Origin of the sequence: Pelagibius sp. CAU 1746 (assembly GCF_039839785.1) — a bacterium.
In the GTDB taxonomy this organism is placed as follows: Bacteria; Pseudomonadota; Alphaproteobacteria; order Kiloniellales; family Kiloniellaceae; genus Pelagibius.
Genome location: NZ_JBDOQT010000001.1, coordinates 2,413,082 through 2,861,880, shown reverse-complemented (window position 1 = coordinate 2,861,880; position 448,799 = coordinate 2,413,082). Strand labels below are relative to the sequence as shown.

The 448,799-nt window shown below is 65.0% G+C and carries 431 protein-coding genes, 4 tRNA genes and 2 riboswitches (2 of these 437 running past the window's edge); of the genes, 164 read left to right on the top strand and 271 right to left on the bottom strand.

Features of this window, described 5'->3' with window-relative positions:
- The 13 genes from AAFN88_RS13620 to AAFN88_RS13560 form a co-directional block, all read left to right on the top strand.
- Positions 1-1,230: the 3' portion of an amidase gene (locus tag AAFN88_RS13620; protein ID WP_347520860.1), read on the top strand. 99 nt of this gene lie to the left of the window's left edge; the window shows 1,230 of its 1,329 coding nt (coding positions 100-1,329); its start codon lies off the left edge, out of view; it ends in the stop codon at positions 1,228-1,230.
- Between the two features lie 238 nt (positions 1,231-1,468).
- Positions 1,469-2,092 (top strand): carbon monoxide dehydrogenase subunit G, encoded by a 624-nt coding sequence (locus tag AAFN88_RS13615; protein ID WP_347520859.1) that lies wholly within the window; start codon positions 1,469-1,471, stop codon positions 2,090-2,092.
- A gap of 194 nt (positions 2,093-2,286) precedes the next feature.
- The gene (locus tag AAFN88_RS13610) at positions 2,287-2,754 is read left to right on the top strand and encodes a (2Fe-2S)-binding protein (RefSeq protein ID WP_347520858.1); all 468 of its coding nucleotides are present in this window, start codon (positions 2,287-2,289) and stop codon (positions 2,752-2,754) included.
- Positions 2,755-2,758: 4 nt separating this feature from the next.
- Positions 2,759-5,125 carry a xanthine dehydrogenase family protein molybdopterin-binding subunit gene (locus tag AAFN88_RS13605; RefSeq protein WP_347520857.1) on the top strand — a complete coding sequence of 789 codons (2,367 nt, stop codon included), beginning with the start codon at positions 2,759-2,761 and terminating at the stop codon, positions 5,123-5,125.
- Positions 5,126-5,140: 15 nt separating this feature from the next.
- Positions 5,141-5,935, top strand: coding sequence for a xanthine dehydrogenase family protein subunit M (locus AAFN88_RS13600; RefSeq protein WP_347520856.1), 795 nt, complete (start codon positions 5,141-5,143; stop codon positions 5,933-5,935).
- A gap of 114 nt (positions 5,936-6,049) precedes the next feature.
- Positions 6,050-9,184, top strand: coding sequence for a YdbH domain-containing protein (locus AAFN88_RS13595; RefSeq protein WP_347520855.1), 3,135 nt, complete (start codon positions 6,050-6,052; stop codon positions 9,182-9,184).
- Between the two features lie 145 nt (positions 9,185-9,329).
- A complete protein-coding gene (locus AAFN88_RS13590; protein ID WP_347520854.1) occupies positions 9,330-9,533 on the top strand; it encodes a YnbE family lipoprotein in 204 nt (67 codons plus the stop codon).
- 51 nt (positions 9,534-9,584) lie between these two features.
- Positions 9,585-9,923, top strand: coding sequence for a YdbL family protein (locus AAFN88_RS13585; protein ID WP_347520853.1), 339 nt, complete (start codon positions 9,585-9,587; stop codon positions 9,921-9,923).
- 47 nt (positions 9,924-9,970) lie between these two features.
- Positions 9,971-10,900: a MoxR family ATPase gene (locus AAFN88_RS13580; protein ID WP_347520852.1), complete on the top strand. Its 930-nt coding sequence runs from the start codon at positions 9,971-9,973 to the stop codon at positions 10,898-10,900.
- A gap of 65 nt (positions 10,901-10,965) precedes the next feature.
- Positions 10,966-12,219 carry a VWA domain-containing protein gene (locus AAFN88_RS13575; protein ID WP_347520851.1) on the top strand — a complete coding sequence of 418 codons (1,254 nt, stop codon included), beginning with the start codon at positions 10,966-10,968 and terminating at the stop codon, positions 12,217-12,219.
- Positions 12,201-12,542 carry an XdhC family protein gene (locus AAFN88_RS13570; protein WP_347520850.1) on the top strand — a complete coding sequence of 114 codons (342 nt, stop codon included), beginning with the start codon at positions 12,201-12,203 and terminating at the stop codon, positions 12,540-12,542. The genes AAFN88_RS13575 and AAFN88_RS13570 overlap by 19 nt, the downstream gene beginning before the upstream one ends.
- The gene (locus AAFN88_RS13565) at positions 12,539-13,282 is read left to right on the top strand and encodes an XdhC family protein (protein WP_347520849.1); all 744 of its coding nucleotides are present in this window, start codon (positions 12,539-12,541) and stop codon (positions 13,280-13,282) included. The genes AAFN88_RS13570 and AAFN88_RS13565 overlap by 4 nt, the downstream gene beginning before the upstream one ends.
- Positions 13,279-14,919 carry a molybdopterin-binding/glycosyltransferase family 2 protein gene (locus tag AAFN88_RS13560; RefSeq protein ID WP_347520848.1) on the top strand — a complete coding sequence of 547 codons (1,641 nt, stop codon included), beginning with the start codon at positions 13,279-13,281 and terminating at the stop codon, positions 14,917-14,919. The genes AAFN88_RS13565 and AAFN88_RS13560 overlap by 4 nt, the downstream gene beginning before the upstream one ends.
- Here the strand turns inward: AAFN88_RS13560 and AAFN88_RS13555 are convergent.
- From AAFN88_RS13555 to AAFN88_RS13545, 3 genes are all read right to left on the bottom strand, one after another.
- The gene (locus tag AAFN88_RS13555; protein WP_347520847.1) at positions 14,906-15,715 is read right to left on the bottom strand and encodes an alpha/beta hydrolase; all 810 of its coding nucleotides are present in this window, start codon (positions 15,713-15,715) and stop codon (positions 14,906-14,908) included. The two genes, AAFN88_RS13560 and AAFN88_RS13555, sit on opposite strands and share 14 nt — an antisense overlap.
- A gap of 126 nt (positions 15,716-15,841) precedes the next feature.
- Positions 15,842-16,225, bottom strand: a complete 384-nt coding sequence (locus AAFN88_RS13550; protein ID WP_347520846.1) for a VOC family protein — start codon at positions 16,223-16,225, stop codon at positions 15,842-15,844.
- Between the two features lie 15 nt (positions 16,226-16,240).
- Positions 16,241-16,969 carry an aldolase gene (locus tag AAFN88_RS13545; RefSeq protein ID WP_347520845.1) on the bottom strand — a complete coding sequence of 243 codons (729 nt, stop codon included), beginning with the start codon at positions 16,967-16,969 and terminating at the stop codon, positions 16,241-16,243.
- A gap of 169 nt (positions 16,970-17,138) precedes the next feature.
- On the opposite strand from AAFN88_RS13545, the gene AAFN88_RS13540 reads away from it, so the two are divergent.
- The 3 genes from AAFN88_RS13540 to AAFN88_RS13530 all read left to right on the top strand — a co-directional run bounded on the left by AAFN88_RS13540 (position 17,139) and on the right by AAFN88_RS13530 (position 20,186).
- Positions 17,139-18,248, top strand: a complete 1,110-nt coding sequence (locus AAFN88_RS13540; RefSeq protein ID WP_347520844.1) for an S-(hydroxymethyl)glutathione dehydrogenase/class III alcohol dehydrogenase — start codon at positions 17,139-17,141, stop codon at positions 18,246-18,248.
- A gap of 132 nt (positions 18,249-18,380) precedes the next feature.
- Positions 18,381-19,226: an S-formylglutathione hydrolase gene (gene fghA, locus AAFN88_RS13535; protein ID WP_347520843.1), complete on the top strand. Its 846-nt coding sequence runs from the start codon at positions 18,381-18,383 to the stop codon at positions 19,224-19,226.
- Positions 19,227-19,241: 15 nt separating this feature from the next.
- Complete coding sequence (locus tag AAFN88_RS13530) at positions 19,242-20,186, top strand: fatty acid desaturase (protein WP_347520842.1); 945 nt, start codon at positions 19,242-19,244, stop codon at positions 20,184-20,186.
- Positions 20,187-20,199: 13 nt separating this feature from the next.
- Here AAFN88_RS13530 and AAFN88_RS13525 read toward each other — a convergent pair whose 3' ends face one another.
- From AAFN88_RS13525 to AAFN88_RS13515, 3 genes are all read right to left on the bottom strand, one after another.
- On the bottom strand, positions 20,200-20,703 hold the full coding sequence (locus AAFN88_RS13525; RefSeq protein ID WP_347520841.1) for a polymer-forming cytoskeletal protein: 504 nt from the start codon (positions 20,701-20,703) through the stop codon (positions 20,200-20,202).
- A gap of 144 nt (positions 20,704-20,847) precedes the next feature.
- The gene (locus AAFN88_RS13520) at positions 20,848-21,375 is read right to left on the bottom strand and encodes a PAS domain-containing protein (protein WP_347520840.1); all 528 of its coding nucleotides are present in this window, start codon (positions 21,373-21,375) and stop codon (positions 20,848-20,850) included.
- A 119-nt stretch (positions 21,376-21,494) separates the two neighbouring features.
- Positions 21,495-23,705 carry a PAS-domain containing protein gene (locus AAFN88_RS13515; RefSeq protein ID WP_347520839.1) on the bottom strand — a complete coding sequence of 737 codons (2,211 nt, stop codon included), beginning with the start codon at positions 23,703-23,705 and terminating at the stop codon, positions 21,495-21,497.
- 359 nt (positions 23,706-24,064) lie between these two features.
- Here AAFN88_RS13515 and ppa point away from each other — a divergent pair, with 359 nt between their 5' ends.
- Genes ppa through cbiB form a run of 3 tightly spaced genes read left to right on the top strand, consistent with a single transcriptional unit; the run spans position 24,065 to position 26,642 of the window.
- Positions 24,065-24,616 carry an inorganic diphosphatase gene (gene ppa / locus AAFN88_RS13510; RefSeq protein WP_347520838.1) on the top strand — a complete coding sequence of 184 codons (552 nt, stop codon included), beginning with the start codon at positions 24,065-24,067 and terminating at the stop codon, positions 24,614-24,616.
- Positions 24,617-24,626: 10 nt separating this feature from the next.
- A complete protein-coding gene (locus AAFN88_RS13505; RefSeq protein WP_347520837.1) occupies positions 24,627-25,640 on the top strand; it encodes a D-cysteine desulfhydrase in 1,014 nt (337 codons plus the stop codon).
- 3 nt (positions 25,641-25,643) lie between these two features.
- Complete coding sequence (gene cbiB / locus AAFN88_RS13500; protein ID WP_347520836.1) at positions 25,644-26,642, top strand: adenosylcobinamide-phosphate synthase CbiB; 999 nt, start codon at positions 25,644-25,646, stop codon at positions 26,640-26,642.
- 4 nt (positions 26,643-26,646) lie between these two features.
- On the opposite strand, the gene cobU is transcribed toward cbiB, so the two are convergent.
- Positions 26,647-27,180 carry a bifunctional adenosylcobinamide kinase/adenosylcobinamide-phosphate guanylyltransferase gene (cobU, locus tag AAFN88_RS13495; RefSeq protein WP_347520835.1) on the bottom strand — a complete coding sequence of 178 codons (534 nt, stop codon included), beginning with the start codon at positions 27,178-27,180 and terminating at the stop codon, positions 26,647-26,649.
- Between the two features lie 210 nt (positions 27,181-27,390).
- Between cobU and AAFN88_RS13490 the strand changes: the two genes are divergently transcribed.
- Entirely contained in the window at positions 27,391-28,932 is a 1,542-nt protein-coding gene (locus AAFN88_RS13490) for a hypothetical protein (protein WP_347520834.1), read from the top strand.
- Between the two features lie 102 nt (positions 28,933-29,034).
- On the opposite strand, the gene AAFN88_RS13485 is transcribed toward AAFN88_RS13490, so the two are convergent.
- Positions 29,035-30,303: a tetratricopeptide repeat protein gene (locus AAFN88_RS13485; protein WP_347520833.1), complete on the bottom strand. Its 1,269-nt coding sequence runs from the start codon at positions 30,301-30,303 to the stop codon at positions 29,035-29,037.
- A 666-nt stretch (positions 30,304-30,969) separates the two neighbouring features.
- Here AAFN88_RS13485 and AAFN88_RS13480 point away from each other — a divergent pair.
- Entirely contained in the window at positions 30,970-31,215 is a 246-nt protein-coding gene (locus tag AAFN88_RS13480; RefSeq protein ID WP_347520832.1) for a hypothetical protein, read from the top strand.
- A 110-nt stretch (positions 31,216-31,325) separates the two neighbouring features.
- On the opposite strand, the gene AAFN88_RS13475 is transcribed toward AAFN88_RS13480, so the two are convergent.
- Complete coding sequence (locus tag AAFN88_RS13475) at positions 31,326-31,697, bottom strand: hypothetical protein (RefSeq protein WP_347520831.1); 372 nt, start codon at positions 31,695-31,697, stop codon at positions 31,326-31,328.
- 106 nt (positions 31,698-31,803) lie between these two features.
- Complete coding sequence (locus AAFN88_RS13470) at positions 31,804-32,265, bottom strand: hypothetical protein (RefSeq protein ID WP_347520830.1); 462 nt, start codon at positions 32,263-32,265, stop codon at positions 31,804-31,806.
- A 276-nt stretch (positions 32,266-32,541) separates the two neighbouring features.
- On the opposite strand from AAFN88_RS13470, the gene AAFN88_RS13465 reads away from it, so the two are divergent.
- Positions 32,542-32,781: a hypothetical protein gene (locus AAFN88_RS13465; protein WP_347520829.1), complete on the top strand. Its 240-nt coding sequence runs from the start codon at positions 32,542-32,544 to the stop codon at positions 32,779-32,781.
- 24 nt (positions 32,782-32,805) lie between these two features.
- On the top strand, positions 32,806-33,384 hold the full coding sequence (locus AAFN88_RS13460) for a GNAT family N-acetyltransferase (RefSeq protein ID WP_347520828.1): 579 nt from the start codon (positions 32,806-32,808) through the stop codon (positions 33,382-33,384).
- Between the two features lie 34 nt (positions 33,385-33,418).
- On the opposite strand, the gene AAFN88_RS13455 is transcribed toward AAFN88_RS13460, so the two are convergent.
- The 7 genes from AAFN88_RS13455 to AAFN88_RS13425 all read right to left on the bottom strand — a co-directional run bounded on the left by AAFN88_RS13455 (position 33,419) and on the right by AAFN88_RS13425 (position 40,796).
- Positions 33,419-33,494: transfer RNA gene (locus AAFN88_RS13455), tRNA-Glu, on the bottom strand.
- A gap of 101 nt (positions 33,495-33,595) precedes the next feature.
- Entirely contained in the window at positions 33,596-34,441 is an 846-nt protein-coding gene (locus AAFN88_RS13450) for a DUF1194 domain-containing protein (RefSeq protein WP_347520827.1), read from the bottom strand.
- A gap of 84 nt (positions 34,442-34,525) precedes the next feature.
- Positions 34,526-36,316: a single-stranded-DNA-specific exonuclease RecJ gene (gene recJ, locus AAFN88_RS13445; RefSeq protein ID WP_347520826.1), complete on the bottom strand. Its 1,791-nt coding sequence runs from the start codon at positions 36,314-36,316 to the stop codon at positions 34,526-34,528.
- Between the two features lie 4 nt (positions 36,317-36,320).
- Positions 36,321-37,289 (bottom strand): class II fructose-bisphosphatase, encoded by a 969-nt coding sequence (gene glpX / locus AAFN88_RS13440; protein ID WP_347521673.1) that lies wholly within the window; start codon positions 37,287-37,289, stop codon positions 36,321-36,323.
- 51 nt (positions 37,290-37,340) lie between these two features.
- On the bottom strand, positions 37,341-38,666 hold the full coding sequence (locus AAFN88_RS13435) for a homoserine dehydrogenase (protein ID WP_347520825.1): 1,326 nt from the start codon (positions 38,664-38,666) through the stop codon (positions 37,341-37,343).
- Positions 38,663-39,883: an LL-diaminopimelate aminotransferase gene (locus AAFN88_RS13430; protein WP_347520824.1), complete on the bottom strand. Its 1,221-nt coding sequence runs from the start codon at positions 39,881-39,883 to the stop codon at positions 38,663-38,665. Before AAFN88_RS13430 ends, AAFN88_RS13435 begins: the two co-directional genes overlap by 4 nt.
- 148 nt (positions 39,884-40,031) lie before the next feature.
- A complete protein-coding gene (locus tag AAFN88_RS13425) occupies positions 40,032-40,796 on the bottom strand; it encodes an OmpA family protein (protein ID WP_347520823.1) in 765 nt (254 codons plus the stop codon).
- A gap of 224 nt (positions 40,797-41,020) precedes the next feature.
- Here AAFN88_RS13425 and AAFN88_RS13420 point away from each other — a divergent pair, with 224 nt between their 5' ends.
- Positions 41,021-42,823, top strand: coding sequence for a class I poly(R)-hydroxyalkanoic acid synthase (locus AAFN88_RS13420; protein ID WP_347520822.1), 1,803 nt, complete (start codon positions 41,021-41,023; stop codon positions 42,821-42,823).
- Positions 42,824-42,828: 5 nt separating this feature from the next.
- Positions 42,829-43,749 (top strand): class I SAM-dependent methyltransferase, encoded by a 921-nt coding sequence (locus AAFN88_RS13415; protein WP_347520821.1) that lies wholly within the window; start codon positions 42,829-42,831, stop codon positions 43,747-43,749.
- Positions 43,750-43,893: 144 nt separating this feature from the next.
- Here AAFN88_RS13415 and AAFN88_RS13410 read toward each other — a convergent pair whose 3' ends face one another.
- The 5 genes from AAFN88_RS13410 to AAFN88_RS13390 form a co-directional block, all read right to left on the bottom strand.
- Positions 43,894-45,210, bottom strand: coding sequence for an AMP-binding protein (locus tag AAFN88_RS13410; RefSeq protein WP_347520820.1), 1,317 nt, complete (start codon positions 45,208-45,210; stop codon positions 43,894-43,896).
- Positions 45,211-45,293: 83 nt separating this feature from the next.
- Positions 45,294-45,749, bottom strand: a complete 456-nt coding sequence (locus AAFN88_RS13405; RefSeq protein WP_347520819.1) for a hypothetical protein — start codon at positions 45,747-45,749, stop codon at positions 45,294-45,296.
- On the bottom strand, positions 45,736-47,244 hold the full coding sequence (locus tag AAFN88_RS13400) for a tripartite tricarboxylate transporter permease (protein WP_347520818.1): 1,509 nt from the start codon (positions 47,242-47,244) through the stop codon (positions 45,736-45,738). The genes AAFN88_RS13405 and AAFN88_RS13400 overlap by 14 nt, the downstream gene beginning before the upstream one ends.
- Positions 47,245-47,331: 87 nt before the next feature.
- Positions 47,332-48,360, bottom strand: coding sequence for a tripartite tricarboxylate transporter substrate binding protein (locus AAFN88_RS13395; RefSeq protein ID WP_347520817.1), 1,029 nt, complete (start codon positions 48,358-48,360; stop codon positions 47,332-47,334).
- 136 nt (positions 48,361-48,496) lie between these two features.
- Positions 48,497-49,060, bottom strand: a complete 564-nt coding sequence (locus tag AAFN88_RS13390; RefSeq protein WP_347520816.1) for a gamma carbonic anhydrase family protein — start codon at positions 49,058-49,060, stop codon at positions 48,497-48,499.
- Positions 49,061-49,377: 317 nt separating this feature from the next.
- Here AAFN88_RS13390 and AAFN88_RS13385 point away from each other — a divergent pair, with 317 nt between their 5' ends.
- Positions 49,378-49,755, top strand: coding sequence for a hypothetical protein (locus AAFN88_RS13385; protein WP_347520815.1), 378 nt, complete (start codon positions 49,378-49,380; stop codon positions 49,753-49,755).
- A 138-nt stretch (positions 49,756-49,893) separates the two neighbouring features.
- Here the strand turns inward: AAFN88_RS13385 and rpsI are convergent, their stop codons facing one another.
- From rpsI to AAFN88_RS13370, 3 genes are all read right to left on the bottom strand, one after another.
- The gene (rpsI, locus tag AAFN88_RS13380) at positions 49,894-50,385 is read right to left on the bottom strand and encodes a 30S ribosomal protein S9 (RefSeq protein WP_347520814.1); all 492 of its coding nucleotides are present in this window, start codon (positions 50,383-50,385) and stop codon (positions 49,894-49,896) included.
- A 2-nt stretch (positions 50,386-50,387) separates the two neighbouring features.
- Positions 50,388-50,852: a 50S ribosomal protein L13 gene (rplM, locus tag AAFN88_RS13375; RefSeq protein ID WP_347520813.1), complete on the bottom strand. Its 465-nt coding sequence runs from the start codon at positions 50,850-50,852 to the stop codon at positions 50,388-50,390.
- Positions 50,853-51,102: 250 nt separating this feature from the next.
- Positions 51,103-51,543 (bottom strand): PaaI family thioesterase, encoded by a 441-nt coding sequence (locus AAFN88_RS13370; RefSeq protein WP_347520812.1) that lies wholly within the window; start codon positions 51,541-51,543, stop codon positions 51,103-51,105.
- 147 nt (positions 51,544-51,690) lie between these two features.
- On the opposite strand from AAFN88_RS13370, the gene AAFN88_RS13365 reads away from it, so the two are divergent.
- From AAFN88_RS13365 to AAFN88_RS13350, 4 genes are read left to right on the top strand one after another with little or no spacing between them, the layout of a single operon-like run.
- Positions 51,691-52,497: an enoyl-CoA hydratase gene (locus AAFN88_RS13365; RefSeq protein WP_347520811.1), complete on the top strand. Its 807-nt coding sequence runs from the start codon at positions 51,691-51,693 to the stop codon at positions 52,495-52,497.
- A 47-nt stretch (positions 52,498-52,544) separates the two neighbouring features.
- Positions 52,545-53,720, top strand: coding sequence for a mechanosensitive ion channel family protein (locus AAFN88_RS13360; protein ID WP_347520810.1), 1,176 nt, complete (start codon positions 52,545-52,547; stop codon positions 53,718-53,720).
- Positions 53,721-53,735: 15 nt separating this feature from the next.
- Positions 53,736-54,239, top strand: coding sequence for a CoA-binding protein (locus tag AAFN88_RS13355; RefSeq protein WP_347520808.1), 504 nt, complete (start codon positions 53,736-53,738; stop codon positions 54,237-54,239).
- The gene (locus AAFN88_RS13350; protein WP_347520807.1) at positions 54,236-55,555 is read left to right on the top strand and encodes an O-acetylhomoserine aminocarboxypropyltransferase; all 1,320 of its coding nucleotides are present in this window, start codon (positions 54,236-54,238) and stop codon (positions 55,553-55,555) included. Before AAFN88_RS13355 ends, AAFN88_RS13350 begins: the two co-directional genes overlap by 4 nt.
- A 7-nt stretch (positions 55,556-55,562) precedes the next feature.
- On the opposite strand, the gene AAFN88_RS13345 is transcribed toward AAFN88_RS13350, so the two are convergent.
- A complete protein-coding gene (locus tag AAFN88_RS13345) occupies positions 55,563-55,958 on the bottom strand; it encodes a VOC family protein (protein ID WP_347520806.1) in 396 nt (131 codons plus the stop codon).
- A gap of 30 nt (positions 55,959-55,988) precedes the next feature.
- Positions 55,989-57,197, bottom strand: a complete 1,209-nt coding sequence (locus AAFN88_RS13340) for an MFS transporter (RefSeq protein ID WP_347520805.1) — start codon at positions 57,195-57,197, stop codon at positions 55,989-55,991.
- A gap of 273 nt (positions 57,198-57,470) precedes the next feature.
- Here AAFN88_RS13340 and AAFN88_RS13335 point away from each other — a divergent pair, with 273 nt between their 5' ends.
- Positions 57,471-57,644: a hypothetical protein gene (locus AAFN88_RS13335; protein WP_347520804.1), complete on the top strand. Its 174-nt coding sequence runs from the start codon at positions 57,471-57,473 to the stop codon at positions 57,642-57,644.
- A 7-nt stretch (positions 57,645-57,651) separates the two neighbouring features.
- Here AAFN88_RS13335 and cutA read toward each other — a convergent pair whose 3' ends face one another.
- A complete protein-coding gene (cutA, locus tag AAFN88_RS13330; RefSeq protein WP_347520803.1) occupies positions 57,652-57,993 on the bottom strand; it encodes a divalent-cation tolerance protein CutA in 342 nt (113 codons plus the stop codon).
- A 74-nt stretch (positions 57,994-58,067) separates the two neighbouring features.
- On the opposite strand from cutA, the gene AAFN88_RS13325 reads away from it, so the two are divergent.
- On the top strand, positions 58,068-58,448 hold the full coding sequence (locus AAFN88_RS13325) for a hypothetical protein (protein WP_347520802.1): 381 nt from the start codon (positions 58,068-58,070) through the stop codon (positions 58,446-58,448).
- A gap of 43 nt (positions 58,449-58,491) precedes the next feature.
- Here AAFN88_RS13325 and AAFN88_RS13320 read toward each other — a convergent pair whose 3' ends face one another.
- A complete protein-coding gene (locus AAFN88_RS13320; protein WP_347520801.1) occupies positions 58,492-60,135 on the bottom strand; it encodes a DUF87 domain-containing protein in 1,644 nt (547 codons plus the stop codon).
- Positions 60,136-60,336: 201 nt separating this feature from the next.
- Between AAFN88_RS13320 and AAFN88_RS13315 the strand changes: the two genes are divergently transcribed.
- On the top strand, positions 60,337-61,248 hold the full coding sequence (locus tag AAFN88_RS13315) for an SPOR domain-containing protein (protein WP_347520800.1): 912 nt from the start codon (positions 60,337-60,339) through the stop codon (positions 61,246-61,248).
- Between the two features lie 33 nt (positions 61,249-61,281).
- Here the strand turns inward: AAFN88_RS13315 and AAFN88_RS13310 are convergent, their stop codons facing one another.
- The 9 genes from AAFN88_RS13310 to AAFN88_RS13270 all read right to left on the bottom strand — a co-directional run bounded on the left by AAFN88_RS13310 (position 61,282) and on the right by AAFN88_RS13270 (position 66,876).
- Positions 61,282-62,094, bottom strand: a complete 813-nt coding sequence (locus AAFN88_RS13310) for a YdcF family protein (protein ID WP_347520799.1) — start codon at positions 62,092-62,094, stop codon at positions 61,282-61,284.
- A gap of 79 nt (positions 62,095-62,173) precedes the next feature.
- Positions 62,174-62,250: transfer RNA gene (locus tag AAFN88_RS13305), tRNA-Pro, on the bottom strand.
- Positions 62,251-62,359: 109 nt separating this feature from the next.
- Positions 62,360-62,755: a MerR family transcriptional regulator gene (locus tag AAFN88_RS13300; RefSeq protein WP_347520798.1), complete on the bottom strand. Its 396-nt coding sequence runs from the start codon at positions 62,753-62,755 to the stop codon at positions 62,360-62,362.
- Positions 62,756-62,789: 34 nt separating this feature from the next.
- Positions 62,790-63,122: an integration host factor subunit alpha gene (locus tag AAFN88_RS13295; protein WP_347520797.1), complete on the bottom strand. Its 333-nt coding sequence runs from the start codon at positions 63,120-63,122 to the stop codon at positions 62,790-62,792.
- 146 nt (positions 63,123-63,268) lie between these two features.
- Positions 63,269-64,240: a beta-ketoacyl-ACP synthase III gene (locus AAFN88_RS13290; protein WP_347520796.1), complete on the bottom strand. Its 972-nt coding sequence runs from the start codon at positions 64,238-64,240 to the stop codon at positions 63,269-63,271.
- Positions 64,241-64,242: 2 nt separating this feature from the next.
- Complete coding sequence (plsX, locus tag AAFN88_RS13285; RefSeq protein ID WP_347520795.1) at positions 64,243-65,289, bottom strand: phosphate acyltransferase PlsX; 1,047 nt, start codon at positions 65,287-65,289, stop codon at positions 64,243-64,245.
- Between the two features lie 62 nt (positions 65,290-65,351).
- A complete protein-coding gene (rpmF, locus tag AAFN88_RS13280) occupies positions 65,352-65,534 on the bottom strand; it encodes a 50S ribosomal protein L32 (protein WP_347520794.1) in 183 nt (60 codons plus the stop codon).
- A gap of 110 nt (positions 65,535-65,644) precedes the next feature.
- Positions 65,645-66,193 (bottom strand): YceD family protein, encoded by a 549-nt coding sequence (locus AAFN88_RS13275; protein WP_347520793.1) that lies wholly within the window; start codon positions 66,191-66,193, stop codon positions 65,645-65,647.
- A gap of 119 nt (positions 66,194-66,312) precedes the next feature.
- Entirely contained in the window at positions 66,313-66,876 is a 564-nt protein-coding gene (locus AAFN88_RS13270; RefSeq protein WP_347520792.1) for a ubiquinol-cytochrome C chaperone family protein, read from the bottom strand.
- A 136-nt stretch (positions 66,877-67,012) separates the two neighbouring features.
- On the opposite strand from AAFN88_RS13270, the gene AAFN88_RS13265 reads away from it, so the two are divergent.
- The gene (locus AAFN88_RS13265; protein WP_347520791.1) at positions 67,013-67,486 is read left to right on the top strand and encodes an outer membrane protein assembly factor BamE; all 474 of its coding nucleotides are present in this window, start codon (positions 67,013-67,015) and stop codon (positions 67,484-67,486) included.
- Between the two features lie 127 nt (positions 67,487-67,613).
- Here AAFN88_RS13265 and AAFN88_RS13260 read toward each other — a convergent pair whose 3' ends face one another.
- The 13 genes from AAFN88_RS13260 to AAFN88_RS13200 all read right to left on the bottom strand — a co-directional run bounded on the left by AAFN88_RS13260 (position 67,614) and on the right by AAFN88_RS13200 (position 79,366).
- A complete protein-coding gene (locus AAFN88_RS13260; RefSeq protein WP_347520790.1) occupies positions 67,614-69,713 on the bottom strand; it encodes a sodium-translocating pyrophosphatase in 2,100 nt (699 codons plus the stop codon).
- 163 nt (positions 69,714-69,876) lie between these two features.
- Positions 69,877-71,034 (bottom strand): MFS transporter, encoded by a 1,158-nt coding sequence (locus AAFN88_RS13255; RefSeq protein ID WP_347520789.1) that lies wholly within the window; start codon positions 71,032-71,034, stop codon positions 69,877-69,879.
- A 129-nt stretch (positions 71,035-71,163) separates the two neighbouring features.
- On the bottom strand, positions 71,164-71,622 hold the full coding sequence (locus AAFN88_RS13250; protein ID WP_347520788.1) for a hypothetical protein: 459 nt from the start codon (positions 71,620-71,622) through the stop codon (positions 71,164-71,166).
- A 107-nt stretch (positions 71,623-71,729) separates the two neighbouring features.
- Positions 71,730-72,728, bottom strand: a complete 999-nt coding sequence (gene thiL, locus AAFN88_RS13245; RefSeq protein WP_347520787.1) for a thiamine-phosphate kinase — start codon at positions 72,726-72,728, stop codon at positions 71,730-71,732.
- A 10-nt stretch (positions 72,729-72,738) separates the two neighbouring features.
- On the bottom strand, positions 72,739-73,263 hold the full coding sequence (nusB, locus tag AAFN88_RS13240) for a transcription antitermination factor NusB (RefSeq protein ID WP_347520786.1): 525 nt from the start codon (positions 73,261-73,263) through the stop codon (positions 72,739-72,741).
- A gap of 32 nt (positions 73,264-73,295) precedes the next feature.
- Positions 73,296-73,772, bottom strand: a complete 477-nt coding sequence (gene ribH, locus AAFN88_RS13235) for a 6,7-dimethyl-8-ribityllumazine synthase (protein WP_347520785.1) — start codon at positions 73,770-73,772, stop codon at positions 73,296-73,298.
- A 10-nt stretch (positions 73,773-73,782) separates the two neighbouring features.
- A complete protein-coding gene (gene ribB / locus AAFN88_RS13230) occupies positions 73,783-74,931 on the bottom strand; it encodes a 3,4-dihydroxy-2-butanone-4-phosphate synthase (RefSeq protein WP_347520784.1) in 1,149 nt (382 codons plus the stop codon).
- A gap of 27 nt (positions 74,932-74,958) precedes the next feature.
- Positions 74,959-75,570, bottom strand: coding sequence for a riboflavin synthase (locus AAFN88_RS13225; protein ID WP_347520783.1), 612 nt, complete (start codon positions 75,568-75,570; stop codon positions 74,959-74,961).
- Positions 75,571-75,580: 10 nt separating this feature from the next.
- Positions 75,581-76,660 (bottom strand): bifunctional diaminohydroxyphosphoribosylaminopyrimidine deaminase/5-amino-6-(5-phosphoribosylamino)uracil reductase RibD, encoded by a 1,080-nt coding sequence (gene ribD / locus AAFN88_RS13220; RefSeq protein ID WP_347521671.1) that lies wholly within the window; start codon positions 76,658-76,660, stop codon positions 75,581-75,583.
- Between the two features lie 10 nt (positions 76,661-76,670).
- Complete coding sequence (nrdR, locus tag AAFN88_RS13215) at positions 76,671-77,129, bottom strand: transcriptional regulator NrdR (protein ID WP_193371227.1); 459 nt, start codon at positions 77,127-77,129, stop codon at positions 76,671-76,673.
- Between the two features lie 81 nt (positions 77,130-77,210).
- Positions 77,211-78,527, bottom strand: coding sequence for a serine hydroxymethyltransferase (gene glyA / locus AAFN88_RS13210; RefSeq protein ID WP_347520782.1), 1,317 nt, complete (start codon positions 78,525-78,527; stop codon positions 77,211-77,213).
- 38 nt (positions 78,528-78,565) lie between these two features.
- Positions 78,566-79,003 carry a ribose 5-phosphate isomerase B gene (gene rpiB / locus AAFN88_RS13205; protein ID WP_347520781.1) on the bottom strand — a complete coding sequence of 146 codons (438 nt, stop codon included), beginning with the start codon at positions 79,001-79,003 and terminating at the stop codon, positions 78,566-78,568.
- Positions 79,004-79,156: 153 nt separating this feature from the next.
- A complete protein-coding gene (locus AAFN88_RS13200; protein ID WP_347520780.1) occupies positions 79,157-79,366 on the bottom strand; it encodes a hypothetical protein in 210 nt (69 codons plus the stop codon).
- Positions 79,367-79,566: 200 nt separating this feature from the next.
- On the opposite strand from AAFN88_RS13200, the gene AAFN88_RS13195 reads away from it, so the two are divergent.
- Both AAFN88_RS13195 and AAFN88_RS13190 read left to right on the top strand, forming a co-directional pair.
- Positions 79,567-80,790 carry an acyl-CoA dehydrogenase gene (locus AAFN88_RS13195; protein WP_347520779.1) on the top strand — a complete coding sequence of 408 codons (1,224 nt, stop codon included), beginning with the start codon at positions 79,567-79,569 and terminating at the stop codon, positions 80,788-80,790.
- 33 nt (positions 80,791-80,823) lie between these two features.
- Positions 80,824-81,120 carry a hypothetical protein gene (locus AAFN88_RS13190; protein ID WP_347520778.1) on the top strand — a complete coding sequence of 99 codons (297 nt, stop codon included), beginning with the start codon at positions 80,824-80,826 and terminating at the stop codon, positions 81,118-81,120.
- A gap of 143 nt (positions 81,121-81,263) precedes the next feature.
- Here AAFN88_RS13190 and AAFN88_RS13185 read toward each other — a convergent pair whose 3' ends face one another.
- From AAFN88_RS13185 to AAFN88_RS13165, 5 genes are all read right to left on the bottom strand, one after another.
- Positions 81,264-81,734, bottom strand: coding sequence for a MarR family transcriptional regulator (locus tag AAFN88_RS13185; protein WP_347520777.1), 471 nt, complete (start codon positions 81,732-81,734; stop codon positions 81,264-81,266).
- Between the two features lie 223 nt (positions 81,735-81,957).
- Positions 81,958-82,851 (bottom strand): 3-hydroxyisobutyrate dehydrogenase, encoded by an 894-nt coding sequence (gene mmsB / locus AAFN88_RS13180; RefSeq protein ID WP_347520776.1) that lies wholly within the window; start codon positions 82,849-82,851, stop codon positions 81,958-81,960.
- A 103-nt stretch (positions 82,852-82,954) separates the two neighbouring features.
- The gene (locus AAFN88_RS13175) at positions 82,955-84,019 is read right to left on the bottom strand and encodes an enoyl-CoA hydratase/isomerase family protein (protein WP_347520775.1); all 1,065 of its coding nucleotides are present in this window, start codon (positions 84,017-84,019) and stop codon (positions 82,955-82,957) included.
- Positions 84,020-84,066: 47 nt separating this feature from the next.
- The gene (locus tag AAFN88_RS13170; RefSeq protein WP_347520774.1) at positions 84,067-85,206 is read right to left on the bottom strand and encodes an isobutyryl-CoA dehydrogenase; all 1,140 of its coding nucleotides are present in this window, start codon (positions 85,204-85,206) and stop codon (positions 84,067-84,069) included.
- 104 nt (positions 85,207-85,310) lie between these two features.
- Complete coding sequence (locus AAFN88_RS13165; RefSeq protein ID WP_347520772.1) at positions 85,311-85,844, bottom strand: PAS domain-containing protein; 534 nt, start codon at positions 85,842-85,844, stop codon at positions 85,311-85,313.
- Between the two features lie 443 nt (positions 85,845-86,287).
- Here AAFN88_RS13165 and AAFN88_RS13160 point away from each other — a divergent pair, with 443 nt between their 5' ends.
- The 4 genes from AAFN88_RS13160 to AAFN88_RS13145 all read left to right on the top strand — a co-directional run bounded on the left by AAFN88_RS13160 (position 86,288) and on the right by AAFN88_RS13145 (position 90,152).
- The gene (locus AAFN88_RS13160) at positions 86,288-87,610 is read left to right on the top strand and encodes a PLP-dependent transferase (RefSeq protein WP_347520771.1); all 1,323 of its coding nucleotides are present in this window, start codon (positions 86,288-86,290) and stop codon (positions 87,608-87,610) included.
- Between the two features lie 66 nt (positions 87,611-87,676).
- Positions 87,677-88,273: a cysteine hydrolase family protein gene (locus AAFN88_RS13155; protein ID WP_347520770.1), complete on the top strand. Its 597-nt coding sequence runs from the start codon at positions 87,677-87,679 to the stop codon at positions 88,271-88,273.
- 55 nt (positions 88,274-88,328) lie between these two features.
- The gene (gene hemB / locus AAFN88_RS13150) at positions 88,329-89,402 is read left to right on the top strand and encodes a porphobilinogen synthase (RefSeq protein WP_347520769.1); all 1,074 of its coding nucleotides are present in this window, start codon (positions 88,329-88,331) and stop codon (positions 89,400-89,402) included.
- 117 nt (positions 89,403-89,519) lie between these two features.
- Positions 89,520-90,152 (top strand): peroxiredoxin, encoded by a 633-nt coding sequence (locus AAFN88_RS13145; protein ID WP_347520768.1) that lies wholly within the window; start codon positions 89,520-89,522, stop codon positions 90,150-90,152.
- A 74-nt stretch (positions 90,153-90,226) separates the two neighbouring features.
- Here AAFN88_RS13145 and AAFN88_RS13140 read toward each other — a convergent pair whose 3' ends face one another.
- The 7 genes from AAFN88_RS13140 to dctP form a co-directional block, all read right to left on the bottom strand.
- Entirely contained in the window at positions 90,227-91,234 is a 1,008-nt protein-coding gene (locus AAFN88_RS13140; protein WP_347520767.1) for an alpha/beta fold hydrolase, read from the bottom strand.
- Positions 91,231-92,082, bottom strand: a complete 852-nt coding sequence (locus AAFN88_RS13135; RefSeq protein ID WP_347520766.1) for an alpha/beta hydrolase — start codon at positions 92,080-92,082, stop codon at positions 91,231-91,233. The genes AAFN88_RS13140 and AAFN88_RS13135 overlap by 4 nt, the downstream gene beginning before the upstream one ends.
- A gap of 6 nt (positions 92,083-92,088) precedes the next feature.
- Positions 92,089-93,249 carry a type III PLP-dependent enzyme gene (locus tag AAFN88_RS13130; protein ID WP_347520765.1) on the bottom strand — a complete coding sequence of 387 codons (1,161 nt, stop codon included), beginning with the start codon at positions 93,247-93,249 and terminating at the stop codon, positions 92,089-92,091.
- A gap of 155 nt (positions 93,250-93,404) precedes the next feature.
- Positions 93,405-94,823, bottom strand: coding sequence for a malonyl-CoA decarboxylase family protein (locus AAFN88_RS13125; protein ID WP_347520764.1), 1,419 nt, complete (start codon positions 94,821-94,823; stop codon positions 93,405-93,407).
- Positions 94,824-94,835: 12 nt separating this feature from the next.
- Positions 94,836-96,164 (bottom strand): TRAP transporter large permease, encoded by a 1,329-nt coding sequence (locus AAFN88_RS13120; RefSeq protein ID WP_347520763.1) that lies wholly within the window; start codon positions 96,162-96,164, stop codon positions 94,836-94,838.
- Positions 96,161-96,679 carry a TRAP transporter small permease gene (locus AAFN88_RS13115; protein WP_347520762.1) on the bottom strand — a complete coding sequence of 173 codons (519 nt, stop codon included), beginning with the start codon at positions 96,677-96,679 and terminating at the stop codon, positions 96,161-96,163. The genes AAFN88_RS13120 and AAFN88_RS13115 overlap by 4 nt, the downstream gene beginning before the upstream one ends.
- A gap of 101 nt (positions 96,680-96,780) precedes the next feature.
- Positions 96,781-97,788, bottom strand: coding sequence for a TRAP transporter substrate-binding protein DctP (dctP, locus tag AAFN88_RS13110; protein WP_347520761.1), 1,008 nt, complete (start codon positions 97,786-97,788; stop codon positions 96,781-96,783).
- A gap of 175 nt (positions 97,789-97,963) precedes the next feature.
- Between dctP and AAFN88_RS13105 the strand changes: the two genes are divergently transcribed.
- On the top strand, positions 97,964-98,644 hold the full coding sequence (locus AAFN88_RS13105) for a GntR family transcriptional regulator (RefSeq protein WP_347520760.1): 681 nt from the start codon (positions 97,964-97,966) through the stop codon (positions 98,642-98,644).
- A gap of 26 nt (positions 98,645-98,670) precedes the next feature.
- The gene (locus AAFN88_RS13100; RefSeq protein WP_347520759.1) at positions 98,671-100,194 is read left to right on the top strand and encodes a malonyl-CoA synthase; all 1,524 of its coding nucleotides are present in this window, start codon (positions 98,671-98,673) and stop codon (positions 100,192-100,194) included.
- An 11-nt stretch (positions 100,195-100,205) separates the two neighbouring features.
- Here the strand turns inward: AAFN88_RS13100 and ftsH are convergent, their stop codons facing one another.
- Both ftsH and AAFN88_RS13090 read right to left on the bottom strand, forming a co-directional pair.
- Entirely contained in the window at positions 100,206-102,062 is a 1,857-nt protein-coding gene (gene ftsH / locus AAFN88_RS13095) for an ATP-dependent zinc metalloprotease FtsH (protein ID WP_347520758.1), read from the bottom strand.
- Between the two features lie 127 nt (positions 102,063-102,189).
- Complete coding sequence (locus AAFN88_RS13090) at positions 102,190-103,131, bottom strand: cation diffusion facilitator family transporter (RefSeq protein ID WP_347520757.1); 942 nt, start codon at positions 103,129-103,131, stop codon at positions 102,190-102,192.
- A gap of 191 nt (positions 103,132-103,322) precedes the next feature.
- Between AAFN88_RS13090 and AAFN88_RS13085 the strand changes: the two genes are divergently transcribed.
- The 4 genes from AAFN88_RS13085 (at position 103,323) to AAFN88_RS13070 (ending at position 109,638) form a co-directional block, all read left to right on the top strand.
- Positions 103,323-105,701: a penicillin acylase family protein gene (locus AAFN88_RS13085; protein ID WP_347520756.1), complete on the top strand. Its 2,379-nt coding sequence runs from the start codon at positions 103,323-103,325 to the stop codon at positions 105,699-105,701.
- Positions 105,702-105,757: 56 nt separating this feature from the next.
- Positions 105,758-106,984 carry a threonine ammonia-lyase gene (locus AAFN88_RS13080; protein ID WP_347520755.1) on the top strand — a complete coding sequence of 409 codons (1,227 nt, stop codon included), beginning with the start codon at positions 105,758-105,760 and terminating at the stop codon, positions 106,982-106,984.
- Positions 106,985-107,079: 95 nt separating this feature from the next.
- On the top strand, positions 107,080-108,462 hold the full coding sequence (locus tag AAFN88_RS13075; RefSeq protein WP_347520754.1) for a pyridoxal-phosphate dependent enzyme: 1,383 nt from the start codon (positions 107,080-107,082) through the stop codon (positions 108,460-108,462).
- 3 nt (positions 108,463-108,465) lie between these two features.
- Complete coding sequence (locus tag AAFN88_RS13070; RefSeq protein WP_347520753.1) at positions 108,466-109,638, top strand: PLP-dependent aspartate aminotransferase family protein; 1,173 nt, start codon at positions 108,466-108,468, stop codon at positions 109,636-109,638.
- A gap of 15 nt (positions 109,639-109,653) precedes the next feature.
- On the opposite strand, the gene AAFN88_RS13065 is transcribed toward AAFN88_RS13070, so the two are convergent.
- A complete protein-coding gene (locus AAFN88_RS13065; RefSeq protein WP_347520752.1) occupies positions 109,654-110,139 on the bottom strand; it encodes a flavin reductase family protein in 486 nt (161 codons plus the stop codon).
- 200 nt (positions 110,140-110,339) lie between these two features.
- Between AAFN88_RS13065 and motA the strand changes: the two genes are divergently transcribed.
- From motA to AAFN88_RS13030, 7 genes are all read left to right on the top strand, one after another.
- Positions 110,340-111,203: a flagellar motor stator protein MotA gene (motA, locus tag AAFN88_RS13060; protein ID WP_347520751.1), complete on the top strand. Its 864-nt coding sequence runs from the start codon at positions 110,340-110,342 to the stop codon at positions 111,201-111,203.
- Positions 111,204-111,218: 15 nt separating this feature from the next.
- Positions 111,219-112,214 carry a flagellar motor protein MotB gene (locus AAFN88_RS13055; RefSeq protein ID WP_347520750.1) on the top strand — a complete coding sequence of 332 codons (996 nt, stop codon included), beginning with the start codon at positions 111,219-111,221 and terminating at the stop codon, positions 112,212-112,214.
- Positions 112,215-112,330: 116 nt separating this feature from the next.
- Positions 112,331-112,762, top strand: a complete 432-nt coding sequence (locus AAFN88_RS13050) for an RDD family protein (protein ID WP_347520749.1) — start codon at positions 112,331-112,333, stop codon at positions 112,760-112,762.
- A gap of 237 nt (positions 112,763-112,999) precedes the next feature.
- Positions 113,000-114,388 carry a circularly permuted type 2 ATP-grasp protein gene (locus AAFN88_RS13045; protein WP_347521670.1) on the top strand — a complete coding sequence of 463 codons (1,389 nt, stop codon included), beginning with the start codon at positions 113,000-113,002 and terminating at the stop codon, positions 114,386-114,388.
- An 8-nt stretch (positions 114,389-114,396) separates the two neighbouring features.
- On the top strand, positions 114,397-115,377 hold the full coding sequence (locus AAFN88_RS13040) for an alpha-E domain-containing protein (RefSeq protein ID WP_347520748.1): 981 nt from the start codon (positions 114,397-114,399) through the stop codon (positions 115,375-115,377).
- Positions 115,378-115,500: 123 nt separating this feature from the next.
- Entirely contained in the window at positions 115,501-116,223 is a 723-nt protein-coding gene (locus tag AAFN88_RS13035) for an arginyltransferase (protein ID WP_347520747.1), read from the top strand.
- Between the two features lie 303 nt (positions 116,224-116,526).
- Complete coding sequence (locus AAFN88_RS13030; RefSeq protein ID WP_347520746.1) at positions 116,527-117,519, top strand: TRAP transporter substrate-binding protein; 993 nt, start codon at positions 116,527-116,529, stop codon at positions 117,517-117,519.
- Positions 117,520-117,665: 146 nt separating this feature from the next.
- On the opposite strand, the gene AAFN88_RS13025 is transcribed toward AAFN88_RS13030, so the two are convergent.
- The 14 genes from AAFN88_RS13025 to folK all read right to left on the bottom strand — a co-directional run bounded on the left by AAFN88_RS13025 (position 117,666) and on the right by folK (position 132,065).
- Positions 117,666-119,210 carry a TRAP transporter large permease subunit gene (locus tag AAFN88_RS13025; RefSeq protein WP_347520745.1) on the bottom strand — a complete coding sequence of 515 codons (1,545 nt, stop codon included), beginning with the start codon at positions 119,208-119,210 and terminating at the stop codon, positions 117,666-117,668.
- A 42-nt stretch (positions 119,211-119,252) separates the two neighbouring features.
- Complete coding sequence (locus tag AAFN88_RS13020) at positions 119,253-119,798, bottom strand: TRAP transporter small permease subunit (protein ID WP_347520744.1); 546 nt, start codon at positions 119,796-119,798, stop codon at positions 119,253-119,255.
- Positions 119,799-120,049: 251 nt separating this feature from the next.
- Positions 120,050-122,272 (bottom strand): DNA topoisomerase IV subunit A, encoded by a 2,223-nt coding sequence (parC, locus tag AAFN88_RS13015; RefSeq protein ID WP_347520743.1) that lies wholly within the window; start codon positions 122,270-122,272, stop codon positions 120,050-120,052.
- A 90-nt stretch (positions 122,273-122,362) separates the two neighbouring features.
- Entirely contained in the window at positions 122,363-123,613 is a 1,251-nt protein-coding gene (locus tag AAFN88_RS13010; RefSeq protein WP_347520742.1) for an FAD-dependent oxidoreductase, read from the bottom strand.
- Positions 123,614-123,655: 42 nt separating this feature from the next.
- On the bottom strand, positions 123,656-124,399 hold the full coding sequence (gene recO, locus AAFN88_RS13005) for a DNA repair protein RecO (protein WP_347520741.1): 744 nt from the start codon (positions 124,397-124,399) through the stop codon (positions 123,656-123,658).
- A 27-nt stretch (positions 124,400-124,426) separates the two neighbouring features.
- Positions 124,427-125,338 (bottom strand): GTPase Era, encoded by a 912-nt coding sequence (gene era / locus AAFN88_RS13000; RefSeq protein WP_347520740.1) that lies wholly within the window; start codon positions 125,336-125,338, stop codon positions 124,427-124,429.
- Positions 125,335-126,072, bottom strand: a complete 738-nt coding sequence (gene rnc / locus AAFN88_RS12995; protein ID WP_347520739.1) for a ribonuclease III — start codon at positions 126,070-126,072, stop codon at positions 125,335-125,337. The genes era and rnc overlap by 4 nt, the downstream gene beginning before the upstream one ends.
- Entirely contained in the window at positions 126,059-126,769 is a 711-nt protein-coding gene (gene lepB, locus AAFN88_RS12990) for a signal peptidase I (protein ID WP_347521669.1), read from the bottom strand. Before lepB ends, rnc begins: the two co-directional genes overlap by 14 nt.
- A 162-nt stretch (positions 126,770-126,931) precedes the next feature.
- Positions 126,932-127,339 carry a holo-ACP synthase gene (gene acpS / locus AAFN88_RS12985; protein WP_347520738.1) on the bottom strand — a complete coding sequence of 136 codons (408 nt, stop codon included), beginning with the start codon at positions 127,337-127,339 and terminating at the stop codon, positions 126,932-126,934.
- 29 nt (positions 127,340-127,368) lie between these two features.
- Positions 127,369-128,139 (bottom strand): pyridoxine 5'-phosphate synthase, encoded by a 771-nt coding sequence (locus AAFN88_RS12980; protein ID WP_347520737.1) that lies wholly within the window; start codon positions 128,137-128,139, stop codon positions 127,369-127,371.
- Positions 128,136-128,747, bottom strand: coding sequence for a DUF2062 domain-containing protein (locus tag AAFN88_RS12975; RefSeq protein WP_347520736.1), 612 nt, complete (start codon positions 128,745-128,747; stop codon positions 128,136-128,138). Before AAFN88_RS12975 ends, AAFN88_RS12980 begins: the two co-directional genes overlap by 4 nt.
- Before the next feature lie 34 nt (positions 128,748-128,781).
- Positions 128,782-130,926: a bifunctional (p)ppGpp synthetase/guanosine-3',5'-bis(diphosphate) 3'-pyrophosphohydrolase gene (locus AAFN88_RS12970; RefSeq protein ID WP_347520735.1), complete on the bottom strand. Its 2,145-nt coding sequence runs from the start codon at positions 130,924-130,926 to the stop codon at positions 128,782-128,784.
- Between the two features lie 154 nt (positions 130,927-131,080).
- Positions 131,081-131,446, bottom strand: coding sequence for a DNA-directed RNA polymerase subunit omega (gene rpoZ / locus AAFN88_RS12965; protein WP_347520734.1), 366 nt, complete (start codon positions 131,444-131,446; stop codon positions 131,081-131,083).
- A 115-nt stretch (positions 131,447-131,561) separates the two neighbouring features.
- Positions 131,562-132,065, bottom strand: a complete 504-nt coding sequence (gene folK, locus AAFN88_RS12960) for a 2-amino-4-hydroxy-6-hydroxymethyldihydropteridine diphosphokinase (RefSeq protein WP_347520733.1) — start codon at positions 132,063-132,065, stop codon at positions 131,562-131,564.
- 207 nt (positions 132,066-132,272) lie between these two features.
- Here folK and AAFN88_RS12955 point away from each other — a divergent pair, with 207 nt between their 5' ends.
- Both AAFN88_RS12955 and AAFN88_RS12950 read left to right on the top strand, forming a co-directional pair.
- On the top strand, positions 132,273-132,902 hold the full coding sequence (locus tag AAFN88_RS12955) for an NYN domain-containing protein (protein ID WP_347520732.1): 630 nt from the start codon (positions 132,273-132,275) through the stop codon (positions 132,900-132,902).
- Between the two features lie 15 nt (positions 132,903-132,917).
- Positions 132,918-133,565 (top strand): uracil-DNA glycosylase, encoded by a 648-nt coding sequence (locus AAFN88_RS12950; RefSeq protein WP_347520731.1) that lies wholly within the window; start codon positions 132,918-132,920, stop codon positions 133,563-133,565.
- On the opposite strand, the gene smpB is transcribed toward AAFN88_RS12950, so the two are convergent.
- A complete protein-coding gene (gene smpB / locus AAFN88_RS12945) occupies positions 133,539-134,003 on the bottom strand; it encodes an SsrA-binding protein SmpB (RefSeq protein WP_347520730.1) in 465 nt (154 codons plus the stop codon). The genes AAFN88_RS12950 and smpB overlap by 27 nt on opposite strands.
- 18 nt (positions 134,004-134,021) lie before the next feature.
- The gene (gene dapA / locus AAFN88_RS12940; protein ID WP_347520729.1) at positions 134,022-134,909 is read right to left on the bottom strand and encodes a 4-hydroxy-tetrahydrodipicolinate synthase; all 888 of its coding nucleotides are present in this window, start codon (positions 134,907-134,909) and stop codon (positions 134,022-134,024) included.
- A 175-nt stretch (positions 134,910-135,084) separates the two neighbouring features.
- On the opposite strand from dapA, the gene AAFN88_RS12935 reads away from it, so the two are divergent.
- From AAFN88_RS12935 to AAFN88_RS12925, 3 genes are all read left to right on the top strand, one after another.
- Complete coding sequence (locus AAFN88_RS12935) at positions 135,085-137,070, top strand: lytic transglycosylase domain-containing protein (RefSeq protein WP_347520728.1); 1,986 nt, start codon at positions 135,085-135,087, stop codon at positions 137,068-137,070.
- Positions 137,071-137,136: 66 nt separating this feature from the next.
- Entirely contained in the window at positions 137,137-137,835 is a 699-nt protein-coding gene (locus AAFN88_RS12930) for a haloacid dehalogenase type II (protein WP_347520727.1), read from the top strand.
- A gap of 24 nt (positions 137,836-137,859) precedes the next feature.
- The gene (locus AAFN88_RS12925) at positions 137,860-138,879 is read left to right on the top strand and encodes a threonine/serine dehydratase (protein ID WP_347520726.1); all 1,020 of its coding nucleotides are present in this window, start codon (positions 137,860-137,862) and stop codon (positions 138,877-138,879) included.
- A 9-nt stretch (positions 138,880-138,888) separates the two neighbouring features.
- Here the strand turns inward: AAFN88_RS12925 and AAFN88_RS12920 are convergent, their stop codons facing one another.
- The 4 genes from AAFN88_RS12920 to AAFN88_RS12905 all read right to left on the bottom strand — a co-directional run bounded on the left by AAFN88_RS12920 (position 138,889) and on the right by AAFN88_RS12905 (position 142,485).
- Positions 138,889-139,395 carry a polymer-forming cytoskeletal protein gene (locus tag AAFN88_RS12920; protein ID WP_347520725.1) on the bottom strand — a complete coding sequence of 169 codons (507 nt, stop codon included), beginning with the start codon at positions 139,393-139,395 and terminating at the stop codon, positions 138,889-138,891.
- On the bottom strand, positions 139,379-140,983 hold the full coding sequence (locus AAFN88_RS12915) for a peptidoglycan DD-metalloendopeptidase family protein (RefSeq protein ID WP_347520724.1): 1,605 nt from the start codon (positions 140,981-140,983) through the stop codon (positions 139,379-139,381). The genes AAFN88_RS12920 and AAFN88_RS12915 overlap by 17 nt, the downstream gene beginning before the upstream one ends.
- A 429-nt stretch (positions 140,984-141,412) precedes the next feature.
- Positions 141,413-141,505 (bottom strand) — tRNA-Ser (locus AAFN88_RS12910).
- Positions 141,506-141,606: 101 nt separating this feature from the next.
- Positions 141,607-142,485 carry a LysR family transcriptional regulator gene (locus AAFN88_RS12905; protein WP_347520723.1) on the bottom strand — a complete coding sequence of 293 codons (879 nt, stop codon included), beginning with the start codon at positions 142,483-142,485 and terminating at the stop codon, positions 141,607-141,609.
- A 485-nt stretch (positions 142,486-142,970) separates the two neighbouring features.
- On the opposite strand from AAFN88_RS12905, the gene AAFN88_RS12900 reads away from it, so the two are divergent.
- Both AAFN88_RS12900 and AAFN88_RS12895 read left to right on the top strand, forming a co-directional pair.
- A complete protein-coding gene (locus AAFN88_RS12900; protein ID WP_347520721.1) occupies positions 142,971-143,480 on the top strand; it encodes a hypothetical protein in 510 nt (169 codons plus the stop codon).
- A gap of 235 nt (positions 143,481-143,715) precedes the next feature.
- The gene (locus tag AAFN88_RS12895; protein WP_347520720.1) at positions 143,716-144,687 is read left to right on the top strand and encodes a nitronate monooxygenase; all 972 of its coding nucleotides are present in this window, start codon (positions 143,716-143,718) and stop codon (positions 144,685-144,687) included.
- 79 nt (positions 144,688-144,766) lie between these two features.
- Here AAFN88_RS12895 and AAFN88_RS12890 read toward each other — a convergent pair whose 3' ends face one another.
- The 7 genes from AAFN88_RS12890 to AAFN88_RS12860 all read right to left on the bottom strand — a co-directional run bounded on the left by AAFN88_RS12890 (position 144,767) and on the right by AAFN88_RS12860 (position 150,131).
- A complete protein-coding gene (locus tag AAFN88_RS12890) occupies positions 144,767-145,237 on the bottom strand; it encodes a hypothetical protein (RefSeq protein WP_347520719.1) in 471 nt (156 codons plus the stop codon).
- Between the two features lie 5 nt (positions 145,238-145,242).
- Positions 145,243-145,407, bottom strand: a complete 165-nt coding sequence (locus AAFN88_RS12885) for a hypothetical protein (RefSeq protein ID WP_347520718.1) — start codon at positions 145,405-145,407, stop codon at positions 145,243-145,245.
- Between the two features lie 115 nt (positions 145,408-145,522).
- Positions 145,523-145,786, bottom strand: a complete 264-nt coding sequence (locus AAFN88_RS12880; RefSeq protein WP_347520717.1) for a hypothetical protein — start codon at positions 145,784-145,786, stop codon at positions 145,523-145,525.
- A complete protein-coding gene (locus AAFN88_RS12875) occupies positions 145,770-146,087 on the bottom strand; it encodes a hypothetical protein (protein WP_347520716.1) in 318 nt (105 codons plus the stop codon). Before AAFN88_RS12875 ends, AAFN88_RS12880 begins: the two co-directional genes overlap by 17 nt.
- Positions 146,088-146,703: 616 nt before the next feature.
- Positions 146,704-147,462: a class I SAM-dependent methyltransferase gene (locus AAFN88_RS12870; protein ID WP_347520715.1), complete on the bottom strand. Its 759-nt coding sequence runs from the start codon at positions 147,460-147,462 to the stop codon at positions 146,704-146,706.
- 80 nt (positions 147,463-147,542) lie between these two features.
- Positions 147,543-148,274 (bottom strand): hypothetical protein, encoded by a 732-nt coding sequence (locus AAFN88_RS12865; protein WP_347520714.1) that lies wholly within the window; start codon positions 148,272-148,274, stop codon positions 147,543-147,545.
- A 9-nt stretch (positions 148,275-148,283) separates the two neighbouring features.
- The gene (locus AAFN88_RS12860; RefSeq protein ID WP_347520713.1) at positions 148,284-150,131 is read right to left on the bottom strand and encodes a hypothetical protein; all 1,848 of its coding nucleotides are present in this window, start codon (positions 150,129-150,131) and stop codon (positions 148,284-148,286) included.
- 507 nt (positions 150,132-150,638) lie between these two features.
- Here AAFN88_RS12860 and AAFN88_RS12855 point away from each other — a divergent pair.
- A complete protein-coding gene (locus AAFN88_RS12855; RefSeq protein ID WP_347520712.1) occupies positions 150,639-151,094 on the top strand; it encodes a hypothetical protein in 456 nt (151 codons plus the stop codon).
- Positions 151,095-151,115: 21 nt separating this feature from the next.
- Here the strand turns inward: AAFN88_RS12855 and AAFN88_RS12850 are convergent, their stop codons facing one another.
- Entirely contained in the window at positions 151,116-152,462 is a 1,347-nt protein-coding gene (locus AAFN88_RS12850; RefSeq protein ID WP_347520711.1) for a hypothetical protein, read from the bottom strand.
- Between the two features lie 69 nt (positions 152,463-152,531).
- Here AAFN88_RS12850 and AAFN88_RS12845 point away from each other — a divergent pair, with 69 nt between their 5' ends.
- Positions 152,532-153,401, top strand: a complete 870-nt coding sequence (locus tag AAFN88_RS12845; protein ID WP_347520710.1) for a hypothetical protein — start codon at positions 152,532-152,534, stop codon at positions 153,399-153,401.
- 98 nt (positions 153,402-153,499) lie between these two features.
- Here AAFN88_RS12845 and AAFN88_RS12840 read toward each other — a convergent pair whose 3' ends face one another.
- Positions 153,500-154,591 carry a hypothetical protein gene (locus tag AAFN88_RS12840; RefSeq protein WP_347520709.1) on the bottom strand — a complete coding sequence of 364 codons (1,092 nt, stop codon included), beginning with the start codon at positions 154,589-154,591 and terminating at the stop codon, positions 153,500-153,502.
- Positions 154,592-154,665: 74 nt separating this feature from the next.
- Here AAFN88_RS12840 and AAFN88_RS12835 point away from each other — a divergent pair, with 74 nt between their 5' ends.
- The gene (locus tag AAFN88_RS12835) at positions 154,666-155,655 is read left to right on the top strand and encodes a hypothetical protein (protein ID WP_347520708.1); all 990 of its coding nucleotides are present in this window, start codon (positions 154,666-154,668) and stop codon (positions 155,653-155,655) included.
- A gap of 68 nt (positions 155,656-155,723) precedes the next feature.
- Here the strand turns inward: AAFN88_RS12835 and AAFN88_RS12830 are convergent, their stop codons facing one another.
- From AAFN88_RS12830 to AAFN88_RS12770, 13 genes are all read right to left on the bottom strand, one after another.
- The gene (locus tag AAFN88_RS12830) at positions 155,724-158,726 is read right to left on the bottom strand and encodes a hypothetical protein (RefSeq protein ID WP_347520707.1); all 3,003 of its coding nucleotides are present in this window, start codon (positions 158,724-158,726) and stop codon (positions 155,724-155,726) included.
- Positions 158,727-158,763: 37 nt separating this feature from the next.
- On the bottom strand, positions 158,764-159,219 hold the full coding sequence (locus AAFN88_RS12825) for a hypothetical protein (RefSeq protein ID WP_347520706.1): 456 nt from the start codon (positions 159,217-159,219) through the stop codon (positions 158,764-158,766).
- A complete protein-coding gene (locus AAFN88_RS12820) occupies positions 159,207-159,638 on the bottom strand; it encodes a hypothetical protein (RefSeq protein WP_347520705.1) in 432 nt (143 codons plus the stop codon). Before AAFN88_RS12820 ends, AAFN88_RS12825 begins: the two co-directional genes overlap by 13 nt.
- Positions 159,638-162,604: a hypothetical protein gene (locus AAFN88_RS12815; RefSeq protein WP_347520704.1), complete on the bottom strand. Its 2,967-nt coding sequence runs from the start codon at positions 162,602-162,604 to the stop codon at positions 159,638-159,640. Before AAFN88_RS12815 ends, AAFN88_RS12820 begins: the two co-directional genes overlap by 1 nt.
- Positions 162,605-162,607: 3 nt before the next feature.
- Positions 162,608-163,177, bottom strand: a complete 570-nt coding sequence (locus AAFN88_RS12810; RefSeq protein WP_347520703.1) for a hypothetical protein — start codon at positions 163,175-163,177, stop codon at positions 162,608-162,610.
- A gap of 11 nt (positions 163,178-163,188) precedes the next feature.
- The gene (locus AAFN88_RS12805; RefSeq protein ID WP_347520702.1) at positions 163,189-163,560 is read right to left on the bottom strand and encodes a hypothetical protein; all 372 of its coding nucleotides are present in this window, start codon (positions 163,558-163,560) and stop codon (positions 163,189-163,191) included.
- Positions 163,561-163,657: 97 nt separating this feature from the next.
- Positions 163,658-163,945: a hypothetical protein gene (locus AAFN88_RS12800; RefSeq protein ID WP_347520701.1), complete on the bottom strand. Its 288-nt coding sequence runs from the start codon at positions 163,943-163,945 to the stop codon at positions 163,658-163,660.
- Positions 163,946-163,958: 13 nt separating this feature from the next.
- Positions 163,959-164,795, bottom strand: a complete 837-nt coding sequence (locus AAFN88_RS12795) for a phage capsid protein (protein ID WP_347520700.1) — start codon at positions 164,793-164,795, stop codon at positions 163,959-163,961.
- A gap of 489 nt (positions 164,796-165,284) precedes the next feature.
- On the bottom strand, positions 165,285-166,124 hold the full coding sequence (locus AAFN88_RS12790) for a hypothetical protein (protein ID WP_347520699.1): 840 nt from the start codon (positions 166,122-166,124) through the stop codon (positions 165,285-165,287).
- 22 nt (positions 166,125-166,146) lie between these two features.
- The gene (locus tag AAFN88_RS12785) at positions 166,147-167,634 is read right to left on the bottom strand and encodes a hypothetical protein (RefSeq protein ID WP_347520698.1); all 1,488 of its coding nucleotides are present in this window, start codon (positions 167,632-167,634) and stop codon (positions 166,147-166,149) included.
- A 46-nt stretch (positions 167,635-167,680) separates the two neighbouring features.
- Positions 167,681-168,136 (bottom strand): hypothetical protein, encoded by a 456-nt coding sequence (locus AAFN88_RS12780; protein ID WP_347520697.1) that lies wholly within the window; start codon positions 168,134-168,136, stop codon positions 167,681-167,683.
- Positions 168,137-168,274: 138 nt separating this feature from the next.
- Entirely contained in the window at positions 168,275-169,792 is a 1,518-nt protein-coding gene (locus AAFN88_RS12775) for a hypothetical protein (protein ID WP_347520696.1), read from the bottom strand.
- Positions 169,793-169,851: 59 nt separating this feature from the next.
- Positions 169,852-170,721, bottom strand: coding sequence for a hypothetical protein (locus AAFN88_RS12770; protein ID WP_347520695.1), 870 nt, complete (start codon positions 170,719-170,721; stop codon positions 169,852-169,854).
- 181 nt (positions 170,722-170,902) lie between these two features.
- On the opposite strand from AAFN88_RS12770, the gene AAFN88_RS12765 reads away from it, so the two are divergent.
- Complete coding sequence (locus tag AAFN88_RS12765; RefSeq protein WP_347520694.1) at positions 170,903-171,412, top strand: hypothetical protein; 510 nt, start codon at positions 170,903-170,905, stop codon at positions 171,410-171,412.
- 31 nt (positions 171,413-171,443) lie between these two features.
- On the opposite strand, the gene AAFN88_RS12760 is transcribed toward AAFN88_RS12765, so the two are convergent.
- The 8 genes from AAFN88_RS12760 to AAFN88_RS12725 all read right to left on the bottom strand — a co-directional run bounded on the left by AAFN88_RS12760 (position 171,444) and on the right by AAFN88_RS12725 (position 178,405).
- Complete coding sequence (locus tag AAFN88_RS12760) at positions 171,444-171,770, bottom strand: hypothetical protein (protein WP_347520693.1); 327 nt, start codon at positions 171,768-171,770, stop codon at positions 171,444-171,446.
- Positions 171,767-173,407, bottom strand: a complete 1,641-nt coding sequence (locus AAFN88_RS12755; protein ID WP_347520692.1) for a portal protein — start codon at positions 173,405-173,407, stop codon at positions 171,767-171,769. The genes AAFN88_RS12760 and AAFN88_RS12755 overlap by 4 nt, the downstream gene beginning before the upstream one ends.
- Positions 173,408-173,440: 33 nt before the next feature.
- Positions 173,441-173,650 (bottom strand): hypothetical protein, encoded by a 210-nt coding sequence (locus AAFN88_RS12750; protein WP_347520691.1) that lies wholly within the window; start codon positions 173,648-173,650, stop codon positions 173,441-173,443.
- Positions 173,651-173,939: 289 nt separating this feature from the next.
- Positions 173,940-174,407 carry a hypothetical protein gene (locus tag AAFN88_RS12745; protein ID WP_347520690.1) on the bottom strand — a complete coding sequence of 156 codons (468 nt, stop codon included), beginning with the start codon at positions 174,405-174,407 and terminating at the stop codon, positions 173,940-173,942.
- Between the two features lie 400 nt (positions 174,408-174,807).
- Positions 174,808-174,969, bottom strand: coding sequence for a hypothetical protein (locus tag AAFN88_RS12740; protein WP_347520689.1), 162 nt, complete (start codon positions 174,967-174,969; stop codon positions 174,808-174,810).
- Between the two features lie 259 nt (positions 174,970-175,228).
- Positions 175,229-175,669, bottom strand: a complete 441-nt coding sequence (locus AAFN88_RS12735) for a hypothetical protein (protein ID WP_347520688.1) — start codon at positions 175,667-175,669, stop codon at positions 175,229-175,231.
- A 328-nt stretch (positions 175,670-175,997) separates the two neighbouring features.
- Positions 175,998-176,438, bottom strand: coding sequence for a hypothetical protein (locus tag AAFN88_RS12730; RefSeq protein WP_347520687.1), 441 nt, complete (start codon positions 176,436-176,438; stop codon positions 175,998-176,000).
- 32 nt (positions 176,439-176,470) lie between these two features.
- Positions 176,471-178,405, bottom strand: a complete 1,935-nt coding sequence (locus AAFN88_RS12725) for a hypothetical protein (protein ID WP_347520686.1) — start codon at positions 178,403-178,405, stop codon at positions 176,471-176,473.
- Positions 178,406-178,524: 119 nt separating this feature from the next.
- On the opposite strand from AAFN88_RS12725, the gene AAFN88_RS12720 reads away from it, so the two are divergent.
- Positions 178,525-178,977, top strand: coding sequence for a hypothetical protein (locus AAFN88_RS12720; RefSeq protein WP_347520685.1), 453 nt, complete (start codon positions 178,525-178,527; stop codon positions 178,975-178,977).
- Here AAFN88_RS12720 and AAFN88_RS12715 read toward each other — a convergent pair.
- The 11 genes from AAFN88_RS12715 to AAFN88_RS12665 all read right to left on the bottom strand — a co-directional run bounded on the left by AAFN88_RS12715 (position 178,965) and on the right by AAFN88_RS12665 (position 190,148).
- On the bottom strand, positions 178,965-179,870 hold the full coding sequence (locus AAFN88_RS12715; protein WP_347520684.1) for a glycosyl hydrolase 108 family protein: 906 nt from the start codon (positions 179,868-179,870) through the stop codon (positions 178,965-178,967). The two genes, AAFN88_RS12720 and AAFN88_RS12715, sit on opposite strands and share 13 nt — an antisense overlap.
- 27 nt (positions 179,871-179,897) lie before the next feature.
- The gene (locus AAFN88_RS12710; RefSeq protein WP_347520683.1) at positions 179,898-180,389 is read right to left on the bottom strand and encodes a hypothetical protein; all 492 of its coding nucleotides are present in this window, start codon (positions 180,387-180,389) and stop codon (positions 179,898-179,900) included.
- 32 nt (positions 180,390-180,421) lie between these two features.
- A complete protein-coding gene (locus AAFN88_RS12705) occupies positions 180,422-180,667 on the bottom strand; it encodes a hypothetical protein (protein WP_347520682.1) in 246 nt (81 codons plus the stop codon).
- A gap of 127 nt (positions 180,668-180,794) precedes the next feature.
- Complete coding sequence (locus tag AAFN88_RS12700; RefSeq protein ID WP_347520681.1) at positions 180,795-182,699, bottom strand: hypothetical protein; 1,905 nt, start codon at positions 182,697-182,699, stop codon at positions 180,795-180,797.
- 326 nt (positions 182,700-183,025) lie between these two features.
- Positions 183,026-183,508 carry a hypothetical protein gene (locus AAFN88_RS12695; protein ID WP_347520680.1) on the bottom strand — a complete coding sequence of 161 codons (483 nt, stop codon included), beginning with the start codon at positions 183,506-183,508 and terminating at the stop codon, positions 183,026-183,028.
- A gap of 9 nt (positions 183,509-183,517) precedes the next feature.
- Positions 183,518-185,338, bottom strand: coding sequence for a hypothetical protein (locus AAFN88_RS12690; RefSeq protein WP_347520679.1), 1,821 nt, complete (start codon positions 185,336-185,338; stop codon positions 183,518-183,520).
- A 148-nt stretch (positions 185,339-185,486) separates the two neighbouring features.
- A complete protein-coding gene (locus AAFN88_RS12685) occupies positions 185,487-187,049 on the bottom strand; it encodes a hypothetical protein (RefSeq protein WP_347520678.1) in 1,563 nt (520 codons plus the stop codon).
- A complete protein-coding gene (locus AAFN88_RS12680; protein WP_347520677.1) occupies positions 187,046-187,309 on the bottom strand; it encodes a hypothetical protein in 264 nt (87 codons plus the stop codon). The genes AAFN88_RS12685 and AAFN88_RS12680 overlap by 4 nt, the downstream gene beginning before the upstream one ends.
- Positions 187,310-187,522: 213 nt before the next feature.
- Positions 187,523-188,965: a pilus assembly protein TadG-related protein gene (locus AAFN88_RS12675; RefSeq protein ID WP_347520676.1), complete on the bottom strand. Its 1,443-nt coding sequence runs from the start codon at positions 188,963-188,965 to the stop codon at positions 187,523-187,525.
- A gap of 34 nt (positions 188,966-188,999) precedes the next feature.
- The gene (locus tag AAFN88_RS12670) at positions 189,000-189,527 is read right to left on the bottom strand and encodes a TadE/TadG family type IV pilus assembly protein (protein ID WP_347520675.1); all 528 of its coding nucleotides are present in this window, start codon (positions 189,525-189,527) and stop codon (positions 189,000-189,002) included.
- A gap of 3 nt (positions 189,528-189,530) precedes the next feature.
- Positions 189,531-190,148: a TadE/TadG family type IV pilus assembly protein gene (locus tag AAFN88_RS12665; RefSeq protein ID WP_347520674.1), complete on the bottom strand. Its 618-nt coding sequence runs from the start codon at positions 190,146-190,148 to the stop codon at positions 189,531-189,533.
- A gap of 394 nt (positions 190,149-190,542) precedes the next feature.
- Between AAFN88_RS12665 and hspQ the strand changes: the two genes are divergently transcribed.
- The gene (hspQ, locus tag AAFN88_RS12660; protein WP_347520673.1) at positions 190,543-190,866 is read left to right on the top strand and encodes a heat shock protein HspQ; all 324 of its coding nucleotides are present in this window, start codon (positions 190,543-190,545) and stop codon (positions 190,864-190,866) included.
- Positions 190,867-190,872: 6 nt separating this feature from the next.
- Here the strand turns inward: hspQ and AAFN88_RS12655 are convergent, their stop codons facing one another.
- Positions 190,873-191,418 carry a DUF6362 family protein gene (locus tag AAFN88_RS12655; RefSeq protein WP_347520672.1) on the bottom strand — a complete coding sequence of 182 codons (546 nt, stop codon included), beginning with the start codon at positions 191,416-191,418 and terminating at the stop codon, positions 190,873-190,875.
- Positions 191,419-192,071: 653 nt separating this feature from the next.
- Between AAFN88_RS12655 and AAFN88_RS12650 the strand changes: the two genes are divergently transcribed.
- Positions 192,072-192,689, top strand: a complete 618-nt coding sequence (locus AAFN88_RS12650) for a helix-turn-helix domain-containing protein (RefSeq protein ID WP_347520671.1) — start codon at positions 192,072-192,074, stop codon at positions 192,687-192,689.
- Positions 192,690-193,509: 820 nt separating this feature from the next.
- Positions 193,510-193,728 carry a hypothetical protein gene (locus AAFN88_RS12645; RefSeq protein ID WP_347520670.1) on the top strand — a complete coding sequence of 73 codons (219 nt, stop codon included), beginning with the start codon at positions 193,510-193,512 and terminating at the stop codon, positions 193,726-193,728.
- 36 nt (positions 193,729-193,764) lie between these two features.
- Here AAFN88_RS12645 and AAFN88_RS12640 read toward each other — a convergent pair whose 3' ends face one another.
- Positions 193,765-194,388, bottom strand: a complete 624-nt coding sequence (locus AAFN88_RS12640; protein ID WP_347520669.1) for a glutathione S-transferase N-terminal domain-containing protein — start codon at positions 194,386-194,388, stop codon at positions 193,765-193,767.
- 195 nt (positions 194,389-194,583) lie between these two features.
- Positions 194,584-195,279 carry a glutathione binding-like protein gene (locus AAFN88_RS12635; protein WP_347520668.1) on the bottom strand — a complete coding sequence of 232 codons (696 nt, stop codon included), beginning with the start codon at positions 195,277-195,279 and terminating at the stop codon, positions 194,584-194,586.
- 178 nt (positions 195,280-195,457) lie between these two features.
- On the opposite strand from AAFN88_RS12635, the gene AAFN88_RS12630 reads away from it, so the two are divergent.
- A complete protein-coding gene (locus AAFN88_RS12630) occupies positions 195,458-196,138 on the top strand; it encodes a cupin domain-containing protein (protein ID WP_347520667.1) in 681 nt (226 codons plus the stop codon).
- A 225-nt stretch (positions 196,139-196,363) separates the two neighbouring features.
- The gene (locus AAFN88_RS12625) at positions 196,364-197,455 is read left to right on the top strand and encodes a DUF2336 domain-containing protein (protein ID WP_347520666.1); all 1,092 of its coding nucleotides are present in this window, start codon (positions 196,364-196,366) and stop codon (positions 197,453-197,455) included.
- A 21-nt stretch (positions 197,456-197,476) separates the two neighbouring features.
- Here AAFN88_RS12625 and gatB read toward each other — a convergent pair whose 3' ends face one another.
- The 4 genes from gatB to gatC are packed head-to-tail and all read right to left on the bottom strand — an operon-like array spanning position 197,477 to position 201,193.
- Positions 197,477-198,928, bottom strand: a complete 1,452-nt coding sequence (gene gatB / locus AAFN88_RS12620; RefSeq protein WP_347520665.1) for an Asp-tRNA(Asn)/Glu-tRNA(Gln) amidotransferase subunit GatB — start codon at positions 198,926-198,928, stop codon at positions 197,477-197,479.
- 24 nt (positions 198,929-198,952) lie between these two features.
- On the bottom strand, positions 198,953-199,423 hold the full coding sequence (locus AAFN88_RS12615; protein ID WP_347520664.1) for a GNAT family N-acetyltransferase: 471 nt from the start codon (positions 199,421-199,423) through the stop codon (positions 198,953-198,955).
- Between the two features lie 4 nt (positions 199,424-199,427).
- On the bottom strand, positions 199,428-200,906 hold the full coding sequence (gatA, locus tag AAFN88_RS12610) for an Asp-tRNA(Asn)/Glu-tRNA(Gln) amidotransferase subunit GatA (RefSeq protein ID WP_347520663.1): 1,479 nt from the start codon (positions 200,904-200,906) through the stop codon (positions 199,428-199,430).
- Positions 200,906-201,193, bottom strand: a complete 288-nt coding sequence (gatC, locus tag AAFN88_RS12605; RefSeq protein ID WP_347520662.1) for an Asp-tRNA(Asn)/Glu-tRNA(Gln) amidotransferase subunit GatC — start codon at positions 201,191-201,193, stop codon at positions 200,906-200,908. The genes gatA and gatC overlap by 1 nt, the downstream gene beginning before the upstream one ends.
- 187 nt (positions 201,194-201,380) lie before the next feature.
- On the opposite strand from gatC, the gene ruvX reads away from it, so the two are divergent.
- The 11 genes from ruvX to rpmG all read left to right on the top strand — a co-directional run bounded on the left by ruvX (position 201,381) and on the right by rpmG (position 215,704).
- Positions 201,381-201,860, top strand: coding sequence for a Holliday junction resolvase RuvX (gene ruvX / locus AAFN88_RS12600; protein WP_347520661.1), 480 nt, complete (start codon positions 201,381-201,383; stop codon positions 201,858-201,860).
- Between the two features lie 6 nt (positions 201,861-201,866).
- Positions 201,867-202,805: an AEC family transporter gene (locus tag AAFN88_RS12595; protein WP_347520660.1), complete on the top strand. Its 939-nt coding sequence runs from the start codon at positions 201,867-201,869 to the stop codon at positions 202,803-202,805.
- Between the two features lie 120 nt (positions 202,806-202,925).
- Positions 202,926-204,143: a CaiB/BaiF CoA-transferase family protein gene (locus tag AAFN88_RS12590; protein ID WP_347520659.1), complete on the top strand. Its 1,218-nt coding sequence runs from the start codon at positions 202,926-202,928 to the stop codon at positions 204,141-204,143.
- An 82-nt stretch (positions 204,144-204,225) separates the two neighbouring features.
- Positions 204,226-205,218, top strand: coding sequence for an aspartate carbamoyltransferase catalytic subunit (locus tag AAFN88_RS12585; RefSeq protein ID WP_347520658.1), 993 nt, complete (start codon positions 204,226-204,228; stop codon positions 205,216-205,218).
- Positions 205,219-205,228: 10 nt separating this feature from the next.
- The gene (pyrC, locus tag AAFN88_RS12580; RefSeq protein WP_347520657.1) at positions 205,229-206,533 is read left to right on the top strand and encodes a dihydroorotase; all 1,305 of its coding nucleotides are present in this window, start codon (positions 205,229-205,231) and stop codon (positions 206,531-206,533) included.
- Between the two features lie 17 nt (positions 206,534-206,550).
- On the top strand, positions 206,551-207,171 hold the full coding sequence (plsY, locus tag AAFN88_RS12575) for a glycerol-3-phosphate 1-O-acyltransferase PlsY (RefSeq protein ID WP_347520656.1): 621 nt from the start codon (positions 206,551-206,553) through the stop codon (positions 207,169-207,171).
- 75 nt (positions 207,172-207,246) lie between these two features.
- A complete protein-coding gene (gene dprA, locus AAFN88_RS12570) occupies positions 207,247-208,398 on the top strand; it encodes a DNA-processing protein DprA (RefSeq protein WP_347520655.1) in 1,152 nt (383 codons plus the stop codon).
- Positions 208,399-208,537: 139 nt separating this feature from the next.
- Complete coding sequence (gene topA / locus AAFN88_RS12565; protein WP_347520654.1) at positions 208,538-211,234, top strand: type I DNA topoisomerase; 2,697 nt, start codon at positions 208,538-208,540, stop codon at positions 211,232-211,234.
- Positions 211,235-211,236: 2 nt separating this feature from the next.
- On the top strand, positions 211,237-213,615 hold the full coding sequence (gene rnr / locus AAFN88_RS12560; RefSeq protein WP_347520653.1) for a ribonuclease R: 2,379 nt from the start codon (positions 211,237-211,239) through the stop codon (positions 213,613-213,615).
- Between the two features lie 253 nt (positions 213,616-213,868).
- On the top strand, positions 213,869-215,410 hold the full coding sequence (locus AAFN88_RS12555) for a S41 family peptidase (protein ID WP_347520652.1): 1,542 nt from the start codon (positions 213,869-213,871) through the stop codon (positions 215,408-215,410).
- 126 nt (positions 215,411-215,536) lie between these two features.
- Complete coding sequence (gene rpmG / locus AAFN88_RS12550) at positions 215,537-215,704, top strand: 50S ribosomal protein L33 (protein ID WP_193370876.1); 168 nt, start codon at positions 215,537-215,539, stop codon at positions 215,702-215,704.
- Positions 215,705-215,816: 112 nt separating this feature from the next.
- On the opposite strand, the gene AAFN88_RS12545 is transcribed toward rpmG, so the two are convergent.
- Both AAFN88_RS12545 and AAFN88_RS12540 read right to left on the bottom strand, forming a co-directional pair.
- Positions 215,817-217,235 (bottom strand): PleD family two-component system response regulator, encoded by a 1,419-nt coding sequence (locus tag AAFN88_RS12545; protein ID WP_347520651.1) that lies wholly within the window; start codon positions 217,233-217,235, stop codon positions 215,817-215,819.
- A 22-nt stretch (positions 217,236-217,257) separates the two neighbouring features.
- Positions 217,258-217,656: a response regulator gene (locus tag AAFN88_RS12540; protein WP_347521668.1), complete on the bottom strand. Its 399-nt coding sequence runs from the start codon at positions 217,654-217,656 to the stop codon at positions 217,258-217,260.
- A gap of 227 nt (positions 217,657-217,883) precedes the next feature.
- Here AAFN88_RS12540 and AAFN88_RS12535 point away from each other — a divergent pair, with 227 nt between their 5' ends.
- Both AAFN88_RS12535 and AAFN88_RS12530 read left to right on the top strand, forming a co-directional pair.
- Complete coding sequence (locus AAFN88_RS12535; RefSeq protein WP_347520650.1) at positions 217,884-218,813, top strand: ROK family protein; 930 nt, start codon at positions 217,884-217,886, stop codon at positions 218,811-218,813.
- A gap of 3 nt (positions 218,814-218,816) precedes the next feature.
- On the top strand, positions 218,817-220,148 hold the full coding sequence (locus AAFN88_RS12530; RefSeq protein WP_347520649.1) for a DNA polymerase IV: 1,332 nt from the start codon (positions 218,817-218,819) through the stop codon (positions 220,146-220,148).
- A gap of 5 nt (positions 220,149-220,153) precedes the next feature.
- Here the strand turns inward: AAFN88_RS12530 and AAFN88_RS12525 are convergent, their stop codons facing one another.
- The gene (locus AAFN88_RS12525) at positions 220,154-220,894 is read right to left on the bottom strand and encodes a DUF1849 family protein (RefSeq protein WP_347521667.1); all 741 of its coding nucleotides are present in this window, start codon (positions 220,892-220,894) and stop codon (positions 220,154-220,156) included.
- A gap of 361 nt (positions 220,895-221,255) precedes the next feature.
- On the opposite strand from AAFN88_RS12525, the gene AAFN88_RS12520 reads away from it, so the two are divergent.
- Together AAFN88_RS12520 and AAFN88_RS12515 are read left to right on the top strand one after the other, a co-directional pair.
- The gene (locus AAFN88_RS12520) at positions 221,256-221,957 is read left to right on the top strand and encodes a GGDEF domain-containing protein (RefSeq protein WP_347520648.1); all 702 of its coding nucleotides are present in this window, start codon (positions 221,256-221,258) and stop codon (positions 221,955-221,957) included.
- A 79-nt stretch (positions 221,958-222,036) separates the two neighbouring features.
- Positions 222,037-222,543: a DUF6505 family protein gene (locus AAFN88_RS12515; protein WP_347520647.1), complete on the top strand. Its 507-nt coding sequence runs from the start codon at positions 222,037-222,039 to the stop codon at positions 222,541-222,543.
- 24 nt (positions 222,544-222,567) lie between these two features.
- Here the strand turns inward: AAFN88_RS12515 and AAFN88_RS12510 are convergent, their stop codons facing one another.
- From AAFN88_RS12510 to aspS, 4 genes are all read right to left on the bottom strand, one after another.
- Positions 222,568-224,787: a methyl-accepting chemotaxis protein gene (locus tag AAFN88_RS12510; protein ID WP_347520646.1), complete on the bottom strand. Its 2,220-nt coding sequence runs from the start codon at positions 224,785-224,787 to the stop codon at positions 222,568-222,570.
- 98 nt (positions 224,788-224,885) lie between these two features.
- A complete protein-coding gene (locus AAFN88_RS12505) occupies positions 224,886-226,067 on the bottom strand; it encodes an ABC transporter substrate-binding protein (RefSeq protein WP_347520645.1) in 1,182 nt (393 codons plus the stop codon).
- Between the two features lie 406 nt (positions 226,068-226,473).
- On the bottom strand, positions 226,474-227,496 hold the full coding sequence (gene aguA, locus AAFN88_RS12500) for an agmatine deiminase (protein ID WP_347520644.1): 1,023 nt from the start codon (positions 227,494-227,496) through the stop codon (positions 226,474-226,476).
- A gap of 25 nt (positions 227,497-227,521) precedes the next feature.
- Positions 227,522-229,300 (bottom strand): aspartate--tRNA ligase, encoded by a 1,779-nt coding sequence (aspS, locus tag AAFN88_RS12495; protein WP_347520643.1) that lies wholly within the window; start codon positions 229,298-229,300, stop codon positions 227,522-227,524.
- 245 nt (positions 229,301-229,545) lie between these two features.
- Between aspS and rnd the strand changes: the two genes are divergently transcribed.
- Entirely contained in the window at positions 229,546-230,718 is a 1,173-nt protein-coding gene (gene rnd, locus AAFN88_RS12490) for a ribonuclease D (RefSeq protein ID WP_347520642.1), read from the top strand.
- Positions 230,719-230,888: 170 nt separating this feature from the next.
- Complete coding sequence (locus tag AAFN88_RS12485) at positions 230,889-231,791, top strand: M23 family metallopeptidase (RefSeq protein ID WP_347520641.1); 903 nt, start codon at positions 230,889-230,891, stop codon at positions 231,789-231,791.
- Positions 231,792-231,863: 72 nt separating this feature from the next.
- On the opposite strand, the gene AAFN88_RS12480 is transcribed toward AAFN88_RS12485, so the two are convergent.
- The 7 genes from AAFN88_RS12480 to AAFN88_RS12450 form a co-directional block, all read right to left on the bottom strand.
- Positions 231,864-233,381 (bottom strand): Ppx/GppA family phosphatase, encoded by a 1,518-nt coding sequence (locus tag AAFN88_RS12480; protein ID WP_347520640.1) that lies wholly within the window; start codon positions 233,379-233,381, stop codon positions 231,864-231,866.
- A 7-nt stretch (positions 233,382-233,388) separates the two neighbouring features.
- Entirely contained in the window at positions 233,389-235,509 is a 2,121-nt protein-coding gene (locus AAFN88_RS12475; RefSeq protein ID WP_347521666.1) for an RNA degradosome polyphosphate kinase, read from the bottom strand.
- A gap of 395 nt (positions 235,510-235,904) precedes the next feature.
- On the bottom strand, positions 235,905-236,513 hold the full coding sequence (locus AAFN88_RS12470) for a hypothetical protein (RefSeq protein WP_347520639.1): 609 nt from the start codon (positions 236,511-236,513) through the stop codon (positions 235,905-235,907).
- A 139-nt stretch (positions 236,514-236,652) separates the two neighbouring features.
- Complete coding sequence (locus tag AAFN88_RS12465) at positions 236,653-237,432, bottom strand: SDR family oxidoreductase (protein WP_347520638.1); 780 nt, start codon at positions 237,430-237,432, stop codon at positions 236,653-236,655.
- 11 nt (positions 237,433-237,443) lie between these two features.
- Positions 237,444-238,169 carry a DnaA/Hda family protein gene (locus AAFN88_RS12460; RefSeq protein ID WP_347520637.1) on the bottom strand — a complete coding sequence of 242 codons (726 nt, stop codon included), beginning with the start codon at positions 238,167-238,169 and terminating at the stop codon, positions 237,444-237,446.
- The gene (locus AAFN88_RS12455; RefSeq protein WP_347520636.1) at positions 238,166-239,326 is read right to left on the bottom strand and encodes an AI-2E family transporter; all 1,161 of its coding nucleotides are present in this window, start codon (positions 239,324-239,326) and stop codon (positions 238,166-238,168) included. The genes AAFN88_RS12460 and AAFN88_RS12455 overlap by 4 nt, the downstream gene beginning before the upstream one ends.
- Positions 239,323-240,540, bottom strand: coding sequence for a DUF2066 domain-containing protein (locus AAFN88_RS12450; RefSeq protein WP_347520635.1), 1,218 nt, complete (start codon positions 240,538-240,540; stop codon positions 239,323-239,325). Before AAFN88_RS12450 ends, AAFN88_RS12455 begins: the two co-directional genes overlap by 4 nt.
- 119 nt (positions 240,541-240,659) lie before the next feature.
- Between AAFN88_RS12450 and purM the strand changes: the two genes are divergently transcribed.
- From purM to AAFN88_RS12435, 3 genes are all read left to right on the top strand, one after another.
- Complete coding sequence (purM, locus tag AAFN88_RS12445) at positions 240,660-241,730, top strand: phosphoribosylformylglycinamidine cyclo-ligase (protein WP_347520634.1); 1,071 nt, start codon at positions 240,660-240,662, stop codon at positions 241,728-241,730.
- Between the two features lie 10 nt (positions 241,731-241,740).
- Complete coding sequence (gene purN, locus AAFN88_RS12440; RefSeq protein WP_347520633.1) at positions 241,741-242,388, top strand: phosphoribosylglycinamide formyltransferase; 648 nt, start codon at positions 241,741-241,743, stop codon at positions 242,386-242,388.
- 161 nt (positions 242,389-242,549) lie between these two features.
- Positions 242,550-242,672, top strand: a complete 123-nt coding sequence (locus AAFN88_RS12435) for an aa3-type cytochrome c oxidase subunit IV (RefSeq protein WP_347520632.1) — start codon at positions 242,550-242,552, stop codon at positions 242,670-242,672.
- A gap of 38 nt (positions 242,673-242,710) precedes the next feature.
- Here AAFN88_RS12435 and AAFN88_RS12430 read toward each other — a convergent pair whose 3' ends face one another.
- From AAFN88_RS12430 to ndk, 3 genes are all read right to left on the bottom strand, one after another.
- Entirely contained in the window at positions 242,711-243,193 is a 483-nt protein-coding gene (locus AAFN88_RS12430; RefSeq protein WP_347520631.1) for a hypothetical protein, read from the bottom strand.
- A gap of 110 nt (positions 243,194-243,303) precedes the next feature.
- On the bottom strand, positions 243,304-243,768 hold the full coding sequence (locus AAFN88_RS12425) for a PRC-barrel domain-containing protein (protein ID WP_347520630.1): 465 nt from the start codon (positions 243,766-243,768) through the stop codon (positions 243,304-243,306).
- Positions 243,769-243,950: 182 nt separating this feature from the next.
- Positions 243,951-244,373, bottom strand: coding sequence for a nucleoside-diphosphate kinase (gene ndk / locus AAFN88_RS12420; protein WP_347520629.1), 423 nt, complete (start codon positions 244,371-244,373; stop codon positions 243,951-243,953).
- Between the two features lie 247 nt (positions 244,374-244,620).
- Here ndk and AAFN88_RS12415 point away from each other — a divergent pair, with 247 nt between their 5' ends.
- Positions 244,621-246,504, top strand: coding sequence for an ABC-F family ATP-binding cassette domain-containing protein (locus AAFN88_RS12415; RefSeq protein WP_347520628.1), 1,884 nt, complete (start codon positions 244,621-244,623; stop codon positions 246,502-246,504).
- Positions 246,505-246,507: 3 nt separating this feature from the next.
- On the opposite strand, the gene AAFN88_RS12410 is transcribed toward AAFN88_RS12415, so the two are convergent.
- Both AAFN88_RS12410 and AAFN88_RS12405 read right to left on the bottom strand, forming a co-directional pair.
- On the bottom strand, positions 246,508-246,957 hold the full coding sequence (locus AAFN88_RS12410) for a DNA polymerase III subunit chi (RefSeq protein WP_347520626.1): 450 nt from the start codon (positions 246,955-246,957) through the stop codon (positions 246,508-246,510).
- A gap of 71 nt (positions 246,958-247,028) precedes the next feature.
- A complete protein-coding gene (locus tag AAFN88_RS12405) occupies positions 247,029-248,531 on the bottom strand; it encodes a leucyl aminopeptidase (RefSeq protein ID WP_347520625.1) in 1,503 nt (500 codons plus the stop codon).
- 243 nt (positions 248,532-248,774) lie between these two features.
- Between AAFN88_RS12405 and lptF the strand changes: the two genes are divergently transcribed.
- The 6 genes from lptF (at position 248,775) to rsmA (ending at position 256,300) form a co-directional block, all read left to right on the top strand.
- The gene (gene lptF / locus AAFN88_RS12400; RefSeq protein WP_347520624.1) at positions 248,775-249,896 is read left to right on the top strand and encodes an LPS export ABC transporter permease LptF; all 1,122 of its coding nucleotides are present in this window, start codon (positions 248,775-248,777) and stop codon (positions 249,894-249,896) included.
- Positions 249,893-251,032 carry an LPS export ABC transporter permease LptG gene (lptG, locus tag AAFN88_RS12395; protein ID WP_347520623.1) on the top strand — a complete coding sequence of 380 codons (1,140 nt, stop codon included), beginning with the start codon at positions 249,893-249,895 and terminating at the stop codon, positions 251,030-251,032. The genes lptF and lptG overlap by 4 nt, the downstream gene beginning before the upstream one ends.
- 40 nt (positions 251,033-251,072) lie before the next feature.
- On the top strand, positions 251,073-253,247 hold the full coding sequence (locus AAFN88_RS12390; RefSeq protein WP_347520622.1) for an LPS assembly protein LptD: 2,175 nt from the start codon (positions 251,073-251,075) through the stop codon (positions 253,245-253,247).
- A 156-nt stretch (positions 253,248-253,403) separates the two neighbouring features.
- The gene (locus AAFN88_RS12385; protein WP_347520621.1) at positions 253,404-254,387 is read left to right on the top strand and encodes a peptidylprolyl isomerase; all 984 of its coding nucleotides are present in this window, start codon (positions 253,404-253,406) and stop codon (positions 254,385-254,387) included.
- An 87-nt stretch (positions 254,388-254,474) separates the two neighbouring features.
- Positions 254,475-255,461: a 4-hydroxythreonine-4-phosphate dehydrogenase PdxA gene (gene pdxA / locus AAFN88_RS12380; protein ID WP_347520620.1), complete on the top strand. Its 987-nt coding sequence runs from the start codon at positions 254,475-254,477 to the stop codon at positions 255,459-255,461.
- The gene (gene rsmA, locus AAFN88_RS12375) at positions 255,458-256,300 is read left to right on the top strand and encodes a 16S rRNA (adenine(1518)-N(6)/adenine(1519)-N(6))-dimethyltransferase RsmA (RefSeq protein WP_347520619.1); all 843 of its coding nucleotides are present in this window, start codon (positions 255,458-255,460) and stop codon (positions 256,298-256,300) included. The genes pdxA and rsmA overlap by 4 nt, the downstream gene beginning before the upstream one ends.
- Here rsmA and gmk read toward each other — a convergent pair.
- Positions 256,297-256,935, bottom strand: coding sequence for a guanylate kinase (gene gmk, locus AAFN88_RS12370; RefSeq protein ID WP_347520618.1), 639 nt, complete (start codon positions 256,933-256,935; stop codon positions 256,297-256,299). The genes rsmA and gmk overlap by 4 nt on opposite strands.
- 4 nt (positions 256,936-256,939) lie before the next feature.
- Positions 256,940-257,812, bottom strand: coding sequence for a YicC/YloC family endoribonuclease (locus AAFN88_RS12365; RefSeq protein ID WP_347520617.1), 873 nt, complete (start codon positions 257,810-257,812; stop codon positions 256,940-256,942).
- Positions 257,813-257,982: 170 nt separating this feature from the next.
- Here AAFN88_RS12365 and AAFN88_RS12360 point away from each other — a divergent pair, with 170 nt between their 5' ends.
- Positions 257,983-258,756, top strand: coding sequence for an SDR family NAD(P)-dependent oxidoreductase (locus AAFN88_RS12360; RefSeq protein ID WP_347520616.1), 774 nt, complete (start codon positions 257,983-257,985; stop codon positions 258,754-258,756).
- Between the two features lie 10 nt (positions 258,757-258,766).
- On the opposite strand, the gene mltG is transcribed toward AAFN88_RS12360, so the two are convergent.
- The 5 genes from mltG to fabD all read right to left on the bottom strand — a co-directional run bounded on the left by mltG (position 258,767) and on the right by fabD (position 263,269).
- On the bottom strand, positions 258,767-259,765 hold the full coding sequence (mltG, locus tag AAFN88_RS12355; protein WP_347520615.1) for an endolytic transglycosylase MltG: 999 nt from the start codon (positions 259,763-259,765) through the stop codon (positions 258,767-258,769).
- A 9-nt stretch (positions 259,766-259,774) separates the two neighbouring features.
- Positions 259,775-261,040, bottom strand: a complete 1,266-nt coding sequence (gene fabF / locus AAFN88_RS12350) for a beta-ketoacyl-ACP synthase II (RefSeq protein WP_347520614.1) — start codon at positions 261,038-261,040, stop codon at positions 259,775-259,777.
- Positions 261,041-261,118: 78 nt separating this feature from the next.
- Positions 261,119-261,355, bottom strand: a complete 237-nt coding sequence (locus AAFN88_RS12345) for an acyl carrier protein (RefSeq protein WP_347520613.1) — start codon at positions 261,353-261,355, stop codon at positions 261,119-261,121.
- Positions 261,356-261,518: 163 nt separating this feature from the next.
- A complete protein-coding gene (fabG, locus tag AAFN88_RS12340; RefSeq protein WP_347520612.1) occupies positions 261,519-262,256 on the bottom strand; it encodes a 3-oxoacyl-[acyl-carrier-protein] reductase in 738 nt (245 codons plus the stop codon).
- A 71-nt stretch (positions 262,257-262,327) separates the two neighbouring features.
- Positions 262,328-263,269 carry an ACP S-malonyltransferase gene (gene fabD, locus AAFN88_RS12335; RefSeq protein WP_347520611.1) on the bottom strand — a complete coding sequence of 314 codons (942 nt, stop codon included), beginning with the start codon at positions 263,267-263,269 and terminating at the stop codon, positions 262,328-262,330.
- Positions 263,270-263,719: 450 nt separating this feature from the next.
- Here fabD and rpsF point away from each other — a divergent pair, with 450 nt between their 5' ends.
- The 12 genes from rpsF (at position 263,720) to AAFN88_RS12275 (ending at position 274,541) form a co-directional block, all read left to right on the top strand.
- Positions 263,720-264,220, top strand: coding sequence for a 30S ribosomal protein S6 (gene rpsF / locus AAFN88_RS12330; protein ID WP_347520610.1), 501 nt, complete (start codon positions 263,720-263,722; stop codon positions 264,218-264,220).
- Complete coding sequence (gene rpsR / locus AAFN88_RS12325) at positions 264,217-264,471, top strand: 30S ribosomal protein S18 (RefSeq protein ID WP_347520609.1); 255 nt, start codon at positions 264,217-264,219, stop codon at positions 264,469-264,471. Before rpsF ends, rpsR begins: the two co-directional genes overlap by 4 nt.
- Before the next feature lie 22 nt (positions 264,472-264,493).
- Complete coding sequence (rplI, locus tag AAFN88_RS12320) at positions 264,494-265,138, top strand: 50S ribosomal protein L9 (RefSeq protein ID WP_347520608.1); 645 nt, start codon at positions 264,494-264,496, stop codon at positions 265,136-265,138.
- Positions 265,139-265,336: 198 nt separating this feature from the next.
- Positions 265,337-266,857: a replicative DNA helicase gene (locus AAFN88_RS12315; RefSeq protein ID WP_347521664.1), complete on the top strand. Its 1,521-nt coding sequence runs from the start codon at positions 265,337-265,339 to the stop codon at positions 266,855-266,857.
- Positions 266,832-267,989: an alanine racemase gene (gene alr, locus AAFN88_RS12310; RefSeq protein ID WP_347520607.1), complete on the top strand. Its 1,158-nt coding sequence runs from the start codon at positions 266,832-266,834 to the stop codon at positions 267,987-267,989. Before AAFN88_RS12315 ends, alr begins: the two co-directional genes overlap by 26 nt.
- A gap of 6 nt (positions 267,990-267,995) precedes the next feature.
- On the top strand, positions 267,996-268,769 hold the full coding sequence (locus AAFN88_RS12305) for an ABC transporter permease (protein ID WP_347520606.1): 774 nt from the start codon (positions 267,996-267,998) through the stop codon (positions 268,767-268,769).
- 26 nt (positions 268,770-268,795) lie between these two features.
- On the top strand, positions 268,796-269,599 hold the full coding sequence (locus AAFN88_RS12300) for an ABC transporter ATP-binding protein (protein WP_347520605.1): 804 nt from the start codon (positions 268,796-268,798) through the stop codon (positions 269,597-269,599).
- A gap of 38 nt (positions 269,600-269,637) precedes the next feature.
- Positions 269,638-271,083 carry a DNA repair protein RadA gene (gene radA, locus AAFN88_RS12295; RefSeq protein ID WP_347520604.1) on the top strand — a complete coding sequence of 482 codons (1,446 nt, stop codon included), beginning with the start codon at positions 269,638-269,640 and terminating at the stop codon, positions 271,081-271,083.
- Between the two features lie 28 nt (positions 271,084-271,111).
- Entirely contained in the window at positions 271,112-271,816 is a 705-nt protein-coding gene (locus AAFN88_RS12290) for a CvpA family protein (protein WP_347520603.1), read from the top strand.
- Positions 271,813-273,291: an amidophosphoribosyltransferase gene (gene purF / locus AAFN88_RS12285; protein WP_347520602.1), complete on the top strand. Its 1,479-nt coding sequence runs from the start codon at positions 271,813-271,815 to the stop codon at positions 273,289-273,291. Before AAFN88_RS12290 ends, purF begins: the two co-directional genes overlap by 4 nt.
- A gap of 24 nt (positions 273,292-273,315) precedes the next feature.
- Positions 273,316-273,810, top strand: coding sequence for a DUF2937 family protein (locus tag AAFN88_RS12280; protein WP_347520601.1), 495 nt, complete (start codon positions 273,316-273,318; stop codon positions 273,808-273,810).
- Positions 273,810-274,541 carry an SDR family NAD(P)-dependent oxidoreductase gene (locus AAFN88_RS12275; protein ID WP_347520600.1) on the top strand — a complete coding sequence of 244 codons (732 nt, stop codon included), beginning with the start codon at positions 273,810-273,812 and terminating at the stop codon, positions 274,539-274,541. Before AAFN88_RS12280 ends, AAFN88_RS12275 begins: the two co-directional genes overlap by 1 nt.
- 31 nt (positions 274,542-274,572) lie before the next feature.
- Here AAFN88_RS12275 and AAFN88_RS12270 read toward each other — a convergent pair whose 3' ends face one another.
- The 3 genes from AAFN88_RS12270 to AAFN88_RS12260 all read right to left on the bottom strand — a co-directional run bounded on the left by AAFN88_RS12270 (position 274,573) and on the right by AAFN88_RS12260 (position 277,873).
- On the bottom strand, positions 274,573-275,505 hold the full coding sequence (locus tag AAFN88_RS12270; RefSeq protein WP_347520599.1) for an alpha-L-glutamate ligase: 933 nt from the start codon (positions 275,503-275,505) through the stop codon (positions 274,573-274,575).
- A gap of 203 nt (positions 275,506-275,708) precedes the next feature.
- Positions 275,709-276,764, bottom strand: coding sequence for a pentapeptide repeat-containing protein (locus AAFN88_RS12265; protein WP_347520598.1), 1,056 nt, complete (start codon positions 276,762-276,764; stop codon positions 275,709-275,711).
- A gap of 338 nt (positions 276,765-277,102) precedes the next feature.
- Complete coding sequence (locus AAFN88_RS12260; protein ID WP_347520597.1) at positions 277,103-277,873, bottom strand: alpha/beta fold hydrolase; 771 nt, start codon at positions 277,871-277,873, stop codon at positions 277,103-277,105.
- Between the two features lie 291 nt (positions 277,874-278,164).
- Here AAFN88_RS12260 and AAFN88_RS12255 point away from each other — a divergent pair, with 291 nt between their 5' ends.
- On the top strand, positions 278,165-278,800 hold the full coding sequence (locus AAFN88_RS12255) for a glutathione S-transferase family protein (RefSeq protein WP_347520596.1): 636 nt from the start codon (positions 278,165-278,167) through the stop codon (positions 278,798-278,800).
- 50 nt (positions 278,801-278,850) lie between these two features.
- Here the strand turns inward: AAFN88_RS12255 and der are convergent, their stop codons facing one another.
- The 4 genes from der to AAFN88_RS12235 all read right to left on the bottom strand — a co-directional run bounded on the left by der (position 278,851) and on the right by AAFN88_RS12235 (position 283,122).
- A complete protein-coding gene (der, locus tag AAFN88_RS12250) occupies positions 278,851-280,257 on the bottom strand; it encodes a ribosome biogenesis GTPase Der (protein ID WP_347521663.1) in 1,407 nt (468 codons plus the stop codon).
- A gap of 123 nt (positions 280,258-280,380) precedes the next feature.
- A complete protein-coding gene (locus AAFN88_RS12245) occupies positions 280,381-281,703 on the bottom strand; it encodes a PQQ-binding-like beta-propeller repeat protein (protein ID WP_347520595.1) in 1,323 nt (440 codons plus the stop codon).
- 16 nt (positions 281,704-281,719) lie between these two features.
- Positions 281,720-282,361, bottom strand: coding sequence for a tetratricopeptide repeat protein (locus AAFN88_RS12240; protein ID WP_347520594.1), 642 nt, complete (start codon positions 282,359-282,361; stop codon positions 281,720-281,722).
- Positions 282,362-282,570: 209 nt separating this feature from the next.
- Entirely contained in the window at positions 282,571-283,122 is a 552-nt protein-coding gene (locus tag AAFN88_RS12235; RefSeq protein ID WP_347520593.1) for a thioredoxin family protein, read from the bottom strand.
- A gap of 274 nt (positions 283,123-283,396) precedes the next feature.
- Here AAFN88_RS12235 and AAFN88_RS12230 point away from each other — a divergent pair, with 274 nt between their 5' ends.
- The 3 genes from AAFN88_RS12230 (at position 283,397) to AAFN88_RS12220 (ending at position 284,996) form a co-directional block, all read left to right on the top strand.
- A complete protein-coding gene (locus AAFN88_RS12230; RefSeq protein ID WP_347520592.1) occupies positions 283,397-283,753 on the top strand; it encodes a hypothetical protein in 357 nt (118 codons plus the stop codon).
- A 171-nt stretch (positions 283,754-283,924) separates the two neighbouring features.
- Positions 283,925-284,254 carry a DUF2794 domain-containing protein gene (locus AAFN88_RS12225; protein ID WP_347520591.1) on the top strand — a complete coding sequence of 110 codons (330 nt, stop codon included), beginning with the start codon at positions 283,925-283,927 and terminating at the stop codon, positions 284,252-284,254.
- Between the two features lie 385 nt (positions 284,255-284,639).
- Entirely contained in the window at positions 284,640-284,996 is a 357-nt protein-coding gene (locus AAFN88_RS12220; protein ID WP_347521662.1) for a PilZ domain-containing protein, read from the top strand.
- Positions 284,997-285,084: 88 nt separating this feature from the next.
- On the opposite strand, the gene AAFN88_RS12215 is transcribed toward AAFN88_RS12220, so the two are convergent.
- The gene (locus tag AAFN88_RS12215) at positions 285,085-285,969 is read right to left on the bottom strand and encodes a c-type cytochrome (protein ID WP_347520590.1); all 885 of its coding nucleotides are present in this window, start codon (positions 285,967-285,969) and stop codon (positions 285,085-285,087) included.
- A 354-nt stretch (positions 285,970-286,323) separates the two neighbouring features.
- On the opposite strand from AAFN88_RS12215, the gene AAFN88_RS12210 reads away from it, so the two are divergent.
- The 3 genes from AAFN88_RS12210 (at position 286,324) to AAFN88_RS12200 (ending at position 288,460) form a co-directional block, all read left to right on the top strand.
- Positions 286,324-287,598 (top strand): FAD-binding oxidoreductase, encoded by a 1,275-nt coding sequence (locus tag AAFN88_RS12210; protein WP_347520589.1) that lies wholly within the window; start codon positions 286,324-286,326, stop codon positions 287,596-287,598.
- A gap of 167 nt (positions 287,599-287,765) precedes the next feature.
- Positions 287,766-288,059, top strand: a complete 294-nt coding sequence (locus tag AAFN88_RS12205) for a BON domain-containing protein (protein ID WP_347520588.1) — start codon at positions 287,766-287,768, stop codon at positions 288,057-288,059.
- Between the two features lie 14 nt (positions 288,060-288,073).
- Positions 288,074-288,460 (top strand): DUF488 family protein, encoded by a 387-nt coding sequence (locus tag AAFN88_RS12200; protein WP_347520587.1) that lies wholly within the window; start codon positions 288,074-288,076, stop codon positions 288,458-288,460.
- Positions 288,461-288,478: 18 nt separating this feature from the next.
- On the opposite strand, the gene AAFN88_RS12195 is transcribed toward AAFN88_RS12200, so the two are convergent.
- Complete coding sequence (locus AAFN88_RS12195) at positions 288,479-288,832, bottom strand: RidA family protein (RefSeq protein ID WP_347520586.1); 354 nt, start codon at positions 288,830-288,832, stop codon at positions 288,479-288,481.
- A 214-nt stretch (positions 288,833-289,046) separates the two neighbouring features.
- Between AAFN88_RS12195 and msrA the strand changes: the two genes are divergently transcribed.
- Positions 289,047-289,553, top strand: coding sequence for a peptide-methionine (S)-S-oxide reductase MsrA (msrA, locus tag AAFN88_RS12190; protein ID WP_347520585.1), 507 nt, complete (start codon positions 289,047-289,049; stop codon positions 289,551-289,553).
- 251 nt (positions 289,554-289,804) lie between these two features.
- Here msrA and guaA read toward each other — a convergent pair whose 3' ends face one another.
- From guaA to guaB, 4 genes are all read right to left on the bottom strand, one after another.
- Complete coding sequence (gene guaA / locus AAFN88_RS12185) at positions 289,805-291,352, bottom strand: glutamine-hydrolyzing GMP synthase (RefSeq protein ID WP_347520584.1); 1,548 nt, start codon at positions 291,350-291,352, stop codon at positions 289,805-289,807.
- Positions 291,353-291,405: 53 nt separating this feature from the next.
- Entirely contained in the window at positions 291,406-291,948 is a 543-nt protein-coding gene (locus tag AAFN88_RS12180; protein ID WP_347520583.1) for a GNAT family N-acetyltransferase, read from the bottom strand.
- On the bottom strand, positions 291,945-293,270 hold the full coding sequence (locus AAFN88_RS12175) for an RsmB/NOP family class I SAM-dependent RNA methyltransferase (RefSeq protein WP_347520582.1): 1,326 nt from the start codon (positions 293,268-293,270) through the stop codon (positions 291,945-291,947). The genes AAFN88_RS12180 and AAFN88_RS12175 overlap by 4 nt, the downstream gene beginning before the upstream one ends.
- Before the next feature lie 88 nt (positions 293,271-293,358).
- Positions 293,359-294,822: an IMP dehydrogenase gene (gene guaB, locus AAFN88_RS12170; RefSeq protein ID WP_347520581.1), complete on the bottom strand. Its 1,464-nt coding sequence runs from the start codon at positions 294,820-294,822 to the stop codon at positions 293,359-293,361.
- 241 nt (positions 294,823-295,063) lie between these two features.
- On the opposite strand from guaB, the gene AAFN88_RS12165 reads away from it, so the two are divergent.
- Positions 295,064-295,513 carry a host attachment protein gene (locus tag AAFN88_RS12165; protein WP_347520580.1) on the top strand — a complete coding sequence of 150 codons (450 nt, stop codon included), beginning with the start codon at positions 295,064-295,066 and terminating at the stop codon, positions 295,511-295,513.
- Here the strand turns inward: AAFN88_RS12165 and AAFN88_RS12160 are convergent.
- Together AAFN88_RS12160 and AAFN88_RS12155 are read right to left on the bottom strand one after the other, a co-directional pair.
- A complete protein-coding gene (locus AAFN88_RS12160) occupies positions 295,510-296,292 on the bottom strand; it encodes an RlmE family RNA methyltransferase (protein ID WP_347520579.1) in 783 nt (260 codons plus the stop codon). The two genes, AAFN88_RS12165 and AAFN88_RS12160, sit on opposite strands and share 4 nt — an antisense overlap.
- Positions 296,293-296,305: 13 nt before the next feature.
- Complete coding sequence (locus AAFN88_RS12155; RefSeq protein ID WP_347520578.1) at positions 296,306-297,430, bottom strand: Ppx/GppA phosphatase family protein; 1,125 nt, start codon at positions 297,428-297,430, stop codon at positions 296,306-296,308.
- 263 nt (positions 297,431-297,693) lie between these two features.
- On the opposite strand from AAFN88_RS12155, the gene AAFN88_RS12150 reads away from it, so the two are divergent.
- A tRNA-Gln gene (locus AAFN88_RS12150) sits at positions 297,694-297,767 on the top strand.
- 511 nt (positions 297,768-298,278) lie between these two features.
- Here AAFN88_RS12150 and AAFN88_RS12145 read toward each other — a convergent pair.
- Both AAFN88_RS12145 and AAFN88_RS12140 read right to left on the bottom strand, forming a co-directional pair.
- Positions 298,279-298,935, bottom strand: a complete 657-nt coding sequence (locus AAFN88_RS12145) for a hypothetical protein (RefSeq protein ID WP_347520577.1) — start codon at positions 298,933-298,935, stop codon at positions 298,279-298,281.
- Positions 298,936-299,284: 349 nt separating this feature from the next.
- Entirely contained in the window at positions 299,285-299,944 is a 660-nt protein-coding gene (locus AAFN88_RS12140; protein WP_347520576.1) for a hypothetical protein, read from the bottom strand.
- 798 nt (positions 299,945-300,742) lie between these two features.
- On the opposite strand from AAFN88_RS12140, the gene AAFN88_RS12135 reads away from it, so the two are divergent.
- From AAFN88_RS12135 to AAFN88_RS12125, 3 genes are all read left to right on the top strand, one after another.
- Positions 300,743-301,054, top strand: coding sequence for a BON domain-containing protein (locus AAFN88_RS12135; protein ID WP_347520575.1), 312 nt, complete (start codon positions 300,743-300,745; stop codon positions 301,052-301,054).
- Between the two features lie 105 nt (positions 301,055-301,159).
- Entirely contained in the window at positions 301,160-303,511 is a 2,352-nt protein-coding gene (locus tag AAFN88_RS12130; RefSeq protein ID WP_347520574.1) for a response regulator, read from the top strand.
- A gap of 172 nt (positions 303,512-303,683) precedes the next feature.
- Positions 303,684-304,943: a cyclopropane-fatty-acyl-phospholipid synthase family protein gene (locus AAFN88_RS12125; RefSeq protein WP_347520573.1), complete on the top strand. Its 1,260-nt coding sequence runs from the start codon at positions 303,684-303,686 to the stop codon at positions 304,941-304,943.
- A gap of 25 nt (positions 304,944-304,968) precedes the next feature.
- Here the strand turns inward: AAFN88_RS12125 and AAFN88_RS12120 are convergent, their stop codons facing one another.
- The gene (locus AAFN88_RS12120) at positions 304,969-305,184 is read right to left on the bottom strand and encodes a hypothetical protein (RefSeq protein ID WP_347520572.1); all 216 of its coding nucleotides are present in this window, start codon (positions 305,182-305,184) and stop codon (positions 304,969-304,971) included.
- A gap of 110 nt (positions 305,185-305,294) precedes the next feature.
- Complete coding sequence (locus AAFN88_RS12115; protein WP_347520571.1) at positions 305,295-305,525, bottom strand: hypothetical protein; 231 nt, start codon at positions 305,523-305,525, stop codon at positions 305,295-305,297.
- 645 nt (positions 305,526-306,170) lie between these two features.
- Here AAFN88_RS12115 and AAFN88_RS12110 point away from each other — a divergent pair.
- The 3 genes from AAFN88_RS12110 (at position 306,171) to AAFN88_RS12100 (ending at position 307,293) form a co-directional block, all read left to right on the top strand.
- Positions 306,171-306,341, top strand: coding sequence for a CsbD family protein (locus tag AAFN88_RS12110; protein WP_347520570.1), 171 nt, complete (start codon positions 306,171-306,173; stop codon positions 306,339-306,341).
- Positions 306,342-306,586: 245 nt separating this feature from the next.
- Positions 306,587-306,733, top strand: a complete 147-nt coding sequence (locus tag AAFN88_RS12105; RefSeq protein ID WP_347520569.1) for a hypothetical protein — start codon at positions 306,587-306,589, stop codon at positions 306,731-306,733.
- A 203-nt stretch (positions 306,734-306,936) separates the two neighbouring features.
- Entirely contained in the window at positions 306,937-307,293 is a 357-nt protein-coding gene (locus AAFN88_RS12100) for a cation:proton antiporter (protein ID WP_347521661.1), read from the top strand.
- Positions 307,294-307,345: 52 nt separating this feature from the next.
- Here AAFN88_RS12100 and AAFN88_RS12095 read toward each other — a convergent pair whose 3' ends face one another.
- Both AAFN88_RS12095 and AAFN88_RS12090 read right to left on the bottom strand, forming a co-directional pair.
- Complete coding sequence (locus tag AAFN88_RS12095) at positions 307,346-311,758, bottom strand: chemotaxis protein CheB (RefSeq protein WP_347520568.1); 4,413 nt, start codon at positions 311,756-311,758, stop codon at positions 307,346-307,348.
- Positions 311,759-312,019: 261 nt separating this feature from the next.
- A complete protein-coding gene (locus AAFN88_RS12090; protein WP_347520567.1) occupies positions 312,020-312,265 on the bottom strand; it encodes a YMGG-like glycine zipper-containing protein in 246 nt (81 codons plus the stop codon).
- Positions 312,266-313,189: 924 nt separating this feature from the next.
- Between AAFN88_RS12090 and AAFN88_RS12085 the strand changes: the two genes are divergently transcribed.
- On the top strand, positions 313,190-313,588 hold the full coding sequence (locus AAFN88_RS12085) for a hypothetical protein (RefSeq protein ID WP_347520566.1): 399 nt from the start codon (positions 313,190-313,192) through the stop codon (positions 313,586-313,588).
- An 83-nt stretch (positions 313,589-313,671) separates the two neighbouring features.
- On the opposite strand, the gene AAFN88_RS12080 is transcribed toward AAFN88_RS12085, so the two are convergent.
- Both AAFN88_RS12080 and AAFN88_RS12075 read right to left on the bottom strand, forming a co-directional pair.
- On the bottom strand, positions 313,672-314,685 hold the full coding sequence (locus tag AAFN88_RS12080; protein ID WP_347520565.1) for a TAXI family TRAP transporter solute-binding subunit: 1,014 nt from the start codon (positions 314,683-314,685) through the stop codon (positions 313,672-313,674).
- Complete coding sequence (locus AAFN88_RS12075; protein ID WP_347520564.1) at positions 314,669-315,337, bottom strand: DUF6134 family protein; 669 nt, start codon at positions 315,335-315,337, stop codon at positions 314,669-314,671. The genes AAFN88_RS12080 and AAFN88_RS12075 overlap by 17 nt, the downstream gene beginning before the upstream one ends.
- A 470-nt stretch (positions 315,338-315,807) precedes the next feature.
- Between AAFN88_RS12075 and AAFN88_RS12070 the strand changes: the two genes are divergently transcribed.
- Positions 315,808-316,848 carry a fatty acid desaturase gene (locus AAFN88_RS12070; protein ID WP_347520563.1) on the top strand — a complete coding sequence of 347 codons (1,041 nt, stop codon included), beginning with the start codon at positions 315,808-315,810 and terminating at the stop codon, positions 316,846-316,848.
- Between the two features lie 138 nt (positions 316,849-316,986).
- On the opposite strand, the gene AAFN88_RS12065 is transcribed toward AAFN88_RS12070, so the two are convergent.
- The 6 genes from AAFN88_RS12065 to AAFN88_RS12040 all read right to left on the bottom strand — a co-directional run bounded on the left by AAFN88_RS12065 (position 316,987) and on the right by AAFN88_RS12040 (position 324,112).
- Positions 316,987-318,045 (bottom strand): OmpA family protein, encoded by a 1,059-nt coding sequence (locus tag AAFN88_RS12065; RefSeq protein ID WP_347520562.1) that lies wholly within the window; start codon positions 318,043-318,045, stop codon positions 316,987-316,989.
- 467 nt (positions 318,046-318,512) lie between these two features.
- Positions 318,513-318,671, bottom strand: a complete 159-nt coding sequence (locus AAFN88_RS12060; protein WP_347520561.1) for a DUF3309 family protein — start codon at positions 318,669-318,671, stop codon at positions 318,513-318,515.
- A gap of 899 nt (positions 318,672-319,570) precedes the next feature.
- Positions 319,571-320,455, bottom strand: a complete 885-nt coding sequence (locus AAFN88_RS12055; RefSeq protein WP_347520560.1) for a ribose-phosphate pyrophosphokinase — start codon at positions 320,453-320,455, stop codon at positions 319,571-319,573.
- Complete coding sequence (locus tag AAFN88_RS12050; protein WP_347520559.1) at positions 320,455-321,999, bottom strand: thymidine phosphorylase family protein; 1,545 nt, start codon at positions 321,997-321,999, stop codon at positions 320,455-320,457. The genes AAFN88_RS12055 and AAFN88_RS12050 overlap by 1 nt, the downstream gene beginning before the upstream one ends.
- Entirely contained in the window at positions 321,996-323,360 is a 1,365-nt protein-coding gene (locus AAFN88_RS12045) for an MBL fold metallo-hydrolase (protein ID WP_347520558.1), read from the bottom strand. The genes AAFN88_RS12050 and AAFN88_RS12045 overlap by 4 nt, the downstream gene beginning before the upstream one ends.
- Positions 323,361-323,926: 566 nt before the next feature.
- Entirely contained in the window at positions 323,927-324,112 is a 186-nt protein-coding gene (locus AAFN88_RS12040; RefSeq protein WP_347520557.1) for a hypothetical protein, read from the bottom strand.
- Between the two features lie 337 nt (positions 324,113-324,449).
- Here AAFN88_RS12040 and AAFN88_RS12035 point away from each other — a divergent pair, with 337 nt between their 5' ends.
- The 6 genes from AAFN88_RS12035 to AAFN88_RS12010 all read left to right on the top strand — a co-directional run bounded on the left by AAFN88_RS12035 (position 324,450) and on the right by AAFN88_RS12010 (position 327,836).
- Complete coding sequence (locus tag AAFN88_RS12035) at positions 324,450-324,794, top strand: YHS domain-containing protein (RefSeq protein WP_347520556.1); 345 nt, start codon at positions 324,450-324,452, stop codon at positions 324,792-324,794.
- A gap of 256 nt (positions 324,795-325,050) precedes the next feature.
- On the top strand, positions 325,051-325,488 hold the full coding sequence (locus AAFN88_RS12030; RefSeq protein WP_347520555.1) for a cytochrome c: 438 nt from the start codon (positions 325,051-325,053) through the stop codon (positions 325,486-325,488).
- Positions 325,489-325,511: 23 nt separating this feature from the next.
- On the top strand, positions 325,512-326,165 hold the full coding sequence (locus AAFN88_RS12025; protein ID WP_347520554.1) for a carboxymuconolactone decarboxylase family protein: 654 nt from the start codon (positions 325,512-325,514) through the stop codon (positions 326,163-326,165).
- Positions 326,152-326,406 (top strand): DUF2933 domain-containing protein, encoded by a 255-nt coding sequence (locus AAFN88_RS12020; RefSeq protein ID WP_347520553.1) that lies wholly within the window; start codon positions 326,152-326,154, stop codon positions 326,404-326,406. Before AAFN88_RS12025 ends, AAFN88_RS12020 begins: the two co-directional genes overlap by 14 nt.
- Entirely contained in the window at positions 326,403-327,059 is a 657-nt protein-coding gene (locus AAFN88_RS12015) for an isoprenylcysteine carboxylmethyltransferase family protein (RefSeq protein WP_347520552.1), read from the top strand. Before AAFN88_RS12020 ends, AAFN88_RS12015 begins: the two co-directional genes overlap by 4 nt.
- Before the next feature lie 69 nt (positions 327,060-327,128).
- The gene (locus AAFN88_RS12010; RefSeq protein ID WP_347520551.1) at positions 327,129-327,836 is read left to right on the top strand and encodes a hypothetical protein; all 708 of its coding nucleotides are present in this window, start codon (positions 327,129-327,131) and stop codon (positions 327,834-327,836) included.
- A gap of 226 nt (positions 327,837-328,062) precedes the next feature.
- Here AAFN88_RS12010 and AAFN88_RS12005 read toward each other — a convergent pair whose 3' ends face one another.
- On the bottom strand, positions 328,063-329,925 hold the full coding sequence (locus AAFN88_RS12005; RefSeq protein ID WP_347520550.1) for a HAMP domain-containing sensor histidine kinase: 1,863 nt from the start codon (positions 329,923-329,925) through the stop codon (positions 328,063-328,065).
- 557 nt (positions 329,926-330,482) lie between these two features.
- On the opposite strand from AAFN88_RS12005, the gene AAFN88_RS12000 reads away from it, so the two are divergent.
- Positions 330,483-331,202 carry a hypothetical protein gene (locus AAFN88_RS12000; protein WP_347520549.1) on the top strand — a complete coding sequence of 240 codons (720 nt, stop codon included), beginning with the start codon at positions 330,483-330,485 and terminating at the stop codon, positions 331,200-331,202.
- Positions 331,203-331,397: 195 nt separating this feature from the next.
- Here AAFN88_RS12000 and AAFN88_RS11995 read toward each other — a convergent pair whose 3' ends face one another.
- From AAFN88_RS11995 to AAFN88_RS11805, 39 genes are all read right to left on the bottom strand, one after another.
- Complete coding sequence (locus AAFN88_RS11995; protein WP_347520548.1) at positions 331,398-338,705, bottom strand: hypothetical protein; 7,308 nt, start codon at positions 338,703-338,705, stop codon at positions 331,398-331,400.
- 619 nt (positions 338,706-339,324) lie between these two features.
- Positions 339,325-339,618 carry a hypothetical protein gene (locus AAFN88_RS11990; protein WP_347520547.1) on the bottom strand — a complete coding sequence of 98 codons (294 nt, stop codon included), beginning with the start codon at positions 339,616-339,618 and terminating at the stop codon, positions 339,325-339,327.
- A gap of 149 nt (positions 339,619-339,767) precedes the next feature.
- Positions 339,768-341,159 carry a TadG family pilus assembly protein gene (locus AAFN88_RS11985; protein ID WP_347520546.1) on the bottom strand — a complete coding sequence of 464 codons (1,392 nt, stop codon included), beginning with the start codon at positions 341,157-341,159 and terminating at the stop codon, positions 339,768-339,770.
- Positions 341,160-341,163: 4 nt separating this feature from the next.
- Positions 341,164-341,598: a TadE family protein gene (locus AAFN88_RS11980; RefSeq protein ID WP_347520545.1), complete on the bottom strand. Its 435-nt coding sequence runs from the start codon at positions 341,596-341,598 to the stop codon at positions 341,164-341,166.
- Between the two features lie 9 nt (positions 341,599-341,607).
- Complete coding sequence (locus AAFN88_RS11975) at positions 341,608-342,138, bottom strand: prepilin peptidase (protein ID WP_347520544.1); 531 nt, start codon at positions 342,136-342,138, stop codon at positions 341,608-341,610.
- 32 nt (positions 342,139-342,170) lie between these two features.
- Entirely contained in the window at positions 342,171-343,103 is a 933-nt protein-coding gene (locus tag AAFN88_RS11970; RefSeq protein WP_347520543.1) for a tetratricopeptide repeat protein, read from the bottom strand.
- The gene (locus tag AAFN88_RS11965; RefSeq protein ID WP_347520542.1) at positions 343,087-344,262 is read right to left on the bottom strand and encodes a tetratricopeptide repeat protein; all 1,176 of its coding nucleotides are present in this window, start codon (positions 344,260-344,262) and stop codon (positions 343,087-343,089) included. Before AAFN88_RS11965 ends, AAFN88_RS11970 begins: the two co-directional genes overlap by 17 nt.
- Positions 344,263-344,279: 17 nt before the next feature.
- Positions 344,280-345,287: a type II secretion system F family protein gene (locus AAFN88_RS11960; RefSeq protein WP_347520541.1), complete on the bottom strand. Its 1,008-nt coding sequence runs from the start codon at positions 345,285-345,287 to the stop codon at positions 344,280-344,282.
- 16 nt (positions 345,288-345,303) lie between these two features.
- On the bottom strand, positions 345,304-346,299 hold the full coding sequence (locus AAFN88_RS11955; protein ID WP_347520540.1) for a type II secretion system F family protein: 996 nt from the start codon (positions 346,297-346,299) through the stop codon (positions 345,304-345,306).
- Between the two features lie 7 nt (positions 346,300-346,306).
- Positions 346,307-347,707, bottom strand: coding sequence for a CpaF family protein (locus tag AAFN88_RS11950; protein WP_347520539.1), 1,401 nt, complete (start codon positions 347,705-347,707; stop codon positions 346,307-346,309).
- A gap of 18 nt (positions 347,708-347,725) precedes the next feature.
- Entirely contained in the window at positions 347,726-348,850 is a 1,125-nt protein-coding gene (locus AAFN88_RS11945; RefSeq protein ID WP_347520538.1) for an AAA family ATPase, read from the bottom strand.
- A gap of 121 nt (positions 348,851-348,971) precedes the next feature.
- Positions 348,972-349,238, bottom strand: coding sequence for a hypothetical protein (locus AAFN88_RS11940; RefSeq protein ID WP_347520537.1), 267 nt, complete (start codon positions 349,236-349,238; stop codon positions 348,972-348,974).
- A gap of 8 nt (positions 349,239-349,246) precedes the next feature.
- Positions 349,247-350,677: a type II and III secretion system protein family protein gene (locus AAFN88_RS11935; protein WP_347520536.1), complete on the bottom strand. Its 1,431-nt coding sequence runs from the start codon at positions 350,675-350,677 to the stop codon at positions 349,247-349,249.
- Positions 350,678-350,717: 40 nt separating this feature from the next.
- Positions 350,718-351,836, bottom strand: a complete 1,119-nt coding sequence (cpaB, locus tag AAFN88_RS11930; RefSeq protein WP_347520535.1) for a Flp pilus assembly protein CpaB — start codon at positions 351,834-351,836, stop codon at positions 350,718-350,720.
- 136 nt (positions 351,837-351,972) lie between these two features.
- Positions 351,973-352,158, bottom strand: coding sequence for a Flp family type IVb pilin (locus AAFN88_RS11925; protein ID WP_347520534.1), 186 nt, complete (start codon positions 352,156-352,158; stop codon positions 351,973-351,975).
- A gap of 626 nt (positions 352,159-352,784) precedes the next feature.
- Complete coding sequence (locus AAFN88_RS11920; protein ID WP_347520533.1) at positions 352,785-353,762, bottom strand: phosphatase PAP2 family protein; 978 nt, start codon at positions 353,760-353,762, stop codon at positions 352,785-352,787.
- 16 nt (positions 353,763-353,778) lie between these two features.
- A complete protein-coding gene (locus AAFN88_RS11915) occupies positions 353,779-356,142 on the bottom strand; it encodes a BTAD domain-containing putative transcriptional regulator (protein WP_347520532.1) in 2,364 nt (787 codons plus the stop codon).
- 27 nt (positions 356,143-356,169) lie between these two features.
- On the bottom strand, positions 356,170-357,762 hold the full coding sequence (locus AAFN88_RS11910) for an ATP-binding protein (RefSeq protein ID WP_347520531.1): 1,593 nt from the start codon (positions 357,760-357,762) through the stop codon (positions 356,170-356,172).
- Positions 357,763-358,138: 376 nt separating this feature from the next.
- Positions 358,139-358,306 carry a hypothetical protein gene (locus tag AAFN88_RS11905; protein WP_347520530.1) on the bottom strand — a complete coding sequence of 56 codons (168 nt, stop codon included), beginning with the start codon at positions 358,304-358,306 and terminating at the stop codon, positions 358,139-358,141.
- Positions 358,307-358,382: 76 nt separating this feature from the next.
- Positions 358,383-359,120, bottom strand: coding sequence for an ABC transporter permease (locus tag AAFN88_RS11900; protein WP_347520529.1), 738 nt, complete (start codon positions 359,118-359,120; stop codon positions 358,383-358,385).
- Between the two features lie 183 nt (positions 359,121-359,303).
- On the bottom strand, positions 359,304-360,041 hold the full coding sequence (gene tenA / locus AAFN88_RS11895) for a thiaminase II (RefSeq protein ID WP_347520528.1): 738 nt from the start codon (positions 360,039-360,041) through the stop codon (positions 359,304-359,306).
- Positions 360,038-361,003 carry an ABC transporter substrate-binding protein gene (locus AAFN88_RS11890; RefSeq protein ID WP_347520527.1) on the bottom strand — a complete coding sequence of 322 codons (966 nt, stop codon included), beginning with the start codon at positions 361,001-361,003 and terminating at the stop codon, positions 360,038-360,040. Before AAFN88_RS11890 ends, tenA begins: the two co-directional genes overlap by 4 nt.
- Positions 361,000-361,620, bottom strand: coding sequence for a thiamine phosphate synthase (locus tag AAFN88_RS11885; protein WP_347520526.1), 621 nt, complete (start codon positions 361,618-361,620; stop codon positions 361,000-361,002). Before AAFN88_RS11885 ends, AAFN88_RS11890 begins: the two co-directional genes overlap by 4 nt.
- Before the next feature lie 175 nt (positions 361,621-361,795).
- Complete coding sequence (locus AAFN88_RS11880; protein ID WP_347520525.1) at positions 361,796-362,569, bottom strand: thiazole synthase; 774 nt, start codon at positions 362,567-362,569, stop codon at positions 361,796-361,798.
- Positions 362,570-362,572: 3 nt separating this feature from the next.
- On the bottom strand, positions 362,573-362,770 hold the full coding sequence (gene thiS / locus AAFN88_RS11875; protein WP_347520524.1) for a sulfur carrier protein ThiS: 198 nt from the start codon (positions 362,768-362,770) through the stop codon (positions 362,573-362,575).
- Positions 362,739-363,758, bottom strand: a complete 1,020-nt coding sequence (gene thiO / locus AAFN88_RS11870) for a glycine oxidase ThiO (RefSeq protein WP_347520523.1) — start codon at positions 363,756-363,758, stop codon at positions 362,739-362,741. The genes thiS and thiO overlap by 32 nt, the downstream gene beginning before the upstream one ends.
- Positions 363,759-363,762: 4 nt before the next feature.
- Positions 363,763-364,593, bottom strand: a complete 831-nt coding sequence (gene thiD / locus AAFN88_RS11865) for a bifunctional hydroxymethylpyrimidine kinase/phosphomethylpyrimidine kinase (protein WP_347520522.1) — start codon at positions 364,591-364,593, stop codon at positions 363,763-363,765.
- 56 nt (positions 364,594-364,649) lie between these two features.
- A riboswitch (TPP riboswitch) is annotated at positions 364,650-364,751 on the bottom strand.
- A 132-nt stretch (positions 364,752-364,883) separates the two neighbouring features.
- The gene (locus AAFN88_RS11860) at positions 364,884-365,564 is read right to left on the bottom strand and encodes a helix-turn-helix domain-containing protein (protein ID WP_347520521.1); all 681 of its coding nucleotides are present in this window, start codon (positions 365,562-365,564) and stop codon (positions 364,884-364,886) included.
- 211 nt (positions 365,565-365,775) lie between these two features.
- Complete coding sequence (locus AAFN88_RS11855; protein ID WP_347520520.1) at positions 365,776-366,327, bottom strand: hypothetical protein; 552 nt, start codon at positions 366,325-366,327, stop codon at positions 365,776-365,778.
- Positions 366,328-366,367: 40 nt separating this feature from the next.
- The gene (locus AAFN88_RS11850; RefSeq protein WP_347520519.1) at positions 366,368-366,919 is read right to left on the bottom strand and encodes a hypothetical protein; all 552 of its coding nucleotides are present in this window, start codon (positions 366,917-366,919) and stop codon (positions 366,368-366,370) included.
- 60 nt (positions 366,920-366,979) lie between these two features.
- Positions 366,980-367,714: a hypothetical protein gene (locus AAFN88_RS11845; RefSeq protein WP_347520518.1), complete on the bottom strand. Its 735-nt coding sequence runs from the start codon at positions 367,712-367,714 to the stop codon at positions 366,980-366,982.
- Between the two features lie 109 nt (positions 367,715-367,823).
- Positions 367,824-368,429, bottom strand: coding sequence for a carbon monoxide dehydrogenase subunit G (locus AAFN88_RS11840; RefSeq protein WP_347520517.1), 606 nt, complete (start codon positions 368,427-368,429; stop codon positions 367,824-367,826).
- A gap of 97 nt (positions 368,430-368,526) precedes the next feature.
- On the bottom strand, positions 368,527-369,384 hold the full coding sequence (locus AAFN88_RS11835; protein WP_347520516.1) for an XdhC/CoxI family protein: 858 nt from the start codon (positions 369,382-369,384) through the stop codon (positions 368,527-368,529).
- A gap of 2 nt (positions 369,385-369,386) precedes the next feature.
- Positions 369,387-370,604, bottom strand: a complete 1,218-nt coding sequence (locus AAFN88_RS11830; protein ID WP_347520515.1) for a VWA domain-containing protein — start codon at positions 370,602-370,604, stop codon at positions 369,387-369,389.
- A complete protein-coding gene (locus AAFN88_RS11825) occupies positions 370,604-371,479 on the bottom strand; it encodes a MoxR family ATPase (protein WP_347520514.1) in 876 nt (291 codons plus the stop codon). The genes AAFN88_RS11830 and AAFN88_RS11825 overlap by 1 nt, the downstream gene beginning before the upstream one ends.
- Before the next feature lie 85 nt (positions 371,480-371,564).
- Complete coding sequence (locus tag AAFN88_RS11820) at positions 371,565-374,000, bottom strand: aerobic carbon-monoxide dehydrogenase large subunit (RefSeq protein ID WP_347520513.1); 2,436 nt, start codon at positions 373,998-374,000, stop codon at positions 371,565-371,567.
- Positions 373,997-374,494, bottom strand: coding sequence for a (2Fe-2S)-binding protein (locus tag AAFN88_RS11815; protein WP_347520512.1), 498 nt, complete (start codon positions 374,492-374,494; stop codon positions 373,997-373,999). Before AAFN88_RS11815 ends, AAFN88_RS11820 begins: the two co-directional genes overlap by 4 nt.
- Before the next feature lie 32 nt (positions 374,495-374,526).
- The gene (locus AAFN88_RS11810) at positions 374,527-375,393 is read right to left on the bottom strand and encodes a xanthine dehydrogenase family protein subunit M (RefSeq protein ID WP_347520511.1); all 867 of its coding nucleotides are present in this window, start codon (positions 375,391-375,393) and stop codon (positions 374,527-374,529) included.
- Positions 375,394-375,648: 255 nt separating this feature from the next.
- Positions 375,649-376,842, bottom strand: coding sequence for an MHYT domain-containing protein (locus tag AAFN88_RS11805; protein ID WP_347520510.1), 1,194 nt, complete (start codon positions 376,840-376,842; stop codon positions 375,649-375,651).
- A gap of 345 nt (positions 376,843-377,187) precedes the next feature.
- Between AAFN88_RS11805 and AAFN88_RS11800 the strand changes: the two genes are divergently transcribed.
- Positions 377,188-378,459: a serine protease gene (locus tag AAFN88_RS11800; RefSeq protein WP_347520509.1), complete on the top strand. Its 1,272-nt coding sequence runs from the start codon at positions 377,188-377,190 to the stop codon at positions 378,457-378,459.
- Positions 378,460-378,472: 13 nt separating this feature from the next.
- Here AAFN88_RS11800 and AAFN88_RS11795 read toward each other — a convergent pair whose 3' ends face one another.
- From AAFN88_RS11795 to AAFN88_RS11750, 10 genes are all read right to left on the bottom strand, one after another.
- On the bottom strand, positions 378,473-379,066 hold the full coding sequence (locus AAFN88_RS11795; RefSeq protein ID WP_347520508.1) for an OmpA family protein: 594 nt from the start codon (positions 379,064-379,066) through the stop codon (positions 378,473-378,475).
- 2 nt (positions 379,067-379,068) lie between these two features.
- Positions 379,069-379,560, bottom strand: a complete 492-nt coding sequence (locus tag AAFN88_RS11790; RefSeq protein ID WP_347520507.1) for a FecR domain-containing protein — start codon at positions 379,558-379,560, stop codon at positions 379,069-379,071.
- Between the two features lie 3 nt (positions 379,561-379,563).
- Positions 379,564-381,657, bottom strand: a complete 2,094-nt coding sequence (locus AAFN88_RS11785) for a CHASE2 domain-containing protein (RefSeq protein ID WP_347520506.1) — start codon at positions 381,655-381,657, stop codon at positions 379,564-379,566.
- A 325-nt stretch (positions 381,658-381,982) separates the two neighbouring features.
- Positions 381,983-383,005 carry an Ldh family oxidoreductase gene (locus tag AAFN88_RS11780; RefSeq protein WP_347520505.1) on the bottom strand — a complete coding sequence of 341 codons (1,023 nt, stop codon included), beginning with the start codon at positions 383,003-383,005 and terminating at the stop codon, positions 381,983-381,985.
- Complete coding sequence (locus tag AAFN88_RS11775; RefSeq protein ID WP_347520504.1) at positions 383,002-383,937, bottom strand: hydroxyacid dehydrogenase; 936 nt, start codon at positions 383,935-383,937, stop codon at positions 383,002-383,004. Before AAFN88_RS11775 ends, AAFN88_RS11780 begins: the two co-directional genes overlap by 4 nt.
- 10 nt (positions 383,938-383,947) lie before the next feature.
- Positions 383,948-384,421, bottom strand: coding sequence for a tripartite tricarboxylate transporter TctB family protein (locus tag AAFN88_RS11770; RefSeq protein WP_347520503.1), 474 nt, complete (start codon positions 384,419-384,421; stop codon positions 383,948-383,950).
- Positions 384,411-385,934 carry a tripartite tricarboxylate transporter permease gene (locus tag AAFN88_RS11765; protein WP_347520502.1) on the bottom strand — a complete coding sequence of 508 codons (1,524 nt, stop codon included), beginning with the start codon at positions 385,932-385,934 and terminating at the stop codon, positions 384,411-384,413. Before AAFN88_RS11765 ends, AAFN88_RS11770 begins: the two co-directional genes overlap by 11 nt.
- A gap of 36 nt (positions 385,935-385,970) precedes the next feature.
- Positions 385,971-386,930, bottom strand: a complete 960-nt coding sequence (locus AAFN88_RS11760) for a tripartite tricarboxylate transporter substrate binding protein (protein ID WP_347520501.1) — start codon at positions 386,928-386,930, stop codon at positions 385,971-385,973.
- A gap of 133 nt (positions 386,931-387,063) precedes the next feature.
- On the bottom strand, positions 387,064-388,233 hold the full coding sequence (locus AAFN88_RS11755) for a UxaA family hydrolase (RefSeq protein WP_347520500.1): 1,170 nt from the start codon (positions 388,231-388,233) through the stop codon (positions 387,064-387,066).
- A gap of 17 nt (positions 388,234-388,250) precedes the next feature.
- Entirely contained in the window at positions 388,251-388,538 is a 288-nt protein-coding gene (locus AAFN88_RS11750) for a UxaA family hydrolase (protein ID WP_347520499.1), read from the bottom strand.
- A gap of 203 nt (positions 388,539-388,741) precedes the next feature.
- Between AAFN88_RS11750 and AAFN88_RS11745 the strand changes: the two genes are divergently transcribed.
- Positions 388,742-389,473, top strand: coding sequence for a GntR family transcriptional regulator (locus AAFN88_RS11745; RefSeq protein WP_347520498.1), 732 nt, complete (start codon positions 388,742-388,744; stop codon positions 389,471-389,473).
- A 120-nt stretch (positions 389,474-389,593) separates the two neighbouring features.
- Positions 389,594-389,974: a hypothetical protein gene (locus AAFN88_RS11740; RefSeq protein WP_347520497.1), complete on the top strand. Its 381-nt coding sequence runs from the start codon at positions 389,594-389,596 to the stop codon at positions 389,972-389,974.
- Positions 389,975-389,995: 21 nt separating this feature from the next.
- Here the strand turns inward: AAFN88_RS11740 and AAFN88_RS11735 are convergent, their stop codons facing one another.
- Positions 389,996-390,736, bottom strand: a complete 741-nt coding sequence (locus tag AAFN88_RS11735) for a sulfite exporter TauE/SafE family protein (RefSeq protein ID WP_347520496.1) — start codon at positions 390,734-390,736, stop codon at positions 389,996-389,998.
- Between the two features lie 114 nt (positions 390,737-390,850).
- Here AAFN88_RS11735 and AAFN88_RS11730 point away from each other — a divergent pair, with 114 nt between their 5' ends.
- The 4 genes from AAFN88_RS11730 (at position 390,851) to recQ (ending at position 395,408) form a co-directional block, all read left to right on the top strand.
- Positions 390,851-391,372, top strand: a complete 522-nt coding sequence (locus tag AAFN88_RS11730) for a hypothetical protein (RefSeq protein WP_347520495.1) — start codon at positions 390,851-390,853, stop codon at positions 391,370-391,372.
- A 299-nt stretch (positions 391,373-391,671) separates the two neighbouring features.
- Entirely contained in the window at positions 391,672-392,871 is a 1,200-nt protein-coding gene (locus AAFN88_RS11725; RefSeq protein ID WP_347520494.1) for a patatin-like phospholipase family protein, read from the top strand.
- A 107-nt stretch (positions 392,872-392,978) separates the two neighbouring features.
- Positions 392,979-393,449 carry a hypothetical protein gene (locus AAFN88_RS11720; RefSeq protein WP_347520493.1) on the top strand — a complete coding sequence of 157 codons (471 nt, stop codon included), beginning with the start codon at positions 392,979-392,981 and terminating at the stop codon, positions 393,447-393,449.
- Positions 393,450-393,521: 72 nt separating this feature from the next.
- Positions 393,522-395,408: a DNA helicase RecQ gene (recQ, locus tag AAFN88_RS11715; RefSeq protein ID WP_347520492.1), complete on the top strand. Its 1,887-nt coding sequence runs from the start codon at positions 393,522-393,524 to the stop codon at positions 395,406-395,408.
- Between the two features lie 46 nt (positions 395,409-395,454).
- Here recQ and AAFN88_RS11710 read toward each other — a convergent pair whose 3' ends face one another.
- The 6 genes from AAFN88_RS11710 to AAFN88_RS11685 all read right to left on the bottom strand — a co-directional run bounded on the left by AAFN88_RS11710 (position 395,455) and on the right by AAFN88_RS11685 (position 401,645).
- Positions 395,455-395,685 carry a hypothetical protein gene (locus tag AAFN88_RS11710; RefSeq protein ID WP_347520491.1) on the bottom strand — a complete coding sequence of 77 codons (231 nt, stop codon included), beginning with the start codon at positions 395,683-395,685 and terminating at the stop codon, positions 395,455-395,457.
- An 86-nt stretch (positions 395,686-395,771) separates the two neighbouring features.
- On the bottom strand, positions 395,772-395,948 hold the full coding sequence (locus AAFN88_RS11705; protein WP_347520490.1) for a hypothetical protein: 177 nt from the start codon (positions 395,946-395,948) through the stop codon (positions 395,772-395,774).
- 257 nt (positions 395,949-396,205) lie between these two features.
- Positions 396,206-397,360, bottom strand: a complete 1,155-nt coding sequence (locus tag AAFN88_RS11700; RefSeq protein WP_347520489.1) for an alanine--glyoxylate aminotransferase family protein — start codon at positions 397,358-397,360, stop codon at positions 396,206-396,208.
- Positions 397,361-397,505: 145 nt separating this feature from the next.
- On the bottom strand, positions 397,506-400,169 hold the full coding sequence (locus tag AAFN88_RS11695; protein WP_347520488.1) for a hypothetical protein: 2,664 nt from the start codon (positions 400,167-400,169) through the stop codon (positions 397,506-397,508).
- Positions 400,170-400,419: 250 nt separating this feature from the next.
- Positions 400,420-401,040 (bottom strand): hypothetical protein, encoded by a 621-nt coding sequence (locus AAFN88_RS11690; protein ID WP_347520487.1) that lies wholly within the window; start codon positions 401,038-401,040, stop codon positions 400,420-400,422.
- Positions 401,041-401,138: 98 nt separating this feature from the next.
- Positions 401,139-401,645, bottom strand: a complete 507-nt coding sequence (locus AAFN88_RS11685) for a hypothetical protein (RefSeq protein WP_347520486.1) — start codon at positions 401,643-401,645, stop codon at positions 401,139-401,141.
- A 305-nt stretch (positions 401,646-401,950) separates the two neighbouring features.
- Here AAFN88_RS11685 and AAFN88_RS11680 point away from each other — a divergent pair, with 305 nt between their 5' ends.
- Complete coding sequence (locus tag AAFN88_RS11680; protein ID WP_347520485.1) at positions 401,951-402,394, top strand: PAS domain-containing protein; 444 nt, start codon at positions 401,951-401,953, stop codon at positions 402,392-402,394.
- Positions 402,395-402,497: 103 nt separating this feature from the next.
- Here the strand turns inward: AAFN88_RS11680 and AAFN88_RS11675 are convergent, their stop codons facing one another.
- The 3 genes from AAFN88_RS11675 to AAFN88_RS11665 all read right to left on the bottom strand — a co-directional run bounded on the left by AAFN88_RS11675 (position 402,498) and on the right by AAFN88_RS11665 (position 406,737).
- Positions 402,498-403,340, bottom strand: a complete 843-nt coding sequence (locus AAFN88_RS11675) for a WYL domain-containing protein (RefSeq protein WP_347520484.1) — start codon at positions 403,338-403,340, stop codon at positions 402,498-402,500.
- A gap of 103 nt (positions 403,341-403,443) precedes the next feature.
- A complete protein-coding gene (locus AAFN88_RS11670) occupies positions 403,444-405,939 on the bottom strand; it encodes an FAD-dependent oxidoreductase (RefSeq protein WP_347520483.1) in 2,496 nt (831 codons plus the stop codon).
- 201 nt (positions 405,940-406,140) lie between these two features.
- Entirely contained in the window at positions 406,141-406,737 is a 597-nt protein-coding gene (locus tag AAFN88_RS11665) for an XRE family transcriptional regulator (RefSeq protein WP_347520482.1), read from the bottom strand.
- A 183-nt stretch (positions 406,738-406,920) separates the two neighbouring features.
- Here AAFN88_RS11665 and AAFN88_RS11660 point away from each other — a divergent pair, with 183 nt between their 5' ends.
- The 3 genes from AAFN88_RS11660 (at position 406,921) to AAFN88_RS11650 (ending at position 410,673) form a co-directional block, all read left to right on the top strand.
- Positions 406,921-407,283: a DUF427 domain-containing protein gene (locus AAFN88_RS11660; protein ID WP_347520481.1), complete on the top strand. Its 363-nt coding sequence runs from the start codon at positions 406,921-406,923 to the stop codon at positions 407,281-407,283.
- Positions 407,284-407,482: 199 nt separating this feature from the next.
- The gene (locus AAFN88_RS11655) at positions 407,483-409,513 is read left to right on the top strand and encodes a hypothetical protein (RefSeq protein ID WP_347520480.1); all 2,031 of its coding nucleotides are present in this window, start codon (positions 407,483-407,485) and stop codon (positions 409,511-409,513) included.
- Positions 409,514-409,578: 65 nt separating this feature from the next.
- Entirely contained in the window at positions 409,579-410,673 is a 1,095-nt protein-coding gene (locus AAFN88_RS11650) for a hypothetical protein (RefSeq protein ID WP_347520479.1), read from the top strand.
- A gap of 16 nt (positions 410,674-410,689) precedes the next feature.
- On the opposite strand, the gene phnE is transcribed toward AAFN88_RS11650, so the two are convergent.
- The 4 genes from phnE to AAFN88_RS11630 form a co-directional block, all read right to left on the bottom strand.
- Positions 410,690-411,535, bottom strand: a complete 846-nt coding sequence (gene phnE / locus AAFN88_RS11645; RefSeq protein WP_347520478.1) for a phosphonate ABC transporter, permease protein PhnE — start codon at positions 411,533-411,535, stop codon at positions 410,690-410,692.
- Between the two features lie 115 nt (positions 411,536-411,650).
- Positions 411,651-412,664 carry a phosphonate ABC transporter substrate-binding protein gene (gene phnD / locus AAFN88_RS11640; RefSeq protein ID WP_347520477.1) on the bottom strand — a complete coding sequence of 338 codons (1,014 nt, stop codon included), beginning with the start codon at positions 412,662-412,664 and terminating at the stop codon, positions 411,651-411,653.
- 38 nt (positions 412,665-412,702) lie between these two features.
- Complete coding sequence (phnC, locus tag AAFN88_RS11635; RefSeq protein ID WP_347520476.1) at positions 412,703-413,584, bottom strand: phosphonate ABC transporter ATP-binding protein; 882 nt, start codon at positions 413,582-413,584, stop codon at positions 412,703-412,705.
- Between the two features lie 145 nt (positions 413,585-413,729).
- Positions 413,730-414,107, bottom strand: a complete 378-nt coding sequence (locus tag AAFN88_RS11630) for a helix-turn-helix domain-containing protein (RefSeq protein WP_347520475.1) — start codon at positions 414,105-414,107, stop codon at positions 413,730-413,732.
- Between the two features lie 168 nt (positions 414,108-414,275).
- On the opposite strand from AAFN88_RS11630, the gene gstA reads away from it, so the two are divergent.
- The 4 genes from gstA to AAFN88_RS11610 all read left to right on the top strand — a co-directional run bounded on the left by gstA (position 414,276) and on the right by AAFN88_RS11610 (position 416,180).
- Positions 414,276-414,875, top strand: a complete 600-nt coding sequence (gene gstA, locus AAFN88_RS11625) for a glutathione transferase GstA (RefSeq protein WP_347520474.1) — start codon at positions 414,276-414,278, stop codon at positions 414,873-414,875.
- A gap of 8 nt (positions 414,876-414,883) precedes the next feature.
- Positions 414,884-415,279, top strand: coding sequence for a nuclear transport factor 2 family protein (locus tag AAFN88_RS11620; protein ID WP_347520473.1), 396 nt, complete (start codon positions 414,884-414,886; stop codon positions 415,277-415,279).
- A 20-nt stretch (positions 415,280-415,299) separates the two neighbouring features.
- Positions 415,300-415,518: a 4-oxalocrotonate tautomerase family protein gene (locus AAFN88_RS11615; protein WP_347520472.1), complete on the top strand. Its 219-nt coding sequence runs from the start codon at positions 415,300-415,302 to the stop codon at positions 415,516-415,518.
- A 209-nt stretch (positions 415,519-415,727) separates the two neighbouring features.
- The gene (locus AAFN88_RS11610; RefSeq protein ID WP_347520471.1) at positions 415,728-416,180 is read left to right on the top strand and encodes a hypothetical protein; all 453 of its coding nucleotides are present in this window, start codon (positions 415,728-415,730) and stop codon (positions 416,178-416,180) included.
- 25 nt (positions 416,181-416,205) lie between these two features.
- Here the strand turns inward: AAFN88_RS11610 and AAFN88_RS11605 are convergent, their stop codons facing one another.
- Positions 416,206-417,378 carry an aromatic ring-hydroxylating dioxygenase subunit alpha gene (locus AAFN88_RS11605; RefSeq protein ID WP_347520470.1) on the bottom strand — a complete coding sequence of 391 codons (1,173 nt, stop codon included), beginning with the start codon at positions 417,376-417,378 and terminating at the stop codon, positions 416,206-416,208.
- Positions 417,379-417,573: 195 nt separating this feature from the next.
- On the opposite strand from AAFN88_RS11605, the gene AAFN88_RS11600 reads away from it, so the two are divergent.
- Positions 417,574-417,918, top strand: a complete 345-nt coding sequence (locus AAFN88_RS11600) for a carboxymuconolactone decarboxylase family protein (protein ID WP_347520469.1) — start codon at positions 417,574-417,576, stop codon at positions 417,916-417,918.
- A gap of 179 nt (positions 417,919-418,097) precedes the next feature.
- Here AAFN88_RS11600 and AAFN88_RS11595 read toward each other — a convergent pair whose 3' ends face one another.
- Positions 418,098-420,494: a transketolase gene (locus tag AAFN88_RS11595; protein WP_347520468.1), complete on the bottom strand. Its 2,397-nt coding sequence runs from the start codon at positions 420,492-420,494 to the stop codon at positions 418,098-418,100.
- A gap of 142 nt (positions 420,495-420,636) precedes the next feature.
- Here AAFN88_RS11595 and AAFN88_RS11590 point away from each other — a divergent pair, with 142 nt between their 5' ends.
- Positions 420,637-421,131 carry an Lrp/AsnC family transcriptional regulator gene (locus AAFN88_RS11590; RefSeq protein WP_347520467.1) on the top strand — a complete coding sequence of 165 codons (495 nt, stop codon included), beginning with the start codon at positions 420,637-420,639 and terminating at the stop codon, positions 421,129-421,131.
- A 34-nt stretch (positions 421,132-421,165) separates the two neighbouring features.
- Positions 421,166-421,372 carry a hypothetical protein gene (locus AAFN88_RS11585; RefSeq protein WP_347520466.1) on the top strand — a complete coding sequence of 69 codons (207 nt, stop codon included), beginning with the start codon at positions 421,166-421,168 and terminating at the stop codon, positions 421,370-421,372.
- Between the two features lie 12 nt (positions 421,373-421,384).
- On the opposite strand, the gene AAFN88_RS11580 is transcribed toward AAFN88_RS11585, so the two are convergent.
- From AAFN88_RS11580 to AAFN88_RS11565, 4 genes are all read right to left on the bottom strand, one after another.
- A complete protein-coding gene (locus AAFN88_RS11580) occupies positions 421,385-421,768 on the bottom strand; it encodes a DUF1636 domain-containing protein (protein ID WP_347520465.1) in 384 nt (127 codons plus the stop codon).
- Between the two features lie 17 nt (positions 421,769-421,785).
- Positions 421,786-422,535, bottom strand: a complete 750-nt coding sequence (locus AAFN88_RS11575; RefSeq protein ID WP_347520464.1) for a CbtA family protein — start codon at positions 422,533-422,535, stop codon at positions 421,786-421,788.
- 23 nt (positions 422,536-422,558) lie between these two features.
- Positions 422,559-422,741, bottom strand: a complete 183-nt coding sequence (locus AAFN88_RS11570; protein ID WP_347520463.1) for a CbtB domain-containing protein — start codon at positions 422,739-422,741, stop codon at positions 422,559-422,561.
- A 107-nt stretch (positions 422,742-422,848) separates the two neighbouring features.
- Positions 422,849-423,067, bottom strand: a riboswitch (cobalamin riboswitch).
- A gap of 146 nt (positions 423,068-423,213) precedes the next feature.
- Positions 423,214-423,348, bottom strand: coding sequence for a hypothetical protein (locus tag AAFN88_RS11565; RefSeq protein ID WP_264373113.1), 135 nt, complete (start codon positions 423,346-423,348; stop codon positions 423,214-423,216).
- Between the two features lie 519 nt (positions 423,349-423,867).
- Here AAFN88_RS11565 and AAFN88_RS11560 point away from each other — a divergent pair.
- Positions 423,868-424,035 carry a hypothetical protein gene (locus AAFN88_RS11560; RefSeq protein ID WP_347520462.1) on the top strand — a complete coding sequence of 56 codons (168 nt, stop codon included), beginning with the start codon at positions 423,868-423,870 and terminating at the stop codon, positions 424,033-424,035.
- 212 nt (positions 424,036-424,247) lie between these two features.
- On the opposite strand, the gene AAFN88_RS11555 is transcribed toward AAFN88_RS11560, so the two are convergent.
- Positions 424,248-424,661 carry a flagellar basal body rod C-terminal domain-containing protein gene (locus tag AAFN88_RS11555; RefSeq protein WP_347520461.1) on the bottom strand — a complete coding sequence of 138 codons (414 nt, stop codon included), beginning with the start codon at positions 424,659-424,661 and terminating at the stop codon, positions 424,248-424,250.
- A gap of 228 nt (positions 424,662-424,889) precedes the next feature.
- On the opposite strand from AAFN88_RS11555, the gene AAFN88_RS11550 reads away from it, so the two are divergent.
- From AAFN88_RS11550 to AAFN88_RS11540, 3 genes are all read left to right on the top strand, one after another.
- Complete coding sequence (locus AAFN88_RS11550) at positions 424,890-425,435, top strand: PadR family transcriptional regulator (protein WP_347520460.1); 546 nt, start codon at positions 424,890-424,892, stop codon at positions 425,433-425,435.
- Between the two features lie 123 nt (positions 425,436-425,558).
- A complete protein-coding gene (locus AAFN88_RS11545; RefSeq protein WP_347520459.1) occupies positions 425,559-426,662 on the top strand; it encodes an efflux RND transporter periplasmic adaptor subunit in 1,104 nt (367 codons plus the stop codon).
- Complete coding sequence (locus AAFN88_RS11540) at positions 426,659-429,874, top strand: efflux RND transporter permease subunit (protein ID WP_347520458.1); 3,216 nt, start codon at positions 426,659-426,661, stop codon at positions 429,872-429,874. Before AAFN88_RS11545 ends, AAFN88_RS11540 begins: the two co-directional genes overlap by 4 nt.
- 16 nt (positions 429,875-429,890) lie before the next feature.
- Here the strand turns inward: AAFN88_RS11540 and AAFN88_RS11535 are convergent, their stop codons facing one another.
- Both AAFN88_RS11535 and AAFN88_RS11530 read right to left on the bottom strand, forming a co-directional pair.
- Complete coding sequence (locus tag AAFN88_RS11535; protein WP_347520457.1) at positions 429,891-430,244, bottom strand: DUF1428 domain-containing protein; 354 nt, start codon at positions 430,242-430,244, stop codon at positions 429,891-429,893.
- A gap of 11 nt (positions 430,245-430,255) precedes the next feature.
- The gene (locus tag AAFN88_RS11530; RefSeq protein ID WP_347520456.1) at positions 430,256-431,167 is read right to left on the bottom strand and encodes a VOC family protein; all 912 of its coding nucleotides are present in this window, start codon (positions 431,165-431,167) and stop codon (positions 430,256-430,258) included.
- A 101-nt stretch (positions 431,168-431,268) separates the two neighbouring features.
- Here AAFN88_RS11530 and AAFN88_RS11525 point away from each other — a divergent pair, with 101 nt between their 5' ends.
- Positions 431,269-431,742, top strand: a complete 474-nt coding sequence (locus tag AAFN88_RS11525) for a MarR family winged helix-turn-helix transcriptional regulator (RefSeq protein ID WP_347520455.1) — start codon at positions 431,269-431,271, stop codon at positions 431,740-431,742.
- An 81-nt stretch (positions 431,743-431,823) separates the two neighbouring features.
- On the opposite strand, the gene pssA is transcribed toward AAFN88_RS11525, so the two are convergent.
- Positions 431,824-432,621: a CDP-diacylglycerol--serine O-phosphatidyltransferase gene (gene pssA / locus AAFN88_RS11520; protein ID WP_347520454.1), complete on the bottom strand. Its 798-nt coding sequence runs from the start codon at positions 432,619-432,621 to the stop codon at positions 431,824-431,826.
- A 13-nt stretch (positions 432,622-432,634) separates the two neighbouring features.
- The gene (locus tag AAFN88_RS11515) at positions 432,635-433,321 is read right to left on the bottom strand and encodes a phosphatidylserine decarboxylase (RefSeq protein ID WP_347520453.1); all 687 of its coding nucleotides are present in this window, start codon (positions 433,319-433,321) and stop codon (positions 432,635-432,637) included.
- A gap of 156 nt (positions 433,322-433,477) precedes the next feature.
- Here AAFN88_RS11515 and AAFN88_RS11510 point away from each other — a divergent pair, with 156 nt between their 5' ends.
- The gene (locus tag AAFN88_RS11510; protein WP_347520452.1) at positions 433,478-434,062 is read left to right on the top strand and encodes a hypothetical protein; all 585 of its coding nucleotides are present in this window, start codon (positions 433,478-433,480) and stop codon (positions 434,060-434,062) included.
- 15 nt (positions 434,063-434,077) lie between these two features.
- On the opposite strand, the gene AAFN88_RS11505 is transcribed toward AAFN88_RS11510, so the two are convergent.
- From AAFN88_RS11505 to AAFN88_RS11495, 3 genes are all read right to left on the bottom strand, one after another.
- Positions 434,078-435,238 carry an Ig-like domain-containing protein gene (locus AAFN88_RS11505; RefSeq protein ID WP_347520451.1) on the bottom strand — a complete coding sequence of 387 codons (1,161 nt, stop codon included), beginning with the start codon at positions 435,236-435,238 and terminating at the stop codon, positions 434,078-434,080.
- A gap of 74 nt (positions 435,239-435,312) precedes the next feature.
- Positions 435,313-436,233 (bottom strand): cytochrome c, encoded by a 921-nt coding sequence (locus tag AAFN88_RS11500; RefSeq protein ID WP_347520450.1) that lies wholly within the window; start codon positions 436,231-436,233, stop codon positions 435,313-435,315.
- Between the two features lie 140 nt (positions 436,234-436,373).
- Positions 436,374-436,898 (bottom strand): cytochrome c, encoded by a 525-nt coding sequence (locus AAFN88_RS11495; RefSeq protein ID WP_347520449.1) that lies wholly within the window; start codon positions 436,896-436,898, stop codon positions 436,374-436,376.
- 250 nt (positions 436,899-437,148) lie between these two features.
- Between AAFN88_RS11495 and AAFN88_RS11490 the strand changes: the two genes are divergently transcribed.
- The 4 genes from AAFN88_RS11490 (at position 437,149) to AAFN88_RS11475 (ending at position 440,605) form a co-directional block, all read left to right on the top strand.
- On the top strand, positions 437,149-437,730 hold the full coding sequence (locus tag AAFN88_RS11490; protein ID WP_347520448.1) for a TIGR00730 family Rossman fold protein: 582 nt from the start codon (positions 437,149-437,151) through the stop codon (positions 437,728-437,730).
- 206 nt (positions 437,731-437,936) lie between these two features.
- The gene (locus tag AAFN88_RS11485) at positions 437,937-439,151 is read left to right on the top strand and encodes an NADP-dependent isocitrate dehydrogenase (protein WP_347520447.1); all 1,215 of its coding nucleotides are present in this window, start codon (positions 437,937-437,939) and stop codon (positions 439,149-439,151) included.
- Positions 439,152-439,173: 22 nt separating this feature from the next.
- A complete protein-coding gene (locus AAFN88_RS11480; protein WP_347520446.1) occupies positions 439,174-439,731 on the top strand; it encodes a peptidylprolyl isomerase in 558 nt (185 codons plus the stop codon).
- A 31-nt stretch (positions 439,732-439,762) separates the two neighbouring features.
- Positions 439,763-440,605: a mechanosensitive ion channel domain-containing protein gene (locus tag AAFN88_RS11475; protein ID WP_347520445.1), complete on the top strand. Its 843-nt coding sequence runs from the start codon at positions 439,763-439,765 to the stop codon at positions 440,603-440,605.
- A 4-nt stretch (positions 440,606-440,609) separates the two neighbouring features.
- Here AAFN88_RS11475 and alaS read toward each other — a convergent pair whose 3' ends face one another.
- Entirely contained in the window at positions 440,610-443,270 is a 2,661-nt protein-coding gene (gene alaS / locus AAFN88_RS11470; RefSeq protein ID WP_347520444.1) for an alanine--tRNA ligase, read from the bottom strand.
- A 390-nt stretch (positions 443,271-443,660) separates the two neighbouring features.
- On the opposite strand from alaS, the gene AAFN88_RS11465 reads away from it, so the two are divergent.
- On the top strand, positions 443,661-444,278 hold the full coding sequence (locus AAFN88_RS11465) for an invasion associated locus B family protein (RefSeq protein WP_347520443.1): 618 nt from the start codon (positions 443,661-443,663) through the stop codon (positions 444,276-444,278).
- 120 nt (positions 444,279-444,398) lie between these two features.
- On the opposite strand, the gene recA is transcribed toward AAFN88_RS11465, so the two are convergent.
- The 3 genes from recA to flhB all read right to left on the bottom strand — a co-directional run.
- A complete protein-coding gene (gene recA / locus AAFN88_RS11460) occupies positions 444,399-445,493 on the bottom strand; it encodes a recombinase RecA (RefSeq protein WP_347520442.1) in 1,095 nt (364 codons plus the stop codon).
- 201 nt (positions 445,494-445,694) lie between these two features.
- Positions 445,695-448,049: an ATP-binding protein gene (locus AAFN88_RS11455; RefSeq protein WP_347520441.1), complete on the bottom strand. Its 2,355-nt coding sequence runs from the start codon at positions 448,047-448,049 to the stop codon at positions 445,695-445,697.
- 209 nt (positions 448,050-448,258) lie between these two features.
- Positions 448,259-448,799: the 3' end of a flagellar biosynthesis protein FlhB gene (gene flhB, locus AAFN88_RS11450; RefSeq protein WP_347520440.1), read on the bottom strand. It continues 545 nt past the right edge of the window; 541 of the gene's 1,086 nt are visible here — the last part of the coding sequence; the start codon falls outside the window, past its right edge — the gene reads right to left on this strand; its stop codon occupies positions 448,259-448,261.

Sequence of the window (448,799 nt, the reverse complement as noted above, 5' to 3'; positions counted from 1 at the left end):
GAGAGGGACGACGGCGCGCTCAATGCCTTTGTCTCGGTCTTCGCCGAGCAGGCTCTGAGCGCCGCGCGGGACCTGGACGGGGAACTGCGGGCCGGGCGCAACCGGGGGCCGCTGCACGGCATCCCGGTGGCCGTGAAGGATCTGGCCGATGTAGCCGGCGATCCCACGGGTTTCGGCTCCAAGGCCTACGCCACCGGCGCGGCCAAGGCCGATGCCGCGTTCGTCGCCCGCTTGCGGGCGGCCGGCGCCCTCGTTCTCGGCAAGACCCAGATGGTCGAATTCGCCTTCGGGAGTTGGGGCACGAACTATGCCCTCGGGTCCCCCGTCAATCCCTGCGACCGCCGGCAAGACCGGGTCGCGGGCGGCTCCAGCAGCGGCTCCGCCGTGGCGGTGGCCGCGGGCATGGTTCCCTTTGCCATCGGCAGCGATACCGGCGGTTCCGTGCGTATTCCAGCCTCGCTCTGCGGGCTGGTCGGCCTGAAGACCTCGAGCGGTCTCGTCTCCACGGCCGGCGTCGCCCCGCTCAGCCCCACCTTCGACACTATCGGCCCCCTCACCCACAACGTCGCGGATGCCGGACTGGCGCTCGATGGACTGACCGGCGCCGACAGGCCGCTGCCCAAAGCTTCGCTGGACGGATTGAAGCTCGCCGTTCTCGACGACGAGCAGGCAGAACCGCTGGACGACGTGGTGCGCGAGCGGCATCGCGCCGCGATTCAACGGCTGCGGGACGCCGGCTGCCGGCTGACGCCGCTCCGCCTCCCCCTGGCACCCCTGGAGGTCCAGGCGCGCAACGGCGGTATCATGGCGTACGAGGCTTATGCCTATCTGTACCCCTGGGTCGACGACGACTCGCTGCCGCTCGATCCCTGCGTTCGGCGGCGCGTCCTGGCCGGTGCCCAGATCAGCGAGCAGGACTACACGGCCATGGTCGAGCAGCGGCGCCGGGACATCGAAGCGTTCCAGGACGTCTTTTCTGGGTTTTCCGCGCTGATCCTGCCGACGACGCCGAAGCTCCCCATCCCGCTCGAGCAGGTTGACGAATCCACGATCCCCATGTCCCGCCTGACCCGGGCCGCCAACTATTACGACCTCTGCGCGGTCTCCCTGCCGCTCGGCGGCGGCGGTTCGAACCTGCCGAGCGGTCTGCAGATTTCGATGCGGCACGGGCAGGACCGGGATCTGCTGGCGCTGGCAACGGCCGTCGAGGACCTTCTGAAAACCGGGTAAGATGCCGGCCATCACCGCTATCTCCGCGTCAACCCTGTCCAAGCTCCCGAAGCGGGCCTCCGCCCGCGTCCGTCAACCCCCATTTGGACCAAGGGGGGCTTGATCCGCGGGCGCGGAACGTCAATTCTGAGTGAAATGGGCGAAGCGAGAGGCCGAGGCCTCTTCACACCGTTCAGAACTGGCGAAGGGAGCCGCCCCCGCTGGGGGGCGCCACAGGGAAAAGGGTAAGCACGAAATCATGCAGATGACCGGCCAATACCGCATCGAGGCCCCGCGCGAGACCGTGTGGGAAGCTCTGAACGACGTCGAGGTCCTGCGTCTCTGCATCCCCGGGATCGAAGAGATCGAAAAGACCTCCGACACCTCCTTCACGGCCAAGGTGCGCGCCAAGGTTGGCCCGGTTTCGGCCCGCTTCGCCGGCCATGTCACCTTGAGCGACCTGGACCCGCCCAAGGGCTACACCATCTCCGGCGAGGGCAAGGGCGGCGCCGCCGGCTTCGCCAAGGGCGGCGCCAAGGTGAGCCTGGAGGAGGACGGCGCCGCGACCCTGCTGAACTACGACGTCCAAGCCCAGGTGGGCGGCAAACTGGCGCAGATCGGCTCACGCCTGATCGACGGCACCGCCAAGAAAATGGCTGACGATTTCTTCTCACGCTTCGCGCAGAACGTCGGCGCGCCCGCGGCCGAAACCCCGCCCGCCGCGGCTGCGGAAACCCCAGCGCCCCCTGCGGCTGCCCCGCAGCCTGCCGCAGCCGCACCGGAGCCATCGGACGCCGATGTGGGGGCCGGCGCCTCGCTGGGGGTCTGGGTCACCGGCCTCCTGGTCGCAGTGCTGATCCTGATCGCCGTCTTCGCTCTTTGAGTGGACCCGCACTTTTTTTGTGATGAAAAATTCACGAGGCCTGCGGGCCGCGCCCCTTGACGTGACTCGCTTGCGGCAACAGACTTCACGGTTCGAGGAATTCATACCGCTTGGCGCCCCCCGGATGCCGCGCGGCCAGAAATAACAAGAAGAACCGGACATTTCGTTCGGAGGTCAAGGAAGGGAGATACTCCATGCCCAGCGTTTCCATGACGGTCAATGGGCGGGCGGTGACGGGCGATGTCGAAAGCCGCACCCTGCTCGTCCAGTTCCTGCGGGAAAACCTGTCGCTCACGGGTACGCACGTCGGCTGCGACACCAGCCAGTGCGGCGCCTGCGTGGTCCACGTCAATGGCGAGTCGGTGAAAAGCTGCACCATGTTGGCGGTCCAGGCCGACGGCGCGGAGGTGACGACCATCGAAGGGCTCGCCAAGGACGGCGAACTGCACCCCATGCAGGAGGCTTTTCGCGAGAACCATGGCCTGCAGTGCGGCTTCTGCACGCCGGGCATGGTGATGTCGGCCGTCGATCTGCTGCAGAAGAACCCCAACCCCGACGAAGGCGAGATCCGCGAGTGGCTGGAAGGCAACATCTGCCGCTGCACCGGTTACCACAACATCGTCAAGGCCATCCAGACGGCCGCCGCCGACATGAAGGGGTAGGATCATGTCAGACACCGGAATTGGCGCCAGCCTCAAGCGCAAGGAAGACTTCCGTTTCCTCACCGGCCAGGGCCGCTACACCGACGACATCAACCGTCCGGGCCAGCTCTACGCCTACTTCGTGCGCTCGCCGCACGCCCACGCCAAGATCAAGGGCGTCAACACCTCCGAGGCAGCGAAGAGCCCCGGCGTGCGCGCCGTCTTCACCGGCGCCGACATGGCCGCCGACAATGTCGGCTCCTTGCCCTGCGGCTGGGTCGTGACCGACCGTCACGGCGAACCGCACAAGGCGCCGCCGCATTTCCCGCTGGCCCGCGACAAGACGCGCTACGTCGGCGACCACGTCGCCGTGGTCATCGCCGAAACCTACGCCCAGGCCAAGGAAGCCGGCGAGTTGGTCGAGGTCGACTACGAGGAATTGCCCGCCGCCGCCGGCCTAAGAACCGCACTGGATTCCGGTGCGCCGCAGGTTCATGACGAAGCGCCGGGCAACCTCTGCTACGATTGGGTCCTGGGCGACGAAGCCGAGGCCGACGCCGCCTTCGCCAAGGCCGCGCACATCACCAAGGTCGACCTGGTGAACAACCGCCTGATCCCCAACGCCATGGAACCGCGCGCGGCCATCGGCGAGTATGACGGCGGCACCGACAGCTACACCCTGTATTCGACCAGCCAGAACCCGCATCTGCTGAAGCTCATCCTCTGCGCCTTCGTGCTCGGCCTGTCCGAGAACAAGCTGCGGGTCATCGCCCCGGATGTCGGTGGCGGCTTCGGCTCCAAAATCTTCTGCTATGCGGAGGAGACCGTCTGCACCTGGGCGGCCAAGAAGGTCAGGGCGCCGGTGAAGTGGACGGGCGACCGCTCGGAGGCCTTCACCTCCGACGCCCACGGCCGCGACCATATTACCCATGCCCAGCTCGCCATGGACGAAAACGGCAAGTTCCTGGGCATGAAGGTCGAGACCACCGCGAACATGGGGGCCTACCTCTCCAGCTTCGCCACCTCCATTCCTACCTATCTCTACGCCACCCTGCTGGCCGGCCAGTACACCACGCCGGTGATCTACGTGAACGTGAAGTCGGCCTTCACCAACACCGCGCCGGTCGATGCCTATCGCGGCGCCGGGCGGCCGGAGGCGACCTACGTGGTGGAGCGGCTGGTCGAAGTGGCGGCCCGTGAGATGAACCTCGACCCGGCGGAAATCCGCCGGCGCAACTTCATCAAGCCGGATCAGTTCCCCTATCAGACTCCGGTGGCCCTGCAGTACGACATCGGCGACTACGACGCCTCCATGACCAAGGCCCTGGAGATGATCGATTACGACGGCTTCCCGGCCCGCAAGGCGGCCTCCGAGGCCAAGGGCAAGCTGCGCGGCATCGGCTTCTCGGCCTACATCGAGGCCTGCGGCATCGCCCCCTCGGCGGTGGTCGGCTCGCTGGGCGCCGGCGTCGGCCTGTGGGAATCGGCGCAAGTGCGCTTCAACGCCACCGGCACGGTGTCGGTCTTCACCGGCGCCCACAGCCACGGCCAGGGCCACGAGACCACCTTCTCGCAACTGGTGGCCGACACCCTCGGCCTGCCGGTCGAGAACGTCGAGGTGATCCACGGCGACACCGGCTCCATCCCCATGGGCATGGGCACCTACGGCTCGCGCTCGCTGGCCGTCGGCGGCTCGGCCATCGCCAAGGCCTGCGACAAGATCATCGAGAAGTCGAAGAAGATCGCGGCCCACCTGATGGAGGCCTCGGTCGACGACGTGGAGTTCGACAAGGGCACCTTCCGCGTGAAGGGCACCGACAAGGAAAAGTCGATCGCGGAGATCGCCTTCACCGCCTATGTGCCGCACAACTACCCGGAGGATCTGGAGCCCGGTCTTGACGAGACCGCCTTCTACGATCCGCTGAACTTCACCTATCCCTCCGGCGTCCACATCGCCGAGGTGGAGATCGACCCCACGACCGGCGTTACGGAGATCGTCGACTGGGTTGCGGTGGACGACTTCGGCAACGTCATCAATCCCATGGTGGTCGAAGGCCAGGTCCACGGGGGCATTGCCCAGGGCATCGGCCAGGCGCTGCTGGAAAACGCGGTTTACGACGGCGACAGCGGCCAGCTCCTGACCGGCTCCTACATGGACTACTGCATGCCCCGGGCCGACGACCTGCCGTCGTTCCGGGTCGGCATGACCCGCACCGCCTGCACCCACAACCCGCTGGGCGTGAAGGGCTGCGGTGAAGCGGGCGCCATCGCGGCGCCGGCGGCGACCATCAACGCCATCACCAACGCACTGGGCATTCTGTCCATGGACATGCCGGCGACCCCGGAAAAGGTCTGGCGGCTCGCCAACCAGCATGCCCAGGCCGCGGAATAAGGGGAGAACGAGAAAATGTACGACTTCAATCATCATCGCCCCGCTTCCGTGGACGACGCCGTTTCGGCGCTGGGCGCGGCCAGCGACGGAAAAATCATGGCCGGAGGGCAGACGCTGATCCCGACCATGAAGCAGCGCCTCGCCAGCCCGTCGGACATCGTGGATCTGGGCGCGATCGCCGGGCTCAAGGGGATCAAGGAGGAAGGCGGCAACATCGTCATCGGCGCCATGACCACCCACGCGGCAGTGGCCGGCAACGCCACGGTGAAGGCCAAGATTCCGGCCCTCGCCGCCCTGGCCGACGGCATCGGCGACCCCCAGGTGCGCAACCGCGGGACCATCGGCGGTTCCATCGCCAACAACGATCCGGCGGCGGACTATCCGGCCGGTCTGGTCGGTCTCGGCGCCACGGTGCACACCACCAAGCGGCAAATCCCGGCCGATGAGTTCTTCACCGGCTTGTTCGAGACCGCCCTGGCGGAGGACGAGATCATCACCGCCGTTGCCTTTCCGGTCCCCGAGAAGGCGGCCTACGCGAAGTTCGCCAACCCGGCCTCGCGCTACGCCATCGTCGGCGTCATGGTCAGCTCTGGACCGGCCGGCCTGCGTGTGGCCGTGACCGGGGCGGGCCCCTGCGTTTTCCGCCTCAGCGACGCCGAGGCGGCGCTGGGCGGTGGGTTTTCACCCGACGCGGTGGCGAACGTCAGCGTGTCCTCCGAGGGACTCAACAGCGATCTCCATGCCTCGGCGGAGTATCGCGCCAATCTGGTGGGCGTGATGCTGAAACGAGCGGTCGCCGCGGCGGGCTGACCGCCCTCCGCAAACCGCTGAGAAAGAGAAAGTTCACTGGGGCCGGCCGCAACGGGCCGGCCCCATTTCTTTTGCGGAATCGCCTTCCCGCCCGGCCTGCGCTAGCTTTCCCTTATGTCTCAAGGTGATGCCCCACGACGGCGCGGCCTTCGCCGTACCCTCGCCATCAGCGGCCTGCTGCTGCTGACCGCCCTCGCCGTGGCCGTCCTGCTGCGCGAGCCCCTCGCGACGCGGGCCGCCGTGTCCTATCTCGAGGGCCAAGGCGTCACTGTCCAGGGGCTGCGTGTCGCCACGCTGACACCCAGCACATTGACGCTCCAGGATATCGCCTTGGGCGACAACCGCGAGGCCGCGGCTCAGGAACTTGCCGTCACCCTCTCCTGGCCGGGGCTCTCTCCGGAGGTAACGCAGGCCGAGATCACAGGGCTGCGCCTGAGCCTCGATGTGACCGGCGAATCTCCTTTGCTTGGCAGTCTGCAACCGCTGCTGGAACGCTTCACCGGCGGCGACGGCGAAGCCGCCGGCGATACCGGACCCGCCACAGCGACGCCGCCCGCCCCCCGGGCGCTGCCCGTCGTCACGCTCACAGACGCGCAGATCGACTTCGCCACGCCCTCGGGTGCCATGACCGCCGACCTCACCGGCGTCGTGGAGCCCACCGATGACGGCGGCCTGCTGGCCAGCTGCACGCTGAACCTCGACAGCCCTCTCGGGCGTTTCCACGCCAGGCTGGAAGGGCACCGCGACCCGGCAGGCATCCTGCAGGTCACCGCCGGCCTCAGCGAAGGCCGGCTGAACTGGGAGGGTCTGACGGTCGGCGGTTTCAGCGGCCGGCTCTCGGTGGAAGGCCTGGGCGGCGACGATCCCCATGCCGGCGCCGATCTGGACCTCAACGGCCTGCGCTACCTGCCGCGCGACGGCGCCCCGCTCGAACTCTCCACCGGGCAGTTGCGCATCGTCGGCAATCCGCTACTGAGCGAGGTGCGACTCAGCCTGGAAGGCGACGGTGAACACCTGGAACTGACGGCCACTGCCAGCGCGCCGCCCGCCGGCGCGGCCAAGCGGCAAGCGCGGCTGACGCTGCAAGGCGAGGTGCTCAGCGCCGGCGGCCTGGCGCGCCTGGTCACCCTGCCCGGCCCGCAGGTTACCGCCGGCTCCCTGGTCCTGCAGGCCGAGGGCAGCAGCACCCTGCCGGCCGAGGCCACCCTGCCGCGGACCCTGGAGGCCCTGTTGGCGCAGCTCTCCCAGGCCGAGCTGTCCCTGAAGGGCGACGCCATCCTGGCCGATGTCGATCTTGCCGACGGCACCGAGGGTATCTCCGCGCACCTGCCGCTGATCGCCGAGAGCAGCGGCCGCACCCTGAACTTGACGCTCAGCCAGGACGCCGCGGTGCGTGTCGAGCGCCCGGCGCTCGCGAACCTGCGCCGCCTCGGCGCGCCGGAGGAACTGCTGCCCCTGATTACCTCCGGTCTGACCTTGACCCTCAAGGCCGGCGGCGACCTGCCCTTCGCCCTCGCCGCTTCCCCGCCCTGGCCGCCGCGCGCGGTGAAGGTCGCCGTGGCGGCGCAGGGCAGCAGCGACCAGGGACTGCAGATCGCCGCCGCCACCCAGGGCGACGCGATTTTGGATGCCAATCTGCAAGCGACAAGCTTCACCGGCACGGTGGAAACAGAGGCTTCCCTGGGGCGCTACACCCGGGCCGGCCGCGTGATAGAGAACCTCTCCCTCGCTCTGCCTCTCGACATCGACTACGGCCCGCAGGGACTCGACCTGAACCTGAAACGCAAGGGCCGCGTGGCGATGGACCAGTTGGGCGGCGAACTGCCGCTGCGCCTCGGCGCCCCCCTGGCGCTCAGCCTCACCGACCTTCAGTTCCACGTCGAGCCCAAGGCCGCCGGCTACAGCTATCGCTTCTCGGCTGAAAACGCGAAAAGCAACGGCCTCAGCCTTCTGACGGCGGCAGAGCCCATCCCGCTGGTCGCCGGTCCCTTCTCCCTGCAGGCCGGCGGACGGGACCACGGCGGGCGGGAAAACGGCGGCGCGGCCTTCGAGGCCTGGGCAAAAGCCTCACTCACCAGCCTGACGTTGCCGGACCGTGGCGTCCGTGCCGAAAATCTCGCCGTCGAAACGTCCTTGGACCGGGGGCTGCGACCGGTTCAGGGCAGTTTCGGCAGCGGGTCTCTCAGTATGGCGGAGCACGAGGCCCTTACCGCGCCGCTGCGGATCGACGGTCGTTTCGCGCGCAAGGGCAAGGGCTACGATCTGACCGCGGAACTGGCGCTGGCCGAAGATGCGACGCCACTGGCGGACGTCAGCGGGCGCTACAGCGACGATGGCAAAGCCCGAATGGAAGCCGCCAGCAAGCTGATCGTCTTCACACCGGAGGGCCTGCAGCCCGCACGGGTCTCGCCGTTGCTGGCCGCGCTTGAGGAAGTCGACGGCAGTCTTTCCGCCAAAGCGAGCCTGGTCTGGCCGCGGGATGCGGCTGCCGAGCAGGCCCGGATCACCGTGAGCGGACTCTCCTTCAGCGGACCGGCGGAGGTGGACGGTCTCGACCTCTCCCTGACGCTTGACAGCCTGCTGCCTCCGACCGCCGCGCCGGGCCAGCGCCTGACCCTCAGCCGGCTGGAAGCCGGAGTGCCGGTCGAAGCAATCGAGGTCACCTTCTCCGTCGAATCCCCGCCACGCCTGCGCATCGCCGAAGGCGGCTTCGACCTGGGAGGCGCGCGCTGGAGCATCGCGCCCGCGGTGCTCGATCCGGCGGCCGCGCGGAACCGCATCGTGCTGGGCACGGACGCCTTGGATCTGGCGACTTTCTTCCGCCTCATCGAGGTCGACGGTTTATCTGGCAGCGGCACCCTGAAGGGCAGCGTCCCCATCGTCTTCACCGGTGAGGACATCATCGTCGAGGACGGCCGCTTCGAGGCCCAGGAACCGGGCCGCCTGTCGATCCGCTTCGAGACGTTGCGCTCGGCGCTCTCCGGCGGTGGCGAGACCGTCGCCTTGGCGATCCAGGCGCTGGAGGACTTTCACTACGAGAACCTCTCAGTGACCCTCTCCAAGACCGCCGCCAACGACGCCACGGTGCGCCTCTCGACCCTGGGGCAGAATCCGGCGGTGCTGGACGGCCAGCCCTTCCAGTTCAACATCAACCTGGAAAGCAACCTGAGCAGCGTCCTGGAGGCGCTGCAGCAGGGCTACAGCCTGTCGGACGATGCTTTACGGCGGGCCTGGAAACTGCGCGATTGAGCGTCTTGTACGGGGCGGGGATAAACGGCAGTCTTCTTGCGAATCACCCGTTAGGTCACATGGCAGCGGCAAGGCTTGGCTGCTATGCTAACTTTCAGTTTCGGCCCTTTTCAGAGAGGGTTCCGACAGCAAGGGGAGAGACGATTTGAGCAGCTTTGGCGGTCGTGACACCGCTCTGGGGGGAATTCTCCTCTGCTTCGCCCTCGCCGCCTGCACCCCGAAGGTCCAGGTCGAGGCGCCAAAAGAGCCAATCACGATAAACCTGAATGTGAAATTGGATGCGGAAGTCCGCGTAAAGATTGAAGAACAGGCTGAGAAGGATATCCAGCAGAACCCGGATATCTTCTAGTCGGGCGCTTCTTTCCCGACACGCCCACGGACAGTCCCCAAAGGATCGAACATGACACGTCGTTGGTTCTCTCTCCTCTCCCTCCTCATGGCGGCCACGCTGGCGCTTCCGCTGCTGGCCGGCCCCGCCGCGGCGCAGTCCCTGGATGACCTCAGGGCCGCCGGCAAGATCGGCGAACGCTACGACGGCTTCGCCGTGGCGCGCGATTCCAATCTCAAGGACATGGTCGTCGAGATCAACGCCAAGCGCCGCGAGATCTACGAGAAGGAAGCCGCCAAACTGGGCGTCTCCCTCGGCGAGGTCGGCAAGGTCTACGCCGCGAAGATCGTCAAGCAGGTGCCGGACGGCACGTGGTTTTTGACAGCCGACGGGGATTGGCTGCAAAAATAGGGGCTGTCCCACCGCGGTCCCACCTCAAGTTAGCGAGTACAGTTCCTATGGCCGACAGGCCCCCCTTGCCCAATTCCGTCGACGACACCCTGAACCTGCTGGCGCGCGGCAACTACATCGGCGAGCGCAACTTGGCGACGGTCCTCTTCCTGGCGCTGAAACGCGGCCGGCCGCTGTTCCTCGAAGGCGAGGCCGGGGTCGGCAAGACCGAGATTGCCAAGGTGCTGGCAGAGACCCTGGGCCGCCGCCTGGTGCGCCTGCAATGCTACGAGGGCCTGGACGTCGCTGCGGCGGTCTACGAGTGGAACTACCCGCGCCAGATGGTGGAGATCCGCGTCGCCGAGGCCGCCGGCGAACAGGATCGCGAGCAGCTGAGCGGCGACATCTTCGACGAGCGCTTTCTCATCGAGCGGCCGCTGCTGCAGGCGCTGCGCCCCGACGAACACGGCGCGCCGGTGCTGCTGATCGACGAGTTGGACCGAACCGACGAGCCCTTCGAGGCCTTCCTGCTGGAAGTGCTCTCCGACTTCCAGATCACCATCCCCGAACTCGGCACCATCGCCGCCGCCGAGCCGCCGATCGTCATCATCACCTCCAACCGCACGCGTGAAATCCACGACGCCCTGAAGCGGCGTTGCTTCTACCACTGGGTCGACTTCCCCAGCGCCGCGCGCGAGCTGGAAATCCTGAAGGTGAAGGCGCCGCAGGTGCCCGCCGAGCTGTCACGCCAGGTCGTCGCCTTCGTGCAGTCGCTGCGCAACGAGGACCTCTTCAAGGCGCCGGGCATCGCCGAAACCCTCGACTGGGCCGAGGCCCTCACCCAGCTCGACAAGGTGGCGCTCGACCCCCAGGCCGTGGACGACACCCTGGGCGTGCTGCTGAAATACCAGGACGACATCGCCAAGATCCAGGGCAGCGAGGCCGCACGCATCCTCGACGAGGTAAAGGCCGAGTTGTCCCACGCCGCCTTCGCCTGATCCTTCGCGGCCCGGCTGGGCGACGCGACTGGTTGACCGGGCCTGGCTGCGCTAAGATTTCTCCCATGATCGAACCGCAAGACCCTTCCGGCCCCGGCGCACCCCCGCCCGACAATGGACGCATGGCGGAGAACATCCTCTATTTCGCCCGCACCCTGCGCGCCGCCGGGCTGCCCGTCGGGCCCGGCAAGGTGCTGGACGCCTTGACGGCAATCGAAGCCGTGGGCCTGGGCCGGCGCGACGATTTCTACTGGACCCTGCACGCGGTCTTCGTGAACCGGCGCGATCAGCAGGAACTCTTCGATCAGGCTTTCCACGTCTTCTGGCGCAACCCCGAGATCCTGCAGCGGATGATGGCGCTGCTGCTGCCCGACATCACCCCCCTGGCGGGCCAGAAGCCCGACGCCGCCGAGGAACTGAGCCGCCGCCTGTCCGACGCCATGCGCCCCAAGGAGGGAGAAGGTCAGGAGCCCGACTGGGAAGAGGAAAAGCAGGAGATCGATGCGGCCCTCACCTTCTCCAGCAAGGAGGTGCTGCAAACCACCGATTTCGAGAAGATGTCCGCGGCCGAGTTGGCCGAAGCCAGGCAGGCCATCCAGAACATGCGCCTGCCGATCATGGAAGTGCCGACCCGGCGCTTCCGTCCCGGCGGCGGCCGGCGCGCCGACCTGCGCGCCACCATGCGCGCGGCGCTGCGCCAGGGTGGCGACATCATCCCCCTGCGCTTCAAGAAGCCGCGGCGCCGCCATCCGCCCCTGGTGGTGCTCTGCGACATCTCCGGCTCCATGAGCCGCTATTCGCGCATGCTGCTGCATTTCATGCATGCGGTCACCAACGACCGAGACCGTGTTCACACTTTCGTGTTCGGCACCCGCCTGACCAACATCACCCGCCACCTGCGCCAGAAGGATGTCGACGTGGCCATCGAGAAGGTCGCCGGGAGCGTGGTCGACTGGGCCGGCGGCACCCGCATCGGCGCCTGCCTGCACGATTTCAACGTCACCTGGGCGCGGCGGGTATTGGGCCAGGGCGCCGTGGTGCTGCTGATCTCCGACGGCCTGGACCGCGACAATGCCGCGGGCCTGGAAGGCGAGGTCGAACGCCTGCACAAGTCCTGCCGGCGGCTGATTTGGCTGAACCCGCTCTTGAGATATGATGCCTACCAACCAAAGTCATTAGGGGCTAAAGCCTTGATCCCGCATGTGGACGACTTCAGGACGGTGCACAACCTGCAAAGCCTGAGCGATCTCTCGGAGGTCCTGAGCCGGCCGACGATGCGGCGTGAGGAAGGAATGACGACATGGCGGACGGGAACATGACGACAGGAAAAGCCGAGGACTTGCTGGCTGAAGCAGCGCGCTGGCGCGACGAGGGCCACAAGGTGGCCCTGGCGACGGTGGTGGCGACCTGGGGCTCCTCCCCGCGGCCGGTCGGCAGCCAGCTCATCGTCGACGACACCTTGCGGCTCCAAGGTTCGGTCTCCGGCGGCTGCATCGAGGGTGCGGTGGTGCACGAGGCCCAGGCCATCATGGCGGGCGCGCCGCCCAAGCTGCTGGAGTTCGGCGTCACCGACGAACAGGCCTGGGACGTCGGCCTGGCCTGCGGCGGCACCGTCAAGGTCTTCGTCGAGAACGTCGAATGAAACGAGAGATCCTCGACCGGCTGCAGCAAGCCCGCGCCGCCAAGCAGCCGACCGCGCTGGTCACCGACCTGACGGACGGCCGCCAGTTGCTCCAGGCGGACGGCGACAGTCTTGGCGAGCTGTCGCTCGACGCCGCTCAGCAGGCGGCGGTGACGGCCTCCATCACCACCGACCGCAGCGGCCCGCTGGCCGAGCACCCGAATCTCTTCGTCCATGTCTATAATCCGCCGCTGCGCCTGCTGGTGGTCGGCGCCGTGCACATCTCCCAGGCGCTGGTGCCCATCGCCCAGGTAGCCGGCTACGAGGTCATCGTGATCGACCCGCGCAAGGCCTGGGCCAACGAGACCCGCTTCCCGAACGTGCAGCTCATCGACGACTGGCCGGACGAAGCCATGACAGCCTTGGCGCCCGACCACCGCAGCGCCGTCGTGGTTCTGACCCACGACCCCAAGCTGGACGATCCGGCACTGGGCGTGGCGCTGCGCTCGCCCGCCTTCTACGTCGGCGCCCTGGGCAGCCGCAAGACCCACGCCAAGCGCGTCGACCGGCTGCGCGGGCAAGGCCTGAGCGACAACGAGATCGCCCGTATCCACGCTCCCATCGGCCTGGCGGTCGGGGCCAAGAGCCCGGCTGAGATCGCCATCTCCATCATGGCGCAGATCACCCAGGTGCTGCACGGCGTGCCGCCACTGGTGAAGGCCAAGCAGCCTGAGGCGCCCGCCAAGGAGATGGTAGGGTGATCTTCGGCCCGACAGCCGTGACCGAGGCCGAGGACTGCATCCTCGCCCACTCGTTGCGCGGCGCCGGCTTCAGCTTCAAGAAAGGCCGCCGGCTCTCGGCGGAGGACGTCGCCGCCCTGCAGAACGCGGGCATCGCGGAGGTCGTCGCCGCCCGCCTGGAAGACGGCGACGTGCATGAGGACGCGGCGGTGACCGAACTGGCCGCGGCCCTCATCGGCAGCGGGCTCACTGCCACCGCCAGCTTCACCGGGCGCTGCAACCTGATGGTCGCGGAGCGCGGCGTGCTGGTGGCCGATCGCGCGCGTATCGACGCCTTCAACCTGGTCGACGAGACCATCACTCTGGCGACCCTCGCACCCTATGACCTGGTGGAACCGCGCCAGATGGCCGCGACCATCAAAGTCATCCCCTTCGCAGTGGCACGCGGGGCACTCGACGCCTGCCTCGCCGTGGCGCGCAACGGCCCGCCGCTGCTTAGCGTGGCGCCGCTGGCCGCGCGCAAGGTCGGCCTGGTGCAGACCCAGCTTGCCATCACCAAGGAGAGCGTGCTGGACAAGACCCGGCAGGTCATGGACCAGCGCCTCGCCAACCTGGACTGCCCCGCCGTGCTGGAGCGGCGCTGTGCTCACGACAGCGGCGCCGTAGCCGAGGAACTGAAGGGTCTCGCCGGCGAAGGCTGCGACATCCTGCTGATGTCGGGCGCCTCGGCCATCGTCGACCGCCGCGACGTGCTGCCCAGCGGCCTGGAGGCCGCCGGCGGCAGCGTCACCCACTTCGGCATGCCGGTCGATCCCGGCAACCTGATCCTGCTCGGCGAGTTGCAGGGACGTCCCGTCGTCGGCCTGCCCGGCTGCGCCCGCTCGCCCAAGGTCAACGGCTTCGACTGGGTGCTGCAGCGCCTCGTCGCCGGCCTCGCGGTGACGCCGGAAAACGTCATGCGTCTGGGCGGCGGCGGCCTGCTGAAGGAAATCGCCGCGCGCGGCCTGCCCCGCGCCGAGGCGGTGGAAACCCCGGAGGGCGCGCCGCGCGCTCCGAAGATCGCCGCCGTGGTGCTGGCCGCCGGACGGTCACGGCGCATGGGCAAGGTGAACAAGCTGCTGGTGCCGGTCGACGGCAAGCCGATGGTAACGCACGTCCTCGACGCGCTCACCGCCTCCCAGGCTCAGCCCCTGGCGGTGGTCACCGGCCACGACTACGCCGCGGTGGAAGGGGCGCTGCCGCCAAGATCACGTGAGGGGCGCGGCTTCACTCTGACCCACAATCCCGACTACGCCAGCGGCCTCTCCTCCTCGCTGCGCCGCGGCCTGGCGGCGCTGCCGGAGGACATCGACGGCGTGCTGGTCTGTCTGGGCGACATGCCGCGCGTCTCCCCGGCGGTCCTCAACCGCCTCATCGCCGCCTTCAATCCGCTGGAGGGCCGCGCCATCTGCGTGCCGACCTGGCAGGGTAAGCGCGGCAATCCGGTGCTCTTCGCCCGCCGCTTCTTCGCCGAGATGCAGGAGATCGCCGGCGATACCGGCGCCCGCGCGCTGATCGGCGAGCATGCCGACGTGGTCTGCGAAGTGCCGATGGACGACGACGCCGTGCTGCTGGACGTCGACACGCCGGAGGCGCTCGCAGCGCTCAGCGCGTCTTGATGAACTCGATCACCTGACGCACCACCTCGGGGTCGTCCAGGATATCGGTGTGCCGCGCCGTGGGGTGCCAGATCGCTTCCTTGGGTTCGATCGCCGCGTCGAAGAGCTTGCGTCCGAAGCGGATCGGCACCACCGGATCGTTCTCGCCGTGCAGGATCAACAGCGGGCAGCGGATAGTGTGGATGCGCGACTGCGAGTCCCAGGGATCGCGGAGCAGCGGGCGCACCGGCAGGTACCAGTAGTGCGCCGCCGCCACGTCGGCGATGGAACTGGGCGGCGCTTCCAAGACCAGCGCCGAGGGCGGGCGCTCGCTGGCCATCTTCACGGCCACGGCGGTGCCAAGCGATTCCCCAAAGTAGACCAGGCGGTCGGCCTCGTAGCCCTGGTGGTGCGCCCAGTCGATGACCGAGCGCGCGTCGGCGCTGAGCCCCTCTTCGCTGGGGCTGCCCGGGTTGCCGCTGTAGCCGCGGTAGCCGGTGGCGAGCAGCCCGAAACCGGCCTCGATGAAGGGCCGCATCTTGGCCACGGCGTTGTTCAGGTCGCTGGCGTTGCCGTGGAAATAGACGATGAGCGGCAATTCCGGATCGCTGGGGGCATGGAACCAGTGGGTCAGAGTCAGCCCCGGGTGGCTGTCCGTCACGACGGTTTCCAGGCCCGGCAGGTCGTGGTCCGCGACCCGCGGGTTCACGGCCGCGGCGGGGTAGATAAGATTGCGCTGGGCGAGAAACATCACCAGCACGATGAAGACGTAACCGCCAATCGCTCCCCAGACCCAGATCATCAGGCGTTTCCTCATTTAGCCTCCGTTCCCGCGGCCGGCAGGCGGGGTCCGGCAATGCCCTCCGCCCCCAAGGTCTACGCCGAATGGGTTGACGGAGGGTAAGCGCCCCTTGCCCAGGGCATTTGGCTCACGCGGACGCGATTACGGCCAGGTATTTGCGCCCTGGGGAAAGTCCGAGCGCTGCGGCTCCACCACGCAGAAACGCTGGCCGCCGGGAGCCTCCATCACCCACCAGGTCCGCACCTGCGCCACCCGCTTGGCGCCCAAGGTCTCCAGCCGCCTCACCTCGGCGGCGACGTCGTCGGTTTCGATATCCAGGTGGACGCGGCTGTCATGGTCGACCCGCTGCAGCAGAACCTGCGGCTGGCCGGCGACCTCCTCCAGGTCGAGATATCTGCCTTCGCCCTCCGCCGTCTTCGGCGCCACGACGGCGCGCCCCAGAGCGCCGCTCCAGAAACCGGCTTCACGTTTGAGGTCGTCTGTGCGGCAGTCGATCACGACGGCGGCGAGACGGCTGTGATGCATTCTTTCTACCTTTCCCTAGCTGGCATAACTGCGGTCCTCGGCATCGAGCAATCCCTTCAACGCGGCGAAGTGTGCTTCCGCGTAGTGCATCGAGGCGGCCGGGTCCTTGAAGGTGGCGCCTGCGATGTTGTCGCTGACCCGGCGCAGAGGACGCCCGGTCGAATGCGCCAGCACCTGCACCTGGCAGGCACGCTCCAGGTAGTAGAGGTCTTCGAAAGCCTTGGCGATATTCGGGCCGACCACTATGACGCCGTGGTTGGCAAGGAACAGAACCCGCTTGTCGCCCATGGCGCCGGCAATGCGCTCGCCTTCCTCGACTTCGGTGGCGATGCCGTTGTAGGTGCCATCGTAGGCGACGTCGTTGTAGTAGCGCAGCGCGTTCTGGCTGATCGGCTCCAGCGGCGTATCCGCCAAAGACGTCAGCGTCGTCGCATAGGGCATGTGGGTGTGCAGCACGCAGGCGGCACGCGGGTGTTCCCGATGAAAGCGCGAGTGGATACAGAAGGCTGTCGTCTCCAACTCTCCGGCGCCTTCCAGCACCTTGCCGTCGTAGCCGACCAGCAGCAGGTCGCTGGCCGTGAGCTGCGACCAGTGCTTGCCGAAGGGGTTGACCAGGAAGGCGTCGGGGCGTTCGGGCGGCGCGTAGCTGAAGTGGTTGCAGATTCCCTCGTTGAGGCCGAAGCGGGCCGCCAGGCGCAACGCGGCGGCCAGGTCGATCCTTGCTTGGATCAGGGAATCGTCCATGAAATCCTCCATCGGTTTACCTGCGCCATCATAACGGCTTCCCGGCGCCGCGGCCTAGTCTCACATGACCAAATTTGTGTCGCTGCCCGGGGTGGCGGGCCGCCGCCCGGCGTCATACACTGCCGCCCTTCGACAAGATTCGATATGGCAATTTCTTCAGGGGGTAGCAATGGACGTACGGGCTGCGGTGGCTTTCGAAGCGGGCAAACCGCTAGAAGTGGCGACGGTACAGCTGGAGGGCCCCAAAGAAGGAGAAGTCCTGATCGAGGTGAAGGCGACGGGGATCTGCCACACCGACGCCTTCACGCTGTCCGGGGAGGATCCCGAGGGGCTGTTCCCGGCGATCCTGGGCCACGAGGGCGCGGGCGTGGTCGTCGACGTCGGCCCCGGGGTGAAGTCGCTGAAGAAGGGCGATCACGTGATCCCGCTCTACACGCCGGAGTGCCGGCAGTGCGAATACTGCCTCAATCCCAAGACCAATCTCTGCCAGGCGATCCGCGCGACCCAGGGCCAGGGACTGATGCCGGACGGAACGAGCCGATTCTCCATCGACGGCAAGCCGGTGCTGCACTACATGGGCTGCTCGACCTTCGCCAACTACACGGTGCTGCCGGAGATCGCTCTGGCCAAGGTGCGCGAAGACGCGCCCTTCGATAAGATCTGCTACATCGGCTGTGGCGTCACCACGGGCGTGGGCGCGGTGGTGAACACGGCCAAGGTGGAGCCCGGCGCCAACGTCGTGGTCTTCGGCCTTGGCGGCATCGGCCTCAACGTGATCCAGGGTGCCCGCATGGTGGGGGCCGACAAGATCGTCGGCGTCGACCTGAACCCGGCCAGGAAGGCGCTGGGCGAGAAGTTCGGCATGACCCACTTCGTCAACCCCAAGGAAGTCGACGGCGACGTGGTGGCTCACCTGGTGGAGCTGACCGGCGGCGGAGCCGACTACTCCTTCGAGTGCATCGGCAACGTGAACACCATGCGCCAGGCGCTGGAGTGCTGCCACAAGGGCTGGGGCGTGTCGGTGATCATCGGCGTGGCCGGCGCCGGCCAGGAGATCGCCACGCGGCCGTTCCAACTGGTGACGGGACGCGTGTGGAAGGGCACCGCCTTCGGCGGCGCGCGCGGGCGCACCGACGTGCCGCAGATCGTCGACTGGTACATGGAGGGCAAGATCAACATCGACGACCTGATCACCCACACCATGCCTCTGGAGGAGATCAACAAGGGCTTCGACCTCATGCACGAGGGCAAGTCCATCCGCTCCGTCGTCGTTTACTAGGTCGATCCCTAATCAAGCGGCCTATTCGGACTGGAGCCCAAACGCGGTATCATGGGCCGATTCGGGTGGCGGTTCGCGATGGGGAAGACCGCCGCCCGGCCTCCTGCGAGATCAAGAGGGCTAGGGGCGGATATGGATCTTACAGTCAACAGCCAACAGCGCTGCTTCGAGGGGACGCAGGGCTTCTACAGCCACGCTTCGGAAGCCTGCGGCGGCACCATGAATTTCGCGGTCTACCAGCCGCCCCAGGCCAAGGGCGGCAACAAGGTGCCGCTGGTGACTTACCTCTCGGGGCTGACCTGCACCGAGGCGAACTTCACCGAGAAGGCCGGGGCGCAGCGCATCGCCGCGGAACTGGGGGTAATGGTGCTGGCGCCGGACACCTCGCCCCGCGGAGCGGGCTGCCCGGGCGAGGACGACGACTACGACTTCGGGACCGGCGCCGGCTTCTACCTCGACGCCACCCAGAAGCCCTGGTCCGACCGCTACCGCATGTACTCCTACGTCACCCGGGAACTGCCGGCCCTGATCGCGGAGCACTTCCCGGCCGACATGAGCCGCCAGGGCATCATGGGGCATTCCATGGGCGGACATGGCGCGCTGACCATCCACCTGAAGAACCCCGGCACCTACAAGTCGGTCTCGGCCTTCGCGCCCATCGTCGCGCCAAGCCAGTGCCCCTGGGGGCAGAAAGCCTTCCTCGGCTATCTCGGCAAGGACGAGACGGCCTGGCAGGACTACGACGCCTGCGCGTTGATCCGCAAGCAGCCCTCGGACGCCCTGCTGTTCATCGACCAGGGGGTCGAGGACCCCTTCCTCAGCGAGCAGCTGCTGCCGGACCTGCTTGTCGAAGCCTGCGAGGAGGCCGGCCAGCACTTCGAACTGCGCATGCAGCCGGACTACGACCACAGCTATTACTTCATTCAGACCTTCATCGAAGACCATCTGCGCCACCACGCCAAGATCCTCTGCGGATGAAGCGGGGGTGAGGTCATGGATGACGCCCGCCCCCTGCCCCCGGTTTCGCCGCCCCCGGCGTCCCCGTCGGGACGACGGGCCGCCCTCGACCGGCAGACCCTGAAAGCGCTCTCGGCGCCGAGCGACGCCAAGGGCTTGCGTCAGCTTGCCGGCCACCTCGCGCTGCTGGCGCTTACCAGCGCCTCGGTGCTGTGGAGCGGTGGCAGCCTATGGCTCGCGCCCGCCCTCATCGCGCAAGGTATCGTGCTGGTGTTCCTCTTCGCCCCACTGCACGAGACCATCCACCGCACCGCCTTCCGCAGCCGCCGCCTGAACGACGGGGTGGCCGCGCTCTGCGGCTTCCTGCTGCTGCTGCCCGCAGGCTATTTCCGCGCCTTCCACCTGCAGCACCATCGCTTCACCCAGGATCCCGCGCGCGACCCGGAGATTTCGGGGCCGCCCTTGTCGACCCGGCCCGCCTATCTTCTCCACGTCTCCGGCCTGCCCTACTGGGGCGAGCGGCTCGTCACCACCTGGCGTCATGCCATGGGCCGGACGCCCGAGCCCTACATCACAAGCAGGCTGCGCCCGGCCATCGTCCGCGAGGCGCGGCTGCACCTGGCCGCCTACGGCCTCGCCGCGGGCGCCGGCCTGCTGGCCGGCGGCGAAACTCTGCTGCTGCTCTGGGTGATTCCGGCCCTCATCGGACAGCCGGTTCTAAGGCTCTATCTGCTGGCGGAGCATACGGGCTGTCCGCAAATCCGCGACATGCTGGCCAACAGCCGGACCACCTTGACCGCCGCTCCGCTGGCGGCCCTGTGCTGGCACATGAACCTGCACACCGCCCACCACGCCTATCCGGGCCTGCCGTTCCACGCCCTGCCCGCCGCCGACCGCCTGCTGGCGCCGCGGATCAGCCTGCGGGCCTCCGGCTACATCGCGGTACAGCGGGAAATCTGGCGCCGCCTGACGCCGGCTTGAAAGCGCCGCCGCCTCAGCGCGCCGCGGCTTCTTCGAGACGTTGACCCTCCGGCGGCGAGACGGCCTTGCCGTCCAGCAGGTCGATGTCGCCGCTCAGACGCCCGCCCCGCTCGATCTTCAGATCGCGGTAACGCAGCGCCCCGGTTACCCGCCCACCCGCGAGAATGGTCAGCAGGCCGTCGACTGTCAGATCGCCGTCGAAGTTTCCATCGATGCTGGCAGCTTTCACCACCGCCTTGCCGTGATAGATCCCTCCCTCGCGCACCATCAGTTCCACCGCTTCCAGCGAAGCCTCGACCTTGCCTTCGACGATCAGCTTGGTGCAGGACTGGATCTCGCCCTTGATCTGAATGCCCTCACCGACGACGAGGGTTCCCTCGGTGCCAGAATCCTTTTCCGGCGCCTCCTTGGTCCTGCCGTCGCCTCTTGCCAGGCCCAAGACGCCCGGCCCCGGACGCACGCCCACCACGGGATCGGGCCCTGCGGGCAAACGGCGCGATGGTTTCGTCATGTTCATGGCCGCCAAGTTCTCCCTATCGTTTCGGTTGGCCCTGCGTCGTCTGCGATTGCGCCTTCCAGCGAACGCAAGCGAAGCTAGCCGACAAGGTGACCATGACTGTGAGGCAAATTTATGGCGTTCCCGCGGCGGCGCCGACGGTCGCTAGAAACCCAGCGGCGGGTCGCCGGCATGCCGGCTGTAGCTCCAGGGCTCCGTCGGCATCTCGTTCACCCGGTCCCCAAGCAGGAAGATCGCCCCGCCCATCAGCACATCCACCGACTGGCCGTCGCTGGCCAGCGGCAGCAGCAAACGGTGGGTCTTCCAATGGTCGCGCCCGGCAACCAGCATCTCCCCCTCGCGGTAGCGCGGGCCGCCGCCACGGGCGACCTCGATGTGATGCGCCACCGGAATCGGCGTCCCGGCCGCTTTCTGGATATCGGCGATGGACTTGCCGCGCAGCGGCATGCTGAAGGCGTCCTCGACCAGCGATCCGGCCAGCCTGAAAACGAAATCCTGAGCGTCGCCGATAACGTCCAGGAGAAAGATGTTGGGCAGAAGGTCGGGAATTGCGACGGGGTCTATATCCTGGCGCGAGGGATAAATCCCGCCGTCGCAACGAGATCGCCAGTAATCGTATAGGCGCCGCAACTTACTGTCCGGCAAGATCTCCGGATCGAAGGCCTGATGCACGGCCTGCCCCCTGATATGCCCCCAAAATCACACAATCATACCATATGTAGTAAGCATTGCGAGAGATTCGTGTGAAGCACGTCAATGGCAGGATAGACGTTCGACCGTGAGTGCAATGCTCAGGCGGATTTCCCGGCAATGCGCCTCGGCTGGAACGGCAGCGGCGCCGAGATCACCCGGTGATGGGGAAAGCAGATGGACACATGAGTGCCCTGCCCCATGTTGCTGCTGAGGGTCAGGTTGCCGTCGTGCAGGTCGACCAAGTGGCGGGTCAGTGGCAGCCCCAGGCCGGTGCCTTCGTATTTGCGCGAGAGCGAGGAATCCACCTGACCGAAGGGGGCCATGGCCTTGGCGATGTCGGCCTCGGCGATCCCGATACCGGTATCTTCGACATGCAGCACCAGACCGCCTTCCTGGTTGATGCTGGAGTAGACCAGCACCCGGCCGCCCGGATCGGTGAACTTCACCGCATTGGACAACAGGTTCAGCAGAATCTGCTTCACCGCGCGCGGGTCGGCCCGGAGGTTCGGCACCTGTGCCGGGAAGCGGTGCTCCAGTACAACTCCGGCCTCCTCGGCGCGGTCGCGCATGATGCGGAAGCAGGACTTGGTGGCGCGCTCCAGATTGATCGCCTCTTCGTGCAATTCGAACTTGCCGGCCTCGATCTTCGAAAGGTCGAGGATGTCGTTGATGAGGCTCAGCAGGTGCGTGCCGCTGTCGTGGATGTCTATCGCGTACTCGCGGTAGCGTTGATTGCCCATCGGTCCGAAGAGCTGATCCTTGATGATCTCCGAGAAACCGATGATGGCGTTCAGCGGCGTGCGCAGTTCGTGGCTGACGTTGGCCAGGAAGTCGGACTTGGCGCGGCTGGCCAGTTCGGCCTCCTCCTTGGCGATACGCAACTGACGTTCGGCGCTGTAGCTGCCGGTGACGTCGTCATAGGTCGCCAGCGAACCGCCGCCGGGCATGGGGCGGTGCACCACGTTGATCACCCGGCCATTGGAGAGGAAATCCTGCATGGTGGTTTCTTCTGGACTGGCGGCGGTCGCCAGGCGGCGTTGACGCAGGATCTTGGCCTGCTCCGGCGTCAGGTCTTCCATATCCGCGGTGTAGCTGAGGATATCCGACAGCTCGGTTCCCGGCTGCGCCATGTTGGCCGGAAGGTTGTACAGATCGAGGAAGCGCTGGTTGCAGATGATCATGCGCTGGTTCACGTCGAACATGGCCAGCCCCTGCGCCATGTTGTCCAGCGCGGCGTCCAGCAGCACGTTCTTGTGACGGAGTTCCTCGCCGATGCTGCGCAGCTCGGACTCGCGGCGCCGCAGCTCCGTAATGTTGGTGGAGATGACCACGAAGCCGCCGTTGGCCGTGCGCCGCTCGGCCACGCGGAACCAGGTGCCGTCGCGCAGCTCGACTTCGAACGGCCGCCCCGGATTGCGGAAGTGCTGCAGTTGCTTGTGGACCCACAGCTCCGCGTTCTCGCTGGCCTCCGGAATGTTGCCCGAGCGCGCCGCCGCGGTGATCAGCTCTTCAAAGCTCATGCCCGGCACCAGCATGTCGCGCACCCCGGCGTAGAGATCGCCGTAGCGCCGGTTGCACAGCACCAACTTCTCGTTGACATCGAAGAGCGCAAAACCGCCGGCCAGCGATTCGATGGACTCGCGCAGGCGCTGCTGAGCCGCCGCGGCAGCCAGCTCGGAACGGCGCTCGCGGAAGATGAAGGCAACCAGCACGCTGGTCAGGGCGGCTACGACGATGACCACCAGGATCAGCGCGCCCCGGAAGCGCTCAAGGTCCGTCGCCTCTTCCTGAAGCATGGCGAGGGCCTTGGCATTGGCTTCGCCGAACTGCTTGACGATCTCCTGGCGCGCGGTGACCACACGCTCGGCGGCCAGATCCAGCACCACTTCGGAATCCGGAGACAGGCCCTGCACGCCGTCGCTGAGCCACAGCTTCAAGTCGGCGGCGACCGGCCGCAAGGTGGCATGCATGGAAGCGATGCCGATCTGGTTGCTGAAGGAATAGGTCTGCGTCAGCTCCGCGACGCGGCTCTCGACCAGCTCGATGCGGTCGATGATTTCCTGACGCCCTTCGATGCCCGGATGCGCGCGCGCCTCGCGGATCGCCTGCTGCAAGGCAGCCAGATCGTCGATCATGAAGACAACGTCGCGCTCCTGGCGCAGCACCTCCACGGGCAACACCTGCTTGAGCTCGGAAATGCTGGCCTCGACGTAGAGCACCAGCGCCGTCGTTCCGATCAACACCGCCGCTATGAATGCAGCGGGCCAGCGCGACAGCAGCCTGCGTCTCGATGTATCCTTCAAGTTCATACCGTTCCGCATCGCATCAGGCTGAACCCGTCATCCGCGAGGCAGTCTGCCGGCGGGAGCGGGTGCCACCTTGCCTTCTTGCCAAAGGGCGGCAAAAAGGCCATAGAGCCACAGTTAATGGTTCTTCATCCCTTCCTGCCGCCTCGAGACAGGACAGCCGGCTGGCTCGTTGTTCAGACTCGGCCAAGGGACGCGATAATTTTCTATGTAATCAGTTATTTATGTTGCTTTGTTCGAAAGCGCGCCAATGCACGCTAACGGTTTATTAATAGGCTCGCGACGTTAACAATTCGTAAAGAGGAGCCCGATGGAACGGTGGGAATATTGGGGCAGAGCCCCCGGAAACTAAGGAGAAACCGTTGGATATCAGCAAAATCCCGGTTGGCAAGAATCCCCCGTGGGATTTGAACGCTATCGTTGAAGTTCCCCTGGGTGCGCACCCGGTGAAGTACGAGATGGACAAGGACTCCGGCGCGATCTTCGTCGACCGCTTCCTCCATACCTCGATGCAGTACCCGCTCAACTACGGCTTCATTCCCCATACCCTGGCCGACGACGGCGACCCAGTGGACGTGCTCATCGTCACCTCCGTGCCGGTCATCGCCGGCGCAGTGGTGCGGGTGCGCCCCATCGGCGTCCTGATCATGGAGGACGAGGCCGGCGAGGACGAAAAGGTTCTCTCGGTTCCCGTCGACGACCTTCACCCCTTCTATACCAACGTCTCATCCTATCGCGGCCTGCCGAAGATCCTGCTCGACCAGATCGCGCACTTCTTCGCCCACTACAAGGATCTGGAAGTCGATAAATGGGTGAAGATCAAGCGCTGGGGCGAAGCCGACGAGGCCTGCCGCATGATCGAGCGCGCGATCAAGGCCGACATGGATAAGGCCAAAGTGGACAAGGCCTGCTAGGACCGCCTCCATGCCCGCTCCCCTCGCCGCCATCGAGGCCTTTCCGCGCCAAAGCCTCGCCCACCTGCCGACTCCGCTGGAGCCCCTGCCGCGCCTCGGCGCGGCGCTGGGCGGGCCGAGGCTGCTGGTTAAGCGCGACGACTGCACCGGGCTGGGCCTGGGCGGCAACAAGACGCGCAAGCTGGAGTTTCTTCTGGCCGAGGCGCTGGCGCGGGGCGCCGATACGGTGATCTCCACCGGCGGCGTGCAGTCCAACCACGTGCGCCAGACGGCGGCCGCCGCCGCCAAGCTGGGGCTGGCCTGCGAGTTGGTGCTGACCCGCGTGGTGCCCTGGGGCGGGCCGGACTACGAGCTGATCGGCAACATCCAGCTCGACCGGATGTTCGGGGCCAAGGTGCACCTGCACGACGGCGACACCGATCGGGTGGCGGCCATGGAAAGCCTGGCTGAAGCCCTGCGCCGCGACGGCAGGACGCCCTACCTGATCCCGACCGGCGGCTCCAACGCCACCGGCGCGCTGGGCTATGCCGCCGCCGCTGCGGAGCTGGCGGCCCAGGCGGCCCAGCAGGGTGAGAAAATTACCGCCCTGGTCCTGGCCTCCTCCAGCGGCGGGACCCAGGCCGGCCTGGCCGCCGGTTTTGCCGCCATCGATCCGGCAGTCCAGGTCGTCGGCATCGACGTCGACGCCCATCCGGAAGACGTGGCGGGCGACGTCCGCCGCCTCGCGGGAGAAGTCTGGGAACGTCTCGCCCTGCCCGGCGCCTTCCCTAAAGACAAGGTGGTCGTGCTGCCGGGCTACGCGGGGGAGGCCTATGGCCTGCCCACCGCGGCCATGGCCGAGGCCGTACGCCGCGTCGCAGGCCTGGAGGGCCTGCTGCTCGACCCGGTCTACAGCGGCAAGGCCATGGCCGGCCTCATCGGCCTGATCGAAGCCGGGCGGTTCTCGGCGGACGACACCGTGGTCTTCCTCCACACCGGCGGCATGCCCGCCCTCTTCCCCTACCGCGAGGCCTTGGAAGACTAGCCCGTGCTCTGGTATCCCCTGTTCGGCGGCCAGTGGCAGTCCCCCGCCTCCGCCCTCGCCGTCCTCCTGCTGGCCATGGCCATGGACCTGCTGCTGGGCGACCCCCGGTGGCTCTACCGCCTGCTGCCGCATCCCGTGGTGCTGCTCGGCCGGTTGATCGCGGTGCTCGACCGGGCGCTCAACCGCCAGAGCCTGCCGCGCGGGCGGCGCCTGCTCCTGGGCGGTCTCTGCACCGGCCTCGTGGTCGGGATCGCGGGCGGGCTCGGAGCGCTGCTGCATCATGTCCTGGCCGGCCTGCCCTACGGCTGGATTGTTGAAGGCCTGCTAGCCAGCAGTCTGCTGGCCTTTCGCGGGCTCTATGACGCCGTCCGCCGGGTCGCGCGGGGCCTGGCCGAGAGCCTGGAAGCGGGCCGGGACGCCGTCGCCCACATCGTCGGGCGCGATCCGGCGAGCCTGGACGCCGCCGGGGTCGGCCGCGCCGCCGCCGAGTCCGCCGCCGAGAACTTCTCCGACGGCTTCGTCGCCCCGGTCTTCTGGTTCCTGCTGCTGGGCATGCCCGGCCTGCTCGCCTACAAGGCGGTGAATACACTGGACAGCATGATCGGCCACCGGAACGCCCGCTACGAGGCCTTCGGCAAGGCCGCGGCGCGGCTCGACGATGCGGTGAACTTCCTGCCCGCCCGCTTGGCCGGGCTGCTGATCGTCCTGGCCGCCGTCCTGCTGCCGGCCGCCAGCGCCAGCGGGGCTTGGCGGGCTCTGCGGCGCGACGCCCCCCGCCACCGCTCCCCCAACGCCGGCTGGCAGGAGGCTGCCCTGGCCGGGGCCCTGGGCCTGGCGCTGGCGGGCCCACGCCAGTACGGCGGCCAGATGGTCGAGGATCGCTGGATGGGCGACGGGCGACGGGAGGTAACGGCGGAGGATCTGAGCCGTGTGCTCGACCTCTACTTGGCCGCCGGCGGCCTGCTCTTCGCGGCGGTGATGGCCATGCTGCTGATCGCCTGAAGGGTCACGGCGCGGGTTTCAGGGCCAACGGCAGGCCGGCCGCGACGAAGACCACCGACTGCGCGGCGGCGGCCACCGCCTGGTTCAGGCGCCCCGCATCGTCGCGAAATCGGCGCGCCAGGGCATTGTCGGGCACGATGCCGAGCCCGACCTCGTTGGAGACGAAGATGACCGGGCCGTTCAGGCCCGGCAGCATGGAGACCAACTTTCCACATTCATTTTCCACATCAAGTTCTTTAAACAAGATATTGGAAAGCCATAATGTAAGACAATCAACCAGAACTACCGAGTGGGAAGACGCGCTGGCTGCCAGCGCCCCTCCGAGGTCCAGCGGCGCCTCCACGGTCCGCCAGCGTGCGCCGCGCCGTTCCCGGTGCCGGGCGATGCGGTCGGCCATCTCCGCGTCGCCGGCGGTGGCCGTGGCCAGATAGACGCGGTCCCCGCCCTGGCTTTCGGCGAGTTGTTCGGCATAGCTCGACTTGCCCGAACGGGCGCCCCCGAGAACCAGGGTGACAGGCGGCAGAGAAGTAGCGGTCATGGTCTTGCGGCTAGGGCTGGAATTGGCGAGAGTGGCGGCGGCCGCGGCAGTGTGCGGATGCCGGCCGCGCCTGTCCATATCTGCTGGCCAAGAATCGGCTCAAGGCAGTAGGTCTATGGGGGTTTTGCCCCGTCCTTGCGGAAGGGGCAAAGGTAGAACAAGAGGTCTAGAGGTGGCCGCCGCTGGCGTCCGCCAAACAGGGGACGTTGAATGATGCGTTTTCGCATGAGGCGATATTTCGGTTCCGGGGCAACCGTCGGGGCCCAATCGATAGTGCGCGGCGCCAGCCGCCGGCTGCTCGCGGCCGCGGCGGCGGCGGCCCTGCTGCCCGCCGCTGCAGGAGCGCAGGACGGCGGCGCAGCCGCCACGGCCCCGGCGGCCGCCGGCGTCACTTTCTTCACCGGCCCGAATTTCAGCGGCACCTCGAAGACCCTGACCCTGGCGCCGGGCCAGCCTTACGCGGCCATCCCCTTCGTCGGCGACGAGTTGAACGAGAAAATCGCCTCGCTGCGGGCCGACCCGCAAGTCGGCGCCATCCTGTTCCAGCGGCCTTACTTCGCCAGCCGCGACGACGCCTGCGGCCCCAATCTGGGCTCTGCCGAGAACCCCGATGCCTGGTGGCTGGGACTAACCGCCGACTTCGAGCCGCCGTTCGCCGGGGACCAGGCCTACGAGGCCGCGGAAACGCCGGACAACGACTATTCTTCGGTCATCGCCTACCGGCGCGAGCTGGGCCCGCCGCCGGGCTTTCTGCTGATGGAACGGCGCAGCTACTACAACCGTGCCTGCGAGCGCTCGGCGGATCAGAGCTACTTCAATCGCCTCTTCATCCCCATTCCCAATCCGCCGCAACGCGAGGCCTGCATCGACTTCACGGCGCCGTCCAGCGCCCACGGCGCCGGCGCCGATGCTCCACGCTTTACCCGGATCACCGATGCGGTTGCGCTCTATCCGGAGGCTTTCAGCCCGCGCTATCAAGGTGTCGACCACCGCTTCTTGCTGACCGTCTTCGAAGGCCCCGGATGCAGCGGCGCCTCCATAACGCTGACCAGCCAAAAGGACGGCCGTCCGGCCGCCTACCGGCTGTCCGACTTCGAATTCGACCGCAAGGCGAAATCCGCCATGATTCGCTACCAGCGCGGCCCTCTGGACCGCTATCTGGATCAGTCGGCGGCCCCGGCCCAGACCGCCCAAACCCCGGCGGCCCAAACCCCGGCAGCCCAAACCCCAGCAGCCCAAACCCCGCCCGTCCAGGCTCCGGCCCCAGTCGCGCCCGCTCCGGCGGCGCCTGCGCCGTCGGCCACGCCTCCGCAGGCCGCCGCGCCACAAGCCGTACCGGCGCCCTCCGGAAGCCTGCAGCCGCAGGCAAGCCCCGCCCCTGCCGGCGGCGGCCTGCAGCCGGCCCCGCCCAGCGCGCCGCCGCAGCAGGCTCTACAGCCGGTGCCGGAGCCGATGGTGGTCCCGACAGTGCCTGCACAGCAGGTCCCCTCGCGCCCCACGGGCCCGCAGGAGGAAACCTTCCGCTTCCCCGTGCACCAGGTATACCGGCTGAACTTCTGCCTGTCCGAGGGACAGGGCTGCGGCGAGCCGGCGGCGAACCAATGGTGCGAAGCCCAGGGCTTCACCCGCGCCAACCGCTGGTCACGCGAGGAAAACATCGGCGCGCTCTACCCGACGGTGTTCATTGGCAATGGCGCCATTTGCGACAAGTTCCTCTGCGACGGCTTCGAGGAAATCTCCTGCACCCGTTAAGAGGGCACCCCGGCTTCCGCGCGCGAGGCCGGACACCGCCAAAGAAAAAGGCCCCGCTCGAGAGAGCGGGGCCTTCGACTTTCCGCCGACCGTCCAGGGCCGTCAGGCCGCCGTGCCGGCGCTGCTGTGCAGCAACAGCATGGAAAGCGTGGTCTCGCCGGGTTGGAAAAGCGCGCCCAGCTCCGCGGGGTCGACCGTGATCTCGTCGGACTGAGCCTGATCACCCGTCTGCGGCGTCCGCTCCGGAGCCGGCTTCCTATCCTGCGGCGGATCCCCGCCCACCAGCGCCCCCGGCTCGAAATCGGCCCAGTCAGGAGGAGTCATCAGTTCCTGAGCCGCGGCAAGGATGACGGAAGAAGGGCCCTGCGCCGTCTGCTCGACCGGCGGTGCCCTGCGGGCGCCGGTCTGCGGCGGATCGCCGGCGGTGTTTGGCTTCGGGAAATAGAGCGGCGTCGGCGTGCCTTCTTCGCCGGAGTTCGTCGGCGCGGCGGACGGCTTCATGGGCGCGGCCAAAGGCTCTGACACCCCGGTGCGCATGGACGGCGGGGTAAGCACCTCGGTCTTCACCGGCTGCGCCTGAGGCAAGGTCGCCGGTGCGGGCCCGGTCATGCCAGCAGGCGCCGCCACAGGGGACGGCGCCATGCCAGGCGTCCCTTCCTCAACCGCCGGCACCGGGCGCACGGCGTAAGCGGCCTCCAGGTTGCGCAGCACCGTGCGGTCCACCTCCGGATCCACCGCCAAGGCGGCCAGAACCTCGATGGCCTCCTCGCGCTGGCCGTTGAGAGCCAGCGAAAGCCCCAGGTTGTTGCGCAAGGAATGGTTGTTCGGGTCGAACTTCAGCGCCGTGCGATAGAGGGCCTGCGCGGCTTCGTGCTCGCCGGCCTGGTCGCGCAAGACGCCCAGGGCGTTATAGGGCCGTGGGTCCTCCGGCTGCTGTGCAATCACCTGATTGAGGTGCGCCGCCGCCAGGGAACCCTCCCCCGTTTCCATGTACAGCTTCCCCAGGCTATAGCGCGCCTCGTGATGCTTGGGATGACCGTCGAGCAGAACCTCGTAGGTCTGCGCGGCGGCCTGCTTGCGATCCAAGTCGTAGAGAATCGACGCGATCTTCATCAGCGTCGCCGGATCGTCCGGGTTGATCTCGTGCGCACGGCCGCAAAGACCGAGTGCCGTAACCAGTTCGCCCTTGTCGGCAAGACGATCACAGTAACTGACCAGCCTCTCGGCCCGGCTCGCCGGGTCCTTGCCGAGGCCCGCCTGGGCGCCGGCCGTCATGCCGTCCTGGGAACTGGCGCAACTGACGGTGAGGCCCGCCATCGCCACAACTGCTGCGAACCGCGAAAGGCGGCGGCCGATTGATCGTGTCGTCATTCCTGATACTCCGCATCGTGTTGGGATCGAGAGCGCCAAGACGCCAGCGGCGGGATATGCTGAACGCAAACGGCGCCGCGGTGCTCTCTTCCCATCAAGGCAGAGCATAGAGATGGGTGCTTAAAGGAAGGCTAAGGCATTCAAAACATTTGATAGATGTCTGATGCAACCTTACCGGCTATTGCCGGGCCGAAAATAATGATGCTGTGCGAAAACTCATTCTTAATCAGGGCCGTGCGATCCTAGCCTGAGTGACAAGTAGTCAACTCAAGGTACGGCAAGATGCTGGTCCGCCTAATTCTCTTCATCTACTTCGCCCTTTGGGGCTTGAGCGCCCTGATCGAAGTGCCCGGCGTTTCCTGACCGCCCCGGGCCGCGACCGCTTTCGCTCTTCGGTTTTCAAGGCACCGGGCCTTTCCTGGCGCGCGCCGGCCTCGACGAGGCCCCGCCGCGCGGCAAGTATTGGAAATCTTTCCCAGGCTTTCAATAAAATGCCGGCGAATATCTCCGTTAACTTGATCCAGCCTGTGACAAGCCTGTGTTCTCGGCGGCTTCTTCTGAACCGGGAGGCCAGATTTAACTTTCAAGTAAGGTTCGTTACTTAGTCTTCAATGCATGCGAAGTCGGGAGTTTCCCTCCCGGAATGCGATGGGAGACTTAGATTAGATGCCAACAACGACAACAATACTGGCGGGGCGATGGTCGCAGGCGGTGGTGATCTCGCAGGCGCCGAAAATAAAGTCGCTGGCGACCCAGGGGGCACGGTTTTTCTCTTGGAAAGCCGTCTTTTTCGAAAGCCTCGGCCGCGAGTTCCACGCGCTGCACATCCAGCATCAGGAACGGGCGTTCATGGCGACGAGCCACGGCCTGAACTACCGCGCCCCGCATAGTGGAACTGCGGTGCTGCACTGAGGTCCGCCGCCCCAAGCCCAGCGTCCCCACCCAACGACGCTTGAAGCAGACAGGGCCGCCCTCCGGGGCGGCCCTTTGTTTTTCGGAACGGCCGGCGAAGTACTGCCCGGCTAGCGGCAGCCGTAGGCGCTCCACAGGGTGTACTTACGCTCGTAAGCGATACATTGGCGGATGCCTTCGGGGTCGTGATCGTACTGCTTCAGGCCGCAGGCGGTTTCGACGATCTGCTGAATGCGCCCGCAGGTCTTGGCCCGGTCCCAATCCGCCCCGCTTAGCGTGCCGGCAACCTGGGTCCCCGCGCCGAGGAGGGCGGCGTCCTTCCAGGAGTCCGGCCCCAGGTCGCCGTTGACGACGGCGTTGAAGGAACTGCCCAGCGCCAGCACGAAGGCGAGAGCCAGCAGCCGCGGGTGTTTCCAGCGTTGCTCCCAGCTGCCGATGATCCCGGCCGCGCGTCCATGAAAGCTGTTGTCCAAAAGGGTCATCTGCGATCCGCCCTGTCGCCCCTTCAAGGGGCCGGTTGATGGCCCTGATGATAAAGAATCCTTGATTAGGAATGAGTTAAGCCGCCCCGCCCGGCCTTTGGAGCCCTCAGCCCTGCTCGAGGTGGCGCAGGACGTAGACCTCGCAACGCCCGGTGTCCTGCCACCTCATGGCATAGACCAGGTCCGGCACCGCCAGCCGGTCGGGGTCGTAGAGCCCCCAGCGCCCCCCGATCACGGCGGCATGGAGATAACCGCCCAGGCGCACGCTGTAGAGGCGGAGACGCTGCTGGCGAAAGCGGCCGGCCCGGCAGGACCGGCTGAGCCCCCGGTCGAGGTCGAAGGCGGCCAGCGGCTCCTCGCTTTCGAAGAGCAGGAATGTGTTCGGCAGCGGATTTACAGGACGCGGGCCACCCTCCGGTACCGGCGGCAAGCCGCGGACCTGTAGACGCTCGTTTCCGACCGGCAGATGCGCCGGCTCCGCCACAGCCCCCGGCGCGCCCGCCGGCAGAGCCGACAGAAGCCCCCACAGAAGGCCGATACGGAAAGCGCGGATTGAGAGGCCGAACATGACCCGGCACGCTAGCGCCGAAGGTTTACCGAACCGTCAAAACAAACCGTAAGGGTGAAGCCGCCCCCCTGCCGGAGCGGCGAAGGAGCAGGTGCCCACGCGCCGGCGAAGGCCCCTCAAACAACAGCCATGCGTCCGGCGCAACGCTTTGTTGCGTTGCAATATTTTCATTGTAAGCCTTTTTATTCTCATTAAATTTTAATCATGCGCTGCAATATTCAGTGCACAGTTTAGGGAGGTGCTCGGCATGAAACACCACAGGAAGGACGTTTCGACATGCAGCACCCAAGCCAGGACCCCAGCAAGGGGCCGAGCGCCGTCAAGACCGGCCGCATAGAGTCCGACGAAGGCGTGATTTCCGTCGAGGAGATGGAGCGCCACATCGCCGAGGGCAAGCGCATGCGGGCAGAAGCCATCCGGGCCTTCTCGGGCGCGGCCTTGCGGCGCCTCGCCGCACTGCTCCTGCCCCGCCACGCGCGCACCCCGCTCCGCGCGGATCGTCTCTTTCGCGCCTGAGCGCCACCGCGCCGGAGCCAAGCCATGCTCGTATTCCGCAAGCTGATGCGGCAGGAAAGCAGCGCCCTGAAGGAGCATCTGCTGCGCCTGGATGAAGAAGACCGCCGCCTGCGCTTCGGTCACTTCGTCACCGCGGAAGTGATCCTCGCCTACGTCGACGCCATCGACTGGTCCGAAACCTGGATCGTCGGCGCTTTCGAGGGCGAGGTGCTGCGCGGCGTCGTCGAACTGCGCGACAGCGGCGCGGTCAATGACCAAGGCGCTGGGCGCAAGACCGCCGAGATCTCGGTCACCGTGGAACCGGACCATCAGAATCACGGCGTCGGCACCCGCCTGCTGGAAGAGGCCCTGCTGATCGCCAGCAACCGCGGCTTCCAGGATATCTATCTGATTTGCCTGCCGGAGAACGCCCGGATGCAGCACGTGGCCCGCAAATACGCCGAAAGGGTGCGCTTCGAGGACGGCGACGTGGAGATTCACATCGCCGGCCGGCAGCCGGACCCCCTCTCCTACTTTGCCGAGATCTTCGGCGACGGCATCGCCCTGTGGGAGACCGCCTTCGACCGCATGACGAGTCGGCCCACGCGCAAGACCGCGTCCTGAGCGGACGGTAGTCTTCTTACAATTTGCAGGAAATTGGCGACCCCAACGGGATTCGAACCCGTGTTGCCGGCGTGAAAGGCCGGTGTCCTAGGCCTCTAGACGATGGGGTCCCGAGAGCGCTGAGGGTGTAGCCGTTCCGCCCTGGGAATGCAAGCCTCCGCGACGACCCGGAGACCAAAAAAAGAGGGCCTCCCGGAGCCTGGCGAAGCGCTCAATCATAGGAAATCCGCCGCGCGGGACCGGCCTGAGCGGTCAAGGCCTCCTCCGCGGGCGCCGCCGGCGCCAGGACCACAGGGACCCCGCCGATCTCCTTCACCAGCTTCTCGATGATGGCCTGGGCGAAGGATTCGTAGTCGTTGGCGGTCATCACGAAGGCGCCCGGCCCGCCAATCACCGAGTTACGGTAATAGCCGTCCACCGAGGTGTCCTCGTTTAGGATGGCCAGGCCATTGATGGTCACGCCCTGGAGCACCGCGGCGTCGCGCAGGGTCTCCGGCTGAGCCCCCTGGTTGGCACGGCCGTCGCCCGAGATATCGACGACCTGGCGTGCGCCCTGGTAGCCGTTGCGCTCAAATTCGTTCATGGCGAAAGCTATGGCTCCGCCAATGGCGGTCCCCCCGCCGTCGAGAAAGCGCGGGGTGCCGTCGATTGCGGCGGCGAAGGCCTCGATACTGGCTTCGTCGTTCAAGTGCGCCCAGTCGACGGCAACCTGCTGGCGGCGGTTGTCCGACCACTGGATCATGGAAACGGCGATACCGTTAACCCCGGCGGCGGCAATGGCGGCGATCACCGTCGGGTCGCGAAAAGCCCCGGCAAAACCGCGCATCTGCAGATCGAACTCCTCGATCGAGACCGAGGAGGAGGTATCCACGGCCAGCACCAGTTCCAGAGACACCGGCTTCTCCGGACCCGGACTGTAGGGCTCCAGTTGGGCAAGGCCGCCGGCCGGCAGCAGAACGGCCCAGCCGGCCGCGAGGAGGCCGAGGAGCGGCGCGCAGTACCTTCTTCCCGCGGCGCGGCGGGACAAGGGCCGGACAAGGGCTCCGCGCAAGATCATGGACACCAGCCTAACCGCAGCGGCGCCGTCCTGTCTCACAGAATAGGAAGATTGACTCGATTGTGATGCAGACTGGCCGAAGGGTCAGGTAGAGACCGGCGCCGCGTCCTCGATGATGAACTGCACGCTCTCGCGGCCGCCCCAGCGGTCGATCTGCAGGCGTCCGGCAATATGCAGCGGCAGGCCCGCCGTCTGCAGCAGCGCCGGGCCGAGGTCGCTGTCCAGGGCGCGGAAGGCGATGCCCTTCAGGCTGCCTCCGCCCGCGCCCTGCGCGTCTCCCAGGAAGCAGCGCACGTGGTTCTCGCCCACCACCGAAGCCTTGGCGACCTTGACCGCCGGCAGGGCGAAGCGCGGCTGCGTGTTCCCGACACCGAAGGGTGCGCAACGCTCGAGCTGCGCCAGCAGCTCCAGGGTCGCCGCCTTGGGTTTCAGGGCGCCATCGATGCCGAGGGCCGGCTGATAGTCGATCTCCGCCAGGCGGCGGGCCAGGCGCGTATCGAGGAAGGCGGTCAGTTCTGCCAGGTGCTCCGCCGCCACCGTCAGGCCCGCGGCCATGGGGTGGCCGCCGCCGTTGACCAGCAGCCCCTCCTGCCGGGCGGCGAGCACCGCGGCGCCCAGATCGACCCCGGGCACCGAGCGCGCCGAGCCCTTGCCGACGCCGTTCTCCAGGGCGACCACCAGGGCCGGCTTGTTGAAGCGCTCCTTCAGGCGGCTGGCGACGATGCCGATGACCCCGGCATGCCAACCTTCCGAAGCCGCGACCACCAGCCCCGCGCCGGGGCCGCTGTGCTCAACCTGCCGGATCGCCTGGTCGAGAACCTGCAGCTCGATCTCCTTGCGTTCGGCGTTGTAGCTGTCGAGGCGGGCCGCCAGCGCCGCCGCCTCGCCCGCGTCATCGCAGGTCAGCAGCCGCGCGCCCAGCGGCGACTCGCCGACGCGCCCGCCGGCGTTCACCCGCGGGCCGAGCAGAAACCCGGCATGATAGGTGCCCGGCTTCTCGTCGATGCGCGAAACGTCGCTCAAGGCCGCGAGACCGGCGTTGCCGCGCGCCGCCATGACCTTCAGCCCCTGGGCCACCAGCGCGCGGTTGACGCCGGTCAACGGCACCACGTCGCAGACGGTGCCCAGCGCCACCAGGTCGAGCCATTGACGCAGATCGGGTTCGGGGCGGTTACTGCGCGCGTACCATCCGGCTTCGCGCAGCGTGCGGTTCAGCGCCACCACCAGCAGGAAGGCGACGCCGACGGCGGCGAGCTGGCCTTGGTTCGAGGTATCGTCCAGGCGGTTCGGGTTGACCACGGCCGCGGCCGGCGGCAGGCGCGGCTCGGCGGCGTGGTGATCGACGACGATGACCTCCAGTCCCGCCTTGGCCGCCTCGCCCAGCGGCTCGAAGGCAGTGATGCCGCAATCGACGGTGATGACGACCGAGACGCCCTGAGCCTTCAGGCGCATCAGCGCCGGGGCATTGGGCCCGTAGCCTTCGGCCATGCGATCGGGGATATAGATCTGCAGATCCACGCCCAGGGCGGCGAAGAAGCGCGCCAGCACTGCCGAGGACGTCGCCCCGTCGACATCGTAGTCGCCGAAGACGGCGATCTTCTCGCCCGCCTCCACCGCCTGCGACAGCCGTGCGGCCGCCCGGTCCATGTCCATGAAGGCCGAGGGATCGGGCAGGTAGTCCCGCAGGGTTGGGTTGAGGAAGCGTTCGGCATCCTCCGGCTGGACGCCGCGGGCGGCCAGAATGCGGCCGACGACTTCCGGCAAGCCGAGCTGCTGCGACAGGGCAAGGCCCAGGCGGCTGTCGGCGAGACGTTCCTCCCAGCGCTTGCCGGTGAGCGATCGTTCGACGCCGAGGAAGCAGCCACGCGGCGTCATCGCGTCAGACGCCGAGGGAGTCGTACCAGGTCTTGCGCTCGAAGTTGTGGTGCGCCTCGACGTAGCGCACGGTGCCGGACTTGGAGCGCATGACCACCGAATGCGTGGTCGCGCCGCCATGGAAGCGGCGCACGCCGCGCAGCATGGAGCCGTCGGTCACGCCCGTCGCCGCGAACATCACGTCGCCGGCCGCCAGCTCGTGCAGCGTGTACTTGCGGTCGTAGTCGGTGATGCCCCACTTGTCGGCGCGGCGCTTCTCGTCGTCGTTGCGGAATACCAGACGGCCCTGGAACTGCCCGCCGATGCAGCGCAACGCCGCAGCCGCCAGCACGCCCTCGGGCGCACCGCCGACACCCATGTAGATGTCGACGCCGCTCTCCTTGCTGCTGGTCGCCATGACGCCCGAGACATCGCCGTCACCGATCAACATGATGCGCGCGCCGGCCTCGCGTACCTTGGCGATGATTCCCTGGTGACGCGGCCGGTCGAGGATGCAGGCGACCAGATCGGAAACGTCGACCTTCTTCGCCTTGGCCAAGTTCTTGAGGTTCACCCCCGGCTCCTCGTCCAGATCGACCAGGTCGTCCGGCAGACCGCCGCCGACGGCGATCTTGCTCATGTAGGTGTCCGGCGCGTTGAGGAAGTTGCCGGCCTCGGCCATGGCGATGACCGCCAGGGCGTTCTGGCCGCCCTTGGCGGTGATGGTTGTGCCTTCCAGAGGGTCGAGTGCGATATCGATGGCCTGGCCGCCCTGGCCGACCTTCTCACCGATGTAGAGCATCGGCGCCTCGTCACGCTCGCCTTCTCCGATCACCACCGTACCGTCGATGTCGAGTGCGTTGAGCGACTGGCGCATGGCGTTCACGGCGGCCTGATCGGCGGCCTTCTCGTCGCCACGCCCCATGAGCCGGGACGCCGCCAGGGCGGCGGCCTCCGTCACGCGCACAGTTTCCAGTGCAAGGTTGCGGTCCATCGAACCGAGAGTGGGCGTGGCTTTGGACATCATATCCTCGTTTGGCAGGCGTTAGAGATCTACGATCCGGATCAACCGCGGCTGCTCGACCACGGCCTCCAGTTCGGCAATGCGGGCCATCGCCCGCTGAATATGAGCTTCTTCGGTCTCGTGGGTCATGATGATCACCGGCACCGCCTGCCCTTCCCCTTCGGCACGGCCGCGCTGGATCATCGATTCCATGGAGATGTCCTCATCGCGCAGGGCCGCGGCCACGTCGGCGATAACGCCAGGCTGGTCGATGACCAGCAGACGCAGATAGAAGGGACAGCAGTGTTCGGCCATCGGCAAGTTGGGCCGCCGCGTCAGCTCGGTCGCCGGAATCCCGAAGACCGGCAGCGTCGTGCCGCGAGCGATGTCGATCAAGTCGGCAACCACCGCCGAGGCCGTCGGCCCCGCGCCGGCGCCGCGTCCTTCGTACATGGTGGTGTCGACGAAATCGCCGTCGGCCACCACGGCGTTGAAGACGCCCGAGACGCTGGCGATCGGCAATTCCTTGGCCACCATGCAGGGATGCACGCGCTGCTCGATGGCGCCGTTGAGCTGCCGCGCAACGCCCAGCAGCTTGATGCGATAGCCCAGTTCGTCGGCATAGGCGACATCCAGGGCGGAAACGTTGCGGATGCCTTCCACGTGCACGGCCTCGAAGTCGACCTCGCAGCCGAAGGCCAGCGCGGTGAGGATGGCCAGCTTATGCGCGGTGTCGATGCCGTCGACGTCGAAACTGGGATCGGCCTCGGCATAGCCCAGGCGCTGAGCCTCGGCCAGCACGGTCTCGAAGTCCCGGCCGGCCGGCGGATTGCCGCCCCCCGCGCTCTCGCCTTGCATCTGGGTCAGGATGTAATTGCAGGTACCGTTGAGGATGCCATAGACGCGGCTGATGCTGTTTCCCGCAAGCCCCTCGCGCAGCCCCTTGATGATCGGGATGCCGCCGGCCACCGCCGCCTCGTAGCCGATCGTGCGCCCGACGGACTCCGACAGCGCCGCCAGGGAGGTGCCGTGGTGGGCCAACAGCGCCTTGTTGGCGGTCACCACATGGCGGCCGGTTTGCAGCGCCGTCTCGACCATGACTTTGGCCGGGCCTTCGGAGCCGCCGATCAGTTCCACCACCACATCGGCCTCCGCATCGCGGGCAAGCGCGACGGGATCGTCGAACCACGCCATGCCGGAAAGGTCGACGCCGCGGTCGCGGCCACGGTCGCGCGCCGAGACCGCCGTCACCTGAATGGAGCGTCCGGCGCGCGCGGCAATCGCGGCGCCATTGTTCTGGAGCAGGCGCAAAGTGCCCGCTCCGACCGTCCCAAGCCCGGCCACAGCTATGCGAAGAGGTTTACTCAAGAGGCGATATTCCGAACCTTTGCGCCCTGGTCGTTAACGCCCAGCGACTTTAGAAATGCCTTGATGTTGCGCACCGCCTGCCGGGTGCGGTGCTCGTTCTCCACCAGTCCCAGGCGCACGAAGCCCTCACCATACTCCCCGAAGCCGATGCCGGGGGCCACAGCCACCTGGGCTTCCTCCAGCAGCAGCTTGGAGAACTCCAACGACCCCATCTCGCGCAGGGCCGGCGGCAGCGGCGCCCAGCAGAACATCGTCGCCGGCGGGCTGGGGATCGGCCAGCCGGCGGCCTCCAGGCCGTTCACCAGCACATCGCGGCGCGAGCGGTAGCGCGCCCGCATTTCGTCGATGCACTCCTGCGGGCCGTTGAGGGCCGCGGTCGCGGCCACCTGAATCGGTGTAAAGGCACCATAGTCGAGGTAGGACTTCACGCGCGCCAGGGCGGCGATGAGATCCGGGTTGCCGGCGCAAAACCCGATACGCCAACCCGGCATCGAATAGGTCTTGCTGAGCGAGGTGAACTCGACGGCGATGTCCTTGGCGCCGGGCACCTGCAGAATCGAGGGTGGCGGCTCGCCCTCGAAATAGACCTCTGCGTAAGCGAGGTCGGAAATTACGTAGATCCCGTTTTCCCGGCAGAAATCCACAACCGTGGAATAGAATTCCAAATCAACAACTTCAGCCGTCGGATTGGAAGGATAGTTTAAGACTAGAGCCGAGGGCTTGGGCACCGAATGCCGCATCGCCCGCTCGAGCTGCTCCATGAAGTCGAACTCGGGCCCGACCGGAATGCTGCGGATCGCCGCCCCGGCGATGATGAAGCCGAAGGCGTGGATCGGATAGCTGGGGTTAGGCGCCAGGATGATGTCGCCGGGGCTGGTGATGGCTTGGGCCAGGTTGGCCAGGCCCTCTTTCGATCCCAGCGTGACGATGGCCTCTCGCTCCGGATCCAGGTCGACGCCGAAACGGCGCTGATAATAGGCGCAGAGCGCCTTGCGCAGGCCGGGAATGCCGCGGGAGGTGGAATAGCGGTGCGCCCGTGGATCGGCCAAGGTCTCCGCCAGCTTGTCGATGACGTGCTGCGGCGGCGGCTGATCGGGGTTGCCCATGCCGAAGTCGATGATGTCCTCGCCGGCCGCGCGTGCCTTGGATTTCAAGGCGTTCACTTCGGCGAAGACATAAGGCGGCAGGCGCTTTATGCGGTGGAATTCCTGAGTCATGGTCGTTTCTGACGAAACCCTTCGAGGCCCGCGAGATCCGTTGTTGGAAGGCCGGCGCCGGGGCGGGCCGACGCGACGGCGGCTGAGGCAGGCGAAAAGACACGCGAAGGCCCAGCCTGCCGCGCGGTTTCTTGTAACGAGGGCGGGTCTAGTTTTCCAGGAAGATTTCGACCCGCCGGTTGCCCGCCTCGCCTGAGGGCATGAACTCGTGATAGACCGGCTCCGCATCGCCCAGGGCCTCGGCGCTCACCGCATCGGGAGGCACACCCAGGGCGAGCAGTTCCTCGGCAACCGATTCCGCCCGCGCCAACGACATGTCGAAGTTGGCGATCTGGTGCTCGTCCGGGGTGGTGTTCTGGGTGCGGCTGCTGGCGTGCCCCACCACCCGCAGATGGCCTCCACGCTGCCGCTGCAGCGCGGCCAGGTCCTGGAGGATGCTGCGGTCGCGGCCATCCAGCTCGGAGGAACCGTGGCCGAAGAAGATAATGGCGGCCAACTGCCCGCCGGCCGAGGTCTGCAGCGGCAGCCCCGCCACCTGCTCCCGGCTGACGATTTCGTTGCCGCTGATGATGACGCTGGTCCCGCCGGCGGCCGGCGGCGCCGCGGTGGTCAAGGGCGCCGGCTCGGAGAAGGTCGCCTGCCGGTGATCCTCCATCATCTGAGCCAGGACCTTCTCCCGCTCCTCAGGCGCCAGGTACGGCTGCGGCGCTTTGGGGACCTCGGACAATTTGGGAAACTCTTCCTGTGATCCTTCCGCCGCCACCCGCTGCGGCTGTGCCGCCGCGGCCTCGTCGGGAGAGCGCGTCGCATCCTTGACCGCCGCGCAGCCCGACAGGACCAGAACCGCCGCCAAGGCCGCCGCAGCCGGCAGCCAGCGGGCACCCCGCGCGTTCGCCTCCTGCTTGTATGTCATCGTCTATCTCTTCCTTGCACCGGCCCGTCGCCGGGGACGCCTCTCATTGCCCCGCGTTTCCGCCAAATAGTTGTTTTCCGGTGCCCGGTCCGCTGCCGTCACCGCTATTGAAACGGCTGTAACCCCCTATTACCTTGCGAATAATTCGGCAGTTGGCAGCGCCATGCCGATTCCGCAGCGCCGATACGGGACAATAACCGCATCGGCAGGATAAGGAAGCCCATATGCCGGAGCAACCGCCCCCCGACATCAAACTACCCGATCCTGTCGAAATCTCGAAATCCATGGCCCGCATCGCCGAGCGGAGCCAGAAGCTGGTGGCCGAGTTCCTGTCCCGCCAAGACCCCCAAAGCGGCACCCCCGCGGCCATGGACCCGCTCAACATCGGCGCCGCCTTCATGGAAATGACCCACCGGATGATGGCCGACCCGGCCAAGCTGGTGCAGGCGCAGATGACCCTTTGGCAGGACTACATGCGCCTGTGGCAGAACACGGCCCAGCGCATGATGGGCCAGGAGGCGGAGCCGGTGGCGACGCCGGAGCACGGCGACCGGCGCTTCAAGCACCCTGAATGGGACGAGAACGAACTCTTCGACTTCGTCAAGCAGTCCTACCTGCTGACGGCCCGCTGGATGCAGTCGACGGTGAAGGACGTCGAGGGTTTGGACGACAAGACCGCGCAGAAAGTGGACTTCTACACCCGGCAGTTCGTCGACGCCATGGCACCTTCCAACTTCGTCATGACCAACCCGGAAGTGCTGCGCGCGACCCTGGAGTCCGGCGGCGAGAATCTGGTGAAAGGCCTGCACAACCTGCTCGACGACCTTGAACGCGGCAAAGGCCGCCTCAAGATCAAGATGACCGACATCAAAGCTTTCGAGCTGGGCAAGAACATCGCGTTGACCCCCGGCAAGGTCGTCTACCAGAACGACCTGATGCAGCTCATTCAGTACGAGCCGACGACGAAAGAGGTCTTCAAGCGGCCGCTGCTGATCATTCCGCCCTGGATCAACAAGTTCTACATTCTGGATCTACGGCCGAAGAACTCCTTCATCCGCTGGGCCGTCGAACAGGGTCACACGGTTTTCGTCGTCTCCTGGGTCAATCCCAGCGAGCAACTGAAATCCAAGAGCTTCGAGAGCTACATGCTCGAAGGGCCGATAGCCGCGCTGGACGCTGTCGAAAAGGCGACCGGCGAGAAGGATGCCAACGTCATCGGCTATTGCCTGGGCGGCACGCTGCTGGCCTGCACCCTGGCCTACATGGCCGCCAAGAAGGACAACCGCTTCAAGTCGGCCACTTTCTTCACCACCATGATGGACTTCACGGATGCCGGCGAACTGGGCGTCTTTATCGACGAGGTGCAGCTCGCCACCCTGGAAGAGAAGATGAAGGACAAGGGCTATCTGGAAGGCGCCGACATGGCGACGACCTTCAACATGCTGCGCGCCAACGACCTGATCTGGTCCTTCGTGGTCAACAACTACCTCATGGGCAAGGACCCCTTCCCCTTCGACCTGCTGTACTGGAATTCGGACTCGACGCGCATGCCGGCGGCCATGCACACCTTCTACCTGCGCAACATGTACCAGGAGAACAAGCTGGTGCAGCCGGGCGGCATCAGCCTCAAAGGCGTGAAGATCGACCTGTCGAAGGTGAAGCTGCCGGCCTGCCTGATTTCCACCCGCGAAGATCACATCGCCCCCTGGAAGGCCACCTATTCGGCCACGCAGTTGCTGGGCGGCCCGGTCCATTTCATCCTCGCCGGTTCCGGCCACATCGCAGGCGTGGTCAATCCGCCGGAAGCCAAGAAGTACGGCTACTGGACCAACGCCAAGAACCCGGCGGACGCCGAGGACTGGCACAATAGCGCTACAGCGCATGAAGGCTCCTGGTGGCCGGAATGGCAGAAGTGGATTTCCACGTTCGCCGGTGACAAGGTACCCGCCCGCCAGCCCGGCGACGGTGGCTTGAAGGTCATCGAAGACGCGCCCGGCAGCTACGTCAAGGTGCAGGTGCAAGACTAGGATTCATGGACAGCTTCAAGAAGATTCCCGCTTCAGGGCCGGACGGCGCTGAAGCGATGGCCCGCGTGCTGGCCGAGAGCGCGCCGCTGGCGCGCCAATGGGCGGCGGACCTGTGTTGGCACGACCCGAAGGACGGCGAGAGCTGCGCCTGGTACCACGGCGCCTGGCAGACCTTGCGCCTGCTGGGCATCGTCACCACCCTGACCCAGCAATCGGAGCTTTACATCGACGCGCTGCGTCCGCTGATCGCGGCGGGCGGCCACAAGCGGGTGTTCCTCTCCGGCTCGGCGGACTACGGGCTGCTGTCGGTGGTGCTCGAAGCCTTCGGCAAGGAAGCCGTCACGCCGGAAATCACCGTGGTGGACCGCTGCCAGACGCCGCTCGAACTCTGCCGCTGGTACGCCGGACGCTACGGCTACGCCATCGAGACGGCGCGCAGCGACCTGCAGAGCTTTCGCGCCCCGGCGCCCTACGACCTGATCTGCGTCCACTCCCTGCTGTCCTGTGTTCCCGTGGAGCATCACGCCGAGATCGTCGCCACCTGGCATAGCCTGCTGCGCCCCGGCGGTATCCTGATGATGGCCAACAACCTCTATATCGGAAATACCGCCAAGGTGTCCCGCTTCACGCCGGAGCAGATCACCGCCTACCAGGACCGCGTCGCCAAGGCCGCGGAGACCTGCCCGACCCCCGACGCCCTGCCCCCGGCCGCGGACCTGCGAAACATGGCCGCCACCTATGCCTCGCACATGTCGGGCTCGATCATTTCCTCGCGCGAGCAATTGACCGGCCTTCTCGAGAAACAGGGCTTCGTCCTGGAGGAAACGCGCTTCGGAAATCTGGTGAAGAACCGGAACCACCAGCGCTCGGGCGCCCCGACGCCGGGCAAGCGCGAATACGCCTGGATCGTCGCCCGGCGCAGCTAGAGCAGATCAGGATCGGCTGGAATCGCAGAAGGCGATCCACCGTCCCAGTGATTCCGCTCTATACCTTTGAGATAAATCGGATTCACACGTTTAGACGGAACCACATTGTAGTTCCGTTAAAACGTGATCCGGTCTAGGCGCGCGTCACCTGTCCCCTTTGCCCTGCTTCGTCTCGTTGACGAAGTCCTCGTACTTCCCGCCGGCACCGCGGGGGATTTCCTCCAGCAGCACCAATTCGACGGAAACCGTGCCGGGCAGCCGCTCGGAAAGGTGAGTGACGAGCCGACGCCGCTCGTCCTCGCTTAGCGGGCGCTCCGGCACCAGCCGGGCCTCCACCTTGTCGACCGCGACCTGGGCGAGCTGGAACTGTCTCAGCGGCACGATCTTGGTCATCGACTTGACGCCGAAGGCCGGCCAGTATTCGTTGCCTTCGCGGTCCACCAGCATGTTGCGCTCACGGCCCAGGATACGGGTGAGGACGGGCAAGCCCCGGCCGGTGGGACAGGGCCCGCCGACCTCGGCGAAATCGCCGATCTCGTACCGCAGCAATGGCATGGCGAGATTGTGCAAGGAGGTCGCCACGACACGACCCACCTCGCCCGGCTTGCAGGGACGTCCGTCGCGGTCGATCACTTCCAGAAGTACGAAATCGGCCTGTACCAACTGATGCTCATGGCCCGGGGCCTGGAGCGAGATATAGCCCAGCTCCTGAGAGCTGTAGGCATCGGCAATCTCGACACCCCAAGCCTCGCGGCAAGCCTCGCGGACGTGGGGGTGCAGCAGTTCGCCGAAAGTCAGGCACTGCTTCAGCCTCGGCAGCTCAAGGCCATTGTCCTGAAAGTAACGCGCCAGAGACAGCAGGTTCGTCGGATAGCCGCGCAGGTAGGTCGGATTGACGCGCGTCAGCCACTCCGCCTGCTGGGCAACGCTGGTATCAATTTCCAAAGCATGCAAAGGGCCGCTGGGAAAGACAGATTCGACTGGCGCCCCCCAGTGCTTGCTGGTGAAACCATCCGGATAGGAAGCGCCTTTCGGAATTCGCCGGATCACCGCCATGCTGCCCCCCAGATCTCGGCCTTGCCAGAGGTGCTCACGCAGCGTGACCACTTCCCAAAACAGCTGATTGAGATGTGAACTGACGACGGTCACCGGCATGCCGGTGGAGCCGGACGTCGAGGCCTTGGCAGTCTTTCCGTGTTCGGGCGGCAGCTCGTCGCTGATCAGTTCCTCCCCAGCCTGCTGGATGTCGGCACGGGTCAAGAGCGGCATCCGCAGCCAGTCCTCCGGCGTCACCGCCCGTTCCCCCGTCAGCCCGCAGCCGTCCAAGCGCCGCCGGTAGAACGGCACGGTCTTCGCCACATGGCGCAGCAGGCGGTTGAGCTGCCGGAACTGTAGGGACCGGATCTCCTCCGCACTGCGCCACTGGTTCGCTTCGAGCTGCTGCAGGATCGCGAGCCGCAAAGCAGCGTTCGGAGCGGGCATCGCAGGCCAAACGGAAGTCGCTGCAGTAGATTTCGGAATAGTCACCATTTCGCCGATCCGGATCAGAGGGGCCACCAAAAGGGATAGAGAGGCAGGGGAACCCCCATGGCCTGAACGAAAACCCCATAGGAAAGTCCCAGAGACGCCAGCGCGAGCATCAGCGAGAGCCTCCAGGACTCTCCGGCACAGCGGAGAACCAGCAGGAGATAAGCCGCCAGTCCCGCCGGAAAGCCCAGCAAGAAGACCAGCGGCAGGATGGAGAGCAGCAGCAGGCCTTCACGCAAGAGTCGCCCACCGCGCCCCGACGTGAAGCGCGGCGCGGCGGCGTGTACTGCCGGAGCCGTCCCGCGCCACAGAGCCGCCGCCTGGACGAACGCGACCAGCAGCGTTCCGCCCGCGGCCAGCAGCGGGAAACGCATCACGGCAACGGGATAGTCATAGTAGAACAGTCCCAGCGTGCAGAATCCGGCCAGAATAGCCGCCAGAGCGAACAGGAAGACAGCTTCAGCGCTTCGCATTGCCATTCCCCCCATAGCGCGCCGCCGCAAGGAAGTATCGCCGCAAGCGTCCCCAGGACAGGCCCATGACGATCAATCCCAGCAGCACCAGGGACCCAGGCCGCAACAGAAAGCTCATGCCGTAAGCCTGAAGCGTGATGTGCAGGTAGGTTTCGATCAGCGGCGCCATGACGAAACCCAGCACCAGGGCCGGGCGGCTATAGCCCATCGCTTTCATGGCGCAACCGAGCAGACCGATGACGAAGGTGGCGACCACGTCCAGCGGATCGTTCTGGTAGGCATAGGCGCCGAGGACAACCAGCACTGCGAGGATTGGCGCCAAGAGTTGAGGACGCAGGTCTGCGAGCTTCAGCAGCAGCGGCGAAGCCGCGATCATGACGGCCACCGCGACCAGGTTGGCGAAGGCCAGCACGATGGCCAGGCCGACGGCGAGGTCCATGTGATCGGCGAGGAAGTCGGGTCCCGGTTCCAACCCAAGCAGCAGGAAGCCGCCCAGCAGCACCGACATGCCCGCGCTGCCGGGAATGCCCATCGCCAAGGTGGTGACCAGTGCCCCACCCTCCTTGGCGTTGTTGCTCGCCTCCGGCGCGATGACGCCCTCGACGCAGCCGCTGCCGAAAGCCTCCGGCGTCGGCGAGGTTTGCTTGGCCGATGCATAGGCGACGAAGGGCGCGGTATCGCCACCGACACCCGGTACGATGCCGATGAAAACACCCAGCAACGACGACTTGATCAGCAGATAGGGGCGCAGAATAGCGGCTTTCATGCCGCTCAGGATTTGAGCGAAGCGGTCCCGGCTGGAGGTGCCGCCGGAATCGGCGCGATGGCCCAACGCCAGGCCGAGGATCTCCGGCACCGCAAAGAGCCCCAGGACCAACGGCACCAGCCGAACTCCGTCGAGCAGATAGTCGATGCCGAGCCAGAAACGCGGCACTCCGGCCAAGCGGTCATACCCGAAAAGAGCCAGGAAGACGCCCAAACCGCCGGCAATGAGCCCGCGCGCCATGGAACGCTCGCCCAGCACCCCGACGTAGATAATGCCCATCACCGCGAAGAGAAAGGTTTCCGGCGAACCAATAAGGAAAACGATCTGCTGCAGGAAGGGCAGCAGCGCCACCAGTGCGACAACCCCCACGATGCCGCCCAAACCGGAAGATAAGAAGGCGGCCCCCAAGGCGATGCCGCCCTTACCGGCGCGGGTCATCGGATAACCGTCCACCACCGTGGCTGCGTTGGGGCCCGACCCCGGAATCCCGAGCGCGATGGAGGTTAGTGCGCCACCTGTATAAACGACGGCATGGGCGGCCAGAAGGAAGCCCAGGCCGGCCATGGGCTCCATGCCGTAAATGAAGGGAAGCAGAAGCGCCAAAGCCGTCAGCCCCCCCAAGCCCGGCAGCACGCCGAGCAGCAGCCCAACGAAAACCCCGAGCACGCAGAGCAGCATCACCTCCGCGTTCAGGAACAGCGCGAAACCGTCAGCTACTGAGGCAAGCACAGGAGGCGCCTCCGATCTGTCGCAGTTGTCCTCGGCAAGGCGATGGCTTTTCGTTGTGGACTGGAAAGGAGTCTGCCGGGCGCGCGGCTACTGGAACTTTTCCAACGCCACGTGACGTACCCGCGCCAACTCTTCCTCGCTCAGCCCGTCCATCACGCGGTCGATGGACCGCTTCACCGCCTCCGGCGGCAGATAGCTGATCGGCCGCTGCGCGGCCTCCGCCTCCGCGATCACTGCCGGATCGGTCAGGACCTCGCGGGCGGTGCGCTGCAGGAAGGCCAGCCGGTCCGCCGGAATATCCGGCGTCGTCACCAGGGCTCGTCCGAGGCCGAAAAGCGCGTCGGCATAGTCGATCCACCAAGCCTGTTCCTGCGTCAGGTCGACGAGTTCGAAGAAAGTCGGCACCTCGGGCATCAGCGGCGAGCGTTCACGGGAGAGAACCGCGACCGGCGCCAAGCCCTGTTCCTTACCGTAGCGGCGGGCGGAACTGTCGGAAGGGATGAAGCCGTCGATCTCGCCGCGGATGGCCGCCAGAGCGATCTCCTTGGACCCCTTGTAGCCGACGATGACCTGCGCCTCCAAACCCAAGGCCTCGGCGACGAAGGCGGTGCCTGCACCGATAGTCGAAGTCCGCGCTGTGCCGCCAAAGCGGATCGGCCTACCTGCGTCCAGCATTTCCCCGAACGACCCGATGCCGGTCTCTTGGCCGATCACGAGAACGCGCTTTTCGTCGGCGACACGGCCAAGAAACCCGAGTTGACCCACCCGGTAACGAACACCCGGCGCGTCCAGCACCTGGGCGAAAGCGGCCGTCGCACCGCCGATCAGCATGAGGGTCAGGCCGTCGGGTTTGGCTGCCGCCACTTGGTTGAGGGCGACGTTTCCGCCTCCGCCGGGCCGGTTCTCCACTACGACCCGAGCACCAAGACGCGCCTCCATATGAGGGGCCAAGAAGCGCGCGAAAGCGTCATAGCCGCCGCCCGCGCTGTAGCCAACGACCAGTTTGACGACCTTATCTTTATAGAATTCATCCGCGGTTTCCGCGGCGCCCGGCGTGGCCAGGGCGCAGAGCGCGAAAAGCGCGGCCAACGCGCGCAGAATGGTTCTCTTGAACACGGTGTTTCCCCCACAAAAACCTGCTGCGGCCACGGTCCCCCGACCAGCCCGGCCAAGCTAGCGTGATCGCGCCTTGGAATCATCAACCATATTGGGGGAGCGCACCGCCCACGCCGAACGGCGTTCCCTCTAGGAATCAGCCCCTCGCGGCTCGCTCCGCCAAATAGATTCCAGCCAACTTCTCATAGTGTCCCGCCTGATAGACAAAGTCGGCCAGCTCCGCTTCCTTCAGCTCACGCATGAAGCGGGCCGGGCTGCCGCCCCACAACTGGCCGCCGGCAACGGTCTTTCCCGGCGTCACAAGAGCCCCGGCCGCCACCATGGCGCGACTTTCCACCCGCGCCTTGTCCATCACCGTCGCCCCCATACCGATGAAGGCGCCGTCCTCGACGGTGCAGGCATGGATCAACGCTCGGTGACCGGCGATCACGCCGTCGCCGATAACGGTCGCCAAGCCGCCGCCGGTCTCGCGGTAGTCGCCGCTTCGGTCGTGGTTACCATGCACGATCGTGCCGTCCTGCAGGTTGGTCCCCGCGCCTACGCGAATTTTGTTCACGTCGCCGCGCAGAACGCAGCCGTACCAGATGGAGCTGCCCGGGCCGATCTCCACATCGCCGACGATCACCGCCGTCTCCGCGATGAAGGCATCCGGGTGGATCTTCGGCCAGAGACCGCGATGGGGAAGGATATGACCGCTCATTCAAGCTCCCTTGGCTTCATGGACCGTTCGGTTCGCCGGGGACCGTTCGCCGGACCGGTTGGCACCCCGCCCTCGCGCGAACGCCCCGCTGCCACTTAGCGGGCCGGGCCGTGCAGGTCAAACAGCAAGCAGGCTTTCCTTCCCCTGAACCGCCAAGATCAGAAGCCCAAGCTTGTCCCGAACTACAGCGGCGACGCTAACTCGGGGTTGAAAACCGGCTCGTTACCGATAAAGAAACCCTGCCAACCAAAGACAATGCATGGTAGAGTTTTGCAAAAACTATACGACTTAGACTTACCGTCTTTGGGAACAGATATATGAGAGTCCTCACCGCCATCTGCATCGCCATGGCCCTGTCCAGCGGCGGCACCGCCTACGCCGCAGCGGGCGCGGGCCACGGCCCCTCCGATTCCTGGGCCGAAATGCAGAAGTTCGAATACTACCTCGGCGACCTGGCGGGTGCCTTGGAAGTCTGCCGCATGTACGGAATGCATGCCGAGATGCGGGAACTGGCATCGCTCACCCCCTATGGGGCGATCGGCATGCAGGCTTGGGCGGCCTATGACGACATCCGTGGCGGTGTCTGCGGCAGGGTCCGCACCGCCGCGAAAAGCGTGCTGGGCGACAAGGACAAGCTGCTGGATTACTTAAGGGCCAAGTACGACTGCCGCTCGGGGGCGTGCATCGAGCGCTAGACCCCACGGTCAAAGCAGACAAAAAAACGGGCCGCAGAAACTGCAGCCCGTTTTCTTTTTGCAGTGTTCGCCTGGCGCTTAACGCCCCGAGGCTTAACGCCCCGAGGCTTAACGCCCCGAGGCTTAACGCCCCAAAGCTTAGCGCTTGGAGAACTGGAAGCTCCGGCGCGCCTTGGCCCGGCCGTACTTCTTACGCTCGACCACGCGGGAGTCGCGGGTGAGGAAGCCGCCGCGCTTCAGCACCGGGCGCAGGCCCGGCTCGTAAAGCGTCAGCGCCTTGGAAATACCATGACGCACCGCGCCGGCCTGACCGGAGAGGCCTCCGCCCTTGACCGTGCAGACGACGTCGAACTGACCGGTCCGGTCAGCCACCAGGAAAGGCTGGGCCAGGATCATGCGCAGAACCGGACGCGCAAAGTAGACGGTCTGGTCCTTGCCGTTGACGCTGATCTGGCCGCTGCCCGGCTTGATCCAGACGCGGGCCACCGCGTCCTTGCGCTTACCGGTGGCATAGGAGCGCCCCTGAGCGTCACGCTGCGGCTCCACCGTCTCGGCGGCGGCCTCCGGCGTCACGCCCGTGGCTTCGGCCAGCTCGCCCAGATCGCTCAGGGTTTGAGTCTCATCGGCCATGCTTACTGGCTCCTCTTGTTCTTCGGGTTCATCGCCTGGAGGTCCAGAACCTCGGGCTGTTGAGCCTCATGGGGGTGCTCGGTACCGGCATAGACGCGCAGGTTCTTCAACTGCTGGCGGCCCAGGCGATTGCGCGTAATCATGCGCTCCACCGCCTTCTCGACCACCCGTTCCGGGAATTCGCCGCCCAGGATCTGCCCCGCCGTGCGTTCCTTAATGCCGCCGGGATGGCCGGTGTGCCAGTAGTAGACTTTGTCGCTCGTCTTCTTGCCGGTCAGCTTGACCTTCTCGGCATTGATGACGATCACGTTGTCGCCACAGTCCATGTGCGGCGTGAAGCTCGGCTTATGCTTGCCGCGCAGGATCTTGGCGACCTGGGACGCCAGGCGACCAAGGACAACACCATCGGCATCGATCAGAATCCATTTCTTTTCGATGTCCGACGGGGTGGCGGTAAAGGTCTTCATTGTGCCAACCACTCGTCGTGTGAATTCAGGAAGGAGCCGCCGGTCAAGCGGCAAGGCCAAGCCCTGCCGGGCACCAGCGCTCCGGAGCGGCGATTTCTAGGGGGCCCGGGGCCGACTGTCAATCCGAAAAAGCCGCGCTTTTTCAATCGGCTTAGGTCTGAGGTAATATATTACCGCAGCCCTAACTTCCTCTCAAAAAAGCGATATTTTCCAGCCCCTTGCAGCCCGGTTTCCCGGCGCCTCCAGGGCCTTACTCCTCCGGTGGAATCGAGTAGGTCGCCGTGGCGTGGGAAACCGGCGCTTCCAGGCCTTCGGAATGGACCATGATGTCCCCCACGGCCAAGCGCTTGCCCAGTTTGATCAGACGACAGCTCGCCAGCAGGTCGCCGGGCTGCGGGCGCTTCAGAAAATTAATGTTGAGGCTGGTGGTCACCGCCAGGGGCACCTCTCCGATGGCGCCCAGCAGCGCGGCGTACATGGTAAAATCGGCCAGCGCCATCTGGGCCGGGCCGCTCAGGGTGCCGCCGGGGCGGATGTGCGCCTCTCCAGCCGGCAGCCGCACACGGGCAGTGCCGTAACCGATCTCCTGGGTCACGAAGCCGTAAATGCGCTGGAAGGGCGCGCTCTCGGCCAGCAGCCGGTTGAAGGCGTCAATGGTGATGCGGGGATGATTTTCGTTCACTTGATCCATAAGGGCGGTGGCCTCCTGCGGGGGTGGCTTCTTCTCCAGGTTCTTTTCTAACTCCTGCGGCAACCTATTATTCCTTGAACTGCCACCAGTGGAAGCGCCAAAGTCCCACTACCCCCGAATAAGATTAAGTGGAAGACCGAGGAAATCATGCCTGCCGAAGCCGCTCTTTCCAGTGATGCCCCGATCCTGCTGCGCGAGGACAAAGAGGGGATCGCGCGCCTGACCCTTAACCGGCCGCGGCAGTACAATGCTCTCTCCGCCGGCCTGATGAGCGCTCTGCAAGAGGCGTTGGACGACATCGCCGAAGACAGTCAGGTTCGCGCCGTCGTGATCGAGGGCGCCGGGCGTGGCTTCTGCGCCGGTCACGACCTGAAGGAGTTGCGCGGGCGCAGCGGCGACCGGGACTTCTATCAGGACATCTTCAAACAATGCAGCCGCCTGATGGTCTCCCTCACCACCCTGCCCCAGCCGGTGATCGCGAAGGTGCACGGCATCGCCACTGCGGCGGGCTGTCAGCTCGTCGCCACCTGCGATCTCGCGGTGGCCGACGCTGCCGCCCATTTCGGGACTCCCGGCGTCAACATCGGCCTCTTCTGCTCGACGCCCATGGTCGCCCTGTCACGGGCCGTGCCGCGCAAGCAGGCCATGGAGATGCTGCTGACCGGCGACATGGTGGGCGCCGAGGAAGCCCTGCGTCTGGGCCTTATCAACCGCGCCGTCCCGGCCGAGAGCCTGGAGGACGCGACGTTGGAGTTGGCTCGCAAGGTGATCAGCAAGTCGCCCCTGACCCTGAAGATCGGCAAGGAGGCCTTCTACCGCCAGATCGAGTACGGACAGGTGGAAGCCTACGCCTATGCGGCCCAAGTGATGACCACCAACATGCTGGCCCGCGATGCCGAAGAAGGCATCGACGCCTTCATCGAAAAGCGCGCGCCGAAGTGGGAAGGCCGCTAAGCTGACTGCGCAGCCGAGGCCGTCATAAAAGTAAGAGAGCCATTTCCTTGAGCGAAGACCTGCAGGACCTCTGGAACCTGGTTGCCGAAGTCTGGCACTATGGATTCCTCGGCATCGACGTCGGGCGGCTCATGTCCGCCCTGGGCATCATCATCGCCTTCCTGATCGTCCGCCACTTCTTCACACGTGTCGTCATGGCACGCCTTCACCGCTGGGCGGAGAAGACCGAGAGCACACTGGACGACGAGGCCATCGAAGCGCTGGCGCCGCCGATCCGCTTCATCCCGCTGGTCATCGGCATCTTCGTTGCCGTCGGCTATCTGGACTTCCGCGACAGCGCCGGCGAGGTCGCCGACAACGTGCTGCGCTCCCTCGTGGTCTTTACTCTCTTCTGGATGCTCTTCGCGGCGGTGGCGCCCTTCTCCTTCGTCTTCGGCAAACTGGAACGGGTTTTCACCCGGCCCATGGTCGAATGGCTGGTCAAGGCCACTAAGATCGGCGTCGCCTTCATCGGCGGCGCCATCATCCTGGAACTCTGGGGAATCGAAGTGGGGCCGATCCTGGCCGGCGCCGGCCTGCTGGGCGTCGCCGTGGCACTGGGCGCCCAGGACCTGTTCAAGAACCTTATCGCCGGCATCCTGGTGATCGCCGAGAAGCGTTTCCAGCCGGGCGACTGGGTGCGCGTCGACGGCGTGGTCGAGGGCACGGTGGAAACCATCGGCTTTCGTTCGACCCGCGTGCGCCGTTTCGACAAGGCCCCGGTCTACGTGCCCAACGCCAAGCTGTCTGACAACGCGGTTACCAACTTCAGCGATATGACCCACCGCCGGATCTATTGGATGATCGGGGTCGAGTACCGCACAACGGTCGAACAACTGCGCGAAATCCGCGACGGCATCGAGGGTTACGTCGTCGGCAACAAGGACTTCGCCCAACCCAACGAGGTCTCGACCTTCGTGCGCATCGACAGCTTCAACGACTCCTCGATCGATATCATGCTCTACTGCTTTACCAAGACCACCAACTGGGGCGAGTGGCTGGAGATCAAGGAGAATCTGGCCTACCACATCATGGGCGTGGTGCAGAAAGCCGGCAGCAGCTTCGCCTTTCCGAGCCAGTCGCTCTACGTCGAATCCTTGCCTGACGACCGGCCGGAGGCCTTCATTCCGCCGGAAAGACAGCCGCCAAGCGGCGGCGACTTGCAAGACGCCAAGAGCGAATAGGACAGACCGCAAAAGATGGGCAGCCCCTTCACCTATACCAACAGCGAACTTCTGGAAATCCTGCGCGACACCAAGACCATCGCAATGGTCGGGGCTTCGCCGAAATGGAACCGGCCGAGCTACTTCGCGATGAAGTACCTGCAGGATAAGGGGTACCGCGTCATTCCCATCAATCCGGGCCATGCGGGAAAGCAAATCCTGGGCGAGACGGTCTACGCCTCTCTCGCGGAGGTCCCAGGCACCTTCGAGATGGTCGACATCTTCCGCAACTCCGAGGCCGCCGGCCCGGTCACCGACGAGGCCATCGCCGTCGCCGAGGAGAAAGGCATCGAGGTTGTGTGGATGCAGCTCGGCGTCATCAACGAACCGGCGGCCGAACGCGCCCGCGCCGCCGGCCTTCGGGTTATCATGGACCGTTGTCCCAAGATCGAATTCGGCCGCCTCAACGCAGAACTTTCCTGGGGCGGCTTCAATTCCCGGATCATCACCTCCAAGCGCCGCCGCGTGAGGCTGTCATGAGCGACCACAGGGGCCCGAAATCACATGGGGGCAAGGCGCGCGAATACGGTTTCGAAACGCGCATGATCCATGCCGGCACGCAGCCGGAGCCGGTGACCGGCGCACGGCAGACGCCGATCTTCCAGAATACCTCCTACGTCTTTCACGACGCCGAACACGCGGCCTCGCTGTTCAATCTGCAGTCCTTCGGCTTCATCTACTCGCGCCTCACCAACCCGACGGTGGCGGCGTTGGAGGAGCGGCTGGCCAACCTGGAAGGGGGGCGCGGAGGCACCTGCTGCGCCTCCGGCCACGCCGCGCAGATCCTCGCCTTCTTCGCACTGATGGAACCGGGCGACCGCTTCATCGCCTCGACCCGCCTCTATGGCGGCTCGATCACGCAGTTCGGTAAGTCCTTCAAGAAGTTCGACTGGCAGGCCGATTTCGTCGACGTCGACGAGCCCGAAGCGGTACGCCGTGCGCTGACGCCGAAGACCAAGGCCATCTTCGTCGAAAGCCTGGCCAACCCCGGCGGTGTGGTCAGCGACCTCGAGGCGCTGGCCGCTGTCGCCCGCGAGGCGGAGATCCCGCTGATCGTCGACAACACCATGGCCACGCCCTATCTCTGCCAGCCCTTCGACTGGGACGCCGACATCGTCGTTCACTCGACCACCAAGTTTCTTTCCGGGAACGGCACCTCAATGGGCGGTGCGGTGATCGATTCGGGCGGCTTCGACTGGACGGCCAGCGGCAGGTTTCCCGGCTTGGCGGCGCCGGAACCGGCCTATCACGGGCTGAATTTCCATGAGACCTTCGGTGACATGGCCTTCACCATGCAGGCCCATGCGGTCGGCTTGCGGGACCTGGGCGCCACCATGGCCCCGATGCACGCCTTCCAGACCCTGCTGGGTACGGAAACCCTGAGCCTGCGCATGGAGCGGCACTGCGCCAACGCCAAGCGGGTGGCCGAATTCCTGGAGGGCCATCCCGCGGTGGCCTGGGTCTCCTCGGCCGCCCTGGCCTCCAGCCCCTACCGGACCTTGGCCGCGAAGTACCTGCCGCGCGGCGCCGGCTCGGTCTTCACTCTCGGGCTCAAGGGCGGCTATGAGGCGGGCGTGAAGATGGTGGAGGGCTGCGAACTGCTCTCCCACCTCGCCAACATCGGCGATGCGCGCTCGCTGATCCTGCATCCGGCCTCGACCACGCACCGCCAGTTGACCGAGGAGCAGCAGGCCGCGGCAGGCGCCGGCCCCGAAGTGGTACGCCTGTCGATCGGCCTGGAAACGGTGGAGGACATCATCGCCGACCTCGACCAGGCGCTGGCGTCGTCGGCTTGAAGCGGGTTCAGCCGTAGCTGGCGACTTCGACCAGGTTGCCGTCGGGATCGCGGAACCAGACCGAGCGTGCGAGGCCTTCGGCGCCGTCGGTTTCCTCCGGCCCATGTTCCAGGTCGACACCGCAGGACCGCAGGTGGGCGACGATATCGTTGAGCGGAGACGCCGCCACCACGCAAAACTCGGCGGATCCGGGAATCGGTACCGCAGCCTTGCGCCGCAGCTCATTGGGGTTGGGATTCACATTGATCCTATGGCGGCCGAACCGCAGGGCGACCCTTCCCTCACCGAAAGACTCCCGCGCCATGCCGAGCACTTTCTCATAGAAGACACAGGTCTGTTCGACATCGCGCACGGTCAAGGCGAAATGATCCAGGCGATCCAATTCAACGGACAGGTTACTCATTACGAAACTATCGGACCTCTTGTCGTTAGGTTACTCGGCCGGCGCCGTGACTGGCGCCGCCGTACGGGAGTTGGGAAGGAAGAAGGCGATGATCGCCGCCGCCGCGGCGATCGCGGCCAGAATGAAATACAGCTCGGTGAACTCGCCGCTGCGGCGCTCGACCCAGGAAGCCAGCAGGATCGCAGGATTGGCGATCACGAATGCGAGCACGAACTTCACGCCGAAAGCCAAGCCCCGATGACGTTGCGGCGTATAGCGGGCCAGCAACAGGTTCTCTGCGGGCAGGGCGACGGCGCTCAACACCACCGTCAGCACGGCCAGCGTCACCAGCGGGCCCGATGCCGCACTTGCCAGCAGCACCATGACCGGGACCTGGAAAAGAAAGGCACCGAGGTAGATGGGCTTTAGGGGGAAACGATCGGCCAGCCAGCCACCGACCAGTTGCATGAAGCCGCCAGCGGTATAGACCACGGCCACCAGCATGCCGATGCCAAACGCACCCTCGCCCGCCAGGTCACGCAGGCGCAGATCGAAGATCTTCGGCAAGGAGGCCTGGGTAGCGTGGAACATCAGCCCCATGACCATCATGGTCAGCAGCAGGACGGCATAGACGCGGACCATGTCGTTGCGCCTGGGCGCCGCCTCCTTCGTCGCGTCGTCCCCGGCCTCCCGCACCCAGCCGAGCCGCAGGCAGACGATCAACGCCAAGCCCGTCGCCAGGCAGACCGCGCCCGGCACGATGAAGGCCGCGCGCCAGGAAATAGCGTCGATCAGGACACCCGCGACCAAGCCGGCACTGGCGATACCGAGCGATCCGAAGATGCCGTTGACCGCCAGGGCCATACCCCGAGCCCGCGCGGTCTTCACCACCCAGGCGATGCCGATAGGGTGATAAATGGCGCTGAAAAGGCCGACCGCCGCCAGGCCCAGCAACAGCGCAGTGGGGGACGAAACCAGCCCGCAGACAATGCTCGCGAGGCCGAGGCCGACGAAGAAGACCGCCATCATCCCGGAAGCCGACCAGCGGTCGCCCAGCCAGCCGGCCGGCAAGGCCGCCAGCCCGACCAGCAGCGAACCGACCGCCCAGAGCTTTACAAGCTCATGGTTGGGCAGATTCCATTCGGTCTCCAGGGACAGCGCGATGACGAAGTAGAACGCGGTAAAGAGGTGCATATAGGCATGGCCTAAGCACGAGAACGCCAGCGTCAGACGCGCCGATGGAGCCTTCATGGCAATCATCCCCAGTCTCTTCCCCTCTTTCCCAGTATACGTTAACGCACGGTGGGGCAAGATGGCGAAACGCATAGAATTCCTAAGGATACCATCTTGACGGCGCGCTTACCGCTGCTCCGCCGGGAAGAGACCTTTCCCGCCGGACCGGCGGGCCTGCCTCGATTTCGCCGCAATATAATCACCCAGCAGCCCCTTTCCGGTCCCGCGTCCGCCCCGATACGCCGTCATGCTAAAGCCTGGATGCGAAGCAAAAAACCATCAGGTCAAGGAGCGAGGCCCATGGACGGCAGCCCTCTTCGAACCAATCCTGAAGGCCTCGGCGCCGGCACCCCGGCGGCAGGTCTCCGGGACCCGGATGACAATGGCACGGCCGCGGAACTGGATCTGGAACGCCTGGTCTGGGATCCGGAGTACCGCAGGACCATGCGCCACCGGATCAAGCGCGGTTCCTAGCCCGCCCTCAGGCCCCGCCCTCCGGCGTGGTTTCGCTGCTGATCCAGTCCAAGAAGGCCTGGCTTCCCCCGGCCACGGGCAGAATCACCGCACAGGGACACTCGTAACTGTGCATGGCCTCAACCGCCGCGATTAGATCGCCCGCCCGCTCGCGGGTCGTCTTCATGATCACCACGCTCTCCGAGCCTTCTCCGATATCGCCGTTCCAGAGAAAAATAGGCACCATTTCCGGGAAGACGTTGGCGCAGGCCGCCAGGCGGGCTTCGACCATCGAGCGGCCGATTTCGCGGGCTTCCTCGACATCCGCAGCGGTGACGTAGACCAGGCAGTGGGAATAGTTAACGGACATGGACGGGCAGCTCTCCCGAGTCGCTTTCTGCGTCAAGCTATCGTAGCATGGCCGGAAACACAGGGAGAGAGAGCATGGACCGATTGTCCCCCACGGCCCAGGCGCTCGGCACGGAGGCGGTCGACGGCACAACGAAGGCCGCCCCGGGGCGTAAGCATCGTCCGACGGTCACGCAGTTGGCGTGGTTGAGCCGCGGCCTGGATCAGGCCGGCGGAAAGCTACCGCTGTTCGATCACTATGGACAACGCTATGACCAGCGCACGATCCGCAGTTGCATCGAACAAGGCTGGGCCGAGCCTTGGTTCAAGAATCCGATAAAGCCTGACTGGCTGGTCTGCCGCCTGACCGGCGAAGGCCGCCGCATGGCGGAAGCCGGCGAGGCTTTGGCCGAGACGGCAAACGCCGACCTCAGGGACGAGAGCATCCGGGACCTGGTGGACGACCTCTTCGCCTGAACGAAACCGTCCCGTCTCCGTCCCGCGCCCTTGCGGCGGGTGATCAGCGAATCTGCTTGCGCCAGCGCTCGATCGTGCGTTTCACGAAGCCTTCGGGTGCGTCTTCCTTCTGCCATTCCGTAGCGAAAGAAGCCGTGTCGCTGTGCGGCCTCTTTTCGTCCGGCAGATGATCGAAGCGGATCCGCATCGGCAGCACCACACCTTCACCCACGACCACGGCCTGCTGATTGCGCAGGGCCGGCAGCGAGTTCAGCATTCCCTCCGCGCTTTCAGGGAGGGCCTGGCGGACGAAATCCTGGTCCTTCTGATTGCCCATGCGCAGCGCGAAGAGCGTCGAGCACTGGGAGAGGATGGTTTCCGACAGCTCAGAAGGGCGCTGCGACACAAGGCCGAGCGAGAGACCGTACTTGCGTCCTTCCTTGGCAATGCGCGCGATCATGCGGCGCGTCGGCTCGAAGCCCTTGCTCTGGTCATGGGGGATATAGCGGTGCGCTTCCTCGCAGACCAGCAAGACCGGCACCGCCGACTCCCGCTCGCTCCATACCACGAAGTCGAAGAGCGTGCGGCACAGCAGCGAGACAACCACGTCGACGATCTCCGAAGGCACGCCGGAGAGATCGAAGATGGTTAGCGGCTTGCCCTCGACCGGCACCCGGATCAGGCGGGCAAGCACATCCGCCAAGGTATCCCGCACCGACAGGCTGGAGAACATGAAGGCGTAGCGGCGGTCGCTGCGCAGCGCCTCGATACGCGATCGCAGGCGCAGGTAGGGCTTGGCCTGCTCGGCTTTCTGCAGCTGTCCCATGGCCGCTTCGATGTTGTGCATCAGGGCGCTCAGAGGATAGGGCACCGGCGTGTCCACGGTGATGTAGCGGCCCTCTTCCTCATTCTCCGCCGCCCCGCGCCTTGCAAGCTGGATGGCGTCTTTCAGGATGAAGGATTCCGAGGAACGGCTGTTCTCGTCGCGGCTGCAGAGCACTTCGACCATCTCTTCGAAGTTCAACAGCCAATAGGGTAGCTGCAGGTTCTCCGGCGTGACGATCTCGGCCAGCCCGTCGAAAGCGCGGGTGTACTCGTTATGGGGATCCAGCAGCACCACATGCCCGAAGGGGTGGGCGCCCAGGATGGCGTGCAGCACCGTGGCCAGGGCGCAGGACTTACCGGAACCGGTAGTGCCCAGGATCGCGAAGTGCTTGCCCAGCAGATCGTCGGTGACGAGGTAGGCCGGCAGTTCCTCGTTCTGGTGCAAGGTGCCGATCTTCACGTTGGACCCCTTGGGGCGCTTGTAGATCTGCTGCAGTTCGACCATCGAGGTGGCGTAGACCGCCTCGCCCAGCCCGGGATAGAGGGACACGCCGCGCAGCAGGTCGAAGTCGCCGTTTTCCTTTTCGAGGCTTTCGCCGAAGAGGTCGATCTCCATGACCCACTGCTCGCCGAACTCCGGCGAGGGTGAAGGATTTCCGGTGGCCAGGCTGGAAACGATGCCGAAGGCGGTCGAGCCCGGGGTCTGCATCTTCACCAAGGCGCCGATCTGCACCGCCTCGTTGAGCTGGCGCGCAGCCTCGGGGCCCGGCCCGGTGGGCACCAGGCTGGCGGTCACCTTTGAACCCGTGACGGAGATGATGTGCCCGACCTTGAAGTCCGAAAGCGCCGCCTTCGGCAGGTCCATCTGCTGAACGTTCTGCATCTGCTGACTGCACCCGATCCGTTGGTTTTCGGGCCGAATCATTGCAGCCAGACGTTAAGCAATAGCGAAAGGAGCAAAGCTTAGGAAAAGTCTCTAAGCCTCGGTCATTTAAGGATTTTAAACCATAGAACACCTAGGCTGGCAGGTTGTTGGCCGGTTTCGCGGGGAAACCGGCCGGGCACCGCCGCGAAAGGCCGCCAAATGCCCCAGTTCCAAGAGTACCGAGCCCCCACAGCCAAGACCGCTCCCGGCCTCGCCGGGGCCGCCCTGCTGCTGTGGGCGCTGCCGGTGCTGCTCGGCGGCTGCGATGCCATCTACGACGACACCAAGGGTTGGGCCAACCGTCTGGAGGCCTCCATCCTGCAGACCGCACATGAGTTGGACGAAGATCCCGACGCCGAGGAGACCGGGAAGTACACGGCGGAGACCGTCGAGCCTCCGCGGACGGACCGGAACGGCGAGCGCACGGCCCGACCGGTACCGGCCCAACCGCCTTCGCAGCCGGCGGCACCGCCCCGGGCGGAGCTCGGAGACCAAGCCATGCCGGCGTTCGCACCCTCGGAACCGGAAGGCACGGTCGCCGATGCGGCCAGCGGCCTGTTGGTCCCGGCGCCAGGCCCCCAGGCGCCGGCCAAGGCCAAAGCCCCCCAGGACAGCGGCAAGAAAGCCGGCGGCGATAAACCGCTGCAGGACGGGGACAAAGTGGCGAAAAGCGCGCTCCCCCCCTTGCCCTTGCCCAAGCCCCAGACGGCAGGAGCCGTGGCCGGGAAAGAGCCGCCGCAGGACGCCTCCAAGGCCTCCGAAGCGGCGCCGGCGGCCAAGGCCGACAACGGCCACGCCATGGTCCTGCATCTCTCCTCCCTGCGCAGCGAAGAAGCGGCAAAGCGGGAGTGGGGCAATCTGAAACGCGATTTCCCGGTGACGCTGGGCGGGCTAGAGGCGGAAATCCGCCGCGCCGAACTGGGTGAGAAGGGCACCTTCTACCGGATCCTGGCCGGCCCCCTTCCCTCGCCCAGCTCCGCCAGAGAAGCTTGCGCGGAGGTCAAGGCCCGCAACGTCAAGCAATACTGCCGGGTTCTGCCCGTCCAGCCGGCGGCGAAATCCGCTTCCTGAGCCGGCAGTCCACCGCCGCACAGGCGCCGGCAATCATTGCGGCGCCGGGAACAGCTCCGCGCTGCGTCCGGTGATGAAGTAGACAGCCAATCCCAACCATTCGTGAAGCGCCATCTCGGCCAGGCTCAACGAACCGCCGATATCCCGCGGCCAGACGACATGACGCGGCTCGGTCCGGTAGTCGACCGCATAGGGCACTATCGGCAATCCATAGGCCCGAAAGCTGGCCACGGCGCGGGGCATATGCGCCGCCGAGGTAATCAGCAGCCAGGGCCGCGCCCCAGCCGCGCCGTCACGGCCGATCAGCCCTGTGGTAAAGCGCGCGTTCTCCGCCGTATTGCGGGACTGCGCCTCGAAACGCACCTTCGACATCGCGACCCCCAACTGCTCGAAGAAGCGGCGCGTGATTTCCGCCTCGTTCCACCCGCTCGGCTGGAGACGGCCGGAGAATCCCGAGACGATAATCGCCCGGTCCGGCATGATCCGGTGCAGCGCCACCGCGGTGGTGAGCCGCTCCGCGTTGCCGTTCAGTCCCACTTGGCCGCGGGCCGCCGCGACCGCGCCGCTGTCCGTCGCGCCGCCCAGGACGATGATGCCGGCAACGGTGCCGGGGTTGGCTTGGTCGGCGGGAAAACGGTTTTCCAGGCTGCGCAGGGCCAGTTCCGGCAAGGGCGTCAGCACAATGGCGCCGCCGTAGAGCAGCAGCACCACGCCGAAGGCACGAGCCGTGGCGCGCCAGCCGAGGCGGCGGCAGCACAGCCAGATCAGCAAGCCGAGCAGCAGGGAGTTCAGCGGCTTCAGCAGAAACCAACCGATCTTAGACAAGAGAAAAAACGCGGTAGCCATTGATTTTCCTCAAGCTCTTTGCAACGGCCACAAGCAAAAAAGCCGTCCCGGCGAAGACCGGAACGGCTTTCTTGAAGAATGGTCGGAGCGGCGGGATTTGAACCCACGACCCCCACACCCCCAGTGTGGTGCGCTACCAGGCTGCGCTACGCTCCGCCAGAATTAGGGCCGAAAAACGGCACTGCGCCCTTCGCGGCCCTGTATAGCCGGGCTCTTGGGGGAAGGCAACGATTCCTCTCAGCCACCGTGGAAGCCGGAACCGGGCTCAAGAAGCCCCCTTGGCGGCTGCCTTGAGCATGTCCCTCAGTTCGCTGAGTTCGTCGATGGCCGCTTGGATCGCCTTGGCCTGACCGTCGGACCCCGGCGATTCCGGAACCTCGTCCGGCGCCTCGCCGTCCTTGCCTCGTCCCTCGCGCAGCAGGCGCTGCACCCCTTTGATGGTATAACCTTCGCTATAGAGCAGATCCCGGATCCGCCGCAGCAGACTGATATCTTCCGGCCGGTAGTAGCGGCGCCCCCCGCCCCGTTTCAGCGGCCGCACCTGACTGAACTTGCCTTCCCAGAACCGGAGAACGTGCTGCGGAACCTCAAGTTCGTCGCTGACTTCGCTGATCGTCCGAAAAGCAGCTGCTGATTTTCCGGCGGGTCGACTGGCTGGCATGCTGACCTTTATTTCGTTCAGCTATCCGAAGACGCTAGGCTTCAACTTCACTCTGGGCCGCGGACGGGCTGCTGAGCGCACTGTTAATGCGGTTCTTCAGCACGTGCGAGGCCCTGAAGACCAGTACCCGACGCGGCAGGATCGGCACCTCTTCACCGGTCTTCGGGTTACGGCCAATGCGCTCGCCCTTCTCGCGCACCGAGAAGCTGCCGAAGGACGACAGTTTCACCATCTCGCCACGCACCAAGGCGTCAGATATCTCATTCAAAACCGATTCGACCAACTCCGCGGACTCGTTCCGCGACAGCCCGACTTCCTGGTAAACAGCCTCGCTTAGGTCCGCCCGGGTTATCGTCCCACCGGCCATTCCCCCCTCCTCTTGCGTTCGACCAACGGGGGAGCTTAACGCACCCGAAAAATTCGGTCAATTATCTAGGGAATACCGTGGGATGCGGCTAATTTTTGACGCAAATTCGGAAGGCCTCCGCCGATCCTCCGGTCGAAGGCGGCGCGTTACCAGCGGACCAGGGCCGAACCCCAAGTGAATCCGCCGCCCATGGCCTCCATACAGATAAGGTCACCACCCTGGATCCGGCCGTCGCTGACCGCGTCGGTCAGGGCCAGCGGGATGGAGGCCGCCGAGGTGTTGGCATGACGGTCCACGGTCACCACCACCCGGTCGCTGGGCAGGTTCAGACGCCGGCCCATGGATTCGATGATGCGCATATTCGCCTGATGCGGCACCAGCCAGTCGATATCCCCCGGGGTCAAGCCGTTGGCGTCCAGGGCGGCGTCGATGGCCTCGGCCATGCGCACCACGGCGTGCCGATACACCTCCTTGCCCTCCATGCGCAGGTGGCCGACCTTGCCGGTGGAGGACGGGCCGCCGTCGACATAGAGAGCGTCATGATGACGGCCATCGGAGAAGAGATGGGTCGAGAGCACCCCTCGGGCGCTGGCGGCGCCTGCCCCGTTGGTCGCCTGCAGCACCACGGCGCCGGCGCCGTCGCCGAACAGCACGCAGGTGGTGCGGTCTTCCCAATCGAGTATGCGCGAGAAGGTCTCCGCGCCGATCACCAGGGCCGTCTTGGCCTGACCGACGCGCAGGAAGTTGTCGGCCACCGAGAGGCCGTAGACAAAGCCGCTGCACACTGCCTGCACGTCGAAGGCCGCGCCCTGGGTGACGCCCAAGTGCTCCTGAATGCGCGTGGCGGTGGCCGGAAAGGTCTCGTCCGGAGTCGAGGTCGCGCAGACGATCAGATCGACATCGGCCGGTGAAATGCCAGCCTGAGCCATGGCCTCCTTGGCCGCGGCGGTGCCGAGGTCCGAGGTCATCTCCCCTTCCGCGGCGATGTGGCGCTGACGGATGCCGGTGCGCTGGCGGATCCATTCGTCGCTGGTGTCGACCTTTTTCGCAAGGTCCTCGTTGGTGACGATTTGGGCGGGCAGATAGGCTCCACACCCCGTGACGATGGAACGATGCATGTTTATACGACTGCCGCCTGAGCGTTACCGGGACTACGGTCCAGAAGGGTGAGGTCGGTGCGAATCTTCTCGATGATACCATGGCGCTGCATGTCCACAGCAACGCCGATGGCGTTGGCGAAGCCCAGGGCGTCGGTCCCGCCGTGGCTCTTCACCGCAATCCCGTTCAGGCCGAGGAACATGGCCCCGTTGTAACCGCGCGGATCGACCCGCTTGCGCAACTTACGCATGGCCGGGCGCGCCAGCAGATAGCCGAGTCCGGCCAGCAACGACGATCGGAAAGTGTGGCGCATGTATTCGTTGATCAGCTTGGCCGTGCCCTCCGCCGTCTTCAGCGCGACGTTGCCGGTGAACCCGTCGGTAACGATCACGTCGGCCGTGCCCTTTGCGATGTCGTCGCCCTCCACGAAGCCCAGGAACTTTCCGGGCAGCCCGCTGGCACGCAGAATGGCGCTCGCCTCCTGCAACGACTCGTGCCCCTTGATCTCCTCGGAGCCGACGTTCAGCAAGGCGTAGCTGGGCTCCTGCAAACCGAGGACGGAACGGGCGAAGGCATTGCCCATCACCGCGAAGTCGACCAGGTTCTGGGCATCGCACTGTACGTTGGCGCCCAGATCGAGCATCACCGATTCCCCGCGCATCGTGGGGAAGAAGGATGCGATGGCCGGCCGGTTGATGCCCGGCAAGGTCTTGAGCACGAACTTGGCCATGGCCATGAGGGCGCCGGTGTTACCGGCGGAAACGACGCAATCGGCCTCGCCTGCCTGCACCGCATCGATCGCCAGTCGCATACTGGACTGGCGGCCGGAGCGCAGGGCAACCGACGGCTTCGCGTCACTGCCCACCACATCGTCGGTGTGGCGCAGGGTGGTGACTTCCTGCAGGCGGCCTTTGTTCTTCAACAGGGGCGCAATCTCGCGCTCCCGCCCGAACATGATGAAGCGAACTTCGGGAAAGCGCTCCAGCGCTATAGAAGCGCCGCGCACGACCATCTTCGGGGCGGCGTCCCCGCCCATGGCATCCAATGCGATTGTGAGCGCTTTGCCCATGTGCCCTCATAAGGTAGGTCCGCCGAAACCGCGGCCGCGGGGGCCGCCCGGCGGACAGCTACCTAGAGACCCTCGGATTCCGTAACTTCCCGGCCGTCATAGTGACCACAGGCCGGGCAGACATGGTGAGGGCGCTTCAACTCGCCGCAGTTGGAGCACTCGTGGTAGCTCCCGGCGGTCAGGGCATCGTGGGCGCGGCGCTGATTACGACGCGATTTGGAAATTTTACTCTTAGGAACAGCCATGATTCTCGTCTTTCATCGTCAAGCGACAGCCGACATCTCAAGCGCCTAATTAGCCAATCTAGGCCCTGGCAGCAAGCACAGCCGGGGTAAAGTCGCAGATAAATCTTACCCTATTCATCACCTTTCAGCACTTTCAGTGCCGCAAAAGGCCCCTCTTTCTCTTCTACCGCCGGTGGCCGGTACTCCGCCGGGATCTCCGAACCCGGCGCACGGGGGTAGGGATCCAACGCAACCGAAAGTTCCTGAACCGCCAACTCGCCCAGGTCGATCCCCTCTTCCGGCAGGAACTCCGCGGGATCGGCCGCTTCCGGGTCGATCAGGACGTCGCCGTCAGAAGCCGCCCCGGCACCGCCACCGGGCTGGAAAGCGGCCTCGAGATCGCCTTCGAGGCTCTGGGGAACGGGCTCCAGCGTCACCACGCAGGCCTGCCGTAGCTCGGCCTTCCAGCGGCCCCGGACCCGGAACAGTCGATCGCCGACGGATTTCACCGTCGCTTCGGCCGTCAACCGGTCGATGCCCAGCACCCCCAGACGCCGGGCCACAGCCTCTCGCTCCGCGGCCGTGGCTTCAATCGATTCCACCACCGCCGGGCCGCCCAGGCGGTCCGGCGTCACAATCCGCGAAAACTCGTTGGTTGCCTCAGCGGCTGAACCCGACACGGCGATCCTCCGCTCCCGGCGCCGAAAAGCGGCGCACCATAGGGGTTGCGCGGGTCTTGGTCAATCCCCTTCCAGGGCCCCTTCCGTAGGACCGCGAACAGCGGATTTCCTCGCTTTTTTCAGTCGTCCGCCGGCACCACGGAGGGCGCGGCGAAGGTCAGGCTGCCCGCGCGCAGATCGGCACCGTCCTGGGCTTCCAGCACCGCTTCCTGCGCCAGGACATAGCCGGCAAGAGCCATGGCATCCCCGCCCCCCGCCGGCAGGGTGCCCAAGGCATTGCGCCGCAGCACGGCTTCCAATTCCGCTGTCCCGCGCGGCGCCACCGCATCCAGCGCCGCCTCATACGCCGCCAGGCGCCCCATGAAACCCTCGGCCATCTTCTTCACGCGCTTGCCGACCCCCAGATCTCCCGCCCCCATCTCGCGCAGCGAACGGTCCATATCGGTGAAAAACACCTCCTGCAGGGCCTCCGCCAAGTCGAGGCCGGCCGGAAACTCCCGCTTCAGGCGGCGCAGCACCAAAACCAGATGCAAAACGATCGCCTCGAATCGTCCGTCCAGGCTATCTGGGATCCCATAGTCCCGGTAGAGGATGGGGTTCCGGGCCTGGTCGACGATGACGCCGTAGAGAGGCCAAGCCTGCTCACTGCGCGGCTGGGAACTGAAGAGGCGCTTCCAAATCATGGCTCTAGGTTCGCGAACTCGGGGTAAAGGGCGGCGGCCGGACCCGGCTGCCCCGGCGCCTACTCCAATTAAGGTCTTGAAATGGCACCACCCGCGGGTTTAATCAAGCTATTCGGGGTCAAACGAGAGGTATGACGTGAAAGCGACGAAGCGAGGCCGCCTCGGTACGAAGCTGCCGGGCCTGGGCGTTTGCCTGGTGCTGGCCAGCGCCGCGGTCGGGCTGTCGGCCTGTGGCAACACCGTTCAGCTGCGCGGCAACACACCAGATCCCGAGGACGTCGCCGAAATCGAGCCGGGGGTTCACAGCCGCCAGGACATCATCGACCTGCTCGGCTCCCCCTCCACCGTGTCCACCTTCCAAGACCGCAAGTGGTACTACATCGGGCAGAAGACTGAAGAGATCGCCTTCATGAAGCCCTCGGTGATCGACCGCAACATCCTGGTCATCACCTTCGACGAATCCGGGCTGGTCCAAGGCACCACCAACTATACCCTGGCCGATGCGCAGGACGTCGATCCCGTCGACCGGGAAACGCCGACGGAAGGGCGCGACCTGACGCTGCTGCAGCAGCTGTTCGGCAATATCGGCAAGTTCTCCAGCCCGCTCTGACACGGCGGCCCCGCGCCGGGCGGGGTGTAGCGATTACGGAAAAAGGCCCTGGAAGCGGAACGCTTCCAGGGCCTTTACCGTTTGCGCCGCGCCTCCCCGGAACCCTGGGGAGGCGCGGCGAAGCGCCTTACTGGGCCAGCGCCGCCAGCAGCAGCAGGGCCACGATGTTGGTGATCTTGATCATCGGGTTCACGGCCGGGCCGGCGGTATCCTTGTAAGGATCACCCACGGTATCGCCGGTCACCGCGGCCTTGTGGGCTTCCGAGCCCTTGCCGCCGTGGTTGCCGTCTTCGATGTACTTCTTGGCGTTGTCCCAGGCGCCGCCGCCAGCCGTCATGGAGATGGCGACGAAAATGCCGGTCACGATCACGCCCAGCAGCATGGCACCAACGGCGGAGAGCGCCGCGGCCTGACCACCGATCGCCAGGATGATGAAGTACAGCACGATCGGCGAGAGCACCGGCAGCATCGAGGGGATGATCATCTCCTTGATCGCCGCCTTGGTTAGCAGGTCGACGCAGGTGCCGTATTCCGGCTTGGCCGTGCCTTCCATGATGCCCGGGATTTCCTTGAACTGACGCCGGACCTCCAGCACCACCGCACCGGCCGCACGGCCGACCGCGGTCATGCCCATGGCTCCGAAGAGATAGGGCAGCAGGCCGCCGATGATGAGGCCCACCACGACATAGGGGCTGGACAGCGAAAAGTTCACCGCCGCATCACCCAGGTCAATCGCGCCTTCGGCGATAAACAGCTCCAGGTCGGAGGTATAAGCCGCGAAAAGCACCAGCGCACCCAGGCCGGCCGAGGCAATGGCGTAGCCCTTGGTCACGGCCTTGGTGGTGTTGCCCACCGCGTCGAGTGCGTCGGTGGTCTTGCGCACGTCAGCTTCCAATTCCGCCATCTCGGCGATGCCGCCGGCGTTGTCGGTCACCGGGCCGTAAGCATCCAGCGCCACGACCATACCGGCCAGGGCCAGCATGGTGGTCACGGCGATGGCGATGCCCAGCAGGCCGGCCAGCAGGAAGGTGGTGATGATGCCGGCGCAGATGATCAGCGCCGGAACCGCCGTGGCTTCCATGGAGATGGCCAGGCCCTGGATGACGTTGGTCGCGTGACCGGTCACCGAGGCCTGCGCGACCGAGCGCACCGGACGATACTCGGTGCCGGTGTAGTACTCGGTGATCCAGATGATCGCACCCGTCACCACCAGGCCGACGATGCCGCAGATGTAGAGATCAAGGCCCGAGAAGCTGATGCCGCGGGCGGTCATCACCGTGTCCATGCCGACCACGTAGTCGGTCACCGGCCACAGCAGCACCGCGGAGATCACCGCGGAGGCGATGAAACCCTTGTAGAGGGCGCCCATGATGCTCTGCGAAGCACCCAGCTTCACGAAGAAGGTGCCGAAGATGGAAGCGATGATACAGGCGCCGCCCAGGGCCAGCGGGAAGATGACCAGGGAGGCGATGTTCGGGTCCTGCGCCGCAAAGATGGTGGCCAACACCATGGTCGCGACCACGGTGACCACGTAGGTCTCGAAGAGGTCCGCGGCCATGCCGGCGCAGTCGCCCACGTTGTCGCCCACGTTGTCGGCGATCACCGCCGGGTTGCGGGGATCATCCTCAGGGATGCCAGCTTCGACCTTGCCCACAAGGTCGGCGCCGACGTCGGCACCCTTGGTGAAGATGCCGCCGCCGAGACGGGCGAAGATGGAAATCAGCGAGGCGCCGAAGCCGAGGGCCACCAGAGCCACGGAAATCTCACGCTCGGGAACCTCCATCGACAGCAGAACCACGTAGTAGCCGGCCACCGCCAGCAGGGCCAGACCGGCGACCAACATGCCGGTGATGGCGCCGGCCCGGAAGGCGATCGACAGCCCCTGGGCCAAGCCCTTGCGGGAAGCCTCCGCCGTGCGCACGTTGGCGCGCACGGAGACGTGCATACCGAGGTAGCCGGCGGCGCCCGAAAGCACCGCGCCGATCAGAAAGCCGATGCCGTCCTTGAGGCCGAGGAATACGGACAGGAGGACGAAAATGACGATACCCACCAGGGCGATCGTCCGATACTGGCGGTTCAGATAAGCCTTCGCGCCCTCTTGGATCGCCCCGGCGATCTGTTGCATGCGCTCGTTGCCAGCCGGCGCCGACAGCACCGACTGCGATGCCCAAGCACCATAAAGCAGTGCCAGCAAGCCGCAGCCGAGCACCAAGTACAAGATTTCCATATGGAGTTCCCTCAAGATAGATTAGTCCAACCTGCCTTCGACAGGCCGGGCGCTAGATTCGCTGCCCCATCGGAGCGCCCCAGAATCGCGCGGAAAATGCCAGAACCAGCCTGCGATAGCAACCGTTTGCAAGCCGCTCGGCAGCAGGACCTCAGCGTTATGATTAGGCCCTGTGCCGACGGTGGAGCCAGACGGGTGCCAGGGTGGCGATCAGGACCGGCGCGATGATGCCGATATTGACCGCCTGCCAGCCGAAAGCGCTGAACAGAGCGCCGGAAGCCAGGGCGGTGACGGCCGTGGTGCCGAAGACCATGAACTCGTTGAAGGCCTGAACCCGGGACTGCTCCTCGACACGGTAAGTCTCGGTCAGCAGCGCCGTGCCGCCCACGAACATGAAATTCCAGCCAACCCCCAACAAGGCCAGGGCGGACCAGAACTGCAGCACCTCAACCCCGGAGAGGTTGATCGCCGCGCAGGCCAATATCAGCACCCCGCCGACGGCGATGACCCGCTCGGCCCCTACCCGGTGGATGAGATGCCCGGTGACGAAGGAAGGCGCATACATGCCCACGACATGCCATTGGATGACGAAGGCCGCGGTTTCGAAGGGATGGGCACAGGCCACCATGGCCAGCGGAGTCGACACCATGACCAGGTTCATGGCCCCATAGGAGACCATGGCGCAGAGCACCGCGACGATCAGGGTCGGCTGGCGGACGATCTCCGCCAGCGGACGCCCCTTGACGCGGTCATGGCGGGAAAGCGGCGCCGGCAGCGCCACGAGCTGGACCAGCACCAGGGTACCGAAAGCCAGCACCGACAGCGACGCATAGCCGCCGGCGAAGAGCACCGGAGCGAAGAGATCCCTGCTCCATTTGGCCAGTTCGGGCCCCAGGATCGCCGCGATAACGCCGCCGACCATGACATAGGAGATCGCGCGGCTGCGCTGCGCCGGCCCGGCCACGTCCGCCGCGGCAAATCGATAGAGCGCCACGTGGGTGGCGAACCCACCGAGGAACCCGGCCCCCACGCAGAACAGCCAGAAGTCCGCCAAGAAAACCGCCGCGCAGGATACCGCACCGCCGATGATGCCCAGCAGACTGCCGAGGGTGAAACCGGTCCGCCGCCCGAAGCGCCCCATCAGCAGCGAAACCGGAATGGTCAGCAGGGCGGTGGAGACGAACTGCAGGGACAGCGGCAGGGTGGCGAGCGAGGGGCTGGGCGCCAGAGAACTGCCAACCAGGGCTGTAATGGTGATGGAGAGAGCCATGCAGCTCATGCCGAGTGCCTGGCAGACGGCCAGAATTGCCACACTGGGCATGCTGGACCGCTGGTGTACTACTGATTCCATGGCGCCAAGCTACCGCATCGCGAAGCGAAAGGCAGCGCGCTATCTTGGCGCGCAAGGCTGCTATGCGTCGAACTGGCGGCTGGGGAAACGCGGCCGTGATCAGACCTTGCGCGGCTGGCGGCGTTCCACTTCGCGAAGGATGATGTCCGAGACGATCCCCTTGCCCAGCAGACGGTCGCAGACCCCCAGCAGCCGTTGCTTGACCAGATCGGATTCGAAGCCCGCATTGCGGACCACGCGCAGGGCGAAGAGGCTGTGCAGCTCCGTCAGAAAGGCATCGTGCAGGCGGGCTTTGTTCTGCTGGGTCATGCCGGCGTCATAGTTGTCCGCCAGCAACAGGGTGATGTCCATGGTCACGTGGTGCGTGACTTCGCTTTCCTGGATGAGGGAAATGACCAGGGGAGCATCCATCGGGATATAGACGGGCTCCGGCTTGTTGATCTCGGCGATCAGCTCGTTCGTGCGCTCGGCCCCCGGCCCCAAGAGGAACCACCACGCCGCCCCGCCGCCGCCGAGCAGCAGGATCAAGGCCACAACGATGAGAATGACGATCCGCAAGGCGCCCGACCCTTCCGAGATGCCGGCCGAAACGCCGGAACTCCAAGCCTCCGTGATAGGCCCTTAGGGTAAAAATGGCGTTAAGCGTTAAGCATCTGGAAATATTGCTAGAAATGAGTCCATCCGCCGGACTCCAGAGAGACCCCGGCGCCTGCCGCATCGCGCACCGCAAGCCCGGGCTCGCGGCGCACCCGTCCGATCCGGGTAATGGCGACGCCTGAGTGCGCAGCCAGCGCGCCCACGGCCGCCCGCTCCGCCGGGGCCGCCGCAAACAGCAGTTCGTAGTCGTCGCCGCCGGTGAGCAGGCGCACGGCGGGCGCCCCCAATGCGGCCAGTCCCGCCTGCGCCGCCGCGCTGAAGGGGATCGCCGGCAAGTCGATCTCCGCCCCGACACCGGAGGCCTCCAGCAGGTGGCCGAGGTCGGCGGCCAGGCCGTCGGAGATGTCGAGGGCGGAGCGGGCAAGCCCCTCCTCCAGCAAGGCACGGCCGACGGCCAGGCGCGGTTCCGGCAGCCGGTAACGCGCGACCAGAGCCGCCCGCGTCGCAGTGTCCAGGTTGTCGAGTTCGCCACGCAAGGCGCAGAGCCCCAGATAGCCTTCGCCGATCGTCCCGGTGACGTAGATATCGTCGTCCGGCCGCAGCGAGCCCCGGTCCAACACCGCCTCGCCGGCGACCGTGCCGAAAGCCGTCAGGCTCAGGGTCATCGGCCCCGGCGTGCCGGTGGTGTCGCCGCCGTAGAGCGCCACGCCGAAAAGCTCCTGGTCCGCCGCCAGGCCCTCGGCGAAGCGGGCGATCCAGGCTTCCTCGATGTCCAGGGGCCAGGCCGAAGCCAGCAGATAGCCGAAGGGCGCGGCTCCCATGGCCGCAAGATCCGAGAGGTTGACCCGCAGCAGCTTCTTGGCCACTTGGTCCGGCGGGCAGTCCAGGAAGTGCCGTCCCTGGATCATGGTGTCGACGGTGGTGACCAGCCGCCCGCCTCGGGAGACCGGCAGCACGGCGGCGTCGTTGTGCAGACCGAATGTGCCTTCCGCCTTGGCCGCCAGGGGCGCGAAGTAGCGCTCGATCAGCTCGAACTCGCCGGCCCGCCCGGGCTTCTCGGTCGCCATCGCCGCGCCCTCAGCGCAGCTTGGAGAGATCCGCCTCGCCGCCGAACTCCTCGGCCCGCAACACATGGGCCAGACGGTCCAGCAGCCCATTGACGAAGGCGGTTTCGCGGCCGTCAAAGAAGGCGTTGGCGAGATCGACGTATTCCGAAATAACGACCCGCGCCGGCACCTCCAGGCGTTCGGCCAGTTCGAAAGCCGCCGTCCGCAGCAAGGCATGCAGCAGGATTTCCAGCCGGTCGAGGGTCCAATCCTCGTCCAGCACGGCGGCGATCATGTCATCCAACTCGTCGGCCGTCTTGGAGACGCCCTCGACCAGCTCGGTCAGCAGTTCGCGATTCACCGAGGCGTGCTTGAGGCCCTCGATGTCTTCGTCGATGCGGTGCTCAAGGAACTCCCGCAGCACGTCCCGGGCGCTCTGATCGCCCACGACCACCTGATAGAGGGCCTGCACGGCCAGCAGACGCGCGGCGCTGAGCCCCGACGGCCGCCTGCGCCTGCCGCCGGAAGCCGGCTTCGGATTTGAAGTATCGGTCACGTATCGCGAGTCCAAAAAGGCCGACCCCGAGGTCAGCGTGGAAACAGATGAAAGCGGCGCTTCACGTCGAGCATCGCCAGGCAGGCCTCGGCGGCATCCCTGCCCTTGTTCTTCCGATCGACAGCGGCGCGCACCCAGGCCTGGTCCATGTTCTCGCAGGTGAGGATGCCATAGCCAAGCGCCAAGGTGTGCTCGCAGGCGAGATCCTGCAGCTTGCGCGCACTTTCGCCGCAGACGTAGTCGTAATGCGTGGTCTCGCCGCGGATCACGCAACCGAGGGTGACATAGCCGTCGAAGCGCCGCCGCCCGGCAAAGAAATCCATCGAGCGCACCGCCATGCGGATCACCGCCGGGATCTCGAAGACACCGGGCACGCTGATCCGCTCGTGGGTCACGCCAGCCTCCTCCAGCGTCGCGCTGGCGCCCTCGTAGAGGGCATCGGCGATGTCCTCGTAGAAGCGGGCCTCCACCACCAGGACATGTGGGGTCACGTGATTGCCGTCGCTCATATCCTGGTTCCTATGCCTTGCCGGCCGGTTCGATGGCGCGCTGGCCGACCACCTTCAAGCCGTAGCCCTCCAGGCCGACGATGGTGCGCTTGGTGTTGGACAGCAAAATCATGTCGCGCACCCCGAGGTCGAGCAGGATCTGCGCGCCGACGCCATAATCCCGAAGCTGTGCCCTGCCCTTGGGCTCGCCCCCCAGGCGCGATTCCAAGGAGCTTGAAAGCGCGTCGGCGGAAGGCTCCCGGATCAGCACCACGACGCCACGCCCGGCCTCTCCGATCATGCGCATCGCCTGCTGCAGCTCGCCGGCCTTGCCGCTGGCACTGTCGCCCAGTACGTCGTCCAGGACGTTCATGGCGTGCATGCGCACCAGGACCGGTTCCTCGGCGGAGATATCGCCCTTCCACAGCGCCACGTGTTCGGCATAGTTCAGGGTGTTGACGAAAAGCGCCAAGTTGAACTCACCGCCGTAGCGGCTGGAGAAACGGCTCTCCAGCCGCCGCTCGACGAAATGGTCGTTCCGGCGGCGGTAGGAGATGAGGTCGGCAATGGTCGCGACCTTGAGGCCATGGCGCTGGGCGAAGGCAATGAGATCGTCGCGCCGCGCCATGGTGCCGTCGTCGTTCATGATCTCGCAGATCACACCGGAAGGATTGAGCCCCGCAAGACGGGCCAGGTCGACCGCGGCCTCGGTGTGGCCGGTCCGTACCAGCACGCCGCCATCGCGGGCCATCAACGGAAAGACGTGGCCCGGCGTCGTAATGTCTTCGTGGCCCCTGCTGGGGTCGATCGCGGTGGCGACCGTACGCGCCCGGTCCGGCGCGGAGATCCCGGTGGTGATACCCTCGCGCGCCTCGATGGAAACCGTGAAGGCGGTCTGATGGCGCGACTCGTTCTTGCTCGCCATCAGCGGCAGGCCCAGCTCCTCGATGCGCTCACGGGTCAACGCCAGGCAGATCAGGCCACGGCCGTAGCGCGCCATGAAGTTGATCGCATCCGGCGTCGCCATCTGGGCGGGGATGACCAGATCACCCTCGTTCTCGCGCGACTCGTCATCGACCAGAATGAACATGCGGCCGTTGCGCGCCTCCTCGATGATCTCCTCGATGGGAGAGACCATCTCACTGAAGGTGAGCCGCCAGGGTTCCTCGGACTTGTTCATCAAAAGCTGATCCCAGTTCGGCGGCGCTCAGGAGGCCGCCAGGAGACGCTGAACGTAGCGCGCGAGCATGTCGATTTCCAGGTTAACCCGGTCGCCCGGCTGCCTGCCGCCCAGGGTGGTGGCCTGCGCCGTGTGGGGGATGATGTTGACGCCGAACCGGCGGCCATCGACCTCGTTGACGGTCAGCGAGACGCCGTCTAGCGCCACCGACCCCTTGGAGGCAATAAACTTCGCAAGCTCCGCCGGCGCCTCGAAGGTGAAGCGGATCGAGCCCTGCTCGGCCCGCCGATCGGCGACCACGGCGATGCCGTCAACGTGGCCGGAGACCATGTGGCCGCCCAGCTCGTCGCCCAGTTTCATGGCGCGCTCGAAGTTGACCGGCGTGCCCGCCGCCCAGTCGCCCAGGGTGCTGCGCGACAGGGTCTCGCCCGAGACGTCGGCGGCGAACCAACCGGGCCCCTTGTCGACCAGGGTCAGGCAGACCCCGGAGCAGGCGATGGAGGCGCCCTCGGCGATCCCCGCGGTGTCATAGCCAGTCTTGAAGACGAAGCGGCAGTCCGTCTCCGCCCCGCCGGCGTCCGGTCCGGGGCTCTCAATCGCCTGGACTGCGCCGAGGTCGGTGATGATGCCAGTGAACATAGGGGAGCCTTCAGATTTCCGCGCTGTAGATGTCGATGCGGTCGCGGCCAAGCTGGGCCATCGCGGCCTGAAGGAACTTAGGCGCCTGATCCAGGCGATCAACCCCGAAACCGGAGACCGCGGCAACCCCGTCGCCGCCGATGACCAGAGGCGCCTGGAACCAGGCCAGGCGGTCGACGAGCCTGCCGCGCAGCAAGGACGCCGCCAGATGGCCGCCGCCCTCCACCAGCAAGCGGGTGACGCCGCGCCCTCCCAAGTGGTCGAGGGCCGCCCCAAGGGAAACGTGGCCGTCGGCGTCGGTCTCGACCTGGACCACCTCGACCCCGACATCCTCGTAAGCCTGCAGGCGCTCACGCGGGTTGCCGTCGTGGGTCACCAGCAGGGTCGGCACCTCCCCGGCTCGGGCCACCAAGTCGTGAGTCAGCGGCAGGCGCAGACGCCCGTCGACCACCACGCGCAGCGGGTGGCGGTCTTCCATGCCCGCCAAACGCACGTCGAGGCGAGGATTGTCGAATACCGCCGTGCCGCTGCCCACCAGCACGGCGTCTGCGCGGGCGCGCAGCAGATGTGCGCGGCGCCGCGCCAGCGGCCCGGTGATCCACTGGCTGTGGCCGCTGTGCGTGGCGATCCGTCCATCCAGGGAGGTGGCCAGCTTCAACACCACCAGCGGCCGCCCCTTGATCACCCGCTTCAGGAAGCCGGCATTGAGGCGTTCGGCCTGGGCGCGAAAGACGCCGACGTCGACGGCAATGCCGGCCTCCCGCAGGATCTTCAGCCCCTGTCCGGCCACCCGGCTGTCCGGGTCTTCCAGAGCGACGACGACGCGGGCCACCCCGGCGGCCACCAGGGCCTCGGCGCAGGGCGGTGTCCTGCCGTGATGGGCGCAGGGTTCCAGCGTTACATAGGCGGTGGCGCCGGCAGCCGCCGGGCCGGCCTGGCGCAGGGCCTCCGTCTCGGCATGAGGACGGCCGCCGGGCTGGGTCCAGCCGCGGCCGGCGACGCGGCCTTCCTTGACGATGATGCAGCCCACGGCCGGGTTGGGCGCAACCCGGCCCAGTCCGCGCGCCGCCAGCGTCAGGGCGGCCCGCATGTATTGGAGATCAGTCGTCCCCGTCACCGAGCTTGCCGATGAACTCTTCGAAATCGCGGGCCTCGCGGAAGTTGCGGTAGACCGAGGCGAAGCGCACATAGGCCACCTGATCCAGGGTCGCCAGGGCATCCATGACCAACTCCCCGATCAGCTTGGTCGGGATCTCCGATTCCCCGGAGGATTCCAGGCGGCGGACGATGCCGTTCACCACCCGCTCGATGCGCTCCGGATCGACCTGACGCTTCTGCAGCGCCGTGGTCATGGAGCGCAGCAGCTTGTCCCGGTCGAAAGGCTCGCGCTTGCCGGTGGATTTCACCACCGTCAGCTCACGCAGTTGCACCCGCTCGAAGGTCGTGAAACGTGCGCCGCAGTTCGGACACTGCCGGCGGCGCCGGATGGCCGAGTTGTCTTCTGTCGGCCGCGAGTCCTTGACCTGCGTGTCCTCGTTACCGCAAAACGGACAGCGCATTTATCCCCCTCTTCCTGCTCCCAATCGTCCTGCGCGGGCAATTGCCCGCGCCCGCAGGGCCATGCGGCCCTCCGAATAAGTTCAAATCTCCAGATCCGGATAGATCGGGAAGCGATGGCACAGCGCCTTGACCTCGGCGCGCACCTCCTCCTCCACCTTGGCGTTACCCTCGGGATCCCGCGCCAGGCCGTCCAGGACCCGGCCGATGAAGGCGCCGACCTGCTGGAACTCGGCGGTGCCGAACCCGCGGGTGGTCGCAGCGGGCGTGCCGAGCCGGATGCCGGACGTTACCGTCGGCTTTTCCGGATCGAAGGGGACGCCGTTCTTGTTGCAGGTGATGCCCGCACGGTCCAGAGCCTCCTCGGCGATATTGCCGGTCAGCTTCTTGGGCCGCAGGTCGACCAGCATCAGGTGCGTATCCGTGCCGCCCGAGACGATATCGAAGCCTTCGTCGATCATCGTCTGGGCCAAGACCTTGGCGTTGTCCACCACGCTCTGGGCATAGGCCTTGAACTCGGGCCTCAAGGCCTCGCCGAAAGCCGCCGCCTTGGAGGCGATGGCGTGCATCAGCGGACCGCCCTGCAAACCCGGAAAGGCCGCGGAGTTGATTTTCTTGCCCAGCTCCAGATCGTTCGACAACACCATGCCGCCGCGCCCGGCGCGCAGAGTCTTGTGAGTGGTGGTGGTGACCACGTGAGCGTGCGGCAGCGGACTGGGATGTACCCCGGCCGCCACCAGGCCGGCGAAGTGGGCCATGTCCACCATGAAGTAGGCGCCGACCTTGTCGGCGATCTCGCGGAAGCGCGGGAAATCGATGAAGCGCGGATAGGCCGAGCCGCCGGCGATGATCAGCTTCGGCTTGTGCTCCAGGGCCAGCTTCTCCACCTCGTCGAAGTCGATGAGGCCGTCTTCCTTGCGCACCCCGTACTGCACCGCATTGAACCACTTGCCGGAGAGGTTCGGCCTCGCGCCATGGGTCAGGTGGCCGCCGGCCGACAGCGCCAGGCCCATGATGGTGTCGCCCGGCTGCAGCAAGGCCAGGGCGACGCACTGGTTGGCCTGAGCGCCCGAATGCGGCTGGACGTTGACGAACTCGCAGCCGAAAAGCTGCTTGGCCCGCTTGATGGCCAATTCCTCGGCCACGTCGACATACTCGCAGCCGCCGTAGTACCGGCGGTGCGGATAGCCCTCGGCGTATTTGTTGGTCAGCACCGAGCCCTGGGCCTCCAGCACCGCCAGAGAGACGATATTCTCCGAGGCGATCAGCTCGATCTGATCCTGCTGGCGGCGCAGTTCGCCGCGGATGGCATCGGCCAGCTCCGGGTCGGTCTCGCTCAGGTGCGCGGAAAAGAAACCGTTCTGCAGAGGCAGGGTCTTGGCGGCATTCGCTGCGGTCATCGTCGCTTGCTACTCCTCGAGGGGCCGGAGCCCCGGTTTCAGCCTAGTTTCTCGACACGGCGGGCGTGACGATCGCCCGCGAACTCCGTCGTCAGGAAAGCGTTCAGGCAGTCCTTGGCAACCACCTCGCCGACCAGGCGGGCGCCCAAGGCCAGCACGTTGGCATCATTGTGCTCGCGGCAGAGGCGCGCGGTGGTGATGTCGTGGCATAGCGCCGCCCGGATCCCGGGATGGCGGTTGGCGGCGATGGAGATACCGATGCCGGTGCCGCAGACGACGACCCCGCCGTCGACCTTGCCCGAGGTCACGGCCTCGGCCACCGCTTTGCCGAAATCGGGGTAGTCGACCGAATTGGTCGCGTCGCCGGTGCCGCAGTCCAGCACCTCATACCCGGAAGAACGCAGCTCCTCGGCCAGCTTCGCCTTGAGGTCGTAGCCAGCGTGATCGGAGCCGATTGCGATCGACTTGAATGCCATAGTTGGGGGAACGCCTGCCTGTCTCGGAAAAACCGGCGGACCCTACCATATGTCGCAATCTGATGAAAAGGCGCCACAAGGTGTCGCGGCGCCGGAATCAAGTCAGTTCACGTCGCAGAGGCGCCAGACGCCGGTGGGAGCGAGGCCCCGGCGCTAGACCAGCATCCCGCCACGCTGACCGGCGGCGCGCTTGGCCAGGACGTATTCCAGCTTCTGGGCGGCCAGACGCTCCAGTTGCACCTGCCCGGCCGAGGGCGGCCCGACGATGCTGACCTCGGCGGAGGTCAGGGTGTCGACGGCGGAAACCTTCACGTATCCGCCGACCCGCTGGAATTCAAAGATTATTTCGCGTGATTGAGGCATGGCTTCATTTTCGATCATCTATGGCAAACAAATCCTTAACAGCCGAATGTTGCCGAATTAGGGCAGCCGGGTGATAGTTTGACGAGAAGCGGCCAGCCGCCGCCGATAGGCCGCCCGCGCCGCTTTAGGCGTCGGGAAATCCGCGCTATATCTGGGCCAGCTACGCCATCGAGGCTGCCCACTTACAAGGAACGAATTCCATGTCTCAGGCCACCGCCGCCACCAGCACTCCCGCCAGCCCCGCCCCGGGCAAGGCCAAGTTCGCCTGGGAGGATCCGCTGTTGCTGGAGGACCAGCTCAGCGAGGAGGAGCGCATGGTGCGCGACGCGGCCCGGGCCTATTGCCAGGACCAGCTCATGCCGCGGATCCTGGAAGCCAACCGCCACGAGATCTTCGACCGGGCCATCTTCACCGAGATGGGCGCCCTGGGCTTCCTGGGCTCGACCATCCCGGAGGAGTACGGCTGCGCCGGGGTCAACCACGTCTGCTACGGCCTCATCGCCCGCGAGGTGGAGCGGGTCGATTCAGGTTACCGCTCGGCCATGTCGGTGCAGTCCAGCCTGGTCATGCACCCGATCTACAGCTACGGCACCGAGGACCAGCGCCGGAAGTATCTGCCGCGCCTGGCCACCGGCGAGCTGGTCGGCTGCTTCGGCCTGACCGAGCCGGACCACGGCTCCGACCCCGGCGGGATGAAGACCCGCGCGAAGAAGGTCGACGGCGGCTACCGCCTGAAGGGCGCCAAGATGTGGATCACCAACTCGCCCATCGCCGACATCTTCGTCGTCTGGGCCAAGGACGACAGCGACACCATCCGCGGCTTCATCCTGGAAAAGGGCATGGAAGGCCTTTCCGCCCCCAAGATCGAGGGCAAGTTCTCGCTGCGCGCCTCGATCACCGGCGAAATCGTGATGGACGACGTCTTCGTGCCGGAAGAGAACCTGCTGCCGAACGTCCAGGGGCTGAAAGGTCCCTTCGGCTGCCTCAACAAGGCACGCTACGGCATCTCATGGGGCGCGTTGGGCGCTGCCGAGTTCTGCTGGCACGCGGCGCGCAGCTATACCCTGGAGCGCAAGCAGTTCGGCCGCCCGCTGGCCGCCAACCAACTGATCCAGAAGAAGCTGGCCGACATGCAGACGGAAATCACCATCGGCCTGCAGGCCTGCCTGCAGCTCGGCCGCCTGCTGGACGCCGGCAAGGGCGCGCCGGAGGCCATCTCGCTGTGTAAGCGCAACTCCTGCGGCAAGGCCCTGGACATCGCCCGCACCGCCCGTGACATGCACGGCGGCAACGGCGTGGCCGACGAGTACCACGTCATCCGCCACGTCATGAACCTGGAGGCGGTGAACACCTACGAGGGCACCCACGACGTCCACGCCCTGATCCTGGGCCGCGCCCAGACCGGTATCCAAGCGTTCTTCTAAGACAATCGCCCGCCCATGCCGAAATCACGGATCATGTACATTGAGAATAAATCCGAGTCGCTGAACGGGTCGGCGCGGATTGGGCGTGTCACATTCTCGAAGACCGGCAAATCGATTTATTACGGCGACCGAGCCTTCCAGAGCCTGGATGGTCAAGGATTCAAGTCGAACTACTTCGACGTCGAAACGGGTGAGGAGTTCTGGATCTCTGGCCCGCGCCGCGACGGCAAAGACCGCCTTTATTCGCAAAGCGCGATGTCTGTCGAGATCGACGAGGATGTCGCCGAAGAATACTGGCGCGACATCAGGGGTATGGCTCCGCCGAAATAGGGCCGACGCCTGGGCGACACCTCAAAGAGCAGCGGACAAACGCGGAAAGCCCCGGCCAAGTGGCCGGGGCGATCGCTAAGGTGCGAGGGATGCGTGCTGGAAACGCGTCCGGAAGACCCGTTGGACGCGCGGGAGAAACTCAGTTACGCGGCGGGACTCAGGTTCCGGGCCATGCTGGCCGGGGTCGACCAGAACTGCTGCACACGGCGCAGCGCGTGGTTGGCCGAATCCAGCGTCTCTTCAGAGATCTGGATGTCGCCGAGCTGGGTGGAATGCTGGTCGAAGAGCGCGGAGAGGCTGCGGAAGACCTCAACGCCCTTGTCGGCGGCGCGCACATGGAACGAGCGGCGGTCGTGCGGCGAACGCTCCTGGATCAGATAGCCGTTCTCGACCATCTTCTTCACGTTGTAGGAGACGTTTGAGCCGAGGTAGTAACCGCGCTGGGTCAGCTCGCCGATGGAGAGCTCTTCCTCGCCAATATTGAACAGGATGAGCGCCTGAACGTTGTTCAGGTCGCGGATGCCCTGGCGATCGAGATCGGCCTTGATGACTTCAAGGCACTGGCGGTGCAGCCGCTCGATCAGCCCGATCAGTTCGAGATACTTAGCCTTCACGGAACCCTCGCATATTCTCAGTTCATAAAACCGATGGCTTTATTGCAAAGACTACGCGGAAGCCCGTTAAACTTTACTTAACAGGTTCTCGAATTATCCAATTGATTCTATTGATATTTTTCCAAGATTCCGATGAATGTCACAGGGAATTCCCGGTGACCGCGACGCGCCGGCGGCCCCGGAAATCAACCTCCGGGCGGCGGGGCGCCCGCAAGCTGACCGGTCAGCTCTTGGCGCCGCCGATCAACTTGATGATGGCCGAATAGTCGAGGCCGCCGTTGCCCGCGTTAACGAAGAGCGTGTAGAGCGCCGCCGCCTCGGCACCCAGCGGGGTCGCCGCCCCCACATGATCCGCCGCCGCCTGCGAGAGCTTCAGGTCCTTGTGCATCATCGCCGCGGCGAAGCCGGGCTGGTAGTCACGGTTGGCGGCCGAGGTCTCGACGATACCCGGGACCGGGTTGTGGTTGAGCATCGCCCAGCAGGAACCGGAGGCGTTGGAGCTGATGTCGAACAACGTCTTGGGATCCAGCCCCAGCTTCTCACCCAGGCTGAATGCTTCGGAAACGGCGATCATCGAGATGCCGAGGATCATGTTGTTGCAGATCTTGGCCGCCTGGCCGTTGCCCGCTCCGCCGGCGTGGACGATGTTGCGCCCCATGATGTCGAACAGCGGCTTGCCCTTGGCGAAGGCGTCCTCGGCGCCGCCGACCATGAAGGTCAGGGTGCCGGCCTCGGCGCCGGCCACCCCGCCGGAGACCGGCGCGTCGAGCATGGCGTGCCCGGCCTCAGCCGCGGCCGCGTGAACGTCGCGCGACGTCGCCACGTCGATAGTGGAGCAGTCGATGAAGAGAGTGCCCTTCGCCGCCTTGGCCAGCAGCCCCTCGCCGCCCAGGTAGACCGCGCGCACATGCTGGCCCGCCGGCAGCATGGTCACCACCGTCTCTGCACCCCCAACGACCTCCGCCGCCGCCCCGGCCAGTGTGATGCCCGCCGCGGCGGCCGCCTTACAGGCCGTCTCCGAAAGATCGAAGCCGACGACCTCGTGCCCGTCCTTAACCAGATTCTTGGCCATGGGCAGGCCCATGTTGCCCAAGCCCAGAAATCCGATGCGCGCCATTCTTTCCTCCCCGTGTTCAATGAGTCGACCCTGACCGGGCCTTGTTCGCTCCTCCAGGAGCCGTCAATCTTGCGCCAGCGGCACGCCGGGTGCCAGAGGACATTCAGGGGAAAGTGAGGTCACGTTCCCCAAGCGGACGGAAGTGATCTTCGACCAGTCCGGCCGGGACCTCCGACAGCCGACCCGGCTCCCACTTGGGCTGGTGATCCTTGTCGACCAGCAAGGCGCGGATGCCTTCGTAGAAATCCTTGCCGGCCATGAACGCCTGGCTCATGCGATACTCCTGAATCATCGCCTGATCGAAATCGAGCTCGCCGCCTTTTTCGAGCTGGGCGAAGGTGACCTTCAGGCTGGTCGGCGACTGCTTGCGGATGATGGCGGCGACCTTCGCCGCCCAATCGTCGCCGGAGTCATCGAGGGCCGCCAGGATCGATTCCACCGAGCGGGCGGAGAAGCAGTGGTCGATGAGCTGCTGATGGTCGGCCAGTTCCGAGGTGCCGGGATCGGTCTTGAAGCGCTCGATGAGGCCGTCGACCAGCGTGTCCGGCTGCGCCGAGCTCCAATCCAGTTCGGCGAAAGCCGCCAGCAGGTCGCCCCGGCGGTCGCTGGGCACATAGTCGGTCGCCACGCCGCAATAGAGAGCGTCGGCGGGGTTGAGGCGCCAGCCGGTGAGCGCGAGGAAAAGCCCCAAGCGTCCGGGCAAGCGGGGCAGGAAGTAGGTGCCGCCGACATCGGGGAACAGACCGATACCCACCTCCGGCATGGCCACCATGGTCCTGTCACCCGCGACCCTGTGGCTGCCATGCACCGAAAGGCCCACACCACCGCCCATGGTGATCCCGTCGATCAGGGCGACATAGGGCTTGGCGAGGACATGGATCATACGGTTGAGGCGGTACTCCTCACGAAAGAAGTCCGCGGTCAGAGGATCTCCCCGGCGGCCCGCCTCCCAAACGGCGCGCACGTCGCCGCCGGCGCAGAAGGCGCGGTCTCCCGCCCCCCGGATCGCCACCGCCTTGACACTGGAGTCCTCCTGCCAGGCGGACAGCTGCAGGCTCATCTCGCGGATCATTCCCAGCGTCAGGGCATTGAGAGCCTTGGGCCGGTTCAGGGTGATGAATCCGACGCCGTGTTTCACTTCAAACAGGATTTCCTGTTCCTCGCTCATGGGCATTCACTCACAGCACAAAATGAAATATCCGATGGAGGGGGCGTTCACTCGGCCAGCAGCTTGCGGGCGATGATCACGCGCATGATCTCGTTGGTGCCTTCCAGGATCTGGTGCACGCGCACGTCACGGAAGTAGCGCTCGACGGGGTACTCGCGGATATAGCCGTAGCCGCCGTGAAGCTGCAGCGCCTCGTTGCAGACCTTGAAGCCGACATCGGTGGCGAAGCGCTTGGCCATGGCGCAGCGCTGCGTCTTGTCGGGCGCGTTGGCATCGATGGCCATCGCCCCGCGCCAGGTCATGAGGCGCGCGGCCTCCAGTTCCGTCGCCATGTCGGCCAACTTGAACTGCAGGGCCTGAAAGCTGGCCAGAGGCTTGCCGAACTGCTTGCGCTCCCGCAGATGCGCCGTGGCGGCCTCCAGGCAGGCACGGGCGCCTCCCAAGGAGCAAGCGGCGATGTTCACGCGCCCGCCGTCCAGGCCCATCATGGCGAACTTGAACCCTTCGCCCTCTTCGCCCAACCGGTTGGCCACCGGCACACGCGCGCCTTCGAAGATGACCGCCGCGGTGGGCTGGCTGTTCCAGCCCAGCTTCGTCTCCTTCTTGCCGAAGGAGAGGCCCGGCGTGCTCTTGGGCACGATCAGCGCCGAAATGCCCTCCGCGCCCGGGCCACCGGTGCGGCACATGACCAGATAGACATCGCTCGCGCCGCCGCCGGAGATGAAGGCCTTGGAACCGTTCAATACGTAGTCGTCGCCATCGCGCAGCGCCTTGGTCTGCAGCGAGGCCGCGTCCGAGCCGGCACCCGGCTCCGTGAGGCAGTAGCTGGCGAAGTGCTCCATGTTCAGCAGCCTGGGCAGGAAGGCCTCCCGCTGGGCATCGCTGCCGAAGCTGTCGATCATCCAGGCGACCATGTTGTGGATCGAAATATAGGCGGCGGTAGAGGTGCAGGCGGCAGCAAGTTCCTCGAAGATCACCGCCGCGTCCAAACGGGTCAGGCCGCTGCCCCCCGTCGCCTCGCGCACATAGATCCCCGCCAGGCCTAAGGAAGCCGCCTTGCGCAGGGTTTCCACGGGGAACTCCGCCGCCTCGTCCCACCGCGCGGCATAGGGGGCCATTTCCTCGCCGGCGAACTGCCGCGCCATGTCCTGAAAGGCGCGCTGTTCATCGTTCAGTTCGAAATTCATGGGGGAGTGTCCGGACAGACTCATGGTTGGCGACGCGTCGACGAGGCGCGATGATAGTCGCCCCTATGCAACTGTCAATGAGCCCACGGCCGCCGATTTGCAGCCTACTCCAGGTAGCTTAAGCCGCCGAGGACCATGTTGATGCTCTGGCCCGGCTCGCCCAGGGGCAGCATCAGGCCTTGCAGCCTCTTGCGGGATTTTCCGTCGGCGCCACGATAGGAAAGATCGATGAACACCGGCGCCTGGGAATCCGCCAGGGCCTCGCCCACCATCAGCGCTTTTTCCTGCAGCGCCTGCGCCTGCTCACTCCCCTCCGCGATCAGCCCGCGCACCGTCATTCCCTGGACGTTGCGCCGGGAGTGTTCGACGATGTGCCCTCCGATAAGGCGATAGCGAAAGTCGAGCGGATCGCGCAGCACGTCCAGAAGCATCAAGTGCTCGAGCAGGCTGGGGATGTCGACGGGATCGATGTCGGCGCGCGCCGGAAAGGGCAGACCCTTGCAGCGCGAACGCCAATAGGCGTGGAGATCGGCAAGCACCTCCGGAAAGGACTGCAACGCCCCTCCCGCATCGTTGCGGAAGGCGCCATCGTCATACCTATAGACGTGGAGCTCGGCCAAATTGCCAGTTTGGGACATCCAATACCAATCCCCGGTACAAATCGCCTTGCAGAAATTCAAGCATAACTAGAAATAGTTTCGTACTCAAAATCGCCTTAGTTGTCGACCAAAACGGCGTTCAGGTCAATATCGGAATCCACCCCTAGATTGCAGAAGGAAGACCTTAATCACCCGCCAGATCAAGCTTGACAACACCGGCCCATCGGCGCTTTGATCGCGGCCTTGCGCCGATTTGTTCTCAGCTTGCGGGCGCTTTAAAAATGCGGCTAAACGAGTGGTGAAAACCGCCCGGCACGCCGTGGCGGTTTTTTTGTCGCTCAGGCCTGACCCACCGTTCAACGGGTCCGCGGTGATTTGAGGGGTAGCTTGCTCCGCGTCAAGAAAAGCTAAAAACCAGTCCCTGGTGGGGCCCCTCGGGGAAACAGAAACGTCAACTCGTCCAATTTGAAAGGGCCCATGCCATGGCAGACTCGACCAAACCCACGACCAATCCGGAAACCCTCGCCCTGCACGCGGGCTACCGCAGCGACCCCCACACCGGATCGGTCGCGGTACCCATTTACCAGACCACCTCCTACGAGTTTCAGGACACCGGCCACGCGGCCAACCTCTTCGCCCTGAAGGAACTCGGCAACATCTACACGCGGATTATGAATCCGACCTGCGACGTGCTGGAACAGCGCGTCACCGCCATCGAAGGCGGCGCGGCGGCCCTGGCGGTCTCTTCCGGCCAGGCGGCCACCGCCATGGCGATCCAGAATATCGCCGCTACGGGCGACAACATCGTCAGCTCGACCAACCTCTACGGCGGCACCTGGAACCTTTTCGCCAACACCTTCAAGACCTTCGGCATCGAGGTCCGCTTCGTGGACCCCAGCGACCCGGAAAACTTCCGCCGCGCCACGGACGACCGGACCCGTGCCTACTACGCCGAGACCCTGCCGAACCCGAAGCTTCAGGTCTTCCCGATCGGCGAGGTCGCGGCCATCGGCGAGGAACTGGGCGTGCCATTGATCGTCGACAACACTTCAGCGCCGGTCATCTGCCAGCCGCTGAAGCACGGCGCCCATATCGTCGTCTATTCGACGACCAAATACATCGGCGGCCATGGAACCTCCATCGGCGGCCTGCTGGTCGACGGCGGCACTTTCGACTGGGAAAAGCACGCGGACCGCTTCCCTTCGTTGAACCAGCCCGACCCGAGCTATCACGGCGCGGTGTGGACCGAGGCGGTGAAGCCGCTGGGGCCCATCGCCTACATCCTGAAGGCGCGAGTCACGCTGCAGCGGGACCTCGGTTACGCACTCAGCCCCTTCAACGCCTTCCTCTTCCTGCAGGGCCTGGAGACGCTGCCGCTGCGCATCCGCGAGCATAGCCGCAATGCCGCAGCGGTCGCCCAGTTCCTGCAGGGCCATTCGGAGGTGGTCAAGGTCATCCACCCCTCCCTGCAGGACGGCGAGAACCGGCGGCGGGCCGACACCTACCTGTCCGGCGGCTATGGCGGGCTGGTCGGCTTCGAACTCGCCGGCGGCCTGGAAGCGGGCCGGCAGTTTATCGATGCCCTGCAGCTCTTCTACCATGTCGCCAACATCGGCGACGCACGCAGCCTGGCGATCCATCCGGCCTCGACGACCCATTCGCAGCTCTCGCCGGAGGACCAGCTCGCCACTGGCGTAACGGAGGGCTATGTGCGCCTTTCGATCGGCCTGGAGCATATCGACGACATCCTGGCCGACCTCGATCAGGCCCTGTCTTCGGTGCGCAGCGCCGTCGCCGCCGAATAACGCAACCGGTCACGGACGGAGGGGCGCTGGCAAGCGGCGTCCCTCTTCCCGGGGCATCACGGCAAAATGTCAAAGAGGCTCGCGGACGATGCGGCCCTGGTGATCGTCGACTTTCAGAACGCGATCGACGATCCCAAATGGGGCCACCGCAACAACCCGGACGCCGAGGCGCGGACGGCGCTGCTGCTTGGCGCGTGGCGCGACCTGGGCCGCTCCGTCGTCCACGTGCAGCACCTTTCGCGCGAAGCCGACTCGCCCTACAGACCCAACCAGCCGGGCTGCGACTTCAAGGAAGGTCTGACCCCGGAGGCCGGAGAGATTCTGGTGCAGAAGCGCACCAACAACGCCTTCATCGACACCGGCCTTGAGGCCTCGCTGAGGGATCGCGGCGTAGAAACGGTGGTCGTCGCGGGCGTGCTGCTGCACAACTCCGTCGACGCCACGGTGCGCATGGCGAGCGACCTGGGCTTCAACACCTGGGTGGTGGCCGATGCTTCGGCCAGCGTCGACGTGGTGGACCTGAATGGCCGCCTGTGGACGGCCGAGGACGTTCATGCCCTGAGCCTGGCGCACTTGAGCGGCGAGTATGCCGTTGTCGCGACGGCCCAGGAGGTCCTCTCGGCAGCAGGGGGGCCGGTTGTGCCCCGAACCCGGGACGACTAAACTTTGCCCTTCGCAGCGGGCGCCGGGCCGAACCGCCCGGAGATCGGATGAGAAGATGACCGAGTCCATTCCAAAGATCAGATCGAACTTGCGGCCCGCGCCGCATGACGGCGGCGAGAGAGCCGTCCAGCGTCCGGAGACCCTGGGCGCCTTCCCGCAGGTTCGCATGCGCCGCAACCGCAACGCCCAATGGGTGCGCCGCATGGTGGCCGAGAACCGGCTGGGCACCGAAGACCTGATCTGGCCGATCTTCGTACACGGCGGCAGCGGCCAGCAACCCATCGAGGCCATGCCCGGCGTCGACCGCCTGGGCCTGGATTGCCTCGCCGATTCCGTCGGGACCGCCGCCGAGCTGGGGATTTCCGCGCTGGCCCTCTTTCCCTATACCGACAGCGCACTGAAGACCCCGGATGCGCGCGAAGCGCTGAACCCGGACAACCTGGTGTGCCGTGCGGTGCGGGAAATAAAGCGCATCTATCCGGAGGTCGGCATCATCTGCGACGTCGCCCTGGACCCCTACAACAGCGACGGCCACGACGGCCTGGTCCGCGACGGCAAGATCCTGAACGACGAAACCATTGAGGTGCTGTGCCAGCAGGCGCTGGTCCAGGCCGAGGCCGGTTGCGACATGATTGCGCCCTCCGACATGATGGATGGGCGTATCGGCGCCATCCGCGCGGCGCTCGACCGCAGCGGACTCCAGGAGGTGCAGATCGTCGCCTATGCCGCCAAGTATGCGAGCTGCTTCTACGGCCCTTTCCGCGAGGCCGTAGGCTCCGGCGGCAGCTTGAGCGGCGATAAGAAGACTTACCAGATGGACCCGGCCAACAGCGACGAAGCTTTGCGCGAAGTGGCGCTGGACCTGCAGGAGGGTGCCGATATGGTGATGGTCAAGCCGGGCATGCCTTACCTGGACATCATCCGGCGGGTGAAGGACACTTTCGCCGTCCCTACCCTCGCCTACCAGGTGAGCGGTGAATACGCCATGCTGAAGGCTGCCGCAGGCAACGGTTGGCTCGACAACGACGGGGCGGTGATGGAAAGCCTCCTGTCATTCAAGCGGGCCGGCGCCGACGCCGTGCTGACCTACACCGCGGTCGAAGCCGCCAGGCTGCTCAAGGCCGGCTGAAGTACACCGGCCCCGACACCGTTCGTTTTTCCGCAGTTCTCCTTCGGCCCGGCTTGCGCCCGCCGCTGGAGCTTCCAACTTTAGAACAAGCAACCCGTAAACGAGGAGGATACGACAATGGCGTTACAACTCGGCGATACCGCACCCGATTTCACCGCCGATTCCACAGCCGGCAAAATCTCTCTGCACGACTACGGCGGGAACAGTTGGGTGGTGCTGTTTTCCCACCCCAAGGACTTCACCCCGGTCTGCACCACCGAACTGGGTGAAGTCTCCAAGCTGAAAGCCGAATTCGACAAGCGCAACGTGAAGGTGCTCGGCCTGTCGGTCGACCCGCTCAGCGATCACAAAGCCTGGGTCGGCGACATCGAGGAAACCCAGGGCTGCGCCCTCAACTTCCCGCTGCTGGCCGATCCGGACCGCAAGGTCTCCGATCTCTACGGGATGATCCATCCTAACGCCAATGACACCCTCACCGTTCGCTCGGTCTTCGTCATCGATCCGAACAAGAAGATCCGTCTTACCCTCACCTATCCGGCCAGCACCGGGCGCAATTTCGACGAACTGCTGCGGGTCATCGACTCCCTGCAGCTGACCGACAAGCACAAGGTCGCGACCCCGGTGAACTGGAAGCAAGGCGGCGACTGCATCATCGTGCCGGCGGTCAGCAACGAGGATGCCAAGAAAATGTTCCCGGACGGCTGGGACGAACAGAAACCCTACCTGCGCGTCGTAAAACAGCCGCACTGAGCCAGTCCGACGCGGACACAAAAAAAGAGGCCGGCAGCCCATTGGCTGCCGGCCTCTTCTTCGATCGGTATCCTTCAATCCTGCAGACGGTCGAAGAAAGCTTCCGCCGCCAGGTCGTGCCAGGCGGCGTGCCGGCCGCGGCCGTGGAAGCCGACATGGCCGCCTGTCCCGCACAGCAAAGGCCACAGGGCCGGGCACGACTCCCAGTCGAAGGTCTCGTAGGGCGCCGAAGGAATCCAGGGGTCGTCCCCGGCATGCAGCAGCAGGGTCGGCGTTTTGATCGCCGGCAGGAATCGCAGGCCCGAGCATCGCCGGTAGTAGTCGTCGGCGCCGGCAAAGCCGTTGCGCGGAGCGACCACCTGATCGTCATAGGCGAAGACGCTGTCGGCACTGCGGATCGCCGCCCGCTGCTCCGCCGAGAGCCCGCGCGGCGCCGCAAGAGCCTCCCGGCGCATGTTGTTCAGAAGGTAGCGATGATAGACCCAGTTGCGCGGCTGCATGAGGCGGCGCTGTGTCGCCTTGAGGTCGATGGGCGCCGAGACACTGACCGCACCCACGACCGGAAAGGCTTCCGCTTCCTGCGCCAGGAAACGCAGCAGCATGTTGGCGCCCAGGGAATAGCCGACCAGATAGAGACCGGCCTCAAGGTCGAGGCCCGGCCGCACCGCAAGAGCCAGCAGGGCATCGCGCAGGTCGCCGCTGCGCCCGGCATGGTACTGCTCGGCGCAGAGCGGGCGCGACGGCCCGGCGCCGCGCAGGTTGAGGCGAACCACATCGCGGCCCCGCGCCAACCAGAAAGCCGCAGAGGCCCGCAGGTAGGTGCTGTCCTCGCAGCCGGTCAGGCCGTGGATCAGCACCACCAGCGGTGCAGAGGCCGCGCCCGAACGGTGCAGGCTGGCGGCCAGGCGGTCGCCGCTGCCGTCGCGCATCGCGAGTTCCACGCGCTCCGCCGGCCAGGGATCGAGGTCGTGCCGGGGGCGCAGCAGAAAGTTACGCAGGGTCTGGAGGTCGCCGCCGAACCAGGGAAAGCGCGGCCGGAAAGCGCCGGCATCCAGTGGCGAATCCTTCGAGGCGGGCGTCATGCCTCCGCGAGCCAGTCCCGCAGCGGCGTGATCTGCGCGGGATCGAGCAGCGCCGGCGCATGGCCGCAGCCGGGAACCTCGATAACCGTCGCACGTGGGCCGCGCCGCTTCATCTCAGCGGCCGTTTCCGCCAGCAGCAGATCGGACTCGGCCCCGCGCAGCACCAGCGTCGGACAGCTCACCAGATCCCAGAGCGGCCAGAGATCGACATCGGCGACCTCCGCCGCACGCAGCGGCTCGGCGATCCGCGGATCGTAGTGCAGCCGCCATCCCTCGCCGGCACGCCGCAGAGAGCTCTCCGTCAGATGGCGCCACTGATCGTCGCTGAGGTCGCCGAAGCCGCGATAGATCCGCCGATGATAGGCCTCCGCTTCCGCCAGGTCGGCAAAACGCGGGTCGCTGCCAAAGTAATCGAGAATCCGCAGCAGTGCGGCCTTGGGAATGAAGGGGCCGACGTCGTTGACGACCAGACGGCGGATCGGGTTGTCCGGCTGCGCCGCCAGCATCATGCCGATCAACCCGCCCATCGAGGTTCCGACGATATCGACCTGACGGCTTCCCAAGCGGGCGATGAGCGTCACCGTGTCGGCCAGGTACTGCGGATAGCCGTAGTCCATGGGGTCGCGCAGCCAGCCGCTGTCGCCGCGCCCGACCACGTCCACGCAGACAACCCGCCGGCCCGCCGCCGCAAGCGCGGCCGCAAGAGCTTCGAAATCGCGGGCGTTGCGTGCCAGCCCGTGCAGACAGATGACGGGCACCGGATGATTCGGTCCCGACTCCCGATAGGCCAGTTCGTGAAACCCACTCTTGGAGAGGCACTGCAGGCTGCCTTTCCGTACCGCGCCCATCCCGGATCAGGCCACCGCCAGAGCCGGAGGCGCATCGAAGACCTGCACGAAGGTCTCTGGATGGAAACCGTTGAAGCGAGTCGCCAAGGCGTTGGAATAAGCTCCGACCTGATCGATTTCGATCCAATCCCCCTCTCGCACATCCTCCGGCAAGGTGAAAGTGCCGGGCAGCACGTCAAGCGAATCGCAGGTCGGGCCGTTGAGCACGAATTCACCGGGCTTGTCGGACGCCGGACCGGAAAGGCGTATCAGCCGTGCCGGCAGGCGGATCGCCACCTGCGACATTTCGGACAAGCTGCCGTAGATCCCGTCGTTGATATATAGGCGGTTGCCTTTGCGCAGCTGCACCTGGGTCAACAGCGAGCAGCCGTGGGCGACCAGCGCGCGCCCCGGTTCGGAAAAGATATCGACCGTGGGACTGAGCCTAAGCCGCTTCAGGCCGTCGCGGATCGCCGCCATATAGGTATCGAGCGCGGGCACCGGCCGGTCACCATAGGCGGCCGGAAAGCCCCCGCCGACGTCGATGCACACCGGCTCGACCTCAGCCTTTCCGATAACCTCGCCCAGAATCTCCAGCGCCGTGCCATAAGCTTCGGGACTGCGGCACTGGGAACCAACATGAAAGGCCAGGCCGACGGCAGCGCCGCGCCCGGCGGCCGCCTTCATCAGTTCGGCCGCCTCTTCCGGCCCGGCGCCGAACTTGGCCGCCAGATGATAAAGCGCATCGTCGGCCGGCGGCGTATTGACCCGTACGATGATGGTGTTGCCCTGAGCACCGACCTCCTCGACCACCTTGTTCAACTCGTCGATGTGGTCGACCACGAAATGCCGGACGCCGTAGACCTTGAAGGCCGACTTGATCACCGCACGAGCCTTCACCGGGTGCATGAAGTAGGTATGAGCATCACTGAAGGCATCGGAAATCTGCGCGATCTCGGCCAGGGACGCGGTGTCGAAGTGGCGCAGTCCCCCTTGGTAGAGCGCGTCGAGCACCAGCGGATGAGGGTTGCATTTCACCGCATAGAGCACGGTGCCGGGAAACTGGCTGATGAAACGCCTGGCGGAGCCTGCCAGAACCTCCGGACGCACGCAGTAGACCGGATAGCTGGGCTGCAGCGCCTTTGCGACTGCCGCAACGTCGGTAAACTGGCCTTTGTCGATCGCCAACGCCAAGAACCCATGCCGGAGAGAATTGCCGAAACGAAGCCCGGAGGCTTTCCTCTATAGGTAGCAAAAACCGCCGCGACAAGCGGAAAGGATCGAGAACATGCCTCGGGACGATCCGCGGCCAAGATATCTTCCCAAGCTGTGCCGGGGCAACCCTAGCGGCTGGATTTAAGCAGGCTGCGCATCTCCGGACCCAGGGCGATGTGCCCGTCCTTCATGTAGGCCTCATGATTCGCCTCCACGTCGTCGACCACATAGCGATAATTGACCATGAGGCCGGCAGACCAAGCCATGCCGTTGGCGGACGTGTCGCCCAGCCAGTTAAGCCGCTCCAGCCGCGCACCGTTACGCAAATGGAAACGGGCAACGGAATCGAGCGGCTGGCCATCCTTGCGCTTCGAGGTGAGATAGCGCGCCGCCAGCACCGTCAGAGGCTTCTGCAATGCTCCGGAGACCGCCGGATCCTGGGGCCAATTCCGCGTGCCCAGCATCTCGCCGACAATCTGTTTCAGGCCGCGCTCCTTGCTGATCGCCGGCAATACCGCCAGGTCCTCGGGCGCAAAGCCGGCCGCCAGATCGCCTTCGGACAGATTATCAAGCCACCGCCGGAAGCCGGGAATGGGCGACAAGGTCGAAAAGATCTTGAGCTTCGGGAACTCCCGGGAAAGCGTCTGCACGACCCTCTTGATGAGGTAATCTCCGAAGGAGATCTGCTTCAGCCCCTTCTGGGTATTGGAAATCGAGTAGAAAATCGCAGCATCGGCCTGGTGGGGGTCCATCTGCGGCGCATGCTCGTCCAACAGCGCCTGGATGGAGGCGGACATGCCGCGGACCAGCGCAACTTCGACGAAGGCCAGTGGCTCGTCGGGCATGCGCGGGTGGAACAGGGCGTAGCAGCGGCGGTCGGAGTCCAGCCGGTTGCGCAGATCCTGCCAGGACGTGATCTCGTGCACCGCTTCGTAAGCCACCAGCTTCTCCAAAAGCGAGGCCGGCGAGTCCCAGTCGATGGCGCGCAGGTCGAGAAATCCGGTGTCGAACCAGGAAAGCAAGAGCTCCCGAAGGTCGTCGTCCAGCCCCTGCAGATAGGGATCGAGGTCGCGCAGCGCCAGCAGGTCGGCGCGCAGGTCGACCAGGAACTTGACCCCCTCCGGCAGAGCGTTGAACTGGGTCAGCAGGCGCAGGCGCGGCGGCTGCAGCGCCTGGCGCAGCGCGCGCTCGGCCTTCAGGCGCTCGGCATCGGTCGGCGCCGCCTGATAGGCGGCCACGGCCTCCTCCACCGCCTCCGCGGACACGGCGAACTCGCGGGCGAGCACGGTGAGGAAGCCCTTGCGCCCCTCGGCATCCTGCTCCAGGTAAACGCGGCCGAGAGCCGCGGCACGCATGCGCGCCGAAACCTCACCGCCCCGCGCCTCCAGGCAGTCCTGCATCAGGAGCTTCAAGGATTCCGGCTTGGCCGAGGCCGGTGCCTTCGACAAGCCGACGGTCCGTGCCGCGGACTGCGCAATGTCGCGCCACGCCGTCGCCAGGTTCGTCAAAGTCCGCTCGACCAAGGTCTCCTGCTGCACCTCGGACATCAGGCTTCCTTTCTAAATCCCGGGCCCCATGATCACGTCCGGCAGCCAAGTGGCGATCTCCGGGAAAACGCACAAGAGAACAATTCCCAGGGCCATGGCCAGCATGAAGGGCAAGGCGCCCTTGAGGATCGTCGGCAAAGACACATCCGGTGCTATACCATTGATTACGTAAAGATTTAGCCCCACCGGCGGCGTGATCAATCCAATTTCCATATTGATCGTGAGAATCACCGCAAACCAGTAGGGGTCGAAACCCGCCGAGGTCACGATGGGCAGCAGAATGGGCGCCGTCATCAGGATGACCGCCACCGGCGGCAGGAAGAAGCCGCAGACCAACAAGAACACGTTGATCATCGCCATCAGGACCCAGCGGTTGACGTCCAGGCCGGCGATCCACTCGGCGATCGACTGGGTGACGAAGAGGCTGGAGAGCGTGTAGCTGAACAGGGCAGACGCGCCGATGATCATCAGGATCATCACCGACTCGCGCATGGAGTCGCCGAGGATATCCCAGATCCGCAGCAGCGACCAGGAGCGCAGGAAAAGCCCGTAGATCACCACCACCAGCAGCACGCAGAACAACGCCCCGACGCCCGCCGCCTCGGAGGGCGTGGCGATGCCGCCGTAGAGCACGTAGAGCACGCCGGCGATGATCAACAGGAAAGGCAGCACGCGCGGCAGCACAACCAGCTTCTGCCGCAGGGAGTAGCCGGCCTCGCTGAGGCTGAAACGGTAGCCACCGCGCCAGGCCGCGTAGAGCGACCAGGCCATGAAGAGCACGGTGAGCATCAGTCCGGGCAGCAGCCCGGCGATGAACAGCCGCCCGATCGAAGTCTCGGTGGAAATGCCGTAGACGATCATGGTCACCGACGGCGGGATCAGGATGCCAAGGGTACCGCCGGCGGCGATGGCGCCGGTGGCCAGGCCGTCCGGGTAGCCGCGCTGGCGCATCTCCGGAATACCCATCTTACCGATCGCCGCGCAGGTGGCCGGAGAGGAACCGGAAAGCGCCGCGAAGATGGAGCAGGCGCCGAGATTGGAGATGATGAGGCCGCCGGGCACCCGATAGAGCCAGCGCTCGAGCGCCTCGTAGAGATCCTTGCCCGCCGGCGAGGAGGCCACGGCGGCCCCCATCAGGACGAACATGGGAATCGACACCAGGGCGAACTCCCCGATGCCCGCGAAGAAAGTATCGGCGACGATGCCGAGACTGCCCCAACCGTCGAAGATGATGAGGAACCCGACCGACACGAGGCCCAGACCGAAGGCGATGGGAATCCCCGACGCCAGCACCAGGATGGTGACAACGCCGATGATGACGCCGATTTCCAGAGGGCTCATGGCTGCTCCCCCGGCTCCAGCCCAAAGGGCATCTCCCGCCCGGTCGCCAGGCAGAGAAGGTCGGCCACGTACTGCAGGCACAGCAAACCGATGCCGACGGGGATCGGTGCGTAGGCGATCCACAGCGGCAACCGCCATATCGAATCCGTCGTCCAGCCGCCGCGCCAGGCATCGAGCCACAGTTCCGCGCCGCTGTAGGTCAGAACGGCGCAAAACGCCAAAGCCATAAAAGAAGCCAGGTAAGCCAGCACCATGCGCGCGCGATGGGACAGGTAGATCGGTAGAAGGTCGACGTTCACGTGACCGCGGCGCAGCAGCACATAGGGGCTGCCGATCAGCGTGGCACCGACAATACTGTAGGTCGTGAACTCGGTCTGCCATACCGTAGACTCGTTGAGAAAATAGCGCAGAACGACCATCTGGCAGACCACGAGAACGGCGGCGGCCAAGGTCAGGGCCGCGACGATTCCGCAGAGCTGCGAAAGCCGGCGGACGGTTGAAACGAAGATATCCAAAACGGCCTCGACAGGTTGAGAATCAGCAGAACGCGCCTCTCACAGAGCAAGGGCGCCGGCAGCCTTCGCCCCCCGGCGCCCTGCTTCGAAACGAACCGGGCTTACTCGACGGCCAGCGCCTTTTCGATCAGCGCGTCACCACCGGGAACCTTATCGGAGAAGTTCTTGTAGGAGGTCTGCTTGGCGATCTCACGCCAGGCCGCCGCGTCCTCGGCAGACATCTTGACGACCTCGACACCGTTCTTCTTGTAGACGTCGACCAGTTTCTGGTCGAGGCCCTTGGCCTGCTCGGTCATGTACTCCTCGGCCTTCTTGCCGGCGGCCAGAAGAGCCTTCTGCTGTGCTTCGTTCAGCTTGTCCCAGCTGCGCTTGGACATGAGGATCGGCTCGTACATGAACCACAGGGCATGGTCGCCCGGCTCGGTCAGGCACTTGACCTGTTCGTAGATACGATAGGAGACGAAGCTGCCCGAGCTGGTGTTGGCGGCATCCAGAACGCCGGTCTGCATCGCGGTATAGATCTCCGACGACGGCATAGAAGCGATCGAAGCACCGGCGCCCGCCAGCATCTGCTCGAAGGCCGGTCCGGCCGCGCGGGTCACCTGCCCCTTCATGGTATCGGGACCGAGAATGCAGCTCTTGGTCGAGGCGAAGCCTCCGGCCAGCCAAGCGTCGGAAAGGACGACGACTCCGGCGTCATTGATGATTTTCTTGATGTCGTCCATGAAAGGCGAGGTGTTGAGCCGCAGGGCATGCTCGTGATTCTTCACCAGACCAGGCATCAGCGTGGCGCTGAACTGCGGGTGGCGACCGCTGGCATAGTCCAGCGGGAAGGCCGAGATATCCAATTGGCCTTTGACCATCGCGTTCCACTGCTCCTTGGGCTTGAACAGCGAGGCGCCAGGATAGACCTGAACCTCCAGGCCCACATCGGCCTTGGCGATTTCCTTGGCGATGATCTGCACCATCTCGTCGCGCGCATCGCCCTTGCCGCCCGGCCATTGGTGCGAGGCTTTCAACGTCAGGTCCGCCGCCATGGCCGAGCCGGCCACGGCAAAAGACGCGACCATGGCGGTCGCTGACATGAATCTACGCAGTGTCTTGGACATCACTCGGTTCCTCCCGGTTGCTTGTTCCTCGGCAGACGGCGGCTTGGCGCCGCACTTGCCAGTTATTCTGATCAAAAACTCTAGCCTTGGCCACGTAAGCTGTCCAGTCTTGTATACAAAAATTCCGGAAGTGCATGCTTGCTCGATTCTTTTGCATGCGGATATACTCCCGCCCATGAAACCCAAACCCGCACCGCTTGCCCGAGACCTGCGGGACCGCCTTGAGGATGAAATCCTCTGCGGCCAGCGCCCACCGGGCTCACGTCTGGATGAAAGCAAGCTGGCGCAGCACTTCGGCGTCTCGCGAACTCCGGTGCGTGAGGCTCTTCGCGAGCTGGCGGCGGCCGATCTGGTTGTGCTGCGGCCACGCCAGGGCGCGGTGGTCGCCACCGTCACCGTCACGCAGCTTCTGCACATGTTCGAGGTGATGGCCGAACTGGAATCCTTCTGCGCCAAATTGGCAGCGCGGCGCATGTCCGCGGAAGAGCGCGACCAATTGCTCACGGTCCACGAGGACTGCAGGGAGTTCGCCGAGAAGGGCGAAGCCCATGCCTACTACGACGCCAACCGGCGCTTCCACGAAGTGATCTACGCAGGCACCCACAACGCCTACCTGGAAGAGACCACGCGCAACATGCGCAACCGCCTGCAGCCCTACCGCCGCTTTCAGCTTCACCATCCGGGGCGGACCATGAAGTCCTGGAAGGAGCACCGTGCGGTGGTCGACGCCATTCTGGACGGCAACGCCGAGGCCGCGGCAAAAGCCATGTCCCATCACGTCACCATTCAGGGTGACGTCTTTACCGATCTCATCTCCGCCCTGCCGGAGTCCTACGTCCATGCGATGACCGCCTAGGCAGAACCGGGCGGCAGAAGACGATCATGACAAATCTCTACACACTCCTGACCGAGAATTTCCCCGCCGACCGCAGCCAGACCGTCCTGGAGACGCCCGAGGGGCGGACCATGAGCTACGAGGACTTCGAAGCCGGCTCGGGGCGCATCGCGCGGCTGCTGATGGACTGCGGCGTCCAGCCCGGCGACCGCGTGGCCGCACAGATCGAGAAGTCGCCGGAAGCGCTGCTGCTCTATCTGGCTGTGCTGCGCTGCGGCGGGGTCTACCTGCCCCTCAACACGGCCTACAAGGGTGGTGAGGTCGCTTACTTCCTGGGCGACGCGGAGCCGCGCGTGCTGGTCTGCGACCCGCAGGCCGAAGCCCTCCTGACCGAGACGGCCAAGCAGGCCGGCACCGAGGTGGTGCTGACCCTCGGCGGCGACGGCGCCGGCAGCCTGATCGAGCGCAGCCGCGCTCTGGACCCGGACGTCGGCGTGGTGGCGCGGGACGCCGACGACCTGGCCGCGATCCTCTATACCAGCGGCACCACCGGACGCTCCAAGGGAGCGATGCTGAGCCACGACAACCTGGGCAGCAACACCTTGACGCTGCGCGACTACTGGGGCTTTACCTCGGACGACGTGCTGATCCACGCGCTGCCGATCTTCCATACCCACGGTCTTTTCGTCGCCACTCACTGCGTGCTGCTGAGCGGCGCGCGCATGCTGTTCCTGAACCGCTTCGACGCGGATACGGTGATCGACCTGCTGCCCCGCGCGACCGCAATGATGGGCGTGCCGACCTTCTATACGCGGCTGCTGGCCAGCCCGCGCCTGACCGAGGCGGCCTGCGCCGGCATCCGCCTATTCGTCTCCGGTTCCGCGCCTCTGCTGGCCGACACCTTCCAGGAGTTCGAGGCCCGCACCGGCCACCGAATTCTCGAACGCTACGGCATGACAGAGACCACGATGAGCACCTCCAATCCGCTGGACGGGGAGCGCATCGCCGGCACTGTCGGTCATCCCCTGCCGGGCGTCGCGGCCCGCATCGCCGACGAGGAAGGAAAACCCCTGCCCCAGGGCGAGGTCGGCGTCCTGGAAGTCAAAGGCCCCAACGTCTTCAAGGGCTACTGGCGCAACCCGGAAAAGACCGCCGAGGAGTTCCGCCCCGATGGCTTCTTCATCACCGGCGACCTGGCAACGATCGACGCACGCGGCTACGTGCAGATCGTCGGACGCTCCAAGGACCTGATTATCTCCGGCGGCTTCAACGTCTATCCCAAGGAAGTGGAGCTCTGTATCGACGGCATCGACGGGGTCGACGAGTCGGCCGTTATCGGCTTGCCGCACCCGGACTTCGGCGAGGCGGTGGTCGCGGTGGTGAAGCGGCAGAGCGGCGGACCGGACGTCACCGCCGAGGCGATCCAGGAAACCGCCAAGGCGGAGTTGGCGAACTTCAAGGTTCCCAAGAAGGTCTTCTTCGTCGACGAACTGCCGCGCAACACCATGGGCAAGGTCCAGAAGAACGCCCTGCGCGACCGCTTCAAGGCCAGCTTCAGTTCGGCCGCCTAGGCGAGATCACGCTAAGCCGCTGAGCCCCGCGCCTTCACCGCCCCAAGGCAGGCCTCGATTTCGCCGGCGCTGAGCGTCTCACGCTCCTCCAGCCGCTGGACCAGGCTCTTCATGCCCACGCCGTTCGCGGTGATGATCTCTTCTGCCCGCGCCTCGGCCTCCCGCAGCAGTTGGGACACGGCGGCGTCAACGTCATGCGCCGTGGTCTCGCTGAAACGGCGCGGCTGGGCGATTTCACGGCCCAGAAAGGGGTGGTCTTCGCTCTGGCGCAGGTCGACCGGCCCGATCTCCTCGGACATGCCCCAGCGCGATACCATGGCCCGCGCCGTCTGGGTCGCGTTCTTGATATCGTCGTCGGCGCCGGAGCTGACGTTGCCCAGCAGCACCTTCTCCGCCGTTCGACCGCCCAGCATGACCGCAAGGCGGTCCTTCAGGTAATCCTCCGGCAGGGTGTGGCGCTCCTCCTCCGGCAACATGTGGGTGCCACCCAGCGCGCGGCCGCGGGGAATGATGGTCACCTTGTAGATCGGGTCCGCCTTCGGCAGGAAATGGGCCACCACCGTATGGCCGGCCTCGTGCACCGCCAAGCGGTGTTTCTCCTCCGGGCGGATCGCCAGGCTGCGCACGGTTCCCATCATGACCTTGTCGCGCATGTCCTCGAAGTCGTGCATCGTGATGGAGGACTGGCCGGCGCGCGCCGCGGCCATAGCCGCTTCGTTCACCAGGTTCTTCAGGTCGGCCCCCGAGAAGCCGGGGGTGGCGCTGGCGATGGTCGCAAGATCGACGTCCGGTGCCAGCGGCATGTTTTTCGTGTGGACCTTCAGGATCGCCTCGCGCGCCTCGCGGTCGGGCAGTTCCAACGTCACGTGGCGGTCGAAACGCCCCGGACGCAGCAAGGCGGGGTCGAGCACGTCGGGACGGTTGGTCGCCGCCAGGACGATGACCGCCTCGTGGCCGCTGAAGCCGTCCATCTCGGCGAGGATCTGGTTCAGCGTCTGCTCGCGCTCGTCATTGCCGCCGCCCAGTCCGGTGCCCCGCACCCGGCCGACGGCATCCAACTCGTCGACGAATATGATGCTGGGCGCGCGCTTCTTGGCTTCCTCGAACATCTTTCTGACGCGCGAAGCGCCGACGCCGACGAACATCTCGATGAACTCGGAGGCGGAGGTGTGATAGAAATTGACGTCGGCCTCGCCGGCCAATGCGCGCGCCAGGAGCGTCTTGCCGGTTCCCGGCGGGCCCATCAGCAACACGCCGCGCGGCGGCTCCGCCCCCAAGCGCTGGTAGCGTTCAGGGTCCCGAAGGAAATCCACCAGCTCCGCGACCTCGCGCTTAGCCCCTTCCTGCCCGGCGACGTCCGCAAAGGTCACCCGCTTCTTGCGCTTCACCTCCTTGCCGGCCGAACCGGCCAAGAACTCGGAAGGGTCGCGCCCGCCGAAACGGCCGGCGAGATTGCTCTGCATCCGATTCCAAAACCAGAAGTAGATACCGAGAAATATCAGCCAGGGCAGCAGGCTGTAGAACCAACTGCCGCCCTCCTCCTTCTTCGGGGCCGCAGACACCACCGCGCCGGATGACTCGATGAGCGGCATCAGCTCAGGATCATCGATGCCCGGCAGATTGACCTCGATGTACTCGTCCTGATCGGCCCCCAAATCGCCGCCGGCGGGCCGCACCGTCGCCTCGGCCAGATCCTCGGACAGGCGGACATCGCTGATTCGGCGATCCCGCAGCAGCTGCTTGAATTCGCTGTAGGCCAGAACGGTGCGATGGGGCTGCGGCGGCGCCACATCGCGGATGCTGAACATCAAGGCGAGGAACACCACCCCGATAAGAAGGATGGGCCACCACTTCGCGAAATCTTTCAACAGGTTCTCCGAAGCAAAAGGCAGAAAATGTCCGACTTTAGGCCTATTCTAACGCATAACCGCCCGGGGGCGGCAGGGGAATGATTCACGTCAAGGCGGCGAGATCCGGCGCAAGGCCGTGCCGGACCTAGATGTCGGCGTGCCTCACCGCGGCCCGGTGGGCCCGCCACGACTGGGCTTCGACGAAGACGCGCCTGACCACTCCGTCCGCCCGCTTCATGCTGAGCTCCAGATCGGCAATCGCCGCCTCCACCTCGTCGGCACTCAAGTGGGGGTGGAAGTCGACGCTGACCGTCACCAAGAGATCCTGGGGTCCTTGGTGCAGAGTGAGCAGCTCATTGATATGGAAGACCGCGTCATGATCCTGGACGATGCCGCGCAACTGCCGCACCAGCGCCGGCTGTGCCCCTTCGCCGATCAGCAGCCCCTTGGTCTCATAGGCGAGCAGAACGGCCGCCATCGCCAGGATAACGCCGATAACCATGGAAGCGGCGCCATCCAGTTCTGGAATGCCTAGGATCTGCGCCAGGAGAATCCCAACGAAAGCCACCACCAGACCCGCCATTGCGGCGGAGTCTTCCAGCAATACCGTAAAGATGGAAGGGTCTTTGCTGGCCTGAATCGCCTTCAGGTAACCGAGCTTTCCCTTGCCTTGTTTGAACGCCCGATAAGCCACCCACCACGCCGCCCCCTCGAAGACCATCGCGAATGCCAGGACAATGTAATTCACATAGGCGTCGGAAACCGGATGGGGGTCCTGCAGTTTATGGACTCCCTCATAGAACGAGACGCCGGCGCCGACCGCGAAAATCAGGATGGCGACCACGAAGGCCCAAAAGTAGATCTCCGACCCATAGCCGAAAGGGTGGCGCTCGTCGGCCGGACGCGAGGCGCGCTTCAGTCCATACAGGAGCAGGGCCTGGTTGCCGGTATCGACGGTTGAATGAATGCCCTCGGAGAACATGGCGGAACTGCCGGTAAAGGCGGCGGCGGCAAACTTGGTCACGGCGATCATGGCATTGCCCGCCAAGGCCGCGAAGATCACTTTTTTCGAGCTGTGCTGCGCCATCTCCCCCTCCCCCAGAGGTTCTCCTGCCGAATCGCTCACTCCTCGCACCGGGAGTCCCAGCCGCCGGCGACCATACCTGAGGCCGCCCGCGCCGGGGAAATGATCTATCAAGATTTTCACCGGCATTCTCCCGGACCCGACCCTGACAAAGGAGTCGCGGATGAAATCAGGCAAAGGCGGTATAAGAGGATATGAAAACGATTCGGCGCACCCTTCTGTTCGGGCTGGGCGGCTTGGCCGCGCTCGCCCTGCTGTTAGCCGTCGGCGGCTATCTGTGGCTGCGCGGCTCCCTGCCGCAGACCGAGGGAGACATCCCGCTGGCGATCCTCGACGGGCCGGTGAAGATCTCCCGCAATGCCGACGGCCTGGTCCGCATCCAGGCGGAAACCGAGTTCGACCTCTACCGCGCCTTGGGCTTCGTCCACGCCCAGGAGCGTCTGTGGCAGATGGATTTCACGCGCCGCGTCGGCTCGGGCCGCCTCTCCGAGGTCATGGGCAAGGCGACCCTGGTGCACGACCGCTTCTTCCGCACCCTCGGCTTCCGCCAGCTCGCCGAGGCCAATCTGTCGCATCTGGCGCCCGAAACCCTCGCCGCCCTGGAAAGCTATGCCGAAGGCGTGAATGCCTACCTGCAAGGCCGCTCGGGCCCGCTGCCCCTGGAGTTCCAGGTGCTCGGCTACGAACCCGAACCGTGGAGCCCGATTGATTCCCTGCTGTGGGGCCGCATCATGGCCCTGCGGCTGTCGGAGAACTGGCGGGACGAACTAAGCCGCGCCCGCCTGGCGGGCCGCTTCACTCCGGAGCAGATCGCCCAGCTCTGGCCGGCCTATCCCGGTGACGCGCCGGTCACCGTCGCTCAGCTTTCCGATCTTGTCGACGACACCGTCGCCCGGCAGTTGGCCGGCCTGCTGCCCCCTTCCCTGGCGCCGACCGGTGCTTCGAACGTCTGGGCCGTGAGCGGCGCGCGCAGCGCCAGCGGCAGTCCGATCTTGGCCAACGACCCGCACCTGCCGCTGGAAGCGCCCGGCGTCTGGTTCCTGGCCCGCCTGGAAGCACCGGGTATTACCCTGGCCGGCGCCACCGCACCCGGCGTCCCCTTCGTCTTGCTGGGTCACAACGACCATGTCGCCTGGGGCCTTACCACCACCCACAGCGACACGCAGGATTTCTTCATCGAGCGCATCTCGCCGGACGATCCCGGACAATACCTGACCCCGGAGGGCGCCGAAGACTTCAAGGTGCGTGACGAGTTCATCCGCCTCACGGGCGGCGAGTCCGTCACCCTGGCGGTTCGGGAAACCCGCCACGGCCCGGTGATGAGCGACGTCATCCCGGAAGGCTCCAGCGAGTCCGGCGCCGTGCTTTCCCTTGCCTGGCCGGCGCTGCGCCCTGACGACCGTACTCCCGACGCACTCTACGGCATGAACCATGCCCAGGATTGGGCCCAGTTCCGCGAGTCCCTCAGGCAGTTCCACGCGCCGCAGCAGAACGTCGTCTTCGCGGACACCGCCGGCAACATCGGCTTCCTCGCACCGGCCCGCGTACCGGTCCGCCGCGCGGGCAACGGCCAGCATCCGGTGCCCGGATGGAGCGGTGAGTTCGATTGGATTGGTTTCGTGCCTTTTGAGGAGCTGCCATCGCAAGACAATCCGCGTAGCGGCATTATCGTCAACGCCAACAACAAGATCGTGCCCGACAGCTTCCCGCACCTCATCGCCGTCGACTGGCCGCCTCCCTACCGCGCGGCGCGCATAGGCGCGGCACTCTCCGGCGCCGCAGGCAATCACGGCGTTACGGATTCGGTCGTGCTGCAGCAGGACATCGCCGCTACCGCCGCCGGTTCCATCCTGCCCCGCCTGCTCAAGGTAACCCCGATCAGCGTGCGCGGCCGCCAGGCGACCGCCCTGCTGCACTCCTGGGACCGGCAGATGCATCGCAGCGCCCCCGAGCCGCTGATCCTGCAGGCCTGGGTCTGGGCTCTGGGGAAAGCTATCCTGGAAGATGACCTCGGCCCCAACTACCTCGAGTACCTCGATGGCGGCACCTATACCCTGGAGCGCATACTCGCCGAGGACAGCCAGTGGTGCGATACCACCGGCAGCGACGAGATCGAAAACTGCGACGCCCAGATCCAGAAATCCCTGGAAGACGCTCTTGATCTTCTGGAGGAGCGCTTCGGCGGCGAAATGCATACCTGGCGCTGGGGCGATGCCCACGTGGCGCGCTTCGCCCACCCCGTCCTCAGCCGCCTTCCGCTGGTCGGTCCCTATTTCAGCTACGACGTAGAAACCGACGGCGGTAACGACACGGTCAACCGCGCCTCGCCTCGCCTGGGCGGCAGTGCCGAGCATCTGTTCGAGAACGTCCACGGCCCCGGGTTCCGCGCGGTCTACGACTTGAGCGACCTCGAGCGCTCGCGCTTCATGATCGCCACCGGCCAGTCGGGTAACCCGCTCTCCGGGACCTACGGCAACCTGGCCCCGCGCTGGCGCGACGGATTGACCGTGTCGCTGGCTCCGGAAACCTGGGCGCTGGCAAGACAGCTTAGCTTGCTGCCGGCACAAAAATAGCCAAACATTGTAATTCAGGCGCCACCGCAAGGCACCGTACCCCGGGGAACAGGCCATTGACCACGACGATCGACGACATCCGCACGGCCGCAGAGACCCTCAAAGGGCAGGTCATCCGCACCCCCTTGGTGCCCGCGGCCCGCATATCCGAAGTCCTGGGTTGCGAGCTCTACCTGAAGCTCGAGAACCTACAGCGCACCGGATCGTTCAAAGATCGCGGAGCTTTCGTGCGCCTATCCAACCTGAGCGCCGAGGAAGCCCAGCGGGGCGTCATCGCCATGTCGGCGGGCAATCATGCCCAGGGGGTGGCTTACCACGCCCAGCGGCTGGGAATCCCGGCGACCATCGTCATGCCCAAATTCGCCCCTTTCTCCAAGGTCGAACGCACCCGCGCTTTCGGGGCGCGCGTGGTATTGACCGGCGATACCCTGGACGCCTCCGCCCAGGCCGCCCGCCGCATCGCCGAGGAAGAAGGCCTGACCTTCGTTCATCCCTACGACGACCCCGATGTCATTGCGGGCCAGGGAACCATCGGGCTGGAAATCATGGAAGACCTGCCGGAGGTCGACACCATCGTCGTGCCGATCGGCGGTGGCGGCATCATCTCCGGCATCTCGATCGCGGTGAAAGAGGCTAACCCCAACGTAAGGATGGTCGGCGTCGAGACCGAGCTCTATCCCTCCATGGCCAACGCCCTCAAGGGCCGCAGCGAACTGCCGGGCGGCAGCAGCCTGGCCGACGGCATTGCGGTCAAGAATCCCGGGAAACTGACCCAGGAGATCATATCGCGGCTGGTCGAAGACATCGCCATCGTCCCGGAGACCATGATCGAGATCGCGATCCATCGCCTGGTCGAAGAGCAGAAGATCGTCGCCGAGGGCGCCGGCGCGGCGGGCGTGGCCGCAATCCTGAATGACCCGGAGCGCTATGCGGGCCGCAAGGTCGTCACGGTGATCTGCGGCGGCAACATCGACGTGCGCCTGCTTTCCGGTGTCCTGACCCGCGGCCTGGTCCGCGACGGGCGCATGGTGCGCCTGCGCATCGGCATCGTCGACCAGCCGGGGACGCTGGCCCTCATCGCCGACATTATCGGACGAAGCAGCGCCAATATTATCGAGGTCTACCATCAGAGGCTCTTCTACGACGTGCCGGCGAAACGCGCCGACATCGACGTTGTCCTGGAAACGCGCAACTCCGAGCACGTCAAAGAGATCATCGTCAGCCTGGAGGAAAACGGCTTCCCGACCCGCATCCTTTCGTCCCATTCGGCGGACGGCGCCTAGTGCCCCTCGCCAAGTCGCGACCATCAACCGTTGCGCCAACCTGCGCGATCCCTTAGGGGATAGCAGACAGCCGCGGAATTCTGGAGGAACCGTCAATGGCCCCGTCCGGCGCCGTTTTTCACAGCGTTATGGAGCGCATCGGCAACACGCCCATGCTGGAAGTATCCCATATGGATACCGGCCCCTGCCGACTCTTTCTCAAACTCGAGAGCGAAAATCCCGGCGGGTCGATCAAGGACCGGATCGGCAAGTCGATGATCGAAGCCGCGGAGAAGGACGGCAGCCTGAAACCCGGCGGCCGGCTGATCGAGGCGACGGCCGGCAACACCGGCCTCGGCTTGGCGCTGGTCGCCGCACAGAAGGGCTATCACCTTACGCTGGTGGTGCCCGACAAAATGGCGCAGGAGAAAATATTTCACCTGCGCGCTCTGGGAGTGGACGTGATTCTGACCCGCTCCGATGTCGGCAAGGGCCACCCTGAGTACTACCAGGACATGGCCCAGCGCATTGCCGGAGAAACCGGTGCGATCTTCATCAACCAGTTCAGCAACCCGGCCAACCCCCTTGCCCACGAAGCGACAACCGGGCCCGAAATATGGGAGCAGATGGAACACGATGTCGATGCCATGGTCTGCGGCGTCGGCTCAGGCGGTACCATTACCGGGCTGACCCATTTCTTTGCCTCGGTCTCCGACAAGACCGAGATGGTCCTGGCCGACCCGGAAGGGTCCATTCTAGCGGAATACGTGGAGACGGGGCACATCAGCAAGGATGTCGGAAGTTGGATCGTCGAAGGCATCGGCGAGGACTTCCTGCCCGATGTCGCCGATCTTTCGCGCGTGAACAAAGCCTATGTGATTCCCGACAAGGAAGCCTTGCTTACCGCCCGCGAGCTTCTGCTGCGCGAAGGAGTCCTCGCCGGCTCCTCCTCCGGGACGCTGATCGCCGCGGCCCTGCGCTATTGCCGCGAGCAGAGCGAGCCAAAGCGCGTGGTCACCCTGGTCTGCGACAGCGGCAACAAGTATCTGTCGAAAATGTTCAACGACTACTGGATGGTCGATCAGGGCTTCATCGAGCGCGAGCAAAAGGGCGACCTGCGGGACCTGATCGGCCGGCGGCACGACGAACACGGCACTGTAACGGTGGGCATCGACGACAACCTCCTGATCGCCTACGGCCGTATGAAACTCTACGACATCTCTCAGTTGCCGGTTCTCGACAAGAACGGCAAGGTCGCCGGGATCATCGACGAAAGCGACATTCTGTTGAAGGTCTTCAAGGACGACGAACGGTTCAAGGACCCGGTCTCTACCGCGATGACCGCCAAGCTGGAAACCATTTCCCCCGACAAACCAATCGATGCCTTGCTGCCGATCTTCGCTCAAGACCACGTGGCCATCGTCGTTGAAGACGATACCTTCCTGGGTCTCATTACCCGGATTGATCTGCTCAACCATCTCCGCCGACGGATGAAATAGCCCATGCCAGACTCGCACCGCGGCCGCAACCGGCCGGCCTTCGCCACCCGCGCGATCCACGCCGGTCAGTCGCCCGACCCTACGACCGGCGCCGTAATGCAGCCGATCTACGCCACCTCGACCTATGCCCAGGAAAGCCCTGGCGTACACAAAGGCTATGAATACAGCCGCTCGCAGAACCCCACGCGCATGGCCTACGAGCGCTGCATCGCCGATCTGGAAAGCGGCGAGCAGGGCTATGCTTTCGCGTCCGGCCTTTCAGCCATCGCCACGCTTCTGGATTGCCTGAACAGCGGCGACCACGTGATTGCCATGGACGACCTTTACGGCGGCAGCTACCGCCTCTTCGAGGGGGTCCGCCGCCGCTCCGCCGGACTCGACTTCAGCTACGTCGACATGACCGATACCGGCGCCCTGGAGGCGGCGATCCGGCCGGAAACCAAGTTAATCTGGGTCGAGACGCCGACCAATCCGCTGCTCAAACTGGTCGATCTCGAAGCCGTCGCCCGGCTGGCGAAGAAACATGGCATCCTGGCTGCCTGCGACAACACTTTCGCGACTCCCTGGATCCAGCGGCCGCTGGAACTCGGCTTCGACCTGGTCATGCACTCGGCGACCAAATACCTGAACGGCCACTCCGACATGGTCGGCGGCGTCCTGGTGGTGGGCGATAATACGGAGCTGGCCGAGCGGCTGGCCTTCCTGCACAACGCCGTCGGGTCGATCCAGGGCCCTTTCGACAGCTTCCTTGCGCTGCGCGGCCTGAAAACCCTGGCACTTCGCATGGAGCGGCACTGCGCCAACGGCCAAGCCGTGGCCGAGTTCATGGAGAGCCATCCCAAGGTGGCGAAGGTCTACTACCCGGGCCTGCCCAGCCACCCGCAGCACGCGCTGGCGGAGCGGCAGATGGACGGGCCCGGCGGAATGGTCACGGCGATCCTGAAGGGCGGCCTGGACGAGGCGCGGCGCTTCCTCGAGAGAGTCGAGATCTTCGCCCTGGCCGAAAGCCTGGGCGGCGTCGAAAGCCTGATCGAGCATCCCGCGATCATGACCCACGCCTCCATCCCCCCGGAGAACCGGGCCGCCTTGGGGATCAGCGACGGCTTGGTGCGGCTCTCGGTCGGGGTCGAAGGCGCCGACGACCTTATCGCCGACCTGCAGCACGCCTTGGCCTGACCCGGCCGGCGGTACCTAAACGTCCGGCCCGATGCTGCGGTAACCGCTCTGGAAATAGACCAGGGGGGGATGCTCTCCGGCGGCCTGCAATCGCTCGACGCGGCCCAGGATAATCACATGGTCGCCGCCCTCGTAAAGGGTCTCGCGCCGGCAGGCCAGATTGGCGAGGCAGTCGCGCAATACCGGCAGATTCCCAGGCCAAATGTCGTAGTCTACTCCGTCCCATTTATCGATCTCCGCCGTCGCGAAGCGCACCGATAGCTCGTGCTGGTGTTGGCCCAGGACGTTGATCGCAAAGCTGTCGGCCAGACGGAAGGTGTCGAAGCTCAAAGCCGCCTTGTCCAGGCAGAAAAGGACGAGAGGCGGCTCCAGGGAAACCGAGGAGAAGGAATTCACTGTGATTCCCCGGTTTCGCCCGGCGGCATCGCGCGCCGTGACCACGGCCACACCGGTCGCAAAGCTGCCTAGAGCCTGGCGGAAAGCGGAGGAATTGAACGTCATCGCACCATAGGGTCGTCTGCTCGCATCACTGAGAGGGCGGATATTAATGCCAGGGGAAGCGCAAAAGCCACCACAAACCAACCATTTCCGGCCCATAAGGCGCCTGACTAAACCACTTCTTAACTTAAATCGGCCACCTTCGAAGGCCGCCTTCGAAAGGCGGGTCGTTCGACGGCGGATTGTGCGCGGGTTGGGGCTCCATGGGGCTTATTGTAGGCATACTGATCGTAATTGGCTGTACCCTCGGCGGCTATACCGCGATGGGCGGCAAGCTGGGCGTGCTGTGGCAACCGTTTGAGGCCGTGATCATCGTCGGCGCCGCAATCGGCTCCTACATCATCGGCAATCCCGCCTCCGTCGTGAAGCACACCGGCACCGCGATCGGCAAGGTCTTCAAAGGCTCCCAGTACAAAAAAGAGAACTACGTCGAACTCATCAGCCTGCTCTACCAGATCCTCAAGGTCGCCAAGACCAAGGGCAACCTGGGCCTGGAGCAGCACATCGAAAACCCGCAGGATTCTGCGCTCTTCGCCCAGTTTCCCGGCGTCATGGCGAACGAAACCGCCGTGATCTTCCTTTGCGACTACCTGCGCCTGCTCACCCTCGGTTCCGAAGACCCCCATGAGATGGAAACCCTCATGGACGAAGAAATCGAGGTTGTCCACCATGAGCACATGGAGGTTGCCCACGCCCTGCAAACTATGGCTGACGGCATGCCGGCGCTGGGCATCGTCGCGGCGGTGCTGGGCGTCATCAAAACCATGGGCTCGATCACCGAGCCACCGGAAGTGCTCGGCAAGCTGATCGGCGGCGCCCTGGTCGGCACCTTCCTGGGGGTGTGGGTTTCCTACGGTTTCCTGGGGCCGACCGCCTCAAAGGCGCAGGCGGTCTACAACGCGGAGATCAAGTATCTCCACTGTATCAAGGCGGCTCTGCTGGCACACATGCACGGCTCGCCGCCGGCCGTCTCCGTAGAGTTTGCCCGCAAGGCCCTGAATTCGCATGACCGGCCGACCTTCTACGAGGTCGAAGACGCGGTCTCCGCCCTTCCGCCCCCCGCCTAAAGGGGAGCCCCCGACGTGGCTGCAGGAAACGACGAAGCTCAAATCGTCATCATCAAGAAGGTGAAGAAAGGCGGCGGCGGCGGCCACCACGGTGGCGCCTGGAAAGTCGCCTACGCCGACTTCGTCACGGCCATGATGGCCTTTTTCCTGCTGCTCTGGTTGCTGAACGCCACGACGGAAGAGCAGCGCAAGGGTATCGCCGAGTACTTCTCGCCGATCACCTCCCTGGATCCCGACAGCGTCTCGCAAAGCGACAGCGGTTCCGGCGGCGTCATGGGCGGGCGCAGCATGACCACCGACGGCGCCCTGGTGAACGATACCTCGCCGATCGGCATCACGGTCGCCCTGCCCGGCGCCAAGGACGATACCGAGGAACAAAGCCCCACCCAGGTGGAGAACCCCGCCGACGACAGCCAATCGGGGCAGCGCCTGAGCAAGACGGCGGACAATCCGAACCAGGACGTGAACCGTGAAGAAGTCGACCGCCTGGCGCGGGAACTGGAACAGGAGCGTTTCGCCGCCGCCGAGGCGGACCTGCGCCAGGCCCTGGAATCGATCCCCGACCTCGCCGACTTCGCCAAGAACCTGATCGTGGATCAGACTCCGGAGGGCTTGCGGATCCAGATCATCGATCAGGAGGGCCGCTCCATGTTCGCCTCGGGCAAGGCCGAAATGTACCCGCATACGCAACGCCTGCTCGCGCTGGTCGCCGACGCCATCAAGAAGCTCGACAACCCGGTGGCCATCAAAGGGCATACCGACTCCACTCCCTATTCCAAGGACAACGGCTACTCCAACTGGGAACTGTCGACCGACCGCGCCAACTCCAGCCGCCGCGCCCTGCTGGCCGCCGGCCTGCCGGCTTCTCGCATCGCCTCCGTGGTGGGACGGGCCGACCAGGAACACCTGGTCCCCGAAGAGCCGAACTCGCCGCGCAACCGGCGCATCTCGGTCGTCCTGCTGCGCCAGGCCCCCGAGAGCGAAGCGCCCGTCTATCAGTCCAACCACTGATCCCGCCAGCCAAACCGCCCTTGCACCGCCCGGACTCGCCAGCCTAGGCTGTCGGCATGTCGATTGACGATACCAACGGGACACCGCGCCGACCGGGCTGGTCCGGGCAGCCGCCGATGCCATCCACCGCACCGCAGCTCTATGCCGGCGTGATCCTGCGGCGCAGCCTTGCCTACCTGGTCGACGTCTTAGTCATCGCAATCCTGGGGATCTGCCTCGGCTTCGCTCTGTCGATTGCCGGCGCCCTCACCTTCGGCCTGCTGAGCCCCATTGCCGTCATCATCCTGTCCCTCTGGCCCATCGCCTATCACAGCTATTTTCTGGCCAGCCGCGGTGCCACGCCGGGAATGCGCCTGTTCGACCTGGAGCTGAGAGACTGGAGCGGCAAGAACGTGGCGCCGCTGCAGGCCGTACTGGCAACCATCCTGTTCTATGTCACCGTCGCCCTGACGGCTTGGCTGATCCTGCTGGTCGTACTGTTCACCGACCGCAGCCGGGCCCTTCATGACATCCTGGCCGGCACCCTGGTGGTCCGCCGCCACCCCTGACCCGCGGGACCTTCCGTGCGCAGTTCTCCTGCGCCGACAAAATCTTTTCACTGAAGGCTGGCCAGTCGGCGCAATTCATTGCAATAATCGAAGCGTTATCCAAGTTCCTGGGAACAGGCCAGCGAAGAAAAGGCCAGCGGGAAACTGTGAAAACAGGGAGCATCATACTTGGCTAGCGCGCCCCTCAAGGCGTCGGGACCACTGAGCGCCTACGATCCGGACGGTTTCTTTTGCGAAATGCTGGGTGGCGCCGGCGATCCTGCCGAACACACGTTGTCTATCCGGGAGCGCCTGAACCGCCTGGACCTGGAAGAGTTGCGCGGCCGCGCCCGCGATGCAGAGCTGGAGCTCTACAGCTTCGGCATCACCTTCACGGTCTATACCCAAAAGGACGTCATAGACCGCATTCTGCCGTTCGACGTCATTCCCCGCGTCATTTCAGCCCAGGCCTGGAAGACGATTCAGAGCGGAGTGATACAGCGCGTCGCGGCCCTGAACCTTTTCCTGCACGACATCTATCACCAACAGAAGATTCTCAAGGACGGCGTGGTCCCCAAGGATTTGGTTCTGGGCAACAAGAACTACTGTCCGCAGATGGAAGGCATCGACGTGCCTTGCGGAACCTACGTCCACATCAACGGGACCGATCTGGTGCGCGGCGACGATGGCCAGTTCGTGGTGCTGGAAGACAACGGACGCTGTCCTTCCGGCGTTTCTTATGTTGTCGAAAACCGCCACTTGATGCTGCGCAGCTTCCCCGACCTGATGAGCAACATCGGTATCCGCCCGGTGTCCAACTACGGCCAGAAGCTGCACGAGGCCTTGGTCGAAACTGCGCCTGCCGGAGTCGGCGAGCCGCAGGTGGTTCTGCTTTCGCCGGGCACTTACAACTCAGCCTACTTCGAGCACATCTTCCTTGCGCGCGAAATGGGCGTGCCGCTGGTGGAAGGCAGCGATCTCGTCGTCGAGAACGACAAGGTCTACATGAAAACCATCAACGGTCTCGATCCCGTCCATGTCATTTATCGCCGCATCGGCGACGACTTCCTCGACCCCGAGGTCTTCAATCCGGACAGCGTTCTGGGGGCTGCGGGACTGATGCGGGCTTACGCCAAGGGCAACGTGTCTCTGGCCAACGCCATCGGCACGGGCGTCGCCGACGACAAGGCCGTCTATGCCTATATCCCTAGAATCATAAAGTACTACCTGGACGAAGACCCGATTCTGGCTAACGTGGAGACGCATATTTGCCGTGAACCCGAAGGTTTGGCCTATACCCTCGCCAACTTGAACAAATTGGTGGTGAAGCCGGTGGGAGAATCCGGCGGCTACGGCATCACCATCGGTCCGCGGGCCAGCAAGGAGGAGCTGGAGAAATGCCGTGCGGAGGTCACCGCCGACCCCGCCAACTATATCGCGCAGCCGATGGTCAACCTCTCGGTCTGCCCCACCCTGACCGACGACGGAATCAAGGCCCGCCACGTCGACCTGCGCCCCTTCGCCGTCACCGGCAAGTCGACCTGGGTGCTGCCGGGCGGCCTGTCGCGCGTTGCCCTGACGAAGGGTTCGATTGTCGTCAATTCCTCCCAGGGCGGCGGTTCAAAAGATACTTGGGTTCTTGAATAGGGGGAAGCTTGCATAGGCTGCTGTCACGCTACGCGGAAGCGATCTACTGGTTGGCGCGCTATGTGGAACGCGCGGAGAACCTGGCGCGCCTCCTCGATGTGAACGAGACGTTCAGCAGAGACAGCCGCGGCTGGCAAAACTGGCGTTCGATCTTGCAGATCAACCGCGACGAAGAGCGCTTCTTCGAAAATCACGAGGAAGCCGATGCCGACTCCGTCATCTACTTCTACACCCTGGATCAGCGCAACATCTCGTCGATCATTTCCGCAGTCAATGCCGCCCGCAGCAATGCCCGGACCTTGCGCCCACTGATCTCCACCGAGATGTGGATACAGCTCAACATGTTCTCCAACAATCTGAAGAGCATGCAGCGCGAAGATCTCAGCGAACCGCGCCTCGCGCGCTTCTGCAACCAGGTGAAGGAAGCCTGTCAAACCCATACCGGCATCACCGAAGGCACCTTCTATCGCGACGAGAGCTGGTTCTTCTATCAGATCGGCAGGGCGATCGAGCGCGCCGATCAGACCACACGTCTGCTGGATGTGAAGTACCATCTGTTGCTGCCGAACAACGAAACTGTCGGCTCACCGCTGGACGTCAGTCAATGGAATGCGGTGCTGCGGTCGGCCGCCGGCTATCACGCGTTCCGTCGGGTCCAGCCTAGTGGTATGACACAGGCCGACGTCGCCGGCTTCCTGCTGTTTCACAGCCGCTTTCCCCGATCCGTCAGGGCTTGCGTACATGACATCTCAAATCGACTCAATCATCTGCGCTCCACCTACCGGCTTATCGGCGGCGCCACGGCGCTGGATGAGCTGGATGAACTGCACTCTCTGCTCGACGACATCACCATCGACCAGGTCATCGACAAAGGGCTTCATGAGTTCGTCGACTGGGTGCAATTAAAGCTCATCCGCATCAACGCCGAGCTGGGCGCGGCCTATTTCGGCTATCCGGCCCTAAACCAGGAAGGCCAAGCCGCCGATTGACCGGCCCGGGCTCCAATCAGGCGCCCGCAACCGAAAGGCGAATCGGAGAGACTGGACGGGGCGGCCTTGGCCGCGCAAACTGGCCTGATGAAGGCAGATCGTACCACTGAACGGCTAGGGTCCGTGGATCCCACCGCCTTTGGGCCGCTCCAGAGCTACTACGTTCTGGAGCCGAACGTCTGCCCCTACCTGCCGAGCCGGCTGGAGAACAAGCTGCTGACGAAAATCAGCGGTCCCCAGGCACAGGCTGCCTACGACACCCTCAGCCTGGCCGGATTCCGCCGCAGCCACCGCTACGCCTATCGGCCCGCCTGCAGCCACTGCAACGCCTGTGTTCCGGTCCGGGTCGTGGCGGGTGAGTTCGAACCAGGGAAGTCGCTGCGCCGCATCGCCCGGGCCAACGGCGACCTCTCGGTCCACATGGGGCCGGCCTGCGCGACGGAGGAGCAATTCAACCTCTTCCGCCGCTATATTTCCTCCCGCCACGGCGACGGCGAAATGGCTGGAATGAGCGAGGAGGAGTACCGCTCGATGGTCGAGTCCAGCGATATCGACACCCGCCTGGCCGAGTTCCGCAGGCCTGACGGCACGCTGATCGCCGTCTGCCTGCTGGATTGGCTCGCCGATGGCCCCTCGGCCGTCTACAGCTTCTTCGACCCGGCATCAGTGCGCCGCTCCCTCGGGACCTTTGTCGTCCTCTGGCTGATCGATGCGGCGCTGCACCACAATGCGCCCCACGTCTATCTCGGCTACTGGATCGACCACAGCCGGAAGATGGCCTACAAAACCCGCTTCCAGCCGCTGGAAGCCTTCGGAACCGAAGGGTGGCGCCGCTTGCCCGCCTGACCCTCCGCCGCCCGGGCGGAGGGCATTGCCCCACTCTCCCCATTGATCGCCTCAGTTGCATAGCCGCCCGCCGCCGCCTATGCTCGCAGCTCACTTGACCGGTCCAAAGAACCGGCTCGGATTCGGGGCCCGAAGAATGGCCCTTGCCAATAACCAACAGCTTGAGTTTCCACTTCGGGGAGGATTGGAATGAAACGTCGTCAATTTATCAAGCGGGCGGCCACCACCGCTGCCGCAACGGGCGCGGTCGCTGCGTCCAGCTTCCCGGCGCCTGCCATTTCGCAGGGCCTTACGAAATGGCGTATGCAAACGACCTGGCCCAAGAACTTTCCGGGCCTGGGCACCGGCGCCAACAAGCTTGCGGAATTCATCGGTGCGGCCTCCGGCGGTAAGCTGACGGTGGAAGTCTTTGGCGGCGGCGAAATCGTTCCGGCCTTCGAGACCATGGACGCAGTCTCCAGCGGCACCATCGAGATGGGCCATGGCGCGCCCTACTACTGGAAAGGCAAAGTGCCGGCCAGCCAGTTCATCGCCTCCATCCCCTTCGGCCTCAACGCCCAGGAGCAGAACGCATGGATCCAGTTCGGCGGCGGCCAGGAGCTGGCGGACAAGATCTACCGTGAGCTGGGCTGCAAGTTCTTCGCCTCGGGCAATACCGGCGTCCAGGCCGGTGGTTGGTTCAACAAGGAGATCAATTCTCTGGAGGACTACAAAGGCCTGAAAATGCGCATCCCAGGGCTCGGCGGCGAGGTCGTTAAGGCCGCCGGCGGCAACGTGGTCAACTTGCCGGGCGGCGAGATTCCGCCGGCCCTTCAATCCGGCGCCATCGACGCCACCGAATGGGTCGGGCCCTACAACGACCTGGCTTTCGGCCTCTATAAGAGCGCGAAGTTCTACTACTATCCCGGCTGGCACGAGCCGGCCACCCTGCTGGACAACTTCATCAACCTCCAGGCCTGGGAGAAGCTGTCCGACGATCTGAAGGCCGTGGTGTCAGCCGCCAACGCCTATGCGAACACCTACGTGCTGAACGAGTTCGTGGCCAAGAACAACGGCGCCCTCAACACCCTGGTGAGCGAGCATGGCGTCATCCTCAAGAAGTTCCCGGACGAGGTGCTCAATGCTCTCGGCGGCCTCTCCGGCCAGGTGATCGGCGACCTTGCCGCCGCCGACCCGCTGAGCCGTGAGGTGATGGATTCCATCACCGCTTTCCGGAAGCAGGCCATTGCTTATGCGAAGGTCTCGGAGCAGGCGTTCTATAACGCCCGCGGCCTGCCCTTTAAGTGGGTCGAATAGAGATCGGGTAAGACCTGCCCGCATTTCCGACGCGGGCACAAAAAAAGAGGCCGGCGGGCTTGCCCCGCCGGCCTTTTTCGTTGGTGTAAGAAACGAGCGAATTCCCGTTCGGGCATTGTTTCACGACACCCTCTCGGGACTCGAAACTAGCCGAACAGAGCCTCCGGCAGGAAAGTCGCCAGAATAGGGAACGCCGCGATCAGCGCCAAACCCACAATCTGGATCAACACGAAGGGCATGATACCGCGATAGATATCCATCGTGGTGACCTGCGGCGGCGCCACACCGCGCAGGTAAAACAGGGCAAACCCGAAAGGCGGCGTGAGGAAGGAAGTCTGGAGGTTCACTGCGATCATCACGCCAAGCCAGATTGGATCCAGTCCCATCGTCAGCAGCACCGGTGCGACAATGGGAACAACCACGAAGACGATCTCGATGAAATCCAGGAAAAAGCCCATAACGAACATCAGGGCCATGACCACGAACATGGCCCCGAAGGCGCCGCCGGGCAACGCCTCCAAGACATCCGCAACGATCTTGTCGCCACCCAGGCCGCGGAAAACCAGCGAGAATACCGAAGCCCCCAGGAGGATCACGAAAACCATGGCCGAGATCTTGGTCGTGGTCTGCATGACCTCGATAAGAATACCGCTTCGATAGACCCGCTTGAGCGAGACCGCCACCCCGAAAAACATAACCAGGATGCAGACCCCGGCGACCACTGCCGCCGCCGCGTCGGCAAAGGGCACCACATCGCGCTGCATGCGAAGATCGAAGAGCGTCACCAGTGGAACCAGGGCGACCATGCAGCTGCCGCCGACATAAACCGGCCAGCCCTGCCCTTCACCTTCCGCCACCGCGCGTCCAGCCAGCAACAGAGCGCCAACGCAGCCGATGGCCGCTGCTTCAGTGGGGGTCGCAACGCCAAGAAGGATCGAGCCCAGGACCAGGATGATCAGGGCCGCCGGCGGCAGCAAAACGCGCAGCGCCCGCGAGCCCAGACCCTCCGTGTCCCCCGGCCCGCGCTCGATCGGCGGACAGGAGTTGGGCCGCAACCAAGCGGAAAAGAGAATCCAAAGCATGTAAAGGCCGACCAGCATCATCCCCGGCAAGAAGGCCCCTGCGAAAAGGTCGATGACGGAGACGGGGTCCGGCGCAAAGTTTCCGAGTGCCAACTGCGCCTCGGTATTCGCCCCCTGGAGCTGATCGCCCAAGAGAACAAGCACGATGGAAGGGGGGATGATCTGCCCGAGGGTGCCCGACGCACAGATCGTTCCGCAAGCGATCTTGGGATCGTAGCCGGCCTTGAGCATCGCCGGCAGCGACAGCAACCCCATGGTCACGACGGTCGCGCCGACAATACCAGTGGAGGCCGCCAACAACATGCCGACGAAGACCACCGAGAGGCCGAGACCGCCACGCAACTTGCCGAACATCAGGCCCATGGCCTCAAGGAGTTCCTCGGCGATCTTCGACCGCTCGAGCATCACGCCCATAAACACGAACAGCGGGACAGCCACCAGCAGTTCGTTCGACATGACGCCGAAATAGCGCGAGGCCAGAGCCCCCAGAAGGCGCAGGTCGAAGAGGCCGAACGCCAAGCCGCCAAAAGCGAAGATCAAGGCGACGCCGCCCAGGGTGAATGCCACCGGATAGCCCAGCAGCAGGACCACGCAGGCGACGGCGAACATGACAAGGGAGACGATCTCCCCAAGTTGTGCGGGATCCATAGCTTAAATTGGCTCTGTTTCTTCTTCTTCGGGCTGGAACTCGGGATGCCCGATCAACACCAGGAAACTCCTGGCCGCGAGGGACAGTCCTTGCAGTCCGATCAGAATGCAGAACAAGAGAATCACCGTTTTCAGAAGGAAGAGTCCGGGCAGCCCGCCTGCTTCGCGGGATTCTTCCAGCCGGACCCAAGAGTCCAAGACGAAGCCGTAGCTGGCGTAGGTAACCACGGCCACCATCGGCAGGAGCAGCAGGAAAGAGCCAAACAGGTCGATGACCGCCTTGTAGCGTGCGCTGTTCGGCCGATAGAAGATATCAACCCTGACGTGCCCGTTATGCACCAGGGTGTATCCGGCGCCGACCATGAATACGACGCCGTGCAGCCAAACATAGGATTCCTGCAGCCAGACCCAGCCGATGGCGTAGACGTATCTCAGGATCACCACGACGAAGGTGATCATGACCATCAGCAGCGTGAGCCAAGCAACACCGCGGCCGATCCTGTCATTCAGCCGATCTACCAGATTGACGAAGGCAATGAGCCCGTTCACGTCCCTGTCACAGCCCCCCTGTGGACATCCAACAAATCAACGACCTGAGCTATCTCCGGTCGAGCCCGGAGATTGCGGAAAGCCGGCTGACCCAGAAGAAGCCGGAGGCGCCCTGATTTGCCTATCTGCTCGTGGAATATGCCGGCCTTCGGCCGGTCTCCCTCGGTTCCTGTTCGAAGCTTATTGGTTTGCTTTGTTGCCCGCGCTTATAGGCTGCAGCGGCTGTAACGACAATGGAGAATCTCTGCAGATCACCCAAATTTATTCGACTTGGCAAAACCGTTGGGAGGCAAGCGGCCTGCCTGGGAACGCTTACCCAACCAGGCCCTCAGATCGGTCTCGGTGCGCACCCTCCCGGCGCCAGCAGCCCAGGTCAATCCTTCTTTTAGGACAAAAGTCTTAACATCTGAAAGGCCGCCGTCCTTGTACTTTTGCAGGATCACCCCCCGCCCCCGCGTCATTTCCGGCAGTTCATCCAGAGGGAAGATCAGCAGCTTGCGGTTCTCGCCAATCACCGCCACATGGTCGCCCCCGGCCGGGCGGCAGACAGCGGCCTCAACTCCCTGGGCCGGATTGATGACCTGCTTGCCGTTCTTGGTCTGAGCGACCACTTCATCCTCCGGCACCACAAAGCCGCGCCCGTCAGAAGAGGCCACGAGCAGCTTCCGGCCGGGCAGATGGACAAACACGGCAACTATATCCTGGTCGTTGGGCAACCCCATCATCAATCGCAGCGGCTCGCCGAAGCCACGGCCGCCCGGCAGCTTGTCCACCCCCAGAGTGTAGAAGCGGCCGTTGGTGGCGAAGACCAGCAACTTGTCCGTGGTTTGCGCGTGGACGACAAAGCGCTCCCGATCGCCCTCCTTGTACTTGGCGTCGGAGACGTCCTCTTGGTGCCCCTTCAAGGCCCTGACCCATCCCTTGTCCGAGCAGAGGATGGTCACCGGTTCCCGTTCCACCACGGCCTCGAGGGGGATGATCACCTCCGCCGGCGGCGCGCCGATTTCGCTACGACGGGCGCCCAGCGGCGTCTTGCCGCCAAACTGCGCCTTGATCTCCTTCACCTCATCGCCAATCACCGCCCAGCGCTTCTGCTCGTTCTTCATCAACTGCCCGAGTTCTTTCTGCTCCTTGGACAGGTCAGAATGCTCTTCACGGATGGAGATCTCCTCCAGCTTGCGCAGCGCCCGCAGGCGCATGTTGAGGATCGCTTCGGCCTGAACATCCGTCAGCTTCCAGCGCTTCATCATCTTCGCCTTGGGATTATCCTCTTCGCGAATGATGCGAATCACCTCGTCGATATTCAGGTAGGCGATGAGATACCCGTCGAGGATTTCGAGGCGGTGAGCGATCCTGTCCAGGCGGTACTGGGTGCGCCGTTTGAGAACTTCGTGCCGATGATCCAGGAATGCGCGCAATACCTCGCGCAAGTTCATCACCCGCGGTGTGTTGTCGGCATCCAGTACGTTCATGTTGAGACCGATCCGTGTTTCCAGATCGGTTTGACGGAACAACGATTCCATCAGCACGTCCGGATCGACGTTGCGGCTCTTCGGTTCCAGGATCAGACGGATTTCATCGGTCGACTCGTCCCGCACATCGGCGAGCATCGCCAGCTTCTTGGCCATGAGAAGTTCGGCGATCTTTTCGATCAGCCGCGACTTCTGGACCTGGAAGGGAATCTCCGTGACGACGATCTGGTAGCCGCCGCCTTTGATCTTCTCGGTTTCCCAACGCGCGCGAAGCCGGAACGATCCCTTGCCCGTCTTATACGCCTCGACGATGCTTTCCCGCGCCTCCACCAGAACGCCGCCGGTCGGGAAGTCCGGACCAGGCATCAAATCGACGAGCTTGTCGATGGTGGCGTTGGGCGTCTTGATCACATGCAGGAGGGCGTCGCAGACCTCCCCCACGTTGTGCGGAGGAATCGAGGTGGCCATGCCGACCGCAATGCCCTGCGCCCCGTTCGCCAGAAGGTTCGGAAAAGCGCCCGGCAGAACCACCGGCTCTTCCGATTCCCCATCGTAGGTCGGGCGGAAGTCGACGGCATCCTCGTCGATGCCCTCCAACATTGCGGCCGCCACTTCGGTCAGGCGCGCCTCGGTGTATCGCATGGCGGCAGCATTGTCGCCGTCGATGTTGCCGAAGTTTCCCTGTCCGTCGATCAACGGGAACCGTAGTGAGAAGTCCTGGGCCAGACGCACCAGGGCGTCATAGATCGCCTGGTCGCCGTGAGGATGAAACTTGCCGATCACGTCACCGACGACGCGGGCGGATTTCTTGAACCCGGAATTCGGGTCCAGCCGCAACTGGCGCATGGCGAAGAGCAGGCGCCGGTGAACCGGCTTTAGGCCGTCCCGGACGTCCGGCAGCGAGCGCGCCATGATGGTTGACAGGGCATAGGAGAGATAGCGCTCCGACAGGGCGTCAGAGAGCTTCACGTCACGGATTTCACCAGCCGGCGAAGAGGCCATAGAGAGGGTCACGACTCCGAGAAAAACTACCAAATATAGTAGTGATCAGCTCGATAATGGCAACAGATTGCCAAAGAAAACTGCGGATCTCTAGAAACGATCAGGGCGGTAGGGCGTCATGTCGATACCGGGGTCCCGATCCGCGATCAGGGCCGCGACCAGATCGCCGGTTCGCGCCGCCAGGCTCAGGCCGCAATGCCCGTGGCCGAAAGCGAAGACCGCATTACGGTGCCGCGGCGACGCACCGATGACCGGCACCGAATCGGGCATCGACGGGCGGTAGCCCATCCAGCGGCTCTCTTCGCGCCGGTCGAGACCGGGAAACCATCGGTTCGCGTTGCGGTAAAGAACCTCCGCGCGCTGCCAATTCGGCTCCGCCTCCAGCCCGCCGAGTTCAACTGTCCCGGCAATTCGCAAACCATTCTCCAGCGGCGTGCAGACGAATCCACGCTCGGTCGAGTAAACCGGCAGCCTCAGGTCTGCCCCGGCGTGCGGCAGCGTCAGATGGTAGCCACGCTCGGTATCCAGGGGCAGCCGGGACCCCAGCATGGCCGCCAGGGGGCCCGACCAGGCGCCCGCGGCGATGACGACGCCGCTACAGGCAACCCGGTCGGATTGCGTAATGACGGCGCTTACGCCGTTCTCGTCCTGTTGAAACCCGGTGACGCTCTGCTGACGGATCGTTCCGCCGAGACGTACGAAGGCCGCGGCCAGTTCCTGGACGAAGCGGAAGTTGTCCACCGTGTGGGCGACGTCGGGATAAAACACTCCCCGGCAGAAAATCGGCGCCAGGCTGGGCTCAAGTTGCCGGAGTTCCTCCGCCGGCAGGACCTCAAAATTGACACCCCGGCGCCGCTGCAGCTCCAGCATCGGTTCATAGCTCTTGAAGCCAGATTCGGTTTCATAGACCGATACCCAGCCGGAACGCCGAATCATCCCGGCGATCCCCGCCGCCTCGACCAGCGGCTTGTAGGCTGTCAGCGAGCCGTCGAGAAGGCGCGCCAGAGCAATGGAAACCTCCTCGACCCGTTGCGGCCTGCTCGCGCGGATGAAGTGAAGTAACCAAGGCGCGAGCTTGGGCAGATAAGACCAGCGGATCGACAACGGCCCCAGCGGATCGGCGAGCATGCCCGGCACCTTCCATGCGACCCCGGGCGTCTGGACGGGCACGACCGCTTCTTCCGTTATAATCGATCCGTTGCCGAAGGAAGTCCCTTCTCCCGGAGCCCCCCGGTCGACCAGCACCACACGGTGACCGTCGCGCAGCAGGTAAAGCGCGCAACAGACACCGACGATACCCGCCCCGACGACAACAACTGGGTCTTTTTCTCGAAGCGTCATCGGCAATGGGATCTGAGGATCGGTGTTGATTCGATCTCTGGGTTACTGGGACGTGACCTGAGCGGCGCCGCCATCCAGGGCAAAGCGCTGCTCGAAGCGCCGCCTTGCGGCCGGCAGGGGCTTATCATGGGGGTGGAAAAGGTGGCGCTCAAGGAAAAAGCCGGTCAGCGCCAATCCTTGCGCGACCGCGGCGCCCCCCCCTTCCCCATAACCCACGAGGAATCCGGGTAAGGCTAAGAGCTTCTCCCTGTAGGGCGTGCCGGCCGACAACGACACTGCCCGGCCCGAGCGCGGGCTCACATAGGCAAGCTGGTCGTTCTCCACACCGGCCGCACAGCGGGTCAGGTCCAAGCCAAACCCGAGTTCGGCCAGCAAGGCCAGTTCCCAGCGCACATAGACTTCGGCCCAATGGTCGCCTTCCAAGGCTTCCAGCAGAGCGAGCAGCCCCTCGTAGCAGGCCGGGTGGGGCTCTCGCTCCGGCATCGCCCCCTCACAGACAGCCGTGGCAGCGCTGAGGGCGGCCAAGCGGTCCGAGTCATCGAGCACCCTGGACATGTACGAACATTCCAGTTCGCAATCCAGATTGCCGAGGTGTTCCGCCAAGCGCCCGCTCCAGGTCGCCGAAACACGGTTTCCCGATTGGTATATCCCGCGCAGGCGTGGGGTCTGTCCCCCCCGGACGAGGCCGGCATGACGGCCATGAGTACAAGTGAGCAACTGGACCACCGCTGCACTTTCGCCATGCGGCCGGGCGGCCAGGACGATCGCCTCATCCTCCCACTTCATCGCGACACCACGGCTTTGGCAGGGGCCCTAGGCATCGAACTCCAGCCCGAGATTGCGGTAGCGTTCAGGATCGTTGATCCAATTCTCGCGCACCTTGACAAAGAGGAAAAGATGGACGGGCTGTCCGAAAGCTTCCTCCATCTCCTTTTGCGCCGCTTCGCGCACCATCCGGATGGTCTTGCCGCCCTTGCCCAGACACATCGCCTTGTGCTGCTCCCGTCCGACATAGATAACCTGCTGAATCCGGATCGACCCGTCCTTGAACTCCTCCCAGCCTTCGCTTTCCACCGTCAGAGCATAGGGCAGTTCCTGGTGCAGGTTCAGGAACAGCTTCTCCCTCGTGATCTCCGCTGCCAGCAGGCGCAGGGATATGTCGGAGAGCTGGTCTTCCGGGAAGTGCCAAGGGCCCTCCGGCATGCGGCCAGCGAGATAGTCCATAAGATCCTCGAGGCCGTCGCCTGTCAGAGCGGAAATCATGAAGACCTTTGAGAAATCCGCCATGGCCGAAAGCTCCGCGGCCAGTTCCAGCAGCTTCTCCCGCTTGACCAAGTCGACCTTGTTCAGCACCAGCACCAGTTCGCAGCGGCTCGCGGTCAACCCTTCGAATACGCGTCGCGCATCATCCGAAATCTTCCTGCGTCCGGCATCGTGAATGACGAGGACAACATCCGCGTCTTCGATGCCAGCCCAGGCGGCCTGGACCATGGCGCGCTCCAATCTGCGCTTGGCCGCGAAAATACCCGGCGTGTCGACGAAGACGATCTGGCTATCGCCGTGAACGGCGATTCCGCGGACGCGGGTTCGTGTGGTCTGCACCTTGTGAGTGACGATGGAAACCTTGGCACCGACAAGCTGATTCACAAGCGTAGACTTACCGGCATTCGGCGCGCCGACAACCGCCACGAAGCCACAACGCTGCGGCGCTACCACCGTAGTCATCTTCGTTTTTCCTTTACCAAGGACAAGAGTTGTGCCGCCGCATCCTGCTCAGCCGCCCGTTTAGAGCGGCCGGTTCCGGTTTGCGGGCGTTTTCCTTCCACTTCGACGCTGATGGTGAACAGCGGATCATGCGGCGGCCCCTGGCGATCGACCTCGCTGTAGCGTGGCAGCGGCAACCCGTGCCCCTGGGCCCATTCCTGCAGCTCGGTCTTGGCATCGGACGGCGGTTCCCGGTCCTCTTCGATCCGCTGGCGCCAAGCCCGGACAATGAAAGCCTGTGCCACCGGCAGGCCGCCATCCAGGTAAAGAGCCGCAATCACCGCCTCACAGGCATCGGAGAGCAAGCCGGGGTTGCTGCGGCCCTGCTTCTCGTCTTCACCCATGGCAAATCGCATGACGTTGCCGAGATCCAGCGTCTCAGCCACGGAAGCCAAGGTGTCTTTACCTACCAGCTTGGCAAGGCGGCGGGCCAAAGGACCTTCCGCTTCCTCCGGGAACCGTTCGAACAGCATCTCCGCGACCACCAGCCCAAGCACACGATCGCCCAGGAATTCCAGGCGCTCATAGTCGCCGCCCCGGTGGCTGGGGTCCGCGGAAACTGAAGGATGGGTCAGGGCGCGCGAGAGCAAGTCCTGATCGGCGAAACGATGCCCAAGCCGGTCTTGCAGTTGGGACAGCGCACCGCCCCTCTTGGCGCCGGTCCGGGGCGCACCCTGCCGGCTACTCGATACCATCGCCGATCCGGCCGAAGCGAATGGTGCTCGGCCAGGTCCAGACCTGCCACCACGGGCTGGCGCCGTCGTGGGAGAAGAACAGAACGTCGGCACGCCCCACGAGGTTCTCCATGGGAACCTGTCCGACCCCAGGCACCCGGCTGTCCTGGCTGTTGTCCCGATTGTCGCCCATGGCGAAGAAGTGCCCCGGCTTCACGACCACCGGCTTGAAGTCGTCCAGCGCGTAACCGTCGCCGAGTTCCTGGATGAGATGGCGCCTCCCGTTCGGCAGCGTTTCATAATAGAGCCGCCCCGAGGGATTGTAGTAGCGCAGGTCCGCAATCTCCGAAGCCGAAAGCAGCTCGCGCTTGGCCGCCACGTCGTTGATATAGAGGATGCCTCCGCGCACCTCGACCTTGTCACCCGGCAGGCCGACAATCCGCTTGATGTAGTCCGTCTTGTCATCCTTCGGATAGGCAAAGACCGCCACATCCCCCCTTTCCGGCTCGGAAGAGAAGATCCGCCCTTTGAACAGCGGCAAACCGAACGGCAGGGAATGGCGGCTGTAGCCGTAAGACAGTTTGGAGACGAAAAGATAGTCCCCCACGAGCAAGGTCGGCTCCATGGAACCTGACGGAATATTGAAAGGCTCGTAAGCAAAAGTTCTGACGCCGACGGCAATCAGAACCGCAATCACCACCGTCCGCAACGTCTCCATCCAAGCGCTGCCTGGCTGGCCCGCGTCCTTCGCGCCATCTCGTGGCGTCTTGTCTCCCGGATCGCTGCCCGGCCCTTCATTAAGCATCAATCTATCCATTTTTTCTTCGGTCCCTGGCTGCCATCGCCGAAGGAACCTCTTTCCAGGAACGCACCAGGGAACTTAGCCATCTTCAGGAAGCGCCGAGATGATTACAATAACCTGAGCGAGGGGATAGTCATCTGTGATCGTTACGTCAATCTGGGCTTTCATCCCCGCAGGGGTCATTTTGGCCAGGCGCTCGGCCGCCCCGCGCGTCAATGCCATGGTCGGCTTGCCGCTGGGTAGATTGACCACACCGAGGTCCCGCCAATGAACGCCGCGCCGCGGCACCCCCGTGCCCAGCGCCTTGGCGCAGGCTTCCTTTGCGGCAAAACGCTTCGCATAGCTCGCCGCCCGCTGGGCACGCCGGTCGGACTTCGCCCGTTCGATGTCGGTGAAGACGCGTTCAGTAAAGCGTTCGCCGAAGCGCTCCAGAGTCCTCTCGATACGCCTGATGTCGATAAGATCGCTGCCCAACCCCAAGATCACCGCCGCCGCTCCACAAATCTGTTGCTTGGCTAGGCGCTGCGCGCGCCGCCGGCCTCGGCACGGGCCTTGTTCATCAGTGCCCGCATTCGCCGGATAGCACTGTCCAGGCCGCTGAAGATCGCTTCGCCCACCAGAAAATGTCCGATGTTCAGCTCGGCAATGGTCGGAATCACTGCGACCGACCCCACCGTATCGAAAGTCAGGCCGTGCCCTGCATGGCATTCCAGGCCCAACTCCCCAGCCAGAGCCGCAGCTCTGCGTATCCGTTCGAGATGGGCTCTTGTCTGCCTGCCTTCAGGGTCTTCGGCAAAGGCATCGCAGTAGGCGCCGGTGTGCAGTTCGACGACCGGGGCGCCCAGCCGTACCGCTGCTTCGAGCTGCACCGGGTCAGGCTCCACAAACAGCGAAACCCGAGATCCCGCATTCTTCAGCTTATCGACGAAGTGCTGCAGATGATTGTGCCCGCCCGCCGCGTCCAAACCACCCTCCGTGGTCCGCTCCTCCCGCCGCTCCGGCACGATGCAGGCGGCATGGGGGCGATGCCGCAAGGCGATCTCCAGCATTTCGTCGGTTGCCGCCATTTCCAGGTTGAGCGGCAGGTCGATCTCATCCGTCAGCCTGGCGATGTCGTCGTCGGAGATATGCCGCCGGTCCTCACGCAGGTGCGCGGTGATCCCATCTGCTCCCGCCGATGCGGCCAGCCGCGCCGCGCGGACCGGGTCGGGGTGGCCGCCGCCCCGGGCGTTGCGAATGGTTGCAACGTGGTCGATGTTCACGCCGAGGCGCAGGGATTCCGTCATAGCTGCCTCTCGTATTTCCTCGTTTCTTGTGGCCGCGCGCCCTTCTTTGGCTCACTGAGACCGCCGGCAGCCGACCGCTGGCGCAACCGCCGGCGAAGGCGCCGCCGCCGTGCCTTCTGATATCCGGCGACGGTCCTCTGCAGTGGCCAGAAGAACACAAACCACGCCACCAAGGCCGTAGGGATTGCCCCTACCACCATGGGCAGAAGCACTTCCAGCGGATTCTCGAATATATGTTGGAATGAAAGGTCATCGGGCAAGGCTGTCAAGCTGTCGGCGCCCAACACCCATCTGCCGAGCGAGTAAGTCCAGATCCATATCAGAGGAAAGGTCCAAGGATTCCCGATGGCCGTGCCGATCGCGGCGGCAATGATGTTGCCGCGCACCAGCAATGCCAGCAACGCCGCCAGGACGAAATGGAGGCCGATGAAAGGCGTGAAGGAAACGGCGGCACCGCTCGCGAAACCTGCCGCAATGCGATAAGGCGTCCCCGGTAAGCGGCGCAACCTGTGCGCCACATAGGCCCCGGAGCGACGCCACCCGCCACGCGGCCACAGAACCGCACCGGCCTTTTTATGGAATGGTAAGGGGGTTCGCCGCTTGAACATTTCTGCAGTCTATCAGCCGAAAATGGCCGCAGCCTTAACCCCTCGCCCGCTCTACCGACGTAATGACCGGCATCGCGCGCAAGGCCGCGATAATATTCGACAAATGTTTAACACTCGTCACCTCGACATCGATCAGCATTTCAAAGAAATCAATCGACCGATTGGTAATCTTGAGATTACTGATATTGCCGTGACTTTTACCGATGATTGTCGACAAACTACCCAAGCTGCCCGGTTCGTTTGCAATAATGACATGCAACCGCCCAATACGCTGCTCCAGCCCGTCGTCAACATCCCAGGAGAGGTCGACCCAACGCTCCGGCGTCGCCTGGAAGCTCTCCAAAGTATCGCAATCGATGGTGTGAACGGTGACGCCTTTGCCCGTGGTGACGATGCCGACGATCCGGTCGCCCGGCAAGGGGTGACAGCAGTGGGCGTAATGGACGGCCATACCGGGAATGAGGCCCTTGATGGGAACCGAAGTTTCCTGCCCCCTGCCCTGGCGTGCCCTGGCCCGCGCGATCGGCACGATCTTCTGGACCTTGGCGTCGTCCTTGGCGCCCGGATAGACCGCGGTGACGATCTCGCGTCCGGTGTGATGCCCCTGGCCGACGGACGCACAGAGATCTCCGACGGTTTCCGCCTTGAACCGCTTGAGGACCGATTCCAAACCCTTGTCGGTCATCTCGTAACCTTCCTGACGGAAGGACTTCTGCAAGATCTGGCGGCCGAGTTCCATATACTGTTCGCGCTGCTTCAGCCGTACGAAGCGCCGGACCCGGGCCTTGGCCTTGCCAGAAACGACAAACTGCTCCCAGTCCGGCGAAGGCGTCTGGGCCTTGGAAGTGATGATCTCGACTTGGTCCCCGTTCTGGAGGGGGGCCCGCAACTGGACCATGCGTCCGTTGACCTTGGCGCCGACACAGGTATCCCCAACCTCGGAATGGACCGCATAGGCAAAATCGACCGGCGTCGCGCCGCTCGGCAGGGCGATCACAGCCCCCTTGGGCGTGAAGCAGAATACCTGGTCCTGGAACATCTCCAGCTTCGTGTGCTCCAGGAACTCCTCCGGATTGTCGGCGTGTTCGAGGATGTCCAGAAGCTCCCGCATCCAGCGATACTGCCGGCCTTCGACCTGCGGACTGTCCTGTTTGTATTTCCAGTGGGCCGCGACGCCGAACTCTGCGATTTCATGCATTTCCCGGGTGCGAATCTGAACTTCGATCCGCTGGCGTTCCGGGCCGATGATCGTGGTATGAAGCGACCGATAACCGTTCGGTTTCGGCGTGGAAATATAGTCCTTGAAGCGCCCGGGAACGACGGGGTAACGGCTATGCAACAGCCCCAGCGCATGATAGCAGTCGCCCAGACTGTCGACTACGACGCGGAAAGCCATGATGTCCGACAGCTGCTCGAAGGTGATGTTCTTGCGCTGCATCTTGCGCCACACCGAATAGGGCGTCTTCATGCGGCCGGAAACCGTGGCCTCGACCCCCTCCTCCGCCAGACGCTGACGCAGTTCACCCACAATGCGATCTGACAGATCTTGGCCCTGCCCGCGCAGGAATTCGAGGCGCGCCAGAACGGACTCGCGGCCTTCCCGGTTCAGCTCGGCGAAAGCCAGATCTTCCAGTTGATCCTTGAAACCATGCATACCGATGCGCTCGGCCAGCGGCGCATAGATATCCATGGTCTCCCGCGCGATACGACGGCGCTTGTCCGGCGAGGAGATGAAATGCAGCGTCTGCATGTTGTGCAGACGATCGGCGAGCTTGACCAGCAGCACCCGAATGTCTTCGGACATCGCCACCAGCAGCTTCCGAAAGTTCTCTGCGTGCTTGGTCTCTTCCGACTGGAGCTCCAGACGACCCAGCTTGGTCACACCGTCCACCAAGCGTGCAATGTCCTTGCCGAAAGTCGCCTCGACATTGCTCAGGGTATATTCGGTGTCCTCGACGACATCGTGCAGCAGGGCTGTGATGATGGAAGAATCATCCAGCTTGAGATCCGTGAGGATTCCGGCGACTTCGATCGGGTGGGAGAAGTAGGGATCGCCCGAAGCGCGCTTCTGCGATCCGTGCGCCTTCATGGCAAAGACATAGGCGCGGTTGAGAGCATCCTCATCCGCTCCCGGATCATAGGATTTGACCCGTTCGACGAGTTCAAACTGCCGGATCATGCTGCGCCCGAGCTACGGCTTCCGCCGCTACCGAAATTAAAACAATTCCAGCATACGCGCCCCGGCACAGGCCGCCAAGTACATGTTTTCAGGTATGGAATCGGGTCCGTTCCCCCTTTGTAAGGGGCGAAGGCGGTCCCGGGCAATGTCCTGCCTACTCGTCCTCGTCGGCCGCGTCTTCGTCGTCCGCTTCCGGAGCGGCGGGGGCGGCCTCTTGAAGCAGCGCCTCCTCGCCCGCCGCGGGCATCACCGGCGTGTCGAATTCGACGATATCATCCTCGGGCTCATCCTGCTCGCTCTGCTTCTGTAGGCCCTGAATCAAGGCGTTACCCAGCGCATCCAAGCTCACGGTCTCGTCGGCGATCTCACGCAGTGCCACGACGGGGTTCTTGTCGTTGTCGCGATCGACGGTCAGCGACGCACCGGAGGAGATATCCCGGGCACGCTGAGCGGCTTTCATCACCAGCTCGAAGCGGTTGGGGACCTTCAGAACGCAATCTTCAACTGTTACGCGCGCCATTCCATCGATTCTCCACAGATAAGTGTGCCGGGTTCCGATCGAAACCCAGCGGCGCGGAATATATGAGCCCCCCGCTGGCTTCGCAAGCCCCAAGGTGGTCTCTGGCAGGCGTCACTCACGCCCCTTCTACGATCCGCTCTACCTGCTGCCCCGGCGGTAACGAGGCCAACATCTCCGCAGCCGTCATGCCGCTTATCGGGTGGTGCCATTGCGGGGCCACCTCCGCCAACGGCATCAGCACAAAGGCCCGCTCCTGCAGCCTGGGGTGCGGCAGCTTCAGACCGTCCGGCTCGTCGATCACCTGGTCTTCGTATGCCAGCAGATCGAGATCGAGCGTCCGGCTTTCGTTCCGCCGTGAACGAGTACGACCGTAGTCGCTTTCGACAGCATGCAAGGCCTCCAGCAGGGCCTTGGGCCCAAGCGACGTGGCAACCTGAGCGACCCCATTGACGAACCACGGCTGATCCGAAGCCGGGATTGGCGCGCTGCGATACCATGAAGATCGGTCCATCAACTTAATTTCTTTTTTTCTCATATACTTAAGAACGTTTTCTAATAATTCCTGCGAAGTACCAAACTGCTTCGTTTGGAGGTTCGATCCAAGCGCAATAAGAATCATGTTTCCTGGGCCCGATCCTGCACCGATAATACTGAAGCTCTTGCGAGTATGATGTGAAGACCTAGATATCTAGCATGGAAACGGCTGTATCTTTGCGGGCTGGGAGTCGCAAGTTCAGTTTCCTCCATAAACGGATGTATTTCGGAATCAGGATTTCCGTGAGGCTGGCCAAAGCTGTCCAAGCGCCAGCCTTTCAAAGGGGTAGATATGAAGTTCTATAGCCAGGAACGGGTTGCTCTTTTCATTGATGGCGCGAACCTTTACGCGACAGCCCGAGCATTAGGCTTTGATATTGATTACAAGCGCTTGTTGGATATTTTTTCCAATCAATGCAACCTTGTCCGTGCCCTTTACTATACAGCGCTCGTCGAAGACCAAGAATACTCGCCTATTCGGCCCCTCGTAGACTGGTTGGACTACAACGGCTACACGATGGTGACGAAGCCGACCAAGGAATTCACCGACGCAGCAGGCCGGCGCAAGGTCAAGGGCAACATGGACATCGAACTGGCGGTCGACGCCATGGAGATGCTCGACCACCTGGATCACATCGTGCTGTTCTCAGGAGACGGCGATTTCCGACGGCTGGTGGAAACCATTCAACGGCGTGGCCGACGGGTCACCGTCGTTTCGACGCTGCGGTCCCAACCTCCGATGATCGCGGATGAACTGCGGCGGCAAGCAGATGTCTTTATCGACCTGACCGAGTTGCAGTCGCAGATCGCCCGGCAGCTTCCCGCCGACCGCGCCCGCAGCGGAGAACGCCTGCGCCAGGGCGGCTACGACGAGGACCGCTACGTTGACGACGACGACTATTACGAGGACGAAGCCGTCTAGACGTCCGGCCCAGCTATGCAAATCGAGCCGCCCCGCGACTGCGCGCTCTGCCCTCGCCTCGTGGCCTTCCGGGAAGCCAACCAGGCCGCCTTTCCCACGTTCCACAACGCCCCAGTAAGGGCCTTTGGCCCTTCTGACGCGCGGCTGCTGATTGTCGGCCTGGCCCCCGGACTCAAGGGAGCGAACCAGACCGGACGGCCCTTTACCGGCGATTACGCCGGTGACCTGCTCTACCAGACACTTGGCAGGTTCGGCTTCGCTGAGGGGAGCTATCAACGCCGGGCCGATGACGGACTACGCTTGGTGGACTGCCGCATCACCAACGCCGTGCGCTGCGTCCCTCCGGAAAACAAACCCGTTGGGGCCGAAGTCAAAAACTGCCGCCCTTTTCTGGTCCAGGAAATCGAGGCGATGAAGCGGCTGGAAATGATACTCTGTCTCGGCAGCCTCTCCCACGGGGTGGTCATGACCACCCTCGGCGCCCGCAAGAGCCATTATCCCTTCGGACACGGCGCCATTCACCGATTTGACGGATTGACAGTCGCGGACAGCTATCACTGCTCCCGCTACAACACCAACACCGGCCGGCTTACCGAAACGATGTTCGAAGACGTCTTCGCGGAAATCCGGAAGCGACTAGCCCCGCTCCCTCATAAGACGTGACTTGCGGCGGTCCCACTCGCGGGACTTGATGTCCTGCCGCTTATCTGCTTTCCGCTTCCCTCGAGCCAGGCCGACTTCCAACTTGGCGACCCCCCGCGGATTGAAGTAGATCGCCAGCGGGACCAGGGTGTAGCCCTCGCGCCGCACCTGCCCCACCAGCTTGGCCAGCTCACGGCGATGCACCAGGAGCTTCCGCAGCCGCCGCGGTTCATGGTTGTTGTGAGTTGCAGCCTCGTATTCGGGAATGTGAGCGCCCTGCAGGAACAGCTCGCCACCTCGCTCCGTCACATAGGCCTCGCCAATGGACGCCCGTCCGCCGCGCAGCGATTTCACCTCGCTGCCCGTCAGAACCAGTCCCGCTTCGAAACGGTCCTCGATCTGATAGTCATGGCGTGCCCGGCGGTTCTGGGCCGCGACCTGCTTCGCGCCCGCCTTCATGCGTCCAGTCCCGCTACCCTAGTTGAGGAGCCCGGCGTGGACCATGGCCGAATGGACTTTCGCCTGGGTCCCGGGCTGGATCCGTACCATCGGCAGGCGCACCTCGTCCTCGCAGTGCCCCAGCAGCTTGGCGGCGTACTTCACCGGAGCCGGATTGGATTCGACGAAGAGAGCCTGATGCAGCGGCATCAGCCGGTCGTTTAGCTCGCTCACCCGGTCGAGATCGCGGTCCTTCCAGGCCGCATGCAGCTCGGCGCAGAGCCGCGGCGCAACGTTGGAGGTTACCGAGATACAGCCATGCCCGCCCTGGGCCAGAAACGGAACGACCGTCGCGTCCTCGCCCGAAAGCTGAGCGAAGTCATCCCCGATCGCAGCCTTCGTCAGCGCCGGGCGGGTCAGGTCCGCCGTCGCATCCTTCACACCCACGATATTTGGCAACTCCGCCAGCCGCGCCATGGTTTCGACCGACATATCGACGATGCAACGTCCGGGAATGTTGTAGATCACGATCGGGATCTCGACCGCATCGTGAATCGCCTTGTAATGCTGGTACAACCCTTCTTGGGTCGGCTTGTTATAATATGGCGTCACCACAAGCGCAGCATCGGCGCCGACCTCCTTCGCGTGGCGCGTCAGCATGATGGCCTCGTCGGTGGAATTCGACCCTGTCCCGGCGATCACCGGCGCTTTGCCTTTCGCAGCCTCGATGCAAAGGGCCGTTACGCGCATGTCTTCCTCATGGCTCAGCGTCGGGGATTCCCCCGTCGTCCCGCAGGAGACCAGTGCGCTCGTTCCTTCCTCGATCTGCCACTCTACGAAGCGCTGAAAGGCATCTTCATCCAGCTGCCCATCACGAAAAGGTGTGATAAGCGCGGTGATGGAGCCCGAAAACAAAGGGCCGGACATGATCAAATTCCCTGAAATCACTAGGTTTTCCGCGGCCCACAGCGGGCCCGGTGACCGGGGAACATAGCCCTTGCATCGTTTGGGAGCAAGCGGCGCAGACAAGCTGCGGCCCTTGCGAGCGGGCCACCGCTCACATTACCCTCAGCCGTCTTTCGGAAAGCAGTCGGAGTCCGCAGTGGTCCCGCAATTCGGCAAGAGCGCCAAGGCCTTTCTTCTCGCCCTTGTCGGCCTTCTGGTGGTGGCCGCTGCACCGGCCACGGGGGCCAGCGCTGAAAAGCTGACAGCAACCGACCGTCAACTCTTCGCCTCCGCCCTGACGCTTTTCGAGAACGGACAGCACGACCGGGCTCTGGCCTTGGCACGCCAAGGCAGCCACGCCCTCGCCTCCAAGATCGTCGCATGGCGAAACCTCGGACGCCGGGAATCCGGCCACAGCTTCAGCGAGATTTCTGACTTCCTGGCGGCAAATCCAGGTTGGCCCGGGCTCTACAATCTCTACCGGAACGCAGAAGAAGTCCTGCCTGACACCTTGCCGGCTGCCCAGGTCCTGGCCTGGTTCGGAGAGCGCTTGCCGATTACCGGGCACGGTGCCCTACTCCATGCAGGGGCCCTTTGGGATAGCGGTCAGCAGATCCGGGCGCGGACAGCCGCTCGGCAGTACTGGGTTAGCGTCGATTTCGATGGCCAGGAAGAAGACGCTTTCCGAAAACGATTCAGGAGCGTGCTGACCAAGGAGGACGAGATCGCGCGCATGGACCGGCTGCTCTGGGATCATCGCACCACGGCGGCCCGCCGGCAGATATCGCGTGTGCCCCCTGGCCCTGCAGCCCTTGCCCGTGCCCGCCTGGCCCTGATCGGCAACCGGCCGGGGGTCGACGCCCTCATCGGCCGCGTCCCATCGCACCTGAGCGCCGATCCCGGCCTTATCTATGAGCGGGCCGTCTGGCGCCAGCGCCGGGGGCGCTTGGAAGGTGTTGTCGAATTGCTGGACAGCTTACCGGCCGGCACAGCAGAGAACTCCGCTTGGTGGCGGTTGCGGAACTGGGTCGTATGGCGTGCTCTAGATCGTAACGACTTCGATCTCGCCTACCGCATCAGCGCGCGGCATGGAAATGACGAAGGCGCCGCCTTCGCCGAAGGGGAATGGCTCGGTGGCTGGATGGCGCTGCGCTATCTTAAGAAGCCCGCGGTCGCCTACGAACATTTCATCCGCCTGCACGACGGCGTCTCGTCGGAAATCAGCAAGTCGCGGGGTGCTTTCTGGGCCGGCGAGGCCGCCAGCGAGCTCGGGCGGACGCAGGACGCGATGCAGTGGTACGGGAAAGCGGCGGCTTACCCGGCGACATTCTATGGTCAACTCGCCAGTCAGCGCATGGGCGTCGAACGACAGCCTGTCCTGGCCGCCTTGACCGCCATGCCGGCGCCACGGCGCGCGGCATTCGAGGCCAGCGAACTCGTCGCCGCAATCCGCCTCCTCGGAGAGCTGGATCAACCCCGCCTGCAGAACCTGTTCTTCGCGCGGCTTCGCCAAGACGCGAAAGACGAGTTCGATCATCGTCTTATCATCGAACTGGCCAATGAGGTGGAGCGTCAGGACTTGGCAATTCGTACAGCCAAGACCGCCCGGCGAAACGGTCATGACCTACATCTTCTTCTCTACCCAAAGCGAGCGTTGCCCGTGGGGCCGGCTCCGGAGGCGGCGCTCGTGCTGGCAGTCATGCGGCAGGAGAGCGAATTCTACCCCAAAGCCCGCAGTCCCGTCGGCGCACTCGGCCTCATGCAACTGATGCCGGCAACCGCGCGTCAGACGGCGCGCGGCCTCGGAATCCCTTTCAATCGTGACCGCTTGACCAGCGATCCCGACTATAATCTCCGCCTCGGCCAAGCTTTTCTCAAGGAGCTTTTGGAGCAGTTCGACGGATCCTATATCCTGGCTCTGGCCGCCTACAATGCAGGTCCGGCGCGCGCCGAGCGTTGGATCAAGGAATATGGCGACCCAAGAGACCCCAAGGTCGACGCGATCAACTGGATCGAGCGCATCCCTTTCAGTGAGACGCGTAATTACGTACAGCGCATTCTGGAGAGCCTGGTCGTCTACAGGGAAGGCCAGCCCAAGCAACCGCAACGCTGGGCCCTCCAGATCTCGCCGGCCGGATCTTAGGGAACAGTCAGGCCCCGATCGGGGGGGCGCCGTCTGAGATAATCGACAAGTCAGGGAATCAACTTCATGCCCATCGACCGGCTGCCTGAATACGCTTCCATCAAAGCTTGCGTTTTCGATGCCTACGGAACCCTTTTCGACGTTCACTCGGCAGTGCGGAACGGTGGACAGGCCCTGGGCGATAAAGCCGATGCCGTATCCGATCTGTGGCGCCAGAAACAACTCGAGTACACTTGGCTGCGCAGCCTTATGGGGGTGCATGCCGATTTCTGGCAAGTAACTTCCGACGGTCTGGACTTCGCCCTATCGTCACATGGGGTGACGGATTCCAACCTGCATGAAAGACTCATGAACTTGTATCTGCAACTGGATGCCTATGAAGAGGTGAAGTCCACGCTCCAAACCCTCAAGGCAAACGGACTGCAAACGGCGATACTGTCGAACGGCAGCCCCAGAATGCTGGAGGCCGCCGTGGAGTCTGCGGGCCTGGACCGCCTTCTGGATGCCAGCCTCTCCGTCGAAGAAGTGGGAATCTACAAGCCCGATCCCCGCGTTTACCAATTGACGCTTGATCGTCTGGGTGTAAAGAAGCAGGAAGTATGCTTCCTCTCCAGCAACGGCTGGGATGCGAAGGGGGCCGCCCATTTCGGTTTTCGGGTCGCCTGGATCAACCGCTTCAACCGTGAGGTAGAACGCCTACCCGGCGATCTGGCAACGGTTATTCACCGGCTCGACGACCTGCCTCCGCTTCTCGGAATTGCCTGAACAAATGAGAACACGGTTCCTTCCATGACACAGATGATACAGCCATCCGATACTTCTGCTCCTGCCGACCTCCCCACCTTCGAGGACGTGAAGGCTGCCGCCACGCGGCTGCGGGGGCTCGCCGTTCGCACTCCACTCATCGAATCACCGGCTCTGAACGCCGCCGTCGGCGGGCGTGTCTTGATGAAGGCGGAGACCCTGCAGCGCACTGGGTCTTTCAAATTCCGTGGGGCCTTCAACCGGATCAGTCAGATTCCCGATCGGGACAAGGCCGGTGGGGTCGTCGCCTATTCGTCCGGAAACCACGCCCAGGGAGTAGCGGCCGCGGCGGCTCTCTTAGGCTTGCCGGCGGTCATCGTCATGCCGGCGGACGCCCCGGCGATCAAGGTCGAAAATACGCGAGGTTATGGCGCCGAGGTGGTGTTCTATGACCGCTATAAAGAATCGCGCGAAGAAATCGGATTGGCAATTGCCGCCGATCGCAAAGCCACGCTGGTAAAGCCTTACGACGACCCCGGCGTCATCGCCGGTCAGGGGACTTGCGGCCTGGAAATCTTCGAGGAAGCAACGGCCCGAGAGACCAAACTGGATAGGCTGCTGGTCTGCTGTGGCGGCGGCGGGTTCACTGCGGGCTGTGCGCTGGCTCTTGAGGCCCTCTCGCCGAGCACCCAACTCTTCGTCGTCGAGCCGCAAGGCTACGACGACACTCGCCTGTCCTTCGAGGCCGGACACCCGGTACCGCACGGCGACGCCGCGCCATCCATCTGCGATGCCTTGCTCTCACCGACGCCCGGAGACATTACCTTCGCGGTCAATCAACGTATAGCGAGCGGCGGACTTACAGTCACCGACACTGAAGTCAAAGCAGCGATGCGGTACGCGTTCCGTACTCTGAAGCTGGTCGTCGAACCGGGCGGCGCCGTTTGCCTGGCTGCGGTCTTGGCAGGCAAGATCGACGTCGCCGACCGCGTGCTAGGGCTGACCCTCTCCGGCGGCAACGTCGATGCCGAACTCTATTGTGCCATCCTCTCCGAGGACGACTAGCGCACGCGCTCAGCCAGCCACCGGCTTTGCCGCAGCGGCGGATCCCGAAGCGCCCCCGGAGGAAGCGGAACCGCTGGACGCCACGGAAGTGCTGCTCGATGGAGCCGACGAACGGCCTGCACCTTCCAGACGTTTGATATTGCCTTCGATGAAGGCACCGGCTTCGATCGCCAAGCTATCGTGAATGATATCGCCGATCACCCGAGCGGTTTTCGCCATGACCACCGACTTCGCCTTGACCGCACCGTCGATGGTGCCATGAATCCGGACCGTCTCACAGCTGATATGCCCCTTGACGTGGGCCCCCTCACCTACGGTCAGGGTCGCGCTGTCGATATCGCCCTCGACGTTGCCGTCGACCTGGATGTCGCCATCGCTCTTCAGATTTCCAGTGATTCGAAGATCCGCACTGATGATCGACGGCACCCCACTCTGAGAGGTGCTTCGCTTGGTTTCCGAGGAGGTTGAAGTCATCGGCTCGGGAGTGCTCGTGCTGTCTTTAGTCTTTGAAAACATGCTTACCTGCCGTGAGGAACTTCTTTGGGTTTAGCGGAACGCCTTTGTAGCGCACTTCATAATGCAAATGTGGACCGGTGCTGCGGCCCGAGGAGCCGACCAATCCGATCTTCTCACGATTAGCAACCTGCTGCCCCGATTTGACAAGAATCTTTTTTAGGTGTGCATAGCGCGTACGGACGCCGTGGCCATGGTCAATCTCGACCATGCGCCCGAAGGGACCGCTCCAGCCAGCAAAAATCACCTTCCCGGGCGCGGTGGCATAGACCGGAGTCTTCACCGGTGCACGGAAATCAAGACCGCGGTGCGTCGCCTTGCGCCCGTTGATCGGGTCGGTACGGGTACCGAAGCCGCTGCTCAACTGGTATTGCTCCAGAGGCACGCTAAGCGGCAGGGTACGCATGACGCGCTGCAAAGCGGACCAGCGGCTGAGCCTCAGGTCCAGCAGCGACAGGGCGATCTCCAGCTCCGCGTCGCCGTCAAAATCGCCGGTGTAGTCGCCGGCGACGAAGGGGCCGCCCTGAGAATTGCCGAGATCGCCGATCGATGCCAGCAGGTCGTCCAGCTTCAAGCCGGTCATGGCCACCGTCCGCTCCATCGTGTCGACGCTCAGTTCGGTGCGGTCGCGCAGCCTCTGGACGATGCTGTGCTGGGCCTGACGCATATCCACCATGCGTTGGCGCAGCTCGGCGACCTCTGTGCGCAGATCCTCGCGATCGCCTTGCAGGCCGTCCCCTCGGTGGATGGCATTTCCGAGCGAATCCTGTAGGGCCGCGATCTCCCGCTCCAGGCCATCGCGCCGCTTGCCCGCCTCGACCAGTTGGCTGTCCAGCAGCGTGATCTCGCCCTTCAGATCGCCTTCGACGGATTGTGCCACAGCCAGCTGCTCGCGGGATCTGGCAATATCGGTGCGCAACTCGGTCACCGTGAGGGCGAGCTGGCGTTTCTCCTCACTCACCCGCGCCAAAGACTCTTCGACTTCCTGCAGGCGCTGCCCCAGCATCTCCCGGGCTTCAGCCACGCGGTCCTTCTCGGCTTCCGTGTCCGACAGCACATCGCGCATGGAAGCCACCTGGGAACGGAGCTCAAGATTGCGGCCGACGATTTCGTGCAGATCATCCTCGAAACGCTGGAGCTTCTCGCGCAGTCCACCGCTGGCGACCGTGACCCGGTTTTCCTCGGTTTTGCTGCCCTTGAGATGCTGCTCGATGGCGGCAATATTGGCCTCGGCCTCCGCACCGCTCTCCAGCATGGACAGCAGGAAGGCCTGATTGCTTTCCAGGTTCTGGGTGATCTGCGCGAACTGCTGGTGATACTCCGAGACTTCTTGCAGCAGCTCGAAGTACGCAAGTTTGTGCTCATCGATCGTCTGATTCTTGCCGGCGATCACCAGGTTTTGAATAACCAGGGCACCGCTGGCGACGATCGACCAGCCCAACAATGTCACAACGGCCAAAGCCACCAGTTTTTGCGTACGGACAGGCAGCCGAATGACCGTCACACGGTCATTCGCGCGCAGGATCATTTCGCGCGGTACAAAGACCTGATTCAGAAGGTCAGCAACCCTGGCCTTCACGCCCATCCACATGTCGTGGCACGTCCTCCCTGTCACGCAAATGAAGCGGTCACTCGCCGCGGCTGGACATGGCGAGTACGCTTCTCTCACGCAATTCAGCGCAATCGCCGCTTCATTTCCCAAACAACTTCAGGGCGATAGCGAACTGCGCCGGTCGGTGCCTTTATAGGTTTCCCCCGGGATCAGCCCTCGAAAAAAGGCAGAACCTTTGATTGAAACCGCTTGGTTAAGACGCCGCTAACGTATCCGCACCGCATTCCTGAAGCAAGTATGAAGGCCGATTCCTAAGACATCGTGAAGCGGTGACGAAACTGCTGTGTCATCAAGAGGTAACAGCGTTAACCCCGCCTTAACGCGGCCGCGGCGAGCGGCGGCTTTGGCGCTAATGTCGGAAATATCTGGAAGATTCGCCGTCCCGTGCCACGGGCGGCATGGGGAAATTGGCGGACAGGGAGGGATTCGAACCCTCGATGCGGCTTTTAACCACATACTCCCTTAGCAGGGGAGCGCCTTCAGCCACTCGGCCACCTGTCCTCGCCGGGAAAAGCGGCTGATTTCCTAACGTCTTGCCGGGTAGTGACGCAAGCCCAAAGTGCAGCAGGAGTGCGATTTGGTCCGGATAAGCGTCAATAGCGTCAGTTTTCCCCCTCGCCGGCCCCGTCCTCGCAACCGGTCCCATACCCTGCCAGGATCTCCAACAGGGCCTTGGCTGCGGTGATGGGCTGATAGTCGTGCCGCATAGCAAGGCGGGTTTCAATCTCGGCGAACGGGCTAGGCAATGCCTCGATCTTCAGCGCACTCTGCACAGGGCGCCGGCGGACGGCCCGCTCGGGCGCCACGGCGAACCCCATTCCTGCCTCGACGCAGCCCAGAATGCCGTCGAACGAGCCCATCTCCACCACCTCTGTGTCGCTATGACCCGTTTCCCGCAGCCAGGTTTCAGCCCTCGCCCGATAGCTGCAGCCTTGGGTAAAAGCAAGGAGCGGCCCCTGGAGCCGACCGGAGACACCAGAGACCACGACCAGACGCTCTTGAAAGGCCGGAACGCTGGTGAAGCGGTCGGCATCCACCGGTGCGGCAACGAAGGCCGCATCTACCTTGCGGTCCCACAGCAGCCCCAGAAGGCGGGCGGTCGGCCCGGTCTGAAGGGATATCGGCGCCTTCGGGCAACGCGCCCTCAGCTTCTTCAATACCGCGGGCAAACGCGCGGCCGCGGCGGTTTCCATGGCCCCAAGCCGCAATGGCGCCGCACTGCCGGCGACATCCATCAGGTCGCGCTCGACCGCCTCGAATTGGGCGAGCAGCGCCACAGCCCGCTCATAAGCGCTCTGCCCGAAGGCGGTCAGCCGCGCCCCACCCCTGCCGCGCTCGAACAACGCTTGGCCGAAATGGCTTTCCAGGCGACGGATGCGGGTCGTGATGTTGGACTGGACGCAATTCATAGCCACGGCAGCAGCCGAAAAGCTGCCGTGATCGGCCACTGACACCATGGTGCGGAGGAGCAACACATCCATCAATCTATTTTATAGATGGAATCATATAGGAACAATCACTATTAATGACTCCCATCCAGCCCACCTCTCCGGCCTATCAACCTGTCAGCCTCCGCTTCTTGGCACTCCTCGGGCCGGATCGCCGATGTTCTTCGCCCTGATGCGGCTACCGATAGAGGGGGCCCACTGGCAACGGCCAGTTCAGCCGGCGGCAAAAGCCGCCGGTCGGCGAACTTCCGACCTGAACACGCGCCACAAGCTCTGCGCTGTGCGGCGCGCCGATCATCAGGTGGAGGCCAGTTCGAGCAGAGCATCAAGTCGCCGCAAGCCGAACCTCGAAGCCCACTCCAGCGGCTCGTGAAGCGACTTGCTGGGCAAAGAGCCGAGATCGGAAACAGGCCTGTACGGCGCAGGCCCCGGTCGCGCCCGGTCGGGCAAATGGCCTCCCTTACCGGAACAATGCAGCTTGAACAGCGAACAACTCATTCAAGCCAAGGCATTGACTTATGGCGACTTGCTTCAAAGTCAGCGATGCTGTCTTCGTTGGTCAGGCTCAGCCCGATCTCGTCCGTCCCCTTCAGCAGGCACTGACGGCGGAAGCCGTCGATCTCGAAGGCCGTCTCGTCACCATGACGGCCGGTTTCACAGCGCTCAAGTACTTCCAGGAAGATGAAGTGCGGTCTCTGAACGCGCTTGGAGACTACGCACGATCGGGCCTGACCAAGCTGTTTCGGACGTTGGATATCCCCGCCTGCGTTACCGGCTCTGCCTCGCTCTTCAGGATACATCTGAAGCCGACGCCGCCCGGAAACTTCCGCCAGACATTCCAGACGGCGAAGGAAAAGGCCGCCATCGGTACCATGGTCGCACGTCTCTATGACGAAGGAATCATGGTGATTTATACTGGTTCGGCGGCTCTTTCCACTCCGATGAGCCGCAACGAGGTCGACGTGTTGATCGATGCCTGCAGCCGGGTACTCAAGGCCATGCGCCCGCAGTTGGATAACCTCGCCTAATGGGGATGACTGTAGCCCCATCTAGCGGGATGACATCGCCCCCCTGAAGCCAGCCAACCTGCCGCTGTATGCGTCTTCGGACAGGCGGGACGTCCGGGCAAGTATCAGCGTGTTGTGGCGACCGCTCGCACATGATGTGGTCTGGCGAAGCGACTGATCATTCATCTGAATAACCGATAGCAAATTCGTCAAATTTGCAGTTCAGGTGCCTGCAGCCTGGTGCAATGCTAGGCACATGAGAAAAAGACTGACGACCCGCTTCACCGAACGCTTTGGGATCGAACACCCCATCGCCCTCGCCCCCATGGACAAGGTCGCTGGCGGCCGCCTGGCCGCGGCCGTCTCGGCCGCTGGGGGCCTCGGCCTTATCGGAGGCGGCTACGGCGAAGCAACCTGGCTCGACCAGGCCATTTCGGAGGCCGGCAACCAGCGTGTCGGCGTCGGCTTCATTACCTGGAGCGTGGCTCAGCAACCCGACGTCATTGAAGCTGCCTTGGCACGCGCGCCGGCCGGTTTGATGGTCTCCTTCGGCGACGCCGAGGATATCGTCGCAGCGGCGAAGGCCGCCGACGTGCCGACCCTGTGGCAGATCCAGCGGTTGAGCCAGGCCGAACAGGCCCTGCGGGCCGGGGTCGACGTTCTGGTGGTCCAGGGCCAGGAGGCTGGCGGGCACGGGATGGACCGCGGCCTCACTGCCCTTCTCCCGGCGGCCCGGGACCTGGCGGGTCCGGAGCAGATCATCCTCGCCGCAGGGGGCATCGCCGACGGACGCGGTCTCGCCGCCACGCTCATGCTGGGCGCCGATGGAGTAATGATGGGTACTCGTTTCTGGGCCACTACCGAGGCGGATGGCACGGCCGCAGCGAAAGCCGCTCTCGTCGCCACTGGAGGTGACGACACGGTCCGTTCCAAGGTCTTTGACATCGCCCGCGGTGTCGACTGGCCCTGGCACTTCACGGGCCGCATCGTCGCCAACAACTTCCTCAACCGCTGGCACGGGAATATCGACGGTCTGAAAGATGAGGCGGCGGCACAGCAGGCGATTTACGAGGCGTCCGACCCAGATGACTTCTCCACCCGCGTGCTCATCGCCGGAGAAGCCCTCGATCTCGTCGTGAGCATCGAGACCGCGCGCGATATCATCGAGGCGACCGTATCGGAGACACACGCGTTGCTCAGCAAGAGCAGTCGCTTTTTGGCCAGCTAAAACCGGCAAAAAAGGCACAAAAAAAATGGGGCCGCCCTAGGGCGACCCCATTGCTGCTGACAAACGCGAAGGAAAGCGATTAGCTACACAAGCCTTTGGTAATATAAAGGCAGATCGCGTCCACCATCCCGGCCTGGATCTCAGGGGTAATGTTCTCCCAGAGGTCGGATAGCTGTTCGGCCAGGTCGCTTTCCACCTGGGCCCGTGCCAATTGCCCTTCGAAGGCTTTGAGCCCCCCGGCGCTGTAGGTGATGACGTTGCCGTCCGGCGTCGCGAAGCTGAGCGTCGCGCTCTCGGCTTCCTTGCCCGAAAGCCATTCCGCCACAACCGGTGGGCCGCCGTCGACACCGGGATAGACAATGCGCCCGGCGGTCAGGCCGGCATAGTTGGCCGGCGACCAGTTGAAAGGGCTGTAGCTGCCCTCCGTACCTTCCTTGCGGTCTTTCGGATCGAGGGACTGCTGCCCGGTCGGCCCGAAAGTGCTGCAGGCACCGAGCAGAAGTCCGCAGGCTACGGCGGCAGCGACGCCACGAAGCATCCTTATTTGCATGAGAGCTACCCCGCCGATCGCTTGTTGGGGATCAGCCACACCAGACCGGTGGTGATCAGCGTGCCAATGGCGCCGACCACCTCCGGGTCCAGGGTCGTGAGCGCGGCGATGACTGTGGTAGCGGCGGTACCGATAGCGGCGGCCGCCGCCTTGTCGTAGGCGGTGAACATGATCTCTCCATGATGGTTGCGATAAAGAAGGTGTCGTCAGACGGCAGAAGCACCCGACGGTGCGATGCCCAGGCCGGCGAAAGAGATGCCGGACAGGCAGGCGGGAGCCCGGTGACTAAAGGGTCTTGGAGAGCAGAACGCCCGCGAGCAGCAGGATGATGCTGCCTTGGCCACCGATGACCCAGCCGGTCAGCCGGCGGTGTCCCTGCTCCATGGCCGTGCGGGTTTCGAAGATGCGTTGGCGCAGGTCTTTCATCTCGTCGCGGGCTTCGCGCCAGCGTTCGCTGCAACGGTCTTCGTGCGCGTCGATCTTCTGGTTGGCAATCCCGGCCTGCTCGCGCGCGATACGGTCCTCACCCATGTTAAGCCGCAGGGTCATGATCGCTCGCCGGCGCCCTGCGCCAGCCCTCGCCCGTCGCCACCGGACAGGTCAGCCCGTCCGGAAAGGTAAAGAAGGCCGTCCACGAGCCGTCCGGGCTCACCAGCACCTCGAAGAGGGCGCCAGTCGACGTCACCCCGGCATGCGCCGGCACCTCGCCGCTCGACCGTTCAAGGTTCTCAAAGATCGCCTCGCGCGGCACGCACTGCAGCGTGATGGCACCAGCGGGCGCCGGCAGACCGATTGCACTCAATGCTATGGGGATCACAGCCGCCAGAGGCGGCCAATCTCTAAGAGTCATCTGGCACTCCTATTCAGCGGACTGGGGACTCCTTTTCGAGCCAGGCGATTCAACTCCTTCCTGTCGTCAGCGAGCCAAACTGAGGTTGATCGCGCCAAAACAAGAACCGGTAGCGGTGCTGAACGCTGTCTGGTCTATCCGCTTTGGCTGCAGCCGTCATCGATAGGTCACGGCCGCCAGCGCCAGAAGCGATCGCATTCGGCAGCTAACCCAAGCTGGACGAAGCGACTCTCCAGCGGCATCATCTGTTTCAGACCGTTACGTGGGATTGCACCAGTGATGGGCATCGGCGAGCGAGCAGACTCGTCACAGAGACGGAGATCGACATCGTCCTAAGGACACGTTCGCCACTTCCACTAGTCGCCGTGCCGTGGACCTCACAGCGGACGCCCCAATTCATGGCAGCAGGGAGGTCAGGTACGCTCCTGAGCAACCAAAGCTGCTCCATGAATCGGGGAGCGTGTCGGCATGACCACAGCTGCAAGAGCAGCGAATCTCCAACTCGACAAAATTGGGATACTACGACCAGTCGAGGCCGCTTGGGTTGGACATCGATATCAACAACGAAAAAACCCGCTTTCGCGAGCTCTGCGAAAATAAGAGGGATTTGGGATGCTTATATCCGGCGAAAGACCAAAGCCCTGTTATAGATGACCTCGTGCACGCCCTGTGGGGTTTCATAGGGTGCCAGGCTCTCGCGTAGCTGCGCCTCCCGGGCTGCGGCCTCGTCACCCAGCTTGTCACGCCCGGACAATGAATATGAGAACATTCGCTCGACCAAGGTATCTACCGATATCCTGTTCTCAGCGCGCCAGACGCGTTCACCTAGGTTCCGGAAGTCAGTGTCCGAGAAAAACGCCGGCGCCGTCCGACCAAGATCCCTCGCCTTGCCTGAAAAAGTTCCATGGCGTGCCGCGCGGAAGGCCGGATACCACGGTGTTTCGGGTGCAACGGTGCCAGACTCGCAGACGATAACGTGGCCACCGGCGCGGACATGACGGGAAAGCTGCTTTAGTGTCGCCTCGCGCGGAAGCCAGTGGAGCGCCCGGCCAATGGTAACAAGATCGAAATCACCTGCATCCTCCGGCATCAACTCTATCGGGCATTCCAGAAAGGTGACCTCGCAACCAAGGGCATAGCGTCGGCAGCGCGCTTCACCCAGCATTGACGGGTCGGAATCGAGAAGAACTGCGCGGCTCACATAAGGCGCGAACCCCGCAGCCAACGGACCCGGCCCAGCTCCGAGATCAAGCAATGAGGTGTCGCGGCAATGGATCAGTTTGGCCGCGAAGAACTTGAAGAACGCCGGGATATAAGGGGTTCTGGCGTGGTAGGAGCGAGCCGCCAAAGAGTACGATGGGCGAACGTTAGTCACTTTGTTCCTCTCAGGGTGGAAAACCAAATGCTTGTTCCTACCAGATAAGATGTCAACCTTTGATTGTTCACGACATCCCGCTATGCGGAGTTGAAGGCAGCAATTGCCCCGCCAACGAAAGCAGCCCCGCCCCCGCCCGACATGGTCAGAACGGTGCTGTGGCTGGCGGCATCTGCGATCTTGGTGGCCACCCCATGACCAATATCAACACCCGTCACGTTTAGGCCGTACTCACGACGACTTACAAAGCCGTTATTCCAAGAGAACGAAATGGGCCCTTCACTGACTCCGTGAGAAGCCACAAGTAGGCAATTATTGTTGGAAGTGGTCGTCGACCCCGATGAAGAGGTCGTTTGCTTGGTACCGCTGATCAGGGACGCCGATCCTGGTGTTCCCTCTAGCAACCCACTAGAAGCGTTCCCCGACCACTCCATGAGAAACAGCGACATATTGTCCTGCCCGTTGCCGACACCAAAATCCATCGTGAAGGTCGAAGTCTCGGAAGCACCTGCCACCTTGTAGTGAATGCCGTTCGATAGAAAGTCGTTATCCGGCGACCCCATGTTTAGGGCTTGGTCAATGGCGACAGCGAGATCGTTGATAGAAGGAGAGGCGTGATCTAGATACCCAGAGTCCGTAGAGGCGTAACAAGCGACGATGAGATTGCCCTCAGTCGGAGCGCTACCAAATACCGCTGCTAGTGTTTCCTGCCCGGTAGAGTAGGCGTTCACAGTGTTGAAAGCTGACTGTTCCAGCGTCCATTCAGCGCTTCCCGTCGCGATGAACCGGGCCGGGTTGATGAGAAAGCCCATACCTACCTCCTATGTCGCCGTCTTATAACCGATGAGCGCAATCTTGAGGCCGGTGGCGTTGGTGCCGGCGGCATCGATGTCGATAGTAATCTCAGCGTCATCGGCCAGGCTATTGTCACTGATCACCGCGGCAGTGGCCGCCGTGGTACTGGTTTTTTCATTGGCATCTATGGTGATGACCGTGGAGAGCACCGACAAGCCGCCTTCATTGATATCGATCGAAACGACGCCGGAGCTGGAAGCCGTCGTCAAAGAAGCGCGCACCCCGCTCAGGGTCATGGCATGAGGGAGGCGGAAGGTCACCTTGCCGATGCCGGTGGTCAGCGCAGTGCTTTCGTCGCCGACAGCGACGATCAAAGTGATGGGAACTGCATCCTTCGCTGCCTGGTGGACCCTTTGCGGAGTCCAGGTGTACTGAGTGGTGTTGGCGCCGTCTTCGGCCTGTACTTGGCCTGCAACGGCTGGATTGGCATCCGCCCCGGCAGCGATGCTGTCCAGCTTGGCTTTATCGCTGCCGGTCATAAAGCCTGCGGCTCCACTTGCGACCACATTGGAATGCGCGCTACCACCGCTTCCGGCGTGGCCCGCGCTCAGCTTTTCACTATCGAGCTCATTGATCGCCGCCTGCAGCGTTGTCGCCGAGACGCCACCGAATGGCGTATTGGTAATCTGCCCGGCATTGTAGTCACCGCTGTTCGCGACGACGGCGCCTTGCCGGCCATGCACGGAAACGACCTGGTCCGTGTTGTCGATCTTCTCCCAGGCGGCGCCATTGTTGACGACATAGTCCCCGACGCTCCACTGAGAAACGCCGTCGAGGCTCGTCGTCCCCGCCGCCGAGACACGGTAGTAATGGCCCTGGCTGCCGCCCCCGCCGCTGCCGGAGAGCGCCGGCGCGTTCGTCGCGGCGTTCCAGGCGCCCTGATACTGCAATGCGCCAAGCACGGCGTCCGGCAACTGCACCGTCGGCACCTTGCCGCCGCCGTCGAGCGCGGCATAACCATTGGCCACACCCTTGTTGCCCGACAGCTCAAAGGCCGCCGCCTCCAAGCCGTCCAGAAGGTCCGCGTCGAGACCGGACCCCGCACCATCCACCGTCTGCAGGATCGTGCGCAGTTGCGCCGCCGTCAGGTCTTGCGGGTCGCCGGCGCTTGCTCCGGCCGCCCGGCCCTTGAGGGTCGCCTCGGCCATGTTTGACAGCTTGGCGTTGCCCACAGCGTCGTCGTCGATCTGCGCCGCGGCGATGGTATTCACCACCGCCAGAGCGCCGAGCGTGAACCATTCGGCGTCGTAGCTTTCGTCAGAGGCCTTGCGCAGTGCCTGGCCGGTGGTGCCGCCGGAGGGCACCGCCGCCTCCTGCGGGATCTGCCATTCCAGCTCGGTCCCGGAAGGCTTCACCCCCAGGATCTTCCCCGCCTCCGGCTCCGGGAACTCCACGTCGGCCAGCGCAGTGCTCTCCTTGAACTTCAGCGCCCGGCTCAGCGACTCCTCGACCTGCTGGTCGCGCAGGGCGGCCAGGTCGGCCATGCCTTCGACGGCGGTGGAGGGAAAGGCCCCGCCCAGCGGCAGGGAGGTTTCCTGGCGTGCCGGCACGGCCAGCTTCACCACCAGGGTCTCCCCCGCGGCCGGGGTGTAGTCGGTCGGGCTGGTGTTCACCGTCACCGTGCCGCCGCCCGGCGCCCCGGCGCCGCTCAGGGCGTATTCGCTGCCTTCGGTCCAGAGGGTCTCGCCGCCGACGGCACTGCGCAACACGACCCGCACGTGGTCGTTGTCGAGGAACTTGAAGCCTGTGGGAAAGCTGGTCGTCGTGCCGTCGCCGGCATAGCGGCTCTTGGCCGTCGTGGTAGAGATCGTCATGCGCTGCTCCTGGCAGGACTCATGGTGGGTTGCTCCGGGGATGAGAGGTGGGTGGGGTTTCGGAAGCCGCGGAGTGACAGCCGCTGCGGCCGGAGGGACCGATCAAAAAGGCCTGGGAAGTGGTCTCTCGGGGGCAGGTTGCCCGCCCTCACGTCAAAAAGAACAAAGATTGAACAAAAAAGCAATCACCGGTAGAGTAACTAGCCGCTCGTGAACGACGGCTTGAAGCACTCGGCCTAACGGAGATGGAACATGCCGATAGATACACGCGGCGGCCAACCGTCACACATTCTATGCAGCATACTCATCGCGGTGCTCTTCTTCGCCGCGATAACGCCCGCTGACGCTGGATATGAAGAAGGGGAAAAAGCTTATAGGAATTATGACTTTGCAACTGCATACAAGGAATGGACAGCTGCAGCCAATGCGGGTGATAGCCGGGCCCTCTACTTCCTAGGTCTCATGCACATGTGGGGCAAATGAGTCGAAAGAGATCATAGGAAGAAAATGGACTTTTTCTTGCAGGCCGCAAAGGCCGGAGAGCCAAGAGCCCAATACACAGTGGGTACCATCCTGGCTCTGCTCGAAGACCCCTTAGGTTTGACCGGCGTCCGCAAGAGCGACTACGGCTCAGTGGGTTTCAGCTGGGTAATGCGGGCCGCCTTGAAAGGCGTCGGGCCCGCATACGAAGCTTTGGCTGAAATTTATTGTAAGGGGATCTTCGTTGATAGGGATACCGACTTGGCCGATGTCTGGTACATCATCGCGCGTCAAGACGACCCCTTCCTCCGCGCCATCTATCGAAATAGAGATACCGATCCCATTATCTGCGGTCCTGGCAGAGACTTCGACCCCGAACGCGCCAAGCATTTGCATGAAAGATCGATTGCTCGGCGCAAGGCCTTTGATCTTCCACCTGCGAGAGACGTCATGGATGCCGCTCCCGAGTGGATTTTCAGATAATGTCCCGCGGTGAAGCCGGAACTATTGTATTAGGTAATCGCGCCTTAAGAGTTCCTTCACCGATTTGGCCAAGAGATCGCTGGCTTCCTCCGTCGTCAGGGCGCTGCCGATCCCCCAGAGATCAAAAGCCACAGTACCTGCCTTCTTGGCCCCTTTGGCAAGGGTTCCGCCGGCCGGCGCCAAGTCGAGCAAGGTTTCTCCTAGCGACTGGATGAGGCCGATATCACCCGCCGCTTCGACTTGTTCTGCTAGTTTTCCAAGAGATACCTTCAATTCAGATTTCGTCTGAGCCCAAGGAAGACGAAGGGGATCATCGATTGCAGTCCAAGCAAGATCTCTGACATCACCCCGCTTGATGTCGATACCGGCCTGGATCCCGGCTGCGACGAGGTTTTCGATTCGGCGCTCAAATTCTGCCGCACCATACAATCTTGCGGCCTCCCGGGTACCCCAGAATTCGCGCAACGCCGGCAATAGCAAAGCCGCTGCGGCTTCGTCCTCTATCTCATAATCCATGTCGAACGCATCGAAGAATGCCTGCACTTCAACCACTGCATACTCTTGCTCTCGAGGACGGAATGCGGAATTGTCGAAACTGTATCCACGTGACGGCACAAGCCATTCAATACCGGCCTCATCCGCTGCTAGTCTATGCGCTCGCCGTGGCCCATTGCCTTCTACAATGAGTTTCTTGACACCAAGCTTTATGGCCAGGTGCCGCATATCCTCACTCACACCGGCCTCCTCAGCAGCCTGCCCCAACTGGGCAATGAGACGCCGCAAGAGCAAGTCATCTGGGCTTTGGTCCAGCGCTTGCGTGTCGATATCACTCACGAATAAGTCCCGGTGTCTGCGCAACACCTCCTGCTCGTCGAAAACACGCTTCGGGACCGGCTTCCGCAGGGGCAACGGCGGCGCGCCTTTGTCGGCACCTTCTCTATCCTCGATCTCGGCGCTGTGGCCTGCGGCCTCCTGCCCCTCCCCGATCACCCCCTCCGTCGCCTCCTCGATCACGTCGCCTTCGGGCGTCTTCGCCTCGCCCTGGCTTTCGCCTGCCTGGGCGAGCCGCCCGGAAACCTCCGGGCCACCGCCGGAATCACCCGTCAGGGAATCGTTGAGCGGCAGCCCGGCCTCAACCAGGTCGGCCATCACCGCGCCGGCCTGATCGCCGTAGGCCGCCTGCAATTCCTTCAACGCGGCGGCGCGCTGCTCCGGCGTCATCTGCCGCAGCCCGGCGATGAACCGGGTGCGCTCGTCCTTGGTCAGCGCGTTCTGCTGGTCCGGCGTCAGGCCAAGGGCCTCCTGTGCCGCCTCCTCCTCCGCGAGCTCACGCCCAAAAGAACAAAGATTGAACAAGAAAACAATCAACGGTAGAGTGGTTGGACTTTCGACAATGAACCTTCAGGCCGTGGCTAGCCCGGCCGGCGGAGACTAGAAATGCTGTCACATCTCCACTCCAGCGCAGTGAGAAGCGGTTCCTATGCCCTATTGGCCGCGGTCTTCTTGCTGGCCGGTTTCCCGGCGGAGGCAGCCGACCTGGATCTCGCAGCCCGCGCCTTGGAAGAAGGCAACTACGAAGCTGCCTACCGGGAAGTTCAGCCCCTGGCCGAGCAGGGAGATAAAACCGCCCGCTTCGTCGCCGCCCTCGCAAAAGCGATGATGGAGGCCAAAGAGGCAGAGGAGAACCGGCTCGTGGCGACCGGCCCAATCGACCTGCGCGAATATGACGAGCGTTATCGGCCCAAGCGATCAGAAGTGGACCAAGCACGGTTCGAGAAAGGTATGGAGCTATACGAATCTGGTCGCTTCGAAACAGCGCTTCAGGAATGGCTCCCGCTCGCAGAGGCGGGGGACGCGGAAGCTCAATATGAGGTCGGCAGGCTTTTTTCCGCGGGAAAGGGCGTAGAGAAGGATAAGGAAAGGGCTCGGGGTTTTATCCTCAGGTCCGCGCAGCAGGGGTATGGTGCGGCTCAGGGTGATTTGGCGGTATCCACTAACCCTTTCGGCTATTCCAATGAGGAAGCATTGCAGCGCGAAGCTTTCTACTGGGGCATGCGGGCCGCTGCAAATGGCGAGCCCTGGGGGTATGAGGTTGTATCAAGTGCCTACTGCTATGGTGAGGGCGTAGATAGGAACCCGGTGCTGGCAGACATTTGGCTTTATCTGGTCTTCTCGGAAAAGAACCGTTTTCTAAGCTACGCCTGCAGCAACGATGTCGAGTATGGCGCATCCTATCATCAGGCTATTAAGGAAAGGGCTGAAGCTCTGAGCAAAGCCTATGATATACCGATGCCCCCGCAGAATTGAACCGGCTTTCCAGTAACCTCCAACACAACGGGCAGAGCGCCGGTCAAGGACCACGGGACTGACAACACCCGAACTCTAGACCACAGGGCGTCCAAGTTTTACAATCCGGCACCTTTGATGGCCCTGGAATCCACGACGATGATCTTCCGGTGGATCGCCTCATTGACAAGATCCGTGAACACCCTATGCGACTCTGCGGTCTCGATCGAATCGGAAAGCCCGATGGCATTAAGGGCGAGACCGGCCACCTGCTTCACTCTTCCGACAGGAGCAAAGAGCTCTACGAGCGCACTCAACAGCTCTAGGCCGACACTCTGATTCGCTGATTCGCGCAGCCTTTCCCCCAAGGCCCCAATTGACGATGTCAGCTCGATATCGGTCAAAGACCAAGGGTGTTTGTATGGTGACTTGACTACACTCTTCCCTAGACGCCGAAGTTCTGCTCCAAAGGTGTCGCGCAGACCACGCCCCCACCCTTCACTCATCATATCCGCAATAACTCGCCCGAGTCTTTCGCTGCCGGCTAGTCCCTCTTCTCGGATGATGTAGCGGATTTGTGAGAACTCCTTAAGCACTTCCAAAACACGGTCGTTGATGGCACCCCGCGGCGCACTCCCGCTGATGCCCATTCTGTTCATCAGAATCTGAACCTGCTCGCGCGACGTACCTTCAAGTTTGGGAATTTGCAGTCGTCCTTCGACACTCTCATCTTCCCGCAACGGATTGGGCTTCGGCCGTGACGAAGGCAGGCTGAATTCCATATCTTCCAGCGGCTCCTGTCCTTCACCCTGCCTTCCGAAAACTTCCCGCCCTTCGGCGATCAGCTTTTCCGCCCTCTCCTCAACCACGTCGCCTTCGGGCGTCTTCGCCTCGCCCTGACTTTCGCCTGCCTGGGCGAGCCGCCCGGAAACCTCCGGGCCGGCGCCGGGATCACCCGTCAGGGAATCGTTGAGCGGCAGCCCGGCCTCAACCAGGTCGGCCATCACCGCGCCGGCCTGATCGCCGTAGGCCGCCTGCAACTCCTTCAACGCGGCGGCGCGCTGCTCCGGCGTCATCTGCCGCAGCCCGGCGATGAACCGGGTGCGCTCGTCCTTGGTCAGCGCGTTCTGCTGGTCCGGCGTCAGGCCAAGGGCCTCCTGTGCCGCCTCCTCCTCCGCGCCCTCACGCCCAAAAGAACAAAGGTTGAACAAGAAAACAATCAGCGGTAGAGTGATTGGACTTTTGGGAATGAAGCTTCAGGCTGCTGGCCCCAAGGAGACTGAACATGCCGTTGAATTATCGAGGCCACCGTCTGCCAAAAACCCTGTGCTTTCTGCTAGTCGTTTTTCTTTCGCTTGCAGTCCCTGCGGCGCAAGCACAGAGCATCCTCGAGCAGCCAGAAGCACTGAGCGTCCTTCGGCAATTGGAGCTAACGCCGGACGATGTAAAGCATGCTGGCTTCGAAGCTGCGATTCAGGCCCTTGTCGAAGGCGACTACAGCAAGGCTTATGATCAGGTATGGCCCCAGGCCGAGCAGGGCAATCCAGTTGCTTGGCAGATAGCTCTATTTGCGGCGCGTGCCCAATCCAAGAAGCAAGTCGAAGAGATCCGAAAGCAGGAAGAGAAGGAAAAGCGCCAATGGCTCGCCTCAACCGGTCCAGTAGACCTGCGGGACTACGATGAGCGATACAGGTTTTCTCGACCCGGACCAGACCAAGAGCAATTCGCGCAAGCGGAACGTCACCTGAAAGCGGGCGACTACAGCGCAGCCTTCCAAGAATTTGAGATGCTGGCGAATGCCGGAGATCCAGAGGCAGAGTACATTGTTTCCGTATTTTATCGTCTCGGCCTAGGCGTGAAACCGTCCTCTTATCTAGCCGACTCTTACTTTGGCTCCTCCGTCGACCAAGGCTTACCCCTCGCTCGCAGCGAGGACAACATCCGGCGATCGTATTATCGCTTTCCCAGCAATTCTTCTGAGTTCGACGAGTACTACTGGGCCATGGTATCTGCAAGCAACGGTGCAGTTGGCGGATACGCTTGGTTATCCGAGTTCTATTGCAGAGGCTTGGGATTCTACAAGAATCCGGTTCTGGCGGATACTTGGCTAGTCCTCGCATCTCGTTCCAAAGAAGATTTCTTTGAGAATATGTGTGCAGAGAACATTGATTTTCCCTCCTCTTACTATGAAGCCGTCCGTGAACGAGCCGAAGCGATGAGCAAAGCCTATGACATTCCGCTCTATGGGCACCGAGCACAGCACGCTCAACCCTGACCAGGGTCTCACTTTCGTTTTGCCGCTTACCACCTAATGCCAATCGGACAAAGACCGACCGAATCAGCTCACTCCAGTTTCATTCTTTCGATCATTTGCGAATCAATTGAAAAAGCACCTCGACTTAGTAGCTCTTCCATCATTCCTTCGAGATATTCGATTTGGCGGCTCGATTCTAGATCACTGGAAAGTCCCAAAACACCGGTAGCCAATCCAATAAGCGCGGCCACTGTTTTTGCAGGAAGCGCTGATGCCGCTGAACCAACGATCCCATTCCAGAGCGTTTTTCTCGATGAAGCTCGCAACAACCTCACCAAGTAAAGTGATCCAGCAAAGAGCTCTTCGTTGGTCAACTCATGAGGATACTTGTAGGGATGCTCGACCATGTCGAATGTCACATTCGCCACATCTTCCTTGCTGATATTCACGCCCGCTTCCGAGGCCGATTCGACAACACTGTCAACAATCCGCTCCATCTCCGTCGCACCGTACCTTGCCACCGCGTGACGTGTCCCACTCAAATCGCGAAGCGCAAGGAGCATCGTTTTCGCCTGCTTTTCATTTTCAATTTCGATTCTCAAACCCGTTCGGCGGGCGTGGGCCTGCGCCTCCAAGAAATAGGAGCTCTCTTCCTTAAACCAGTGCCTTGAAGTATCAAGGCTATAGTTGCCGGAGGCTACCAGTGGCTCAACACCCACTTCATCGGCGGCCAAAAGATGTCCCTGGTGCGGATTGTAATTGCGATCCCGTTTTAGTAGAGCCAACTCTACAAACAAATTGCCCATCTCTTCACTCAGACCCGCTTGCTTGGCCTGCTCTTTCAGGCTCATAACATAGCGGTAGCTAGGCGAATCAACGATGTTGTTCTCGAGCATCCTCTCGGTATGTCTGCTCACCCTCAAACTGGGGTACTTTATGAGCAACTCCTCTTTGCTGAGCGCCCGCGGCTTCGCTTCATTACTAGGCAACTTTTCCCGCAGCCGTTCTGCTCTCTCGAGGCTACCTCGAGCAATCTCCGACAAGCCGGTGATCTCTGCAGCGACTAACGCTCCGGACAGAGCTTCGTCAAAGTTCATGCCTTCCTTGAGGTTCCGTGCGGTGAGTCGAACGGCCAAATTAGCAATCTCCGGCCCCACACCCGCCCGAATCGCGGCGTTCTCGACCGGCTCGCGGATCTTGTAAACGACTGATGGAGCAATCCCCTCAAACGCGATATCCTCGTCCATTTCCATCAAGGGGCGGTAGGCCCTTAGCAGAGCCTTCTCCCTCGGGTGTAAACCACTTGCTCCCGGCTCAGGTAGTTTTTCCTCAATCGACCGCTTGCTCGCTATGTCGTCGCCAACGCCTCCTTCGAAGGTTGCTCTCTTACCACTTGGCCGCAGGCCATCACGCGGCCCTACCTGATCCGGCTTCCGCAGGGGCACGGGCGGCACACCAGTGACCACGCCTGCCGCATTCTCGGCTTCGGTGCGCATGGCCCCCCTCTGCCCCTCCCCGATCACCCCCTCAGTCGCCGCTTCGACCGCGCCGCCTTCGGGCGTCTTCGCCTCGCCCTGACTTTCGCCTGCCTGGGCGAGCCGCCCGGAAACCTCCGGGCCAGCGCTGGGGTCCGCGGCCAGGTGCATCTCTATCGATAGACCAGCCTCCGCCAGGTCTGAGGCCACCATCGCGGCCTGATCGCCGTAGAGCCGCCCCAGTTCCAGCAGGGCAGCGACCTGTTGCTGCGGCTCCAGGTGGCGCAGCCCTCCGACGATCCGCGCCCGCTCCTCCAGGGTCAGGACATTCTGCGTTTCCGGCGCCAGCCCCATGGCGCTCTGCGCCGCCAAGCGCACGGCGACCGCGTCGGGCAGCAGCGCCGGGTCCTTCTCCGCCGCGGCAAAGGCCTCCGCCACCGCGGGCTGCTCCATCACATAGGCGGCCGGATCCTTGCTGCGCTCACGCAGCATCATCCGGCTCTGGGTCCAGACCTCCTGCTGAACCCACTGGCGTGCCGCTGCATCGGCCGCCTCCGCCACTGGCGCCAAGGCACCGATACGCGCTTCGACCTCCGCCTCCGGCGCATAGCGCAGGCTTTGGAGCTCGGAACGCACGCGCAAGGCCACTTCCGCCTGTAGCTCCGCATCGGCCATGTCGCCGGCGGCCATGACAGCCCCGGACGTGGTGCTGAGTTCCCCCGGCCTCCCGTCCCCGCGCCGGACGCGCGCCAGTTGCGCCTCGGCCGCTGCGGCGCCCTGCGCCGTCTCGCTCTGCACGCGCCAGGCCGTCTCCTGGGTCAGGAACCGCTTCAGCTCCGGGTCGTTTAGCGCTTCGTCATAAACGCCCCCTTCCAAGTCCGCCAGGGCCTGCACCCCGGGTTGGCCGCGCACCACCGCCGTGTAGAGGTTTCGCCGGAAGGTCTCCTCCTGGGCTGCGAACTGCTCGGGCGTCAGGGCGCCGGCATTTTGCAGCGACAACAGACGCGCGCGCCCCTCGGCCAAATAGTGAGCCGCCGCCGCCGGCTCCCGCACCGCCTGTTTCTGTAGTAGCTGCAACGTCTGCTCGGTTTGACGACTCAGCGCCACCACACTCTGGTTCTGCGCCCGCTGCGCCACACGCAGGGCTTGACTGCGGCGGATCGGTAGCGTCGCTGCCTTCAAGCCGGCGCGCCGCTCAGCCGGCAGTTGCTTCAGGCGTTCATCCTCGACGAACTCCAGGTCTCGGGTCGCCTTGGCGGCGGCTTCCAGCGGTGAGCTGCCGTCGAATTCCCAATTGTCGACCATCTCGATGGCTGCTTCGCGCAGCTCAACGCGATGTTGCGCCTCATCCGCCCCCGGTCTCGCGGCTTCGGATTTATCCAACGCCTCCATAAGCTGACGCAGTTGCTCGTTTTTCTTTTTCCGCTCTTCCTCCGCGGCGGCCCTGCGGACGTCCTTGCTGATCCGATCGCCGACGTCACCTATTCCCCCTCCGAAGGACGCAAATCCCTGAGCAACGGTGAGGCCGAAATCGGCAGCGTCGGCGCGGACCCTCGGAAGGCGGCTTGCGGAGCCGCCAATGGGGCTTACCTCGGCAGCGGAAGGGATACGGGGCATGATGGGACCTCTAGATTTCTGGCTGGTTCGGCGACTGTCAGCCTTCGGAGAACTTGAAGAAGTTGTCGTAGTCGGTGCCGGACGCGGCTGTTAGCAAAGTACCGCCCGCATTCAGGAGGCCGCCTGTTCTGGCGCCACTCGCCCGGGCACGCGACAGTGCCGCCTCTTGCCGGTATCCATAGGCCTTGGATGCTCCGCTGGAGAGAATGTCCTGCGCACCCAGCTCGATCTCGGCGGCAGTCGCCTCATCGACCAACAGTGGCGACCCCTGGGAAGTTACCCCGCTGCCGGCGCGCCGCGCCCGGGAAGTCGCTAGCAGCCGACTGTTCCGCCGCCGGTGATCCTTCACTTCGCGCTCGGCGATCTGCCGCTCCCGCTCGGCCTGCTGCTGCGCCATCTCCGCATTGAACTCCGCCGCGTTGGCCTGAGCCCGCCCAGCGGAAATAGCCGCGACGGCGCTTAGCACGCCGCCGATCAGTGTCAGTGCACCCATAGACGATACCTCACGTAATCTTCGGTGGTTCCCGCATAGCGCGGAAGTCTCTCTTCGTAGCGAAAGCCGAGCCGTTCAAGCCACCGCCGCGCGCCCGCAAACTCGGCATGCGCCTCGGCAGTGAGGCTCTTCAGCTCGTAATGTTCGGCCAGGGCCGGCAGCGCCCGTTTCACCGTGCGATGCAATAGCAACGGGCGTTGCCGCAGTACGCCGGAGAGAAAGGCCCAGGCGCGCCCCTCTTCCCCTTCAATCATCAGACCGCCGCAGCCCAGTGCCCGCTCCCCTTCCATCAGGGTGAAGGCCGGGCCGGCGGGCCGGTAGGCTGCGGCGAAGTACTGCATCTGCCGCCGGCCGAAGATTGGTGGGTCCAGGTCGGCCAGGTGCGCCGGCTCGAAGGGGAGGACCCGGGGGCCGCCCATCAGATCAGCTCGTTCGTCTTTAGCTCCGGCGCGGCGGCCAGCAGCGTGAAGGGTAAAGGTGCGTCGCCGCTGATGACAATGCGGGCATCCCGCTCGAAATCGCCCTCGAAGCTGACGAATCGCTCGCCGGTGAACAGAGGTACCGCCGTGTCCATGGCGTTCCCCACTTCACGCAGGGACACGTCCTCCAGACGCCCGATCGACGGTCCGATACGCAAGCCCAGGGAATGCAGCAGCACCAGAGCGATGCCATGAACCCGCTTCACCTTGCCCACGGCGGTGCCCGCAGCCGCACCGGCCTCCAGCTTCAGGGAAGCGAAGACATGGCGGTACGGCAAGCCGACATGGATCACACTGGCCGGCGCCTGCAGTGTGACGGCGCCACCCGCGACGATGCGGTCGGGATGCAGGGCGCCGTCGGCCAGGATGGTGACCGTCTCGCCCTCCAGATGGCCAAGACCGGCGAGAGTCTGTGTCGGCGCGCCGTCATAACTGAGCCCGCAGTCGACGTAGAAAGCCGCCCGCTGCCGAGCCAGTACTGCCGCGTCAAAGTCGACAATATTGTCGAAGGCCTCCGGGTTGGGACCCTCGAAAGAGGCTTCCATGACCTCGATACTGCGGAAAGTCGTGCCGTTGACTGTCCGCTTAACTGCGATCCAGGCCTCGTCGCGGTTCTGGCTGCCGGCGGCGGCACTGCCCGGTATCGTCGCCACGCTCTCCACCACGGGGGCGCCGCCCTGGTAGCTGCCGCCAAAAATGTGCCGCGACCAGCCGACAACATCCTGGTCGCGCTGGTAGGTCAGGGTCGCCAGCACGCCATCCTCGCGCACGCAATGAACCTGACTGTCCGGCTCCTGCTGGTAGACGATCTCGCGCAAACCGCTTTCGGTGATGTGTTCCGCAAGGATGGTCAGGTCCGGCGTGCGGAAACCGTCCGACTCGAGACTGAAGACGAACTCCCGCAGCTTGCGGCGGGCGCGCTGCACGAAAAGTACGATTGAACTGATTCTCAGAGGCTGAATGTCGGCGCTGCCATTCGTCGACTCACGCTTCACCTCGACATCCAGCGGCGTCACCACCGGCCCATCGGACGTCACCGACCACTCTCCGCCGGACGTCCCCAGGATCAACTGGCGCCCGGGCGACATCCAGCGGATGGCGTTTACCTCGTCGGCGGCGATGGTGAAGTCCAGGCCGTCGTCGTCCTGTACCTCGACAGCGCCGCCCACAAAACTGTCGGGACGCATATTCTCCAGGTCTCCTGACTGCGACATCCAGAAGCTCTGTGGCTGCGCCTTCGTAGCGGCCCAGACTAAACGTTGCTCGAAGAAGCTGACGACCGACGGAAATCCACGGCCGGCAGACCATGCCCCCAAGCTCCAGTTCGCCGTCGCAACCGTCGATGAGAAGCCCCGTTTCACATCTGCTGTCACGCTTTGCGTGCTGTCGAACCCTGTGATGACCGCCCAACCGGGTTCCCCCGATGGCTGCAAGCGCACGAAACGGCCCACATCACCAGCCTCGAATGGCGCGTGACCTATGGCGGTGATGGTGATCCCATTGCCCGTCGTGGCGCTACACGTCAACCTCCTGCCCGCATCGGTATTCTGATCCAGGAACGGCCCCTCATCGAATCCCACCAGAGAGAACGACCAGGTAGTGTGGCCCCGGCGCTCCAGCTTGTAGGGCGGATGATCGGGATGGGCGACATACATCACATCGGCCGACTGCGCCCACTTGATCTTCTCCAGGATGCTCTGGCTATAGGGTGTTCCCAGCTTTAGCGGCACCGGTGACGCTGCCCCACTTGCGCAGACGCTGATCTCGTCGACCGAGATGGTGTAGCCATTCGGGTTCTTGAACTGCAGGAAAAAGGGGGTCACGGTCGGCGTAAATGCCACGACGTGCCATCCGACCGAGCACTCTACGTCGGCGACCAACTCTCCACCGGTCGAAGTCGTACCTATGCTCAGCAGGGCCTTGGTGCCAGCCACTCCGTGAACACGAAAAGCAACCACATGTTCGCTGCCGGCATGGCTGGTCGGCACCTCCTGCTCGACCCAGGCTATGCCGGATCCATTGCCGACCAATTGGCATCCATTCAGGGGATTTGGGGCCAGTTCGGACCATTGCAACTCGGCCATGTACACGGCGGCGCCAGAGGCGCCCGTCACGACGATACGATGATACTGGTAAGCCGTGCTGGTATCGATTCCACTTGTGAGAGATCTGGGAATACCTGACTCGTTCGATGTGTCCGTGAAAGTCTTAGATCCCAGTGTTTTGATATCCGCAGAGAAATTGTCCGATGAACCCTGCAGGGTTAGCGTTGTGGTCGGGTTTGCGGCGAGCACGTAGCCGGCATCGTTCGTCCCGTAACAGGTGAACGCGGCAATGGTCTTCTTGTTGCCGGCACCCCAGTTCTTTCCGACATAGCCCGAGAGGGCGGAGCGAGCCGCGCTCGTTTGGGTGCTTTGCGAAATGCTCCCGTCGAAAGCGGCTGCTAATCCGCCATTCACGGTCATATTGCCAATGGCGGTGCCAAGCGTCCTGGAGATGGTCCGTGTCACTGGCCCAACGACGATACTGCCGCCACCCGTTGACCGGTCGTCCCAGTTCGTCAAGCCGTTGGAGAAATCACCGTTGATGATCGCCGCATCGGTCGGCTGCACCACAATTTGTCCCTTGTCGCGGAAGAAGCGGAACTTTCCGTCGCCGGCTTCCAGTACATAGGCCTGATCCGTCGAGAACTCGAAGGGAACGAGCCGCGGTCGTTTTTCCTGATCGGCTGCCGCGGCAACGAAGCGGGTGCCCGGGCGGCGGGTCAGCCCACCTTGCGGCAGAGGGGTCATGTTCTCGACCCTCGCGCCCGCATTGCGGTACTTGGGAAAGTCGACGCGGGCCGCAAGGCGGGGGCCGATCTCGCCGGCATTGAAGGCGGCTTGCAGAGGATTGGCGCGGGGCATGGGTCAGCGCACCTCCGCCCAGGCGCCGAGCGGCAGGGGCTCGAGCTGGTCTTCCAAACCGTCCGTCGTGCGCGCCCGGCGCAGGCGACTGCGGAAGCGCGCCTCGAGCTTCTCCTCCAGCGTGTTGGACTGAGCAATAGGCACCGCCAGTTCACGCGCCAGCAAACAGGAAAGCGCCTCGCGGAAGTCCGCTGGCATCAAGTTGGCGTCGGCCACCCGCCGCACGTATCGCAGATAGACGTCCTCTGCGTCGCTCAGCAGGCAGTCTCCTTCCACTCGGTAGACGATGCGGCAGGTCCCGCCCCCGTCCCCATAGGCGTCGACGCAACGTATCCAATCCGCCGGCAGGGCATAGGCATGGGCGAAGCCGAAGACCGGCGTCTCGGCCTCGCGGGCCAGCTTGGCGCGGGCTGCCGCGAAATTCCAACTATGGGCGCGCAACAGGTCGTCGCGGCACCTTTCGTAGAGCTCGGCGCAGAGGTTGGCGTTCTTGCTGCCCTCCTCCAGCGCGGTGATCCGCGCGGCGCCGATCTTGGCGAGCGCGGAATTGCAGATCCCCGTAACGTCGGCCATGGTGTTTCTCCTCAGGCGGCCTTGCCGCGGCCACGGGCGGATTTCTTACCGGCAGCAGCCGGCTTCGGACTGCGCAGGCCGCCCCCTTGGGGGCTACGCAGGAAAGTCAGCCCGTTGATGGTATCGGGGGTCAAGCCGGCAACGTTCTCCAGGATGACCTCCTCCGGACCGACGCGGCTGACCAGGAACAGGCCCCAGGCCGGATTCCGTTCGGCATCCGCGCAGACCAGAACCAGGTCATTGGCCATCAGGCGCGCAGAGCAGCTCACGAAGTAGTCCGGACTGGCCACCGCCGCGAGCGGGTCCTCTGTCTGGTAGCCGAAAATGCAGAAGCTCTGCAGTGCGGCGATGGTTTCCAGGTTCTGCGACAACGCCTTGGGCATGGGGCACTCCCTTGGGAAAGATTGCGGAAATAGCACGGGCGGCTCCGCAATGAAGCCGCCCGCAAGTTTCACCGATTGGAGCTGGTCAGCCGGTGTTTTAGTCGGTGTCGGCGACCGCCACCGCGGTGGCGTTGGAGACGTCCACCGTCGTGCCGTCGTTGGAGAGTACCAGGTGCCAGCCCGCCGCCGTGACGCTGCCGGGCGCCGCCGGGTTGTCGACCTGTTGCACGAAGACCAGATCGCCGACCTTCATCATGCCCACTGCCTCGCCGGTGAAGTAACCTGTGGTGTCGACCGTGACAGGCGTGTCCGCCGTGCGGTAGGACCACCACTGCTGACCGGCGCCATGGGCCATGAGGGTGAGGTACTTTGCATTGTATGCCATGGATCGGTTCTCCTTAGGCCGGGATGGTCGCGGTGTCGTCGACGCGGACTTCGATCACGCCTTCCGGGTCGATCAGGCAGGCGCCCTGGCTCATCATGTTGTTGACGAAGTGCGCTGCCCGGTCGCCGTGCCAGGTGATGTCGCTGGTCACGTCGGCGCCGCAGCCGTGGCCGAGCGCGTTCTTGTGGTAGGTGAAGCACACCGCGGTGGCCGTGCCCTTGCCGGGCAGGCCGGTGTGCCGCATCCAGTTCACGCCCAGCCACGAGCGGGTCCGGTTGCGCTGCATATAGGGCAGGTCGTCACCGACAAAGTCGGCGCTGGCGAACTCCGGGATCGTCAGCGCGATGGACCATTGCCGGGGCGTCAGCAGGCCCCAACGCATGCCGTCGTCCGGCACGTCATTGTCGTCCAGGGCCTCCACCGCCTGCAGCAGCAAGGTTCGGGTGAGTCCGCCGACGAAGGTGCCGACGAAGGAGGTGCTCTGGTCCGCCTGCCCGATGATCAGCTCATCGGTCTTGCGCCCCAGGCCCCAAGCGCCGGCGTTGGCGATAACCATGCGTTCGTCGTGATTGATCTTCGCCTCGTCCAGCTTGTCGACGTAGTCGCCGGCATAGAAGTCCTGCAGGGTGCATTCGACCGGCGTGTGGTCGACGTTCATCGGCGTGACCTTGCCGTGGCGGGCCTTGGTGGAGGCGACGCCCTTGCCGATCTTCTGGAAGGTCGTCGAGGCGCCCTTCACGTTGTTCTTGGAACGCACCGTCGCGCGCAGCAGCGAGCCCTGGCGCTGATAGGCTTCGTGAACTTCGCGTTCGAACTGCTTCACGAAGGAAAGGTCGATGGAAGTGCTCAACGCACATCTCCTCTGTTGAAGGAATGGGTCAAAGGGAGTGGTGATGAGCGCTCCGAGAGGGTGTCCGCTTGGGGCGGCCAGGCGCGCGGGTCCCTGCCCCTGCGCCCGGGAAGGCACGAGGGTCAGGCCGCGTCGGGCCGCTTAGGGGGCCTTACGGATTGCGGAATAGGGCCGCGGACACGGGGGCCGGCAGGGTATCCCCGCGCCCGCGGCAAACTCGAAAACGGAATGAACGAGCGGCGGCGACAGCGCGCAAGCACTGGTTGAACCACCCCGCCATAGCGCCTACATTATCCAGGTGCCCCGCTCCCACGGTGGAACGAAGACGTGTAGGTCCATCGTGCGTAGGCCCAACGGAGTCTGAGACCTCCCTGGGTTCACCGGCCTCCCCCTCCCTCTTAGTTCGACTTGAAGAACAGCGGATCGCGCTGGGCGCCTCACGTACGCACAAGCGCTAATTGAAACTCTCCGCTGCAGTCCTTATGCTATTCAGGTGTCTCGCTCCCACCGTTGGGTGATAACGTGTAACCCACCGGTGCGTAGGCTCAGCGGAGTCGCGAACCTTCCTGAGTTCACCGCCCCCCCCTTCCCTCCTAATTCGGTTTGAAGAAGAGCGGCTCCGTGAGCTGGCTGAGACGATTTCTCTTCTTGGGCCTCGGGCGGGTACAGCACTTGGCCGCCACCGTCGTAGCCCTTCCCCCATATCTTTCGAATGCAGAAGTAGCGGCGGTGTCCTGCGTAGGAATTCTCAGGCATGTAGCGCCAATTGGAAACCAGCCAGCTTCGCGGATTCTCCTCAAACAAGGTCATCCGGTACCAGCCGTGGCAATGCACCTTGAAAGCCAGATTTCGATCATCCTCTATGCGATAGGCTTCCAAAGGCTCCGGGCCCCTGGGCGCACAAAAGACAGGTTTCTCATAATGCTTGAGGAAAATCCGCTTCACCCAGGCAAGCGGTGTTTCCTTCTCCCGCCCGTAGAACATGCCCCATTCGCTCCCCCGAAAACCATCGAGAATGTAGTAGATGGAAATCGAAAACGAACTGAACATCCCTGATGCACCGGAGCACATAACAATGAAGCCGTGCGTTGTCCGCAGCTGGAGCACCAGACGGTCTGCGCCGAAAATCTGCATGCCGTCAACGTGCCGCCGCCGATAGCACAGGGGGAAGGACGGCGTTATTTCGCCCATGTAGTACACCCTTGTACTGCTGAGTCGCCGATGCGGCGCCCCAAGGCCGAAGCAGATGCCATCGCCGTTCTTGGATTCACAGGAGTCAGACAGTTCCGGCTCAAAACTGAAATCGTGGATCGGTTCCATCGGCAGCAAATACCGTTTTCTCCATCAACTTCTAATTGTCGTCGAACAGAGCATCGAAAGCAATATCGGCACCCATGGCGCCGGCAATGCCGCCGACCAGAACGCCGATGGCCGCCCCCGCAGGCCCGCCGACAAGAAAGCCGAGCGCTGCAGCTCCGACAACACCGCCAAGAGCGCTACCGGCAAGGCCGCCACCCAAAGTCACGCCCTCCTTCGCCAGGGCCTTAACTTTGTCTTCTGCCGTTAAAACATTGTAGGCAGAGATCGCCACACTCAGAACCCAGAGGGACCGGCCCGCCTTGCCGAGCCCATCCGCGATCTTCGAGACGGTTCCACGGTCCCGCCCCGCGGCGCGGATGATTTCCTCCCAGACACCGATCTGGTCTGCCTTGGCGAGCCGCTCAAAAGGCTTGTCGAAGAGTTTCGCCGCATAGCGCTTTTCTAGCTCACTGAGCGGCGGCCCGTCCTTCTTCAAGGCTACGGCAATTTCATAAGCGAGGCGCGTTCCCTGCTTCCTCGCTTTCCTGACGAGCCACTCTCGCTCGTTGCGTGCCAACCTGGCTGCAGTTCGCGCATCATATCCTCCTGTGAGATACTTCTGCATGATCTCGTCGGATGCATCACTGATCCACCGTCGGTATAGTTTTCGGACCCGCTCAGCCTCAGTCCCCTCGCGCGCCAGACCGGCAATGTCGCCTTGGACGCCGGCCAATACTTCTGACTTTTCGTCGCCGTCGGAGAGAGTGTCTGGCAGATCACCCGAAACAGCTCGGCCAATAGGTACCAGGTGCGCGTCTTCCGGCAGATAGTGCTCCAGCGCGCTGTCGATGCCGCCATCACCGGCAAGGCTGTCCGCGCCCTCACCGCCCGATAGCGTGTCTCCTGCCGCTGCCTCCGGACCGGGAATGGGGACGACGTAGATGAGGCCGCGGTTCTTGCGGTCGCGCACCCAGAAGCCACCAGCGGCGCGCGGGTCCTCGGCCTGCAGCCTGCGCGCCTCTTCCTCGGCCACCGCGGCGATGCGCCCGGTGTCGATGATCTGGGTGGCGCTTCCCCCGCCGATGCGCCTGGGCACGGTGAAGCTGTCCCAGACGTGCTCGTAGCGCCAGATGGCGTCGTAGAGCCCGCGCTCGGCGGCGCCCTCCACGCTGCGGCCCTCGCGGTGGTGGATCACCCCCAGGCGCTTGGCGAGCTCGATCTGGTCCTCGGGATGCCAGGCCAACTGGCCCGCGGCCTTGCGCGCGTACTGGGTGCGGCGGTAGCCGCGCTTGGCCTCGCGGTCGCGGGTCCAGGCCTCGACCGGGGCGTTGTTGGCGTCCTTGAAGACGACGTAGCGCGCCCTGCCTTCGGCGTCGCGGTAGGGCGCCGCGCCGAACTCGATCGCACGGTCCATGGCCGCACGCCGTGCCCGGCGTTCTTCCGCCGTCGGCAACGGCACATTGCGGATGGTGAAGGCAGGCTCTGCGCGCGCAGGCACAGGCGGGCCACCGGCGGCCTCCGGAGAGGCATCATCAGTCATGGAAAACTCCGCTCAGGCGGGAGTGAGAAGGGGCGAAGGACTATCGCTATTTGTCACGGCCTGAAGCCGTCACTGGTGCATCTTGGCTTCGACGGTACCGGAAGTGTGATAAGCCAATTGCCATGAGAGAAGCAACACTGACTCCGACGTAGTAAAAGACGTAAATGTACTCCTGCCCTCCCCGCGCCTCTCCGAAATAACTGCCCATCATGAATGTGCAAGCGCTGTGCCCCTCGAGGAACACTACGGTAAAAAGCTCAAAGGACCAGATCGCCTGCCATATCAGCAGAACGATAAGTGGCAATGCACATAAGAAACCTTCGGTGTTGAGTTTGCGGCAAAGGAGACAGAGGATGCCACCAGCATAAAAAGCTGCCGAGTAGAACATACCCGCACCGAGCGACTTGGGGTCGGCACCAGTACAGGTGCCGGCAAAGGTGCCAAACCAGCTAAGCAGCCACGCAATATAGAGCAGAGGAACAACTCCTAATACAGCGGCCATTCGCTTGCCCTCCTTGTCAACAACCGCCCCTCGGCGGATGGCGGCACATTCCGTTCGATATTCCACGGCAAATTGGGCGCAATACCGTCAGCAATGAGGAATGATGCGGGCAAGGGTTCAAAGCCATTCTGGCGGATGTCAGTAGACTGGAAGGCGCTGCTTCAGTGCATCACGGCGTTGCGTCATGTACATTTCAAGTCCTGAAGGAAAGTCCTTTGGCCTTCGCTTCCAGGGTTGCGTCTTATAGATTTCAGCAACGGTTGCACCGTTGTCGACAACAATCTCTTGACCGGTAAAGTTATAGATTGAACCGACACCTGCGACCGTGGGTGTCTGCAGCCGCTCAATGATCCGGCGAATCAACCGGACGCCTGCTTCGATGTTCACCAATGGATCATAGAAATCCTTGCCCTCACCGACCAATCCTCCCCACACCCCGGATTTGATGTTCATCGGCAACGCGGACGACGACACACGAATGTAGTCCAGTGGATTGCCATACCACCCGCGTGCGTTTTCAAAGTACACGATCGCCTTGACGAGATTCGGGTCTACGCCTTGCCGAGCTGCCTGGTATTCGATTGCATCCTGGTGAATCCATACGGCGTAGTATCCGTAATCATTGCGCTCATACGATTTATAAGGTCGCTTCGCGCTTTGCGAGTTCACCATATCGAATTTCGCCGGTTCGTTTGCCAGAATATTTCTGATTCTATCCTGCTCCATATTGATGACCGGCAGTTGGTCCTCATCCAGTGGAACCTCTTTTCCTATCTTCCACGTTTTCGCAGGCGGCGGGAGGGGTATGTCAGGATAGTGCAGAGATTGTTGCCGTGGCTGCTTGACTGTAACTTCTCCTTGTTGCTCTGAGAGATCTTGCACCGCCTCATCTGCCCTACTTCCGGGCTCAGACACGGCATCGGCCTGACCCGGCAACGTAATTTCGCCGCTTTCGCCCTTGAGGATGTCACCTACGGGCGCCGCCGCTCGCTCGGTAGGCCGAGCGTCGGCGCCTTCCCCCGTATCGGGATTGGGAACGACGTAGATGAGGCCGCGGTTCTTGCGGTCGCGCACCCAGAAGCCACCAGCGGCGCGCGGGTCCTCGGCCTGCAGCCTGCGCGCCTCTTCCTCGGCCACCGCGGCGATGCGCCCGGTGTCGATGATCTGGGTGGCGCTTCCCCCGCCGATCCGCCGGGGCACGGTGAAGCTGTCCCAGACGTGCTCGTAGCGCCAGATGGCGTCGTAGAGCCCGCGCTCGGCGGCGCCCTCCACGCTGCGGCCCTCGCGGTGGTAGATCACCCCCAGGCGCTTGGCGAGCTCGATCTGGTCCTCGGGATGCCAGGCCATCTGCCCCGCGGCCTTGCGCGCGTACTGGGTGCGGCGGTAGCCGCGCTTGGCCTCGCGGTCGCGCGTCCAGGCCTCGACCGGGGCGTTGTTGGCGTCCTTGAAGACGACGTAGCGCGCCCTGCCCTCGGCGTCGCGGTAGGGCGCCGCGCCAAACTCGATCGCACGCTCCATGGCTGCACGCTGCGCGCGGCGTTCTTCCGCCGTCGGCGGCGGCACATTGCGGAGGGTGAAGGCAGGCTCTGCGCGCGCAGGTACAGGCGGGCCACCGGCGGCATCGCCGGCAGCCTCCGGAGAGGCATCGTCGGTCATGGAAAACTCCACTCAGGCGGGAAAAGGAAGGCTCGGTGGACGGCTTTCGCTGTCGCGGTCTACAGCCGCCGCCCCTCGCTCCCCACCACCGGCTGCCCGCCGTAGAGCCGGCCGTAGAGCGACTGCAACTCGCTCTGTACTGCGCGGGTGGCGTACTTCTGCGGGTCACTGTCCTGCAGCGCGTGCAGGGCGTCGATGCGCGCCTGCAAGCTGCTGCCGCCACTCGTGCCCTCGCCACTCAGCGGGACGTCCTCACCCATGGAGCGGCCGATGGCGGCGAAGGCGCGTACGAAGGCCGGATGGTCGCCCAGCTTCACGCCCTCCACTTCCTGGCTCTCCAGGAAGTCGACGAAACCATCGTCGCCGAAGGACTGCACGGCGCGCTGGGCGAAGGTCAGGTTGCGCTCGTGGTCGCCGCCCCATTCGCGGCGCAGGCTGGCTTCCGCCTCGGCGCGGCGTTCGGCCGCCGACTGCGCCTGGTGGGTCAGGCTCTGCGTCACGTTGCCGTAGTACCAGTCCAGCGCCCTCTGCACGACCTCGTTGCTGGCGCCGGCCTCGTGCATGGTCTGCAGGAAGTCCCGCTGCAGCGCCTCGCCCGCCGGGTCGGCGTGCAGTTGCTCCGGCAAGTCTTCCGGTAGGCTCACCTGATAGCCTTCGGAGCTTTCCGGCACGCCGAGCTGACGGCGGTAGGCAGCCAGTTCCTCCGGCCCCGCGTCAGGTCCCGGCTTCACCACCGAGCGGCCCAGCCGGCTCTGCAAGGCAGCGTAGGACTTCACTACCTCCGCCGGCGAGGTGAATTTCTCCGCGACTCGCCGCAAGCCAGGTTCCGTGATGGCGCCGCGCCAGTCAGCGCCGGCCTCTGGTGCGCCGGACTCGCCACCGGAAGCCGGGGCCTCGGGTTTGCCTGCCGTGACCGGATTGTCGCTCATTGGGTCCGTGCTCCTTCATTGTTCGAGAGAGGGACGGCGCCCTGCAGCCCCCTCGTTGCAACTCATGGCTATAGTTCGCCCGCCGATTTCGGCGCGATGACATAATTACGCCGCAATTCCATTCCAACCTTCGGTAGAGAAACGAGAGGGGAACTGAAACTGCTGCTCAAGGAGGAAGATCATGCAGACGACGGCAAGCCAGGTCCCCGCTTCCCAAGGTGTCGCCAGGCGACGGCGCACGGCGATCAGACCCGCACCCGCAGGCAAAGTCCTGGGGCTGCTTCCTTTCGCTCTATCTGACCTCGCGGATCTACGGCCGGAGCCGATGCTGCGCCGCTCCCTGCTGCGCTTCGCGATGGGCCATAGCCACAGCGGTCCTGCCCTCTCTCTCCTGTGGGGAGATAAGGTTGTCGCCTGCGCTGGTCTGGCGATTGGGGGCCTGCAGGCAAAGGCCTGGGCTTTCTTCTCGGCGCCGCTGTGCCGCCAGACATGGCTGAGCTTGTTCCGCGCCTTCGCCCGTGCCCTGCCACGGCTCAAGCGAAGCTATGGCCTAGACAGTATTCTCGTGGAGGCTCATCCGGATCACGTTCCCAGCCGGGAGTGGTTGGAGCGCATAGGTTTCCGCTTCGACGGCCTCAGCGCGCGCCGCCCTCTGCACGGCGAACGCCTGCTCCGCTACGTCTTTCGCTAAGCGGCCCACTGAGGGCGTCGTCGATCATGACTTACTCCTGAGGCGGAACCGGCTCGTCGGGTTCGGCGTTCAAGGCCATGAAGATCCTGAGGCCGATATTGCGCTCACCGTCGCGGCGGTAGGTCTCGTGCGGGTCTCCCGGCGCGCTCACCGGGCGGAACAGGCGGCACCACTCCAGGATCTGCCACAGCACCCGCTTGCCCTGCTGCGGCGTCGACTCGCCGAAGAACACGGCGCGGAAATCGCGGTAGCGGTCGATCGCCGTGTAGCGCTGACCCAACGAGACCTTGCGCAGAGCATCGAAGAAGGCATCGGGATCGGGCTGCCCGATCGGCCCTTTCCTGAATAGCCCGATCACTGCGCCGCGCCCCCTTGCAGAAGCTGTTGCAGCACGCCGCTTCCCCCTGCGCCACCGCCGGCGGCCTCCGCCGCCCCTTGCAGCAGGGCGCCCGCCTGGTCGGCCTGCTGACGGCCCTCGCGGCGGCCGTCCACCTCCTCCTTGGGGCGCAGCCAGCGCTGCGGCATGCCGAAGATCTCCGGCGTGTCGCGGGCGATGGCATCGCCGTCGAAATTGTCGAGGATGCTCGGATCGGCCTGTACGAAAGGTGCCAGCAACTCCACCGAACGTGCCGCCCCCGCCGCCTCGATCTGCCTGCGCGCCTGCTCCACCGGGCTGGCGTAGTCGAAGATCACCTCCTGGCCCTGCAGAATTTCCGGCGGCTCCGGGAAGGCGCCGGCGCGCAGCAGGATGTTGAAGCTGCGCTCGACCACCTGGCCGATGTAATCGCTCTCCAGCCGCCCAAAGACCGGGCCGATGGTGCGGATGAACTCCTCCTTGCGCTCCAGCACTTCGGTCGCCGTCATGCGCGGTGCGTCGACAGGCAACTGCAGAACGTTGCGGAAGAAGGCCGCCCAGATCTGGTCGCGGGCGTCCTTCTGCATCTCGCGGCCCAGCGGCAGGTTGAAGCCTGTCTGCAGCGGCTCGATGGGGATGCGGCCCAGGTCGCGCGCCGCCTGCATGTCGAAGGTGGTAATGCCGCCGGGGAAGGTCTTGGGTGTGCCCAGCACGGAATCGTCACCCACCAGCAAAGGCGGATCGACCGCCTTGTGGCCGGCGACCAGCAAGGTCTTGCCCATCTGCTGCAGGGTGTTGGCGTCCGGCAGGGCGATCATGCCCGGCGAACGGCCGTAGACCTCGCCCGAGCTCGTGTCCCAGCGCGGCACCGCGAAGGGGAACTCGTGGTAGCCGCTTTCGCTCACCAGGTGCACGGACTGCACGTCGACAATGAGCGAAGCATAGGGCAGGTTCTTGTTGTCGCGGCGGCGCCGATCGCGCTCTTCGCGCGGCATCACCGCCTGCAGGAAGGTGAACTCCTTGTCCGCCTCCCCGGCCTTCAGGGCCTCGCGCGTGTCCTTGCCCAGCGCCGCCTCGCCGAAGCGCTGCGCCGCCTGCCGCGCCGTCAAGCGCAGGGTGATGAAAAGGCTGTCGATCTCCCCGTCGGCGTTCTCGCTCAGCACCACGTCCTTCAGATGGTAGGAGCGGAACAGCAGGCGGTTCAGCTCCCGCCCTTCGCCGATGAACAGCACCCCGGTGCCGAAGGTCACCAGGTCCTCGTCCACCTCGCCGGAGCGCTGGATGAAGCGGGCGCGGCGGCTGTAGATCGCGCGGTAGAGGCGCTCCTCGGCGATCTCCAGCCAGCGCTTCACGCTCTCGTCCTCGCCCAACCGGTCATCCAGCGTCTTTACCCGGAACCAGCGGGCGGTCTTCGGCTTCAGCAGGCCGTCGATGGCCGCCGCCAGGCCGCGCCGGGCCAGCATGGGCGTGCCGTCGAAGAGGTGCTCCGTCCGCCGCTCGCCGTCCATTTTCTGCGTCGTGAAGTCGGCGCGGCGGGGCAGCATGACCTCCGCCAGCTCCTGCCAGTGGCTTTCCCAGACGCGGCGCTGGTCCTTCAGGCGTTTGTGGCGCGCCAGCAAGTCGTCAATTTCACGAGACATGAAGGAATCCTGTCTTAATGGAATGATGAAGGCTCAGCCGAGCAGCGTCGGCTGCTGCACCCTGGGATCGCTGGTGTCGCCCAGGCCGCCGGTCAGGATCGTCGCCTGGCGTCCCTTGCGGCGCCGCGCGGCTTCCCGCTCGCGCTTTCGCGCCTCTTCAATTGCGGGGTCCGTCGCCGGATCCGGCGGTGGCGGCGGAGGCGGTGGAGCTTTCGGCTTCGGGGGATTGAAAATTGCACCCATGTCGTCGTCCTCCTATCGGTCGCGCCGCGAAAAGTGGAAGGCCTTTCGGCCGCCCGTCCGTTCATTGATGCGGCGGTGGAACGCGGTTTCGTGCCCCCGCTTATCCGGCGGCTCCTCCCGCCGCCGCGTGCGTACGAGCGTTCCCTGCCGCTCCTCCGGTATCCCTGCCCGGGTCAGCGCCGTGGCGATACGCTCGTCAAAGGCAGGTATCGGCACCAGTGGCGGAGCTGGCACTGGCTGCACATCGCGGAACCCGCCCAGGCCGTACTCTGACCGCTTCTTCTTGACGTCACTTACCGCCTCCTTGCCGCTGCGCCGCTTCTGTTCGAAGGTCGGCCCCGGGCGTGGCGGACTGAGAGATGATCCCATTCCGGCTCTCCAGGCATCGATAGAGTTGATAGGGTGTCCAAAGCCACCAGCCGTGGACATGAAGGATGCGTTTGACAGCCTCGACACAAGTGAAGGCCCAGGGCAGGCCGTAGCGGCGGCGGCTTTGCGCGACTGCCGTCTCGACGACAGTACAGCCGAGCCCGCGATAGTGGGCGGCCAGGTCGACTGCTGCAGCAACGTCGGCACTGATCCGCGTGCCGTCGCTGCAGGGGTCGATCACGATCCAGGCACGGCCGTCGTTCACCGCGACGAAGCAGTGGCGAAAGCCCGGCCGTCCGAAGACACGCGGCCAGAATCCGCCCCCCCGGTCATGGAAGACGGCAAGCGCGTGCGGCGGCGCGCCATCGCAGCACTCGTTATCGGCCATTGGAACTACTCGTCTGTGAAGCCGTCCGCGCTGCCGGGGAGCAGCAGGTTCATGCAGGCGCCGGTTGAACCGGCTCGCCGTGGCGCCTATGTTGGCAGAGTGCCTCGCTCCCACCGTTGGGTGATAACGTGTAACCCACCGGTGCGTAGGCTCAGCGGAGTCGCGAACCTTCCTGAGTTCACCGGGGCACACTCTATCTCTCTCAATTCGGCTTGAAGAACAGCGGGCCTTGAGTCGCCGCAGCGGCGCGACTCAAGCGCCGGTTGAACCGATCCACCGCAGCGCCTACATTGTCGAGGTGCCTCGCTCCCACGGTGGGACGGCAAGTCGTAGGCCCATCGTGCGTAGGCCCAACGGAGACAATCGCCTCCCTGGGTTCACCGGGGCACACTCTTCCTTCCTAGTTCGCTTTGAAGAACAGCGGCCCCGTGAGCTGGCTGAGATCGAAATTAATGTCGGTGTCACCTTTTGTGTAACCAGTCAGCAACCACGACTCTTTCTTTCCCGTCTTAGCGTTCTGCAATACCAAGACCGCTTTTTGGTTTCTGTAGGTAATGATCATTCTCTTGCCAAGCGATGCAGGACCAGTTCATAGCCGGCATCTGAATTGTTGGGCTCCGCTCGGATTCCATACTCATCAGCTTCGTCGGTCATTCACTTTCCCTCACACAAACTGCGCAATCGCTTCACCTCAAGATCATCATGGCGCCCCGCTTCCTGAGCCTTCCTCAACAAGCTCAGGCTGATGAACGCAAGGTCGAAGCTGCCGCCGGCCTCAAGCAGAGCCCGCCAAGGGAAAACATCTTGTGGAGCCGCAAGGTTCAGCGGCTTCCGCCACCCGCTTCGTCTTTCAAGGAAAAGAGAATCTCATCACGCGGATTCGGGGATGCCCTCGTGCGGCGCAGCAGGACCGCACCAAGCTCGCTTGCCTCTGCGATCGCTTTCCTGCATTCGGCGACGCGTCTGGCAGACTTGCCAAACAGCTTGATGAGAACTGCATACTCTTTGTAGTCAGGTTCCAGCCAGTCGTCCTCCGCCGGCGTGAAGTTGACTGTCAACATGATGGAAACGTCTTTTCCCTCCGCTCCATTCGCTTCGCCCCGATAGTACACGCCGCCCCAGACATCGCTATGCCGTTCTTCCAGGGCCACCCCAGTCGCCTTGGAGAGAATTCCGGCCAAGCGATGCAGGACGGGCTCATAGCCGGCGTCCAAACCGGCCGGCTCCGCGTGAATTCCATAGGCATCAGCTTCGTAAGTCATTTTCTTTGCCTTACACCATCTCAGCAATCGCTTCACTTCAAGATCATCATCGTACCCCGCCCCTGAAGTGCCTCCGCCGTGCCATAGAACATCAGCGTGACCTTCCGGCCACCCACAAGGTCGGATAGTTCATCGCGGATCCCTTCCAGTCCTATCTTCTCAAGCAGATCGTCATCTATAGGTGCCGTTCTTCCCCCACGTCCCCGCAATGGAATGCCCGCTTCCTGAGCCTTCCTCAACAAGATCAGGCTGATGAACGCAAGGTCGAAGCTGCCGCCGGCGTCAAGCTGGGTCCGCGAAGGGAAAACATCTTGTGGAGCCGCAAGGTTCAGCGGCTTCCGCCACCCGGCTCGTCTTTCAAGGAAAAGAGAACTTCGCCGCGCTGATTCTCACGTCCTTTCGTGCGGCGCAGCAGGACCGCACCAAGGCCGCTTGCCTCGGCGATCGCTTGCCTGCACTCGGCGACACGCTTGAGGGACTCGCCAAACAGCTTGATGAGAACAGCATACTCTTTGTAGTCAGGCTCCAGCCAGTCGTCCTCCGCCGGCGTGAAGTTGACCGTCAACATGAAGGATATGTCATCTCCCGCTTCTCCCTCTTCTTCGCCCCGATAGTAAACGCCGCCCCAGACATCGCTATGCCTTTCATATAGGTCTACTCCGGTCGCCTTGGAGAGAATCCCGGCCAAGCGATGCAGGACGGGCTCATAGCCGGCGTCCAAACCGGCCGGCTCCGCGTAAATTCCATAGGCATCAGCTTCGTAAGTCATTTTCTTTCCCTTAAACCATCTCAGCAATCGCTTCACTTCAAGATCATCATCGTGCCCCGCCCCTGAAGCGCCTCCGCTGTGCCATAGAACATCAGCGTGACCTTCCGGCCACCTAGAAAACCAGATAGATCTTCGATGATGCCGTCTAGCCCAATCGCCTTGAGTAGTTCCTTATCTAGAGGCCCCGTCCTCAGCCTGCCGCCCCGCAACGGAATACCCGCTTCCTGCGCCTTCCTCAGCAAGGTCGGGCTGACGATCGCAAGGTCGAGATCGCTGCCGCCGGGCTTGCCGTCGAAAGCCGGGCCTGAGTAGTCGCCGCGGCTGGGGTTATACGAGCGCCCGGTAACGGCACTGCCCTTGATCCCGATTACCACGTCATCGGCCTGGCTCACCAGTCTTCCCTGCGCCAACTCGGTGAAGCCGCGAAGCTCGTCTTTGGACTTGAACCCCAGGGGAACACCCGACTCCCAGACCTGCTTGGCCACCGGCTCGCCCCGGCCGACGTAGAGACTGGTGCCCGTGTCGGGATACGCCCGGTCGACCGGGCCCTTGCCGGCCGGGTTCACCACCTCGATCTCGGCGTTCAGCGGCCCCGCAGCGTCACCTGACTTCTTCGGCGGCTCCTCGGGAAGCGGCGCGCCGGTTTCGCCACCACTCTTGCCCTTGCCTTGGCCTCCAGGACCCAGGTCTTGACCGATCTCCGAGCCGTGGCCCGTTTTCCGCCCCGCCCCGCCTCCGGCCGCCGCCATGGCCAGCACCTGGGGTCGCCTTTCGCTCCGGCGCAGCAGCTTCAGCAGCAGGTTGGCGACCTTCACCGCACCCTTGCCGAGGCGCAGCAGGTCGCCGATGGCCGGCACCGCGCCGGCCAGGTTGAACAGCGCCTCCCCACCCTTCAGAAGCGCCTCTTCCCAGTCGCCGTTCTCCATTGCCGTGGCGGCGGCGTTGAAGGCGACATAGGCCTCGCGCGCGCTCAGGGCATGGCCGCTGCCGGGCAGAATCTCCGCCACCAGGCGCGCCAACTGCTGCCACAGCGGATCGTCCGGCCCGCTGCCGGCGTCCAGCACGGCGAGGAAGCCGTCGGCGACCTGGTCAAGGGTTTCCCGCTGAACCCGCCGCTGCTGCTCCTGGGGGCCGGGCCCGGCGGCGACGCGATGCAGCAGGCCTCGGTGTTCCTCGCCATCGACGACAATGAGGAAGTCGCCGCCCTCTATGCCCTCTTCGATGCGATAGAAACCGGCCGGATCGTAGACCTCCGGCGGGACGTCAAAGATGGCCCGGCTCACTCCGGCCGGATCGGCCATGCCAACAAGCGTGTCTTCTACCGCTGCATCAGGACCGGGATTGGGGACGACGTAGATGAGGCCGCGGTTCTTGCGGTCGCGCACCCAGAAGCCACCAGCGGCGCGCGGGTCCTCGGCCTGCAGCCTGCGCGCCTCCTCCTCGGCCACCGCGGCGATGCGCCCGGTGTCGATGATCTGGGTGGCGCTTCCCCCGCCGATCCGCCGGGGCACGGTGAAGCTGTCCCAGACGTGCTCGTAGCGCCAGATGGCGTCGTAGAGCCCGCGCTCGGCGGCGCCCTCCACGCTGCGGCCCTCGCGGTGGTAGATCACCCCCAGGCGTTTGGCGAGCTCGATCTGGTCCTCGGGATGCCAGGCCATCTGCCCCGCGGCCTTGCGCGCGTACTGGGTGCGGCGGTAGCCGCGCTTGGCCTCGCGGTCGCGCGTCCAGGCCTCGACCGGGGCGTTGTTGGCGTCCTTGAAGACGACGTAGCGCGCCCTGCCTTCGGCGTCGCGGTAGGGCGCCGCGCCGAACTCGATCGCACGGTCCATGGCCGCGCGCCGCGCCCGGCGATCTTCCGCCGTCGGCAACGGCACATTGCGGATGGTGAAGGCAGGCTCTGCGCGCGCAGGCACAGGCGGGCCGCCGGCGGTCTCGCCGGCAGCCTCGGGAGAGGCATCGTCGGTCATGGAAAACTCCGCTCAGGCGGGAGGAGAAAGGATCAGAATGCGGCGGCTGGACACGTCCTCGCCTAAAGAATGCCGCAATCGGCACGCAGGCTGCCGTTACTCAATAGGGGAAGAACACCATGAAACGCTCGATGCTCACCGCCTCATTTTTGGCCTATCTTCTGACAGCCGTCCCTGCCCAGGCCGGCGGCAACCGACCCGAACCTTACGAGCCGATTGATGCTCAGGCGATGATCGACGCCTGCTGGGACATGACGTACGACCAGCGTCTCGGCAGCACCGCAGCTACGCGCGATGGTATCTTTGACAGCATTGTGTGCCTGGAGGAGCGCATCCTGGAGCAGTTTGCGGCTCTCTTCCCTGCAACGGTACTTTCGCGAGAGTCAGCCGCCCGCAAATTGGAGATCACCAGAGAGACCTATACTGACCTCTACTGGCATATCTACAACGAGAACAAAGGCTGCCGGATCTGTCCCACGCAATATTACAGTTCCGACCTGATTGCTTGGTCCGATGTTCTGGAGCGCATGCTAAAAGATGCCGTTGGACAGCGGAATCGCTACAAGCTTTGAGCGCCCGACATCCCACTGTTCACGGTCTTACCGCCGGCCCTGCCGGTACCATCCGAAATGACTCCGCCCGCGGAATCCAACCGGGATTCTGGGGGGAATTCGGGCAGAGATTTCACGTAGGCACGGCGCTTGTCGACCATGAGGTTGTTGACCTCAACGATCTTACCTGCCAGCACAGCTTGCTCTGCGGCTTTTCGCGTGCGCGATCCGATAATACCGTCATAGCCCAACTTGCCACCCACCTGGCTACGCAGATCAGTTCCCATTACCTCGTCCAGAGCTTCCTGGAACCATCTTCCTGGGTCGAGAATCCCGTGCAGAACACCGGCATCGAATATCTGCTCAACAAGCTGTGGCGCCGACGCCCATAGAGCAGGGATCTGCGCCAGTTTCCAAATTTGCGGACGGTCGAATTTTTCTGCTCTGTAGAGCGCATCGATCTGGGCATCCGTCAATCTGCGTGGATCTTCCGGCAGATGCTTGTACGCCGGCAGTTTCCTGAGTTCATCGAGAAAAGCCTTGGACAGACCTCTCTTGGTCGGCCCTCCTTTGTCGGCGCTCGGCGGTCGGTTTGCGATACCTCCTTCGCGGGGGCCCAGGTTCCGAAGGAAAAGCTCAAACAGCCTTTGCTCAGTGGGCAATTGTTGGGACAGCGGGTGGTTCGTATACGGTGAACCCGTGAAGCTCTGTGCCGCTGTCGGCGCCGCGGCTCCGGCCTGCCCGATGAGAACATCGTCGCTCTCACCCTTCATGATTTTCTCACTGTCCGCCTCGTTCGGACCGGGATTGGGGACGACGTAGATGAGGCCGCGGTTCTTGCGGTCGCGCACCCAGAAGCCGCCGGCGGCTCTAGGGTCCTCGGCCTGCAGCCTGCGCGCCTCTTCCTCGGCCACTGCGGCGATGCGCCCGGTGTCGATGATCTAGGTCGCGCTTCCCCCGCCGATCCGCCGCGGCACGGTGAAGCTGTCCCAGACGTGCTCGTAGCGCCAGATGGCGTCGTAGAGGCCGCGCTCGGCGGCGCCCTCCACGCTGCGGCCCTCGCGGTGGTAGATCACCCCCAGGCGCTTGGCGAGCTCGATCTGGTCCTCGGGATGCCAGGCCATCTGGCCCGCGGCCTTGCGCGCGTACTGGGTACGGCGGTAGCCGCGCTTGGCCTCGCGGTCGCGGGTCCAGGCCTCGACCGGGGCGTTGTTGGCGTCCTTGAAGACGACGTAGCGCGCCTTGCCCTCGGCGTCGCGGTAGGGCGCCGCGCCGAACTCGATCGCACGGTCCATGGCCGCACGCCGCGCCCGGCGATCTTCCGCCGTCGGCGGCGGCACATTGCGGAGGGTGAAAGGGGGCATCGCGCGCACCGGCACAGGCGGACCGCCGGCATCTGCGCCGGCAGCCTCGACAGAGGCATCGTCGGTCATGGAAAACTCCGCTCAAGCGGGAGGAAAAAGGATCAGGGAGTCACCCGGCAGCGGGGTGGCCCGGCGCGGTTCGGCAGGGAGGGTGGGACCGAACCTGGGGGATGCGCCAGGCCGCTGCCGCCCCTGTACCTCTTCGCCGCGTTGCCGGCCTCGCCGAAATAGAAGGTGATGGAGCCGGCGCCGAGACGGAACATGGCATCGCGCACCACGCCCTTCCCGCCATGCAGTGCCTCCGTCGCCGCCAGCCCGCGCCACCACGCAAGCACCGGTTGAATCATGCCGCCGCAACGCCTACATTACATGCGTGCCTCGCTCCCACGGTGGGACGCCAACAGTGTAGGTCCATCGTGCGTAGGCCCAATAGAGTCACGAACCTCTCTGGGTTCATCGGGGCACACCTCCCTCCTAGTTCGACTTGAAGAACAGCGGCCCCATGAGCTGGCTGAGATCGAAGTTGATGTCGGTGTCGCCCTTCTCAAATCCGGTCAGCAGCCAAGACTTTCTCTTGCCCTCCACCTTGTCAAATAAGGCCAAGACTACTCTCGTTCCATTGTACTCAATGACCATACGCTCGTTCGGCCCGGAGCGAAGGACCCGATGCGTCCCCTTCGTGATCGTCTCGATGACCTCGGGCATCACCTCGGGGCCGTGCTTGGCGATGATGTGGGCCAGGCCGCTGCCGCCCCTGTACCTCTTCGCCGCGTTGCCGGCTTCGCCGAAATAGAAGGTGATGGAGCCGGCACCGAGACGGAACATGGCATCGCGCACCACGCCCTTCCCGCCATGCAGTGCTTCGGTGACCGCCATGCCCGTCGCCGCCAGTCCGCGCCGCTCGTTGGTAATGGCGTTGCGCGGTGGAAAGCGCGTCGCCTCGAAGGCGCCCTCGGCGGACTGCTCGAAGAAACCGCCGCTGTGACGGCGCCGCACCTTCTGGCGCAGGTCCACCAGGCGCGCGGCCTCGTTGCCGCCCGGCGTCTTCTCCAGCGCCTTGAAAGGCCCCCGGTTCTGCTTTGACCGCTTGACCAGCGGCGCCAGTTCGTCGGCGCTTCGAGCCATGGCCGCCACCACCGGGCGGGCGCCGGTAGTCCGGCCCACCTGGTACAGCAGGTTGGCGACCTTGACCGCCCCCTTGCCGAGGCGCAGCAGCTCGCCGAAGGCCGGGACGGCGCCGGCGGCATTGAACAGCGCCTCGCCGCCGTTCAGCAGCGCCTCGCCCCAGTCGCCCTTCTCCATTGCCGTGGCGGCGGCCTTGAAGGCGATGTAGGCCTCGCGCGCGCTGAGGACGTTGCCCGTTCCCGGAGCGACTTCCGCCGCGATGCGGGCCAGTTGCTGCCAGGCCGGGTCGTTGGCGTCGCGCCCACTGTCCAGCACCGCGACGATGCCGTCGAAGACGTCGTCCAGGGTCGTCTGGGCGATCTCGTAGCGGCCCGCGCGGCGTCTTTCGGCGGCGACCTGCATACCGCCTTCGCCAAAGCCTTTGGAGGTCAGGACGAAGACGCCGCTGCCGTCTTCGGTTTCCTCAAGCTGATAGAACCCAGAGGGGTCATAGCTCTCGGTCGGGATATCGAATTCGTCGGCGGGATAGAACTGCTCCAGGGCGATGTCGATATCGGCATCACCGGCCAGGCTGTCCGCGCCCTGGCCGCCCGATAACGTGTCTTCTACCGCCGCCTCCGGATCGGGATTGGGCACGACGTAAATGAGGCCGTTGTTCTTGCGGTCGCGCACCCAGAAGCCGCCGATGGCGCGCGGGTCCTCGGCCTGCAGCTTGCGGGCTTCCTCCTCGGCCACCGCGGCGATGCGCCCGGTGTCGATGATCTGGACAGCGCTTCCCCCGCCGATCCTCCGGGGCACGGTGAAGCTGTCCCAGACGTGCTCGTAACGCCAGATGGCGTCGTAGAGGCCGCGCTCGGCGGCGCCCTCCACGCTGCGGCCCTCGCGGTGGTGGATCACCCCCAGGCGTTTGGCGAGCTCGATCTGGTCCTCGGGATGCCAGGCCATCTGCCCCGCGGCCTTGCGCGCATATTGGGTGCGGCGGTAGCCGCGCTTGGCTTCTCGGTCGCGCGTCCAGGCCTCGACCGGGGCGTTGTTGGCGTCCTTGAAGACGACGTAGCGCGCCCTGCCTTCGGCGTCGCGGTAGGGCGCCGCGCCGAACTCGATCGCACGGTCCATGGCCGCGCGCCGCGCCCGGCGATCTTCCGCCGTCGGCAACGGCACGTTGCGGATGGTGAAGGCAGGCTCTGCGCGCGCAGGCACAGGCGGGCCACCGGCGGCCTCGCCGGCAGCCTCGACAGAGGCATCGTCGGTCATGGAAAACTCCGCTCAGGCGGGAGGAGAAAAGACCAGAGAGCCGACACTATCGGCTTAGGGAACACGTCTCAGAATGCATGGTGACTGCAAAAGGCACCGGCTGAACCACGCCGCCGGCTCACTAACTTTCTGAGATACCTCGCTCCCAGGGTGGGACGACTGAACATAGGCCCATCGTGCGTAGGCCCAACGGAATCATAGATCTCCCAGGGTTCACCGGGGCACACTTTTCCATCCTATTTCTCTTTGAAGAACAGCGGCTCGCATAGATCGAGGGTTAATAGCGGCCTTCCGGTTTCGCAACCGGGTACACAAAACCCGGATAACTATTCTTCCTCAGGCTCCGACTTCAATGAAAAGGTAACGGTGGGCGGACCTCCACGAGGACCGAGGTCCTTGTCGTAGGTCGAGCGAATCAAAGTCAGGTCCAAGTCCTTTGCGGCCGCGATAGCCTTTCGCGTTTCTTCGATACGCTCTCTGCGGCACGAACCGACGGTCAGAAGCCAGGCGAACTCCTGGTAATCCTCTTCGAGCCAATAGTCGTCGTCCGGCTCGATGATACGGTTCGGCGCTAGATGAACGTCTATCAGAAACAGAAGTTCTTTGCGATTTTCGTCGCCATCCGCCGCTTTCGGGGGCAGGTCGATGTCCCAGCAGATACCGCCACGACTGTCGCTGATGCTGCCGTGCATCTCGACATCCAGCACCTCCATCACGCGCTCGGCCACGCGGTCGACGACTTCCTCTTCCCGCTTGATGAATGTTTCCTGGTCGGCGCGCACGCCGTAAAGGTCGCCAAAATACTCCATGCCATACTCCTATCGCAGCAGCATCATGGTGCCGCGGCGCTCAAGCTGTTCCACCGACTCGTAGATCATGAAGCTGACATCCCGATTTCCCGACATCTCCGTCAGGTTTTCCCATAGTTCCTGAAGCCCCAATCTCTCAAGCGGCTCCTTTAAATTCAGCGGGCCCGTTCTCCACCCGCCATTCCGGGGCGACACCCGTATGCCCTCTTGCCGAGCCAGCTTCAGCAACTCCGGGCTGACGATGGCGATATCGAAGTCGCTGGCCTTCTCCACCTTCATGTCGAAATAGTGACGGGAAAAACCGCCACCGCCCTTTTCGTAGCTCAACCCGTTGATTGCGCTGCCCCGCATGGCGATCCGCGCCTTGGGATCGAGCTCGGTAACTTTACCGTCCAAAAGGCCGATGAATCTCCGATAGTCTTCGTTGCTCCTGAAGCCTAGAGGACGGCCAGTCCTCCGCACCCATTCTGCCACAGGTTGATTTGGCACGCTATAGAGGGTGGTCCCTGTGTCCGGAAAGCTGCGCCGCTCCGGTGCCGCGAGGTCCCTGTTCCAATTGATTTTCCGTTCCTGCGGCGGCAGAACAAAACGGTCTTCCAGCCGCAACCCGGACTTGCGGCCCGTCTTGCGGCCGGCTTTTCCTTCCGGCTTGCCCTTGCCGCCGCTTCTACCGGCAATCAACGGCAGGGCCAGGCTCAGGCCGATCTCCTCGTTGGGGTCGACCGGCCGCGCGTAGCGGGCCTCTCCTTCGATCAGTTGCTTGCGTATTTCCGGGTTTTTGGTGCGCGAGACCTGGTCGAGCAGAGACCTGACGAGCAGGTAACTGCTGTCGCCGCCAAAGACCTCGTCTACGCGGTCTATTAATTCATCGCGCGTTTCCGGCGTCATCGCCAGAAGGTCGCGGAAGAACTCGGCCCGTTCCGGATCGAGACCTGATTCGAAAGCGGCCTGCCTGAACGCTGCAGGCGAGAGCTTTATGCGCTCAGCGATGAAGTCGACGATCTGGCGGGTGCCGACCAGTTCCGGAACATCACTCGGGTCGAACTCCGCCTGCGCCGCCGCAGCGACTTCTGGCTCCGTCGTGCCGCCGGCGGCATCACTTTCCCCCGCCGCAGTCCGAACCAGCAGGTCGTCCTCGCCCATACCGGCGATGGTCTCTTCCCTCGTCTGAACCGCCGCCTCCGGATCGGGATTGGGCACGACGTAGATGAGGCCGTTGTTCTTGCGGTCGCGCACCCAGAAGCCGCCGATGGCGCGCGGGTCCTCGGCCTGCAGCTTGCGGGCTTCCTCCTCGGCCACCGCGGCGATGCGCCCGGTGTCGATGATCTGGACAGCGCTTCCCCCGCCGATCCTCCGGGGCACGGTGAAGCTGTCCCAGACGTGCTCGTAACGCCAGATGGCGTCGTAGAGGCCGCGCTCGGCGGCGCCCTCCACGCTGCGGCCCTCGCGGTGGTAGATCACCCCCAGGCGCTTGGCGAGCTCGATCTGGTCCTCGGGATGCCAGGCCATCTGCCCCGCGGCCTTGCGCGCGTACTGGGTGCGGCGGTAGCCACGCTTGGCCTCGCGGTCGCGGGTCCAGGCCTCGACCGGGGCGTTGTTGGCGTCCTTGAAGACGACGTAGCGCGCCTTGCCCTCGGCGTCGCGGTAGGGCGCCGCACCGAGCTCGATCGCACGCTTCATGGCCGCGCGCCGCGCCCGGCGTTCTTCCGCCGTCGGCAGCGGCACATTGCGGATCGTGAAGGCAGGCTCTGCGCGCGCAGGCACAGGCGGGCCACCGGCGGCCTCGCCGGCAGCCTCCCCCACAGCACTCGGAGAGGCATCGTCGATCATGGAAAACTCCGCTCAGGCGGGAGGAAGAAGGATCAGGGAATCACCCGGCAGCGGGGTGGCCCGGCGCGGTTCGGCAGGGAGGGTGGGACCGAACCAGGGGATGCGCCGGGCCGTTGCCGCCGCGGCAAGGCGGTTCCGGAAGGAGGTGTTACCACTCATGCACGGCATAGGCCGTTTCGCTGCGCTCCGCCGCGGCGCGGCGCTCGCGGCGCAGCGGCTCAGCGAAGGTCAGCGCCAGGGCGTCACCGGCATCGGGCGAGAGGCCGAGGCGCGCCTTGATGCGGTCCTTGGCCTCCAGCACGATCTGCTGGTTGCTGTTGATCTGAAAGCCCGGCGCGCAGAGGTGGCTGTGCAGCAGCGGGTCGTCGGGCAGCTCCGCCCCGCCGGGATCGGCCAGCCAATCGCGCAGAGCGCCCCAGATCTCCGCCCGCTTGTTGGCGTACTGCCGCGGGTCCTGGGCGCGGCCGCCGAAGTTCACACCGCAGATGCGTTTCCGGTAGCCCAGCTCCAGCAGGCGATCGTAGACCGCGGCGCCGAAGGAGCCCATGTCGATGAAGGTCATGTCCGGCTGCAGGCGCTCGATCTCCCGCGCGATGAGACCCGCCAGCTCCATGGTGTCGGCGCAGTCGATAGAGCGGTTGACCTGGCGTCCGGCGGCCCGGCCCTGGCGGTCGATCAGGTGGGAGCGGTCACCGCCGCCGCGCGCCACGTCGACGCCCAGAACGAGGGGCGCATGGGACTGGTCCTCCGCCTTGTGGCCTTGCGCGCGCACCACCAGCTCGGGACGGATCAGGGACGTCTGGCCACTCACTTGGAAGGCCTCCTGTGCCGTTGCGGGGTATTCCTGGCGGAAGCGCCAGGTGAAAGTATCTGAAGCCTCGCCGCTGGCCGCCGCCAGCTCAGCGTTCTTGGCCCAGGCCCAGTGGAGCTGCGCGGGCGAGAGGCCGTGCAGCGCGGCATACTCATCGAAGGCGGCCGGCGGGCGCCAGCCTTTCGGCGGCTCGCTGGCGTAGTCGGCATGCAGGAACCAGGGAATGAAGATGGCCTGATAGTCCCCTTCCCCACGCACCGCCGCCTGCCACAGATTGTAGAACAGCCCGCCGACGCCGTTGGCCGTGCTCTCCAGGATGATCTCCGTGCCCGCTTCTCGGGGCACCGCCTGCAGGGCGCCGGCGGCGTGCTCCTCGGCGTTGGCCCAGTGGGCGACCTCGGAGCCGTGGAAGAACTGGATGGTGTCGGAGCGCCCGACCCCCGCCGCCTTTGCCGTCCCGACCTGGTAGCCCGAGTCCAGTAGGCCGAAAGTCAGCTCCTTCGCGTTGCTCGCCTTGGTCAAAGGCTTGACCGGCGGCGGGCAGCCGTCGTGGAATCTCTTGGCCATGGTGAAGAGGTTGGCCGTGGCCTGGTCGCGGTGGGTCAGGATGAAGGCGCGTAGGCCGCGCCCGTGCGTCACCTTCCAATAGAAGCGCGCGCCGACGTAGGTCGAGACGCCGGGCTGCCGCGCTTTCAAGATCAGCGCGCGCACCCGCCCCCTCTCGGCGCGCTGCGCCTCCAGCATCGCGTGGATATGCCGCTGAACGGCATTCAGCACCAGCGGCTCCAGGCGGCCGGCCTTGCTGCGGATATTCAGGCAGCGTTCGGCATAGTGCGGCAGGTCGTCCTTCAGCCGCTGGCGGATCGCACTTTCCTTCGCCGTTGGTTCGGCCGCACTCACTTGAGCGCCTCGAGGGCGTCCTCGTGGCGCAGCGTCACCTCGCCGCCGTGCTCGACCGTCTGCAGGCGCGGATGGATGTAGGGCGCCGCCTTCTCCGCCGCCCACTTGCGCTCGGCCGGACTGGCCTCCGGGTCGCGCAGCACCTGCAGCATGTAGTCCAGCGGCGAGATCTTGGCGGCGTCGGTCTTCTTCGCCTTGCGGGGCGTCGCGGCACGCTGGGGCGCGGCAGGCTCCGCCGCCGCGGTGCTGCGCTTCGGCATCGCGTCGGACCCTCTGGGGAATGTCTGGGAAACCTTCGTCCGCGGGGGCTCAGGGGCCCTCAGGGCCGCAACGCCAATTCGCGGACGATAGGGTCACAAGATGCCGAAACTGTGCGGACTGTGCAACCAAAAAATTGCGTTAGTCGCAATTTTGTTGTCAACCTCGTCTCTCGTACCAGCCCTGATTTCCGGTTTCCGTTAGTTTAGGCGCAATTACATCGAGATGCGCAGGTTCGAAACCTGCACCGCGATATCGCGGAAGGCTTGCTTCAGCTCGGTTCCCGTCGACGGTAGGTAGACATGGTCCGCATCCGTCGCGCAGCCGTACATCAGGTTGGTGGCGTCGGCCGAGCCGCTGATGTCGAAGCCCACGGTGTAGACGATGACGCCCTCGGCCTTCATGGCCGTGCACAACGACTGCGACTGCGTATAGGGATCGCCGTTCTGGGAATTCTGATTGATCTTGTAGTTGCTCGATCCCGAACCGCTGCCCGAGTCCTGAGCCAGCACACCGTTGTAGTAGACGGAATTGAACACACCGTCGGTCATGATGATCACCACCTTCATCACTTCCTGGCCCAGATGGATCTCACCATAATCTTTCGGTTGGCTGTCTGCCGGCAAGAGGTAGCCGAAATTCGGCGAAACCAGGTACCACCCCCAAGCGATGCCGATCTGACCCGCCGTCGAACCGGCCGCGGTTAAGGAGTTGATTGCCGCATGCAGCGCGGCCTTGTTGCTCGACAGCGGCATGATGGTTGCCGTGGGACAGGGGTTGTGGCTCTGCTTCGGAAAGTTGCGGCCCACCGGTGCAATATTGGGCGCCGCATCGGTGTAGGCCTGCGGGCCCGTACGCTCGGTCACGCAGGTGCTGATATCCAGTTCGGTCCAGTTTCCGTTTCCCGCATTCTCGAAGCCGTAGGTCTCGCAGGTCGGCGCCGATGGGTAGTTGCAGGTGGTTCCAGCGGTGTAGCTGCCGCGCACCTGGTCGGCATAGCTGCCGACATTGACCCCCACCGAATATGGCACCAGCGCGACCTTTGAATAGAAGGGGGATTGCAGATCCTGAACCACGATATTCACCAGCTCGTTCGCCGCAAAGATAAGGTCGTCGATCTTGCCGTCGGTGTTCATTGATCCGGTCACGTCCAATACCAAGGCCACCTCGACATCGCGCGACGACAGCGTCGCTTCGGCCGTGGCGGCGACATCGGTGGAGTCGGTGCCCAGGACGCTCATGAAGAAGGTTGGGATGGTTGCCCGCGCCGTCACTGTGATGGTCCGGTTCTGATCGTTCGGGATGATCTCCAGGGGCTGAAGTACCGAACCCATGTAGCCTTCCTGGAAATTGGCGGCAAAGAAGTTCCGGATATCCGCATCCCGGTTGGGGCTGGCAAAGGCACGGGCCCCCGCCAGGGCCGCGGCATCCACCGCCGCGGCAAGCTGCGATTTCACGTTGTAGGCAATCGATGTATCGACGGCGATGCCCACGCCGCCGAACAGAGCGATGGCACAGAAACCGACCACGACGGTTACGTTGCCGCAGGTGTCGGCCATCAGCGCCAAACCCCGCCCTCGGCAGCGATCGGTCAGCCGGGCCGGCATTCGCTCAATGAAGCTGATGGCCGCAAGGGCAGTTTCCGCTAGCGTTCGCATTGCCCGTTTCTCCATTGCAAATCCGGCGAGAGCGTCAGCTTCCCGGCCCTTCGACGACGGAGCTGCGCCGGGGCCGCAGAACAGCCGTCTCTTCGATGGTGGTGGCGCTCATGACAAAATCGAAGAACATGGGGGTGTAGTCGTAGCTCACGCGAACCACGACGACGCCTTCTCCGGGGCCGCCGAGACCGGCAGCCAAGGCCAGAGCATTCGGGACGGTGCCGCCGTTCTTGCTCTTGGTCCAATCCAGGGTCGGATTACCCGTATCTGGATCGTAGATGACCGCAGCGATCCCCACGCTATGGGGGGCGGCGGGGAAAGGCTCGAAGATCAATTCGGCCGCTCTCAGGATGTCGTCGAGCTGCGCATTGTTGACCTCGCGCCGCTGCGTTATCAGGTCCGCTGCGGTTTGAGCCGAGGCCACCACCTTGCGGTCCAGACGCAAAAGGTTGGTTGCCTCCACCACGCCAATGAACAACACCAGCAGGATCGGCAGCAGGAAACCGAATTCCAGCACTGCGGTGCCGCGCTCGTCGCGCCAGATTTTTCTGCCGAGTTCCATGGCTCAGTTCACGTTGTAGGGCTCGTTCTGGAATGCTGCGGTAGAAATGAGAAGATGCCCGGCCAAGCCGGAGGGCATTACCCTGTCGATCAGCGGCGTCATGAAACGCCAGCGGTACATGGCGCGCACGACTGTGACCTCGCTGCTTCCGCCGGGCGTGAAGGCCGTATTCACGATCTCGCCGTCTTGATCCAGTTCGATCGGCATCGAGACAGCCGCGAAGCTGGAGAAGGTCCGCACATTGAAAACGACCTGGTTGCAATCGATGACGCCGAAGAGGGAGTCGCAGAGCTGACCACGAAAGGCCGCCAGCGGGTCGGCGGTGGCCTGGATGTTCCCGGTACGGATCTGACGCGCCGCCTCCTTGGTCGCCCCCTCGATGACGGCGCTGGTGAAAAACATCACCGAGACTTCCAGCGTGCCGATCAGCAACAGCAGGAAGGGCGGCGCCACGAATGCGAATTCGATCAGCGCATTGCCCCGCTCATCGCGCAGCAGCGGGCCGAACGTCGGGCGCAAGCGCCTCCAGACCGACGACGTGATCTCGCGCTCGCGCAGGCCGCACGCGATACGTGTCAGGCAGGCGAGCCCCACCCTTACAACCATTGCAAGCTCAAACATCGCATTCCTCTCAACGGAGGCCCGTTCTGAGGGTCGGTAAGAACGGGTCCTGATCCTCCGAAGCAAGGATTCGACGCTCTTCGGTTTAACAAACACTTAAGTGCGATGGCTCTAGCGGCTCAGTTAATCCCGCTTGGGCCGGCAAACGGCTCAGTTGCATTCCGCCTCATTTAAGGCAAATGATGAGTTCTTTGTTTTTCAAGACCTTAGATTGCATTTCTAAAATACTACCGCAGGGCGATAAAAACTACTTTTGCTATAATTCCGAAACGATTGTTTCTCTCTCACGCACCACTACCCCGCATCCCAGGGGCTTGTTTCCATCCCGGCGGGCGCGCATATGAACAATCGGCGCTAAGTTGACCTAAAATACGAGAGGCAAGGCGACTGGATCATGCGAACGGCAAAGTTCCAAATTGGCGAAATCGTGCGCCATCGCTTCTTTCCGTTCCGCGGCGTGATTTTCGACGTCGACCCCACGTTCTCGAATACCGAGGAGTGGTGGGAGGCGATTCCGGAAGCGATCCGGCCCAATAAAGATCAGCCGTTCTACCACTTGCTGGCGGAGAACGAGGAAACCTCTTACGTTGCCTATGTCTCCGAGCAGAACCTCGTGATCGACGAGACCGGGACGGCGGTGGGCCACCCGCAAATCGAAGAGTTCTTCGAAGGGATCGAAGACGGCCGCTACGTTCCCAGGCAACTGCAGCCGAATTGAAGCGCCTTAGCCGAGCTTGCGGCAAAATTCACTGCGGCTGCGCAGCCAGTTGCAGATCCTGGCGATACCTCGGTCGCGCACGTCATAGACCGTGCGCCGCCCGCAGCCGAAGCGTTGCCTCATTACCGATACCTTGAGCCCGCAGGCCAGTCCGAAAAGGATTGATACGTCGCGCCGCGCATTGGCGCCCGCTGCCAACGGGAACCACAGCAAAACCGCGTCCATTCGGTCGATGGCTTCCGCCCTAGCCGGCGTCGGACGCAAGGCCGGCACCGCCTCGCGGCCGGCACGACCAACCGCGCCGGCGAACTCTTCTGCCGTGTTGCGGACGTAGTCGGGCCAGTGAGCCCGCGCCGCCGCGGTCAGCCAGCCCTGCTCCCGGTTGGGCAGCCGCCGCAGGGTGTCGGCAGCCTCCAGCAACAGCTCCCAAACGGCGTCGCGCAAGGCCGGCTCCGCGTGTCCGGCATCACGCGCCAGGCGCAGTCCTTCGGTCACCGCTGCCTCGATGCGCAGCCTCTCCCGTGCCTCCTCAACCGCCGGCGCTTCAGACATCGCCTCCCTCCAGTCCGCCGCCTAGGTGCAAGACCGGGCGCCGCCGGTGCGGAGCCGGGCGCTGCGGCGCGGCCGCGGCAGGCCCCGCATCGCCGATCCGAGGTTCGGCAGACAAGGGACAGCCCCAGGATCTCAAGGCGCGCAACAAATCCCGTTCTCCCCAGATGGCGCGCGCCCGGTGGCCTGCGGCGCGCAATTGGCGCGCCAGTTCCACTTCCCCTTCACCGATCTTCTCGGCGGGCACGCTTTTCGGGCCGCCGTCCCACCAGCGGTCCGCCGGCGCCCGCACGAACAGGAAGTGGCACCGCCCGCGTGGCGAGATCACCAGGATGTCGGCGGCAGGACCGTTCAGAGGATGGGCGCGCGCCTGCCCTGCCCCGGCGGCCCTGATGGCCGGCCCTGGCGCCAGAGGTTGGCTTACCCAGCCTTGCGGCAGAGCTTCCGCCAAGAACACCAGGATCCTTTGTTTCACGGCGGCGGCTGTGGTCCTCCGTGGATGTGAGACTGCCATATGTGATCGCATTTCTGTCCTCTCTATAGCGTCCTGCGCCAGGCCGGAGATTAGAAAACTATCCTATTCGCTCAACCTGAGGGGATATGAGTTGCATATTTCGCAATAGACATCAAATGGCAAATTCCGCAATCTGTAGCTTATGGAAAAACGATGGTTTCAAGATCGCCTGCGTCAGCTCGGCAAGACCCAACGTGGCCTTGCCAAGCACATGGGGCTCGACCCCTCGCGCATCACGGAGATCCTCAATCAAAGCCGCAGCATCAAGATCGAGGAAGCGGTGGAAATGGCCGAGTACCTGGAGACCTCGCTGGCAGACGTGGTGTCCAAGCTTGGCGCTTTCGTGAACCGGGAAGCCAAGGCGTCCAGCTTGGTCGTCGGCTACGTCGGCGCCGGGGAAACCGTTTACTCCGTCGACGATCACGAAAAAGGGTCCGGCCTATACAAGATCGAGGCCCCGCAGGGAGAAGGTGGCGGCGTCTGCGTTGTGGTCAGGGGCAACTCGATGTCGCCGCGCTTCCGCGACGGCGAGCACCTCGGCTATTCCCGCGAAGAAGGACTCGATCCGGCAAAATGCTACGGACGTGAATGCGTGGTGCAGACCAAGGACGGCCGTCAGCTCGTGAAGATCGTCGAGCCCGGCAACGCCGTGGGCCAGGTCACGCTGGTTTCCGTCAACTCGTCGACCCCAATCGAACAGAATGTGCCCATCGAGTGGGTCGCGCCCGTAACCTGGGTGAAGCTGCGTCCTCGCGGTTAGAGCCGCGCCGCTTTATTGCGGAATTCACAAAGCGATCGACCGGCACGCGAACACGCGGCCCAGACGCCTCTAATCTAGAAGTCGAGTATTCTTAATGTCTGTCATTTTAGGATTGCAATAAATTGCGATTTACGTAACATGTATTACAGCAGGTGATGACAGAAGAAGGGCGAGGAGAACAGGCATGCCACGACCAGATCGACCATCTGCCCGAGCGGCGCCGTGCGAAGGCCGAAGTGCGGCCCCAGACCCACCAGGCGCGGCCGTCAGCAGCGTCGATCTGCAGACGCGTTTTCTGGTCTCAATATTTGCCGAACTGACGGGCGGCGGCCCGCCTCCCCCCTTGCAGAAGAATGGAGACGGAACGCACAGGGCCGCGAACGGTCCTCGTGGTTGAGCGCCTCACGGGCAGGCATGCCATCCGCAGCTTTACCGTCGCCAATCTCGGAAACCACTTTCGTCGAGACGGCAAAAGTGCGTGTTCCAGCACCGCTTCCTTGAGCACGGAACTCCGGCAAAGTGTCCTTGGGGCCGGCCCGGATGTTCGGCTCCAAATCCGCCACGGCGTCTCGCAATCGCCAAGCGTATCTCCGTCGTCTCCCGTCGGACAAACTCTCGCTTCTCGACTGCACGAGGATTCATCGGAACCTTGTTGAGAGACAAAGCGGCGCGGGGCTCGCCACCGCCCGAACCTTCAGACTTTAATCCTCCATCCCCGCACCTTTTTGCACAGAACTTTTTGTTATCCTTTACGCCCCCTTAACCCTTCCGCCTAAAAAATGTCTCTCAGAGAGCTAATCAAAACATACAGGGGAATCTCATGAGCCTTTCGCGATCGTCTGTCGAAACCCTCATCGATCTGGTCGAAATCAAGCTGAGCTGTGTCGAAGTCTATGACCGCGATGACTCCCGCGAGCTGATCAATCTGAAGCGCTGCAAGGAAGAGCTGATGGATCTCGTCGGAATGGGGCAGAAGGTGCCGGCGGAACTCCTCGCCATGCCGAAAGGGCGCCGCCGCGGACGTCGTCCCTCCGCCTGATACAGACAACCTTCGGGAAATGAGGTTCCGGCCCGGTCAGCCGGGAACCGCCATTCCCTTCTCCACAGCCGGCCGCGATCCGACGGCGTCGAACCATCGATTCACGGCGGGGAAATCTTCCAGGGCGATTCCATGCCATTCATGGCGGGCCGCCCAGGGATAGGTGGCCATGTCGGCGATGGAGTAGTCCCCGCCAGCCAGGTATTCGGCTTCGGTCAGGCGCTTGTCCAAAACACCGTAGAGGCGCCTGGTCTCGTTCGTGTAGCGCTCGATCGCGTAGGGAACCTGCTCCTTGGCGAAGCGCCGGAAATGGTGTGCCTGCCCCAGCATGGGCCCGAAGCCGCCCATCTGCCACATCAGCCACTGCAGGGCCGTATAGCGCGCCCGCGCATCCTCTGGCATGAACAGACCGGTTTTCTCCGACAGATAGATGAGGATGGCGCCACTCTCGAAGAGGGCAATCGGCTTGCCGTCCGGACCCGCCGGATCGACAAGCGCCGGAATTCGGTTGTTCGGGCTGATTTTCAGGAATTCCGGGGCGAATTGGTCCCCTTGGCCAATGTTGATCGGATGGACGTTGTAGTCCAAACCCATCTCCTCCAAAGCGATCGAAGCCTTGCGGCCGTTCGGCGTACTCCAAGTATACAGTTCAATGGCCACCGGCCCGTTCTCCCCTGGTCTTGACCTACCCGTAAACGGGAGCCCGCATGATACGAGCCCCCGCTTGCCACCCGGACGAACTCCCAGGCAGTGCTAATATCGGTTCACGCCGGTATCGGAACCAGCCCCTTTTTTCCGCTCCTCTCCCCGTAGCCGCGCGACACGCCGGCGCGGACCGCGGACAGGATCGATCGGCTAATGCCGGGCGTACTGCGTGGCCCCGAAAAGGACATCCCTGGCTTTGGAATCGAACCCCTCGGTGCGCTGGTCAGCCAGCACTTCGACACCGCGCTTGACTGCTGGGCGCTCGGCGATTTCTTCGAACCAGCGCTGGAAGTTCGGGTAATCGGCCCTTTCGACACCTTGGCGTTCGGGAAAACGTGTCCAGGGCCAGGCCGCGATGTCGGCGATGGAGAATTCATCGCCGGCCAGGAAACGCGCTTCGCCCAGGCGCTTGTCCAGAACGCCGTACAGTCGGTTCGCCTCATTGGTATAGCGCTCAACCGCATAATCGATCTGCTCTGGCGCATACTGACGAAAATGATGCGCCTGACCCAGCATCGGGCCCAGGCCGCCCATCTGCCACATCAGCCACTGCAGCGCCGCATAGCGGGCCCGGGCGCCTGCCGGCAACAGCCGGCCGGTCTTTTCCGCAAGATAGATGAGGATGGCGCCGCTTTCGAAGACAGAGATCGGCTTACCCTCCGGCCCCTCGGGATCGACGATCGCCGGCATCTTGTTGTTGGGGCTGATTTTAAGGAACTCCGGATCGAACTGGTCGCCAGCTCCGATATTGATGGCATGCACGTTGTAAGGCAGTGTCAGCTCCTCCAGCATGATATGCACCTTGTGGCCATTCGGCGTCGCCCAAGAATAAAGTTCGATGGTCATCCGGATCTCCCTTGCCCCGATCGATGGCGGCACCTCGCCGCCGCACCTTGCACAAATGCGAGCGCGGCAAGAGATTACAAGAGGTCGCGCGCAACCTGCGGATCAATCTCTTGTGACCCGCCGGGAATCGACCTATCTAATTCTACCTATCAGGAGGTGGACGATGGAGGGAGTTGAGATGAGCGACAGTCTGAATGCGGATTTCAGCCGCCCGGCCGCCATGGATACGGCCAAAATGGACTGGCAGGCGAGCCCCAGTCCGACGGTGTGGCGCAAGCGCTTGGATTTGGTCGACGGCGAGTTCAGCCGCGTCACCTCGGTCGTGCGCTACGATGCGGACTCCGCCTTCCATGAGCACGGACACCCGCAGGGCGAGGAGATCCTGGTTCTTGACGGTACCTTCTCCGACGAACACGGCGACTATCCCGCAGGCACCTTTCTTCTGAACCCCTCCGGCTTCCGCCATGCTCCGTTCTCGAAAGACGGCTGCATTATCTTCGTGAAGCTCTGCCAGTTCGCTGGCGATGATCGCGAGCACGTGGTCGTCGATACCGCGCACGCGGAATGGCAGGGCGCGGCTCCGGGTGTGGAGATCCTGCCGCTGTATCGCGACGCGCGCTATCCCGAAGACATTTCGATGATCCGCCTCGCCGCCGGCACCTTGCTGCCCACCGGCTACATCGACGCGGAGGCCGCGGCCAAAGGCTTTGAGACCTTTGTGGTGTCCGGGGAACTGAGAAGCGGTGACAGCCGCTATGGTGCGGGCGCTTGGCTGCGCGCGCCTCGCTCGACCGGGCACAGCTTCGTCGCCACGGCCGACACGACGTTCTACATGAAGCGCAACCACCTGGCGGCATAGAACACCCGCCGCCGATAATATAAAATTTGAAACACATTCCTCTAGATATTTAAATAAAATCAAATAAATATTGAAACGATACTTTTTGTCGGCGGTAAAGGAATCCTTTATCATTTCATCATTGATAAACCTTCCTTGGCCGATACAAAGATGTCTCTCGCAAGCGCTGCGCCTCAGATCAAGAAGCGCGATGAACCCGCAGCCGCCCCCCGCGGGCGCGGAGAGTTGGTCTATGCCCGCTGGGGCACTTGCCGGCCCCAACTGGCTGCCGGCCTGGGCAAGGCCATGGCCAAAGGCGGGCTGACGGCGGAGGAAAAAGCAGTCGCGCTTGAGGTTCTGAAGACACTCATCCGCGACACCGAAGTCGAGGTGCGGCGCACTCTGGCCGAGCACATCAAGTCCAGCCCCCTCTTGCCCCGCGAAATCGCCCTGCGCCTGGCGCGGGACGTGGAGGCGGTGGCCGTTCCGATCCTTCAGAGTTCTCCGGTTCTCACCGATGAAGATCTCCTCTCCATTATCTCTGACGGCGACCCCGCCAAACAGCGCGCCATTGCCGGGCGCGACGCGCTCAGCGAGGCGGTCTCCGGTGCACTCATCGATACCGGCCAGAAGAGCGTCATAGAGATCCTGCTGGCCAACGACAGCGCCGAAATCTCCGATGTGTCATACCGCAGCCTCCTCGATGCCTTCGGCGGCGACGGCGCCATCCAGGAGCTGATGGTCGAACGTCCTGTGCTTCCCTTCCCCGTCAAAGAGCGTCTGGTCTGCCTTGTGTCCAAGGCGCTTCAGGCCAGGATCATTCAGAAGCACGCCCTACCTCCTGCCCTGGTCGAGCAACTCGGCCAGCACGGTCGCGAGCGCGCCCTCTTGCAGAGTCTGGCGGCACTGAAAGGCGGCCGGGAGATCGATACTGCTGTCTCCCGCCTGGCCCGAACCAAGGGCTTGACGCCGACCTTGCTGCTGCGGGCGCTCTCAGCGGGTTTGCTGGAGTTTTTTGGCGCCGGCATGGCGGCCCTTGCCCGCGTCCCCAGCGCCAATGCGCAGAATGCTCTTCGCAAGGCCGGCACGCCGGCGCTCAACAGCCTCTACGCACGCACGCGGCTGCCGGCGCAACTACAGCCGGCCTTTCAGATCATGCTCGAGGAGGTACTGGAACGGCGGCACGCCGGCCACACCGGGCCGCAGGCCGAAATGGAACAGCGCATCATCTCTAACCTGGTGCACGCCTATCGCCAGATCAGCCCTGACAGCCTCGAGAGCGTGATCTACCAGTTGAGCCGCCTCAAAGCCGACAATCCCGACGCCCTGCTGGGGTAAGCCTGTCCGGTCGACCGGGCCTCAGCCCAGCTTCTCGCGCAGCACCTTGTTGACCATCCCCGGGTTGGCCTTGCCCTGGGTGGCCTTCATCACCTGGCCGACGAACCAGCCGAGGATCTTCTCGTTGCCGCCCTTGAACTGTTCGACTTGACCAGGGTTGCCGGCGATGATCTCGTCTACCAGTGCTTCGATCTCCGAAGAGTCGCTGATCTGCCTCAGACCCTTGGCCTCGACGATGGCCCCGGCCTCCTGGCCGCTGTCCCACATCTCCTCGAAGACTTCCTTGGCGATGCGCCCGGAGATCGTGCCGTCGGCGATGAGGTCCAGCAGGCCGCCCAGCTTCTTGGCGTCGACCGGCGCGCTTTCCAGATCGGCGCCGCTCTTGTTGAGGGCGCCGAAGTAATCGCCGATGACCCAGTTGGCCGCCAGCTTCGGGTCGCGCCCCTCGGCCACCGTCTCGTAGAAGGCTGCGGTGTCGCGGTCGGCGACCAGCACCCCGGCGTCATAGACCGGCAGGCCGAAGTCCTTCACGAAGCGCGCCTTCTTCTCGTCCGGCAGTTCCGGCAGGCTGCCCTTGATGTTCTCAACCCAATCAGGGTCCAACTCCAGCGGCAGCAGGTCGGGATCGGGGAAGTAGCGGTAGTCGTGCGCTTCTTCCTTGGAGCGCATGGAGCGCGACTTCCCGGTCATGCCGTCGAAGAGGCGCGTTTCCTGCACGATCTCGCCGCCGGCCTCCAGAACGTCGATCTGCCGCCTGGCCTCCTGTTCTATGGCCTGCTGCACGAAGCGGATGGAGTTGACGTTCTTGGTTTCCGTGCGCGTGCCCATCGGCTCGCCCGGGCGGCGCATCGAAAGGTTCACGTCGGCGCGCATCGAGCCCTCGTCCATGTTGCCGTCGCAGGTGCCGAGGTAGCGCAGGATGGTGCGCAGCTTGCGCAGATAGGCGCCCGCCTCCTCCGCCGAACGCATGTCCGGCTTGGAGACGATCTCCATCAGCGCCACCCCAGACCGATTCAGATCGATGTAGGATTGCGTCGGGTGCTGGTCGTGGATCGACTTGCCGGCGTCCTGCTCCAAGTGCAGCCGCTCGATGCCCACCTCGCGGGTCTCGCCGTCCTCCAGGTCCAGAACGATGGTGCCTTCACCGACGATGGGGTGCAGGTACTGCGAGATCTGATACCCCTGGGGCAAATCGGCATAGAAATAGTTCTTACGCTCGAAGACCGAGGTGAGGTTGATCTGCGCCTTCAGGCCCAGACCGGTGCGCACCGCCTGCTCGACCACGTACTTGTTCAGCACCGGCAGCATCCCCGGCATGGCCGCGTCGACCAGGGAGACTTGGCTGTTGGGGTCCGCCCCGAAGGCCGTGGAGGCCCCCGAGAACAGCTTCGACTTGGAGATCACCTGGGCATGGACCTCCAGCCCGATCACCATCTCCCACTCGCCCGTCTTGCCTTTGATCGTCGTTGCCATCTTCTCTTCTCCGCAACCGGCTCCTTAAAGAGCCCGCTCGTAAATAATCCGTCCGGTACTCACGAATCCCCGCGCCTCGTACCAAGGCGCCAGGTCGTCCTTGGCCTGGGCATGCGGCGTCAGCACGATCTCCAGGTCTCGGCAGCCCCGGGCCCTGGCCCAGGACGCCGCGGCCTCGACCAGCGCCGAGGCGACGCCCCGGCCGCGCCAGGCCGGATCGACGAAGAGGTCCTCCAGCTCCGCGTAGAACCCTGCCTCCAGGCCGAAGGCGCTGCTCATCGCCGCGGCGCCCGCCGCCTTTCCCTCGATCCGCGCCACCAGGGCGGCGGTGTCGTCGCGCGACAGAATCTGGCGCAGGTTCTTCGCCAAGCCGCCGATCGCGGCCTCGAAGCCCTCCTCGCGATAGAAGCGCTCGAAGAGCTGCAGCAGGTCGTCGAAGTCCGCCGGCTCGGCCAGCCGGACCTCAAGACCCGCGATGGCTGCGCCCGCCGCCATTGACCTATGCCGCCAGGAAGGCCGGCGTCGCGTCGAAGCCCGCCGCCTCTTCCAGCACACCGCCCACCTTGAACACCGTCTCCTCGTCGAAGGCCTTGCCCAGCAGTTGCAGACCCAGCGGCAGACCGTCCTGGGAGAGGCCCGCCGGGATCGAGATCCCCGGCAGCCCCGCCAGCGAGGCCGGCACGGTGAAGACGTCGTTCAGGTACATGGCGATGGGATCGTCCATCTTGTCGCCCATGCCGAAGGCCGCCGAAGGTGCCGTCGGCGTCAGGATCGCGTCGACCTTTTCATAGGCCTGGGCGAAGTCCCGCGCGATCAGGCTGCGCACCCTGCGCGCTTTGTTGTAGTAGGCGTCGTAGTAACCGGCCGACAGCACGTAGGTACCGATCAGGATGCGGCGCTGCACCTCCATCCCGAAGCCCTTGCCGCGGGTCGCCTCGTACATCTCGTCCAGGCTGCCGTCGGCGCCTTCGCGCAGGCCGTAGCGCACGCCGTCGTAGCGCGCCAGGTTGGAGGACGCCTCCGCCGGCGCGATGATATAGTAGGTCGGCAGCGCATAGTGCGTATGCGGCAGCGAGATTTCCACGACCTCGGCACCGGCCTCTTCCAGCCACTTAATGCCCTGCAGCCACAGTTGGTCGATCTCCGCGGGCATGCCGTCGATCCGGTACTCCTTGGGAATGCCGATCTTCATGCCCTTGATGTCGCCGGTCAGTGCCGCCTCGTAGTTCGGCACCGGCGCATTGACAGAGGTCGAGTCCTTGGCGTCGTAGCCGGCCATGGCCTCCAGCATGATCGCCGTGTCGCGCACCGTGCGCCCCATGGGTCCCGCCTGGTCGAGCGAGGACGCGAAGGCGACGATGCCCCAGCGCGAGCAGCGCCCGTAGGTCGGCTTCATGCCGACGATGCCGCAGAAGGCCGCCGGCTGACGGATCGAACCGCCGGTGTCCGTGCCCGTGGCGCCCAGCGCACAGCGCGCCGCAACGGCGGCAGCCGAGCCGCCGGAGGAGCCGCCGGGCACCAGCGGACGGTTGTCGCCGGATTTGCGCCAAGGGTTCTCCACGCCGCCGTAGTGGCTGGTCATGTTGGAGGAGCCCATGGCGAACTCGTCCAGATTGGTCTTGCCCAGCAGCACCGCGCCCGCGTCCCACATGTTCTGGCTCACCGTCGACTCGTAGGTCGGGTGGAAGCCGTCCAGGATGTGGGAGGCGGCGGTGGTCAGCACGCCCTCGGTGCAGAACAGGTCCTTCATGCCGATGGGCAAACCTTCCAGGACGCCCGCCTCGCCCGCCTTGCGCCGCTTGTCCGAGGCCTCGGCCATCTGCAGCGCCTTTTCCGGCGTCTCGGTGATGAAGGCGTTGAGCGAGCGCGCCGCCTCGACCGCTGCGATATGGGCCTCGGTCAGCTCCTTGGAGGAGGCCTCGCCCTTGGCCAGCAGGTCGCGCGCCTCGGCGAGGGTGAGGTTGGTCAGGTCGCTCATTATTCCACCACCTTCGGCACGGCGTAGAAGCCGTGGGCGCCCTCTGGCGCATTGGCCGTCACCCGGTCCGGATAGCCGCCGTCGGTCACCTCGTCGTCGCGCAGCGGCAGCTTCATGGAAACCACGGAGGTCATGGGCTCCACGCCCTCGGTGTCCAGCTCGGAAAGCTGCTCGATCCAGCCCAGGATGTTGGACAATTCCTTGGCCAGCGGCTCCTTGTGACTCTCGTCGACGCGAACGCGCGCCAGTCTCGCGATTTTCGCGACAGTTTCCTTGTCGACCGACATCGGCCTCAACCCTCATTTCCGGAAAGTGCTCCGCCCCGCCGCTGCGGTCGCCGGAGCGATCAAAAACCGCCGGAACCTAGCACCGGCCCCCGGAAGCCGCAAGATTGGGGCTCCTTGCCGCCCGGCCGGGGGCTGCCTATAAGGGGTTGTTTTTCCTGATCCGGGCCGAAAGAGGATTGCGCGCTCGATGGACCTTGCCGTCACAGATCTGGCCGCGCGCCTGGCGCCGGGCGAGCGCCTGCTGGGGCTCGATCCCGGGACCAAAACCATCGGGCTGGCGATCTCCGATTCGGCGCTCAGGGTGGCCTCCCCCCTTGAGACCATCAAACGCGGCAAGTTCACCCAGGACGCCGAACGCCTGGCGGCGGTCTGCAAGGATTACAGGGTCGGCGGCCTGGTCATCGGCCTGCCGGTGAACATGGACGGCACCGAGGGGCCGCGCTGCCAGTCGGTGCGCGCCCTGGCCCGCAACCTGGCGGAGAAGGCCGGCTTCACCCAGCCCATGGCCTTCTGGGACGAGCGCCTCTCCACCGCCGCCGTCGAGCGCTTCCTGGTGGACGAGGCCGACATGACCCGCAAGCGCCGCGGCGAGGTCGTCGACAAGATGGCCGCTGCCTACATCCTGCAGGGCGCCCTCGACGCCATTTCGCGGCAGCGGCAGGGCTAGGCCCCGATGCAGGCCCTCGCCACCGCCGTCCTGCCGGTCTTCCTGCTGATCCTGCTGGGCTACGTCATCCGCCGCCGCGGCTGGCTTCCCGCCGGCTTCTGGGAACCGGCCGAACGCCTCACCTACCTCTTCCTGCTGCCGGCCCTGCTCGCTACCACCCTGGCCCGCGCCGACTTCTCGGCCCTGCCGGCCGCCGCCATGGCCGGCGCCGTGATCCTGGCCATCGCCGCCATGTCCGCCCTGCTGGTCGCCTTCCAGCTCGTCACCCGCAAGAACGGCCCGGCCGTCACCGCGGTGCTGCAGACCTCGATCCGGCCCAACACCTACATCGGCCTCTCCATCCCCTTCGCCCTCTACGGCGAGCCCGGCCTCGCCATCGCCGCCCTCATCGTCGCCGTTGTGGTGCCGACGGTGAACGTGGTCAGCATCGCCGCCCTGCTGCGCTTCGGCGACCGCGCCCCAGGGACTGCGGGAGTGGGGACTGCGGGGTCGGGGCCGGGCCTGGTGAAGGCCCTGGTGAGCAACCCCCTGATCCTCGCCTGCCTGCTGGGCCTGGCACTGAACCTCAGCGGCCTCGGCCTGCCGCCAGTGGCCGGCGAGACCCTCACCATCCTCGCCCGCGCGGCCCTGCCCATGGCCCTGCTGGCGGTCGGCGCCGGCCTCGACTTCGGCGCCGCCCGGACCAGCGGCGGCTGGGTGGTCTCCGCCGTCGCGCTGAAGCTGGCGGGCCTGCCCCTGCTCACCGCCGGCTTCTGCCTGCTGCTCGGGGTCCACGGCCTGCCGCTGACGGTCGCCGTCATCTTCAACGCCCTGCCCGCCGCCACCTCCTCCTACATCCTGGCACGCCTGATGGGCGGGGCGCCCTCCCTGGTCGCCAACATCCTTACCGTGCAAACCCTGGTGGCCGCGCTCACGTTGCCCTTGCTGGTGCTCTTCCTCTTCTGACGCCTGCCCACGCCTCGGGCTGCCACGCGAGAGGCAGCCCTGCAGCGGCAGCACTTGACCGCCTGAGCTTGGATCGGCAAAACCCAGGCAACCGATACCGCCGCAGGGGATACTTACCCGATGACCGCTCCGCTTTCCGGCCTCAGGATCTTCGACCTGACGCGCATCCTGGCCGGCCCGACCGCAACCCAGCTTCTGGGCGATCTCGGCGCCGAAGTGATCAAGATCGAACGCCCCGGCCAGGGGGACGACACGCGCAAGTGGGGACCGCCCTTCGTTCAGAGCCCGGAAGGCGAGGATACGACGGAGAGCGCCTATTTTCTCTCCGCCAACCGCAACAAGCGCTCGGTCGCCATCGATATCTCCAAGCCCGAGGGGCAGGAACTGGCCCGTGACCTCATCGGCTTCTGCGACATCATGGTGGAGAATTTCAAGGTCGGGGGCCTCGCCAAGTACGGCCTGGGCTACGACGACCTGAAGGACCGCTATCCGGGGCTGATCTACTGTTCGATCACCGGATTCGGCCAGACCGGCCCCTACGCTCCGCGCGCCGGTTACGACTACCTGGCCCAGGGCATGGGCGGCATCATGAGCCTGACCGGGGAGCCCGAGGGCGAGCCGGTGAAGGTCGGCGTCGGCATCGCCGATATCATGTGCGGCATGTACGCGGTCAGCGCCATCCTGGCGGCATTGCACTACCGCGGCATGACGGGGCTGGGCCAGCACATCGACCTCGGGCTGCTCGACAGCCAGGTGGCCTGGCTGACCTACGAAGGGCTCAACTACCTGACCTCCGGCGAAGTGCCCAAGCGCCAAGGCAGTGAGCACCCCAACATCGTCCCTTATAAGGTGATGCCCTGCGCCGACGGTTACTTCATCCTGGCGGTGGGCAACGACGGCCAGTTCGAACGCTTCTGCACTTTCGCCGACTGCCCGGAACTGGCTCAGGATCCGCGCTTCAAGACCAACGCCGACCGCGTGCGCAATCGTGAAGCCCTCTATGAAATCCTGCCTGAGATCACCCGACGGATGACCCAGAAACACTGGGTCGACGGCCTCGCCGAACTTTCCGTGCCGGCCGGCCCCGTGAACACCCTGGACCAGGTATTTGCCGATCCCCAGGTGCTGGCCCGCGACATGAAGATCTCCATGCCCTACCGCGGCAGCAAGAACGGCAAGGTCGATCTCATCGGCAACCCGATCAAGTTCTCCGAGACCCCTGTGGAATACCGATTCGCCCCGCCGCGCGCCGGACAGGACAGCGACGCGGTGCTGGAAGAACTGCTCGGCTTGAGCCCGCAGGAACGCGCCCAATTGCGCGGAAAAGGCATCATTTAGGCAACTCATTCGCAGTCCTTGCCCCGGCGGTGGAACACTGCCGCTTGCCGCCGGGCAAGGGCGGTGTCATAACACGGCTTTAATGACTTCGACCCACGGCACCACGGCCTCTTACGAGGGCTACCGGCACCGTCACCTCCTCGGCATCGAGGGGCTGACGGCCAGCGAAATCCTCTTTCTTCTCGACCTCTCGGACGGCTATGTCGCCCTCAACCGCGGCGCCGACAAGAAGAAAGACCTCCTGACCGGCCGCACGGTCATCAATCTTTTCTTCGAAAATTCAACGAGAACGCGGACGTCCTTCGAGCTGGCTGCGAAGCGGCTCAGCGCCGATGTGATCAACATGTCGGTGGCTTGGTCGTCGATCAAGAAGGGCGAAACGCTCATCGACACGGCCATGACGCTGAACGCCATGCACCCCGACGTGCTGGTGGTGCGCCATCCGGACTCCGGCGCCGTGCAACTGCTGGCCGAGAAGATGAACTGCGCCGTCATCAACGGCGGCGACGGCAGCCACGAGCACCCAACCCAGGCCCTGCTCGACGCCCTCACCATCCGCCGCCGGCTGGGCGGCATCGAGGGGCTGCAGGTCGCCATCTGCGGCGACATCGCCCACAGCCGGGTCGCCCGCTCCAACATCCACCTGCTGACCACCCTGGGCGCAAGGGTGCGGCTCATCGCGCCGCCGACGCTGATGCCCGGCCAGATCGACCGCATGGGCGTCGAGACCTTCTCCGACATGCGCAAGGGGCTGAAGGACTGCGACATCGTCATGATGCTGCGCCTGCAGACCGAGCGCATGCAGGGCAGCTACGTACCCTCGACCCGCGAGTACTTCCACTTCTTCGGGCTCGACCAGGAAAAGCTTCAAGCGGCCAAGCCCGATGCCCTGATCATGCATCCGGGACCGATGAACCGCGGCGTCGAGATCGACAGCGAACTGGCCGACGACATCCACCGCTCGGTCATCCGCGAGCAGGTGGAGATGGGCGTCGCCGTGCGCATGGCCTGCCTCGAGACCCTGAACCACAACCTGCATGCAGCGCGCAGCCGGCAGGAACAGGCTGCCCAATGAGATATCTCCCGTGACCGTCCTTCCACCCAAGCACCGCACCGCCTACGTCAACGCCCGCCTGCTGGATCCCGCCAGCGGCCTGGACGCGCCCGGCGGCCTGCTGGCCGAGGACGGCAAGATCACCGACCTCGGCCCCGGCCTCTTCAAGGACGGCCTGCCGGAAGGCGCGCAGCGGGTCGACTGCGGCGGCGCCTGCCTGGCGCCGGGCCTGGTCGACATGCGCGTGCAGATCCGCGAGCCCGGCGAGGAGCACAAGGAGACCATGGTTACCGCCGGACGCGCCGCCGCCGCCGGCGGCGTCACCTCCATGGTCGGCCTGCCCAACACCGAGCCGGTCATCGACGACGTGGCCGGCGTCGAGTTCATCGCGCGGCGCGCCCGCGAGGCGAAGGGCGTGAAGGTCTACACCTACGCCGCCGTGACCCGGAAGCTGGAAGGCAAGGAACTGACCGAGATGGGCCTGCTGGCCGAGAACGGCGCCGTCGCCTTCACCGACGGGCTGAAGCCGGTCGAGAACGCCCAGGTCATGCGCCGCGCCCTGGCCTACGCCAAGACCTTCGGCCTCTTGATCGTGCAGCACCCGGAGGAGCCGAGCCTGGCCGGCGGTGCCATGAACGGCGGAGAGCTGGCCACACGCCTCGGCCTGCCCGGCATTCCCAAGCTGGCCGAGGTGATGATGATCGAGCGCGACCTGCGCTTAGTGGAGATGACCGGCGGGCGCTACCACGTCGCCCACGTCTCCACCGCCGAGAGCGTCGAGGCCATCCGCCGCGCCAAGGACCGCGGCCTCGACGTCACCTGCGATACCGCCCCCCACTACTTCGCCCTCAACGAGCTGGCCGTGGGCGAGTACCGCACCTTCGCCAAGGTCTCGCCGCCGCTGCGCAGCGAGGACGACCGCATCGCCATCCTGGAGGGCATCGCCGACGGCACCATCGACGCGATTGCCAGCGACCACAGTCCGCACGATCAGGAATCCAAGCGCCTGCCCTTCGGCCTCGCCGAGCCGGGCATCGTCGGCCTGGAGACCCTGCTGCCGCTGTCCCTGCAGCTCTACCACTGGGAGAAATGCGGCCTGCTGGACCTGCTCGCCCACCTGACGGTGAAGCCCGCCGGAATCCTGGGGCTCGACGCCGGCCGCCTGGCCAAGGGCGCGCCCGCTGACCTGCTGATCTTCAAGCCGGATCTTTCCTGGAAGATCCAGCCCGACAGCTTCGAGAGCAAATCCAAGAACAGCCCCTTCGAGGGCCTGCCGGTGCAGGGCCGCGTCGTCCGCACCGTGGTCGACGGCCGCGCCCTCTTCGAAGCGGCCTGACGGCGCCGGGGAACGACATGCCCGATCCGATCTCCTGGGAATACGCCTGGCCCTACATCACCGCCGCGCTGATCGGCGGCTACCTCTTGGGCTCGATCCCCTTTGGGCTGGTGCTGACGAAGCTGGCCGGCCTGGGCGATGTGCGCCAGATCGGCTCCGGCAACATCGGCGCCACCAACGTGCTGCGCACCGGCCGCAAGGGCCTGGCCGCCGCCACCCTGCTGCTCGACGGCGGCAAGGGCGCGGCCGCCGTGCTCATCGCCCAGTTCTGGGGCCCGGACATGGCCATCACCGCCGCCTTCGGCGCGGTGCTGGGCCACCTCTTCCCGGTCTGGCTCAGCTTCAAGGGCGGCAAAGGCATGGCCACCGCCCTCGGCGTGCTGCTCGCGCTCGACTGGCGGCTCGGCGCCGCCTGCTGCGCCCTCTGGCTTCTGGTCGCTGTCGTCTTTCGATTTTCCTCGCTCGCCTCCCTGGTCTCCATCGCCGCCGCCCCTGTGCTGAGCTGGTTCATTCTCGGCGACCTGCAAATGGTCCAGATGACCGGCGCTATGGCGGTCCTGATCTGGCTGCGCCACCATGAGAACATCCGCCGCCTGGCGACCGGCCAGGAATCGAAGATCGGCCAGAAGAAAGAGTGACCGGAAAGACCGGCTGCCGTCCGGCCCCTCGCGAAAAGCTTGACCTGAGCCCCCGGTCACGACGATTTTAAGTCGATGTCCGGAGATGAAATTAAACCGAAAAGAGATTTCCTGACCGATGCCGCGCGCCTCGACTGGCTGCGCCTGATCCGCTCGGAGAATGTCGGGCCGGTGGTTTTCCGCCAGTTGCTGGAGCGTTACGGCTCCCCGGCCAAGGCCCTGGAGGCGCTGCCGGAGCTGGCCCGGCGCGCCGGCGCCAAGCGCAAAATCCGCCTTTGCCCTCCGGAAGAGGCGGAAGCGGAGGCCGAGGCCGCGGCCAGGGCCGGCGTGCGCCTCCTCGCCCTCTGCGAACCCGCCTACCCCGCTCTGCTGCGCGCCCTGGACGATGCGCCGCCAGTCCTGGCCGTCCTCGGCGACCCGGCGGCCCTCGCCTTGGATTCCGTGGGCATTGTCGGCGCGCGCAACGCCTCGGCCAACGGACGGCGCTTCGCCGGGCGTTTGGCGGCAGACATCGCCGGGGCCGGGCTGGCCGTCACCTCCGGCATGGCCCGCGGCATCGACACGGCGGCGCACCGCGGCGCCCTGCCCCGTCCCACGGTGGCGGTGCTGGCCGGCGGGGTCGACATTATCTACCCGCCGGAGAACGATGCTCTCCATGCCGAGATTGCCGAAAACGGGGCCATCATCTCCGAACTGCCCTTGGGCACCGTGCCGCAGGCGCGCCACTTCCCGCGCCGCAACCGCCTGATCTCCGGGCTTTCCCTGGGCGTGGCGGTGGTGGAGGCGGCCAAGCGCTCCGGCTCCCTCATCACCGCCCGCTTTGCCGGCGACCAGGGGCGCGAGGTCTTTGCCGTGCCCGGCTCGCCGCTGGACCCGCGCGCCGCGGGTTGCAACCAGCTGCTGCGCGACGGCGCCACCCTCATCGAATCCGCCGCCGATATCCTCGCCAGCCTCGGCGCGCTGCGGCGGACCGGCCGAGAGGACACAGGATTCGATCAGGCGCCGGAGCGACCGATCCCGCCCGAGGCTGGCGCGACAGAGCGCGCGGACATAGAAGAACTCCTCGGCGCAAACCCCATTCTGGTTGATGATGTCGTGCGCCTCAGCGGCCTGCCGGTCGCCGTCGTAAACGGGGTTTTGCTGGAACTGGAGCTGGCCGGAAAGGTCGAGCGTCACCCCGGCAACCGTTTTGCGCGGCTTTACAAAGCCCCCGCCGACCCTTTATGACGGCTAGCCTTGCTGACCCGGCCCAGTCGAAGGGACCGAGTTGACCGGGAACCGCCGCACCCCATTTAAGGGGACTGTTCGGGGGCGACTTGCTCCCGTTAGGAACTTGGTAACGAACTGAGCGAATCATCCGCCCCTCATGAACGTCGTCGTCGTCGAATCGCCCGCTAAGGCGAAAACCATCAACAAGTACCTGGGTCAGGACTACTACGTCCTCGCCAGCTACGGGCACGTGCGCGACCTGCCGCCGAAGGACGGTTCCGTGCGACCCGACGAAGACTTCTCCATGAGCTGGCAGGTCGACGAGCGCGGCGAGAAGCGCCTCAGCGAGATCGCCGCGGCGGTGAAGAACAGCAAGCACCTCTACCTCGCGACCGACCCGGATCGCGAAGGCGAGGCGATTTCCTGGCACATCGTCGACGAGCTGAAGCGCCGCAACGTCTTGGACGGGGTCGACGTCGAGCGCGTCGTCTTCAACGAGATCACCAAGAAGGCGATCGTCGAGGCTTTCGAGCATCCGCGCCATCTGAACCAGGAACTGATCGACGCCTACATGGCGCGCCGCGCCCTGGACTACCTGGTTGGCTTCACCCTCTCCCCCGTGCTGTGGCGCAAGCTGCCCGGCAGCCGTTCGGCCGGGCGCGTGCAGTCGGTGGCGCTGCGCCTCATCTGCGAGCGCGAAGCGGAGATCGAGGTCTTCAAGCCGCAAGAATACTGGACCATCGAAGCCAAGCTGCTGAACGCCGAAGGCGCGCCTTTCACCGCGCGCCTGTCACAGCTCGACGGCAAGAAGCTCGACAAGTTCGACCTGCCCGACGAAGCCAGCGCCAAGGCGGCGGTGCAGAAGCTGGAATCCGCAAGCCGCCTCGCCGTCGCCCAGGTCGAGCGCAAACAGGCCAAGCGCAACCCCTACCCGCCCTTCACCACCTCGACCCTGCAGCAAGAGGCTTCGCGCAAGCTCGGCTTCGGGGCGACGCGCACCATGCGGGTGGCGCAGAAGCTCTACGAGGGTATCGACATCGGTGGCGAGACCGTCGGCCTCATCACCTATATGCGGACCGACGGCGTCACCATGGCGCAGGAGGCCCTGGACGGCGCCCGCGCGCTGATTTCCGCCGACTACGGCGATGCCTACCTGCCCTCGGCACCGCGCCAGTACAAGTCGAAGCAGAAGAACGCCCAGGAAGCCCACGAGGCCATCCGCCCCACCGACGTCGCCCGACGCCCGAAGGAGATGGCCTCCTACCTGGACAGCGACGGCCTGAAGCTCTACGAGCTGATCTGGAACCGCACCATGGCCTGCCAGATGGCCAGCGCCGAGCTGGACCAGGTGGCCGTCGACATCGATGTGGACGGCGGCGTGGCGCAGCTCCGCGCCACCGGTTCCATCGTCACCTTCGACGGCTTCCTGAAGCTCTATCAGGAAAGCAGCGACGACAAGGAAGGCGACGAGGAGAACGGCAAGCCGGGCGACCGCCGCCTGCCCAAGCTCAACGAGGGCGACGCGGTCGAGCGCGAAGAGATCCTGCCCGAGCAGCACTTCACCCAGCCGCCGCCGCGCTACAGCGAAGCCAGTCTGGTGAAGAAGATGGAGGAGCTGGGCATCGGCCGCCCCTCCACCTACGCCTCCATCCTACAGGTGCTGCAGGACCGCGACTACGTGCGCCTCGACCGCCGCCGCTTCATCCCGGAAGACCGCGGCCGCCTGGTCGTGGCTTTCCTCGCCAGCTTCTTCGAACGCTACGTACAGTACAACTTCACCGCCGAGATGGAGGAGAAGCTCGACGACATCTCCGGCGGGCGCATCGACTGGCGCCGCGTGCTGCGCGATTTCTGGGAGGCCTTCCACACCTCCGTCGAAGGTGCGAGCGACCTCTCCATCACCCAGGTCATCGACGCGCTGGATGAAGATCTCGGCCCACACTTCTTCCCGGTGGATTCGGAAAAGCCGGACGTCGATCCGCGCGTCTGTCCGTCCTGCAAGGAGGGCCGCCTCGGCCTGCGCCTGGGGCGTAACGGCGGCTTCATCGGCTGCTCCAACTACCCCGACTGCCGCTACACCCGGCCGCTGGCCGTGCCCGGCGCCGAGGAAGACATCGGCATCGATCTGACCAACCCCAAGGTACTGGGCGACGACCCGGAGAGCGGCAAGCAGGTCACCCTGCGCAAGGGCCCCTTCGGCATCTACCTGCAGCTCGGCGAGGCCGAGGGTGACGAGAAGCCCAAGCGCGCCTCCCTGCCGAAGAACCTGGCGCCGGCAGAGCTCGACCTGCAGACCGGGCTCGCGCTGCTGGCTCTGCCGCGTGACGTGGGCCCCCACCCCGACGACGGCAAGCCGATCACCGCCGGCATCGGCCGCTACGGCCCCTACGTGAAGCACGGCTCCACCTACCGCTCGCTGACCGAGGGCGACGACGTCCTCACCGTCGGCCTGAACCGCGCGGTCACCTTGATCGCCGAAGCGCCCCAGCGCCGCGCCGCCGGCCGCCAGCTCGGCGAGCACCCCGAGGACGGCAAGGTGGTCAGTCAGGGCAAGGGTCGCTTCGGTCCCTACGTGAAACACGGCAAGCTCTACGCCACCATCCCGGCCGACATCGATCCCGAGACCGTCACCCTTGAGCAGGCCCTGGAACTGCTGCGGGTCCAGGCGGAGAAGAAAGCCGCCAAGGCCGGCACCAAGACGCCCGCGAAGAAGAAGGCCGTCAAGAAAAAGGCGGCCAAGAAGAAGGCGACGACCAAGAAGGCCGCCACGAAGAAGACGGCGGCCAAGAAATCGGCTGCCAAGAAGAAGGCCGCACCGAAGAAAAAGCCGGCCGGCGAAACGGCGGCCGACTGATCTTGGCCGGCAAGAAGGAAAAGGCCGGCTCTCAAAAGCCAAAAGCGGCCCACACCGCCCCCTTCCCCAGCAAGGAACAGGTTCTCGCCTTCATCAACGAGAGCAGCGAGCCCGTCGGCAAGCGCGAGGTCGCACGCGCCTTCCGCATCAAGGGCAGCGCCGACCGCATCCGCCTGAAGGCCCTGCTGAAGGAGTTGAAGCAGGACGGCCTGCTGGAGAAGCAGCCCGCCCGGCGCCTCTCTGCGCCCGGACGCCTGCCCAACGTGCTGGTGGTCGAGGTGACGGAGATGGACGAGGACGGCGAGTTGCTGGCCCGGCCTGCCGTCTGGGATGACGACAAAGTCAAGCCGCCGCGCATCTACGTGGCCCCCGACAAGCGCAGCCGCGCCGTCCTCGCCATGGGCGAGCGGGCGCTGGTCCGCCTGCAGCTTGTCGAGGAGGGCACCTACGAAGCCCACATCATCCGCAAGCTGGACCGCCCGCCGCAGCGTGTGCTGGGCGTCTACGAAGTCGGCGGCGAAGGCGGCCGCCTGCGCCCCACCGACAAGCGCGCCAAGAAGGACTTCATCCTGCGCGAGGGCGACGCCAAGGGGGCCGAACCCGGCGAACTGGTGCTGGCCGAGATCATCCCGAGCCGCCAGCGCCGTGACAGCCTCGGCCTGCGCAGCGTGCGCGTCACCGAACGCCTGGGCCGCGGCGACGACCCCAAGGCACTGAGCCTCATCACCCTGCACGAGCACGGCCTGCTCAGTGAGTTTCCGGAAAAGGCCCTGGCCGAGGCCGAGGCCGCCGAGGCGGCGCCGCTGGGCAAGCGCCAGGATCTGCGCGACATCCCGCTGGTCACCATCGACGGCGCCGACGCCCGCGACTTCGACGACGCCGTCTTCGCCGAGCCGGACCAGGACGACAAGAACCCCGGTGGCTGGCATCTGCTGGTCGCTATCGCCGACGTGTCGCACTACGTCACGCCCGGCAGCGCCCTCGACAAGTCCGCCTATCTGCGCGGCAACTCCACCTACTTCCCCGACCGCGTGCTGCCGATGCTGCCGACGGCGTTGTCGAACGGCTGGTGCTCGCTCAATCCGCAGGAAGACCGCCCCTGCATGGCGGCGCACCTCTGGATCGACGCCCAGGGCAAGTTGCTGCGCCACAAGTTCGTGCGCGGCCTCATGCGCTCGGCCGCCCGCCTTACCTACGAGGAGGTCCAGGCGGCGCGCGACGGCCAGAAGGGCGGCGACCACGGCGCGGTGCTGGAGGCGATCCTGCCGCCTCTCTACGGCGCCTTCGAGGCGCTGCTGGCCGCCCGCCACGAGCGCGGCACCCTGGAGCTCGACCTGCCGGAGCGCAAGATCCGCCTCACCGAGGATGGCCGGGTCGCGGCCATCGAAACGCGCACCCGCCTCGACAGCCACCGGCTGATCGAGGAGTTCATGATCACCGCCAACGTGGCCGCGGCCAAGGAGCTGGAGCGCCTGCGCCAGCCCTGCATGTACCGCGTCCACGACAAGCCGGACCCCTTGCGCCTCTCCGCCCTGGCGGAGGTGCTGCGCGACCTTGGCCTGCGTTTCAACGCCGCCCAGGTGGTGCGCCCGCGCGACCTGACCCGCCTGCTCACCAGGGTCGAGGGCCAGCCCGAAGCGCCGCTGGTCAACGATCTCATCCTGCGCGCCCAGAGCCAGGCCATCTACAGCCCCGAGAACCTCGGCCATTTCGGCCTGGCCCTCACCCACTATGCCCATTTCACCTCGCCGATCCGGCGCTATGCGGACCTGCTGGTCCACCGGGCGCTGGTCTCCGGCCTGAAGCTGGGTGACGACGGCCTGCCGCCCGGCAGCGAAAGCCAGTTCGAGGAGATGGGCAGCCATATCAGTTCGACCGAGCGCAGCTCGGCGGCGGCCGAGCGCGACGCCGTCGACCGCTTCACCGCCGCCTTCCTGCAGGAGCAGGTCGGCGCCACCTTTGCCGGGCGGGTCAACGGCGTCACCCGCTTCGGGCTCTTCGTCACCCTGGACGACAGCGGCGCCGACGGGCTGATCCCCATCAGCACCCTGCCGGACGATTTCTACCGCCACGTCGAGGCGCGCCACAGCCTCGAGGGGGAGCGCTGGGGCCGGGTCTACCGTCTTGGAGACCGGCTCAGGGTCCGCCTGCTCGAGGCAGAACCCATGACCGGCGGCCTCATCCTCGCCCTGGACGCCTCCGAAGACGAACCGAACACTTCCCAAAAACCCTTAAAATCCGCCAGAAACGGCCCCAAAAAAGCGCCCGGAAAGCGGGCCTCCAAAACATCCCGAAAAAAGCCACAAAGCCGCCCTACCAAGGCCAAGAGCGGCAAACCGGGCAAAAACGGGCGCAAGGGAGGCACCGGCCGCAAGCGTTAGCCGGCGAATTGTTACTCGGGTGTTAACGAATCTTTGACTCAGGCTGGTGCCTAATAGGCCCGTAATTTTGGGCCAAACGGCTCTGAACAAACGAAATTGCGCTTTGCGCATAGTTAATGACTTCGTTTATTGTCTAAGCCGCAGGGAGCGCTAGAGGTTGCGAAGCTTGAGGACGTCACAGGGGTTGTTCCGCCACCTTCGACCACCGGTCTTTGATCTTCACGGTCTGGCCCGACGCGCCGGTCCGCTTGGCTTGGCCTTCCTGATGGTCGCCTGCGCCTCGCAGGACAGCACGGTGCAGGTCGGCTACAACGAAGCCCGGGCCGAGCGCCTTTTCACCGCCGGCTACGGCAATGTCAGCGACATCTACATCGACGAAGTCCCGGTCCAGGATCTTGCGGTTGCCGGGATGCAGAGCCTGGCCAGCATCGATCCGGCCCTCGGGGTCCAGCTCGAAGGCGAGCGCCTGCGGGTCAGCTACGACGGTCAGGCCATGGCCAGCTTCCCGCTGGCCGCGCCGGACGATGCCGAATCCTGGGGGGCTCTGACGGCGGCGGTGATCTCGGTATCGCGCTATCACTCCCGCGACCTCGAAACCGCCGAGCCGGAAATCATCTACGAGGCTGTGTTCGACGGCCTGCTGACCCAACTCGACAACTTCTCCCGCTATGCCGGGCGCGAGACAGCCCGCGAGAACCGGGCCAGCCGCGACGGCTTCGGCGGCATCGGCGTTCGCATCCGCCTGATCGAGGAAGGCGTGCTGGTCCTTTCCGTCATGGAAGACACTCCGGCCATGGCCGCCGGCCTGCACGAAGACGATGTGATCGTCGCTATCGACGGCGAAAGCGTGGAAGGCCTGTCCCAGCACGAAGCGGTCAATCGCCTGCGCGGCCGCATCGGCTCCGAAGTTCAACTGGCCATAGAACGCAATGCCGGGCCCGAGCCCCTGACCCTGGCGGTGGTGCGCAGCCACATCGTGCCGCAGACCGTCAGCTATCACCGCGAGGGGAACCTCGGGTACATCAAGATGACCGGGTTCAACAAGCGCACCGCCGACAGCCTGCGTGAGAGCATCCGGCAGGCCCAGGACGAGATCGGCGGCGACCTGCGCGGGTTTATCCTCGATCTTCGGGGCAATCCCGGCGGCCTTCTGGAACAGGCGGTTTCCGTCTCCGACGTCTTCGTGACCCACGGCCGCATCGTCTCGATCCACGGCCGTCACACCGACAGCCACCAATACTATCCGGCCAAGAGTGGCGATCTGACGGAGAACCTGCCGCTGGTCGTGCTGATCGACGGTGGCTCCGCCTCAGCCTCGGAGATCGTTGCCGCCGCGCTGCAGGACTCCGGGCGCGCCGTCCTGGTCGGCAGCAGTTCCTACGGCAAGGGCACCGTGCAGACGGTCCTTCCCCTGCCGAACACCGGCGAGTTCATTCTGACCTGGGCCCGTTTCCACGCGCCCTCGGGCTACGCCCTGCACCGCCGCGGCGTGCTGCCGGACGTCTGCACCACCTCCAACAATGCCCAGACTTCGGCTGACGTTCTGACCCTGATTCACAGCGGCGCCCTGCCCCTGGCCGCCGATCTGCGTCGCCGCGACGTCGATATCAATGACGATGCAGCGGTCGAGGAATTCCGCGCCCACTGCCCTGCGCGCGAGGACGACAACGCCGAGATCGACCTAACCGTCGCCCGCCAGCTCCTGGAGGAGCCCGGCCTCTATGCCCGCACCCTGCACGGCATTCCCGATACGGCGGCCAGCAGCCATCAGCACCGGGCCACTTCTGGCTCCTGAAAGTTACAAGGTATCTTTTCCTAAATATCCCTGCGCCAGGCATCCCGGGCCCACCGGGCTTGACAGCCGCCCACGGCGCAGTATTTTCCCGGCAACCTCGATGAGTTCAGGTAAAGGATAGCGGACATGGCCAAGCCAGCCACGCAATTGATCAAGATGGTGAGCACCGCGGACACCGGCTACTTCTACGTCGCCAAGAAGAACCCGCGCACGATGACCGAAAAGCTCGAACTGCGGAAGTTCGACCCGGTCGCGCGCAAGCACGTGATCTTCAAGGAATCCAAGATGAAGTAAGCGGGGGTTTCCCTGTCTTGCCACATCGGGCGGTCGCCTCCTCGGCGGCCGCTTTTCGATTCCGGAATTGGATTTCGGGAGTTGCGCCGCAGCGCCGCCGGCCGGTCGGGCCTCAGTCGCTGCCACCCAGGGAAGCGGCGCGCTGCGAGAGTTGCTCCAACTCCGCCGAGCTGACGCAGTTACGCCCCCGTCCCTTGGCCCTGTACAGCGCCCCGTCGGCCCGGCCGATGAGCGATTCCACGGTCTCCGTGGGGTCGCGGGTGGTGGCCACGCCCACCGAGACCGTCACCTGCTGCGCCCCCGCCGCGCCGCTGAACTGGAAGGCCTGATCGGCGACCAGGGCACGGACGCGCTCTGCCACGTTCAGCGCCACCTCGACGTCGGCATCCGGCATCACGATGACGAACTCCTCGCCGCCGTAGCGCGACAGCAGGTCGATGTCGCGCACCCCGCGGGACACGCGCTGAGCCAGTTCGACCAGCACCTCGTCACCGGCGTTATGGCCGTAGGTGTCGTTGATGCTCTTGAAGTGGTCGATGTCGAACATCAGCACCGACACCGGCTTCACCGTCTCCGCGATCTCCATGATCTTACGGTCCAGGTGGGCGTTCATGTAGCGCCGGTTGTAGACGCCGGTCAGAGTATCGGTATAGGCCAGCGCCACCGAACGCTGCAGCATCTCGCGCAGCTTGTCATGATAGCGCCGGCGGCGGATCTGGGTGCGCGTGCGTGCACGCAGCTCGTTCCTGTCGATGGGCTTGATCAGGTAGTCGGTGACGCCGATTTCAAGGCCCTTGGGCAGGCGTGGCAGGTCTTCCTCATCCAGCAGCAGCAGGATCGGCACATGGCGCGTGTCGTCCTGCGAGCGAAACTGGGAACAAAGCCGCAGGCCGTCTTCCTGGCCCAGGTGGAGGCTGACGATCAGCAGGTCGAAGTCCTCGCGCTGGGCCGCGGCCAGCGCATCCTGGGCGGCCCTTACGTGATGCACCTTGTGGCCGTCTTCGCCGAGATAGCTTTGAACCCTGCCGGCTATGGTCTCGCTGAAGTCTGCCAGCAGAATACGGGCGTCGCGCAGTCCGCCCGCATTTTCCAGATCTGCCTCGGTCAGGATCTCGTCATTGCTGCTGGCGGCCTGCCGCACGCGCAGTTCGTCCATCATCTGCTTGAGGCGCGCCAGCGAGCGGACGCGGGCGAACAGCGCGATATCGTTGACGGGTTTGGTCAGGAAGTCGTCGGCACCAGCTTCCAGGCCGCGCACGCGGTCGGTCACATCGCTCAGCGCCGTAACCATGACGACGGGGATGTGGCTGGTCTCCGAGTCCGACTTCAGCAGCCGGCACAACTCGAAGCCGTCCATGCCAGGCATCATGACGTCGCTGAGAATGAGATCGGGCGCCTGACTCCGCGCCAGCTCGATTGCACTGGGACCGTCGGCGGCGGTAATGACGTCGAAGTACTCTGCGGTCAGCTTGACCTCGAGCAATTTGACATTCGCCGGAATATCATCAACGACCAGAATCCGGGCGGTCATATCGCAGAAAGTCCCGCCGTGGCTAGTTCAGGAACCGCTCGACGGTCTCCAGGAAGTTGGTGACGGAAATCGGCTTTGCGATATAAGCCTCGCAACCGCCCTCGCGGATCTTTTCCTCATCGCCCTTCATGGCGAAGGCCGTGACGGCGACCACGGGAATCGACTTCAGATTGTCGTCTTCCTTGATCCACTTCGTCACTTCGAGTCCGGACACTTCCGGCAGCTGAATATCCATCAGTATCAGATCGGGATGATGCTCGCGCGCCAGTCGCAGAGCTTCCATTCCGTCTTTGGTCTGGAGGATGTTATAGCCGTGCGCTTCAAGCAGATCGTGGAAGAGCTTCATGTTGAGCTCGTTGTCCTCGACGATCAGGACGGTCTTGGCCACGCCTGCCTCTTTAACGATATTCGTTCCATTCATCATCCGATTGCCCTGCCCGAAATTTCCCCGTGAGTGAAGGGCACAGTCCTGGTGAAAGACGGCACCGACAGTTCCTGAGCTTCCAACTCCGGCCTTGCCTGAACTCGGCCAGGCAACACCACCGGAATCTGCTCATAGATAGAGGAATAAAGTTAATTTTTGGTAAGCTTTGGTAGCATTCCTTGTTATGGCACAACAGAGCAACCTTCAGCGGCGATAGGAAATTCATGCAGATCGGTGTGGACTTCGGCGGCACCAAGATAGAGGTCGCCGCCCTGGACGGCGACGGCAGGGTCATGTTCCGCAAACGACTGCCGACGCCGCGCGGCGACTATGCCGCGACCTTGCGTACGATTGTCGTTCTGGTTCAAGAGGTTGAAAATCACCTGGGATGCCGCGGCAGCGTTGGCGTGGGCATCCCGGGCGCGCTGTCGACAATCTCCGGTTTAATGAAGAACGCGAACTCTACCTGGGTCCTGGGACGACCGATGGACCGTGACCTGAGCGCAGCCCTCGGCCGCCCGGTCCGCCTGATGAACGACGCCAACTGCCTGGCGCTGTCAGAGGCCGCCGACGGCGCTGCGGCGGGCCTTGACGTCGTCTTCGGCATAATCCTCGGGACCGGGGTCGGCGGAGGCATCGTGGTCGGCGGGCGTCCGCTGGTCGGCGCCAACGCCATCGCCGGCGAGTGGGGCCACAACCCCCTGCCCTGGCCCGGCGCGGAGGAGCTTCCAGGACCTTCCTGTTACTGCGGCAAGCAAGGTTGCATCGAGACCTTTCTCTCAGGCCCCGGCCTGGCCCGCGACTACCGTGAATTCGGAGGACGGGAGGGATCCGCGGAAGATGTGGTTCAGCGGGCCAAAGCGGGCGACACCGCGGCTGAAGCCGCCCTTGCCCGCTACGAGGATCGCCTGGCCCGCGCCCTCGCCCACGTCATCAACGTCCTCGATCCGGACGCCATAGTCCTGGGCGGCGGCCTCTCCAATGTCGACCGCTTCTACGAAACGGTGCCCGCCCTGCTGCCACGCCACGTTTTCTCCGACCAAGTGGCCACCCGAGTGCTGAAGGCGCGCCACGGGGATTCCAGCGGCGTCTTCGGCGCCGCCCGGCTGTGGCGCCCGGAGGAACTGCCGGCGGCCCTGGCCAGGGCCTCCTGATCCATGCCCGGTCGAGCCATACCAGGCCTCTGCCGCGACTGCCTCGAGACATTCCATGGCCCACCGCCCGGCGAACCCGCGCCGCGGCGCTGCCCCGCCTGCGATGGCGCGCGCCTGGTCTGGCACCCCGACCTCGACCGTCTGAGCCTGGCCCACATCGACTGCGACGCCTTTTACGCCAGCGTCGAGAAACGCGACCGTCCGGAACTGCGCGACAAGCCGGTGATCGTCGGCGGCGGCCGGCGCGGCGTGGTCGCCGCCGCGTGCTACGTGGCGCGGATGTACGGCGTGCACTCGGCCATGCCCATGTTCAAGGCGCTCAAGGCCTGTCCAGACGCGGTGGTGATCCGCCCGGACATGGCCAAGTACGCAGCCCTAGGCCGGACCATCCGCGAACGCATGCTGGAACTGACGCCGCTGGTCGAACCGCTGTCCATCGATGAAGCCTTCCTTGACCTCTCGGGCACCGAGGCCCTGCACCATGGCTGGCCCGCCCGCAGCCTGGCCAGGCTGGTCCGGGACATCGAGCGCGACTTGGGTCTCACCGCTTCGATCGGCCTCAGCTATAACAAGTTCTTCGCCAAGATCGCCTCCGACCTCGACAAACCCCGCGGCTTCGCCGTCTTGGGCTTCGATGCGGCATCAAGCTTCCTGGCCGATCAGCCGGTGGGCATCATCTGGGGTGTCGGCAAGTCGCTGCGCGCGGCTCTGGCGCGTGAGGGGATCACCCTGGTGCGGCACTTGTTGCCCTATTCCAAAGTGGAACTGGTGGGACACTACGGACGTATCGGCGATCGGCTCTACCACTTCGCCCGCGGTGAGGACGACCGCGGCGTCAATCCGCGCTCTCCGGCCAAGAGCATCTCCTCCGAGACCACCTTCAGCCACGATATCGCCTCCGCCAAGCCGCTGCTTGAACGTCTCTGGCCGCTCTGCGAAACCGTCGCGCGGCGGCTCAAGAAGGCGGGACTGGCGGGCGCCACGGTCCAGCTGAAACTGAAGACCGCCGACTTCCGGCAGATCTCCCGCTCACGGCGCCTCGGCGCCGCGACCCAACTGGCCGAAGAGCTATATCGGACCGCCCGGCCCCTGGTGGAGCAGGAGGCCAACGGCCGCTCCTTCCGCCTTATCGGCATTGGCGCGGCCGATCTCGTTGCCGCCGAAGAGGCCGACCTGCCCGACCTGCTGGACCCGGACCGCACCAAACGCGCGCAGGTCGAGCGCGCGATCGATCAGGTGCGGGCCAAGCTGGGCGACCAGGCTATCGGCAAGGGGCGCGCCCTTCGCCTCCACGGCGAAGCACCTTCCAAAGGATCGCCGCGGGGAAAAACCTAAGTCGGTCAGCAGTCGGGGCTCGGCAGTTCGGTCAGCCCGGTCAGATCGGCATCCAGCACAAAATCGCCGTAATCCAGCCGCATCTCGTCGACCACGCCGTTGGTGAAGAGGCGCAGGCCCTGTTCCTGTTCGGGCTCGGCCTCCCGCTGATCGGCATCGAAGAACGCCAGATCGACCCGCCAGGACGGCACACCGTCCAGTAGCGGGCTGGAGATGCGCGCCGGGGCGTCGGGCGCCATCCGGCGCGACAAGGCCGCCGAAACTCCAAAGAGGCCTTCATCGCCCGAACCATCGAAGACCAAGGTCCAGACCGGCACGTCGCCGGCTTCGGCACGGGCCAGCACATGCAAGGTATGCTGGGTCGGAAACAGCGTCCCGGCGGGCAGGTCGATCTCACGCGCTTCCGGTTCCATGAACACGGCCCGGCCGCTGCCGTCCTCGCCCAACACGGCCTCCCCGCGCACCAACTCGGTCAGGCCGGTGCCGTCGAAGCGTCGGACGAAAAACCGGTAGCTCTTGCCATCCTTCGCCTCCCAGGACGACAGGCTCCAGCCGAAATTCACCGAGACCCCATCCTCGTAGAACAGCGCGATGCGAAATTTCTGGCTTACCGCCCAACCGTCACAAACGTCCTGCCATTCGAACTCGAAGCGACCGGCCGCTTCGACCAGGGAACTGGACGACTGCAGACTGCCCAGCGAGAGCGCGTAGGTGGCCCTATGCGGCGACAGCCGCTCACCGGCCATCGCCGCCACGGCGGAACCTCCGCCGCCACAGCCGATTGTCAGCGCTGCCAGAAGCGCCGCGGTAGTCCGTCGCATTCACACCCCCGATAGGCCTGCAGTCTACCCCAGACCGTCTTAGGAAATAAGCCCCAAGTGATTGATATTCTGCTAAAAATCAAGCGCGCGAAAGGGGGGCGCCGGGCCCTGAATGGGACAAACAATTGCTGGCAAAGCAGAAAAGCCTGCCGGGAAGGCGGCAAAATTTGCCCGCTTCCCAAACCCCTGGCGGGATAACCCCTTGATTTTGCTTCGCTCAAAACTGGCCCGCCCCTTGCAACTCGATCAGCGATAGCACTGAGCCGCCGTTGCAGGAAACCATACGATGATTCCCAGCCTCCTCGACGACGTGAAGATCGAGAGCCTGATCCGGCAGGAGAATCTGCCGCAGCTCTGCTCGGCGGCGGACCGCTTGCGGCGGTTGGCCAGGATGACCCCCGACTCACTGGGCGCTTCCGGCCTCAAGCTACTGGACGACTTGCTGGCCGCGGCAGCAGAGGCGGAACAGTCCATGGCTCTGCAGCGGGCCCGCATCCGCTACCTCGAATCGCTTTCCGTCACCGATGAGCTGACCGGCCTGCTGAATCGGCGCGGCTTCGAAACCGAGCTCTCGCGCGCCCTCGCCCGGGCGCGCCGGATGGATGAAACCGGTCTGCTGCTGATGTGCGACCTCAACGCCTTCAAGGCCATCAACGATACCCACGGCCACCCCGCCGGCGACGCCATCTTGCGGGCGACCGGCCAGACGCTGAAACGAAATACCCGGGAAAGCGACTACGTGGCGCGGGTCGGTGGCGACGAGTTCGCCGTCATCATCACCCACACTTCACTGGCCCAGAGCGAGCAGTTGGCTCACAAACTCTCCTGCCTGGTCAACTCCCTGACCGTCGAGGTGCAGGATAAGCAGATCCCCGTCTCCGCAGGCTTCGGCATGACGCCCTACGATCACGACAGCCGGCCCGACACCCTGATCTTTTTCGCCGACCAGAATCTGTACAAGAACAAGGGCCCCCGGCTGCTCAAGTAGGCCGGAAACAGCCAGGCTGGATCTGACCGGGTGAAGCAGCCCTGGCAGTGACCGCCCGCTCGTGTAGAATCGACCGGCCATGACCGAGACGCCGACACGCCTGCCCCGCGCCATCCGGCTGGACCAGTCCGACCTGCACGTCTTCGAGAGACCCTGCGAGATCGGCGAATGGGCCATCCCGGGCAGCTTCGCCTATGCCGATGTCGAGCCGGCCCGTTTGGAGGGCAAGGCACAAATCGTCTTCAAATCCGCTTGGCTCGGATTGACGAGCTTCGGCCACACGACGCTTGTCGAGGTGGCGGAGATCGGCGAGGCCGATTTCTTCGCCGCGGTCGAGCGCCTTGCGCGCCACATCGAGGAAGCCTATCGGGCGCCCAGCTTCGGCGACGCCCTGGCTGCGGCGCGCCGGGAGCTAGAGGACGCCGCCGGTCTCTGTGAACACAAGCTCGGCACCCTGCTGGCGGTCGAGCGCGAACCCGGCGACGAAGGCTTCGTCGAGCGGTTCCGGGTTATCGAGCCGGCGCGCGCCGGAGATCACGCCAAGATCTGGAGTATCGTCACAGACGACACGGCCGACGGCGAGTAAGCCGCCGCCGGCCAATGTCGCCGGTCAGGCGCTGCGCACCTGCGTGAGAAAATCGCCGACCTGCGTCTTCAGTCCATTGGCCTGTTCGGCCAAGGTCGTCGAAGCGCCGAGCATCTGGTCTGCTGCGGAGCTGGTCTCGGTGATCGCTTCGTGCACGCCGGTGATATTGGTGCCGGCCTGTTGGGCTCCGGCGGCCGCTTCCTGCACGTTGCGGGATATCTCCTGAGTCGCCGAGGACTGCTCTTCCACCGCCGCGGCGATGGTCGTGGCGATGCTGTCGATCTCCGAGATCGTCTCGGTGATGTCCCTGATCGCCGTCACCGCGTCGCGGGTGGCGTTCTGGATATCCTTGATCTGGCCGGCGATATCCTCGGTCGCCTTGGCCGTCTGTGTCGCCAGCCCTTTGACCTCGCTGGCCACCACGGCAAAGCCCTTGCCCGCCTCGCCGGCGCGCGCCGCCTCGATGGTGGCGTTCAAGGCCAGCAGGTTGGTCTGCTCGGCGATGTCGGTAATCAGCTCCACCACCTCGCCGATCTTCTGTGCTGCCGCCGAAAGGCCTTCGACCTGGTGGTTGGTTCTTTCGCCCTTCTCCACCGCGCTCGTGGCGATGTTCGACGACTGGTTGACCTGGCGCCCGATCTCTTTGATCGAAGAAGCCAGTTCTTCGGCGGCGCTCGCCACCGTCTGCACGTTGTTGGCCGCCCGCTCCGCCGCGGAGCCGGCCGCATTGGCCTTGCTGTTCGCCCCCTTTGCCGTATCTGTCATGCGCATCGAGGACGTCTGGACCTCGTTCGATGCCGAAGTGACCGACTCCACCACGCTCATCACGCTGGCTTCGAAGTCGTCGGCCAGCTTGACCATCGCCTCCCGCCTTTCGCGCGCCGCCGTCTCACGCTCTTCGGCAATCTTGGCGTTGGCCCGCTCCACTTCGGCCAGGCCGTCGCGGAACACGCTGAGCGTCTTGGCCATCTCCGTGATCTCGTCGCTGCCGGTCACCTGGACCTCGGTGTCCAGCTTGCCGTCGGCGATTTCGCGCATGGAAACGGCTACGGCGGAGAGGCGCGCCAGAAGGTTTCGGCCGACGTAGAGCCAGGCGATGGCCAGGGAGAACACAAGGCTGACGCCGGCGATCACGAAGAGCCAGAGCTTTCCGCCGGCGATCGCCGCGTCGGACGACTCGATTCCGGCGTTGAGGTCATCGCCCGCGGCCGCCACCAGACGGTCGACTTCGGTGGTCAGATCGGCCGAGAACTGCCGGGTACGGGTCAATACCTCAGCCGCTCTCGCCGCGGCCTTCAGTTCGGCTTCGCGGATCTCGAAAATGTTGCCCGGCTCGCGGCCGTATCCCAGCAGAGTCTCCACTTGGCTCTTTAGGGCCCCTGCCTGATGTCCGGCAGGCATCTTCTCGACACTTTCCAGAAGCGCCTCCTGCGCCGCGGTGAAACGCTCCCGCAGCGGCTGCAGGCGGCTCGGCTCGCTGGCCTGGGCGGCGTCGCGAAGGATCCCCTCGATGAGGTTCGCATGCGCCTCGGTCCGCAGCACGGCCATAAGTCCGCCGACACCGTTGTCGAAGAGTTCAGTGACGGCGGCTCCCCCCACCTCGGCGGCAGTTTCGGCTTCGATGACCAGTTCGAAGTTCACGTCGTCGACCATGGGCACGGTGATGCCGAGGACTTCGTTATGCGCTGCTGCGATTTCGCCGACCTTCGCTTCACGGGCTGCCTGCAGCTGCAGCATCTCGGTGACCGCGCCGTTGAGGCTCTGGAGATTGTCGGTTGTCTGCCGCGTCAGTTCGGTGACGGCCTTCAGCTGTTCGGAATCGCCGAGACGCTCCCGCAACGCGCTGAGCGTCGATCCCATCGCAGTGATCTTTGGAAACAAGCTGGCATTCAGTCTGCGGCGCTCTTCGTCGTCCCGCGCGGCGACCAGGGCGGGCGCCTCGGCGGAGAGCGATGCGCTGGCCGCCGAGAGGCGCAGCGCCTCTGTCATCGCCGGCACGCTGCGGTCCGTCACCTGATACAGAACGTTGCCCACGTTGGCGAACGAGAACCAGGCAATGGCGCTTGCCGCCAAGGTCAGAAAAGCGACTGCGCCGAAGGCGCCGAACAGCCGGGGGCCGATCCCCACACCTTTGAACTTGAGCTTCGCCGGCTGCTTTCCCTTCGCCGACCTGGCCTTCAAGAGCCTCTCGATCCAACCGGTCTTTTCGCCCTTCCTTGAGCCCGCATTCATCGCTTCGCTCATAGACTTAGTCCCCAAGTACGTCGTGCAGATCTACCGCGATCGCGGCCGTTGAGAAAAGGGGGGCGCCGGCCTGTGGCCGACGCCCCCCTCTCCAGGTCTTAGCTGGAACCGCCCAGGCGCTGGACCGCCTTGAACGAACCATCGGCCTGAATGACCGACAGGAAAACCTCGTCCATTCCCTGGTTGTCACCGGCACCATAGGTCAGCGTCACGCCGCCGAGATCGAAGGTGCCCGTATCCGCGACGGCCTTCAGGAAAGACTCGCGCGTCAATTCGCCCTGCACTCGCTCCAGCGCCATGATAGCGACCCGGCCGACCATATAGCCTTCCAGGGAGACGAAACCCGGCTCCGCGCTCGCGCTGTTGGCCTTCAAGGCCGCCTGGTACTGCTGGACCAGAGGGATCGAGGTATCCCACGGAAAGGGCACGCACTGGGTGATCACCACGCCCTCGCCGTCGGCGCCCAGTTCCTTGGCCAGTGCCTTCGAACCGACGAAGGAAATGTTGACGAAAGTCGCGTTCAGCTTGACCTTTCGGGCCAGCTTGATGAACTCGGCAATCGGCTTGTAGGCGCCGACCATGACAATCGCCTGCGGTTCCGCCTTACGGATCTCCAGCAGCGCCGACTTCACGGCGGTGGTATTGCGCTTGTAGGTGCCCTCGGCCACCAGTTTCAGACCGCGCGCCTCCATCGCCTTGTTGACGCCGGCCAGGCCGACGCGGCCGAAGGAGTCGTCCTGATACAGGATGGCAATGCGATCGTACCCGAGGTCTTCGGTCAGATGCTTGATCCAGGCCTCGGTCTCCTGGCCATAGGTGCCGCGCACGTTGATCACGTTGGTCAGTTCCGGCGCGCGCAGGAAGCCGGCGCCCGTGAAGGGACCGATGAAGGGCACGCCGGCATCGGTGGCGATCGGTTGCGTCGCCTTGGAGGTCGGTGTGCCGACGGCGCCGATCAAGCCGAAGACCTGGTCCTGGCTGATCAGGCTCTGAACATTGCTGATCGCGCGATCCGGCTCGTAGCCGTCGTCCTTGCTGGTCAACTCAAGCTGACGGCCGCCGACGCCGCCACTGCGGTTGACCTCGGCGAAGGCCGCCAGGATACCTTCGCGCATCCCAGTGCCCAGCGCCGCGGCGGGGCCGTCCAGTGCGGCCGACTGGCCGAAAGTGATGGTGCTGTCGGTCACGCCCGTCTCGGCCTTGGCCGCAAGGCCGGTGGTGGCCGCGAAGGCAAGCGCCAGGCTCGGAACCAGAGCCCTGCGGAAAAAATAATTCGTCATGATCCCGGGATCCCCTCTTTGATTTGTTCGGCTTGGCCCTGCGCACCCTTGAAAATCGGGTGAAATTCGGGCGCGAGGCCGGTTGTTTGTACCAAACCATTAGTAGATGCCCGTAAATGTTGTATTAATTGCAGACCATGAGAATATTCCGCTGCAGTTGCGAGACGCTATTCTTCGGGGCCGCCCGAAGAAAACGATATCCATATGAATTATAACTGTAAAATTGGCATTCCAATGCCTGCATAGCCGTGCAGGAGCACGGCCTGAACTTATTCGTTCAGGATGCTCGCGACCTTAAGTTACATACTTTTTGGCGAAAACCGCCGGCTGGCAAGACCCGGACAACCGCCGGAAAGCCGCGGCTGCCACCCCGGCCGTATCGCCTTCGGGACTCCGGAGCGACGCCTCAGGGGCGTGGCTGCTGCTGGGTGATGCAGTGGATACCGCCCCCGCCGACCAGAATGGCGCTGGCTTCGACCTGCACCACTTTGCGTTCGGGAAAGGCCTTGGAGACGATCTCGAAAGCCTGGGCATCGTGGGCGTCCCCGAAGGAGGGCATGACCACGCCGCCGTTGGCGATATAGTAGTTCACGTAGGACAGCGCCAGGCGGTGGCCGTCCAGGTAGCGCGGTTCGCGCGGCAGCGGCAGTTCGATGACCTCCAGCGCCCGGCCCTTGGCGTCGCGGGCCTTGGCCAGCCGCGCCAGGTTGTCCTTCATGATGACGTGGTTGCGGTCCGCCGGGTCGTCGCAGGTGACCGCCATGACCACACCCGGGCGCACGAAGCAGGCGATGTTGTCGACATGGCCGTCGGTGTCGTCCTTGTCCAACCCCTCGCCCAGCCAGACGAAGCGTTCGACGCCGGCATAGCGGCGCAGCAGTTCCTCGATGTCAGAGCGTGTCAGGTCCGGGTTGCGGTTCGGGTTGAGCAGGCACTCCTCGCTGGTCAGCAGCGTCCCTTCCCCATCGACATGGATCGAGCCCCCCTCCAGCACCAGAGGCGCGGCATAGCAGGGCAGCGCAAGCTGCGTCAGCAGCCGCTCGGCGGTGAGTGCATCCTGGTCATAGGGCTGGAACTTGCCGCCCCAGGCATTGAAGCGCCAGTCGACCCCGGCCAGGCCGCCCTTGCCGTCGATCACGAAGCTGGGTCCGCTGTCGCGCATCCAGGAATCGTCCAGCGGCATCTCGCTGCAACCGACCGCACCGCCGCTCAGCGCCTGTGCGTCTTCCATGGCGTCGGCGTTGACCAGCATGGTTACCGGCTCGAAGCCGGAGATCGCCCTGGCGACAGCCGCGTAGGCCGCCTGGGCCGCCGCCAAGCCGTCTCCCCACAGACTGCCGCGGCACGGCCAGGCCATCCAGCAACGGTCGTGCGGCGCCCACTCCGCCGGCATGAAAAAACCGTCGTCGACCGGGACCCGCTCCGCCATGGCCGCTCCTCCGCGCCTGCCGCCGTTATTCCGGCGGAAGGTCGAGCTTGATGTGCAGTTCGCGCAGTTGGCGCTCGCTGACCGGCGCCGGCGCCTGCATCATCAGGTCCTCGGCCTTCTGGTTCATCGGGAAAGCGACGACCTCGCGGATGTTTGGCTCGTCGGCCAGCAGCATGACGATGCGGTCGATGCCCGGGGCCGAGCCGCCGTGCGGTGGGGCCCCGAACTTCAGCGCCGAGATCATGCCGGCGAACTCGCTGTCCACCTGCTCCTGGCTGTAGCCGGCAATGGAGAAGGCCTTGTACATGACCTCCGGCAGGTGGTTCCGGATGGCGCCCGACGACAGCTCCACGCCGTTGCAGACGATGTCGTACTGGTAGGCCAGGATCTCCAGCGGGTCCTTGGTCTCCAGCGCCTCCAGGCCGCCCTGCGGCATGGAGAAGGGATTGTGGCTGAACTCCGTTTTGCCGCTGTCCTCATCCAGCTCGAACATCGGGAAATCGACGATCCAGCAGAAGCGGAAAGCATTCTGCTCCAGGATATCCAGTTCGCCCCCCAGCCGGTTGCGGACCTGCCCGGCCAGCTTGGCCGCCGCGCCTTCCTTGTCGCAGGAGAAGAACACCGCGTCGCCGTCCTTCAGGCCCGCGGCCTCCTTGATCTGCGCGGTGCGCGCCTCGTCCAGGTTCTTGGCGATGGGGCCCTTGGGCGTGCCGTCCTCGCCGTAGATGATGTAGCCCAGGCCCGCCGCGCCCTCCTCGCGTGCCCAGTCGTTCAGCTTGTCGAAGAAGCTGCGCGGGCGCGCACCGGCGCCCGGCGCCGGGATGGCGCGCACCACCGAGCCCGCCTCGACCGCCTTGGCGAAGATGCCGAAGCCGGAGCCGCGGAAAGCTTCGGTCACGTCGACGATCTCGATGGGATTGCGCAGGTCCGGCTTGTCGGAGCCGTACTTCAGCATGGCCTCGCGGAAGGGAATGCGCGGAAAGGGCGCCGGGGTCACGCTGCGGCCGTTGGCGAACTTCTCGAAGACGCCGTGCAGCACCGGCTCTATGGCGTTGAAGACGTCGTCCTGGGTGACGAAGCTCATCTCGAAGTCGAGCTGGTAGAACTCGCCCGGCGAGCGGTCGGCGCGGCTGTCCTCGTCGCGGAAGCAAGGGGCGATCTGGAAATAGCGGTCGAAGCCGGCGATCATCAGCAGCTGCTTGAACATCTGCGGCGCCTGCGGCAGGGCGTAGAACTTGCCGGGGTGGATGCGGCTCGGCACCAGGTAATCGCGCGCGCCCTCCGGGCTGCTGGCAGTCAGGATCGGGGTCTGGAACTCCTGGAAGCCCTGGCCTACCATGCCCTCGCGGATCGCCTGGATCACCTGGCCGCGCAGGCGGATGCGCGCCTGCATCTTCTCGCGGCGCAGGTCCAGATATCGAAAGCGCAGGCGGGTCTCCTCGCCCGCGTCCTCGTCGGCGTTGACCTGCAGCGGCAGCACCGCGGCCCGGGACTGGACGGTCAGTTCCTCGACCTGCAGTTCCACCTCGCCCGTCGGCATGGCCGGGTTCACCGTCTCCGCCGTGCGCTTCACCACCGGGCCGGTAACCGTAATCACGCTCTCAACCCTGGCGTTCTCCAACTCCTGGAACATCGGGCTCGAAACATCGATGACGCACTGGGTGATCCCATAGGTGTCACGCAGGTCGACGAAGAGGAGTTGGCCATGGTCGCGCTTGCGATGAATCCAGCCGGAGAGGCGGACCCGCTCGCCGGCGTGGGATGAGCGCAGTTCACCGCAGGTGTGGGAACGGTAGGCGTGCATTGAAAAGCTTCCGGAATTAGGGCTGCGAGGGCTTGGAATCAGCGCGCAAGAGGCCGGGAATCTGGTCTTTTGTCAAGCCTGGAGGCGTGCCAGGGCACGGCTCTTCAGAGCCCCCCGGCGTCCTCCCCGGGCGCCCCGGGAGCGTCCAGGGAGCGTCCAGGGAGCGCCCAGGGAGCGCCCGTGAAAGCCCTGCGGAGGCCTCCTACGCGCTTTCGCGGCTGCGCGTTTGAGTGTATACCGCTGCCATGAACCTCATAGCGGACAGCGCGGAACTCCAAGCGTTCTGCGCGCGGCTGGCTTCAGCCGATTTTATCACTGTCGACACAGAATTCCTGCGGGATTCCACTTACTGGCCGAAGCTCTGCCTCCTCCAGGTTGCGGGACCGGAGGAAGACGACGTTGCGGCCGTCGACACCCTGGCCGAGGGCCTGGACATGGCCCCCCTGCTGGCCCTCTTCGACGACCCCAAGATCGTCAAGGTGCTGCACTCGGCGCGCCAGGATATGGAGATTTTCTTCCATATGACCGGCCGGCTGCCCGCCCCCATATTCGATACCCAGGTGGCGGCCATGGTCTGCGGCTTCGGCGAATCGGTCGGCTACGACACCCTCGTGCGCAAGATGACCGGGGCGCAGATTGACAAATCTTCGCGCTTCACCGACTGGTCGCGGCGTCCCCTGGCCCAGCGCCAGTTGACCTACGCTTTGGCCGACGTGACCCATCTGCGCAAGGTGTACAAGAAGCTGGCGCGCCGCCTGGAAAAAACCGGCCGCGCCTCCTGGTTGGACGAGGAAATGGCAATCCTGACGTCACCGGAAACCTATCGCCTGGAACCGGAGGAGGCCTGGAAGCGCCTCAAGACCCGCTCCAACGACCGGCGCTACCTGGCCGTCCTGCGCGCCCTGGCCACTTGGCGCGAGGAGGAGGCCCAGTACCGCGACGTGCCCCGCGGACGGGTGCTGCGCGACGAACAGCTCTTCGACATCGCCGCCCACCGCCCGACCAGCGAGGAAGAACTGGCCCGGTCCCGCGGTATCAACCGCGATCTCGCCCGCGGGCGCATCGGCAAGGCCATTCTGGAGGCCGTGACCAAAGGTTTGGAAGTGCCTGACGACGACCTGCCCAAGCCGCCGCCCAAACAGCAGTCGACCAACGGCATCGGCCCGCTGATGGACTTGTTGAAGGTGATGCTGAAGCTGCGCTGCGAGGAACACGACGTTGCCCAGAAGCTGATCGCCAGCAGTTCCGACCTGGAGCAGATCGCGACGAACGATGACGCCGATGTTCTGGCCCTGCGCGGCTGGCGTTTCGACATTTTCGGCCGCGACGCCCTGGCACTGAAGCACGGGACGGTGGCGCTCAGCGCCTCCGGCAACAAGGTCCTGGTGGTGCCGCTCGGACAGTCCGGCAATACATGATCACCTTGGGCCGTATAAGCCCGCGGCTTCGCGCCCCTTTGCGCCTTGCGCTATACTGCATCGTCGGCCTTCTGGCCGGAACTCTTGCCGCCGCGCCGCCAGCGGCCCAAGCCTCTCCCCAAATCCCTCCTCCGCCCGATGGCGGCTTCGGCCTTCCCGTCGACTGCTCCATGAGCGAAGTCTGCACCGTCCAGAACTACATCGACTACGACCCCGGCCCTGGCTGGAGGGACCACACCTGCGGCGGCCTCTCCTACGACGGCCATCGCGGCATCGATATCCGGGTTCCGACGCAGATCGAGATGCGGCGGGGCGTCGCGGTGGTGGCGGCGGCGGCCGGCGAGGTCGTCATCGCCGAGGACGGCCAGCCCGACCTGCTGATGCAGGATACCGGACCGGGCAAGACCCGGCAGGAGCGCAACGGCAACTGGGTCGCCATCAAGCATGACGGCGGCTGGGTCACCACCTACGCCCACATGAGGAAGGGCACGGTCGCGGTGAAGCGCGGCGAGCGTGTGGAGCGCGGCCAGAAGCTGGGCCTCATCGGTCTCTCAGGCAACAGCGACTTTCCCCATGTCCACTTTGCCGTCACCCACCGCAACAAGCTGCTCGACCCCTTCACTGGCCTTGAGCCCTCGGCGGCCTGCGGTGAGGCGGCGCAAAGCCTGTGGTCGCCGGCAGCGCAAGCCCAGCTTCCCTACCGCGTCGGCGGCCTGCTCTCGGCCGGGTTCCTGGGCCGCACCACGACACACCGCGAGGTGCTGGAGGGCATCGAGGAACCCGGCCCGCTTTCCGCCAGATCTCCGGTCCTGATCTTCTACACCGGCGCCTGGGGGTTGCGCGAAGGGGACATCCAGCAGCTGACTATCCTGGCGCCCGACGGAACGGTATTCCTCCAGAAAGACGAAGTTCTGGAACGCAGTCGCGCCGTGCTCACCCGCTGGGTGGGGCGTAAGCTGACCAAGGTGACTTGGCCGGCCGGGACCTATCGCGGCCTCTACCGGGTGGAGCGGGAATCCGGTAACGGAAGGAGCATAGTCCTCGAAATCGAGCGCGAGGTCGAGGTCCGCTGAGCGGCCGCCGCCAGATCGGATTCACAGGGACGGTGGATCACCTTCGGCGATTCCAGCCGACCCTGATCTGCTCTACACGACGATCCGCGTGTCCTCGAAATTGCCGGCCTGGGCCAGGGTCTTAAGGCGGCGCTGCACCGCCTCGCCGTCCGGCACCGAGCCGTCGTCCGGCAGCTTCAACTCCAGCACCTTGCCGTCGACGCTGAGACCGCTGTGGTCCAGCACCCAGCGGGTCGCCGCCGAAACCCGATAGGCCAGGCGCAAGGCCAGGCCCAGCAGGATCGCCCGCTCCCGCCAGCGCTCGTCCAGCACCGCCACCGCCTGGCGCGCGTCCTTCGAATCCGCCGGTGCGCCGTAGCGCAGGAAGGCTGTGTAGGCGAGGAAGGCGCGCCCCGGATGATCGATGCCGACCAGCGGATAGTGCAGGACGCGGCGCAAGGCCTGAACGGCGCGGAAGTCCGGATGCTCGCGCCAAGCCAGATCGGAGACGTGGCACGCCGCCAGCCGCAGCCGACGCTCCTCCTCGCTCTCCTCTGGAAACAATGCGTCGCACCACTTCATAAGGGCCTCGCCGACATCGCCGAAGCGCCCTTCCCGTTCGGACATCTCCGCCACCGTGACCAGCAAGGGGTCCTGACGGCGGACCTCTTCCGGTAATTGATTGAACAGAAAGCCCTCACGCACACCGTAAGTCGAGAAGACCACCTGCTTACTCTGCAGCTTGCGTAGCAGGCGCGCCAGCACCAGGGCGCCCAGGGGCAAGGCTTCCCGCCGCCGGCGTGAGATGTACTGCAGGCCGGCGAGCGAGGACTTGCCTTGACGGGCCAGCAGCCGCGCCAGCTTGATCGCCTCCCCGCTGGAGATGGTGTGCTCGTGGATGGCGTGCAGCGGGTGCTTGCTCTGCTCCATGTGCAGGCGGGCCAGGTTTCGCCAAACGCCGCCCACCGGATAGAAGGTGCGATCCTTCCCCACGCTCAGCCAGTCGACCTTGGAGAAGGCCTTGTCGATCGCACTGCGCATCTTTTCCCTGTCGCCGCCGCAGCTTTCCATGAGGCGCAGGGGCCCCAGCCCCAAGGTCGTCGACCGGCCGAGCTTGCCTTGGTTCACCTCCACCAGTTCCAGGCTGCCGCCGCCGAGGTCCCCCATGATGCCGTCGGCGGTCGGGTTGCCCGCGATCACGCCCAGGGCCGAGAGTTCCGCCTCTTCCTCTCCGCTCAGCACGCGGACCGGGTGGCCGCACTGCCGTTCCACGGTCTCGCGGAAGGCGGGACCGTCTTCGGCCTCGCGCACCGCCGCCGTGGCGATCAACTCGATGCGGCCCACCCCCATGGCCCGCGCCAGCGCCGTGAAGCGGACCAGGTTGGGCACGGCGAGTTCCACGCCTTCGGGCGACAGCCGGCCGCTCGAATGCAGTCCACGGCCCAGGCCGCAGAGCACCTTTTCGTTGAAGACTGTGGCCGGAGCACGCTTCAACCCGTCGAAAACCACGAGACGAATGGAGTTGGAGCCGATATCGATGACGGCGACTCGCTGATCGTGGACATTTCCCTTGGCCAGGGAGACGACCGCCGCCTGATGCCGGGCTTTCATGGGAACGTCAGGACTTTTTGAGCACCAGCCGGGGCGCCTTCTTCGACTTCTTCAGAGCCGAGCCGCGGCCGGAGAGGCTGGGGTTCGTCATGAAGTAAGTATGCGCGCTGAAGGACTTTGCCGTGGAGCGCACGCGCCGGTAGGTCCCTTCCGGTTCCAAATGCCAGCTCTGCGCTTCGTCGTTGAGATTGGCGATCATGATCTGGTCGAGGACCTGTTGGTGAACCGTGGCGTTCTCGATTGGCACCAAGGTCTCGATCCGGCGGTCAAGATTGCGGGGCATCCAGTCCGCTGAGGATATGAACACCTTGGCCTCCCTGGACGGTAGCGGCTTGCCGTTGCCGAAGCAAACGATTCGGCTATGCTCCAGGAAGCGGCCGATAATGCTCTTCACTCGAATACTGTCGGACAGGCCCGGAACGCCGGGGCGCAGGCAGCAGACCCCGCGAATCACCAGGTCTATGGAAACCCCCGCCTGCGAAGCCTTGTAGAGGGCGTCGATAATCTCCGGGTCGACCAAGGAATTCAGCTTGGCCCAGATGGTCGCCGGCCGCCCCGCCTTGGCGTGGGCGATCTCGCCCTTGATCAGCTTCAACAGCGTCTGGCGCAGCGTCAGCGGCGCGAAGGCGATCTTCTCCATCTCCTTCGGCGTCGCATAGCCGGTCATGTAGTTGAAGAGCCGCGTGGCATCGCGCGCCAGCACCGGATCGCAGGAGAAGAAGGAAATGTCGGTGTAGATCCGTGCGGTGATGGGATGGTAGTTGCCGGTACCGTAGTGGACGTAAGTGCGAACGGCCTCCTTCTCGCGCCGGGCCACCAGGGAAATCTTGGCGTGGGTCTTCAGTTCCAGGAAACCGTAAATGACCTGCACACCCGCCCGCTCCAGGTTGCGCGCCCAGCGGATATTGCGCTCCTCGTCGAAACGCGCCTTCAGCTCAACCAGCGCGGTCACCGACTTGCCGGCCTCCGCAGCTTCCGCCAGGGCCTTCACGATGGGGGAGTCTTCGGAGGTCCGGTAGAGCGTCTGCTTGATGGCGATCACGGCCGGGTCGTTGGCGGCCTGGCGCAGAAACTGCACCACGACATCGAAGCTTTCGTAAGGATGATGGACCACGATGTCCTTGGTGCGGATGGCCGCGAAGCTGTCTCCGCCGAAATCGCGGATCCGTTCCGGAAATCGCGGATTGTAGGGCGCGAAGACCAGGTCCGGGCGTTCGTCGATGATCAGTTCCTTGGTGTCGGAAAGGCCCAGCATTCCGTCCAGAGGGAACACGTTCTCGGGCTCGACCTGCAGTTCGCGCGCCACGAAGTCCAGCAAGGTCGGCTGCATTTCCGCGTCCACCGTCAGGCGGATCACCGACCCGCGGCGCCGGCGCTTCAAGGCGCTCTCGAAGACGCGCACCAGATCCTCTGCCTCTTCCTCCACCTCCAGATCGCTGTCGCGCAGCACGCGGAAAAAGCCGCTGGACTTCACCTCGAACCCCGGAAAGAGTTCGTCGAAGTAGAGGCGCAGCAGTTCCTCAAGGCGAATGAAGCGCGCTTCCCCGCCCGGCAGGCGAATGAAGCGGTCGACCAGCGTCGGAATGGGAATGAGGCCGTTGATCTGCGATTTGTCGTCGCCGCGCAGAAGCTCGACGACGATCGACAGTCCGCGGTTCGGAATGAACGGGAAAGGGTGCGCCGGGTCGATGGCTATGGGGGAGAGCACCGGATAGAGATGGTCCGTGAAGTAGTCGTCCAGCCATAGCCGCTCCTTGGCGGTCACCTGGTCGGATCCGACCACCGAGAGACCGGCCGCGCCGAGCTCGCCAACCAGTTCCAGCCACTTCTCCTGCTGCCAGCGCATCAGCTTGGCGACCCTCTCGTTGATCGCCGCGAGCTGCTGGGCGGGGGTCAGCCCCTCGGGTGAGGGTGTCTTCACGCCAGCCCGCTGTTGCCCGCGCAGGCCGGCCACGCGCACCATGAAGAACTCGTCGAGATTGCTGGCGGAGATCGACAGGAATCGCAAGCGCTCCAACAGGGGATGATTGGCGTTATACGCCTCCTCCAGGACGCGCTCGTTGAACGCCAGCCAGGAAATTTCCCGATTGATGAAGCGCTCGGAGGAAGACAGATCGATCGCGGCCACCTCGGCCCCGGCCGGCAGGTCGGACTCCTGCTCCAGCGGCTCCACTTCAAGCGCGACGATCTTGCTTTCTTCCACTCTTTTCCACTCCGCTCCCGCCGCGACCCGCGCAAGGCGGCTCCGGTTCGACGCCTTCATAGCACAGTCATACATACCGAAATATTACAGTTATATGTGGCCGGCCCGGCGGGCCGGCAAGGTATCCGGCATCCGTGAACGGCTGCCAACGCGGGCTTGATTTACATCAAAGCACCGTAGAATCGATTTGGCTACACAGGTCTTGGCCCGTGGGAGATCCCTACCCAGCCCCATGAGCCAGGGCCTTCCCGTCTTGGCCTCACGGCCGACGGGAAGGCCCCCCAGCTTGTTCCATGCCTCATAAACGCATGGCGCCCAGCCTAGGAGACGATTTCCCAGGCTCCGTCCGGCTGCCGGCAGGCCACGCCATAACCGGATTGGCTGCGCTGGCCGACGACGATCTGTTGTTGGAACTCACGGCAGTATCGCCCGGCCGTGTCCTGGCCCTCGCGCGTCGGCACGATGCGGCCCGATGCGGCACCATCATTCCATTGGATCGTCTCGCCCAAGGGAGCGCTATAGGCGCGCCTCTGCGCCCAGATGGCGTGGTCGCGCTGGCTGTCGTTCAGCACGTCGACGATCTGCAGAGCCAGGATGGCATAGATCGCCCAATCGTCGTCGCGGTCCCGGTAGCGGCGGTGGTGATGGCTCCCTCGCCTGTACTCGTGGTGATGTTTATGCACCACGACCCTGTGCCGGTGCTTGCGGTGACCACGCGGTTCCCAGTGGCGGTCGCCATGCCAGATCACCCGATGGCCATGCCGCTTCGCGCGGTGATGCTTCCTGTGTTTGTGATACTTGCCGTGCCCGCGGTCGTGATCGCCGTGCCAACGGCTTCTGCGGTCATCGCGGTCGTCGTCGTCGGCGACGGCCGGTGTTGCGGTGAGGAGAAATAGCGCGGCAAGCGCCAACAAGAACTTCCTGGACATCCTTCCGATCCTTCCAAAGCTGTCTCGATGCATTGGTGAGATCGGTGCTACGGCAAGGGGCGCCGAGGTCCTCCCCCGGCGCCCCCGAATGGTCATAATTTACCTGACTTCTGTCACGGCTGTGACAGAAGTTGGGCTGCTAAAGCGTTCCCGGAAAGGCGCCGCCGTCCATCAGCAAGTTCTGACCGGTGATGAATCCGGCCTGCGCGCCGCACAGGAAAGCGCAAGCCTGACCGAATTCCACCGGGTCGCCAAACCGGCCGGCTGGATTGCCCGCCGCGCGCTCCTTGGCCACCTCCTCTGCGGAGCGGCCGGACTTGTCCGCCACAGCCTTGATCGTCTGGCGCAGGCGATCGGTATCGAAAGGTCCGGGCAACAGGTTGTTGATGGTGACGTTGTTGACCACTGTCTTGCGCGCCAGACCGGCAACGAAGCCGGTAAGACCCGCGCGGGCGCCGTTGGACAGGCCCAGGATGTCGATGGGCGCTTTCACCGCGCCGGATGTGATATTGACGATACGTCCGAAGCGGCGCTCCATCATGCCGTCGACCGTTGCCTTGATAAGCTCGATGGGTGTCAGCATGTTGGCGTCCAGCGCCTTGATCCAGTCCTCGCGATCCCAGTCGCGGAAATCGCCCGGCGGCGGCCCGCCGGCGTTGTTGACCAGGATGTCGGGTTGCGGACAGGCGGCCAGCGCGAGCTGCCGGCCTTCCGGCGTGGTAATGTCCGTGGCGACGGCATTGACACTGCCTCCCGTCGCCGCGCGGACCTCCTCCGCCGTCTTCTCCAGGGGTCCCTGCGTACGCGCCACGATGGTCACCTCGACGCCCTCCATGGCGAGCTGCATGGCACAGGCTCGCCCCAATCCCTTGCTCGCCGCGCAAACCAGCGCCTTGCGGCCTTCAATACCCAGATCCATCGCTTATCTCCTTAAGTCCTGTCTTCCGTTTCCTGAGAAGCATCCATGTCCTGCAGCACCGCGCGCGCCAAAGGCACGGTGATCTGGCGCCGCTTGGCCAACGCCATCCGGTCGATGGCCGCAACGACGCGCCGCGCAGCCGCGAAAGAGCGCTCGATGCGCGCGCTCACGAAGCGCACCACCTCCGCGTTGACCGGGAGCTGGCGGTCGGCGAAGAGTTTCACCAGCACCGCCTCGATCAAGGCATCGTCCGGCTCCCCCAGGGCGGCGGCCTGCATCCCCGACAGCCGGGACCGCAGGTCGGCCAGGGGGCAATCCCAGCGCGCCGGCGCCTCACGGTCCGACAGCAGCAAAAAGCCGCGCCGCTCCAGCATCATGTTGTAAAGGTGCAGCAGGCGGCGCGCGACCTCCGGTTCCGCGCTCAGACAGCCTGCGGCATCTTCCACCACGCAGGCCCGCACGCCGCCCTCGGGATCGCCCAGATAGGCCGGCGGCTCGTCACTGCGCAGCATATCGGCGTCGATCTGGATGGCGCCGGAGGCTTGGCGCCAGACTTGGCAGAGATGCGTCTTGCCGCTGCCCGCCGGACCGAAGAGGGCCAAGGCGTTGGCCGGCCAGTCCGGCCAGCGGTCGATCCAGGCGACGGCCACCTCGTTGCTCGGCGCGACCAGGAAGTCTTCGCGCGCCAGGGCCGGACGATGGCCCAGGTCCAGGGGGAGCTGCGCCGGCGGGGTCAAGGTGTGGCGTCCTGCCCGTCGCTCCGCGTGCCTTCATGGCCGGTGTAGTAGGCGCTGAGGCGATACTGGGAAAGGGCGAAGCGGACCCCCACGCCGACGATGGCCGCGACGGGCACCGCCAGCAGCACGCCGACGAAGCCGAAGAGGGCGCCGCCGGCCAGCAACGCGAACATCACCCAGACCGGATGCAGCCCGACCTTTTCGCCAACCAGCTTGGGGGTCAGCACATTGCCTTCGATGGCCTGGCCGACGAAGAAAACGACGGCGACGATACCGACCGAAAGAAAACTGTCGAACTGCGCCAGAGCGAGCCCGACAGAAAGCACCAGCCCGACCAGGGAGCCGACGTAGGGGATGAACGACAGGAAGCCTGCGATAAGCCCCACCACCAGGCCGAAGTCGAGCCCGGCCAGCGTCAGGCCGATCGCATAGAAGACGGCCAGCGACAGGCAGACCATGCCCTGGCCGCGCAGGAAGCCCGCCAGGGTTTCGTCCACCTCCTGTGCCAGGCGGCGGATCGTCTCCTGATGCTTGCGGGGCAGCCAGTCGTCGGCCTTGGCGACCATCCGGTCCCAGTCGCGCAGCAGATAGAAGGTCACCACCGGAGTGATGACCAGCAGGGCCACGAAGTTGAAGAAGGCAACGCCGCCGGAAATGATGCCGCCCAGAACCTCCGTCACCCAGGTAAATATCTTGTCGGCCGAGCCGCCCAGCACCGATTTGATCTTCTCTTCGGTGCCGGCGTCCAAGCGGTCGCGCAACATCTCGACCAGGACCGCGACCTCCCGCTGGATGGCGGCCAGATAGTCGGGCGCCCTTTCGATCAGCGTCGCGATCTGGCCGATCACCGCAGGAATCACCAGCAGCAGCACCAGAATGCAGATCAAGACGAAACAGACGGTGACGATGGCGGTCGCCCAAGTGCGCGACAGCTTCCACCTCTCCATGCGGTCACAGATCGGGTCCAGCAGATAAGCGACCACCATGCCTGCCACAAAGGGCAGCAATACGCTGCGCAGCAGGTAGACGCAAATCAGGGTGATGATCAGCAGAACCAGCCAGAAGCGTATCTGGCTGGCGGTCGGCGCATGCGCCAGGAGGCGCCCCTGCCCTTCCTGCGCAGGCGTCTCCCGCCCCTGCGGTTCCTGATCGCTCATTGCGGCGCGGGCGTTGTGAAGATGCTCTGCCCGTCGAGGGCAGGCTCGGGCGGCAGCCTGTTGCGCTTCTCCGACAGCATCATTTCCCAGTTGCTGTCCGGACGCAGAGCCAGAAAGAGATCACGTTGCTCCAGGGCACGGCTCAGCCGTTGCTCGTCGCCGAAGAAAGTGATCTCCAACTGCGCTTCATAGCGGGTCAGGGAATTGACGCCGGTCTGCTGGATCGCAGCGACGCCGTGCAGGCGGCGGCGCACGTTCAACCAGTCATCGAGGCCGTCGAGCGGCACGTAAACCACGATCGAGCGCTCGCTGCCGAACTGCAGCAGGTTCTGCTGCTTCCAGCTCTCCTGGACGGAACCGTCAATGCGGTTCGCCGCCCGCGCTAGGAAGCCGTCGTAAGGTTCACCTGACACTTGCACCAGCTTGTCACGCAGAGTGCCGATCCGGTCTCCGTCGCGGAACCGGGTGGTCACCACAGTCAACGCCGCCGAGCCCGCCGCCGGGTCGCCGCTCAGCTTGGCCTCGGACACCAGCACGTCTTCGGCGCCATACAGGGCCGCGATCTCACGCAAGGCGTCCGAATCGCCCCCCAGCGCGCGCGCCGCGTCAATGGCCGCGACATCGCCGATGTCACCCAGCGGCACCGCCAGGGGCACCAGCCCGTCATCTCCGGGACGCGACGCCCAGACGTCGCGCCAGGGATTGGGATACTGCCACAACGTCGCAGCGGCCCCGCCCCCTTCGAAAACCGGCAGCACCACCACGGGCTTGCTGCGCGTCTCGGCGAAGCCGACGTTGTTGTTGCGCAACAGCTTGCGGACCTCTTCGCCGTTGAAGCGGAAAGTCAGATCGGCCAGGTAGCGCACTGCCGAGGCCCGCTCGTTGGCCACCGAAAAATCGAGCACATAGTACTGCAGCAGGCTGGACTCGGGCTCAGGCACCAGGTCCAGCTGGTCCTCGGGGACCAGGCGCCGCAGCAGCCGGCGGAAGGCCCGGCGCTGACCCACCGCGAGGGCCACTTGGCGGGCCTCGGCGGCCGTTCCGGCGGTCTCGTCCACCGGCACCCGGCGCACCGTAAAGATATCGCTGGCGCCCTGGGCGTGGGCAGTGTCCGCGCCCAGCAGCACCAGAACTGCCGGAGCCAGAAACAGGCCTCCACAGGCAACAAGGGCCAGGGCCAGCATTCGAAGCGCGCTCAGCCGGCGAAACCACATTGCAAACCGTCCCGGATTCTCTATCTTCGCCCGGCAAAGCGGGCCGAAAAGCCTCATACCTTAAATACCTCATGTGACCGGAGGACGCCATAACAAGCCGGAATTCGCGTGACAACCAGTTGAGTTACAAGGATGCGGGTGTCGACATCGATGCCGGTAACGCACTGGTGGAGGCGATCAAGCCGCTGGCCCGCTCGACCGCCCGCAGCGGCGCGGACGCCGGCCTTGGCGGTTTTGGGGGCTTCTTCGACCTGAAAGCGGCCGGCTACCGCGATCCGCTGCTGGTGGCCGCCAACGACGGCGTCGGCACCAAGCTGAAGATCGCCATTGCGGCCGACCGCCACGACAGCGTGGGAATCGATCTGGTCGCCATGTGCGTGAACGATCTGGTCGTGCAGGGCGCCGAGCCCCTCTTCTTCCTGGATTACTACGCAACCGGGCAGCTCAAGGTGGCCGCCGGGACCGCCGTCGTCGAGGGCATTGCCGAGGGCTGCCGTCAGGCCGGCTGCGCCCTGATCGGCGGCGAGACCGCCGAGATGCCGGGGCTCTATGCCGCGGGCGACTACGACTTGGCCGGCTTCGCCGTCGGCGCGGTAGAGCGCGACCGGGTGCTGACCGGGGCCGATGTGACGGCCGGCGACGTGGTCCTGGGCCTCGCCTCATCCGGCCTGCACTCCAACGGCTTCTCCCTGGTCCGCCGGGTGGTCGAGACCCTGGGGCTGGATTATGCCCAACCGGCCCCCTTCGCGCCGGAGAAAACCCTCGGCGAGGCCCTGCTGACCCCGACCCGCATCTACGTGAGGAGCTGCCTGGCGGCGCTGGAGACGGTCGAGGACGGCCAGCGGGGCGTCAAGGCCCTCGCCCACATCACCGGCGGCGGCTTCCTGGAGAACCTTCCGCGGGTCATTCCCGAGGGCCTGGGGGTCGTCCTGGACGGCGTCACCTGGCCGGTGCCGGAGGTTTTCCGCTGGCTGGCCGAGTTCGGCGGCATCGCCCCGCAGGAGATGGTGCGCACCTTCAACTGCGGTGTCGGCATGGCCGTGGTGGTCTCCCCCGGGCAGGCCGAGGCCGTGCGCACCGCCTTCGAGGCCGCCGGCGAGACGGTCTTCGCCATCGGCCACATCACCGCCCACCACGGCGAGAGCGGCCAGGTCACCATTCGGGGTTTGGAGGCAACCTGGCCCCAATGAGGACAGGAACATGAAAGTCGGCGTCCTCATCTCCGGGCGTGGCAGCAACCTGAAATCGCTGCTGGATGCTTGCGCCACACCGGATTTCCCCGCGCAGATCGTCACGGTGATCTCCAACCGCCCCGGGGCCGGCGGCCTCGACCATGCGCGCGCGGCGGGCGTCGCCGCGGAGACCATCGACCACAAGGACTTCAACGGCCGCGAGGCCTTCGAGGCCGAGGTGACGAAAGCACTGGAGGCGGCGGGGGTCGACCTGCTCTGTCTGGCCGGCTTCATGCGGGTAGTCAGCGCCGGCTTCGTGCGCCACTGGCAGGGCCGCATGATCAATATCCACCCCTCCCTGCTGCCGCTCTTTCCCGGCCTCGACACCCACGCCCGGGCCCTGGAGGCCGGAGTGCGGCTGCACGGGTGCAGCGTGCACTACGTGAACGAGGAGGTCGACGGCGGTCCGATCATCGGCCAGGCCGCGGTGCCGGTGCTGCCGGGCGATGACCCGGCCGGCCTGGCCGCCCGGGTGCTGACGGCCGAGCACCGGCTCTATCCCGCCTGCCTGCGGCTGGTGGCCGAGGGCAAGGTGCGTTGCCGGGACGGCAGGGTCGCAATTTCCGCGGATTTTGACCCTTCGGAGCGCCTCTTCAGCCCGCCGCTCGAGGATTGATCGAGCCGGCGCCGCCGGGCCTCTGGCGGGCTCCGGGGCTTGCCCGCCGCTGCGTCTCAGGCTAGAAGAAACGGCAAGCGATCATATCGCGCGCCCCGCCCATATGCCGCTATGGTTTCGGGGCGGTCGCAGTTGGCACGTAACGAGCAGGGCTTTCAGATATGTCAGACGATCAATTGCTTCGCGAGCATCAGCAGAACTGGAAGGGCTTCGTGCGCTTCATCACGATCTCCACGGGCTTGGTGATCTTGACCCTGGCCCTGATGGCGCTCTTCCTGCTGTAGCGGTTTTGCCGGCTGCCGGAGGCGGCCCGGTCTTTCCCTTATTTCCCTTCGCCGACGACCTGCAGGCGCCAGCCGCCCAGCCCGCGCACGGCTAGGCGATAGCTGCCGGGCCCGAGCACCTGCGAGCGCCCACCGCCCTCGCCGATCTGGTTGCCGACGACGTCAACCAGCTCGCCTTGGGGCGTATACAGTTCCACGGTCAGCAGACTGCCCTGGCTCTGCCAGACCAGGCGCCACGGCCCGCCGACGTCCAGGATATCCGAGTCCCAGTTGTCCTTGCCCGTGAACTTGTGAAGCGCCGACGGCGCATCGCTGCTCCTGGAGGCTCTCTCCAACCCGACCAGCGGCGCGGCCACACCGTCGTAGCAGGCCAGCCGCTTGGCCTCGTCGTCCAGGCCCCCGCAGTCGATGAGCTCCTCGGCCAGCTTGGTCGTGTCGTCCGCCGACTTGTCCTGGCCGAGGGCGCCCAGGGCCCCGGCGGCGCAGAAGACCGCAGACAAGAGGATTTTTGTGTGTCTCATCACAGCCCCTTGATCGCCGGTTTCCACAACCAGTGTCTGGATACCTCATCCGCAGGTCGGGGCCGGGGGAGGTCCCGCAATGTGTAGGGTCTCTGTGCAGCCCTTGGCCGCTACTGGGCCGGCTGCTCCATCTTCTCCGTCGGAGAGCTCTCCTCCATCTTCTGGCGGCTTTGCTCAAGCTGCTTCTGAGCGGCGGTCTTGAACGTCGGGGCGGCCTCCAGTTCCGCCCGCGTCAACTCGGTCAGCAGCAGCAATCCGCCCTCGGACTGCTGCTCACTCAGCACGGTCCAGGAAAGGCCGACAGACTTGGCGCCCACACCCAGGAAGCCGCCAATGTCGACCACCACGCCAACGATCTTGTAGTTATCGCCGAGCAGCAGGTCGGTCACCTTGCCGACGCTTTCCAACCCCTCTGGCGAGCGGGCGACGACGGAGGCGCCGATATAGCTGTCGGAGAGCTTCTCGCCGGGTTTCTGTTCGGTGAGGAAGTACGGCTTTGCCTGCTGGGCGACGGCCACCGGGGCAGCGGCCAGAACCGCGACGGCTGCGACAGCGAGGATCTTCGGGGTTCGCATAGCTCGTGCTCCTTCGTTGTTTCGATTGCTCGAAAGACGGATGCACCCACCGCCTTTGCCAACATAGACACCCGTTGGCAGCCATTTGTTCCTCAGGGGCGCGAGGGCACAAAAAAAGCGGGGCCCAAGGCCCCGCTCTTCCGCAAGCCGCGCCCCGCTGCGGAGCGCATTTCCTGCCGTCCTCAGCCGACGATTTCGTCGTCGCCGAAGAAGAACTTGATCTCCTCGGCCGCCGTGTCGGGGCCGTCGGAGCCGTGCACGGAGTTGGTCTCGATGGACTCGGCGAAATCGGCGCGAATGGTGCCCGGCGCGGCATCCGCCGGGTTGGTGGCGCCCATGACTTCGCGGTTCTTGGCGATGGCGTCTTCACCTTCCAGCACCTGGACCACGACGGGGCCGGAGGTCATGAAGCTGCAGAGGTCGTTGAAGAAGGGCCGCTCCTTGTGCACCGCGTAGAAGCCCTCGGCCTGCTCGCGGGTCATGTGGATGCGCTTGCTGGCGACGACGCGCAGGCCGGCTTCCTCGAGGCGGTCGATGATCTTGCCCGTGATGTTGCGCTTGGTCGCGTCCGGCTTGATGATCGAAAAGGTACGTTGGGTGGCCATGGACTCCGGCTCTCCTCTAGATTGCTCGTTACCGGGTAGATTGCTCGTTCGCGGGCGGTCCCCGCCGGCTCCCACCTGGAAAGTCCGGCTCTTCCGCCCATTTTAGCGTTCCGCGCCGGGCTTATAGACCCTTTGCCGGGCCAGGGCAACGCCCGCGCGGGGCCGGCCCCGCCGCGACTTTCGCCCGCCGGCCCGCTGTGCTATCAACCCGCCCGCCGCCACCTGAGGCCGGAGCTGAACGGGGCCCATGCTGCACATTAACGATCTCGTCTACCGAGTTCAGGGCGCCCCCCTGTTCGACCACGCCACCGTCGCCGTCAACAAGGGCGAGCGGGTGGGCCTGGTCGGCCGCAACGGCTCCGGCAAGACCACCCTGCTGAAGCTGATCTCCGGCGAACTGCACGCGGACCAGGGCAGCATCACCTACCCCCGCCTGACCCGGGTCGGCAAGGTGGCCCAGGAAGCCCCTTCCGGCCAGACCAGCCTGATCGACACCGTGCTGGCCGCCGATACCGAGCGCAGCGCCCTGCTGGCCGAGGCCGAGCACGCCAGCGACCCGCACCGCATCGCCGAGTTGCACGAGCGCCTGGCCACCATCGGCGCCGATTCCGCGCCTGCCCGCGCCGCCCGCATCCTGGCCGGCCTGGGCTTCGATGAGGCGGCCCAGCAGCGCCCCTGCGCCGAGTTCTCCGGCGGCTGGCGGATGCGCGTCGCCCTCGCCGCCCTGCTGTTCCGGGCCCCGGACCTGCTGCTGCTCGACGAGCCGACCAACCACCTGGACCTGGAAGCCGCCCTCTGGCTAGAGGGCTATCTCAAAAGCTACCCTGGCACGCTGCTGCTGGTCTCCCACGACCGCGGTCTGCTGAACCGGGCGGTGAACCGCATCATCCACCTGGAACAGCGCAAGCTGACCGCCTACACCGGCAACTATGATCGCTTCGAGCGCCTGCGCCGCGAGCACTTGGAGCACCAGGCCGCCCTGCAGGCCAAGCAGCAGGCCCAGCGCCGGCACATCCAGGCCTTCGTCGACCGTTTCCGCTACAAGGCCTCCAAGGCCCGCCAGGCGCAGTCGCGCCTCAAGGCCCTGGCGCGCATGGAGCCCATCGCCGCGGTGATGGAGGACCGCACCGTCACCTTCGACTTTCCCTCCCCTTCCCACCTCTCGCCGCCGATCCTGACGCTGGAGAACGCGTCGGTGGGCTACGAGACCGGCAAGCCGATCCTGTCGCGCCTCAACCTGCGTCTCGACATGGATGACCGGGTCGCCCTCCTGGGCGCCAACGGCAACGGCAAGTCGACCCTTTCCAAGCTCTTTGCCGGGCGGCTGAAGTGCATGGAGGGGCGCATGACCCGCTCGGGCAAGCTGAAGATCGGCTACTTCGCCCAGGACCAGGCCGAGGAACTGGACCTTCAGGCGACGCCGCTGGCCCACATGCAGCGACTCATGCCGCTGGAGACCGAGACCAAGCTGCGCGCCCAACTCGGCCGCTTCGGCTTCGGCGTGGACCGCGCCGAGGTTCAGGTCGGCAAGCTCTCCGGCGGCGAGAAGGCGCGCCTGCTTTTCGCCCTGATGAGCCGCGACGCGCCCCACGTGCTGATCCTCGACGAGCCGACCAACCATCTGGACGTCGACTCGCGCCAGGCCCTGATCCAGGCCCTCAGCGCCTTCGAGGGCGCGGTGATCCTGGTCAGCCACGATACCCACCTGATCGAACTGACCGCCGACCGCCTCTGGCTGGTCGCCGGCGGTGCTGTCGCTTCTTTCGACGGCGACATGGACGACTACCGCAAGCTGCTGCTGGAGCAGCGCCGCCAGGAACGTTCGCGCCAGCGCGACGACAAGCCCCAGCGCGACGAGGTCGTCTCCAAGAAGGACAAGCGCCGCGCCGCCGCCGAGGCGCGCGCCGCCGTGGCCGACCTGCGCAAGGCGGCCAGACAGGCCGAGGCCGGGCTGGAGAAGCTGAACCGGCAGAAGGCCGACCTGGAAAGCAAGCTCGCCGATCCCGAAATCTACGAAGGTCCGACGGCCAGGCTGCAAGAACTGCAGATCAAATTCGGTCAGATCAAGCAGGCGATCGCGAAGGCCGAGGACCGTTGGCTGGAGTTGCAGGCCGCCCTGGAGGAGGCCTGAGCTTCAGGCCTTCTGGCTCCAGCGCCCGCTCTCGTCCTGCTGCCAGTAGGTAACGTCGTGGCCCGCATCCTTCAGGATCTTCCACTGGCCGCGGGCCTGGGTCAGGGCTTCCTCGTCGCCGCCGTCGAACAGCAGAACGCACAAGGCATAGTCGGCGATCCTCTCCGAAGACGCACCGTCGGTCAGGAACAGGACTTCCGCCCCGTTCGGCGCCTCGTCCTCCACCGTCAGCCAGACGGGCTGGCGCGCGGCCCGGCCGTCCTTGGCCGTTCCGTGCGGCAGGAAGGCCCGGTCATGGTAGGTCCACAGGCGGGCGGAGAGCGCCTCGACGCGCGCTTCTGAGCCGGCCTTCACTACCGCCCGCTGGTCCCGCTCCAAGGTCTTCTCCAGCATCTGCGGCAGGGCCTGCTCCAGCGTGGTCCGGGTCATGTGATAGAATCGCACGCCAGTCATGGATCGGGCATCACCGCTTGGAGATCGCGCCGGGGGCGGCGGGCCGGACTCCCGGCCCGCCGCCTCTCACGCTACTTTTCGAAGTTGTCGGCCACGAAGGTGTCCAGCAGGCGCACGCCGAAGCCGGTACCGCCCTTCGGCACCGTCGCCTTCTCCTTGGTCGACCAGGCCATGCCGGCGATGTCCAAGTGCGCCCAGGGCGTTCCGTCCTTGATGAAGCGCTGCAGGAACTGGGCGGCGGTGATCGAGCCGCCGGCCCGGCCACCGCCGATGTTCTTCATGTCGGCCGCGTCGCAATCGATCTGCTTGTCGTATTCCGGGCCCATGGGCAGACGCCACAGCGGCTCGCCGACGCTCTTGCCGGCAGCGGTGAGCTGGTTCGACAGCTTGTCGTCGTTGCTGAACAGGCCGGCATGCTCGTTGCCCAGCGAGATGATGATGGCCCCGGTCAGGGTCGCCAGATCGACAACCAGCTTCGGCTTGAACTTCTCCTGCGTGTACCAGAGGGCATCGGCCAGGACCAGGCGCCCTTCGGCGTCGGTGTTCAGCACCTCGATGGTCTGACCGGACATGGAAGTCACGATATCGCCGGGCCGCTGGGCGGTGCCCGAAGGCATGTTCTCGACCAGGCCGCAGATGCCGACGGCGTTGACCTTGGCCTTGCGCGCGGCCAGGGCGTGCATCAGGCCGACCACGGTGCCGGCGCCGCCCATGTCCCATTTCATGTCTTCCATGCCCGCCGCAGGCTTCAGCGAGATGCCGCCGGTGTCGAAGGTCACACCCTTGCCGACGAAGGCCAGCGGCGCCTTGTCCTTGGCATTGGCGGGCAGGCCCTGCCAGACCATGATCAGCAGCTGCGGCTCGTGGGCCGAGCCCTGGGCGACGCCGAGCAGCGCGCCCATGCCGTGCTTCTCCATCTCCTTCTGGCCCAAGGCCTGCACCTTCACGCCCAGCTTGCTGAGCTTCTTGGCTTCGGCCACCAGCGACTTGGGGAAGATGACGTTGGCCGGCTCGCTGACCAGGTCTCGGGTGGTGAAGACACCCGCTGCGATATGCTCGAGCTTCTGATACTGGCGCCTGGCCGCGGCCGCGTCCTCGACCATGACCTTGATGTCTTTCAGCTTGGGCTTCTTGTCCGCCGCCTCTTTGGTCTTGTACTTATCGAAGCGATAGCTGCGCAGCAGCGCGCCGTAAGCATAGTTGGCGGCGCGGATCGGCGCGCTTTTACCACCACGCAGCTTGTCCACGCAAAACGCCGCCGTGCCCTCGCCGCTGCGCAGCAGGTGCGCTGCCGCGGAGCCGCCGAGGTCTTGAAGATCCTTTTCGCTCAGCTTGGCGGGAGCGCCCAAGCCGACCATCAGGATCCGGCTGTTGGTCAGGTTGGCGGGGGCTACGACTTCCAACAGTTCCCCTTTCTTGCCGGAGAAACTGCTGGCGGCGATGGCACGCTCCAGCGCGCCGTCGGTTTCACTGTTCAGGCTCGCGGCCGTGGGGGTGAGCTTGCCACCCTCCAGGACACCGACAACCAGGGCGCCGGACGACGGAACGCTCGGCGAAGCAAAGGAAATATTCATCAATCCCCTCACGGAAAGAACGCGGCCGGCGCGGCGCCGGAAACGGCGGGCCAGCCATGGAATGACTCTGGGTGGACAAAGATAAGGCCGAACAGCCTGTCAGTGCCAGCGGGCAAGTTCAAGGGGCCTTTCGCATCTCCGCCGGCGGCGGGCCCACCCGCCGCAGACCGGGATTTTGACTGGACTGGGGTCGCGGCGGCGCGCTATTTCTTCCCTATTCCCGCACCGCAGCGATTGGGCCCGATGCCCTGGATAACACGCTACATTCTCGGGCAGTTGGTGACGGCGACCATCTTCGTCACCCTGGCCCTGACCTTCGCCATCTGGCTGACGCAGTCGCTGCGTTTGATCGACTATATCGTCAATCGCGGGCTGCCGGCTTCCACCTTCCTCACCTTCGTCGGCCTGCTGCTGCCGTCTTTCCTGGGGGTCGTGCTGCCGGTGGCCGCCTTCGTCGCGGCACTGTTCATCTATCACAAGCTGGCCATGGACAGCGAAATGGTGGTCATGCGCGCCGCCGGGCTGTCGCAGCTCCAGTTGGCCCGACCGGCCATCCTCCTGGGGGTCCTGGTGACCCTCGCGGTCTATTCGATCTCGCTCTATTTCCTGCCGGTATCATTTCGTAATTTCAAAGACTTACAGAACGCTTTCCGCAGTGATTTCTCAACAGTCCTGCTACAGGAAGGCGTGTTCACCGCACTCACCGACGAGATCACGGTCTACGTCCGCCAGCGCTCCGCCGACGGCGAGCTGCGGGGTATTCTGGTACACGACAGCCGCGACCCCGCTAAGCCGGTGACGATGATGGCCGAGCGCGGTGCGCTGGTGGCCAGCGAAGACGGCCCGCGGGTCGTGATGGAGAACGGCAACCGCCAGGAGGTGGCGCCGGAGAGCGGCCGCTTCTCGCTGCTGTACTTCGACCGCTATACGGTCGAGTTGAGCGAGTTCGGGGAAGCTGCGCAGTCGCGCTGGCGGGAGCCGAAAGAACGCTTCCTGAACGAACTGCTCTTCCCCAGCGACGACCGGCGCGACCAGCGCTACCACCAGGAACTGATCGCCGAGGGGCATCAGCGGCTGGTCAGCCCGCTCTATACCCTGGTCTTCGTGCTGATCGGCATGGCGGCCCTGCTGGCAGGCGAATTCAACCGCCGCGGCCAGGCCAAGCGCGTCCTGGCGGCGATCGCCTGCGTAGCGGTGCTGGAGGGCGTCTCCCTGGCCCTGCACGACCTGGCAACCCGGAGCGCCGCGGCCGTCCCGGCCATGTATGCCGCCGTGCTGATCTCGGCGGGCCTCAGTCTCTATGTGTTGCTGCGCCGGCCGCACCGGCGCGCCGCAACCCAGGATCTCAGCGAGGCGCCGACATGATCGGCACCTCCATCAACAGCGGGATTCTGCCGGCCATGCGCCGGCTGCGCCTGTCGCCGACACTGACGAAATACATCGCCCGCCAATATCTCTTCTGGTTCGGCAGCTTCTTCCTGGCCATCGTCGCGATCATCTTCCTGGCCACCATCGTCGACCTGCTCGACCGCCTGGCGACCAAGGATGTCTCTCTCAGCGTCACTCTGCAGATGGCGCTCCTGAAGCTGCCGTACCTCAGCCAGGAGGTTATGCCCTTCACCCTGCTCTTCGCCGCCATGACCACCTTCTGGCGCTTGACACGCTCCAACGAATTGGTGGTAGCGCGCGCCGCCGGTATCTCCGTGTGGCAGTTCCTCCTGCCGGTGCTGGGCAGCTCTGTCGTCATCGGCGCCCTGACGATGACGGCTTTCAACCCCCTGGCTTCGATTCTGCTGAGCCGCTACGAACACCTGGAGGCCAGCTATATCCACAACCAGACGAGCATGCTGGCGGTCTCCAAGACCGGATTGTGGCTGCGCCAGGCCGACGAGAATGGACAATCGGTCATCCATGCCGCGCGGGTGAAGCCTGGATCGGTCTCGCTGCAGCAGGTCATGGTCTTCCGTTATGCCGACGAGGACCGATTCGTCGACCGGATCGACGCCCGCGAAGCCCAGCTGCAGGCGAATCGCTGGCTTCTCTTCGACGCCTGGCTGTCGCGGCCGGGCATGGCCTCGGAATTCCACGAGCAGATGGAACTGCCCACGGACCTGACCGTGGACAAGATCCAGGAGAGCTTCGCGCCCCCGGAAACCATCGCCTTCTGGGAGCTGCCGGACTTCATTGAGCTCATGCAGGCCGCGGGATTCTCGGCCATCCCCCACCGTCTGCAGTTCCACCGGCTGCTGGCCCTGCCGATGCTCTTCGCCGCCATGGTCCTGCTCGCGGCCACCTTTTCGCTGCGCCCGCAACGCCGGGGACGGGTGGGCTTGGTGATTCTGGCGGGCATGCTGACCGGCTTTCTTTTATATTTCCTCTCCAATTTCGTGTTTGCGATCGGTCTTTCAGGTACTATCCCGGTCGTGCTCGCAGCCTGGACTCCGGCCGGTGTGTCGTTGATGCTTGGCGTGGCGATGTTGCTTCACCTGGAGGACGGATAGCCAAATAATGATACGGGGGGGATCGGGGCGAACGGCGGCCATGGCTGCCGCGCTATATGCATTGCTTGCCGCCTTCGGGGATGCGGCGCTTGCGCAGGATGTCAACATCGAAGCGCTGGAGAACACGCCGGCGCTGATTACCGCCGACGAATTGACCTACGACGAGGAAAACGGCCTCGTCATCGCCCGGGGCAACGTGGAAATCAGTCAGTCCGACCGCGTGCTGCTCGCCGACGAAGTCACCTACGACATCAACCAGGACATCGTAACGGCCGAGGGTAACATCACGCTCGTCGAGCCGAGCGGCGATACGGTCTTCGCCGATTTCGTCGAGCTTACGGGCGATCTGAGGGAAGGCTTCATCCGCGATATCCGCATCCTGATGGCGGACAAGACGCGAATCGCCGCGGCCAGCGGCACCCGAACGGGCGGCAATCGTACGGAGTTCAGCAAAGGCGTCTTCAGCCCCTGCGAGCTCTGCCGGGACGATCCCACCCGCGCGCCCCTGTGGCAGATCAAGGCCGCCGAAGTCATTCACGACCAAGAAGCCAAGGACGTCATCTACTACGACGCCTGGCTGGAATTCTTCGGTATTCCGGTCCTCTACACTCCCTACCTCGAGCATCCCGACCCCACGGTCGACCGCCGCAGCGGCTTCCTGGCTCCCACCGTCGGAAGCAGCGACTTTCTCGGCTATGCGCTGGAGGTTCCCTATTTCTGGGTGCTGGACGACGACAAGGACCTGACGGTCGCACCCATCCTGTCGACGGAACAGGGCGTCAACCTGACCGGCGAGTACCGCCAGCTCTTCACCGACGGCGAACTGCGCGCGGCCGGCAGCGCCACCATCGCCGACCGCGAGGAAAGCGGCGGGAACGTCGCCAAGGACCGGTTCCGCGGCCACATCGACGCCGAAGGCCAGTTCGAGCTCGATCAGACTTGGCGCTGGGGCTTCGAGGCCAAACGCAGCAGCGACGACACCTATCTGCGCGCCTACGATTTCGATTCGTCGCGCACCCTGACCAGCACCGCCTATCTCGAAGGCCTGAAGGGCCGCAACTACGCCGCCGTCCGCGGCTTCGCCTATCAGGGCCAGCGCAGCAGCGATAGGAACAACGAGCTTCCCATCGTCGCTCCTCTGGCCGAATACGACTTCGTCAGCGAGCCCAACCTCTTCGGCCTGCCGGGCGGCTACATCACTGCCGACACCAGTCTCATGGCGCTGACCCGCATCGAGGGCAGAGACAGCCGGCGCCTCTCCTTCGTCGGCGGCTATCACCTGCCCTATACGAGCCCTCTGGGCGACATTTACGAGGTCACCGCGCAAGTGCAGGCCGACGGCTATTGGACGCACGGCGTGGTCCCGGGCTCCAGCAGCGTCAACCCGTCCAACGCACCGGGCGGCGAGACTACGGGCCGGGTCTTTCCCCAGTTCGCCGTCAAATGGCGCTATCCCTGGGTCCGACAGGATGGCTCGTTCCGGCAGGTCGTCGAACCCATCGTGCAGGCGGTTCTGGCCCCGAACGGCTCGAACCCCAGCGAAATCCCCAACGAGGACAGCCAGGACTTCGAGTTCGACGACACCAACCTATTCAAGCTCAACCGCTTTGCCGGCCATGACAGGGTGGATTCCGGCACCCGCTTCGACTACGGCATCAAATGGACCGGGGCCTTCGGCGAGAGCGGCTCTGCGGGCGCTTTCATCGGCCAGAGCTACCGCCTGAACGAGAATCGCGACGTCTTCGCGGAAGGCTCCGGCCTTGAGGACAAGTTCTCCGACATCGTCGGCCGCGTGCAAGTGAAGCCCTTGAAGGATCTGGACCTGCTCTATCGGTTCCGTCTCGACAAGGACGATCTCAACGCACAGCGCAGCGAGCTTGACGCGAATATCGGCCCGCCGGCCCTCAATCTCGATCTCTCCTACTTCTTCATCAACAAGGACGGCGGCACCGACGAGTTCGGCGACCGCGAGGAAATCCGGTTCGGGATCAGTTCGCGCATTTCCGAGAACTGGACGGTCGGCTTCAGCCATCGCCGCGACCTGATCAGCGACCAGTCTCTGCGCTCGGCGATCAGCCTCGCCTACCAGGACGAATGCTTCCTCATAGAAGGCGTCGCGCAGCGCAGCAACTATCGCGACCGCGACATCGAGGACGACGACAGCATCTTCGTTCGAGTCGTCTTCCGGCATCTCGGAGAGGCCTCCGGCGGCTGACCCGGAAGCCGCCGAAAAAGCGCCGGCGGCCTTCGGCCCCGGGGAACCCGCCTCGGGAACCCTCGCGCGCCGGGGCTCCGCGGCCCTCAGCTTCCGTTTGAACCGACCGGACCCGGCGGGATATACTGCGGCCTGCTTCTTTGGAATTTCCGGGTAATGCCACTCACTATGATGCAAAGACCATTCCAGGTTGCGCGGCGCGGTGCCCTTTTTGCCGCCTGCCTGCTGCTCCTGGCGACAAGCTGGCCTGTCGAACGGGCCCATGCGCAATCCGATCTATTCCGCCCGGCGGCGGTCGTGAACGATGACATCATCTCGGTTCTCGACCTTGCCATGCGCCTGCAACTGGTCATCATCGCCGCCGGTGTAGAGGACACCCAGGAAGTCCGCCGCAGGCTGACGCCTCAGGTTCTGCGCGGCCTGATCGACGAGCGGCTGCAAATGCAGGAGGCCAAGCGCCTCGACATCTCGGTGCCGGACGTCCAGGTTGCCGGCGCGCTGGAGCAGATCGCCCAGCAAAACAAGATGACCGAGGGCCAGTTCCTAACGATGCTGCGTAATCGCGGCGTCATACCGACCACTCTCATCGACCAGATCCGCGCTCAGATCGCCTGGCGGAGCGTGATTCTCCGGCGTATCCGGCCGAACGTCGTCGTCTCCAACGAGGAAATCGAAGAAGTCGCCAACCGCCTGGCGGCCCGGCGCGGATCCATCGAGCGCCGCGTCGCGGAAATATTCGTGCCTATAGAGACGGCCGCCAAGGAAGCCGAGGCCATGAACAACGCCAACCGCCTGTTGGAGGAACTGCGCCGCGGCGCCAACTTCGCAGGGCTCGCCCGCCAGTTCTCCCAATCGGGCACGGCCTCTCTGGGCGGGGATCTGGGCTGGGTCCGCGACGGCGAGCTCGAAGAGCCGCTGAACACCGCTCTCGCCCGCATGGGGCCGGGAGAGATCGCCGGCCCGGTCCGCACGATCTCCGGCTTTCATATCCTGTTGCTGCGTGACATGCGCAAGAACGAGGGCCAGAACATCGACCGCACGCGCATCGAAGAAAATCTGGCCAATCAGCGCACGGACCAGCTTGCCCAGAGGTCCCTCCAGGAACTGCGGCGTCTGGCGAACGTCGATGTCCGCATCTGAAGCCACCGTGTTCGGCGGCCCGCCCGCCCCGCTCCGTCCGGTCCCTTGACCCGGCCATCACCGGCGGCACCGCCTCTGGCGGTGACCATGGGAGAACCAGCCGGCATCGGCGGAGAAACGACGCTGCTTGCTTGGCGCCGCCGGTACGAGACCGGATCCCCCGTGTTCTTCGTCATCGACGACCCACAGCGCCTGGGCCGTCTTGCCGGCCTCCTGGGCTGGGAGGTGCCGATCCAGGCCATCGGCGCCCCCGACGACGCCATGCGGGTCTTTGCGGACGCGCTGCCAGTGCTGCCCCTGCCCCAGCCGGTCGCCTCGGAGCCGGGCCGCCTAGACCCGGCCAACGCCGAAGCGGTGCTGGAAGCGATCCGCCAGGGCGTCGCCCTGACCCTGGAAGGCACGGCCGCCGGGGTCGTCACCAATCCAATCCATAAGCTGGTCCTGATGGAGTCCGGTTTCGAGCATCCCGGCCACACCGAATTTCTGGCCGAGCTCTGCGCCAGCGAACAGCCGCCTGTGATGATGCTGGCCTGCGCCGCATTGCGCGTGGTCCCGGTCACTGTGCACTTGCCGCTCCGCCGGGTTCCCGAGGTGCTGACCACCGAGGGGATCGTTCAAGCCGGCCGCGTTACCGCCCAGGCTTTGCAGCGGCGTTTCGGCATTGCGGCCCCGCGCCTCGCCATTAGCGGCCTCAACCCTCACGCCGGTGAAGGCGGCAGGCTGGGCAACGAGGAGAGCACCATCATCGCGCCTGCGGTTCGCCGGCTGCAGGAGGACGGCATTGCCGCTTTCGGCCCGGTCCCGGCGGACACCCTGTTCCATGCCGCCGCACGCCGCAACTACGACGCCGCGCTGTGCATGTACCACGATCAGGCGCTGATCCCGATCAAGACGATCGACTTCGACGGCGGCGTGAACGTGACCCTGGGGCTGCCGATCATCCGCACCTCGCCCGACCACGGCACGGCGCTGGACATTGCCGGCCAAGGCACCGCATCACCGGCCAGCTTGGAAGCCGCCTTGAGGACGGCTGCGGAGATGTCGGCGGCCTCGCAGGCCTTCACACACCGATGAGCGGACCCGCCGGCCTGCCTCCTCTCCGCGAAGTAATCGCGCGTCACGGCCTGGGCGCACGCAAATCCTTAGGTCAGCACTTCCTCCTGGACCTCAACCTCACCGGCCGTATCGCCAGGGCCGCCCCCGGCATCGACAGAGGCAGCGTCATCGAAGTCGGCCCCGGCCCCGGCGGCCTGACCCGCGCCCTCTTGGCCGAGGGTGCCGCCCAGGTTGTCGCCGTGGAGAAGGACAGCCGCTGTTTAGAAGCGCTGGCCGAGCTGGCGGCGGCCTATCCCGGCCGGCTGGAGGTGGTGGAGGGTGACGCCCTGGAGATCGACTTGGCGGAGTTGGGCACGGCGCCGCGCCAGATCGTCTCCAACCTTCCCTACAACATCTCGACCGCCCTGCTGGTGAGATGGCTGATCGCCCTTGCAGCCGATCCCAAAGCCTTCTCGGCGATGACGCTGATGTTCCAGAAAGAGGTCGCCGGGCGTCTGGTCGCCGCGCCACGCAGCCGCGACTACGGCCGCCTCTCGGTCCTTACTCAGTGGCTCTGCCGCGCGCGCGCGCTGTTCGACATCCCGCCCAGGGCCTTCACCCCACCGCCCAAGGTCACCTCCACCGTGGTGTCGATCGTCCCGCGCGAAGAGCCGCTGGCACCGGCCTCGCTGGAGAGCCTGGAGAAGGTCACTGCTGCCGCCTTCGGCCAACGCCGCAAGATGCTGCGCCAAAGCCTGAAGTCGCTCGGCAACCCCGCGCCCTGGTTCGAGGCGACGGGCATCGCGCCGACGGCGCGGGCCGAAGAGCTGTCGGTGGAAGATTTCTGTGCCTTGGCGGACTGTATCGCAGGCGGCTAGCTGCCGGTCTGAAGTCCTTTGACGAAAGCGCCGAGGCCGATGCGGCGTTCGCGCTTCAGGCGTTCGGCGGTGAGAATCGCCTCGACCTGCTCGACGCTCCTGTCCACGTCGTCGTTGATGATGATGTAGTCGTACTCGGCCCAGTGGCTCATCTCGTCGGCGGCCTTGGCCATGCGGGCCCGCACCACCTCCTCGCTATCCTGCGCGCGCGCATAGAGACGGCGCTCCAACTCCTCGGTCGAGGGCGGCAGGATGAAGACACTCACCAGATCCTCGCGCGCGGCCTCACGCACCTGCTGCGTGCCCTGCCAATCGATGTCGAACAGCACGTCGCGGCCGGCTTCCAACGCGCTCTCCACCGGCGCGCGCGGCGTGCCATAGTTGTTGCCGAAGACCTGGGCGTATTCCAGCATCTCTCCGCCGGCGACCATTGCGTCGAAGCGGTTCTGATCGACAAAATAGTAATCCTTGCCCTCCACCTCGCCCGGCCGTGCCGGACGCGTCGTCGCCGAGATCGAGAGCGAGAGGTTGTCGTCGGTTTCGAGAAGACGCCGCGAAATCGTGGTCTTGCCGGCGCCCGAAGGCGAGGAAAGCACGAGCATCAATCCCCGCCGCTTTATGTCGGTATCGACCATCTGCCTACTCGATGTTCTGGACCTGCTCGCGCAATTGCTCGATCGCCGATTTGAGATCGAGGCCGATACGCGTCAGTTCAACGTCTGCGGACTTGGAGCAAAGCGTGTTGGCCTCGCGATTGAACTCCTGGCAGAGGAAATCGAGCTTGCGCCCGATAGCGCCCCCCTGGGCAAGCAGCTCGCGCGAGGCGGCGACATGGGCGGCGAGACGGTCCAGTTCCTCGCGCACGTCGGCCTTGCCGGCAAGAATCGCCAGCTCCTGGGCCAGCCGGTCCTCGGAAACGCCGGTGTTTTCCTCCAGCAGCAGGGCAAGCAGGTCCTTCAGGCGCTGGCGCAGGGCTTCCGGCTGGGTCGCCGCGCAGCTTCGCGCCGCCCTGGCCAGGCGCTCGATCTCGTCGATGTGGCCGCGCGCCAGTTCCTGCAGGCGGGCGCCTTCGGCCGCACGCATGGCGACCAGGGCCTCCAGCACGGCCCGCAGGTCGGACTGCAGCGCCTCAAGGCGCGCCTCCTGGCGTTCCGACGACTCTTCCTCTTCCACCGCTTCCAGGATACCGCGCAGGCCGAGCAGGCCGTCCAGGCTCGCCGGTGCCGTCTTGGTTCGCTTCTCCAGGTCTGCCATGAGGTCGAGGATCTGCTGAAGCAGTGCCTCGTTGACCTGCAGTTGCAGCGGCGCGTCGCCGCGCTTCATGGAGAGATTCACTTGGACGTTGCCGCGCGCGCAAGCGGCGTTGACCGCAGCGCGCACCGCCGGGTCCAGGCTCTCGTAACCCTGGGGCAGGCGTGCGCGCATATCGAGGCTGCGGCCGTTGACGCTCTTGACCTCCCAGGTCCAACTCGCTGCCTCGTCGCCGCCGTCGCGGCGGGCGAAGCCGGTCATGCTGTGAACCGCTTTGCTGGCGCCCGTCACCTTGCCCCCGATGCCCTTTGCGTTACCCTGCCGGCCGGCGCGGGAAAACACCCTGCCCTCGCACCGGCGGTGCCCCTATATACTGGGCTGCCCGACTCTCAACAAGTCGGGAACTCCAAGCCCCGGAGACTGGAAGACCCATGAAGGACCCGAAATCCATCGTCATCACCGGCGGTTCCAGCGGTATCGGCGAAGCCCTGGCGCGCGAATATGCGGCGCCCGGTGTCTTTCTCGCCCTCACCGGCCGCGACCGGCAACGCTTGGACGAAGTGGCCGAGGCCTGCCGCACCGCCGGCGCCGAAGTCGCCACCGCCATCCTGGACGTGCGCCACCGCGAGCCCTTGGCCGACTGGATAGCGGAAATTGACGGCAGCCACCCCCTGGACCTGGTGATCGCCAATGCCGGCATCTCGGCGGGCACCGGGAGCTTCGGCGAGTCGGGCGAGCAGGCCCGCGCCATCCTGGCGGTCAACGTCGACGGCGTCGTCAACACCTGCCTGGCGGCGGCGGACCTGATGCGTCCGCGCCGGCGCGGTCAGATCGCCATCATGTCCTCCCTGGCCGCCTTCCGCGGCTTCCCCGGCGCCCCCGCCTATTGCGGCTCCAAGGCCGCCATCAGGGTCTGGGGCGAGGCGCTGCGCGGCATGTTGCACCGCCAGGGACTGCAGGTAACGGTGATCTGCCCCGGTTACGTGAAGAGCCGTATGACCGCGGTGAACGACTTTCCCATGCCGTTCCTCATGGAAGCCGGGCGGGCCGCCCGCATCATCCGGCGCGGCTTGGCCGCCGACAAGGCGCGGATCGTCTTTCCGCGCCGCCTCTTCGCGGCGGTCTGGCTGCTCTCCCTGCTCCCCCCGGGCTGGACCGATCCGCTGCTGCGCCGCCTACCGGAGAAACCGGCCGAGCCGGGATAACGGACGGCTGCTAGTTCGTCTGTTTTTTCTTAAGGGAACGCAGGTGCTTGCGCCACTTGGCGACGTTGCGGTTGTGCTCGGCCAAGGTCTTGGCGAAGGCATGGCCGCCATCGCCGGCGGCAACGAAGTAGAGATACTCGGTCTGCGCCGGGTTGACCGCCGCCTCCAGGGCGGCACGCCCCGGATTGGCGATGGGGCCCGGCGGCAGGCCATTGATCTGGTAGGTATTGTAAGGAGTTGCCTGGGCCAGATCCTTACGCGTCAGCGACCGCCCCAGCGGCGCTTTGCCCAGCGTGATGCCATAGACGACCGTCGGATCCGATTGCAGCGGCATGCCCTTATCGAGGCGGTTCACGAAGACCCCGGCGACCAGCGCCCGCTCGCCGTCGACACCCGTCTCCTTCTCGATGATGGAAGCCAGCACCAGCGCCTCCTCCGGACTCTTCAACGGCAGGTTTTCCGCCCGCCGATCCCAGATCTCGGCCAGCGCCTCGTCCATCGACTGGCGCATCCGCGCCAGCACGTCGGCGCGGGGATCGCCGCGGTGGAAATGATAGGTCTCGGGCAGCAGCGTTCCCTCCGGCGGCACCTCGCCGGTTTCGCCCTCCAGCGCCTCGGCCTCTTCCAGCAAGGCCACGATCTCGGCGCTGGTGAGGCCTTCCGGCACGGTCAGCCGGTGCACCAGGGTGCGCCCGCTGGCGAGCAAAGCCGCCACCTCGCGCATCGAACTCCTGGCGGCGAAGGCATATTCCCCCGCCTTCAACGCCGTCGCGTCCGCAAAGAGCCGCACGCCGAATTTGAAGATCAGCGGATCGGCGACGACGCCGGCCTTTGACAGGTCTTCGGAGATGGCCGACAGGCCCGCGCCGCGCGGGATGATCAGGACGGTCTCATCCTGAAGCGGCCCCGGCGCCTCGAACTGCTGTTGCAGATAGACCCAGGCGCCGCCGGCGGTGAGCAGGAGCAGAATGACGACAGCAACGGCGATACCGCCCAGTCGTCGCATCATGGGAGGCCGCTACTGGTACTCGGCCAGGACGACACTGGCGTTGGTGCCACCGAAACCGAAGGAATTGGAAAGCGCGCGGCGGACCGGGCGCTCCTTGGCCGTATGCGGCGTCAGATCGATGTTCGCACAGCTCGGCGAGGGGTTGTCGAGGTTCAGGGTCGGCGGCACCACGTTGTCGCGGATGGCAAGGATCGAAAAGATCGCCTCCACCGCGCCCGCTGCGCCGAGCAGATGTCCGATGGCCGACTTCGTGGAGGACATGGAAAGCTCCGCCACCGCGTTGCCGAAGAGGCGCTTGACCGCGCCCACTTCGATCTCGTCGCCCAGCGGCGTCGAAGTGCCGTGGGCGTTGATGTAGTCGATGTCGCTCGGGTCCAGGCCGGCCCGCTTCAGCGCCGCTTGCATGGCCCGGTAGCCGCCGTTGCCGTCTTCGGGCGGCGCCGTGATGTGGTGGGCGTCGCCGGACAGGCCGTAGCCGACCACCTCGGCGTAGATCGTCGCCCCGCGCGCCTTGGCGTGCTCCAGTTCTTCCAGCACGATGACGCCGGCGCCCTCGCCCATGACGAAGCCGTCGCGGCCTTCATCCCAGGGCCGCGAGCCTTGCTCCGGCGTATCGTTGTACTTGGTCGACAGCGCCCGCGAAGCGCAGAAGCCGGCAATGCCCAGGCGGCAGACGGCCGCCTCCGCGCCGCCGGCGACCATGACGTCCGCGTCGTCCAGCATGATCAGGCGGGCGGCATCGCCGATGGCGTGCGCCCCCGTCGAGCAGGCCGTCACCACCGCATGGTTCGGCCCCTTGAAGCCGTGCTTGATCGACACCTGACCGGAGACCAGGTTGATCAGCGCTGCCGGAATGAAGAAAGGAGACAGCCGCCGCGGCCCGCGCTCGTGCACGGTGATGGAGCCGTCGAAGATGGTCTCCAGGCCACCGATGCCGGAGCCGATCATCACGCCGGTGCGCCAGCGGTCCTCGTCGGCTTCGGGCTTCCAGCCCGAATCCTCGATGGCCTGCTGCGCCGCGGCCATGCCGAAGACGATGAAACGGTCCAGCTTGCGCTGGTCCTTCGGCTCCACATAGTCGTCCGCGTTGAACAGCCCCTCAGAGGTCTCCCCCAGAGGCACCTGGCCGGCGATCTTCGACGGCAGATCGGAAACATCGAAGCTCTGGATGCTGCGCAGGCCCGAGCGGCCATTGAGAAGCCGATCCCAAACATGGCTAACACCGCTTCCCAGCGGTGTTACCAGTCCCAGTCCTGTAACGACAACGCGTCTCATACGGCAAACGACCTTATGTACGGCGAGGCGGTTGAGCGACAGCCTACGCCTGCGCGCAGCTGCCGCCTTCGCCTACGGTCAGGAGTGTTCCTGAATAAAGTCGATCGCGTCCTTGACGGTGACGATCTTCTCCGCCGCGTCGTCGGGAATCTCGCAGCCGAATTCTTCCTCGAAAGCCATCACCAGTTCGACCGTATCCAGGCTGTCGGCGCCCAGATCATCGATGAAACTTGCAGTCTCGGAAACCTTTGCATCATCGACGCCCAGATGCTCGACGACGATCTTTTTCACGCGCTCGGCGATGTCGTTGCTCATAAGAATTAGCCCTCAGGTTCTTAGACGCTTCTTGGCGGGAAGCGGGTACCGTCCAAATGAATGGCGACCTCGCATCTGCGCAAGGCGCCGCCTCTTATCACAGTTCTTGAAGGTTTGCCAACGCCCTACAGACGCCTGTTTCGAGTGTGTCCCCCAGGAGGAGTCATATCATGGCCATTCCGCCATTTACATGCAAGGTCTGGCCGGTCACGTAGGCGGCTTCCTCGCTCGCGAGATAAACCACACCGAAAGCGATTTCCTCTGCATTCCCAAGGCGTTGCATTGGGATAGCCGTGAGGATGCGCTCGCGCTGCTGGTCGTTCAGTGCGTCGGTCATGGCGGTTTCGATCATGCCCGGCGCCACGCAGTTCACGGTGATGCCGCGACTCGCCACTTCCTGGGCCAGCGACTTGGTCATGCCGATCAGGCCCGCCTTGGAAGCCGCATAGTTCGCCTGGCCCGGATTCCCGGTCACGCCGACGATGGAGCTGATGCTGACGACCCGGCCCCAGCGCCGTTTCATCATGCCCTTCAGGCTGGCGCGGGTCAGGCGGAAGGCGGCGGTCAGATTCACATCCAGGACCTGCTGCCAGTCCTCGTCCTTCATGCGCATGGCCAGGCCGTCGCGGGTCAGCCCCGCGTTGTTGATCAGGATGTCGAGTTGACCGGCTTCTCCCTCCACCCGTCCGACCAGCGCATCGGTCTCGGCGGGGTCGCCCAGATTGCAGGTCATGACGTGCGTGCGCCCGCCCAGTTCGCCGGCCAGCGCCTCCAGGGCCTCGGCCCGGGTGCCGCTCAGCACGACCGTGGCGCCCTGCCCGTGCAGGCGCCGCGCGATGGCCCCGCCGATGCCGCCCGAAGCGCCGGTCACCAGCGCAATCTTTCCAGTCAAATCAAACATCAAGACGTCTCCACGACGATAAAGCTTGAACCTGCCCCGTTTCTGTTGAGGCTACGCGGCAGCCCCGGCGGCTAGAGCTGTGCCAGAACCGCTTCCACTTCTTCCGGGGTTTCCGCCGACAAGGCGCTCAGGCTGCGGTCGATCCGTTTACTGAGGCCGCTCAGCACCTTGCCGGCCCCCAGTTCCACCAAGGTCTCAACTCCCTGGCCGGCCATATAGGCCACGCTCTCGCGCCAGCGCACCATGCCGGTCACCTGCTCCACCAGCTTGCGGCGGATTTCCTCCGGGTCGCTCAGGTGGCTGGCGGTGACGTTGGCCACCAGCGGCACCGCCGGCATCTTCACTTCGACGCCGGCCAGGGCCTCGGCCATGACCTCGGCGGCCGGCGCCATGAGGCTGCAGTGAAAAGGCGCGCTCACCGGCAGCAGGATCGCCCGCTTGGCGCCCTTTTCCTTGGCGATCTCGATGGCACGCTCCACCGCCGCCGCGTGGCCGCTGAGCACCACCTGGCCGGGGGCGTTGTCGTTTGCCGCCTGGCAGACTTCACCCTGAGCCGCCTCCTCGGCCACCGCCTGGGCGGCCTCCAGGTCCAGGCCCAGGACCGCCGCCATGGCGCCCTCGCCCACCGGCACGGCCTGCTGCATGGCCTGGCCGCGGCGGCGCAGCAGGCGCGCGGCATCGGCCAGTTGCAGGCTGCCGGCGGCCGCCAGGGCGGAATATTCTCCCAGGGAGTGCCCGGCCACATAGGCCGCCTTGTCGGCGAGGCTCAGGTTGCCCTCGCTCTCCAGCACCCGGACCACAGCCAGGCTGGCCGCCATCAGCGCCGGCTGGGCGTTCTCGGTGAGCCGCAGTTGTTCTTCCGGCCCTTCGGCCATGATCCGCGACAGCTTCTGGCCCAGGGCATCGTCGACTTCTTCGAAGGTGTGCCGCGCCACCGGAAAGGCGGCGGCCAAGGCCTGGCCCATGCCGACGGCCTGGGACCCCTGCCCCGGAAACACAAACGCCAGGCTCATGAATGGCAACTCCGCGAGAAATGGGAAAGGCGAACGAAATGCCGCCCAGACATAGCCACACAGCCCTGCCTGTCAAGCCGGATCGGCGGGCAAACGGCGGAAAATGGCGGATCACGAAGGTAAACGTCCAGGCTAGGGCCACCCGCCGGAGCCTCCCGACCCCCCCCCGCTCACCCCGGTCGGCAGCCCGGCGCTCCGGCGCCCGCGCGGCCCCTTCACGGTGCTTGCGCGCCTGGGGATACGGCGCTTGCACCCTGAGGATTTGGCGCTTGCGCCCTGGGGATATGGCGCTTGCGCGCCTGGGGATAAGGTGTATAGTCCCGCCGCTTCGCAGCCCTTTCGGGGGCGGCGGAACACTCCTTGCCGGGATCCTGCTTATGGGAACCGGCTAGGGCCGGGCGGCTGAACTTCGACCAGCGCCGGTCCGCGAACAGCCAGAGGGAGTAAACCATGGCATTCTATGAGTGCGTGCTGATCGCACGCCAGGACGTTTCCGCGTCCCAGGTCGAGAGCCTGGTCGCGGACTACACCAAAATCCTCGAAGACAATGGCGGCCGTGTCGCGGGTTCCGAGTACTGGGGACTGCGCACCCTCGCCTATCGGATCAAGAAGAACCGCAAGGGCCACTACCAGATGCTGCGCATCGAAGCCCCGGCGGCCGCGCTTCACGAGCTGGAGCGCAACATGCGCCTCAGCGACGACGTGATCCGCTATATGACCGTGCGCGTCGAGGAGCTGGAGGAAGGCCCCTCCATCGTCATGCAGCAGCGCAACACCCGTGACGACCGCGGCCCCCGCGGCGACCGCCGCGGCGGCGGCCGCTTCGGCGGTGACGGCCCCCGGGGCGATGGCCCCCGCGGCCCGCGTCCTCCGCGTGACAATGCCCGTGAAAGCGAAGGCGGCGCCGCGGCGCCGGCCAGCGCCCCTGCCAGTGAAGGAGCTGCAGAATGACCGTTCAAGTCGTCGGTGGCGGCGGTGGCCGTCGCCCGTTCTTCCGCCGCCGCAAGAGCTGCCCGTTCTCCGGGCCCAAGGCGCCGAAGATCGACTACAAGGACACCCGTCTGCTGCAGCGCTTCGTCTCGGAGCGCGGCAAGATCGTGCCGAGCCGCATCACCGCGGTGTCGACCAAGAAGCAGCGTGAGCTGGCGCGCGCCATCAAGCGGGCGCGCTTCCTCGCTCTGCTGCCCTATGTCCTGAAATAAGCGGCCAAGCAGGAGAACAGACATGGAAGTGATCCTGATGGAGCGCATCGAGAAGCTGGGGCAGATGGGCGACGTGGTGTCGGTCAAGCCGGGCTTCGCGCGCAACTATCTCTTGCCGCAGAAGAAGGCCTTGCGGGCGACGAAGGACAATCTCGCCCGCTTCGAGAGTGAGCGCTCTCAGCTCGAGGCCGATAACCTGAAGCGACGCGAGGAAGCCGAACGCGTGGCCAAGGATCTGGACGGCCTGACCGTCACCGTGATCCGCCAGGCCGGCGAGAGCGGCCAGCTCTACGGTTCGGTGAACAGCCGCGACGTGTCCGAGGCGGTGTCCGCCGCCGGCGTCACCGTGGCCCGCCGCCAGATCGACCTGGGTTCGGTGATCAAGACGCTGGGCTTGCACAAGGTTCGCGTGCAACTGCACCCAGAGGTCGTCGTGACCGTCACCGCCAACGTGGCGCGTTCGGAGGAAGAGGCGCAGGTGCAGATCGAGAGCGGCCGCGTCGTTACGGCCGAAGAGATGCGCCAGGCCGAAGAGGCCGCCGAGGCCGAGCTCGAAGCGGTGGTCGAAGCCGTCGAGCAGGAAGAGGCGACGACGCCTGCGGACGACGCCGAAGCCTCCGCCGAGTCGGGCGGCGACTCGGACGGCGAGGAGACCACGCAGGGCTAATCCCTGCCCGGTCCCACCGCTTGAGATCAGAACGGCGGCTCCCCTCAGCGGGAGCCGCCGTTTTGCTTTTTCCCTTTGCTGTCAAGCACGCACTCGACGGCCTTATCCCCGCTTTGCAGCCAACTCACCCCGGCAAGGGCGGTTTGCTTGGCGGAACGATCTGCTATTCTGCACGGCCATCCGGTATTCGTTGTGGCCATGGAATCGACACAGCCCTCTCTAACGCAGTTGCACGACCCCCACACGGGCGAAGACCATCTGCGTCTGCCGCCGGCCAACGACGAGGCCGAGCAGGCCCTCTTGGGCGCCATCCTCGCCAACAACGCCGCCTACGAGAAGGTCGCCGACTTCCTGCGTCCCGAGCACTTCTCCGACGGCGTGCACGCGCGCATCTTCGAGGCCTGCGGCAAGCTGATCGAGCGCGGCCAGATCGCCAACGCCATCCAGCTCAAGAACCTTTTCGAGCAGGAAAGCGCCCTGGCCGAGGTCGGCGGCGCCCAGTACCTCGCGCAGCTTCAGTCGAGCTACGTCACCATTATCAACGCCGTCGACTACGGCAAGACGATCCACGACCTCTACCTGCGCCGGCAGTTGATCAATCTCGGCGAGGACATGGTCAACGACGCCTTCGACTACGATCTGGATATCGACGCCAGCCAGCAGATCGCGCTGGCCGAGGACAAGCTCTACAAGCTTGCGGAGATCGGCGAGACCGAGGGCGGCCTCGCCCCCTTCAAATCGGCGGTGCTGGAATCGCTGCACATGGCGGAAGCGGCCATGAAGCGCGACGGCCTCGCGGGCGTGGCCTCGGGACTGAACGATCTCGACAAGCTGCTCGGCGGCTTCCACCCCTCGGATCTGCTCATCCTCGCCGCCCGCCCCTCCATGGGCAAGACGGCGCTGGCCACCAACATCGCCTTCAATGTCGCCGCCGACACGCGCACCGAGAAGGACGCCGATGGCAACCCCATCGAGCAGCGCCAACCGGTCGCCTTCTTCTCGCTCGAAATGTCGGCCGAACAGCTCGCTTCGCGCATCATCGCCGAGCGGACCGGCGTCCGCTCCGACTCCATGCGCCGCGGCGATATCCGCGACGAGGAGTTCGACGCTATCTTCGAGGCCAGCCGCCAGCTCTTCGAACTGCCGCTGTTCGTCGACGACACGCCGGCCCTCTCGGTCAGTCAGGTGCGCACGCGCGCCCGGCGCCTGAAACGCCAGCACGGGCTCAGCATGATCGTCGTCGACTACCTGCAGCTCATGCAGCCGCCGGCCGGCAAGCGCAGCGACAACCGCGTGCAGGAGGTCTCGGAGATCACCCGCGGCCTCAAGGCCATGGCCAAGGACCTGGACGTCCCGGTCATCGCCCTGTCGCAGCTCTCGCGCGCCGTCGAGCAGCGCGAGGACAAGCGCCCGCAGCTCTCAGACCTGCGCGAGTCCGGATCGATCGAGCAGGACGCCGACGTGGTCATGTTCATCTACCGTGAGCAGTACTACGCCGAGCGCGCCGAGCCGACCCAGCGCGACGGCGAGGACGACAACAAGTTCCACGAACGCCTGGAGCGCTGGAAGGAACGTTGCGAGCGCGCCTACGGCAAGGCTGAGATCATCATCGCCAAGCAGCGTCACGGCCCGATCGGCTCACGCGAATTCGCCTTCGACGGCGACACCACGCGCTTCAGCGACCTGGTCGCCGATGACCACCTCCCCGACCACTACTGAGCTGGCGGCGACGGCTGCCTTGTCGGACGTCTCACCCCGCGCCGCCGGCGTGCTGACCGTCGACCTGGCCGCCATCGCCGAGAACTACCGCCGCCTCAAGGCCGCCTTCCTGGAGAAGGCGGTGGCGGCGGTGGTGAAGGCCGACGGCTACGGCCTGGGCGCAGAGCGGGTGGCCCCGGTGCTGGTCAAGGCCGGAGCGCGTTCCGTCTTCGTCGCCCAGCTCGACGAGGCCCTGAGGCTGCGCCCCCTGCTCGACCGCTGCCATCCCGCCGTTGCTCTCTACGTGCTGAACGGCCTCATGCCCGGGGCCGAGGCGGACTACGCCGAGCACAACATCCTGCCGGTGCTGAACTCGCTGGGCGAGATCGACGCCTGGACCGCTTTCTGCCGGGCGCGCGGGGCGGCCCTGCCGGCCGCCGTCCACCTGGACAGCGGCATGTGCCGCCTGGGACTGCCGCCCGACGAGGTGGAAGCGTTGCGCGGCGACCCGGAGCGCCTGGCCGGCCTGGTGCCGACCTGCATCCTCAGCCACCTGGCCTGCGCCGACGAGCCGGACCACCCGATGAACGCCGGGCAGCTCGCGGCCCTGAAGGCGGCCCTCCCAGCGCTGCCCCGCGCCCCGGTGTCCTTCTGCAACTCCTCGGGAATCTTCCTGGGCCGCGACTACCATTTCGACCTGGGCCGCCCGGGGGTGGCGCTCTACGGGGTGAATCCCACGCCGGGGGCGCCGAATCCGATGCAACCGGTGGTGCAACTGCGGGCGAAAATCCTGCAAGTCCGGCAGATTGACGCTCCTCAGACCGTTGGCTATGGTGCCTCGCACCGCGCCACGGGGCCGGCCCGAATCGCGACCGTCGCCGCCGGCTACGCCGATGGCTATCTCCGGTCGATTTCCAATCGCGGCCATGCCTGGGTTGCCGGTCATCGGGTTCCTGTGGTTGGACGAGTCTCCATGGATTTGCTTGCGCTGGATGTGACCGGAGTTGCACCGGACGCGGTCCGCCCCGGTCTCTGGGCGGAACTGCTGAACGGCGAGCAAGACGTCGACGCTCTGGCGGACGAAGCCGGAACGATCGGTTACGAGATCCTGACCTCCCTGGGAGCGCGCTACCATCGGGTCTATTTGGATTAGTCATTAATGCCGATTCTCCAGCCGATCGGCCGCACCTTTCTGGTTTTCCTGGAAGCCACCGGCCGGCTGTCCCTTTTTACGATCATGTCGCTGTCGCACTGCCTGCGGCCGCCCTACTACCCGCGCCTGATCCTTCGGCAGATGATCGAGATCGGCTACTACTCCCTGCCGGTGGTCGGCCTCACCGCCATCTTCACAGGCATGGTGCTGGCGCTGCAGAGCTATACCGGCTTCGCCCGTTTCTCGGCGGAGAGCGCAATCCCCAACGTGGTGGTGGTCTCGATCACCCGTGAGTTGGGGCCGGTGCTGGCCGGCCTCATGGTCGCCGGACGCGTCGGCGCCTCCATGGCCGCGGAGATCGGCACCATGCGGGTGACCGAGCAGATCGACGCCCTCGACACCCTGGCGACCAACCCCTTCAAGTACCTGATCGCGCCGCGCCTCATCGCGGGCCTGACCATGCTGCCGATCCTGGTGCTGATCGCCGACATCATCGGCGTCTTCGGCGGCTACATCGTCTCGACCCAGAAGCTGGGCTTCAACCCGGCCGCCTATTTGCAGAACACCTGGGACTTCATCGAGGCCCAGGACGTGATCTCCGGTCTGGTGAAGGCGGCCGTTTTCGGCTTTCTGGTGACGTTGATGGGCTGCTACCACGGCTACAACTCGCGCGGCGGCGCACAGGGCGTCGGCGCCGCGACCACCAACGCCGTGGTTTCCGCCTCGATCCTGATCCTCAGCTTCAACTACTTCATCACCGAGCTGTTCTTCGCCCGATGAACGATTCTCCCGAAGTGCCCGCGGCTATGAGCCAAGCCACCGCACCGGCGGCAGGGGAAGCTGTGCCGAAAATCCAGATTCGCGGCCTGACCAAGGCTTTCGGCGACAAGGTGGTGCTGGACGGTATCGACCTCGACATCCACAAGGGCGAGTCGATGCTGGTCATCGGCGGATCGGGCAGCGGCAAATCGGTGCTGCTGAAATGCATTCTGGGGCTGCTGCACCCGGAGGCAGGCTCCATCAAGGTTGACGGCGAAGAGGTCGTCGGACTCTATGGCGAAGACCTGGAGCGCATTCGCCGCAAGTTCGGTATGTTGTTCCAGAACGCCGCCCTCTTCGACTCCCTCACGGTCTGGGAAAACGTCGCCTTCGGCCTCGTCCAGGGCCAACGCATGGCGCGCGGCAAAGCCCGCGACATCGCCTACGAGAAACTGGCCGCCGTCGGCCTGGGTGAGGACGTTGGCCGGCTGACGCCGGCGGAGCTGTCCGGCGGCATGCGCAAGCGCGTGGGGCTGGCCCGCGCCATCGCGACGGAGCCGGAGATCATTTTCTTCGACGAGCCCACCACCGGCCTGGATCCGATCATGGGCGACGTCATCGACCGCCTCATCGTCCAGTGCGTGAAGCAGCTCGGCGCGACCGGCCTGTCGATCACCCACGACATGGCCAGCGCGCGGCGCATCTCCGACCGCGTCGCCATGCTCTACAAGGGCAAGATCATCTGGGTCGGCGCGACTGCGCGGATCGATGAATCCGGCAACCCCTATGTCGATCAGTTCATCAACGGGCGCGCCGAGGGCCCGATCCAGATGGAAGTTCGCGCCCTTTGATTCCTGCCGGGCGCCACCGTATCGAAGGATCTCGCTGAATGGCGAAGCCGCGCTCGCAATACGTCTGCCAGGACTGCGGCGCCGTCGCGGCCAAGTGGTCCGGGCGCTGCGAAGGCTGCGGCGCCTGGAACACCCTGGCCGAGGAAAGCGTGCAGCGCGCGCCCGGTGGACTGTCAGGGGGCAGCGGCAAGACCGGCGGCAAGATCCGCTTCGTCGACCTGCAGAGCGAGAGTCAGCCGCGCCCGCGCCTGAACTGCCAGATCGCCGAATTCGACCGCGTCACCGGCGGCGGCTTGGTGCCCGGCTCGGCGGTGCTGGTGGCCGGCGACCCGGGCATCGGCAAGTCGACCCTGCTGCTGCAGGTGGCCGCCCGCATGGCGGTAAAAGGCGCCGACTGCGCCTACATCTCCGGCGAGGAGTCCATCGACCAGGTGCGCCTGCGCGCCCGCCGCATGGGCCTGGCCCAGGCCCCGGTGCAGCTCGCTTCGGCGACCTCGGTGCGCGACATGCTGGCCAGCCTGGACCAGGCCGAAGGACCGGCCGTGGTGATCGTCGATTCGGTCCAGACGCTCTATGTCGACAGCCTGGAGTCGGCGCCGGGAACTGTCTCCCAGGTGCGTGCCGCGGCCCAGGAACTGATCCGCCTGGCCAAGAAGCGGGGCTTCGCGCTGCTGCTGGTCGGCCACGTCACCAAGGAAGGCACCATTGCGGGTCCCAAGGTCCTGGAGCACATGGTCGACACGGTTCTGACCTTCGAGGGCGACCGCGGCCACCACTTCCGTATTCTGAGAGCCGTAAAGAACCGCTTCGGCCCGACCGACGAGATCGGCGTCTTCGAAATGACCGACGAAGGCCTCAGCGAGGTCGCCAACCCCTCCGCCCTTTTCCTGGCCGAGCGGCGGGGCAATATCGCCGGAGCCGCGGTCTTCGCCGGCCTGGAGGGAACCCGGCCCCTGCTGGTCGAGATCCAGGCCCTGGTCTCCGCCTCTCCCCTTGCGACCCCGCGGCGGGCCGTGGTTGGCTGGGATTCCGGCCGCCTGGCCATGGTCCTGGCGGTCCTGGAGGCGCGATGCGGGCTGGCGTTGGCCGGCCAAGAGGTATATTTGAACGTTGCCGGCGGCCTGAGGATCGGGGAGCCGGCGGCGGACTTGGCCGTCGCGGCGGCCCTGGTATCGGCGGCAACGGGACAGGAAGTGCCGGAACAGACGGTGATATTCGGCGAAATCGGCCTTTCCGGCGAGATTCGCCCGGTGAGCCAGGTGGAACTGCGCCTCAAGGAAGCCGAGAAACTGGGCTTCACGCGCGCCTGGATCGCCCCGCGCCGCAAGCAGGCAAAAGGCAAGTCGGGCGGAAGATCGGGCGGCGGGCAGAGTCTTGCTGTCGAGGAAATCGCCCATCTGCAGGATCTGGTGGCGCGCCTGGCAGCGCCGGAGTCGCCTCAATCGGGATCCCGGAGCGGCCGGGCCCAGCAGTCGGCCTACTGATTAGAGTTAACGAGCGCAGCGGAGCGCCATGGACAGCTTGCCGATCAATCTGGCGGACCTCATCGTCATCATCGTGCTGGTGGTGTCGGGGATCTTTGCCTTCGTGCGCGGCTTCGTGCACGAGGTTCTGGCCGTAGGCTCCTGGATCGGTGCCGCCTTCGTCACCCTCTATGCCTATCCCCATGTCCAGCCCTGGGTGCTGGGCGTCATCACCGTCGAATTCATCGCCAGCCTGCTGACCGGCGTCGGGCTCTTCCTGGTGACCTTGGTGCTGTTCTCGGTGCTGACGCGCATCCTCTCCAACCGCATCCAGCAAAGCAGCCTGGGCGCCCTCGACCGTTCCCTCGGGCTGATCTTCGGCTTCGCCCGCGGCGCCGTCATCGTGGTGCTGGCCTGGCTGGCCCTGGACTACGTGGTCGTCGAGGACGAACGTCCCGGCTGGATTCAGGACGCCAAGTCGCGTCCCCTGGTTGAGCGCGGCGCCGACATGTTGATGACCCTGGTGCCTGCCGAACTGCTGGAGCGCGGCGACCAGGCCGCCGAGGACGCGAAGCGTCGCGCCGAGGAAATGCGCCGCGCCGAACAGACCTATCAGCAGTTGGTGTCACCGCTCAGAAAAGCCGATGCACCCGAAGAACAACCCGCGTATAACGAAGGCATGCGCGACGAGATCGAGAAGGCCATCGAAGGCCTGATGTCGGACGAAACCGCGCCGGGAGAGACCAAGCAGTGATTACCACCAATCCTCTGGCCCCCGCTGTTGGTCGTACTGGGGACGACGACAAATTCCACGACGAATGCGGCGTATTCGGGATCTTCGGCAGCGAGGATGCCGCGGCCATGGCCGCCCTGGGACTGCATGCCCTGCAGCACCGCGGGCAGGAATCGGCGGGGATCGTCGCCTACGACGGCGAGCATTTCAACGCTCACCGCGACCTCGGGCACGTCGGCGATATCTTTTCCTCCGAAGATGTCATGTCGCGCCTCACCGGGCGCGCCGCCATCGGCCACAACCGCTATTCCACCACCGGGGAAACCGCACTGCGCAACGTGCAGCCGCTGTTCGCCGATCTCTCCCTCGGCGGCTTCGCGCTGGCTCACAACGGCAACCTCACCAATGCGCGCCGCCTGCGCCGCGAGTTGGTGAACCAGGGCGCCATCTTCCAGTCGACCTCCGACACCGAGACCATTCTTCATCTGATCGCCACGTCGGAGGCCGGCAGCCTGATCGACCGCATCATTGCGGCCCTGCGCCAGGTGGAAGGCGCCTACTCCCTGGTCGCGATGTCGAGCAACTGCATCTTCGCCGTGCGCGATCCCATGGGGGTGCGCCCGCTGGTGCTGGGGCGCCTGGGCGATGCCTACGTGGTGACTTCCGAAACCTGCGCCCTCGACATCATCGGCGCCGACTTCGTGCGCGACATCGAGGCCGGCGAGATGGTGGTGCTGGACGAGTCCGGCGTGCATTCGCTGCGCCCCTTCCCGCCGGCGCCGCGCCGGCCCTGCATTTTCGAGTACATCTACTTCGCCCGCCCCGATTCCATGATGGAAGGCATCAGCATCTACGGGGCCCGCAAGCGGATCGGCGCCGTTCTGTCCGAGGAAAGCGGCATCGAGGCCGATGTGGTCATTCCGGTACCGGATTCCGGCGTCCCCGCGGCGATCGGCTATTCGGAACGATCCGGCATTCCCTTCGAGTTGGGCATCATCCGCAACCACTACGTCGGGCGCACCTTCATCGAGCCCGGTCAGCAGATCCGCAACCTCGGGGTCAAGCTGAAGCACAACGCCAACCGCCGCTTCATCGAGGGCAAGCGCGTTGTGCTGGTGGACGATTCCATCGTACGCGGGACCACCTCGATCAAGATCGTCGAAATGGTGCGCGCCGCCGGCGCCACTGAGGTTCACATGCGTATCGCCGCGCCGCCGACCACCCATTCCTGCTTTTACGGCATCGATACGCCGGAGCGCAGCGAACTGCTCGCCTCCGCCATGGACGTGGAGGCCATGGCCGGCCATATCGGCGTCGACAGCCTGGCCTTCATCTCCATCGACGGCCTCTACCGCGCCATGGGGGAGCCGGGACGCGATGCGATGCTGCCGAAGTTCTGCGATGCCTGCTTCACCGGCGACTACCCCATCCGCCTGACCGACTTCGAGGGCCGCGACAAGCCGGCCCAGTTGTCGCTGCTGGCGGAGCGGGCCTGAGGGCCCGGGGCAGTCCGCTTCGGGATGTTCGCCCGCCTGTTCTATAGCCTCGGCGCCGCCGGAGGCGGCGCAGCCTTCTCGCAGTTCCCCGAGTACTACGCCCACTACGTCCAGCGCCTGGGCGGGCGCATCGACCAAGCGCGCCAGCGTGCCGAAGAGATTCGGACCGACGCCGCGGAGAAAGGCCTCACGGTCGAGGATTACATCGAGCAGTTCCTGGAGAGCGCGCCGCACAGCCTGGAAGGCGCGCGCATGTCGGAGAGCATCTTCCAGCTCGACCGCATGGAAGCCGCCTACCGGGCGTTGCGCGACGCGCCGCCGTTGCAGCGCCCCTTCGCTTTCGCCGAGCACATGAACACGGGCCTTGTCGAGGCCACGCTGGGCGACTTCAATCCCGCCGTGCCGCTCACGCCGGAAGGCCTCGCCTACGCGGCCTGCGGCGTGCTGGCCGGCCTGATCTTAGTTCTCGGCTCGCGGCGCGTCCTGCGCCGGCGGCGCCCCAAGGAGTTGGAAGCATAATGTCGAATGGACCTGGCCCCTCGTCCCGCCGCCTTGAGGGCCGCATCGCCGTCGTCACCGGAGCCTCGCGCGGCATCGGCGCCGCCGTGGCCAGGCGCTTCGCCGCCGAAGGCGCGCAGCTGATCCTCATCGCCCGCACCGTCGGAGCGCTGGAGGAACTGGACGACGCGATCCGCGCGGAGGGTGGCAAGCAGCCGGTCCTGGTTCCCCATGACCTGCGCGACTTCGATGGCCTGGACCGCCTTGGCGCTTCCCTGCACGAGCGCTACGGCAAGCTGGACATCCTGGTGGGCAACGCCGGCATACTGGGGCCGCTGACCCCGGTCGGGCACGTCAAGCCGGACATTTGGCAGGAAGTCATGGACGTGAACGTGACCGCCAACTTCCGGCTGATCCGCAGTCTCGATCCCCTGCTGCGGCTCTCCGAGGCCGGGCGGGCGCTCTTCGTTACCTCGGGTGCGGCAGCCGGCGGCAATGCCTACTGGGGGCCCTACGCCGTCTCCAAGGCCGCACTTGAAGCCCTGGTGCGCACCTATGCCGCCGAGATCACCAAGACCAAGGTGAAAGCCAATCTGATCTCCCCCGGCCCGATCCGCACCATGATGCGCGCCGCCGCTTTCCCCGGCGAGGACCCTGAGAGCCTGCGCCCGCCCGAGGCGATCACCGAGGCCTTCGTCGAATTGACCGAACCCGGCTGCGCGAAGAACGGCGAAATCGTCGAGGTGCGCTAACCGCCGGCGCCCGGCCGGACCGGTCGACGGTTCAGGCGGCTTCGCGCAGGCGCTTGTTCAGCTCGCCCTTCAGGAAGCCGGCGATGGCCTCCATGCCGGTGACATCCACGCCGGCGGCGGCTTCGGCCTCGGAGTTGTAGTTGGTGTTGGTGTTCACGTCATAGACCAGCGGCAAGCCGTCCGCACCGACGGCGAACTCGATGCCGGCAATCTCGATGTCGGCGAGCTGCAGGAAACGTTCCAGCCGGGCCTTCAAGCCCGCGTCGATGTCCTCCACCACCTTGAAGGCCGGCCGCGCCGCGCCGGGCAGGCTGCAGACATCAGCCGGGCAGAGCTCGAAACCGTTGCTGGTATCGACCTCGACGGCATAGAGGAAGCGTCCGCCGACGAATTCCGCGCGCGTGACGATGGGCTCACGCGTGACCACGTAGTCCTGCAGCAGGTGTACGCCATCCAGCGGCGCCTCGTAGTCGAAGGTCTCCAGGAACCCGGCGAGATCGTCGGCGTCCTCAAAGAGGTGAACGCCCAGGCCCTTGCCGCCGCGATTCGGTTTCAGCAGGAAGCGCCCCTTGCCAAAGGCCTGCCGCGCGGCAGCGACCAGTTTGTCCTTGCCGACCACAGGAACCGTGCGCGGTGTCGCCACGCCGGCGCGGGCCAGGGCCGCGTACTGGCGCACCTTGCTGATCTCCAGGTCCAGCGCGGCAGGGCCATTGACGATCCGCCGCCCGTACTGGCTCAGCCACGCCAGCGTGACCGCCGTCAGCTCCGCCGAGTAGCGATGCCCGCGCGTGTGCGAGGACGCGCTCATGCGGTTGTAGAAAACCCCTTCCGGCGGGGCCACCGAGAGATCGATGGCGCGCTCCACCAGCAGCCAGTCCTCCCAGGCCGCGCCGCTGCCGTCCAGGGCCGCGGCCAGCGGGGGCAGCCAGTCAGGGTTCTCGTGCAGGACATGGATACGGGGCATGCGCAGCGCCTTTCATGGGGGGAGAAACCTGAGCCTTGAGATAGCCCGGCCAAGCCAAATTACAATATCAAATAGGGAATAATAATTAAATTACATGTTTTATATGTTTATTTTATGCGCGAGAAAGACCTCCCTCCGCTCGGAGTCCCCATCAGGAAACGATGCGGCCGGCAGCGCACCAGGCTATGGCACTGGAGAAGACTCTAGGCGCTGAGCACGAACCCCTCGGGAAAGCGGGTCTGCATGCCGGTTTCGGGCAGCGTCCCGATATCGGCCCGTTCAAAGCGGGCTTCTTCCAGGAGGGCGCTCGCCAGGTTGCTGCCCCGAAGGTCGCTGTGCGAGAGATTGGCGGCACGCAGATTGGCGTTGGTGAAGTCGCAGGCGGCCAGCACCGCGCCGCGGAAATCCACTTCCTTGAGGTTCGAGTTGACGAAGGAGATGGCCGCCAGGTTCCGCTCCGCCAGACTGCGGCCGGCAAGGTTGTGGGCCGTGAAGTCGGCGCGGTTGCCCAACCGGCCGCCGCTGTCGACCCAGCGTTCGTGCTGATCCAGGATCTCGTTCAGTTCGCCGTCGTCGATCGGCTTGGCCGGCGCGGCTTCGATACCCAGTTCGCCGACGTTCATTGCCTCGAAGCTCGCGCCGCGCAGGTCCACCTCGTGCAGGCTGGCATTGTTGAGGCGGGCGCTGCGAAAAGCCGCACCGACAAAGCGGCTGCCCCGCAAATCGGCGCCTTCCAGATTGGTCTCGTCCAGGTTGGCGCCGCTGAAGTCGACGTCCTTCAACTGGGCATAGCTGAGATCGGTGCGGCTGAGGTCGGCATCGCGGAACGAGGACGTAAGCTCGCGCGATACCTGCAGGTCGTCGTCCTCACCGGTGATGATCGCCCCCTTTCGAAGGTCGGCCCGGTCAAACGACGTCCCATCCAGCAGCGCCTTGTCGAAGGTGGCCGCGCGCAGGTCCGCGCGATGGAAGTTGGCGCGGGTCAGGTTCGCCCCCTCGAATTTCGAGGCAAAGAGCTTCGCGCGGCTGAAATCCGCGCCAGTCAGGTCGGCGCCTGAGAAATTGCAGGCCAGGAACTGGGCCTCGGCGAAGCACATGTCCTGGAAGTTCAGCCCGGCCAACAAGCACTTCTGCATGATGATTCGCCGGCCGTCGCGCCGCCGCGTGGCGAAGCGGCCGCTGACGATGGCGAGTTTTTCCAAGGCGTCCTGTGAAATATGGCGTTTGGAGATGATAATATTCTTCGATTCGTAGTACATGTTAGAACTTCTTCGCGCCGTGGATGTAATTGCGTTCCATGAACAAAGCCGCCAGTGCTTTATACTCGGCTTGATCAAGACGCAATCTGCATCCTAGGAATGCACAAAGCCTTAAATTCGGCTGTTACTACAAATACCACGGAAAATTTGTCCTACTTGAGGCAAGTAATTCCTGCGAACAGGACCGGGGTCGTTCGGCCGGAGCAACTGCCCAACAGCCAAGCTTTCCAAGGTTTCCATAGGATTCGGAGTAGCCTTCGCCCTCTGCGGCCACGGCTTTTTCTTGCGGGGGTGGTGGACATACCGAGGGTTAATAGACACCCCCGTCATCTTCCCTATTAGTTGAGCAAGATGTCCCTCAGAAAGCCGAAGACCAGCGCATTGAAGGTCTCCGGCGCCTCGAAATAGGTCGAGTGGCCGACGCCGGGAATAACCTCCAGCCGCGCGCCGGGGATCGTTGCCGCCACCTCTTCCATCACTTCCGGCGGGAACAGCACGTCCTCCGTGCTGGTGATTGCCAAGGTCGGCAAGGCGTAGCCCTGGAGTTCCCGAAGCGAGACCGCCTTGGCCGAGGTGAGTCGGTTGAAGCTGCGCGGGAAGTTGGAGTTGAGGCCGGAGATCTGCCGGGCCAGGTAAGCCCCTTCCGGATTGGCGGCGACGAAGCTCTTGCCGATCTGCCCCGTGCCCGGCGGGATGGCGCCGGAGGCGATATGCTCGATCGCCGCGGTGGCCTTGGGCGTGTCCAGACCGCCGGGCGTGCTGGCCAGCACGAGAGCGGCGACGCGCTCCGGCTGAGTCACCGCCAGCTTCAACCCGCCCCAGCCGCCCATCGACTGGCAGACCAATGCGGCCTTGTCGATACCCTCGGCATCCAGGATGGCGGCGATGTCTCGGGAAAAATAGGCGGCCTCGAAGTGCGCGCCGTCGCAGCGCGAGCGCCCGAAGCCACGGTGATCGAAGACGATGACCTTGAAGTGCTTCGCAAAGTGAGGGACCTGCTGCCACCAGGACGCACAGTTGCCGCCGCGCCCGTGCGCGAAGACCACCGCCGGCCCTTCGCCGTGGGTTTCGTAATAGAGGCTCGCACCTTCGTTCTCGACCGTCGCCACTGTCGCTCTCCCAATCCTGACAACCCTCAAGCAGTTTAGCAGAAGCCGCGATCCGCAGGAGCAACACATGTCGCGCCGGCCGCTGCCCCACCCCTTGATTTGCCGGACCGCGACCTAGTTTGAGACCTGTTGATGACACCATCGCGCGGAAGGCGGACAGGGAACTCCGCGCCGCCTTCAATTGAGCGTGGAAGCACTTCCATACCTGGGCCGCGGGACAGCCGCAGCCGGGACCAGCGTTTTCGCGGGTTCCTCCCCAGCGAAAAGAAGCCACGACGACAAGGAGCAGAAATGTCCGACAAACCCGTTCTCTATGGTTTCGATGGATCCACCTACGTGCGCACCGTCCGCATGGTGCTCGCCGACAAGGGAGTCGACTACGACCAGGTGCCGGTGAATGTGCTGGCCGGCGAGCCGCGACAGGCGGATCACCTCGCCAGGCATCCCTTCGGCAAGGTCCCGGTGATCGATATCGACGGCATGCGGATTCGGGAGACCGACGCCATCTGCCGCTATCTCGAAGAGACCCTGCCGGATCCCTCCTGCATGCCGAAAAGCGCAGGGGACCGTGCGCGCATGAACGAGGCGATCAGCCTCATCAACAGCTACGGCTACGGCGCCCTGGTGGGGGTCGCCGGTTATCACCTCTTTCCCGACTTCATCGGCGGCAAGAACGAGGAGCAGCGCCAGGTCTGCCTGCAAGACAGCGCAAAGCTTCTGACGCTGCTGATGGAGAACAAAGGAGACGCCCCCTGGCTGGCCGGCAGTAAGCCGAGTCTCGCCGACTACCTGCTCGGACCGATCATCTTCTATGTCTCGCTGACCCCGGATGCCGAGCAAATCCTCAGCGTGCCCGGCGTCTCGGATTGGTGGCAGCGGATGCAGGACGTCGATAACTTCAAGGCAACCGAGCCCGATCTGGGCTGACGCCGCCGCCGGGCCGCGGCCGATGCGACTTGGCGCGCGGCTCCGGCGGCCTAGCGATTCTTCCTGTCGCTCTTCGGCTTCTTCCGGCCCGCGTAGGGGTTGTCGCCCTTGCGGAAGTTGAGGCGGATCGGCGTGCCCGGCAGGTCGAAGGCCTCGCGCAAGCCGTTCTCCAGGTAGCGCAGGTAGGAGGGCGGCAGCTCCTGCGGCTTGGAGCAGAAGATGGCAAAGGTCGGCGGGCGCGTCTTGGCCTGGGTCATGTATTTCAGACGCACGCGCCGCCCGTTCACCGCCGGTGGCGGGTGCGACGAGGTCACCGCATCCAGCCAGCGGTTCAGGTCCGCCGTCGCGACGCGGCGGTTCCACACGTCGTAGGCCTGGAACACCGCCTCTAGCAGCGCGCCGATATTGTGGCCCTGCAACGCCGAGAGCGTCACCACGGGGATGCCGCGGGTCTGCGGCAGGGAGCGCAGCAGGCGGTCTTGGATGGCCGCCAAGGCGGCGTCGCGCTCGCGGCAGGAGTCCCACTTGTTGACGCCGATCACCAGCGCCCGGCCCTCGTCCACCACCATGCGGGCGATGGTGAGGTCCTGCTTTTCCAGCCCCTCCTCCACGTCCAGCAGCAGCACCACCACCTGGGCGAAGCGGATGGCGCGCAGGGTGTCCTGCGTCGAGAGCTTCTCGATCTTCTCCACCACCCGCGCCTTGCGGCGCAGCCCGGCGGTATCCACCAGGCGCAGCGGACGGCCCTTGTAGGCCCATTCCACGGCAATCGAATCGCGGGTGATGCCCGCCTCGGGGCCGGTCAGCAGGCGCTCCTCGCCCAGCAGCTTGTTGATGAGGGTCGACTTGCCGACGTTGGGCCGGCCGACTACGGCGAGCTGCAGCACGCCGCCGGTTTCCTCCGGCGCCTCGGCTTCGGCTTCCCCCCCCTCCGGCGCTTCTTCGGGCAGGGTTTCCTCCGCCTTCTCCGCCACCGCGACAACGGCGTCGTAGAGATCGCTCATGCCCAGGCCGTGCTCGGCGGAGATCGGGATCGCCTGGCCCAGGCCCAGGCTGTAGGCGTCGTTGAGACCGGCTTCGGCTTCCCGTCCCTCGCACTTGTTGGCGACCAGGGCCACGGGCTTGCCACTGCGCCGCAGCCAGCGGGCGAAGTGCTCGTCCAGGGCGGTGATCCCGGCGCGCGCGTCGATGACCAGCAGCGCCAGGTCGGACTCCGCCACGGCACGCTCGGTCTGCGCGCGCATGCGGCCCTCCAGGCTGGCGTCGAAGACCTCCTCCAGGCCGGCGGTGTCGATGACCCGGAACTCCAGCCCGAAGAGGTTGGCCTCCCCTTCGCGGCGGTCGCGGGTGACGCCCGGCGTGTCGTCGACCAGCGCCAGGCGCTGCCCGACCAGCCGGTTGAAGAGGGTCGACTTGCCCACGTTGGGGCGTCCGATGATGGCGACGGTGATGGTCATGGCACTGGAATAGGGTGCGGAAGACCCCGCCGCAAGCCCCATCGCGGGGCGCCTTCCGGCCGGGCCCCGCTCCGCCCCCGGCGGGCGTCCGGGAACGGGCCGCTGCGGGGCGGGCCGGAGCGGCTAGCGCAGGGCGACCAGATCGCCGCCGTTGGTGACCAGATAAAGGCTGTTGTTGGCGACCACCGGGGCCACCGCGGCCCCGTCGCCCAGGTCGAAGAAGCCGAGCAGCTTCCCGTCGTAGGGCGACACCGAGATCACCTCGCCGTGCGAGCCGGCGATGACCAGCCGGTCGCCGGCCAGCACCGGGCCGCGCCAGCGGATCGGCACGTCCTGCTCCTCCGGGTCGGCGAAGCGCGGCAGCGGCGTCACCCAGCGGATGCGCCCATCGTGCCGCTGCAGGCAGACGACCTGGCCGTCGTTGGTCAGCACGTAGAGGAAATCCCCCGCCGCCCAAGGCATCTGCACGCCGCCGACGTCCGCCTGCCAGGCCCGCACGCCCTGGCGCAGGTTGACCGCCAGCATCTGGCCGGCATGGCTGACCGCGAAGACGAGGTCGCGGTCGATCACCGGCAAGCCCCGGATCTGGGCGATGTCGGCCAGCGGATCGAGCCGGCGGATGGCGCTGAGGTTCTCGCTCCATACCGTGCGGCCGTCGTCGGTCAGAAGCGCCAGGACCTCGCCCGAGGAATAGGGCACCACGACCGTGTTACGCGACACCGCCGGGCTCGCCGTCCCCAGCAGACCGGCGGTCTCCTGCACGCCGACGTGGTTCCATAGGCGCTCGCCGGTCTCGGCGTTCAGCACCAGAAGCTGGTTGTCCAGGGTGACCACGAAGACCCGTCCGTCGCTGGCCACGGGAGCCCCGCGCATGGGCCCCGGCGCCTTGTGGATCCACAGCAGCTCGCCCGTCTTCGCGTCCAGGGCAAAGATCCGTGCGAAACCGGTGGAAACGAAGATCCTGCCCCCCTCTGCGGCGATGCCGCCGCCGAAGTAGATGCCGTCCTCGTCGTCGTCCTCCAGGTCGACCCGCCACAGGCGGCTGCCGTTGGTGGCCGAGAAGGCGGAAACGGTGGAACGCGCGTCCATGGCGTAGACGGCGTCCTCGACGACGATGGGCTGGGCCAGCAACTGGGCCACGTCGCCCGACCCCTCGCCCAAGTCGGCGCTCCAGACCCGGCGCGGATTGGCGCTGAGCGAGAGGTGATACATGGCGTGGGCGGCGCTGCCGCCGGGCTGCGCCCAATCGGTGTTGATATAGGGCTCCGGCAGGCGCACGGGTACGTCAGCGATCGTGGGGTCGGCCCTGAGGCCGCGCTCGTAGGCCAGAATGGCGATGCGCTGGCCGGGCAGCGGCGGAGCCTCGGTCTCCCCGAACCAGTCGCTGATGCCGCAGGCGGAAACCACGAGCGGCAGGGAAAGCGGCAACAGGAGGCGCTTGAACATTAGAGACATCGGAAAATCATCCAGGCAAGGAGGCGAGCAGTTCCGCGGCGCGGCTGCGGCTGCCGCTAGGCGCGGCGGGATCGTCGGTGATCTTGACCAAGTGCTCGCGCGCCGCTTCCCGGTCGCCTTCGCGCAAGGCCAGGACCGCCAGCAGCTCCAGGGCGGTAAAGCGGTAAGGTGCCTCGGGGCCTGCCAGGGACTGCAGTTCACCCCGCAGAACCGCCGGATCGCCGTCGTCCATCCGTTCCAAGACGATCAGCAAGCTCCCGAGCTGGCTCATCGCGGGTCCGGAAGTGCCCTCGCTGGCCAGCCGCTGCCAAATCTGCCCGGCGGCGGCATCGTCGCTTTCAGCGGCGAGTTGAGCCTCGGTCAAGGCCGCGAGCAGCGCGTAGCCATCGCCCGCGGGATCGCTGAGCGCGGCCAGCACTTGCCGGGCCTTGGCTTCGTCGCCGCCGTCGATCAGGGCGAGAGCCTCGGCATAGCTGTTGGAACGCTCGCCGCGCAGCTTCTGGTCATAGGCCTGCCAGCCCTTGTAGCCGGCCACGCCAAGCACCACCACCACCGCTGCGGCATAGATGAAGAGACTGTAGCGCTTCCACCACTCCGCCGCCTTGTCGCGGCGCAGATCCTCATCGACTTCCTGAAAGATATCGGCCACTGGCCACTCCCTATTACTCGCCCCGCCGGCTGCGCCGGTCCCGGCGATTCAACTCCGGGAACCGCTGCCGGTCTTCCGTGCCGACCCCTTGAACACCCGAAGGCGCTTCGTTGATAAAGCCCTTCCCCGGCTTCATCAACCACGGATTCACCGCTTTTCGGCGCTACGCCTTTTGCGGCGGCGGCTTCGCCCTCGCAGCCCTCCGGGCCTCAGGCGGCCTTCCACTTGATGCTGCAGCCCATGGAAGCGATCTGATCCTCCGGCCCCTTGCCGGTCTCCGCGATCAGCTTCATGGCCTCGTAGAGCTCTCTTCGCGCATTGGGCACCGGGGCCGTCCGCGATTCATCCAGGCGCCCCCGGTACTGAAGCTGCAGATCCTTGTTGAAGCCGAAGAAATCGGGCGTGCAGACCGCCCCGTAGGCCCGGGCCGTCTCCTGGGTGGGGTCCACCAGGTAGGGAAAATCCAGTCCGTGATCACGGGCGAAGGCCTTCATATTCTCGAAGGAATCCTCCGGATAGGCCGTGGGGTCGTTGGCGTTGATGCCCGCCACGCCAATCCCCAGCGCCGCCAGGGCCCTGGCCTCCTCGCCCAAGCGGCCGGCGATGGAGCGCACATAGGGGCAGTGGTTGCACATGAAAACGATCAACACACCCTTCGGGCCGGCGATGTCGGACAGGCTGTAGGCCTTACCGTCGATGCCCTGCAGCGAGAAGTCCGCCGCGCTCCAGCCGAAGTCGCAGATAGGGGGCGATTTCGCCATGAATTCCCGACTCCATCTTCATTGTATAAACAGATGCTTATGACGGTTTTCTAATCTATCAGCAAACATCTGGAACGTTAACAGATTCTTCAGCGCGGACCGCCAGACTGAAGTTGGGTGTTTGGCGAAAATCCAACACTCCGGGCCCTGCCCGGCGGCCGTGCGCAGCATCCCCTGCAGGCGCCATCCTAAGCGCCAACGGCCCCCTTGTCAGGACGCCAAGGTCAGGAACGACAGTTGGCCGCAGGCACCGCGGCAATCAGGAGCTCAAGGTATGAGGCTGCAGCACAAGTCCCTCTTCGCCGTCCCCCTTCTCATGGCGACCCTCGCGGCCTGCGATCCGGGCTCCCAGGCGATGCTGGCCGGCGCTTCCCTCGTGACCTTCGTCCATACCGACAAGACCATCGGCGACCACGTCGCCACTTGGGCCTTCGACAAGGACTGCTCGACCCTCAGCCTGGCCAACGGTGAGGGGTACTGTCACGAAACCATGACCGAGGAGCAGCGCAAGGCCGCCGAGGCCGAGGCCGCGGCGCAACGGGCCGGCACCTACTGCTACCGGACCCTCGGTGCCATCAACTGCTTCCGCCAGCCGGACACGATGGCCAGCAGCGCCGCCCGGGTCCGCTGACCCCCCTTCCCAGCCGTCCCGGATTCGCCGCTCCCGGTCTCAACTAAGGAATCCCATTCTCTCCCGCGGGCCCGGTCGTGATGGCTGGACGGCAGCCGAAAATTGCGGAAAACTGGTCTTCGCTACGGATTTGAGACCCCCTTTGAGCTTCGCGGGAGGCCCGCCGCCTTCATGAGCCAGCTGTACAGCTTCAACGAAAGCCGCAAGACTCCGCGGCGCGTGTTCTTCGACCGGGCCGAGTTGAACCAGTTGCTCTCGCTCTACAGCCGGAATGTCGCCAGTGGCGAGTGGCGCGACTACGCCATCGATCAAGCGGGCGGGGCGGCGATCTTTTCAGTCTTTCGCCATACTCATGACGCCCCGCTCTACGCCATCGCCAAGCAGCGCAACAATCGCTCCATTGAGTATGTCGTATTTTCGGGCCGAGAAAAAATTAAAAGATCTAATAACTTAAGAGATGCTCTTAAAGTTTTTAGGAAACGTTTGCGCGTGGTTTCCTGACGCATCCTCCGTCATTGCCGTCCACCCCTGCTCCCTCGCGCCCCGCCATCCGGCGCAGAGAGTGAAGAAGTGCGCGGTTCGACCTAAGAAAAACATTAAAAATATTTGTTTTTAAACAATATTTCTTGCTCGCGGCACTCCACCTTAACCGGTCGCCCGCCTTCCCATCGCAGGCCTTCCTTAACCTAATAACTTAAGCGGCAAGCAATCTAATAATGGGACGATCAGGCAATTCCTTAGCTTTCCCCAATCGGCTTGAGGAAGAGTATCTGTCTCGATCGAGCCAGCGGTAGATTCCCCCAACTGCCGCTGGCTCATTCACTCTGCGAGGCCGAAGTGCAACCCTTGGGCGGTCCCGGAGGCCCCCAGACAAACGGTGGTGAACATGCCCTGGGACCAGGACGTCGGCGCATCCCAACTGCAGGATTCGGATCCTTCCGAGCGGCGGCGCTTCATCCGCGCCGCCACGGTTCTCAAGGCCCGGCTGGTGACGCCTGAGGGCACCGTCGAAGGCACGGTCCTGGATGCCTCGCTCAACGGCGTGAAGGTCTGGGCCGCGGGCGAAGTGCCGGTAGGCACCAAGGTCACCCTGCTGCTGACCGGCGCCGCACACTTCGGCGGCGAGGTGGTCTGGCGCCGCGGCGAGACCCTGGGGCTCTGCTTCCAGGACGATCCGGAGAAAGTCGCGGCCATCATGGCCGCACTGCTGCCGCAACGCTGCCTGCAGGTCGGCCACGCCTGACCCCGAGGCCCCTTCCCGACGCCCCCGGCTTCAGACGCGGGGGCCCGGACAGCACACCATCCAAGGCCCCCTACGTCGCTTCCCGCGCCTATCTTTCCGGCAGGCTGCGCAGATAGGCGACGATCGCGTCGAGATCGGCCTCGGCGATATTGGCGTAGTAGCCGACCGGCATGGGCGGCAGCAGCCGGCTGCCGTCGGGGCGGAGCCCCTGGGTGATCGCCATCTTGATCTCGGCGTCACTCCAGCCGCCGAGGTTCGCCGGTGTGATGTTGGCGCCGTAGCTGGTGCCCCAGGGTCCGCGGAACGCCAAGCCGCCGGCACCCGTCTGGTGCTCCCAATCCGGACCCTTCGGCCCCATCGGCGAGTGGCACTCGATGCAGTGGCCCAGCGGGCCGGCCAGGTAAGCGCCGTAGGCGGCGCCATCGGCCGGCGTCACCTCGGCCACCGCGGTTACCGGCGGGCCGTAGCTCGGCGGCAGCGGGATCCGGTACTCGGAGGCCGGCACCTGGTTCTTCACCGCTTTCAGGCTGCGCAGATAAGCGACGATGGCCCGCACGTCACGGTCGGAGAGACTGCGGTAGAGGCTGATCGGCATGGGCGGCCCGATGATGGAGCCGTCAGGGCGGCGCCCCTCGCGGATCGCCGCGATGATCTGTTCGTCGGTCCAACCGCCGAGTCCGGTCTCGACGTCGGGCGTCAGGTTGGCGCCATAGGCGGTGAAGGCATCGTCGTCGATCCGCAGCCCGCCCGCCAGTTCCATGCCCGCCAGCGGGCCCTCGGGGCCTTGCGGCGTATGGCAGTTGCCGCAGGCGACGATGCTTTGCATCAGGTAGGTTCCCCGCTCCAGCAGGGTTTCGGCGCGCGCCTCCGCAGCGGAGATCACTATGGCGGCAAGCCCCAGAACGGCACAGGCAACGGCCCAGCCCCGGCGCCCGAGACGGCACGGCGCGGTGGTCCCCCTATACGATCGCATGATGTCTAATATCCCTCAAAATCGGCGCTTTGGCCGCGCCTGTTAATTGCGGCGGCGTTCTCTAGCCGATTCCAGGATGCCACACCAGCCGGAATCCGTAGCGCAAAAGAGGCAGCCGGACCGGGGGAAGGACGCATCTATTCAATGGCACCGCGGGCGTGCAACCGCCGTGAATTGAAACCGGGCATCCTGCTCTATGAAGGGTATATCCGTGGGACGCGGCCGCGGCTTGCGTGGCGACGGACACAAGAGATGAACGCCGGCCCATCCGTCGCTATAACTGGCCTCGGCTCAGGGCGGCTTGCCGGCCTGCCACCGGGCCGGCAGGACACCTGCTGCTGACGAAAGGATTCCATGCTCGGCGATCCCCGATCCCACGGTCTATGGGAGACAACCGCACCGGCCGCGCCGGCGACGGCCGCCTTGGCGGGCGATTGCCGGACGGACGTGGTCATTGTCGGCGGCGGCTATACCGGCCTGTCGGCGGCCCTGCACCTGGCGGAATCCGGCGCCGATGTCATTCTGCTTGAGGCTGCGGAGATCGGCTTCGGCGGCGCCGGGCGCAACGTCGGCCTGGTCAACGCAGGCATGTGGGTGCAACCGGACGTCCTGGTCGGAACCATGGGGCCAGAGCGGGGCGAAGCGCTTCTGGACTTGCTCGGCGACGCCCCCCGCGCGGTCTTCGACTTGATCGAAAAGCACGCCATCGACTGCGAGGCCGTGCGCAGCGGGACGCTTCACTGTGCCGTGGGCTCCTCCGGCCTGCGGGAATTGCGGGAGCGCGAGGCGCAATGGCGCCGCCGGGGGGCCGCCGTCGAGCTGCTGAACGCCGCCCAGACCGCCGAGAAGACCGGCACCACGGCCTTCGCGGCGTCGCTTCTCGACCGCCGCGCCGGCACCATTCAGCCGCTGGCTTACGCGCGCGGGCTCGCCCGGGCCGCCATCGCGGCCGGTGCGACGCTCCATACCGGGTCCCGGGCCGACCGCCTGGAGCGGAGCGGAGCGGACTGGCGCCTGGCCACGGCTCAAGGATCGGTGACCGCGGCGCGGGTCATCGTCGCCACCGATGCCTATTCCGCGGCGCCCTGGTCCAACCTGCGCCGCCAGCAGGTCAAACTGCCGTTCTTCAACTTTGCCACGCCGCCGCTCGCGGAGGACCTGCAGCGGAAAATCCTGCCCGAGCGGCAGGGGGCCTGGGACACCAGGACCGTGCTCACCTCCTTACGGCTCGACCGGGCCGGGCGCCTGATCGTCGGCAGCGTGGGCGCGCTGCGGGGCAGCGGCGTCGCCGTCCACCGGGCCTGGGCCAAACGCGCCCTGCGCCGCCTCTTTCCGGAGATCGGGGCTGTCCGTTTCGAGGCCGAGTGGTTCGGCACCATCGGAATGACCGACGACAACCTGCCCCGCTTCCACCGCCTGGACGATAACGTCATCACGATCTGCGGCTATAACGGGCGCGGAATCGCCCCAGGCACGGTCTTCGGTCGCTGGCTGGCCGACCTGGCGCTGGGCCGCGTGCGGGACGGCGACTGTCCCCTCCCCTGTACGGTTCCGCGGGACGCGCGATTCCGGCTGCTCAGGGAAGGCGCGATCGAGTTCGGCGCGCAGCTCGCTCACCTCGCGCCGTGAGTCCGCGGCCCGGCGCCCCTTGGGAACGGGCATAACCTGAACACACATTCCGGCGCGCGGGATGCTATAAGAGTCGCCCTTTAAGAGGGCCATCGCCGCTGCCGACGGCGGATGGGGTCCCAGGACCGTGAAGAAGCAGGAAAACGAACTTAGGAGACATGATGATGATGCGTTTGCTCAAAGCCATTTTTCTCATCGGCCTTCTGGCCGGTCCGGTCGCGGCCTGCAGCGGCGAGACGGCGGGCGAATACATCGACGATTCGGTCATCAGCAACACCGTCCGCGCCAAGCTCATCGACGACAAGGACCTCAACATCTTCCAGATCGACGTGACCACCCTCAAAGGCGAGGTGCAGATCAGCGGCTTCGTCGAGTCCCAGGCCGACAAGGACCGCGCCACCCAGGTCGCCAGGACCGTGGACGGCGTCAAGAAGGTCCACAACAACCTTGTCGTCCAATAGCCGGACTTAACCTCATGACCCTTCGTATCGTCCGCCTCGGCACCCGGCGCAGCCCCAGGGAAGGCACCCGCATCGGCACCGTCCGGCGGCCGCCGCGCGGGGTGAAGAAGGAACGCTACGCCGCCGACGACTGGTACGACGTCTGGTACCCGGAACTCTCGCCCAGCCAGGCGCTGGTCGCCCAGGCCCTGAAAGCGGAGACGGCGGCGCAGTGGAACGCCTTCGTGCGGGAGTTCAAAAAGGAGATGAAAGAGTCGGCCGCCAGCAGGACCTTGGACCTGCTGGCGGCGCTCTCTCATGGCGCGGACTTCTCGCTCGGCTGCTATTGCGAGGACGAGGCCCGCTGCCACCGCTCCGTGCTGCGCGACCTGCTGGCCGAACGCGGCGCGAAGCTTGGCTGACCCAAGAATGGCCTGAAGCTAGACCCCGGCGACCACGGCGATCTCCACCGTGTACTGCGGGGCCGCGAGCTTGGCTTCGACGCAGGCGCGCCCCGGCGTGTTGCCCGGCGACACCCAGGCATCCCACTCGGAATTCATCTCGTTGAAGGTCGCCATGTCGGTGATCCAGATCGTCGCCGACAGCAGCTTGGTCTTGTCCGTCCCGGCCTGCGCCAGCAGCTCGTCGATGCGGGCGAGGATGTCTTTCGTCTGCTCGGCGACCGAGGCGCCCGGCGCGCGCTGCGCCACCTGACCGGCGAGGAAGACGAGATTGCCGTAGACGACGGCCTGGGACATGCGCGGGCCTACGTCAATACGCTTGATGTCGGTCATGGAGTTTCCTTTTTCAGTAGAAGTTACAGTTCGAACGGCCCGATTGAGATACGTCGGCCAAGCGGGGCCGTCGAGCGAAATCGGCAGCCGCGGGGCGGATACCCGCCGCCCCCGGCAGCCTGCCGCCGCCCCGCCGGGCTTCACGAAAACGGGATTGGCAAGGCGCGCCGCCTGATCCCATATTGGGATCGGTTCCACACAGGGAGATACCGCAATGACCGAGCGAGCCGTTCTGGCCGGTGGCTGCTTCTGGGGCATGCAGGACCTGATCCGCAAGCTGCCGGGCGTTCTCGAGACCCGCGTGGGCTACAGCGGCGGCGACGTGCCCAACGCGACCTACCGCAACCACGGCACCCATGCCGAGGCCATCGAGATCCTCTTCGATCCCGGGAAGATCAGCTACCGGCAACTGCTGGAGTTCTTCTTCCAGATCCACGATCCCACCACGCCGAACCGCCAGGGCAACGACAGGGGAATGTCCTACCGCTCGGCGATCTACTACGCCAGCGACGAGCAGAAGAAGACCGCCGAGGACACCATCGCCGACGTCGACGCCTCGGGCCTCTGGCCCGGCAAGGTCGTCACCGAGGTGGAGCCGGCCGGCGACTTCTGGGAGGCCGAGCCGGAGCACCAGGACTACCTGCAGCGCGTCCCTCACGGCTATACCTGCCACTTCGTGCGTCCCAACTGGGTCCTGCCCAAGCGCAGCGCAGCGGAGTAGGCGGACTATTCACACTCGAGGATCGCCACAGGCAATCCTGTCGTCCCGGGGCTTGACCCCGGGATCCAATGCCCTCGCCACCTGACTGCGACGCCGACATCGGACGTACTGCGCTAGCAGCCGACACCAAACCAACCATGGGACGGGATCTTCATACACCAACGTCAATGGGTCCCGGGGTCAAGCCCCGGGACGACAGCGGCGTGCATACGGCGAAGTGAGGGGCGGCTAGCACCCTACTCCCACGAGCCCTACTCCCACTCAATCGTCCCCGGCGGTTTCGAGGTCACATCGTAGACGACGCGGTTGATGCCGCGCACCTCGTTGATGATGCGGGTGGCGACGCCGGCCAGGAAGTCGTGGTCGAAGGGGTAGCTCTCTGCCGTCATGCCGTCGGTGGAGGTGACGGCGCGCAGGGCGCAGACGTAGTCGTAGGAGCGCGCGTCACCCATGACGCCGACGGTCTTCACCGGCAGCAGCACGGCGAAGGCCTGCCAGATGGCGTCGTAGAGCCCGGCCTTGCGGATGGCGTCCAGGTAGACCGCGTCGGCCTTCCTCAGGATATCGGCCTGCTCGCGCGTCACCGCGCCCGGGATGCGGATGGCCAGGCCCGGCCCCGGGAAGGGATGGCGGCCGACCAGGGCCTCGGGCAGGCCCAGCTCGCGGCCCAGCTCCCTCACCTCATCCTTGAACAGCTCGCGCAGGGGCTCGACCAGTTGCATGTTCATGCGCTCGGGCAGGCCGCCGACGTTGTGGTGCGACTTGATGGTGACGCTCGGCCCGCCGGTGAAAGAGACGGACTCGATAACGTCGGGATAGAGCGTGCCCTGGGCCAGGAAGTCGGCGCCGCCGATCTTCGCCGCCTCCTCCTCGAAGACGTCGATGAAGGTGCCGCCGATGATCTTGCGCTTCTTCTCCGGGTCGTCGACGCCGTCCAGCTTGCCGAGGAAGAGGTCGCTGGCGTCGCGGTGGACCAGCGGAATGTTGTAGTGACCGCGGAAGACGTCCACCACCTGCTCGGCCTCGTTGAGGCGCAGCAGGCCGTGGTCGACGAAGATGCAGGTGAGCTGGTCGCCGATGGCCTCGTGGATCAGCACGGCGGCCACCGAGGAATCGACACCGCCGGAGAGGCCGCAGATCACCTTGGCGTCGCCGACCTGGGCGCGGATCGCGTCAATCGCCTGCTGGCGGAAGGCCGCCATGGTCCAGTCGCCGGAGCAGCCGCAAACCGCGTGAGTGAAGTTGGCGAGCAGCTTGGCGCCGTCGGGCGTGTGCACGACCTCGGGGTGGAACTGCACGGCGTAGATCTTGCGATCCTCGTTGGCGATGACCGCGTAGGGCGCGCCCTCGGAAGTGCCGTAGACCTTGAAGCCCTCGGGCAGGCGCACGACGCGGTCGCCGTGGCTCATCCAGACCTGGTGCTTTTCGCCGGTGGCCCAGACGCCCTTGGTCAGCGTGGTGTCGGCCTGCAGCTCGACGAAGGCCTTGCCGAACTCCTGGTGGTCGGAGCCCTCGACCTCGCCGCCAAGCTGCGCGCAGATGGTCTGCTGTCCATAGCAGATGCCGAGGATGGGCACGCCGGACTCGAAGACGATCTGCGGTGCGCGCGGCGTATCGCTGCCGGTGACGGACGCCGGCCCGCCGGACAGAATGATGCCCTGGGGCGCGAAGTCGGCGATGCGCTGCGGGTCTGTGTTGAAGGGAAAGATCTCGCAGTAGACCCCGCTCTCACGCACCCGCCGGGCGATGAGCTGGGTTACCTGGGACCCGAAGTCGAGAATGAGAATGCGGTCTGTCATGCGGTTTTCCGTCCTGATCGCGCCCCGCTGCGAGGCGGCCTTGCATCTTGTCTTCAGCTCTTCGTCTGGGCCAGCCAGGACTCCAGGTCCGGCCAGCCGTAAGCCAACTCTTCCAAAGAGGTCCCGGCGAACTCTTCCAGCCGCTCCCCCGCCCGCTCGCCGCCCATGGCCTCGTAGAAGAAGCGCGCCGGGTTGGCGGCCAGCACCCAGACCATGGCCCCCTTGTGCTTTTCCTTCGAGAGCGCCTCCAGCGCCGTGGCGAGCAAGCGCCGTCCCAGCCCCTGCCCCTGCCAGTCGACGCCAACATAGAGGGCGTAGACCTCTCCGCCATAGGGCATCTCCGGGTTGCGCGTCGGCCCGAAGGAGACAAAGCCGACGACTTCCTCGTCGACCTCCGCCACCATCAGGTCGTTGCCCTTCTCCGCCCTGGCGGCAGCGCGGTGCCACTGCGGCGAGGAGCGCGCCACGCTCATGCGCGCCAGGTAGTCCGAAGGCACCAGCCCGGCGTAGGTGTTCTGCCAGGTCTCCACGTGGACCCGGGCGATGGCGTCGGCATCGCGCGGCAAAGCGGGACGGAGGACAAAGAGCTCGTTCATGTTTCCTCCCCGCGCTGGAAGACCGCGACGAAGAAACCGTCGGTGCCGTGACGCGACGGCGTCAGGGTCAGATAAGGCACGTCGCCGGGATAGGGTGCGCTCAGGGTCTCCACCCAGACCTCGCCGAGCGGCCGCACGGCAAAGTTTGGCTTATCGGCCAGGAAGGCCTCGGCCTGCTCGCGGTTTTCCTCCGGCAGCAGCGAGCAGGTCACGTAAATCAGCCGCCCGCCCGGCTTCACCAGACCCGCCGCCCGGCGCAGCACTTCGCGCTGCGCCGTCTTGTAACCTTCCAGCGCTTCCGGCGTCAGGCGCCAGCGGGCATCGGGATGGCGCCGCCAGGCGCCGCTGCCGCTGCAGGGCGCATCGACCAGCACGCGGTCGAAGGCGCCGTGCAGGTCGTCCGCCGCCGCCAGGTTCTTCACCGCGCGGCGCTCCACGAACTCCGCTGCCGCACGCTTCAGCCGGATGGCGCTGCGGTCGAGCCGCGCCTGTTCCATGTCCATGGCCAGCAGCCGCCCCTTGCCCTGCATCTCCGCCGCCAGGGCCAGAGTCTTGCCCCCGCCGCCGGCGCAAACGTCGGCCACCGCCATGCCCGGGCGCGCGCCGCAGAGCAAGGCGGCGAGCTGCGAGCCCTCGTCCTGCAGTTCGACCAGCCCAGCACCGAAGGCGGTGCTGGACCGCACCGCCCGCCGCCCGGCAAGCCGCAGGCCGCGCGGCGACAGCGGCGTCGGCATGGTCACGAAGCCCTCTTCAGCCAGGGCGGCCTGGGCCTCCTCGCGGCTGCCCAGCAGGGTGTTCACCCGCAAGTCCACCGGCGCTTCCTGCAGCAAGGCGGCGGCTTCCTTTTCCGCTGCGGCGCCAAAGGCCGCCTCGAAGCGTGGCATGATCCACTCCGGAACCTCGTTGGCGACCCAGGCCGGCGGCGCCGCCGCTTCCCGGGCGGCCGCCTCCAGGCGCCCGACCAGCGCCGCTTCCTCCGCCGTCAGCGGCGGCGGCGCGTAGCGCGAGCCGTCGAAGAGCCGGTTCAGCGCTTCTCGATCTTCATGTTCGCAGAGCAGCAGGTAGGCCAGCAGCTGCTGGCGCGGCGCCGCAGCGCTGCCCTCGCCCTGCCGCAGCCACCAGGACAGGCGCGCGTGGTGGCGCAGCACGTCATAGGTCAGCGCGGTGACGGCGCGGCGGTCCTTGGAGCCGATGTAGCGGCGCTGGCGCAGGTAGTCGTTCACCACCCGCTCGGCCGGGCGCCGGGACTCCGGCGCGGTTTGCTGTTGGGCAATGCCGTCCAGGATCTCGATGGTCGCCTGCAGGCGCGCCGCCGGCATCATGGCGCGGCCCTCCCGTGGCGGGAGAAGGCCGGTCGCTGCGGACACACTGGCGGCCTGGACGGCGTGGGAAATGGCAGCCCGCGTCCGATCACATCTCGTTGCGGTAGTTGGGCGCCTCGCGCGTGACAGTCACGTCGTGGACGTGGCTTTCGCGCAGGCCGGCATTGGTGATCTGCAGGAAACGCGCGTTCTTCTGCAGCTCGGGGATGGTGGCGCTGCCGGTATAGCCCATAGCCGCGCGCAGGCCGCCGACCAGTTGATGGATGACGGCGCCGACCGGCCCCTTGTAGGGCACGCGCCCTTCGACGCCTTCCGGCACCAGCTTCAGGTTGTCGGCCACTTCCTGCTGGAAATAGCGGTCGGCCGAGCCGCGCGCCATGGCCCCCACCGAACCCATGCCGCGATAGGACTTGTAGGAGCGCCCCTGGAAGAGGAAGACCTCGCCGGGGCTCTCCTCGGTGCCGGCGAAGAGCGAGCCGATCATGGCGCAGCTCGCGCCGGCCGCCATGGCCTTGGCCAGGTCGCCGGAGAACTTGATGCCGCCGTCGGCGATCACCGGCACGCCTTGCTTGCTGCAGACCTCCGCCGTGTCGAACAGCGCAGTAAGCTGCGGCACGCCGACGCCGGCGACCATGCGGGTGGTGCAGATCGAGCCCGGTCCGATACCGACCTTTACCGCATCGGCCCCAGCATCGACCAACGCGCGCGCGCCCTCCGCCGTCGCGATGTTGCCCGCGATGACCTGGGCGACATTGGACAGACGCTTGACCTCGCTGACCGCGCCGATCACGCCCTTGGAGTGGCCATGGGCGGTATCGACCACGATGACGTCCACTCCCGCATCCAGCAGGGCCTCGGCCCGGGCGATGCCGTCGGGCCCGACGCCGATGGCGGCGGCGGCGCGCAGGCGGCCCTGGTCGTCCTTGCAGGCATGGGGATAGGCCTGCGCCTTCTCCATGTCCTTCACGGTGATCAGGCCGATGCAGACGTAGTCGTCGTCCACCACCAGCAGCTTCTCGATGCGGTGCTGGTGCAGCAGGCGCTGCGCTTCTTCCTTGCTGACGCCTTCCTTGACGGTGATGAGGCGTTCCTTGGTCATCAGCGCCGAGACCAGCTCCTGCGGGTTCTCGGCAAAGCGCACGTCGCGGTTGGTCAGCACGCCGACCAGCCTCTTGGTTTTGCGCTCGACCACCGGAATGCCGGAGATTCTGTGACTCTCCATCAGCGCCAGGGCATTGGCCAGGGGTTCGTCAGGGTGGATGGTGACCGGGTTGACCACCATGCCCGATTCGAACTTTTTCACCCGGCGGACCTCGTCGGCCTGCTGGCTGATATCCAGGTTCTTGTGGATCACACCGATACCGCCGGCCTGGGCCAGGGCGATGGCCAGGCGGCCCTCCGTCACCGTGTCCATGGCGGAGGACACCAGCGGGATACCCAGCTCGATGGAGCGGGTCAGCCGGGTGCGCGTGTCAGTCTGATTTGGGAGGACTGCGGACTCCGCCGGCTCGAGAAGAACGTCGTCGAAAGTAAGAGCCTGTCGGAGTTCCATGCCTATCCCCTTGGCGGTGATTGGCGCCGCATCATACACATAGGCCCCGCGATGCCAAGCGGATTGCGCCCCTCCCCCGCATCGGCGTTAACATAGGGGGGCCGCGTTGCGGTCATGGCTGGCGCCGGAGTTCCCGGTCCAGGGGTTTCGCGCTCCGGCAAGATTGACCTGGATCATCGCACCGTCCGCGAAGTGGCGGGAATATCACCCTGAAATCTAAGCCGAACTCAGGAAGTCCGTTATGAGATCAACCCGCAGCTGGATTGTCATCGCCGATGGCGCAAGGGCACGGATTTTGGAGAATACCGGACCCGGCAAAGGACTTACACCCCTGCCGGCAGAGGAAATGCGCCGCCCCCACAAGCCGAGCCGCGAGCTCGACGCCGACCGGCCTGGGCGCAGCCACGACCGCATGGGCCCCCAGCGCCACGCCATGGAGCCGCCGAGCGATGCCCACCGCGAGGAAAAGCGGCGCTTTGCCGAGGATCTCGCCGAGATCCTCAACACCGCGGCGCGGCTGAAGAGCTATGACAGGCTGGTGCTGGTCGCCCCAGCCAAGACCCTGGGAGACCTGCGCCAGGCTCTGGACAAAGAGGCCACGGCCAAGATCGACGGCGAGCTGTCCAAGGACCTGACCCCGATTCCCGACCACGAACTGGCCAAGCACCTGGGCGAGGTCATAGCGGTCTAGCCGGCGGCCTGGCCGTCCTCACGGTCCTCTGCCGGCGGCGTGCCGCGAAAGCCCGTGGCCACCAGATACATCTCCGCCGAGTCCGCGCGGCTGGCCGCCGGCTTCACGTGGCTGACCTTGGCGAAATCCCGCTTCAGTTCCGCAAGCAGCTCGCGCTCGGTGCCGCCCTGCAGCACCTTGGCCACGAAGGCTCCGCCAGGGGCCAGGACCTCGCGGGCAAAGAGGTGCGCGGCCTCGACCAGCGCCATGACCTTCAGGTGATCGGTCTTGGCATGGCCCGTGGAGGACGCCGCCATGTCCGACAGCACGATGTCGGCCGGGCCGCCCAGCGCCGTCTTCAGGCGGTCCGGAGCGTCTTCGTCCAGAAAGTCTCCGACCAGCAGGTCGGCGCCGGCGACCGGCTCGACCTCCTGCAGGTCGATGCCGACGATCCTGCCGCTGCGCCCGCAGCGCTCCGCCAAGACCTGCAGCCAGCCGCCGGGTGCGCACCCCAGATCGACGATGCGCGCACCGCTCTTGAGGAAATGGAAGCGGTCGTCGAGCTGAGCCAGCTTGAAGGCGGCCCGCGACCGGTAGCCGCGCTTGCGCGCTTCGGCCACGTAGGGGTCGTTGAGCTGCCGCTCCAGCCAGCGGGTGGAGGAGGTCGAGCGCCGCTTGGCGGTCTTCACCCTGACCTTGAGGTTGCGGCCCGAGGTATCGCGCGCGCCCGCGCCGCCGCCACGGCCCGTGGAGCGCGCGCCGCGGCCGCTCCGCGATCTTCCGCCGCCGGATTTTGCCAAGGTTCCGGTCTCCTCAGTCCAACCCGGGGGCTGCCCCCAGGTCGGCCCAACTCCCCTCGGGCGCGCTGATGCCGTGGATCATGGCATAGAGCATGCCCTCGCGCAGGCCCCGGTCGGCAACCCGCAGACGCTGTGCCGGCCATAGGCGGCACAGCGCCGAAAGTATGGCGCAGCCGGCCACCACCAGATCGGCACGCTCCGGCCCGATGCAGGGATGGGCCGCGCGCTGGGCATAGCTCATGGCGGTGATCCGCGCGCAAATATCATGCACCGTATCCATATCCAGGTAGCTGCCGTCGACCCGCGAACGGTTGTAGCGCGGCAAGTCCTTGTGGACCCCGGCCAAGGTGGTCACGGTACCGGAGGTTCCCAGCATCTGCAGTTCGCCGCCGGTCACCGACGCCGTCACCTTGTGACGGTCATCGAACGCCGCCACAGCGGCCGCCATCTCCGTGACCATGGCCTGATAAGTCTCGGACGAGACTTCGCCGCCGCCGTGGCGCTCCGCCAGAGTGATGACGCCGATCGGCACCGAGGCCCAGGCGAAAAGGGACAACTCCGCCGCCGGGGGGAGGGCATCCGCCGCGGCATCGCGGGCGGGCTGGACCTTCAACCAACAAATCTCGGTGCTGCCCCCGCCGATGTCGAACAGCAGAATGTCGGGAATGTCGGGGTCGATGAGAGGCGCGCAGCCACAGATCGCCAGCGCCGCCTCCTCGTTCTGGGAGATGATCTCCAGTTCGATGCCGGTCTCCCTGCGGACCCGCTCCAGAAAATCCTCGCAGTTCGATGCCCTGCGGCAGGCTTCCGTCGCCACGGCGCGCACGCGGGTCACGCCGCGCCGGCGGATCTTGGCGGCGCAGATTTTTAGGGCTTCCAGGGTGCGGGACATGGCCGGCCCCGACAGGCGGCCACTGGCGGCCAGTCCTTCGCCGAGGCGCACGATGCGCGAAAAGGCGTCGACCACGCGAAACCCGTCCCCGGAGGGCTTGGCCACCAGCAGGCGGCAGTTGTTGGTGCCCAGATCGAGGGCCGCGTAAAGCCCCGGGGAAACGGCTTCCGCAGCGCCGCGGCGCTGCCGGCTGGCGTCCGACCGCCTCCAAGAAGTGCGGCCCTGCCCGTTGACGGAGGCGGTCACCTGAAGCTCGTTCCCGTTCGTTCCGAGGGTACCGGTTCGGCCTCCGGTCCCGCTTGTTCATGCCTTTATCGGCTATCTTAGCGTGATCACAAGGCTTTTCGCCAGCACCCCAGACCACGTTGCAGCGCGAAATCGACGGAAAAATCGCCGGAACGAGGTTGGAATCCGCCCGAAAAATGGTTGTCATCAGGGGGGTGGTAGGACTATGTAAAGCACCGCCGCGCTATGAAGGGCCCGCCTGGGGCTCTCTCAGGCCCGCCTGCTGGGGGATAGTTTAGCGGTAGAACTCTCGGCTCTGACCCGAGCAGCCCTGGTTCGAATCCAGGTCCCCCAGCCAAACCACTGATTTATCTCGCATTTTAGCCATTTCGGCAGCGCCTCACGCTGCCGGCGCGGGTGTGACACATCCCTGTGACACATTTGCCGCCGGCGGCCCCTCGAATCAGGGAGCTGCGGCCGACTCTTCCGCGCTCGGCACTTCGCCGCGCGTGAGACAGACGAGCGCTTCGGTCGCATCGTGAATGCGCTGCAGGAGTTTCATCTTATCTGTCATCGTTTTTCCAATCGGGTTGGCGCCCGCCGGCCTTCTGCCGGCGGTCGCGTCGCCTGTTTTGTCAAGAGAAGGCCGGAACCCAAAGGGCCCCGGCGTTGTTGAACCGTGCTTTCTGAAGCGCGCCGCTTGGTCGGCTTGTATGTCTGCGTGGGGGCGGACACTGCAGCTATTGGTCCATTGAGCCCGGGACCAAGCTGGACAACCGGAGTGCGACCAAAGAGGATGCGCCGTGACCAGCCTGTCCCGGCGCATCGTCACATTGCCCACATCTTTGGCGTAGCGTTGTGCCTGCCTGTCATCGGCGCGACACGGTGGCGGTGCTGCCTTTGATCTCCATGTGGGTGATCCCGCAGTCGAGGAGCCAGTGGCAGCTCTCATCGCAGAAACGCTGCCAGCGCAGCTGTGCCTGCTCCATCGCTTCGTCTACGAAGGCCAAGCCTTCGAGCGGACCGGTTATAGCTTCCGGACCGACTCTCGCCAGGTGCGCTTCGGGCCTGACGACAACCCCCGACTCTTCAACTTCAGCAGAGAAACTGAGGTAGAAATCTGCGGGGTAGTTGTCGAACAGAGCCGGAAACGTGACTGACTGCCACATCGACGCGCCGAGCTCGCGGAACTGGACCGCCGGCAGGCTCGGCATCGGATCATCGTCCGGATAGAGCTCGGCTCTCAGGCTGATCAGCTGGGCCGGGGCAAGCACGCCGGCGAGATGATAGAGCCACTCGAGGACCCGTGTCCGGTAGCCGCCAACGCAGCGACCGTAATCCAGCCGGGAAATCTGTAAAGGCGACGCCCCCTTTCTCTGGGCCAGGAAATCGAGGACCAGCGGCCGATCTTTGGGGGGGACGGCATGCGGCAGCGGCAGCATGTCTCGGTAGTCTGGCGTCGAGCGATTGAGGGTGTGCCAGCACGTCCTCTGGGGCTTGAAGGTATCAATGCTGTAGGTGGTCATTCTTGCTTTCTCCGTACGGATTTCGTTAGTCAGGAACTCGCGAGCGGGAAGGCCGCCTCGCGAGGCGAGCGCTGCGCGCTCCGGGAGCCAGGGGCGCTATGCGCGTCCAGTGTTAGCGGCAGCAAACACTTGGACTCATAGAGTCTCGGGATCGTGGGCCCGTTGCTTCGGCTCTCCTTAGGAGCGAGCCGAACAACCGGCCCTCGGTTCCGGGTGGATCTTCTTCGGTGGCGTGGCCGTGGAGCGGCTGCCCTAGGCGCCGATGCCGGGCGCGCCTCTCAAGAAGCGGCCCGGCATCGATGGCGGTCACTCGGGAGCGAAGTACTTCAGCCTTCTCTTGTCGTACACCTCACGCTGCTGCTGGGCGCGACAAGCCGATCGCTGACAGAGCTTCTCGGGGATCGACAAGCACCCTGGCGGTCATCCGAAACTCGCCGATTCCGGACTCAAGGGCCCAACAACCGAGATCCGTCCGACAGAGTCGTGACCAGTACGCCTGGACCGCCGCGTAATACTCTTCAAGCGCTTGCTGCTTTTCTCGATCAGCGGACTTGTCGCCGGCAAGCCGGCAGTCAACATAGGCACGGACATCCTTCGCGTCTCCCTTTGGCATTGACAGCGAAACATCGACCTCCAGCGTGTCGCCGATTAGCTCGTTGTGATGCTGGGCACGAAGAAAGAACAGCTGGAGACCGGCAGCGACTCGCATAAGATCGAGCGGATAAGGCTCGCGATTGGCCTGGCGGACCCGCGCCTTCAAGAACGAGACCTCAAACGGCGCCGCCGCCGTGCTCAGCGTCCCGATCATCTCCGAGAGGCGGTTTCTGGCCTCTTCGGCATCCAATATAGTTCCGGGTGCCGGTCTGATCCGAACCGGGTTCTTTAGTGTCGGGTCATAGGTGACCTTGGCTTCTCCTCGATGAATACCGAGCACTTCCTGAAGGGCCGGCAGCGAGGCTTCAGCAAGAAGTAGGGGATCGCCGAGGTTGGGTGTGAGGGCGTGAAACATTGTTTCTGTTGCCTTTCGATCTATTCCTCTTCAGATCGACGGCAGGCCATCGTGGCTCCGCCGCCTCTGCCCGAAGAGAGGCGGCGGAGCCACGGGGCCAGCCCCCGCTATTGTTTCTCTTTCCCCGTCCTGATCACCATTCCCCAGCGAATGCGCCAGGTCACTTGATAGGACCTGGCGCGAACTTACGAGCGGCGCTGCGGGATGGTGATGAGATGTGGTCCGCCGTCTCGGCGGATCTCTGCTGGAGCGCGAGCGCTATTCCAAACGCCGGCGCAGGTGGATGGCCGCTCGACTGCAGGCTTCGCGATCGCCCGTGCATCAATCTCCGTACTCATGGAGCGCGGGTCGTTCGTTCAACCTTGGGGGCCACATCGATGAGGGTGGAGCCGACTACTGTTGAACCGCAGAGTTCTCCGGCTGTGTCTATGGCTCGCCCGCGTCCGCACCAGGTCATATTGCAGACATCCTATCGACGCCGGGGTACTTCACCGAAGTGCCATTAGGAGACGAGAGGCATCGACCCGCCCGCTCGTCCAAGCCTGATTGACAAGAGAAACCCGCTCTTGGGCTCTGCGGCGTTCGAACGGCCGCTGCACCCTCAGAGTCCAAGTCAAGGAACTCTCAAGCCACGGCCAGGCTAAAGCAGATACCTAGGTATATTCCGGCCCTGCTATTGGGCACCGATTGCCGGTAGGTTCATGGAGTTTCAATGCTTCACGCCGATAGCCGCCGCAGTGGTGGCCGACCGCGCGACCTTAAGCCCCGCCCGATACCAGCCACCGGGAGTGCCCGACCATGCCCAGAAGCCTGCTATTCGCCTCTTCCATTGCCCTTAGCCTAACTATGATCGCGCCCGGCTGCTCCTCGTCCCCCAAGCAGGAAAGCACCGGGGAGTACATCGACAGCAGCGCAGTTACGGCGGAGGTGAAGGCCGACCTACTCGCCGCGCCTGGCCTGAAGTCGATGCAGATCAGCGTCGAGACCTACAAGGGCGTCGTCCAGCTCAGTGGATTCGTCGACAGCTACGATGCCAAACGCCACGCCGGATCTATCGCCATGGCGGTAGACGGCGTCAAATCTGTGCGCAATGACCTTGTGGTCAGGTGAACCTGCGCACGCCAGTCGCAGGCAGTCCGCGTTGGCGTGAAACATCGGGCTGATATTGCTTCTACCGCAGTTCGAAACACTCCCTTGAGACAGAAGCGGGACTGAATGACCAAACAACTACACCGACCCTCCGTGACTGAAAAATCGGCAAAGCGGAAAACGGCAGATGCCGAACACACCAATCGGGCGCCGCGCGAAGAGCTGATCGCTGTCGCCGCCGTCGCGGCAAGCGCGCCCGATCCCTTCCGACAAGACCCCATCGCGCCACCGCGAGATAGGGCGCTTGACATCGTCCCGGCCCGGATTCCGGACCGCGACACGGCTCCGGCCTTCTCCGAAAGCATCATCGACGCCATTGGACACCCCCTAGTCGTACTGGATGAGGCGACCTGCGTCGTCCTGGCCAATCGCGCATACTACCGCGCCTTCAATGTCGAGCCCGCCGGGATCATCGGCCACCCCTTCGCCAGCCAGTTCGACGATCCCGCAATGGGGCTTTGTCTCGAAAGGCTACGCTCAGAAACCGGGGGGATCGAGGATCTCGAGGCCGAGATAGACCTTCCTCTCCTCGGCCACCGGCAGCTGCTGCTGTCCGCGCGGCGGCTGCGCGACGCTTCAGCGCCGACGTCCTGGATACTGCTGGCCATCGACGACGTCACCGAGCGCAACCGCGTCAACCACAACCTGGCGCTGGCCAAATCGCAGGCCGAGCGGGCCAACCGCGGCAAGTCACTCTTCCTCGCCGCCGCGAGCCATGATCTGCGCCAGCCCCTGCAGACTCTGAGCCTCTTGCAAGGCATTCTCACGAAACGGATCAAAGACCCGGCCTGCTTGCAGCTCATCGGCCGAATCGATGAGACGCTGGGCGTCATGTCGGGCATGTTGAACACCCTACTCGACATAAATCAGCTCGAGGCCGGTATCGTGCGGCCGGAGGTATCCGATTTCTCGATCGGCGATTTGCTCGAGCGATTGAGTAACGACTTCGCCGGCATGGCGACTTCCAAGAAGCTCGCCTGGCGCACTGTGGCGAGCAGCCTTGCCGTACGGAGCGATCCGCGGCTCCTGGAGCAGATGCTGCGCAATCTAATTTCCAACGCGCTGAAGTACACCGTCCGGGGTAAGGTCCTGCTCGGTTGCAGGCGACGCGGCGACATGCTGCGGATCGAGGTCTGGGATACCGGGATCGGCATTCCCGAGCACCAGCTGCAGGCGGTGTTCGAGGAGTTCTACCAACTGGACAACCCGGCACGCGACCGCCGCCTCGGCATCGGGCTGGGGCTCTCGATCCTGCAGCGCCTCGCGGGTCTGCTCGACCACCCGATCGACGTCCAGTCGCAGTCGGACGTCGGTTCGATGTTTGCCGTCAGCGTGCCGATCGGGCGGCTGTCGCAGGCTGAGCGCCTGGCGCTCGCCCGCGCCGGCCCGGCGCAGGTCGCGCCGCGGACCGGCGAAATCCTGATTGTGGAGGACGATCCGTCGGTCCGCGAGATGCTGGTCCTGCTGTTTGAGCAGGAAGGTCACCGCACGGTCGCCGCCGCTGACGGTCACGAAGCTTTCGCGCTTGCGGCACGCGGGACGTTGAGGCCGGATGTCGTTGTGGCCGACTACAATCTGCCCTTGGGCCTGACCGGCATCCATGTCGCTACCGCGCTGCGCGCGACGCTGCATGACGAAGTTCCGGTCGTCATACTGACGGGTGATATTTCATCTGACACGCTGCGCGAGATTTCTCAGCAGAACTGCCTGTATCTGCACAAGCCGGTTAAGGCGGCCGACCTGACGCGACTCACCCAATCCCTTATGACGCCTTCGCGGGCAACGGGCCGCGCCGGAACGCCGACTGCGTCCGCGACGCCGCCCAGAGCTACCGTTTTCGTAGTCGACGATGATGAATCGATACGGCGGACCGCAAGTGAGATGCTGCAGGAACACGGCTATGACGTTCGGACCTATGCCAGCAGTGAAGCGTTCCTGGCAATCTGCTTGCGCGACTGCGCCGGTTGCCTGGTGGTCGATGCCCGCCTGCCGGAGATGAGCGGACATGCCCTGATCGGTCGGTTGAAGGAGGCGGGCACACGCCTTCCCGCCATCATGATCACCGGCCATGGTGACGTGCCTATGGCAGTCGCAGCGATGCAGGCCGGTGCCGTTGACTTCCTCGAGAAGCCGGTGCGGCACGCAGACCTGCTGGCCAGTATTGATCGCGCCCTGGCGCAGGGGTCGTCTCCCGGTCGGTCGCCATCGGGTCAAGCGGCCGGAGAGCGCCTCGCCGGGCTCACGGTGCGTCAACAACAGGTGATGGACCAGGTTATCGCAGGTCATGCCAACAAGGAGATCGCTGCGCGGCTCGGCATCAGCCAGCGCACGGTGGAAAACCATCGCGCTGCGGTCATGAAGCGAACCAAGACAAAGTCCTTGCCAGAACTGATCCGACTCGTCATGCACGCCGGGTGACGCCGGCGTATGCAAATCCCTCCTCCGCGCCGCTAGGCCTCCCATGCAGCAGAGAATGGCCTGCCGTTCAACAACTTGACGGCCAAACCGCCGGCCCCTAGGATTTTACCACCTGCTGTCGCGTACGAGATGCCTCAAGAGTCCTGTGCTGAGGCGGGAGTTGTATTGCGAAATGTCGGATTGGCTCAAGTGGGTTGACTCGGGCGATTCTGGAGAACACGAGCGAGCAGTCGGCTGGCCCACCTCTGCGACCGATATGCTGCTGTTCCGCATGATGGTGGCCGGCGCCCGCTTCTTTCTCCGCTCAGGCAATGTCGAACTGCATTTGCGCGACGAGGGACCCTGGCTTCTCGGGGACGGTCGAGGCGATGTCGTCACGGTCTACATCCACCGATTGCCGGCGCTGCTCCGTGTCATGGCCAACCCGGGCCTTGCCATTGGCGAAACCTATGTCGATGGCGACTGGGAAGTCGACGATGCGGACCTTGCCCGCCTCCTCGGCTGCCTGCTGGTGAATGAAGGTCGCATCGAGGCCTTGACGCCGGTCCGGATGCTAAATGATTTCCGCGACCTCGCATCGCGCGCCTTCCATGCCAACACGGCGCGGCAGAGCCGCAGGAATGCCGCCCATCACTACGACATCGGCAATGACCTCTACGAGACGTTTCTCGACCAAGAGATGGTCTATTCCTGCGCCTTCTTCACGCCCGAGGCGCACAGCCTCGAGGCTGCGCAACGACACAAGCTGGCAACGACGCTCGATCGCCTGGGGGTCGGACCCGGAATGCGTGTCCTCGACATCGGCTGCGGCTGGGGCGCCCTGACCCGTGCTATCGCCATGCGCGATGCACAGGCGGTCGGCATCACCTTGAGCGAACAGCAATTGACGCTGGCCGAGCAGCGCCCGCCGCGCGCCCTGCAAGGCAAGGTATCCTACCGGCTGGAGGACTATCGCCGCCACGCGGAAGAAAACCCTGCGGCTTACGATCGCGTGGTCTCGATCGGCATGTTCGAGCATGTCGGTCGGCGGCACTTCGTGGACTACTACAGGGCGCTCAACAGGCTTCTGCGGCCCGGCGGACGGGCGCTCGTGCATAGTATCATCAAGCCCACCCGATCACCGACGAATGCCTGGATGAAGAAGTACGTCTTTCCGGGCGGCCAAATTCCACAGCTCGCCGAGATGACGGACAGCGCCAGGGCGGCCGGGCTGCTTCTGCCGCACGAGCCCTTTGTCCACGAAGGACGGCACTACGCCACGACCCTTCGGCATTGGCGAAGGCGCTTCAACGACAACTTCGCATCGCTCGACCAGAAGAGATACGACCAGCGCTTCCGTCGCCTCTGGAACTTCTACCTTGCAGGCTCGGCCGCCGCATTCGACGCGCTCGGCTATCAGGTGGCCCAGGTCGTCATCGAGAAACCAGTCTAGAATCTGTCCACGGACCCGACGAAAGTCACGCCGTCATGGCGTCCGCTGACCTTCCCTCTTCGGCTTTCAGGACGACAACGATAGAGACCACATCGCCATGATTCCTGCGCCTTAGATTGCGAAACTTTCGCGCGACATCCTGAAAGGTCGCGTCCTTTGCAAGAGGTATGGATACCACGGCATCAGTAAAGACGAACCGCAAGTGACTTTCTTTCACACGGTCATCGTAAACAATAGGCATTGCGCCCTCCTTCTTCCGCTTCTGGATCAGACAGAACGTGTCAAGCGATCATCGGCCGCACGGCGTCCCTTGTGCAGCGACCAGCTCGCCAAACCTGCAGGCGCTGACGATCACGGCGTGATAACGCACGCGAAAGTCATCACACGACCGTCACCGCTCTCCACGTCATCAACGACGCGTGCGGAACGACCATAGTTGTCGTGACAATACTTTGCCGCAGTCTGCTTGACCTCATCCAGGTCGTCATAGCTGTAGCTGTAGGACACCGTCGGATTCTGTTCACTGGTGCGCTCTGGGCCGCGCGGCGCGCAGGCCGCTACCAGTAGGACCAGGACAATCAAAGGTATGCACTTCATTTGTCAAATCCTCATGCTGGCACCATTCGCCTGACTTCATCGAGGCCGCCATTCGAACGGGGCCGGTGGCCGAACCGCCGGAGACGACTCTCCTGGCGCGGGTGCCATCAGACGACCCTGTCTGTCGCTCAGTCCGCCTGCGCCCAATGATGAACGCGACTTTTGCGCGCCTCATGCGGCGACATACACAATCTTCTGCATCTCGCCGTCTCCCCGCGCCGCGAGACCCAGTGGACAGGTCTTTCGGGCGGCAGGAAAAGCGTATCAGGGGATAACGCTTAAGAAACAGCTTCGGAATCTACTTATTGCAGAGATGCGGGTCTTTCGGCGCGCTGCAAGCCCTGTAGGCCGCGCGCCTGCCTCTCGATGGATTCCGTCGTGCCCGCTTTCATGGCGTCAACCGCCATCGAATTATCGCTCTTGCCGGGAATTACTGTGGCGGGCGACCGATCGTCCGCCGCCGGCTGCTCTTGAAATCGAGCCGCCCATCCTGGGAAGGCTTGCATCGCCTGGAGCAGGCCGCGGGATCATACATGCCAATAGGTGTTTCCCGAGCCTGTCACCGCTGCTTCGGGGCAAATATGATTGCTTTCATCAGTAAACCCATCGTCCTTGGAGAGGAATGTCGCCATGGACAAGGACCGGATCACGGGATCGGCGAAGAAGATCATGGGCTCTGTCAGGAAGACCATTGGCCGGGCTAACGGCGATGCCAAGCTAGCGTCCGCAGGAGAGGTCGAAGAAATTGAAGGCAAGGTCCAGAGTACTTACGGCAGCTTTAAGGACACTCGCAAAAATTGATGATCGCAATCACCTCTTAGCCTGACATTCACTCCACCGTTACGGTGTGGACAGATCGGCGTGTTCAAGAGCATGCGCCAGGTCATCGAGAGAGCCTGCCGCAAGGTACCGCAGAAGGTGGTCGATGATAACACGGCAATGCCGCTGCAATACCTCGCAATGATTTCACCAAGGCATGGACTTTCGATGCGCCATCTCTGGGCCGTTTCAAAGCACCGGTTGGACACAATAGGGACTCCAGCACGATGAATCGCAATGTTCTCTACCTCGTCATTGGTTCGCTCGCCGTCGTTGCAGCTGTTACTGGATACTTGCTCTATCAGGAACAGCAGACGGCCAGCAGCATAGAACTTAAGCTCGACAAGAACGGCGTATCCATCGAGACGAAGTAGTTCCGCAGTTTCCGGGGCGTGACCTTGATAGTGAGGTGTCCCGGCTGAGAGTGGATTCAGGGAATTAAGTGGCGAATCGTGAGGCGATTTCTTTGAGCAATCCTCGTTGCCGCTTTCGGCGCTAGTGCCGGAGACCAGGATGCGCTGAACGAAGACTATGCGTGAGCAGGGGTTGAGCCAGTGCGGGACCGGTTGGCACTGCAATCCTTCTGGTCCTTGTCGGAAGCACGCTGCCGGCTCTGTGGTCGGCGCTCGACTGGCGCCACTCCGTTATCGGCTTCAGCCTGCTTCTGGTCCTCCGCCCCGTAGCCGGCTGGCTGGCGTTGAAGGGAACCGACCTTGTGTCCGGAGACCGCTGGATCGTCGGCTTCTTTGGCGTTCGGGGCATTGGCTCGATCTACTACATCGCCTATGCGTCGGGCCACGTGGAGCTGATCGACGAGCGTCCGATTTGGGCGCTTGTCGCCTTTACGATATTTGCCTCGGCGATGCTCCATGGCACGACGAGTTTTCTTATGGGCCGTTTCGTATCGGAGTTGAAACAGGGCTCCCTACGCTAGATCGTGTGAAATCGCTCTACCTCGAAAGCATAGAGCAGCTTCATAGTGCGCTTTACCCTTCGGCGTCGTTACCGCTGGCCGCAATGGCCAGGCGCGCCAACGCAGGAAGTGACTTCGCCCCTGTTCTCTTCAGTATCTCTGCGCGGTGATGTTCGACGGTCCGTTGGCTGATGCCGAGGTCGGCGGCAATGCTCTTGCTGGAATGGCCGGCGAGAATCAAATCCATGATTTCGCGCTGTCGTACTGTCAAGCCCGCGATGCGGCTCACCGCGTCCTCGTGCCAGGCGGCGCGCTCGGCCGTGGTCTTTGACAGCTCGAGAGCGCGCCCGACGGCGCCGAGCAGTTCGTCCCGGTCAACAGGTTTCTCGATGAAGTCCGATGCGCCCGCCTTCATGGCGTCAACCGCCATCGCGACGTCGCTCTTGCCGGTGATCATAATTGCCGGCATTCGATCGCCCGCATTCCTGAGGTGCTGCAGCAACTCGAGCCCGCTCATCCCGGGAAGCGAAGCATCGATCAAAAGGCAAGCCTCCCGGCGCGGTCGATAACCCTTCAGGAAGATCTCGCAGTCTGCGTAGGCCTCGACGATGTGGCCATGCTCCTCCAGCAAGCCGCCGATGCCGTCGCGGACCTGGCTGTTGTCGTCGACGACGAAGATAACCGGTCGCCCAGACTCGCCCGCCGCCTCACCTGACGGTTCGGCACCGCCAGGCGCAGTCGTCGATCGTTCCGAGTGCGGCCCCTGAAGGAGATCCTGGATTGCGCGGGAGAGCTCTCCCGGGTCAGTCGGCTTGTTCAACCTTACGCAGTCTTGCAGCGAAATGGCCCGCAGGGTCTCTGTCGACACATCGCCGGTCAGAACAATGACTGGAATTCTCCGGCCAAGCTGCTCCTGGAGCGCTGCGGCGACTTGCAGGCCGGTCATTTCGCCTGGCAGGTTGTAGTCTGCCAGAATCAGGTCAGGTTCATGGTTCTTGAGCGCCACAAGATCCAGGGCACCGCTGCCGTCCGCAGCAGTCGCGACGCCATAGCCCTCATCCTTCAGAACGATATCGAGCATGGCGCAAACCTCGGGATCGTCTTCTACAACCAGAATATTACCCCTGCGGAAGACTCCCTCTCCCTTCCCGACACTAACGTCCTGCCGAGGACGCTCCATCCGTGCCTCGGCCGAACTCGGGGAGAGCATGACTTCGATGGCAAAGACCGAGCCCTTCCCCAACTGCGAGCGGACACGCAGCCGGTGATCCAGCAGCGCCCCCAGGCGCCGCACGATGGAGAGCCCGAGGCCGAGGCCACGGATCCTTTCGCGTGCTGCATTGTCCACTTGATGGTATTCGTCGAATACCGCCTCAAGCTTGTCCGCGGGAATTCCCAGGCCGGTGTCCCAGACCTCGATGCTCAAGGTTTCGGCATGCCGACGGCAACCCAGAAGTATCCTGCCTTGTGGCGTGTACTTTACCGCATTGGAGATGATATTTCGCAGAATCTGCTCGAGCAACTGCCGGTCACTGCGAATCGACAAGCTGCAGGGCATCACCTTAAGGGACAACCCCTTTGCCGTCGCATGATAGGTAAACTCGTCTTTCAGCCGCCCGAGTAAATCGTTGATCATGAAGTCGTCGACGTCTGCCTGGACGATTCCGGCGTCGATCTGGTTGATGTCGAGCAACGTATTCAGCATGCCAGTCATCGCCCCCAAGGTCTGCCCCATGAGGGCCACCAGCTTTTGCCCCTTCTCATCCACCACAATCTTGGACAGGATACCCTGAAGCAGGGAAAGCGATTGCAGCGGCTGGCGGAGGTCGTGGCTTGCGGCGGCGAGAAAGCGCGACTTCGCGATGTTTGCCAGGTCGGCCTCTTGCTTGGCTGCCTCCAGCGCCCGGGCGGCGCGCCTGCGCTCCGTTATGTCGGTAAAGATGATGACTACGCCTTCGACGCCGTCATCATGTGTGCGGTAAGGAAGAATTTTACGGTTGTACCAGCTGTCCGCGACCTCCACCTCTTTCTCGACCGGCACAAGATTCTGCAGCACCGTTTCGGCATCGGCGAGGACCGACCAGTCGAATGCCGGAGAGTTGAGGTCTGAGAGCGGCCGCCCGATGTCGCTTGAGATGATGTTGAAGAGGGACTTTGTCGCCGGCGTGAAGAAGCGAATGTTGAGATTGGTATCGAGGAACAGCGTAGCCATGTTCGTGCTGTACAGGACATTCTGCAGGTCGTTGGACGTGCTTCGTTGTTGCTCAAGGGCTTCCTGAAGCTGGCTGTTGAGCGCCGTCAACTCCTCATTGAGTGACTGCAGTTCCTCCTTCGACGTCAGCAGTTCTTCGTTCGTCGACTGGTATTCCTCGTTGACGGATAGCAGCTCCTCATTGACCGCCCTCTGCTCTTCACCAGAAATTTCAAGACTGCGGATGGCGTCTTCAAGCTCCCTCGTCGTGGCCTCGAGCTCCTGCTCGAGCGCACGCTCCCGCGGCGGAGTCTTCCCCGCGGCCGGCTGTTCTGCCGCCTGCTCTTGTCGCGGTCTGTCAAGAAAGCAGACCAGCATAAGCTCTTCACCTTTGGTGCGAATCGGCTGGACGGCAATACTGAAGGACTCCACCGGGCCGGTGCGGTCGCTTTTTCCCCCAGCAACCACAACGCGCTGGTTATCCTGGCTCGCCCGCTGGATTGCCGAGCGCAGCTTGATCCGCGTGCGCTCGGGCACCATCGCCAGTAGATCGTTCGTCGGGAATCCTGGCGCGACCTGCAGGTAACGGTCTGTCGGCCCCAAGGAGTAGAGGCATTCGTGCTTGCGGTTGATAAGCACCGCTGCCGGCGCGTAATTCTCCAGCACCGCCTTGCGGCACAATTCGGCGAGCGCAGCCTGGCGGAAGGCGGTCCGACCTGCGGCCACCCGCAAGGGCGCGCGAACGCCGTCGCCGGCGCCCAAGGAGAACCCTCCCGTTGCCGGCCGACTCGGCGCTACGTGCCGATAGATAGGTGCGGCCTTGGAGACAACCTCGAAGCGCTCATCTCCCTCGCCGATCGTCTCCGAGCCGCCAAGTAGAAGGATACCGTCATCCCGAAGCGCAAAATGGAACAACGAGATGACCTTCGCCTGCGCCTCGGGCTGCAGGTAGATCAGCAGGTTCCGGCACGAAACCAAATCGAGGCGCGAGAACGGCGGATCGGCCAGCACGTCCTGCTCGGTGAAAACGACCGTTGCCCGCATATCCGGCGACACGCGGTAGCCATGATCCTCCTTCGTGAAAAAGCGCGCCAGACGCGCGGGCGACACCTCCGCCTTGATGGACTCCGGGTAGACACCCTCCCTGGCGGTGGCGACGGCTCCCGAGTCTATGTCGGAAGCGAAGACCTGCAGCCTTATATGACGATTGGCCGCCTCGATCTGCTCCTGAAAGAGCATGACCAGGGAGTAGGTCTCCTCCCCCGTACTGCACCCGGCGATCCAGATCCGCAGGGGCTGATCGGAGCTGTGGTGCCGGACCAGATCGGAGATGACTTTGTCCGCCAGGACATCAAAGACCTCCGGGTCGCGGAAGAAGCTGGTGACATGTATCAGCAGGTCCTTGGCCAGGAAATCGAGTTCGCGAGCATCGCTTCGCAAAAGCGCGAGATAGCGATCCATACTACCTGCCTCGATCGGCACCATGGCCATGCGCCGCTCGACCCGGCGCTGCAAGGTCCCGGGCTTGTAGAGCCTGAAGTCATGGCTGGTCTTTGCGCGGAGCAGTTCGACGATCTCGTGCAACCAATCCGGCTTGTCGCCCGACGCGGAAAAACCACCCTGCTCGCCGATTTGAATAGCCCGCCGATCATACCTGATGATCGCCGCCGGGATCTCCGCTGCCGGAAGCACGAGGTCGACTATGCCGGTCTTGATCACGCTCCGCGGCATGCCGTCAAAGTCGGCCTCGTCGGGATCCTGCGCGATTACGAGGCCATCCTTTTCCTTGACGGCCTTCGCGCCAAGGCTGCCGTCGGCTCCCATGCCGGAAAGCACGACGCAAACCCCACGCTCGCCAACGTCCCCCGCAAGCGAACGCAGCAGAAAATCGAACGGCAGGCGCGCGCCGTGTCGCTCACTCGGTTTGGAAATGCGAAGGGCGCCGTTATGCAGCGCGAGATAGACCCCGGGGGGAATCGTGTAGACGCAGTTGGGTTCAACCTGCATGCCATCGGTTGCCTGCTGCACCTTCACCGGCGCATGGGCCGCCAGCAGCTCGACCATCATACTTTGATGTGTCGGATCGAGATGCTGAACCAGGATGAAAGCCATGCCGCTATCGGCCGGCAGCGCAGCGAGGAATTTCTTGCAGGCATCAAGACCGCCCGCAGAAGCCCCCACCGCAACGACCGGAAAGTCGCCAGGCCGCGCAGCGCGGCACGATTGTGTCGTCTCGCCGCGGTTGGGCTTAGGTTGAGCCGCCTTGGCTTTATTCTTCAGGCGGATGCCCGGCATGCATCGGCTCTCCTGATGTGTTCTCCCTGCAAGGACAGTGAGAACCTAGGGTAGCACAGTCGCCTTGAAACAGCGAGTGGCCCTTCATGGCCGCCTCACAGCGGCCGACGGTGACCGGGCCTCCGGCGCCGACGTTTTGCCGGACGACCAGAAGATGGCCGGCACTCCAGCCCGGCAACAATGAGCCATCCTGTCATTACTGCGGCATGCGCGGTTATCCGCACTGGGCTGGGCCGCCAGCAGGTGCGGCCGCCTGCGCCCCTAGTCGCGCCAGAACGGTTTGCCGAGATCGATGTCGTCTTCATCGGTCAGCGCACCGGCTCCAGCCCCAGCGGCGCCGCCGATGGCCGCGCCCGTGAGCGGTGCCCCGACCAGCGCACCGCCGACAAGGCCGACGCCAGCGCCTATTCCGGCGCCGCTGAGGGCGCGGTCCGATGTGCTGCTGCCGCAGGCACTCAGGGTGAGCAGCGAGAGGGACAGCAAGGCAATCAAGGAATTCGATTTCATGGACTGTACTCCGGGTGGCAGGCGAAGCGACCCTCGCCGCCATGATCGGCGGCGGCTCCTCTTCGGCTGTATGCACCACTCTGGGCCAAGGCTCCGGCTCCCGATAGAGCCGGATTGTACTCAGGCAGGGCTCTCCGCTGATTGGTTACCGCCTGCAAGGGCGGGCCACCCAAGGTTTGCCGGTCGGCTCCCTGCTACAAGGTCGGGCGCTATGCTTTCCACTCGCAAACAACGGGAATGTCTCCTGAGTAATTTCCGGCTCTATCTCTAGCCCGGCGCCTTGCCCTAGGGTCGACCACTGGGCTTCCGGCTATCGACCAACCGAGTAAACGAAAGGCCGAACGAGCCCCCATTCTCACTTCCAGGAGAAGCACAATGAGAACCCCTCTATCTCTCGCGGCCGTCGCCGTGATCGCAGCGGGTTGCAGTTCGCAGGCCACTGAACCATCCGTAGTTCCAGCGACCAGCCAGCCCGCCATGACCAACAGTCTCGTCGGACCGACCGGTCCGACCGGACCGACCGGTGCCACCGGCGCCCAGGGCCCGGTGGGATCCACCGGGGCCATGGGATATGGCGCGACCGGCCCATCCGGTGCCGCCGGTGTTGCCGGCCCTGTGGGTCCGGTCGGCGCGGCAGGCCCGGCCGGCGTTCCGGGTGAGGTTGTCGTCGGCGTCCGCGGGCCCGTTGGCGCCGTCGGTCCGACTGGCGCGCAAGGCGCCGCCGGTGCCACGGGCGCCCAGGGTGCCGGATATATCGGTGCGCCCGGCGCGACCGGCCCTGCCGGTCCGATTGGTCCGCAGGGGCCGACTGGAGCAGCTGGAACACAGGGCGCCACCTTGGTCGGCCCCGCTGGTTCAGCGGGTGGTCAGGGTGCAGTCGGCGCGCAGGGCGCCCAGGGTGTGACGGGATCGACCGGTTCTTCGATGGCCGGTAGCACCGGAGCGCTGGGGGCCGCCGGCAGCGCCGGCGAGCAAGGCCAGGTCGGACAGGCTGGCCCGCAAGGTCCGGTCGGGATGGTCAATGCCTGGACCGCCTATCGTGCCTTCAGTTTCGGCAGCGGCCAGTCGAACGTCAGCCTCTTCGATGCCAAGCAGGCTTCAGAGATCTCAACCTACATGGCCCAGAATCCGTCCCTCCGTCTCGGGATCGATAGCAACGGCCAACTGGGCAACCAGGACCTGGAGGCTCGGCGCGTGGCTGCCGTCCGCAACTCCCTGATCCAGGCGGGGGTCCCGGCCTACAAGATCGAGTCGGGCGCCATCGGCGATCCCCTCCTGCGGCGTAACCAACAGGTCAATCTGCTGCTCATCTCCGCCAGGTAGATCGCGATTCCCCTATAATACGTCTTTGAAAAACCCGCCCGGTGCGCAAGCGCCGGGCGGGCTTTTCTTATAGGTACAGGGACTTACGGCTGCCAACCATGTTTGCGATAGTAGCGCGCGGCTCCTGCGTGCACCGGCGCGCCTCCGATCCCATGGGCCATCTCCTCGACGGTCAACTCCTGGAAAGTGGGGTGCAGCCTTCGAAAATCCTCGAGATTGTCGAAGACCGCCCGGGTGACCTCATAAGCCACGGCGTCGGACATGAGCGTGGTGGCGACAACCACGGCACGCACACCGATGGTTTGGACATCCGCGGGGTTGCCAAGATAGGTGCCACCGGGAATTACGACGCGCTCGTAGGCCCTATACTCCGTCAGCATCCGGTCGATAGCCGGGCCGCTGACGTCGATCAGCACGCCGTGACAAGTAAGCGTCGCATCTCGAATGAGACCATTCGGATGGCCGACAGAATAGACAATCGCGTCGACTTCGTTCGCGCAGAACGCACGGTTCTGTTCTGCGGATGACAGTTCCAAGGACTCGGCAAAATCGTTCCTTTCCAAGCCAAGAGCGGGGATGACGCGCTCCATTGCAGACCTCTGGCGCGTCCCAGGCGGTCCGATACTGATACGCTTGCCGCGCAGATCCGCCGCGGATCTGATTCCAGCGTCCTGGTGTACCACCAACGTCAGGACGTCGAGATGCCCGGAGAAGAGAACGCGCAAGTCGCCGGTGGCGCCCGATGCAGCAAAGGTTTCCCGCCCTGCCACGGCATCCGCGAGGACGTCAGAGGTCACGATACCTAAATCGATTCGATCGCCCCGCAGCGACTCAACATTGGCCACAGGTCCTGCCGAGAACTGTTCGGCGCATCGCAGTCCGTGGCGCGCCATCTCGAGATTGAACAGCCGGCAAATCGAGGCACCGAAGGGATAGTCGATATCGACCGGCGTAGCCGTGCCAATCACCACGTCCGGCCGCTTGGTTACCTGTGCACAACCTGTTTCGATGACAACCAAGGCGGCCACGCCGCACAGCATGACCGCAAGCCGGTTCGCGGGGCGGCCGCTCGGGACCGCTTTACGATGCTGGCACATATTCGAGGGTTTCTCCTTTCAACTCGACCAGCGCCTTAACCCAGCGCTCATCGGCGTCGTAGTACACGCTGCCGGCATAGTAGGGCGTTATCAGCTGGTACCGCCTCGCGTCTATGAGACCCTGCTGCGTGACAATCTGCTCGTTACCCAGCAGTCGGGCGATCATGCCGACTTCGCCTCCATGCTGGACGTCAATCAACCGGGTCTCACGAACGATCCGGCTGTTCCACAAGGAGTTCGACGTCAGGAGGTTGCCCGCAGCGAGAAAGGGACCGCCTTCACCGACGATTCGGAACCCGCCTTCGATCGCCTCGCCGTAAACTTCCAAGTGGACGCCATCGTGGTTCGTTGTGCTGGTGACGGAAACCAGTCGATCCCCCAGCCATACCTCCAGTGCCGCGTGCTGCAAGCGGAACAAGTCGAAGAAGAGGAACCGGGCGGTGATGTCGATCTGCGTCTCGACCGTCAAGCGGTCGCCCTCGCGACGGAAAGCAACCTGATGCTCACCGATCGACGTCCCTTGCAAAAGGGCACGAAATCGCAGCGTGTCCCGCTCCTCGGCGTGAGCGAATGAGGCAGGACTGAGAAGCGGTGCCACGCCCGCTGCGGCACTCTGGAAGAGGATCTGACGACGAGTCAACACAGCGGCCATGCCCCGAATGACCGGTCCACCGGCATGTCTGACGCCTGTGGCTCGGCCGCGTCACTGACCGGCTCATCGTACAATCGCGGCCAAGCACTGCCTCGGGCCCGGATGCGAGTTCCTTCATTGAACCAGGTCAACGGCATAACCTCCGCCATTCAACGATGGTGCCGGGAGATAATCCCGGACACAAGAAACGCCACGACACCCCTCGGAAACTACCTATGCCCGCTTGCCGCTCGGAACGTCCACCCGGGCGTATAGCTATTGAAGAAGTCAATAGAAGCGCGACCTAAATTATTGCTGGATATGCTATCATCAGAGCAGAATGAGAGCGAGATGCCGTTAGAAAAACCGTGCTTACAGCGGCGAAAAGCCAACGCAATCATCCGCGGCGTCGTTTTGCACGCCAGGGTCGGGGCCGTTTCATTCGTCTGCTTCTTGTGACCACCCCGCCGCCGTAATGACAAGTGGGACCCATGGCCGATCGGAAGACCATCGCCAGAGAGCTGGCACAGTTCCAAGCCCCCGTGCTGCGTAAGAGCGTCCTCCAAGTGGTGACGTCGTTCGGCGGATTCTGCATATCCTGCGCTGCCATCTATGCTCTCGTCGACGTCTCGTACTGGCTGGCGCTCACTCTCGTACCGCTGGCCGCCGGCTTCCTGGTACGTATCTTCATCATTCAGCATGACTGCGGCCACCACGCGTTTTTCCGCTCGCGCCTCACCAACGACGCCGTCGGTCTCGCCTGCAGCCTGTTCACCTTCACGCCCTATGCGTCCTGGCGCCGGCAGCACGCGGGTCATCACGGTGTCTGGAACGATCTCGACCGCCGCCAGAGCGGGGCCGACATCTATTCCTCCTGCCTGACTGTCGAGGAGTACCGGGCATTGAGCCCGCGAAGCCGTTGGTGGTACCGCGTGACACGGCATCCGCTGGTTGCCAACGTCCTGCTGCCGCCGTTCATTTTCATCCTGCTCTATCGCCTGCCCTTCGACATGCCGAAGTCCTGGCGGCGGGAACGCAGGCTGATACACCTGACCAGCCTGGCGCTCGTGCTGGCCCTGGGCGGCCTCGGCCTCCTGCTTGGCTACGACCGTGTGGCCGCGGTGCAGATCCCGGTTCTGGTCATCGCTTCGATCATCGGTGTCTGGCTGTTTTCGGTACAGCACCGCGGGGAGAGAACGCTGTGGAGCCGACACGCCGCCTGGGATCCGACGACGGCGGCCTTGAAGAGCTCGACCTACCTGCGGCTCCCGAAGGTCCTTCAGTGGTTCACCGGCAACATCGGATTCCATCACATCCATCACCTCAATCCACGCGTCCCGAACTACTGGCTCCAGGAATGCCATAAAAGGATCGCAACGTTCTGCGACGTTCCGACACTATCCTTCCTTGAAAGCCTTCGCGCCCTGAACTTCGTCTTGTGGGACGAGAAACGCGGCAGGATGATGACGTTCCGGGAAGCGAGCGAAAGCGCGTGTGGCCCGGCACCGAGTGCCACCACCGACGCTAAGTAATCGGGTGCCTCCAGGCGCGGATCTGCGTCACCTTCACCGAATTCTTCGCCCTGCTCCAAACCCTCGCGGCCGGCGCAAACAAAGACCGGGGCGTGCCGGCGAACCGGCCCGCCCCGGAGGGGTAGTTGTGCAGTCTGCTCAGTTGAGCGGCGGGAAGGGATGGCGCGACGTGCCGCACCCGAATGCGTCCCGCTTCGGGGCCATTTCAGGCCGTGCCGCCAAGGCGGCGTTGCGGTCGGTCTGGTAAGCCACCAAGACCACTCGGTTCTGCGCTTCACGGACACCGTTACCGGTCGGCAGGATCAGGTCGGTCTGACCCATGGGTATGATCCGGGTTTCCACACTTGCCGGCAAGCCGCGGGCCCGCAGCGCAGCGACCACCGAGCGCGCCCGGCAGTCGGAAAGCCCGTAATTGTAGTCATTCGTCCCGCTCGAGTCGGTACGCCCCATGACGTCGATCCGGGCCGGCTTGATCGTCTTCACCTGGCTCAGTATCTGGTCGAGCGCCGCGTCCTGATCCGCAGCCGTCTGGCCGCCGACGCTGTTCTGCCCTGGCTGCAGCAGACCATAGCGGTCGAAGGCGAACCTAACGACGCTGACCCTGCAAAGCGTGCCACTCTCGTTGTAGCCGCTAGGATCCTGCATGCAAAGTGAAGCTGTCGGCGCCGGCGGTGGCGCTGCGGCAGGGGCCGGGGCCGCCGCGGTCTGCAGGGTGGGGCCGCATATGGCTGCCTGATTGTATTGCTGCTCGGACATTTGCTCGATCCAGCAATCGTACTTCAGCTGCTGCGCTGCCGCCGCATGTGGATTGCTTTGCCTGTTGGCCGCGATCCAAGGCGCCAGGTTATCGCGCATGGTCTCCGCCGACTGCTTGTCGGCCCCATGCAGCCCCCGGGCGCGATCACCGGTCGCCACGGTCCAGGAGTTCGGCTGCTCCATGACGGTGTTCTTATCGTTCGCCGTCGCGATCGCCTTCAGATAGTACAAATCGGCTGTGCGGTAGTTTCCTTGGTAGTACTCATCGTCGGCATTCTTCGTATAGCCGTCGACCAGCGCCTGCTGAAAGGGATCGGCCACCGGCGCAAGCGCCCTGGCCCTATCCTGATCGCCGCCGACGACGAAGCTTGGTCCGAGATCGGAACAGGCGCCGACGAGCAGGGCAGCAGTGAGACACGAGAGGATTTTGTATGTAAGCATTGAGTTTCCCCTTCTGCTAAGCATGATTGTTCGTTGTCTTAAAGATCAACTGGAGCAAAAATAGTCCTTGCCTGTGTTCCCGGACAGCATCGGAAAACACTCACAAGGTTTCTTTGCTGTTCCGTCGCGTCACCGCGTGACCAGGTCCGGAACGGGCCAATCGTTCGCACAAGCCAAGTCCACCCTAGGCGACCGTCGGCCGCTATGCATTTCCATGAGGACGGTCAGGTAGCGTGTCAGTCCAATGGTGCTTTCCCTCGCCTGGTGGACATCCGGCACCGCCGCGAACCCGTACTTCCTGGTCAGCGTCATGGTCTGCGCTTTCGATGTTTCATGCCGGCGATTATCACTCGCTGCCTGGTCGAGGGTTCGAGGATTCTCTGCCGGCCGTAACTCGACAGCGGCTCGCCGACAGCGGCGGCCAGTCAGCAATGCCGTACGTACTCGCAGGCAAGCGCCACGGTCCGCTAGATTCGCCCAACCAACACCAAGACGACGAACACAACGAGTAACAGGCCGATCCCGCCGCTCGGCAGGTATCCCCAGTTGGCGCTATGCGACCATGTGGGCAGGACACCCAAAAGCATGAGCAGCAGGATGACGATCAGGATGGTCCCGAGGGACATGGTAGTTCTCCGCTGGCAACGGGTATCCCTTTAGGTCTACCGGGGAACACTTCCCGCGAGCCGACAGGGTCGTCACCATTCGTCGCAGGCTATGAGGCGACGAACCACTGACATAGCCTCGGAATCTACTCAGCGCGGGTCCTCGTGATAGCTCTCTGACGGTGAACTGCATGCCGTAATCATGAACGGGAGCTTGACAGGCACCGGCAAAGGTTCTTCAACCAAACCACTTTCCTGCAACTTCCACTTGGTGGTTTGAGCCATTGGAATTCTTTCGGGTATCTGAAGTCAGATCCTCCGACCTATTCCTCAACAAGATTTTTGTCGGAGAACTGCGTGATCTAGAGGCAGTCTTCGCCCACCCTTCTGGCAGGCCACCCGCAAATGAATTTCCGCCTTGGGTCAAAGACGGAAGTCGCCAACGGCCGGAGGTGATGTCGACTCTCCACCCCTCAGCGGAAGTCACTGCCGACCAGGCGCTCGTAGGTACAATCGGAGGCAGAGCACTGCCCGGAGGGAACCGCCGCGAATGACCCAGCTCGATCAATGCGAGGTGCGCACCTCCCCGCCTGGCACTCCGGCCGTGGACTCCGCCTTTCCGGGAACGGGCCGCACACCCCGGCACCTGCGCCCTCGATCGGCGATTCCGCGGAACGATCGCATTTGCGGCAAAGGCACTGGACTGTGCCACAACGGTGTGACACATTGGCTTCCGGCGCTCGCCAAAATGGCTGCGAAATCAGATAGTTATGGTTAATCCTGGTTCGAATCCAGGTCCCCCAGCCATCCCCCCCTTAAGTTATTGTCTTCACGACAAAAATCGAATGGCCCAGGGAAGAATTGCCCGCCATGGCCCGTTTTTCGGCGGCCTGTCCCGCGCGGACCGCGGCAGACCGCGCCTAGCCCGCATCCAGCCGGCGGACCCCTTCCGCCAGGAGCGGCACCACATCTATTTCATTACTCTCATGGCATAGCGTGTTGGTCGTCACGACCCGGCTGGCGCCTGCGGCGAGCAGTTCCCTGTAGGCAGCGCCCGCGAAAATACCGTGCACCGCGACGCAGACCGCCGGCGCCAGCCCGGCCCGCCGGAGGTGCCCGAGCGTTTCGATCAGGGTCCGCCCGCTCGAGACGATGTCGTCGACCAGTACCGGGGTGTAACCGCTCCAGCGCTCGACGTGCGGGATCGAGATCTCGACGTCGCGGTCGCCGTGGCGAACCTTCTCCAACACCACGTGCGGAGCGGCCCCGGCAACCGCCGACACCCACTGCGCACTCTCACTGTCCGGACCGATCAGCAGTGGCCGCTCGACATTGTCGCGGATCCACGCCGCGAGCAGCGGAGCGGCGTGCAGGGTGACCGCCGGCACGCTGTAGATTTCCGCCAGAGAATGATGGCGGTGCAGGTGGGGATCCACGGTGACCAGCCAGTCGACTTCCCGGCTCACCAGGCCGGCGAAACAGGTGGAGGTCACCGCTTCGCCGGGCTGGAAGCGGCGGTCTTGGCGCATATAGGCGAGGTAGGGAGCGACGAGCCCCACCGAGGTGGCGCCCAGCTCGCGCGCCGTCGCCGCGGCGAAGGCCAGCGGCAGGAACTTGCTGTCCGGCCGGTCGAGGGAGCAAAGGAGAATCACGCTGCGCCCCGCCGGCGAGCTGTCATAGCGCAGATAGCTTTCGCCGTCGGGAAAGCTCCTGCGGTTCATTTGCGCGCGCTCTGCGCCCAATGCGGCCGCCAACGGTGAAGCCAGAGGATCTTCCTCGTCGAGGGCAACGAGCAACGGCTCCATCAGGTGGCCTCGGCGACGGCGATGATGTCTGGGCTGGCCGCCACATAGTCCAGGCTATAGGCGAGTTCGCCCGGCGCCTCGGCATGGACGGTATAGAGCGGCGAGCCCGGTTCCACCTCGGACCCGAGGCGGACATGCAACTCCACTCCGGCGGCCTTGGCGTCCGGCGCGCCGGCGAGCTTGGCGACCTTCGCAAGTCGACGGTTGTCGATCGATAGCACACGGCCCGAACGGGCCGCCCCGACCGGCTGCCGATGGCGGGCTCTCGGCGGCTCCCGCATCCCGCCCTGGGCTTCGCAGATGCGCTGGAACTTGGCCCAGGCCGCGCCTGACTCCAAGGTGCTCTGCGCCATTTCCGCACCGGCGCCCTGGGCGGCGGCACCGCCGACTTCGAGCAGCACGCCCGCCAGCGCCAGAGACTTTTCGCGCAGGTCTCCAGGGGCGTCGGCCTGCCCCTGCAGCACCGCCAGCACGTCACGGGCCTCCAGCGCCGGGCCGATGCCGCGTCCCACCGGCTGGCGCCCGTCGGTGATGAGGATTCGCGCCTCCAAGCCGAAGTCGTGGGCCACGGCGCTCAGGCTTTGCGACAGCCGCGAGGCATCCGCGGCGCTGCGCACCTTGGCGGTGGGGCCCGTCGGCACATCGAGCACCAGGTGGGTGGAGCCCGCGGCGATCTTCTTCGAGAGCACGGAGGCGACAAGCTGCCCCTCGCTGTCCAACTCGAGCGCCCGCTCGACGCGGATCAAGGTGTCGTCTGCTGGGCTCAGGCGCACCGCGCCGCCCCAAATCACGCAGCCGCCTTCCCGTTCCACCACCCGGCGCATGGCCGGGATGTCGAGGTCGACGGGCGCCAGGGTCTCCATGGCGTCGGCGGTGCCAGCCGGCGAGGTGATGGCCCGCGAGGATGTCTTCGGCATGGTCAGGCCGCAGGCAGCGGCGAGAGCCACCACAATGGGGGTTGTACGATTGCCCGGCAGACCGCCGACGCAGTGTTTGTCGACCACCGGCCGCTGCGGCCAGGTCAGCTTGTCGCCCGCCTCGGTCATGGCACGGGTCAAGGCGATCATCTCGGCCAGATCCAACGGCCGGGCCGAACAGGCGGTGATGAAGGAGGACAGGTGGATGTCCGAATAGCGGCCGCCGACCACGTCGGTGATGATGTCGTTCAGCGCGGCGCCGTCAAGCTCCCGGCCGTAGACCTTGCCGCGCACCTTACTGAGGGACTCCAGCGGGTCCGGGTGGCTTACGGCAATGGTGGCGCCGTCGCTAAGTCCAAGGCGGTGCCAGGCGGATTCCGACAGGCCGGCCTCATCGTGCGCAAGCAGACCGCCGATCACCTGGTGCAGCGTCGCGATGATGGAACGCTTGCCGTTGGTGAGACGGATCCGGGTATGGGCGGCGAAGCCCTCGGCGCGGCAGACGTGGCAATCCTTGCGCATGTAGACGATGGCTTCGTATTGGGAATCGATGCCAAGCCGCCGGGCGCGCAGGCTGTGGACCCCTCGCCCATCGGTGCTGCTATGATGAAGGGGGCCCTCGGTCATGGCAGCATCGCCTCTTCCCTATACTCGGGCACGGAGACGTCCCAGCCGAGCTCCTCCTCTATGCGGTGACGCAGGCTGTCCGACGCCGACGGCTCGCCATGCACGATGAAGCTGTGCTTGGGGGCCTGCCGGAAGTTGCTCAGCCAAGCCATGATTTCGTCGGCATCGGCATGGGCGGAGAACATCGAGAGATTGGCGACCTGCGCGCGGAGCGGCACATAGGCACCGTGGACCTTCACCCGTTCGGCCCCGGCAACCATCGCCGCGCCGCGCGTACCCCCGGCCTGGAATCCGGCGAAGAGGATGGTGTTCTTGGGATCGGGCGCCATGACTTTCAGATGGTGCAGCACGCGGCCGCCGGTCGCCATGCCGCTGGCGGAGATGATGACCTTCGGCATGGCGTCACGGTCCAGCGCCTTAGAGTCGTCCGCGCTGCGGGTATAGCGCACCGCATCGCAAGATCTGCGGCACTCGGCGGCGCTAAGGCGATGCTCGCCAAGGTGCCAGCAGAAGATCTCACTGGCGTCGATGGCCATGGGGCTGTCCAGGAAGACCGGCAGATCCGGAATCCGGTCCTGGGCCTTGAGGCGTTGAATGTGGAACATCAGGGACTGAGCACGGCCCACGGCGAAGGAAGGCACCAGCACGCTCCCACCCCGCGCGGCCGTGCGGGAGATCGCATCGGCGAGCACGTCTTCGGGATCGCGCCGGTCGTGCAGCCGATCGCCATAGGTCGACTCGACCAGCAGGTAGTCGGCCTCCCGCACCGCTGTCGGATCGACCATGGTGGCGGAGCCGGGGCGTCCAAGATCGCCGGAGAAGACGACCGTCCGCCCGGCACAGGAAATCCTGACGATCGCCGCGCCCAGGATGTGGCCCCCGGGCAGGAATTGCACGGAGAGCCCCTCGGCAACCTCCCGTTCCGCGTGAAAAGGCATCGGCCTGAAGGATCGCAGGGCCTCCTCCGCGTCCGCCTTGGTGTAGAGTGGCAGGGCCGGACGATGCCGCGAAAAGCCGTGACGGTTGGCGAATTCCGCGTCCTGCTCCTGTAGATGTCCGCTGTCCGGCAGCAGGATTTCGCAGAGGTCCCGGGTGCCGCCCGTGCAGATCACCGGCCCGGAGAAACCGTTCCGGATCAGCAGCGGCAGGTAGCCGGAGTGATCCAGGTGAGCGTGGGTCAGTATAACCGCGTCGAGCGTTTTCACATCGACCGGCAGCGGCGCCCAGTTGCGCCGGCGCTGCTGCTTGAAGCCCTGAAAGAGACCGCAGTCGACCAGCACCCGCGCGTTTTCGCTCTCAAGCAGGTACTTTGAACCCGTTACCGTGCCCACGCCGCCGAGGAATGTGATTTTCAGAGACATCCGTCTTGCTCTCTTGCCGGTCTCCCCACCCCGGTCGCCCCACCCCGGTCGCCCGAGGCGGTCGGCGCCGTTCACGGTTTCGCCGATCACTGCGCACTCCAAGAACTGCTCGCCGCTCACGGTACCGGCAAGACCTCCCCCTGTTCGGCGTCACTGCCGAGTGCGCCTGCATCCTCCCGGCGATTGTCGCAGGAGAAAGGCCGAAGTCCCACTGCGGGCGACGATGCCGGGTTATCCTTGACCTTACAGCGGCTGGAAGGTCTATCAAAAACTTCATGCTCACCGTGACTGTGCCGCCGCGCGCAGGCTGCGAGCAGGGAAATGCGATCCAGGACAAGGACCCCGGATGGCCTTCCGCATCTTGAATCGGTCCGGCCTCGGGCCAATTTCCGGTAGGGAGTGGCTATCGGCATGACCGGCTTGACGCAGATCAAAGTCGCCAGGCGGCCAAGCCGATAGAAAGCACAAGCCGATAGAGAGCAAATGTACGCAAGGCAGGTTTATTCGGCATGATGGCGACGGCCAAGAACCGCACCCTGAAAGGACGCCCCCACTGGCGCCTGCGCCTAGGTGTTTTCGCCTGCCTTCTGGCGGTCACGCTTGCGCTCCTCGGGCATGTCGACCCGTCGGAGGCAGTTCCGGCCGACGGCAAGGCGATGGCCGTGATGCTGATACACGCCGACGACCCGGCAGAACGCAGCAGCGCCGCGGTCCCGCAACATTGCCTGCAACACGTACAGTGTTCTTTCCACGCCCTACTCCCCTTACCGCCGACGGCAGACGCTCTCGCCGCCGGGCGCCTCGGCGTTTCGGCGAACGCCCACGGCGACAGCCGGGCTATTTCTCCCCACCGCCACCCTCCAAAGCTCCAAGGCCTTCTGTAAGCGGCCGGCCGGCCGCATAGCGGCCAGCTCAGCAATCACTCATGGACTTCGCTCCTGAGCGCAGTAGGCCGCATCCGGTGGTCTAGACCGTAAACGCATCGCCTCCGAGGCGAGCGCCACGCCTCGGTCTGTCCTGAATCTTCTCAACGAAACCCGGCAAAGGTGCCCCGCACCCTTCCGGAGTCACGCAGAAGAAGCCAAGACTATGGAAACCCTGATCTACTTCGCCCTATGGGCGGGCATGATTTTTCTGATGATGCGGATCGGCTGCGGCGCTCACGTCATGGGCCATAGACAACATCGCTCAAGCGGCCGGCAGAACCCGCAAGCCGGGCAAGACACCGTCCGCTGGGTCCCGCCGGAGACGGATACGGATCCGGTCTGCGGCAAGACGGTCCGTCCCGACCAGGCCAAGCCCTCGGTACATGGCGGCATGGTTTACTATTTCTGTTCGCGAGAATGCCGGGAACGCTTCGAGGCGGCGCCCGATCTGCACCTCGCTCCAGAAGCCGGTCCGCAGGTAAAGCGCCTGGGGGCCGCCGATGGTTGAGACAGGCCGGACCAGACCGCCGGATATGGTGGATGGATCGAACGGCGGCAAACCAACGGAGCGATCCGGAGCCGGCATCGCCTCTTCCTGGGAAGTTCTGCTGGCGCCAGTTCTCGGCACCGCGCCGTTGCCGCTCGGCGCCGCGATTGGCGCCATCAATGCCAGGCTCCCGGACGGAGAGACACGACTGGTGGCGCGCGATTGCGAAACTCCAGCCGCGGCCCCGGCCGCCACGAGATCATGAGGGTCGAATACAATGAGTCTTTCAGACAACATCGCGAAGTATGCGGTTCTAACCGTCGTCGGACTGGGCGCGGGCGTGCTGCTGTGGCAGGCCTTTGAGCCAGGTTCGACGGCGGACGGCCGGATGGCGGACGTGACGGTGCCGCAGCTCTCGGACCGGGCAACCGAGGGCAAAGTCGCCTTCGACGCGGTCTGCGCCACCTGTCACGGCGCCAACGCAGCGGGCAGCGACAAGGGACCTCCCCTCGTCCACGACATCTACAATCCGGGGCACCATTCCGACGACGCCTTTCTCCTGGCGGCGCAGCGTGGGGTACGCCAGCACCACTGGCGCTTCGGCAACATGCCGCCGCAGCCGCAGATCTCCGAAACCGAGATCAGGGACATCGTCCAGTACGTCCGCGAACTGCAGTTGGCCAACGGCATCACCTACAAGCAGCACAGAATGTGATACGGCGAAGGAGGTAAACAGCAATGCGCATCGCTCCTAGACCCGGCCAGGGCTTTGCCTGGTACCTGAAACCCTTTTTCTGGAACCAGCGTCGCAAGTATGGCAAGGCCCTCGACGCCGCCCTGCTCTGGGCGCGATCGCCGCGGCTCTTCCTCGGCGTCGCCGCGCTCTACGGAGCGATCGACCGCCGATCCTCGCCGATCGACCCGGCGCTGCGCTCGTTGGTCACGGTGCGGGTTTCCCAGATCAACGGCTGCGCCTTCTGCGTCGACCTGAACTCGGCGACCCTGATCAAGCGTGGGGTTGCCGCAGAGAAAGCCCTGGCTCTCAGGAACTGGCGCGACAGCGATCTTTTCACTCCGCGCGAGCGGACCGCACTGGCCTATGCCGATGCCATGACGCTTTCTGAGGCGGGAGTGAATGACGCACACTTCGAGGCGCTACGCCGGGAGTTCAGCGACGACGCGATTATCGAGCTCACCGCCCTCGTCGCCTTTCAAAACCTCTCGAGCAAGTTCAACGCCGCCCTGAGCGTGCCGCCGCAGGGCTTTTGCGATCTGACCACGACTTCCGGCCAGCCCGGCAACGGGGAGGCGCCGGCCAGCGGCGCGGAGGCCCCGGCTGGCGCAAGGGAAATCTCGTCGCCACACAAAGGGACCTGCCATGGAACAAGATAACCTTCCCAATTCACCGGCGCCGCCGCCCACTCCCTTCTGGCGGTCGCGCGGCGGCACTGTCCTCATTGCCTTTCTGGCGATCGGCGGTCTGCTGCTCGGCTACGAACACCGCGCTCACATCTTCAGTGGCGATGGCGTGCTAATCGCCCTCCTGGTCGCCTGCATCGCCATGCATCTTTTCATGCACCGGGGACATCACGGCCGAAACAACGGCGACTCGGGGCGAGGAGACCGGTCGTGAGCGAGGACACCCCCGCCTATGGCTTGTGGCTTTTGGTCATCGTCAACTCGGCGATCTTCATCCTCTTTGCCCTCAGTTTCTTCAAGCCGCGGACGAGACGCGACTGGCGGTCTTTCGGTGCGTTCAGCGCATTCCTCGTGGCGCTCTTCACCGAGATGTACGGGTTTCCGTTGACCCTCTACCTGCTGTCAGGTTGGCTGCAGAGCAATTACCCCGGAATCGATTGGTTCTCCCACGATGCCGGCCACTTGCTGGAAATGCTGTTCGGCTGGAAAGTCAACCCGCATTTCGGACCCTTCCATCTGCTGAGTTTCGCCTTCATCGGCGGCGGCTTCGTCCTCATTTCCGTCGCTTGGCGGGAGCTGCACGCCGCACAGCAACAAGGCCGGCTGGCCACTTCCGGACCCTATGCCTGGGTCCGCCACCCCCAATACGACGGCTTCGTCATGGTTATGGCCGGCTTCCTGTTGCAGTGGCCAACCCTACTCACCCTGGCCATGTTTCCGGTCCTCGTCTGGATGTATCTACGCCTCGCCCGTTCGGAAGAGCGAGAATCCCTTGCCAGCTTCGGCGACGGCTATCGCGACTATGCCCGCAACGTGCCGGCATTCCTGCCGTCGCTTGCACGGCTTGCCGAAGGCGGAACGCAATGACGCTTCGATTGCCCGGCGCATCCGAAACCACGCGCCGAGGCCCACAGTGATAACGAAAGGAGACAGAAAATGACCAAACCACTGCTCGCGGCCGCTGTTGCCGCCACGGCACTCTTTCTGAGCCTGCCGCACCCGGCCTTGGCACAGACGCAAGGACAGCAGCAACACCATGCTCAAGGCCAAGGCAATCCCGCCGCACCCTCGGCCGACGTGCCGGGCGCGGCGACCCCCGGGCCGATGGAGCCCGGCATGATGCAGACGCGGTCCCAGGAAACGATGCCCCATGGAACGATGGGGCAAATGATGGGCGGAATGATGCCCGACGGCGCCCGGATGCCCATGATGGGGGCCGGAGCCGGCATGGGCATGGACATGGGATCGGCGGGCTGTCCCATGATGGCGCAGATGATGCGCATGCATCCGGGAATGATGTCGATGATGCACGGCGGCATGGGGTCCGGCAGCGGCATGATGGGGCGAGGCAGCCATGGCGCAATGATGGGTCAGCGTGGCGGCCAAGCGTTAACGATGATGGGCGGCGATGACACGAAGTTGGACTCAGGCATCGTCACGCCGGCCCGGCATTTATCCCCCGACGATGTCCGTGACTACTTCACGCACCGTCTGCAGCGGATCGGTAACGATCGCCTGAAGCTCGGTGACATCACGCAGACCGACCCTGATTCCATCACCATCGAGATCCTCACCCAAGACGGTTCGCTCGTCGACCGCCTGAACGTCGACCGCCACAGCGGCGAGATCGAGCGGGCGGGATAGCACCCTCCCTGCATTTACCCGACCGCGGATGACGGGCACCTGCCAAGACGCGCCTCTGCGTCTTGGCACCCCGGCCATGGATTCGATGCCGGCGCCGGTTTGACATCGAGGAGAACCACATAAAGAGAAGGAGACCGACAAGGGCGATTGACGGACCGCAGGCTTGGCCTTCCTGATCAGCGCGCAGTATCCCGGCCTGCCCTATCTCGGCCCGTCCTGGCCCTCCTCAGCCCTTGGGTGCGATAGGCAGCAGCAGATGCAGGGTCGCCCCCTGGCCGGGTCCGGGGCTGGCGGCGTAGAGATGGGCGCCCATGCTGGTGACAACGTTGGCGCACCAATGCAGGCCGATGCCGTGCCCGCGGCCGACCTTGGTGGTGTAGTAGCGCTGGAAAATCTTCACCAGTTCCACCTCTTCCATGCCTGCGCCGTTGTCGGCAATCCTTATATCCACCATCGCGGTGCCGTCGAAGTCGGTCTCGGCGGCGGAGATTCTGATCTCCCCCCTATCGACCCCGCCCCGGGCAATGGCCTCGGCGGCGTTGGCGAGCAGGTTGGCGAACACCTGAAGTATGATGGAGCGGACGCAGATAACCCGTGGCAATCCCATGAGGCTGTTATCCAGCTGCAGCGAGATATTCCTGGAAAGCCCATCCGAAAAGGCCCGCACCGCGGTGTTGATCAACGGCAGGGCCTCGCTGGCCACGGCCAGGTTGGCGTCCGCCCCCTGGCGCCGCTGGCTCTCCAGAATGTCCTCGATCCGCGACGTGTGGAGCAGCACACGCTCGATATCGGCTCCCAACGTCTTGAGCCGCTCCGCCTCTTCCTCCGAAGCCAGCGCAGCATACTGCGCCAGCTTGCCTTGACGCTCCGTCAGATTGCCCGCCTCTGCGAGCTCCCGCGCGGCTTGGGCAATCTTGCCGCTGCTATCGGTCTTGAGGCGTTTGCGCGCGGCATCGGCGCTCGCCAGCAGCGAGTTCAAGGCGTTGCCGATATTATGAAGGCTACCTTCGGTGACCTCCGCACGCCCGGCGCGGTAAGACACATCGGCGAGCTGCTGAGTCGTTGCCGCGAGTTCCTGCAGCAGATTGTCGAATTCTTCGGCAAGAACACCGATCTCGTCGCGGCGCCCGGCCTTCACGCGCAGGCTTCCCAGCCCGCGGTCGCGGATGTCCAGCAGGCGTTGCGTCAAGCGGGTCAGCCGAGAGATCATCAGCAGGCGCACCAGGAGCACGGCGAGAAAGATGGTGGCGACGCCGACACCGGCCATGGAGAGGGCGGACAGCAGCACCGTTTCGTCGCCGATCTCACGCAGGTCGCGAAACACGTTGGCGCGGGCAAGGAAGGCCGGCTCACCGGCCGTGTCCTGAAATGCCCAGTAAACCTGCAACACATCCTCGCTGCGGCGATTGATGATAATCGGCGCTCCAAGCGACAGGGCGGCACCGGCCGCCGCCTCCAGGATGTCCAGGTTGGGTGTCTGCATCGACCAGAAATCGATGCTGATCTCCATTCGCGAAGTCAGTTCCGCCAGTTCTCTGGGGCTGAAATAGTGCGCCAACGCGATCGCGCCGGCCTCGGCGGTCGGCATGGCGGTGAAGAAGAACGGAATTCCCTCCGCATCGTACAGGCCGGAGACGCGCCGCCCCGAGAAAACGGGCGCCAGACTGGCGTGCCCCTCTAGCCGGCCGCAGAATTCGGCAGGATGGACCTGCTGGAACAGCTCGCCGGCAGGATCTCGGGAATCCGTCGACAGCAGCGCGCCGGCGGCGTCGAAGATGCAGGCGATGCCGGCCGTAGTCGCCGGAGCGCCCTCCGCGGGCTGGGGCAACGGGTCGAAGTCGCCCCCGGCCTTGCCGGAAACAATCTGGTCGAGTTGTACGGTGAGTTGACCGACCTCGTCGTCGATGGCGTTGGCGAAGCGCCTCAGATCCAGCTCCGCGTTGGCGATCTCCAGCCTCTCGAAACTGCGCAGCACGATGGTGCGCAGCCCCCAGGCGCCCGCCGAGACCACCAGGCTAAGGGCGATGACCAGAAGGACCGGCACCTGTACCGCCAGCGATCGAAGCGGCCCCACCCTTCTGGGCGTCAAAGAAGGGGCCACCTTCGGCTCGGGCGGCGAACCGGGCGGGCCCTGCCCCTCCAAGTCCGGGACGCCACCCGACGAACGCGGAGATGTCTTCGCTTCCTCATTCATCGGGTTTGGCCACTCCCCATCCCAATTCAGTCTGCCCGGGGACGACCCGACCCCCGACGACCGACCTTGCGGGCGCACCTCAGCATGGATTCCCCACCCCCTGAAATGCTAGCCGCAAGCGCCGGTCAAAGCACGCGCCGTCGCCAGCGCCGGGCGCACGGCATGGTTAATCCTGATTCACCACGGCCGGGCGGCCCAACCAGCGGCCACCGTGTTGTCCCGATAGGTCGGCGCAGTTTTTGTCGGAATATTTTCCATTAAGAATCAATATCTTAAAGAACTGGCAAACAGTTCATGAACGAATGATTTGATTGGATTTTCTTACCAACTCAAGTAGTATTTTGAGACGCTTGAGTGCACTGGCTGCCAAGCGACTATTGCGCCGTCCAACGATAGAGTTGGATGGCCGTTTATTTGATCCCTGAGGAAAACAACCCCGGTTGAGCGGCCGCATGAATCGCCCTTTCCATCTGACAGCCGGCGCCTTGGTGGCCTTACTCGTGGGCTTTGGCTCTTCGAGTCCGGAGTCGCACCTCGGCTTCAGCCTCGGCGGTGATATCGCCACGGCCGCTCCCGGCGACAACGGCAAGGACAACGGCAGAGGCGGCGGCGGCAATGCCGGCGGTGGCGGCGGCAATGCCGGCGGTGGCGGCGGCAACGCTGGTGGCGGTGGCGGTGGCGGCGGCGGCAACGCCGGTGGCGGTGGCGGCGGCGGCAACGCCGGTGGCGGTGATAACGCCGGCGGGGGCAACGCCGGCGGCAACAGCGGCAACGCCGGTGGCAACAACGGCAACGCCGGCGGCAACAACGGCAACGCCGGCGGCAACAGCGGCAACGCCGGCGGCAACAGCGGCAACGCCGGCGGCAACAGCGGCAACGCCGGCGGACCTGGGTCCCCGGGCAGCAGCGCGTCGACCGCCAGCACGCGGAGCAGTTCTCCTGGTAGCTCCGGCGGCGGCGCCACGGTGGTGAAGATCAAGGCTTACCGCCAAGCGGTCCTGAAAAACGACCTCCAAGCAGCGGCCTCTGCGCTGGCCTCCGTAAAGAGTGAAATCACTCAGTCGGAGATCGAGCAAATCAACGAGATTCTCGGCCTCACGAGCGAGACGACCTCACTGACGACCAATGATATCTACAAGGGCGTCCAGGAAGTCGCCGAGAACCGCCCCTGATCCTCCCCCGGACATAGGAACCTGTAGGATCGAAGGCGCCGCGGCGGCGGCCCTATCGCCGCGCAGCCCTAGGCACCACCGCTTTTCCCACTTCCCGGCATCGCTGCCCCATATAAAAAAGGGGGAAGCGATCAACGCTTCCCCCTAAGGTGGGCCGCCCCAGGGTTCGTGGGCGGCCCATATGTAGCGCTCCGCTTACGGCACGATCTGACCGTCCGTCAGCACGGCGATGTCGTCGATCTGCACATCGATGGAGGAATCTCCGATGGTCCCCACCTCGATGTAGACCGTCGCCAGGGTGTCGCCCGGGTCGCTCGTCGCGCCCCAGGTGTATTCGGCAAAATCGCCCACGATGCTCTGGAAGTGCCAGTCGTTGCCGGAACCGTCGCCGCCGTCGGTGTCGACCAGGTTGATGATGTCGCCTTCGTTGCCCTGGATCCAGAGTTCGTCGCCGTCACCATCCGCGTGGTCGATCACATCTGCGGGCTCCAGATTCACCTTCACCCCGATGTCGGCCATGAAGGCGTGGTCGTCTTCGTCGATATCGCCATCCATGTCATTGTCGATGAGGGTGACGCCCTGGACGATATCGCCTGCCTTGAAGGTCGGCTGGTCGGTGATCAGCAGGCCCTCGACATTGTCGATGTTCGTCGAGACGTAGTCGATCTCAGTGGTAATCGAGGTGAGATTGATGAAGGTATCGCCACCGTCGTTGAAGGTGGTGATCGTCGGCCCGATGGCGTCGATGCGGATCAGGTCGTCGCCGGCGCCGCCATCGATGGTATCGGCGGTGTCGTAGACGATGATATCGTTACCGGCGCCGCCGGACACGGAGTCTGCGCCGGGGCCACCATTCAGGATGTCACTTCCCGAGCCGCCGGTCACCGTGTCGGCGCCCAGATCGCCCCAGATGTAGTCCACCGTGGGCGATACATTGGGATCGCTCAGATTATTGGCGCCGGTATCGCCGTCCTCGGACTCCGTCCCGACCTGGACTTCGGTGCCGTTGGGCTCGAAGCGCCCGGTCAGGGCGAAGTTGGTGGCGCCGGGCGTACCGTCCGGGCCCATGCCGTAGATGTTGGCCGGCTCGGTCAGATCGACGCCTTCCAACGACAGCTCGTCGAGGCCGATACGGCTGGCGTTGCCGGGGTCCGCCTCGAAGCCGTAGGTGTACTCGGTGTCCTCCTCGATGATGAAGCCGGTGTCGTTGGCCTGCGAAAGGGCCTGGCCTTCCACCGAGAAGACGACATAGCCGGCGAAGGCATTGATCAGGATGTTCGCCTGATCGTAGAAGGTGATGATGCCTTTCTGACCCTGGGAGTTGGTGTTGGTGATGACACCGGTGTTCAGGATCTCCCGGTCGGGGTCGTCCGCCGTCACCGGCTCCGAGTCGGTGTCCTCGGCATAGTTGTTTTCCAGGGTGCACTCGGCATCGCCGTTCTCTACGACGAGGTTGGTGTTAAGCTCCTCCGCGGAAGCGACCGCGGTGAAGTTGACCGTCCCCTCGTCGGCGGCGACATTGGTGATGTTGAAGGTCGCCGTAAAACTGCCGACGCCGTCCTGGCCGTCCCCGTCCAGGGAGTCGACCCGCAGCACCAGGGTCGTGCCGTCGTTGCTGTCGACGGTCACCCCCGCCGGCAGGCTGATCGCCGAGCCGATGAAGTAGCCGTCCGCCGCCGTGATCGTCACCAGATGCTCTTCCGAGCCGTCCTGGTAGTCGTCAAAGGTGGCGTCGATGGTCAGCACGCCCATCTCACCGGTCTGGAAGCTGTTGTCGCCTCCGTTATCGACGATGGAAATATCGACCGACAGATGATCGGAATCGCCGTCGTCGCCGCCCGAGCCCGAAACACCGTCCGCCACCGCATCGACCGGGATCGGCGTCGGGTCGTTGTTCGAGGTCGAGGATGCGATGCCGTCCACCGCCGTGGCGTTGATGGTCAGCGCCCCGTCGACGTCGCTGTCCTCGTTGGGCGTCACGTCGATAGTGCCGCTCACCGCCGTGTCGGGCGTCTGGGTGATCATGTTGATCGTCAGCTCGCCCGAACTGGCCAGGTTGCTGTCGTCGACGGTGTAGTCCACGTTCAGCGTCAAGCCGGTCAGCACCAGCGACAGAACGTCGACGTCCCAGGCGTCCGCGCCCGTCGGGAAGCCGGTGATCACGATCTGGCTGATCGCGTCGCCTGTACCTATCGGCGTCGCCGAGAAGGCCAAGGTCCCCTCGGTATCCTCGAAGAGACACTCGTCGCCGTCGACGCCGATAACCGCCTCCGGTTCGGCCGTGTTATCCACCGTCACCGTGAATTGGAAGCTCTCGGTGACGGCGTTGTTGGAGTCCGTGCACTCGATACCGTGCTCGACCACCCCGTCGTCGTTGGTCGGGTTGCCGGCGACCGTCGCGAACTCCGTCGTCGTCACGTCGATGTCGACCGTGATGTCGCCGTCGAAGCTGTCACTCGGGTCCACCTGCAGCGTCGACAGCAGCGTCGTCAGGTCGGCCTCCGAGCCTTCGAAGGTCCAGACCTGGCCCACATTGCTGGTCAGCAGATTGCCGAACAGCACCAGGTTGGAGCTGGTCAGCACCGCCCCGGCATCGCCGCTCAGCTCGACCACCACCTGGGAGACCGCCTCCGAGCCGTCGGTGTCGAAGCCGCCGGGGTTCTCGTCGTCCGGCGTGCCCGAGGCATGACCCCGGGGGGTCAGCGTCAGGTTCAGGTCCGTCACGGCACCGGAGTCGGAGGTGCCGGGCGTGCCGTCCACGTAGGCGCCGCCGTCGGCGGCCGCATCGACCGGGATCGTCGTCGGGTCGTTGTCCGAGGTCGCAGAGGCGATCCCATCCACCGCCGTGGCATTGATGGTCAGCGCCCCGTCGATGTCGCTGTCCTCGTCCGGCGTCACGTTGATGGTGCCGGTCACCGCCGTGTCGGGCGTCTGGGTGATCATGTTGATCGTCAGCTCGCCCGAACTGGCCAGGTTGCTGTCGTCGACCGTGTAGTCGACGTTCAGCGTCAGGCCCGTCAGGGACAGGGAACCGACATCCACGCTCCAGGCGTCCGCGCCCGTCGGGAAGCCGGTGATCACGATCTGGCTGATCGCGTCGCCTGTACCTATCGGCGTCGCCGAGAAGCCGAGCGTCCCCTCGGTATCCTCGGTCAGGCATTCCGCCTGGTCGATGAAGATCAAGGCCTCGGGCTCGGCCACGTTGTCCACCGTCACCGTGAACTGGAAGCTCTCGGTGACGGCGTTGTTGGCGTCCGTGCACTCGATACCGTGCTCGACCACCCCGTCGTCGTTGGTCGGGTTGCCGGCGACCGTCGCAAACTCCGTCGTCGTCACGTCGATGTCGACCGTGATGTCGCCGTCGAAGCTGTCACTCGGGTCCACCTGCAGCGTCGACAGCAGCGTCGTCAGCTCGGCCTCCGAGCCTTCGAAGGTCCAGACCTGGCCCACATTGCTGGTCAGCAGATTGCCGAACAGCACCAGGTTGGAGCTGGTCAGCACCGCCCCGGCATCGCCGCTCAGCTCGACCACCACCTGGGAGACCGCCTCCGAGCCGTCGGTGTCGAAGCCGCCGGGGTTCTCGTCGTCCGGCGTGCCCGAGGCATGACCCCGGGGGGTCAGCGTCAGGTTCAGGTCCGTCACGGCACCGGAGTCGGAGGTGCCGGGCGTGCCGTCCACGTAGGCGCCGCCGTCGGCGGCCGCATCGACCGGGATCGTCGTCGGGTCGTTGTCCGAGGTCGCAGAGGCGATCCCGTCCACCGCCGTGGCATTGATGGTCAGCGCACCGTCGATGTCGCTGTCCTCATCCGGCGTCACGTTGATGGTGCCGGTCACCGCCGTGTCGGGCGTCTGGGTGATCATGTTGATCGTCAGCTCGCCCGAGCTCGCCAGGTTGCTGTCGTCGACCGTGTAGTCGACGTTCAGCGTCAGGCCCGTCAGGGACAGGGAACCGACATCCACGCTCCAGGCGTCCGCGCCCGTCGGGAAGCCGGTGATCACGATCTGGCTGATCGCGTCACCCGCGCCCAGCGGCGTGGCCGAGAAGCCGAGCGTCCCTTCGGTATCCTCGGTCAGGCATTCCGCCTGGTCGATGAAGATCAGGGCCTCGGGCTCGGCCACGTTGTCCACGGGCACGATGAACTGGAAGCTCTCTGTGACGGCGTTGTTCCCGTCATCGCACTCCTCGCCATGCTCCACAACGCCATCGTCGTTGGGCGCGCCGGCCTCCGTCGCAAACTCCGTGGTGGTCACGTCGATGTCGACCGTGATGTCGCCCTCGAAGCTGTCACTCGGGTCCACCTGCAGCGTCGACAGCAGCGTCGTCAGCTCGGCCTCCGAGCCTTCGAAGGTCCAGACCTGGCCCACATTGCTGGTCAGCAGATTGCCGAACAGCACCAGGTTGGAGCTGGTCAGCACCGCCCCGGCGTCGCCGCTCAGCTCGACCACCACCTGGGAGACCGCCTCCGAGCCATCGGTGTCGAAGCCGCCGGGGTTCTCGTCGTCCGGCGTCCCCGAGGCGTGACCCCGCGGGGTCAGCGTCAGGTTCAGGTCCGCCACGGCGCCGGCGTCCGAGGTATCCGGCGTGCCGTCCACGTAGGCGCCGCCGTCGGCCACCGCGTCCACCACGATATCGAGCGTTCCGTCACCGGTCGTCGAAAGGAACGGGTCTTCCGGATCGACCACCGTGGCGGTGGCCGTGATCGTCGGGTGATCGAGGTCGGAATCCTCCGGCGGCTCCACCGTGAAAGTGCCGATGTACTGGGCATTGGCCGGAGTGTCGAACGTAATCAGCACCTCTCCGGTCGTGCCCAAGTTGGTATCGTCGACGGTAATGCCGGCGCCGCCCAGGCCCGTAAAGTCGTAGGTCCAATCGCCGCTGCTGTCCAAGCCCGAGATGACGATCTGGGTCAGCAGGTCGTTTCCATTCGGTGTAACGTCGACAGTGACCTCGTTATTCGGGTCGTCGCCGCTGCTGTCCTCCTCGATGCACTCCACCTCCGGCGGCAGGCTCAGCAGGACCGTAGGCTCCTCTATGATGGCCACGGTGGTCGGCGCAAGGATCTCGTCATAGGCCACGTTATCGCCGCCAGTCGGGAAGATGCCGCCCTCGCCGCCGTCCACGCACTCGACGTCGCCGGTGCTGGTCTCCTCGGCGATGACCCTGACCAGGAAGTTATAGTCACCTTCCCCGGCACCGGTGTTCTGGATGTCCAGGTCGAAGTCGACCGAGCCAACGCCATCCACCGTCTCCACGTCGAAGACGGCGATGGAGCCGCTGTTGCTGATCAGGGTGACGCCATCGGGCAGGTCCTCGGGATCGATCGCCAGGATCGTAAAGCCTCCAGGCGCGAAGACCGCGATGGTGTGAGTCTCGGAACCGTCCGTAAAGTCGTCGAAAGTCGCCTGAACGTTCAGGGTCCCGGTCTCTCCGGCCTGGAAGGTGGAGTTCTCAGGAACCTCGCCATCCTCGTCGAACACCGTCGCCGAGACCGAAAGCACGTCGCCATCGCCATCGTCGGCGCCGCCGACCGCCCCCGGCCCGGAGTCGGCATCGGCATCGACCGGGATCAGCGAGTCCTCGATGTCCGTCGCCTGGCCGGCGCCGTTGATCGCCGTCGCCTCGATGGTCAAGACCTCGTCGACGTCGCTGTCCGGATTGGGCGTGACGTCCACTGTGCCCTGCACCGCTTCGCCCAGGGAGAAGTTGGCGGTAATGAAGGTGATGGTCAACTCGCCGCTCACCGCGTCATAGTCGGCCGTATAGTCGACACCCAGGGTGTAGCCGAAAATATCGACGGAGGTGTCATCCACCACCCAGGCATCGGCCACGTCGCCCGTCGGGAAGCCCGAGAGCACGATCTGGCTGATCTTGGAGGCCCCATCGGTAGGATGGGCCGAGAACAGGAGCTGTCCTTCGGTGTCCTCGTTCAGGCAGGTCTCCTCAAACACGCCGAGCGCGGCGCGCGGCGGCGTCGGCGGCGGCACGGTGATCACCACCGGTGCCGTGTCGCTGCTACCCGCTTCGTCGGTCACATTGTAGAGGAAGTCGACATTCGGCAGGAACTCCGGCGCGCCGGGCTGCGCCAGGAAATCGCTGATGTCGTCCTCGGTTGCGATCCACCAAACGGTGTCCTCGCTGGAGAACGTGTCCCCGGGGGTCAAGAACGAGGTGTCCCCACCTGCAGTGACCAGGATCAATTGACCGTAGGTCGGTTCGCTCTGCAGCGTGAAAACAAGGTTCTCCAGCGAGGTCTCGTTATCGGCGCCGCCGAAGTCGGCAATGATGCCGCTATCGTCGTCGCCGATGATTCCATCAACATCCAGTTGCTTGAAGAAAACAACGGAGTCCGGCGAGATTCCGCCGGTGTAGCTGAAATCGTCGAAAGCGATGAGATCGCCGTCAACCGTGTCGTGAATGACGATCTTCGTGACATTGGTGAATCCCGACAGGTCGACGAGCTCTGTCGTGAAGGGGTTTCCGTCGCCGGTCAGCGGGACAGTGGCCGAAAGGATGCCATTTTCGTAGACATCCACCGAGCCCAAGGCGCCGACGTTATCGCCAGCCACTTTGAAGGTCAGGCCATTGACGGGGGAATCGAACTCGACGGTAATATCTTTCTCGGTGAACGAGCGGTCGACCAGGACGTTCGGCGGCGAATCGGTGATAGCCGGCTCGTTACCATAAGCCTCCAGATCGCCGCCGGCCTCGACGGAAAAGGTGACGCCGGGGTACTGGGTGTTCACATCCTCGCCGTTGGCAAGGTCCTCAAAATTGATCGTGACCGGACCTCCCCCGGAACCGACGGCAGCAAGGGCCGCTTCCAGAGCCGGCGGCAGTTCACCTTCGTCACCCGGCCGCTCGGCCGGCGTCAGCACCGGGTCGGCGACCGGCGGGTCGTTCTCGGGCTCCAGCAGGACGATCTCGTCTTCCAGTTCGATCAGCCCGAACTGCAGTTCCACGGGCGGAATGACGCCCTGCGCAACCAGCAGATCGATCGCCTCGCCCAGGTTGTCGCTATAGACGTTGTTGCCGCCACCCGTAGCGGTATCGCCTACCGCGGTCTCCAGGGGCGCGGCGCCGGATTCTTCAGCCTGCGCCAGGGCGACCGCGTTGCTCAGCAGCAGGTCCATGCCGATGACCTCGCCCGCCACCACCAGGCCTGGAGGATTGCCGCTGCCCGCGGCGAGAACCAGGTCCTCGAAGACCACGAAGCTGTCAGGCTGACCGTCACCGTCCAGGTCGAAACCCATGACCAGATTGTTGCCGTCGACCACCAGCTGCACCGTGGCCGGATTGGCGGCCAGCTCGAAACGTTCGCCCGGCTCCAGCCGCACCACGTCGGTCTGCCCGGCCGGCGGCGGCGAGATGACGCGGGGCGCCTGACCCGTCAAGGAGTCCGAGCCCGCCGAACCCTCGACCGTCGGGGCTGCGGGGGTGTCCATCGCCTCGATCTCGGTCCTGGTTTCCGGCTCGCCGCCTACCTGCTTGAATTCCTCAGTCATCGCTCTGGTCTCCGCGACAAAAATTTGGTTCTGGTCCGCATGACCTTCATGGCCGGGGCCACCGTTTTCCTGCGCCGTTCACGCACACCCGGAGGTACCGGGGGGTCTCTCCGGTTCCAATTGCGAAGACTTCGTATCAAAAGCCCCGTGATGGGAACGTCATCTGACCCGGCAGCCGCGGTGGCTGAGCCTCACCTGCCGCCGGAAGGAAGGTGCCAAACGTTAACCATTCGCCTGCGCGGAAAGAGGGGTGCGGGGCGCCATTAATTCGAATCAAGCGATTGATATAATTGGATTTTATTGGAATGCCGGGCGTTCCTGCGAGGCTTCATGACCCTCGATCCCGAACCGCAAATGGTTAACGCCGGGCGTCATCTTTAACGATTTCTCGGCCACCGGCATGCAACCGGGGCTGCAGCGTTCGGATCTACCTCAGAATCGTCACAGCGCCGCGCCTGTGACGGCAAATTATCCACAGGGCTTTGCCTCGGATCTGAAACGGAGTCGCCGGGGCGCGACGGCGCCAGACCACCTCGGTGGCGCAGCCCCCCTCGCCGGGCCGAACGCCCGGGTGCCTATCCATGATGAAGCAGTTCGATCCCCGATCGGGCGCGCGCGTTCACGCCCCGGGCTTCTGGCAGTCTTCCGCGAAGAACGCCAGGCCGGCCAGCCGGTCGTCCTGGTCCGTCACCAAGCGAACCGAGACCCGGGAATAGGGTTCGTGGGCCGGTTCCGCCCCCGCCATCCGGAAGCCTTTCTCGATCATGGCCATGAGGTCGTCGACCGACTGAGAATCGCCACGCCAGTAGACGTCGGCGGTGGCCAGGAAGATCTCCCGGTCTTGCAGAACGACCCGCCGCCCTGTCGCCTCGGTGCATTCGCGCACGACAAACCGCTCGATAACGTCACCCAAGCGGCTCCAGGTGAGATTCAGTCGGATGGGCTGCCCTGCCGGCCTTCCATTCGGCAGCTCCTGCGACATCTCACCCCGCCTCGTCTCGCCTTTCAACTCATTCATCCCTTGTCCGCGTGTTGCCCCCGCCGCCTCATCTCTCGCACCGCCTAATCGACCAGGCGGTACACCATTATCGGAGCGCCGGGCGGCAAGGTCGGCCCGGACCCCGAGCAGGTCGAATCGGCCACGAGACCGGTGGTGCCGTTGAAGTAGATCGTATCGGCGATCAGGACGGTGCAATCGCTTGTGTAAGTCGAGAGAAAGCCATCTGCGGTACCTTTGAACTCAACATCGCCATCGAAATACAGCAGTCCGTCATAACCGCCCCCGCTGGTTCCGCGCAGCACATGAGAGTCCTGCGGATTTTTGTCTTCCTCATAGAAGATGAAACCGTCCATAGGGCTGGAGCCGCCGCTCTGCGCGACCAGGGTCAGATCCGACTCGCCTTTGAAATTCACGACGGAGCCGCTGCCCATGAGGTAAAAGCCGACACCGGACGAACCATCGACAGCAACGTTACCTCCGATATCCAGAGCCCCTTCCTTGATGATGTAGTCGCCATCGAAGATGGCCGTGCCGTTGCCGCTGAAGCTGATGCCGCCGCAGTAAACGCCGGAAGGCGGACTGCCATCGCCCTCGAAGGTCACATTGACGAAGGCCGGGTCCGCGGTGTCGCAGTAGGTCGGATCCCTGGCCGCTTCGCAAAGCGCCCAACCGTCGCAAGGATCGACGTCTTCATAGGGATCTTCGCCAGTGTTCGCATTCTCCTGCACCCCGCTGGTATCGATCCCCACCGACCCTTTCTCGCAGTAGGTGCCTGCGACATTGATTTCCGGCACGTCGCCGTCGGGATCGGTGATCGTCGTGATTGTCGGGTTTCCGTTTGCGTAGAAAGCGCAAGGGGCATCAGAGGCCACTTCGATACTGCAGTCGGTCGTCGCGATGTCTGCGGTGCCGAAGATATGAAAGGCCTCCTCCTCCGTCTCGTTGGTCGCCATGAGGCAGCCTGCGGGGGTCATATTGCCGTTCTGAGCCTCCGTCGCGATCGCGCTGGTGACCACGTTGTAGGTGTCAAAGCCCAAAATGCCCCCAAGGAAAGCCGGAACGGGATTTCCAACGGAGTCTTCGCGCCGGGTGGTCGTCCGCACCGCATTCACAGGATCCAGGGCCGGAGTGAACGTGCGGGTGTCCGGATCCCAGTTTCCGGCGATCACGTCGGCGGAGGCCAGCACCGTGCCGTAGCGGGCGACGGGCATGTTGTTCTGAGCATAAGTCTGCGCTTCGGACACGATGGGCGTTGTGTCGGGGTATTCCGACAACTGCGATGCGCCCGCCAGGGCCGACGCGTCCGCCGCCACTTGCAGCTTGTTGCGGTTGTAGTAGTTGTAGCCCATGTCGATGGCCAGCGCCCCGAAAGCGAGCAGCCCGACCATGACCAAAGCCGCGACCGGCGCAAAGGCGCCATCACGGTCATCCCAGATTTGCAGCAGAAACCGCATTTGATCAGCCCTCCGGCCGCATGCTTGCCTGGGCCACCAGATTTCCCGGCCAGGTAATCGGGAAATTGATCAGCGCCGCATCGGCTGCCGGCACGGTAATCTCTATCGAAACGTCGGGGGAACCCGGCTGAGCAACCGTGTTGGGAAAGGAGAAAGTAAGGTTCCAGCCCGCCAGGTAGTTCTGCGCATAGGCCTCCGCCTGTGCCTCATCGAAGCTCTCATCCACCGACATGCGCCGCGCCGCCTCGCGCGCGGCGTTGACCATGTTGTTGTGAAGGAACATCACCGAGCCGAACTGAATGATGCCGAAGAGGATCGCCAGAAAAATCGGCAGCAGGATAGCGAACTCCACGGCGGCGGAGCCGCTGTCCGCCCGGCGGCGCCAGTCGCGCCGCCAGCGCGCACGCCAATCTTCTCGCCAAGCCGTTCTACGATTCATCGCTGCACCTCACGCGAAAAGGCCCAGTTGCGGCAAATGCCGCGCCACCAGGATGCCGCCGGCCGCGATCGCCACTCCGTAGGGCATCGGCTCTCCCGGTAACAGAATCCGGGGTAGCGGCGCCTTGGCGATGCGGTCGGGTACGGTTTGGAGCACCAGCAGGCCGGAAAGCAGGCGGCGCAGCCCGAGCAATCCCAACGACAGCACCCCGCCGGCAACAGCGGTCAAGATCACAAATTCAAGCAGCCCGCCGAGGCCGGTCCAGAGAGCGACCGCCACCAGCAGCTTCAGATCCCCACCGCCAATGATGTGGAAGCGATAGAGCACCAAGGTTCCCAAGAAGACCGCGCCCATGGCGCCCAGATGCGACAGCCAGTCGACCGGGGTCGGCAGGAAATATCCGGCCGCAAGGAACAGCCCGACCAGGGAGACCGGAATCCAATTGGGAATCACGAACTTCCACAGGTCGAAGACCGCAGCGATAACGAGCAGCGCCACGAAAGCCCAGAAAAAGATCTTGAAAAGCAGGAACACATCCATCTGCGATTCTCCGGACCGGCGATCTCAGCCGCTCACCCCTCCCCCGCTATCTTGTTGGCGTTGATGGCCTTCAGGTTCTTCAGGTATTCGAGATTCTTGTTGGCCACCCGGTTGAACTTCGGGTCGATCTCCATGGACCGCAGCAGATAGGACTCCGCCGCCGGCAGGTCGCCGCGCAGCAAAGCCACGAACCCGATGTTGTTGAAGGCACGGCCGATATCTTTCTGGCCGACCCCGACCAGGGCCTGGTCGTACTGGCCGGCCCAGGCAAAGGCGAGACGCAGGTTCTCGCGGGCAGCCTCCATGCCCGGTTCGAGCTGGAGTGCGGCATCGAAGTCGGCGATCGCCGCGGCGTGGTCGCGGCGCAGGAGATGCGAGAAGCCGCGGTTGTTGTAGAGCATCGCCGAGTCCGGCCGGAGCTCGAGCGCACGATCGTAGGCCCGCCCGGCTGCTTCCCAGTGGCCATCGCGATCCTGCAGCGTGCCGATTGCGTTCCAGGCACGCCATAGGCTCGGGTCTTGCGCGACCGCCTGCTCCAGCAGGAAGAGCGCCGGCCGCTCCTGCCCCTTCAGCAAAAGGGCAATACCGCGCCCCTGTTGAGCGCGGGCCGCCACCTCCGGAACCTTGGTAAGCGTCTCGAAGGCCTCGGCGGCGGCATTAAGCTGGCCGAAAGCCAGTTGGGATTCCGCCATCCCTAAACGGGCCCGAAGGTTCCCCGGATCGGCCAGAAGCACGCGCTCCAGCAGCAACTTGGCATCGGCGTAGTTGCCTTGCTCGATGGCCTGCTCCGCAGCGGCGACGATTTCCGGAGAAACCGGCTCAGGCTTCGCCTGGAGCGGGACCTCCTCGGAAGTTGCGCAGGCTGTTAAAACCAGGGCGCAAACGGCGGCGACGGCCAAAAACCGGGAGCCCGACGCGGTCACTCCCGACCGCCGCGGATCTGCTGTCTCAAACTGGGTCGGCATGGGAGATGCTCCTTTCCGCCTCGACAAGATCGCTGTCGAATTCAAGAAGGTCGCCCCCCAGCTCAAGGCGGACGTCGGCCGCTTGGCCGTCGACTTGCCGGAGCCGGGGGACGATAGGCAGGGAGGCAGAGAGAACCTCCGCAAGTTCCCGATAGCCGGGAAGGTAGGTAACGCTGGTGGACCGGTGGGCATAGCTGTCGGCATTGGACAGCCGGGCGACCGAGAAGCCTTGGCCGATCAGGAAAGCCTTCATCCGCGCCGCCATGTAGCGCCGGCCGGCGCCGTTGGCGACCTCGATATCGCCGCTCAGATCGGCCGTGCCCGGCTGCCACCGGTCCTCCGAAGGCCCCGCAGGGAGCATCGCGTCGGCTCCCGAGGCCCGCAACGCGACGCGCACCAGCGGCGTGGTCGCGGCCGGCTGCGCTTCTTCCTCGCGGCCGCCGTCACCGGGCAGGGGCGGCAGCGGCACGGTTTCCACCGCCGGGAGAGGCACCGCGATCACCTGGGGCGGCAGGAGGGTCATCGTCGACGGCGCCACCGGAGTGCGCAACCGCAACCGCTGTTCGGCGGGGTTGATGCGTACGATACTGGGCCGCGGCGCCGGCGGCGCCCGCCGTGCGACTTCCTGCGGCTGGGCCGGTGCCGCCTCGCTCACTTGACCGGCTTCTTTCTTCTCGACGCCGGCGTCGACGGCAAGCTGGGCGTTGGCGGCGATCATCGGATCGTCGGGCGACTGCCGCGTCGCGTCGCGGAACAGCGCCAGCGCGAGATCGGTCTTGCCCTGCAGCAGCATGGAGTAGCCGAGATTGTTCAGGGTCTGGGACGAATTGGGATCCATACCCAAAGCCCGGCGGTAGTAGCGTTCGGCCAGATCGAACCGCCCGATCTGGTCATAGGACGCGGCCAGGCCGTTGACGGCCTCGATCGATTCCGGACGCTCCGCCATGGCCATCTGGAACCGCTTTATCGCCAAGCCGTAGCGTCCGGCGGAAAAGTCCAGGCGACCCTGTTCGTAGTTCGACCGGCTGGCCTCCTGGCCCGCCAAGCCGCTGTAGCCGAAGGCGGGCCGCGCCTCGGGCAGTTGCGCTCCACAAGCCGAGAGCAGCAAACTGCCGGACAGCGCCACGGCGGACAGAAGAGCGTTCCTGTAAGCACCCATTTTCACCTCCCCTCCCTTCATCCGCCCTGCAAAGCCGGCAGGATGATCCGCATGATCCCGATAATGCCCGGCAGCAGGATCACGGTGATCATGCAGGGCAGAATGAACACGATCAGCGGAATGGTGAGCTTCACCGGCAGCTTGTGAGCCAATTCCTCGGCCCGCATCATTCGCTTGTTGCGCATCTCGTCGGCGTGGACCGAGAGGGCCTGGGATATGCTCGTGCCGAGTTCATCCGACTGGATCAGCAGAGTGACGAACCCCGTCACATCGTCGAGTCCCACCCGGTCGCCCAAGTTTCTCAGGGCGTCGGACCGCGTCTTACCGGCACGCAGTTCCAGGGCCACCAGGGCGAACTGCGTCGCAAGCGCCGGGTGGGCCCGGACAAGCTCCGAACCGACCCGGTTGAAGGCCGCATCCAGGCCCAGTCCCGCCTCGACGCAGACGACCATCATATCGAGCGCGTCAGGGAAGCCCTCGCGAATGGCCCGCTGCCGGCTCGCAATGCGGCGCGAGAGCCAGAAGGACGGCAGGTAAAGCCCGACAATGCAGAGGGCCAAGGGCACCAGAAGGACGTTCTGATTGCTGAGAGAAATTCCGAACAGCGGCGCAAGCAGCAGAAAGACCGCCGGCAAGCCAACAGTCATGATGAAGCGGATCGCATAGTAGTTGCGCACGACTCCGGGACCCGCGAAACCGGCCTGAAGCAGGCGGCGCTGGATCAGCGAGCGGTTCATTTCATCGATAAGGGGAACCCGCTTCTCGATGGCGCCGACCAAGTCATTCCAAAAGCCGTCGCGGCTCTCGTAGCGCAGCCGCGGACCCTCTCCGACGCCACCGACAGACACCGTGTCGCCAGCCAGGCGGCGGGAAACGGCTCCCCGGTTTCCGGAGATGCCCGCCACCCCCAGAACCGCCAGGACAACGGTAAAGAACAGCACTACGAGGAAGGCGTCGCCGGGATTCTGGAGGATCCAATCGAACCCCGAGGCGTAAAGATCGGATGCGATTTTCGTGACATCCATGTCGGCCTCCTCTCCGTCAGACCCGGAAATTGACCATGCGATAGATCATGTAAATGCCTACCGCCATGTTGAAGACCGCTCCGGCGAGGATCGGCAGGAACAGAGGGTCACTGGCGAACTTCGTGTAGTAGTCCGGATTTCCCGTGAAAATTAGAAAGCCCACGACGAAGGGCAGAGCGCAGAGAACGAGCGCCGACATCCGGCCTTCGCTCGAAAGCGAGCGCACCTTCAAGAACATGCGGGCCCGCGCGCGGATAACGTGGGCCAAGCCCGCCAGCACGGCGGCCAGATTGCCACCGGTTTCGTGTTGGATGCTGATCGACATGACCACATAGTTGAAATCCTCGACCTGGATCCGTTCGTTCAGGTTCTCGAGAGCCTCAGTCAAATCCAGCCCATAGGTCATCTCGTCCACGGCGATCCCGAACTCAGTCCCGATCGGATCGCTCATCTCCTTGGATACGAGACCTAGGGCGGCGTTGATCGGATGCCCGGCCTTCAGGCTGCGGACGATGAGATCGAGAGCGTCGGGGAGCTGTTCGGCGAATTTCTTGCGCCTTTCCTTCGCCTTGCTGGAGAAATAAAAGATCGGCAGAACGACACCTGCCAGCACCGCGAGCGCCGCCTGATAGTAGAGCGGCGTCAGGAAGTGAGGCAGCCGTCCGGTGGCATAGGCGACCTGGAACCCCATCAAGGCGAAGAAGGCGACTACCAGCATGATGACGACCACCCGGAAGGGCGTCATCTGCATGCCGGCGTGGGAGATCAAGCCTTCGAGATAATCGACAGGATGGACCAGGCCGCCCAGCCCCCGGGTCTCCCGCACCGGTTGTCGACGCAGGAGACCCAAGACCTCCCGGCTCTCCATCCCTGCGTTCAGCATCGACAGGCGGCGGTTGGTCCGCCGGTTCGCCCGTGTCGAATGCAGGAAGAGGTAATAGAGCCCCTCTACCAGAAGCAGGACGGCGATGAAGATGATGCCGTATAGAAGGTAGATCGGTTCAATCGACATGGCGGGCCTATTCGAGCACGTGATTCGGATCGAAGATGCGGTCGGGCACCGCTATGCCGCGGGCATCGAATTCCGCGACGAACTTCGGCCGGATACCGGTGGTGACGTAGTGGCCGTGAATCATTCCCTCCGCGTCGGTGGACTCCCGGCGGAAACGGAAGATTTCCTGCATAGAGACGACCTCGCCCTCCATTCCGGTGATTTCCTGCAAGCTGACCAGTCGGCGTTTGCCATCGCTCATGCGCTCCAACTGGATGACCACATGAAGCGCAGACGCGATCTGCGCCCGCATCGAACGTGTCGGCAGGTCGAAGCCGGTCATCCCGATCATCTGCTCGATGCGCGACAAGGCATCACGGCAGGTATTGGCGTGAACCGTGGTCATGGACCCTTCATGGCCGGTGTTCATGGCCTGCAGCATGTCGAAGGCCTCGCCGCCGCGAACCTCGCCGACAATGATCCGGTCCGGGCGCATGCGCAGAGCATTCTTGACCAGCTCGCGCTGGGTGACCTCGCCGCGCCCCTCGATGTTGGCCGGGCGGGTTTCCAGCCGCGCGACGTGAACCTGCTGCAACTGCAGCTCGGCGGCATCCTCGATAGTGATGATGCGTTCGCGTCCATCAATGAAGGCCGACATGGCGTTCAGCATCGTCGTCTTACCGCTTCCGGTACCGCCCGAGATCAGGACATTGCGCCGGGATTTCACGATACCTGTCAGCAGGTCCGCCACGGATTGCGGAACGCTGCCGATCTGAATCAGCTTCTCCATGTCGATCCGGTCCTTCGAGAACTTGCGGATCGACAACAGCGGCCCATCGACGGCGAGCGGCGGGATGATGGCGTTGACGCGCGAGCCGTCGGCAAGGCGCGCATCCACCATCGGCTGCGACTCGTCGACGCGGCGCCCCACCGCCGAGACGATACGGCCGATGATCCGGAGCAAATGCCGGTCGTCCTTGAAGCGCACCGGCGTGGGGTGCAGTTGCCCGCCGCGCTCCACGAAGACGTTGCTGTGGCAATTGACCAGAATGTCGGTGACAGAGGAATCCTTCAGCAGCGGCTCAAGCGGTCCCAACCCCAAAAGCTCGTCAAGGACATCGTCGACGAGCTGCGCTTGTTCCTGCCGGTTGAGCGGCCGGTTCTCGCGCAGCAGCAGCTCGCGGACCATCTCACCCATCTGGGCGCGAAACTCCGCCGGCGGCATCTTGTCGATGACCGAAAGGTTGATCATGTCGAGCAGTTGCTGATGCAGGGAAACCTTGAGTTCCGTGTAGCTCGACAGCTTCCGGTCGTCGGCGTCGTCACGCCCGCGCGGCACGATGACTTGCGCGTCGGACGAGGCTCCGGTCAGCACTCCTGCAACGGGACCATCCTGGGGTTGCGGTTGCGGTCTGGAGAAAAACGACATCTTTCTGGATCTCCTGAATTAGCGCCTGGGAATGCCGGAGAGGTGGGGTTCGAGCCGCCCCTCCTCTTGGCTCCCCGTCGCGACGAGCGCCTCACTGATCTTGGCAATTGACTTGAACGCTTTGGACCGCTTGCGAAGGTCGGCAATGGACAGCCCTTGATTGAGCGCCTCGCTGACCGTGCGGTAGTCGTTGGCGACCGTGAAATCGACCTTGTGGTCGAGCGCTTTCTCGACCTCCTTGACGCCGATCGCCTCGCCCCAACGCTTCTCGTAGCGATTGAGAACGACACGAAGCGGCAACTCCTCCAGGCCTTCAGCCCCCAGGGTATCGATCTGCCGGCGGGCCTGGCGCACCCCCGGCACCGTCATCTCCGTCACCAGAAGAATCTCGTTGGACTGGCGCAGGATTTCGAAGGACCAGAGACACCAAACCGGCGGCAGGTCGACGATCACCACGGCGAATTCCCGGCGGGCGACATCCAGAACCCGGCGGACGAACTCCAGGCCGAAAGTGTCCAACGGCATCACTTCCGGCGGCGCCGATATCACGTGAAGCCCGCTGGGGTGCCGGCTCATGGCACCGCGCAGCAGGTCCCCGTCCAGCCGGTCCTGCGCGGAGACCAGGTCGGCAAGGCCCATACGATCCTTGAGGTCCAGGTACAGCGCCACGGTGCCGCCTTGCACGTCGAAATCCAGGAGGCAGACCTCCTGGCCGCGTTTCTCCAAAGCTTGAGCAAGGCAGCACCCGGTCTGCACGGCCACGGTGGTGGCCCCGACCCCGCCGCCGCCTTTCAGCACGGAAACCAATCGCCCTTTGGACGCTTGGGGACGCTGCGCCGTCCTGCGTACCCGGGCGGCATGTTCCAGTGCCGCCAGGACGTCATCACGCCGTACCGGTTGCGGAAGGACGTCCACCAGGCCCAACCGCATCAGCTTCCGAACATCGTCCAGGGTGGCATCGGCTGCCGTCGCCACCACGGCGGTGCCGGGCGTCAGCTCTTCGACCAGGGCACCCAGCCGCTCCACGTCGTCGGCATTTCTGGTATCGATCTCGACGATGATAAGATCGGAAGCGGGCAAGCTGCCGCCGGCGGCAATCCCCTCGAGCGGAGCGATGCGCAGATCGAACTTGGTACCGTTCATATCCGTGCAAACTTCCGCCAAGGCAGACCGGAGCTGCGGGCTTCGCAGCATTCCGACAACGTTCAGACTCTCACCCATTTCCTTCCTCTCGAAGCTGCGCGCCTCGATCTCGGCGCCGTAGTTACTTGCTCTCCGTATCGGAAGTGCGCAGGCGCTCCGGCTGGATCACCTCGCCCTTGTCGTAGCGGGTCTGGGCGCCGGCGGCGCGGGGGCCGTCCAAGGGTCCGATCTGCTGCGAGGCGCCGTATTCGGGCGTCGGATTGATGATGTGAACCGACATGTTGTGCCGCACGGAGTCGCCGAAGGAGGGATTCAGGTCCCCCTGCGGTGTACAGGACGCGAGTAGGCCGGCGGCCGTGAGCACCATCGAAATTGCCATTACCTTCATTGCGCACCTCACTTGATGATGTGGCCGTAGGCGCCCTGCACGCCTCCGGCTTCATTGATCGCCATGGCATTGGCGGCATTGCTGGGGGTCATTCCGGAAGTCGGCGACTCGATCCGCCCGAACAGCCAGATGTCGGAATCGCTTGGCGGCACGAAGTTGTCGGCCGGGGTGACCAGGCTGCCGCCCGGCGCCGGCTGCACAAGGTGCGGCGTCACGATGATGACCAGCTCCGTCTGCTGGTTCTGAAAGTCGCTGCTGCGCAGCAGCGCTCCAAGAACCGGCACATCGCCGAGCAACGGAAACTGGCGCACCGTGTCCTGGAAGTCCGATTGAATCAGACCGGCGATGGCGAAGGACTGCCCGTCCCGCAGTTCGACCGTCGTGTTGGCACGGCGCGTGGTCAGACCGGGGATCTCAAAACCCTGTATGGTCACGGCGTTGGTCGGGTCGATCCGGCTGACCTCCGGGCTAACCACGACGTTGATCAACCCGTCGTCCAAGACGGTGGGCGTGAAGGCGAGAGCGACCCCGAATTCCTTGAACTCGATCGTGATCGTGGTCTGGTCCTGGTCGCTGTTCTGCGCGACCGGAACGGGGAACTCCCCGCCTGCCAGGAAGCTGGCAGTATCGCCGGAAAGTGCGATCAGGTTCGGCTCCGCCAGCGTCTTGACGACACCCTTCTCCTCCAGGGCATCGAACAGCAGATCGATGGTCGTGGCCCCGATGCCGAAGGTTACCGTACCGGTAGCGATGGCGGTCGGAGAGAACATGCCGCCCAGCAACGCATCGCCCACGGTGACCGCGAAATCGGATCCTGAAACCTGGGTGTTGAGGCCAAGTTCCTTGACGACCCGGCGCTGCACCTCCGCGAAGCGCACAGCGAGCATCACCTGCTGGCTGCCGGTCACCGAGAGAAGGTTGGTGACCTGATCGGGCGCGAAGCGCTCGGCGACCTCGAGGGCCCGCTGCAGCCGCACCGAGCTGCTCACCATGCCGCTGAGAATGACCGCCTCATTGACCGCCCGGACTTCGATCTCCTCCTCCGGCATCAGCTCGAAGAGCCGCGCCTTCAGGCCTTCGACGTCAACGGTCACCACCAGGTCCATGACGGCGATCAAGGCCTTGTTCCGCCCATAGACGGTCAGGCTGGTCGATCCGGGCTGCTTACCCAGCACGTAGATCGAGCGATCGGTAAGTGCCAGAACGTCGGCGACGTCGGCGTTCCCCACCAGAAGGTCGGCGAAGGGAACGTCCAGCCGTAGAATTTGAGACTTATTGACGGGAACGATGAATTCGCCTGCATGGCGGGTCTCGCCGATCTCCGTCGTGACCGTCGCCTGCCCCCGCGCCTGCTGCGGCATTGCCAGCCCGGCGACGACAGTGATCGCCAGCAGCGCACCTATGACATTTCCGATCCATCTTTGATGATGCTCTATCATGCCCCTCTCCCTTACCTTTCGCTTTCTTCTCGTTCCCTGGTCAGTTCAAGGCGGCTTCCAGATCGGGCGGCAGGAGGTTGATGGGGCTCTCCCGCTCACCGCCGAAAGACGGACTGCTCTGGGTGCCGGACCCCGGCGACCCCGTCTGCGGCTTCACGAAGGTCGGTCCCGCGGGTGTCACGGTCTTCGCCTCGCCGCTTTCGGCGGCGCTGCCGGAAGGCGCCAGCTTCTCCGCCGGCACGCTGCCGAACAGCGGCTGCTGATCCGGTTGAACCTCGTAGTTGGTCGCATCCGTACCGCGCACGATCCGTACGGCAGAAAGTGGGTCTTCCTTCTGCTTTCTCGTGATCTTCACCGCTTTGGTGACTTTCTTCTTGGGTGCCGTGGCAACCTGTGCCGGTTCATTCACTTCGCCCACCGAAAGATCGTTGGTGCTGACGGTCCGCACGGTCTCAGCCTCAGCATCGGCCAGATTGCGCAGCATCAGCGCCAGGCTGCCCAACTGAGAGGCCAGGGCCAGTTTCTGCGCCTGCTCCGGCGAGACCTCCAGCGTCACTGCTTTGGCGACCGAGGGCTTTTCCTTGTCCTGATTGGAGTCCTGGTCGATGCCCAGCACCTTGACGTTCTGCAGCAGCACGTCGGTGATCAGGTTGTTGGCGCTCTTGCCACCGTTCCCGCCAGTCCGGTCGCGGGTCAGCAGAATGTCGACCCGGTCGCCCGGCAGCACGAAGCCGGCAACGCCGGCGACATCGTTGACGCGGATGGTCACCGCGCGCATCTCCGGCGACAGGATGGCCGCCAAACTGGCCTTTCCGCCAAAGCCGGAAATCTTGTTCTTCAACACGGGCTCGTTGATCTCTATGGCGCGCAGAACGACCCGGTCTTCCTTCTCGCCGATCACCTCGTCAATGGAGGTGAAAGCGCCCTCGGGGACCGCGTCGCCGGGCCACTTGACCAGGCGGAGTTGCTCCTTGCGCACCGGATTGCCGAACGTCATGCGTTCCTTGGCAACCACGATCTGGATCGTATTCGCCGGCTGCGTCGCCTGCTGTACAATGATCGGCCGTGCCTGCTCCTGAATCCAGTTGCGGGCCAGAAAGACCGCCGCCGCCGCCAGGACGAAAGCCAAGCCCAAGACTACAATTGCGCGCCCTCTCATGGTTCTGTCCTCGTCCTGTCAGAAAGTGCCCTTTCGGGCGTCAGGCGCTCGCGCACCCTTAACCACGTTAAGGATTGTCCTTCAAACAGAGGCTCCGACGGCCAAGTCGAATGGCCGTCGGTCCTCACGTCCAATATCAGCAGGAGCTGGCCGTGGTGCCGTTGATGCAGTCGGCAGCGTCCTGCATGGAACCGGAAATTGCGTCACCCAGGTTCCCCGCGGCCACTGCGATACCGATCGCGACGATAGCCAGAATGAGAGCGTACTCAGCGCCAGCCGCGCCGCTCTCGTCCTTCCAAAGTGATTTCAGAAAGTTGCTCATCGTTAGATCTCCGTTCATTCGTTGTTCCCCGGCCCGCGGTCTGGCTTCGTGGCTCTTGACCTTGTCGGGCGTTAACTCGGCGTCGGCTCCCCGAAGAGGCCTTGCAGCTACGTGCCTGCGCCAGTTGACGTGAATTCGTATCAATTGCCTCGTGATCCAAACGTCATGCAGCGCCGCGGCAACAGATGCGCGAGGCGGAACGTCATCTCTGTCGGAAAGGTCGGCATTAACCATTGGCCCTTGATGTCCTGCATCACCCAAGGGCTCTTCAATTCCCTACATCCACTTGTCTTGATTGACGCTTTCGCGTTTTTTAGCGGCCGTCAGGGACCTCCGCCATCAATCGGCAGATCGCGCAAAGGTTAACGCCCGGCGGGCGTGTTAACGAAGAGGTAACCAATGGCTGCGCCAAAGGTGGTAGTCCTGTGGCCGTGGCGCAACAGGTCGCAACGATCGCACCGCAAGGGCCGTGCAGCTCTCATCGCACGGCAAAAGGCTCTCTGAGAAGGAGAGCCTGTCAGTCTAAGGACTGGAAGATCCAACGGACGTAGGACTGGCGGATCAACCGCCCGGGGCTCGAGAGGCACCATCGGCACGGCACCCCGGAGCCAGCCCGGATAAAGAGATCAGGTTCCGCAGGATGGCGTCGTCCGTATCCGCCCGATCAGTGTGGTAGCTGCCATCGCCCGGGCAACCGTCCAAGCGATGGTAACCAACGCAGAGGCGACGATGCCGTCGACTGCATAGTGCCAGCCGAGATGGACGGAACCGACCAGGATCACGGCAAAATAGGCCCAGCCGAGGAGTTGAAGTCTGGGCAGCAGTGCCCGGACCACCAGTGCAATCCATAACGCGATGGCAACATGCATCGACGGCATTGCCGAGATCCCGGCGCCGATGAGCCCTCCCCCCTTCTGGTAGTTGGTCCAGAGGTATTCGCGGGCGGCGGCCGTCCACGGGCTGAGCGGCAAATCGGCGAAACGGTCGCCTAGCTGGATGGACTCGTAGAAAATTGGACCGGCCGATGCTCCCAGGTACTGGCCCAGGGTGCCGGCAGCCCAAGTGAGAAAATAGGCGATCAGGGCTTGGGCCCTCTTGGGAGAAGGCGGCAGGTAGAACAGGAAGAGAAGAATGGCGAAATTGACCGGCGCCCAGAAAGCATAAACCCGGTCGATCACTGGCGTTGCCTGGCCCAGGTATTCGTGACTGAGGCGCCAGGGGTCCTGCCCAAACAGCAGGCGATCCAGATCGGCGAATGCGGTATCCGCCCAGAACCCCACGGCCGGTGGCATCATGACTTTTGCCCAATTCAGGACGGCGAACTGGCAAGCGACCAGCAAGAAGCCGGTTGCGAGCGCCCAGGGAAGGTGGGGCAAAATACTGCGAAGAGGGTTTTTCTCGCCCTCTCTCCAAAGGCGGAACAGTTGCCAGGCGACGGGCAGGCAGAAGCCGATGATTGCGAAGTTCACCCCCATCACACCGAAGCTTCGGAAGGGGATCTCATAGATGAAATCGACCTGTATGCCGATCAGAAGCACTACAAGATACTGAAGGCCGACGATCGCGAGGACCGGAAGTATCCAGCGAAGGTCCAGCGCGTTCATGGGCGGTGTGCCTCTTTCAGTGGAGTTCGGCGGCGCCGACCTCGGCTCTCGTCCCGACGGTACGGGCCGTTTCGAACGGCAGCCCGAGGCTGCTCTGCATCTCCAACGCCGCGCGCAATATGCGGTCGACGAGCTTGCCGTCTTCCGCATTGGACACCGAAAGCGCCTGCGCCATGACACGCAGCGCCACCGAGCGGGCCCAAGGCTCGTTGCCCTCGTTGGCAAGGCGGGCGGCCCAGCGGGCGACCTCCAGCGCGCGGTCATTCTCGCCACATCCCAGCAGGGCTTCCGCCAGCCAAGCCATGAACATCGAGCGCAGGAACGGCAGATGCAACTTCTCCGACATGCTCACCGCTTGAGCCAACTCCTCCTTCGCTTCGAAGGCGCGCCCGGCATTGATCAGCGCGAAGCCGCGGTAACCGCGGGAGGTATACTGCCTCAACAGGTCGCCGCGCGCCTCCGCCAACCCGAACGCCCGGTCGAAGGCATCGAGAGCCAGGGCCGCCTCGCCGTCCCAGACCTGAATGATCCCTTGTGTCTGTAGGCTGACGATCAGGCAGGTGGTATCCGGCTGGTTCTCGGAAAGCCTGATCGCCTTGGCACAAGCGGCGTAGGCGGCCGAGAACTTCTCGCGCTTCGCATGACACAAGGCCTGGACCGCACTGGCGTCCGCCTCGCTGGAGCGGGGGCCGGTCAGGCGGTGGCTCTCCAGCATCATAGCGGGATTGCAGCCTTCATCGGTGATCTTGTCCGCCAGATCCGCGAAGCGCTCGGCCAGCCGCCAGTGGCTCTGCATGGGCCGGCCCTTGCAAGTGCGCGGCATACGCCGGATCGCCGAATAGGCCTGCTTGATCCGGCCCTGCCGGTAGCGCAAGCGCGCGCGCGCCAGCAAGTAGCTGATCCAGAGCTCGGAGTTTCCGTAGCGCTTCAAGTCGGGCCACTTGCGGGCGAGCGTCTCCTCCGCCCGCTTCAGGTCGCCTTTCAGTTCCGCCAGTTCGGCAGCGATCACCAGTATCTTGACCTCCAGCTTTCCGCGCGCATCGCTGGGCGGCAGCAGGCTGAGGTCGGCGGTCGCCTGGCGCACCTGGGTTTCCGCGATATCCAGATTGCCGCGATCCGCTTCCAGCTTGGCAAGACGCAGCAGGTGAGGCACCGCCAGGTTCCAGCGGCCGGCGGCACGGAAGTGCCCTGCGATCTCGTAGCACAGCTCGTAGATGTCGCTGCCCGCCAGGTCTTCCAGGGCCACCGCCACCGCGTAGTGAAGGTGTTTGCGGTGGGAGGGCAGAATCTGGCCCAGAACCGCTTCGCGGGCCGCCGGCGCGATGTTGCCGGGCTGTCCGTCGGCCGTGGTCTCGAACAGACCGGCCGCGGCCAGTTCGCGGAGGCTCGCTCGGCATTGCCCCGGCGACCGCTCGGTCAGGGCTTCCAGCAGGTCCATCGAAAAGAGGCTGCCGGCAACGGCGGCGATCTGCAGGACCTCGAAGGCCGCATTGCTGAGATTGCTGATCGGCGCCAAGCCGTGACCGGAATCCGCCACAACCGCCGTCTCGCCGCTTTGTGGCGCCGGACCGGCCGGCGGAACCGCTTCGGAGACCTTCTTCCCCCGCCCGCCTCCGGCCTGGGCCGCTCGCGGCAACGGGTCGGCCCGCAACAGGATCGATTGATAGAGCGCTTCGGTCTCGGCTTCGGGTTCCACGTCCAACTGTTCGCGCAGGACCGTGCGGCAGGCATCGTAGGCCGCCAGGGCGGAGGTCCGCTGACCGGCCGCCGCAAAGGCCTGCATGATCCAGCGGTGGACGTCTTCACGCAGCGGATCGAGCGCGAGAATCCGCTTGGCCGTGCGGATTGAAGATTCCTGGGCCCCGGCCTGTTCCTGGAGAGAGAGCAACCTGTCCAGCGCGAATTCCATCTGCTCGCGATACCAGGAGCGGATCGGCAGCAGCCATTCCTCGAAGGCTTCCGACTCGATTTCCATGCCCGAGAGGAACTCTCCGCTATATAGCGATACGGCACGCGCCAGGGAGTCCTGATCTCCGGCCTCTTGCAGCCGCTCGAATTCCAGCGCATCCACCTGAAGAGAACCGACGTCGAGGTGCACTTCCCTTCGGTCGAAGCTGAGGATCGGCAGATTGTGCGGTTCGAGATTGCGCATCAGGGTAAGGCGTGCCTGACGCAAGCTCTGTAAAGCGTTCGACTGTGTGGTTTCGCCCCAGAGCAGCGTGGCGAGCTTCTCGCGCTGCTGACTGTGCCCATTGACCGCAAGATAGGCGATGAGAGCCTCTGACTTGCGGAGCGTGAGGGATACCTGCGTTCCCGTCGCATCGCGAAGCGAGAAGCCCCCGAAGAGCTCCAGTCTGGCCGCTGGTTTGATACCGTGCATCCCTCTGGTCCCTGAAACGCGTCCGCCTTAGTGGCGACGCAGTCCCCGCTTTCCGGCCATGGCGCTTTCGGGCAAGCGGGGCAGGAAGAGATTGATGGTGGTGCCGCTCTGGCCGTCGCTGTCGATGAAGAGATACCCGCCCGACTGCAGGATGAAGCTATAGGCCGCGGTCAAACCCATACCGCTGTGTTCCTTGGGATCCTTGGTGGTGAAGAAGGGCATAATGGCGCGGTCGATGAGCTCCGGCTGCATGCCGGGGCCGCTGTCGATGACAGAGAGGCGGACATACTCCCCCTGCTTGAGACCGGGCATCTCGCTTGCCGCTTCCCGCGTTGCCCTGACGTTAGCTGTCTCGACGACGACGGTTCCCTTGCCTTCCATAGCCTCCGCGGCGTTCAGCATAAGCGCGCGCAGCACTTCGCGAGCCTGGTCGGGGTCTACGAAGACGGGCCAGAGGCCTATGGAGGAAACCATCTCGATGTTGACGGACTTGGGCAGTACCGGCTCCAGGATCGCTGCGGTCTCGTTAGCCAGGGCATCCGCGAAGCTCGGCCGCGGCGCGAGCTGCTGGCGATGCGCCAGAACCGCGAGGTCTTCCATGACCGAGCGCTGCCCGGTCCCATCGTCCGTTCGCTCAAAGGGGACGGAACCTCGGCCCAACGCTCCCATTTCGGCGCGATCCACCAGCGCGCCCGCCAGGCGCGACATATGAGCCATGGTGTTGCCGATCGCCCGGCGCTGCTCGGCCACTTTCATCCTGGTGACATCGAGGAACTGCACCACGGTTCCGCCGGTGGACTCGAACTGCTCGGCGATCATCACCCAGCGATTCCCGGAAATGCGGCGGGCCGCCAGCCCGCCGGCATCGACAAGCTGCGACCGCTTCTCGTCCGCTCCCTTACGCTTCAGCACCTGGTCCGGAGCCAGTTCCTCGGCGATCTTGGCCCGCCAGGCATCGTAGCGAATGCCGGGGCCGGCCTCGTCCTTGAGATCCGGAAACAGCTTCCCGAGGCCTTCGTTCATCTGCACCAGGCGCTCGTTTTCGTCGAATATGGCAATGCCGCCAGGCAGTCCGCTCAGGATGCGGTCGAGCCGCGGCAGCGTCTCAACGCCAGGTCCGGCTTCGTTCAAGCGGTCCAACTCGCCGCGCGCCGTCAGGGCGATGGCCAGCTGCTGAATCTCGGTCGTGTGAAACGGCTTCTGAAGAACGAAAAGGCGGTCGGCCGGCGGCACCTTCTTCGCCAGGTCGATCATCTGGATATCTGTATAGGCGGTCACGATGACGATGGGCAGGCGCTCGTCGATCGCGCGGATCTTGGCGGCCGCGTCCAGTCCATTGATGCCCGGGGGCATGCGCACGTCGATAAAGGCGACCGAGAAGGGCTTGTGCTCTTCCTGTGCTCGACTGACCGCCTGCACGGCCGCCTCGCCCTGGTTCACCGAAACCAGCTCAATGGGCGGCAGGCTGCTGTTGGAATGCTGAGGGCCGAACAACTCGTCCTGCAGCTCGGCAAGGCGCGTGTCAGTGCTCTTGGGCTCGGCCATGGCCAGAGCCGAGTGATAGTCCTCGATAAGGTCGACCTCATCGTCAGCGACGAGAACTCTCGCTATCGCGGTCATGCCCTTCAAACCCTGCAGTTCGTCCTGATCCCAGCTTTATTGATTAGTAAACTCGTGGTAGCGGGACTGACTAAATTTTGTCACAAGGAAGTAGTGATTGAAAACAGCAACAGATACTCTAGGGCTAAAACTCATACAATATACGATACTTTCAACTTCTATTAAGGCTTATCGTTAACCTTAAGTTGATCTTCTGTAGTATTGCAGTCCTATTTGGCTTTTTTGGCCCAAGGCCATGATTCCCGGCCGATCGCTGTCTCCGACGCCCGCAGGAACGCCGCATGAAGAAGCGCCCCTCAGCGAGGATTGGCAAGGTCTCCGCACACAAACGGTCCGCCGCTGCGGACGCCCCAGGCCCAAGGCTATGGCCCGCCCCTCAGCGATCGGATGATCCCAGGATCGCTTCCGAGCCGGTGGCCACGTCCAGCAGTTCCATGGTGATGGCCTTCTCCCGCAGCGCGTTCTCACGGCGGCGCAAGGTGACCAACCGCCCCAGAACCGCCTCCCCTGCCGGCACGGAGGTCGGCCCGCCAGTGTCGCGCAAGGAGACGGCTGCGCGCTGCCTTGATCCGGATCCATCCCCGAAGGATATCGCCCTCAACCCGCTAGCAGGCGGACATTCATACCCGGCCCTTGGCGCGGCGCGCCAGGTAGTCGGCCCCGCGGCCCACAACCTTGTGCAGGACCAGGGTGAAGATCACGAGAACCAGGAGCGCGGCGAACATCAGGTCGGTCTTGGCCCGGCCGTTGGCCAGCAGCATGAGGTAGCCGAGGCCCCGGGAGGCCCCGACCCATTCGCCGATGACCGCGCCTATGGGCGCGTAGACCGCGGCGAGACGCAAGCCCGAACCCAGCGATGGCAGCGCCGCCGGCAGGCGGATGCGGAACAGAACCTGACGGTCCGTCGCGCCCAGGCTGCGCGCCATCTCGATCAGGCTGTCGTCGCTGTGCCGCAGGCCATCGAGGAAGTTGGAGGCCACGGGGAAGTAGATGATCAGCACCGCCATGGCGATCTTGGAGCCGAGGCCGTAGCCGAGCCAGAGGGTCAGCAGCGGCGCCAGGGCGAAGACCGGCACTGCCTGGCTGAAGACCAGCACCGGCAGCACGTAGCGCAGGGCGGCGCGCGACATCATGAGCTGCAAGGCCGTCAGCGCACCCAGCAGGGTGCCGAGCGCGATGCCGAGCAGCACCTCAGCCACGGTCACGGCGGCGTGCCCGAGAATGAGCCGGTACTGCTCGACGAGCATGCCCGCAACGCGCAGCGGCCCCGGCAGGATGAACGAGGGCACGTCGGTCAGCCACACCAGCGCCTGCCAGAAAGCCAGCGCTGCGGCAAGGACCAGGACGCCGTCGCGCATCCGGCGCCAAGTCTCGCCGGCGGCAGGCGAAGCTGGAACTCCTTCGTGCGTGGCTCGAGATGCGCCTGCGGCGCCCCTCACCATGAGGAGCTTTCTTTCTGCCATCGACAACCTACCTCATTCTGAGGAGCGGTCCGCAGGACCGCGCCTCGAAGGACGCAGGATGTAATTGCATCCCAAGGGTCATCCCGCCGCCCGCCCGCCCCTCAGCCCCATGTCCCAGAAACCGACCTCCAGGCGCGTGGCCGTGCGGAAGGTGCGGCAGAGGCCGTTCCAGCGCGGCACGGTCTGGGGCGCGGCACCGAGACGCGCCGCCGCGGCATGGTCGATCAGCTTGCCGACGCCGTGGCACAGCGCCTGGTAGTCGCTGGCCGCGTAGGTGTCGATCCAGTCGGCGTAGGCCTTGTCGCGCGCGCCGCCGCGGCTGGCGAGGTCGCCCAGCCAGGCGCCGATCTCGCCGTAGCCCAGGACGCAGGGCGCCAGGGCCGCCAGCAGGTCGAGGAAGTCGCCGGCCAGGCCGCGGTCCATGACGAAGCGGGTGTAGGCGAGGTTCTCGATCTCCTCCTCCGCAGCAAAGAGCGTCTTCTCCGGGATGCCTTCCCCCGCGCAGATCTCCACGTGCAGCTTCATCTCGTGGTTCACCAGGGCGTCGACGGTGGCGGCCGCCGCCTTCATCTCCTCCAGGTCGCCGGCCTTGACCACCGCCAGCCCCCAGGCGCGGGCGAAGTGGGTCAGGAAGACATAATCCTGCACCAGATAGTGGAGAAAAGCCCGGCGCGGCAGCGTGCCGTCGCCCAGCCGCCGCACGAAGTCGTGCCGGGTGTAGGCCTGCCAGTCCTCCGCCGCGGCGCGGCGCCAGCCGCAGAAGACCTCGGAGCCGTAGTCCGGGCCGCAGGTGCGCGGCGGCTCGGGCGCGGTCATTGCACCGACACCTGAACAGCGATGCGCGTCACCGGGTACTCGCTGGGCACCAGTCCGGCCTCGGCCAGGAAGGCCTCGAAGCGGGCGTAGCGGCCGACATCGAGGGCCGCGGGCCTCAGCGCGAAGCGCGGCAGGGTGTCCTTCCAGGCGCGCGCGTTCAGTTCGTCCTGCAACTCCTTGGCAGTACCGGCGAAAATCTCCCAACTCTCTTCCGGATGGTTGACGATGAACTGCGTCGCCTTCTCGGTCGCCGCGAGGAACCGCAGCACGACAGCCGGGTCCATCGTTTCCGGGTTGGCCACGTAGATCAGCTCGTCATAGGCCGGCACGCCTTCCTCCTCGGGAAAGAAGCAGCGTCCTTCGATGTCTTCGATGGCCAGCTGGTTCAGTTCGAAATTGCGGAAGGCACCGATCACCGCGTCCACCTGCCGCGACATCAGCGAGGGCGACAGCGACCAGTTGACGTTGACCAGTTCGACGTCGTCCAGGGCCAGGCCGTGCGGCGCCAGCATGGCGCCCAGCAATGCCTCCTCCACCCCGGCAACGGAGAAGCCGATCTTGCGGCCTTTGAGGTCGGCCAGGGACTTCACCGGCCCGTCCTTCAACACCAGAAGACAGTTGAGCGGCGTCGCCACCAGGGTGCCGACCCGGATCAAGGAGAGGCCCTCGTGAACCTGCAGATGCAACTGCGGCTGATAGGAGACCGCAAGATCGGCCTTACCCGCGGCCACCAGCTTCGGCGGGTCGGAGGGATCGGCCGGCGCGACCACCTCCACCTCCAGGCCTTCGGCGGCGAAGTAGCCCTTCTCCTGAGCGATGACGATGGGACCGTGGTCGGGGTTCACGAACCAATCGAGCACCAGGGTCAGCTTGTCCGCAGCCGCCGCGGGCGCTGGCGGCAGCAGCAGCAGGGAAAGAGTCAGCGACAGGGTGAGAGCGAGGGAGGACGTCAAGGTCTTCATCGGGATTCCTGCAGTTCGTTTTCGTGCGTTACCTCGACCCAAGCGCGTGTCCTGGCCTCGGGCTCGGCATTGAGGGTGATATCGGTGACGACGGAGAGGATGTCGGCGCCGGCCGCCAGCACGCCGGGCGCCCGCTCGACGGTCAGGCCGCCGATAGCGACCAGCGGAACCTCCCCGATGCGCCGCTTCCAATCCGTGACCTTCCCGAGGCCCTGCGGATCCCACTTCATCTTTTTGAGGATGGTCGGATAGACGGGCCCCAGCGCGATGTAATCGGGACCGGTGGCCAGGGCGCGCTCCAACTCGGCGTCGTCGTGAGTACTGACGCCCAGGCGAAGACCGGCGCGGCGGATCGCCGTCAGGTCGGCACTGTCCAGATCCTCCTGGCCCAGATGCACGAAGTCGCAGCCCTCGTCGATGGCCAGCCGCCAGTAATCGTTGATGACGAGTTGGCAGCCCGCCGCGTCGCAAAGCCCCTTCGCGGTGCGGATTTCCCGCCGCGTCTCGACCTCGCTGCGGTCCTTCACGCGCAACTGCACCAACTTCACCCCGCAGGGCAGCAGCCAGTGCAGCCAATCGCTGCTGTCGAAAATGGGATAAAAGGGATCTAGGGTCATTGTCCGTCCCCGCGGTATATCGCACCGCCACTGCCACCCACTCCTCTCGTCATGCTCGGACTTGATCGGAGCATCCAGGGCGAGCGATTCGGCGGCCGCCCCTGGACCCTCGGGTCAAGCCCGAGGGCGACAGTCGGAGTCGATGACACCGTTAGCACGGTCACTGCCAAAGCCTTCATCCCAGGAACGCCTTGCCGATAACGGGGGTCGAGGGCGCCGCCATGTCGCGCGGCTCCATGGGGTCGGCGGCGCGCGCGGTCCGGCCTGCCGCGATGGCCTGGGCGAAGGCGGCGGCCATGGCGGCGGGATCGCCGGCCTTGGCCACGGCGGTATTGAGCAGCACCGCGTCATAGCCCAGTTCCATGGCCGCCGCCGCGTGGGACGGCAGGCCGATGCCCGCATCCACCACCAGCGGCACCTCGGGGAAGTGCGCGCGCAGGCTGCGCAAGCCATAGAGGTTGTTGAGGCCCAAACCGGAGCCGATCGGCGCGCCCCAAGGCATCAGCACCTCGCAGCCCGCTTCCAGCAGGCGCCCTGCGGCCACCAGATCCTCGGTGGTATAGGGAAAGACCTGGAACCCCTCTTCCGTCAGGATCGCCGCCGCCTCGACCAGTCCGAAGAGATCCGGCTGCAGGCTGTCGTCCTCGCCGATCACCTCCAGCTTGATCCAGGGGGTGTCGAAGACTTCACGCGCCATATGGGCTGTCGTCACCGCCTCCTTCACCGTGTGGCAGCCCGCCGTGTTCGGCAAAACCTTGACGCCAAGCCCCTGGATTAGCTTCCAGAAATCATGCCCGTCGCGCCGTTCCGCCGATTCACGCCGCAGCGACACCGTAACCACCTCGGCGCCGGAAACACCGACCGCTTCGGCCAGAACCGCTGGTGAAGGATAGCCTGCCGTACCCAGCAGCAGCCGGTTCCCCAGATCCACGCCATAGAAATCAGTCATGCCTCAACCTCCCTGCATCGGGGCGATGACCTCGACCCGGTCGCCATCCTCGATCCGCATCGCCGCTCGCGCCGGCCGCGCCACGAAGTTGCCGTTGACCGCCGTTGCCACCGTGGCGTCTCTATAGCCAAGCTCCTCCAACAGGCGGTCGAGGCGGTCGCGCTTCACCTCACGCGGTTTGCCGTTCAAGACGATCTGCATCCTTGTCCTCCGGGCTAAGGGATTCGCCATAGGCCAGGGCGGCGGCGCGCCGCGCCATGGCCGGCGCCAGCAAAAAGCCGTGGCGGTAGAGGCCATTAACGAAGATACGGTCACCTTCGCGCCAAACCCGCGGCAGGTTGTCGGGAAAAGCCGGGCGTGCATCGACGCCGATCTCGACCACCTCCGCTTCTCCGAAAGCGGGATGCAGCGCGTAGGCGGCATTCAGAAGTTCGACGAGGGAGCGCGCCGACACTGCAGTGCGCGAGGCGCTCTCGATCATGGTCGCGCCGACCATGTAAAGTCCCTCGCCGCGCGGCACGATGTAGATCGGGATTCGCGGATGCAGCAACCGCACCGTACGCGACATCTCCATCTCGCGGCAGCGCAGCATCAGCATCTCGCCGCGCACGCCGCGCAGCTCGGGCAAGACCTCGCGCGCCGCGAGCCCCCGGCAGTCGACCACCACCTCGCCTCTTGGCGCGTCTTCGGCCTCGGTCGAAAACCTCAGCTCGCCACCGCCCTCGCACAGCTTCCGGGCCAGGGACCCGATCGCGGCGCGGGGATCGAGATGCGCCTCGCCCGCGAAGAAGAGGCCCTGGCGGAAACGCCCGGCGAGGTCCGGCTCCAACGTCGCGATGGCTTGCGCATCCATCTCGGTGAAGTTCTCCGTGCGGCGGGCGAAACGCCGCAGCTCCCCGGTGTCCCTGCCCGGTGCGACGACGAGAGTCCCCTGGCGGACCACGCCGCCGGCATGCTCCTGCCACCAGTCCGCCGCCCTGCCGCCCAGGCGCACCACCGGCTCCTCGGCGCTTTCGCCCTCGCACCAGGGGGCGAGCATGCCGCCCGCCCACCAGGAGCAGGATCCAGGCCCCAGGCCCGGTGCACGGTCGATCACAGTCACGGCGGCTCCGCGCTTCTGCAATTCAGTGGCGCAGGTGAGGCCGGCCACGCCGGCCCCCAGAACCGTGACTTTGACGGTCGCTTTCATGGCGTCAACTCCACAGCGCATGGAAATGGTGCACGGGTCCGTGCCCCGACCCGACGTCAAGCCTATCGGCTGCCGCGATGGCGCCCTGCAGGTAAGCGTGTGCCGCCTCCACCGCCTCGGGCAGATCCCGGCCCTTGGCAAGGCCGGCGGCGATGGCCGAGGACAGGGTGCAGCCGGTGCCGTGGGTATTTCGGGTGTCGCGCCGCGGCGCCTCCAGCCGCAGTGTCTCGCCGCCGGCCATGATCAGCAGGTCGACGCAGACCTTGCCGCTGGCGTGACCGCCCTTCATCAGCACCGCCTTGGGGCCCAACGCCAGCAGCCGGCGCCCCTGCGCCTCCGCTTCGACCTCCGTCTCGGCCTGCGGCCCTTCCAGCAGGCGCGCCGCCTCCGGCAGGTTCGGCGTCAGCACGTCGGCCAGCGGCAGCAGGTCGCGGCGCAGGGCGATGACCGCCGAGTCCGGCAGCAGGGCATCGCCCGACTTCGCCACCATGACCGGATCGATCACCAGGGGCGCGCCACGGCCGCGCAGGCCGGTGGCCACGCTTTCGATGACCGGCGGTCCGCCCAGCATGCCGACCTTCACGGCCTTCACCGGCAGGTCGTCGAAGACCGTGTCGATCTGAGCGGCGACGATATCTTCAGGGAGGGGATGCACGGCCGTGACCGCGCGGGTGTTCTGCGCAGTCACCGCGGTGATCGCGCTGGCGCCGTAGACGCCGAGAGCGGAAAATGTCTTGAGATCGGCCTGTATCCCGGCGCCGCCTCCGCTGTCGGAGCCAGCCACGGTCAAGGCGATCGGAATGCTTTCGCCGTTCCGCGCGCTGATTTTCGCCACCTTGCTCTCCTTCCTCGCGGGCCGGAGAAGGGAAAAGCGGATCAGGCTTATTTCTGGAAATGTCGTGACCCGTTCCCTTCGCCGGCATTACCCGGATCAGGTTCCTTGGGTTGGCGACCTGCGCCTCTCAGCCCTTGCGAGCACCCCAACGGTGAGTCAGGAGATAACAATTCATCGAAGAAGTTTCAAGCGTGCAAAGCGCCAGGTGCGAAAAGCCCGGTCCGGCGGGCCGGCGACAATCAGCGTGACGGATCGAAGAGGCGCGGCCAGCGCCGCCCGACTGCAGGCGCCTACTCGCGCGAGAAGACGATAATCGAAAGAAAGCGCAGCGGCAGACGGCGAAGCTCCTCCGGGCCATGCGGCGCCCGCGCATCGAAAAACAGCGAATCGCCCGGCGTCAGGGAGTAGATCTTCTCGCCGTGTCGGTATCCCACTTCGCCTTCGAGCAAGTAAATGAACTCCTGGCCTTCGTGACGAAAGCTCGGATAGGCCTCCGCGTCCTCGGTGATGGTGACGAGATAGGGTTCGCAGGCGACGTCACCGCCCAGCGAAGAGCCGAGCAGCTGATATTGATGGCCGACTTTGGTGCCGCGCCGCTCGATCGACAAGCCTTCGTCGGCACGCACGTGATAGGCGTCGCGCTTTTCCTCGAAAGCCGAAAAGAAGGTCGTCATCGGTACGTTGAGCGCCTGCGCCAAGCTTTGCAGTGTCGCCAGGGACGGCGAGATGCCACCGTTCTCGACCTTTGAAAGCATGCCCGCCGACAGACCCGCCTGGCTCGCCAGCTCCGCCACCGTCATATCCTGCAGCTTACGCAGCTCGCGCACCTGGGCGCCGATGGCCTCCTCGATACTCTGGCTCTCCGAAGCCTGGGGCGCGGTCGAGTCGGTTGTCCGCCCGCTCTGCCGCGCGGCCGGCCTGGTCTTACCGCTGCGCGGCTTCGAACGCTGCTGGGATTCCCCCTTGGCCACCAAGCGGATTCCTTCCGTGGCTCCCTGGCCCTGACAGGACTTTCATGTCCCGCCGCGCCTGCTTTTCGTGGTGTGGCTCTACCGTGCAGCAGGAGCCCTCCCTCTGCAAGCCTGCATTCCGCGCGATATCCGTGCGTTTCGACGGTCCACTCGGGCACGGGCGTGACCCATTGGTGCCCTGCGGACGCCCGCACCCCCGCTTTCACGGGCTCTAGAACTGGTTCGGATTGTCGGGACTGACGAAGAACAGCAACACGACCAGCCGGACGAAAAGCAGCAGGACGACGACCAGCCCCAGCCACCACAAGGCCGGCCCGGCGACGGCGGCGCCGCCAGCCAACGCCCGCGCCCCGGCAACGATCACCCACAGCGCCCAGCCGCAGAGAACGGCCGCGGCGAGATCGAGGTAATACTTGCTCAGATCCCCTTGTCCGACATAACCGAGGCAGAGCGCGGCAAACGCGATCGCTGCGAAGCGCAGCAGATAACCTCTATGAGAGGCGGTGACTTCCGCGGGCTCACCCGAGGACAGCGCAGCCAAAATCAGGCCGCAAAGCGTCAGAACGCCGCCGGCGATGGTGAAGAAGCGCAGATACTGCGCCAGCCAGTGCGCCAGCTCCAGCCAGATCTCGTCCAGCCGCCCGTCGCCGGCGCGGCCGTAGAGCGCGCCCTGTAGCCGGCCGCCCAGCCAACTCACGACCGCGAGCAGAACGGCAAGGCCATAGGCCAGATAGGCGTAGATCAAGGTCCAAGGTGTCGACATCGGCAGGCTGCTTTCCTTTTCTCGGGAGCAGAGCGGCGGATCAGAACATCCGGAAGCCCTGGATCTTGATGAGGATGGCCAGGCCGGCGAAGACCAGGACGGCAAGGCCGTCAACGATGGCCAAGACCCACCAGCCGGCGGGGCCCGTCACCGCCACCGGCCCGACGAAGGCGCGCCAGCCACTGAAGACTGCCCACAGCGCCCAGGCGAAGACGGCGACGGAAGCGATGTCGGCGTCGAAGGCGCCCATGCGCACCTGGGCCAGGGAAATCAGGCCCAGGAAGCAAAGAGCGAAGGCGCCGAACTTCATCTGATAGGCCTTGTGCGAAGATACCGCCGGTGTCGTGTCGCTGGCCGGCAAGGCGGCAAGAACGAAGGCCGCGACAGCCAGGGCGAGGCCGGTCCACAGGGCGAAATGCAGATTGCGCATCAGAAAATGGGCGAAATCGAGCCAACCCCGGTCGAGTTCGCCGGCCTCGACGCGGCCGTAAACGACGTGCTCGAAGAGCACCAATAGCCAGCAGATGGCGCCGAGCGCCAGCATGGCGGCATAGCCGATATAGGAGAGGGTCACAGTCCAGGCGGGCACCATCAGATCGGTCCTTCATTAGGGGGACGGCACCGCCGCCCAGGCAGCCTTGTTCTTGGGGTGTCAGCGCGTCAAGCCCTTGCCCCAGCACCGCAGATGAACCGCCAGGTCGGTTTCGGCGATTCGCCCGTCGGTAAAGACTGCGGCCTTCAGGGGGAAAGTCAATTCCGGGTCCAGGTAGCCGTCGCGCAGCCCGGCGAGACTGCGCCCCCTGCCCCGTTCGGCCAGGAGGGCATCACGGCAGGCCGCGGCCACCGCGATCTGGAAGTCGTCGTAGAACTCGACCCAGCTCAGACCGAAAGGCAGCGCCACTTTCGCGGTCTGGCGATAGACGGTCTGGCCGGCGGCGCCTTTCATCTCGCGCAGCGGCTCCAGGACCACCGAACGGCTGCTGCCGGCCACCGAATAGCCGGCGGGGCAGATTTCGCCCGGCCCGCAGGGTTGATCCGCTGCCGCCATCCCGGCGGGGCGCACGGAGAAGATATAGCTCTGCGGATCCAGACGCCGGAGGCTGCTGATCTCCAGGCGCCAGACCAGCCCCTCGGACAGGACGCGGGTCACGCGCCCCTCCTCGTCGACGATGACGTTCAGCCAGCCGTCGATCTCGCGGCTGATCTTTTCCTGGGAGAGCTTCAGGCCGCTGGAGCCCGCGACACCGGCAGGCTGGACGGCACCGTCGCCGGCCCGGGCCTCCTCCGCCCAGGCGCCGCTGGCCAAGGAAACGAGAACAAGCGCTGCGCCGGCAAAGACCGCGAGTGCGCGCAGCGCATAGAGTCGCGCCAGTAAACCCTCTGCCATCGTACGGCCCTCCCACTGGCCCTTCCATCGAAACGGCGGATTACGGAGGGTTAGTCGGCCAGCCCCGGCCGAGGGTTCAATTCGACCGCAATATATCGATTTCGTTGAATTATGAAGTGAAGAGGATATAGGCACCGAGTAGCAGGACCAACGCCGCCAGGCCCCAGATCCACAGCCGCGACCCGCCCGCGCCGCGCGCCGCCGCGCCCGGGAACTCCCGGGCCGCCGCGAGAGCCGCCTCGGCGGCCGCCGGTTCCGCGGCGGGCGCCGCCGCCGGGGCGGCGACGATCCCGGCAAAGCGGGAAAAGAACTCGCCGGAGAGCTTCTTCGCCGTGCCGTCGACAAGGCGTGAACCGAGCTGCGCCAGCTTGCCGCCGACATCGGCCTTCACCTCGTAGTGCAGCACCGTCGCCTCGCCGTCCTCTTCCAGACGCACCTTGGCCCCGCCCTTGGCAAAGCCGGCGGGCCCGCCTTTGCCTTCGCCGGTGATGGTGTAGCCGTTGGGCGGGTCCAGGTCCGACAGCGTGACCGCGCCCTGGAACCTGGCCTTCACCGGCCCGACCTTGGTGACCACCGTCGCCGTCATCTCGCAGTCCGAAAGCTTCTCGATCGATTCGCAGCCGGGGATCGAAGCTTTCAGGATTTCCGGATCGTTGAGGGCCGCGTAGACCTTCTCGCGCGGTGCGGCGATGCGTTCGCTGCCGGTCATGTCCATAGTCGGTTCAACTCCAAAGTCTCTTGTCTCAAGAAAAGCCTGCGACGGCAGCACATGGCAGATGCACATGGCCGCGCCTCACAGGCCTCTGATAGCATCACGCGGCATCGTGATTGCCGCCGGCGTCATTCGCCTGTCCATGTTCCCGGCGGCCGCGGCGGCGCAGCTCCACCACCTCGGCGACAATCGACAAGGCGATCTCCTCGGGCGTGATGGCGCCGATGTCGAGGCCGGCAGGCGAGCGCAGGCGCGCCGCCTTGTCCGCCGCCAGCCCCTCGACCCGTAGCTTGCCCAGCAAGGCCGCCGCCTTGCGCCGGCTGCCGACGAAGGCGACGTAGGGCGTCTCTGTCGAAAGTGCCGCGCGCAACGCCACGGCATCGCGCTTGCCTTGGGTCGCCACCACGATGAAGCGCTCTCCAGCCGCCTCGGGCGGCAGCTCGAAGCCGGTGATGCGCCGTTCTGCCTCCGGCAGACTGTCCAGATCCTCCGCGAGCGCCGCCACGGTGACAGCAAAGCCACTGCGTCCGGCAAGCTCGGCGATGGCGCAGGCCACCGGCGAGGCGCCGCAAACCACCAGAACGGGGCGCGGCAGCATGGGCTCGACAAAGATGTCCAGGCTGCCGCCGCTGGGGCAGGCGCTGCGGTGGAACTCCACCCCGCCCCTCGACTCCCCAGCGGCCACGCCACCGGCGTCCAGGGCTTCCTGCGGCTGCACGGAGATGAGAAGCGCCTCGCCGTCTTTCATTGCCTGCAAAGCCGCGCGGCGCACAGCGCCGCGTGCGCAGCCGCCGCCGATCCAGCCATGGATCTCACCGTCAGCGGTGACCACTGCCTTGGCTCCGGCCTTGGCCGAGGTGGCGGCCACCGTGCGCACCACCGTCGCCAGCGCGTAAGGCCGCGCCGCGCCACGTAGCTGCGCCATCAGGTCCAACAGATCTCCGTAGTCGCCGCTCATGGTCACACCTGCTCCAGGAAAGGCGCCAACGCCTCGAGACTCTTCAGGTTGTGCGCCGGAGCGAAAAGGTCGACGTAAGGCAATGCCGCCTGCATACCCCCGGCGGTCGGCTCATAACCTTCCCATCCGATCATCGGATTCAGCCAGACGATGCGCTTGCTGCGCCGGCGCAGGGCCGCCATTTCGCGGCCCAGGACGTCCGGCGTTCCGGTATCGTAGCCATCGCTGACGATCATCACGACGGTCCGCCCGTGTACGACGCGCGCGGCGTGGTGGCGGTTGAAGGCCGCCAGGCTCTCGCCGATCTTGGTGCCGCCGGACCAGCCCTGGGCGATGAGCGACAGCCGCTCCACGGCCTTGGTCGCGTTGCGCTCCTTCAAGGCGGGAGAAACATGGATCAGCCGGGTGTGGAAGACAAAGGCCTCGGCCTCGTTGAAGCGGTCCAGCACGCCGTGGATGAAACGCAGGAAGAAGGTGCTGTACTGGCTCATGGAGCCGGAGGCGTCGAGCACCACCACGAGGCGCAGCGGCTTGTAGCGCCGCCTGCGCCAGGCAAGGTCGATGGGCAGGCCGCCACGACCGATGCTGCGGTGGATGGTGCGCCGCAGGTCCAGCCGCCGGCCGCGCCGGCGCTGCCGCTCGCGGCGGCTGAGGCGGTGGCGCATGCGCCGCGCCAGCCGGTCGGCCAGTTCGTGGACCCGCTGCAGTTCGTCCGCCGTCATCAGGTGGCGGAAGTCGGCCTCCGCCAAGGCCTCCGAGGCCGAGGCCCCTTCGCGCCGGCCCTGCCGGTCGGCGGGATTGCCGACCGCCTCGTCGCCCTCGCGCGAGGTCTGCTCCGGCGTCCCCAGGCTGCCGCCGGGCGCGCCCGCTTCCGACAGCTTGCGCGCGCCCCGGCCCTTGGGCGGCGTCCCTGCGACACGCAGCACGCCCTTCATGCCGCGCTTGAGCCAATAGGCGTCGAAGATCTCGTCGAAGCGGTCCCAGTCCGCCTGGCGGGTGCAGGCAATGCTGCGCAGGCCGCTGCGCAGAACGGCAGGACGGCCGATATCCGCCGCCGAAGCGAAGCGCAGGCAGTCCTGGGTTTCCTCCAGGCCGACCAAAAAGCCGTTGTCGCGGAGAATACTGAGGAAGGACGCCATGCGCTGGCGCAGCTGCGCGCCGGCGACCGGCGTGACCTCCGCAAGTGGAAGCGGTTCGGAGCTGAGGACTTCAGCCGCCATCAAGCCACCTTGCCGAGCAGCCGCTGGGTCACTTCCGGCGCCAGCGCCAGCCGGTCCTCCTGGGTCTTCAGCAAACACAGCAGCGTGTCCTGCACCACCTCCGGCTCGGCGGCCAGGTCGCGCACGTCCAGGCCGACCAGCGCCGCCGCCCAGTCCAGGGTCTCGGCAACGCCCGGCACCTTGCGCAGGTCCTCCTTGCGCACCTTGGCGACGAAGGCGGCGATCTGCTGGGCCAAGGTCACGTCGACCTGCGGCAGGCGCGCGGTCAGGATGCGCACCTCCTTGTCCTCGCTGGGATAGTCGACGAAGTGGTAGAGACAACGCCGGCGCAGCGCGTCGGATAGCTCCCGCGTGCCGTTGGAGGTCAGAACCACCAAGGGGATCGACCGTGCCGTGACGGTTCCCAGCTCGGGGATGGAGATCTGGTAGTCGGAGAGGATCTCCAGCAGGAAGGCCTCGAACTCTTCATCCGCCCGGTCGATTTCGTCGATCAGCAGCACCGCCGGCTTTTCCTCGCGGATTGCCGCCAGCAGCGGGCGCTCCAGCAGGAATTCTTCGGAGAAGATGTGCTTCTCTACCGCTTCGGCGCTCTCGCCGCGCCCCTCGCGGGCTTTGATGGCGAGGAGCTGGCGCTGGTAGTTCCATTCGTAGATCGCGGCATTGGCGTCCAGGCCCTCATAGCACTGCAAGCGGATCAGCCGGGTGTCGTGAATCTGCGCCAGGGCCTTGGCGACTTCGGTCTTGCCGACGCCAGCGGCCCCTTCCAGCAGCAGAGGCCGCTCCAAGCTTTCCATGAGCCATAACGCCATGGCCAACTGGCCGTCGGCGACATAGCCGACATCGGCCAGGCGATCCGCTAACTGATTGCGCTCCATGATCGAGCATCCCCGTAAGACGTAAGGCGGTGGCGCGGCGGCTCCCGGAGAAACCGCCGCGCCGGGGCCACGGAAGGGGCCGTTCCTAACCGGTCAGGCCCAGCTTCTCGCAGACTTTCCAGGTGCGCCAATGGTCGTGGGGCATCTGGATATGGGTCACGCCGAGGTGCGCAAAGGCATCGTTCACGGCATTGGAGAAAGCCGGCACGCCGCCCACGTTGGGGCTCTCGCCCACACCTTTGGCGCCGATCGGGTGATGCGGCGAAGGCGTAACCGTGAAATCGGTCTCCCATTCCGGCGTCTCGACCGCCGTCGGCACGAAGAAGTCCATGAGACTGGCGCCCATGACGTTGCCGGCTTCGTCGTACTTGATCTCCTGGCCCATGGCGATGCCGAAGGCTTCCGTCAGACCACCATGCACCTGGCCCTCGATGATCATCGGATTGATCCGCGTGCCGCAGTCGTCCAAGGCATAGAATTTGCGGACCTTGGTCACACCGGTGTCGGCATCGATATCGACGACGCAGACATAGGCACCGAAGGGATAGGTCATGTTCGGCGGATCGTAGTAATCCACCGCTTCCAGGCCGGGCTCCATGCCTTCCGGCAGGTTGTTGTAAGCCGCCCAGGCAATCTCCTTCATGGTCTTCTGCTTCTCCGGCAGGCCCTTGACCCTGAAGCGGTCGACCTCGAACTCCAGGTCGTCCTCACCCACTTCCAGTAGATGCGCGGCGATCTTCCTGGCCTTGTCGCGGATCTTGCGGCCGACCCGAGCGGCGGCGGCGCCGGCCACCGGCGTCGAGCGAGACCCGTAGGTTCCCAGACCATAAGGCGCGGTGTTGGTATCTCCTTCCTCGATCATGATGTCGTCGGCAGGGATACCTATTTCCGTCGCCAGGATCTGGGCGTAGGTCGTTTCGTGCCCCTGCCCCTGGCTCTTTGTGCCCAGACGGGCGATGGCGGCGCCGGTCGGATGAATGCGGATCTCGCAGGAATCGAACATGCCGACGCCCAGGATATCGCAATTGCGGGTCGGTCCGGCGCCGACGATCTCGGTGAAGAAAGCCACGCCGATGCCCATCAGCTCGCGCGTCTCGCCGCGGGCGAAGGCTTCGCGCCTTTCCTTCTGCTCGGCGCGCAGGGCGTCGTAGTGCGTCTTCTCCATGGCCTTTTTCATGGCCGTAGGATAGTCACCGCTATCGTACTCCCATCCAAGACAGGACTGATAGGGGAACTGCTGCGGCTGGATGAAGTTCTTCAACCGCAGCTCCACCGGGTCCATGTCCAGCTTATGCGCCAGGATGTCCATGGCCCGCTCGACCATGTAGGCGGCCTCCGTCACCCGGAAGGAGCAGCGGTAGGCCACGCCGCCCGGCGCCTTGTTGGTGTAGACCCCGTCGACCGCCACATGCGCCGTCGGGATATCGTAGGACCCGGTGCAGATGTTGAAGAAACCGGCTGGCCACTTGGTCGGGTCGGCGCAGGCGTCGAAGGCTCCGTGGTCGGCCAGCACGTGGGCGCGCAGGCCCGTGATCTTGCCGTCCTTGGTGGCCGCCAGCTCGGCGGTCATGTGATAGTCGCGGGCGAAGGCCGTGGCGGAGAGGTTCTCGATGCGGTCTTCGACCCACTTGACCGGCAGCCCCAGCACGATGGAGGCGACGATGGAGCAGACATAGCCGGGATAGACGCCGACCTTGTTGCCGAAGCCGCCGCCGATATCCGGCGCAATGACGCGGATCTTGTGCTCGGGGATCCCAGAGAGCAGCGCGGCCACGGTGCGCACCACATGGGGCGCCTGGAACGTACCGTAGACCGTGAGCTCTCCTTTGATCTTGTCCATGGAGGCGATGCTGGCGCAGGTTTCCATCGGCGAGGGATGCACGCGATGATAGCTGATCAGCTCGCTGACGGTGACTTCGGCCGTTTCGAAAGCCGCGTCGGTTGCCTCTTCGTCACCGACTTCCCAGGTGAAGATGTGGTTGTAGTGCTTGCGCGCGCCGTGCGCGCCCTCGGTCTTGTCCTTGATGTCCTCGCGCAGCAGGGGGGCGTCGGGCTCCATGGACTTGAAGGGATCGACCAGTACCGGCAGTTCCTCGTAGTCGACCTCGACCAGTTCCGCCGCGTCGGCGGCGATGTAGCGGTCCTCGGCGACGACGAAGGCGACTTCCTGGTTCTGGAACAGCACTTTCTCCTCGGCCAGCACCGCCTGCACGTCGCCGGCCAGGGTCGGCATGTAGTGCAGGCTGAGCGGCTTCAGGTCGGCGGCGGTCAACACCGCCTTCACGCCCGGCACCGCCAGTGCCTTGGAAGTATCGATGGACTTGATGCGGGCGTGACCATAAGGCGAGCGCACGAAGTCGCCGAACAACATGCCCGGCAGCTTCACGTCGTCGACGTAGTTGCCCTTGCCCTGGATGAAGCGGACGTCCTCGGTGCGCTTGCGCGAGCAGCCGATGCCCTCGAGGTTGGCTTCGCGGTCTTCGATCTTCTCGCCAGCGGTCGTTTGGGGGGCGTCACTCATTCCGCAGCCTCCTTCGTGGCAGCATTCATCTTGTCCGCCGCATAGCGGATCGCCTTGACGATGTTCTGATAGCCGGTGCAGCGGCAGAGATTGCCGGAGATGCCCATGCGGATCTCGGTATCGCTGGGGTTGGGGTTCTCCTGCAGCAGGCGGTGGGCGCGCATGATCATGCCCGGGGTGCAGAAGCCGCACTGCAGGCCGTGCATCTCGGCGAAACCCTCCTGCAGGGCGTGCAGCGTGCCGTCGGGAGCGGCCATGCCCTCGATCGTGGTGACGTCGGCGCCGTCGGCCTGGACGGCCAGGATGGTGCAGGACTTCACCGACTTGCCGTCCATGTCCACGGTGCAGGCGCCGCAATGTGTGGTCTCGCAGCCGATGTGGGCTCCGGTGAGCATCTGCTGCTCGCGCAGGAAATGGATCAGCAGGGTGCGCGGCTCGACCAGCGCTTCCACCTGCTGGCCGTTGATGCTCAGGGTAATCTGGGTTTTCGACATTTTTCGGTCTTCCTTTTTCCGTCCCGGCCGGCTCAGCCCGTGGCGCGTTCGTGGGCGCGCTGGATGGCGCGGCGCAGCATCACGCCCGCCATCTTGGTGCGGTACTCGGCGGGCCCGCGGCCGTCGGAGGCCGGCGCGGTGATCCCCTCGGCCAGGCTCACAGCCTGGTCCACCGCCGCCTTGTTGAGGCTGCTGCCCACCAGGACGGCGGAAGCCTCGGCGGCGTAGAGCGGCGTCTCGCCGACGTTGGTCAGCGCGATGGAGGCGGACTTGCAGGTTCCGCCGGCCATGGTCAGCACGACCGCCGCGGCGGCGGTGGCGTAGTCGCCGATCTTGCGCTTCAGCTTCTCGTAGGCATAGCCGTGGCCGGCCGGCGGGACCGGCACCTTCACGGCGGTCAGGATCTCGCCCTCCTGCAGGGCGGTGAAGAAGGCGCCTTCGTAGAAGTCGCGCGCCTTGACCTCGCGGCTGCCGCCCTTGCCTGTCAGCAGGTAGCTGGCGTCCAGGCATTGCATGACGCCCGGCATGTCGTTGGCCGGGTCGCCGTTGGCCACGTTGCCGCCCAAGGTGCCGACGTAGCGCACCTGCGGGTCGGCGATGAGGGCCGCTGTTTCCTGGATGATCGGGCAGTGCCCGGCGACGAGGCCGGAGGCCAGCAAATCGGCCTGTGTGGTCATGGCACCGATGACCAGGGCCCCGTCCGCCTCCTCGATGCCTTTCAGGGCGTCGATCTTGCGCAGGTCCACCAGATGCTCCAGCGGCGCCAGGCGCAGCTTCATCATCGGCAACAGGCTGTGGCCGCCCGCCAGCGGACGGGCGTCGTCCCCCAGTTCGGCAAGCAGGCCCACGGCCTCCTCGACCGTCGCGGGGCTGTGATAGCTGAAAGATCCCGGAATCACGGGTCGGCTCCTCCCTTTCCCAGTTGCGGCGGCCTTCTCGTCACCGGCACCGCTCGTTTTCGATCCGCCGCCAGCAGTCGCGGCGGGGACATCTTCATTGGAAAAGATCGGGCCACAGGGCGTGAAAAGCGGTCAACGTCCGCTGCACGAAACCGGCGCTCTCCGCACGAATGGCGGCTCAAACTGCACGAACGGCGATTCCCGCTGAAATCCTCGGGTTTTCTTCCGAAATTCGCCGCCCCGGGGAGATTAGGCCTAGAGTCCCAGGGCGGCTCTCAGCTTGGGCAGGCGGCTACGGCTCACCGGCACTTGGTGGCGCTTGGCCGAGTCCAGTTCCAGCAGACCCTGGTCGCGCACCCGCCTCAGGGCCCCGGCGTGGGACACGTTGACGATGTGGCTGCGGTGGACGCGCAGGAACGTCTGCGGATCGAGGCGGGCTTCGATCTCGGAGATCGAGAGATTGCAGAAATGCGTCTCCTGGCCGTCGAAGACGTAGGTATAGTGCGCGTCCGCATGAACCGCGTAGATCTCCTGCGGGGTCAGCAGGCGGGTGGCACCGTTGCCGTTCACCGGGATGCGCGCCGGCGGCGGAGCAGGCTCGGGCGCCTCCGACGGCCTGTTCTCCTCCGTGGCGGCGCGCGCCGGCTCCGGATCGGCCGTCTCTTCCTTCGCCGTCCCATCTTCCGCCAGCCCAGCCTCCGCCAGGCCGGTCCTCCGGTCCAGCCCATCGGGCAGCAGCACCAGCAGGAACAGCCCGCAGATGACGAAGGCCGTGACCGCCACCACGATGGCCAGGAGATCGAGGCTCAGGACCGGTGCCGAGATCGCCACCAGATCCTCGGCAGGCAGAAAGGCGGCCGCCGCCATACCGGTGTAGTGCATGCCGGAGATGGCGAGGCCCATGCAGGCGGCGCCGGCCATGAGGTGCGGCTTGTGGGTCGGCGAGAAAGCCAGCCAGAGGGCGAGGCCGGAGGCCGCGACAGCCACCGCGAAGCTGGCCGCCACCAGGGCCGGCGAATAGCTGACGATGCAGTTGGCGCGCAGGGCCGACATGCCGACGTAGTGCATCATGGCGATGCCAGCGCCCATCAGCAGCCCGGCCCCGGCCAGGCGCTTGGGGGTCAGGCGCCCGAAGGAGGCGACGAAAACGCCGAGGCCGACCACCAGGATGCAAACCAGGGCCGAAACCAGGGTCCACAGCAGGTCGTAGGTCACCGCCACCGGCAGCTTCACCGCCAACATGCCGATGAAGTGCATGGCCCAGATGCCGATGCCCAGCGCCAGGGCCGAGGCCGCAAGCAGCGCCTTGCGTCGCCCGGCCGTGGCCCAGCCGTCCGGCCCCAGCCCGAGGCTGGCCAGCCGCCGCGCCAGCATCAGGCTGACGTAGCCGCCCTGGACGGCGATCACCACCGACAGGGCAATGATGGCGGGATCATAGGTGACGGGCACCGCTTCCTCGCATCTCCTCCCCTTCACCGGCCCTCTTGTCGGGGCCCGGGACAAAGCGCGCGGCGCAACCCTTCAGGGCCGCCGTTCAGACGCCATGCAGCGCCATTCTAGATCAAAACCCCGCCCCAGGGCCATGGCGTCGGCGGGCGTTGCCTGAGCCTGATATCAGCCGTTTGGGCTGGTCGCTGTTCCGCCTCCACGATCAGTATCGAACAAGCCAACGGCCACAGCCAAACACCATTTCAGATTGATTACATTAACATATAACCATATCTCAGGTTGAATTTATTTCGGAAATCTAGGAGATGGTCAATGGGAGGAATGAGGGGGCTCAAGGAAGCTGCTGTGATTGTCATCGTAGCTTCGTTCGTATCTGGATGCGTAGCAACGACGAGCAAGAAAGCGGAATTGCTGCAGCCAATTGCAGTGCCGACTTTTGAAGAGCCCAAACCGATCGCATTCAAGAAGATCGTTCTCAGAGTACCGCGGAACGCCCCCATTGGCAGCGTCGGTGCAGGCTTGGCGTGCATCAAGCACGACGACTACATGCCTCGCAGCGGACGCTACTCTCTCGACGTAGAGCGCTTCAACGACATCTTCCGCGAGGAGCTTGAAAGCGCAAACTACGAAGTCGTTGGAGATCCCGACGAACTGTTCGGCGACCCGGAGATCAACCGCGCCAACTATTTCATTGCCGGGCCGATCAAAGAAATCGAAACCAACATCTGCTTTCCACAGGCCGGCTATGGCAACTTCAGTACTGCCAGCGCCTCGATCTACATGAACATTGAATGGCAGATTTACGATACCCTTCGCCGCGAGGTCGTCATGAAGATCCCTACGGAAGGGTCCGCGGAAACGGAGGAGGCTACAACCAACGGCGACTCCATCACGATGGACGAAGCTTTTGCGATCTCAGTGCGGAACCTCTTGGCCCAGAGCAAGTTCCATTCCCTCGTCAGGCATGGCGAAGTCGAAGCGCCCGTTGTCGCAGAGGTCAGCAAAAGCTCGCTCACGCTCGCGAGCCTGGCACTTGATTCCGGTACGGGCTTCGATGCGAATCACTTGAGCCAGAGCGTAGGAGTTGTCAGATCCGCGACCGGCCATGGAACGGGCTTCATGATCACTCCCCGGTTCATGCTGACTAACCAGCATGTTGTTGGCGGCGCTAAAGAAGTACGCATCATCTTTGGCGACGGCTCAGAAGTTGAAGGACAGGTAGTCAGCCGCAACAACTATCGGGACGTCGCGCTAATTGAACTTGTTAGCGCGACCCGCAGGCCTCTTTCCCTGCGTACGGAGCGCCTGAACGTTGGGGCTAACGTGTATTCCTATGGGGCACCGCTCAGCGAGGATTTTAGCGGTAGCCTACGGCAGGGAATTGTTAGCGCCTACCGCATCGAGGGCGGCCTGGACTATGTTCAAAGCGACGCAGATGTCAATCCGGGAAACTCTGGGGGGCCGCTTCTCGATGAGCAGGGCAATGTTGTCGGCATCGCAGTCTCAGGAATCATGATTGGGGGAGTTGTCTCCCAGGGAATCAACTTCTTTATCCCAATTGACCGAGCATTGGCCGCCTTCGACATCGCCATCCACAACGGAGCACCATCCTCCTAGAGGGATCTCGCCCTTACCGCACCGTCACCTCGACGCGGCGGTTGCGCGGCTCGTCGGTGTCGTTGGGCGTCGCCACCAGCAGGTTGCTCTCACCGTGGGAATCGACCTCGATCAGGTTGCGGTCGAGCCCTTCGCCGATCAGCACGTCGCGGATCGCCGCGGCGCGGTCGCGCGCCAACTGGGCGTTGCGTGCCGCCGAGCCCACGGTGTCGGTATGGCCGATGATGGCGACCTCGGGCGCCGGGTATTCCTTGATGCTGTCCAGGATATCCGGCAACTGCCGACGCGACTGCTCGGTCAGGATATCCGTACCGGTGATGAAGTAGATCAGGAAGCTGCGCGGCTTCAGCGGATTGGCCTGCAGTGTCGCTCCCCAAGTCTTGTCGATTTCTTCCTGGCTGATCGCCTCCGGCTCGGAGGGCGCCGCTTGGGCGCTGGCAACCTGCGTGACGGTGCCCGCCTCGCTGACGGTCCGGGAGCCGGCCTCGTTCCGCACGGTAATGGCGCCGGTGCTGCCGTCCTCCTCCTCCAGCAGGACGAAGCGGTTGCCGCCGGCGCAGGCGGCCAGGCCGATCAACAGCAGCGGGATCATCAGAAATTTCAACATGGTCAGTCTCCCTCCACTTCGACCAGGAAGCGCGTCCCGCGCACCGCGACGGTGGCGACCGGAGTGCGCACCTGAACCGCATCCGGCGACAGCTTGGCGATGACGCCCGAAATGTAATGCAGCGTGCCGCGGAAGATATCGATGATGAAGGCTAACCGCCCCTCGGTTGGCGTGAAATCGAATTGCGTGAACTGGACGCGGGAATTGGGCCCTATGGAGATCCGCGAACCGTCCTTGAAGGTCAGGCCGATAGAGCCGGCTTCGGTCTCCACCACGTCCTGAACGAAGATCGGCGCACCGATGCCCAACTCGCTACGCTGGTCGGCGCGGAGCGCGAAGGCCTGGCCGTCGACGACCTTTACCAGCGCAACCTGGTCCTGCTGTGCCTGCGCGCGCCCTGCCCCGCCAAGAAGGATGGCGATGCAGAGCAGAGCCGCCGCCCCCGCCCTGGCGAACGCCACCCTTCGGTGGTCGATGTATGTCTCGCTGTCCATGACTTACGCCCTTTCCCTCTGTCGTTCAGATGGGCCACGCACCCGTTCGGCCGGGAACACCAAGGTCGCCGTGGTGCCGTGGTTGCTGATGCTGGCGATCTCCAGCTTGCCGCCGTGCATTTCGACCATCGCCTTGGTCAGGGGCAATCCTAATCCGATACCTTCGAAGTTTGACGCCAGGGCATGATCGACCCGGCGGAAGGGCTCGAAGGCTTCAACAACTTCCTGATCGGTCATGCCGATCCCGGTGTCGGAGACCGAAAGGCGGAAGCAGCCGTTCTCCGCCAAGACGCCAACCACCCGGACACGCCCACTCTTCGGCGTGTACTTGACGGCGTTCGACATAAGGTTCAACACCATCTGGGTGAACATCCGCCGATCGGCGCAGAGGCTCGGCAAGACCGATTGGTGGTCGAGCACGATGGTCGTACTGTGATCGCGGAAGGCCGCAGACACGGTGCGGATGCCGTCATCGACCACTTCGCCCACCTGAAACTCGCTCTCGCTGAGTTGACTCTCGCCCGCCTCCACTTTCGACATCTCCAGGATGTCGTTCACCAGCGACAGCAGATGCATGCCCATGTGGTGAATGTCCTGGACGTAGTCGCGGTATTTGGGCGGCGAGACCGGCCCAAGGATCTCCCGCTTCATCATTTCCGAGAAACCGAGAATGGCATTCAGCGGCGTGCGCAGCTCGTGGCTCATGTTGGCCAGGAAGCTGGTCTTGGACCGGTTGGCGGCTTCCGCAAGGATCAGCGCCATTTCCCGCTCCTGCTCGCTGCGCCGGCGCTGGCGCTGCGCTTCGACCATGCCGAGAGCGGTCATGACCACATAGGTCATGGCAAAGATAAAGAAGGGATATGTCGGATCGACAAGCAGGCCATGCCGGTCAAACGCGTACAAGGCTCCGCCGAACAACAGCATCAGCACCGCGGCCAGCGACAGCAGACTGACGTAGCCCGGCAGCCGCCCGACTGCGGCGAGGAACCCAAGAAACAAGGCCGCCGTCAGCGATGTCTCCCAGAACGCGATAAACGGCGGGCGCAGCAGATAGGAGTCCGACAGCAGGTTTTGAACGAAGGCCGCCTGCACATCGATGGCCGCCATCGCCGCACCGCTGGGAGTGACGAAGCCGTGCGAAAGTCCGCTGCCGGTGGCGCCCAGCAGGACGACGCGCCCTTCCAGCCGGGACGCATCCGCCTCACCGCGCAGCAGCGTCACCGCCGACACGCGGTCGATGGCCTCCAAACGCACCTCATGCAGCCAGACCTCGCCGGAAAACGCCGTGCGGATGACCAGATCGCCCAGAGTGACGCTGGATATTCCCGGGCCTTCGATCTCCACGGAGATAGCGGGCACCTGCTTGGCCACGCGCACCACCTCGACCGCGAAGCTGGGAACCACGGAATCCCCGACCAGCATGACGATCGGCATACGGCGCACCACACCGTCGCCGGAGTACTCCAAGCTTACCACGCCAATCCCCTGGCTCGCCTGCTCCAGGATCGGCAGATTGCGGAGCAATCCGGGGTAGCGGCGAATCTCCGCGGCACCCTGCTGGCCGAGGCGCAGCAGGACCGGGGCGCTCAATTCCGAGACGCTGCTGGGCGACGCGGCGCCCTCCGTCACCGCCGCCCCCAACACCGCCGGCACTTGGTTGAGGCTGAAGGCGAAGACCGCATCGTTGGACGGCAACTCCGCCAAGCTCTCGCGCAGCGGTGCGTCCATGGGAAAGCGCTGCAGCAGGTTCTCCGGCGACAGGCGATCCGGCTCCGGGAAAATGATATTGATTCCGAGCACACGCGGGCGGTGGGCGCCGATGGCACTCACCAGATCGCCGAGGGTGTCGCGCGGCCACGGCCATTGACCGACGGCGGCCAAACTGGCTTCGTCAATGTCGACGATGGTGAGCGGCGGCTGCGAGGCGGCCGGATCCGCCGGAATCAAACCCTGTGCAAAATCGAAGAAGGCGTTGCGAAAGGTGGGCAAGGGCTCGGGATCGGCGAACCGCAGCAAGACCACCGCGCAGAGCGCCAGCCAAACGATGCCCCGTTTGACCCACCCGGCCGCACCTGCCGACAGTCTCAAGGGTCTCATTGACCGACAGCTCCCGATCCAGCCAAGGGCCAGCGAAGGCGGAAAACAATGTCAGCAGCGCCGTTGCACAGGAAAATTTCCCGCAACACCTGAAAACCCGGGTGCTCAAAGCCGCTTTCGTACAGCCCCGCCCAGCGCGCACGCAGCCTCCGGCGGCGCTCACTGCAACCCAAAGGATAGCATGGCTCCGGGAGAGGATTTCAACGAGTTGATTAGATCGAATGCCGGGTATTTTGCGTTACGCGGAATATTTAGAAGGAAATTCAACCTTTTCGTGGGTTAACGCGCAACGGCCGAGGATCTCTTTTTCTCTAGGGGGGTAGGGTCAGCCGGCCAAAGCCCGGATTTCATCCACCAGAACCGACGGCACCTGGACCCCCTCACGGATCGCCGCGGCCCGGCTGGCGAGGCGGCGGCTGCCGGGTAGGCGTGCTCCCGCCTGCCCCTCCACCGCGGCGACCAGCACCTCCAGGCGGTCGGCGAAAGTGCCGCCTGACAGCGGCGCCGGGTCGATCGCCAGCAGGAACTGCCCCACACCCGGCGGCGGTCCCTCGGCGCTGAAGAATGAACTGGCCTCGAAGGCATGATTGGCGCCGATAAGGCTGGCCGAGAGTATCTCGACCATCATCGCCAGGGCCGCGCCCTTGGCATCCCCCATGGGAATCATGGTGCCCGCCAACGCGGCGTCCGGGTCGGTGGTGGGCTTACCCTGGGGGTCCAGGGCCCAGCCTTCGGGGATCGTCTCCCCGTTCTTGGCCGCAGCCATGACCTTGCCGCGGGCCACCTTGGAGAGCGACAGGTCGATGACCAGCGGCGCCTCGCTGCGCCGCGGCGCGGCGAAGGCGATAGGGTTGGTGCCGAAGACACCGTGACTGCCGCCCCAGGGCGCCATGGCCTGCGGCGAGTTGCCGACCATCAACGCCACCAGCCCCTTCTCGGCCAGACGCTCGACGTGATAGCCGGCCTGGCCGAAGTGATGCGAATGATAGACCCCCGCCACGGCGATACAGGTCTCCCGGGCCATCGCCTCCAACCCGGCGCGCGCCTTGTCCAGCGCCGGGAAGGCGAAGCCGGCGCCGGCGTCGATGCGGATCGCGCAGTCTGAGACCCATTCGACCTCCGGCTCGGCCTTGCCGTCGACCTTGCCGCTCTTGGCCTGCCCGGCATAGGCGGCGACGCGGGACAGGCCGTGGCCGCGCTGGCCGTCCGCCTCTGCCGCGACCAGGGCGGCGGCCACGGACTCGGCGTTCAGTACCGAGGTGCCGGCCGCCATCAGGGCCCGCGCGACCAGGTCATGGGCCTCGGCGAGGCTCAGAAGTATACTGCTTCGGTCACTGCGGGCGGTCATGCTGTCTCCTCGAGTGCCGCGCGCACCTGCCGGGCGGTCAAGGCGCTGACGCGAACATTGGCTTCAACGGTAACGCCGGCGATGTGCGGCGTCAGGATCAGGTTGGACAGGCCGGCGAAGACCGACGCGGCCTCCGCGCCTAGCGGTTCCTCTTCGAAAACGTCAAGCGCCGCGCCGCCCAGGTGCCCGGACTTCAGGCTCGCGGCCAATGCCGCCTCGTCGACGACGCCGCCCCGCGAGGTGTTGACGACCACCGCGCCCGGCCGCATCCGCCGCAGCGCCGCAGCGCCGACGAGTCCGCGCGTATCCTCGGTCAGGGGCACGTGCAGGCTCAGCACATCGACCGCCGGCAGCAGGCTCTCCAAGGTCTCATGACGGGTAATCTCCTGCCAGGCCGGATCAGCCTCGGCCACGAAGGGGTCGACGGCGGCAACCGCCATGCCCAAGGCCCGCGCCCGGACCGCGACCTGGCGGGCGATACCGCCGCAACCGACCAGGCCCAGGGTCTTGCCCGCCACTTCACGCCCCATCAGGGCCTGCCGCGGCCAAGCCCCGGACAGCATGTCGGCGCCCGCGTGATAAGCGCCGCGCAGCAACAGCAGCGCCGCGGCAATGACGTACTCCGCCACCGCCTGGTCGTTGGCGCCGGTCGCCGGCAAGACCGCCACGCCGCGCGACGTGCAGGCCTCCAGGTCGATGTTGTCCAGCCCGACGCCCAGGCGCCCGACACAAACCAGATTGGGGGCCGCCGCCAACACCTCTCCGGTGACCCGCGTGCGGTTGCGCACGATCAGTGCGCGGGCCCCGGCGACCGCCGCCCGCAAGTCGTCCGGCCGGTCGACCAGTTCCGGATCGTACAGCAGGTCGAAATCCTTGCTCAGCCCCTCGACCGCGTCGGCGTCCATGAACTCGGAAATTACGATATCGGACAACGAAGGACTCCTACTCGAAGAGGCTGCCGACCGGCAGAGGCACGCGCAGCACCTCGGCGAACAGCACGAAGAAAGCCACCACGACGGCGACGCCGACGACGGGAAAGACGACGCACCGCGCACCCTTCCAAGGGTCGTACATGGCCAGCATCATGATCGCCAGGAAAACGATCATCCCCGTCGGCAGAAAGCCGATCAGCGGCATCGCCAGCGCGCCGCCTAACATCACCGCGACCAGCCCCAGGCGGCGCGGCTGGGAACCCTCGACCGGCGAATGCCGCTGTCCGGCGCCGCGCAGGAGATTACGCAGGATCAGCAGCAGCGAGAAAGCCACCATCAACACCACGACGGTGCGCGGGAAGACATAGGAGTCCGGGTCGGACATCTGCGTCGTGTCCCACCAGGCCACGGCTCCCGCCAGGATGAAAACGGCCGCCGCGAGGCTGCCCGCGGCGTCACGCGGACGGGCGGGTTCATTCGCCATAGCTGTTCTCCTCCTTCACCTTCCGTCGGCGCGCGTAGAATTCCCGCATCAGCGGATAGAACAACGACAGCAGCGTCAACGCGACGATGCCGAGCGAGATCGGACGCCCGAAGAACATGCCCGCCAGATCGCCTGTCGCCGAGCCGATGGTCCAGGCCTGCACGAAACCCTGCTCGGCGATGGAGCCGAGAATCAGTCCCAGCACGATAGGGGAGACGGCGAAGCCGATCCGCCCCAGGACCCAGCCGATAACGCCCAACATGATCATGACCACCACATCGGAGGTATTGTTGCGGATCGAATAGGCGCCGATGATCGTCATAAAGGCGACCGTCGGCACCAGCAGGGCCTTGGGCACCGTCACGATGGACCGGTAGGCATAGCGGCCGATGACCAGGCCCGCCGGCAGCATCAGCAGCGTCGCCAGGAACAGGCCATAGATGAAGGTATAGACGATGGAGCCTTCCTGGCCGAAGAGGTTCGGTCCGGTACGCACCCCCTGCACCATCAAGGCGCCGAGGATCACCGCGTCGGGCGGCGTACCGGGGATGCCCAGCACCATGGTCGGGATGAAGCCGCCGCCGACGGTCGCATTGTTGGCGGACTCCGTTGCCTGGATGCCCGCCGGCTCGCCCTTGCCGAAATCTTGCGGGTTCCTGGCGGCGCGCCGTGCCTCGGAATAGGCCACCAGCCCGGCAATGGAACCGCCCGCGCCCGGCAGAATCCCGACCAGGGTACCGATGACCGAGGACCGGATCAGGTTTATCTTGCCGCGCCAGGAGATCGCGAAGCCCTCGCGCAAGCGGAAGCCCCGCGAGGACGCCTCGACCTTCAGGTGACGGTCGGCGGTAGCGACCAGTTCGATCAGCACGGGCACGCAGTAAAGGCCGATCAGGGCGGAAACCACTTCGATGCCGCCCAACAGGGTCTTGCTGCCGAAGGTAAAGCGCACGTCGGCCGAGATGTCCGCGACGCCGATCGTCGAGAGCAAGAGGCCGAAGCAGCCGCCGATCAACCCCTTCAGCAGGCTCTGCTCCGAAAGCGCGGCGATCAGGGAAAGCCCGAAGATCGCCAGCCAGAAATATTCCATGGGTCCGAAGGCCAGCGCGACCTCGGCCAGCGGCGGCGCCAGCAGCAGCAGTGCCAGGGCCCCCACCAGGCCGCCGACCACGGAGGCCAGGCAGGCCAGCGTCACGGCCAGGTCGCCGTCGCCCCGCTTGGCCATCGGATAGCCGTCGAAGGTGGTGGCGATGGCCGAGGGCGTGCCCGGAGTGTTGAGCAGGATCGCGGCATAGGCGCCGCCGTAAATCGCCCCGGTATAGATCGCGCCCATCAGGATCAGCGCCGAGGCCGGCTCCATGGCGAAGGTCAGCGGGACCAGGACGGCGACCGCCATGGTCGCCGTCAGTCCCGGCAGGGAGCCCACGATGGTGCCGGCAACGACACCACCGAGGGCGAGCATGATGTTGAGAGGCGTCAGCGCCGCCGTGAAGTAATCGATGCCCGGAAGCATGAATTCACCTCTTCATCAAGAGTGCCGATGCCGGATCTAGTTCAGCACTCCCGCTTCCTTGGCCGCGGCGGTGTAGGTCTCGGTCATCTCCTTCAGGAAGGCGTCCATGTCCTCGTAGGGCACGTCGAGCATCGCCATGCCGTCATTCTCCAGGCGCTTACGGAACTCGGGGTCGGCATTGATCTTGCCGATCATGTCGGAGATCTGTTTGCGCAGCTCTTCCGGCGTGGACTTCGGCACGGCGATGCCACGATAGGCGCCCGACACCAGATCGAAACCCAGTTCCTTAAAGGTCGGCACATCGGGGAACATCGGATGCCGCGCATCCATCGCGACCGCCAGCATCCGCACCTGGTCGCCTTGCTTGGCGCCGACGGAGGTGTAGCCCCATTCCGCCGTCACCTGCTTGCCCAGCAGGGCCGTGACGGCCGCCCCGGTACCCTTGAAGGGAACGTAGGTGGTCTTCACGCCCGCCAGCTTGTCGAAGCGGATTTGCGCGATGTGGTTGGCCGTGCCCTTGCCGGAGCCGGAGAATACCACCTTGCCCGGATTCTCCTTCGCATGGTCGATCAGATCCTGCAGCGTCTTGAAGTCACTGTCGGCAGGCACGACGATGGCGTCGGGCGTGTAGTGGAACATATAGACCGTGGTCAGGTCCTCGGTCTTGAAACCGACGTCCTTCTGCAGCGGCTTGATGATGATGTGCGGCAGGTTCACGCCCATCCAGGTGTAGCCGTCGCCCTTGTAGTCGTTCAGCTGCGACCAACCGACGGCGCCGCCGCCGCCCGGCTTGTACTCCACCACCAGTTCCTCGGTGAACTTCTTCTGGAAGAAGGGCTGCTGGTGACGCGCCGTGATATCGGATTCGCCGCCGGGGCCGAAGGGGATGATGTAGTTGACCGGCTTGTCCGGGTAGGACTGGGCGACGGCCGGGGCGGTCAGGGTGAGGGACAGGGCCGCCAGCGCGGTCCCGGCAAAGGAAACGAAGGTTTTCATTCGGTATTTTCTCCCAATTTTCCAATAACGGAGCCCGGACCGGTCTTCCGTCGGCCTTGATCGGCTCCGCTGACGCCGGCAAGGCGGCGGCCCGTCGGGACAGGCCGCCGCCGCGCCGTTAGTTCCTTAGGCGTTACGCGCTGCGATACAGCTTGGTCATCACGTATTCGCGGTGCTTCAGCGTCTCCGCCGCCGTCAGGCGCCCATTGCAGGTCCTGAGCGTGATGTCGATCAGGGCATCGCCGGCCTGATCGAGATTCATCTCGCCGCGCAGAATGCCGGAGCAGTCGAGGTCGACGTGCTCGGCCATCTCCCGCGCCGTCTTCGGGTTCGCCGTTAGCTTGATCACCGGCTCGATCGGGTTGCCGATGATGTTGCCCTGCCCTGTCGGAAAAAGATGCACGACGAAACCGGCCGCGGCCTGCAGGGTCACGCACTCGGCCGCGGCAGAAGACGTGTCCATGAAGTAGAGGCCGGCGCCCTTGGCGGGCTCCTCTGCGGGCTTCAGGACGTCGATGAACTTCGCCTTCTTGCCGATCTTCTGCAGGTTGCCGAAGGCCTTCTCTTCGATGGTGGTCAGCCCGCCGGCGATATTGCCCTTGGTCGGCTGGCTGTCCGAGAGGTCGGACGTCTTATGCGGCTCGATCACCTCGTCCATATAGGCCTGCCAGGTGTCGAGGAACTTCTTCGCCACTTCCGGCGTCGACGCGCGGGTCGCGCAGACCTGCTCGGCGCCGGTCAGTTCCGAGGTCTCGCCAAAGCACGTCGTCGCGCCCAGTTCATCGAACTTGTCGATGAAATTGCCGACCGTCGGGTTGGAGGCCAGGCCCGAGGTGGTGTCGGACTCGCCGCACTTGGTGGAGACCCACAACTCGTTGATCTCGCAAGGCTCGCGCTGCTGCTCGGTGGCCCACTGCACCATCTCCTTCGCCTTCCGCGAGGCGTCGGCCACGATCTTGATCTCGCCGTGGCCCTCGATGGCGAAGCCCTCGACCGGCTTGCCGGTCTTGCGGATGCCGTCAACCACGCGTCCCGTCCACTGCGGCTCGATGCCGATGACGATGACGGCGGCGACATTGGGGTTGCACCCGGTGCCGATCAGGGTCCGGAAGTGCAGCTCAAGGTCCTCACCGAACTGCAGGCGCCCGTAGTGGTGCGGCAGGGCCAGACACCCCTCGATGTTGTTGGCCACCTTTTCGCAGGCCGCATTGGAAAGGTCGTCCAGGGGCAGGATGACCACGTGGTTGCGGATGCCGACCCGGCCGTTTTCACGGCGGTAGCCGAGGAATTTCTTCGCACTCATTTTATCGCCCTCCCCGCTTACCAGCGTTTCGTCTTGACGTTCTGGGTATGGACATGGCCGCCTTTGGAAACCTTGGCCACGGCTTTGCCGATGTCATGTCCGTACTTGAGGATGGTGTCGCCTTCGGCGATGTCGCCCAGGGCGATCTTGTGGCCCAGCGGAATGGCATCGATGCATTCCACCTCGACCTTGGAGTCGTCCTCCATCACCCAACCGGTGAGTTTGGAGTGCGCCTCGATGCCTTCTTTCACGATCACGCCGACCGTGTCCTTGGCATCGTGCACGATAAAATCAGGTGCCGCCATTTTCGGATGTTCTCCCGTAACTGCGCGATGGGGCGCCTCGCTGACCGGCGCCTTCTCCTCTCCGTTACAGGACCATCAGGGAAGCCGCCGCCCGGAGAGGCTTTCGCGATCTCTTGTTCAAGATGAAGAAATTATATGTTATGTCTTATATAAGACAAGGGGAATCTCTCGAACCCCGACCGACAGCGACAAGGACAGCCGGCGTGACGCAGCAGCTATCTGCACTTCCCGGATTCAAGCCGCTCTACCAGCAGGTGAAAGACCTTCTGATAGAGCGCCTCATCGGCGGTTATTGGAAACCGGGCGACTTGCTCCCCAGCGAATTCCAACTGGCCGAGGAGCTCGGCGTCAGCCAGGGAACGGTGCGCAAGGCCCTGGACGAAATGACCACCGGAAACCTGCTGGTGCGCCGCCAGGGCCGCGGCACCTACGTCGCCGAACACGACCAGGAGCACACCCTCTTTCACTTCTTCAAAATGACCGATCGCGGCGGCGGTCCACTGGTGCCGGAGAGCCGGGTCTTGCGCCTCTCCCAAGGCCGCGCCCGCAACGCTGAGGCCGCGCGGCTGCGGATCGAAGGGGATTGCGAAGTGATCCGCATCACCCGCGTGCGCACGATCTGCAGCCGCCCGGCGATCTTCGAGCGCATCGTGCTGCCCAGCGACCTGTTCCCGGACCTTCACGGTAAGCGCGACCTGCCGAACACGCTCTACACGCTCTTCGCCCGCGAGTACGGCATCACCATCGCCCGCGCCGAGGAACGCCTCAGCGCCGTCGCCGCCGAAGCCGACGCCGCCAAGCACCTTGGCCTGGAGGTCGGCGCGCCCCTGCTGAACATCGACCGCATCGCCCTGGGCCTCGACGGCCGCCCGGTGGAGTGGCGCATCAGCCTCTGCGACACCCGCGACCAGGTTTACAGCGTTACCTTGGCCTGAGGCCCCCTCCCCGGCCTCAGCCTGCCCTGGCGAATAGCGCCGGATGCAATCGCGTGCTAGCCTCGTTGATTAGGCGATTCGAGTCGCCTCCGCCTGGCACGAACGCTTGGGAGACGCTGCATGACAGGAAAGTCGATAGCACTCACCATCGCCCTCGGCGCGGGCCTGCTCGCCGCACCGCAGGCCGCGACGGCTCATGACGCAGGGGTCGAGATTCTCTACGGAAATCCGGCCGATGCGGTTTCGGTCAGTACCAACGAGGGCGGCACAGGAGTGGCCGTCGTCCGTGGTTCCTCGACCTTCTTGCCCGCCAAGGCCGTGGCCGCTCAGCCAGTGGCATACATAGACGGGAAAAAGATCGGGCTGAATGACCTCGAGCCGGTGACCGACTGGTTTCTGGACCGCTCCGGCGAGAAACTGGTGATCGTGCACTGCTATACCCGACAGTCGGCCAGGGTCGGGGCCGGACGCCGCATCCTCTGCGACGCCCGCGAACTCTAGGGCCACTGCCTTTCCGGTACCTCAGGTGACGGCGCTGAACACCAGCCTTAGGGCGATCGCAGCCAGCAGCACCAGGATTACGCGGTCGAAGAACTCCCTGGACATCCGCCGGGCCAGGTAGACGCCGAGCGGCATTCCTGCGAGCAGCGGCAGAAGGGCCAGCGCACTCAGCGCGGCCCTGAACGGCGTTATGATGTCCCATGCCGCCAGCAGCGGAATCTGCACGATGGATGTCGCCGCGAAGAAAACCGAGATCGTGGCGATGAAGGCCGTGCGATCCATCCGTGTCGCATTGAGGAAGCTCAAGGAAACCGGCGCCGAGATGCCGGCGGCGCCCTGCAGCACGCCGCCCGCGAAACCGGCCAGCGCCGCCAGGCGGGTGGCGATGCCGAGATCCAGCGCCCAATGGGGGCGCATCAGGCGAAAGGCGATATACAGAAAGACGACACCCGCCATGCAGAGCAGCAGCAGGTCCAACGGCAAGCTGACGAGAATAGCCGATCCCACGCCGGCACCCGCCGCCCCCGCCAGGGCGAAGCCCCAGGTCAGCGCCGGGTTCAACTGGTGCCTGCGAAACCGCCAGCCCTGCCAAACGTTCGACAGCAGATTGGGAATGGTGAAGAGCGCCACCGCCATGGGCACGTCGTAGAAGACAGCCAACAAAGGCACGGCAAGAAGCGGCGCACCCGCACCTGTCGCGCCCTTCAACACGCCCCCGAGGACGAGGCCGAGCGCCCCGAGAATCAATCCCGTCCATTCCATGGGCTCCTTATCCGACAGCCGGGCGCAAAGGTCTACTGCAATGCGGCATCCTGCCGCTTGGCGCCCACCCGCGGCTTGGCCTAACATGTGCAAAAGACCGTGAGGACAACCGCCATGACCTACACCCTGGATCGGCTGGCCGCCGACTGCCACGACGCCCTTGCCGCCGATGCCGGCCCCGCCGGACGCGAGGCGGCACGCAAGCACCTGGAGCGGGCGCTGCAGGACGAGGATTTCGTCGCCGCCCACCTGGGCCCGGACAACACCACGCCACGCAAGGCTCTTTACCAGGACCCCGACCTCGGCTTCTGCATCATGGCCCACGTCTACGAGGACGCGAAGGGCGGAGAGCCGCACGACCACGCGGGCACCTGGGCGATCTACGGCCAGGCGGTGGGCACTACGGTCATGACCGAATGGCGCAAGCTCAAGGATCCTGAGGACGGCAAGCCGGGCGTCGTCGAGCCGCTCAAGACCTACGAACTGAAACCCGGTATGGCGGTGGTCTACAACGAGGACATGCTGCACTCCCCCGACCGCAGCGGCCCCACCCGCCTGATCCGCATCGAAGGCCGGAACCTCGACCACGTCACCCGCGACAAGTACGTCCCCGCCGGAGCCAAAGCGGCGGAGTAGCCGCGCCGGAAAAGCCATGCCGCCCCTGAGCCGGCCGGCGGACGGGATCTGCATCGGACCCGCACCGGCATCGCAGTGGCCTTTGGGAAGCCTTCGGTCTAAGGCTCCTCCCGGCGCGCGGGGAACAACGGCGCAGCCACCGGCAGGATTTGTGGCGGCAGACCGTGGCCGAAGCGGGCTCTTGCACGAAGAGACAGGCAAGTATTGCCGAGGCTGACCCAGGGCGCCATTGCGGCTATGATGCTCGCATTGGTGGTTTCACTTCATCGAAGTGTAACTTCAAGCGGGGTGAATATTCGATGGTCGGCAGAACTTTCTCCGCGTCTCTGTTCGTCTTGTTCCTGGCTGGGTCTTCCCTCCTGCAAGGCTGCGCTGCCCCGGCGCGTTTGCCTGCGGTGCCGGAAGACCGTCAGTCCGCGGCGGCCGTGGCCGGAATGCCCGGCATTCGCTACTGGCAGGAAGCCGACATTCCGATGCTCATCGAAGACGGCAAGCAGTCGTACTATCGCGAGTTGGACCTGTGGCAGGCGTCAGGGCAGCAGGGCGAACTGCCCCCGGCCAGCTACCTGGCCGTCTCCGGCGGCGGTGAGGACGGGGCTTTCGGCGCGGGACTGCTCGTCGGCTGGAGCGAAGCCGGAACCCGGCCCGAATTCAAGCTGGTCACGGGCATCAGTACAGGTGCCCTGACCGCGCCCTTCGCCTTTCTGGGCAGCAGCTACGACAAACAGCTCAAGGACGTCTACACGACGATCTCGGCACGCGACGTTCTGGTGGAGCGCGGTCTGGCGGCGCTGATCTTCGACGACGCCCTTTCCGACAACGCGCCTCTGCGCAAGCTGATCGCAAGATACTTCGACGAGACCATGCTCCGCGCCATAGCCGAAGAACATGCCAAGGGGCGCGTGCTTCTGATCGGCACGACCAATATCGACGCACGGCGGCCCGTCGTCTGGAACATCACAAAGATCGCCGCCAGCGGCCATCCGGGTGCGCTGGATCTTATCCATGACGTGCTGGTGGCATCGGCCGCGATTCCAGCGGCCTTTCCGCCGACCATGATCGACGTCGAAGTCGACGGACAGAGCTACCAGGAAATGCATGTGGACGGCGGCGCGAGCGCCCAGGTGTTCGTATATCCAGGCGCCTTGCATGTGAAGGACGTGTCGCAGGAAGAGAAAGTGCAACGAGAACGGCGCGCCTACATCATCCGCAACGGACGCCTCGATCCACAGTGGGCGGAAACCGACCGGGTCACCTACAGCATCGGCAGCCGGGCGATCTCGTCATTGATACAGAATCAAGGCGTCGGGGATCTCTATCGAATCTACACACTGGCCCAGCGCGACGGCGTCGACTTCAACCTCGCGTTCATCCCGCCGACCTTCGACGTCCCTCTGAACGAGCCATTCGATCAGGCCTACATGAAAGCCCTGTATGACCTGGGCTACGAAATCGGCAAATCCGGCACCGTCTGGGCCAAGGAGCCGCCTGGTTACTGAGGACGGCGCCAGGCCGGAGGAGGCTCGCTGCCTCGCCCCGCTTTGTGCCGGTCCGCCCGATCCGCGGCGGCTGCCGCAAGCTTCGACGGACCATTGCGGGATTCGGTTTGCGCGACGAAGCGACAACACCCGGAGAACCCACCTTGAGGTTGCAAACAACGATCCATTTGCAACAATATGGCCGGCAAGACGCAGTTCCGTACCCCTGGCAAAACGAGATGACAATGGCCGGTGACGCTATCGATACCTCGGGGGCCTTCGCAGGCTTCCTCTCTGTGGATTTCATCATTTTCGGGGCGGCTTGCCTTACGGCCATCCTTCTCAACCTGATCACGATCCTGAACCTCTGCCGGGCCATGCGAAATCACAAGCCGCAAGGAAACGAGGGCGGGGCGCAAGGCTGGGGGCCCGACGCAACCCAGGTTGTCGGACTTTCCTTGATCGCCGGGGTCTTCATCATCGTCCTGGCGCTCCCCGGTGACCATGTCCCCTACGAAGGGCTTTTCGCGATCGCAGGGACAATCGTCGGGGCGCTGTTCGGGCAGTTGGGTCTAGGGGCCAAGGAAAAAACGAAATAGTGGACCATAAGCCGCCGTCCGGTGGGGGTGCCCCCCTGGACCCGACTCTGCCCAGCGTGCCAAAACCTGAACATGTCAGTTTCGCTCAACGTCCTCCCCCCGGATTCTCCCGCTTTCCAGGTTCTGAAAGACACCTTCGGCTATGCCAGCTTCCGGCCGGGCCAGGAGGAGGTCATCGCCGCCATCCTGGCCGGCGAGAGCGTGTTGACCGTGATGCCCACGGGCTCCGGCAAGTCGCTGTGCTTCCAGGTCCCGGCCCTGGTGAAGCAGGGCCTGACCCTGGTGGTCTCGCCGCTGGTCGCCCTCATGGAGGACCAGGTTGCGGCCCTGAAGCTGGACGGCGTCGCCGCCGAGACCATCAATTCCTCGCGCAGCCGGGAGACCAACGTGGCCGCCTGGCGCAAGGTGGCCGCCGGCGAACTCAGCCTGCTCTACATTTCGCCAGAGCGCCTCATGACCGAGCGCATGCTCGCCGCCCTGCGCCGCCTGCCACTTTCGCTCGTCGCCATCGACGAGGCCCATTGCATTTCCCGCTGGGGTCCCTCCTTCCGGCCGGAGTACGAGGCCCTGGCGCGCCTGCCCGAGATCTTCCCAGCGGTGCCGCTGGCCGCCTTCACCGCCACCGCCGACGAGGCGACGCAGCAGGACATCGCGGCGAAACTGTTTCAAGGGAAAGGGCGGACCTTCGTCACCGGCTTCGACCGGCCCAACATCAGCCTGGCCGTGGAGTTGCAGCGCGAATGGAAGCACCAACTCTTGGACTACGTGAAGGCACGGCCGGGCGAAAGCGGGATCGTCTACTGCCTGTCACGGCGCAAGACCGAGGAGGCCGCGGAACTGCTGGCCAGGGAAGGCCTGCGCGCCCTGCCCTACCACGCCGGCCTGGACAGCGCCACGCGCGCCCATCACCAGAACCTTTTCATGACCGAGCCCGGCGTCGTCATGGCTGCGACCATCGCCTTCGGCATGGGCATCGACAAGCCGGACGTGCGCTACGTCTTCCATGCCAACCTGCCGGCCAACATGGAGGCCTATTACCAGGAGCTGGGCCGCGCCGGGCGCGACGGCCGCCCGGCCGAGGCCTTCATGCTCTACGGGCTAAACGATATCCGCCAGCGCCGCATGTTCATCGAGGACGATGGCCAAGATGGAAAGGGGGGCGATACCGATCACAAGCGCCGCGAGCACAAGCGCCTCGACGCCCTGATCTCCTACTGCGAGACGGCGCAATGCCGCCGCCAGGCGTTGCTCGGCTACTTCGGCGAGGATTATCTGGCGGAGAACGGCGGGCCCTGCGGCAACTGCGACGTCTGCCTCAACCCGCCGGCCACCGAAGACGGCACGGTGATGGCGCAGCAGGCGCTGGCTGCGGTGGCGCAGAGCGGCGAGCGCTTCGGCGCCGCCCACATCGTCGACCTGCTGCGCGGCGCCGACACCGAGAAGATCCGCGGCCAGAGCCACGACCGCCTGCCCGCCTATGGCGCCGGCAAGGCCGAGGACAAGGAGACCTGGCGCTCGATCCTGCGCCAGCTTACCGCCGCCGAGCTGCTGCGCCTGGACATCACCGGCCATGGCGGCCTCAGCCTCACCGAGGCGGGCCGGCGGCTGCTGGACGGCGACGGCGAGTTCCGCTTCCGCCGCGACACCGCGCGCTCGCGCGGCAGCAAGGCGACGGCGCGCGCCAGAAAGGCCATGGCGGAGGCCGAACTCTCCACCGCCGACGAGCCCCTGCTGGCCGCGCTAAAGGACCTGCGCCTGACCTTCGCCAAGGAACGCGGCGTGCCCGCCTACGTTATCTTCGGCGACCGCTCCCTCATCGAGATGGCGCGCGACAAGCCGGGCGACCGCATCGCCTTCGCCCGCGTCTTCGGTGTCGGCGAGGCCAAGGTCCGCGACTTCGCGGAGCCCTTTCTGCAGGCCATTTCGGAATTCCAGGAGAAAGCGGCGGCCGGCAATTGAGCGGCGGCGCCGCGGCGTCCGCCCAGACCATACTTCGTCTGATGCCTCAGACCTTTACGATCGCCTTGATCTTTGCCCGCCTCTGGTTGGAAAGCGCGGCGATCTCGTTATCTTGTTCCTGAATGGCGGTGCGCGCCAGGTCCAGCAGCTGATCGCCGAAAGATAGGTCGAGCAGTTCGTTCGGCACACGCCTGTTCGACGTGACCGACCCGTCTTCGTAGGTCACGTTAAAGGTCGTGTATGCGGCGGTTTTGCCGCTGGTCTTTCTGCGAGCCATTTTGCAGTCTCCGTTCATCGCTGACCCGCTCGCTGGGCCCGGCAAAGTAAGGCGGTAACGCCGCTCTGGAAATACATCCGTGACCACTATTCCGTCGTCGGTGATCCGGCATCCTGGCTATCGCCGCTCTCCGGCGCGTCGTCTTGTCGCGTTTTCTCTTCGCGCGCTTCCTTTTTCTCGGCCGCGCGCTTCGCCTTTTTCTCCGCTTTCAGCCGCTCGCGCTCCCTGCGTTCAAAATCGTAATTGGGCCTTCTCGCCATCATCGTCCTCGCTGTTTGGTTTCTCGGACAGTCCGGCGACAAGGGCTTGGGTGCCGCAGCGGAAGAGTTCGCGCAAGCTCATGGCCGAGCGCTCAGCAAGGGAGCGAGGTGGCCGGCGTTACGGCACACGCGAGATCCGCGTCCGTGTCCGGGTTGCGCATCTGGCTGCAACCTAGAGCATTTGCCGGCAAAAGAAACGCTCAATCCTCCCTTCGGGCCGAGAGGCCCTCATCCGGTCGCCAGGAAGAACGCCAGATCCGCTACCTGACGTTCGTGCCGCCGGTGATCTTGTCCAGCGCCTGGGCCAGGTTGGTCACACTGCGCTCCACGTTGTGCAGCTTGTCGAGGCCGAAGAGGCCGACGCGGAAGGTCTGGAAATCTTCCGGCTCGTCGCACATCAGCGGCACGCCGGCGGCGGTCTGCAAACCCTCGGCGGCGAACTTGGCGCCCGACTTGATGCCCGGATCGTCGGTGTAGCAGACCACCACGCCCGGCGCTTCGAAGCCCGCCGCGGCGACAGACTTGAAGCCCCGCGCGGCCAAGAGTTCGCGCACCTTGGCGCCCAGTTCCAGCTGCTCGGCCATCACCTTTTCGAAGCCGTAAGCCTCGGTCTCCTTCATCGATTCGCAGAAGCCGCGCAGCGCATCCGTCGGCATGGTGGCGTGATAGGCATGGCCGCCATTTTCGTAGGCTTCCATGATCTCCAGCCACTTCTTCAAATCGCAGGCGAAGGAGGAGCTCTGCGTCGCCTTCACCTTTTCCTTTGCCGCGGCGCTCAGCATGACCAATCCGCTGCAGGGCGAGGAGGACCAGCCCTTCTGCGGAGCGGAGATCAGCACGTCGACGCCCACGGCCTGCATGTTCACCCAGACCGTGCCGGAGGCGATGCAGTCGAGCACGAAGAGGCCGCCGGCCTCGTGCACCGCCTCGGCCACCGCTTTCATGTAGTCCTCCGGCAGGATCATGCCGGAGGCCGTCTCCACGTGCGGCGCGAAGACCACGTCGGGCTTCGCCTCGCGGATCGCCGCCGTCACCTCCTCGATGGGCGCCGGCGCGAAGGCGGCCTGGCGTCCCTGCTCGATCTGGCGGGCCTTCAGGACGATGGTCTCGGCGGGAATGCTCCCGGCCTCGAGGATCTGAGTCCAGCGGTAGGAGAACCAGCCGTTGCGGATCACCAGCGCCTTCCTGCCCGTGGCGAGCTGGCGGGCCACCGCCTCCATGGCGTAGGTGCCGCCGCCCGGCACCACGGCCACGCCGCCGGAGCCGCCAACGTTGTAGACCTTTTTCAGGGTGGTGGAGATATCCACCATAACGCCCTGGAAGGCCTGGGACATGTGGTTCAGGGCACGGTCCGTGAAAACCACGGAGTATTCGAGGAGCCCATCAGGATCGACGTTGGGCAGCAAGGCGGTCATGGCTTCTCCACTGGGGACAGCTTGGGGACTCTTGAGGAGGTAAAAGAGGCCGCACCATAGCTGAAAAAGCCGCGAGGGGAAGGTCGTATTTGGCCGCAGGGGGCGTCCGTCGCACCGCCGGCGCGGCCCTCTCGACGCCGCGGCCTCAGCCGGCGAACTGCAGCACCCAAGCCAGCAGCAGGTCGAACTGGGCTTTCACGAAAGCCCAGGCCTCGCCGGCCGCCGCTTGGCCGTCGTCCAGCCAGGCGCCGAGGCCATCCAGGCCAAGGCCGCTCAGATCGAAACCGGTCAGATCCAGGCTTGCCCCGAACCTGCGGTAGAGGAACCAGCCGCCCGCCGCGACGCCGCCGATCAGAAGGATCTTCTTCAAGGGCTGGAGATAGGCTCCCAAGCGCTGGCGGCGCGCCAGCGAGCGCAGCACCCCGCGCTTCTGCTTGTTCTGGACCTGGAGTTCCTTCTGCCACTCGGAGCGCGCCGACGACAGCCGCTTCGACTCTTCGTTGTGCCACTGCGTGCGCGCCGCCGAGATCTGCTCGCGGGTATCCTCCTCCCAGCTCCTGCGCGCCTCCTCGAGCTGCGCCTTGGCCTTGGCCTCGGTGCGGAGAATCGCCTGGGAGACGGCTTCGGCGATGCGCTCCTCGCCTTCCTTGTTCCACTTGGCCAGCGCCGTCGCCTCGGCGGCGGCCGCACGGGTGCGCGAAGCCTCCAACTCACCCGCCTGCGCGGCCAGGCGCTGCTCGGCCGCGGCCGCGGTGGCCTCCGCCGCTTCGCGGTAGGAACGCTCGACCGCCAGCTTCTCTTCCCAGGCCTGTTCCAGGAAGTCCTTCTGCTCCGCGAGATGCTGCTGGATCTCGGCCTTGCGGGTCGCCTGTCCCTGGGTTTCCGCATCTTCCAGGCGGCTTTGCAGCTCCTGTAGCGCGGCCTCGGTCTTGGAGCGCTGCTGCTGCTCGCGCGCCAGTTCTTCGCGGACGCGGGCCTCCTTGGCTTCGGACTCCTCCTGCCAGCGCGCACGGGCGTTCTGCACGCGCGCCTCGGCGGCCGCTTCGGCCTCCTGCGCCACGCTCTGCACCGCCTGCGCCACCGCTTCTTCGACCGCGGCGGCGACCTTCGCCTTGCCTTCGGCCTCAGCCTTCACCTCGACGGTGACCAGCTTCGCCTGAGCCTCGGCCAGGCGCGCCTCGGCTTCGGCCAGACGGGCGGCGAGGCGCTGCTGTTCGGTCTCGGCCTCGGCGCGGTGAAGGCGCGCCGTCTCCGCATAGCGCTCGCTGTCGTATCGCCACTCCGTCTTGGCCGTCTCCAACCGGGCCTCGGCCCGCGCCTCGGCATCGCGTCTCGCTTGCTTGGCAGCCTCCTGCGCCGCCGCGTCGATGCGCGCGCGGGTTTCAGCCTCGATCTCCTCCGGCGCAGGCCCGGCGGCCGCCTCGGCCAGCTTCTCCTCCGCCTCGTCCAGACGGCGCTGCAGCTCCCGCGCTCCGCTCTCCACCCGCGCTTCCGCCTCGCGGCGGCGCGCCTGCTCCGCCGCCAGGGCGTCGGCGACTTCGCTGCGCCGTTGTTCGGCCTCCGTCAGCTTCTCCTCGGCCTCGGCGGCCCGTGCCTCGGCCGCCGCGCGCTCTTCCGCCGCCTCCGCCTCCCAGCGGGCACGGGCCTTTTCCAGGGACGCTCCACCGCCGCGGGCCTCGGTCAGGACCAGGCGGGTTTCCAGGTCCTGCACGCGGGCTTCCGCCTCGCTGCGCTGGCGCCGTTCCTCCTGCAAGACGCGCTCCGTCTCCTCCTTCCAGTCCGCGTAAGACTCTTCCAGGCGCGCGACGGCGGTTGCTTCGGCGATCTGCTTCGCCTGCTCGACAGCCGCCGCGGTACCGGCCTCCGCGTCCTGTGCGGCAGCGGCCGCAGCGGCGCGCGCCTGATCCAGCTCCTCGGAGAGGACAGCGATCTCCCGCTCGGCGGTCTGTGAAGCTTCGCCCGCGGCGGCGGCAGCCTGCTCCGCCTCCTGCGCGCGCCGCCCGGCCGCCTCGGCCTCGGCGTGCGTGCGGTCGCGTTCCTCGGTTAAGGCCGCGATCTTCCGTCCGGCGTCTGCCGCCGCCGCCTCGGCCGTCTGCGACGCCTCCACCGCACGCGCTTCGCTCTCGGCCAGGCGCCGCTCGATCGCTTCCAGAGTCCTCCCCGCTTCGGCGGCCTGGCGCTCGGCCTGCGAGCGGACAGCACGCTCGGCCTCCAGCTTCTCCTGCCAATCCCGCTCCAGGCGGCCGGCCTGATCGGACAGCAGAGCGTTGCGCTCCACCGCCGCGGCTTCATGCAGCCTGGTTTCGGTTTCGCGCCATTCGTTGTGCAGCGCCTCGCGCAGCCGCGCCTCGGCTTCCGCCACGGCTTCCCGTTGCGCTTTCGCCGCGCGGCGTTCCGAAAGACGCAGCGCCGCCTTCACTCGCCGCTCCATGCGGGCACGGGGAACCGGAGGGCCGCCCTCCGCGCGCCGGGCCACCCAAAGCGGCAGGTCGAATTGGCCGACGATGGTGGCGTTCTCGTCGCGGTCGATGCCGACGACGCGCACCGCCACGGCGATGGGCGGCTCCGCCTCCTCGGGCAATTGCAGTTCCAGGTCGTCCAGGTCGTCGGGGGTCAGCGACCAGCTTCCGTCTTCGTTGCCGGTGCCCCGGTTCAGGCGCGCGCGGAAAGGCAACTGCACCACGCGCAGCAGAAGGCGCCGGTAGCGCCGATAGGGCACCAGCAGCCGCGCCAGGTCCAGAGGAATGCAGACCAGGGACTCCTCGTCCTCCGGCAGGGCGCCGGAAGCAGTCGCCATCATATCGCTCATCGCATCGTCCTTGGGGCGGCCCGGTTTTCTTGTTCTTCGTCCGGGCAGGCCCGTCATCGCATCTGACCGCCATTCTGCGCCTAAAGCGGTAAAGCGATCGTTCATGATGATGTGACCATGCGGAACTATCGAATTGGATTTGACTCGAATGCCGCGGACATCGGGCGCCCATCACCGGGCGCCGCACGCCGGCGCCACGTCAGGGCGGGATACCGGAACCGGCCGGCCAGGCGGCCGGCGAAGCCGTGGCCTAGTCCAGAGACCCGCGGTCGATCAAGGCCCGGACCAGCACTTCCGTCTGCTCCGGCGGGAGACTGCTGCCGGCGATCAGCTCGATGCCCATGATCACGGACGTCGTCTCCACGGCCTGCGTGTAGATTGACGCATAGGTTTCACGATAGATCGCGCCATTGATATAGGCTTCGCAGGCGCGGAACAGGATGTCGCGCAGGTTCTGCAGTCCCTGGGTGCGCCGAAGCAGGCGTTGCATGTTGTCGATCTGGTTGGAGTTCAGCTCCAGTTCGGCATCCGCCTCTCCGGCGGCGGAGTTCTTGCCGCCGCCGCGCGCCATGAACTGGGCCGTGCGTTGGGCGGCCAGCCCGACGTCCGGCGCCGGCTCGGCGCAGACGAGCGTCGTATCGCCGAAGCGCTTCGTCAGAATTGCGCGGCTTTCCGCCCCCATTCTGACAAGCGACAGATCGCCGTCCTTGAGTTCGCTGGAATTGGCGATCTCGGCCGCGTCGGGGGCGCCGCGGAGGTCGCCGACGACAAAGGCCGTTCCCGCTCCGGCGGCGACCGAAAGAATCAAGGAAAGTATGATTGTGGTCAGAGGTCTCATTCGATCCTCCCGAGGCTTGGCTGCAAGCGCCACCCAGCCTACACCCCGAACGGGAAGAGCCTGAACCTTTTCTCCCCGGCGCCCGGCACCAGGGGCGACGCCGAAAGGGCTTCCCGGCCGCCCCGTCCCTTCTACCCCCGCGCCGAGGGAGCCCCGAAGAAGATCCGCCAGAGCTGGCGGCCGCCCAGCTCCCGGCGCAGTACGCCGAAGGCGTTGTAGGCCATGAAGGCGACGCCGGTCCAAATGATCGTCGCCCAGACCTGGTGCACGTCGCGGTGCTGGAAGACGCCGGCCACCGCAGCGCCGAAGCCGCCGTATTCGTCCCGCGCCTCGAAAGCCTTCTCCAGCAGCAGGGCGGCCATGGTCGCCACGGTATAGAAGGCCGTGCGCACCAGCACATCGACGATGGGGGGCCGGTGCTGGAGCCACTGTCCGATCGGCACCTTCTGCAGCACGATGACGACCTTGGCCGTCACCAAGGCGACCAGCATGGCCGTGGCGAGGCCGCTGAAGCGGATGCCGTACTGCGCCAGCAGCAGTTGCTTCAGCACCATGATCAAGGTGAAGCAGGCGGCGAAGTAGACCGTCACGCCGGCCAGCAGCTTCAGTTCGTCAGTCAGCCAGTGCAGGAACTTCATGGCCCCCCTCCCCGCTTTGTCGCCGCCCGGTCCGCAGACGGTCCGGCCACCCGCGCGCTTCGAAGGTTAGCCGAAGGCCGCCCCCTGCGCCACGGCGGCGTGTGCCTTCAGCAAGCGGAGGCGGCGCCTTTCCGGAGTTCCTCCGGCTGTTGCCCCTTCGGCGCCTTGCAGGCCGCTCGAACAAGCCGGCCAGCTTGACCGGAGGGCGGCGAATTCGCATGATCTGAAGTATGAATCCAGCTCACCTGGAAAATCTCGATGCGCCGCGGAAGGTCACTGCACCTGCCCCGGACACGCCCCCCGGAATGGTCACCCGTATAGAGGCGTCCGATCTCCCCGACGATTGTGCGCGGCGGCTGTGGTCCTGGTGGTCGTCGGCGGAGAGGCACCCCGTGCCGCCACGGCGGGAAGACTTCGACCCCGTCGAAGTTCCGCGCACCCTCGGCAACATCACGATCTTCGACGTCGAGCGCGATCCCTGGCGCTTCCGCGTGCGCCTGGTGGGGACGCGCATCGTGGAGGAAACCGGCCGCGACACGACCGGCGTCTATCTCGATGAGTTGGAGAACGTCGAGACCATCACCCTGCGGGCCCGCTGGGCCGCCGAGAACGGCCGCCCCTATTTCGTGCCCCAGGCGCCCGTGGCCTGGACATCGAAGAAGTTCAGGCACTACGCGACCCTGGCCCTCCCCCTCGTCGACGGCACGGGCCAGACCTGCATGATCCTCTACTACATGTCGTTTTCGTGAGCCACTAAGATACGTCGCCTATCCGGCCGACAAGGCCGTCGGCTCGCCGAATGGCGTCGTCAGGTGATGCACGTAGTTGTCCCTACCAACAGTGCCAACGGACTCACACACTCAACTCGTTGAGTACCTCTGAAATAAATGCGAGCTCTTCTGGTGACTGGCGTTCATCGGCATCCATAACTGCGATCATGGCACGAACCAGACGCTTATCCGATTCCGGATCATTTCGAACTTTCAGCCGCAAGAGGCTTTCAGCAATCGCATGGATATCTGGCCGTAGTCTTCGAATGTAGCGATCTAGCGCACTACGGTCGGACTCCTGAAATCCAATCCCTTTTCGATCACAGACATCCGCAGAAAAATCCAGAATCTGTTCCACTTCAAGGTCATCTAGCTGACCATCGCTCTGGCTCAGCGCAGCCAGTATGCATAGTTCGTCCGCGCAAACCTCGCGCTGCACCTCCCCCGCCTTCGCCTCCGTGCTCCTAGAAATAGCCATACCGGACACCGGCAGTGGGAGATCGATACCCAAATCACCAAAAGAGTCGACGGGCTCCCATATCACGCCGTCCCAATCGATGACGGAAACAATTCGATCAGTTCTAAAACTCCTTACCGCTTTGCGTTCGTGGCAGAAAGCTCGCATCAGGTAGTTGCCGTCATTCGACTCACGAAATCCGTTGATCGTGACACGTCGCCGGGAAACGGCATTCTTCGAATCTCGGTATTCCATCGCAAAAGTCAGACCACCAATCGCTTCATCATCAAGATCGGTGGCCAACCCTGCTGGCTGGTCGGCGATGAGCACGGCCACCGGATCAATCCGATACTCAACGTCCTCGGGAAAGACATCGTCGCTGTCTGATAACTCCGGATCGAAATCGGGAATGATGACCGCAGACCGGATCGGCCGCTCTGTGAAAAGCTTAAAAATCTGGACGTACATCTATATGCCTCCAAATCACCACTTCTCTTATTAGTAGAAGATCGTAGTAATTTAGACATGTAATAATCAAGGCGTTTAGATGGGTAGTTGCGCCTATTTCCCCCTACCCCCGCACCCTCTCCCCCTTCGGGTCATACATCGGCTTGAGGCTGGCTTCCGCTTCAAACCTCTCCCCCGCCACCTCGATCTCGTAGGCTGAGGCCAGCAGTTCCGCCGCGCTCTCGCCCGCCTCGCACTTGACGTAGCCCAGGCCGATGGCGGCGCCCAGATGGTGGCCGTAGGCGCCGCTGGTCAGGTGCCCGGCGATGCGACCGTCGCGCCAGATGGGCTCGTTGTGGTAGAGCAGCGGCTCGGGGTCCTGGAGCCGGAACTGGACCAGGCGGCGGGTCAGGCCTTCCTCCTGCTTCCGCAGCACGGCATCGCGGCCGAGGAAGTCGCCGTACCTGCCGGCCGGCTTCTCCGCCTTCACCGCGAAGCCGAGGCCGGCTTCCAGCACGTGGTCCTCGTCGGAGATGTCGTGGCCGAAGTGGCGGAAGGCCTTTTCGATGCGGCAGGAGTCCAGCACGTGCATCCCGCACAGACGCGGGCTTCCCTGGGGTCCGATCTCCTGACCTGCCTCCATGAGCACGTCAAAAACGTGGCGCGCCGTGTCGGCGGGCACGTAGAGCTCCCAGCCCAGCTCGCCGACGTAGGAGACTCGGTGGGCGCGGGCCTGGGCCAGGCCGATCTCGATGACCTGCGCCGTGCCGAAAGGAAAGGACTCGTTATCGAGGCGTGACGGCGTCAAAGGCTGCAAGAGATCGCGCGCCTTGGGCCCCATGACGCAGAGCACCGCTTCGCCCGCCGTCACCTCCGTGGCCACGCAGTGGGCGTCTTCGGGGATGTGGCGCTGCAGCCAGGCCAGGTCGCGGCGGCCCACAGCGGCGCCGGTGACGACGAGGAACTCGGTCTCGCCGAGGCGCGTCACGGTGAGGTCGGCCTCGATGCCGCCGCGCGCGTTCAGCCACTGGGTATAGACGATGCGCCCCGGTTCCACGGCGATGTCGTTGGCGCAGATCTTCTGCAGCACGGCCTCGGCGTCGCGCCCCGCGACGCGGATCTTGGCGAAGGAGGTCATGTCGAAGAGGCCGACGCCCTCGCGCACCGCCCGGTGCTCGGCGGCGGCATGGTCGAACCAGTTCTGACGGCCCCAGGAATAGCGGTACTCGGCCTTCTCGCCACCCTTCTCTCCGGGGGCCCGCGCCTCGGGCGGCAGGAACCAGTTGGCGCGCTCCCAGCCCGCGGTCTCGCCGAAGCAGGCGCCGTGCGCGGCCAAGCGCTCGTGCAGCGGCGAAGTGCGGATGCCGCGCGCCGTCGCGAACTGGCGGTAGGGGAAGTGGTCGGCGTAGAGCAGGCCGAGGGATTCCTCGGCGCGCGCGGCCAGGTAGCTCTTGTTGTTCTGGAACGGCTGCAGGCGGCGGATGTCCACGTCCCAGAGGTCGAAGGGCGGCGACCCGCCCTCCATCCACTCGGCCAGCGCCTTGCCGGCGCCGCCGGCCGACTGGATGCCCACCGAGTTGAAGCCGGCGGCGACGTAGAAGTTCTTCAGCTCCGGCGCCTCGCCCAGGATATAGCGGTCGTCCGGCGTGAAGCTCTCGGGCCCGTTGAAGAAGGTGTGGATGCCCGCGGTCTCCAGGATCGGCAGGCGCGCGACCGCGGCCTCCAGGATCGGCGCGAAGTGGTCGAAGTCCTCCGGCAACTGGTCGAAGCAGAAGTCCTCGGGGATGCCGTCCAGGCCCCAGGGCTTGGCCTTGGGCTCGAAAGCGCCCAGCAGGATCTTGCCCGCGTCCTCCTTGTAGTAGGCGCACTCGTCGGGCACGCGCAGGACGGGCAGGTTGCGTGGCAGCTCCGGAATGTCCTCGGTAACGATGTAGAAGTGCTCGCAGGCCTGCAGCGGCACGGCGACGCCGGCCATGAGGCCCACCTCCCGCCCCCACATGCCGGCGCAGTTCACGACATAGTCGGCGGCGATTGTGCCCTTGTCGGTCTCGACGCCGGTGACGCGGCCCTTGTCCTGCGTAATCGCGGTGACCTTGGTCTGCTCGAAGATCCGCACGCCCTTCTGGCGCGCGCCCTTGGCCAGGGCATGGGCGATGTTGGCCGGGTCGGCCTGGCCGTCCTTGGGCAGGAAGACGCCGCCGGTAGCGCCCTCCAGGTTCAGCAGCGGGTACTTCGCCTGTACCTCCTCCGGCGTCAGGACCTCCACCTCCAGGCCGAAGGTCTTGGCCATGGAGGCGCCGCGCTTCAGTTCCTCCAGGCGCTCGGCCGTCAACGCGACGGAGAGCGAACCGTTCTGCCTGAAGCCGGTGGCGACGCCGGTCTCCGCCTCCAGCGTCGCATAGAGCTCGGCCGAATACTTGGCGAGCTGGGTCATGTTGGAGGTCGCGCGGAGCTGGCCGATGAGGCCCGCCGCGTGCCAGGTGGTGCCGCAGGTGAGCTGCTTGCGCTCCAGCAGCACCACGTCGGACCAGCCGAGCTTGGCCAGGTGGTAGGCGACGGAGCAGCCGATGACGCCGCCGCCGATGATCACCGCGCGTGCCTGGGTCGGGAGTTCACTCATGGATTTGTCTTTCTCGGATCAGAAGTCGCACCGCTTGCACCACAAACTTCTTTCGTCACCCTCGGGCTTGACCCGAGGGTCCCAAGGCTCAATTGGGGCGAGCGCTCGGGCAGGTGGCTCTTATCCCCGCTCGCGCTCACTGCCGCTCGCTTGGCCGGGATGTCGGCCTGAATGCAGGGCTCCATAGTCTATCGCCCCGCATCAATAAACCGGCGGCGAGATGACCCAGATCACCTCGCAAGGGGCCTTGCCGGGATTGCGCCAGCGCGTCGGCTCGCGTTCCGTGCGGAAGGAATCGCCGGCCTTCAGGTGGAAATGCCGCCCGCCGATCCACAGCTCCAGCTCGCCGGCAACCAGGTAGCCGGTCTCCTCGGTATCGCGGGTGATGACCTGCCTGCGCTCGGCGCCGGGCGCGAAGACGCTGCGCAGCACCTCGAAGCCGCCGCCCAGGTCCGGCGACAGCAATTCTTCGGTCAGGCCGGTCTCGGCCGAGCCGATGCGGCGGCGCCCGGCGGCGCGCACCACGTGGCCGCGCTCCTCCTCCGGCGCATCTTCCCGGACAAGGAACCAGGACATGGGCGCCTCCAGCGCCGCCGCAAGCGCCCGCAGATCATCGATCCCGAGTTCTGAAAGGCCGCGCTCGACCTGGCTGAGGAAGCCGACCGAACGCCCGACCTTCACGGCCAGTTCGGTGAGCGTCAGGCCGCGCGTCTTGCGCAGCGCCCGCAGGTCGCGGCCGAGCTTCCCGCCGGGCAGCAACGCCTCGCTTTCTCCGGCCGATTTCCGCCGCAGCGCCATGCGGCCCTCCTCTCACGCCTTTCGCCTTACCGGAGGGTCGCACTCCTGTCGTGAAAATTCTAGTAATTTTTTCACCAGCGTTTCGAAGGCCATGCGAGGCGCTTTCCACACCACAAGGGTTGCGCCGGGAGCATCCCATCCTAGGTTGGAAGGGTCGTCTTATACTTTCTCAGGAGCTTGCCGATGACGCAGAAGCCGCACAGCGCCACCGTATCCATGGCCGGGGAGACCTTAGTCGCGAAACTCGGCGCGGCCACCATTGCCTCCTCCGACCGCGCCATGATTCTGGAAGAAGTGAACGGCGAGAAAGCCTACCCGCCCGTGGTTTACTTCCCCCTCGACGACATCGATGCGGATGCGCTGGAGGCCACGGACCACCGGACCCATTGCCCCATCAAGGGGGATGCCAGCTACTACACCGTAAAGGGCGATGGCCAGAGACTGGAGAACGCCGCCTGGACCTACCGAGACCCCCTGCCCCTGGTCGGTGCGGTGAAGAACTACGTCGCCTTCTATCCCGGCAAAGTGAGCGTCGAACGGGCGTAAGCACGCACCGCCTTCGCGCTCCAGTCTGCAGTGGGTCCCGAGCCTATGCCCAGCCCTCCGCGCGCCGGGCTTCCCTCCGCCTGCCCCCGTCGGCCCCGCAACGCCACACCAAACACCTATCATTGGTTGTATTTCTACGGTAGGATGCCCCAAAAATACCACTGAACGTCTGAAGGGGGCCGGGCGGATGAGGGGGGATGTGATTGCGCGCACCGTCGCACCGGTGCTGCTTGTTCTCGCGACATCGGGCTGCGAGTCCTGGATCAACAAGCATGTTTCTCCGGACAGTGCGCCGCCGGGGGTGTCCTATACGCCGCCCCTGCCTTCGGCAACATCGGGGTCTTCCGCAACGGCCGGATCATCCGGCGATGAGAACGGCATCAAGTTCGTCGGCAGCGTCGCCGCGGCGATCGAGCACGCGGAAGCCTGGCGGACCACCTACTACAGGGCGGTTCAAGAATCCGAGTACTTGAAGAGCGCCACCGCCCTGGCCCTGATACCCATCTCCGCGGCGGCCCTCTACCTCGGCATCACCTCGACCAGCGGCGCCAGCCGGGACGTGATCACCGGGCTCGGGATCGGCGGGGCGTCCCTCTTCACGGCGGCCAACTACCTCTCGGCGCCGACGGCGAACCAGATCTACCTCGCCGGCTCCAAGGCGATGGGCTGCGTCGTCCTCGCCGCAAGGCCGCTGCTGGTGGAGGAAAAGGTGTTCGAACACCTGGAGACCTCGCTGGATACAATCAGAAAGCAGATTCCCGTGGTCCAGGCGCACATTCGTGGCCTGAAGGTCGCGCGTCAGGCCCGTATGAAGATGCTCGCCAACGAAACTGAATTTCTCGCACAGTTGGAAGCGGTGCTGAGCGAGGCCGAAGCCGGTATCGACGCCGCGCAGGAAGCGCTGCGCAAAGGAAACGCCTACCGCGCCCAGATCATCACCGCGCACCTGACCATCAACACCGTCGTCCGGAACGTCCGCGACGAGGTGAGCCTGCAACTCGATGCCCAGCTCCCGACCCTGCAATCGCTGGCTCAGGTGGTCAGCGGCATCGGCAGCCTCGCCCCTCAGATATCACAAACCAGCCGCTTCGCCCCGCTGCGCCAGGATTTCATCGAGGGGAAGCCAAAAGGACTGGATCAAAGCCTGAGAGACCCGGAGATAAAAACCGCCAAAGAAGCCCTCAAAGACAAGGCCGGCAAGCTGGAAGACGAAGTCGACAAGCTGGCCGAAGCGGTTGCGGCCATCGCCGACATCCTGAACGACGCCGACGCCCTGGAAGCGGTCCTCTCGACGATCAATGCCTGCTCCGTCGAGCGCGTGCCGGGCACCTTCGAGGTCGAGCCGGCGGACCCGGAAATCGAGATCCTGGCCGGCGAGACAATCACCTTCTCCGCCATCGGCGGGTCGGGCAACTACGGCGCCAACCTCAGCGGCCCCGCCGCCTCCGGTCTGAGCCTGAAAAGAGAATTGCCGGAGGAGGGCTTTGGCATGTCGTTCCTCCTCACGGCCAAGAGCAATGCGGAACCGGGCGAAGCGAAGATCGTCGTCCGCGATTCGAGCCTCGGAAACCGCCACGAAGCGAAGATCGTCATCAAGAAGAAGACCGACGGGCAGGAACCTCCTCCGCCTCCAAACGAGGAAGACAGAGGCGCAACTGACAGGGGCGAAACCGACAAAGCCGCGGCCTTCAACGCCATTGAAGCAGCGGACGGCGCAACCGCCGAGGAGCTGCGCAAACGCATCCAGAGGGCGCTCTGCCTGACTTCGAAGAATCCGGTCGACGGCATCGACGACATCGACGGCCAATGGGGGCCGCGCACTGAGAAGGCCGCAGGCCTGTTTCAGGAGCAGATAGACGCCCCGGCGAAAGACGGCGCCCTCACGAAAGGCCAGGTCGAAGCGCTGATCGCTGCCGACAGCGACAGCATCGACGCCCGCTGCTCGGCCACCGTGCTCGCCGTCTACAAGAGTTTCGCCGACGAGATCGAAACCCAGGGCGTTCCGGTCGAAGGCGTGGAGGGCTTGGACGTCACTGTTTCGGGCACTTCCCTGCCCGCCGACATAGACGGGCTTATCGTTCTCACACTTGCCTTCTCCGGAGACGGCGGCGGCGACTTGAACGAGCATGAGAAGTTCAAGAAAGCCGTGGAATCGATCCTTAAATTCGCAAAAAGCGACGATCACTGGATAGGGCTGAGCCAGATCGCGGTGCAGATCGAAGCGCAGTGACAAGGTCGCCACCGCCCGGATAAGGGAGGGACGATATGACACGACCCACACGACCGAAGGCCTGGATGCGGGCGACCGCGGAAGCGACCCGCAGGCGTGCTCCGGAAGGCGCCGCGGAGGCCGTCAAGGTGTTCCACAGCGACCTGGACCGCAAGCAGCAGCTCCAGCTCGCCAACGAGATCGCCGAGACGCGAGGAGCGGAACTCTGCCGCGCCTATCCCAACGTGATCGATGTCGGCGCCGGGTTCCGCACCCGCCGGGACAAAGCCGGGACGCCCCGTAAGCGCAAGGACGCGGCCGTCGTCTTCTACGTCTCGCGAAAATGGGCTGAGGAACGCGGGTCAAAACCCGAAGATGCGATCCCGCGACACCTCTACACCTATGTCAACGTCAAGCGGCGGCGCAAGCTCTGCGCCGTTCCGACCGATGTCGCGGATGCCAATGACGAGGGCGCGGCGAAAGTGCAGGCGAACACCCGCCGCGTTCGTGTCCAGCCGGCCCCATTACCTCACCCGGGCATAGGAACCCTGACCTGCCTGATCCGGAGGTCCACGCTGCCGAGGCGGGTCTTCGCGATCAGCTGCCGGCATGTCTTGAGCCTTTCCGCCGACCATCACGGCCGCAGGTTCGCAATCTGGCCCGTGGGCGATGCCGCCGACGACAGGCCGCTGGGCAAGACGCGGAATGTTCTGGGGGAGTTGTGCAACGGACCGGAACCGAGCCTCGACGCACAGCTTTGCGAGGTGACGGCGGAGCGGGCCGTCCTGCGCCGCGTTTTCGGCGGCCTGACGCTTTCGGGCGCCGTCACGTCACCGGACGACCTCCCGGAGAGGGCGGTGATCCTGACGTCTCATGGCCGCGTCAAAGCCCGCGGGCTTCGCATCGCGCATCGCTCCCTGCCGTACTCTCACCCCTCGCTGAAGGAGGTCGTCCACAGGAAGCTGATCGTCACGGAGTTCGTCGGCGCTGGCACCGAACGCGGCGACAGCGGCGCGGCCCTCGTGACCCTGGGCGAAAAGCCCCTTCTCGTCGGCATGCACATCGCCGCCTCGGAGAACGGGAGATTCTCCTACGCGATCCCGGCGGCTCATTTTCTCGACCCTCGGCTCTACAAGAAGGGCACCGTTGGGTCGGAAAAATGGACTCTTGTCGCCCCCTGACCGCGCGCCTCTCCGCTCAGATCAACCGCTTGCGGAGCTGGGAGGAGACGATGTCGATGATGGAGACCACGGCCACCACGACGATGATGACGGCCGCGGCGCGGTCATACTGGAAAGCGCGGAAGGACTCGTAGAAGGTGAAGCCGATGCCGCCGGCGCCGACGATGCCCAGCACCGTGGCCGAGCGCACCAGGGTCTCGAAGCGGTAGAGCGAGAAGCTGGACCACAGCGGCAGGACCTGCGGGATGACGCCGTAGATCACCTGCTGCAAGCGGCTGGCGCCCGTCGCGCGGATGCCCTCCACCGGGCGAGGGTCGATGGCCTCTACCGCCTCGGAGAACAGCTTGGAGATGACGCCCAGGTTATGGATGAAGAGAGCCATGACCCCGGCAAAAGGCCCCAGGCCCACCGCGGCCACGAAGAGGATGGCGAAAACCAGCTCGTTGATCGCGCGGGCCGCGTCCATCAGGCGCCGCATGGGCTGTACGATCCAGACCGGCGCGATGTTGTTGGAGGACAGCAGCGCGCAGGGGATGCCGGCGGCGATCGACAGCACGGAGCCCCAGAGCGCGATCTGTACCGTCTCCACCATCTTCTGGATGAAGAGGTCCAAATCGGAGAAGTCGGGGCTTAGAAAGTCGCCGATGAAAACCGCCATGTTGTCGGCGTCGGTGATCAGGAAGGTCCAACGGTCGACCTCGGCCGGATAGTAGGACACCCCCAGCATCACGGCGATGATCACCGCCACCCCGGCGCGCTTGAGAAAGCCGCTCCAGCGCGGCTTCAGCGCCTCGCGCAACTCGGGCGAGAGGCCGTCCAGCGGTGGGGCGGAGGATACGGCGTTGGCGGTGGCGAAGCTCATGGGCGGCGGTTTCCCGGAAGGCGGCAAATCAGGAATTTACGGAGAAGGATGAAAGAGAGACCGGGGGTGCCGGGAGCGGTTCCGGAAAACCGCCCCGGCGTCCCGTGACATCGGCTCAGTATCCGGCTGCGCCGACGATCTTGGCGTAGGCCTGCAGGTCCTTCAGCTTTTCCTCGGCCGCCTTCACGCCCGCCTCGTCGCCGGCGTTCTGGGCCTTGATCTTGGCCTTGAAGGCCTCGATCTGGCGCACGTCGAGCAACTGCGCGTCGGACGACGCCAGGAAGGGCCCCCAGCCATCGGACATGCTCGCCAGCACCTCACGCTCGCGCTTCACCTTGTCCGCGTCGCCGAAGCGGCCGTACTGCATGAAGAAATAGTAGATCTTCTGCTTGGCGTCCCCGGCCAGTTCCTTGCGCCATACCATCGGGTCGGAGGGGATCATCGGCGAGCGCCAGATCTCCTTGATATTGGCGGCGGCTTCCGGATTGGACTTGGCGAGGCGCGCGTAGATCGATTCGGTGTTGTTGGTGGCCACGTCGACCTTGCCCGTGGCGACGGCCATGGCGTTGCCTTCGTGGTTGGAGTTGGTGACCCGCGCGAAGCAGTCCTCGGGAGTCTTGTCGTTCAACGCCCAGACGTAGTAGCCGGGAATCGCGAAGCCCGAGGTGGAGTTCGGGTCGCCGTTGCCGAAGGTCAGCGTCTTGTCGCAGGTCAGCACATCGTCCAGGGAGTTGATCTTGCTGTCCTTGTTGACGATCAGCAGGGAGTAGTAGCCCTTGGAGCCGTCATCCTTGATGGTCTGGGCGAAGACTTCGCCGCCGGCACGGTCCACGGCCTCGATGGCCGACTTGTTGCCGAACCAGGCGACGTCGACCTTGCCGAAGCGCATACCCTCGATGACGCCCGCATAGTCGGAGGCGAAGAAGGGCTTCACCTTCACGCCGAGACTCTTCTCCATGTCCTCGAGGAAGGGGCTGAAGGACTTCTCGAGGGCCGAGGAGGACTCGGTCGAGATGATGCCGAAGTTGATCTGGTCCGGCATCTCGGCCTGGGCGACGCTGGCGATGCCAGCGCTCAGGGCCAGGGCCGTCACGAGACCGGCGGCGGTGGTGAGGGTCTTGAGCATCATTTACTCCTGTTTGTCTGATGCGAAATTGGAGATAAGGGTCAGGCGTTGACCGCCAGGCGGGCGGCGAGGCCGTCCTGGCGGTCCAGACCGTTGCCCGGATAGGCGCCAAGCGGCGGCCGCGACGGCCCGATCTTGGAGGGGGCCTTCACGAGGTCGAGGCTGCCCGCCTCCACCCCGTAGAGATCGGCGATGTCGTCCGGCGTGATGGCGCCGGTCGGCCCGTTGTGGATTACGCGGCCGTCCTTCAGCGCGATGAGGCGGTCGCAATGCTCGAAGGCGTGATCGATCTGGTGCAGGGAGACGATCACCGTGGTCCTGTCCTGGCGGTTGATCTCGCGCAGGGTCGACATGATGAGCCTGGCCGAGGCCGGGTCCAGGGAGGCGATGGGCTCGTCGGCGAGGATCAGCCGGGCCTGCTGGGTGAGCACCCGGGCGATGGCGCCACGCTGCTGCTGGCCGCCGGACAGCGTGGAGGCGCGCTGGTGCGCCTGCGCGATGAGGCCGACGCGCTCCAGCGCCTGCAGCGCCTTCACCCGGTCGTCCTGGGGAAAGAGGCCCAACGTGCCGCGCCAGCGCGGGATGCGCCCCAGCCGCCCGGCCAGCACGTTGGTCAGCAGCGACAGGCGGTTGATCAGGTTGAACTGCTGGAAGATGACGCCGACGTCACGGCGCAGCACCTCGCTGTGCTCGCAGAAGCGGCCGTCCTTCTGGGTTTCCCTGCCGAAGAGGGCGATGCGGCCTTCGGTGCCGCGGTCCATGCGCTCCAGGCCGCAGATGAGGCGGATCAAGGTCGACTTGCCGGAGCCCGAAGCGCCGATCAACCCGACCATCTCGCCTTCGCGCACCTCCAGGTCGACGCCGTGCAGTACGGTCTTGTCGCCGAAAGACTTGCGGACGCGCTTGAGCGCAATTGCGGACATGCGGAGACCCCCCTGGATACGATGGTCCCGGCCCCAATCGGCCGAGCGGATCGCCCCAAGCTCTACAGTCCGCTTGTGACTCTATGATGACAGCTATGCTGCTGTTTTCTTGCGGCCGCGCGATGCGAACGCGCGAAGGCTTGCCCTACTCCGCGGCCCGCCTTGCCCGCACCGCCGGATTCTTCCGCTCCTTCAGCTTGTGGCCGACGTCGGCGATGGCGTTGATCGCCGGCACGAGCTGCTGGCCGAGATCGGTGAGGGAGTACTCGACGGAGGGCGGCGAGGTCGGCTTCACCTCGCGCCGGACGACGCCCTTGGCCTCCAGGTCGCGGAGCCGGGCGGTCAGCACCTTGGCCGAGATCCTGGGGATGTCGACGCGCAGTTCGTTGAAGCGCCGCGGCCCGCCGCTGAGGTACCAGATGACGTTGGGCGTCCACGCGCCCTTCAGCACCTCCATGCAGGTGGACAGCGGACACTCATAGGGCGGCTCCGGGCTGCGGTTCTTGCGTATCTTCAGAGCCATAGGATTGCCTTCCAGGTCCTCGGGTTACCGATGGTAACCATTAGTTACCGAATGGATACTCGATAATCACATAACCATCAACCAGCAGGTATACAAAAGTAACTATCGACCCTACGTCTTCGGTGCGCCGCAGCCGCGGCCGTTCCGAAGCAACAGGAGACTGACGCAATGAAGCTGTATTACCTCCCCGGGTCCTGTTCCCTCGCCTCCCACATCGCTTTGCGCGAGATCGGCGCCGCCTTCGATCTGGAGCGCATCGATGCCGCCAACAAGAGCGCCGACTTTCTGGCGCTGAATCCCAAGGGTTACGTCCCGGCCCTGACGCTGGACGACGGAGACCTGCTGACGGAGAACGCCGCGATCCTGCAGTTCATCGCCGACACGAAGCCCTCGGCGGCCCTGGCGCCGGCGGCCGGCAGCCGTGAGCGCACCCGCCTGCAGGAACACCTGAACTACGTCGCTACCGAGCTGCACAAGTCCTTCAGTCCGCTCTTCAAGGCCGACAGCAGCGAGGCCGAAAAGGATGCGGCCCGGAAGAAGGTGGCCCTGAAACTCGACTACGTGGAGCAACTGCTCTCCGACGGGCGCAGCTATCTGATGGGCGACAGCTTCAGCGTTGCCGACATCTATCTTTTCGTGGTCGCCAACTGGACCGGACCAACGGAAATCGGGCTCGACAACTGGCCCAGCATCGCCGCTTTCCAGAAGAGGATTGCCGCCCGCGAGTCGGTCCAGGCGGCGTTGAAGGCCGAAGGCCTCGCGGCCTGAGCGGGGCCATGGACCAACGCTTCGCAGAGGTGGCGGCCGTCTTGCAGACCTACTTCGACGGCCTCCACCACAGCGACACCGGAAGGCTCAAACGGGTCTTCCACCCGCTGGCCCACTACGTCACGGCGACCGAAGCGGTGGACCAGGGAGACCAGCCGGTGCATCTGACGATGGCGCAGTACTTCCCCATCGTCGATGCCCGGCCGTCCCCGGCCAGCCGCGGCGAGCCGCGCCGCGACCGCGTCGTCTCGGTGGAGTTCGCCGGGCCGGTCACCGCCCTCGCCCGGGTGGAATGCGCGATCGGCCCGAAGTTCTTCACCGACCTGCTGACCCTGATCTTCGTCGGGGGCCGCTGGCAGATCGTTTCCAAGGTCTTCCACTTCGATCTCGACGAAGAAAGCTGAACAGAGGAAGAAGAAGCCCCATGCCCTACGTGAACGTAAAGATCACCCGCGAAAGTGCCACCGCGGAACAGAAGGCGGCACTCATCAAGGGCGTCACCGACCTTCTGGTTCAGGTGCTGGACAAGAATCCCGCCACCACCCACGTCGTCATCGACGAGGTAGAGCTGGAGGACTGGGGCCTGGGCGGGCTGCCGGTGGAGGAGTTCCGCCGGCGTCAGAAAACGCCCGCAGCCGGCTGAAGCCGCAACAAGGCCCACGGAGACTGCAAAGGGACGTTGCGCGAGCGCCCCTTTTCTTTCGCCGATCTCCGCGTTCGACCGGGACACCGGGCCTCTATGCCTCCGGCGGAACAAGAAAGCCCGGGACAAGCACCGGATGTTGCCATGCAGACCTGGCCGCGATACTCCTTTGCCCATGGAGCATGCTTGCACAACATCGAGGACACGCCATGGCCATTGATCCGATCGCCGTCTGGGCAAACATGAAACTGAAGACTTGGCCAGAGCGCTACTGGATGCTCGCGCTTAGCGACGACAACGCCTCCGCCGCCGCGGCGGCGATGCGTAATGCAGAGGGACGCTATGCTTCCTTGATCCGTGACCAGGGGTGCCTCTCCGTCATTCTCGACGAAGCTGCCCTGGCCGAACTGGAGAAGGAAGCACCGGTGCGCGAACGATTCGGGCCGTTCAAAATCGTCTCGACCGACGGCGAGTTGCCTTTCGACGTCATCGGCTTCCTCCGCCCTCTTCTCGAGGTCTTGAACGGCGCCGGAATTAAAGCCGGGCCCCAGTGCGGCGCGGACTTCGATCACCTCTTCATCTACGAGAAGGACATTCGGCGCGCCGAGGAGCTGATGGACGGCTTCGTCGCCGCCGCAAAGCAGAAAAAAGCCGCGTCCTGATCCTCGCGTCCCCAACGCCGGGATGCTACCCAAGCAGCGCCGTCGCCATCCACTTGTTGAAGCAATGCGTCGGGCCGTCCATTGCCGGCGAGAAGACGCCCCCTTCGAATGCCGGCGAGGCGCGCCCCGCCTGCATGCCTTCCACCACCCCGCGGTCTTCCTCGAAGACCGTGAGCCATTGGCGGGCGTTGGTGGCGCGCAGATCGGCATAGGCGTCGCCCAGGGCCGCATCGTCGAAGTAGTATATCTCGAAGTGTTCGCGGGTGGCGCCGGCGGCGAGCGGCTCCAGCACGACCGTAAAGAAGTGGTCGGAATGGACGCCGAAAAGAACGTTGGGGAAGAGCGCCAGATACTCTCCGGCGCCGTACCAGCTCTGCGGCAAGCCGGGGTGGGCCGGAAACTGCCGCCCGTCGCCGCTCAGCGCCGGGCGGTAAGCGGTGCTGCCCTGCCCGGCCATGTGTCCCGCCTCCTCGATGGCATAGTGATCCTCCAGGCGGGAGTACTGGTTCAGGGCCGGGTGTATCCACGGCAGGTGATAGGCCTCGCAGTAGTTCTCCACCGCCAGCTTCCAGTTGCAGTTCAGCTCGATGGCAAAGGCCGAGTCGGCGCCGCCGTGACGCAGGCGCGCCGGATCGAAGGCGCTCCAGCGCGCGGCAATGGGCGCGATGAAATCCTCGAAAGGCGGCGCCTCGCCGGAGAGGTCGATGAAGACCGCATCGCACCACACGGCGCTGCGCACCTCCTTGAGGCCGTGCTTCGACTTGTCGAAGCCCTCGCAGGTCTTGGTGCCCGGCCCGCCGATGAATGGCGTGGCCTTGAGGCTGCCGTCCAGGCTGTAGCTCCAGGAATGATAGCGGCAGCGGATCAGGCCCTTGGACCTGCAGGGCGCGCTCACCAGTTCCAGCCCGCGGTGGCTGCAGACGTTGTGGAACACCTTGATCTCACCCGCGCGGTCGCGCAGCAGCAGCAGCGGCAGGCCGAACAGCTGCAGCGGTTTCAGATCGCCCGGCTCCGCCACCCAGTTGCCCACACCGATGCAGGTCCAGGTCTTTGCCAGCACCTCGTCGCGCTCCGCGGCAGCGAAGGCCTCGGAGGTATAGGCCGCGTTGGGCAGGCCGCCGGCCTCGGCGATGGGCAGCAGAACGCGCTGCAGCGCCAGCCGCTCGGCCTCGATCTCTTTGGGCAACCATGTGGTCATTTCCGCCTCCGCGCCAAGGGGATGCCATGCTTAACGGCTTCCACTCTTCCGCGCCTCGGGCGAAGGCCGCGACAGCATTCGCGACAGGGCTGTTTCAGGAGCGACAGACCCTCCGATCGGCTCTTTGATCTCTGTCATCGACAGGACCCGGGACCTGGCCGACAACTGGCCCTTTGGCATAGGAAGGAGAGCGAATTGCACAAGGACTGGAAGACGGCGAACCAGACGCTGTCGCAGGCCATCACCGACTACCGCAAGGCGTCGCCGGAACTGGCGAGGGCCTTTTCCGGGCTCGCCAATGTGGCGACGGCCCCGGGCGAGCTTTCACCGAAGACCAAGGAACTGATCGCCTTGGGGATCGGCATTGCCGGCCGCTGCGACGGCTGCATCGGCTTTCACACCGCCGCCGCCATCCGCCACGGAGCGACCCGCGCCGAGATCCTGGAGACCATTGACGTGGCGATCTACATGGGCGGCGGGCCGTCCTACGTCTACGGCGCCCAGGCCCTGGAGGCCTTCGATCAGCTTTCGGGGAGTTGAGAGTGCAGGAGCCGGCGGGCCGACGCCGCGGGCACATATCCTCGACTTCCTCTCCGTCGTCGTCCCGGCACTTGTTGCCGGGACCCATTGCCGTATCCGCGCAACGGCCGGTCGGAAATTTACCCCGGGGCAGATGCCAATGGGTCCCGGGGTCAAGCCCCGGGACGACAGAGGCGTGATTACGTCACCGCCCGCAGATAGCGGATCGGGCGGCCTGCGGAGGCGGCGTTGGCCGCCGCGACGATGGCCGCCGTGTCGATGCGGTGGTGGCCGTAGAGGTCCTCGATGGTGCCGGTCTGGCCGAAATGCTCGACGCCCAGCGCCTGCACCCGGTGGCCGCGCACCGAGCCCAGCCAGGACAGCGTGGTCGGGTGGCCGTCCAGCACCGTGACCAGCCCGGAGTCGCGATCGATGGGCGCCAGCAGGTTCTCGATGTGGGAGCGCGCGTTGACGGCGCCCTCCTGACGCGCCCGCTCGGCGGCGTGCCAGCCGGCGCTCAAGCGGTCGGCGGAGGTCACCGCCAGCACGCCGACGTCGCGGCGATCCTCGGCGATGAGTCCGGCCGCGGCGATGGCTTCCTCCGCCACCACCCCCTGGTAGGCGATGACCACCTCGCAGTTGGGCCCGGGCTTCCTCAGCCAGTAGGCGCCGTTGATGATGTCTGCGGCGATCTCCGTATCGATGCTCCGCTTGGGCTGCTCCAGCGGCCGCGTGGAGAGACGCAGGTAGACCGAACCGCCCTTTTCGTCACGCAACCAGGGACCGGAAGGCTCGCCTTCGCCGTCACGCTGCAGATAGTCGAAGGACCAGCCGAGGATGGTCGAGAGCTCGTCGACGAAGGCCGGCTCGAAGGACGCGAGACCATCCTGCGCCAGGCCGATGAGCGGCGAGGAGACCGACTGATGCGCGCCGCCTTCCGGCGCCAGGGTGACGCCAGAGGGGGTGGCCACCAGGATGAAACGGGCGTCCTGGTAGCAGGCGTAGTTCAGCGCATCCAGGCCGCGCTGGATGAAGGGGTCGTAGAGCGTGCCGATGGGCAGCAGGCGTTCGCCGAACAGCGAATGCGACAGGCCCAGCGCACCCAGCAGCAGGAAGAGGTTCATCTCGGCGATGCCGAGCTCGATGTGCTGACCCTCGGGCGACATCGCCCACTTCTGCGCCGAGGGCACCTGCTGGTCGCGGAAGGTGTCGGCCAGCGGCGTGCGGCTGAACAGACCGCGGCGGTTCACCCAGGGGCCCAGGTTGGTGGAGACGGTGACGTCCGGCGAGGTGGTCACGATGCGCTCGGCCAGCGGCGAATTTCCGCGGGCGATCTCATTGAGGATCTTGCCGAAACCTTCCTGCGTCGACAGGGATCCGCCTTCCGGCGCCGCCAGCTTGGCCGGCACCTCGACGCGCCCGGCGTCATAGCGCCGCCGCCCCTGGGCGTTGAAGGGCACCGCCTTGAGGAAGGCCTCGATGTCCTTTCGTGCCGGCGCCATGGCCTCGAAGGGCTCCCACTCGTGGCCCTCGCGGATGCCCAGGGAGGCGCGGAAGCCCTCCATCTGCTCCGGCGTCATCAGGCCGGCGTGGTTGTCCTTGTGGCCGGCCAGCGGCAGGCCGTGGCCCTTCACCGTGTAGGCGATGAAGCAGACCGGGCGGTCGTGATCGACCGAGTGGAAAGCCTCGAGGACCGCCGGCAGGTCGTGGCCGCCGAGGTTGGTCATGAGGCGCGCCAGTTCATCGTCGCTGCGGGCCTCGATGAGCTTTGTCGCGGGGCCCTGGTCGCCCAGGTCATCCAGGAGACGTTTTCTCCAGGCCGCGCCGCCCTGGAAAGTCAGCGCCGAATAGAGCTGGTTGGGGCAGTCATCGATCCACTGGCGCAGCTTCTCGCCGCCCGGCTCCTTGAAGGCGGCCTCCAGCAGGTGGCCGTACTTGATGGTGATGACCTCCCAGCCCATCGAGCGGAACAGCTTGTCGAACTGGCCGTAGAGGTTCTTGCTCGCCACCGCGTCGAGGCTCTGGCGGTTGTAGTCGATAACCCACCAGGTGTTGCGCAGATCGTGCTTCCAGCCCTCCATGAGGGCTTCGTAGATATTGCCCTCGTCCAGTTCCGCGTCGCCGACCAGCGCCACCATGCGGCCTTCCGGCCGGTCCTTGCTCCAACCTTTGAGGCGCACGTAGTCCTGCACCATGGAGGCGAAAGAGGTGATCGCCACGCCCAGGCCCACCGAGCCGGTGGAGAAGTCGACATCGTCGCCGTCCTTGGTCCGCGAGGGGTAGGACTGGGCACCGCCGAAGCCGCGGAAGTTCTCCAGCTTGTCGCGCGCCTGGTTGCCCAGCAGGTACTGGATGGCGTGAAACACCGGGCTGGCGTGCGGCTTCACCGCGACACGGTCCGCCGGGCGCAGCACGTCGAAATAGAGCGCCGTCATCAACGTGGCGAGCGAGGCGCTGGAGGCCTGATGGCCGCCGACCTTCACCGTGCCTTTCGGGCGGATGTGGTTGGCGTTGTGGATGGTCCAGGACGACAGCCAGAGCACCTTCTGCTCCAGCGCCTGCAACATCTTCAGGTGGCGCGCATCATTGGTCGCCATGGGGGACTCCCTGCTTGGAGAGCGGCTGGAAGGAAGAATACGCCAAAACCCCCTGGCATTTCATGCCAATTACGCCACTTTCCGTAGTCAAATTGGCACCTTCCACTATCCTTCAGGAACGGAATGGCATAATCTGCCAGCCATGAAACTGGACGCCATCGACCGCAAGATCCTCGACGCCCTGCAGGGCAACGGCCGCCTCTCGAACGTTGAACTGGCCGAGCGGGTCGGGCTCTCCCCCTCGCCCTGCCTGCGCCGGGTGCGTCTGCTGGAAGAGGCCGGGGTCATCAAACGCTACGTCGCGCTGCTGAACCAGGACGCCGTCGGCCTGCCGGTCTCGGTCTTCATTTCCATCAAGCTGGAGCGCCAGCACGAGGAAGACCTCGACCGCTTCGAGGCGGAGGTCAGCGGCTATCCCGAAGTGCTGGAGTGCTACCTGATGACCGGGACGCGCGACTACCTGCTGCGCGTGGCCACCGCCGACCTGGCGGCCTACGAGCGCTTCCTCAAGACCAAGCTGACCCGCGTGGAGAACGTCGCCTCCATCGAGTCCAGCTTCGCCCTGCGCCAGGTGAAGTACACCAACTCCCTGCCGCTGGAGACGACGGGCGGCCCGGCAAGAGGGGCCGTCTCATGAACTGCCGCCGACAACAGAACAGGGTTTCCGAGCAATGCGCATTTTCCTGATGCTGCTGGGCGGGATCGTTGCCGCCGGCGCCCTGGCCTTCTGGATCTTCGTGAACGCCATGGCGGCCGGCTTCTACACCAACAACGCCAGCCGTTCTTATGAGTGGTTCACGGAAGAAGCCCTGCTGATCTTCTGGCTGCCTTTTTTGATCGGCGCCGCCATCGCGTTCCTGGGGTGGAAACGCAAGTAGAGCGCGGCGCGCTCAAGCCCCGCCCGGGTCTCCGGCAAGTGGCGGCACCCGCGCGATAACGCCCTTCCGGAAGAAGGGCGGGCGACGCTCCATGGCCGGCACGCCGTGGGGCGAGTCCGCGACCGCGCGGGCGGCCGCCAGGATGTCAGCGAGATCCTTCTCCGCATCGGCATTGCCGATGAGATAGCTCCACCTTTCGGGATCGCCGGCCCCGGCGCGGAAGGCCAGGGTCACGGGACGGTCGCAGACGGCGAAGCATTCGACCGGCGCCACGTCGATGCCGGGCATCTCCGCGGCGGCAGCCAGCAGGGCCTCGTAAAGACGGCGGCCGGCGGGGACCGCCCCGCCGGCCGCATCTTCACAGGAAATACAGACCTGCAGGCAGACCGCCGCCATGAAGGGAGCCGGGCGGCCTAGGCCGCCGCGGCAGCGGCCTGCTTCGCCTCGCCGCGCTGCCAGACGTAGCCGGCGACGGTGCCGGCGAGCGACCAGATCACCGCCATCACCACCAAGGATGCGGCGGCGAAGTGGCCGGAGAGTTCGGCCGGAACCTCGCTGATGAAGCCGTCGGGATGGGGCGCGCCGATCACGTGCGGCAGCACCATCAGCACGATTCCCCCGGCAATCGCCCAGGGCTTGGAAACCCGCAGCGCCAGCCAGAGCCCGGCGGCGGTCGCGACCGCCGTGGCGATCCACCAGATCTGGCGGTCCTCCAGCACCGCCGCGGCCGAGCCCGGCAGTTCCGGGCTGAGCCCCAGCGCCGGGGCGAGCCCCGCCGCCGCAAAGCCGGCGGCGCCCCACATGAGCCCGCTGCGCGCGGAGATGCGGGCGTCGGCCAGCACCATGGCGGAGAGCAGGATCAGCGCGAAGCCGAAGGCCGTGCCGACGGTCACCACCGAGGTATAGAGCGTGCGCTCCAAGCCGTCGGCAGGCGCCCAGACGCTGCCCTCGCCGTGATCTTCGCCGGCGTGCACAAGGATGAGCCGCGCATCGCCGAAGCCACCGCCGTCCAGCCCGGAGTGCGCCACCGCAGGTGCGCCGCCGTTCTCGTAGTGCTCGGCCTGAAGGATCAGCGGCGTGGTGGTGAAGTGCTGCAGCACCGCGCTGGCAATGCCGGCCACGAAGCCTGCGACCAGGGCCGCCCATAAGATGCGATGAAGCATCGCTCTATCTCGTCTCTGCTGGATCAGTGGCAGGGAAAGGCCATGGCGTGGCGCGCGTCGTGCGCCGCGTTGTGCACCACCGCCGAATTCGCGAAGCCGCTGAGGAAAACCAGCCCCAGGCCGAAAGCCAGGGTCGCCGCTGCGATCATGCGCCGGCTTTGGGAAAAGGAAGAAGTCTGGGTCGCGGATTGTGTCGCCGTCTGCATCGTGTCCTCCAACTGCCTATAAGCTTCGGATAGGATCCGCTGGAAAGACATCCGCACGGCACGACGGTCCCGCCTGCCACTCCGCCCTTCCGAGCAACCCCGCCCGGAGTGAGTAAAATCTCGATGGCAGGTCTCCTGGCTCACGGGTCCTCGCTCCACTCCGCCTTCCCGGCCCACGCTAGGGCCAGTGGCTTGCCGGGTGTCGCTCTCCGCTCACAGTTGCGGGGGCAGCCACGGCTTCGGTCCCTGTAGGGTACGCCTCACCGTGTTCCCATTTAATCCGCCGCGCCGTTCGGACTGGCGGAACCATCTGGGGTGACTTTAACCGCGATTCTCCCCGCCCCGCAACATCTCCACGCGGCCCGTGTTGCGAGATCGGCGACCGGACAGTGCGCCGGCGCGCCCTCGGCAACGCGCCCGCCGGCGCCCGCTGCAGGCACTGCAGGACGCAGAGGCGTGGAACCTGGCTGTACTAGAACGTGATCAGGCCAAAGAGATAAGTGACTCCGACCACGACCACCACGGCGACCAGGATACCTTCGACCCAGCGCCAAAGACGCCGGCGTTCGCTGCCTTCCTGCTCGCTCTCGATGACCGAACGATACATGCTGTCTCCCTCCCCGTGCGGCTCCTGAATGGCCTTCCTTCCCGGAAGGTCCCGTTGTCCTGGAGCACCGTCCCTCGCGGTGCCGGGGACCCCGCACGTGGAATAAGGATAGCAAAACCCCATTTGGCCGAGAAGCCCTCACGACAGGGCGCCGGGAGGCGCCGCCATCACTGGCCTGGTAGCGACATCCAGGAGCGGTCCGCAGGCAACCCCAGGCCAATAATCTCTCCGGACAGATCTTAGAATTTGTTCCTAAACACTTGGCGGCGATCGGCGCGGTCCCGCGAGGCGGCCGGCGGCGGCGGCGCGCCACAGGACTTGGATAGCGGGATTGAGAGCCCCCACTCCACAAAGCGCGGCGGGACCGCCCGCCGGCTGCGTCCCGTCCCGCGTCACGAACTAAATGATTATTCTTAAGATCGGTCCAAGATACCGCTTTTGGAGAAAACGGCGCAAAATCGTCATTGCGGTGCAACATTTTTGTTGCATTCAAATGCAAGCCCCGGTATCACCGCGCCCATGAGTGACTCCACGAAAAACTCCAAACCGAAATCGGACCGCGCCTACGAGAAGAAGCGCCGGAACTGCCTCATGTGCAGCTCCGAGTTCATGAGCTCTTGGCCGGGCGAGCGCGTCTGCCAGAACTGCAAGTCCACCAGCGCCTGGCGCGAAGGCATCGCCGCCTAAGGCACGCGATCTTCCCTACCTGACCTTGTCGCCGCGGTTTCCGACTGCGGCGTCAATTGGTTCCGGGACCGGCAAAGGCCGCGCTGCGGCGCCCCCCGCCCGTCTCCACCTCGGTAAATGGAATTGATAAAACCGCGCGGGCCCGCCGGCCCGGCGCGGTTTCGTTCGTTGGCGCCCTCTGCGCCGCACGGCGAGGGAGCGGGATTGCGGCCTTACGACTTGATGTCGATCAGGCTGTCGGTGATTTCGTCCTGGGTACGGAACGCCGCCGCATTGGCTTCGTAGGCCCGCTGCGCCTGGATCTGCGTCACCAGTTCTTCGGCCAGATTAACGTTGGGAATGGCCGCCACGCCGGCGGCATCCGCGTCCGGGCGCCCCGGGGCGTAGACCTCGACCGATGGCGGCTCCACCGGACGCACCTCGGCCCGCACGCCGCCACCCGCGGCGGTGACGTCGTCCACCCGCTTGGGCACGTAGGCGCCCCGCCGCCCCGCCTCAGAGGCTTGGGCCGGGCCACCCTCTCGCACGCCGCGGCTGTGCATGTTGGCAATGTTGTCCGCCGAGACGGCCAGGCGCTTGCTCTGCGCCATCAGTCCCGACAGAGACGCCGAAAATCCGGCAATCATGGGCGACCCCTTCAGTCCACAGTAAGCAGGCGATCCTACGCCCCTGCGCATTCAAGTTCAAATATTTGAATTTTATACGATTTTTATGAAAGCACCGGAGCTCCGGCGGCCTTTGGCGCCGCCGCCCACTGGTTTCGGCCCGGCATCCAACATATATAGGCTTGATATATGCTGGATCGATATATTAAATGCGCTTCCGAGTAGTCATGAACTCTGGGCGATAACCTAATGGATGCAAAGACCCTCTGCCTCGGTGCCCTGCTGCGCGGCGAAGCCAGCGGCTATGAGATCAAGAAAGCCTTCGAGGAAGGGCCCTTCAGCCACTTTCACCAGGCCAGCTTCGGCTCCATCTATCCGGCCCTCAACGCGCTGAACGCCGAGGGGTTGATCGCCGGCCGTGCCCAGGCCCAGGACAAGCGGCCGGACAAGAAGCTCTACGCCATTACGGCGAAAGGCCGTAACGCGCTGATTGCCGCGCTGATGGCCGAGCCGGCGCCGGACGCCGTGCGCTCCGATCTTCTCTTTATCCTGTCATTTGCCCATTTCCTGCCGCCCGCGCGCGTCGGCCATCTGATCGATCAGCGTATCGCCTGGTACCGCGAGGCCTTGGATCGCATGGAAGACTGCGCCTGCGGCATGATCGCCTCACCCGGCTCCTCCTTCGTGCGCGGTATGGGGATCGCCGTCTACCGCGCCGCCGCCGACTACCTGGAAGCCCATCGCGACGAACTGGTCGCCGAAATCAGCGAGTCCGCCACGCTGGTGGCCGAATAGGGCCCTGATAACTCGCAGGGCGGGCGGAAACGAAGACCGCCGTTCCTGCGTATCGTGAAAAGACAACGACATGATGCCCACAAGCGAACGTCCCTTCTGTCACCGAACCGTGAGCGCCCCCCGATGAAACGCTCTGTCATCTTCGCGGCGCTGCTCGCCGTCGCCGCCACCCTCTGGGTCCTTTCGGGCCAGCTCGGCGAGAGCGGTGCCCAGCCCGAGGCGCAGAAGCCTCCAGCCGACCTGCGGGCCCTCGACGAGGCGCCGGCCGTGCGCGTGCGCAGGTCGAGCGCCGAACTGCACGCGGTGATCGACCTGCTGCGCGGCCGTACGGAAGCCAATCGCCTGGTCGAGATCAAATCGGAGACCGACGGGCGCATTGTCGAGCTTACCGTCGAGGACGGCGCCCGCGTGTCCGAGGGCGAGGTGATCGCGCGCCTGTCGGCCGGCGACCGCCCGGCGCGCCTCGCCGAGGCCAAGGCTCTGCTGGCCCAGCGCAAGATCGAGCACGAGGCCGACCGGAAGCTGTCCAAGAAGGGGTTCCGGGCCGAAACCCAGCTCGCCGCCAGTCAGGCCGAATTGGAAGCCGCCGAGGCGGCGGTGAAGATCGCCGAGGTCGAACTCGCCTACACCCGCATCCGCGCGCCCTTCGATGGCGTCATCGACAACCGTGTGGTCGAAATCGGCGATTTCGTCGACCGCGGCGACGCCATCGCCCAACTGGTCGAGCTGGACCCGGTGCTCATCGTCACCCAGGTCAACGAGCGCGACGTCCAGCGTCTGTCGGTCGGCACCCCCGGCACGGCACGCCTGATGACCGGAGACGCGGTGCAGGGCCATATCCGGCACATCTCTACCGTGGCCGACAAAGCGACCCGCACTTTCCGCGTGGAGCTGGAAGTGGCCAACCCCGACGGCGCTATCGCCGACGGCATGACCGCGGAGATCGCCCTGCCCCTCAGCCGGGTGCAGGCTCACTTGGTGTCGCCGGCGATCCTGACGCTGTCCGACGGGGGCCTGATCGGCATCAAGGCGGTCGACGACAGCGGCCGCGTTGTCTTTCATCCGGTGAAGATCGTCGACACCGACAACGACGGCGTGTGGATCTCCGGCCTGCCCAACGAAGTCAACTTGATCACCGTCGGGCAGGAATACGTCGGAAACGGAGAGGCCGTGCGCGCGATCCCCGAGTCCGAGGTGGAAGAACGGCTGAAGGGATTGTCGTCTTGAACGCCATCATCGACGCCGCCATCTCCCACAGCCGCACGGTGATCCTGGCGCTGATCCTGATCCTTGCGGCCGGCAGCTTCGCCTACGTCTCCATTCCCAAGGAAGATTCGCCTGATATCAACATCCCGACGCTCTATGTCAGCGTGACACATGAGGGCATCGCGCCGGAGGATGCCGAACGGCTTCTCATCAAACCGCTGGAAAAGCAGCTGCGCGCCATCGAAGGCGTGAAGGAGATGACGGCCACCGCCTACCTGGGCGGCGCCAACGTGGTGATGGAGTTCGATGCCGGCTTCGACGCCGACCAGGCGCTGATCGACGTCCGCGAGAAGGTCGACCTGGCCAAGCCCGAGTTGCCCGAGGACGCCGACGAGCCGACAGTGCATGAAATCAACCTCTCGCTCTTCCCGGTGTTGACGGTATCGCTCTCGGGCACGGCGCCGGAGCGCACGCTGCTGCGCATCGCCCGCGACCTGCAGGACCGTATCGAGGGCGTTTCCAGCGTCCTGGAAGCCAATATCGTCGGCGACCGCGACGAGCTGCTGGAGGTCGTTATCGACCCTCTCGCGCTGGAGAGCTACAACCTGGACGCTGAGGACATCATCACCATGGTGTCCAAGTCGAACCGGGTGATTGCCGCCGGCGCCCTGGACACCGGACAGGGTAGATTCGCGATCAAGGTGCCCGGTCTCTTCGAGACCATGGAAGACATCGTGAACCTGCCCGTGAAGGTAAACGGCGATGCGGTAGTGCGGTTTCGCGACATCGCCAGCCTGCGCCGCACCTTCAAGGACTCCGACGGCTACGCGCGCCTGAACGGACAGTCCGCCCTGGCGCTGGAAGTTTCGAAACGCACCGGCGAGAACATTATCGAGACGATCGAGAACGTCCGTGCCGCGGTCGAGGAGGCGCGCGGTAGCTGGCCGGAGACCGTCACCGTAGCCTACAGCCAGGACAAGTCGACGGACATCCGCAACAACCTGCTGGATCTGCAGAACAACGTGCTGAGCGCCATCCTGCTGGTCATGGTGGTGGTGGTCGCGGCGCTGGGCATCCGCACGGCCTGTTTCGTCGGCATCGCCATTCCCGGATCGTTCCTCACCGGTATCCTGGTGCTCTCGGTCGCCGGGCTGACCGTCAATATCGTGGTGCTCTTCGCCCTGATCCTGGCCGTCGGCATGCTGGTCGACGGCGCCATCGTGGTAACCGAATATGCCGACCGCAAGATGAGCGAAGGCCTGCCGAAGAAGCAGGCCTATGCCCTGGCCGGAAAACGCATGGCCTGGCCGATCATCGCCGCCACGGCAACGACCCTCGCCGCCTTCCTGCCGCTGATGTTCTGGCCCGGCGTGGTCGGCGAGTTCATGAAATACCTGCCGTTGACCCTCATCGCCACGCTGTCCGCCTCCCTGGTCATGGCGCTGATCTTCGTGCCGACCCTGGGTTCGGTCTTCGGCAAGCCGGGCGGCACCGCCGACCCGGAGACGATGAAAGCGCTGGCCGCCGGCGAGAGCGGGCAGCTACAGGACATCCATGGCCTGACCGGAATTTACCTGAAGGGACTGGGCGTCGCTCTCAACCATCCGGCAAAGGTTCTGCTTGCCGCCGTCCTGGTCCTCATCGCCGTGATGTGGTCCTACGGCACCTTCGGGCGCGGCGTCGAGTTCTTCCCCGATGTCGAGCCGCAGAATGCGGTGCTGCAGCTTCACGCCCGCGGCAATCTCTCCGTCGACGAGCGCGACGAGCTGGTCCACCAAGTCGAGCAGGTCGTGCTGGCCGTGCAGCGCGAGCACGGGGAGTTCCATGCCATTACCGCCCAGTCGATGGCTTCCTCAGGCCAGCAGGGCGGCGAGGAAGCCGAGGACGTCATCGGCAAGATCACCCTGGAGTTCACCGACTGGTTCTCGCGCCGTCCTGCCAACGAGATTCTCACGGAGATCCGCCAGCGCAGCGAGATCTTCGCCGGCGTTCATGTGGAAGCGCGCAAGGAGGAAGCCGGCCCGCCGGTCGGCAAGCCGGTGCAGATCCAAATTTCCGCCCTCGATCCCGCGCTGATCGAACCCGCCGCCAAACGCGTTGCCGCCGGGCTGGCGGAGCTGGGCGGCTTTGTCGACGTGGAGGACGGCGCGCAGATTCCCGGCATCGAATGGGAGCTGGCGGTAGATCGCGCCCAGGCCGCGAAGTTCGGAGCCGACGTCAGCCTGATCGGCAGCTACGTGCGCATGATCACCAACGGCATGAAACTAGGCGACTACCGTCCCGACGACAGCGCCGAAGAAATCGATATCGTCGTCCGCCTGCCCGAGCAGTACCGCAATATCGAGCAGCTCGACCGTATCCGGATGCAGACCTCGTCCGGCATGGTACCGATCTCCAACTTCGTCACCCGCATCGCCAAGCCCAGGGTGGGTTTGCTGCGCCGGTCGGACAGCCATCGGGCCATGACCGTGAAGGCCGACGTGGCGCCGGGCCTGCTGGTCGACGATAAGGTACGGGAAGTGCGCGCCTGGCTGGGCGGAGAGCAATTCGATCCGCGCCTCAGCTTCGACTTCAAGGGCGAGGACGAGGAGCAGAAAGCCGCCCAGGCCTTCCTGGGCAAGGCCTTCGGTGTGGCGCTATTCCTCATGGCCATCATTCTGGTCACCCAGTTCAACAGCTTCTACAGCGCCTTCCTGATCCTGACCGCGGTCATCATGTCGACGGTGGGGGTGATGATCGGCCTGCTGGTCACGCATCAGCCCTTCGGTATCGTCATGTCGGGCATCGGCGTCATCGCCTTGGCCGGGATCGTGGTGAACAACAACATCGTGCTGATCGACACCTTCGACCGGCTGCGCGAGGACACGGATTCGGTGCGCGAAGCCATCCTGCGCACCGGCGCCCAACGCCTGCGCCCAGTGATGCTGACCACCATCACCACCATCCTGGGCCTCATGCCCATGGTCTTGGCCACCAACATCGACTTCTTTTCACGCACGGTGCAGGTCGGTGCGCCCTCAACCCAGTGGTGGCGTCAGCTCGCCACGGCCATCGCCTTCGGTCTCACCTTCGCGACCCTGCTGACCCTGGTGGTCACGCCCTCGGCCTTGATGCTGCGGGAGAATGTCGGACGCTTCGTCCGCCGCCGGAGACGCCATTCCGCAGCCGAGAACAAGGACGGGAAAGCCGGTGGCAAGAAGGGTGACGGGCGTATGCCCGCAGCGGCGGAGTAGCGACCGAAAGGCCGCCTCAGGCTTCGTGAATTATCTCGAAGCCGCCATAGACGAGACGCTTGCCGTCGAAGGGCATGGGGTTGCTGTCCTGCTGCATGCGCGGATCCTCCATGGCTTTCCGCATGGCGGCGTCCCTGACCTCGCGCGAGGGCCAGAGGATCCAGCCGAAGACCACCCCTTCTCCCTCCTTGCGCTGGACCGCCAGGGGAAAGGAGGTCACCTCCCCTTCCGGCACGTCGTTCTCCCAGCAGTCGACCACCTTCAGCGCCCCGAACTCCTTGAAGACCGCCGCCGCCACCGCGGCGTGCTTTCGAAAGGCGTCCCGATTGCCCGTCGGCACCGGCGCAACAAATCCATCCACATAAGCCATCCCATTCTCCTCTAGTTACCGCGGTACGCCCGCTCAAGCGCGGAAATATCGAACTTCTTCATTTGCATGAAGGCCTGCGTCACACGTTCCTTCGCGTCGGAACCGGCATCGCTCAGCATCTCCGTCAACACTCTCGGCACCACCTGCCAACTCACGCCGAAGCGATCTTTCAGCCAGCCGCATTGCTGAGCCGCCGGGTCTCCGCCCTCGCCGAGGTGGTGCCAATAGTGGTCGACCTCTTCCTGACTGTCGCAAAGCACCTGCAGGGACGCCGCCTCGGTGAAGGTGAACGTATGGTCGAGGGCGCTATCCATGGCGCGCAGCTCCTGCCCGGCGAGGAAAAAGATGCCGTGCTTCACGCTGCCTTCGGCATTGGGCGCCTCCCCCGCCTCGTAGCGGGCGACGCTCTCGATGCGCGAGTCCGGAAAGATCGAGCCGTAAAGGGTCATGGCTTCCTCGGCCCTACCGCATTGGCGGCCGACGAAAAGCAATGAGGGGGCGATCGTGTGATCCCGGGGCGCTGAGTTGACCTGCCAGGAAAAGCCGTAACGGTCCTTGATCCAGCCGTAGCCCGCGCTGAACGGATAGGCCTGGAAAGGCATCATGACCTCGCCGCCCTGCGCCAGGCCGGTGAAGAGCGCCTCAGCCTCCTCCACGCCGCCGCAGTTGACGAAGAAAGAAAAGGAAGGGGTAAAGCGGAACTGCGGACCGCCGTTCAGGGCGGTTACTTCCTGACCGCCGAGGCGGAACGTCACCGTCATGGCAGAACCTTCGGCGCGGCCGGTAGCCTCGGCGATCCGCTTCGAGTAGCGGCAAATCTCGCCGAGGGCGGAATCGGCGAACAGACCGGCATAGGTCTTTGCCGCATCCTCCGCCTGATCGTCGAACCACAGGAAAGGCATGACCTTCCGCTTTGTTTCCATGGAACAGACACCTCCTGTTTGCAGCAGCCTTCATCGGCAATCTTGGCGATTGACTTTTAGGTTGATATCAACATATTTAAGTCATGTCAAACAGCGGCCCTGTGTCAAAAAGCGAAGTCGTCTCGCGGGAGACGACGCTGCATGTCCGCGACGCTTGTCTCTGCCTGCACGTGCAGCGTGCAGCGCGCGCTTTGGCCCGGCGCTTCGACACCGTTTTTCGGCCCCTGGGCATCACCAACGGCCAGTTTTCGCTGATGATGTCTCTGAACCGCCCGGTGGCGCCGGGCAACGGGGAAGTGGCGGCCCTTCTCGCCATGGACCGCACCACGCTGACCGCCGCTCTGAAACCCCTGGAACGACGCGGCCTGGTGACGGTCAGGCCCAATCCCGAGGACCGCCGTGGCCGGGTCCTGTCGCTGACGGCGAAGGGCCGGAAGCTGCTGGCGCAGGCGGTGCCGATCTGGACCGAGACACATGCGGCGGTGGAAGCGGAGATCGCCGAGTTCGGGCCGGACCGGCTGCGCCGGTCGCTTCAGGCTCTTTCGGGACTTGGCGGCAAGGCCGGCCCGGAATAGCCCGCTCATAGCCCGCTCAAGGCCGGCAGCCTGCTCCTCGCCCCTGCGCTTTTTCCGGAGGCTCTTGACGGCCGGCCGCCGTCACTCCTCGTCTTCCGGCAGGACCAGCTCGTCGGGGATCTCGGGCAGGCCGTGGCGTTGCTCGCGGCGATGCTGCAGCGCCGCCAGGGGAATGCTCACCAGATAGGCCAGCGTGATGAGGGAAACCGTGATCCAGGTTTCGCCGATCAGCAAGGCCACAAAGATCACCATGCCGACCATGGCGATGAGCCGTTGCGGCGCTTTGAGCTTCAGGCGCTTGGCCGAGAATGTCGGCACCCGGCTGACCATGAGGATGGCCACGCCCAGCAGAGTCAGCACGCTGACCACGTCGCTGCGCAACACCAAGTCGCCCAGAACGAAACTCAGCACCAGCGGCAGCAGCGCCAGTGCGGCGGCAGCCGGGGCCGGCACGCCGACGAAGTAGCGCGAGGCCAGCGGCGTCGAGGTCTCCTCCACCAGCGCGGTGTTGAAGCGCGCCAGGCGCAGGGCGCAGCAAGCCGCGTAGACCAGGCAGGCGGCCCAGCCGATGCCGCCGGCGTCCGACAGTGTCCAGAGATAGATCATCACCGCGGGGGTGACACCGAAGGCGATCACATCCGAGAGCGAATCGAGCTGAGCGCCCAATTCGCTGGTCGCTCCCATGAGGCGGGCGATACGGCCGTCCAGGCCGTCCAGCAGCATGGCCACCAACACCGCCACCACCGCCACTTCCCAACGGTCCTGGAGGGCGAAGCGGATCGCCGTCAGTCCGGAGCAGAGCGCCAGCAGCGTCAGCGCGTTGGGAATCATCCGGTTGATCGACAGGGCCGTCACCCGTCGGCGGCGGAAGCGCGTCATGCGGCCGCTCCCCCTAGCGTTCCTCGCCCTGCCGGGCGGGTTCGCCGGACTGCAGATCGGCGAGGACCGTCTCTCCGGCCACCGTCGTCTGGTAGGGCACGACCAAGGGCGCCACGCCTTCCGGCAGGAACACGTCCATGCGGCTGCCGAAGCGGATCAGGCCGAAGACCTGGCCGGCGCGCACGGGCTCCCCGGCTTTCAGCTCGCAGACGATGCGCCGGGCCACCAGACCCGCGATCTGGATGAAGCCCAGGTCGACGCCGTCGTAGGTGGTGACCTTCACCGACATGCGCTCGTTGTCCTCGGAGGCCTTGTCCAGCGAGGCGTTGAGGAACTTGCCGGGACGGTAGGACAGCGCCGTGACCGTGCCGTCCAGCGGCACCCGGTTGATGTGGACGTTGAAGACGTTGAGAAAGATGGAGATCCGGGTCAGCGGCTCGTCGCCCAGTTCCAGTTCTGGCGGCGGCACCGCGCGCTCGATTGGCAGGACCATGCCGTCGGCGGGCGCGATGACCAGCCCGACCCGCGTCGGCGTCACGCGCGGCGGATCGCGGAAGAAATAGGCGCAATAGGCCGCGGCCAGCAGGCCGAGCCAAAACAGGGGCTCCCAGAGCAGGCCCAGCAGCACGGCGGCCGCCAGGGCTACTCCGATGAAGGGCCAGCCGGCCCGGTGGATCGGCACCAGAACGCTTCGAAACACGCGGTTATCCTGTCTGCTGAGGCGAATCGGCTAAACCCTACTAGAACATGGCGGGCTGGGCCAAGCAGTCGAAAAATAGCCCCCCGGCGATACTTTACCGAACCTTAAAGCCTGCCATGCTAACCAACTCCTTCTACTTTAAGGGGAGCATGCACGTTGGACGACAAGGGGATCGAGGCCCGCGATTCGGCCGGCGCCCCGGGGTCAGAAATCCCTGATTCCGGCATAGCGGCCACCGAGGAGCACTCCGCCAAGTCGGCCGTCAAGCAGGTCGCCGAGACGTCCCTGCCCCTCGAGGTCGGCAGCGTCGTCCTGGGCGAGGACGGCCATATCCGCCATTTCGACGAAGACCGCCCCCTCCACTTCCGCTTCTCGGCCTGCGGCATCGACTTCGAAGCCGACCTGGCCAGCAAAGCTGCTCCCCTGCGCCTGCGCGCCAACCTCGGCAAGCTGCCCTTCAGCGCGGAATCGCCCGACGGCCGCCGCCTCGCCCGCACGGTAATGGCGGCCACGGATCGGCTGCGCCGCGGCCACATTCTGCTGTCCGAGGATCAGGATATGGTGTTGGAAGGGGAACTGAACCCGCCGAGCCCGCGGACGCCAGTTGCGGTCATCGCCACGGCGGTCGCGCTGATCATCGACTTCAAGCCCTATCTCGATTTGCTCGGTGAAGCCGTCGCACTGCGCCGCCCGCCGCCGATGCTGCCGGGCGAAGAAGCCGCCGCCCCGGCGGAGGCGTGAGCCCTCCGGGAAGCCTCAGTTGGTCTTGGGAACCTCGAAGACCTGACCTGGATAGATCAGGTCGGGGTCGCGGATCTGGCCCTTGTTCGCCTGGTAGATCACCGTGTAGCGGATACCCGAGCCGTAGGTGCGCCGCGCGATGCGCCACAGAGAGTTGCCCGGCTGCACGATGACGAAGTCTTCGTCCGCCGCCGCCACCCGCACCGCCTCGCGCGAGAAGGGCGTCTCCACGCGGGCCTGTACGCCGCCGTCCGGGCCCACCTGATCGACCCGCAGGTTGTGCAGCCCTTCGGCGACCGGCTGCTCCGGCGCGTGGGCCCAGCGGCCTTCGGGACCGGCGACCGCCTCTCCCACCAACCGGTTGTCGAGATAGACCCGCAGCCGCGACCCCGGAACCGCCCGCCCTCCGACCGTCATGCGGCCGGTTTCGTCATAGTCGACGCTGTCGAGCACCAAATCGCCGGCGGCGATACCGTCTTCTGCCTCCGGGGCTTGCGGCAACACCTTGCTCGCGCCCTGGCCTTGGCGCGGCGTCAAGACCGCCAGCACTTGATCCCGTGCCTTGGGCTCCCGGGATGCCGCAGCGCTTTCCTCTTCCTTGGCGGCTTCGGGCACGACGACCACCACCACTTCCTCGGACAGGCGGGTCTCGCCTTCGCCGTCCTGCGCCTCGATGCCGATCTCGTGGCTGCCGGGCGCCAGCGGCGTTTCGGCGACGATGGCCCATGAGCCGCTGCCGTCGGCGCGCGCGCGGCCGAGAGACTGACCGTCCTCGGTGGTCACGTTCACTTCACTGTCCGGCTTGGCCCGGCCGGCGATTACCGTCTCGCCGGTCTTCTCCACCCGGACCACGTCAAAGCTGGGAGCCTCGGAGTCTTCACCGTCCCGCGCGGCCGGGGTCTCGGCGCCCTGCGCCGTCGACGGATCGCGCGGCTTCACCCGCACGACCGGCGAGGCAGGCTGCGGCCCGCCGGAAGCGGCGGGCGCCACGGCGGTTTCGGCTGCTGGGTTTGAAGACGGCGCGGGAGGCGCCGGCGGCGGCGCTGTCTCTTCCTGCGGCGCGGCGCTCTCGGCCACGACGGGCGGTGCCTCCTCCTCCATTGCGAAGAAGAAGAACCCGAGAACGGCAGCCGCAACGATGACGGCTGCGCCGATGGCAATAAGAACTCGCTGCAAACGCCTAGCCTCCACACCCCCGCAAAACAGCCTAGTACGCGGGCCGGTCCGGCGCAATGCCGTCAGAGGTTGCTTCAGGGTGTAGGAAGAGGCTTTAAGTCTTTGAGATATCGCGATATTGCAGCGAGGTCTTCGTCCGTAAGCTGGCTCGTCGCGTTGTCGATCACCTCCCCCATGGAGTCGCCGAGGAAGTCACCGTCCGGCGTGATCCCGCTTTTCAGAGCATAGGCGATGTCCGATTCGCTCCAATCCCCCAGACCGCCCGGCCCCGGTGTCAGGTTCGGCACCTTGCCGCCCTCGGGCCCCTGGGGATTGCCGGCCAGTTCCTGCGTGGCATCCACCGCGCCCAGGAAGCCGCGCGGGCTGTGGCATTCGCCGCAATGACCGAGATTGCGCACCAAGTAGGCGCCGCGGTTCCACTGCGCGTCCTTCCCAGCCACCGGCTGGAAGCTGCCCGCCTGGAAGAACATCGCCTTCCAGATGCCCAGCGTGAAGCGCATGTTGTAGGGGAAGTCCAGCTCGTGCGCGCGGTTCGCCCGCGCCACCGGCGGCTGGGTCAGCAGATAGGCGAAGAGGTCGCGCATGTCCTGGTCGGTCATGCCGCTGTACGACGTATAGGGAAAGGACGGATAGTAGGGATCGCCCTGCGGCGAAACCCCGTGACGCAAAGCGTTGACGAAATCCGCCTCGCTCCAGGCACCGATGCCGGTCGCCGGATCCGGCGTGATGTTGGGGCTGTAGAACGTGCCGAAGGGCGTCTTGAGAGCCAGTCCGCCGGCAAGCGGCGCGCCACCGCCCTTGCTGTCGGTGTGGCAGGCCAGGCAACCGGCAGCCTTGAAGACATAGGCGCCGCGCGCGACGGCGGGATCGGCCAATTCCTCCGCGGTCGTCGCCTCGCCGCCCTGCGCCTGCGCCGCCGCCGGGGCCGTCAGCAGCGCCGCCAGGGCGACGCCCCCGGCCCGCAAAGTCGCTGCTATCACACTGAACTTCGACATCGGTGCTCCCGGGTGCGGGACGAGCTTTCACGCTGGACCGGTACCGTGAGGACAATCACGGACGCGCGGCCCGGGGGCGAACCCACGGGCCGCGGACCGAATAAGGCTCCTGGAGCCGATAGAGCTGCGGTGAGGCCCGGCTATTCCACTTTCGGGCCGCGGAAGTCCTGGTGGCAGCCGCCGCAGCCGTTCTTGCCCATGTCGCCGAAGGCGGTCTGGATGGCACCGGACTCACCGCCGGCAAAGGCCGTCACCAGCATCGCGCTCTTCGCCTTGAGGGTTTCGGCATCTTCCACGAAGCCGTCCCAGTTCAGCCAGATCTCCGGCTTGCTGCGGTTCTTGCCGACGGCGTCCATTTCAGCCAGGGACGCCTCGGTCTCGAAGGCAGCCGGGATTTCTTGCGCCAGTTCGCCAATCTTGGCCGCCGCCGCCTGGGCTTCGGTCGCCGTGCCCTTGGATTCCTTGAGGAAGTCCGCGATGGTCTTCATGTTGCCGCCGATGGATTTCATGAGTTCCTGGCGCTCCTTCACCACCGCCGTCCGGTCTGCGCTGGCCAGCTGCGCACCGACGTCCGCGGACGCCTGCGTCATCGAACCAGCGCCCAGAATAACCCCGGCGGCGAGGGCGACTGACCCGGCAGCCGCGAAGAGAGTGCTTCGTTTCATTTGACCCGCTCCTTCCTTGTTTACGCCTCCGTGCGGTCTGCACCGGGGCATATCTGTTGTCTAAGGCTTCTCAGCGCGCCAATCCGAGCGGCAATCGGACGCTGCCCCGAGACGACCTGATGTGGATGGGAATGACAGGCCTGTGCTACAAGGCGAACACGATGAAGTGACGCGCCTAGAACACTACTGAAACAGCGCACAATTTCAACGCCGCCCTTCCGGGGGGCCGGCCGATAACGAGTTTGTGATCATGGATATTCAAGCGCTTTGCGTCTATTGCGGCTCCGCCAGCAAGGTCCGCGAAAGCCACCTGCAGGCGGCGCGGGAACTGGGCGGCCTGGCCGCGCAAGCCGGAGTAGCCATCGTTTACGGCGGCGGCAGGGTCGGCATGATGGGCGCCGTCGCCGCGGGCGCGATGGAGGGCGGCGGCCATGTCGTCGGCATCATCCCGGAGCACCTGGAGGCCCTGGAAGCCGGCAACCGCGACACGGCGGAATACCATGTGGTCGACTCGATGCATGCGCGCAAACAGTTGATGGCCGAGCGCTCCGACGCATTCTGCGCCCTGCCCGGCGGCTTCGGCACGCTGGACGAGACCTTCGAAATCATCACCTGGCGCCAGCTCAAGCTGCACGACAAGCCGGTCATCCTGGTCAATCTGGACGGCTACTGGGATCCCTTGCTGCGCCTCGTCGATCATCAGGTCGCCGAGGGTTACCTGCGCGGCGACCCGGCCGACCTCTTCCTCGTCGTCGACCGGATCGATCAGGTTCTGGAGACCGCCGCCAAGGCCCCCCGTCCCGCCCTGCCCGACAAGATCGAGCGCATGTAGCCGCCCGCGGCACGGCCCAGCGGCGCCCGTCCCGGGCCAGGTCCCGCCCCCAGAAAACCCCTTGGGGCGCCGCTCGCAGCGCCGATTTTCGGCCCTGCCCCGCCCCCTATCTTGCAAGGTCGCCGGAGCCTGCTATCTTGCGCCGCAAAAATCCGCCCAGGGCAGCACGCCCGGGCCGGTCTGGTCAGCACTCCCGGAGGAAAAAGATGGGGAAAATCAAGGTCAAAAACCCGATTGTCGAGCTCGACGGCGACGAGATGACGCGGATCATCTGGGCGAAGATCAAAGAGAAGCTGATCCTCCCCTACCTGGACGTCGACCTGAAGTACTATGACCTCTCGGTCGAAAAGCGCGACGAGACGGACGACCAGATCACCATCGACGCCGCCGAGGCGATCAAGGAACACCGGGTCGGAGTGAAGTGCGCGACCATCACGCCGGACGAGGCCCGGGTCGAGGAGTTCGGCCTCAAGAAGATGTGGCGCTCGCCCAACGGCACCCTGCGCAACATCATCGGCGGCACCATTTTCCGCCAGCCGATCATCATGCAGAACGTGCCGCGCCTGGTGCCGGGCTGGACCCAGCCCATCGTCATCGGCCGCCACGCCTTCGGCGACCAGTACCGCGCCACCGACTTCAAGGTGCCGGGCCCCGGCAAGCTGACCATGACCTTCCAGCCGGCCGATGGCGGCGAGGCCACCACCTACGACATCTTCGACTTCCCCGAAGCCGGCGTCGCCATGGGCATGTACAATCTGGACGAGTCGATCCGCGGCTTCGCCCGGGCCTGCCTGAACTACGGCCTCAATCTCGGCTGGCCGGTCTATCTCTCGACCAAGAACACCATCCTCAAAGTCTACGACGGCCGCTTCAAGGACATCTTCCAGGAGACCTACGACCAGGAGTTCAAGAGCGCCTTCGAGGCCAAGGGCATCCACTACGAGCACCGCCTGATCGACGACATGGTCGCCGCGGCAATGAAGTGGTCCGGCGGCTATGTCTGGGCCTGCAAGAACTACGACGGCGACGTACAGTCGGACACCGTGGCCCAGGGCTTCGGTTCGCTGGGCCTCATGACCTCGGTGCTGATGACCCCGGACGGCAAGACCGTCGAGGCCGAGGCCGCGCACGGCACGGTGACCCGCCACTACCGCCTGCACCAGCAGGGCAAGCAGACCTCGACCAACCCCATCGCGTCGATCTTCGCCTGGACCCGCGGCCTGCACTTCCGCGGCGAGTTCGACGGCACGCCGGAGGTGGTGAAGTTTGCCGGCGACCTGGAAAAGGTCTGCATCGACACCGTCGAGTCCGGCTCCATGACCAAGGATCTGGCGCTGCTCATCAGCCCGGAGCAGAAGTGGCTGACCACCGACGAATTCATGGACAAGCTGGACGAAAACCTCCAGAAGGCCATGGGCTAAACCCAGTTAGGGAGTTCCCCGCATGAAATCCCTTTTGTCTCTCATTGCTATCGGACTACTTGCCATGACCATCGAAGCCAGCGACGCCAGCGCCGCGCCGGACCCCGAGAACGTGCTGGTCATGGAGCTGAAGGACGGCATCGTGAAGATCGAGATGCTGCCGGACCTGGCCCCCAAGCACGTCGAACAGATCAAGACGCTGACCCGCCAGGGCTTCTACGACGGCATCGTGTTCCACCGTGTCATCGACGGCTTCATGGCGCAGACCGGCGATCCGACGGGCACCGGGCGCGGCGGTTCGGACCTGCCGGACATTCCGGCCGAGTTCTCCGCCGAGCCCTTCGAGCGCGGCGTGGCCGGCATGGCCCGCAGCCAGCACCCGGACAGCGCCAACAGCCAGTTCTTCATCACCTTCGCCCCGGCGCGCTTCCTGGATCGCCAGTACACAGTCTGGGGCCGCGTCATCGAAGGGATGGAGTACGTGGACATGATCAAGAAGGCGCCGCGCGGCGACCAGAGCGGCACGGTGCGCGACCCGGACAAGATCATCTCCCTGAAGGTCGAGGCCGACACCCAGTAAGCGCGCTGTCCCTGTCCTCGCGGTAACGGCCATGCAGCTCGATGCGGCGGAGATGAACGGGCTGGGCAGCCTCGCTGAGTTGCTGCTCGGCTACGCGCTGGACCTGGCCGCCGGCGTCGTCATCCTGCTGCTCGGCTGGCTCCTGGCCGGCTGGGCCCGCCGCCTGGTGCTGCGCCTGCTCGACCGCACGCCGCACATGGACCGCACCCTGAAGCCGGTCCTGGCCAGCATCGCCCGCTACACGGTGCTGGTTTTCGTCCTGGTGGCGGTCCTTGCCCAATTCGGCGTGCAAACGGCCAGTATCATCGCCCTGCTGGGCGCCGCCGGCATCGCCGTGGGCCTCGCCCTCCAGGGCACCCTCCAGAACATCGCCGCCGGCATGATGCTGCTGTTCCTGCGGCCCTTCCAGGTGGGCGAGTACGTCTCCGCCGACGGCGTCGACGGCACGGTGGAGGAGGTCGGCCTCTTCGTCACCACCATGACCACCTTCGACGGTCTCTACCGCTCGGTCCCCAACGCCAAGCTGTGGAACGCCACCATCACCAACTACGACCGGCTCCCCACGCGGCGCCTGGATATCACCATCGGCGTCAGCTACGACGACAGCATAGAGGCCGCCCGGCGCGTGCTCACGGCGTTGCTGGAAGACGACCGCCGGGTGATGGATGAGCCGGGCCCGCAGGTGCTGGTCGGCGCACTGTCGGACTCTTCGGTGGACCTGATCCTGCGCTGCTGGTGCGCCAAGGGCGACTACTGGCCGCTCGCCTTCGATCTGCGCCAGGCCGCCAAGGAGCGCCTGGAAGCCGAGGGCCTCACCATCCCCTTCCCGCAGCGCGAGGTGCGGGTGGTCGAAGAAGGCAAGCTCTCGGACTGATGCCTTAGGAAGCGGCCAGGGCCGCTTCAATGGCCTCGATGGCCTTGGGGGCCGCCGCGCCGTCGGGGCCGCCGGCCTGGGCCATGTCCGGGCGGCCGCCGCCGCCCTTGCCGCCCAGCGCCGCAGAGCCGACCTTCACCAGGTCGACGGCGCTGGCCTTGCCGGTGGCGTCCTCGGTGACGCCGACCACCAGCGAAGCTTTGCCGTCGTTGACCGCGACCAGCACCACCACGCCGCTGCCGATCTGCTTCTTCAGGTCGTCGGCCAGGGGCTTCAAGTCCTTGGCCGGGATGCCTTCCAGCACCTTGGCGGCGAACTTCAGCCCGGCCACCTCGCGGACGTCCTCGCCGTTGCCGCCGCCTCCACCGCCGGTGGCCAGCTTGCGGCGCAGCTCGCCGGTTTCACGCTCCAGGCGCTTGCGCTCTTCGAGCAGCGCCGAGAGCCGGGCCGGCAGTTCCTCCGGCGCCACTTTCAGCGCCGTCGCGGCATCCTTCAGCAATTGCTCCTGACGCTCGACGTAGCGGCGCGCGGCGTCGCCCACCACCGCCTCGATACGGCGCACGCCGGCGGCCAGGGCCGCCTCGCCGGTGAGCTTGAAGAAGCCGATGTCGCCGGTGCGGCGCACGTGGGTGCCGCCGCACAGCTCGGTCGAATAGGCCTTGCCGTTCTTGGCCGGGTCGGCGCCGCCCATGGAGAGCACGCGCACCTCGCCGCCGTACTTCTCGCCGAACAGCGCCAGCGCGCCGGCCTCGATGGCTTCGTCCGGCGTCATGAAGCGGGTCTCCACCGCGGCGTTCTTGCGGATGCGCGCGTTGACCTCGGCCTCGACGGCCTCGATGTCTTCCGGGGTCAGCGGCTTGGGATGACTGATGTCGAAACGCAGCCGGTCCTCAGCCACCAGGGAGCCCTTCTGGGTCACGTGCTCGCCCAAACGGCGGCGCAGCGCCTCGTGCAGCAGATGGGTCGCCGAATGATGGGCGCGCAGCGCGGCGCGGCGCCGGCCGTCGACGCGCAGTTCCACCGCCTCGCCGACCTTCAGCCTGCCGTGGGTCATCTTGCCGATGTGAACGTGCAGGTCGCCCAGCTTCTTCTGGGTATCGTGCACCTCCATCTCGCCGCCCTCGGCGCTGAACACCGCGCCGTGGTCGCCCTGCTGGCCGCCGGACTCGCCGTAGAAGGGCGTCTGGTTGGCGACCAGCATGACCTCCTGGCCGGCCTCGGCCGTCTCGACTTCTTTTCCATCGGCCACGAGGGCGACGATCTGTCCCTCCGCCTCCTCGGCGTCGTAGCCCAGGAACTCGGAGGCGCCCAGGCGCTCGCGCAACTCGAACCAGAGGGACTCGGTGGCCGCCTCGCCGGAACCGGACCAGGCCTTGCGCGCCGCCGCGCGCTGGCGCTCCATGGCCGCGTCGAAGCCGTCGGTATCGACGCTGCGGCCCTGGCCGCGCAGGATGTCCTGGGTGAGGTCCAGGGGGAAGCCGTAGGTGTCGTAGAGCTTGAAGGCGACCTCGCCGTTGAGCGCCTGGCCGCCGCCCAGCTTGCCGGTCTCCTCCTCCAACAGCTTCAGACCGCGGTCGAGGGTGTCCTTGAAGCGGCTCTCCTCCAGCTTCAGGGTCTCGGTGATGAGGGCAGAGGCGCGGTTCAGCTCCGGAAAGTGAGAGCCCATCATGCCCACCAGGGTCGGCACCAGACGCCACAGCAGCGGGTCCTTGCAGCCCAGCTTGTGGGCATGCCGCATGCCGCGGCGCATGATCCGGCGCAGCACGTAGCCGCGCCCTTCGTTGGAGGGCAGCACCCCGTCGGCGATGAGGAAGGAGCTGGCGCGCAGATGGTCGGCGATCACCCGGTGGGAGACCGCGTGCTCGCCGTCGGCGGCCTGGCCGGCGGCCTCGGCGGAAGCCTCGATGATCGCGCGCAGCAGGTCGGTGTCGTAGTTGTCGTGCTTGCCCTGCAGCACCGCGGCGATACGCTCCAGGCCCATGCCCGTGTCGATCGAGGGGCGCGGCAGTTCGACCCGGGTGTCCTTGTCCTGCTGCTCGAACTGCATGAAGACCAGGTTCCAGATCTCGATAAAGCGGTCGCCGTCCTCGTCGGGACTGCCCGGCGGCCCGCCGGGGATGTGCTCGCCGTGATCGAAGAAGATCTCCGAGCAGGGTCCGCAGGGCCCGGTGTCCCCCATGGCCCAGAAGTTGTCGGAGGTGGGAATGGGAATGATGCGGTCGTCAGGCAGGCCGGCGATCTGCTTCCACAGCTTGGCTGCCTGCTCGTCCTCGGAATAGACCGTGACCAGCAGCTTGTCCTTGGGCAGGCCGTACTCCTTGGTGACCAGGTTCCAGGCCAACTCGATGGCCAGGTCCTTGAAGTAGTCGCCGAAGGAGAAGTTCCCCAGCATCTCGAAGAAGGTGTGATGGCGCGCGGTGTAGCCGACGTTTTCCAGGTCGTTGTGCTTACCCCCGGCGCGCACGCACTTCTGCGAGGTGGTGGCGCGGTCGTAGGGACGCGTCTCGTTGCCGGTGAAAACATTCTTGAACTGGACCATGCCGGCGTTGGTGAACAGCAAAGTCGGATCGTTGCGCGGGACCAGCGGCGAAGACGCCACGATCTCGTGCCCGTTGCGCGCGAAGTAGTCCAGAAAGGCGGAGCGGATTTCGTTACCGGTCGTCATAGCAAATAGATATTATCCCTGCGCTTGCATCGCAAGCTGGAACCCTTCTAGTTTTCATCGCAGCGGACGGGCAAAGCGCGCGAAAGCGCAGCGTTGTAGCGCGCCCCAGGAGGGCTGTCCACCGAAAGGCCAGCCTGCCGGCGGCCCCCCGGCGCACGCGGCGCCCGCCCCGCCGCCCCAAGGATTATCCTGGCAATCGCCGGCCCCGGCCCTTATTTCAGGGGCGCGAGACCAAGGGACACAGCAATGCTCTGGCCAAGCCCCGTCCTCAGGAGTTAGTTTCACTTCATGCCTTTACTCTCTGCTTTTATTCGCCCGATCCGGGCAGCCCTGCCGGCTCGTCCAATCCATCGCCGCGCCGCAGGCCTTGCCGCGGCGGCGGCGCTGAGCATGGGCTTGGCGGGCCCGGCCGCCGCCCAGGTGCAGCTTCAGATCCCCGACCAGCCGGCGCCCCAAGGTCAAGCGCCTCAGGGTCAAGCACCTCAGGGGCAAGCGCCCCAGGGTCAGGCTCCGGCCCTCCAGGCCCCCGCCGGCAGCGGCCCGGCGGTCCCCAGCGCGGCCTCGCAGCCACAGCGCTTCGGCGACTGGGTGCGCCGCTGCACGGCGGATCCGCCGCCGGAAGCCTCGCCGCCGCCGGCCGGCAAGCAGGAGGTCTGTTTCCTGGTACAGCAGGTCGTGGTCCAGAATGCGCAGAAGCCGGTCTTGTCCATCACTATCGGCTTCTTCGGGCCGGAGCACCAATCCCTGGCCATCATCGACACCCAACTGCGGGTGCCGCTGGCCCATGGCATCCGTGTCGGCGTCGATGGCAAGGAAGTCGGCGGCACGCCCTTCGAGTTCTGTCACCAGCAGGGCTGCCGGGCCTTCCTGCCGCTCTCCGCGGAAATCGTGAGCGCCTTCAAGGCGGGGAACAGCGGCGCCGTTCAGATGCGTTCCAGCGGAGGAGAGCCGGTCAACCTGCCGATCTCTCTGAAGGGCTTCACCGCAGGCTTCGGCAGTCTGGAATAACTCCGCTTCCGACGCCGCAAAACTCCCGGCGCATAGAAAAACGGGCCCCTTTTCAGGGGCCCGTTTCGTTTCTCACTCAGCCGGGACCGGCCGCGCCCCGAGCGGGACCGGGCCGGATCTTCAGGAGGCCTCGGCAGCCTCATCGCCGGCGGCGCCTTCGGCTTCCTCTTCCGGACCCTCCAGCATCGCCGCCGAGACCAGCCCGGCATTCGCCCGGACTTTTTGCTCGATCTGCTGAGCGATCTCCGGGTTTTCCTTGAGAAAGGTCTTGGCGTTCTCGCGGCCCTGGCCGATGCGCTGGCCCTCGTAGGAGAACCAGGCGCCGGCCTTGTCGACGATGTTCGCCTGCACACCGAGGTCCAGCAGTTCGCCGGTCTTGGAGATGCCCTCGCCGTAGGTGATGTCGAACTCCACCACCCGGAAGGGCGGCGCCATCTTGTTCTTCACCACCTTCACGCGGGTCTGGTTGCCGACCACCGTGTCGCGGTCCTTGATGGCGCCGATGCGGCGGATGTCGAGGCGCACCGAGGAATAGAACTTCAGCGCGTTGCCGCCGGTCGTGGTCTCCGGGTTGCCGAACATCACGCCGATCTTCATGCGGATCTGGTTGATGAAGATCACCAGGGTGTGCGACTTGGAAATCGACGAGGTCAGCTTGCGCAGCGCCTGGCTCATGAGGCGCGCATGAAGGCCCGGGAGGGAGTCGCCCATCTCGCCTTCCAGCTCGGCGCGCGGCACCAGAGCGGCGACCGAGTCGATCACCAGTACGTCGATGGCGCCGGAACGCACCAGGGTGTCGGCGATCTCCAGCGCCTGCTCTCCGGCATCGGGCTGGGAAATCAGCAGCTCCTCGACATTGACGCCCAGCTTGTTGGCGTAGATCGGGTCGAGGGCGTGCTCGGCATCGACGAAGGCGCAGGTGCCGCCGCCCTTCTGGGCCTCGGCCACCACGTGAAGCGCCAGGGTGGTCTTGCCGGAGCTTTCCGGGCCGTAGATCTCCACGACGCGCCCGCGCGGCAGACCGCCGATGCCCAGGCCGATATCGAGGCCGAGAGAGCCGGTCGAGATCACTTCGGCCTCGACCACCTGGTCGGCGCCGAGCTTCATGATCGAGCCCTTGCCGAAAGCCCGCTCGATCTGCCCCAGGGCCGCGTCCAACGCCTTTTTCTTGTCCACCGTATCTTTCTCCACCAACCGCAAAGCGCTCTGAGCCATGGGCCAAACTCCCTTATGTCATAGGGGTCGAAGGTCTGCAATGAAGTGAGTTTGTACCAAGTTTGTTCTCATGGATGCAAGAGAAAAGCGGATCAAAATGAGAACATTCGATAGAATTGGAGACAAATTACCCTAATTTTCAGACCGGCGGCCTGTTGCGCTGCGGGATCCGTGGAGGCTTCTTCCAGACGGAATCGGGAACTACTCGCCCAGCACTTCCTTCACCTTGCCGGCGAGCTGCTTGAGGCTGAAGGGCTTGGGCAGGAAGTGGATGCCGGTCTCCTCGTCCAGGCGCTTCCTGAAGCTGTCCTCGGCGTAGCCGGAGATGAAGATGACCTTCAGGTCGGGGCGCGTCTGGCGCACCTCCTTGACCAGGCTCGGCCCGTCCAGGCGCGGCATGACCACGTCGGTGACCAGCAGGTCGATGGGGTCGCCCTCGCCTTCCAGGATCTTCAGCGCCGTCTCGCCGGAGTTGGCCTCCAGCACGTTGTAGCCCTTGTTGCGCAGGGCGCGGGCGGAGAAGGCGCGCACCGCGTCCTCGTCCTCGACCAGCAGCAGGGTGCCGGCCCCGGTCAGGTCGCGGCGCTCCTGCGCCTCGGCGTCCTGCAGCGTGGCGGCGACCACCTGCTCGGCCACCTGCGGCAGGAAGATGGCGAAGGTGGTGCCGCCGCCCACCACGCTGTCGACGAAGACGTAGCCACCGGTCTGCTTGACGATGCCATAGACCGTGGAAAGGCCGAGACCGGTGCCGGCGCCGACCTCCTTGGTCGAGAAGAAGGGATCGAAGATGCGGTCCAGGTTCTCCGGCGGAATGCCGATGCCGCTGTCGACCACCTCGATGACCGTGTAGTTGCCCGGCGGCATGGACTCGTCCTTGGACTTGCGCCGCTTCTCGACCTTCTCGTTGCCGGTGCGGATGGTCAGCACGCCGCCTTCGGGCATGGCGTCGCGGGCGTTGACCGCCAGGTTGATGATGACCTGCTCGAGCTGCCCCTGGTCGGCCTTGATCATGCCCAGGTCGCGGCCGTGGCTCATCTTCAGTTCGATGTTCTCGCCGATCAGGCGGCGCAGCAGGTGCGACAGCTCGGCCAGGATGTCGGTCAGGTTCAAGAGGCGCGGCTGAAGCGTCTGCTGGCGCGAGAAGGCCAGAAGCTGGCGCACCAGATTGGCGGCGCGGTTGGCGTTCTGCTTGATCTGCATGATGTCGGCGAAGGACTGGTCGCCGGGGCGGTGGCGCAGCAGCAGCAGGTCGGAGAAGCCGATCATCGCCGTCAGCAGGTTGTTGAAGTCGTGGGCGATACCGCCTGCGAGCTGGCCGACCGCCTGCATCTTCTGCGACTGCGCGAACTGGCGCTCCAGGTTCTTCTGCTCGGTGGAATCGATGAAGTGCACGACGAAGCCCGCGAGCTTGCCGTCGGCGCCCTCGGTACGATTGACGAAGAGGGTGCAGACCGGCCCCTCCTCGCTGGCCAGGTGTACCTCCAGCGGCGGCACCTGGCGCCGCGCCGGCTGCGGTGCTTCCGGTGCCAGCGCGGTCTTCAGCGCCTCGACATCGCCCTTGGCCACCAGGTCGAAGAGCGAGACCGAGCGCAGCGCCTGGGGCTCACGGCCGACCAGGCGGCTGAGGGCATCGTTGCACTCCTGGATCGTGCCGTCGGGGCCGATCAGGGCGATGCCCGCCGGCGCCCGGGCGAAGAGCTGCTCGAAGCGGTACTCCGATTCCTCCAGCGCCGCGGCCATGGCCATCTCACGCGAGAGATCCCGCACCACCGAGCGGGTGCGATGGACCTCACCGTTCTCGTCGGTCACCAGATCCTGGCGGATCGACGCGCGGAACGTCTCGCCCTTGGCATCCTTCAACAACACCTCGCCCTGGGAGGCCCCCGGTACTCCGAAGGGGTCATAGGGCCGCGCGCCCGCGGGCAGCCCCTCGACAACGTCGTGCAAACGCACGCGGCCCAGTTCGAGGTCGTTGTGGGCCACGCCCAGCCACTCGCACAGCGTATGGTTGGCGAAGAGGAAGCGCCCCTCGGCATCGGCCGAGTAGAAGCCGACCGGCGCGTTCTCCAGCAGATCGACGAAGCGCTCCTGCTCCTCGCGCATGATCTGCTCCATCTGGCGGCGCGGCGTGATGTCGTCCACCACCCAGTAGACGTAGCCCGGATGGTCCGGCAGCGGATAGGCGGCAACGAAACGCCAGTCATAGCCGCCGTTGCCATGGCCGTTGGCGGCGGGCACGCGCACTTCGGCCTGCCCCAGCAGGCCGCGCTTGGCCTGTTCGGCGATCGTTTCGATCTGACGGCGCGCTTCCGGTTCGTCGGCGACCTGCTCCAGCAGCATCTCGGGGATCGGCCGCTCGTCGCCGCCGAAGAAGGTGTCGAGCGCGGCGTTGGCGAGAATCGTGCGCCCGGCGGGCGAGACCACCTGCCACGGCTTCGGCACGGCGGCGAAGACGGAAGCGCAGAGGCCGCGGCGGCGCTGCCAGTACCACATGCCGGCCGCCCCTCCCGCCAGACCCAAGAGGCCGCCGATGATGATTTCCACGAGGCTCAGCACCTACAGGCCCCCTCCCGTCCTCAAGTTCCTTGTATAAGCTTCGGAAAAATATCCGCTATTGGTTAATGAAGATTAACCATAGGCACCGAGTCGCGGGCAAGACGAATAGCAAGGCTGCGGATTGAACGCCCAGGTTCCACGGAATTCGGAGAACCGCCGCGCGGCGCGGCGGCACCGCTTCCCGCCTCGGCGTGGGGCAGGCGCATGCTTTACCGCGGAGCGCGGCCGGGCAGGCCCTTCTTCAGGCGCATGACATAGCCGATGATCTCGGCCACCGCCTTGTAGTGCTCGGGCGGAATCTCCTGGTCGATCTCGACGCTGGCGTGCAGCGCGCGGGCCACCGGCGGGTTCTCGACCACCGCCACATCGTTCTCCTCGGCCACCGCGCGGATGCGCAAGGCGACGTTGTCGACGCCCTTGGCCACCACCCGGGGCGCCTCCATGGTCCGCTGGTCGTACTTCAGGGCCACGGCGTAGTGGGTCGGGTTGGTGATCACCACATCGGCTTCCGGCACCGCCGCCATCATGCGCTTGCGCGCGCGCTCGACGCGGATCTGGCGCAGCCGGCTCTTGATCAGCGGATCGCCCTCGGACTGCTTGTGCTCGTCCTTGATCTGCTGCTTGGTCATGCGCAGCTCTTTGTGGTGCATGAAGCGCTGATAGATCACGTCGGCCAGCGCGATGACAGTCATCACCGCCAAAACGCCGACGATCACCTTGGCCGCCTCGGTGCGCACCAGCTCCAGCACG

What these genes read in the sequence shown, in the direction of transcription:
- AAFN88_RS12070 (WP_347520563.1), top strand. Translation starts at nt 315,808, where the DNA reads ATGGCCGATCGGAAGACCATCGCCAGAGAGCTGGCACAGTTCCAAGCC.
- AAFN88_RS13585 (WP_347520853.1), top strand. Translation starts at nt 9,585, where the DNA reads ATGACACGTCGTTGGTTCTCTCTCCTCTCCCTCCTCATGGCGGCCACG.
- AAFN88_RS12270 (WP_347520599.1), bottom strand. Translation starts at nt 275,505, where the DNA reads ATGCCCCGTATCCATGTCCTGCACGAGAACCCTGACTGGCTGCCCCCG.
- AAFN88_RS13480 (WP_347520832.1), top strand. Translation starts at nt 30,970, where the DNA reads ATGCCAACAACGACAACAATACTGGCGGGGCGATGGTCGCAGGCGGTG.
- AAFN88_RS12195 (WP_347520586.1), bottom strand. Translation starts at nt 288,832, where the DNA reads ATGACCGACATCAAGCGTATTGACGTAGGCCCGCGCATGTCCCAGGCC.
- hemB (WP_347520769.1), top strand. Translation starts at nt 88,329, where the DNA reads ATGACCGAGTCCATTCCAAAGATCAGATCGAACTTGCGGCCCGCGCCG.
- AAFN88_RS11840 (WP_347520517.1), bottom strand. Translation starts at nt 368,429, where the DNA reads ATGGACATGACCGGCAGCGAACGCATCGCCGCACCGCGCGAGAAGGTC.
- fabD (WP_347520611.1), bottom strand. Translation starts at nt 263,269, where the DNA reads ATGAGCCTGGCGTTTGTGTTTCCGGGGCAGGGGTCCCAGGCCGTCGGC.
- AAFN88_RS12535 (WP_347520650.1), top strand. Translation starts at nt 217,884, where the DNA reads ATGCAGATCGGTGTGGACTTCGGCGGCACCAAGATAGAGGTCGCCGCC.
- AAFN88_RS13550 (WP_347520846.1), bottom strand. Translation starts at nt 16,225, where the DNA reads ATGCATCACAGCCGTCTCGCCGCCGTCGTGATCGACTGCCGCACAGAC.
- AAFN88_RS13315 (WP_347520800.1), top strand. Translation starts at nt 60,337, where the DNA reads ATGCCCCAGTTCCAAGAGTACCGAGCCCCCACAGCCAAGACCGCTCCC.
- plsX (WP_347520795.1), bottom strand. Translation starts at nt 65,289, where the DNA reads ATGGGCAAAGCGCTCACAATCGCATTGGATGCCATGGGCGGGGACGCC.
- AAFN88_RS12810 (WP_347520703.1), bottom strand. Translation starts at nt 163,177, where the DNA reads ATGGCCGACGTTACGGGGATCTGCAATTCCGCGCTCGCCAAGATCGGC.
- AAFN88_RS12875 (WP_347520716.1), bottom strand. Translation starts at nt 146,087, where the DNA reads ATGACTCTTAGAGATTGGCCGCCTCTGGCGGCTGTGATCCCCATAGCA.
- AAFN88_RS13025 (WP_347520745.1), bottom strand. Translation starts at nt 119,210, where the DNA reads ATGTTCGCCGTCGCCTGCGTGGTCCTGCTGCTGGGCTATCCGGTGGCA.
- AAFN88_RS13045 (WP_347521670.1), top strand. Translation starts at nt 113,000, where the DNA reads ATGCTGGGTGGCGCCGGCGATCCTGCCGAACACACGTTGTCTATCCGG.
- AAFN88_RS12105 (WP_347520569.1), top strand. Translation starts at nt 306,587, where the DNA reads ATGAATCGCAATGTTCTCTACCTCGTCATTGGTTCGCTCGCCGTCGTT.
- AAFN88_RS13600 (WP_347520856.1), top strand. Translation starts at nt 5,141, where the DNA reads ATGTACGACTTCAATCATCATCGCCCCGCTTCCGTGGACGACGCCGTT.
- AAFN88_RS12345 (WP_347520613.1), bottom strand. Translation starts at nt 261,355, where the DNA reads ATGAGCAACGACATCGCCGAGCGCGTGAAAAAGATCGTCGTCGAGCAT.
- AAFN88_RS11780 (WP_347520505.1), bottom strand. Translation starts at nt 383,005, where the DNA reads ATGACCGCCCGCAGTGACCGAAGCAGTATACTTCTGAGCCTCGCCGAG.
- AAFN88_RS13010 (WP_347520742.1), bottom strand. Translation starts at nt 123,613, where the DNA reads ATGACGCTTCGAGAAAAAGACCCAGTTGTTGTCGTCGGGGCGGGTATC.
- AAFN88_RS12785 (WP_347520698.1), bottom strand. Translation starts at nt 167,634, where the DNA reads ATGACTGATGATGCCTCTCCGGAGGCCGCCGGTGGCCCGCCTGTGCCT.
- cobU (WP_347520835.1), bottom strand. Translation starts at nt 27,180, where the DNA reads ATGACCGCTACTTCTCTGCCGCCTGTCACCCTGGTTCTCGGGGGCGCC.
- AAFN88_RS12430 (WP_347520631.1), bottom strand. Translation starts at nt 243,193, where the DNA reads ATGAGACACACAAAAATCCTCTTGTCTGCGGTCTTCTGCGCCGCCGGG.
- AAFN88_RS12750 (WP_347520691.1), bottom strand. Translation starts at nt 173,650, where the DNA reads ATGGGTGCAATTTTCAATCCCCCGAAGCCGAAAGCTCCACCGCCTCCG.
- AAFN88_RS11495 (WP_347520449.1), bottom strand. Translation starts at nt 436,898, where the DNA reads ATGAAACGAAGCACTCTCTTCGCGGCTGCCGGGTCAGTCGCCCTCGCC.
- AAFN88_RS11760 (WP_347520501.1), bottom strand. Translation starts at nt 386,930, where the DNA reads ATGAAAACCTTCGTTTCCTTTGCCGGGACCGCGCTGGCGGCCCTGTCC.
- AAFN88_RS12585 (WP_347520658.1), top strand. Translation starts at nt 204,226, where the DNA reads ATGACTTCGACCCACGGCACCACGGCCTCTTACGAGGGCTACCGGCAC.
- guaA (WP_347520584.1), bottom strand. Translation starts at nt 291,352, where the DNA reads ATGACAGACCGCATTCTCATTCTCGACTTCGGGTCCCAGGTAACCCAG.
- phnE (WP_347520478.1), bottom strand. Translation starts at nt 411,535, where the DNA reads ATGAGCTTCGCCACCGCCAACGCCGTATCCTCCGCCCCACCGCTGGAC.
- AAFN88_RS12245 (WP_347520595.1), bottom strand. Translation starts at nt 281,703, where the DNA reads ATGTTCAAGCGCCTCCTGTTGCCGCTTTCCCTGCCGCTCGTGGTTTCC.
- AAFN88_RS13415 (WP_347520821.1), top strand. Translation starts at nt 42,829, where the DNA reads ATGGACAGCTTCAAGAAGATTCCCGCTTCAGGGCCGGACGGCGCTGAA.
- AAFN88_RS12235 (WP_347520593.1), bottom strand. Translation starts at nt 283,122, where the DNA reads ATGGCGAAATCGCCCCCTATCTGCGACTTCGGCTGGAGCGCGGCGGAC.
- AAFN88_RS13335 (WP_347520804.1), top strand. Translation starts at nt 57,471, where the DNA reads ATGGACGGCAGCCCTCTTCGAACCAATCCTGAAGGCCTCGGCGCCGGC.
- AAFN88_RS12480 (WP_347520640.1), bottom strand. Translation starts at nt 233,381, where the DNA reads ATGAAAGCCCGGCATCAGGCGGCGGTCGTCTCCCTGGCCAAGGGAAAT.
- AAFN88_RS12540 (WP_347521668.1), bottom strand. Translation starts at nt 217,656, where the DNA reads ATGAATGGAACGAATATCGTTAAAGAGGCAGGCGTGGCCAAGACCGTC.
- ruvX (WP_347520661.1), top strand. Translation starts at nt 201,381, where the DNA reads ATGGACCTTGCCGTCACAGATCTGGCCGCGCGCCTGGCGCCGGGCGAG.
- AAFN88_RS13450 (WP_347520827.1), bottom strand. Translation starts at nt 34,441, where the DNA reads ATGATCTTGCGCGGAGCCCTTGTCCGGCCCTTGTCCCGCCGCGCCGCG.
- AAFN88_RS12385 (WP_347520621.1), top strand. Translation starts at nt 253,404, where the DNA reads ATGCCACTCACTATGATGCAAAGACCATTCCAGGTTGCGCGGCGCGGT.
- AAFN88_RS13135 (WP_347520766.1), bottom strand. Translation starts at nt 92,082, where the DNA reads ATGGGCGCGGTACGGAAAGGCAGCCTGCAGTGCCTCTCCAAGAGTGGG.
- AAFN88_RS12075 (WP_347520564.1), bottom strand. Translation starts at nt 315,337, where the DNA reads ATGGCCGCTGTGTTGACTCGTCGTCAGATCCTCTTCCAGAGTGCCGCA.
- AAFN88_RS11605 (WP_347520470.1), bottom strand. Translation starts at nt 417,378, where the DNA reads ATGACCACATGGTTGCCCAAAGAGATCGAGGCCGAGCGGCTGGCGCTG.
- AAFN88_RS12805 (WP_347520702.1), bottom strand. Translation starts at nt 163,560, where the DNA reads ATGCCCAAGGCGTTGTCGCAGAACCTGGAAACCATCGCCGCACTGCAG.
- lptF (WP_347520624.1), top strand. Translation starts at nt 248,775, where the DNA reads ATGCCCTGGATAACACGCTACATTCTCGGGCAGTTGGTGACGGCGACC.
- AAFN88_RS12720 (WP_347520685.1), top strand. Translation starts at nt 178,525, where the DNA reads ATGAAACGCTCGATGCTCACCGCCTCATTTTTGGCCTATCTTCTGACA.
- aspS (WP_347520643.1), bottom strand. Translation starts at nt 229,300, where the DNA reads ATGCACGCCTACCGTTCCCACACCTGCGGTGAACTGCGCTCATCCCAC.
- topA (WP_347520654.1), top strand. Translation starts at nt 208,538, where the DNA reads ATGAACGTCGTCGTCGTCGAATCGCCCGCTAAGGCGAAAACCATCAAC.
- AAFN88_RS11795 (WP_347520508.1), bottom strand. Translation starts at nt 379,066, where the DNA reads ATGTTGAAATTTCTGATGATCCCGCTGCTGTTGATCGGCCTGGCCGCC.
- AAFN88_RS12210 (WP_347520589.1), top strand. Translation starts at nt 286,324, where the DNA reads ATGCTCGGCGATCCCCGATCCCACGGTCTATGGGAGACAACCGCACCG.
- AAFN88_RS13610 (WP_347520858.1), top strand. Translation starts at nt 2,287, where the DNA reads ATGCCCAGCGTTTCCATGACGGTCAATGGGCGGGCGGTGACGGGCGAT.
- AAFN88_RS11965 (WP_347520542.1), bottom strand. Translation starts at nt 344,262, where the DNA reads ATGGGTGCTTACAGGAACGCTCTTCTGTCCGCCGTGGCGCTGTCCGGC.
- AAFN88_RS12140 (WP_347520576.1), bottom strand. Translation starts at nt 299,944, where the DNA reads ATGTTTCACGCCCTCACACCCAACCTCGGCGATCCCCTACTTCTTGCT.
- AAFN88_RS13340 (WP_347520805.1), bottom strand. Translation starts at nt 57,197, where the DNA reads ATGATTGCCATGAAGGCTCCATCGGCGCGTCTGACGCTGGCGTTCTCG.
- AAFN88_RS11550 (WP_347520460.1), top strand. Translation starts at nt 424,890, where the DNA reads ATGGATGCAAAGACCCTCTGCCTCGGTGCCCTGCTGCGCGGCGAAGCC.
- AAFN88_RS11705 (WP_347520490.1), bottom strand. Translation starts at nt 395,948, where the DNA reads ATGATGGCGAGAAGGCCCAATTACGATTTTGAACGCAGGGAGCGCGAG.
- AAFN88_RS11595 (WP_347520468.1), bottom strand. Translation starts at nt 420,494, where the DNA reads ATGGCGACCAATGATGCGCGCCACCTGAAGATGTTGCAGGCGCTGGAG.
- AAFN88_RS13420 (WP_347520822.1), top strand. Translation starts at nt 41,021, where the DNA reads ATGCCGGAGCAACCGCCCCCCGACATCAAACTACCCGATCCTGTCGAA.
- AAFN88_RS12780 (WP_347520697.1), bottom strand. Translation starts at nt 168,136, where the DNA reads ATGGCCGCTGTATTAGGAGTTGTTCCTCTGCTCTATATTGCGTGGCTG.
- aguA (WP_347520644.1), bottom strand. Translation starts at nt 227,496, where the DNA reads ATGGCGGAGCGGGTCCCGGTCGACGACGGTTTTTTCATGCCGGCGGAG.
- AAFN88_RS11585 (WP_347520466.1), top strand. Translation starts at nt 421,166, where the DNA reads ATGCGCATTTTCCTGATGCTGCTGGGCGGGATCGTTGCCGCCGGCGCC.
- AAFN88_RS11980 (WP_347520545.1), bottom strand. Translation starts at nt 341,598, where the DNA reads ATGAATCGTAGAACGGCTTGGCGAGAAGATTGGCGTGCGCGCTGGCGG.
- tenA (WP_347520528.1), bottom strand. Translation starts at nt 360,041, where the DNA reads ATGACCGCGCCCGAGCCGCCGCGCACCTGCGGCCCGGACTACGGCTCC.
- AAFN88_RS12000 (WP_347520549.1), top strand. Translation starts at nt 330,483, where the DNA reads ATGAATCGCCCTTTCCATCTGACAGCCGGCGCCTTGGTGGCCTTACTC.
- AAFN88_RS13070 (WP_347520753.1), top strand. Translation starts at nt 108,466, where the DNA reads ATGCCAGACTCGCACCGCGGCCGCAACCGGCCGGCCTTCGCCACCCGC.
- AAFN88_RS12135 (WP_347520575.1), top strand. Translation starts at nt 300,743, where the DNA reads ATGCCCAGAAGCCTGCTATTCGCCTCTTCCATTGCCCTTAGCCTAACT.
- AAFN88_RS12690 (WP_347520679.1), bottom strand. Translation starts at nt 185,338, where the DNA reads ATGATCGACGATGCCTCTCCGAGTGCTGTGGGGGAGGCTGCCGGCGAG.
- AAFN88_RS13525 (WP_347520841.1), bottom strand. Translation starts at nt 20,703, where the DNA reads ATGAACATGACGAAACCATCGCGCCGTTTGCCCGCAGGGCCCGATCCC.
- rpmG (WP_193370876.1), top strand. Translation starts at nt 215,537, where the DNA reads ATGGCCAAGCCAGCCACGCAATTGATCAAGATGGTGAGCACCGCGGAC.
- rsmA (WP_347520619.1), top strand. Translation starts at nt 255,458, where the DNA reads ATGAGCGGACCCGCCGGCCTGCCTCCTCTCCGCGAAGTAATCGCGCGT.
- AAFN88_RS12970 (WP_347520735.1), bottom strand. Translation starts at nt 130,926, where the DNA reads ATGATCCGGCAGTTTGAACTCGTCGAACGGGTCAAATCCTATGATCCG.
- AAFN88_RS12060 (WP_347520561.1), bottom strand. Translation starts at nt 318,671, where the DNA reads ATGTCCCTCGGGACCATCCTGATCGTCATCCTGCTGCTCATGCTTTTG.
- rpiB (WP_347520781.1), bottom strand. Translation starts at nt 79,003, where the DNA reads ATGGCATTCAAGTCGATCGCAATCGGCTCCGATCACGCTGGCTACGAC.
- AAFN88_RS12615 (WP_347520664.1), bottom strand. Translation starts at nt 199,423, where the DNA reads ATGGCGGCGGGCGCAGCCATCGCGGGTCTTGAGGTCCGGCTGGCCGAG.
- AAFN88_RS12595 (WP_347520660.1), top strand. Translation starts at nt 201,867, where the DNA reads ATGCAGGCCCTCGCCACCGCCGTCCTGCCGGTCTTCCTGCTGATCCTG.
- AAFN88_RS11815 (WP_347520512.1), bottom strand. Translation starts at nt 374,494, where the DNA reads ATGTCGAAAACCCAGATTACCCTGAGCATCAACGGCCAGCAGGTGGAA.
- AAFN88_RS13370 (WP_347520812.1), bottom strand. Translation starts at nt 51,543, where the DNA reads ATGGATCAAGTGAACGAAAATCATCCCCGCATCACCATTGACGCCTTC.
- gstA (WP_347520474.1), top strand. Translation starts at nt 414,276, where the DNA reads ATGAAGCTGTATTACCTCCCCGGGTCCTGTTCCCTCGCCTCCCACATC.
- AAFN88_RS11770 (WP_347520503.1), bottom strand. Translation starts at nt 384,421, where the DNA reads ATGGCGAATGAACCCGCCCGTCCGCGTGACGCCGCGGGCAGCCTCGCG.
- AAFN88_RS12700 (WP_347520681.1), bottom strand. Translation starts at nt 182,699, where the DNA reads ATGACCGACGATGCCTCTGTCGAGGCTGCCGGCGAGGCCGCCGGTGGC.
- AAFN88_RS11570 (WP_347520463.1), bottom strand. Translation starts at nt 422,741, where the DNA reads ATGCAGACGGCGACACAATCCGCGACCCAGACTTCTTCCTTTTCCCAA.
- ribD (WP_347521671.1), bottom strand. Translation starts at nt 76,660, where the DNA reads ATGCGGGCCGCCCTGACGCTGGCGGCGCGCGGACTGGGCCGGGTTGCG.
- AAFN88_RS12955 (WP_347520732.1), top strand. Translation starts at nt 132,273, where the DNA reads ATGAAGTTCTATAGCCAGGAACGGGTTGCTCTTTTCATTGATGGCGCG.
- AAFN88_RS11750 (WP_347520499.1), bottom strand. Translation starts at nt 388,538, where the DNA reads ATGGCGGCACCTGATTTTATCGTGCACGATGCCAAGGACACGGTCGGC.
- AAFN88_RS11620 (WP_347520473.1), top strand. Translation starts at nt 414,884, where the DNA reads ATGGACCAACGCTTCGCAGAGGTGGCGGCCGTCTTGCAGACCTACTTC.
- AAFN88_RS12855 (WP_347520712.1), top strand. Translation starts at nt 150,639, where the DNA reads ATGGACTTTTTCTTGCAGGCCGCAAAGGCCGGAGAGCCAAGAGCCCAA.
- AAFN88_RS11820 (WP_347520513.1), bottom strand. Translation starts at nt 374,000, where the DNA reads ATGAGTGACGCCCCCCAAACGACCGCTGGCGAGAAGATCGAAGACCGC.
- AAFN88_RS11950 (WP_347520539.1), bottom strand. Translation starts at nt 347,707, where the DNA reads ATGTCGTTTTTCTCCAGACCGCAACCGCAACCCCAGGATGGTCCCGTT.
- AAFN88_RS11660 (WP_347520481.1), top strand. Translation starts at nt 406,921, where the DNA reads ATGACGCAGAAGCCGCACAGCGCCACCGTATCCATGGCCGGGGAGACC.
- AAFN88_RS13580 (WP_347520852.1), top strand. Translation starts at nt 9,971, where the DNA reads ATGGCCGACAGGCCCCCCTTGCCCAATTCCGTCGACGACACCCTGAAC.
- dprA (WP_347520655.1), top strand. Translation starts at nt 207,247, where the DNA reads ATGTCCGGAGATGAAATTAAACCGAAAAGAGATTTCCTGACCGATGCC.
- AAFN88_RS11675 (WP_347520484.1), bottom strand. Translation starts at nt 403,340, where the DNA reads ATGTACGTCCAGATTTTTAAGCTTTTCACAGAGCGGCCGATCCGGTCT.
- AAFN88_RS11825 (WP_347520514.1), bottom strand. Translation starts at nt 371,479, where the DNA reads ATGGAGCGCAATCAGTTAGCGGATCGCCTGGCCGATGTCGGCTATGTC.
- AAFN88_RS12670 (WP_347520675.1), bottom strand. Translation starts at nt 189,527, where the DNA reads ATGGAACTCGGCAGAAAAATCTGGCGCGACGAGCGCGGCACCGCAGTG.
- AAFN88_RS11650 (WP_347520479.1), top strand. Translation starts at nt 409,579, where the DNA reads ATGCGGGCGACCGCGGAAGCGACCCGCAGGCGTGCTCCGGAAGGCGCC.
- AAFN88_RS12830 (WP_347520707.1), bottom strand. Translation starts at nt 158,726, where the DNA reads ATGCCCCGTATCCCTTCCGCTGCCGAGGTAAGCCCCATTGGCGGCTCC.
- AAFN88_RS13300 (WP_347520798.1), bottom strand. Translation starts at nt 62,755, where the DNA reads ATGCCAGCCAGTCGACCCGCCGGAAAATCAGCAGCTGCTTTTCGGACG.
- rnd (WP_347520642.1), top strand. Translation starts at nt 229,546, where the DNA reads ATGAACCTCATAGCGGACAGCGCGGAACTCCAAGCGTTCTGCGCGCGG.
- AAFN88_RS11915 (WP_347520532.1), bottom strand. Translation starts at nt 356,142, where the DNA reads ATGCACGGTATCAAACCAGCGGCCAGACTGGAGCTCTTCGGGGGCTTC.
- rpsR (WP_347520609.1), top strand. Translation starts at nt 264,217, where the DNA reads ATGACCGTTCAAGTCGTCGGTGGCGGCGGTGGCCGTCGCCCGTTCTTC.
- AAFN88_RS13030 (WP_347520746.1), top strand. Translation starts at nt 116,527, where the DNA reads ATGCAAACGACCTGGCCCAAGAACTTTCCGGGCCTGGGCACCGGCGCC.
- AAFN88_RS12065 (WP_347520562.1), bottom strand. Translation starts at nt 318,045, where the DNA reads ATGCTTACATACAAAATCCTCTCGTGTCTCACTGCTGCCCTGCTCGTC.
- AAFN88_RS13515 (WP_347520839.1), bottom strand. Translation starts at nt 23,705, where the DNA reads ATGAACTTGAAGGATACATCGAGACGCAGGCTGCTGTCGCGCTGGCCC.
- AAFN88_RS12180 (WP_347520583.1), bottom strand. Translation starts at nt 291,948, where the DNA reads ATGAACGAGCTCTTTGTCCTCCGTCCCGCTTTGCCGCGCGATGCCGAC.
- AAFN88_RS13575 (WP_347520851.1), top strand. Translation starts at nt 10,966, where the DNA reads ATGATCGAACCGCAAGACCCTTCCGGCCCCGGCGCACCCCCGCCCGAC.
- AAFN88_RS13540 (WP_347520844.1), top strand. Translation starts at nt 17,139, where the DNA reads ATGGACGTACGGGCTGCGGTGGCTTTCGAAGCGGGCAAACCGCTAGAA.
- AAFN88_RS12305 (WP_347520606.1), top strand. Translation starts at nt 267,996, where the DNA reads ATGCCGATTCTCCAGCCGATCGGCCGCACCTTTCTGGTTTTCCTGGAA.
- AAFN88_RS12025 (WP_347520554.1), top strand. Translation starts at nt 325,512, where the DNA reads ATGCGCATCGCTCCTAGACCCGGCCAGGGCTTTGCCTGGTACCTGAAA.
- AAFN88_RS12890 (WP_347520719.1), bottom strand. Translation starts at nt 145,237, where the DNA reads ATGCAAATAAGGATGCTTCGTGGCGTCGCTGCCGCCGTAGCCTGCGGA.
- AAFN88_RS11685 (WP_347520486.1), bottom strand. Translation starts at nt 401,645, where the DNA reads ATGAAGTTCCTGCACTGGCTGACTGACGAACTGAAGCTGCTGGCCGGC.
- AAFN88_RS13290 (WP_347520796.1), bottom strand. Translation starts at nt 64,240, where the DNA reads ATGCATCGTTCCATCGTCACGGGGTGTGGAGCCTATCTGCCCGCCCAA.
- lepB (WP_347521669.1), bottom strand. Translation starts at nt 126,769, where the DNA reads ATGGAGACGTTGCGGACGGTGGTGATTGCGGTTCTGATTGCCGTCGGC.
- AAFN88_RS11955 (WP_347520540.1), bottom strand. Translation starts at nt 346,299, where the DNA reads ATGTCGATTGAACCGATCTACCTTCTATACGGCATCATCTTCATCGCC.
- AAFN88_RS11565 (WP_264373113.1), bottom strand. Translation starts at nt 423,348, where the DNA reads ATGTATCGTTCGGTCATCGAGAGCGAGCAGGAAGGCAGCGAACGCCGG.
- AAFN88_RS13555 (WP_347520847.1), bottom strand. Translation starts at nt 15,715, where the DNA reads ATGAGGAAACGCCTGATGATCTGGGTCTGGGGAGCGATTGGCGGTTAC.
- cpaB (WP_347520535.1), bottom strand. Translation starts at nt 351,836, where the DNA reads ATGAGAGGGCGCGCAATTGTAGTCTTGGGCTTGGCTTTCGTCCTGGCG.
- AAFN88_RS12290 (WP_347520603.1), top strand. Translation starts at nt 271,112, where the DNA reads ATGGACAGCTTGCCGATCAATCTGGCGGACCTCATCGTCATCATCGTG.
- AAFN88_RS12360 (WP_347520616.1), top strand. Translation starts at nt 257,983, where the DNA reads ATGAAGGACCCGAAATCCATCGTCATCACCGGCGGTTCCAGCGGTATC.
- AAFN88_RS13140 (WP_347520767.1), bottom strand. Translation starts at nt 91,234, where the DNA reads ATGACGCCCGCCTCGAAGGATTCGCCACTGGATGCCGGCGCTTTCCGG.
- AAFN88_RS11880 (WP_347520525.1), bottom strand. Translation starts at nt 362,569, where the DNA reads ATGACTGATTTCTATGGCGTGGATCTGGGGAACCGGCTGCTGCTGGGT.
- AAFN88_RS13470 (WP_347520830.1), bottom strand. Translation starts at nt 32,265, where the DNA reads ATGTTCGGCCTCTCAATCCGCGCTTTCCGTATCGGCCTTCTGTGGGGG.
- fabG (WP_347520612.1), bottom strand. Translation starts at nt 262,256, where the DNA reads ATGTTTGATTTGACTGGAAAGATTGCGCTGGTGACCGGCGCTTCGGGC.
- AAFN88_RS13295 (WP_347520797.1), bottom strand. Translation starts at nt 63,122, where the DNA reads ATGGCCGGTGGGACGATAACCCGGGCGGACCTAAGCGAGGCTGTTTAC.
- AAFN88_RS11890 (WP_347520527.1), bottom strand. Translation starts at nt 361,003, where the DNA reads ATGAAGACCTTGACGTCCTCCCTCGCTCTCACCCTGTCGCTGACTCTT.
- AAFN88_RS12300 (WP_347520605.1), top strand. Translation starts at nt 268,796, where the DNA reads ATGAGCCAAGCCACCGCACCGGCGGCAGGGGAAGCTGTGCCGAAAATC.
- der (WP_347521663.1), bottom strand. Translation starts at nt 280,257, where the DNA reads ATGACCATCACCGTCGCCATCATCGGACGCCCCAACGTGGGCAAGTCG.
- purN (WP_347520633.1), top strand. Translation starts at nt 241,741, where the DNA reads ATGAAAGTCGGCGTCCTCATCTCCGGGCGTGGCAGCAACCTGAAATCG.
- AAFN88_RS12635 (WP_347520668.1), bottom strand. Translation starts at nt 195,279, where the DNA reads ATGACCATCGAACTTTATTCTTGGGCGACGCCGAATGGCCACAAGGTG.
- alaS (WP_347520444.1), bottom strand. Translation starts at nt 443,270, where the DNA reads ATGACGACCGGTAACGAAATCCGCTCCGCCTTTCTGGACTACTTCGCG.
- AAFN88_RS12405 (WP_347520625.1), bottom strand. Translation starts at nt 248,531, where the DNA reads ATGAATATTTCCTTTGCTTCGCCGAGCGTTCCGTCGTCCGGCGCCCTG.
- ribB (WP_347520784.1), bottom strand. Translation starts at nt 74,931, where the DNA reads ATGAACAAGTCCGAGGAACCCTGGCGGCTCACCTTCAGTGAGATGGTC.
- AAFN88_RS13065 (WP_347520752.1), bottom strand. Translation starts at nt 110,139, where the DNA reads ATGACGTTCAATTCCTCCGCTTTCCGCCAGGCTCTAGGCAGCTTTGCG.
- AAFN88_RS13460 (WP_347520828.1), top strand. Translation starts at nt 32,806, where the DNA reads ATGCTCGTATTCCGCAAGCTGATGCGGCAGGAAAGCAGCGCCCTGAAG.
- AAFN88_RS13385 (WP_347520815.1), top strand. Translation starts at nt 49,378, where the DNA reads ATGAGAGTCCTCACCGCCATCTGCATCGCCATGGCCCTGTCCAGCGGC.
- AAFN88_RS11665 (WP_347520482.1), bottom strand. Translation starts at nt 406,737, where the DNA reads ATGGCGCTGCGGCGGAAATCGGCCGGAGAAAGCGAGGCGTTGCTGCCC.
- AAFN88_RS12485 (WP_347520641.1), top strand. Translation starts at nt 230,889, where the DNA reads ATGAGCGAAGTCTGCACCGTCCAGAACTACATCGACTACGACCCCGGC.
- radA (WP_347520604.1), top strand. Translation starts at nt 269,638, where the DNA reads ATGGCGAAGCCGCGCTCGCAATACGTCTGCCAGGACTGCGGCGCCGTC.
- AAFN88_RS11560 (WP_347520462.1), top strand. Translation starts at nt 423,868, where the DNA reads ATGAGTGACTCCACGAAAAACTCCAAACCGAAATCGGACCGCGCCTAC.
- AAFN88_RS12225 (WP_347520591.1), top strand. Translation starts at nt 283,925, where the DNA reads ATGAGCCAGCTGTACAGCTTCAACGAAAGCCGCAAGACTCCGCGGCGC.
- AAFN88_RS13320 (WP_347520801.1), bottom strand. Translation starts at nt 60,135, where the DNA reads ATGCAGAACGTTCAGCAGATGGACCTGCCGAAGGCGGCGCTTTCGGAC.
- AAFN88_RS12930 (WP_347520727.1), top strand. Translation starts at nt 137,137, where the DNA reads ATGCCCATCGACCGGCTGCCTGAATACGCTTCCATCAAAGCTTGCGTT.
- AAFN88_RS12280 (WP_347520601.1), top strand. Translation starts at nt 273,316, where the DNA reads ATGTTCGCCCGCCTGTTCTATAGCCTCGGCGCCGCCGGAGGCGGCGCA.
- alr (WP_347520607.1), top strand. Translation starts at nt 266,832, where the DNA reads ATGACCACCTCCCCGACCACTACTGAGCTGGCGGCGACGGCTGCCTTG.
- AAFN88_RS13195 (WP_347520779.1), top strand. Translation starts at nt 79,567, where the DNA reads ATGTCTCAGGCCACCGCCGCCACCAGCACTCCCGCCAGCCCCGCCCCG.
- AAFN88_RS12730 (WP_347520687.1), bottom strand. Translation starts at nt 176,438, where the DNA reads ATGACTTACGAAGCTGATGCCTATGGAATTTACGCGGAGCCGGCCGGT.
- smpB (WP_347520730.1), bottom strand. Translation starts at nt 134,003, where the DNA reads ATGAAGGCGGGCGCGAAGCAGGTCGCGGCCCAGAACCGCCGGGCACGC.
- AAFN88_RS11940 (WP_347520537.1), bottom strand. Translation starts at nt 349,238, where the DNA reads ATGAAGGTAATGGCAATTTCGATGGTGCTCACGGCCGCCGGCCTACTC.
- fabF (WP_347520614.1), bottom strand. Translation starts at nt 261,040, where the DNA reads ATGAGACGCGTTGTCGTTACAGGACTGGGACTGGTAACACCGCTGGGA.
- AAFN88_RS11530 (WP_347520456.1), bottom strand. Translation starts at nt 431,167, where the DNA reads ATGGAAACAAAGCGGAAGGTCATGCCTTTCCTGTGGTTCGACGATCAG.
- AAFN88_RS12130 (WP_347520574.1), top strand. Translation starts at nt 301,160, where the DNA reads ATGACCAAACAACTACACCGACCCTCCGTGACTGAAAAATCGGCAAAG.
- AAFN88_RS12925 (WP_347520726.1), top strand. Translation starts at nt 137,860, where the DNA reads ATGACACAGATGATACAGCCATCCGATACTTCTGCTCCTGCCGACCTC.
- AAFN88_RS13270 (WP_347520792.1), bottom strand. Translation starts at nt 66,876, where the DNA reads ATGATTTGGAAGCGCCTCTTCAGTTCCCAGCCGCGCAGTGAGCAGGCT.
- AAFN88_RS13155 (WP_347520770.1), top strand. Translation starts at nt 87,677, where the DNA reads ATGTCAAAGAGGCTCGCGGACGATGCGGCCCTGGTGATCGTCGACTTT.
- AAFN88_RS11935 (WP_347520536.1), bottom strand. Translation starts at nt 350,677, where the DNA reads ATGATAGAGCATCATCAAAGATGGATCGGAAATGTCATAGGTGCGCTG.
- AAFN88_RS12860 (WP_347520713.1), bottom strand. Translation starts at nt 150,131, where the DNA reads ATGACGATCTCTACCACGACGGCCAAGAGCCGCTATGCCGGCGACGGC.
- AAFN88_RS13260 (WP_347520790.1), bottom strand. Translation starts at nt 69,713, where the DNA reads ATGGAAATCTTGTACTTGGTGCTCGGCTGCGGCTTGCTGGCACTGCTT.
- AAFN88_RS12450 (WP_347520635.1), bottom strand. Translation starts at nt 240,540, where the DNA reads ATGTGGTTTCGCCGGCTGAGCGCGCTTCGAATGCTGGCCCTGGCCCTT.
- AAFN88_RS13105 (WP_347520760.1), top strand. Translation starts at nt 97,964, where the DNA reads ATGAAACCCAAACCCGCACCGCTTGCCCGAGACCTGCGGGACCGCCTT.
- AAFN88_RS12205 (WP_347520588.1), top strand. Translation starts at nt 287,766, where the DNA reads ATGCGTTTGCTCAAAGCCATTTTTCTCATCGGCCTTCTGGCCGGTCCG.
- AAFN88_RS12745 (WP_347520690.1), bottom strand. Translation starts at nt 174,407, where the DNA reads ATGGCCGATAACGAGTGCTGCGATGGCGCGCCGCCGCACGCGCTTGCC.
- hspQ (WP_347520673.1), top strand. Translation starts at nt 190,543, where the DNA reads ATGCGAACGGCAAAGTTCCAAATTGGCGAAATCGTGCGCCATCGCTTC.
- rnc (WP_347520739.1), bottom strand. Translation starts at nt 126,072, where the DNA reads ATGGTATCGAGTAGCCGGCAGGGTGCGCCCCGGACCGGCGCCAAGAGG.
- gatB (WP_347520665.1), bottom strand. Translation starts at nt 198,928, where the DNA reads ATGGCAACGACGATCAAAGGCAAGACGGGCGAGTGGGAGATGGTGATC.
- nrdR (WP_193371227.1), bottom strand. Translation starts at nt 77,129, where the DNA reads ATGCGCTGTCCGTTTTGCGGTAACGAGGACACGCAGGTCAAGGACTCG.
- AAFN88_RS11740 (WP_347520497.1), top strand. Translation starts at nt 389,594, where the DNA reads ATGACAGGAAAGTCGATAGCACTCACCATCGCCCTCGGCGCGGGCCTG.
- AAFN88_RS11885 (WP_347520526.1), bottom strand. Translation starts at nt 361,620, where the DNA reads ATGACCCTAGATCCCTTTTATCCCATTTTCGACAGCAGCGATTGGCTG.
- AAFN88_RS12145 (WP_347520577.1), bottom strand. Translation starts at nt 298,935, where the DNA reads ATGACCACCTACAGCATTGATACCTTCAAGCCCCAGAGGACGTGCTGG.
- AAFN88_RS13425 (WP_347520823.1), bottom strand. Translation starts at nt 40,796, where the DNA reads ATGACATACAAGCAGGAGGCGAACGCGCGGGGTGCCCGCTGGCTGCCG.
- rpoZ (WP_347520734.1), bottom strand. Translation starts at nt 131,446, where the DNA reads ATGGCGCGCGTAACAGTTGAAGATTGCGTTCTGAAGGTCCCCAACCGC.
- folK (WP_347520733.1), bottom strand. Translation starts at nt 132,065, where the DNA reads ATGATTCTTATTGCGCTTGGATCGAACCTCCAAACGAAGCAGTTTGGT.
- AAFN88_RS13225 (WP_347520783.1), bottom strand. Translation starts at nt 75,570, where the DNA reads ATGTTCACTGGCATCATCACCGACCTCGGCGCAGTCCAGGCGATTGAG.
- AAFN88_RS12265 (WP_347520598.1), bottom strand. Translation starts at nt 276,764, where the DNA reads ATGTACTACGAATCGAAGAATATTATCATCTCCAAACGCCATATTTCA.
- plsY (WP_347520656.1), top strand. Translation starts at nt 206,551, where the DNA reads ATGCCCGATCCGATCTCCTGGGAATACGCCTGGCCCTACATCACCGCC.
- lptG (WP_347520623.1), top strand. Translation starts at nt 249,893, where the DNA reads ATGATCGGCACCTCCATCAACAGCGGGATTCTGCCGGCCATGCGCCGG.
- AAFN88_RS12865 (WP_347520714.1), bottom strand. Translation starts at nt 148,274, where the DNA reads ATGGGCTTTCTCATCAACCCGGCCCGGTTCATCGCGACGGGAAGCGCT.
- AAFN88_RS11925 (WP_347520534.1), bottom strand. Translation starts at nt 352,158, where the DNA reads ATGAGCAACTTTCTGAAATCACTTTGGAAGGACGAGAGCGGCGCGGCT.
- AAFN88_RS13505 (WP_347520837.1), top strand. Translation starts at nt 24,627, where the DNA reads ATGCCCGCTCCCCTCGCCGCCATCGAGGCCTTTCCGCGCCAAAGCCTC.
- AAFN88_RS11970 (WP_347520543.1), bottom strand. Translation starts at nt 343,103, where the DNA reads ATGCCGACCCAGTTTGAGACAGCAGATCCGCGGCGGTCGGGAGTGACC.
- AAFN88_RS13160 (WP_347520771.1), top strand. Translation starts at nt 86,288, where the DNA reads ATGGCAGACTCGACCAAACCCACGACCAATCCGGAAACCCTCGCCCTG.
- mltG (WP_347520615.1), bottom strand. Translation starts at nt 259,765, where the DNA reads ATGATGCGACGACTGGGCGGTATCGCCGTTGCTGTCGTCATTCTGCTC.
- AAFN88_RS13350 (WP_347520807.1), top strand. Translation starts at nt 54,236, where the DNA reads ATGAGCGACCACAGGGGCCCGAAATCACATGGGGGCAAGGCGCGCGAA.
- AAFN88_RS13430 (WP_347520824.1), bottom strand. Translation starts at nt 39,883, where the DNA reads ATGACTCAGGAATTCCACCGCATAAAGCGCCTGCCGCCTTATGTCTTC.
- AAFN88_RS13170 (WP_347520774.1), bottom strand. Translation starts at nt 85,206, where the DNA reads ATGAATTTCGAACTGAACGATGAACAGCGCGCCTTTCAGGACATGGCG.
- AAFN88_RS12515 (WP_347520647.1), top strand. Translation starts at nt 222,037, where the DNA reads ATGACCGAGACGCCGACACGCCTGCCCCGCGCCATCCGGCTGGACCAG.
- phnD (WP_347520477.1), bottom strand. Translation starts at nt 412,664, where the DNA reads ATGATGCTCAAGACCCTCACCACCGCCGCCGGTCTCGTGACGGCCCTG.
- parC (WP_347520743.1), bottom strand. Translation starts at nt 122,272, where the DNA reads ATGGCCTCTTCGCCGGCTGGTGAAATCCGTGACGTGAAGCTCTCTGAC.
- AAFN88_RS13120 (WP_347520763.1), bottom strand. Translation starts at nt 96,164, where the DNA reads ATGAGCCCTCTGGAAATCGGCGTCATCATCGGCGTTGTCACCATCCTG.
- AAFN88_RS11975 (WP_347520544.1), bottom strand. Translation starts at nt 342,138, where the DNA reads ATGGATGTGTTCCTGCTTTTCAAGATCTTTTTCTGGGCTTTCGTGGCG.
- AAFN88_RS12675 (WP_347520676.1), bottom strand. Translation starts at nt 188,965, where the DNA reads ATGCGAACGCTAGCGGAAACTGCCCTTGCGGCCATCAGCTTCATTGAG.
- AAFN88_RS12735 (WP_347520688.1), bottom strand. Translation starts at nt 175,669, where the DNA reads ATGACTTACGAAGCTGATGCCTATGGAATTCACGCGGAGCCGGCCGGT.
- AAFN88_RS12510 (WP_347520646.1), bottom strand. Translation starts at nt 224,787, where the DNA reads ATGAGCGAAGCGATGAATGCGGGCTCAAGGAAGGGCGAAAAGACCGGT.
- rpmF (WP_347520794.1), bottom strand. Translation starts at nt 65,534, where the DNA reads ATGGCTGTTCCTAAGAGTAAAATTTCCAAATCGCGTCGTAATCAGCGC.
- AAFN88_RS12455 (WP_347520636.1), bottom strand. Translation starts at nt 239,326, where the DNA reads ATGAGCGATCAGGAACCGCAGGGGCGGGAGACGCCTGCGCAGGAAGGG.
- motA (WP_347520751.1), top strand. Translation starts at nt 110,340, where the DNA reads ATGGGGCTTATTGTAGGCATACTGATCGTAATTGGCTGTACCCTCGGC.
- AAFN88_RS12020 (WP_347520553.1), top strand. Translation starts at nt 326,152, where the DNA reads ATGGAACAAGATAACCTTCCCAATTCACCGGCGCCGCCGCCCACTCCC.
- AAFN88_RS12650 (WP_347520671.1), top strand. Translation starts at nt 192,072, where the DNA reads ATGGAAAAACGATGGTTTCAAGATCGCCTGCGTCAGCTCGGCAAGACC.
- AAFN88_RS13475 (WP_347520831.1), bottom strand. Translation starts at nt 31,697, where the DNA reads ATGACCCTTTTGGACAACAGCTTTCATGGACGCGCGGCCGGGATCATC.
- AAFN88_RS11755 (WP_347520500.1), bottom strand. Translation starts at nt 388,233, where the DNA reads ATGAGTGCGAAGAAATTCCTCGGCTACCGCCGTGAAAACGGCCGGGTC.
- recO (WP_347520741.1), bottom strand. Translation starts at nt 124,399, where the DNA reads ATGAAGTGGGAGGATGAGGCGATCGTCCTGGCCGCCCGGCCGCATGGC.
- AAFN88_RS11735 (WP_347520496.1), bottom strand. Translation starts at nt 390,736, where the DNA reads ATGGAATGGACGGGATTGATTCTCGGGGCGCTCGGCCTCGTCCTCGGG.
- AAFN88_RS13090 (WP_347520757.1), bottom strand. Translation starts at nt 103,131, where the DNA reads ATGGCGCAGCACAGCTCGAAAAAAGTGATCTTCGCGGCCTTGGCGGGC.
- AAFN88_RS12425 (WP_347520630.1), bottom strand. Translation starts at nt 243,768, where the DNA reads ATGCGAACCCCGAAGATCCTCGCTGTCGCAGCCGTCGCGGTTCTGGCC.
- AAFN88_RS11710 (WP_347520491.1), bottom strand. Translation starts at nt 395,685, where the DNA reads ATGGCTCGCAGAAAGACCAGCGGCAAAACCGCCGCATACACGACCTTT.
- AAFN88_RS11590 (WP_347520467.1), top strand. Translation starts at nt 420,637, where the DNA reads ATGAAACTGGACGCCATCGACCGCAAGATCCTCGACGCCCTGCAGGGC.
- AAFN88_RS13200 (WP_347520780.1), bottom strand. Translation starts at nt 79,366, where the DNA reads ATGCCTCAATCACGCGAAATAATCTTTGAATTCCAGCGGGTCGGCGGA.
- AAFN88_RS12885 (WP_347520718.1), bottom strand. Translation starts at nt 145,407, where the DNA reads ATGTTCACCGCCTACGACAAGGCGGCGGCCGCCGCTATCGGTACCGCC.
- AAFN88_RS12825 (WP_347520706.1), bottom strand. Translation starts at nt 159,219, where the DNA reads ATGGGTGCACTGACACTGATCGGCGGCGTGCTAAGCGCCGTCGCGGCT.
- AAFN88_RS12590 (WP_347520659.1), top strand. Translation starts at nt 202,926, where the DNA reads ATGACCGCTCCGCTTTCCGGCCTCAGGATCTTCGACCTGACGCGCATC.
- AAFN88_RS13085 (WP_347520756.1), top strand. Translation starts at nt 103,323, where the DNA reads ATGAAAACGATTCGGCGCACCCTTCTGTTCGGGCTGGGCGGCTTGGCC.
- AAFN88_RS12315 (WP_347521664.1), top strand. Translation starts at nt 265,337, where the DNA reads ATGGAATCGACACAGCCCTCTCTAACGCAGTTGCACGACCCCCACACG.
- AAFN88_RS12905 (WP_347520723.1), bottom strand. Translation starts at nt 142,485, where the DNA reads ATGGATGTGTTGCTCCTCCGCACCATGGTGTCAGTGGCCGATCACGGC.
- AAFN88_RS13485 (WP_347520833.1), bottom strand. Translation starts at nt 30,303, where the DNA reads ATGACGACACGATCAATCGGCCGCCGCCTTTCGCGGTTCGCAGCAGTT.
- AAFN88_RS12410 (WP_347520626.1), bottom strand. Translation starts at nt 246,957, where the DNA reads ATGACTGGCGTGCGATTCTATCACATGACCCGGACCACGCTGGAGCAG.
- AAFN88_RS11490 (WP_347520448.1), top strand. Translation starts at nt 437,149, where the DNA reads ATGGATATTCAAGCGCTTTGCGTCTATTGCGGCTCCGCCAGCAAGGTC.
- fghA (WP_347520843.1), top strand. Translation starts at nt 18,381, where the DNA reads ATGGATCTTACAGTCAACAGCCAACAGCGCTGCTTCGAGGGGACGCAG.
- AAFN88_RS12915 (WP_347520724.1), bottom strand. Translation starts at nt 140,983, where the DNA reads ATGTGGATGGGCGTGAAGGCCAGGGTTGCTGACCTTCTGAATCAGGTC.
- AAFN88_RS11830 (WP_347520515.1), bottom strand. Translation starts at nt 370,604, where the DNA reads ATGGCGGCTGAAGTCCTCAGCTCCGAACCGCTTCCACTTGCGGAGGTC.
- AAFN88_RS12275 (WP_347520600.1), top strand. Translation starts at nt 273,810, where the DNA reads ATGTCGAATGGACCTGGCCCCTCGTCCCGCCGCCTTGAGGGCCGCATC.
- AAFN88_RS12845 (WP_347520710.1), top strand. Translation starts at nt 152,532, where the DNA reads ATGCTGTCACATCTCCACTCCAGCGCAGTGAGAAGCGGTTCCTATGCC.
- AAFN88_RS12415 (WP_347520628.1), top strand. Translation starts at nt 244,621, where the DNA reads ATGCTGCACATTAACGATCTCGTCTACCGAGTTCAGGGCGCCCCCCTG.
- AAFN88_RS12815 (WP_347520704.1), bottom strand. Translation starts at nt 162,604, where the DNA reads ATGCCCCGCGCCAATCCTCTGCAAGCCGCCTTCAATGCCGGCGAGATC.
- AAFN88_RS12525 (WP_347521667.1), bottom strand. Translation starts at nt 220,894, where the DNA reads ATGGCCGGTGAGCGGCTGTCGCCGCATAGGGCCACCTACGCGCTCTCG.
- AAFN88_RS12680 (WP_347520677.1), bottom strand. Translation starts at nt 187,309, where the DNA reads ATGCCGAAGCGCAGCACCGCGGCGGCGGAGCCTGCCGCGCCCCAGCGT.
- AAFN88_RS11670 (WP_347520483.1), bottom strand. Translation starts at nt 405,939, where the DNA reads ATGAGTGAACTCCCGACCCAGGCACGCGCGGTGATCATCGGCGGCGGC.
- AAFN88_RS11850 (WP_347520519.1), bottom strand. Translation starts at nt 366,919, where the DNA reads ATGGTGCCCGCCTGGACTGTGACCCTCTCCTATATCGGCTATGCCGCC.
- AAFN88_RS12435 (WP_347520632.1), top strand. Translation starts at nt 242,550, where the DNA reads ATGTCAGACGATCAATTGCTTCGCGAGCATCAGCAGAACTGGAAGGGC.
- AAFN88_RS12880 (WP_347520717.1), bottom strand. Translation starts at nt 145,786, where the DNA reads ATGACCCTGCGGCTTAACATGGGTGAGGACCGTATCGCGCGCGAGCAG.
- AAFN88_RS12030 (WP_347520555.1), top strand. Translation starts at nt 325,051, where the DNA reads ATGAGTCTTTCAGACAACATCGCGAAGTATGCGGTTCTAACCGTCGTC.
- AAFN88_RS12200 (WP_347520587.1), top strand. Translation starts at nt 288,074, where the DNA reads ATGACCCTTCGTATCGTCCGCCTCGGCACCCGGCGCAGCCCCAGGGAA.
- AAFN88_RS12765 (WP_347520694.1), top strand. Translation starts at nt 170,903, where the DNA reads ATGCAGACGACGGCAAGCCAGGTCCCCGCTTCCCAAGGTGTCGCCAGG.
- era (WP_347520740.1), bottom strand. Translation starts at nt 125,338, where the DNA reads ATGACTACGGTGGTAGCGCCGCAGCGTTGTGGCTTCGTGGCGGTTGTC.
- pdxA (WP_347520620.1), top strand. Translation starts at nt 254,475, where the DNA reads ATGGGAGAACCAGCCGGCATCGGCGGAGAAACGACGCTGCTTGCTTGG.
- AAFN88_RS11765 (WP_347520502.1), bottom strand. Translation starts at nt 385,934, where the DNA reads ATGCTTCCGGGCATCGATTACTTCACGGCGGCGCTGACGCCTCTCAAC.
- AAFN88_RS13615 (WP_347520859.1), top strand. Translation starts at nt 1,469, where the DNA reads ATGCAGATGACCGGCCAATACCGCATCGAGGCCCCGCGCGAGACCGTG.
- AAFN88_RS11730 (WP_347520495.1), top strand. Translation starts at nt 390,851, where the DNA reads ATGACCTACACCCTGGATCGGCTGGCCGCCGACTGCCACGACGCCCTT.
- AAFN88_RS12055 (WP_347520560.1), bottom strand. Translation starts at nt 320,455, where the DNA reads ATGGAGCCGTTGCTCGTTGCCCTCGACGAGGAAGATCCTCTGGCTTCA.
- AAFN88_RS11790 (WP_347520507.1), bottom strand. Translation starts at nt 379,560, where the DNA reads ATGGACAGCGAGACATACATCGACCACCGAAGGGTGGCGTTCGCCAGG.
- AAFN88_RS13530 (WP_347520842.1), top strand. Translation starts at nt 19,242, where the DNA reads ATGGATGACGCCCGCCCCCTGCCCCCGGTTTCGCCGCCCCCGGCGTCC.
- AAFN88_RS12920 (WP_347520725.1), bottom strand. Translation starts at nt 139,395, where the DNA reads ATGTTTTCAAAGACTAAAGACAGCACGAGCACTCCCGAGCCGATGACT.
- AAFN88_RS11465 (WP_347520443.1), top strand. Translation starts at nt 443,661, where the DNA reads ATGGGCTTGGCGGGCCCGGCCGCCGCCCAGGTGCAGCTTCAGATCCCC.
- AAFN88_RS13165 (WP_347520772.1), bottom strand. Translation starts at nt 85,844, where the DNA reads ATGTCCCAAACTGGCAATTTGGCCGAGCTCCACGTCTATAGGTATGAC.
- AAFN88_RS12045 (WP_347520558.1), bottom strand. Translation starts at nt 323,360, where the DNA reads ATGTCTCTGAAAATCACATTCCTCGGCGGCGTGGGCACGGTAACGGGT.
- AAFN88_RS12520 (WP_347520648.1), top strand. Translation starts at nt 221,256, where the DNA reads ATGATTCCCAGCCTCCTCGACGACGTGAAGATCGAGAGCCTGATCCGG.
- AAFN88_RS12710 (WP_347520683.1), bottom strand. Translation starts at nt 180,389, where the DNA reads ATGACCGACGATGCCTCTGTCGAGGCTGCCGGCGCAGATGCCGGCGGT.
- AAFN88_RS11475 (WP_347520445.1), top strand. Translation starts at nt 439,763, where the DNA reads ATGCAGCTCGATGCGGCGGAGATGAACGGGCTGGGCAGCCTCGCTGAG.
- msrA (WP_347520585.1), top strand. Translation starts at nt 289,047, where the DNA reads ATGACCGAGCGAGCCGTTCTGGCCGGTGGCTGCTTCTGGGGCATGCAG.
- AAFN88_RS13050 (WP_347520749.1), top strand. Translation starts at nt 112,331, where the DNA reads ATGCCATCCACCGCACCGCAGCTCTATGCCGGCGTGATCCTGCGGCGC.
- AAFN88_RS13595 (WP_347520855.1), top strand. Translation starts at nt 6,050, where the DNA reads ATGTCTCAAGGTGATGCCCCACGACGGCGCGGCCTTCGCCGTACCCTC.
- AAFN88_RS11610 (WP_347520471.1), top strand. Translation starts at nt 415,728, where the DNA reads ATGGCCATTGATCCGATCGCCGTCTGGGCAAACATGAAACTGAAGACT.
- AAFN88_RS12895 (WP_347520720.1), top strand. Translation starts at nt 143,716, where the DNA reads ATGAGAAAAAGACTGACGACCCGCTTCACCGAACGCTTTGGGATCGAA.
- AAFN88_RS13175 (WP_347520775.1), bottom strand. Translation starts at nt 84,019, where the DNA reads ATGAGCGAGGAACAGGAAATCCTGTTTGAAGTGAAACACGGCGTCGGA.
- AAFN88_RS11615 (WP_347520472.1), top strand. Translation starts at nt 415,300, where the DNA reads ATGCCCTACGTGAACGTAAAGATCACCCGCGAAAGTGCCACCGCGGAA.
- cutA (WP_347520803.1), bottom strand. Translation starts at nt 57,993, where the DNA reads ATGTCCGTTAACTATTCCCACTGCCTGGTCTACGTCACCGCTGCGGAT.
- AAFN88_RS12740 (WP_347520689.1), bottom strand. Translation starts at nt 174,969, where the DNA reads ATGATCATTACCTACAGAAACCAAAAAGCGGTCTTGGTATTGCAGAAC.
- AAFN88_RS12755 (WP_347520692.1), bottom strand. Translation starts at nt 173,407, where the DNA reads ATGTCTCGTGAAATTGACGACTTGCTGGCGCGCCACAAACGCCTGAAG.
- AAFN88_RS11575 (WP_347520464.1), bottom strand. Translation starts at nt 422,535, where the DNA reads ATGCTTCATCGCATCTTATGGGCGGCCCTGGTCGCAGGCTTCGTGGCC.
- AAFN88_RS12365 (WP_347520617.1), bottom strand. Translation starts at nt 257,812, where the DNA reads ATGACCGGCTTCGCCCGCCGCGACGGCGGCGACGAGGCAGCGAGTTGG.
- AAFN88_RS12950 (WP_347520731.1), top strand. Translation starts at nt 132,918, where the DNA reads ATGCAAATCGAGCCGCCCCGCGACTGCGCGCTCTGCCCTCGCCTCGTG.
- AAFN88_RS12110 (WP_347520570.1), top strand. Translation starts at nt 306,171, where the DNA reads ATGGACAAGGACCGGATCACGGGATCGGCGAAGAAGATCATGGGCTCT.
- AAFN88_RS12975 (WP_347520736.1), bottom strand. Translation starts at nt 128,747, where the DNA reads ATGTTCAAGCGGCGAACCCCCTTACCATTCCATAAAAAGGCCGGTGCG.
- AAFN88_RS12080 (WP_347520565.1), bottom strand. Translation starts at nt 314,685, where the DNA reads ATGTGCCAGCATCGTAAAGCGGTCCCGAGCGGCCGCCCCGCGAACCGG.
- AAFN88_RS12645 (WP_347520670.1), top strand. Translation starts at nt 193,510, where the DNA reads ATGAGCCTTTCGCGATCGTCTGTCGAAACCCTCATCGATCTGGTCGAA.
- AAFN88_RS13255 (WP_347520789.1), bottom strand. Translation starts at nt 71,034, where the DNA reads ATGCCCAGTGTGGCAATTCTGGCCGTCTGCCAGGCACTCGGCATGAGC.
- AAFN88_RS11480 (WP_347520446.1), top strand. Translation starts at nt 439,174, where the DNA reads ATGAAATCCCTTTTGTCTCTCATTGCTATCGGACTACTTGCCATGACC.
- AAFN88_RS12175 (WP_347520582.1), bottom strand. Translation starts at nt 293,270, where the DNA reads ATGATGCCGGCGGCGCGCCTGCAGGCGACCATCGAGATCCTGGACGGC.
- AAFN88_RS12980 (WP_347520737.1), bottom strand. Translation starts at nt 128,139, where the DNA reads ATGACGGAATCCCTGCGCCTCGGCGTGAACATCGACCACGTTGCAACC.
- AAFN88_RS12835 (WP_347520708.1), top strand. Translation starts at nt 154,666, where the DNA reads ATGCCGTTGAATTATCGAGGCCACCGTCTGCCAAAAACCCTGTGCTTT.
- AAFN88_RS12085 (WP_347520566.1), top strand. Translation starts at nt 313,190, where the DNA reads ATGGCCGGTAGCACCGGAGCGCTGGGGGCCGCCGGCAGCGCCGGCGAG.
- AAFN88_RS13490 (WP_347520834.1), top strand. Translation starts at nt 27,391, where the DNA reads ATGATGCGTTTTCGCATGAGGCGATATTTCGGTTCCGGGGCAACCGTC.
- AAFN88_RS12655 (WP_347520672.1), bottom strand. Translation starts at nt 191,418, where the DNA reads ATGTCTGAAGCGCCGGCGGTTGAGGAGGCACGGGAGAGGCTGCGCATC.
- AAFN88_RS13390 (WP_347520816.1), bottom strand. Translation starts at nt 49,060, where the DNA reads ATGAGCGGTCATATCCTTCCCCATCGCGGTCTCTGGCCGAAGATCCAC.
- AAFN88_RS13545 (WP_347520845.1), bottom strand. Translation starts at nt 16,969, where the DNA reads ATGGACGATTCCCTGATCCAAGCAAGGATCGACCTGGCCGCCGCGTTG.
- AAFN88_RS12050 (WP_347520559.1), bottom strand. Translation starts at nt 321,999, where the DNA reads ATGACCGAGGGCCCCCTTCATCATAGCAGCACCGATGGGCGAGGGGTC.
- AAFN88_RS12390 (WP_347520622.1), top strand. Translation starts at nt 251,073, where the DNA reads ATGGCTGCCGCGCTATATGCATTGCTTGCCGCCTTCGGGGATGCGGCG.
- recA (WP_347520442.1), bottom strand. Translation starts at nt 445,493, where the DNA reads ATGGCTCAGAGCGCTTTGCGGTTGGTGGAGAAAGATACGGTGGACAAG.
- AAFN88_RS12900 (WP_347520721.1), top strand. Translation starts at nt 142,971, where the DNA reads ATGGCGACTTGCTTCAAAGTCAGCGATGCTGTCTTCGTTGGTCAGGCT.
- AAFN88_RS11535 (WP_347520457.1), bottom strand. Translation starts at nt 430,244, where the DNA reads ATGGCTTATGTGGATGGATTTGTTGCGCCGGTGCCGACGGGCAATCGG.
- AAFN88_RS13100 (WP_347520759.1), top strand. Translation starts at nt 98,671, where the DNA reads ATGACAAATCTCTACACACTCCTGACCGAGAATTTCCCCGCCGACCGC.
- ribH (WP_347520785.1), bottom strand. Translation starts at nt 73,772, where the DNA reads ATGAGCGACGGCAATCACGTGACCCCACATGTCCTGGTGGTGGAGGCC.
- AAFN88_RS11945 (WP_347520538.1), bottom strand. Translation starts at nt 348,850, where the DNA reads ATGAACGGTACCAAGTTCGATCTGCGCATCGCTCCGCTCGAGGGGATT.
- AAFN88_RS11630 (WP_347520475.1), bottom strand. Translation starts at nt 414,107, where the DNA reads ATGGCTCTGAAGATACGCAAGAACCGCAGCCCGGAGCCGCCCTATGAG.
- AAFN88_RS12465 (WP_347520638.1), bottom strand. Translation starts at nt 237,432, where the DNA reads ATGGATCTGGGTATTGAAGGCCGCAAGGCGCTGGTTTGCGCGGCGAGC.
- AAFN88_RS13345 (WP_347520806.1), bottom strand. Translation starts at nt 55,958, where the DNA reads ATGAGTAACCTGTCCGTTGAATTGGATCGCCTGGATCATTTCGCCTTG.
- glyA (WP_347520782.1), bottom strand. Translation starts at nt 78,527, where the DNA reads ATGACCGCAGCGAATGCCGCCAAGACCCTGCCTCTGCAGAACGGTTTC.
- rpsI (WP_347520814.1), bottom strand. Translation starts at nt 50,385, where the DNA reads ATGGCCGATGAGACTCAAACCCTGAGCGATCTGGGCGAGCTGGCCGAA.
- AAFN88_RS11485 (WP_347520447.1), top strand. Translation starts at nt 437,937, where the DNA reads ATGGGGAAAATCAAGGTCAAAAACCCGATTGTCGAGCTCGACGGCGAC.
- AAFN88_RS12095 (WP_347520568.1), bottom strand. Translation starts at nt 311,758, where the DNA reads ATGCCGGGCATCCGCCTGAAGAATAAAGCCAAGGCGGCTCAACCTAAG.
- AAFN88_RS12090 (WP_347520567.1), bottom strand. Translation starts at nt 312,265, where the DNA reads ATGAAATCGAATTCCTTGATTGCCTTGCTGTCCCTCTCGCTGCTCACC.
- dctP (WP_347520761.1), bottom strand. Translation starts at nt 97,788, where the DNA reads ATGTCCAAGACACTGCGTAGATTCATGTCAGCGACCGCCATGGTCGCG.
- AAFN88_RS11500 (WP_347520450.1), bottom strand. Translation starts at nt 436,233, where the DNA reads ATGTCGAAGTTCAGTGTGATAGCAGCGACTTTGCGGGCCGGGGGCGTC.
- AAFN88_RS11845 (WP_347520518.1), bottom strand. Translation starts at nt 367,714, where the DNA reads ATGGCAGAGGGTTTACTGGCGCGACTCTATGCGCTGCGCGCACTCGCG.
- AAFN88_RS12010 (WP_347520551.1), top strand. Translation starts at nt 327,129, where the DNA reads ATGACCAAACCACTGCTCGCGGCCGCTGTTGCCGCCACGGCACTCTTT.
- AAFN88_RS11680 (WP_347520485.1), top strand. Translation starts at nt 401,951, where the DNA reads ATGGTCACCCGTATAGAGGCGTCCGATCTCCCCGACGATTGTGCGCGG.
- AAFN88_RS11910 (WP_347520531.1), bottom strand. Translation starts at nt 357,762, where the DNA reads ATGACCGCGATAGCGAGAGTTCTCGTCGCTGACGATGAGGTCGACCTT.
- AAFN88_RS13355 (WP_347520808.1), top strand. Translation starts at nt 53,736, where the DNA reads ATGGGCAGCCCCTTCACCTATACCAACAGCGAACTTCTGGAAATCCTG.
- AAFN88_RS13075 (WP_347520754.1), top strand. Translation starts at nt 107,080, where the DNA reads ATGGCCCCGTCCGGCGCCGTTTTTCACAGCGTTATGGAGCGCATCGGC.
- mmsB (WP_347520776.1), bottom strand. Translation starts at nt 82,851, where the DNA reads ATGGCGCGCATCGGATTTCTGGGCTTGGGCAACATGGGCCTGCCCATG.
- AAFN88_RS12120 (WP_347520572.1), bottom strand. Translation starts at nt 305,184, where the DNA reads ATGCCTATTGTTTACGATGACCGTGTGAAAGAAAGTCACTTGCGGTTC.
- AAFN88_RS11785 (WP_347520506.1), bottom strand. Translation starts at nt 381,657, where the DNA reads ATGAGACCCTTGAGACTGTCGGCAGGTGCGGCCGGGTGGGTCAAACGG.
- AAFN88_RS12665 (WP_347520674.1), bottom strand. Translation starts at nt 190,148, where the DNA reads ATGTTTGAGCTTGCAATGGTTGTAAGGGTGGGGCTCGCCTGCCTGACA.
- AAFN88_RS11960 (WP_347520541.1), bottom strand. Translation starts at nt 345,287, where the DNA reads ATGGATGTCACGAAAATCGCATCCGATCTTTACGCCTCGGGGTTCGAT.
- AAFN88_RS12255 (WP_347520596.1), top strand. Translation starts at nt 278,165, where the DNA reads ATGTCCGACAAACCCGTTCTCTATGGTTTCGATGGATCCACCTACGTG.
- AAFN88_RS13145 (WP_347520768.1), top strand. Translation starts at nt 89,520, where the DNA reads ATGGCGTTACAACTCGGCGATACCGCACCCGATTTCACCGCCGATTCC.
- AAFN88_RS12220 (WP_347521662.1), top strand. Translation starts at nt 284,640, where the DNA reads ATGCCCTGGGACCAGGACGTCGGCGCATCCCAACTGCAGGATTCGGAT.
- rplI (WP_347520608.1), top strand. Translation starts at nt 264,494, where the DNA reads ATGGAAGTGATCCTGATGGAGCGCATCGAGAAGCTGGGGCAGATGGGC.
- AAFN88_RS12775 (WP_347520696.1), bottom strand. Translation starts at nt 169,792, where the DNA reads ATGACCGACGATGCCTCTCCGGAGGCTGCCGGCGATGCCGCCGGTGGC.
- AAFN88_RS11985 (WP_347520546.1), bottom strand. Translation starts at nt 341,159, where the DNA reads ATGCGGTTTCTGCTGCAAATCTGGGATGACCGTGATGGCGCCTTTGCG.
- AAFN88_RS12530 (WP_347520649.1), top strand. Translation starts at nt 218,817, where the DNA reads ATGCCCGGTCGAGCCATACCAGGCCTCTGCCGCGACTGCCTCGAGACA.
- AAFN88_RS11695 (WP_347520488.1), bottom strand. Translation starts at nt 400,169, where the DNA reads ATGAGCGATATGATGGCGACTGCTTCCGGCGCCCTGCCGGAGGACGAG.
- AAFN88_RS12725 (WP_347520686.1), bottom strand. Translation starts at nt 178,405, where the DNA reads ATGACCGACGATGCCTCTCCCGAGGCTGCCGGCGAGACCGCCGGCGGC.
- thiL (WP_347520787.1), bottom strand. Translation starts at nt 72,728, where the DNA reads ATGGCGACCGAGAAGCCCGGGCGGGCCGGCGAGTTCGAGCTGATCGAG.
- AAFN88_RS13125 (WP_347520764.1), bottom strand. Translation starts at nt 94,823, where the DNA reads ATGTCCGAGGTGCAGCAGGAGACCTTGGTCGAGCGGACTTTGACGAAC.
- AAFN88_RS11855 (WP_347520520.1), bottom strand. Translation starts at nt 366,327, where the DNA reads ATGTCGACACCTTGGACCTTGATCTACGCCTATCTGGCCTATGGCCTT.
- thiO (WP_347520523.1), bottom strand. Translation starts at nt 363,758, where the DNA reads ATGAAAGCGACCGTCAAAGTCACGGTTCTGGGGGCCGGCGTGGCCGGC.
- AAFN88_RS12230 (WP_347520592.1), top strand. Translation starts at nt 283,397, where the DNA reads ATGAGGCTGCAGCACAAGTCCCTCTTCGCCGTCCCCCTTCTCATGGCG.
- guaB (WP_347520581.1), bottom strand. Translation starts at nt 294,822, where the DNA reads ATGGAACTCCGACAGGCTCTTACTTTCGACGACGTTCTTCTCGAGCCG.
- AAFN88_RS11545 (WP_347520459.1), top strand. Translation starts at nt 425,559, where the DNA reads ATGAAACGCTCTGTCATCTTCGCGGCGCTGCTCGCCGTCGCCGCCACC.
- AAFN88_RS13405 (WP_347520819.1), bottom strand. Translation starts at nt 45,749, where the DNA reads ATGCGAAGCGCTGAAGCTGTCTTCCTGTTCGCTCTGGCGGCTATTCTG.
- AAFN88_RS11580 (WP_347520465.1), bottom strand. Translation starts at nt 421,768, where the DNA reads ATGGCGGCGGTCTGCCTGCAGGTCTGTATTTCCTGTGAAGATGCGGCC.
- gatA (WP_347520663.1), bottom strand. Translation starts at nt 200,906, where the DNA reads ATGAGCGACCTGACCAACCTCACCCTCGCCGAGGCGCGCGACCTGCTG.
- AAFN88_RS12770 (WP_347520695.1), bottom strand. Translation starts at nt 170,721, where the DNA reads ATGAGCGACAATCCGGTCACGGCAGGCAAACCCGAGGCCCCGGCTTCC.
- AAFN88_RS13365 (WP_347520811.1), top strand. Translation starts at nt 51,691, where the DNA reads ATGCCTGCCGAAGCCGCTCTTTCCAGTGATGCCCCGATCCTGCTGCGC.
- recJ (WP_347520826.1), bottom strand. Translation starts at nt 36,316, where the DNA reads ATGACGCCGCGTGGCTGCTTCCTCGGCGTCGAACGATCGCTCACCGGC.
- gmk (WP_347520618.1), bottom strand. Translation starts at nt 256,935, where the DNA reads ATGGTCGATACCGACATAAAGCGGCGGGGATTGATGCTCGTGCTTTCC.
- recQ (WP_347520492.1), top strand. Translation starts at nt 393,522, where the DNA reads ATGTCAGTTTCGCTCAACGTCCTCCCCCCGGATTCTCCCGCTTTCCAG.
- gatC (WP_347520662.1), bottom strand. Translation starts at nt 201,193, where the DNA reads ATGTCGGTCGACAAGGAAACTGTCGCGAAAATCGCGAGACTGGCGCGC.
- AAFN88_RS11725 (WP_347520494.1), top strand. Translation starts at nt 391,672, where the DNA reads ATGGTCGGCAGAACTTTCTCCGCGTCTCTGTTCGTCTTGTTCCTGGCT.
- AAFN88_RS12505 (WP_347520645.1), bottom strand. Translation starts at nt 226,067, where the DNA reads ATGACGAATTATTTTTTCCGCAGGGCTCTGGTTCCGAGCCTGGCGCTT.
- AAFN88_RS13570 (WP_347520850.1), top strand. Translation starts at nt 12,201, where the DNA reads ATGGCGGACGGGAACATGACGACAGGAAAAGCCGAGGACTTGCTGGCT.
- phnC (WP_347520476.1), bottom strand. Translation starts at nt 413,584, where the DNA reads ATGTCCGCAATTGCGCTCAAGCGCGTCCGCAAGTCTTTCGGCGACAAG.
- AAFN88_RS13325 (WP_347520802.1), top strand. Translation starts at nt 58,068, where the DNA reads ATGGACCGATTGTCCCCCACGGCCCAGGCGCTCGGCACGGAGGCGGTC.
- glpX (WP_347521673.1), bottom strand. Translation starts at nt 37,289, where the DNA reads ATGGACCGCAACCTTGCACTGGAAACTGTGCGCGTGACGGAGGCCGCC.
- rplM (WP_347520813.1), bottom strand. Translation starts at nt 50,852, where the DNA reads ATGAAGACCTTTACCGCCACCCCGTCGGACATCGAAAAGAAATGGATT.
- AAFN88_RS13605 (WP_347520857.1), top strand. Translation starts at nt 2,759, where the DNA reads ATGTCAGACACCGGAATTGGCGCCAGCCTCAAGCGCAAGGAAGACTTC.
- AAFN88_RS12215 (WP_347520590.1), bottom strand. Translation starts at nt 285,969, where the DNA reads ATGCGATCGTATAGGGGGACCACCGCGCCGTGCCGTCTCGGGCGCCGG.
- dapA (WP_347520729.1), bottom strand. Translation starts at nt 134,909, where the DNA reads ATGTCCGGCCCTTTGTTTTCGGGCTCCATCACCGCGCTTATCACACCT.
- AAFN88_RS12800 (WP_347520701.1), bottom strand. Translation starts at nt 163,945, where the DNA reads ATGGCATACAATGCAAAGTACCTCACCCTCATGGCCCATGGCGCCGGT.
- AAFN88_RS11920 (WP_347520533.1), bottom strand. Translation starts at nt 353,762, where the DNA reads ATGAACGCGCTGGACCTTCGCTGGATACTTCCGGTCCTCGCGATCGTC.
- ndk (WP_347520629.1), bottom strand. Translation starts at nt 244,373, where the DNA reads ATGGCCACCCAACGTACCTTTTCGATCATCAAGCCGGACGCGACCAAG.
- AAFN88_RS13190 (WP_347520778.1), top strand. Translation starts at nt 80,824, where the DNA reads ATGTACATTGAGAATAAATCCGAGTCGCTGAACGGGTCGGCGCGGATT.
- pssA (WP_347520454.1), bottom strand. Translation starts at nt 432,621, where the DNA reads ATGACGCGCTTCCGCCGCCGACGGGTGACGGCCCTGTCGATCAACCGG.
- AAFN88_RS12545 (WP_347520651.1), bottom strand. Translation starts at nt 217,235, where the DNA reads ATGACCGCCCGGATTCTGGTCGTTGATGATATTCCGGCGAATGTCAAA.
- AAFN88_RS11900 (WP_347520529.1), bottom strand. Translation starts at nt 359,120, where the DNA reads ATGCGCGACGGCGTCCTGGTCCTTGCCGCAGCGCTGGCTTTCTGGCAG.
- AAFN88_RS12695 (WP_347520680.1), bottom strand. Translation starts at nt 183,508, where the DNA reads ATGGAGTATTTTGGCGACCTTTACGGCGTGCGCGCCGACCAGGAAACA.
- AAFN88_RS12165 (WP_347520580.1), top strand. Translation starts at nt 295,064, where the DNA reads ATGAGATCAACCCGCAGCTGGATTGTCATCGCCGATGGCGCAAGGGCA.
- AAFN88_RS11555 (WP_347520461.1), bottom strand. Translation starts at nt 424,661, where the DNA reads ATGATTGCCGGATTTTCGGCGTCTCTGTCGGGACTGATGGCGCAGAGC.
- AAFN88_RS11995 (WP_347520548.1), bottom strand. Translation starts at nt 338,705, where the DNA reads ATGACTGAGGAATTCAAGCAGGTAGGCGGCGAGCCGGAAACCAGGACC.
- AAFN88_RS13310 (WP_347520799.1), bottom strand. Translation starts at nt 62,094, where the DNA reads ATGGCTACCGCGTTTTTTCTCTTGTCTAAGATCGGTTGGTTTCTGCTG.
- AAFN88_RS11700 (WP_347520489.1), bottom strand. Translation starts at nt 397,360, where the DNA reads ATGACCGCCTTGCTGCCCAACGTCGATCCTGATGGGCTCCTCGAATAC.
- AAFN88_RS12630 (WP_347520667.1), top strand. Translation starts at nt 195,458, where the DNA reads ATGAGCGACAGTCTGAATGCGGATTTCAGCCGCCCGGCCGCCATGGAT.
- AAFN88_RS12705 (WP_347520682.1), bottom strand. Translation starts at nt 180,667, where the DNA reads ATGATTCAACCGGTGCTTGCGTGGTGGCGCGGGCTGGCGGCGACGGAG.
- rpsF (WP_347520610.1), top strand. Translation starts at nt 263,720, where the DNA reads ATGGCATTCTATGAGTGCGTGCTGATCGCACGCCAGGACGTTTCCGCG.
- AAFN88_RS13565 (WP_347520849.1), top strand. Translation starts at nt 12,539, where the DNA reads ATGAAACGAGAGATCCTCGACCGGCTGCAGCAAGCCCGCGCCGCCAAG.
- AAFN88_RS11835 (WP_347520516.1), bottom strand. Translation starts at nt 369,384, where the DNA reads ATGAGCGGCGACTACGGAGATCTGTTGGACCTGATGGCGCAGCTACGT.
- AAFN88_RS12035 (WP_347520556.1), top strand. Translation starts at nt 324,450, where the DNA reads ATGGAAACCCTGATCTACTTCGCCCTATGGGCGGGCATGATTTTTCTG.
- AAFN88_RS13465 (WP_347520829.1), top strand. Translation starts at nt 32,542, where the DNA reads ATGCAGCACCCAAGCCAGGACCCCAGCAAGGGGCCGAGCGCCGTCAAG.
- thiS (WP_347520524.1), bottom strand. Translation starts at nt 362,770, where the DNA reads ATGCAGATCGTCTTGAACGGCAAACCGCGTGAGGTGAAGCGCGACCGC.
- AAFN88_RS12820 (WP_347520705.1), bottom strand. Translation starts at nt 159,638, where the DNA reads ATGGGCGGCCCCCGGGTCCTCCCCTTCGAGCCGGCGCACCTGGCCGAC.
- AAFN88_RS12125 (WP_347520573.1), top strand. Translation starts at nt 303,684, where the DNA reads ATGTCGGATTGGCTCAAGTGGGTTGACTCGGGCGATTCTGGAGAACAC.
- AAFN88_RS12470 (WP_347520639.1), bottom strand. Translation starts at nt 236,513, where the DNA reads ATGTCCAGGAAGTTCTTGTTGGCGCTTGCCGCGCTATTTCTCCTCACC.